General features: G+C 64.2%; 428 protein-coding genes, 5 tRNA genes, 6 rRNA genes, 1 other RNA gene and 1 pseudogene (2 of these 441 cut by a window edge). 192 read left to right on the top strand and 249 right to left on the bottom strand.

What is annotated here, in order from left to right; all coding sequences use genetic code 11:
• Nucleotides 1–801: the 3' portion of a recombinase family protein gene (locus OIT41_RS02495; RefSeq protein ID WP_319801836.1), read on the top strand. It extends 204 nt beyond the left edge of the window; only the last 801 of its 1,005 coding nucleotides appear in the window; the start codon falls outside the window, past its left edge; the stop codon is at nt 799–801.
• Between the two features lie 54 nt (nt 802–855).
• Here the strand turns inward: OIT41_RS02495 and OIT41_RS02490 are convergent, their stop codons facing one another.
• Complete coding sequence (locus OIT41_RS02490; protein WP_264637354.1) at nt 856–1,137, bottom strand: hypothetical protein; 282 nt, start codon at nt 1,135–1,137, stop codon at nt 856–858.
• Nucleotides 1,138–1,722: 585 nt separating this feature from the next.
• Nucleotides 1,723–5,166, bottom strand: a complete 3,444-nt coding sequence (locus OIT41_RS02485; protein WP_264637353.1) for a putative Ig domain-containing protein — start codon at nt 5,164–5,166, stop codon at nt 1,723–1,725.
• A 143-nt stretch (nt 5,167–5,309) separates the two neighbouring features.
• On the opposite strand from OIT41_RS02485, the gene OIT41_RS20910 reads away from it, so the two are divergent.
• The 3 genes from OIT41_RS20910 to OIT41_RS02475 all read left to right on the top strand — a co-directional run bounded on the left by OIT41_RS20910 (nt 5,310) and on the right by OIT41_RS02475 (nt 7,164).
• On the top strand, nt 5,310–5,972 hold the full coding sequence (locus tag OIT41_RS20910; protein ID WP_413542302.1) for a class I SAM-dependent methyltransferase: 663 nt from the start codon (nt 5,310–5,312) through the stop codon (nt 5,970–5,972).
• A gap of 422 nt (nt 5,973–6,394) precedes the next feature.
• Complete coding sequence (locus OIT41_RS02480; RefSeq protein WP_264637352.1) at nt 6,395–6,529, top strand: hypothetical protein; 135 nt, start codon at nt 6,395–6,397, stop codon at nt 6,527–6,529.
• A gap of 254 nt (nt 6,530–6,783) precedes the next feature.
• Nucleotides 6,784–7,164 carry an STAS/SEC14 domain-containing protein gene (locus OIT41_RS02475; RefSeq protein ID WP_413542301.1) on the top strand — a complete coding sequence of 127 codons (381 nt, stop codon included), beginning with the start codon at nt 6,784–6,786 and terminating at the stop codon, nt 7,162–7,164.
• Nucleotides 7,165–7,629: 465 nt separating this feature from the next.
• Here OIT41_RS02475 and OIT41_RS02470 read toward each other — a convergent pair whose 3' ends face one another.
• Together OIT41_RS02470 and OIT41_RS02465 are read right to left on the bottom strand one after the other, a co-directional pair.
• Entirely contained in the window at nt 7,630–7,836 is a 207-nt protein-coding gene (locus tag OIT41_RS02470; RefSeq protein WP_264637350.1) for a hypothetical protein, read from the bottom strand.
• 673 nt (nt 7,837–8,509) lie between these two features.
• On the bottom strand, nt 8,510–8,695 hold the full coding sequence (locus OIT41_RS02465) for a hypothetical protein (protein WP_264637349.1): 186 nt from the start codon (nt 8,693–8,695) through the stop codon (nt 8,510–8,512).
• Between the two features lie 633 nt (nt 8,696–9,328).
• Here OIT41_RS02465 and OIT41_RS02460 point away from each other — a divergent pair.
• Nucleotides 9,329–9,541 carry a hypothetical protein gene (locus tag OIT41_RS02460; RefSeq protein ID WP_264637348.1) on the top strand — a complete coding sequence of 71 codons (213 nt, stop codon included), beginning with the start codon at nt 9,329–9,331 and terminating at the stop codon, nt 9,539–9,541.
• 418 nt (nt 9,542–9,959) lie between these two features.
• Here the strand turns inward: OIT41_RS02460 and OIT41_RS02455 are convergent, their stop codons facing one another.
• From OIT41_RS02455 to OIT41_RS02440, 4 genes are all read right to left on the bottom strand, one after another.
• Nucleotides 9,960–10,427, bottom strand: a complete 468-nt coding sequence (locus OIT41_RS02455) for a MarR family winged helix-turn-helix transcriptional regulator (protein WP_264637347.1) — start codon at nt 10,425–10,427, stop codon at nt 9,960–9,962.
• 181 nt (nt 10,428–10,608) lie between these two features.
• Nucleotides 10,609–10,812 (bottom strand): hypothetical protein, encoded by a 204-nt coding sequence (locus OIT41_RS02450; RefSeq protein ID WP_264637346.1) that lies wholly within the window; start codon nt 10,810–10,812, stop codon nt 10,609–10,611.
• Between the two features lie 205 nt (nt 10,813–11,017).
• Nucleotides 11,018–12,073 carry a zeta toxin family protein gene (locus OIT41_RS02445; RefSeq protein ID WP_264637345.1) on the bottom strand — a complete coding sequence of 352 codons (1,056 nt, stop codon included), beginning with the start codon at nt 12,071–12,073 and terminating at the stop codon, nt 11,018–11,020.
• A 14-nt stretch (nt 12,074–12,087) separates the two neighbouring features.
• Nucleotides 12,088–12,576, bottom strand: a complete 489-nt coding sequence (locus OIT41_RS02440; RefSeq protein WP_264637344.1) for a MarR family transcriptional regulator — start codon at nt 12,574–12,576, stop codon at nt 12,088–12,090.
• Between the two features lie 522 nt (nt 12,577–13,098).
• Between OIT41_RS02440 and mobF the strand changes: the two genes are divergently transcribed.
• Nucleotides 13,099–16,656, top strand: a complete 3,558-nt coding sequence (mobF, locus tag OIT41_RS02435; protein WP_264637918.1) for a MobF family relaxase — start codon at nt 13,099–13,101, stop codon at nt 16,654–16,656.
• A 488-nt stretch (nt 16,657–17,144) separates the two neighbouring features.
• Here mobF and OIT41_RS02430 read toward each other — a convergent pair whose 3' ends face one another.
• On the bottom strand, nt 17,145–18,455 hold the full coding sequence (locus OIT41_RS02430) for an ISL3 family transposase (protein WP_264637343.1): 1,311 nt from the start codon (nt 18,453–18,455) through the stop codon (nt 17,145–17,147).
• Between the two features lie 700 nt (nt 18,456–19,155).
• Nucleotides 19,156–20,229 (bottom strand): hypothetical protein, encoded by a 1,074-nt coding sequence (locus tag OIT41_RS02425; RefSeq protein ID WP_264637342.1) that lies wholly within the window; start codon nt 20,227–20,229, stop codon nt 19,156–19,158.
• Nucleotides 20,230–20,315: 86 nt separating this feature from the next.
• On the opposite strand from OIT41_RS02425, the gene OIT41_RS02420 reads away from it, so the two are divergent.
• Nucleotides 20,316–21,463 (top strand): IS3 family transposase gene (locus tag OIT41_RS02420; protein WP_241711096.1). Its coding sequence is split into 2 segments (ribosomal slippage): nt 20,316–20,589 and nt 20,589–21,463, totalling 1,149 coding nucleotides; the frame shifts between segments, so codons are not numbered across the junction.
• Nucleotides 21,464–22,150: 687 nt separating this feature from the next.
• Here OIT41_RS02420 and OIT41_RS02415 read toward each other — a convergent pair.
• Nucleotides 22,151–22,684 carry an ankyrin repeat domain-containing protein gene (locus tag OIT41_RS02415; protein WP_264637341.1) on the bottom strand — a complete coding sequence of 178 codons (534 nt, stop codon included), beginning with the start codon at nt 22,682–22,684 and terminating at the stop codon, nt 22,151–22,153.
• Between the two features lie 102 nt (nt 22,685–22,786).
• Nucleotides 22,787–23,161, bottom strand: coding sequence for a hypothetical protein (locus OIT41_RS02410; protein WP_264637340.1), 375 nt, complete (start codon nt 23,159–23,161; stop codon nt 22,787–22,789).
• Between the two features lie 839 nt (nt 23,162–24,000).
• Here OIT41_RS02410 and OIT41_RS02405 point away from each other — a divergent pair.
• The 4 genes from OIT41_RS02405 to OIT41_RS02390 all read left to right on the top strand — a co-directional run bounded on the left by OIT41_RS02405 (nt 24,001) and on the right by OIT41_RS02390 (nt 26,665).
• Nucleotides 24,001–24,150 (top strand): hypothetical protein, encoded by a 150-nt coding sequence (locus tag OIT41_RS02405; protein ID WP_264637339.1) that lies wholly within the window; start codon nt 24,001–24,003, stop codon nt 24,148–24,150.
• 167 nt (nt 24,151–24,317) lie between these two features.
• A complete protein-coding gene (locus tag OIT41_RS02400; RefSeq protein WP_264637338.1) occupies nt 24,318–24,752 on the top strand; it encodes a hypothetical protein in 435 nt (144 codons plus the stop codon).
• A gap of 461 nt (nt 24,753–25,213) precedes the next feature.
• A complete protein-coding gene (locus OIT41_RS02395) occupies nt 25,214–25,771 on the top strand; it encodes a dihydrofolate reductase family protein (protein WP_264637337.1) in 558 nt (185 codons plus the stop codon).
• A gap of 351 nt (nt 25,772–26,122) precedes the next feature.
• A complete protein-coding gene (locus tag OIT41_RS02390) occupies nt 26,123–26,665 on the top strand; it encodes a DUF2087 domain-containing protein (RefSeq protein ID WP_264637336.1) in 543 nt (180 codons plus the stop codon).
• On the opposite strand, the gene OIT41_RS02385 is transcribed toward OIT41_RS02390, so the two are convergent.
• Entirely contained in the window at nt 26,662–27,456 is a 795-nt protein-coding gene (locus tag OIT41_RS02385; protein ID WP_264637335.1) for a carbon-nitrogen hydrolase family protein, read from the bottom strand. The genes OIT41_RS02390 and OIT41_RS02385 overlap by 4 nt on opposite strands.
• A 32-nt stretch (nt 27,457–27,488) precedes the next feature.
• Between OIT41_RS02385 and OIT41_RS02380 the strand changes: the two genes are divergently transcribed.
• The gene (locus OIT41_RS02380) at nt 27,489–28,145 is read left to right on the top strand and encodes a GntR family transcriptional regulator (RefSeq protein ID WP_264637334.1); all 657 of its coding nucleotides are present in this window, start codon (nt 27,489–27,491) and stop codon (nt 28,143–28,145) included.
• Between the two features lie 57 nt (nt 28,146–28,202).
• Here the strand turns inward: OIT41_RS02380 and OIT41_RS02375 are convergent, their stop codons facing one another.
• Nucleotides 28,203–29,594, bottom strand: a complete 1,392-nt coding sequence (locus OIT41_RS02375) for an MFS transporter (RefSeq protein ID WP_241709662.1) — start codon at nt 29,592–29,594, stop codon at nt 28,203–28,205.
• 147 nt (nt 29,595–29,741) lie between these two features.
• On the opposite strand from OIT41_RS02375, the gene OIT41_RS02370 reads away from it, so the two are divergent.
• The 10 genes from OIT41_RS02370 (at nt 29,742) to OIT41_RS02325 (ending at nt 39,939) form a co-directional block, all read left to right on the top strand.
• A complete protein-coding gene (locus tag OIT41_RS02370) occupies nt 29,742–30,428 on the top strand; it encodes a DUF2848 domain-containing protein (RefSeq protein ID WP_078106644.1) in 687 nt (228 codons plus the stop codon).
• A gap of 112 nt (nt 30,429–30,540) precedes the next feature.
• On the top strand, nt 30,541–31,581 hold the full coding sequence (moaA, locus tag OIT41_RS02365) for a GTP 3',8-cyclase MoaA (RefSeq protein ID WP_078106645.1): 1,041 nt from the start codon (nt 30,541–30,543) through the stop codon (nt 31,579–31,581).
• A 42-nt stretch (nt 31,582–31,623) separates the two neighbouring features.
• Entirely contained in the window at nt 31,624–32,520 is an 897-nt protein-coding gene (locus OIT41_RS02360) for an AAA family ATPase (RefSeq protein ID WP_078106646.1), read from the top strand.
• Between the two features lie 4 nt (nt 32,521–32,524).
• Nucleotides 32,525–33,682, top strand: a complete 1,158-nt coding sequence (locus tag OIT41_RS02355) for a vWA domain-containing protein (protein WP_264637333.1) — start codon at nt 32,525–32,527, stop codon at nt 33,680–33,682.
• Entirely contained in the window at nt 33,675–34,841 is a 1,167-nt protein-coding gene (locus tag OIT41_RS02350) for an XdhC family protein (protein WP_264637332.1), read from the top strand. Before OIT41_RS02355 ends, OIT41_RS02350 begins: the two co-directional genes overlap by 8 nt.
• Nucleotides 34,842–34,932: 91 nt before the next feature.
• On the top strand, nt 34,933–35,463 hold the full coding sequence (locus OIT41_RS02345) for a (2Fe-2S)-binding protein (RefSeq protein WP_264637331.1): 531 nt from the start codon (nt 34,933–34,935) through the stop codon (nt 35,461–35,463).
• Complete coding sequence (locus OIT41_RS02340; protein WP_264637330.1) at nt 35,460–37,829, top strand: xanthine dehydrogenase family protein molybdopterin-binding subunit; 2,370 nt, start codon at nt 35,460–35,462, stop codon at nt 37,827–37,829. The genes OIT41_RS02345 and OIT41_RS02340 overlap by 4 nt, the downstream gene beginning before the upstream one ends.
• A complete protein-coding gene (locus OIT41_RS02335; RefSeq protein ID WP_241709654.1) occupies nt 37,826–38,680 on the top strand; it encodes an FAD binding domain-containing protein in 855 nt (284 codons plus the stop codon). The genes OIT41_RS02340 and OIT41_RS02335 overlap by 4 nt, the downstream gene beginning before the upstream one ends.
• A gap of 23 nt (nt 38,681–38,703) precedes the next feature.
• Nucleotides 38,704–39,504 (top strand): SRPBCC family protein, encoded by an 801-nt coding sequence (locus OIT41_RS02330; protein WP_264637329.1) that lies wholly within the window; start codon nt 38,704–38,706, stop codon nt 39,502–39,504.
• 198 nt (nt 39,505–39,702) lie between these two features.
• Nucleotides 39,703–39,939, top strand: coding sequence for a hypothetical protein (locus OIT41_RS02325; RefSeq protein ID WP_078106653.1), 237 nt, complete (start codon nt 39,703–39,705; stop codon nt 39,937–39,939).
• On the opposite strand, the gene OIT41_RS02320 is transcribed toward OIT41_RS02325, so the two are convergent.
• Genes OIT41_RS02320 through OIT41_RS02310 form a run of 3 tightly spaced genes read right to left on the bottom strand, consistent with a single transcriptional unit; the run spans nt 39,936 to nt 41,535 of the window.
• On the bottom strand, nt 39,936–40,412 hold the full coding sequence (locus OIT41_RS02320) for a MarR family winged helix-turn-helix transcriptional regulator (protein ID WP_264637328.1): 477 nt from the start codon (nt 40,410–40,412) through the stop codon (nt 39,936–39,938). The two genes, OIT41_RS02325 and OIT41_RS02320, sit on opposite strands and share 4 nt — an antisense overlap.
• Before the next feature lie 59 nt (nt 40,413–40,471).
• Nucleotides 40,472–41,200 carry a hypothetical protein gene (locus tag OIT41_RS02315; RefSeq protein WP_264637327.1) on the bottom strand — a complete coding sequence of 243 codons (729 nt, stop codon included), beginning with the start codon at nt 41,198–41,200 and terminating at the stop codon, nt 40,472–40,474.
• A complete protein-coding gene (locus OIT41_RS02310) occupies nt 41,200–41,535 on the bottom strand; it encodes a metalloregulator ArsR/SmtB family transcription factor (protein ID WP_241709650.1) in 336 nt (111 codons plus the stop codon). The genes OIT41_RS02315 and OIT41_RS02310 overlap by 1 nt, the downstream gene beginning before the upstream one ends.
• A gap of 66 nt (nt 41,536–41,601) precedes the next feature.
• Between OIT41_RS02310 and OIT41_RS02305 the strand changes: the two genes are divergently transcribed.
• Nucleotides 41,602–42,516, top strand: a complete 915-nt coding sequence (locus OIT41_RS02305) for an NAD(P)H-binding protein (protein WP_241709649.1) — start codon at nt 41,602–41,604, stop codon at nt 42,514–42,516.
• A gap of 29 nt (nt 42,517–42,545) precedes the next feature.
• Here OIT41_RS02305 and OIT41_RS02300 read toward each other — a convergent pair whose 3' ends face one another.
• Nucleotides 42,546–42,827: a DM13 domain-containing protein gene (locus OIT41_RS02300; protein ID WP_241709648.1), complete on the bottom strand. Its 282-nt coding sequence runs from the start codon at nt 42,825–42,827 to the stop codon at nt 42,546–42,548.
• A gap of 361 nt (nt 42,828–43,188) precedes the next feature.
• On the opposite strand from OIT41_RS02300, the gene OIT41_RS02295 reads away from it, so the two are divergent.
• On the top strand, nt 43,189–43,830 hold the full coding sequence (locus OIT41_RS02295) for a dihydrofolate reductase family protein (protein WP_241709647.1): 642 nt from the start codon (nt 43,189–43,191) through the stop codon (nt 43,828–43,830).
• A 96-nt stretch (nt 43,831–43,926) separates the two neighbouring features.
• Here OIT41_RS02295 and OIT41_RS02290 read toward each other — a convergent pair whose 3' ends face one another.
• The 4 genes from OIT41_RS02290 to OIT41_RS02275 form a co-directional block, all read right to left on the bottom strand.
• Nucleotides 43,927–44,586: a DUF1254 domain-containing protein gene (locus OIT41_RS02290; RefSeq protein ID WP_241709646.1), complete on the bottom strand. Its 660-nt coding sequence runs from the start codon at nt 44,584–44,586 to the stop codon at nt 43,927–43,929.
• A gap of 1 nt (nt 44,587) precedes the next feature.
• A complete protein-coding gene (locus OIT41_RS02285) occupies nt 44,588–45,190 on the bottom strand; it encodes a DUF1214 domain-containing protein (protein WP_241709645.1) in 603 nt (200 codons plus the stop codon).
• A gap of 1,082 nt (nt 45,191–46,272) precedes the next feature.
• Nucleotides 46,273–46,623, bottom strand: coding sequence for a hypothetical protein (locus OIT41_RS02280; RefSeq protein WP_241709644.1), 351 nt, complete (start codon nt 46,621–46,623; stop codon nt 46,273–46,275).
• Between the two features lie 56 nt (nt 46,624–46,679).
• Nucleotides 46,680–48,254 carry an RHS repeat-associated core domain-containing protein gene (locus tag OIT41_RS02275; RefSeq protein WP_241709643.1) on the bottom strand — a complete coding sequence of 525 codons (1,575 nt, stop codon included), beginning with the start codon at nt 48,252–48,254 and terminating at the stop codon, nt 46,680–46,682.
• A 621-nt stretch (nt 48,255–48,875) separates the two neighbouring features.
• Here OIT41_RS02275 and OIT41_RS02270 point away from each other — a divergent pair.
• The 10 genes from OIT41_RS02270 to OIT41_RS02225 all read left to right on the top strand — a co-directional run bounded on the left by OIT41_RS02270 (nt 48,876) and on the right by OIT41_RS02225 (nt 61,819).
• A complete protein-coding gene (locus tag OIT41_RS02270; protein WP_241709642.1) occupies nt 48,876–50,027 on the top strand; it encodes a sulfite oxidase in 1,152 nt (383 codons plus the stop codon).
• Nucleotides 50,028–50,039: 12 nt separating this feature from the next.
• On the top strand, nt 50,040–50,612 hold the full coding sequence (locus OIT41_RS02265; RefSeq protein ID WP_078106665.1) for an SRPBCC family protein: 573 nt from the start codon (nt 50,040–50,042) through the stop codon (nt 50,610–50,612).
• Complete coding sequence (locus tag OIT41_RS02260) at nt 50,605–51,000, top strand: hypothetical protein (protein ID WP_078106666.1); 396 nt, start codon at nt 50,605–50,607, stop codon at nt 50,998–51,000. Before OIT41_RS02265 ends, OIT41_RS02260 begins: the two co-directional genes overlap by 8 nt.
• Nucleotides 51,001–51,041: 41 nt before the next feature.
• Nucleotides 51,042–52,271, top strand: coding sequence for a cation:proton antiporter (locus tag OIT41_RS02255; protein WP_241709641.1), 1,230 nt, complete (start codon nt 51,042–51,044; stop codon nt 52,269–52,271).
• Between the two features lie 66 nt (nt 52,272–52,337).
• Nucleotides 52,338–53,555 (top strand): hypothetical protein, encoded by a 1,218-nt coding sequence (locus OIT41_RS02250; RefSeq protein ID WP_241709640.1) that lies wholly within the window; start codon nt 52,338–52,340, stop codon nt 53,553–53,555.
• A gap of 122 nt (nt 53,556–53,677) precedes the next feature.
• Nucleotides 53,678–54,301, top strand: a complete 624-nt coding sequence (locus tag OIT41_RS02245; protein ID WP_241709639.1) for a hypothetical protein — start codon at nt 53,678–53,680, stop codon at nt 54,299–54,301.
• Between the two features lie 85 nt (nt 54,302–54,386).
• A complete protein-coding gene (locus OIT41_RS02240) occupies nt 54,387–55,115 on the top strand; it encodes a YcnI family protein (protein ID WP_241709638.1) in 729 nt (242 codons plus the stop codon).
• Nucleotides 55,116–55,220: 105 nt separating this feature from the next.
• Nucleotides 55,221–55,856, top strand: coding sequence for a DUF4232 domain-containing protein (locus OIT41_RS02235; protein ID WP_078106671.1), 636 nt, complete (start codon nt 55,221–55,223; stop codon nt 55,854–55,856).
• 79 nt (nt 55,857–55,935) lie between these two features.
• A complete protein-coding gene (locus OIT41_RS02230; RefSeq protein WP_264637326.1) occupies nt 55,936–60,954 on the top strand; it encodes a DNA glycosylase AlkZ-like family protein in 5,019 nt (1,672 codons plus the stop codon).
• Nucleotides 60,947–61,819, top strand: coding sequence for an Fpg/Nei family DNA glycosylase (locus OIT41_RS02225; protein ID WP_264637325.1), 873 nt, complete (start codon nt 60,947–60,949; stop codon nt 61,817–61,819). The genes OIT41_RS02230 and OIT41_RS02225 overlap by 8 nt, the downstream gene beginning before the upstream one ends.
• Nucleotides 61,820–61,913: 94 nt before the next feature.
• On the opposite strand, the gene OIT41_RS02220 is transcribed toward OIT41_RS02225, so the two are convergent.
• A complete protein-coding gene (locus OIT41_RS02220) occupies nt 61,914–62,534 on the bottom strand; it encodes a YczE/YyaS/YitT family protein (RefSeq protein ID WP_264637324.1) in 621 nt (206 codons plus the stop codon).
• A 59-nt stretch (nt 62,535–62,593) separates the two neighbouring features.
• Between OIT41_RS02220 and OIT41_RS02215 the strand changes: the two genes are divergently transcribed.
• Nucleotides 62,594–64,078 (top strand): PLP-dependent aminotransferase family protein, encoded by a 1,485-nt coding sequence (locus tag OIT41_RS02215; protein ID WP_264637323.1) that lies wholly within the window; start codon nt 62,594–62,596, stop codon nt 64,076–64,078.
• 70 nt (nt 64,079–64,148) lie between these two features.
• Here the strand turns inward: OIT41_RS02215 and OIT41_RS02210 are convergent, their stop codons facing one another.
• Nucleotides 64,149–64,637 carry a DUF4188 domain-containing protein gene (locus tag OIT41_RS02210; protein ID WP_264637322.1) on the bottom strand — a complete coding sequence of 163 codons (489 nt, stop codon included), beginning with the start codon at nt 64,635–64,637 and terminating at the stop codon, nt 64,149–64,151.
• A gap of 92 nt (nt 64,638–64,729) precedes the next feature.
• Here OIT41_RS02210 and OIT41_RS02205 point away from each other — a divergent pair, with 92 nt between their 5' ends.
• Nucleotides 64,730–65,302 (top strand): TetR-like C-terminal domain-containing protein, encoded by a 573-nt coding sequence (locus OIT41_RS02205; protein WP_264637321.1) that lies wholly within the window; start codon nt 64,730–64,732, stop codon nt 65,300–65,302.
• Between the two features lie 99 nt (nt 65,303–65,401).
• Here the strand turns inward: OIT41_RS02205 and OIT41_RS02200 are convergent, their stop codons facing one another.
• Both OIT41_RS02200 and OIT41_RS02195 read right to left on the bottom strand, forming a co-directional pair.
• On the bottom strand, nt 65,402–66,094 hold the full coding sequence (locus tag OIT41_RS02200; protein WP_264637320.1) for an SRPBCC family protein: 693 nt from the start codon (nt 66,092–66,094) through the stop codon (nt 65,402–65,404).
• Nucleotides 66,087–66,719: a winged helix-turn-helix domain-containing protein gene (locus tag OIT41_RS02195; RefSeq protein WP_264637319.1), complete on the bottom strand. Its 633-nt coding sequence runs from the start codon at nt 66,717–66,719 to the stop codon at nt 66,087–66,089. The genes OIT41_RS02200 and OIT41_RS02195 overlap by 8 nt, the downstream gene beginning before the upstream one ends.
• Before the next feature lie 151 nt (nt 66,720–66,870).
• On the opposite strand from OIT41_RS02195, the gene OIT41_RS02190 reads away from it, so the two are divergent.
• The gene (locus tag OIT41_RS02190) at nt 66,871–68,613 is read left to right on the top strand and encodes an alkaline phosphatase family protein (protein WP_264637318.1); all 1,743 of its coding nucleotides are present in this window, start codon (nt 66,871–66,873) and stop codon (nt 68,611–68,613) included.
• A 9-nt stretch (nt 68,614–68,622) separates the two neighbouring features.
• Here the strand turns inward: OIT41_RS02190 and OIT41_RS02185 are convergent, their stop codons facing one another.
• Complete coding sequence (locus OIT41_RS02185; protein ID WP_241711099.1) at nt 68,623–69,711, bottom strand: IS630 family transposase; 1,089 nt, start codon at nt 69,709–69,711, stop codon at nt 68,623–68,625.
• 120 nt (nt 69,712–69,831) lie between these two features.
• On the opposite strand from OIT41_RS02185, the gene OIT41_RS02180 reads away from it, so the two are divergent.
• A complete protein-coding gene (locus OIT41_RS02180; protein ID WP_264637917.1) occupies nt 69,832–70,779 on the top strand; it encodes an RluA family pseudouridine synthase in 948 nt (315 codons plus the stop codon).
• Nucleotides 70,780–71,090: 311 nt separating this feature from the next.
• Nucleotides 71,091–71,531: an SRPBCC family protein gene (locus OIT41_RS02175; RefSeq protein WP_241709628.1), complete on the top strand. Its 441-nt coding sequence runs from the start codon at nt 71,091–71,093 to the stop codon at nt 71,529–71,531.
• Between the two features lie 43 nt (nt 71,532–71,574).
• Here the strand turns inward: OIT41_RS02175 and OIT41_RS02170 are convergent, their stop codons facing one another.
• Nucleotides 71,575–72,084 (bottom strand): O-acetyl-ADP-ribose deacetylase, encoded by a 510-nt coding sequence (locus OIT41_RS02170; RefSeq protein WP_241709627.1) that lies wholly within the window; start codon nt 72,082–72,084, stop codon nt 71,575–71,577.
• A 57-nt stretch (nt 72,085–72,141) separates the two neighbouring features.
• Between OIT41_RS02170 and OIT41_RS02165 the strand changes: the two genes are divergently transcribed.
• Complete coding sequence (locus tag OIT41_RS02165; protein ID WP_241709626.1) at nt 72,142–72,765, top strand: DedA family protein; 624 nt, start codon at nt 72,142–72,144, stop codon at nt 72,763–72,765.
• Nucleotides 72,766–72,784: 19 nt separating this feature from the next.
• Here OIT41_RS02165 and OIT41_RS02160 read toward each other — a convergent pair whose 3' ends face one another.
• The 4 genes from OIT41_RS02160 to ppc form a co-directional block, all read right to left on the bottom strand.
• Nucleotides 72,785–73,090, bottom strand: a complete 306-nt coding sequence (locus tag OIT41_RS02160; RefSeq protein ID WP_241709625.1) for a hypothetical protein — start codon at nt 73,088–73,090, stop codon at nt 72,785–72,787.
• Between the two features lie 140 nt (nt 73,091–73,230).
• On the bottom strand, nt 73,231–74,241 hold the full coding sequence (locus OIT41_RS02155; RefSeq protein WP_241711093.1) for a DDE-type integrase/transposase/recombinase: 1,011 nt from the start codon (nt 74,239–74,241) through the stop codon (nt 73,231–73,233).
• Between the two features lie 20 nt (nt 74,242–74,261).
• Nucleotides 74,262–74,666 (bottom strand): hypothetical protein, encoded by a 405-nt coding sequence (locus OIT41_RS02150; RefSeq protein WP_264637180.1) that lies wholly within the window; start codon nt 74,664–74,666, stop codon nt 74,262–74,264.
• A gap of 68 nt (nt 74,667–74,734) precedes the next feature.
• Nucleotides 74,735–77,533: a phosphoenolpyruvate carboxylase gene (gene ppc, locus OIT41_RS02145; protein WP_241710683.1), complete on the bottom strand. Its 2,799-nt coding sequence runs from the start codon at nt 77,531–77,533 to the stop codon at nt 74,735–74,737.
• A gap of 289 nt (nt 77,534–77,822) precedes the next feature.
• On the opposite strand from ppc, the gene OIT41_RS02140 reads away from it, so the two are divergent.
• Nucleotides 77,823–78,659 (top strand): DUF1684 domain-containing protein, encoded by an 837-nt coding sequence (locus OIT41_RS02140; RefSeq protein ID WP_264637317.1) that lies wholly within the window; start codon nt 77,823–77,825, stop codon nt 78,657–78,659.
• Between the two features lie 122 nt (nt 78,660–78,781).
• A complete protein-coding gene (locus OIT41_RS02135; RefSeq protein WP_264637316.1) occupies nt 78,782–80,893 on the top strand; it encodes a DUF6807 family protein in 2,112 nt (703 codons plus the stop codon).
• 63 nt (nt 80,894–80,956) lie between these two features.
• Here OIT41_RS02135 and OIT41_RS02130 read toward each other — a convergent pair whose 3' ends face one another.
• The 3 genes from OIT41_RS02130 to OIT41_RS02120 are packed head-to-tail and all read right to left on the bottom strand — an operon-like array spanning nt 80,957 to nt 84,194.
• The gene (locus tag OIT41_RS02130; RefSeq protein WP_264637916.1) at nt 80,957–81,796 is read right to left on the bottom strand and encodes a sugar phosphate isomerase/epimerase family protein; all 840 of its coding nucleotides are present in this window, start codon (nt 81,794–81,796) and stop codon (nt 80,957–80,959) included.
• Between the two features lie 14 nt (nt 81,797–81,810).
• Nucleotides 81,811–83,025: a dihydrodipicolinate synthase family protein gene (locus tag OIT41_RS02125; protein ID WP_264637315.1), complete on the bottom strand. Its 1,215-nt coding sequence runs from the start codon at nt 83,023–83,025 to the stop codon at nt 81,811–81,813.
• On the bottom strand, nt 83,025–84,194 hold the full coding sequence (locus OIT41_RS02120) for a Gfo/Idh/MocA family protein (RefSeq protein ID WP_264637314.1): 1,170 nt from the start codon (nt 84,192–84,194) through the stop codon (nt 83,025–83,027). Before OIT41_RS02120 ends, OIT41_RS02125 begins: the two co-directional genes overlap by 1 nt.
• A 168-nt stretch (nt 84,195–84,362) precedes the next feature.
• Between OIT41_RS02120 and OIT41_RS02115 the strand changes: the two genes are divergently transcribed.
• From OIT41_RS02115 to OIT41_RS02105, 3 genes are all read left to right on the top strand, one after another.
• Entirely contained in the window at nt 84,363–85,418 is a 1,056-nt protein-coding gene (locus tag OIT41_RS02115; protein ID WP_264637313.1) for a LacI family DNA-binding transcriptional regulator, read from the top strand.
• Nucleotides 85,419–85,678: 260 nt separating this feature from the next.
• Complete coding sequence (locus OIT41_RS02110; protein ID WP_264637312.1) at nt 85,679–87,073, top strand: MFS transporter; 1,395 nt, start codon at nt 85,679–85,681, stop codon at nt 87,071–87,073.
• 66 nt (nt 87,074–87,139) lie between these two features.
• Entirely contained in the window at nt 87,140–87,526 is a 387-nt protein-coding gene (locus OIT41_RS02105) for an L-rhamnose mutarotase (RefSeq protein WP_241710699.1), read from the top strand.
• On the opposite strand, the gene OIT41_RS02100 is transcribed toward OIT41_RS02105, so the two are convergent.
• Nucleotides 87,483–88,745 carry an acyl-CoA dehydrogenase family protein gene (locus tag OIT41_RS02100; protein WP_264637915.1) on the bottom strand — a complete coding sequence of 421 codons (1,263 nt, stop codon included), beginning with the start codon at nt 88,743–88,745 and terminating at the stop codon, nt 87,483–87,485. The two genes, OIT41_RS02105 and OIT41_RS02100, sit on opposite strands and share 44 nt — an antisense overlap.
• Before the next feature lie 14 nt (nt 88,746–88,759).
• Nucleotides 88,760–89,551, bottom strand: coding sequence for a 3-hydroxyacyl-CoA dehydrogenase (locus tag OIT41_RS02095; protein WP_241710690.1), 792 nt, complete (start codon nt 89,549–89,551; stop codon nt 88,760–88,762).
• 110 nt (nt 89,552–89,661) lie between these two features.
• On the opposite strand from OIT41_RS02095, the gene OIT41_RS02090 reads away from it, so the two are divergent.
• Nucleotides 89,662–90,846 carry a glycoside hydrolase family 76 protein gene (locus tag OIT41_RS02090; RefSeq protein WP_264637311.1) on the top strand — a complete coding sequence of 395 codons (1,185 nt, stop codon included), beginning with the start codon at nt 89,662–89,664 and terminating at the stop codon, nt 90,844–90,846.
• Between the two features lie 29 nt (nt 90,847–90,875).
• Complete coding sequence (locus OIT41_RS02085; protein ID WP_264637310.1) at nt 90,876–91,385, top strand: hypothetical protein; 510 nt, start codon at nt 90,876–90,878, stop codon at nt 91,383–91,385.
• 8 nt (nt 91,386–91,393) lie between these two features.
• On the opposite strand, the gene OIT41_RS02080 is transcribed toward OIT41_RS02085, so the two are convergent.
• Nucleotides 91,394–91,996 carry a YdeI/OmpD-associated family protein gene (locus OIT41_RS02080; RefSeq protein ID WP_241710693.1) on the bottom strand — a complete coding sequence of 201 codons (603 nt, stop codon included), beginning with the start codon at nt 91,994–91,996 and terminating at the stop codon, nt 91,394–91,396.
• A 59-nt stretch (nt 91,997–92,055) separates the two neighbouring features.
• On the opposite strand from OIT41_RS02080, the gene OIT41_RS02075 reads away from it, so the two are divergent.
• The 6 genes from OIT41_RS02075 (at nt 92,056) to tgt (ending at nt 98,337) form a co-directional block, all read left to right on the top strand.
• Nucleotides 92,056–92,724 (top strand): VOC family protein, encoded by a 669-nt coding sequence (locus OIT41_RS02075; RefSeq protein WP_264637309.1) that lies wholly within the window; start codon nt 92,056–92,058, stop codon nt 92,722–92,724.
• 218 nt (nt 92,725–92,942) lie between these two features.
• On the top strand, nt 92,943–94,211 hold the full coding sequence (locus OIT41_RS02070) for an IS110 family transposase (RefSeq protein ID WP_413542300.1): 1,269 nt from the start codon (nt 92,943–92,945) through the stop codon (nt 94,209–94,211).
• A gap of 297 nt (nt 94,212–94,508) precedes the next feature.
• A complete protein-coding gene (locus OIT41_RS02065) occupies nt 94,509–95,048 on the top strand; it encodes an NUDIX hydrolase family protein (RefSeq protein ID WP_059388553.1) in 540 nt (179 codons plus the stop codon).
• Nucleotides 95,049–95,150: 102 nt separating this feature from the next.
• On the top strand, nt 95,151–96,182 hold the full coding sequence (locus tag OIT41_RS02060; protein WP_241710695.1) for a DUF6707 family protein: 1,032 nt from the start codon (nt 95,151–95,153) through the stop codon (nt 96,180–96,182).
• A gap of 61 nt (nt 96,183–96,243) precedes the next feature.
• Complete coding sequence (locus tag OIT41_RS02055; RefSeq protein WP_241710696.1) at nt 96,244–96,969, top strand: SRPBCC family protein; 726 nt, start codon at nt 96,244–96,246, stop codon at nt 96,967–96,969.
• Between the two features lie 51 nt (nt 96,970–97,020).
• Complete coding sequence (tgt, locus tag OIT41_RS02050) at nt 97,021–98,337, top strand: tRNA guanosine(34) transglycosylase Tgt (RefSeq protein ID WP_264637914.1); 1,317 nt, start codon at nt 97,021–97,023, stop codon at nt 98,335–98,337.
• A 32-nt stretch (nt 98,338–98,369) separates the two neighbouring features.
• Here tgt and OIT41_RS02045 read toward each other — a convergent pair whose 3' ends face one another.
• From OIT41_RS02045 to OIT41_RS02035, 3 genes are all read right to left on the bottom strand, one after another.
• Entirely contained in the window at nt 98,370–99,875 is a 1,506-nt protein-coding gene (locus OIT41_RS02045) for a DUF6297 family protein (RefSeq protein ID WP_264637913.1), read from the bottom strand.
• 2 nt (nt 99,876–99,877) lie between these two features.
• Nucleotides 99,878–100,564 carry an ABC transporter ATP-binding protein gene (locus OIT41_RS02040; protein ID WP_264637307.1) on the bottom strand — a complete coding sequence of 229 codons (687 nt, stop codon included), beginning with the start codon at nt 100,562–100,564 and terminating at the stop codon, nt 99,878–99,880.
• Nucleotides 100,565–100,680: 116 nt separating this feature from the next.
• Entirely contained in the window at nt 100,681–101,382 is a 702-nt protein-coding gene (locus OIT41_RS02035; protein WP_078106703.1) for a queuosine precursor transporter, read from the bottom strand.
• A 274-nt stretch (nt 101,383–101,656) separates the two neighbouring features.
• On the opposite strand from OIT41_RS02035, the gene OIT41_RS02030 reads away from it, so the two are divergent.
• The 5 genes from OIT41_RS02030 to OIT41_RS02010 all read left to right on the top strand — a co-directional run bounded on the left by OIT41_RS02030 (nt 101,657) and on the right by OIT41_RS02010 (nt 104,864).
• On the top strand, nt 101,657–102,061 hold the full coding sequence (locus OIT41_RS02030) for a hypothetical protein (protein WP_264637180.1): 405 nt from the start codon (nt 101,657–101,659) through the stop codon (nt 102,059–102,061).
• Nucleotides 102,062–102,081: 20 nt separating this feature from the next.
• The gene (locus tag OIT41_RS02025; RefSeq protein ID WP_241711093.1) at nt 102,082–103,092 is read left to right on the top strand and encodes a DDE-type integrase/transposase/recombinase; all 1,011 of its coding nucleotides are present in this window, start codon (nt 102,082–102,084) and stop codon (nt 103,090–103,092) included.
• Nucleotides 103,093–103,283: 191 nt separating this feature from the next.
• A complete protein-coding gene (locus OIT41_RS02020; protein ID WP_241711077.1) occupies nt 103,284–103,649 on the top strand; it encodes an iron chaperone in 366 nt (121 codons plus the stop codon).
• Nucleotides 103,650–103,680: 31 nt separating this feature from the next.
• Nucleotides 103,681–104,214, top strand: a complete 534-nt coding sequence (locus OIT41_RS02015; RefSeq protein WP_264637306.1) for a DUF6036 family nucleotidyltransferase — start codon at nt 103,681–103,683, stop codon at nt 104,212–104,214.
• 56 nt (nt 104,215–104,270) lie between these two features.
• Complete coding sequence (locus OIT41_RS02010) at nt 104,271–104,864, top strand: dihydrofolate reductase family protein (RefSeq protein WP_264637305.1); 594 nt, start codon at nt 104,271–104,273, stop codon at nt 104,862–104,864.
• Between the two features lie 127 nt (nt 104,865–104,991).
• On the opposite strand, the gene OIT41_RS02005 is transcribed toward OIT41_RS02010, so the two are convergent.
• Nucleotides 104,992–106,503, bottom strand: a complete 1,512-nt coding sequence (locus tag OIT41_RS02005; RefSeq protein ID WP_264637304.1) for a helix-turn-helix transcriptional regulator — start codon at nt 106,501–106,503, stop codon at nt 104,992–104,994.
• 155 nt (nt 106,504–106,658) lie between these two features.
• On the opposite strand from OIT41_RS02005, the gene aceA reads away from it, so the two are divergent.
• Both aceA and aceB read left to right on the top strand, forming a co-directional pair.
• A complete protein-coding gene (gene aceA, locus OIT41_RS02000; protein WP_264637303.1) occupies nt 106,659–107,993 on the top strand; it encodes an isocitrate lyase in 1,335 nt (444 codons plus the stop codon).
• 151 nt (nt 107,994–108,144) lie between these two features.
• Nucleotides 108,145–109,806, top strand: coding sequence for a malate synthase A (gene aceB, locus OIT41_RS01995; RefSeq protein ID WP_264637302.1), 1,662 nt, complete (start codon nt 108,145–108,147; stop codon nt 109,804–109,806).
• 125 nt (nt 109,807–109,931) lie between these two features.
• Here the strand turns inward: aceB and OIT41_RS01990 are convergent, their stop codons facing one another.
• From OIT41_RS01990 to OIT41_RS01980, 3 genes are all read right to left on the bottom strand, one after another.
• Complete coding sequence (locus OIT41_RS01990; RefSeq protein ID WP_241710937.1) at nt 109,932–111,170, bottom strand: IS110 family transposase; 1,239 nt, start codon at nt 111,168–111,170, stop codon at nt 109,932–109,934.
• Between the two features lie 386 nt (nt 111,171–111,556).
• On the bottom strand, nt 111,557–112,753 hold the full coding sequence (locus OIT41_RS01985) for a CynX/NimT family MFS transporter (protein WP_264637301.1): 1,197 nt from the start codon (nt 112,751–112,753) through the stop codon (nt 111,557–111,559).
• An 83-nt stretch (nt 112,754–112,836) separates the two neighbouring features.
• Nucleotides 112,837–114,057 (bottom strand): ROK family transcriptional regulator, encoded by a 1,221-nt coding sequence (locus tag OIT41_RS01980; protein WP_241710084.1) that lies wholly within the window; start codon nt 114,055–114,057, stop codon nt 112,837–112,839.
• A gap of 178 nt (nt 114,058–114,235) precedes the next feature.
• On the opposite strand from OIT41_RS01980, the gene OIT41_RS01975 reads away from it, so the two are divergent.
• From OIT41_RS01975 to OIT41_RS01895, 17 genes are all read left to right on the top strand, one after another.
• Nucleotides 114,236–115,348, top strand: coding sequence for a Gfo/Idh/MocA family protein (locus OIT41_RS01975; RefSeq protein WP_264637300.1), 1,113 nt, complete (start codon nt 114,236–114,238; stop codon nt 115,346–115,348).
• Entirely contained in the window at nt 115,345–116,145 is an 801-nt protein-coding gene (locus OIT41_RS01970) for a hypothetical protein (RefSeq protein WP_264637299.1), read from the top strand. Before OIT41_RS01975 ends, OIT41_RS01970 begins: the two co-directional genes overlap by 4 nt.
• A gap of 132 nt (nt 116,146–116,277) precedes the next feature.
• A complete protein-coding gene (locus OIT41_RS01965; protein ID WP_241710087.1) occupies nt 116,278–117,588 on the top strand; it encodes an ABC transporter substrate-binding protein in 1,311 nt (436 codons plus the stop codon).
• Nucleotides 117,589–117,594: 6 nt separating this feature from the next.
• Nucleotides 117,595–118,575 carry a carbohydrate ABC transporter permease gene (locus tag OIT41_RS01960; RefSeq protein WP_241710088.1) on the top strand — a complete coding sequence of 327 codons (981 nt, stop codon included), beginning with the start codon at nt 117,595–117,597 and terminating at the stop codon, nt 118,573–118,575.
• Nucleotides 118,575–119,468, top strand: a complete 894-nt coding sequence (locus OIT41_RS01955) for a carbohydrate ABC transporter permease (protein ID WP_241710089.1) — start codon at nt 118,575–118,577, stop codon at nt 119,466–119,468. The genes OIT41_RS01960 and OIT41_RS01955 overlap by 1 nt, the downstream gene beginning before the upstream one ends.
• Nucleotides 119,469–119,508: 40 nt before the next feature.
• Nucleotides 119,509–120,252 carry a sugar phosphate isomerase/epimerase family protein gene (locus OIT41_RS01950; RefSeq protein WP_264637298.1) on the top strand — a complete coding sequence of 248 codons (744 nt, stop codon included), beginning with the start codon at nt 119,509–119,511 and terminating at the stop codon, nt 120,250–120,252.
• The gene (locus tag OIT41_RS01945) at nt 120,249–121,385 is read left to right on the top strand and encodes a Gfo/Idh/MocA family protein (RefSeq protein WP_264637297.1); all 1,137 of its coding nucleotides are present in this window, start codon (nt 120,249–120,251) and stop codon (nt 121,383–121,385) included. The genes OIT41_RS01950 and OIT41_RS01945 overlap by 4 nt, the downstream gene beginning before the upstream one ends.
• A 9-nt stretch (nt 121,386–121,394) precedes the next feature.
• Nucleotides 121,395–122,579 carry a Gfo/Idh/MocA family protein gene (locus OIT41_RS01940; protein WP_264637296.1) on the top strand — a complete coding sequence of 395 codons (1,185 nt, stop codon included), beginning with the start codon at nt 121,395–121,397 and terminating at the stop codon, nt 122,577–122,579.
• A 49-nt stretch (nt 122,580–122,628) separates the two neighbouring features.
• The gene (locus OIT41_RS01935) at nt 122,629–123,627 is read left to right on the top strand and encodes a sugar phosphate isomerase/epimerase family protein (protein ID WP_264637295.1); all 999 of its coding nucleotides are present in this window, start codon (nt 122,629–122,631) and stop codon (nt 123,625–123,627) included.
• A 3-nt stretch (nt 123,628–123,630) separates the two neighbouring features.
• Nucleotides 123,631–124,509, top strand: a complete 879-nt coding sequence (locus tag OIT41_RS01930) for a DUF1080 domain-containing protein (protein WP_264637294.1) — start codon at nt 123,631–123,633, stop codon at nt 124,507–124,509.
• Nucleotides 124,506–125,390 carry a TolB family protein gene (locus OIT41_RS01925; protein WP_264637293.1) on the top strand — a complete coding sequence of 295 codons (885 nt, stop codon included), beginning with the start codon at nt 124,506–124,508 and terminating at the stop codon, nt 125,388–125,390. Before OIT41_RS01930 ends, OIT41_RS01925 begins: the two co-directional genes overlap by 4 nt.
• Nucleotides 125,387–125,590, top strand: a complete 204-nt coding sequence (locus OIT41_RS01920) for a hypothetical protein (RefSeq protein ID WP_264637292.1) — start codon at nt 125,387–125,389, stop codon at nt 125,588–125,590. The genes OIT41_RS01925 and OIT41_RS01920 overlap by 4 nt, the downstream gene beginning before the upstream one ends.
• Before the next feature lie 109 nt (nt 125,591–125,699).
• Entirely contained in the window at nt 125,700–126,173 is a 474-nt protein-coding gene (locus tag OIT41_RS01915) for a heme-degrading domain-containing protein (protein ID WP_264637291.1), read from the top strand.
• A gap of 116 nt (nt 126,174–126,289) precedes the next feature.
• Nucleotides 126,290–126,829, top strand: coding sequence for a GNAT family N-acetyltransferase (locus OIT41_RS01910; protein WP_264637290.1), 540 nt, complete (start codon nt 126,290–126,292; stop codon nt 126,827–126,829).
• A gap of 56 nt (nt 126,830–126,885) precedes the next feature.
• A complete protein-coding gene (locus OIT41_RS01905) occupies nt 126,886–127,584 on the top strand; it encodes a DsbA family protein (RefSeq protein ID WP_264637289.1) in 699 nt (232 codons plus the stop codon).
• 164 nt (nt 127,585–127,748) lie between these two features.
• Entirely contained in the window at nt 127,749–128,366 is a 618-nt protein-coding gene (locus OIT41_RS01900; RefSeq protein WP_264637288.1) for a DUF2510 domain-containing protein, read from the top strand.
• Between the two features lie 73 nt (nt 128,367–128,439).
• Entirely contained in the window at nt 128,440–129,081 is a 642-nt protein-coding gene (locus OIT41_RS01895) for a TetR/AcrR family transcriptional regulator (RefSeq protein WP_241710101.1), read from the top strand.
• Nucleotides 129,082–129,112: 31 nt separating this feature from the next.
• Here OIT41_RS01895 and OIT41_RS01890 read toward each other — a convergent pair whose 3' ends face one another.
• Both OIT41_RS01890 and OIT41_RS01885 read right to left on the bottom strand, forming a co-directional pair.
• Nucleotides 129,113–129,847 carry a LytR C-terminal domain-containing protein gene (locus OIT41_RS01890; protein WP_264637287.1) on the bottom strand — a complete coding sequence of 245 codons (735 nt, stop codon included), beginning with the start codon at nt 129,845–129,847 and terminating at the stop codon, nt 129,113–129,115.
• A complete protein-coding gene (locus OIT41_RS01885) occupies nt 129,840–130,139 on the bottom strand; it encodes a type II toxin-antitoxin system VapB family antitoxin (RefSeq protein WP_059388531.1) in 300 nt (99 codons plus the stop codon). Before OIT41_RS01885 ends, OIT41_RS01890 begins: the two co-directional genes overlap by 8 nt.
• A gap of 169 nt (nt 130,140–130,308) precedes the next feature.
• On the opposite strand from OIT41_RS01885, the gene OIT41_RS01880 reads away from it, so the two are divergent.
• Both OIT41_RS01880 and OIT41_RS01875 read left to right on the top strand, forming a co-directional pair.
• Complete coding sequence (locus OIT41_RS01880) at nt 130,309–131,217, top strand: hypothetical protein (protein WP_264637286.1); 909 nt, start codon at nt 130,309–130,311, stop codon at nt 131,215–131,217.
• A gap of 52 nt (nt 131,218–131,269) precedes the next feature.
• On the top strand, nt 131,270–132,853 hold the full coding sequence (locus tag OIT41_RS01875) for a stealth family protein (RefSeq protein ID WP_171983441.1): 1,584 nt from the start codon (nt 131,270–131,272) through the stop codon (nt 132,851–132,853).
• Between the two features lie 4 nt (nt 132,854–132,857).
• On the opposite strand, the gene OIT41_RS01870 is transcribed toward OIT41_RS01875, so the two are convergent.
• On the bottom strand, nt 132,858–133,799 hold the full coding sequence (locus OIT41_RS01870) for a phosphodiesterase (protein ID WP_241710104.1): 942 nt from the start codon (nt 133,797–133,799) through the stop codon (nt 132,858–132,860).
• A 312-nt stretch (nt 133,800–134,111) separates the two neighbouring features.
• Here OIT41_RS01870 and OIT41_RS01865 point away from each other — a divergent pair, with 312 nt between their 5' ends.
• From OIT41_RS01865 to OIT41_RS01855, 3 genes are read left to right on the top strand one after another with little or no spacing between them, the layout of a single operon-like run.
• Nucleotides 134,112–135,584 carry an APC family permease gene (locus tag OIT41_RS01865; RefSeq protein ID WP_264637285.1) on the top strand — a complete coding sequence of 491 codons (1,473 nt, stop codon included), beginning with the start codon at nt 134,112–134,114 and terminating at the stop codon, nt 135,582–135,584.
• Between the two features lie 22 nt (nt 135,585–135,606).
• Entirely contained in the window at nt 135,607–136,245 is a 639-nt protein-coding gene (locus tag OIT41_RS01860; protein ID WP_078106736.1) for a TetR/AcrR family transcriptional regulator, read from the top strand.
• A 49-nt stretch (nt 136,246–136,294) separates the two neighbouring features.
• Nucleotides 136,295–137,962, top strand: coding sequence for an amidohydrolase (locus OIT41_RS01855; RefSeq protein WP_264637284.1), 1,668 nt, complete (start codon nt 136,295–136,297; stop codon nt 137,960–137,962).
• Here OIT41_RS01855 and OIT41_RS01850 read toward each other — a convergent pair.
• From OIT41_RS01850 to OIT41_RS01840, 3 genes are all read right to left on the bottom strand, one after another.
• The gene (locus tag OIT41_RS01850; RefSeq protein ID WP_264637283.1) at nt 137,959–138,444 is read right to left on the bottom strand and encodes a glutathione peroxidase; all 486 of its coding nucleotides are present in this window, start codon (nt 138,442–138,444) and stop codon (nt 137,959–137,961) included. The two genes, OIT41_RS01855 and OIT41_RS01850, sit on opposite strands and share 4 nt — an antisense overlap.
• A 95-nt stretch (nt 138,445–138,539) precedes the next feature.
• Nucleotides 138,540–139,874, bottom strand: coding sequence for a peptidoglycan DD-metalloendopeptidase family protein (locus OIT41_RS01845; protein WP_264637282.1), 1,335 nt, complete (start codon nt 139,872–139,874; stop codon nt 138,540–138,542).
• 132 nt (nt 139,875–140,006) lie between these two features.
• Nucleotides 140,007–140,387 (bottom strand): MarR family winged helix-turn-helix transcriptional regulator, encoded by a 381-nt coding sequence (locus OIT41_RS01840; protein ID WP_078106739.1) that lies wholly within the window; start codon nt 140,385–140,387, stop codon nt 140,007–140,009.
• A gap of 97 nt (nt 140,388–140,484) precedes the next feature.
• On the opposite strand from OIT41_RS01840, the gene OIT41_RS01835 reads away from it, so the two are divergent.
• Both OIT41_RS01835 and OIT41_RS01830 read left to right on the top strand, forming a co-directional pair.
• The gene (locus tag OIT41_RS01835) at nt 140,485–141,945 is read left to right on the top strand and encodes an MFS transporter (protein WP_264637281.1); all 1,461 of its coding nucleotides are present in this window, start codon (nt 140,485–140,487) and stop codon (nt 141,943–141,945) included.
• A gap of 128 nt (nt 141,946–142,073) precedes the next feature.
• A complete protein-coding gene (locus OIT41_RS01830) occupies nt 142,074–142,985 on the top strand; it encodes an oxygenase MpaB family protein (RefSeq protein WP_241710110.1) in 912 nt (303 codons plus the stop codon).
• Nucleotides 142,986–143,045: 60 nt separating this feature from the next.
• On the opposite strand, the gene OIT41_RS01825 is transcribed toward OIT41_RS01830, so the two are convergent.
• Nucleotides 143,046–146,525 (bottom strand): bifunctional proline dehydrogenase/L-glutamate gamma-semialdehyde dehydrogenase, encoded by a 3,480-nt coding sequence (locus OIT41_RS01825; protein WP_264637280.1) that lies wholly within the window; start codon nt 146,523–146,525, stop codon nt 143,046–143,048.
• Nucleotides 146,526–146,650: 125 nt separating this feature from the next.
• Here OIT41_RS01825 and OIT41_RS01820 point away from each other — a divergent pair, with 125 nt between their 5' ends.
• On the top strand, nt 146,651–147,550 hold the full coding sequence (locus OIT41_RS01820) for a LysR substrate-binding domain-containing protein (protein ID WP_241710112.1): 900 nt from the start codon (nt 146,651–146,653) through the stop codon (nt 147,548–147,550).
• A gap of 86 nt (nt 147,551–147,636) precedes the next feature.
• Here OIT41_RS01820 and OIT41_RS01815 read toward each other — a convergent pair.
• Nucleotides 147,637–147,721, bottom strand: a tRNA-Ser gene (locus OIT41_RS01815).
• Between the two features lie 311 nt (nt 147,722–148,032).
• Here OIT41_RS01815 and OIT41_RS01810 point away from each other — a divergent pair.
• From OIT41_RS01810 to recR, 4 genes are all read left to right on the top strand, one after another.
• Nucleotides 148,033–148,356: a hypothetical protein gene (locus OIT41_RS01810; RefSeq protein ID WP_264637279.1), complete on the top strand. Its 324-nt coding sequence runs from the start codon at nt 148,033–148,035 to the stop codon at nt 148,354–148,356.
• 209 nt (nt 148,357–148,565) lie between these two features.
• An RNA gene (ffs, locus tag OIT41_RS01805) (signal recognition particle sRNA small type) lies at nt 148,566–148,662 on the top strand.
• A gap of 33 nt (nt 148,663–148,695) precedes the next feature.
• Nucleotides 148,696–151,812, top strand: a complete 3,117-nt coding sequence (locus OIT41_RS01800; protein WP_264637278.1) for a DNA polymerase III subunit gamma and tau — start codon at nt 148,696–148,698, stop codon at nt 151,810–151,812.
• A 171-nt stretch (nt 151,813–151,983) separates the two neighbouring features.
• Nucleotides 151,984–152,583 carry a recombination mediator RecR gene (gene recR, locus OIT41_RS01795; RefSeq protein WP_028265726.1) on the top strand — a complete coding sequence of 200 codons (600 nt, stop codon included), beginning with the start codon at nt 151,984–151,986 and terminating at the stop codon, nt 152,581–152,583.
• 36 nt (nt 152,584–152,619) lie between these two features.
• Here the strand turns inward: recR and OIT41_RS01790 are convergent, their stop codons facing one another.
• Both OIT41_RS01790 and OIT41_RS01785 read right to left on the bottom strand, forming a co-directional pair.
• Complete coding sequence (locus OIT41_RS01790) at nt 152,620–153,801, bottom strand: ABC transporter permease (protein ID WP_264637277.1); 1,182 nt, start codon at nt 153,799–153,801, stop codon at nt 152,620–152,622.
• On the bottom strand, nt 153,798–154,754 hold the full coding sequence (locus tag OIT41_RS01785; RefSeq protein WP_264637276.1) for an ABC transporter ATP-binding protein: 957 nt from the start codon (nt 154,752–154,754) through the stop codon (nt 153,798–153,800). The genes OIT41_RS01790 and OIT41_RS01785 overlap by 4 nt, the downstream gene beginning before the upstream one ends.
• A gap of 251 nt (nt 154,755–155,005) precedes the next feature.
• Between OIT41_RS01785 and OIT41_RS01780 the strand changes: the two genes are divergently transcribed.
• Entirely contained in the window at nt 155,006–156,352 is a 1,347-nt protein-coding gene (locus tag OIT41_RS01780) for an aspartate kinase (protein WP_078106752.1), read from the top strand.
• Nucleotides 156,353–156,477: 125 nt separating this feature from the next.
• Here OIT41_RS01780 and OIT41_RS01775 read toward each other — a convergent pair whose 3' ends face one another.
• Both OIT41_RS01775 and OIT41_RS01770 read right to left on the bottom strand, forming a co-directional pair.
• On the bottom strand, nt 156,478–156,657 hold the full coding sequence (locus OIT41_RS01775; protein WP_264637275.1) for a hypothetical protein: 180 nt from the start codon (nt 156,655–156,657) through the stop codon (nt 156,478–156,480).
• Between the two features lie 147 nt (nt 156,658–156,804).
• Nucleotides 156,805–157,014: a hypothetical protein gene (locus OIT41_RS01770; protein ID WP_241710118.1), complete on the bottom strand. Its 210-nt coding sequence runs from the start codon at nt 157,012–157,014 to the stop codon at nt 156,805–156,807.
• Nucleotides 157,015–157,138: 124 nt separating this feature from the next.
• Here OIT41_RS01770 and OIT41_RS01765 point away from each other — a divergent pair, with 124 nt between their 5' ends.
• Genes OIT41_RS01765 through OIT41_RS01750 form a run of 4 tightly spaced genes read left to right on the top strand, consistent with a single transcriptional unit; the run spans nt 157,139 to nt 159,536 of the window.
• A complete protein-coding gene (locus OIT41_RS01765; RefSeq protein ID WP_241710119.1) occupies nt 157,139–157,642 on the top strand; it encodes a MarR family winged helix-turn-helix transcriptional regulator in 504 nt (167 codons plus the stop codon).
• Between the two features lie 16 nt (nt 157,643–157,658).
• Entirely contained in the window at nt 157,659–158,228 is a 570-nt protein-coding gene (locus OIT41_RS01760; RefSeq protein WP_264637274.1) for an SSI family serine proteinase inhibitor, read from the top strand.
• Complete coding sequence (locus OIT41_RS01755; protein WP_264637273.1) at nt 158,215–159,168, top strand: 3-methyladenine DNA glycosylase; 954 nt, start codon at nt 158,215–158,217, stop codon at nt 159,166–159,168. The genes OIT41_RS01760 and OIT41_RS01755 overlap by 14 nt, the downstream gene beginning before the upstream one ends.
• Nucleotides 159,165–159,536, top strand: coding sequence for a serine protease inhibitor (locus OIT41_RS01750; protein ID WP_241710122.1), 372 nt, complete (start codon nt 159,165–159,167; stop codon nt 159,534–159,536). Before OIT41_RS01755 ends, OIT41_RS01750 begins: the two co-directional genes overlap by 4 nt.
• Nucleotides 159,537–159,808: 272 nt before the next feature.
• On the opposite strand, the gene OIT41_RS01745 is transcribed toward OIT41_RS01750, so the two are convergent.
• The gene (locus OIT41_RS01745) at nt 159,809–162,982 is read right to left on the bottom strand and encodes a S8 family serine peptidase (protein ID WP_413542299.1); all 3,174 of its coding nucleotides are present in this window, start codon (nt 162,980–162,982) and stop codon (nt 159,809–159,811) included.
• A 455-nt stretch (nt 162,983–163,437) separates the two neighbouring features.
• Nucleotides 163,438–163,623, bottom strand: coding sequence for a hypothetical protein (locus tag OIT41_RS01740; protein ID WP_078106759.1), 186 nt, complete (start codon nt 163,621–163,623; stop codon nt 163,438–163,440).
• A 328-nt stretch (nt 163,624–163,951) separates the two neighbouring features.
• Between OIT41_RS01740 and purS the strand changes: the two genes are divergently transcribed.
• From purS to purL, 3 genes are read left to right on the top strand one after another with little or no spacing between them, the layout of a single operon-like run.
• Nucleotides 163,952–164,203, top strand: a complete 252-nt coding sequence (gene purS / locus OIT41_RS01735) for a phosphoribosylformylglycinamidine synthase subunit PurS (RefSeq protein WP_028265707.1) — start codon at nt 163,952–163,954, stop codon at nt 164,201–164,203.
• Nucleotide 164,204: 1 nt separating this feature from the next.
• Complete coding sequence (purQ, locus tag OIT41_RS01730; RefSeq protein WP_264637271.1) at nt 164,205–164,960, top strand: phosphoribosylformylglycinamidine synthase subunit PurQ; 756 nt, start codon at nt 164,205–164,207, stop codon at nt 164,958–164,960.
• Entirely contained in the window at nt 164,957–167,275 is a 2,319-nt protein-coding gene (gene purL / locus OIT41_RS01725; RefSeq protein WP_078106761.1) for a phosphoribosylformylglycinamidine synthase subunit PurL, read from the top strand. The genes purQ and purL overlap by 4 nt, the downstream gene beginning before the upstream one ends.
• 59 nt (nt 167,276–167,334) lie before the next feature.
• On the opposite strand, the gene OIT41_RS01720 is transcribed toward purL, so the two are convergent.
• A complete protein-coding gene (locus OIT41_RS01720; protein WP_264637270.1) occupies nt 167,335–167,964 on the bottom strand; it encodes a hypothetical protein in 630 nt (209 codons plus the stop codon).
• A 124-nt stretch (nt 167,965–168,088) separates the two neighbouring features.
• The gene (locus OIT41_RS01715; RefSeq protein ID WP_241707357.1) at nt 168,089–168,382 is read right to left on the bottom strand and encodes a DUF503 domain-containing protein; all 294 of its coding nucleotides are present in this window, start codon (nt 168,380–168,382) and stop codon (nt 168,089–168,091) included.
• Nucleotides 168,383–168,463: 81 nt separating this feature from the next.
• Here OIT41_RS01715 and OIT41_RS01710 point away from each other — a divergent pair, with 81 nt between their 5' ends.
• Entirely contained in the window at nt 168,464–169,321 is an 858-nt protein-coding gene (locus OIT41_RS01710) for a DUF1206 domain-containing protein (RefSeq protein ID WP_241707356.1), read from the top strand.
• 96 nt (nt 169,322–169,417) lie between these two features.
• Here the strand turns inward: OIT41_RS01710 and OIT41_RS01705 are convergent, their stop codons facing one another.
• The 10 genes from OIT41_RS01705 to OIT41_RS01660 form a co-directional block, all read right to left on the bottom strand.
• A complete protein-coding gene (locus OIT41_RS01705; protein ID WP_078106765.1) occupies nt 169,418–170,311 on the bottom strand; it encodes a carbohydrate ABC transporter permease in 894 nt (297 codons plus the stop codon).
• Complete coding sequence (locus OIT41_RS01700; RefSeq protein ID WP_241707355.1) at nt 170,311–171,336, bottom strand: carbohydrate ABC transporter permease; 1,026 nt, start codon at nt 171,334–171,336, stop codon at nt 170,311–170,313. The genes OIT41_RS01705 and OIT41_RS01700 overlap by 1 nt, the downstream gene beginning before the upstream one ends.
• Complete coding sequence (gene ngcE, locus OIT41_RS01695) at nt 171,333–172,742, bottom strand: N-acetylglucosamine/diacetylchitobiose ABC transporter substrate-binding protein (protein ID WP_264637269.1); 1,410 nt, start codon at nt 172,740–172,742, stop codon at nt 171,333–171,335. The genes OIT41_RS01700 and ngcE overlap by 4 nt, the downstream gene beginning before the upstream one ends.
• Before the next feature lie 210 nt (nt 172,743–172,952).
• Nucleotides 172,953–173,582, bottom strand: coding sequence for a hypothetical protein (locus OIT41_RS01690; RefSeq protein ID WP_264637268.1), 630 nt, complete (start codon nt 173,580–173,582; stop codon nt 172,953–172,955).
• Nucleotides 173,583–173,664: 82 nt separating this feature from the next.
• Nucleotides 173,665–174,066 carry an MmcQ/YjbR family DNA-binding protein gene (locus OIT41_RS01685; protein ID WP_264637267.1) on the bottom strand — a complete coding sequence of 134 codons (402 nt, stop codon included), beginning with the start codon at nt 174,064–174,066 and terminating at the stop codon, nt 173,665–173,667.
• 43 nt (nt 174,067–174,109) lie between these two features.
• Complete coding sequence (locus OIT41_RS01680; protein ID WP_264637266.1) at nt 174,110–174,952, bottom strand: polysaccharide deacetylase family protein; 843 nt, start codon at nt 174,950–174,952, stop codon at nt 174,110–174,112.
• A gap of 83 nt (nt 174,953–175,035) precedes the next feature.
• Entirely contained in the window at nt 175,036–175,461 is a 426-nt protein-coding gene (locus tag OIT41_RS01675) for a CoA-binding protein (RefSeq protein ID WP_264637265.1), read from the bottom strand.
• A 12-nt stretch (nt 175,462–175,473) separates the two neighbouring features.
• Nucleotides 175,474–176,304: a hypothetical protein gene (locus OIT41_RS01670; protein WP_264637264.1), complete on the bottom strand. Its 831-nt coding sequence runs from the start codon at nt 176,302–176,304 to the stop codon at nt 175,474–175,476.
• Nucleotides 176,301–176,855: an RNA polymerase sigma factor gene (locus OIT41_RS01665; RefSeq protein WP_264637263.1), complete on the bottom strand. Its 555-nt coding sequence runs from the start codon at nt 176,853–176,855 to the stop codon at nt 176,301–176,303. The genes OIT41_RS01670 and OIT41_RS01665 overlap by 4 nt, the downstream gene beginning before the upstream one ends.
• Before the next feature lie 391 nt (nt 176,856–177,246).
• Nucleotides 177,247–178,536 (bottom strand): adenylosuccinate synthase, encoded by a 1,290-nt coding sequence (locus tag OIT41_RS01660; protein WP_264637262.1) that lies wholly within the window; start codon nt 178,534–178,536, stop codon nt 177,247–177,249.
• Between the two features lie 445 nt (nt 178,537–178,981).
• On the opposite strand from OIT41_RS01660, the gene OIT41_RS01655 reads away from it, so the two are divergent.
• On the top strand, nt 178,982–180,673 hold the full coding sequence (locus OIT41_RS01655) for a phospholipase C (RefSeq protein WP_241707348.1): 1,692 nt from the start codon (nt 178,982–178,984) through the stop codon (nt 180,671–180,673).
• Nucleotides 180,674–180,903: 230 nt separating this feature from the next.
• Nucleotides 180,904–181,536 carry a uracil-DNA glycosylase gene (locus OIT41_RS01650; protein ID WP_241707347.1) on the top strand — a complete coding sequence of 211 codons (633 nt, stop codon included), beginning with the start codon at nt 180,904–180,906 and terminating at the stop codon, nt 181,534–181,536.
• 141 nt (nt 181,537–181,677) lie between these two features.
• On the opposite strand, the gene OIT41_RS01645 is transcribed toward OIT41_RS01650, so the two are convergent.
• The 3 genes from OIT41_RS01645 to OIT41_RS01635 form a co-directional block, all read right to left on the bottom strand.
• Nucleotides 181,678–182,097: a DUF3151 domain-containing protein gene (locus OIT41_RS01645; protein ID WP_078106777.1), complete on the bottom strand. Its 420-nt coding sequence runs from the start codon at nt 182,095–182,097 to the stop codon at nt 181,678–181,680.
• Nucleotides 182,097–183,116: a class II fructose-bisphosphate aldolase gene (gene fbaA / locus OIT41_RS01640; protein WP_078106778.1), complete on the bottom strand. Its 1,020-nt coding sequence runs from the start codon at nt 183,114–183,116 to the stop codon at nt 182,097–182,099. The genes OIT41_RS01645 and fbaA overlap by 1 nt, the downstream gene beginning before the upstream one ends.
• A gap of 165 nt (nt 183,117–183,281) precedes the next feature.
• Nucleotides 183,282–183,983, bottom strand: a complete 702-nt coding sequence (locus tag OIT41_RS01635; RefSeq protein WP_413542298.1) for a TrmH family RNA methyltransferase — start codon at nt 183,981–183,983, stop codon at nt 183,282–183,284.
• Nucleotides 183,984–184,116: 133 nt separating this feature from the next.
• On the opposite strand from OIT41_RS01635, the gene OIT41_RS01630 reads away from it, so the two are divergent.
• Both OIT41_RS01630 and OIT41_RS01625 read left to right on the top strand, forming a co-directional pair.
• Nucleotides 184,117–184,947, top strand: coding sequence for an HAD-IIA family hydrolase (locus tag OIT41_RS01630; protein ID WP_139359611.1), 831 nt, complete (start codon nt 184,117–184,119; stop codon nt 184,945–184,947).
• An 18-nt stretch (nt 184,948–184,965) separates the two neighbouring features.
• The gene (locus tag OIT41_RS01625; protein WP_264637261.1) at nt 184,966–185,658 is read left to right on the top strand and encodes a tyrosine-protein phosphatase; all 693 of its coding nucleotides are present in this window, start codon (nt 184,966–184,968) and stop codon (nt 185,656–185,658) included.
• A 22-nt stretch (nt 185,659–185,680) separates the two neighbouring features.
• Here the strand turns inward: OIT41_RS01625 and OIT41_RS01620 are convergent, their stop codons facing one another.
• Entirely contained in the window at nt 185,681–186,733 is a 1,053-nt protein-coding gene (locus OIT41_RS01620) for a thioesterase domain-containing protein (protein WP_241707344.1), read from the bottom strand.
• Between the two features lie 68 nt (nt 186,734–186,801).
• The gene (pyrE, locus tag OIT41_RS01615; RefSeq protein ID WP_078106782.1) at nt 186,802–187,386 is read right to left on the bottom strand and encodes an orotate phosphoribosyltransferase; all 585 of its coding nucleotides are present in this window, start codon (nt 187,384–187,386) and stop codon (nt 186,802–186,804) included.
• Nucleotides 187,387–187,513: 127 nt separating this feature from the next.
• Between pyrE and OIT41_RS01610 the strand changes: the two genes are divergently transcribed.
• Nucleotides 187,514–188,155 carry an NADPH-dependent F420 reductase gene (locus tag OIT41_RS01610; protein ID WP_241707343.1) on the top strand — a complete coding sequence of 214 codons (642 nt, stop codon included), beginning with the start codon at nt 187,514–187,516 and terminating at the stop codon, nt 188,153–188,155.
• A 108-nt stretch (nt 188,156–188,263) separates the two neighbouring features.
• Here the strand turns inward: OIT41_RS01610 and OIT41_RS01605 are convergent, their stop codons facing one another.
• The 6 genes from OIT41_RS01605 to OIT41_RS01580 form a co-directional block, all read right to left on the bottom strand.
• The gene (locus tag OIT41_RS01605; protein WP_264637260.1) at nt 188,264–189,175 is read right to left on the bottom strand and encodes a sugar phosphate isomerase/epimerase family protein; all 912 of its coding nucleotides are present in this window, start codon (nt 189,173–189,175) and stop codon (nt 188,264–188,266) included.
• Nucleotides 189,172–190,395, bottom strand: coding sequence for a Gfo/Idh/MocA family protein (locus OIT41_RS01600; protein ID WP_241707341.1), 1,224 nt, complete (start codon nt 190,393–190,395; stop codon nt 189,172–189,174). Before OIT41_RS01600 ends, OIT41_RS01605 begins: the two co-directional genes overlap by 4 nt.
• Nucleotides 190,392–191,237, bottom strand: coding sequence for a sugar phosphate isomerase/epimerase family protein (locus OIT41_RS01595; RefSeq protein WP_241707340.1), 846 nt, complete (start codon nt 191,235–191,237; stop codon nt 190,392–190,394). The genes OIT41_RS01600 and OIT41_RS01595 overlap by 4 nt, the downstream gene beginning before the upstream one ends.
• A gap of 3 nt (nt 191,238–191,240) precedes the next feature.
• Nucleotides 191,241–192,074 (bottom strand): carbohydrate ABC transporter permease, encoded by an 834-nt coding sequence (locus OIT41_RS01590; RefSeq protein WP_241707369.1) that lies wholly within the window; start codon nt 192,072–192,074, stop codon nt 191,241–191,243.
• 83 nt (nt 192,075–192,157) lie between these two features.
• Nucleotides 192,158–193,153 (bottom strand): carbohydrate ABC transporter permease, encoded by a 996-nt coding sequence (locus tag OIT41_RS01585; protein WP_078106788.1) that lies wholly within the window; start codon nt 193,151–193,153, stop codon nt 192,158–192,160.
• A 12-nt stretch (nt 193,154–193,165) separates the two neighbouring features.
• Entirely contained in the window at nt 193,166–194,521 is a 1,356-nt protein-coding gene (locus OIT41_RS01580; protein ID WP_241707339.1) for an ABC transporter substrate-binding protein, read from the bottom strand.
• A 184-nt stretch (nt 194,522–194,705) separates the two neighbouring features.
• On the opposite strand from OIT41_RS01580, the gene OIT41_RS01575 reads away from it, so the two are divergent.
• The 4 genes from OIT41_RS01575 (at nt 194,706) to OIT41_RS01560 (ending at nt 199,232) form a co-directional block, all read left to right on the top strand.
• On the top strand, nt 194,706–195,728 hold the full coding sequence (locus OIT41_RS01575; protein WP_241707338.1) for a LacI family DNA-binding transcriptional regulator: 1,023 nt from the start codon (nt 194,706–194,708) through the stop codon (nt 195,726–195,728).
• A 182-nt stretch (nt 195,729–195,910) separates the two neighbouring features.
• Nucleotides 195,911–196,732 (top strand): ammonia-dependent NAD(+) synthetase, encoded by an 822-nt coding sequence (gene nadE, locus OIT41_RS01570; protein ID WP_241707337.1) that lies wholly within the window; start codon nt 195,911–195,913, stop codon nt 196,730–196,732.
• A gap of 251 nt (nt 196,733–196,983) precedes the next feature.
• Nucleotides 196,984–198,699 carry an AMP-binding protein gene (locus tag OIT41_RS01565; RefSeq protein WP_241707336.1) on the top strand — a complete coding sequence of 572 codons (1,716 nt, stop codon included), beginning with the start codon at nt 196,984–196,986 and terminating at the stop codon, nt 198,697–198,699.
• A 26-nt stretch (nt 198,700–198,725) separates the two neighbouring features.
• A complete protein-coding gene (locus tag OIT41_RS01560) occupies nt 198,726–199,232 on the top strand; it encodes a MarR family winged helix-turn-helix transcriptional regulator (RefSeq protein WP_078106894.1) in 507 nt (168 codons plus the stop codon).
• A gap of 69 nt (nt 199,233–199,301) precedes the next feature.
• Here the strand turns inward: OIT41_RS01560 and OIT41_RS01555 are convergent, their stop codons facing one another.
• From OIT41_RS01555 to OIT41_RS01525, 7 genes are all read right to left on the bottom strand, one after another.
• A complete protein-coding gene (locus tag OIT41_RS01555) occupies nt 199,302–200,081 on the bottom strand; it encodes an enoyl-CoA hydratase (protein WP_264637259.1) in 780 nt (259 codons plus the stop codon).
• Nucleotides 200,082–200,162: 81 nt separating this feature from the next.
• A complete protein-coding gene (mmsB, locus tag OIT41_RS01550) occupies nt 200,163–201,083 on the bottom strand; it encodes a 3-hydroxyisobutyrate dehydrogenase (protein WP_078106794.1) in 921 nt (306 codons plus the stop codon).
• Nucleotides 201,076–202,122: an enoyl-CoA hydratase/isomerase family protein gene (locus OIT41_RS01545; RefSeq protein WP_264637258.1), complete on the bottom strand. Its 1,047-nt coding sequence runs from the start codon at nt 202,120–202,122 to the stop codon at nt 201,076–201,078. Before OIT41_RS01545 ends, mmsB begins: the two co-directional genes overlap by 8 nt.
• Nucleotides 202,122–203,621, bottom strand: coding sequence for a CoA-acylating methylmalonate-semialdehyde dehydrogenase (locus OIT41_RS01540; protein WP_264637257.1), 1,500 nt, complete (start codon nt 203,619–203,621; stop codon nt 202,122–202,124). The genes OIT41_RS01545 and OIT41_RS01540 overlap by 1 nt, the downstream gene beginning before the upstream one ends.
• Before the next feature lie 146 nt (nt 203,622–203,767).
• Nucleotides 203,768–205,147, bottom strand: coding sequence for a cryptochrome/photolyase family protein (locus tag OIT41_RS01535; protein WP_241707331.1), 1,380 nt, complete (start codon nt 205,145–205,147; stop codon nt 203,768–203,770).
• 83 nt (nt 205,148–205,230) lie between these two features.
• Nucleotides 205,231–205,902, bottom strand: a complete 672-nt coding sequence (locus OIT41_RS01530) for a fasciclin domain-containing protein (protein ID WP_078106798.1) — start codon at nt 205,900–205,902, stop codon at nt 205,231–205,233.
• A 214-nt stretch (nt 205,903–206,116) separates the two neighbouring features.
• Nucleotides 206,117–206,908, bottom strand: a complete 792-nt coding sequence (locus OIT41_RS01525; protein ID WP_264637256.1) for an IclR family transcriptional regulator — start codon at nt 206,906–206,908, stop codon at nt 206,117–206,119.
• A gap of 217 nt (nt 206,909–207,125) precedes the next feature.
• Here OIT41_RS01525 and OIT41_RS01520 point away from each other — a divergent pair, with 217 nt between their 5' ends.
• From OIT41_RS01520 to OIT41_RS01495, 6 genes are all read left to right on the top strand, one after another.
• The gene (locus tag OIT41_RS01520; protein WP_241707368.1) at nt 207,126–207,842 is read left to right on the top strand and encodes a CoA transferase subunit A; all 717 of its coding nucleotides are present in this window, start codon (nt 207,126–207,128) and stop codon (nt 207,840–207,842) included.
• Between the two features lie 26 nt (nt 207,843–207,868).
• The gene (locus OIT41_RS01515) at nt 207,869–208,552 is read left to right on the top strand and encodes a CoA transferase subunit B (RefSeq protein ID WP_241707329.1); all 684 of its coding nucleotides are present in this window, start codon (nt 207,869–207,871) and stop codon (nt 208,550–208,552) included.
• Entirely contained in the window at nt 208,549–209,754 is a 1,206-nt protein-coding gene (locus tag OIT41_RS01510) for an acetyl-CoA acetyltransferase (RefSeq protein ID WP_241707328.1), read from the top strand. The genes OIT41_RS01515 and OIT41_RS01510 overlap by 4 nt, the downstream gene beginning before the upstream one ends.
• A gap of 148 nt (nt 209,755–209,902) precedes the next feature.
• Nucleotides 209,903–210,472, top strand: a complete 570-nt coding sequence (locus OIT41_RS01505; RefSeq protein ID WP_241707327.1) for an HdeD family acid-resistance protein — start codon at nt 209,903–209,905, stop codon at nt 210,470–210,472.
• A 64-nt stretch (nt 210,473–210,536) separates the two neighbouring features.
• Nucleotides 210,537–211,343: an exodeoxyribonuclease III gene (locus OIT41_RS01500; RefSeq protein WP_264637255.1), complete on the top strand. Its 807-nt coding sequence runs from the start codon at nt 210,537–210,539 to the stop codon at nt 211,341–211,343.
• Between the two features lie 33 nt (nt 211,344–211,376).
• Nucleotides 211,377–212,246: a hypothetical protein gene (locus tag OIT41_RS01495; RefSeq protein ID WP_078106804.1), complete on the top strand. Its 870-nt coding sequence runs from the start codon at nt 211,377–211,379 to the stop codon at nt 212,244–212,246.
• Between the two features lie 34 nt (nt 212,247–212,280).
• Here OIT41_RS01495 and OIT41_RS01490 read toward each other — a convergent pair whose 3' ends face one another.
• From OIT41_RS01490 to OIT41_RS01470, 5 genes are all read right to left on the bottom strand, one after another.
• Complete coding sequence (locus tag OIT41_RS01490; protein WP_264637254.1) at nt 212,281–213,339, bottom strand: LacI family DNA-binding transcriptional regulator; 1,059 nt, start codon at nt 213,337–213,339, stop codon at nt 212,281–212,283.
• A gap of 119 nt (nt 213,340–213,458) precedes the next feature.
• A complete protein-coding gene (locus OIT41_RS01485; protein WP_241707324.1) occupies nt 213,459–213,731 on the bottom strand; it encodes a hypothetical protein in 273 nt (90 codons plus the stop codon).
• Complete coding sequence (locus OIT41_RS01480; RefSeq protein WP_078106806.1) at nt 213,728–214,603, bottom strand: carbohydrate ABC transporter permease; 876 nt, start codon at nt 214,601–214,603, stop codon at nt 213,728–213,730. Before OIT41_RS01480 ends, OIT41_RS01485 begins: the two co-directional genes overlap by 4 nt.
• Nucleotides 214,600–215,619 (bottom strand): carbohydrate ABC transporter permease, encoded by a 1,020-nt coding sequence (locus OIT41_RS01475; RefSeq protein ID WP_241707323.1) that lies wholly within the window; start codon nt 215,617–215,619, stop codon nt 214,600–214,602. The genes OIT41_RS01480 and OIT41_RS01475 overlap by 4 nt, the downstream gene beginning before the upstream one ends.
• An 87-nt stretch (nt 215,620–215,706) precedes the next feature.
• Nucleotides 215,707–216,987, bottom strand: coding sequence for an ABC transporter substrate-binding protein (locus OIT41_RS01470; RefSeq protein WP_241707322.1), 1,281 nt, complete (start codon nt 216,985–216,987; stop codon nt 215,707–215,709).
• 239 nt (nt 216,988–217,226) lie between these two features.
• Between OIT41_RS01470 and OIT41_RS01465 the strand changes: the two genes are divergently transcribed.
• Complete coding sequence (locus tag OIT41_RS01465; protein ID WP_241707367.1) at nt 217,227–218,975, top strand: glycoside hydrolase family 13 protein; 1,749 nt, start codon at nt 217,227–217,229, stop codon at nt 218,973–218,975.
• Between the two features lie 115 nt (nt 218,976–219,090).
• Here the strand turns inward: OIT41_RS01465 and OIT41_RS01460 are convergent, their stop codons facing one another.
• From OIT41_RS01460 to OIT41_RS01420, 9 genes are all read right to left on the bottom strand, one after another.
• Nucleotides 219,091–219,396: a hypothetical protein gene (locus tag OIT41_RS01460; protein ID WP_078106810.1), complete on the bottom strand. Its 306-nt coding sequence runs from the start codon at nt 219,394–219,396 to the stop codon at nt 219,091–219,093.
• A gap of 200 nt (nt 219,397–219,596) precedes the next feature.
• A complete protein-coding gene (locus tag OIT41_RS01455) occupies nt 219,597–220,208 on the bottom strand; it encodes a hypothetical protein (RefSeq protein ID WP_241707321.1) in 612 nt (203 codons plus the stop codon).
• Nucleotides 220,205–220,918, bottom strand: coding sequence for a DUF6286 domain-containing protein (locus OIT41_RS01450; protein WP_241707320.1), 714 nt, complete (start codon nt 220,916–220,918; stop codon nt 220,205–220,207). The genes OIT41_RS01455 and OIT41_RS01450 overlap by 4 nt, the downstream gene beginning before the upstream one ends.
• The gene (locus OIT41_RS01445) at nt 220,915–221,298 is read right to left on the bottom strand and encodes a hypothetical protein (protein WP_264637253.1); all 384 of its coding nucleotides are present in this window, start codon (nt 221,296–221,298) and stop codon (nt 220,915–220,917) included. Before OIT41_RS01445 ends, OIT41_RS01450 begins: the two co-directional genes overlap by 4 nt.
• Complete coding sequence (locus OIT41_RS01440; protein WP_078106814.1) at nt 221,295–221,486, bottom strand: DUF2273 domain-containing protein; 192 nt, start codon at nt 221,484–221,486, stop codon at nt 221,295–221,297. The genes OIT41_RS01445 and OIT41_RS01440 overlap by 4 nt, the downstream gene beginning before the upstream one ends.
• On the bottom strand, nt 221,483–221,956 hold the full coding sequence (locus OIT41_RS01435; protein ID WP_241707318.1) for an Asp23/Gls24 family envelope stress response protein: 474 nt from the start codon (nt 221,954–221,956) through the stop codon (nt 221,483–221,485). The genes OIT41_RS01440 and OIT41_RS01435 overlap by 4 nt, the downstream gene beginning before the upstream one ends.
• A 198-nt stretch (nt 221,957–222,154) precedes the next feature.
• Nucleotides 222,155–222,230: transfer RNA gene (locus OIT41_RS01430), tRNA-Phe, on the bottom strand.
• Between the two features lie 50 nt (nt 222,231–222,280).
• Nucleotides 222,281–222,354: transfer RNA gene (locus OIT41_RS01425), tRNA-Asp, on the bottom strand.
• A 99-nt stretch (nt 222,355–222,453) separates the two neighbouring features.
• Nucleotides 222,454–222,526 (bottom strand) — tRNA-Glu (locus OIT41_RS01420).
• 288 nt (nt 222,527–222,814) lie between these two features.
• Here OIT41_RS01420 and OIT41_RS01415 point away from each other — a divergent pair.
• Entirely contained in the window at nt 222,815–223,738 is a 924-nt protein-coding gene (locus OIT41_RS01415; protein WP_264637252.1) for a DMT family transporter, read from the top strand.
• A gap of 72 nt (nt 223,739–223,810) precedes the next feature.
• On the opposite strand, the gene OIT41_RS01410 is transcribed toward OIT41_RS01415, so the two are convergent.
• Together OIT41_RS01410 and OIT41_RS01405 are read right to left on the bottom strand one after the other, a co-directional pair.
• Nucleotides 223,811–224,731 (bottom strand): carbohydrate kinase family protein, encoded by a 921-nt coding sequence (locus tag OIT41_RS01410; protein ID WP_264637251.1) that lies wholly within the window; start codon nt 224,729–224,731, stop codon nt 223,811–223,813.
• A 48-nt stretch (nt 224,732–224,779) separates the two neighbouring features.
• Nucleotides 224,780–225,832 carry a LacI family DNA-binding transcriptional regulator gene (locus OIT41_RS01405; RefSeq protein ID WP_264637250.1) on the bottom strand — a complete coding sequence of 351 codons (1,053 nt, stop codon included), beginning with the start codon at nt 225,830–225,832 and terminating at the stop codon, nt 224,780–224,782.
• Between the two features lie 159 nt (nt 225,833–225,991).
• Here OIT41_RS01405 and OIT41_RS01400 point away from each other — a divergent pair, with 159 nt between their 5' ends.
• Nucleotides 225,992–226,534: a metallopeptidase family protein gene (locus OIT41_RS01400; RefSeq protein ID WP_264637249.1), complete on the top strand. Its 543-nt coding sequence runs from the start codon at nt 225,992–225,994 to the stop codon at nt 226,532–226,534.
• A 1-nt stretch (nt 226,535) separates the two neighbouring features.
• Here OIT41_RS01400 and OIT41_RS01395 read toward each other — a convergent pair whose 3' ends face one another.
• Together OIT41_RS01395 and OIT41_RS01390 are read right to left on the bottom strand one after the other, a co-directional pair.
• Nucleotides 226,536–229,250 (bottom strand): PEP/pyruvate-binding domain-containing protein, encoded by a 2,715-nt coding sequence (locus tag OIT41_RS01395; protein WP_264637911.1) that lies wholly within the window; start codon nt 229,248–229,250, stop codon nt 226,536–226,538.
• A 109-nt stretch (nt 229,251–229,359) separates the two neighbouring features.
• Nucleotides 229,360–230,412, bottom strand: coding sequence for a universal stress protein (locus OIT41_RS01390; protein WP_241707312.1), 1,053 nt, complete (start codon nt 230,410–230,412; stop codon nt 229,360–229,362).
• A 390-nt stretch (nt 230,413–230,802) separates the two neighbouring features.
• Here OIT41_RS01390 and OIT41_RS01385 point away from each other — a divergent pair, with 390 nt between their 5' ends.
• A complete protein-coding gene (locus OIT41_RS01385; protein WP_372489604.1) occupies nt 230,803–231,531 on the top strand; it encodes an FAD-binding protein in 729 nt (242 codons plus the stop codon).
• Here OIT41_RS01385 and OIT41_RS01380 read toward each other — a convergent pair.
• The gene (locus OIT41_RS01380; protein WP_264637248.1) at nt 231,528–232,190 is read right to left on the bottom strand and encodes a copper resistance protein CopC; all 663 of its coding nucleotides are present in this window, start codon (nt 232,188–232,190) and stop codon (nt 231,528–231,530) included. The genes OIT41_RS01385 and OIT41_RS01380 overlap by 4 nt on opposite strands.
• A 115-nt stretch (nt 232,191–232,305) precedes the next feature.
• Here OIT41_RS01380 and OIT41_RS01375 point away from each other — a divergent pair, with 115 nt between their 5' ends.
• The 3 genes from OIT41_RS01375 to OIT41_RS01365 all read left to right on the top strand — a co-directional run bounded on the left by OIT41_RS01375 (nt 232,306) and on the right by OIT41_RS01365 (nt 235,265).
• Nucleotides 232,306–233,748, top strand: a complete 1,443-nt coding sequence (locus tag OIT41_RS01375; protein ID WP_241707310.1) for an NCS2 family permease — start codon at nt 232,306–232,308, stop codon at nt 233,746–233,748.
• Nucleotides 233,749–233,822: 74 nt separating this feature from the next.
• On the top strand, nt 233,823–234,788 hold the full coding sequence (hutG, locus tag OIT41_RS01370; protein WP_264637247.1) for a formimidoylglutamase: 966 nt from the start codon (nt 233,823–233,825) through the stop codon (nt 234,786–234,788).
• 255 nt (nt 234,789–235,043) lie between these two features.
• Complete coding sequence (locus OIT41_RS01365; RefSeq protein ID WP_059388456.1) at nt 235,044–235,265, top strand: hypothetical protein; 222 nt, start codon at nt 235,044–235,046, stop codon at nt 235,263–235,265.
• Between the two features lie 105 nt (nt 235,266–235,370).
• Here the strand turns inward: OIT41_RS01365 and OIT41_RS01360 are convergent, their stop codons facing one another.
• The 4 genes from OIT41_RS01360 to OIT41_RS01345 all read right to left on the bottom strand — a co-directional run bounded on the left by OIT41_RS01360 (nt 235,371) and on the right by OIT41_RS01345 (nt 240,256).
• Nucleotides 235,371–235,619 (bottom strand): hypothetical protein, encoded by a 249-nt coding sequence (locus OIT41_RS01360; RefSeq protein ID WP_078106823.1) that lies wholly within the window; start codon nt 235,617–235,619, stop codon nt 235,371–235,373.
• Nucleotides 235,620–235,813: 194 nt separating this feature from the next.
• A complete protein-coding gene (hutH, locus tag OIT41_RS01355) occupies nt 235,814–237,406 on the bottom strand; it encodes a histidine ammonia-lyase (protein WP_264637246.1) in 1,593 nt (530 codons plus the stop codon).
• A gap of 94 nt (nt 237,407–237,500) precedes the next feature.
• Nucleotides 237,501–239,243 carry a urocanate hydratase gene (locus tag OIT41_RS01350; protein ID WP_241707306.1) on the bottom strand — a complete coding sequence of 581 codons (1,743 nt, stop codon included), beginning with the start codon at nt 239,241–239,243 and terminating at the stop codon, nt 237,501–237,503.
• Between the two features lie 209 nt (nt 239,244–239,452).
• Nucleotides 239,453–240,256 (bottom strand): IclR family transcriptional regulator, encoded by an 804-nt coding sequence (locus OIT41_RS01345; RefSeq protein WP_078106826.1) that lies wholly within the window; start codon nt 240,254–240,256, stop codon nt 239,453–239,455.
• A 287-nt stretch (nt 240,257–240,543) separates the two neighbouring features.
• On the opposite strand from OIT41_RS01345, the gene OIT41_RS01340 reads away from it, so the two are divergent.
• The gene (locus OIT41_RS01340; protein ID WP_264637245.1) at nt 240,544–242,016 is read left to right on the top strand and encodes an amino acid permease; all 1,473 of its coding nucleotides are present in this window, start codon (nt 240,544–240,546) and stop codon (nt 242,014–242,016) included.
• 47 nt (nt 242,017–242,063) lie between these two features.
• Nucleotides 242,064–242,388, top strand: a pseudogene (locus OIT41_RS01335) (LysE family transporter); the annotation flags it as partial.
• A 28-nt stretch (nt 242,389–242,416) separates the two neighbouring features.
• Here the strand turns inward: OIT41_RS01335 and OIT41_RS01330 are convergent.
• The gene (locus OIT41_RS01330) at nt 242,417–243,082 is read right to left on the bottom strand and encodes a hypothetical protein (protein WP_241707304.1); all 666 of its coding nucleotides are present in this window, start codon (nt 243,080–243,082) and stop codon (nt 242,417–242,419) included.
• 252 nt (nt 243,083–243,334) lie between these two features.
• Here OIT41_RS01330 and OIT41_RS01325 point away from each other — a divergent pair, with 252 nt between their 5' ends.
• Together OIT41_RS01325 and OIT41_RS01320 are read left to right on the top strand one after the other, a co-directional pair.
• On the top strand, nt 243,335–243,619 hold the full coding sequence (locus OIT41_RS01325) for a hypothetical protein (RefSeq protein ID WP_241707303.1): 285 nt from the start codon (nt 243,335–243,337) through the stop codon (nt 243,617–243,619).
• A gap of 35 nt (nt 243,620–243,654) precedes the next feature.
• Nucleotides 243,655–243,858, top strand: coding sequence for a helix-turn-helix domain-containing protein (locus tag OIT41_RS01320; protein ID WP_413542297.1), 204 nt, complete (start codon nt 243,655–243,657; stop codon nt 243,856–243,858).
• A 42-nt stretch (nt 243,859–243,900) separates the two neighbouring features.
• On the opposite strand, the gene OIT41_RS01315 is transcribed toward OIT41_RS01320, so the two are convergent.
• From OIT41_RS01315 to OIT41_RS01305, 3 genes are read right to left on the bottom strand one after another with little or no spacing between them, the layout of a single operon-like run.
• Nucleotides 243,901–245,043, bottom strand: a complete 1,143-nt coding sequence (locus tag OIT41_RS01315; RefSeq protein WP_264637244.1) for a sensor domain-containing diguanylate cyclase — start codon at nt 245,041–245,043, stop codon at nt 243,901–243,903.
• A gap of 44 nt (nt 245,044–245,087) precedes the next feature.
• Nucleotides 245,088–245,831: a 3-hydroxybutyrate dehydrogenase gene (locus OIT41_RS01310; protein ID WP_078106836.1), complete on the bottom strand. Its 744-nt coding sequence runs from the start codon at nt 245,829–245,831 to the stop codon at nt 245,088–245,090.
• Complete coding sequence (locus tag OIT41_RS01305; RefSeq protein WP_241707300.1) at nt 245,828–247,204, bottom strand: MFS transporter; 1,377 nt, start codon at nt 247,202–247,204, stop codon at nt 245,828–245,830. Before OIT41_RS01305 ends, OIT41_RS01310 begins: the two co-directional genes overlap by 4 nt.
• 129 nt (nt 247,205–247,333) lie before the next feature.
• Here OIT41_RS01305 and OIT41_RS01300 point away from each other — a divergent pair, with 129 nt between their 5' ends.
• Nucleotides 247,334–248,230, top strand: a complete 897-nt coding sequence (locus OIT41_RS01300; protein WP_078106838.1) for a LysR family transcriptional regulator — start codon at nt 247,334–247,336, stop codon at nt 248,228–248,230.
• A gap of 49 nt (nt 248,231–248,279) precedes the next feature.
• Here the strand turns inward: OIT41_RS01300 and OIT41_RS01295 are convergent, their stop codons facing one another.
• The 4 genes from OIT41_RS01295 to OIT41_RS01280 are packed head-to-tail and all read right to left on the bottom strand — an operon-like array spanning nt 248,280 to nt 250,805.
• The gene (locus OIT41_RS01295) at nt 248,280–249,182 is read right to left on the bottom strand and encodes a spermidine synthase (protein ID WP_264637243.1); all 903 of its coding nucleotides are present in this window, start codon (nt 249,180–249,182) and stop codon (nt 248,280–248,282) included.
• Between the two features lie 56 nt (nt 249,183–249,238).
• Nucleotides 249,239–249,742: a GNAT family N-acetyltransferase gene (locus tag OIT41_RS01290; protein WP_264637242.1), complete on the bottom strand. Its 504-nt coding sequence runs from the start codon at nt 249,740–249,742 to the stop codon at nt 249,239–249,241.
• Nucleotides 249,743–249,757: 15 nt separating this feature from the next.
• A complete protein-coding gene (locus OIT41_RS01285; RefSeq protein WP_264637241.1) occupies nt 249,758–250,441 on the bottom strand; it encodes an O-methyltransferase in 684 nt (227 codons plus the stop codon).
• A gap of 40 nt (nt 250,442–250,481) precedes the next feature.
• The gene (locus OIT41_RS01280) at nt 250,482–250,805 is read right to left on the bottom strand and encodes an MTH1187 family thiamine-binding protein (RefSeq protein ID WP_241707288.1); all 324 of its coding nucleotides are present in this window, start codon (nt 250,803–250,805) and stop codon (nt 250,482–250,484) included.
• Between the two features lie 70 nt (nt 250,806–250,875).
• On the opposite strand from OIT41_RS01280, the gene OIT41_RS01275 reads away from it, so the two are divergent.
• Nucleotides 250,876–251,496 (top strand): TetR/AcrR family transcriptional regulator, encoded by a 621-nt coding sequence (locus tag OIT41_RS01275; RefSeq protein WP_241707286.1) that lies wholly within the window; start codon nt 250,876–250,878, stop codon nt 251,494–251,496.
• Between the two features lie 55 nt (nt 251,497–251,551).
• Here OIT41_RS01275 and OIT41_RS01270 read toward each other — a convergent pair whose 3' ends face one another.
• The 3 genes from OIT41_RS01270 to OIT41_RS01260 are packed head-to-tail and all read right to left on the bottom strand — an operon-like array spanning nt 251,552 to nt 253,103.
• Nucleotides 251,552–251,863: an AzlD domain-containing protein gene (locus OIT41_RS01270; RefSeq protein WP_078106844.1), complete on the bottom strand. Its 312-nt coding sequence runs from the start codon at nt 251,861–251,863 to the stop codon at nt 251,552–251,554.
• Complete coding sequence (locus OIT41_RS01265) at nt 251,860–252,612, bottom strand: AzlC family ABC transporter permease (protein ID WP_264637240.1); 753 nt, start codon at nt 252,610–252,612, stop codon at nt 251,860–251,862. Before OIT41_RS01265 ends, OIT41_RS01270 begins: the two co-directional genes overlap by 4 nt.
• Nucleotides 252,609–253,103 (bottom strand): hypothetical protein, encoded by a 495-nt coding sequence (locus OIT41_RS01260; protein ID WP_241707281.1) that lies wholly within the window; start codon nt 253,101–253,103, stop codon nt 252,609–252,611. Before OIT41_RS01260 ends, OIT41_RS01265 begins: the two co-directional genes overlap by 4 nt.
• A gap of 183 nt (nt 253,104–253,286) precedes the next feature.
• On the opposite strand from OIT41_RS01260, the gene OIT41_RS01255 reads away from it, so the two are divergent.
• Nucleotides 253,287–254,024 (top strand): fumarylacetoacetate hydrolase family protein, encoded by a 738-nt coding sequence (locus OIT41_RS01255; protein ID WP_264637239.1) that lies wholly within the window; start codon nt 253,287–253,289, stop codon nt 254,022–254,024.
• Nucleotides 254,025–254,093: 69 nt separating this feature from the next.
• On the opposite strand, the gene OIT41_RS01250 is transcribed toward OIT41_RS01255, so the two are convergent.
• On the bottom strand, nt 254,094–254,990 hold the full coding sequence (locus OIT41_RS01250; protein ID WP_264637238.1) for a glycerophosphodiester phosphodiesterase family protein: 897 nt from the start codon (nt 254,988–254,990) through the stop codon (nt 254,094–254,096).
• Between the two features lie 206 nt (nt 254,991–255,196).
• On the opposite strand from OIT41_RS01250, the gene OIT41_RS01245 reads away from it, so the two are divergent.
• Nucleotides 255,197–256,402 carry a DUF445 domain-containing protein gene (locus OIT41_RS01245; protein ID WP_372489611.1) on the top strand — a complete coding sequence of 402 codons (1,206 nt, stop codon included), beginning with the start codon at nt 255,197–255,199 and terminating at the stop codon, nt 256,400–256,402.
• 196 nt (nt 256,403–256,598) lie between these two features.
• Here the strand turns inward: OIT41_RS01245 and OIT41_RS01240 are convergent, their stop codons facing one another.
• The 4 genes from OIT41_RS01240 to OIT41_RS01225 are packed head-to-tail and all read right to left on the bottom strand — an operon-like array spanning nt 256,599 to nt 259,732.
• Complete coding sequence (locus OIT41_RS01240; protein WP_264637237.1) at nt 256,599–257,564, bottom strand: biotin-dependent carboxyltransferase family protein; 966 nt, start codon at nt 257,562–257,564, stop codon at nt 256,599–256,601.
• Complete coding sequence (gene pxpB, locus OIT41_RS01235) at nt 257,564–258,157, bottom strand: 5-oxoprolinase subunit PxpB (RefSeq protein ID WP_264637909.1); 594 nt, start codon at nt 258,155–258,157, stop codon at nt 257,564–257,566. The genes OIT41_RS01240 and pxpB overlap by 1 nt, the downstream gene beginning before the upstream one ends.
• Nucleotides 258,158–258,194: 37 nt before the next feature.
• A complete protein-coding gene (locus OIT41_RS01230; protein WP_264637236.1) occupies nt 258,195–258,944 on the bottom strand; it encodes a LamB/YcsF family protein in 750 nt (249 codons plus the stop codon).
• Entirely contained in the window at nt 258,944–259,732 is a 789-nt protein-coding gene (locus OIT41_RS01225) for a hypothetical protein (RefSeq protein WP_241707272.1), read from the bottom strand. Before OIT41_RS01225 ends, OIT41_RS01230 begins: the two co-directional genes overlap by 1 nt.
• A gap of 133 nt (nt 259,733–259,865) precedes the next feature.
• On the opposite strand from OIT41_RS01225, the gene OIT41_RS01220 reads away from it, so the two are divergent.
• Genes OIT41_RS01220 through OIT41_RS01210 form a run of 3 tightly spaced genes read left to right on the top strand, consistent with a single transcriptional unit; the run spans nt 259,866 to nt 262,077 of the window.
• Complete coding sequence (locus OIT41_RS01220; protein ID WP_171983445.1) at nt 259,866–260,015, top strand: hypothetical protein; 150 nt, start codon at nt 259,866–259,868, stop codon at nt 260,013–260,015.
• Nucleotides 260,016–260,045: 30 nt separating this feature from the next.
• Nucleotides 260,046–260,759: a DNA alkylation repair protein gene (locus OIT41_RS01215; protein ID WP_241707270.1), complete on the top strand. Its 714-nt coding sequence runs from the start codon at nt 260,046–260,048 to the stop codon at nt 260,757–260,759.
• A gap of 28 nt (nt 260,760–260,787) precedes the next feature.
• On the top strand, nt 260,788–262,077 hold the full coding sequence (locus tag OIT41_RS01210; protein ID WP_264637235.1) for a macrolide family glycosyltransferase: 1,290 nt from the start codon (nt 260,788–260,790) through the stop codon (nt 262,075–262,077).
• Nucleotides 262,078–262,152: 75 nt separating this feature from the next.
• Here OIT41_RS01210 and OIT41_RS01205 read toward each other — a convergent pair whose 3' ends face one another.
• The 14 genes from OIT41_RS01205 to OIT41_RS01140 form a co-directional block, all read right to left on the bottom strand.
• On the bottom strand, nt 262,153–264,534 hold the full coding sequence (locus OIT41_RS01205) for a glycoside hydrolase family 65 protein (RefSeq protein WP_264637234.1): 2,382 nt from the start codon (nt 264,532–264,534) through the stop codon (nt 262,153–262,155).
• Nucleotides 264,535–264,574: 40 nt separating this feature from the next.
• The gene (locus OIT41_RS01200) at nt 264,575–265,312 is read right to left on the bottom strand and encodes an HAD family hydrolase (RefSeq protein WP_264637233.1); all 738 of its coding nucleotides are present in this window, start codon (nt 265,310–265,312) and stop codon (nt 264,575–264,577) included.
• 17 nt (nt 265,313–265,329) lie between these two features.
• Nucleotides 265,330–266,340, bottom strand: coding sequence for a LacI family DNA-binding transcriptional regulator (locus OIT41_RS01195; protein ID WP_264637232.1), 1,011 nt, complete (start codon nt 266,338–266,340; stop codon nt 265,330–265,332).
• Between the two features lie 154 nt (nt 266,341–266,494).
• Nucleotides 266,495–267,112 (bottom strand): alpha/beta hydrolase, encoded by a 618-nt coding sequence (locus OIT41_RS01190; RefSeq protein ID WP_264637231.1) that lies wholly within the window; start codon nt 267,110–267,112, stop codon nt 266,495–266,497.
• A 91-nt stretch (nt 267,113–267,203) separates the two neighbouring features.
• Nucleotides 267,204–268,418 (bottom strand): metal-dependent hydrolase family protein, encoded by a 1,215-nt coding sequence (locus OIT41_RS01185; protein ID WP_264637230.1) that lies wholly within the window; start codon nt 268,416–268,418, stop codon nt 267,204–267,206.
• Nucleotides 268,419–268,480: 62 nt separating this feature from the next.
• Nucleotides 268,481–268,936 carry a GAF domain-containing protein gene (locus OIT41_RS01180; protein WP_264637229.1) on the bottom strand — a complete coding sequence of 152 codons (456 nt, stop codon included), beginning with the start codon at nt 268,934–268,936 and terminating at the stop codon, nt 268,481–268,483.
• Complete coding sequence (locus OIT41_RS01175) at nt 268,911–270,467, bottom strand: helix-turn-helix domain-containing protein (RefSeq protein ID WP_264637228.1); 1,557 nt, start codon at nt 270,465–270,467, stop codon at nt 268,911–268,913. The genes OIT41_RS01180 and OIT41_RS01175 overlap by 26 nt, the downstream gene beginning before the upstream one ends.
• Entirely contained in the window at nt 270,460–271,542 is a 1,083-nt protein-coding gene (locus OIT41_RS01170) for a DUF917 domain-containing protein (protein WP_241707258.1), read from the bottom strand. The genes OIT41_RS01175 and OIT41_RS01170 overlap by 8 nt, the downstream gene beginning before the upstream one ends.
• Complete coding sequence (locus OIT41_RS01165; RefSeq protein ID WP_264637227.1) at nt 271,527–272,891, bottom strand: methylhydantoinase; 1,365 nt, start codon at nt 272,889–272,891, stop codon at nt 271,527–271,529. The genes OIT41_RS01170 and OIT41_RS01165 overlap by 16 nt, the downstream gene beginning before the upstream one ends.
• A gap of 83 nt (nt 272,892–272,974) precedes the next feature.
• Nucleotides 272,975–273,958: an ABC transporter permease gene (locus OIT41_RS01160; RefSeq protein ID WP_264637226.1), complete on the bottom strand. Its 984-nt coding sequence runs from the start codon at nt 273,956–273,958 to the stop codon at nt 272,975–272,977.
• 9 nt (nt 273,959–273,967) lie between these two features.
• Complete coding sequence (locus OIT41_RS01155; RefSeq protein WP_264637225.1) at nt 273,968–275,494, bottom strand: sugar ABC transporter ATP-binding protein; 1,527 nt, start codon at nt 275,492–275,494, stop codon at nt 273,968–273,970.
• A 119-nt stretch (nt 275,495–275,613) separates the two neighbouring features.
• A complete protein-coding gene (locus tag OIT41_RS01150) occupies nt 275,614–276,636 on the bottom strand; it encodes a sugar ABC transporter substrate-binding protein (protein ID WP_241707254.1) in 1,023 nt (340 codons plus the stop codon).
• A gap of 25 nt (nt 276,637–276,661) precedes the next feature.
• Nucleotides 276,662–278,335, bottom strand: a complete 1,674-nt coding sequence (locus OIT41_RS01145; RefSeq protein WP_241707253.1) for a hydantoinase B/oxoprolinase family protein — start codon at nt 278,333–278,335, stop codon at nt 276,662–276,664.
• Between the two features lie 10 nt (nt 278,336–278,345).
• Nucleotides 278,346–280,397: a hydantoinase/oxoprolinase family protein gene (locus OIT41_RS01140; RefSeq protein WP_264637224.1), complete on the bottom strand. Its 2,052-nt coding sequence runs from the start codon at nt 280,395–280,397 to the stop codon at nt 278,346–278,348.
• A gap of 318 nt (nt 280,398–280,715) precedes the next feature.
• Between OIT41_RS01140 and OIT41_RS01135 the strand changes: the two genes are divergently transcribed.
• Nucleotides 280,716–281,147, top strand: a complete 432-nt coding sequence (locus OIT41_RS01135) for an SRPBCC domain-containing protein (protein ID WP_264637223.1) — start codon at nt 280,716–280,718, stop codon at nt 281,145–281,147.
• 9 nt (nt 281,148–281,156) lie between these two features.
• Here the strand turns inward: OIT41_RS01135 and OIT41_RS01130 are convergent, their stop codons facing one another.
• Nucleotides 281,157–281,894 carry a GAF and ANTAR domain-containing protein gene (locus tag OIT41_RS01130; protein WP_264637222.1) on the bottom strand — a complete coding sequence of 246 codons (738 nt, stop codon included), beginning with the start codon at nt 281,892–281,894 and terminating at the stop codon, nt 281,157–281,159.
• Between the two features lie 720 nt (nt 281,895–282,614).
• Here OIT41_RS01130 and OIT41_RS01125 point away from each other — a divergent pair.
• From OIT41_RS01125 to OIT41_RS01100, 6 genes are all read left to right on the top strand, one after another.
• Nucleotides 282,615–282,806, top strand: coding sequence for a hypothetical protein (locus OIT41_RS01125; protein ID WP_264637221.1), 192 nt, complete (start codon nt 282,615–282,617; stop codon nt 282,804–282,806).
• Nucleotides 282,807–283,102: 296 nt separating this feature from the next.
• Nucleotides 283,103–283,915, top strand: coding sequence for a DeoR/GlpR family DNA-binding transcription regulator (locus tag OIT41_RS01120; RefSeq protein ID WP_264637220.1), 813 nt, complete (start codon nt 283,103–283,105; stop codon nt 283,913–283,915).
• On the top strand, nt 283,912–284,919 hold the full coding sequence (locus tag OIT41_RS01115; RefSeq protein ID WP_264637219.1) for a 1-phosphofructokinase family hexose kinase: 1,008 nt from the start codon (nt 283,912–283,914) through the stop codon (nt 284,917–284,919). The genes OIT41_RS01120 and OIT41_RS01115 overlap by 4 nt, the downstream gene beginning before the upstream one ends.
• A gap of 2 nt (nt 284,920–284,921) precedes the next feature.
• Complete coding sequence (locus OIT41_RS01110) at nt 284,922–286,949, top strand: fructose-specific PTS transporter subunit EIIC (RefSeq protein WP_264637218.1); 2,028 nt, start codon at nt 284,922–284,924, stop codon at nt 286,947–286,949.
• 34 nt (nt 286,950–286,983) lie between these two features.
• Nucleotides 286,984–288,693 carry a phosphoenolpyruvate--protein phosphotransferase gene (ptsP, locus tag OIT41_RS01105; protein ID WP_264637217.1) on the top strand — a complete coding sequence of 570 codons (1,710 nt, stop codon included), beginning with the start codon at nt 286,984–286,986 and terminating at the stop codon, nt 288,691–288,693.
• Between the two features lie 33 nt (nt 288,694–288,726).
• A complete protein-coding gene (locus OIT41_RS01100; protein ID WP_059388405.1) occupies nt 288,727–289,005 on the top strand; it encodes an HPr family phosphocarrier protein in 279 nt (92 codons plus the stop codon).
• 95 nt (nt 289,006–289,100) lie between these two features.
• Here the strand turns inward: OIT41_RS01100 and OIT41_RS01095 are convergent, their stop codons facing one another.
• Nucleotides 289,101–290,054 (bottom strand): DNA topoisomerase IB, encoded by a 954-nt coding sequence (locus OIT41_RS01095; protein ID WP_241707244.1) that lies wholly within the window; start codon nt 290,052–290,054, stop codon nt 289,101–289,103.
• Between the two features lie 30 nt (nt 290,055–290,084).
• Nucleotides 290,085–290,564, bottom strand: coding sequence for a Dps family protein (locus OIT41_RS01090; protein ID WP_078106867.1), 480 nt, complete (start codon nt 290,562–290,564; stop codon nt 290,085–290,087).
• Nucleotides 290,565–290,893: 329 nt separating this feature from the next.
• Between OIT41_RS01090 and OIT41_RS01085 the strand changes: the two genes are divergently transcribed.
• The 4 genes from OIT41_RS01085 to OIT41_RS01070 all read left to right on the top strand — a co-directional run bounded on the left by OIT41_RS01085 (nt 290,894) and on the right by OIT41_RS01070 (nt 292,122).
• Nucleotides 290,894–291,064 carry a DUF2207 domain-containing protein gene (locus tag OIT41_RS01085; RefSeq protein WP_139359614.1) on the top strand — a complete coding sequence of 57 codons (171 nt, stop codon included), beginning with the start codon at nt 290,894–290,896 and terminating at the stop codon, nt 291,062–291,064.
• A gap of 92 nt (nt 291,065–291,156) precedes the next feature.
• Entirely contained in the window at nt 291,157–291,333 is a 177-nt protein-coding gene (locus OIT41_RS01080) for a CsbD family protein (RefSeq protein WP_234754057.1), read from the top strand.
• A gap of 66 nt (nt 291,334–291,399) precedes the next feature.
• Nucleotides 291,400–291,828 (top strand): hypothetical protein, encoded by a 429-nt coding sequence (locus OIT41_RS01075; RefSeq protein ID WP_264637216.1) that lies wholly within the window; start codon nt 291,400–291,402, stop codon nt 291,826–291,828.
• Nucleotides 291,829–291,855: 27 nt separating this feature from the next.
• Entirely contained in the window at nt 291,856–292,122 is a 267-nt protein-coding gene (locus OIT41_RS01070; RefSeq protein WP_241707242.1) for a Rho termination factor N-terminal domain-containing protein, read from the top strand.
• Nucleotides 292,123–292,351: 229 nt separating this feature from the next.
• Here OIT41_RS01070 and OIT41_RS01065 read toward each other — a convergent pair whose 3' ends face one another.
• Nucleotides 292,352–293,242, bottom strand: coding sequence for a Ku protein (locus tag OIT41_RS01065; protein ID WP_078106871.1), 891 nt, complete (start codon nt 293,240–293,242; stop codon nt 292,352–292,354).
• A gap of 38 nt (nt 293,243–293,280) precedes the next feature.
• Here OIT41_RS01065 and OIT41_RS01060 point away from each other — a divergent pair, with 38 nt between their 5' ends.
• On the top strand, nt 293,281–295,755 hold the full coding sequence (locus tag OIT41_RS01060) for an ATP-dependent DNA ligase (RefSeq protein ID WP_264637215.1): 2,475 nt from the start codon (nt 293,281–293,283) through the stop codon (nt 295,753–295,755).
• Nucleotides 295,756–295,837: 82 nt separating this feature from the next.
• On the opposite strand, the gene OIT41_RS01055 is transcribed toward OIT41_RS01060, so the two are convergent.
• Both OIT41_RS01055 and OIT41_RS01050 read right to left on the bottom strand, forming a co-directional pair.
• Nucleotides 295,838–296,098, bottom strand: a complete 261-nt coding sequence (locus tag OIT41_RS01055; protein WP_078106873.1) for a hypothetical protein — start codon at nt 296,096–296,098, stop codon at nt 295,838–295,840.
• Between the two features lie 72 nt (nt 296,099–296,170).
• A complete protein-coding gene (locus OIT41_RS01050) occupies nt 296,171–296,398 on the bottom strand; it encodes a hypothetical protein (RefSeq protein ID WP_078106874.1) in 228 nt (75 codons plus the stop codon).
• Between the two features lie 319 nt (nt 296,399–296,717).
• Between OIT41_RS01050 and OIT41_RS01045 the strand changes: the two genes are divergently transcribed.
• Nucleotides 296,718–297,521 (top strand): putative protein N(5)-glutamine methyltransferase, encoded by an 804-nt coding sequence (locus OIT41_RS01045; RefSeq protein WP_264637214.1) that lies wholly within the window; start codon nt 296,718–296,720, stop codon nt 297,519–297,521.
• Nucleotides 297,522–297,775: 254 nt separating this feature from the next.
• On the top strand, nt 297,776–299,362 hold the full coding sequence (locus OIT41_RS01040; protein WP_264637213.1) for an MFS transporter: 1,587 nt from the start codon (nt 297,776–297,778) through the stop codon (nt 299,360–299,362).
• A gap of 112 nt (nt 299,363–299,474) precedes the next feature.
• On the opposite strand, the gene OIT41_RS01035 is transcribed toward OIT41_RS01040, so the two are convergent.
• Nucleotides 299,475–299,987 carry a hypothetical protein gene (locus tag OIT41_RS01035; protein WP_264637212.1) on the bottom strand — a complete coding sequence of 171 codons (513 nt, stop codon included), beginning with the start codon at nt 299,985–299,987 and terminating at the stop codon, nt 299,475–299,477.
• Nucleotides 299,988–300,155: 168 nt separating this feature from the next.
• Between OIT41_RS01035 and OIT41_RS01030 the strand changes: the two genes are divergently transcribed.
• Genes OIT41_RS01030 through OIT41_RS01020 form a run of 3 tightly spaced genes read left to right on the top strand, consistent with a single transcriptional unit; the run spans nt 300,156 to nt 302,650 of the window.
• Nucleotides 300,156–300,875, top strand: coding sequence for a response regulator transcription factor (locus OIT41_RS01030; RefSeq protein ID WP_264637211.1), 720 nt, complete (start codon nt 300,156–300,158; stop codon nt 300,873–300,875).
• The gene (locus OIT41_RS01025; RefSeq protein ID WP_264637210.1) at nt 300,872–302,239 is read left to right on the top strand and encodes a sensor histidine kinase; all 1,368 of its coding nucleotides are present in this window, start codon (nt 300,872–300,874) and stop codon (nt 302,237–302,239) included. Before OIT41_RS01030 ends, OIT41_RS01025 begins: the two co-directional genes overlap by 4 nt.
• 9 nt (nt 302,240–302,248) lie before the next feature.
• Nucleotides 302,249–302,650 (top strand): VOC family protein, encoded by a 402-nt coding sequence (locus tag OIT41_RS01020; protein ID WP_264637209.1) that lies wholly within the window; start codon nt 302,249–302,251, stop codon nt 302,648–302,650.
• 15 nt (nt 302,651–302,665) lie between these two features.
• On the opposite strand, the gene OIT41_RS01015 is transcribed toward OIT41_RS01020, so the two are convergent.
• The 18 genes from OIT41_RS01015 to OIT41_RS00930 all read right to left on the bottom strand — a co-directional run bounded on the left by OIT41_RS01015 (nt 302,666) and on the right by OIT41_RS00930 (nt 320,351).
• Nucleotides 302,666–303,130 (bottom strand): Clp protease N-terminal domain-containing protein, encoded by a 465-nt coding sequence (locus OIT41_RS01015; protein WP_264637208.1) that lies wholly within the window; start codon nt 303,128–303,130, stop codon nt 302,666–302,668.
• 7 nt (nt 303,131–303,137) lie between these two features.
• The gene (locus tag OIT41_RS01010; protein ID WP_264637207.1) at nt 303,138–303,341 is read right to left on the bottom strand and encodes a helix-turn-helix domain-containing protein; all 204 of its coding nucleotides are present in this window, start codon (nt 303,339–303,341) and stop codon (nt 303,138–303,140) included.
• A gap of 31 nt (nt 303,342–303,372) precedes the next feature.
• Nucleotides 303,373–303,915 (bottom strand): GNAT family N-acetyltransferase, encoded by a 543-nt coding sequence (locus OIT41_RS01005; protein ID WP_264637206.1) that lies wholly within the window; start codon nt 303,913–303,915, stop codon nt 303,373–303,375.
• Nucleotides 303,912–304,367: an SRPBCC family protein gene (locus OIT41_RS01000; RefSeq protein ID WP_264637205.1), complete on the bottom strand. Its 456-nt coding sequence runs from the start codon at nt 304,365–304,367 to the stop codon at nt 303,912–303,914. Before OIT41_RS01000 ends, OIT41_RS01005 begins: the two co-directional genes overlap by 4 nt.
• A gap of 130 nt (nt 304,368–304,497) precedes the next feature.
• Nucleotides 304,498–305,991 carry a CoA-acylating methylmalonate-semialdehyde dehydrogenase gene (locus OIT41_RS00995; protein WP_241707230.1) on the bottom strand — a complete coding sequence of 498 codons (1,494 nt, stop codon included), beginning with the start codon at nt 305,989–305,991 and terminating at the stop codon, nt 304,498–304,500.
• Nucleotides 305,991–307,016: a Gfo/Idh/MocA family protein gene (locus OIT41_RS00990; protein ID WP_264637204.1), complete on the bottom strand. Its 1,026-nt coding sequence runs from the start codon at nt 307,014–307,016 to the stop codon at nt 305,991–305,993. Before OIT41_RS00990 ends, OIT41_RS00995 begins: the two co-directional genes overlap by 1 nt.
• On the bottom strand, nt 307,013–307,900 hold the full coding sequence (locus tag OIT41_RS00985; RefSeq protein ID WP_264637203.1) for a sugar phosphate isomerase/epimerase family protein: 888 nt from the start codon (nt 307,898–307,900) through the stop codon (nt 307,013–307,015). Before OIT41_RS00985 ends, OIT41_RS00990 begins: the two co-directional genes overlap by 4 nt.
• Complete coding sequence (locus tag OIT41_RS00980; RefSeq protein ID WP_264637202.1) at nt 307,897–308,676, bottom strand: SDR family oxidoreductase; 780 nt, start codon at nt 308,674–308,676, stop codon at nt 307,897–307,899. Before OIT41_RS00980 ends, OIT41_RS00985 begins: the two co-directional genes overlap by 4 nt.
• Before the next feature lie 2 nt (nt 308,677–308,678).
• The gene (iolG, locus tag OIT41_RS00975; RefSeq protein WP_264637201.1) at nt 308,679–309,710 is read right to left on the bottom strand and encodes an inositol 2-dehydrogenase; all 1,032 of its coding nucleotides are present in this window, start codon (nt 309,708–309,710) and stop codon (nt 308,679–308,681) included.
• Nucleotides 309,711–309,801: 91 nt separating this feature from the next.
• On the bottom strand, nt 309,802–310,734 hold the full coding sequence (locus OIT41_RS00970) for a hydroxyacid dehydrogenase (protein ID WP_264637200.1): 933 nt from the start codon (nt 310,732–310,734) through the stop codon (nt 309,802–309,804).
• Nucleotides 310,735–310,805: 71 nt separating this feature from the next.
• On the bottom strand, nt 310,806–311,822 hold the full coding sequence (locus tag OIT41_RS00965; protein ID WP_241707224.1) for a LacI family DNA-binding transcriptional regulator: 1,017 nt from the start codon (nt 311,820–311,822) through the stop codon (nt 310,806–310,808).
• A 2-nt stretch (nt 311,823–311,824) separates the two neighbouring features.
• A complete protein-coding gene (locus OIT41_RS00960) occupies nt 311,825–313,036 on the bottom strand; it encodes a Gfo/Idh/MocA family protein (protein ID WP_264637199.1) in 1,212 nt (403 codons plus the stop codon).
• 29 nt (nt 313,037–313,065) lie between these two features.
• Nucleotides 313,066–313,863, bottom strand: coding sequence for an HpcH/HpaI aldolase family protein (locus OIT41_RS00955; protein WP_264637198.1), 798 nt, complete (start codon nt 313,861–313,863; stop codon nt 313,066–313,068).
• Nucleotides 313,860–315,809 (bottom strand): 3D-(3,5/4)-trihydroxycyclohexane-1,2-dione acylhydrolase (decyclizing), encoded by a 1,950-nt coding sequence (gene iolD / locus OIT41_RS00950; RefSeq protein WP_264637197.1) that lies wholly within the window; start codon nt 315,807–315,809, stop codon nt 313,860–313,862. The genes OIT41_RS00955 and iolD overlap by 4 nt, the downstream gene beginning before the upstream one ends.
• 22 nt (nt 315,810–315,831) lie before the next feature.
• The gene (locus OIT41_RS00945; protein ID WP_078106892.1) at nt 315,832–317,262 is read right to left on the bottom strand and encodes an aldehyde dehydrogenase family protein; all 1,431 of its coding nucleotides are present in this window, start codon (nt 317,260–317,262) and stop codon (nt 315,832–315,834) included.
• A 31-nt stretch (nt 317,263–317,293) separates the two neighbouring features.
• Nucleotides 317,294–318,220 carry an ATP-binding cassette domain-containing protein gene (locus tag OIT41_RS00940; RefSeq protein WP_264637196.1) on the bottom strand — a complete coding sequence of 309 codons (927 nt, stop codon included), beginning with the start codon at nt 318,218–318,220 and terminating at the stop codon, nt 317,294–317,296.
• A gap of 14 nt (nt 318,221–318,234) precedes the next feature.
• Nucleotides 318,235–319,284 (bottom strand): ABC transporter permease, encoded by a 1,050-nt coding sequence (locus OIT41_RS00935; protein ID WP_264637195.1) that lies wholly within the window; start codon nt 319,282–319,284, stop codon nt 318,235–318,237.
• 71 nt (nt 319,285–319,355) lie between these two features.
• Nucleotides 319,356–320,351, bottom strand: coding sequence for a substrate-binding domain-containing protein (locus OIT41_RS00930; RefSeq protein WP_078106906.1), 996 nt, complete (start codon nt 320,349–320,351; stop codon nt 319,356–319,358).
• Between the two features lie 240 nt (nt 320,352–320,591).
• Between OIT41_RS00930 and OIT41_RS00925 the strand changes: the two genes are divergently transcribed.
• Nucleotides 320,592–321,452 (top strand): sugar phosphate isomerase/epimerase family protein, encoded by an 861-nt coding sequence (locus OIT41_RS00925; protein WP_264637194.1) that lies wholly within the window; start codon nt 320,592–320,594, stop codon nt 321,450–321,452.
• A 192-nt stretch (nt 321,453–321,644) separates the two neighbouring features.
• The gene (locus OIT41_RS00920) at nt 321,645–322,691 is read left to right on the top strand and encodes an FUSC family protein (RefSeq protein WP_264637193.1); all 1,047 of its coding nucleotides are present in this window, start codon (nt 321,645–321,647) and stop codon (nt 322,689–322,691) included.
• Nucleotide 322,692: 1 nt separating this feature from the next.
• On the opposite strand, the gene OIT41_RS00915 is transcribed toward OIT41_RS00920, so the two are convergent.
• Nucleotides 322,693–323,469: an SDR family NAD(P)-dependent oxidoreductase gene (locus OIT41_RS00915; protein ID WP_241707214.1), complete on the bottom strand. Its 777-nt coding sequence runs from the start codon at nt 323,467–323,469 to the stop codon at nt 322,693–322,695.
• A 30-nt stretch (nt 323,470–323,499) separates the two neighbouring features.
• On the opposite strand from OIT41_RS00915, the gene OIT41_RS00910 reads away from it, so the two are divergent.
• On the top strand, nt 323,500–323,982 hold the full coding sequence (locus OIT41_RS00910) for a hypothetical protein (protein WP_264637192.1): 483 nt from the start codon (nt 323,500–323,502) through the stop codon (nt 323,980–323,982).
• 347 nt (nt 323,983–324,329) lie between these two features.
• Here the strand turns inward: OIT41_RS00910 and OIT41_RS00905 are convergent, their stop codons facing one another.
• From OIT41_RS00905 to OIT41_RS00870, 8 genes are all read right to left on the bottom strand, one after another.
• Nucleotides 324,330–324,539, bottom strand: coding sequence for a YegP family protein (locus OIT41_RS00905; protein WP_241707213.1), 210 nt, complete (start codon nt 324,537–324,539; stop codon nt 324,330–324,332).
• A gap of 62 nt (nt 324,540–324,601) precedes the next feature.
• On the bottom strand, nt 324,602–325,423 hold the full coding sequence (locus tag OIT41_RS00900; protein WP_264637191.1) for a class C sortase: 822 nt from the start codon (nt 325,421–325,423) through the stop codon (nt 324,602–324,604).
• A gap of 234 nt (nt 325,424–325,657) precedes the next feature.
• Nucleotides 325,658–327,127: a SpaH/EbpB family LPXTG-anchored major pilin gene (locus tag OIT41_RS00895; RefSeq protein ID WP_264637190.1), complete on the bottom strand. Its 1,470-nt coding sequence runs from the start codon at nt 327,125–327,127 to the stop codon at nt 325,658–325,660.
• A gap of 43 nt (nt 327,128–327,170) precedes the next feature.
• A complete protein-coding gene (locus tag OIT41_RS00890; protein ID WP_264637189.1) occupies nt 327,171–330,554 on the bottom strand; it encodes a SpaA isopeptide-forming pilin-related protein in 3,384 nt (1,127 codons plus the stop codon).
• 229 nt (nt 330,555–330,783) lie between these two features.
• Nucleotides 330,784–333,387, bottom strand: coding sequence for a SpaH/EbpB family LPXTG-anchored major pilin (locus OIT41_RS00885; protein ID WP_264637188.1), 2,604 nt, complete (start codon nt 333,385–333,387; stop codon nt 330,784–330,786).
• 107 nt (nt 333,388–333,494) lie between these two features.
• Complete coding sequence (locus OIT41_RS00880) at nt 333,495–333,851, bottom strand: GNAT family N-acetyltransferase (protein ID WP_241707208.1); 357 nt, start codon at nt 333,849–333,851, stop codon at nt 333,495–333,497.
• Entirely contained in the window at nt 333,848–335,194 is a 1,347-nt protein-coding gene (locus OIT41_RS00875; protein WP_264637187.1) for an acyltransferase family protein, read from the bottom strand. Before OIT41_RS00875 ends, OIT41_RS00880 begins: the two co-directional genes overlap by 4 nt.
• 144 nt (nt 335,195–335,338) lie before the next feature.
• The gene (locus OIT41_RS00870; protein WP_264637186.1) at nt 335,339–335,743 is read right to left on the bottom strand and encodes a hypothetical protein; all 405 of its coding nucleotides are present in this window, start codon (nt 335,741–335,743) and stop codon (nt 335,339–335,341) included.
• A gap of 386 nt (nt 335,744–336,129) precedes the next feature.
• Between OIT41_RS00870 and OIT41_RS00865 the strand changes: the two genes are divergently transcribed.
• A complete protein-coding gene (locus OIT41_RS00865) occupies nt 336,130–338,883 on the top strand; it encodes an aminotransferase class I/II-fold pyridoxal phosphate-dependent enzyme (RefSeq protein ID WP_264637908.1) in 2,754 nt (917 codons plus the stop codon).
• Nucleotides 338,884–338,933: 50 nt separating this feature from the next.
• Here the strand turns inward: OIT41_RS00865 and OIT41_RS00860 are convergent, their stop codons facing one another.
• Nucleotides 338,934–339,326, bottom strand: coding sequence for a DUF1304 domain-containing protein (locus OIT41_RS00860; RefSeq protein ID WP_264637185.1), 393 nt, complete (start codon nt 339,324–339,326; stop codon nt 338,934–338,936).
• A 62-nt stretch (nt 339,327–339,388) separates the two neighbouring features.
• On the opposite strand from OIT41_RS00860, the gene OIT41_RS00855 reads away from it, so the two are divergent.
• Together OIT41_RS00855 and OIT41_RS00850 are read left to right on the top strand one after the other, a co-directional pair.
• Complete coding sequence (locus tag OIT41_RS00855; RefSeq protein WP_241707202.1) at nt 339,389–340,207, top strand: alpha/beta fold hydrolase; 819 nt, start codon at nt 339,389–339,391, stop codon at nt 340,205–340,207.
• Between the two features lie 28 nt (nt 340,208–340,235).
• Nucleotides 340,236–340,937, top strand: a complete 702-nt coding sequence (locus tag OIT41_RS00850; protein WP_264637184.1) for a FadR/GntR family transcriptional regulator — start codon at nt 340,236–340,238, stop codon at nt 340,935–340,937.
• Between the two features lie 87 nt (nt 340,938–341,024).
• On the opposite strand, the gene mmuM is transcribed toward OIT41_RS00850, so the two are convergent.
• Nucleotides 341,025–342,005: a homocysteine S-methyltransferase gene (mmuM, locus tag OIT41_RS00845; protein WP_264637183.1), complete on the bottom strand. Its 981-nt coding sequence runs from the start codon at nt 342,003–342,005 to the stop codon at nt 341,025–341,027.
• 150 nt (nt 342,006–342,155) lie between these two features.
• On the opposite strand from mmuM, the gene OIT41_RS00840 reads away from it, so the two are divergent.
• Genes OIT41_RS00840 through OIT41_RS00830 form a run of 3 tightly spaced genes read left to right on the top strand, consistent with a single transcriptional unit; the run spans nt 342,156 to nt 344,153 of the window.
• Nucleotides 342,156–342,605, top strand: coding sequence for a hypothetical protein (locus OIT41_RS00840; protein WP_241707199.1), 450 nt, complete (start codon nt 342,156–342,158; stop codon nt 342,603–342,605).
• Nucleotides 342,602–343,354 (top strand): cyclase family protein, encoded by a 753-nt coding sequence (locus OIT41_RS00835; protein ID WP_241707198.1) that lies wholly within the window; start codon nt 342,602–342,604, stop codon nt 343,352–343,354. Before OIT41_RS00840 ends, OIT41_RS00835 begins: the two co-directional genes overlap by 4 nt.
• Before the next feature lie 31 nt (nt 343,355–343,385).
• Complete coding sequence (locus OIT41_RS00830) at nt 343,386–344,153, top strand: IclR family transcriptional regulator (protein WP_241707197.1); 768 nt, start codon at nt 343,386–343,388, stop codon at nt 344,151–344,153.
• A 9-nt stretch (nt 344,154–344,162) separates the two neighbouring features.
• Here OIT41_RS00830 and OIT41_RS00825 read toward each other — a convergent pair whose 3' ends face one another.
• The 3 genes from OIT41_RS00825 to OIT41_RS00815 all read right to left on the bottom strand — a co-directional run bounded on the left by OIT41_RS00825 (nt 344,163) and on the right by OIT41_RS00815 (nt 347,634).
• Complete coding sequence (locus tag OIT41_RS00825; RefSeq protein WP_264637182.1) at nt 344,163–344,942, bottom strand: IclR family transcriptional regulator; 780 nt, start codon at nt 344,940–344,942, stop codon at nt 344,163–344,165.
• A 37-nt stretch (nt 344,943–344,979) separates the two neighbouring features.
• Nucleotides 344,980–346,122 (bottom strand): alanine racemase, encoded by a 1,143-nt coding sequence (gene alr, locus OIT41_RS00820; protein WP_241707195.1) that lies wholly within the window; start codon nt 346,120–346,122, stop codon nt 344,980–344,982.
• A 72-nt stretch (nt 346,123–346,194) separates the two neighbouring features.
• Nucleotides 346,195–347,634: an amino acid permease gene (locus OIT41_RS00815; protein ID WP_241707363.1), complete on the bottom strand. Its 1,440-nt coding sequence runs from the start codon at nt 347,632–347,634 to the stop codon at nt 346,195–346,197.
• A 328-nt stretch (nt 347,635–347,962) separates the two neighbouring features.
• Between OIT41_RS00815 and OIT41_RS00810 the strand changes: the two genes are divergently transcribed.
• From OIT41_RS00810 to OIT41_RS00800, 3 genes are read left to right on the top strand one after another with little or no spacing between them, the layout of a single operon-like run.
• Nucleotides 347,963–349,015: a homoserine dehydrogenase gene (locus OIT41_RS00810; protein WP_264637181.1), complete on the top strand. Its 1,053-nt coding sequence runs from the start codon at nt 347,963–347,965 to the stop codon at nt 349,013–349,015.
• Nucleotides 349,008–350,429 carry an aldehyde dehydrogenase family protein gene (locus OIT41_RS00805; protein ID WP_241707193.1) on the top strand — a complete coding sequence of 474 codons (1,422 nt, stop codon included), beginning with the start codon at nt 349,008–349,010 and terminating at the stop codon, nt 350,427–350,429. Before OIT41_RS00810 ends, OIT41_RS00805 begins: the two co-directional genes overlap by 8 nt.
• On the top strand, nt 350,426–351,835 hold the full coding sequence (locus tag OIT41_RS00800; RefSeq protein WP_241707192.1) for an aspartate ammonia-lyase: 1,410 nt from the start codon (nt 350,426–350,428) through the stop codon (nt 351,833–351,835). Before OIT41_RS00805 ends, OIT41_RS00800 begins: the two co-directional genes overlap by 4 nt.
• Nucleotides 351,836–351,846: 11 nt before the next feature.
• On the opposite strand, the gene OIT41_RS00795 is transcribed toward OIT41_RS00800, so the two are convergent.
• The gene (locus OIT41_RS00795; RefSeq protein ID WP_241707362.1) at nt 351,847–352,305 is read right to left on the bottom strand and encodes an Lrp/AsnC family transcriptional regulator; all 459 of its coding nucleotides are present in this window, start codon (nt 352,303–352,305) and stop codon (nt 351,847–351,849) included.
• A 74-nt stretch (nt 352,306–352,379) separates the two neighbouring features.
• On the opposite strand from OIT41_RS00795, the gene OIT41_RS00790 reads away from it, so the two are divergent.
• Nucleotides 352,380–353,099 carry an HAD hydrolase-like protein gene (locus OIT41_RS00790; RefSeq protein ID WP_241707191.1) on the top strand — a complete coding sequence of 240 codons (720 nt, stop codon included), beginning with the start codon at nt 352,380–352,382 and terminating at the stop codon, nt 353,097–353,099.
• 62 nt (nt 353,100–353,161) lie between these two features.
• Complete coding sequence (locus OIT41_RS00785; protein WP_241707190.1) at nt 353,162–353,371, top strand: dodecin; 210 nt, start codon at nt 353,162–353,164, stop codon at nt 353,369–353,371.
• Nucleotides 353,372–353,463: 92 nt separating this feature from the next.
• Here OIT41_RS00785 and OIT41_RS00780 read toward each other — a convergent pair whose 3' ends face one another.
• The 3 genes from OIT41_RS00780 to OIT41_RS00770 form a co-directional block, all read right to left on the bottom strand.
• A complete protein-coding gene (locus OIT41_RS00780; RefSeq protein WP_078106927.1) occupies nt 353,464–353,736 on the bottom strand; it encodes a hypothetical protein in 273 nt (90 codons plus the stop codon).
• Entirely contained in the window at nt 353,733–353,936 is a 204-nt protein-coding gene (locus OIT41_RS00775) for a hypothetical protein (protein WP_241707188.1), read from the bottom strand. The genes OIT41_RS00780 and OIT41_RS00775 overlap by 4 nt, the downstream gene beginning before the upstream one ends.
• A 145-nt stretch (nt 353,937–354,081) precedes the next feature.
• Complete coding sequence (locus OIT41_RS00770) at nt 354,082–354,984, bottom strand: helix-turn-helix transcriptional regulator (RefSeq protein ID WP_241707187.1); 903 nt, start codon at nt 354,982–354,984, stop codon at nt 354,082–354,084.
• Between the two features lie 164 nt (nt 354,985–355,148).
• Here OIT41_RS00770 and OIT41_RS00765 point away from each other — a divergent pair, with 164 nt between their 5' ends.
• The 5 genes from OIT41_RS00765 to OIT41_RS00745 are packed head-to-tail and all read left to right on the top strand — an operon-like array spanning nt 355,149 to nt 359,924.
• Nucleotides 355,149–355,994, top strand: coding sequence for an aldo/keto reductase (locus OIT41_RS00765; RefSeq protein WP_241707186.1), 846 nt, complete (start codon nt 355,149–355,151; stop codon nt 355,992–355,994).
• Between the two features lie 29 nt (nt 355,995–356,023).
• Nucleotides 356,024–356,995 carry an aldo/keto reductase gene (locus tag OIT41_RS00760; protein WP_241707185.1) on the top strand — a complete coding sequence of 324 codons (972 nt, stop codon included), beginning with the start codon at nt 356,024–356,026 and terminating at the stop codon, nt 356,993–356,995.
• The gene (locus OIT41_RS00755; protein WP_241707184.1) at nt 356,989–357,996 is read left to right on the top strand and encodes an NAD-dependent epimerase/dehydratase family protein; all 1,008 of its coding nucleotides are present in this window, start codon (nt 356,989–356,991) and stop codon (nt 357,994–357,996) included. The genes OIT41_RS00760 and OIT41_RS00755 overlap by 7 nt, the downstream gene beginning before the upstream one ends.
• 19 nt (nt 357,997–358,015) lie before the next feature.
• On the top strand, nt 358,016–358,846 hold the full coding sequence (locus tag OIT41_RS00750; protein WP_241707183.1) for an aldo/keto reductase: 831 nt from the start codon (nt 358,016–358,018) through the stop codon (nt 358,844–358,846).
• 7 nt (nt 358,847–358,853) lie between these two features.
• Entirely contained in the window at nt 358,854–359,924 is a 1,071-nt protein-coding gene (locus OIT41_RS00745; protein ID WP_241707182.1) for a lactonase family protein, read from the top strand.
• Nucleotides 359,925–360,000: 76 nt separating this feature from the next.
• Here OIT41_RS00745 and malQ read toward each other — a convergent pair whose 3' ends face one another.
• A complete protein-coding gene (gene malQ, locus OIT41_RS00740; protein WP_413542296.1) occupies nt 360,001–362,193 on the bottom strand; it encodes a 4-alpha-glucanotransferase in 2,193 nt (730 codons plus the stop codon).
• A gap of 307 nt (nt 362,194–362,500) precedes the next feature.
• Here malQ and OIT41_RS00735 point away from each other — a divergent pair, with 307 nt between their 5' ends.
• The 3 genes from OIT41_RS00735 (at nt 362,501) to OIT41_RS00725 (ending at nt 365,060) form a co-directional block, all read left to right on the top strand.
• Nucleotides 362,501–362,905 carry a hypothetical protein gene (locus OIT41_RS00735; RefSeq protein ID WP_264637180.1) on the top strand — a complete coding sequence of 135 codons (405 nt, stop codon included), beginning with the start codon at nt 362,501–362,503 and terminating at the stop codon, nt 362,903–362,905.
• 20 nt (nt 362,906–362,925) lie between these two features.
• Entirely contained in the window at nt 362,926–363,936 is a 1,011-nt protein-coding gene (locus OIT41_RS00730) for a DDE-type integrase/transposase/recombinase (RefSeq protein ID WP_241711093.1), read from the top strand.
• A gap of 101 nt (nt 363,937–364,037) precedes the next feature.
• Nucleotides 364,038–365,060, top strand: coding sequence for a PHP domain-containing protein (locus OIT41_RS00725; RefSeq protein ID WP_264637179.1), 1,023 nt, complete (start codon nt 364,038–364,040; stop codon nt 365,058–365,060).
• Nucleotides 365,061–365,255: 195 nt separating this feature from the next.
• Here the strand turns inward: OIT41_RS00725 and OIT41_RS00720 are convergent, their stop codons facing one another.
• The 9 genes from OIT41_RS00720 to OIT41_RS00680 form a co-directional block, all read right to left on the bottom strand.
• Nucleotides 365,256–366,311, bottom strand: a complete 1,056-nt coding sequence (locus OIT41_RS00720; protein ID WP_241707180.1) for a HoxN/HupN/NixA family nickel/cobalt transporter — start codon at nt 366,309–366,311, stop codon at nt 365,256–365,258.
• Entirely contained in the window at nt 366,311–367,291 is a 981-nt protein-coding gene (locus OIT41_RS00715) for an urease accessory protein UreD (protein ID WP_372489598.1), read from the bottom strand. The genes OIT41_RS00720 and OIT41_RS00715 overlap by 1 nt, the downstream gene beginning before the upstream one ends.
• Entirely contained in the window at nt 367,288–367,905 is a 618-nt protein-coding gene (gene ureG / locus OIT41_RS00710) for an urease accessory protein UreG (RefSeq protein ID WP_078106937.1), read from the bottom strand. Before ureG ends, OIT41_RS00715 begins: the two co-directional genes overlap by 4 nt.
• Before the next feature lie 16 nt (nt 367,906–367,921).
• A complete protein-coding gene (locus tag OIT41_RS00705; RefSeq protein WP_241707179.1) occupies nt 367,922–368,590 on the bottom strand; it encodes an urease accessory protein UreF in 669 nt (222 codons plus the stop codon).
• A gap of 56 nt (nt 368,591–368,646) precedes the next feature.
• Nucleotides 368,647–369,126 carry an urease accessory protein UreE gene (ureE, locus tag OIT41_RS00700; RefSeq protein WP_241707178.1) on the bottom strand — a complete coding sequence of 160 codons (480 nt, stop codon included), beginning with the start codon at nt 369,124–369,126 and terminating at the stop codon, nt 368,647–368,649.
• A 19-nt stretch (nt 369,127–369,145) separates the two neighbouring features.
• On the bottom strand, nt 369,146–370,891 hold the full coding sequence (gene ureC / locus OIT41_RS00695) for an urease subunit alpha (protein WP_241707177.1): 1,746 nt from the start codon (nt 370,889–370,891) through the stop codon (nt 369,146–369,148).
• Nucleotides 370,888–371,292: an urease subunit beta gene (locus OIT41_RS00690; RefSeq protein WP_241707176.1), complete on the bottom strand. Its 405-nt coding sequence runs from the start codon at nt 371,290–371,292 to the stop codon at nt 370,888–370,890. The genes ureC and OIT41_RS00690 overlap by 4 nt, the downstream gene beginning before the upstream one ends.
• A gap of 9 nt (nt 371,293–371,301) precedes the next feature.
• A complete protein-coding gene (locus OIT41_RS00685; protein WP_078106942.1) occupies nt 371,302–371,604 on the bottom strand; it encodes an urease subunit gamma in 303 nt (100 codons plus the stop codon).
• A gap of 205 nt (nt 371,605–371,809) precedes the next feature.
• Nucleotides 371,810–372,418: a DedA family protein gene (locus OIT41_RS00680; RefSeq protein WP_264637178.1), complete on the bottom strand. Its 609-nt coding sequence runs from the start codon at nt 372,416–372,418 to the stop codon at nt 371,810–371,812.
• 96 nt (nt 372,419–372,514) lie between these two features.
• Between OIT41_RS00680 and OIT41_RS00675 the strand changes: the two genes are divergently transcribed.
• Nucleotides 372,515–373,906 carry a CoA transferase gene (locus OIT41_RS00675; protein ID WP_264637177.1) on the top strand — a complete coding sequence of 464 codons (1,392 nt, stop codon included), beginning with the start codon at nt 372,515–372,517 and terminating at the stop codon, nt 373,904–373,906.
• Nucleotides 373,907–373,960: 54 nt separating this feature from the next.
• Here the strand turns inward: OIT41_RS00675 and OIT41_RS00670 are convergent.
• Nucleotides 373,961–374,033 (bottom strand) — tRNA-Lys (locus OIT41_RS00670).
• A gap of 218 nt (nt 374,034–374,251) precedes the next feature.
• On the opposite strand from OIT41_RS00670, the gene OIT41_RS00665 reads away from it, so the two are divergent.
• The 3 genes from OIT41_RS00665 to OIT41_RS00655 all read left to right on the top strand — a co-directional run bounded on the left by OIT41_RS00665 (nt 374,252) and on the right by OIT41_RS00655 (nt 376,782).
• Complete coding sequence (locus OIT41_RS00665; RefSeq protein WP_078106945.1) at nt 374,252–374,911, top strand: hypothetical protein; 660 nt, start codon at nt 374,252–374,254, stop codon at nt 374,909–374,911.
• 238 nt (nt 374,912–375,149) lie between these two features.
• A complete protein-coding gene (locus OIT41_RS00660; RefSeq protein WP_078106946.1) occupies nt 375,150–375,767 on the top strand; it encodes a DUF47 domain-containing protein in 618 nt (205 codons plus the stop codon).
• Between the two features lies 1 nt (nt 375,768).
• A complete protein-coding gene (locus OIT41_RS00655) occupies nt 375,769–376,782 on the top strand; it encodes an inorganic phosphate transporter (RefSeq protein WP_241707173.1) in 1,014 nt (337 codons plus the stop codon).
• Nucleotides 376,783–376,876: 94 nt separating this feature from the next.
• On the opposite strand, the gene pstB is transcribed toward OIT41_RS00655, so the two are convergent.
• The 4 genes from pstB to pstS all read right to left on the bottom strand — a co-directional run bounded on the left by pstB (nt 376,877) and on the right by pstS (nt 381,004).
• Complete coding sequence (gene pstB / locus OIT41_RS00650) at nt 376,877–377,656, bottom strand: phosphate ABC transporter ATP-binding protein PstB (RefSeq protein WP_078106948.1); 780 nt, start codon at nt 377,654–377,656, stop codon at nt 376,877–376,879.
• Nucleotides 377,657–377,704: 48 nt separating this feature from the next.
• Nucleotides 377,705–378,814 (bottom strand): phosphate ABC transporter permease PstA, encoded by a 1,110-nt coding sequence (pstA, locus tag OIT41_RS00645; RefSeq protein ID WP_241707172.1) that lies wholly within the window; start codon nt 378,812–378,814, stop codon nt 377,705–377,707.
• Nucleotides 378,814–379,746 (bottom strand): phosphate ABC transporter permease subunit PstC, encoded by a 933-nt coding sequence (gene pstC, locus OIT41_RS00640; RefSeq protein WP_241707171.1) that lies wholly within the window; start codon nt 379,744–379,746, stop codon nt 378,814–378,816. Before pstC ends, pstA begins: the two co-directional genes overlap by 1 nt.
• Before the next feature lie 139 nt (nt 379,747–379,885).
• Nucleotides 379,886–381,004: a phosphate ABC transporter substrate-binding protein PstS gene (pstS, locus tag OIT41_RS00635; protein WP_241707170.1), complete on the bottom strand. Its 1,119-nt coding sequence runs from the start codon at nt 381,002–381,004 to the stop codon at nt 379,886–379,888.
• Nucleotides 381,005–381,286: 282 nt separating this feature from the next.
• Here pstS and OIT41_RS00630 point away from each other — a divergent pair, with 282 nt between their 5' ends.
• Together OIT41_RS00630 and radA are read left to right on the top strand one after the other, a co-directional pair.
• Nucleotides 381,287–382,417, top strand: a complete 1,131-nt coding sequence (locus OIT41_RS00630) for an FUSC family protein (protein ID WP_078106952.1) — start codon at nt 381,287–381,289, stop codon at nt 382,415–382,417.
• Between the two features lie 41 nt (nt 382,418–382,458).
• Nucleotides 382,459–383,832, top strand: coding sequence for a DNA repair protein RadA (gene radA / locus OIT41_RS00625; RefSeq protein WP_078106953.1), 1,374 nt, complete (start codon nt 382,459–382,461; stop codon nt 383,830–383,832).
• Between the two features lie 471 nt (nt 383,833–384,303).
• Here radA and OIT41_RS00620 read toward each other — a convergent pair whose 3' ends face one another.
• Complete coding sequence (locus OIT41_RS00620) at nt 384,304–385,398, bottom strand: IS110 family transposase (RefSeq protein WP_241707169.1); 1,095 nt, start codon at nt 385,396–385,398, stop codon at nt 384,304–384,306.
• Between the two features lie 428 nt (nt 385,399–385,826).
• On the bottom strand, nt 385,827–387,440 hold the full coding sequence (locus tag OIT41_RS00615) for a peptide chain release factor 3 (RefSeq protein ID WP_078106955.1): 1,614 nt from the start codon (nt 387,438–387,440) through the stop codon (nt 385,827–385,829).
• A gap of 335 nt (nt 387,441–387,775) precedes the next feature.
• On the opposite strand from OIT41_RS00615, the gene OIT41_RS00610 reads away from it, so the two are divergent.
• Both OIT41_RS00610 and disA read left to right on the top strand, forming a co-directional pair.
• Nucleotides 387,776–388,036 carry a hypothetical protein gene (locus OIT41_RS00610; protein ID WP_078106956.1) on the top strand — a complete coding sequence of 87 codons (261 nt, stop codon included), beginning with the start codon at nt 387,776–387,778 and terminating at the stop codon, nt 388,034–388,036.
• 235 nt (nt 388,037–388,271) lie between these two features.
• Nucleotides 388,272–389,348, top strand: a complete 1,077-nt coding sequence (gene disA / locus OIT41_RS00605) for a DNA integrity scanning diadenylate cyclase DisA (RefSeq protein WP_078106957.1) — start codon at nt 388,272–388,274, stop codon at nt 389,346–389,348.
• Here the strand turns inward: disA and OIT41_RS00600 are convergent.
• Nucleotides 389,345–390,064: a hypothetical protein gene (locus OIT41_RS00600; protein WP_264637176.1), complete on the bottom strand. Its 720-nt coding sequence runs from the start codon at nt 390,062–390,064 to the stop codon at nt 389,345–389,347. The two genes, disA and OIT41_RS00600, sit on opposite strands and share 4 nt — an antisense overlap.
• 160 nt (nt 390,065–390,224) lie before the next feature.
• On the opposite strand from OIT41_RS00600, the gene OIT41_RS00595 reads away from it, so the two are divergent.
• The gene (locus OIT41_RS00595; RefSeq protein WP_264637175.1) at nt 390,225–391,193 is read left to right on the top strand and encodes an A/G-specific adenine glycosylase; all 969 of its coding nucleotides are present in this window, start codon (nt 390,225–390,227) and stop codon (nt 391,191–391,193) included.
• A 22-nt stretch (nt 391,194–391,215) separates the two neighbouring features.
• On the opposite strand, the gene OIT41_RS00590 is transcribed toward OIT41_RS00595, so the two are convergent.
• Nucleotides 391,216–391,884, bottom strand: coding sequence for a class I SAM-dependent DNA methyltransferase (locus OIT41_RS00590; RefSeq protein ID WP_264637174.1), 669 nt, complete (start codon nt 391,882–391,884; stop codon nt 391,216–391,218).
• Between the two features lie 182 nt (nt 391,885–392,066).
• Between OIT41_RS00590 and OIT41_RS00585 the strand changes: the two genes are divergently transcribed.
• On the top strand, nt 392,067–392,555 hold the full coding sequence (locus tag OIT41_RS00585; RefSeq protein ID WP_264637173.1) for a hypothetical protein: 489 nt from the start codon (nt 392,067–392,069) through the stop codon (nt 392,553–392,555).
• Nucleotides 392,556–392,603: 48 nt separating this feature from the next.
• On the opposite strand, the gene dhaM is transcribed toward OIT41_RS00585, so the two are convergent.
• From dhaM to lysS, 10 genes are all read right to left on the bottom strand, one after another.
• Nucleotides 392,604–393,299: a dihydroxyacetone kinase phosphoryl donor subunit DhaM gene (gene dhaM, locus OIT41_RS00580; RefSeq protein ID WP_078106962.1), complete on the bottom strand. Its 696-nt coding sequence runs from the start codon at nt 393,297–393,299 to the stop codon at nt 392,604–392,606.
• Complete coding sequence (gene dhaL / locus OIT41_RS00575) at nt 393,296–393,946, bottom strand: dihydroxyacetone kinase subunit DhaL (RefSeq protein ID WP_241707164.1); 651 nt, start codon at nt 393,944–393,946, stop codon at nt 393,296–393,298. The genes dhaM and dhaL overlap by 4 nt, the downstream gene beginning before the upstream one ends.
• Nucleotides 393,947–393,948: 2 nt before the next feature.
• A complete protein-coding gene (gene dhaK / locus OIT41_RS00570) occupies nt 393,949–394,950 on the bottom strand; it encodes a dihydroxyacetone kinase subunit DhaK (RefSeq protein ID WP_264637172.1) in 1,002 nt (333 codons plus the stop codon).
• A 162-nt stretch (nt 394,951–395,112) separates the two neighbouring features.
• Entirely contained in the window at nt 395,113–395,319 is a 207-nt protein-coding gene (locus OIT41_RS00565; protein WP_264637171.1) for a hypothetical protein, read from the bottom strand.
• 120 nt (nt 395,320–395,439) lie between these two features.
• Entirely contained in the window at nt 395,440–395,949 is a 510-nt protein-coding gene (locus OIT41_RS00560; protein WP_241707162.1) for an amino-acid N-acetyltransferase, read from the bottom strand.
• 28 nt (nt 395,950–395,977) lie between these two features.
• Complete coding sequence (locus OIT41_RS00555; protein WP_264637170.1) at nt 395,978–398,080, bottom strand: prolyl oligopeptidase family serine peptidase; 2,103 nt, start codon at nt 398,078–398,080, stop codon at nt 395,978–395,980.
• Between the two features lie 153 nt (nt 398,081–398,233).
• The gene (locus OIT41_RS00550; protein WP_078106967.1) at nt 398,234–400,726 is read right to left on the bottom strand and encodes an ATP-dependent Clp protease ATP-binding subunit; all 2,493 of its coding nucleotides are present in this window, start codon (nt 400,724–400,726) and stop codon (nt 398,234–398,236) included.
• A 380-nt stretch (nt 400,727–401,106) separates the two neighbouring features.
• Nucleotides 401,107–401,433 carry a histone-like nucleoid-structuring protein Lsr2 gene (locus OIT41_RS00545; RefSeq protein WP_078106968.1) on the bottom strand — a complete coding sequence of 109 codons (327 nt, stop codon included), beginning with the start codon at nt 401,431–401,433 and terminating at the stop codon, nt 401,107–401,109.
• 161 nt (nt 401,434–401,594) lie between these two features.
• A complete protein-coding gene (locus OIT41_RS00540; RefSeq protein WP_241707160.1) occupies nt 401,595–401,771 on the bottom strand; it encodes a hypothetical protein in 177 nt (58 codons plus the stop codon).
• A gap of 2 nt (nt 401,772–401,773) precedes the next feature.
• Nucleotides 401,774–403,303 carry a lysine--tRNA ligase gene (lysS, locus tag OIT41_RS00535; RefSeq protein WP_241707159.1) on the bottom strand — a complete coding sequence of 510 codons (1,530 nt, stop codon included), beginning with the start codon at nt 403,301–403,303 and terminating at the stop codon, nt 401,774–401,776.
• 77 nt (nt 403,304–403,380) lie between these two features.
• Here lysS and OIT41_RS00530 point away from each other — a divergent pair, with 77 nt between their 5' ends.
• The 3 genes from OIT41_RS00530 to OIT41_RS00520 are packed head-to-tail and all read left to right on the top strand — an operon-like array spanning nt 403,381 to nt 405,997.
• Nucleotides 403,381–404,268: an alpha/beta fold hydrolase gene (locus tag OIT41_RS00530; protein WP_264637169.1), complete on the top strand. Its 888-nt coding sequence runs from the start codon at nt 403,381–403,383 to the stop codon at nt 404,266–404,268.
• Nucleotides 404,269–404,277: 9 nt separating this feature from the next.
• Nucleotides 404,278–405,132: an alpha/beta fold hydrolase gene (locus OIT41_RS00525; RefSeq protein ID WP_078106970.1), complete on the top strand. Its 855-nt coding sequence runs from the start codon at nt 404,278–404,280 to the stop codon at nt 405,130–405,132.
• A 31-nt stretch (nt 405,133–405,163) separates the two neighbouring features.
• Nucleotides 405,164–405,997, top strand: coding sequence for an alpha/beta fold hydrolase (locus OIT41_RS00520; RefSeq protein ID WP_241707156.1), 834 nt, complete (start codon nt 405,164–405,166; stop codon nt 405,995–405,997).
• Nucleotides 405,998–406,184: 187 nt separating this feature from the next.
• Here OIT41_RS00520 and rrf (OIT41_RS00515) read toward each other — a convergent pair.
• The 25 genes from rrf (OIT41_RS00515) to dacB form a co-directional block, all read right to left on the bottom strand.
• Nucleotides 406,185–406,301 (bottom strand): 5S ribosomal RNA (gene rrf / locus OIT41_RS00515).
• A gap of 169 nt (nt 406,302–406,470) precedes the next feature.
• Nucleotides 406,471–409,609, bottom strand: a 23S ribosomal RNA gene (locus tag OIT41_RS00510).
• A 583-nt stretch (nt 409,610–410,192) separates the two neighbouring features.
• Nucleotides 410,193–411,714 (bottom strand): 16S ribosomal RNA (locus OIT41_RS00505).
• The 16S, 23S and 5S rRNA genes sit together here, the layout of an rRNA operon.
• A gap of 550 nt (nt 411,715–412,264) precedes the next feature.
• Nucleotides 412,265–413,425, bottom strand: coding sequence for an acyl-CoA dehydrogenase family protein (locus tag OIT41_RS00500; protein WP_264637168.1), 1,161 nt, complete (start codon nt 413,423–413,425; stop codon nt 412,265–412,267).
• Nucleotides 413,426–414,622, bottom strand: a complete 1,197-nt coding sequence (locus OIT41_RS00495; RefSeq protein WP_284764564.1) for a CaiB/BaiF CoA transferase family protein — start codon at nt 414,620–414,622, stop codon at nt 413,426–413,428. It lies immediately after the preceding gene.
• 85 nt (nt 414,623–414,707) lie between these two features.
• Entirely contained in the window at nt 414,708–415,436 is a 729-nt protein-coding gene (locus OIT41_RS00490) for a GntR family transcriptional regulator (RefSeq protein WP_264637167.1), read from the bottom strand.
• A 173-nt stretch (nt 415,437–415,609) separates the two neighbouring features.
• Nucleotides 415,610–416,902 carry an ISL3 family transposase gene (locus tag OIT41_RS00485; RefSeq protein WP_264637166.1) on the bottom strand — a complete coding sequence of 431 codons (1,293 nt, stop codon included), beginning with the start codon at nt 416,900–416,902 and terminating at the stop codon, nt 415,610–415,612.
• A 195-nt stretch (nt 416,903–417,097) separates the two neighbouring features.
• A 5S ribosomal RNA gene (gene rrf, locus OIT41_RS00480) occupies nt 417,098–417,214 on the bottom strand.
• A 169-nt stretch (nt 417,215–417,383) separates the two neighbouring features.
• Nucleotides 417,384–420,522, bottom strand: a 23S ribosomal RNA gene (locus OIT41_RS00475).
• 583 nt (nt 420,523–421,105) lie between these two features.
• A 16S ribosomal RNA gene (locus OIT41_RS00470) occupies nt 421,106–422,627 on the bottom strand.
• A gap of 618 nt (nt 422,628–423,245) precedes the next feature.
• The gene (locus tag OIT41_RS00465) at nt 423,246–424,694 is read right to left on the bottom strand and encodes a DHA2 family efflux MFS transporter permease subunit (protein ID WP_264637165.1); all 1,449 of its coding nucleotides are present in this window, start codon (nt 424,692–424,694) and stop codon (nt 423,246–423,248) included.
• Nucleotides 424,695–424,829: 135 nt separating this feature from the next.
• Nucleotides 424,830–425,732, bottom strand: a complete 903-nt coding sequence (gene panC, locus OIT41_RS00460; protein ID WP_264637164.1) for a pantoate--beta-alanine ligase — start codon at nt 425,730–425,732, stop codon at nt 424,830–424,832.
• Between the two features lie 2 nt (nt 425,733–425,734).
• The gene (locus OIT41_RS00455) at nt 425,735–426,685 is read right to left on the bottom strand and encodes a Rossmann-like and DUF2520 domain-containing protein (RefSeq protein WP_264637163.1); all 951 of its coding nucleotides are present in this window, start codon (nt 426,683–426,685) and stop codon (nt 425,735–425,737) included.
• Entirely contained in the window at nt 426,678–428,171 is a 1,494-nt protein-coding gene (locus OIT41_RS00450) for a PH domain-containing protein (RefSeq protein WP_264637162.1), read from the bottom strand. The genes OIT41_RS00455 and OIT41_RS00450 overlap by 8 nt, the downstream gene beginning before the upstream one ends.
• Nucleotides 428,168–428,680: a PH domain-containing protein gene (locus OIT41_RS00445; protein WP_078106984.1), complete on the bottom strand. Its 513-nt coding sequence runs from the start codon at nt 428,678–428,680 to the stop codon at nt 428,168–428,170. Before OIT41_RS00445 ends, OIT41_RS00450 begins: the two co-directional genes overlap by 4 nt.
• Entirely contained in the window at nt 428,661–429,182 is a 522-nt protein-coding gene (locus OIT41_RS00440) for a DUF3180 domain-containing protein (protein ID WP_078106985.1), read from the bottom strand. The genes OIT41_RS00445 and OIT41_RS00440 overlap by 20 nt, the downstream gene beginning before the upstream one ends.
• Nucleotides 429,183–429,185: 3 nt before the next feature.
• Complete coding sequence (gene folK / locus OIT41_RS00435) at nt 429,186–429,725, bottom strand: 2-amino-4-hydroxy-6-hydroxymethyldihydropteridine diphosphokinase (RefSeq protein WP_241707696.1); 540 nt, start codon at nt 429,723–429,725, stop codon at nt 429,186–429,188.
• Nucleotides 429,722–430,081 carry a dihydroneopterin aldolase gene (gene folB / locus OIT41_RS00430; RefSeq protein WP_264637161.1) on the bottom strand — a complete coding sequence of 120 codons (360 nt, stop codon included), beginning with the start codon at nt 430,079–430,081 and terminating at the stop codon, nt 429,722–429,724. Before folB ends, folK begins: the two co-directional genes overlap by 4 nt.
• Nucleotides 430,082–430,110: 29 nt before the next feature.
• Nucleotides 430,111–431,016: a dihydropteroate synthase gene (gene folP, locus OIT41_RS00425; protein WP_241707694.1), complete on the bottom strand. Its 906-nt coding sequence runs from the start codon at nt 431,014–431,016 to the stop codon at nt 430,111–430,113.
• Nucleotides 431,017–431,024: 8 nt separating this feature from the next.
• Nucleotides 431,025–431,570, bottom strand: a complete 546-nt coding sequence (gene folE / locus OIT41_RS00420) for a GTP cyclohydrolase I FolE (RefSeq protein ID WP_413542339.1) — start codon at nt 431,568–431,570, stop codon at nt 431,025–431,027.
• Between the two features lie 133 nt (nt 431,571–431,703).
• The gene (gene ftsH / locus OIT41_RS00415) at nt 431,704–433,773 is read right to left on the bottom strand and encodes an ATP-dependent zinc metalloprotease FtsH (RefSeq protein WP_241707692.1); all 2,070 of its coding nucleotides are present in this window, start codon (nt 433,771–433,773) and stop codon (nt 431,704–431,706) included.
• A 292-nt stretch (nt 433,774–434,065) separates the two neighbouring features.
• Entirely contained in the window at nt 434,066–434,617 is a 552-nt protein-coding gene (gene hpt, locus OIT41_RS00410; RefSeq protein ID WP_059388924.1) for a hypoxanthine phosphoribosyltransferase, read from the bottom strand.
• A 31-nt stretch (nt 434,618–434,648) separates the two neighbouring features.
• On the bottom strand, nt 434,649–435,686 hold the full coding sequence (gene tilS / locus OIT41_RS00405; RefSeq protein ID WP_241707691.1) for a tRNA lysidine(34) synthetase TilS: 1,038 nt from the start codon (nt 435,684–435,686) through the stop codon (nt 434,649–434,651).
• Between the two features lie 104 nt (nt 435,687–435,790).
• Nucleotides 435,791–436,894, bottom strand: a complete 1,104-nt coding sequence (locus OIT41_RS00400) for a zinc-dependent metalloprotease (RefSeq protein ID WP_241707690.1) — start codon at nt 436,892–436,894, stop codon at nt 435,791–435,793.
• A gap of 78 nt (nt 436,895–436,972) precedes the next feature.
• Nucleotides 436,973–438,520 carry a D-alanyl-D-alanine carboxypeptidase/D-alanyl-D-alanine-endopeptidase gene (gene dacB / locus OIT41_RS00395; RefSeq protein ID WP_264637160.1) on the bottom strand — a complete coding sequence of 516 codons (1,548 nt, stop codon included), beginning with the start codon at nt 438,518–438,520 and terminating at the stop codon, nt 436,973–436,975.
• Nucleotides 438,521–438,656: 136 nt separating this feature from the next.
• Between dacB and OIT41_RS00390 the strand changes: the two genes are divergently transcribed.
• The 3 genes from OIT41_RS00390 to OIT41_RS00380 all read left to right on the top strand — a co-directional run bounded on the left by OIT41_RS00390 (nt 438,657) and on the right by OIT41_RS00380 (nt 441,090).
• A complete protein-coding gene (locus OIT41_RS00390; protein WP_078106994.1) occupies nt 438,657–439,145 on the top strand; it encodes an inorganic diphosphatase in 489 nt (162 codons plus the stop codon).
• 195 nt (nt 439,146–439,340) lie between these two features.
• Nucleotides 439,341–439,940 (top strand): MarR family transcriptional regulator, encoded by a 600-nt coding sequence (locus OIT41_RS00385; RefSeq protein ID WP_078106996.1) that lies wholly within the window; start codon nt 439,341–439,343, stop codon nt 439,938–439,940.
• 67 nt (nt 439,941–440,007) lie between these two features.
• Nucleotides 440,008–441,090, top strand: a complete 1,083-nt coding sequence (locus OIT41_RS00380; RefSeq protein ID WP_264637159.1) for an aromatic acid exporter family protein — start codon at nt 440,008–440,010, stop codon at nt 441,088–441,090.
• Nucleotides 441,091–441,158: 68 nt separating this feature from the next.
• Here the strand turns inward: OIT41_RS00380 and OIT41_RS00375 are convergent, their stop codons facing one another.
• From OIT41_RS00375 to serS, 3 genes are all read right to left on the bottom strand, one after another.
• Nucleotides 441,159–442,004 carry an HAD family hydrolase gene (locus tag OIT41_RS00375; RefSeq protein WP_264637158.1) on the bottom strand — a complete coding sequence of 282 codons (846 nt, stop codon included), beginning with the start codon at nt 442,002–442,004 and terminating at the stop codon, nt 441,159–441,161.
• 100 nt (nt 442,005–442,104) lie between these two features.
• Nucleotides 442,105–443,067 (bottom strand): hypothetical protein, encoded by a 963-nt coding sequence (locus OIT41_RS00370; RefSeq protein ID WP_264637157.1) that lies wholly within the window; start codon nt 443,065–443,067, stop codon nt 442,105–442,107.
• 118 nt (nt 443,068–443,185) lie between these two features.
• Nucleotides 443,186–444,466: a serine--tRNA ligase gene (gene serS, locus OIT41_RS00365; protein WP_241707685.1), complete on the bottom strand. Its 1,281-nt coding sequence runs from the start codon at nt 444,464–444,466 to the stop codon at nt 443,186–443,188.
• A 111-nt stretch (nt 444,467–444,577) separates the two neighbouring features.
• Between serS and OIT41_RS00360 the strand changes: the two genes are divergently transcribed.
• Entirely contained in the window at nt 444,578–445,624 is a 1,047-nt protein-coding gene (locus OIT41_RS00360; protein ID WP_264637156.1) for a diacylglycerol/lipid kinase family protein, read from the top strand.
• A gap of 27 nt (nt 445,625–445,651) precedes the next feature.
• Here OIT41_RS00360 and OIT41_RS00355 read toward each other — a convergent pair whose 3' ends face one another.
• The 3 genes from OIT41_RS00355 to OIT41_RS00345 form a co-directional block, all read right to left on the bottom strand.
• Nucleotides 445,652–445,870 carry a hypothetical protein gene (locus OIT41_RS00355; protein ID WP_078107002.1) on the bottom strand — a complete coding sequence of 73 codons (219 nt, stop codon included), beginning with the start codon at nt 445,868–445,870 and terminating at the stop codon, nt 445,652–445,654.
• Between the two features lie 130 nt (nt 445,871–446,000).
• Complete coding sequence (pheA, locus tag OIT41_RS00350) at nt 446,001–446,948, bottom strand: prephenate dehydratase (protein ID WP_241707682.1); 948 nt, start codon at nt 446,946–446,948, stop codon at nt 446,001–446,003.
• 31 nt (nt 446,949–446,979) lie between these two features.
• Nucleotides 446,980–447,306, bottom strand: a complete 327-nt coding sequence (locus tag OIT41_RS00345) for a rhodanese-like domain-containing protein (RefSeq protein WP_078107004.1) — start codon at nt 447,304–447,306, stop codon at nt 446,980–446,982.
• 190 nt (nt 447,307–447,496) lie between these two features.
• Between OIT41_RS00345 and OIT41_RS00340 the strand changes: the two genes are divergently transcribed.
• Genes OIT41_RS00340 through OIT41_RS00330 form a run of 3 tightly spaced genes read left to right on the top strand, consistent with a single transcriptional unit; the run spans nt 447,497 to nt 451,224 of the window.
• The gene (locus OIT41_RS00340; RefSeq protein ID WP_264637155.1) at nt 447,497–448,246 is read left to right on the top strand and encodes a peptidase E; all 750 of its coding nucleotides are present in this window, start codon (nt 447,497–447,499) and stop codon (nt 448,244–448,246) included.
• Complete coding sequence (locus tag OIT41_RS00335) at nt 448,239–449,696, top strand: amidase (RefSeq protein WP_264637154.1); 1,458 nt, start codon at nt 448,239–448,241, stop codon at nt 449,694–449,696. Before OIT41_RS00340 ends, OIT41_RS00335 begins: the two co-directional genes overlap by 8 nt.
• Before the next feature lie 49 nt (nt 449,697–449,745).
• The gene (locus OIT41_RS00330; RefSeq protein WP_413542338.1) at nt 449,746–451,224 is read left to right on the top strand and encodes a peptide MFS transporter; all 1,479 of its coding nucleotides are present in this window, start codon (nt 449,746–449,748) and stop codon (nt 451,222–451,224) included.
• 93 nt (nt 451,225–451,317) lie between these two features.
• On the opposite strand, the gene OIT41_RS00325 is transcribed toward OIT41_RS00330, so the two are convergent.
• A complete protein-coding gene (locus tag OIT41_RS00325; RefSeq protein ID WP_264637152.1) occupies nt 451,318–451,941 on the bottom strand; it encodes a DUF4190 domain-containing protein in 624 nt (207 codons plus the stop codon).
• Between the two features lie 207 nt (nt 451,942–452,148).
• Between OIT41_RS00325 and pgm the strand changes: the two genes are divergently transcribed.
• Nucleotides 452,149–453,813 carry a phosphoglucomutase (alpha-D-glucose-1,6-bisphosphate-dependent) gene (gene pgm / locus OIT41_RS00320; protein ID WP_078107009.1) on the top strand — a complete coding sequence of 555 codons (1,665 nt, stop codon included), beginning with the start codon at nt 452,149–452,151 and terminating at the stop codon, nt 453,811–453,813.
• 6 nt (nt 453,814–453,819) lie between these two features.
• On the opposite strand, the gene OIT41_RS00315 is transcribed toward pgm, so the two are convergent.
• Nucleotides 453,820–454,320: a 2'-5' RNA ligase family protein gene (locus OIT41_RS00315; protein WP_264637151.1), complete on the bottom strand. Its 501-nt coding sequence runs from the start codon at nt 454,318–454,320 to the stop codon at nt 453,820–453,822.
• 219 nt (nt 454,321–454,539) lie between these two features.
• Entirely contained in the window at nt 454,540–455,145 is a 606-nt protein-coding gene (locus OIT41_RS00310) for a malonic semialdehyde reductase (RefSeq protein WP_078107055.1), read from the bottom strand.
• A gap of 188 nt (nt 455,146–455,333) precedes the next feature.
• Between OIT41_RS00310 and OIT41_RS00305 the strand changes: the two genes are divergently transcribed.
• The gene (locus tag OIT41_RS00305) at nt 455,334–456,620 is read left to right on the top strand and encodes a uracil-xanthine permease family protein (RefSeq protein ID WP_264637149.1); all 1,287 of its coding nucleotides are present in this window, start codon (nt 455,334–455,336) and stop codon (nt 456,618–456,620) included.
• Between the two features lie 75 nt (nt 456,621–456,695).
• Here the strand turns inward: OIT41_RS00305 and OIT41_RS00300 are convergent, their stop codons facing one another.
• Nucleotides 456,696–456,788, bottom strand: partial view of a GatB/YqeY domain-containing protein gene (locus OIT41_RS00300; RefSeq protein ID WP_264637148.1) — the 3' end only. The gene runs 372 nt beyond the window's last position; only the last 93 of its 465 coding nucleotides appear in the window; its start codon lies beyond the right edge, outside the window — the gene reads right to left on this strand; it ends in the stop codon at nt 456,696–456,698.

The raw sequence follows: 456,788 nt of genomic DNA, 5'->3' as shown, positions 1-456,788 counted from the left end.
TCCGGTGCCGTTGCCTCGACCTACCACACCGGCCGGTTCACCAAAGTCCACCGGCTGGCCAAGCAGCTGCGTGTGCCGACACCGGCCAATCGTGGACCGGGCCAGCCCTGGCGACCGGACACCCCGCCGCAAGCACCAATCCCCGCAGACACCCCTGGCCCGGACATCCGCGTCGGTTACGCCCGTTGCTCCCACGCGACCCAGGAACTCCAGTCCCAGCTGGATGCACTGGCCGCGCACGGCATTCCGCGCGAAAAGATCTTCGCCGAGAAGGTCTCCAGCCACCTGCGGGTGCGTCCGAAGTTCGAAGCCGCACTGCAGGCAGCCCGGAAGATCAAGGCCCACGCCCCGCACTGCCGGGTCATCTTCACCGTCTACGAGATGAAACGGCTCGGGCGGGATTCCGCCGAACTGACCGCGCTGGCCGATCACCTCAGCGCACACGGCATCGCCCTGGAGATCCTCGCCGGGCCACTCACCGGGATCTACGACCCGACCGGCACCGGCCGGGTGCTGTTCGCGTTTTTCGCCGCGATGGCCGAAACCGAACGCGAGAACCTCCGCGAAGCCACCCTCGAAGGCCTCAACACGGCCGCCCGCAAGGGAAACCACGGCGGACGGCCCCCGGTCATCACCGACGACATGCTGCACACCCTGCTGCGCCGCCGCGCGAACGGCGACTCCCTCCACGACATGATCATCCCCACCGGCAAACACAAAGGCCGCAACCCCAGCCTGGCCAGCATCTACCGGGCGCTCAGAGCACGAGAAGGGCACCGACCTGTCAAAACACACCCATGAATATGTCAAGAGCGTCTGCAACGAGCTGAACACCAGGCCCCGCAAGACCCTCGGTTACCTCACGCCCAGGCACTGTTCCAGGGCGACGCTTTTTGTATCCACATCCTTCTGAGCGGTATTAATCAGTTTGCGGATTATCCGAGCCGCCACCTCGATTGTCGCGCCGACCAGCATGGCAGTCCCGAGCGCATCGGTAAGCCTTTCCGGGAACCCTTCTGTGTTACCAGCCACCCAGAGCAGCAGCAACCCTATTGCCGCACCGAAGGCTGAGGGCGTAAGACCGACATTTCTGCCGCGTTTATTACGTTTCTCAACCGCCTGTGACCAATTGAGCAATGCTTGGTCAGTTTCCTTACGCTCAGCGTCACGGGCCTCATTGTTCTTCTAAAGCCTCTCTCTTCTTTCCCTGCGTTCCTACTCCCGGGCTTCGCGTTCCTTAGCACGCCAATAGGAAGGATCATCTTTCTCGGGTCCTGCGGTCACAGCACTCCCCTTCCTCCTCGGAAACGCACCCCAGACAAGCAGAAGCGCGCCGTTACTCACCTCAAGGTCTCACGCAGCACCGCGTCAAGGAAGTGATTTTGTCAATGCGATTTGATTCCACTTTGCGGGAAATCGCAGCTTGATCGGGGTCCACCTGAGAGGAGGTTGCGGGGGTCTACGGGGGGGCTTGAGGACCGACGCTCGGAAAAGTCACGCTTAGACCCGGCGTCGGGAAAGGATCCCCATGCGGGCTGCCGGGCCGGGCGACAAATAGCGCTGCGAGTCACAAATACGATCTTCGCGGGTCGTTCAGCTGATGAGACGTCTCGTATCCCAAGGGTTTCGAGACACCTACCGTGACGCAGTGACCTCGCGGGTGGGGTTTACAGGGAGGGTTGTCCGGGCCGAGAAAAAGTTCGTATCGAGATATCTTCCGTGCTAGTTCTGCACTCCCACAGGGACGAGGCTGTGCCTGTCAACCGTGGTCCCGTCACCTAGCTGGCCTCCGTCGTTGTGTCCCCAGGACCAGGCGCTACCGTCTGCTTTGACCCCGTAGCTGCTTCCGTAGCCAGCAGCGTTGATTTGGGCGACTCCAGCAAGGGCGGGAATTGCCGCCGGGGTAAGCCGGTGGCCTCCAATGGAGGAGTCGAGCATCTCACCGAAGGAGTTATCCCCCCAGCCCCAGACGCTTCCGTCAGACCTGATGGCAAATACGTCCCCGTACCCGCCTGCCGTCACGGACACGGCCTGGGTGAGCCCGGCAACCTGGACGGGGAGGGCGCGGTTGGTGGTGGTGCCGTCACCGAGCCGGCCGCCGCTGTTCTCTCCCCATGCCCAGACCGTGCCGTCTTGCTTCACTGCGTAGGCGCCGGCGGCGCCTGCGGCAATGGAAACCACCCCGCCAAGACCTTGCACGGGGGATGGATTCGTGCTGAATGATCCTCCTACCAAGGTGCCGTTTCCGAGCTGCCCCGCCCCGTTGGAACCCCACGCCCATACGGTCCCGTCGGTTTTGAGTGCGTACGCGTCCATGTAAGCGCCCACTGCAACCGTCGTGACGTTGCCGATGGGCACGACTATTGGCTGGGAACGGTTCGTGGTTGTGCCGTCCCCGAGCTCGCCGAAGGTATTGCTTCCCCATGCCCAGAGCTTGCCATCGGTTCCGAGAGCGTAGGCGCTGTTGGAACCGGCGTAGAGCGCTTTCACTGCTGGAAGTCCCGTGACCTTGATGGGGGTGAGTCTCGGTTGGAAGGTGCCGTCGCCGATCTGGCCGTAGTTGTTGTATCCCCAGGCCCAGACTGTTCCGTCTGTTTTCAGGGCGTAGGTGTTCTCTCCCGTAGCGGCTATCTGGATGACATTGGTTAGCCCCGCCACCGTGACGGGGAGGGTGCGGTTGCTTGTGGTCCCGTCGCCTAGCTGTCCGCCACCGTTAGAGCCCCAGGCAGTAACCGTCCCGTCCTGCTTCAGGGCGAATGCGTTCTCATAGCCGCCGACTATCTGCTGCACGTTCACGAGCGCATTTTGACTTGGGGGCGGGGAGATCGCGAGGGTCATCGTGCGACTGACTGAGCCACCGCTGTTGTCGGTGGTGGTGATGGTGAGGTTTGTGGTGCCGGAGGTGTTGGGGGTTCCGGTGATGGCGCCGGTGGTGGGTTCGAGATGGAGCCCGGGCGGGAGGGCACCGGTGGTGTTCCAGGTGTAGGGGCCGGTTCCGCCGGTGGCGGTGAGGTAGGTGCGGTAGGCGTTTCCGACGGTGCCGGCCGGGAGGGTGGTGGTGGTGATGGCGAGGGGCCCGGTGGGTGTGGTGGTAGCCGGGGCGGGTGGGGCGTCGAGTTTGAATAGGCGGTGGTGGTAGAAGGTGCCGGTGGCGATGGTGACTTGGGGGCCTTTGGGCCAGAAGCAGGCCAGGCAGCCGCCGAGCTCGTACCCGACAGTTCCGTCGAGGGTGAGTATTGGGTGGGAGAGAGGGGTGTAGTTCGCATCGAGGGCCCCGGTGAGGGTGCCGGTTACCCCGATCATGTCATCCAGTGCCATGCCGACGTTGATGGTGCCGGTGGCGTTGGCGGTGGCTCCGGTGGCGCTGGTGAAACCGATCGGGGTTACGGTGTCCCCGCAGTGCTGGATGGTGCGGGAGGTCCCGCCCTGCCAGAGGTATTCGCTGCCGCAGGCGAGTTTGACGGAGCCGCTGACGTCGGCCTTGCCGGAGGCGGAGAACTTCAGGACGGGCTGGACGTTGAAAACGATGACGCCGAGTTCACCGGCGGGAACGATCGCGTGGGCTTGGGGGAAGGTCACGGTGCAGGAACCTTGGCCGGAGAGGCTGGCCCCGGTATTGATGGTGATGGCCCCGTCGAGGTCGAACTGGAACCGGTCCAGGCCCAGCAGGCTCCACTTGGCGGCCATTGAAGGGGTCAGCGTGCTGGTGAGAGCGAGCCCGGTGAGGGTGATCTGCGCCGATCCGCTGCAGGTGGCCTTTACTGCGCTGGCCGGGATCTGCACAGGCGAGGTGCCCTTGCGGTAGAGGGCGGTGGAGGCCATCCCGTTCTCTGCCCCGCCGTGGTAGGAGGCGGGAGAGGCGTCGGCACCGGAGGTGGGCATGGTGGGGTCGATGGCGTTGACCGTGCCGTCGGTGTAGGCATCGGCCGGGGTGCGCGGGGACAGGGCGGCGGTGACGGTCCCGTCTGCGTTGGCCGTGACGCTGTTCACGGCGCCGATCGCCCCGGAGTCGATGCCGGGGGCGGGGGCGAGGACGAGGAGCTGCCCGGTCGCGATTGTCACACCGCTGACGCTGGGGCCGCTCAGGGTGACTGTCGCTATTTTCTGGGTGGTCGCGTCCCGGCTCACCCCGTTTATTGCCGTGGCGGGGACGTGGACGGTCGCGGATGCCGGGGTCAGGATTGCGCAGGCCTGTCCGATGCATCCGGCCGGCATGCTGGTGGGGATATTGATGGTGCGGTTGACGGTGGCGGTGGATCCGGCCGCGTCCGTGACCGTGAACGAGGCGGTGGCGGTCCCGGTCGCGGCCGGGATGCCTGAGACAGCCCCGTCCGGGCTCACGGTGAGGCCGATCGGCAGCCCGGCGGCGGTCCATGTCAGCGGCTCGATACCGCCGGCGGCGGTGAGCTGGTCCAGGTATCGCGCTCCTGCGAGGCCGTCGTGGAGCGCCCCGTCGCTGATCGTGAGCGGGTGCGTGACCCGGTAGAACCGGTACATGAAGGCGGCCATGGCGTCCCGGTCGACGGAGTTCAACGGCCGGTAGGTTTTGCTGCCGCCGGGTTCCGTCCAGCCGGTGGAGATGCCCTGGGAGGCGAGCCAGGTGATCTGGCTGTAGAAGTGGTTGTCCGCCCCGACATCGGTAAACGAGATGCCCTGGGGTGTGTAGGCCGGGCTGCCGGCGAAACGGTACATGAAGGCGGCCATGGCGTCTCGGTTGACGGAGTTCAACGGCCTGTAGGTTTTGCTGCCGTCGGGTTCCGTCCAGCCGGTGGAGATGCCCTGGGAGGCGAGCCAGGTGATTTCCTTGTAGAACGAGGTGCCGGGCGGCACGTCCGTGAAAGGCGACGTGGCAGGGGCGGTGTACCCGGGCGAGCCAGCGAGCCGGTACATGAAGGCGGCCATCGCGTCCCGGGCCACCGGCAACACGGGACCGTAGATCCTGGACCCGTCCGGCTGGGCCCAGCCGGTGGAAATGCCTTCTCCGGACAGCCACGAGATTTCAGTGAAGAACGGGGCCCCGTCCGGCACGTCGGAAAAGGCCGCCGACGTGGTGACCGAGGGCTGGACTTCCCGGGCCGTGTTCGTCGCCAGGGCCCTGCCCGGATGGCTGTTCGCCGTAGCGGCAGAGACCGGGATGGCAGCATTTGCCGGAATCGCACCTGCCATCAGGAACAGAACGACGAACGCGCTGATGAGACCGACAGCGGACCGGAAAAAACCAAACCTCAACACAGGCGGTACCCCCACATACACCCGCCCATACAAGCGGTCCCCGGTGTCCCGTGATATTAGGGACGAGCCGATCATAAATGCTGACCAAGCACCCCGACACCAGCAGGAACGAAATCGGCCAGAATATGTCGCTGCCCGTAAATCGCGGAGAGAGCGGATCAGATCGCCATGATGCTTTCCGGCTGGTCCGAAAAGATGCGGGAGACCCTCGTTCTAGACACGCCGAACCCCTCGAGAACGCAAAACCACGCCCACATCGCGTCCCTTGTTTGGGGCGGGCGACGCAGATTTGTGAACGACGGTGTGTTCCGGCGGACTCGTCCGGTCCCTGGATGCCTGCCCTTCTGGAGGCAGGCTTTGATCGCCGTACCCCAACAGTCTGGGTTGCTGAGGGCCTCTTCTTTCACCTGGCGGACTCCGCCGTCGAGTCCCTACTCCGCGATACTGCTTCTTTGTCTGCTGGAGGGTCTATCTTCTTGGCGGATGTCTTTGGAACAGTCCTGTTGGCTTTGGAAAGCATGGCTCCGTTGGTGAAAGCACGCACGGAATCCGGCCGTGCACTGCCGTTTTGCACAGACACTCCCGATGCCTTGTTTCGGGCTGGCCGTTGGACCAACACCAAGCTGGTACAGCCTGGCCATCCCACAGCCAACTTCGGACGTCTAAGCTGGGCCCCCGGAGTAAGCGGCGCGGAAGAACAGACCAATCTGCGCACCTATCTGGTGACAGCCGGCCTTTGACGGTCGTTCGCTGTCCGCTGTCCGCTGTCCGCTAACGATCCTACGCAAAACACTCCCAGGCGTCTTTGCAGAGTGGCGGAATCACGGGGCGGACTTTGTAATGCTTCCCGTGTACGCGGCTGTGTAACGTCCAACCTGGTTGGTGATACGTCCCGGCAAATATAGGCAGCTCGGCCGCTCGGCACGACTACCTTACCGTCGGATATTTCACTTTTTCACAAGCCACCCTTACGTCGCTGACGTCAATGACACCCACAAGCAGAAAAGCACTACCCCGGCAGGATTATCCTCAGATAACGACGGGTGCCTGGGAGTAGCCAAGGTCTCTGATCGGCACCTCCCCGGACGAGGCCGAAGCAGAGATTCGCTCGGCGTTCGGTCGTGATCGTTTCGGCCTCGTGATGATCGGGGGCGGCATCAGGATGATCCCGGAGCACACCGAGCTCTTCGAACGGATCATCAACGTGTGCAATGCGGAATCGCCCGGAATCACCTTCTGCTTCAACACATCGCCCGAGACGACTCTGAACGCGTTGGAGCGTCACGCCCAGCCGTGAACGTCTGCGACGCGATCCGGTGCGTCGACTAGCCTCCGCGTTTCGTGTCGGCGGTGGCATCTACTCGTGCTGTACCGGCGAAAGGCCGGCATTCATCAGGCGCGGATTTCGGCCGGTAGTGCGTGCAACCAAGGATTTCCCCGCGAGTCATATCTTCATCCTTTCCCGTGCGAACCTTGTGTAGGGTAGGAAAATCACGCCAACGGGCCTCGTCCCCGACACGCGCGAAGCGAGGCGTCAATGGGAGGCGGACATTGGAACCCATAGCGGTCGAAGGCGGCAAAGGAACCGTGGAACTTAGGTCCGACGGGATAATCCACCTTGTCTGGAACGACAGAGTCAACATCGAGGCTGTCGACGCCCATGCCGCAATGGCTGCCGTCAATGAAGCCGGCAAGGGCTCGGAATACCCGATGCTGGTCGACATGGCGACCACGGAGTCCGTGCACCGTCAGGCCCGTGCTGTTTTCTCCATCCCTTGTGCGGCCTCCCGGATCGCCTTGCTTGGGACCAGCCCTGTTGACCGGGTTCTGGCAAACTTCTTTCTTGGTGTCCACATCCCGCCATGTCCCACCCGATTCTTCACGTCCAGGGACGATGCACTGGTCTGGCTGATGCAGGACCTGGCCGAATGACCCGGGCCTCAGCATAGGCAAAAGCTGCGCCCGCCCACGCACCCGGGGATCGGGTGCGGGCATGCAGCAGTCCCCGGCGGCGCTTTCAGCACGCGTGGACCTCTCCGGAGCCATCAAAATAGTTCTGCCAGGTCAAGAAGTTATCCCCGCCCTGACCGGCAAAAAGAGTACACGGTACGCGTGCAATAGTGCCGCGCCGGGTGTTGACTTGAATCGGAAACAATGTGGACCGGCCCGCCAACCGTTGGCCGGTTATCGGACGGGCCGGCGACGAAGAGATCGTCCAGTTCCTGGAGCCTGCGCTCTCGACCCCCAGACGTCGCCGGCCCCTATCGTGCCCTGCGAATCGCCGCGCCACAGCTGGAGCGAAGCGCTAAACTCCCGGGCGCATCGCGCCACTGCAGAGAAGTACCCGGCGAGGATCCTCAGTTCTATTCAGTCTTCGGGACGCTCGTCTACGCCTTCTTACGCTCGGACCTCTTCTTCGTAGGCGTATGGCCATTGGCGACGCACCGCGAACTCGTCCCAGCCACCCTGCAGGCGGTTGTGCGCCCGATTTGCGAGGATCTCGAAGCACCGCACAATTTCCCCGGGCGGTAGCTCGGGCCTGCCGGCGAAGTACCCCAGCAATATATTCACGGCCGTCGCTTCCTGCGGTGTCATTCGAGCCATACGGTAACCGTAGAACGCGCGGACCGGCTCAGGAAGCAATCGTGGCCCAGTTCAACCTTTTCTTCGACCGACCGTTAGCCGATCCGTCACCGCACGCTTGTAAGTCGGTCTCTATAGTGGGGCGCGTCGCCTGCCGCTTGGGCGTCCTACAAGGTAGGTCCCGAGCCAACCGCAGCGGCCTAACTCAGAGCACCCAGGGCGACTTGACGAGATTTCAGAGCGTGGCTATATTTTTTCTCGCAAGAAAAGTGAACGGAAGTTCCCCCGTTCAAAGTAGCTGTATTTGCCTGTTTGGGGGGAAGCACCGTTGCAGTAACACCTGGTCGTCGACAGCTTGAGACGGCCAGTGCAGTACCAGCAGTACCGGGCCGTCAAGCAGTAGGAGACGGATACAGCAATACCAGCAGTACCTGGTTGTCGACAGCTTGAGACGGCCAGTGCAACACCCGTAACATGGGGCGGGCAAGTTGAGAGCATCCTTACGCACTCCTTGCCCGCCCCGACCGTCGGGATGCAAAGAAGTTGCATAAGGGCAGAGATGCTGCGCAGATCTTGCTCAATCCCCAGAACACCCGAATGAGCGCTCAAAGCCAACCCACGGTTGTTCACTTATTCGCAAATCACTCTCTTATGTCCTGCGGAGGGATCCTCCACCGGAAACCTATGTCCGGGGCTACGCGACTTTCAGGTCGCTCAGAGCCCAAGCGATGATGGTGTTTTCGAAACGGCCCAATTCGTGAGCGCCGTGGAGGAAGGCCTCCAGCTCAAATGCCCTGGCGTTGCCACCATTGGCCCAGTAACAGATCCATAACTCATCCAAGGTGATGGCCTGTTGCTCAATTAGCTTCAGCGCTGTCACGCACGGGTTGTTCATGGGTTCCCCCAGCCCAGCGGCTCAACACCGCCTGCAGGTCGACTCCGGTCCTTGCTTCTGAAGACCTTTCAATAATCCCAAAACACGCCCCGCCAGGCCAGTTCCAGGTCCCAGGCCCGACAGTGTGCAAGCGGTCCGGGGATGCGGGAACCGTCCGCAAACGCGGCCGCTAAGTTAAGCGAGCCTGTTATAGGGAAAGCCCCTTGGGAGGGGCTTTCAACGGAAACAGATGTATTTGCGTGAATTGGTCAGCGGTGATGCGCTCATCCTCTCCGGGCGAATCCTGCCCACACCGGTTTTAGTAGCAAGAGATTAATACGAGCGCCGGTTCCCATGCAAACCCCTCGTCCATCGTTCAGCCGAGCTCCGTCTACAGATCTCTGTCGCGCCCCGACCTCCTTCCCTGTAGCCGAAGAAGACCCACAGCTGGCCCGGGACACTCGGGCCTCTGCCCGAAGAAGGATCGGCTTACGGGCACCCCCAGGTCCCCTCCCCTGTAGCTGCAGTGGTCCTTGCAAAGATTTGTCCATTCCGCAGGGATGAAAGATTGCGCAGGGTGGTTTGATTGTGGGACGAATAGTGACCCGGAAAGCCCGGCGCTCCCGTGAGAGGACGCAAATGACAGACAAGCTGCACCTGACTCCCGCTGATCCCTTTCCTGAGGAGCTCAGCGGCATACCAAACGAAAAGCTGCAGGTACTCGACAGCCAGATCCAGCGGCAGCTGGACCGCGAAATAGTCGTTGACGGAGAGACGGACCCTGAAACGGAGTTCCGCCATTGTGAACTCGATGACGAGTTCGAAAGCAGAGAGCCAACCAGCGAGGTCTAGTCACGGGACCACTCCTCTCCCTAGAAGGATCAGGGCTCCTTCGCCGACAACAGAGGTCCGTTCCCCAAAAGGAACTGGACCCCTGCCGTATATACGGTCCGGGCAGCTTGGGACCCAGCCGTAAGGTCCGCTTCAAGTTCTACAACCAGGGCGGCCGAGGACGTTGGAAGGGCCTTTGGCGTGCCCGGTAAAGGCCCTTTACCGGGCACAGCGAGAAAGCAGACTGACGACGTTGCTCGACCTTGCGGCCCACCTCCGGCGCCGACGCCTCTCCCGCCTCCTACCAGGGCGGGGCACGGAACTGGAAGGCCTCCACCGCTCCCTACCGAATGGGCACCCCGTCTGTGCCGATCCCGCCCCGGGCACCTCCTGGCCGACCCGTGGGGAGCCTGTGTGGGCGGTTCCGGTTCCCGGGCCCCTAAAGGCCCTCGTCTGCTGCAGCAACGATGGTATTGGCCATGGATGCGTTATCCCTCGCGCCAAGGTCACGGACCAGGGCCAGCAACTCACGGCGCAGTGCGTCCGTGTCGACATCAGCGGTCGAGAGGACCAGACGCTCAAGTTCATGGGCCTTGACCAAGGCCGCGCTGCCGGCCTCCGTGATCGAAACAACCTGGCTGCGCCGGTCCGATCCGCTGCGTGCGCGGCTGATGTGGCCGTTAGACTCCAGGCGGATGAGCGTCTTGCCCATGGTCTGCGCCTGCACCCGTACGATCTGGGCAAGCGTCGCCTGGGTCACCGGCCCCGTGGCCGACAAGACATCAAGGGCGATGACCCCGGCATGGGACAATCCCATCCCCATGAGCTTCTCGTTCCAAGCATGTTCAACGAGCCGCGCAGCCGTGGACAGCAGGCGTCCAGTGGGCCAACGTTCCATGTCTGGCATAACAGCCAGTATACTAAGCATGCTTACAAACAGCCGCTCGCAAACCGTTCATCGCCGGAAATAACCGGCCCTACCCGGGCGATTCAAATCAGTCACAGGTCAATACCGCGGAGGACGTGGTGGGGACCGAAGTACTTATGGAGGCCTTCGATCCGCACCAGCGGTTTCTGGGTGGTGATCGTCATTTTGCCTCATCCTCCGGGAAGTCCATCTTCAAGGACGGCTCTGCTTCGGCACTTGGTGCCACGGCTGCGGCAGCCTTGGCGGCTGCGGGGTTGATGACCGCCGGCGCGAGGTTGGTGTCCACGACGATAATGCGCATTGCCTGGGGCAGGATGATCCGCCACATGATCTTGCCTTTGCCCAGGTTCGGCGGCTTCGTCATACGTAGAAAACCAGCCGCAGGTTGGGGCGCTGCTGACATTTCCAACTTCTGGTCATCACCTCAAACACGTCGGGTCGATGGCCATCCCCTGAGCTGCGCCAAACGTGTGTGGTTGGTAGCTCTCGGGCCCCGAAGTGCTCGGGAAACATCGGGCGGGCAACGGGCACCAAGCTCATTGATCGCTCGCTGCCCGACCATGTTATTTTCAGTGGCGCCCGAAGTCCTTGTGGGCCTGGGGCCGGATTCTGTGCTCCCGAGCGGTCGTTGAAGCTGCGCGCACGGCTGCCAGGGTCTCGCTGTCCACGAGCGGCCCGTCAGGCTTGGCGCGGCCCTTCGCTGTCTGCAGCGTCGGGCCGGCGTCATTGTCGGCCACGCGGTACACGACGTATTCGCTGACGCATCCGTAGTCGGTGGCCACGGCGGCGGCGTTGGCCGCGCAGATGGACTCCTGTGCATCGGCTGTGGTGAAGAGCGAGGCCGGGAAGGACTGTGGCACCCACCGGCCTCCCAGTTCGGCGTCACGGCCGGTGGCGATGCCGTTCTCGGCCTCAAGGTAGCCGCGTTCCCACCGCCCTAGGGTCCGGGCCTCGCTGACTGCCCGGGTGGTCTCGACGTCGGCCACTTTCACGTCGTACCCGGCGGCCTGCAAAGCGTCCAGCTGTGCGCGGGCGTTCTTCTCACCTGACAGCGTGCCATCAATGATGATGTTGTCCCCCCGGTCAAGGGCATCCCTGATCGCTTTCTTGGCCAGGATGGAGGATTCATTGTGGAACAGGGCCGCCAACTCGCGCGGGTAGAACTTCTCCCCCGCGGCTTCCAGCTCGCGCACCTCATCCGGAACCAGGTAGCTGTCATAGCTGCCGTCGGCAAGGGCCTTCACCAGCAGCTCGTCTTTGAAGTCATCGGGGTTGATGGACAACCAGTGCTCCGGGGCCGTCCGAGTCTGCGCGATGAGCGCATCCTGGGCCGTCCGAGTCTGCGCGATGAGCGCATCCTGGGCCGTGGACTTCCCCGCTCCCGGGGGGCCGGCAAGGACGATGGCCTTGCGGTTCCGCAGCACGTCCGGATACGCGGCGACGAAAGCCGCAAGGATCTCGTCGTGCAGGGCCCGTCGCTCCTGGCGCGGCTGCTGCCGCTTGACGTTGAACCATTCCGGATACTGAGTGGTCGCGTGCCGGGAATGGGCCGTCAGCGGTCCGCCATCAGCGCACAGACGTTCAAGATGGACACGGTGCGCGGCAGCCTGATCGTCGGTAGTCACGCTCTACAGAGTAGTCACGGCACGTCCGGAGCGTCCTCCGACGCGTACAGGATGATGTCGTAAGCGTCCCCGTCGATCAGACCCTTGTCGAAAGCCTCCCCCACCTCTTCAAATGTTCCGGGAGGGTCCGGGGGAAGGATCGCCTTCCACTCCATGGCCAGCTGTTCCGTGTTGTCGGGGGCTTTCACATAGGGCCATGCGGACAGCTGGCGGATCATCTCGTTACGGTCGATGTCGCCGGCTGCGTAACGCTCCGCGATTTCATAGGGGCTGGCTCCGCTGAACCCTTCCGGGATCGCCTGCACGCCCCTGGACTCAGCCTTCGTCAGCGCCTGGCTGATGGCGGACTGGGTGATGTGCAGGGCACGGGCTATGTCGCGCTGCGGCAGTCCTTGCTGCACCGCTTCCCGCAAGGCCCTCAAATAGTCCAGACGGCCCAGGTCCTCACGGGCCAACGCCCGGCGAGCCAGAGCAAGTGCGTGGTCGGGGCTGGTAATTGTCATATCCAAACCTCCTATATTAGTAATCTTATCAGGCTGACGTCCGGTCCTTCTGCTTGCGGATCGAATCCCGCAACTCGTCGCGCTCGGCCGGGAGACGGTCAGGCTCCGGTTTGAAAATGGTCACCGCTCTTCTTCGTCAGCCACAGCACGAGCCCCGTTTTGTCGGCGCGGAACGCTGCTCGCCCACGCCTCGGGAACACTAGCGGAAGCGCCACATCGGCGGGTCCTGTATGTATAAATAGCCACGCGGCACGACAATTCTCTGTCCGTGGGCCCTAAAAGGCACGCGTGCATGGCACACATCCGCGTCATGCACGCATCCGCATCATGCACACGTCTGGCATCCATGCGGGGAGCGGGCATTGTCGACGGAAAGGTGACAGGCCACCGGTGGTCATGTGCCCGAACCCGTTGCAGACGATGAAGGGGCGTGAAGCAACGGCGAAACAGCATCACCACCTCATGCCCGGAGTGCGGTGCCTGCCCGTATCCCGCGGGTGTTCCTGGGGCATTGCGGTGACGATGTCCATTGCCCGGCTGTCTGCGGATGCCGGGGTGAAGTACCTGCTGAAGACCACGGCCCATGGTGATGTGACGGTGCGCAATCTGACGGACTACTACACGAAAACTGGTAACCCGCCCGGTACCTGGCTGGGCAGCGGCATCGACGGCATCGGAGTAGTCCCCGGCACCGTCCTGACGGCGGATTCGGCGAAGGCGGTCTTCGAAGGAGCACTGCATCCGGCCACCGGTGAGCCGTTGGGTCACGGATACGGGCGGAGGGCCACCGTCCCTGCGGGGTCGGGTCCGAAAACCGGAACATCAACGCGTTGCCCCGTTGCCGGGTTCGACTTGACGTTCAGCGTTCCGAAGTCGGTCTCGGTCCTGTGGGCGCTCAGCCCGCAAGATGTCCGGGATCAGGTGTTCGCGGCGCACCACCGTGCCGTGGAGGACACCCTGGTCTGGCTCGAGTGCAGGGCCATAGGCACCCGGACGGGCCGCAACGGCGTGGCGCACGTCCCGGTCCGCGGAGCCATCGCCGCCGCGTTTGATCATTGGGAATCCCGGACCGGTGACCCGCAACTGCACACCCACCTGGTCATCGCCAACCGCGTTCAACGGATCAGCGACGGGGCGTGGGCCACCATCGATTCCCGGACCCTGTACAAGGCGGTGGTCGCGGCCAGTGAGCACTACAACGGCCTGCTCTTCGACGAGCTGCGGCGCAGCCTGGGAACCGAGACCGAGCTGCGGGCACCGGCCTCGGTCGCACGGAACCCGAGCCGCGAGCTATCCGGGGTCGATGCCGGGTTGATCACGGAGTTCTCCGCCCGGGCACGGATCATCGAACTCGAGAAGGACCGGCTGGTCCGGCTCTGGAATCTTGAACACGGGACCAATCCCTCCGACGCCACTGTCCTGAAGCTGCGGCAGCAGGCCACCTTGTCCACCCGGACGGCCAAGGACGCCCAACCCGTACCGCTGGCCGAGCGGCTTACTTCCTGGCGTCGCCGGGCCGAAGGCTTTGGCTGCACGCCGGAACGTTTGTTTGCCGCCACCGTCGAGCGGTCCGGCACCCGGCCCCTCACGAGTGCGGACCTGTCCCCGGAATGGCGGCAGGTCACCGGTCAGCTGGTGATGGACCTGGTCGCCCAAAAGCGCGCCACCTGGAACCGGTGGAATCTGCTCGCCGAGGCCGAACGCGTCTGCGCGGGCATCCGGATGGCCAGCCCGGCCGAACGCGCAGCGATGATCGAGGCCCTTGCCGACGCCGCCCAGACGTTCTCTGTCCCTCTCAACGACTACCGGTACGTCGCCCCTGACAACGCCCAGGCTGACGTCGCCGCCGACGGTCATACGGTTTTCGACCCGGTCACCGAGCGGGTCTTCACCAACACCCGTATCCTTGCCGAGGAGGAAGCCATCATGGCTGCCAGCCACGCCACCGACGCGCCGGGCTTGGAGCCCTGGGATGCCGTCGACGCCGTCACCGCCACGCCCGGCAGTGCGGGGCCCGTCCTGTTCGTGGACCAGCAGGACGCCGCCATCCAGATCCTGAGCAGCCGGCGCCGTCTGGACGCGCTCACCGGCCCGGCCGGGGCGGGGAAGACCGCCACCATGAAGGCCGTGAGCGATGGCTGGCAACAGGTCCACGGCCCCGGCAGCGTGGTCGCCGTCGCCCCGGCCGCCGTGTCCGCGGACGTCCTCGGCGACGCGTTGGGACTCGGGGCGGAGAACGTGACGAAATGGCTCTACGAATCCAACGGCCCCGGAGCAGCAGACCGAGCCCGCCGCTACCTCCTCGCCGAACACGCCCTAGAACATCCTCTGGTAGCTGGCCCGACGCAGGGGTGGCGGCGGCAGGCGGCACAGGTCCTTGCCACCGTCACCGCCGAACAGTCCCGCTGGCAGCTCCGCCCGGGCCAGCTCGTCATCATCGACGAGGCGTCCATGGTTTCCACCTACCAGCTCGCCGTCCTCACCGGGATGGCGGTCGCGGCCGGGGCGAAAATGGTGTTGGTCGGTGACCCGGCCCAGCTGGATTCCATCGACGCCGGCGGGATGCTCGGCTGGCTCGACCGCACCGGCCGGGCAGTACGGCTGACCTCACTGCACCGCTTCAGTCATGCTTGGGAAAGCGCCGCCTCGCTCCAGCTGCGGGCCGGGAACTGGGACGGGATCCTGGAGTACCAACGGCACGGCCGGATCCAGGCCGGAAACGACCACCGGATGATCGAGGCCGCCTACGCGGGATGGGCCTCCGACGAGAAAACAGGGATGGCCTCCATCCTCATCGCCCCGGACAATCACACGGTGACCGTCCTCAACCGGCGCGCCCAGGACGACCGGGCCGCCACCGGAGCCGTTGACACCCGGCACACCGTGCCCCTGGCCGACGGCCTCACAGCCGGTTGCGGGGACGTGATCCTGGCCCGGCACAACGACCGAAGGATCAGGGACAGCATGGGCGGGTCCATCCGCAACGGCACCCTCCTGACCATCACCGCACAGCCCAGCAAAGCCGGCACCGTTCCATGCGTCAGAAAAGACACCGGCGCCACCATCAACCTTGACCGGAACTACCTGTCCCAGTTTGCGGAATTGGGGTACGCAACCACAGCGCACCGGTCGCAGGGAATCACCGTCGACACCGGCCACATCGTCGTCACCGAAGGCAGGCTCACTCGCGAACTGTTCTACGTCGGCATGACCCGCGGCCGGACCACCAACACCGCCTACGTCGTCGAACCCGACACCGACGCGGACGAACGAATTGATCCGACAGCTCTGCCTGGCTGGCCGGAGATCCTCGGCCAGGTCCTGGCCGCCGAGGGCGCCGAACACACCGCCCACGAAACCCGGCAGGAACTCCAGGACAGCACCGATACCCTCCACCAGCTCGCCGCCGAGCACGACTACCTCACCCAACTCGCCGCCGACGAGGACCTCATGGATTTCCTCACCAGCAACGTCCCAGGTTCGGCCGGGGATCTGCGGCGCTCCCCGGCATGGGGCCCCGCCGTGGCCGCCTGGAAGCGGCTGGCAGCACATGACCGGAACCTGGCCGAACACGAAGTAATCAACGCAATGACGCCCCGCGGCGAAGTCCGCGACCTGACCGCCATCATCCACAACCGGCTACGCACCGCCGCCAACCGACACGAAGCACCCGAAGGGCTCCTCCGGTGCCCCAGCAACCGACCAGACCTGAGCAACCTTGTTACCCAGGTCGAACAGCGCATCCGCAACCGCGCCAAACACGTGGCCACGCGCACTCCCACCAGCCAGGAACCATGGGTGCAGAATCTTAACTCACAACTCCAGAACATCCCGGACCCCGACCGGCGACGGCGAACGCTCCAGGAAATCCTCATCTACCGGGACCGCTGGGCCATCACCGACAACACCAACCCGCTCGGAACCCCTGCAAGCTGGGAGGAACCGGACAGGCAAAACCAACGCCAACGCGTCGAGACCAAGCTCTCCCCTGCTGCCCAGACCCGCACCAGCCCCGCCACACCAACAGTGCCCCCCTCCCCGCCGTCCCCCTCGACACTGGACATGGGTCTGCGGATCTAGAGTTAGACGTCGCACTTCACATCGCCGGCCGAACATGCCGACCGCTCAGAAAGTTGAATCCTTTCGATAACGAGAAGCTAAAGAATCTCACGTCAGCGGAATGACCGTGCTCAGAGTCGATGCTTTGGAGCCCATCGGTCGCATCCCATTTGATGCCTCTTACAAAAGCCCACGTGGACTGCAGGCACGAGATATCGGGGCGCGCTCCCTGGCAACAGCTGCTACTGGCGAAGACTTTCCCGTTCGAACGTGACCCGTCGGTTTGGAAGAGGGGGCGATTCAGCGCCGCTGGGGGCCTCCATCAAAGTCTTCGGCCGTGGGCACTTTTTGGGCACATTTTGGGCACATCCGATGTAAAAACGGGTGATTTGAGGTAACCAAAATCCTTGAATTCTAGGGCTTTTTCATGCCCTGATTGGGGCTGAAAAGGTTTCAAATCCCACCGTCACCGCCAATGAAAACCCCCGGAATTCCGGGGGTTTTCTGGCTCATCGCATTTGAGGGTGTAGCCGGGGTCTGAATCCGCCGGTCTCGAGCAGTGATCGTGCGACGTAGTTGGCCAGGTTTCGGAAGCCGAGGGCGGAGCCGCGGAGGTGTTCGAGGCGGCCGTTGAGTGCTTCTGTAGGCCCATTGCTGGTGCCGGGCCGGTCGAAGTATGCGAGCACGTCCCCTGCGCGGCGTTTCAGCGTACGGCCCAGCGTAATGACTTCGGTCAGCGCAGCGGGAACACCGGCGCTGATCGCGCCGATCAACGCTTGCATGAGCTGTTTGCCCCGGGTCCCATCGGGTTCGCGGTAGGCGGCGATGACGCGCTGGTAGATCCCCCAGGTCGCTTCGACCTCGGCATGGTTGTCCGCAACGAACAGAGCCTCCAGCCTGCCCTTCTGCTTCTCGGTGAGCAGATCGTGCCCGGTGTGCAGGGTCCGGCGGGCGGTGTAGAGCGGGTCACCGGACCGCCCGCGGTGCCCAATGCTCTGCTGCTGAACGCGCTGACGGCACCTGTCCAGGGCATCGCCGGCAAGCCGGACGACGTGAAACGGATCCATGACCTCGACCGCGTCGGGGAGCTCCTCGGCCGCTGCGGTCTTGAACCCGGTGAACCCGTCCATCGCCACGACCTCGATCCCGTCCCGCCAGGCCTTGGGCCGGCCGGCAAGCCAGGCTTTGAAGACCTGTTTGGAGCGGCCCTCGACCATGTCCAGTAACCGTGCCGGTCCGGTCCTGTCGCGGACCGGGGTGAGGTCAATGATCACGGTGACGTACTTGTCCCCGCGCCGGGTGTGCCGCCAGACATGCTCATCGACGCCTATCACGGCGACCCCGTTGAACCGGGCAGGGTCCTCGATCAACACCCGCTTGCCCTCGGCAAGGATCGCGCTGTTCGCGGTATGCCAGGACACGCCCAGCCCTTCGGCAACGCGGGCGACGGTCAGGTGCTGGCACACAATGCCCTCCAGCGCCCAGCGAAGCCCGCGACGGGAGATCTTCGCCCGCGGCTCGGCCGCTTTGGAGAGGTCCTGCCGCCACACCCGGCCGCAGCCGGTGCACTTGTAGCGCCGGACCCTCACCAGCAGCGTCGTCGGCCGCCAGCCCAATGGTTCGTGCGCGAGGGGCCGGGTGACCGTGCCTCGGGCGATGCCCTGCGCACCACACGAACGGCACCAGTCGTCAGGATCAACGGCACGGCATACCAACACGGCCCGGCCGGGCCCGAGAAGCTGCCCGGAAGCTTCGAGCCCAAGCTCATCAAGCCGGCAAAACGTAGTCAGGTCAGGAGGCAGGAAGGTAGCGTTGGACACGTCGAGGTCTTCCGGATGGGCAGTGTAGGAACTTCCATCATCGGAAGACCTCGACCTCTATCCGGGAACCGACGCGCCCACCCCGGCTACACCCTCAAATGCGATGAGCCGGTTTTCTGCATTCCCAGGAGCTTCGTGGTGCATTTTTGGTGCATTTTTCGCGTACTGCACCCTGAACGGGATGCCTATGCACGCGCGCGAGCCGTGGCGCCTGTCCCCGCGGCGGCGCCAGGATCCTTCACCTTAGAGATGGAAGCTCGATGTGGGCAAGCCTCTTCACGGCTTCGGGAGTCACCCTACCCCGTTCCCTGTCCAAGGCCACCCTCAACTGCGCTGCCAGGATGTTACGGCGCACGTGGAGAGCCATTTCTCTCCGTGACGCCGGATCCGTCCGGAGCTTCCAGTCAGGAGTTCTCAACGTGACGAAGGGTGACGGCAGCTTTGGGGGCGTTAGCTGTGCAAGTCGTACTACCGCCTCCGGCGTCTTACGTCCCTGAACCTCGTCGAGGGTAATCCGAAGTTGGCCCCCCGGATTCCCCTCCGTATACGCAGAATGGTTTGCTTCCTGGACGCGCGGGCCTCGTGATCCACATCAGACATTGCCTCGCCCCTCTCAGCTGCGCGTTCATCATTTCAGAGAGGAATGCGACAGCCAAGGGCACTCTTCAATGCCGACTCTTCCTGTCCCGGCGCGGAGGACTTAACTCGGGCCACCCTTCCGCTCTATAGCTTTCGTCAACCCGCGCAAAACCACCGCCGCGTCCCGCAAGAGTTCTGGCGGGACCTCGCCAACCCCCCTGTGGACTACTCGATTCCGAAGCTCGCGCATCGCCTCCAATTCCGTAAATTGCTTCGGAGAAATCAGTCCTCGATCGCGAAGTTGTCGCAGCAGGGTTGATAACGGTGGCAACCTATCTTCTTCGAAAACAGCAACATCCTTCAGCATATTTTCAAACAAAACCCATGCAGTGACGAACTCCCCGAGGGCCAGCTTTCCTGGTGAGCCGGTTTCTAAACTTGCAATCGTGGTGCGTTTTCGATTTGTCGGATTGCGCGAAGCGGCCATAGCACTGAGGAACGCCTTGTAGCGCGCTTCGTTGCCCGACAGCATGAGATCCGCGAGTTGAGCAGCCACGGGCCGCCGCTCGAAGTCTTGCTCCAGCCGATGAAGATACGGTGTCACTGACGAGGCAGTCGCCGAGCGTTGCTCAGCCAGGTAGTCAAAGAGCACATCTATGCGACCCAAAGTCGCATCAGTAAGGTCGACGCCCAGCGCCGAAAGGCGCGTACGGAGGAACTCAGCTAGTTCGTAGTGGTTTCGAAACGGTGTCTCGGCGGCAGTTAATCTGGCATCGCCGGCTTGCTGAAGCTGCTCGAGGGCGATCTCTCCGGCGAGGACTAGACCATTGAGTTGGTCAAGAAGTGCGTACTCTGAGGCCGAAAGTTCGCCTTCCAGCGGCTTGTACACCAAGTCGTGCTCGACTTCAGACCATGCATGCATGAGAACGGATGCCACCTGGACTTCAATAAGTGCCGAAGCGTAGCGCTCTTGGCCCGCGCTCAAGCGGGACTCCGGAATGTTGACCCGGAAGTGTCGAGCACCATATCCGGAGAATCGCTGCCGATGCGCCGCGGCTCCCGAAGCTGCCTGCGCGCCGTCACCGCTAGGCACATCTGGCTCGGACTCGCCGGTCTTCCTACCATCCGCGTCACTCTTGGAGGGAAAATGCTTATCCTTCTGGACGTCAAGTGTCGTTCGAATTACTTGCTCCACTTCATCTGGTTGGGTCCCCGGGTAGGAGTCCAGTGTTTGTGTGAGTTTCGTGTCCGAGAATGGACGCAGGAGGAATTTCACGAATCATGGCACGCAGACACACCCCCGAGCAGGTCATCGCGAAGGTCCGGCAGGGCCAGAAGATGCTCAATGACGGACGCCCGATGGTCGAGGTCATCAAGGAGCTCCAGGTCACCGAGGCGACCTGGTACCGGTGGCTGAAGGAGTACGGTTCCGAGAAGAACGCCGAGGCCTCCAGGCGGACCAGAGAGCTGGAGAAGGAGAACGCCCGGCTCAAGCGGTTGCTGGCGGAGAAGGAACTGGCCATCGACATTCTCAATGAGGTGGCGAAGGGAAAATTCTGAGCCCCGAACCGCGCCGCCGTGCCGTGCGCATGGCGGTGGAGAAGTTCGGGGCGTCCGAACGCTTCGCCTGCGCGCTTCTGGGCCAGAACCGGTCCGCGTTCCGCAAGAAGAAACCCGACATGGGATTCGAGGAGGCGCAGCTGCGTGCGGACCTGAGGGCCGTGGCCGTGAAGCATCCCGCGTGGGGCTGGCGGAAGGCCCGCTGGCATCTGCTGGCCCAGCCGGCATGGGCTGGTGTGGCACTGAACAAGAAGCGGGTGCGCCGGCTCTGGCGTGACGAAGGGCTCACGTGCAAACCCAGGGCGAGGAAGAAGAGGCGCACCGGCCCCGGCGCCGGGGAACAGAAGCGTCTCACGGCCCAGTACCCGATGCACGTGGTCAGCTTCGATTTCCAGTCCGACGTGACCTCCTGCGGCCGACACATCCGGTTCTTCAATGTCATCGACGAATACACGCGCACGGCGCTGGCAGTCATTCCGCGCCGGTCCTTCAAGGCCGCCGACGTCATCGCGGTGCTGGAGGACATCATCGCCGAAACCGGCACCGCCCCGACGTACGTCCGCTGCGACAACGGGCCGGAATTCACCGCCGCAGCGCTGGTCGGCTGGTGCAACACCGCCGGGGTCGATACCGCGTTCATCGACCCCGGATCACCGTGGCAGAACGGCTTTATCGAGTCGTTCAACGCCCAGTTCAGAAGGGAACAACTCACCGGAGAAATCATGGACACCATGGCCGAGGCAAGGTATTTGGCCGAGGAATGGAAAGCTATCTACAATCATGAACGGCCCCACGGATCCCTGGATGGCATGACGCCGAATCGGTACTGGGAGAACTGGACGCAAGAAAACCAATTAGCTATCGCATAGACGCTGGACTGCTAACGGGGACCCAACCACATCCATCTGTCCGGGGAAGTAGAGTGCTACGCGAACGCCAGCCCGGTCAGCGATGTCGTCGCTGATCTCCGCGACAGACTTGTACGGCGCCTGACGGGCCCGCGCATGCAACTTATCAACAAGTCGATCAACCGATTTAGCCCGACTAGTGACGATTGCGCGCAAGCCGGAGCTGGCAAGTTCGGCCTCCAGTAGGCCACGAGCCGTGCGCGCCGACGCCTCCCAAAAGTCGAACTGCCGCTCGTACTCACTTATGAAGTCATCAATGACTCCCACACTTACCCCCTAGAAACGGTTTTCGCTTTTGGAAGTCTATGGTGCAAAACAGCTGATTCCGCATAACCACAGAGGAACGCTCCCCGACCTCGCCGTGGTGACGCGTAGCGTCTAGTCGCGGGCCCGTTGGGATACTGTTCTCACATGTCCCCAACGTCATCCATTGAGTTGGCACGCGATGCTCGAGTGGGACGGACAAGCCAGTGATGGGCGCATTGTACGCACGCTCCTTGGGGTCACCCTACCGAGCCATTCGCACGCATTGGCACCATCCACTGGGCCGACCAATCGGTCCAAGGACAACGAAGTCGCGTCAGGCTTACGCTGAGTCAGAACCAGTGAATGATGCCACCTACATCCTCACTGGCTTACGGGCACAGACTAGGTGGACTCGAGCAGAAGATTTACGGCAGCGAGTTCCTCAGATGTGAACACATCCTTGTTCTCGGACAGTAAGTCGGCGGGTGTGCGACCTGTGTGGTCTCGAGCGCTGCGATTGGCGCCGCCCTGGCAGAGAGCTTCGATAGCTGAGACATTCCCGCGGACGATCGCTTCGTATAGCGGTGTGGCCCCGCCGTCACCGGCGGCGTTCACATCCGAACCGGCCGCGAGGAGAACCTCGACCGCCATGCCACCAGCCCCAACTGCATAGTGCAATGCAGTGCGTCCGGTGTTGTCGCGCCTCGCCACATCAGCACCGGACGACAGGAGAAGCCGTGTCAGAACAAGCCTGGAAGCGTCATAGAAGGGCTCAGGCTCGTCGACTGACTCCATCAAGGGCGTCATATCGGCAACGGTGTCGGATCCGTAATTGTCAACCGGGGCACCGGCGTCCAGCAGTTCGCGGGCGAGGGCGACGTTGTCGCTCCATACGGCGAACCCCAAGGTGCGTGGGGTGCTCGGCTTCGAGGGCATGTTCTAAGCATCCACCAAGAGTTGCTTCTCGTGCGTAGGTGCGCCCCAATCCCTTCAGGCAGATTTTGTTCAGAGCGTCGAGAGCGTCCGGTAAAGGATCCCTCACCGGAAGGGAGAGGGAGCGCCCTCCTGTGGCGGTTCGGTCCAGTCCATCGTCTCGAGGAAGGGATCGTTTCGGATCCTACTTATTAAGCGCTCGGAGCCGCTTACTTTTGTACCTTGGAGGTCGTAATCAGTTAGGACGAACCAGGTGCGGTCGGCCGACCACCAGTTCGTGGGGGTAAACCGGTAGTCGTAGTCATTCCGTTCCAGGAGCGTCGGAAGTGTGCCCAAGCGGCCGCTCCAGAGGTGATAAAGGTCTTGGGGATCCATTCCCGTCGGCAAGCCAGCCATGAAAGCGAAGCACTCCGTGTCCCTGCCTGTCGCTTCGAAGGAGGCGATCGCGCCTATAAGAGCTGCGAAACTGGCAAGATCCATCGATCCTTCCGGCGGCGGCTGGATGGAGATGCCAAGAGCCGGATGGGAACCAGCGGTATCCCGGGGGTGTCCGGTGGGGGCCATTTAGGCTGTGCCCTTCTCTAGCCAGATAATCCGCCCAGGTTAACCGTGACCAGCCGGGGCCGGGGTCAGAGGCGCACCCGAGGGGGATGCCGGCATCGGTGGTCATTTCGTCCATATTGACGTCGCCGATCATCGCCGGCTCGGCGCCAGCGGTGTGTCGGCGCAGCTTCAGGTCCTCGTAGGTCCCCAAGTCGTGGAGTCGAGGATCTTCGTACATGGCGTGGAGCACCCAAACTGATGCCGGCCAGCCTGCCAGATCCAGGCCCGTGCAGACGTCCAATTCCGGCTGTTCAAGCAGCCACGCGAGTTCCCGCTCCTGATCCGCCACGCGCCCCATCAGTGCACGCGAAGGCTCCGGGCCCGCACTCACCTCCCACATCCCATGCCGAAAGCATAGAGGACCACGATGCACACGGTTCGCCGTGCCGTTAGCCGATCCCTTACCGGGCATCCATTCGGCCTTCCGCTCCATTCGGTTGGATTGTCCCTACGGGTAGCGGGCACTCTAGCTAGGAAGCTAACTGATTGTTTACCGTGGCAATCAGCATTTTCACTGTTACGCGTGATCCGGTGCGCGAGAGGACAAAGCCAGAGTGGTTCGATTATGGCCGCGGTGGTAACCTCCCGATCCGGAAGATGATGGTCCCTGGAGCGAGGCCAACCGTGCGTCCACAGGCCGTAAGGAACCTCGTACTCTCGGAGAGAAACTCGCCATGGAAGATGTACGATCAGATCCATCCAAAGGAAAAGTAATCATGGATAAACTCGGCGATCCACGATACGCCGATGGCGCATGGCAAAAGGTTGAACGAATTTTCAATCTTTACAATGGTGAGAGAATCAACATCCACTTTGTGAGAGATGTTGCCAGGAAGCTTGCCGATGATTTCAAGTTCAAATGGTGAACTCAAACTGCGTAGGAGAAGCATGAAGATCCTGACCAAAACCTTCGAGGGTTGTGTCGCCGCGGGGCTTGAAGACGGTGAGATTCATGGTCTCGCCTTCGAGGCACCTTACAGGCTCTGGGCGGTTGGCGGCCGCGGCCAAGAGGTCTCATATTTAGTCTCGCCTGATGAATTTCCTGCACAGATGCCCCCCTCGCTGGTACCGCTCTGCTGCCTTTGATCCGTGCGAAATAACTGCATCCCCCTACTGGGCCGTTCGAAGTCCCGCAGACTTCGTTTTGGGGTACGACTCGATGTCGTGGGACTGGATGGTAGGAGATGCCTACCTAGTACTTCCACAAGACAGGTTGCTTCGTTTGGTAGACGTTGAGCCCGAAGCCATGCAGGGCTTTATTGAGCATGCTGTCAAGGCTTCGGTTCAAGACGAAAAGTGGACCGCCCGGGCCCGCGTAGATGCAATTGCGGGGGATCTTAAGTCAGATGAGGTCGTAGAGGCTCTGGCTCTAATTGAGGCTAAAGAGTTTGAGCTGTTCGAACAATTCATAGAGGAGCTCGAACTACGAGGCGGCCATGCTGACGGAACAGCGGGGACTTCCGGCTGATCTATTCAATTCATAACCAACGTTGCCTGGACAGCGATCGCCAAGCATTGGGTTTGGCGAGAGAAACGGCGTTGCCTTAACAACTAATGTGCGTCCCTGGGCCACCCAAGGCTTGACCGGACGACACTGCCGGAAGTCCAGCGACAGTACCCCCAGAAGGTCGACAGCATCCTTACGAACCTGCTTGCGTTTACACGCAACAGGCGCTACATCGTGGCATGAAATAGACCGAAGGCCAATGCGCACCCCCTTGATTCCGCAGTTTCTGGGACAGAAGCTTTCGTCGACTGAGCTACTCCCGCCGCTCGTCGAGCGGGGAGCTGATCGCCTGCGCGCATCTCCCGGCATGACGGGAGATGATGACTATTCCCAGCGCACACTGGCGATTCCGACGAACGCAGCCTCCGTGGCAAGGCAGTGATAGTTGAGGCATCGGTAAGTGGGCGGCCTAGAATCGTCGCATGGGTCTCCTAACCTTCAGCATCAACGTCACCCTGGATGGTTGCGTCGACCACCAGGAAGGCATCGCCGACGACGAGACGCACGCCTACTTCACCCGCCTCATGGACGAGGGGGGTGCAATGCTCTGGGGCCGCACCACCTACGAGATGATGGAGAGCTACTGGCCGGCGGTCGCCCGCGGCGACGAGGACGCGCCGCCTGCGATGCGCGAGTGGGCGCTCAAACTGGAGGCCAAGCCGAAGTACGTTGTGTCGTCGACGCGAAGCGACTTCCCGTGGACCAACAGCCACCACGTGGTCGGCGACCTGCGCACGGCGGTGCAGGATCTCAAGGATGCGACTCCCGGCGGGGTGCTCGTCGGCAGCGGCAAACTTGCGACAGAGCTGGACCAGCTGGATCTGATCGACGAGTACAAGTTCCTTGTCCATCCCAGGATTGCCGGCCACGGCCCCACCCTGTACCAGGGCGGACTGCCTAGCACCCGTCGCCTCGATATGATCTCGGCGGAGCCGCTCAGCAACGGCGCGGTCGCCTTGCACTATCGACGGGCTGCTTGAGGGTGGCCGCGTCGTAAGCGCATTCCGGAACGAAGGAGGGTCAGGACGGCACCGCCCTGACCTGAGGCTATGTGTCGCTTCCGCGGGAACCGAGTCCGGAAACAGCTTCATCGTCCCGGTCGCGCCAGGCATCTTTGATGGCATTCTTTACCGCGCGGTAAATAACTCCATATAGGCAATAGAGGAATATTGCCAAAAAGATCACCGGTACAAATAGCGTTAAAGTAAGGTCCACGTTAGGGAGCTCCTTAGATCGGCTGGGAAGACCTCCGCAGGACATCGCCCTGGCAGTTATTCAGCGTAGCCTCCTGCCCCATCCGCCCGGCGTCCATTTGTGCCTATGCTGGGCCAATGGCGAGCGAATCATCGACGACGCCGGATGCGCGGCGCCTCCTCGCGGCGCTGGCAAACACCCAAGCCCGGAGAGTCTTCGCGGAGATCAGCGTCGGCGGAACCCCGGGCAGCTCGCTCTCGCCGGCAAAACTCGAACGGGCGCTCACGCTCCTGAACCAGGCGGGGCTGGTCGAGGCGGTCGAGACCGAAGGCGGTGTCCGCTACCGCATCCGCGAGCACGCCTTCCGGGACGCGCTGGCGGGCCTCTCGTCTGCACCCAGCCCGTCCGGCGTCGAGCGCTTCTTGACTGCGGATGGCCGCATCGACCGCTATCCTGCGCGGGAGGCAGACCGCCTCAGGCTCCTCGCATGGGTAGCGACGCGCATCCTGGACACCGGCGAGCGCATGGCGGAACGGGAGCTCAACGAACGCCTCGCCCGGTTCACTGGAGACGTGCCCATGCTCCGGCGTTACCTCGTGGACGCCGGCATCGTGAGCCGCATGCCCGACGGATCGGCCTACTGGCTGGCCCTCAAAGAAGTCGCCGACGGCGGCCCCTAAAGTTCCCGGGCATTCGCCAGGACCGGAAGCTTGCCCCGGACTCCCTCCACAACAATCGGATCGACGTCGACGACGGCGAGTTCCGGCATTTCGCCGAGGGTCACCATCACGGTACCCAACGGCGAGATCACAGCACTGTGCCCAATGCCTGTGGGCGCCGTGCCGGTGGCAGGCAGGCCGACACTGGCGGGATTGCCTTGGCCGCACGCCACCACGAAGGTGGTGCTGTCCACTGCGCGGGCCCGCACCAGCAGCTCCCACTGCTCGGCCTTGCCCTCGCCGGCGCCCCACGAGGCGCAGACGATGTTGACCTGCGCTCCTGCCCGGGCGTTGGCGGTGAAGAGGGCTGGGAATCGAACGTCGTAACACGTGGCAAGGCCGAACACGGTGCCGTTGAGTTCGAAGGTTACGGGCGACGTCCCGGCGTCGACCGAATCGGACTCCGCGAAGCCGAATGCGTCAAAGAGGTGGATCTTGTCATAGGACGTGTCCACCCCTGGGCCGGTGACCAACAGGGTGTTCCGGACCCGGCCGCCCTCGCCCGGAGTGAACATTCCCACCACGACGGCGATGTCCAGCTCCCGCGCAAGGCCGCGGACCGCTGTGGCCCATGGTCCGTCCAACGGTTCGGCGATGTCCGCCAGGCTGTTGCCGAAGGCGCGCATCGCCGCTTCGGGGAAGACCACGAGTTCGGCTCCGGCGGCTTTGGCGCGGGTGGCGTATTCTCGGATCAGTTCCAGGTTGGCAGCCGGATCGGCTCCCGTGATGATTTGTGCCACGGCTAAACGCATGAATTTACTCCAAATTGTTGTATACATGATGTATGCGAAAAAGTTCGGGGACTGCGGCGTCCGGCCGCGAGAAGGCATACGCGTACCTGCGTGAAAATATCCTGATCGACCCCGAAGTCCAGGGGAAGTTCCTGAACGAGCAGGAACTGGCCGCGGAAATCGGCGTCTCGCGTACGCCGGTGCGTGAGGCGCTCCTGCTGCTCGTCTCGGACGGCTTGGTGGAATTGATTCCCCAGCGCGGGGCCTACGTTCCCCCGGTGACCGGCCGGGAAATGTCCGAATTGATGGAATTGCGCGGGATCCTTGAAAGCCACGCTGCCCGGCTGGTCATCGAGCAAGGCCGGATCCCCGCCGGGACGATGCAGGAAACCCTTGACCAGCAGGCCAAGCTTCCCGAGGAACTGAGCCCGGAAGCGGCCCGCGAGTTTATCCGCCTGGACACGCTGTTCCACCAGCAGCTCATCGACGCGGCGGGCAACGAGCTGATCTCCCGGACGTACAGCAAGCTCCACGTCCGGCAGATCCTGGTAGGCGTCTCCGCGCTGTTCCGTACCGGAGGCCGGCGCGAGCAGGTGTGCGCCGAACACCAGGGCATTCTCGACGCCCTGATGTCCGGCGACGCGGCGAAGGCGCAGAAAGCGATTGACCATCACCTTGCGGTGACCCGGGACATCCTGCTCCGGACTTAAGGCAGTTTCTGGCTGCCCAGCGCAGCTTGCCGAGATGCTCACGACTTCTCCCGAGGGTCAGCGGGTTTCAGCGGCCGCGGACGGCTGGCTTGCCGCCGCAGATCCTTCGAGCAGCAGGCGGTAGTCCTCATCCTCCACAGTGTCGGAGTCCCGGCCGAGCGCCAATCCCACGACGGTGACGACGGCGGCCACGGCCACATAGATGGCAACCGGAATCCAGGTGCCGAACTGGGACAGCAAGAGTGTGAACATCAAGGGTGCGATGGCGCCCCCGATCACGCCGGCGAAGGTATAGGCCAGCGAACTTCCCGTGGACCGAAGCCTCGGGGAGAACTGTTCCACGATGAAGGCGGCCTGCGGTCCGTACATGAAGGAGTGCGCCATGAGGCCCAGGACAATTCCCACGATCAGCAGCGGCTCGCTGTGCCCGCCCAGGATGCCGAAGAAGACGAAAGTCCACACGGCTCCGATCACTGCCGCGATGCCGTAGACGAGGCGCCGGTTGAAGCGGTCGGAGACGGCACCCGCCAGCGGGATCATGAAGAGCTGGAATGCGGAGCCGATCAACACGGCGGTGAGGACCTGGCTGCGGTCATAGCCAAGCGTCTGGATTCCGTAGCTCAGGGTGAAGACTGTGAACAAGGCGTACAGCACGTCCGGGCCCACCCGGCACAGGGTGGCAGCGACGAGCGGCCGGAGTTCCTTGCTGAAGACTTCGCGGACCGGAGCGTTGGACTGCTCACCGTGCGCCTCGATGGCCTTGAAAATCGGGGTGTCTTCAAGCTTGAGCCGAATCCAGAGACCGAAGCCCACCAGCACGGCCGAGACCAGGAAGGCGATGCGCCAGCCGAAGCTGATGAACTGCGCTTCGCTGAGGGTAACGGTCAGGACGGCCAGGATGCCGTTGGCCAGGAGGTTGCCGGCCGGCGGTCCGACCTGGGCCGCCGAAGCCCAGAAGCCGCGCCGCTGGGGATCGCCGTATTCGCTGGAGAGCAGCACTGCGCCGCCCCATTCGCCGCCGACGCCCACGCCCTGGGCGAAGCGCAGCAACACAAGGATGATCGGGGCCGAAATCCCGATGCTTCCATAGCCCGGTAGCGCCCCGATCAGCACCGTGGCAACGCCGATGATCATCAGCGTCGTCACCAGGACTTTCTTACGGCCGATGCGGTCACCAAGCCGGCCGAAAATGATGCCACCCACCGGTCGGGACACGTAGCCCACGGCGTAGGTCGAGAACGCCAGGATGGTCCCGGTCAAGGGGTCCGATGACGGAAAAAAGACAAGGGGGAACACGACGGCGGCCGCGGCGGAGTAGACGGCAAAGTCGTACCACTCGAGCGCGGTGCCGGTGAGACTTGCGGCAAAGGCCTTGTACAGGCCTTTGGGATGCATCGGCTTTCCCGGACGCGGCGCTGCGCCGGAAGCCGGAACTGGAACGTTGGCCATGGGTTTCCTCCACGAGAAGTTTACGGTGACGCCTGCCACACTGGCGTTAAATGTATACATTACGCATACTGGTTGTACATTGGCGACTGTTTCCGGTTTCCGGTTTGAAAAATTTCTCCAGCAGGACACGCAAAGGATGGACAGAAAATGACGACTCTGAGCTTTGAACTTCCCGATGGCACCACACGGAATGTCCAGGTCAAGCACCTCCTGAACGCCGGCTACGCAGGGCGCGAACAGGAAGAAGTGCAAGCCCACATCGCCGAGCTGGCCGAACTCGGCGTTCCCGGTCCCGCAACCACGCCGGCACTGTACCCCGTGTCGCCATACCTGGCGCAGCAGGTTTCCGAAGTCCGCGTGCAGCACGGCAGGACCTCGGGCGAAGCGGAATGGGCGCTCGTGATCACGGAGGAGGACGTGCTCCTGACAGTGGCGTGCGATCATACGGACCGCGAACTCGAAGTCCATGGCGTGGCATGGAGCAAGAACGCCAGCCCGGACGTGTTGGGTCGCAAAGCCTGGCGCCTGGATGACGTCCGCGACCATTTGGACAACATCACGCTCAAGGGCTGGGTAGGCGACGGCGAAACTCCGGACACCCTGATCCAGGACAGTTCGCTCGAGGCGCTCCTCAGCCCCGACTACTGGCTGGGGGTCCTGGCGGAGCGTGGGCTGAACCAGCCGGGCACGGTCCTCATTTCAGGAACGGTTGCGATGAAACAAGGGGTCGACCAGTTTGCCCGCAGCTGGAAGGTGGAAATGACGGACCCGGTGACCGGCACCTCGGTGGACGCCCAGTATGTTGTGGAGAAGATGGCGGAGCCCATCGGCTGAGTCCGGTTCCGCCGTCGTCCTACCCGAATCTCCATTGTGGGCGCCGGGGGCCGGGCTTACGCTGGGAGAGGCACAAGCGGTTGGCACTACTACCGCGTTGAGAGGGCGCTGCATGGACGCCAATTCCATCACCGACACCTTCCACCGGCCCCTGCGGGACCTGCGGATTTCCGTCACGGACCGGTGCAATTTCCGCTGCGTCTACTGCATGCCCAAGGAGATCTTCGGGCGCGACTTCGTTTTCATGCCCCGGGACCAGCTGCTGACGTTTGAGGAAATCACCAGGCTGGCGTCGATCGCGGTAGGGCACGGGGTGCGGAAGATCCGGCTGACCGGCGGGGAACCCCTGCTGCGGAAGGACATCGAGGAACTGGTCCGGATGCTGGCCCGGCTGCGCACTCCCGACGGGCTGGCACCGGACCTGGCCATGACCACGAACGGCTCAGTCCTCGCTCAGAAGGCGCAAGCCCTCAAGGATGCCGGGCTGAACCGGGTGACGGTCTCGCTGGACTCCCTCCGGGAGGAGACCTTCCAGGCCATGAACGACGTCGGCTATCCCGTGGCCAGGGTCCTGCACGCCGCGGAGGTTGCCCAGGCCGCGGGACTCGGGCCGGTGAAGATCAACATGGTGGTCAAGCGCGGGACGAATGACCAGGACATCCTTCCCATGGCTCGCCACTTCAAGGGGTCCGGGTTCATCCTGCGGTTCATCGAGTACATGGACGTGGGTGCGTCCAATGGCTGGAAAATGGATCAAGTGGTCCCCTCCGCCGAGATCCTGGCCCGCATCGGCGCGGAGTTCCCGCTGGAGCCCGTGGCGCCGAACTACCCCGGCGAGACCTCGGATCGCTGGCGCTACGCGGACGGCAGCGGCGAAATCGGTGTCATTTCCAGCGTGACCCAAGCCTTTTGCCGCGGCTGCACCCGGGCCCGGCTCTCGGCCGACGGGAAGCTGTTCACATGCCTCTTCGCCACAGCCGGGACGGACCTGAGGGCACTCCTGAGAGACGGCGCGTCCGACGTCGAGCTTTCGACGGCGTTGTCCGCACTGTGGGGCGGCCGCACTGACCGCTACTCGGAACTGCGCAGTTCGCACACGCCTAAAGACCCCGCAGCGGCACACAAGATCGAGATGTCGTACATCGGCGGGTAGCCGAGCGGGCCGGAGCCCTGCCGGTGACCCTATGCTGGTGCCATGACGCAGACGTCGATCAGCTCCGCGACAGCGCTGGCCGAAATGCTGGCCGCCACCGGCTACCTCGCCGACGACGGCCTGGCCACCATCGGCTACCTCGCCCTGAGCATGGAACGGCCGCTGCTGCTGGAAGGCGAACCGGGCACCGGCAAGACCTCCCTAGCCGAAGCGCTGGCGGAAGGGTTCGGGCTGCCGCTGATCCGTTTGCAGTGCTATGAGGGAATCGACGCGTCGCAAGCGCTGTATGACTGGGACTTCACTGCCCAGATCCTGCATCTGCGCAGCGTGGAGGCCAGCGGCGGCTCGGGAATGGGCACGCGGCTGAGCGTGGCCGAACTGGAAAGTTCGCTGTACGACAAACGGTTCCTGCTGGCCCGCCCCATCCTGAAGGCGCTGCAGCAAAGCCCGGCCGTGCTGCTCATCGATGAAATCGACCGGGCCGACGACGAGTTCGAGGCGTTCCTGCTGGAGGTGCTCTCCACCTACCAGGTCTCCATCCCCGAGTTCGGCACCGTCAAGGCCGACACCCCGCCGATCGTGGTGCTCACCTCCAACCGGACCCGGGACCTGCACGATGCGCTCAAACGCCGCTGCCTGTACCACTGGATCGACCACCCAGGGCTGGCCCGCGAAGTGGAGATTGTGCGGACCCGGCTCCCCCAGGTGCCCGAGCTCCTTGCCGAGCAGGTGGTTCGCGCGGTCCAGCAGATCCGGGTCACCGACGACGTGCTCAAGCCTCCGGGCGTTGCCGAGACCCTGGACTGGGCCCGCGCGCTGCACCAGCTCGGCCGTGCGGAGTTGGACTTGGCCTCGGCGGCGGCCAGCATCGGCGCGCTGTGCAAGTACCGCGAGGACACCGAGCGGGTCTCGGCGGCCTTGGCCCGGATGCTCGGCTGAGCGCATGCCGCCGGCAGGACAGATCACCCCGGGAGGGCACAGCCCAGGCCACAGCCCAGACACGGGCACGGGCCACAGCGCCGAAGAGATCCTGTTGGCCTTTGCTGCCGCCGTGCGTGCGGCCGGCGTGAAAGTGACCGCGGACCGCTCGCTCAGCTTCGTCGACGCCGTCGGCAGGCTCGCCCTGGATCGCCGTTCGGACGTCTTCTGGGCGGGCCGCGCCACCTTGTGCGCCTCGCCGGAGGACCTGCCCGCCTACCAGCGGACGTTTGAGGCCTGGTTCGCCGTGGAACATTCCGCCGCCGAGCGCCGGGAAAACTCCGCGACGGCCGTCAGCGCCGCGTCTTTGGACAACGACGACGGCGGGCCGGAAGGTAGGCGCGAACAGTTGCGGGCGCTCGCCAGCCGCCGTGAGCTGCTGCGGCACCGCGATGTCGCCGTCCTGGACGACGCCGAGCGGGGCCTGCTGCGCCGGATGTTCGAGGAACTACCGGTACGCCTGCCCACCCGCCAGACCAGGCGCAAGCACCTCGACCGGCACGGCGACGTGGACCGCGTGCGGACCCTGCGCGACCAACTGCGCCGCGGCGGGGAACCCGGACCGCTGCGCCGTGCCCGGGCTCCGCGTAAACCCCGCCGGATGGTCTGGTTGATCGACGTCTCGGGATCGATGGCGCCTTACGCGGACAGCCTGTTGCGTTTGGCCCACCGGGTCGTGGAAGCCGCCCCGCGCCAAGTCGAGGTGTTTACGCTCGGTACCCGACTGACCCGCGTGACGGGCGCACTGCGGGTTCCCGACCCGGACAATGCCTTGGCCCTCGCTGGCCGCGCCGTCCCCGATTGGTCCGGGGGGACACGGCTTGGAGAGGTGCTGGGGGCGTTCAACGACCGCTGGGGGCAGCGCGTGATGGTGCGCGGCGCCGTCGTCGTGATTGCCAGCGATGGCTGGGAGCGGGGCGACCCCGCACTGCTGGGACGGCAGGTCGAACGGCTGCACCATCTGGCGCGGCGGATCATTTGGTCCAATCCGCACCGCGGCAAAGCGGGATATCAGCCGCTGCAGCGGGGAATCAGGGCGGTCCTGCCGCACGTTGACTTCTTTATAGGGGGGCACTCAATGCAGAGTTTCGAGGAGTTGTTGGACGTGGTTGCCAATGCGTGAAGTCTTGGACGATCTGGTCGCAGCCATGGCGGCCGGCCACACAGTAGGACTCGGAACGGTGGTGCGCACCTTCCGCTCCGCACCGCGGCCGGCCGGAGCCGCCATGATGGTCGACGCCGACGGCAGTGCGGTGGGCTCGGTGTCCGGTGGGTGCGTCGAAGGAGCGCTCTACGAACTGGCCACCAAGGTGGTCGAGTCCGGCAAGCCGGTGCTGCAGCGCTACGGCATCAGTGACGACGCCGCGTTCGAGGTCGGCCTCACCTGCGGCGGGATCCTGGATATTTTTGTGGAACCGCTTTCCACTGAGCTCTTCCCGGAATTGCCGCAAGTAGCGGACGACGTCGGTGCAGGCCGCCCGGTTGCCATCGTCACCGTGATCGAACACCCCGATCCGGCGTGGCTGGGCCGCCATTTGGTGGTCCGCCCGGAAGGGTTCGTCGGCTCCCTCGGCAGCGAGCGTGCCGACCACGCGGTATCCGACGATGTCCAGGGCCTGCTGGCCGCAGGCCGCAACGCCACCCTCATGTACGGACCGGACGGGCAGCGCCGCGGCGAGGGCATGCGCGTTTTCGCCCTCAGTTTCGCCCCGCAGCCGCGGATGCTGGTGTTCGGTGCGATCGACTTCGCTGCCGCCGTCGCGAAACAAGGCACTTTCCTGGGCTATCGGGTCACGGTCTGCGACGCCCGCGCGGTTTTCGCAACGGCTGCCCGGTTCCCGCAGGCCGACGAAGTAGTGGTGGAATGGCCGCACCGCTACCTGCAGGCGCAGATCGCTGCCGGCCAAATGGATGAACGCACGGTGATCTGCGTGCTGACCCATGATCCAAAATTCGACGTTCCGCTCCTGGAGCTGGCACTGCGCCACAACGTGGCCTACGTGGGCGCGATGGGATCCCGGCGCACGCACCACGACCGGCTGGAACGGCTGCGCGAAGCCGGCTTGAGCGAGGCCGAATTGGCCAGGCTCTCCAGCCCGATCGGCCTGGACTTGGGATCCCGCACCCCCGAAGAAACGGCCGTCTCCATCGCCGCCGAAATCATTGCGTTGCACTGGGGTGGCGGCGGCGGACGATTGAGCACCATGGAGGCCCGGATCCACCACGAACCCACGGTTGAAGCGGACCACGAGGATGCAGGGTACGAACTCAAGCCGGGCTAGGGCATTCGCGTTCTCCGAGGAGTAACCTGTGTCACATCAGGACTGGATGCCGAGCAGTCGTGCCCGTCGTCCAACGCGACAGGAGATCCCCATGGCGAGTTCCAAGACGATCACCGTCGAAGTCGATGATGTGAGCTACATAGACGATGTCGAGCCACGATTGCTGCTGGTCCAGTACCTGCGCGAACGGCTTGGCAAGACCGGCACATTGATCGGCTGCGACACTACCAACTGCGGCGCCTGCACCGTCCATCTGGACGGAGTCAGCGTCAAATCCTGCACCATGTTCGCGGTTCAGGCAGACGGCCACAGCGTCACCACCATCGAAGGCCTGGCCCGGGACGGAAAACTCGCCCCTCTGCAGCAAGCCTTCCACGAATGCCATGCGCTGCAATGCGGCTTCTGCACGCCAGGCATGATCATGCAATCGGCATCCCTCCTCGCCGAAAGCCCGCACCCCACCGAACAGGAAATCCGGGACGGCCTCGAGGGGAACCTCTGCCGGTGCACCGGGTACCAGAACATTGTTGCCGCGGTGCAGGCCGCGGCTGACGGCACGGTTTCGGCAGACGGCACAGTATCCGCTGACAGCGATGAAGCGGAAACGGCAGGTGTGGCATGACCATCACCGAAGTCGGCAGGGCCCGCCTCCGCAAGGAAGATGCCCACCTCATCACCGGACGCTCGAGGTACACCGACAACATGACGCTGCCCGGCATGCTTCATTTGGCCATGGTCCGCAGCCCGTTCGCCCACGCCAAGATCACCTCGATCGACACCTCCGCAGCGAAGTCTTCACCCGGCGTCGTCACCGTGCTTACCGGAGCGGATGTGGCCGCTGAACAGGGCAGCCTGCCCAACGTCTGGCCCGTCACCGCCGAGCAGAAGGCGCCCGCTTTCCCATCGATCGCCGTCGACGAGGTGGCCTTTGCCGGCGAGGTAGTGGCCTGCATCGTTGCCCGCAGCGCCGCCGCGGCGCGCGACGCCGTCGAACTCGTGGACGTCAGCTACGACGAACTGCCGGTGGTCCTGGATCTGGAGGAGGCGTTCACTGACAAGGTGCTGGCCCACTCCAACTTGGACTCCAATCTCTCGGCGACGTGGGTTTTTGACTCGGGCGAAGCCGGCACAGGCAAGCCGATCGCCGAAGCATTGGCGAACGCCGAAGTCCTCATCGAACGCACCTTTTATCAGCAGCGCCTCATCCCGGCCTTCATGGAACCGCGCTCGATCGTGGTTGACCCGACGAGTGAGCAAATCACCATGTGGTCGTCCACGCAGATACCCCACATCCTGCGGCTGATTCTGGCCTTGACTCTGGGCCTCCCGGAAAGCAAGCTCCGTGTGATCGCCCCGGATGTGGGCGGCGGTTTCGGCGGAAAGCTGACAGTGATCCCGGAAGAGTTCATCACGCTCATGGCAGCCCGGCGGGTCGGCAAGCCGTGCAAATACACCGAAACCCGCAGCGAGTCCCTGCAGTCCGGACACCACGGCCGGGCCCAGGTACAGAAGGTTAAGCTCGCGGCCACGAAGGACGGGATGGTCACCGGGCTGGACATCCAGTTGCTGGCGGATATGGGCGCCTACCTGGGCATTATCGGCTCGGGAGTCCCGATCCTGGGCGCGTTCATGTACAACGCCATCTACAAGTTCCCGGCCTACCGTCTGGAATGCAACAACCTCTTCACCAACAAGGCGTGGACGGGCGCCTACCGCGGCGCAGGCCGGCCGGAAGCCACTTTTGCGATCGAGCGCTTGATGGATGAACTCGCCGTCGAACTGGGCATGGATCCCCTGGAAGTGCGGAAGAAGAACTGGATCAACAACGAGGAATTCCCCTTCACCACAGTCACCGGACTCGAATACGACAGCGGCAATTACGAGGCGGCCACCGCGAAGGCCGTGGAGCTCTTTGGCTATGACGAGCTCCGTGCCGAGCAAGTACGGCGCCGCGAGGCCAACGATCCGGTCCAGCTCGGCATCGGCATCTCCACGTTCACCGAAATGTGCGGTCTGGCTCCGTCCCGGGTACTTGGCGCGCTCAGTTACGCCGCCGGCGGCTGGGAGCATGCCCAGGTGCGGGTGCTCCCCACAGGCAACGTCGAGGTGGTTACCGGCACCTCCCCGCACGGCCAGGGCCACGAAACCGCGTGGAGCCAGCTCGTGGCGGACAGGCTCGGCGTGCCGTTCGAAAATATCGAGGTGCTGCATGGCGATACCCAGGTCTCGCAGCGGGGCCTGGACACTTACGGCTCCCGCTCACTGACTGTCGGTGGCATGGCTGTGCTGGCCGCGGCGGACAAGGTGATCGAGAAGGCCAAGGTCCTGGCAGCGCACCTGATGGAGGCCAGCGAAGAGGACATCGAGTTCACAGACGGCAAGTTCAGCGTCAAGGGCACCGACCAGTCCACGGCGTTCGGTGAAGTCGCCTTCGCCGCCTTCTCCGCGCACAACCTGCCAGAAGGGTTTGAGCCCAATCTGGATTCGGATGCCACTTTCGACCCGCAGAGCTTCTCCTTCCCGCACGGCACCCACCTGGCCGCGATGGAGGTGGACACCGAAACCGGGCAGGTCACCATCCGAAAGTACGTCTGCGTGGACGACGTCGGAGTGGTGGTCAACCCGCTGATCGTGGAGGGTCAGGTCCACGGTGGCTTGGCACAGGGAATCGCGCAGGCCCTCTACGAGGAGGCCGTTCATGACGACGCCGGGACCCTCGTCACGGGCTCGTTTGTGGACTACTTGGTGCCTGGTGCCCCGGATCTGCCGCATTTCACGACGGCGCGCACCGAGACGCCGTCCACCACCAACCAGTTGGGGGCCAAGGGAGTCGGCGAAGCGGGAACCATCGCCTCAACGCCCGCCATTGTCAACGGTGTGCTGGACGCGGTGCGGCACCTCGGGGTGAAGGACATCAAGATGCCGTGTACGCCGTCGCGCGTGTGGGCCGCCCTCGAAGAAGCCAAGACCACCGGAGGTGTGCAATGATTCCGAGCGCATTCGATTACGCCGCGCCCACTACGGTAGCGGAGGCGTTGGGCGTGTTGGCCGACGCCGGTGACGACGTGAAGGTGCTGGCCGGTGGCCAAAGCCTGATCCCCGTGATGAAACTGCGCCTTGCCGACCCCGCGATGGTGGTCGACTTGGGCCGGATCGGCGAGTTGTCCGGTGTCCGCGACGACGGCGATGCACTGCTGATCGGAGCCATGACGACGCACCACCAGATCGCCACCGACCCGCTCATAGTCGAGCACGTGCCGTTGCTGGCCCAGGCCGCGGCCACGGTCGCGGATCCCCAGGTCCGCCACCGCGGCACGTTCGGCGGCGCCCTCGTCCATGCCGACCCGGCGGGCGACATGCCCGCGCCGGTGCTGGCCGCGGACGCGACGTTCATCCTGGCAGGCCCCAACGGGGAACGCCGGGTGGCAGCGGCGGACTTCTTCCAGGGATACTTCACCACCGCCGTCGACGACGGCGAGATCCTCACCCATATTCGGGTGCCGAAGTACACCGGTTGGGGTTCGCACTATGAGAAGTTCACCAGGGTGGCCCAGCAATGGTCCATCGTCGCCGTGGCCGCGATGGTCCGGGTGGAAGGCGGCACCATCGCCGAGGCCAGGATCGGCCTGACCAACATGGCCAGCACGCCGTTGCGGGCGACCGCCGTCGAACAGGCCCTCGCGGGCGCCCCGCTGACAGCGGAAGCGATCGCCACCGCGAGCGCGCACGCCGCCGAAGGGAGCGATCCCGCCAGCGACCTCAATGGAGACGCGGCCTACCGCCGCCACCTGGCGGAGGTCCTCACCAAACGGGCCGTCATCGCGGCCGCCGGACTCTAACGGAACACGGGCGGGAGGGAGACATGGAACTCAAACATCACTTCGTGGTTCCCAGTTCGCTGGAGGACACCTGGCATTCCTTCAACCAACTGGAAGACATCGCACCCTGTTTCCCGGGGGCGACCCTCACGTCCGTGAGCGGCGAGCAGTTCACCGGAACGGTCAAGGTCAAGCTCGGCCCGATCGCCATGATCTACACCGGCACCGGTGAATTCCTCGAGCGCAACCAGGAGACGCATACGGTGGTCATTTCGGCCACGGGCAAGGACAAGCGCGGCAACGGCACAGCGGGCGCCACGGTGACGGCAGTGCTGACGCCCGACGGCGACGGCACCGCCGTCGACGTGACTACCGACATGAACGTCACCGGCAAACCGGCCCAATTCGGCCGGGGCGTCATCCAGGACATCTCGGACAAGTTGCTGGAGCAGTTTGTCCAGTGCGTGATCGGGAAGGCGGGCGGCGGGGCTCCTAGCGATACGGGGCCCGACGCCGGAAACGCTGCGGCATCGGCGGAGCCTGGGGCGGCTGGGGACGAGGTCGCGGAGCCCGAAGCCGGGCTGGCTGCGGCCGGGCCTGCTGCACCGGTGGGCGAGCGCGCCGCCGGGGTTCCCGCAACACCGACGGCCGGGCCTCCGGCGGCGCCTGTTTCAGCGGCCGCGGCTGCCCCCGCACCTCCGTCTGCGCCGTTCGCGTCGTCGTCGGAATTGAACCTGGGCTCGGCCGTGTGGCCGGTACTCGTGCGCCGTTTCGGCCCTGTGCTTTGCGCCGCCGCTGTCCTGGCCCTGGTGGTCTGGCTTGTCCGGCGATACGGGATGGATTGAACACGCCATCCAAGCCGTGTGGAGGGTGGTTTACGGGCGGCGCGGCGCTCTTGCCGCGCGCCTCACGGCGTCGATATCATCAAGGTGGGTTATGCAGCTGGCCCTCGGAATTCTTCCCTGGAGTGACCCCATGACCCGCCCGCCTCACCTCTCTGCCAACTCTTTTCGCGTAGCCGCTCCGAAGCTTGGAGCCGAGCTGTGAACGCGCTGCTCAGCTCATGCTTGGAAGGCGAGCTGGACCCAGTCGAGGGGCTTGCGAAGTTGTCCGTCGCGGAGCTCAACTTCTTGGCTGACGCGCTCTTCAGGTTGCTCGACGTCGGGAAGCCTGAGTTCGGGGTCAAGTCATGGTACGACGCGGTCTTGGATGAGCTGGCTGCGCGCGGTCTGGGACCTGGGCGCAGTGAGCGATCCGCCGTCGACGTTTCCTCGGATTAGTCTTCCCGTGCTGCGGCGGCAAGAGGGGCGCTCGCGTTGTCTCCTCCCCCAGGTGCTTGCCGGCCGGCAAGCTCGCGCACGAGTACCTTCAATTCCTGCCTGAACATCGACGTATCGATGGACACTTGGGCGAGGACCTGTTGCTCCGACTCGACCGCCCGCTCGAGCGCTTCCTTGCCGACGTCGGTCAGCGAAACGACGTGCACCCTGCGGTCCTCGGGACTTCGACGCCTGCTGATGTGGCCGTGGGTTTCGAGCCTGCTGAGGGTCTGCCCCATGGTCTGGGCCTGCACCCGGACGATCTGCGCTAGAGCGGTCTGAGTGATGGGGCCCGTGACGGCAAGAACCTCGAGGGCGATGACACCGGCGTGGGTGAGGCCGATCTCCCTGAGATTTTCGTCCCAAGCGTGCTCCACCAGCCGGGCCGCTGTCGAAAGCAACCGTCCGGTGGGCCAACGCTCAATGTCCGGCATATGACTCATTGTAGCCGCAGGGGATGTTGTGGGGGTTGGCAGGGGTACCAGGGCCTAGTTCAGGCGGAGATGCGGCGGAGAATGGGGTCCGCGATTGCGCGAGACGGTGCGCAGAGGGTTTGTCCGAGTTGCCTGAAGGCGTCGTCCCGGTTCGAGAAGTACCCGTAGTCGGCGCGAATGAACCGTGAAAGATCATACGCGTTATCCTCTGCCCGGCCGTCCCAGTCAACAGCACAACGCCCCGCAGCCTCGAACAGCGTTTCCGAACCTCTGTTTGTGAATGATCCACCTCCGCGGCATCCGATCGCACCGAAGAGCTCGGACGCAGGCCTCCACTCTTCAATGTTGAATTCCGGCCATACGAGCAGTACTCGGTCCGGAAGCGCAGCGCCGATGTGTGGGAAACGCGGATACCAGAAGGACCGATCGATGAGAAGGGCTCGCACTCTTGTCGCAACTCCGATGCCTCGCGCGGCGCTTTCGAGAATTGCGAGGCGCTGGCTGCATGAGCCGAAGCCGCGCGCAAGGGTTCGGGAGGCCGGCGTGCCCTCTTCCAGCGCATACACGGCGCGTACTTCATCGAGGATGATCGAGTGGACGGCTTGAAGCACGGCCACTTGTTCAGCTGACTGCGCGAGGTCCTGTGACCGGGAGACGAGCCGTGCGATCCCCGGGGTTTCATGGTCGAGAATGGGCGTTGGGGCCACGGACCCCGGCTGTTCCGGGCCATCTCCGGCACCGGTTCGGGTGCGCCTGTACCACGGAGTGACGAGCGCAGAGAGGGCCATCACCCCTGCTGCGCCTTTGCTGTGCGGCCGGTGCCGCGCTTCCGGACCTCGCGTAGGACGATCTGTTCGGGGCACACGGTCGAGAGAAAGTCGCCGACCGACAGGGCAAGCCGTTCACCCACGAGCGAGTAAAGGATGCGATTGGCATCTCGCCGCTCGGTGACCAAACCCGCTTGGCGCAGCACGCCGAGGTGCCGCGAGATCGTCGGCCCGGTGGCTTGGAACCGCGCGGCGATCTCGCCGGCGGCGAGTTCGCCGTCCTTGAGGTCCTGCAGGATCTGCCGTCTCGTCGGGTGCGCGAGAGCGGCGAAGATGTCTGACGCCGTATCTGTCATGTTTGCAATATAGCACAATAGCTATATACAGTTTAGCTTCATTGCTAATAAGCAAAGGAGAACATAATGCGTGTTGCCATAACTGGCGGTACCGGATTCGTGGGACGTCACCTCGCCAAGCGGCTGGATCCCGCGGATACCGTCATCGTGTCTCGTCGGACGGGCGTGCCGATCGATGACGTGGACGCCTTGACGGCAGCATTCGCGGGTTGCGACGTCGTCGCACATTGCGCAGGGATCAATCGTGAGATCGGAGATCAGACCTTCGCACGTGTGCATGTCGACGGCACTCGCGCCGTCGTCGAGGCTGCCCGCCGAACGGGCGTACGGCGGATCGTCATGCTTAGCTTCCTTCGCGCCCGGCCGGACTGTGGTTCGGCATACCACGAGACGAAGTGGGCCGCCGAGGAACTCGTACGGCGGTCCGGGATCGACCACACGATCCTCAAAGCCGGGATGATTTACGGATCAGGTGATCACATGGTGGACCATGCGACTCGTGCCGTGCGCACGTGGCCGGTTTTCGCGACTGTGGGGTGCCGTGATCGGACGGTCCGGCCCGTGCCCGTCGAGGAAGCCGTCAATGTGTTGCTCGCAGCTCTCGAGGGACGCGTTCCCAACCCGACCGTCGCCGTCGTCGGAGCCGAGGAACTTGAGTTCGCCACAGCTGTTCGCCGGATCGCCCGCGTCGCCGGGCGACGGCCTGTCTACGTACGCGCCCCGGTCTGGGCCATCCGCGTGCTCGCGCAGCTCACGGAGTGGACGATGGTGGTGCCGCTCGTTGCGAAAGCACAAGCGCGGATGCTCGCCGAAGGAGTTAGCGAGCCCGCACCTTTCGCACCCCAACTGCCCAAAGGAATCCGCCCGACTCTCATGTTTGACGACGAGCGCATCCGGGCCGCACTGCCCGACGGGCGGTTTGGCCTCAGGGACCTCCGAATCACGAATTGTTGGGCCGGGCGGCGTCGTGACGGCTTCTAGATTTTCCGAATCTGTTTATCGGACCAACCTCACTTGAGGTTGGCCGCTCCGTAGGCTAATCGGGCCGGGTAGTCGTAGATGACAACGCAGCCGATTGCGGGCAGGTTCGCCCACTGTTGGCTGCCTATTTCATACTGCTGGTCTCCTTGGCTACTTTTTAGCCCACCCAGCTCATACCTAGCGGCCGACGTCAGGCCGAGTTCGCCATTCGCGCCGGGGCTCAGCGTCCCAGGACTGAGAAACACCCGGAGGTCTTTGCTGCTTTCGGTCGCAAAGTCCTTGAGTTCCAGAATTGCTCCGGAATCCGTCACTCGTAGCGTGGCTGTCCCCCTTGTGGTGGCAGCTTGCGACTGAAACTCGCCCTCGGCCGTCCTACGCGCGCTGTTCGGTGAGGCAGAGGGGTGGCAATGGTCGCGGCTGAGCTTGAAGTTCTCAGCCGGGGCGGCTCTCCAGCTGAATCTGTATAGGTACAGGCAGTTAAGCCAATAACGGCGAGGAGAATGAACGCGCCAGATTGCCTTTTCATGGATTCCCCCGTTTTGTTCTCCGCACACTACCGCACGATGTGCGCCCAGAAACGATGAATTCGGCCATGAACTCTTCCGTGACGGTGATCCCAGCACCAGTATGGTGATTGCATAACGCAACCACTGATCTGAGGGGACCTTCACCATGGCTGTTCGAGTTGACCTGAATATCTCGCTGGATGGTTTCGCCACGACGACGGACGCAACTCCAGAGAATCCGTTCGGTTCGGACTGGGGCCGACTCGTTGACGCATATACGTCCACCCGCACGTTCCGTGAGCGGGTCCTACATGACACGAGTGGAGAAGGAACGTCCGGCGTCGACGACAAGTACGCGGCGGCCTACTTCGAGGGAGTCGGAGCTGAAATTATGGGTGCCGGCATGTTCGGGTTCCATAACTTCCCCGATGACCCCGAGTGGAAGGGCTGGTGGGGCGACGAGCCGCCGTTCCGCGTCCCCGTGTTTGTCCTCACTCACACGCCCCGCCCTGACATCACGATGGCCGGCGGTACGACCTTCCACTTCGTAAGCAGCAGCCCCGAAGAGGTGCTTGAACGAGCGCTCAGTGCAGCGGGCGAAAAGGATGTGCGTATCGGAGGGGGTCCTACCGTGGTGCGCGACTACCTGAAGGCCGGACTTGTCGATCGGCTGCACGTCGGGATCACACCGATCCTGCTCGGTAGCGGAATACGGCTCTGGGACGATCTCCGGGGGCTGGAAAGCGACTACACCGTCACGTCAGAGACCGCCGAAAGCGGCATCATCCACGTCACCTTCCGCCGATGATCCACGCACGGAATCGTCTGAGTGCGTCTACTCGCGTTTGAGCGTGAGTAACATCGACGGCGAGACGTCCGCCGTCGTACTTCTGGGCCGGTCAGGCTATTGCTTTAGCGGCGCGAGCCGTATTTGCTTCGCGAGCGCGTAAGCGGTTGGAAGATCGCTGTCGCTTTCGACGAAGACCCGGCCAATGACGAGCGCGGAGTGGGTTGGCGAAGAAATCTGCGTCATGCCGTTCGGTACGGTTCCCTTCCATCCGGGCCCGCTAAGGAAGTAGTCGCCGGCTTCGGTTCCCGTGGTGCGTTTGCCGACGTAGGCAAAATTTGTGCTTTTCGACGGGTCGGTGAATTGCACGCTGAAGTAACGGCCGGACATGTCCGGTACGTGCAGGATTTGCGGCCCTTTGCTCAAGTCGAGCCAGCCGCCGACGTAGAGCAAGTCGTCGGCCCCGGTTGCCATAAGGCTCCCGCGCGACGTCGCCGTCGACGGTGACGAGGTGCCGGGCACGGCGTACAGCGTGTTGACAGGGATCGGGCCCTCCCCGAACCCATGTTTGAGAATCGCCCTCTTGTATCCATTGACCGTGAGCCGCGGCCAGAGGTAGATAAAAGCGGGTGCGCCCAGCGCCCATACAATGACAGCCGCTATGACGAGTGGAATGATCCCGTCCCCGTTGGCGATCCGTCGGTAGATGACCCAGGCGAAGACCGCCAGTATGACGGCGGTAAGGGGACGTCCGTATTTCAAGATGAGGCGGTTCATCTCACTGCGCCCTGTCAATGAGCGGCAATTGGTACGTGCCGTCGAGAATTGCCGCGCCAGGCAGATACACCCGGAACATCAGCTTGAAGTTCCCTGGCGGAATGGGCAGCCAGTTCTGCTCGTGCCCGCTCGGAGCGTGATGCTGGAGATAGAGATCCACTGAACCGTCAGTGTTCTGCGCGAGCGGCGAACGGTTACCAACGCTGTAGCGATTAGTGGGATTGTCCACCATATAGCCGACGGCATCGGTCGGAGTAAGCGACCAGAAGGCATTATGCGGCGGAAGTTTCCCGGCAGGAAAATGCAGGACGTATCCGTGCCTGCCGCTCAGCGCTTGTCCTGAACCATCCACAGTTGCAGTCCAGTACGCGGCCTCTTCGAACACATTGACGACGGGCAACGCTTTTGCACACGCTGCCCGCACGAGGACTCCGTTGCCGGGCTGGCCGCATTTGCGGATTGCGCTCCAACCATTGACGGTTGTTGTGACCGCCCGGCCCACGGCATTCATGATGACGATCGCCGTCAAGAAGGCCAGCACGGCACCGAGAATCAATCCTTGGACCACACCGGACTGCGAGAACCACGCGAGGGCATTTGCCATACCCGCAAACTACCACTGCGCTATGTGGCTGGGTGGTGTTCTGCATTGATCCGGCGAGCGAGGAAGCAGCGAGGCGTCTTCGAACAGGATCAAAAGGAGACCACGGCGACCCGATTCCGGGGCTGTCATCCTGGTGTTCACGCTTTGCGGCCAGTGCTTATGGGCCAAGTGGGTAGACGACACGCAGGGAATCTCCTACGGTGGAGGTCCGTTATCAAATACCGCGAGAGCACCCCATCCCCCATGCTGCCGCTGACAGGGCCAAGACGGTGAACAAGATCGAGACGTCTTCGAAGCAGAAGCCCGAGGCCCAGCAGCGCAGCTGATAACCATGCGCCTACGACCGTGGGGCATCTTCCACCGTGGCCGGACCGAACTTCATCCATCCGCGTTCGTCCGGGCGGCTGAGCCCGTGGCCGAGGAGCCCCCACCCCGGCCAAGTCCCGCGAACACAAGACCGGCGGCATCGTCTTTCGCCGGGGGTGGAACGACAAGCCCATCGCGGCCAACAACCGTTCCCCGGCGAGTGCGGCTTTCGCTTCTCCAGCGGCGGCACGTCGTACCAGGTCGGCCGCCTGCCGGGTATTCAGCGCCTTGCCCCTGCCCTTGTCGACGCCGGCCTTTTTGGCAAGGGCGGTCCCTTGACGCCCCGTCCATGAAAACGCGGTCGAGCTGCTCGACGTCGAGTTGCCGGATCGTGTTCTGGTCGAGAGAGCTGACCCTTAGCTAACCGAAAGTCTGGCCAGTCATTTTTCCGACCCATAGTGTCAGGGCAACTCTAAGAGCCCGTCGCCATGCGTCAAGAAATTTCGATTTCGACCCCAGCCTGACACGTATCCATTGGGATCGTTTCACACGGGGTGTACGTCTGTTTGGGGTGTACCCCAAACAGACAGTCAAGGCTTAGCGCCTGATTTCACGTCCCCTGTGTCAGGAATCCTTGACACGGAGTAGTTCCCGCTCGCGCCGACGGCCTTCTCTGAGCGACTTCGACGCGAGGGGTCGAAACCAGGGCAATGGACCGAAGAAGACGGTGTCAAGGGGACAGGACATCCATCTTATTGTTCCGCCTCGGGAACCGCCTACCTGCGGTGCGGCTTTAATCTCTCGGCCTCGTCCTTGGCAGTTTGGATGATGGTGCGGAACTGCGGTCGTTCGAGATTGTCCTCTCCGGGTGCACGGATGACCCTGCCTAGATATGGGTCGCGCTGCTCAAGTTTCGTATTCCCGTATTGCAGGGTGGTGTAGCCGGCTTCTTCCTCGGCTTTTGTTTTTATCGCTACGTAGATGACCAGGACTGCGACTGAAATGCCGCTCGCGACCATGGCAGCTGCAGCGGTGTACATGGGCCACAACAGAGGGGTGCCCGAAACGTTCAGGACGCCCATGATGGCGAGGAAGGCCAAAGTAATAGTCGTAGTTCTGAGACGCATACGCATCAGGGCGTAGGCTGTGGGCCCTGCAAGTAGCCGACGCTCGAGATCAGGGGTTACCAAGTCAGGGCTCCATATCCGCTCGTAAATAGGTCCGCAGGCAATGTAGCGACACTCAGGCCCAATACCATCTTGGTTGCGTATATTCCGTACCCAAAGGAAACGAAACCGACAGCTGTAGTGACTAGCCCCATGCCGCATTCCTTCGTTATCGGTCCCGATCCGACCGTACAGGCAATACTAGTTGAAGCGGTGCTGGTTATCAGGCTAGATCCGGCTAGCACCGGTGAAACTTCTTCCAGGCCAGGTATGAATGCAGTCACCACCGCTGCACCACCGGTTACTGTCGACCAGTGCCCGAATGTCGTTTCCGCTTTTTTCCACGTTCCCAAGTTGTCACTCAGGCCTTTGTTGTATGCCTCGGCCCTGAGCTTGGCGTAGTTCGGGATGCAGTTGCCGTGGTACTGGCTGCAGGCTGACTGTTGCGGGCTGGGTTGGGGAGTTGGTTGTGGCTTCGGACTGTCCGCTACTTCTTGCAGGAAGCGTTGTCCTGACGGCGAGGTACGTGGCGCTGGGGGCCTGAACCCGTTCACCAGGCGAACAACGTTCAGGTCGGCGCCGGGGGTGGCGTCGGATCCGTGCCAGGAGCCGCCGTTCGGGCCGTCGGTGAGCCTCGGCCCGAGGATCATGAGTCCTGAGGGGTCTGCGTTGTTGATCGCGTCAGCCTCGCCGTAGACGTACGGGGAGAAGTTCTTGGCCACGTCAAGTTTCAGGACCGGGTCAGGGCTCGTGAAGGCTCCGAGCACGGGGTCGAGGTCGCGGGCGCCGAGGTGGGTGATGGTACTGATGGTGTCGGCAAGCCCGCCGATGTACCCGTTGGGGGCGCCGTAGCCGTTGGGGTTGGCGGCGTTGGATCCGACACCGGTGGTGGAACCCGTGGCGGTGGCGTACGCGCCGGTTCCGGGTGCGGCCTGGGTGGGTCCGCGGGCCAGGCCGATCGGGTCGGTGTAGCGGGTTTGGGCGGTGACCGGGGTGGTTCCGCTGCTGGCCTGGACGATGGTCTGGGCGGTGTCGACCCCGTCGCTGATGATGAAGGCGAGCTTGAGCTTCCCGCCGGAGGCGGTGCGCTGGGCGACGGTTTTGCCGGCGAAGGTGTAGCTCTTGGTCGCGGTTTTGACCCCGCCGGGTGTGGAGTGGGCGGTGATGGAGCCCAGGGTGACGGTGGTGCCGGTGCCGTCGGTGATCCCGACAAGGTTCCCTCCGGCGTCGAAAAACCTCGTTCCGGTGCTTCCCGCTGTCCCTGTGACGGGGGCCGGCGGTGTGCCGGCGGTGGCGGAGGGATTCGGGTTCACGGGCAGGGTGGCCGTGCCGGTGGTGGTGGCGAGTTTCCCGTCTGGGGCGTAGGAAAGGGTTTCCCCGGCGCGGCCGGTCATCCGCCCTGCCGCGTCCCAGGTGAAGGTGTTGGTGGTGGGTGTCCCGGTGGCGGGGGTGCTGGTCATGGATTGGAGCCGGTGCGGGCCGGGTTGGCCGGTGGCCGGCGCGAGGTAGTACCCGGAGGTGTCGGCGATGAGCTGGACGGTGCCGGTGGAGTTGTTCGTGAACGAGACCGTTCCGTCCGCCCCGACGGGCACGATCGCGGAGTTTCGGGACCGTCTGGCCTTGCACGTAGTTCACGTTGGAGGTGTCCGGTTCCGGGGTGCCCCCGGCGCAAGCGTCACCGGAATGACATATCAAACCCAGCGGCAAGCCATCGACGCCGCTAAACGGTTGGATCATCGGCCATTCATCGCGCGAGTCCGGAACACGAACAAGGGGAATTCGGTCCGTCCAGTCAGCCGTGATGCGTCACTAACAAATTTCCCCGCGAAATTGGTCACTGATGAGGATGAAAGGAATTCCTAAAACCTTAACGCCCCCGCGCAGGACGACGCCGGTACCAAGCAACAAAGCCCCACAGCGCGACGATCAAACATACGGCAGCGACAATCCCCCGCCACCAAATAATAGGTTGCCAAAGTCCGAATATCAGGGCCCAAACAAGGAGAACACCACTCACGTCGAGTCGTGGGGCTCGGATCTTCACGGAGGCTCTCCTTCTTGTCATCTGTCTTCATCCAGGAGCGCAAGCGCCAAAGACCAAGAATACTTCCCAACAGCCCGACGTCGGACCCGGACCGCCGCGAGACACGTCCGCCCCGTTGCCCAGGTCAAATCCCAGTGACACCACCGCCACGGGCGCCCATACTGGGAGCATGAGCGTCAACACCCGCCGCACAGCGGAAGGCGCCGCTGCTGCCACCCCGGTCCCCACCGCCCCCGCCGCTCCGACAGAACCAACCGCACCGGCCACCCCAACCACCGGTCCCATCACCCGTGAAGAACTGCAACTCGCTTCGCGCAACCATGCCATGCCGTTGGAAATGCTCCGATGGCCCGTCACCCCGCTGGGCATGCACTACCTCCTGGTCCATTTCGACGTCCCCCGGATAGATCCCGTCTCGTGGCGGCTGAATATCGGCGGGCTCGTGGACCATCCGCACGAGTACACCCTGTCCGACCTCCAGCACCGCGAGCGCCGCACCCAAGCCGTCACCATGGAGTGCGCCGGCAACGGCCGCTCGCGGCTGGAACCGCGGCCTGTGAGCCAGCCATGGGACCAAGGTGGGGTGGGGACCGCCGAGTGGACCGGCACCCCGCTCGCTCCGTTGCTGCTCGACGCCGGCGTGTCACCGGACGCCGTCGAGCTCGTCTTTACGGGCGCGGACCGAGGGATCCAGGGCGGTAAGGAGCATCAGTACGCGCGCAGCCTGACCCTCGCGGAAGCGATGTCCGACGACGTCCTGCTCGCCTACGAGGTCAACGGCCAAGCCCTTCCGCCGCAGCACGGCTACCCTGTCCGGTTGCTCGTCCCTGGCTGGTACGGGATGACGAGCGTCAAATGGCTGCAATCCATCGAGGCAATAGACCACAGTTTCGACGGCTACCAACAGCTCGGCTCCTACCGCTACACCCAGGACGCAGACGATCCGGGCGAACCCGTTCAGCGGATCAAAGTCCGCTCCCTCATGGTTCCCCCTGGAATTCCCGACTTCCTCACGAGGCAGCGCACGCTCGACGCAGGACCGGTGCTGCTGACCGGCCGGGCCTGGTCCGGGAAGGGAACCGTGGACAGCGTCGAAATCTGCGTGGACGGGGTCTGGGAGAAAGCCCAACTTCACGCTCCGGCCGGACGTCATGCGTGGCGCGGATGGACGTTCACGTGGATCGCAACGCCCGGTTCCCACGAGTTGGCATGCCGGGCGACGGATTCCACCGGGCAGACCCAGCCCGATACCCCGGAGTGGAACTACCAAGGCATGGGAAACAACGACATCCAACGGCTGACCGTAACGGTCCGGGAGTAAACGGGCCGGGCAATGGGCGCCACGTCCAAGAACACCGCCGACTACGAATTCCTCACCGTCTGGCGGGTCGCGGGCACCCCGCGTGAGGTCATGGACATCTTGGGCGACGCCGGAACACTGCCCCGCTGGTGGCCCTCGGTGTACCTGAGGGTTGTTCCGCTCGATCCGGGAAATGCGGACGGTACAGGAAAGGCCTTCTCCCTGCACTCCAAGGGTTGGCTGCCGTACACGCTGCGCTGGAGGTTCACGGTCACCGAACCCATCACGGAGCGCGGTTTCGCGATCGCGGCGAACGGCGACCTGCATGGTACCGGGCGCTGGACTTTCGAACAGGACGGTCCGGAAACGGTGATCACCTATGACTGGCGGGTCAGCACATCAAAACCGCTGCTCCGGCGGCTAAGATGGCTGCTCAAGCCCGCTTTTGCCGCGAATCACCATTGGGCGATGGCCCGCGGCCAGGAGAGTCTCGCCCTTGAATTACGACGACGACGTCCCGGCACGGACCTCTCCAAGGTCCCCCGCCCCGCGCCGCCTACGTTTGCAAGCCGCTACCGTTGGCCAAGGAGTACAACGCATGCCTGATGACAACAAAGACGAAGTCCGCTGGTTGGCGCAGCCCGAGGACCAGGACTATCCGAGCGCGGCCGACTATTTGTCTCTGTTGGAATCCGACGACGTCGTCGCCTCCGTGATCGCGGCGCTCAAGGACGCGCCCATCCAACACCGCAAGGCCAAGGACATTCTCCGGGCCGCGCGTCTAGCGTTGTTGCCCGAGGACAACGCCCACGTGGCCTCGGACCTGAAGAAGATCAAGGAAGGCAAGAAGCTCTCGCCCATCCTCATCGTCAAAGGCGACCTGGCCCGCGGCATTCCCGCGCAGGTGGCCGATGGCTACCATCGGGTGTGCGCGAGCTACTACACGAACGAAAACACCGACATTCCTCTCAAACTGGCTAATGCGCCCCGGTAACCACCGCTAACCAACCGCAACGCCGGTAGAAGGAGGAACGCGTGTCGTTCTTTCAGCTTTCGCTGATCGCCACGGTCGCGCTCCTCGGACCGTTGCTCGCGCTGCCCCGGAAATGGCACCTTCCCGTTGTCCTGGGACAGTTGCTGGCGGGCATCGTCATCGGACGCACAGGCCTGGGCCTGGTTGATTCCTCGGATCCCACCTTCACTTTCGTGGCCGACGTCGGATTCGCCCTCATCATGTTCGTCGCCGGGACGCACGTCCCCGTGCGGGACAAAGCCATCCGTCCCGCCCTGGGCAGCGGCGCCCTGCGCGCCGGCGTCGCCGCGGCGCTGGCCGCCGTCGTCGGGATCGTCATCGCTTTTGCCTTCGGGACCGGACATGCTCCCCTCTATATCGTGCTGCTCGCTTCCTCCTCGGCCGCACTGGTGTTGCCGATCGTCGACTCCCTTCGGCTGGCAGGACCGAAGGTCCTGACGACGACGGCGCAAGTGGCGATCGCTGACATCGCCTGCATTGTGGCGCTTCCGTTGGCCGTCGACCCGCCTAACGCCGGCCGGGCAGCGGTGGGGGCAGCCGTCGTCGCGGTTTGCGCGCTGGCCTTGTTCTTCGTGCTTCGCTGGCTGGAGAACAGCGGCAACCGCGGACGGTTGCATGAAATGTCCGAAGACCGGAAGTTCGCCCTGGAACTGCGGATCCAGCTGGCCCTGCTCTTCGCGCTTTCCGGGCTCGCGGTCCTCGGCCACGTCTCCATCATGCTGGCCGGGTTCTCCTTCGGCCTGGTGGTCTCAGCGGTGGGCGAACCCCGCCGCCTGGCGCACCAGCTCTTCGCCGTGAGCGACGGTTTCCTGGGGCCGGTCTTCTTCGTCTGGCTGGGTGCGTCGCTGGACTTGCGGACCCTCGCGGGCAGCCCGCGGATGATCCTCCTCGGGATCTGCCTTGGCTTTGGAACACTGCTGGTGCACGGAAGCATCCGGGCCCTCGGCCAGCCACTGCCGCTCGCGGTGCTGGCGGCATCCCAATTGGGAGTGCCGGTTGCCGCCGCCACCATCGGCTCCCAATTGCACTTGCTGGAACCGGGAGAAGCCGCGGCGATGATCCTCGGTGCCCTCATCAGCATCGGGGCATGCACCATCGCGGGCTCGAGGGCGGCACGCAGCTTCTCGCAGGCCGCACCGGGTTCGGCAGGCGAGGGGCCAAAACGCGGTGGCCCGGCAAGCAAAGGCCCGGCAGGCAAGCCGTCGGAAGGTGGTCCGGCGATCACTGCGTGATTCCCGCGTACTGCGTCGGGTAACGTCGATGCAGTAGCTGTGCGCCAGGGAAATGAAGGAGTTGCCATGAGCCGGAAGACGAAAAAGCCAAAGACCCGTGGCGGGCATCTCAAGGCAGTGCCTTCGGCCCCCAGAATGCCCTTGCAGTTGGTCCTCAACCATCGCGTAGTCGACTCCTTCACCCCGGATTTCGTTCGCTGGTACGAAAGATTCAGTGACGCCGAAGACGCCCTGCAGTGCTTGCACATAGTCAAACTCTTCATCTCGGCAAGCCACGCGATCAGCGAAGAAAGCTCCGCAACCTGGTTCGACCCCGACAGCTTGGACGACGCAGCCCTTGCCCTTGCGAGCACGCTTGACGAGGCTGATAGCGATGAGGCGCTCGTAGCGATCTTCGATTACTTGCACCTCTACACTGAATTCCTCTTTGAAACTGGCCGCTGGTCCGGGACCGAGGAGGACTACTTCGTCCTCCACATGCTCCTCACCGAAGAAGCTTCCGGGGAATTGGGCCTTCCTGACGACATTCCGGAACTTTCCGACGAAGAGCAGGACCGGGCGTTCCAGGAACTGCCCGTTCTCCAGTTGACCGGACGTTTGCTGGAGTGGCTCGGAGCCGGAAAGGACGTCACCAGCACTGGCGTGCTCCGGCTGAAAGACATTGAAGGTGCTGCCGGAGCGGTAGGAGTGAAAGCCAGAGGGAAAAAGACCGGGAAAAGGCCTCTCCCGGAGGGCGAAGGCGCGGCCGAAGCCGATCCGGAGTCATTTGAAGTCGGCTCCATGCACGAAGTTCCCGTGCTGCGTGAAATCTGGGCCGCGCTGGTGGACATCGATGGCCTGTCGATCGGGTCAACACGTGCCGCACCCGGAGCGGCCGCCGAATCGTGGGACTCCCCAGACCTCGATTCGAGGCTTCAGATCCGGCGTGAGTTCCTCACGGTATTCCTTGCCAGTGCAGTGATGGATTCCGGCGACATGTGGGAGGAAGGTCCCCGGGATAATGCAACCCTGGCCAGGGTACTCCTGAGAGGAGCCACTGGAGAGCCCGTCAGCGTGGACGAACTCAAGAGTGCGGCAGCGAACGAATCGGTGGGCAGCGCATTGCCCACGTTCGAGGCGATCCGGGCGCTCCGCGAGCTCGCCACCCTCGCCGATCTTGGCCTCGTCGACGTGGACACCCACTACACCGTTCCGCCGCCGGTCATCCAGTGTGTGATCCCGGCGCTCGCCCTGGTTCTTGCCATGGAAGACAATTTCGAACCGGGCCCGGTCCACCCTGGCTAGCAACCCCGTCACACGACCCATCCGACGGCAGTCCAGCCACGAACCACCGATAGAATGTCGGGGTTGACCAGCCGGAACTGGGCGGTCCATCACCTGCTGGAACGCTACCGAGGGAGGAACCCGTGCGCTCATCGCCTGCCCGGACCCCCTTCCATGCGTTGCGTTCGGCCGCTCTGGCGGTGGCCATTGTTGCCCTCGCAGCAGGGGCCCACGTCCTCTCCGGCGGCGCGCTTCCCGTCACACCGGTCCTGCTGGCCGTCCTCGCATTGACCGGGCTCGTCACCACGCTTGCTACCCGGTTCAAGCTCGGCTTCCCGGTTATTGCCTTCCTTCTGGGAGCCGGCCAGCTGGTCCTGCACGAAGCATTTATGGCATTCGGTCCGTTCATGGGCCCGGCTCCGGAATCGCCGGCACATCACCTCGCGGCCGAGCACGTTTCGCCGCCGCTGGGAGCCGAAACTGTACATTTTCACGAGGCCGACACTCCCCTCAGCTGGTTGATGTTGACGGGGCATGCCCTCGCGACAGCCGCTTCGGCCTTGCTGCTGGCCAAGGGCGAGCAGGCGCTGTGGCAGCTCGAGGCTTGGCTCCGTCCCCTCCTCCGGCTCATCCGTCTGGTCTTCAGGCCCGACGCCGGCAGCGCAGCTGTTGCGTTCAGCGCACCTGCCGTATTCATCCCCCGCCCGTGGCGGAACCTCAGGCAAGACAGCAGACGCGGCCCGCCCGCCGTCGTCGTACCCTCCTGACTCCGCCCGGCACCGCCTTTAACTGGTGACGGGCATATCCCCGCACTTTGGCGCGCTTTCGCGCGCCCTTTGAAAGGCAACAACCATGAACAAGTCCCCACTCCGCCGTGCCCTTACTGCCACAGCAACCGCCGGCGGGACCGCCGCGCTGATGATGGCCGGGCTCGCGGGCGCATCTGCCCACGTTTCTGTCACCCCGGACAAGACCACGGCCAACTCGTATGCTCTGTTGACCTTCGGTGTCCCGCATGGCTGCGACACTTCGGGCACCACCAAGCTGACCATCAACCTGCCCGAGGAACTGACGGACGCCACGCCCACGGTGAACCCCAACTGGACGGTCGAGAAAGTGACGCAGACGCTGCCCGCGCCCAAGAAGCTGGCCGACGGCACATCAATCACCAAGCGCACCAGCCAGATTGTCTACACGGCCAAGGCTCCACTGGACCCGCACTTGCGCGACGCGCTGGTCCTGTCCGTGAAGCTGCCCGACGCCGCCGGTAAGACGCTCTACTTCCCCACGCTCCAGAACTGCGAGCAGGGGCAGACAAACTGGGCTGAAATCCCGAAGGACGGCCAGGACCCGCACTCGCTCAAGGCTCCAGCGCCGTCAGTGGCCGTCACAGCCGCGGATGCGGCCGCGGGCGATGGTCACGTGGCTGCGTCGATCTCCACAGAGCAAGCTGCCTCGGTGACCGACGACGGCTCACAGGCGCGCAGCTGGGCCGGGCTGATCGCCGGAGTAGCTGGGCTTGGGCTGGGTGGCGCGGCCTTCTTCCGCAGCCGTTCTGCCAAGGCTTCAGTGCCCAAGTAACGAGTCCGGTGGGTGGGCGTCCGGAACATTACGATCCGGACGCCAATCCGGCGCCGCTGCCGCGCCGCAGTTGACTCCGGCAAATGTCGACGAAATGCTGTGCGCATGACGAATATGCGAGTCAAGAACGGTCTCCTGCTCACGATGGCAGCAGCCTCGGTATTCCTGCTCTCCAGCTGTGCCCAAAGCCAAGCCCAGCCCTCGGGCACAGCCGCGCCAAGCGACACGGCTTCGGCCTCGACGTCAACCTCGGCCTCAAGTACTCCGAGCTCCAGCGTCAGCGCCAGCCCATCGAGCTCCGGGACAACGACGGCATCCGGCGTTGCTCTCTGCAAAGCGGGCTCGCTGACGGCTTCTGTCGACTCCACCGGCGGCGGAGCGGCAGGCAGCGTCTACATGAAACTCATCCTGACCAACACCGGCACGGAACCCTGCGTCCTGAATGGTTTCCCGGGTGTCTCACTCACGTCCGGAGCTACAGGCGATCCGATCGGCGCTGCCGCCGCGCGCGACGACTCCCAGCCTGTGACACAAGTGGTTCTCGCTCCAGGGAAGGCCGGTTTCGCCCAACTCCGCTACACCCAGGCGGGCAACTACCCCGAGTGCACCCAGGCCCAGGCCGCGGGGTTCCGGGTCTACCCGCCCGAGGACACCGCTTCGCTTTTCATCCCGCAGCAGCGTACGGCCTGCAGCAACACCAATATCAACCTTTTGAGCGTCCAGGCGTTCCAGGCGGGGTAGCGCTGCTCCTATTCCTGCGCTGTTCCTTGTTGTGTCAGTGCCGTGAGGTTGTGTCAGTGCCGTGAGGCATGATGGAGGAATGCAGGAGCAGGAGCTACCGGGCGGTTCTGGCGACACGGCCATGGACCGCTTCAGCCGTGCCACGCGCGAGTGGTTCCTCGGAGCTTTCTCCGCGCCCACCCCTGCCCAGGACGGCGCATGGAAGGCCATTTCTTCGGGATCGCACGCCTTGGTGGTCGCACCCACCGGTTCCGGCAAGACGCTCGCGGCCTTCCTGTGGGCGCTGGACCGGCTCCTGTCGGTTTCCCCGGCCGCGTCGGCGGACGCCCTCCCGGGGCTTGAGGAAGCTGGCAGCCGCGCCCGCGCCAAAGCCCCCAAGCGCAAGACCCGCGTCCTGTACATCTCACCGCTGAAGGCACTCGGCGTCGACGTCGAACGGAACCTCCGCTCGCCGCTGATCGGCATCACGCAGACCGCCAAACGGCTCGGACTGCCGGCCCCGCTGGTGAGCGTCGGCGTCCGTTCCGGAGATACGACGACGGCGGACCGCCGCGCGCTGCTCAGCCACCCACCGGACATCCTCATCACCACGCCCGAGTCCTTGTTCCTCATGCTGACGTCCAAGGCCCGGGAGACGCTGAGCGAAGTGGACACTGTGATCGTCGACGAGGTCCACGCAGTTGCGGGTACCAAACGCGGCGCGCACCTCGCGGTGTCCTTGGAACGGCTCGATGCTCTGCTGCCGAAGCCCGCCCAGCGGATCGGCCTCTCGGCCACCGTGGAGCCGCGGGAGCTCGTCGCGCAGTTCCTCGCCGGTTCGGCACCCGTGGAAATCGTCGCACCGCCGTCGCACAAGAACTGGAACCTCAGCGTCAGCGTCCCTGTGGAGGACATGTCCGACCTTGCGGGAGCTGCCGGCGCCTTCGACTCCGGGCCGGCCTCCGGACTGCAACCACAAGCCTCCATTTGGCCGCATGTTGAGGAAAAGATCGTTGACCTTGTGCTGTCGAAGCAGTCCACCATTGTGTTTGCCAACTCCCGGCGCCTCGCGGAGCGGCTCACGGCCCGGCTGAACGAGATCTACGCAGAACGCCAGCTCATGGCGGTGGATGTGTTTGCGGCCCCGGCGGATTCGGTGCTGGACTCGGGGCCGCCGTCCTCGACGGCGACACCCGCCCGCATGATGGCGCAGGCCGGAAGCACCAGCGGCGCCGATCCGGTCCTGGCCCGCGCGCACCACGGCTCCGTGTCCAAGGACCAACGCGCACTCATCGAGGACGACCTCAAGTCCGGCCGTCTGCGATGTGTTGTAGCGACGTCGTCGCTGGAACTCGGCATCGACATGGGCGCCGTGGACCTTGTAGTCCAGGTCGAATCGCCGCCGTCGGTGGCCAGCGGACTGCAACGGGTTGGCCGCGCGGGCCACCAGGTGGGCGAAATTTCCGAAGGGGTGCTCTTCCCCAAACACCGGGCAGACCTCGTCCACACCGCCATCACGGTGGAACGGATGCTGGGCGGGAAGATCGAACGCCTCCATGTTCCGGCCAACCCCTTGGACATCCTGGCCCAACAAACGGTCGCCGCCACCGCGCTGGGAAGCATCGACGTCGAGGAATGGTTCGCCACCGTGCGCCGCTCCGCTCCGTTCGCCACCCTGCCACGCTCCGCTTTCGAAGCCACTTTGGATCTCCTGGCTGGCAGGTATCCCTCGGACGAATTCGCCGAGCTCCGGCCGCGCATCATCTGGGACCGGAACGCCGGCACCATCGAAGGCCGGCCCGGGGCACAGCGCCTTGCCGTGACCTCGGGCGGAACCATCCCGGACCGCGGCCTTTTCGGCGTGTACATCATCGGCACGGAAAGCGAAGGGTCCGGGTCCCGTTCGGCCTCCGAGTCCGGCTCCGGCAGGGACGGTGCGGCGTCCGCGCAGGAGCCGAGTCCGGCGTCGCGCGCTGCCAAAGGCGGCCGACGCGTCGGTGAGCTCGACGAGGAAATGGTCTACGAATCCCGGGTAGGTGACGTCTTCGCCCTCGGTGCCACGAGCTGGAAAATCGAGGACATCACGCACGACCGCGTCCTTGTCTCCCCCGCCTTCGGCCAGCCCGGAAAGCTCCCCTTCTGGAAAGGCGATTCCCTCGGCCGGCCGGTGGATCTCGGCCGGGCGCTCGGAGCATTCGTGCGCGAGCTCTCCGCATCGGATCAAGGTCCCGCGCTGGAACGATGCAAGGCCAGCGGGCTGGACGACTTCGCCGCCGGCAACCTGCTCCAGTATCTGGGCGAACAGAAGCAGGCCACGGAGGTCGTCCCCAATGACCGGACGCTGGTGGTCGAACGGTTCCACGACGAACTCGGCGACTGGCGGGTAGTCCTGCACAGCCCCTTCGGCATGCCGGTCCACGCGCCGTGGGCCCTCGCCGTCGGGCAGCGGCTCCAGCAGCGCTACGGTCTGGACGGTTCCGCCATGGCCGCCGACGACGGCATCGTGCTGCGGGTGCCGATGATGGAAGACGAACCTCCCGGAGCGGAGCTGTTCCTCTTTGACCCCGACGAGCTTGAGCAGATCGTGACGGCGGAGGTTGGCGGCAGCGCCTTGTTCGCCTCCCGCTTCCGCGAGTGCGCCGCGCGTGCGCTGTTGTTGCCGCGGCAAAATCCGGCGAAAAGGCAACCGCTTTGGCAGCAAAGGCAACGCTCGGCGCAATTGCTGGATGTCGCCAAGAAATATCCGTCCTTCCCCATCGTGCTCGAGACAGTGCGCGAATGCTTGCAGGACGTCTACGACCTCCCCGCGTTGAAAGACATTGCCGCTTCGATCGAGCGCCGGGAGCTGCGCTTGGTACAGACCACCACCCAGCAGCCGTCCCCGTTCGCCAAGTCGCTGCTCTTTGGCTACGTTGCCCAGTACTTGTATGAGGGCGATTCCCCGCTCGCCGAACGCAGGGCCGCGGCTTTGGCCCTCGACTCCACACTCCTGAACGAGCTCCTGGGCAGGGTGGAACTGCGCGAGCTCCTGGATGCCAAGGTCATTGAGGCTACCGAGCTCGAACTCCAGCGGCTGGCACCGGACCGGCAAGTCCGAGGCGTGGAAGGCGTGGCGGACTTGCTGCGACTGCTCGGCCCCTTGAGTGTCGAAGAAGTGGCCGCCCGTTTGCAGCCCGAAGGAGTGGAGTCTTCCGCGGAACCGGCTGCGGTGAAATCGGCCGCCGAAACGGAGCTGGCTGCGTTGCATCTGGCGGCGCTACGCAAGGCCAACCGCGCCCTCACGGTGACGCTCGGCGGCGTCGAACGATTCGCCGCCATTGAGGACGCGGCCCGGCTCCGGGACGCCATCGGCGTTCCGCTGCCCATGGGTGTGCCTTTGGCGTTCATTGAACCCGTCCATGATCCACTCGGGGATCTGGTCTCCCGTTATGCACGAACCCACGGACCGTTCACGGCCGAGGAGGCCGCCACGAGGCTGGGACTGGGTGTCGCCGTCGTGGGCACAGCACTGAAACGCTTGGCGGCCGACGGGCGTGTGGTGGAGGGCGAGTTCCGTCCGCACCCGAGTGCGCCGGACACGGTGGCCGATGAGGGACCGGAGCTGTTTGAGGCGCCGGAACTCCCGGCCATTCCGCTCCGCGGGATCCCAATGAGTAGCGAGTGGTGCGATTCCGAGGTCCTGCGCAAGCTCCGGCGTCGTTCGCTGGCGGCGTTGCGGGCCGAAGTGGAGCCGGTGGACGCGGCTGCTTACGGGCGCTTCCTGCCGGCCTGGCAAAACGTGTCCGCGCCCTCTTCCGGGGGCCCTGGTTCTTTTGGAGGCAGGGGCGCCTCGGCACTGCGGGGGCTCGACGGCATCATGACGGCCATCGATCAACTCTCCGGCGTGCCCGTTCCGGCGTCGGCCTGGGAACCGTTGGTGCTGGCCAGCCGGATCTCCGACTATCAGCCGGCCATGTTGGATGAGCTCATGGCCGCAGGCGAAGTCTTGTGGTCCGGAGCCGGCTCGCTCCCCGGGAACGACGGCTGGATCAGCCTCCACGTGGCTGAAGCCGCGGAACTGACGCTCAACCCGGATCCTGATTTCGAGCCAGGCGATGCCCAGCTCCGCCTTCTGGAATATCTGCAAGGCGGTGGCGGCGCCTATTTCTTCCGACAACTCACCGAGGTTGCCGGCGGCATGGATGCGGTCCTCAGCGACGACGCCGTGGTCGCCGCCCTGTGGGATCTCGTCTGGGCCGGCCGCATCACGGGAGACACCTTCGCCCCCGTCCGCGCGATGATTGCGGGCGGCCGCACGGCGCACAAGCAGCCGGCCCGGCCGCCGCGTGCCCGGTCGCTGCGGATGAGCAGGCTCGGCCGTTCGCATGGCACGGGCTTGATGGGGTCGCCCGGGCTCACGGGCGGACGCTACGGCTCGGTCTCCGGTACGGCTCCCACTCCTCCGCTCGCCGTCGGCCGCTGGTCGGCTTTGCCGGCACCTGAGGTCGACCCCACCATCCATGCGCGCGGCACCGCCGAACTCCTCCTCGACAGGTACGGCATCGTGACGCGCGGCTCCGTCATGGTGGAGAACATCGTGGGCGGATTCGGGTTGATGTACAAGGTCCTCTCACGCCTCGAAGAAGCCGGGCGGTGCCGCCGCGGCTACTTCATCGAGCACCTCGGAGCAGCCCAGTTCGCCGTTCCGGCAACGGTGGACCGCTTACGTTCCTTCACGGAGGATGCCCAACTCGCCAAGGCCGCGCCTGTCGCTTTGGCCCTTGCATCCACGGATCCCGCCAACCCCTACGGCGCAGCCCTCCCCTGGCCCGCGTTGGCCGTCGACGCAGGATCGGGTCACCGTCCGGGGCGGAAAGCAGGTGCCCTGGTGGTGATGGTCGACGGCGCCTTGGTTTTGTACGTCGAACGCGGCGGGAAGACCCTGCTCACTTTCAGCCATGACGACGACGTCCTGGCGGCTGCCGCTGCCGCGCTCGTCGGAGTTGTGCGGCGAGGAGCGGTAGACAAACTGATCATGGAAAAGGTCAACGGTCATGACCTCTTGGACACCCCCGTGGCATTAGCGCTTGCGGCTGCCGGGGCGTACTCCACGCCGAAGGGATTGAGGATCCGTGCCTGAAGGCGACTCGGTCTGGCGGGCTGCCGCGGAGCTGCATAAAGCCCTCGCCGGGCAAACACTGGTCTCTTCCGATTTCCGGGTACCCAGGTTTGCCACGCTCAACCTGGCCGGATGGGCCGTGTCCGAGGTGGTGCCGAGGGGAAAGCACCTGCTCATGCGCTTGGTGGAACCGGCGGACGTTGGGCCCGGACCGGTGGAGGCGGGTACGGCGGCGGCCGGACCACCCCGCCGCACCCTGACCATCCATTCGCACTTGAAAATGGAGGGAAGCTGGCAGGTCTATGCCCCCGGCGGCCGTTGGAGGAAACCCGGCCACACGGCCAGGTGCGTCCTCCGCACGGCGACGGCCGACGTCGTCGGCTTCTCCTTGGGAGTCCTGGAAGTGATCCCGACCCCGGACGAGTCCCGCGCGGTGGGGCATCTGGGCCCGGATCTGCTCGGGCCCGACTGGGACGCGGAAGAGGCTGTTCGTCGGCTCCGGGCCGCACCGGACGCACCGATCGGCGTCGCACTGTTGGACCAGCGGAACCTCGCCGGTATCGGCAATATCTACCGTTGCGAAACGTGTTTCCTGGCCGGGGTGCATCCGGCCACGCCGGTATCGGCCGTACCCGACCTCGCAGGGATGCTCGTGGAAGCCAAGGTCCTGCTCGAGGCCAACTTAGGACCGGGGCGAAGGATCACGCGCGGCACTGCGTTCCCCGGAGTCCGAGGGATTCCCCGCTCCGGCTACTGGGTGTACGGCCGCGAGCACCAACCGTGCCTTCGTTGCCGTACGCCGATTCGCCGCGGGATGCTGGGACCGGCGTCGGGGATGGAGGACCGGACCATCTACTTCTGCCCCGAGTGCCAGCCGGCTCTTTAACTCTGCCCAATCCGCCTGGCGACGCGGGAAATCCCCAGCGACACCGGAATTCGGGCGCGTAGGGAAATTCGCGCATCGCCAGGAAGAATCCGTGTCACGGAGCGGCCGGCACCGTCTCGGGAACAGCCAAGGGAGCCTTCACCGGAACTGTGAACAGGGGCAACAACAACTGCACCAGCGGGCCGATGGCCAAGGCGTACACAACGGTTCCGACGCCGACGGAGCCACCCAGCAGCCAACCCACGCCCAGCACAACAACCTCGATCAAGGTCCGGGACAAACGCACCGACCATCCGGTGCGGCGGGCGAGTCCCGTCATGAGTCCGTCGCGGGCGCCCGGGCCAAGGCGTGCGCCGATGTAGCAAGCGGAGGCGATCCCATTGAGGACCACGGCGCCTGCGAGCATGCCGATCTGGCCGCCCAGGTGCGAGAACGCGGGGATCAGGGCCAGTCCGATGTCCGCGAACACGCCCACCAGTACGGCGTTGGCCAGGGTTCCGAAGCCGGGCATCTGCCGCAGCGGTATCCAGAGGAGCAGCACCAGGAAGCTGACAACCACCACGACGGTGCCGATGCTCCACCCGATCTTCCCCGCAACGCCCTGGTGGAACACGTCCCAGGGATCCAGGCCAAGGCCGGCCCGGATGAACATGGCCAGGGAGATCCCGTACATCGCGAGGCCGATCAGGAGCTGGGTGATTCTGCGGGTCATCATGGAACCATGCTCCCGAAAACTGGCCTTGCTTTCCATAGCCAGTTTGCAATACTGGTCTTATGCCCGGATCCCTGAACCCCACAGCCATGCTGCGTCTCCTCGGGGCGTGGAACACCGGCGCCGCTCCCGCCTATCGCGAGCTTGCCGACGTCGTACGCCTTTTGGTGATGGACGGGCGCATCCCGCTCGATGTCGCGCTGCCCAGCGAACGGGCGCTTGCCGTCGCCCTGGGCGTCAGCCGGACCACAGTCACCGCCGCCTACGCCAGCCTGCGCGAGCAAGGATTCCTCCGTGGCGGCCAAGGCAGCCGGGGCCGGACGGGCATTCCGCACCGGACGATTCCGGTCAGTGGACCGGGACTGGCCGCTCCGGAGGGGATCCTTGACCTCGCCTACGCTTCGCTGCCGGCCACGGGCGAGGTGGTGCACCGGGCATTCGCCGACGCGTTGATCGACCTCCCGGCACTGTTGCCCGGTTTTGGCTACGACGCAGTGGGCCTCCCGCCGCTCCGGGAGGCCATCGCGGACCGCTACACGGCAGCCGGCATCCCCACAACGGCCGCACAGATACTGGTGACCTCGGGAGCCCAGCATGCACTGAACATCATCTTGAGGACCCTCGCCGGGCGGCAGCAGAAGGTCCTCGTGGAGCATCCCAGCTACCCCAACGCGCTCGACGCGATCCGCGCTTCGGGCTCCCGCACGGTACCGGTGCCCATGCCGCCTGTCGCGGAGCCGGCGTCGGGCGGTGGCGTCGAGCCGGCGTCGGGCGGCTGGGATATCGACGGGTTGGTGGCGGCAATGCGCCACCAACGCCCGGCCATGGCCTACCTCGTTCCGGACTTCCACAACCCCACCGGGCGGATCATGTCCAATCTTCAGCGGCGCCGCCTGGTGCGTGAGGCGGCGGGGACGGGCACCGTCCTCGTAGTGGACGAGACGCTCCGGGAGCTAAACCTCGACGCCGTCAATACCTCGCCGCTCTCGGCATTCAGTCCCGCCGTGGTGACCATCGGTTCGCTCAGCAAATCACATTGGGCCGGGCTCCGGACGGGGTGGATCCGCGCAGATGAGGACTCGATCAGTCGCTTCGTGCAGACCCGGACCACGATGGATCTTGGTGGGCCCGTCGTCGAGCAGTTGGCTGCGGCCCGGTTGCTCAGGGCCTTCGCCGAACCATTGGACGCCCGGCTAGCGGAGCTGCGGCAGAACCGGGAAGCGCTCCTCGGACTACTGGCCGAGCACCTGCCCGATTGGCACGTGGAACGTCCGCGCGGCGGGCTGACAGCATGGTGCAGGCTGCCCACGCCGTCGAGCACGGCGCTCACCGTCGTCGCCCCGGACTTCGGCGTCCGGCTGGCAGCCGGGCCGCGCTTCGGCGTCGGAGGGGCTTTCGAACATTTCATGCGCGTCCCGTACACGCTGGCCCCGGCACAACTCGAGACGGCGGTGCTGGCACTGCGCGATGCCCAAGCGCGGATCGACGCCTCACCGCAGCTCCGGACCACCCTGAAGGCGCCCAAGGAACCCGCCGCGGTCGCCTAAATCCCGCGCCTCCCCCAACTAGCTCGCATTCGTTGTCGTTTTGAAGGCTCAGAACGACATTTATTGCGAGTCAGTTGGGTCGCCCGGAGCCCATGCGCTGCTTGGCGGTGTTGCTGCCGGGACCGACCGGGAAATGCGAGGTGGCTTTGGCCAGGCCAAACTGCGGCATACCGTTGTAGACCACCTCGATTCCCGACGCCGGCACCTGATAGGTTTCGTGCCACACGCCGATGTCTCCGCTTCCCGAGACTTCCTTCATGAAGCGTCGCCACGGCCCCAAGTGCGGCGCATCCCTGTCCGCGGCGAAGCGCCTGAGATGCTCTGGGCTCTCCCAATAGCTGAGCAACATGGTGGTGCGCCCGAGCCACTGTTCGCAGCCGAGCATCCCGGACTCCGGATGCTCGGCGAGATGGCGGAGCATGGTGGGCATCGCCGAGGCCACGCGCGCCACCTTGCCGATCTTCCACCAACGATTGGCCCGCATTCCGATAAGGAATACGGTCACCGACTCGCGCCCGGTGTCCGCTGTGAAGCGTCCCGGGAAGATTTCCTGTGCCATCTGAATCCTTCGGTCTGGGAACGGTAGCTCAAGTTCCGCTGGTCGAGTTTCATAACGTCGTTACGAAACAATGTTATGAAACACTTGATGGCATGGCAAGACCCATCGTTCATGACCAGCTCGTCCGGCAGCGGCTCCTCCAGGTAACCGCCGAGCTCGTGGACCGGGATGGCCCCGCGCGAGTCACGCTCCGGGACGTTGCCGCGGCAGCCCAGACCTCAACGACGGCGATCTACTCGCTTTTCGGCGGCAAGGCCCAGTTGCTGACGGCCGCCGTCGACGACGGATTCCGCTCGTTCGGCGACTCGCAGAGGGCCGCCGAAAGCGGCGGGCTCCGAGGCCTGGGCCTCGCCTACCGTTCCTGGGCGCTGGAACACCCGGCTTTGTACCGGCTCATGTTTGGCGGCGCGCTTGCCAGCTATGTGGACTGCAGCCCGACGCCGGCAGTCGCCTCGGAAGCCATGCTTCCGCTGGTGGAAGCCGTGAATGCCGCACAGGAAGCGGGGACCGTTCGAGATGCCGAAGCCGCGACGATCGCCATGTCCATCTGGGGACAGGTCCACGGACTCGTGAGCCTGGAACTGGCGAACATGAAGGACTCCGGAACCGACTGGGACGGGATCTACGCCGCATCGTTGGACGCCGTGGCACGCGGCTGGCAATGACGCCCGAATTGCCCTGCGACGCGCAAAAGGCCTGGCGACCACGGAATTCCGGGGTCGCCAGGCCATTTGCGCGTCGGCGCGTTCTACGCGTCGGAGGACTTAGGCGTACACCGTCTCCAGGAACCCGCCCCAGGCCTTGGCGGTCAGTTCGGAATCGCCGCTGCCGCTGAAATCGTGCACCGTCATGCCCACGGGGGCTCCGAAGGAGTTGCGGCCGAAGAAGCGGTACAGCGTGTCGGCGGTCCGCAGGCCCAGGAAGTGCTGGTTGGAGAAGTCGAGCTCTCCGCTCAGCCGCCCCACGCCGTCGACGTCCACCTGAACCGTTGAAGCCTGCGCAATACCGTCCACGCCGAGCGCTTTCTTCAGCTTCACGAAACCGTCGGGCGTCTGCGAGGCCGCCGGACCCTGGATGTCGGTGAAGACCACAGGCTTGCCATCGAAGTACTGAAGGTACTGGCCTAGGGTGTGCAGGTAGAACTCGGTGTGCTTGCTGGCGCCGTCGTACTGCCCCTCCCAGTTGTCCGCGAAGATGCCACTGTGGACATAGTGCAGCTTGGCCCGGCCGCCGTCGAGCGGTTCGAGTACGTGCTCGAGCTGGTTGAACCAGCCGTCCGGCCCCTCCATCCGGGTCACGAGGTGGGTGGGGTATTCGTCGACGGTTTTCACGGCCGGCCACTGATCGGTGGGGAACATCCAGGCCGAGGTGTCCTGGGTGACAGCCTGCCAGACCCGTTCAGGAGTGCCGGGCAGTTCGGTGTCGGCCACGATTTCGAATTCACGGTTGTCAGTCATTGTCCTGTTCCTTTTCTGGAGAGTGCTGCGTATTTGTCTTGAGCGCGGGATGAAGTACGACGACGAGCCGGTGCTTGCGCGCGCCGCTCGCCACCGCGGCAGCTCCGCCGTCGTGGTACTTATCCACGAGCCGGGTCACCGTGACGCCGAGCTCCTCGGCAAAAGCGGCGCGGTCCGACGCCGAGCGGAAGGTGATCTCGCCGTCGATCGCGAAGCTCGCAAGCGTCTTCTTGGCCGCTGCGGCGCCTGCTATCAGCTTGCCCATCTCCTGGACGGTCCGGGCCGCGAGGGCCAGGAGCCAGAAAGCGGAAAAGCGGTCCGAGAAGCGTCGGGGATCCGGCGCCACGGATGCAAGCGCCACCGGCGAGATCAGGTACGACGCCGCCGTCGCGCGCAAAACGCGTTCGGTGACGTTGCCCTTTTTCCGCTCCTCCACAAGCTCGACGAGCCCATGCCGCTCGAGGGCCTTGAGGTGGTAGTTGACCTTCTGCCGGGGGAGGCCCACTTTGACCGCCAGCTGCGTGGCGGAACCGGGCTCGACAAGCTCCTGCAGAATACGGGTGCGGATCGGGTCCAACGACGCTTCCGCCGCGGCGGGATCCTCGATCACTTCGATGTCCAACATGCTTCCATTCTGGCCACCGACAACTTTTATTGTCAAGAACTATTTTATCGTCGGAAGATGGCCCGGCCCGGTCATTGGGCGTCATGCGAGCCTGTACCGCTGCGGTCAGCGAAGGAGTACCCTGCGGGTATCACCGTTCGTGAGGTGCAAGATGAGGTTCAATAGTCCGCCCGCTGAGTCCGGAGCCGACCGGCCAGTCAGGCGTCGCAGGCGGCGGATCCGGGCCTGGGCCTCACGGCGTCCGGGCCTCGCTGCCTTGTCCATCGTCGGGGTCATCGCGATTGTTGGCGCCGCCGTCTTTTTCGGCGCATTCTGGTCCGCGTCATGGGTGGCGGTCAGCACACCCGCTGCAGCCGGAGCCGCGGCGGGCACCTCGGCGGATACCGGCATCTCGAAGATCCAGCATGTCATCGTCATCATGCAGGAGAACCGCTCGTTCGACAGCTACTTCGGCACGTTCCCCGGAGCGGACGGGATTCCGATGCAGAACGGATCCCCGGCGGTGTGCGTCCCGGATCCGGCCCACGGCGCGTGCGTGAAACCTTACTACGATCCCTCTGACCGGAACTCCGGCGGCCCGCACAGCCAGAACAACGCGACGGCGGACGTCGACGGCGGGAAAATGGACGGCTTCATCGCCCAAGCCGAGAAAGCCGCAAGCAATTGCGCACCCAATGCCCCAGGCTGCGCGGGCGGAACGCAAAGCGATGTCATGGGCTACCACGATGCCCGCGACATCCCCAACTACTGGGCGTATGCCAAAGACTTCACGTTGCAGGACCATATGTTCGAACCCAACGCATCCTGGAGCCTGCCCGCGCACCTGTACATGGTCTCGGAATGGTCGGCCAAATGCAGCCGGGCGGGCGATCCGCAATCCTGCGTGAACGCCCTCCAGAATCCGGGCAGCCCGCCGGACTTCACCTCCGCGATCCAGTCCACCATCATCGGCAAATGCCGGGCCGGCCTGCAGAACACGGCCTGCAAGGACGCGCTCGCCGCGGCCGGGATCACCCCGGACATTGCCGCCCAACTGCACACCCTCATCACGAAAAACTGCGCCGGCTCGGACTCCTATACGAGTTGCCAGGCCGCGATCGACAAAGCAACACTCCCCGACGCGCTCAAGCAAAAGCTCCTGGCCGCCGCCAAGCTCCTTGCTCCACCTGACTACGCCTGGACGGACCTGACCTACCTGCTGCACAAACAGAACGTGCCCTGGGCCTACTACGTCTTCAACGGCACCGAGCCGGATTGCCAAGACGACGCAGCCATGACCTGCGCTCCCGTGGCGCAGAACGCGAAGACACCGGGCATCTGGAATCCGCTACCCTACTTCGACACCGTGAAGCAGGACGGCCAGCTCGGCAACATCCAGTCCCTCAGCAACTTCTACACCGCAGCCAAAAAAGGCACCTTGCCCGCTGTGAGCTGGATCGACCCCACCGGAGCCGTCAGCGAACACCCGCCAGCGCTAGTCAGCACCGGTCAGGCCTACGTTACGGGCCTCATCAATGCAGTCATGTCGGGCCCGGATTGGAACAGCACCGCCATTTTCCTCTCGTGGGATGACTGGGGCGGTTTCTACGACCACGTCACCCCGCCCACCGTGGACCAAAACGGCTACGGCCTCCGGGTCCCGGGAATCGTCATCAGCCCCTACGCCAAACAGGGCAACATCGACCACCAAGTCCTCAGCCACGACGCCTACGCCAAGTTCATCGAAGACGATTTCCTCCACGGCCAACGCCTCGACCCGGCCACCGACGGACGCCCCGATCCGCGGCCCGGCGTCCGTGAGGACAACCCCCAGCTCGGCAACTTGGTGAACGACTTCAACTTCAACCAGCAACCCCTCAAACCCGTCATCTTGCCGGGCGGCACAACGTACTAGTGGTCTGTCTCAGTTTTGCTTGATGGTTTCGAGTGCGACGCGGCCACGGGCTACTTTTTTGAGGATTGAGTCTGCGGTCGCGGTCCAAACCAGTGGTTTGGGTTCGGTGTTGTGAGCGGCGAGGTACTCTTCGATCTTGTTGATCAGGTCCGGGACGGAATGGAAGGCTCCGCGGCGCAGGGCCTTGTCCGTCAATTCCCGGAACCATCGCTCGACGAGGTTCAGCCACGAGGACGAGGTCGGAGTGAAATGCAGCTGGAACCGGGGATTTTTCGCCAGCCAGGCTTTCACGTCCGGGTGTTTATGCGTGGCGTAGTTGTCCAGGATCAGATGGACATCCAGGCCCTGCGGGACTTCCTTGTTGATGGTCTTGAGGAACACCAGGAATTCCTCGTGGCGGTGTTTGGGCAGGCAGGACCCGATGACTTTCCCGGTCGCCACGTCCAGGGCCGCGAACAACGTGGTGGTGCCGTGGCGCTTGTAGTCATGGGTCATCGTTTCCGCCCTGCCCTTCGTCATCGGCAGCGACGGCTGGGTACGGTCCAGCGCCTGGATCGAGGACTTTTCATCCATGCACAGCACGATCGCTTTTTCCGGCGGGTTCAAATACAGCCCGACCACGTCGATGAGTTTTTCCTCAAACTTCGGATCGTTTGAGAGCTTGAACGAGTCCACCAGATGCGGCTTCAGGCCACGGGCGGCCCAGATCCGCTGCACTTGCGCCGGGGACACCCCGACCTTCGCGGCCATCGTCCGCACCGACCAATGAGTCTGCCCTTCCGGCTTGGAATTGCGCGTCAGGTCAACGATCTCATCGATCTTTGCCTGCGGAATGACCGGCTTACGGCCCCGCCCCGGACGAACCTCACCCAAATGGGTGAGACCATCTTCGGCGAAGCGGGCACGCCAAGAACGCACCGTCGCCGGGCTCACACCAACAATCCCCGCGATCCACTCACTCGCCAGCCCCTCCGCGGCCATCAACAAAACCTGCGCCCGCTGCACCTCACGGTAGGACGCCGTCTGCGACTTGGAAAGCCTCTCAAGAAGCACACGCTGGGCATCAGAAACCACCAAAGCAGGAGCACGATTCGACATGCACCAATATTAACAGCCCACCTCTAGCTATTTTGGAGACACACCACTAGGTGTTTGGGCCCCGGGGCCGCCGGGGCCCCGGGGCCGCCCTTGTTGCGGCCCCGGTAGAATAGACCGGTGATGCAATCCCCCCTTCCAGTGCGCGACGGCGTCAACGCCACCCGCCTGCGCCTCCCGGACGAGGGACCTTGGGACACCGCGATGGACTACATGATGCACCGCTGGGGACATATCGACCCCCAGGGCATCGAAGACAGGTTCGACGCCGGCGAAATCGTCGGCGAGGGCGGCGCGCCCCTTGACCGCTGCACTCCCCTCGAAGAGCACACCTTCATTTGGTACTACCGCACCCTCCCGCCGGAGACGCGGATGCCAGTGGAGATCAGCATCCTGCACCAAGACGAGCATCTCCTTGTCGTCGACAAGCCGCATTTCCTGCCCACCACCCCGGGCGGCACGTACATCCAGGAGTCCGCGCTCGTCCGGCTCCGGAACCAGCTCGACCTGCCGGACCTCATCCCGATGCACCGGCTCGACCGTATGACCGCGGGAGTGTTGCTGCTTTCCACCAATCCGGAGACCCGCGGCAAGTACCAGGTGCTCTTCGAAAAACGGCAGGTGCAAAAGGAGTACGAGTGCGTCTCCGCCGCGGCACCTGCCGTAGGTTTTCCCGCCGTCGAGCTCCCCGCCGTCGTGCGCAACCGCATGACCAAATCCCGGAGCTACCTCCTCGCCGAAGTGATCGACGGCGAACCCAACGCGGAGACCCGCATTGAGCTGCTGAAAACGTTCGACGGCGGCACTCACGACGGCGGCACCACTCGCCGGGCGCTGTACCGCCTTGAGCCCCACACTGGCAAGACCCACCAGCTTCGCGTGCACATGGGCTCGCTCGGGCTCGGGATCGTGAACGACGCGTTCTACCCCGAACTCCTGGACAAGGCCCCGGACGACTTCTCCAAGCCCTTGCAGTTGTTGGCCCGCGGCATCCGCTTCGTTGATCCCATCAGCAAGCAACCTGTGGAGTACCGCAGCCGCCTTCAGTTGAGCGAAGCCCTCCCCGCCTAACGCCCGCTCACTTATGGCGCCCTTTCCCCAAACCCTCGCTCACATATGGCGCCCTTCCCCCAAACCCTCGCTCACCCAAGCTGGGGAACATGTCCACCTTGTGGTTACGTGAGCGAGGGTGCGGCCAAACAGCCACATAGCTGAGCGGGCGTGCGGCCAAACACCCACATACGTGAGCGGGCGTCGGGCGCCCCGGGCCGCGGCGGCGAAACAATGGCGCGTTCAACAATGCCGACGGGACCGGGCGTATATGCTCGGTTTTGCCGGCCCAAAGACCGCGGGCGGTGTTCGGTCTCGCGAAAAGGAACCACATGGCCCACGCTGAAAACGAAGTCTCGATCAACCGCCCCGCAAACGACGTCTACGCCTTCCTGGCGGACGGGCTGAACAACAAGCTGTGGCGTCCGGGTGTGAAGACTGTCGCCCTCGCAAGCGGAGAAGCAGGCAACAAGGGTGCTGTTTACTCCCAGACGATGGCAGGCCCCGGTGGCCGCACGATCGCCGGCGACTATGAGGTCATCGCGGCCCAGCCGGGCAAGCGACTCGATTTCCAGGTCATTGCCGGCCCGGCCCGCCCAACGGGGTCCTTCACCCTGAACGAGAACGACGGCGGCACGACCGTACGCTTTGCCTTGGACCTCCAGCCCAAGGGCTTCATGAAGCTCATGGGTTCGATGATCACCAAGACCATGGAGTCGGAAGTCGGCCAGCTCGCGCAGCTGAAGTCCGTGCTTGAGGCGCAGTCCGCCTGACGCCACCCGCGAAAGCCCGCCCGCGAAAGTCCGCGCGCTTCCCTTACTCTCCCGAAGCCCCGAACACGCTCCGGAATACCTCCGTCGTCTCTGCGCCGAACAACACAAATTCGACGAGTTCCAGCTCGCTGGAGCTTACGGCGTCGAACGCTACAGTGGCGACTTCGCGCGGGTCCCAGCCGTAGACCCCTGCGCTGATTGCGGGAAACGCGACGGAACCCGCCCCGAGGGAGGCCGCCACTTTCAGGCTTTCGCGGAAACAAGAAGCGAGCAGTTCCGGATCGTTCTGGCCCGCGTGCCGGTTGGGGCCAACGGTGTGGATCACCCACCGTGCAGGCAATTTGAACCCGGGGGTGGCCACAGCCTGGCCCACTGGCAGTCCGTGCGGATACCCCTCCCGCACCTCCATGCACGCTGCCAGGAGCTGTCTGCCAGCCGCGCGATGGATGGCACCGTCCACTCCGCCGCCGCCCATCAACGACGAGTTGGCGGCGTTGACGATCGCGTCGACGTCGCGCGTGGTGATGTCACCTTGCAGGATTTCGAGCCGCATGGCGCTAGTCTTGCACGGCGCTCCGGCGGACGCACCAAAGTGGGGTAATTTGTGGCCATGGACATCACCACCGCTGAAGGCTGGGGGGCAGCGATCTATGTCTGGATCATCCCCATGGTGGTGGGCAACGCGATCTTGCCGCCCATACCGTCCGGGATGCTGGTGATCACCGGTGGGGCTCTGGCCGCGGAGGGCCGCGTCAACCCGTGGCTCTTGGGTTTGTTGGCCGCCGGCGCGTCGTGGCTGGGCGACATCCTCGTTTTCCAGCTCTTCAAGCGCCGTCTGGGACATGTCCTGGACCGCTGGTCTTGGGGCCGCAAAGTCCACCGGGGCATCCATCAGGCCATCGCCAAGGCCGGCCGCTCCTCCACTTATGGCGGGATTATCGGCGGCCGGTTCATTTTGGGAGGCCGGCTTGCGGCATCGGCGGCTGCGGGAATTGCCGACGTTTCCTCGCGCGGGTTCAGTCTCTGCGCTGGCTTGGGCGGGCTGTTGTGGGCCGCGTGGCAGATAGAACTGGGCTATTTGGCCGGTTCGACGACGAAGCTTCCCTTCTGGGCGAGCTCACTGATCGGCGTCGGCGTGGGGCTGCTGATCGGCATCGTGGTTGGCGTGCTCGTCACCCGTCGCCGAGGCGACCGCTCGCCAGTGGACGAGCCGGGCGAGCCGCCGCACCTTTAGGCGCGTCCCGCCGTCGGGCTCAAACCGGCGACCATTTCCCCCGCTGGCGGCGCAGCACGTAAAGGTTCCCTGTGAGTGCTACGCGCTCGACGGCGTCACGCATCATGGCTGCCGACGCGCGGGCCTCGCTGTTCTCACCTAAGTAGTCGCGCGGCTCCACCAGGAAGCGGAGGCTGATCTGGGCGACGCCGCCAACAATGTCCAGATGCTTGGATTCCACGTGGTGCCGGGTTTCCAAGGCCTCGAGCGCAGCGGCCATGACCGATTCCGGCGGATTGCCCGGCTTGAGCCCGGTGATCTTCAACTTGGTCTGGAACGACGGCATCCCTCAACCCTAAACGCTCGCTCACAAACAAGCCCTCCCGGCCCGACGCCCGCTCACATGAGTGAGCGAGGGTTTCCAAAAGCACCCACATAAGTGAGCGAGCGTCGGAAGGGAAGCGAAAGTTGTCAAGCTGTGTGGAGTCACTGGGCTGGTTTTTGGGGTGTTTTGGTCTGGGGGAGGTTGATCCCGGCGTGTGTGGCGGGGGCCGGTGTGCTGGGTCGTTGGCGGAATCTTCCCGGGTGTAGTTCGTAGTAGTCCTGGTGGACTTTGTCTCGCTTGTTCCAGAGTTCTTTCCACGAGCCGTCGTGGACTTGTGATGGTGTGAACAGCGCGATGCCGGAGTGTTTGTGATCGGTGCTGTACCAATGCACGTAGCCGGTGAGGTACTCCCTGGCAGCCTTGAGATCGTCAAAGGTCCGGGGGTAGCCGGGCCGGTATTTCATCGTTCGAAACCCTGACTCCGAGAAGGGATTGTCGTTGGAGACGTACGGGCGGTTATGGCTGAGTTCCACGCCGTGGGCGGTGAGGGTCTCACGGAGCAGGTTTGATCTCATGGCCGGGCCTGAATCGGCATGCACGGTGTCCGGGGCGCCGTGCCGGGCGATGGCCGTCTTGAACATGTCCGCGGCGAGGTGGTCGGACTCGCGTTCCTCCACCCGCCAGCCGACGATCTGCCGGGAGAAGATGTCCATGATGGAGTACACCTTGAAAACCTTCCCCTGCCACTTGGAATAGACGTCGGTGATGTCCCAGGACCAGACCTGGCAGGGTCCGGAGGCCTTGAGCACCGGCTTCTCAAGAGAACCACGCGTGCCCCCACGCTTGCGCGGGATGGTTGGGCGGGCCTGCTGGTCCTCGTACTCTGCCGCGATCCGCCACCAGGTGCGGTTGGAGGCGAGCAGCACGCCGTTGTCCCAGGCCGTGGCGAAGGAATGGTCAACGGAGTTGCCCTTCTCCCAGCCGGCCAGGATGAGCCCCAGGATCCGGTCCTGATGTGCGGTGCTGATCCGGGATTCGTAGGCCCGGTCGCTCTGGTGGATCGGGTCCTGCACCGCAGGACGGGGATTGAACCGGTAATGCCAGGTCCCGCGCGACACGCCCGCAAGCACGAGCGCTGTCCGCTGGGAGCCGGTGATCACATGCAGCGCCAAGACCAGACTGTTCTCGGCCGCTATGAATCCTTCTGAGCGCTCGTCGGGGTTGTATCGGGCTCGGGCACGCTCAACTCGTGCAAGAGCCCGATAGCTTTTCCCAGCGCGGAATTCGTATCCTCCAGCTCCTGCACCCGCTTCTGGAGTTTTTCGACTTCGGCACGGTGGGCAGCCATTTCCTTCGCGCGTGCTTTTTCAAACGCGGAGAGCTCACGATTCGTTGGGACCATGCCTCCATGCTCCCGCGGAATCAGGCCACGGTCGATATCGCCCTGGACCATCATCTTGCGCCACCTGCGGAACGTCCATTCCGAAACCGACGTCGAGGCCAGCCACACCTTCCTCGTCCCGTGCGGCTGCAAATAGTACTCATGCATGAACTCACGGATCTCTTCACGCGTAAAACCCTTGCTATCAACGGCCATCGCCGGCTCCTTCAATCAACAGGTAATGAATGACTCACAACCAGCTTGACGATGAGGGAAGGAACCCGCTATCCCGTGTTGCGGAGGCCTGCGGCCACGCCGTTGACGGTGATCAGCATGGCCCGCTGGAGGCGTTCGTCGATCTCGGCGCCGGAAATGGAGGCTTCGCGGACGCGGCGCAACAACTCCACCTGCAGGTAGCTGATGGGGTCGAGGTATTGGTCGCGGATTTCGAGGGAACGCTTGAGGGTCGGCTGGGCTTCCAGGAGCTCGGTTTCCCCGCTCAGGAGTTCCACTTCGGCAACCGTGAGATCGTACTCAGTGCGGATGGCCTTGAACAGGTGGTGCAGCTCTTCCGGAACCAGCGAAGACACATAGTGCCCGGCGATGTCCATGTCCGTTTTTGCCAAGGTCATCTCGACGTTGGAAATCACGGACTGGAAGAAGTGCCAGCGCTTCATCATCTCGGCCAACTCGGCGGTGTTGCCTGCCTCGCGGGCGGCCTTCAAGCCTGAGCCCACGCCGAACCAACCCGGGACGATCTGCCGCGACTGGGTCCAACCGAAGACCCACGGGATGGCACGCAACCCGCCGAGTCCTGCACCGGAATCGGGCCGCTTGGAGGGACGCGAGCCGATGTTCAGGGATCCGAGCTGCTCCACCGGTGTCGAGGCAAGGAAGTACGCCGGCAGGTCCGGATCGTCGATCAACGAGCGGTATTGGGCAAACGCGGCGTCGGAAATGATCTCCATGACCTGGCCATAGCGTTCGCGCTCGTCGTCGGAGGTACGCGGGTCGCGGTGCAGCGCGGAGCCCTGCATCACGGCGGCCAGGGAGAGCTCCAGATTTTCGCGGGCAAGCTCCGGCAGGGAGTACTTGTCCGAGATGACTTCGCCTTGCTCGGTGAACTTGATGGCGCCTTCGAGCACGCCGTTCGGCTGGGCCATGATGGCGTCGTAGGTTGGCCCGCCGCCACGGCCCACGGAGCCGCCGCGGCCATGGAACAACCTGACGTTAACGCCGTGCTTGGCGGCGACGTCGCGCAGCTTGCGCTGCGTCTTGTGGATCTCCCACTGGCTGGTCATGACGCCGGATTCCTTGTTGGAGTCCGAGTAGCCCAGCATGATCTCCTGGACATCCCCGCGCAGCCTTACCAGGGAACGGTACGACGGGTCGGAGAGCAGCAGGTCCACGATTTCGGCCGAGGCACGCAGTTCCTCGACGGTCTCCAGGAGCGGAGCGAAGCCGATCTTTGCATACGGAGCCGCGCCGAACAGGTCGATCAGTCCGGCTTCCCGGGCCAGCACCGCGGCGGCCAGGACGTCGTCCGCGCCGCGGGTCATGGAGATGATGTAGGTTTCGACGACGTCGGGCCCGTACGTCTGGAGCGCGTGGCGGATGCTGCGGAAGACATCGTAGGTGCGGTCGCCGTCGCCGTCGAGCTTGATGGGGTGGCCGGAGAGCGGGCGGCGCGAAGCCAGCTCCGCGCTCAGCCGCTCGAAGCGTTCGGCGCGGCTCAACTCGCCATAGGGGGTCCCGACGCCGATCCGGTCCATCAACTGCCCGACGGCGTCGTGGTGGTAGTCGGCATGTTCACGGATGTCGAGGGTCGCCAAGTGCAACCCGAAGGAAGCGATCGCGCGGCGGACCCGGGCCAGCGCGCCGTCGGCCACGAGAACGGCCGAGTGCTTGCGCAGCGAGGCTTCCAGCAGTTCCAGCTCGGCGAGAAGTTCCGAGGTGGAGGCGTAGTCACGGCCGGGCTCGTGATGGGTGGATGCGGACACGCGGCGGCCCGTGTTGATGAGCTTGGCCTTGATGCAGGTCAGTTTGAGGCGGTAGGGCTCCTGCGCGTTCAGCTCCAGGATGCGCTTGTCGAGGCCGGGCAGGTTCTTGAGGTCGACGGCGATCGAGACCAGGAGGTCCTCTTCCGCGTCCACCAGGGCTGTGGAGTTGGAGAGGACGGAAATCAGTTCGTCGATCATTGAGATGCTGATCCGCACGGCATGCTGGTTCTGCAGCTGCAGGACCTCCCGTGTGACGGAGGCGGTCACGTTGGGGTTGCCGTCCCGGTCTCCGCCGATCCAGGAACCGAAGCGGATGGGAGCGTTATGCGCGGGCAGCACGACGCCGTGCTCGCCCAGCAGTTCGGAAAGGTCCGTGAGCATCTCCGGCATGGCATCGGTCAGGATGCTGCTCAGGTAATAGATGGCGTTGCGGGCCTCGTCCACGGGAGTGGGGCGGACTTGGCGCAGTTCGTCGGTCTGCCACATCTGGTCGATGATCTCGGCGAGCTGACGGTCCTGTCGACGGCGAGCGGCCGTGCCCTCAAGGGTGGATTCTGCCAGGACGTCGGAGAGCTTGCGGATCTTGTCCAACACCGAACGGCGGGAGGCTTCGGTGGGGTGCGCGGTAAAAATGGGACGAACGTCCAGCTCGTTGACGACATCTTGCAGGGCTTTGGTTCCGGCTTCGTCGGCGATCTCGGCCACGGCTTTGGCCAACCAGCCGTCCTTTTCCTGGCGGGTGCGCAGTCCGCGGACGCGGTGCACTTGCTCGGCGGCGTTGGCGAGGTGGAAATAGAAGGCGAAGGCGCGGACCAGCTCAGTGGCTTCCTCAAGGGGCAACGAGGCGAGCAGCTCCCGGACCTGGGCGACGACGTCGTGCGCGCTCCACGGACCTGTAGCGTCGGCGCCGCCGCGGGCGGCTTCCTTGGATTCCTTGGTGAGCAGGCGCACCTGCTCGACGAGCTGAAGCAACTCGGGCCCGTGCTGGCGGACCAGCGACTCTCCGAGAAGCGTAGAGACGCGGCGGACATCGGCCCGCAATTCCGCGGCAAGGTCGGTGCTGAGATGTGCAGTGTCAACCATGAAAAATACCTTCTGGCGTTGGGTGTGGCCCGTACACTGCGCTGGATACTGTGAGCCGGATTACTGATATTTCCAAAGGAATCCTACCCGCAGCCCATACACGGCCGGCAATCCGTCTCAAATGTTGTCGCGCCGCCTGCTCCGGCTGCCGCGCCGCCCAACTGACTCGCAGTTGTTGTCGTTATCAGCCCTCAGAACGACATCTACTGCGAGTCAGTTGGGTTCCGGGAATGGCGGCGACGGGTGCATGGTTAAGCCAACGAACACCGCCCTAGCCGTCGGAGGAACCATGAGCGCAACAGCCCCCGCAAGCAACGCCCAGCTGGAACGTTGGCAGCGTTTCCGCAACGGCCGCAACGCCGCCCTCGCAGAGGACCACGGCTGGCTCACCCTTACGTCCTTCCAGTGGCTCGAATCGGCACCCGCCGCCGTCGAGCTCGTCCCGGGGCTCTGGTCAACGGACGGCACGACGGCGACACTCACCGCGAGCGCGGCGGACGGACTCACGCTCGTGGAAACGGGAGCTCCCGTGGACGGCACGATTTCGGCTACCCTCCAGGACGAGGAATCGCTCATGTGGGTGCAGTTCGGCGGCGCGGATGGCACAGAGGTGGTGGTCGAGCTGGCCATGCGCGCGGACAAGTACGCCATCCGCACCCGGGACAACTCCTCGCCGGTGTTGACGGAGTTCGACGCCGTTCCGACCTATGAGTACAACCCGGACTGGGTGCTTGAAGGCCGCTTCGACGAATACCCCGAACCGGTGGATGTTCCGATCGGGACAGCCAACCCCTTGGTGGACGGGGTGCACCGATCCGTAGGCGAGGTGGTTTTCCGGGCGCCGGGCCTGCCCCACGAGATCCGCCTGCACGCCGAGGCAGAGAAGCTCGGAGCCCTCACCGTCACTTTCCACGACGAAACGAACGGCAACACCACGGACGAATGGCGCAAGCTGGCCGTTTCACGTCCCCGGCACGATGGCTCAGTGGTGCTGGACTTCAACCGCGCCATCAACTACCCCAGCGCCTTCACCCCGTACGGGACGTGCCCTATGCCCGTGGCGGGAAATTCGATCGACGTGGCGGTCGAGGCCGGGGAAAAGCTGCCGGCAGGCCGGATCGTCTAAAACCAAGGGCGTTACATCTCCCTATACGGCAGGGTACACTCTTCTTGGAAAGCGCTTACCAAGCGCTCCTGGAACGACACCGACGTCAGCAACCCCGCCCCCGGGGATAGATGAGGAGAGCCATGGGCACCCTGTCCACGCCCGCCCCGGCAGAACGCAAACAGCCCGGCCATGAAGCGAGCCGGGTAGCCCTTGTAGGGGTCCACGGCTTCGGCGCGCACCACCTGCAGAACCTCGAAAGGCTCCAGGCCAACGGCGTCGTGCGCCTTGTTGCCGTAGCGGATCCGAATCCGCCCACCCCCGGTGCCCTCCCGCCCGGAACTGCTGTATACAGCAACCTGGACGAACTCCTGGCCGGAACCCCCGCACTGGACCTGGTCATTGTGGCCACACCCATCCAGACGCATGCGCAGCTCGCCCTCACAACGCTCCCCCACGCAGACCTTTACCTCGAGAAGCCTCCAGTCGCTTCCCTCGCCGACTTCAATCGTTTGCAGGAAGCCGCCAGCGCGGCCGGCAGGAGCGTCCAGGTCGGCTTCCAGAGCCTCGGATCCCGGGCCCTGCCAGCCATTGAGGAACTGCTTGCGGCGGGAGAAATCGGCACGCTTCTAGGCATCTCGGCCACCGGGCGTTGGGTGCGCGACCGCGCCTATTACAAACGCTCCCGCTGGGCGGGCAAACGCAGCCTGGACGGCGTCGACGTCGTCGACGGGGTAGCAACCAACCCGCTGGCACACGCGATCGCCACCGCGCTGAGGATCGCGGGGGCGCGGACGGTTGGCGATCTGGCCTCTGTGGAAACAGACCTGTACCGCGCCAATGACATCGAATCCGACGACACCTCCGTGATCCGGATCCGCACCGTCGCGGGCCTCCCCATCACGTGTGCGCTCACCCTATGCGCCGCCGAGTCCGTGGAACCGTACATCACTTTGCAGGGCAGCGAGGGCACGGCGGTGTTCCACTACACCGAAGACCGCCTCACGGTCAGCTCTGCCGCCGGGAAACGCGAAACGGCATACAGCCGGGTGGACCTCACCGAGGACTTGCTGGAGCATCGTCACCGGCTGCGCTCCGTGCAGGGCCCTGCAACCGGCGCGCCGCTGATCAGTCCTCTCGCGGACAGCGGCGCCTTCATGCAGGTCGTGGAGGCCATCCGCACCGCAGAATCTCCTGCACTGATCCCCGGGCACTACGTCACGTGGGAGGGCGAAGGCGACGCCGCCCGTGCCGTGATCAACGGAATCGAAGACGCCCTGGAACGCTCGACGGCGGCGCATGCCACCTTCAGTGAACTCGGCTTGCCGTGGGCGCGGCCAGCCGTCGACGCCGGAAGGCCGGTTTTGAGCCTGCCCGACGGCGGTCTGCCGGGCGACGGCGGCCTGCCGGGCGACGCTGCGATTGAAACCCACCACGCCGGTGTCGTCTTGGCAACCCTGCAGAGCGGCGCAGGCCTTGCCGCTCGGCTCTCCCCGAGGCCCTATCTGCACCCGGTCCGAACCCTCGCCGGAGTCACCATAACCGACCACCTCCCGGCGGACCACCCCTGGCACCTCGGCGCGGGATTCGCGTTGCAGGACGTGAACGGCAGCAATTTCTGGGGCGGCAAGACGTACACGCACGCTGCCGGCCGTTACGAAGAACGGCAAGACCACGGCCGCATCATCGAACGGTCCGCACTGTCCGGGGCAGGCCTGCTGGAGCAGGAACTGAGCTGGCAGGCACCGGACGGTACTGAGCTGCTCCGGGAACGCCGCACCTCACGCTCCCTGCTGGTTGACCGCCGCACGTGGCAACTCGAGCTACGAACGGAACTGACCGCCGTGGTCGACTCCTCGCTGGGCGGTCCCGGCTCCAACGGCGCCCTCGGAAGCGGCTACGGCGGCTTCTTCTGGCGCTTGCCTGCGTGCACCGGGGCAGAGGTCTTCACGCTGGAAGGTCGCGGTGAACCCGCAGTCCACGGCTCGGCGTCGCCGTGGCTGGCCTGGGCCGCGGACTTCCCCGAAGGCACCGCCACTCTGGTGTTCGCCGCCCCGGCTGAGGCGCAGGATCCCTGGTTCGTCCGGCTGGCGGACTACCCCGCAGTGGGTTCGGCCCTCGCCTGGGACCGGCCGGTGGAGCTTGCCGCAGGCGACTCCTTGGTCCGCACCTTCACCGTGTGGATCGTCGACGCCAAGCTGTCTCCGGCCGACGTCGCCGACCTGGCGGCCAGCCGGTCCTCCGCCGCAGGATAGGCACGCAGAAAGGCGGGGCACGGTTCAGTTCAAACGGTGCCCCGCCTTTCTTGTGTTCGGTGCCTAGGCGTAGGGCAGCACGAGTTCCGCGTAGCGCTGCTTCATGGTTTCCAGGACCGAGTCGCCGTCGGCGTCCCAGATGTCCTGGTTGAAGATTTCCACTTCGATGTCGCCTGTGTAGCCGGCGTCGCGCACCCAGGTGCCGATCGTCGCGAAGTCGATCACGCCGTCGCCCATCATGCCGCGGGAGAGCAGGGCGTCAGCGGCGATGGGGAGGTTGAAATCGCACACCTGGTACGAGGCGATCCGGTTTTCCCGGCCAGCCCGCTGGATCTGCTGCTTCAGTTCCGGATCCCACCAAACGTGGAAGGTGTCGACGGCGACGCCGACGGCCCTTGCGTCGTACGGTGCGGCGAGGTCGAGTGCCTGGCCAAGCGTGGAAATGAGCGCCCGGTCTGCCGCGTACATCGGGTGCAAGGGTTCGAGCACCAGGCGGACGCCGTGCTCGACGGCGAAGGGCACCAGGTCCTCGAGGCGGTCGGCCACGCGCTGGCGGGCTGCGACGACGTCCTTCTCCCCGGGCGCGAGGCCCCCGACCACCAGGAAGAGCTCCTGTGTATCCAGCGCCACGGCTTCCAGGATGGCCGCCCGGTTGTCCGCCAGCGCGGCCGCCTGTCCTTCGGCGTCGGCCGCCGTGAGGAACCCGCCCCGGCAGAGGGACGAGACACGAAGTCCGGCGTCCTTGATCAGTTTGGCGGCCTTGTCCAGGCCCGCATCGGCGACGATGTCCCGCCACGGCCCGATCGCCGGAATTCCGGCCCGGACACAACCGTCCACTGCCTGGGCCAGCGTCCATTTCTTGGTGGTGGCAGTGTTCAGTGACAACCGCGAAAAGTCCGACAATCGGGAAAAGTCGCTCATGCGCCCACTCCATTGATCCGAAGGTAATCGGACATCCGAAAGGCGGCCAGCGCGGGATCGCGCAGGAGCCCGGCCTGGTCGGCGAGTTCGAACATGCGTGCCAGGTGGACCACGGAGCGGCCGGAATGCAGTCCGCCGACCATCTGGAATCCGGCCTGCTTTCCGTTGAGCCACGACATGAAGGCAATCCCGGTCTTGTAGTAGAACGTCGGCGCGCTGAAGATGTGCTTGCCAAGTTCGCGGGTGGAGTCCAGGATGGCCCGCGCATCCGCAGCGTCGCCGGCGTCGTACTTCTGCAACGCCACCGAGGCTGCCGGGTAGATCGCGGCGAAGATGCCCAGCAGTGCGTCCGAGTGGCGGGCGCCGTCGCCGTCGATCAGTTCGGGGTAGTTGAAATCGTCTCCGGTGTAGAGGCGGACGCCGTCCGGCAGGGCTGCGCGCAGCGCAACTTCATGCGAAGCGTCGAGCAGCGAGACCTTCACTCCGTCCACTTTGTCCGCGTGGGCGCGGATGAGGCCAAGGAAGGTTTCGGTCGCTTCGGCAACGTCGCCCGAGCCCCAGTAGCCAGCCAATGCGGGGTCGAACATCGTCCCGAGCCAGTGCAAGATGACGGGCTGGTCCACTTCGCTCAGAAGCGTGGAGTAGACGTGCAGGTAGTCCTCCGGGCTGGTTGCCACTTTGGCCAGTGCCCGGGACGCCATGATGATGACCATCGGTCCGGCTTCACTCACGACGGCGATCTGCTCACGGTACGCGTCCAGCACGGCTTTGATGCCGGCGGGACCCTCGGGAACAGAGCCGAGGTCCAGCTGGTCGGTTCCGGCACCGCAGGACACGAGGTCCTGAACGGTCTTGCCGGCGGTGGCGGCGTTGCCGGACGCCACCACCGAGGCCGCTTCGACGCCGGTTCGCTTGATGAGCTGCTGCGTCGCGGCCCAATCCAGGCCCATGCCGCGCTGGGCGGTATCCATGGCATCGGCAACACCCAGGCCGTAGGACCACAGCTCGTGCCGGTACGCCATCGTGGCGTCCCAGTCCAAGTGCGCCGGGGCGCCCGGGGTGTTATCGGCCGTCGCTTCCGGAATCACGTGCGCGGCGGCGTAGGCGCGCCTGGACGTCAGCGCCGCCGTCGGCCTGGCCCACGACGTGGCCGGCTGCAACTTGTAGAGGCGGGTCCCGCCGTCGGGGATTGGGAGGAGAAGGGTAGTCATCAGAGCACAATCTCCGGGATATCGATGGTGCGGCGCTCGTCGTTGGACTGCAGGCCGAGCTCGGCGAGCTGCACGCCGCGGGCTGCGGAAAGGAGGCCGAAGCGGTGCTCGCTGCCGGCCACCACGTCGCGCAGGAATTCTTCCCACTGCAGCTTGAAGCCGTTGTCCAGATCGGCGTTGGCGGGGACTTCCTGCCACTGGCTGCGGAAGGACTCCGTGACGGGCAGGTCCGGGTTCCAGACGGGCTTGGGCGTGTGGGCGCGCTGCTGCGCAACGCACTTGTTCAAGCCCGCGACGGCGGAACCGTGCGTGCCGTCGATCTGGAACTCCACGAGTTCGTCGCGGTAGACGCGGACGGCCCAGGAGGAATTGATCTGGCCGATGACTTCGTCCCCGCGCGGGGTCTCGAGCTCGAAGATGCCGTAGGAAGCGTCGTCGGCCGTGGCCTTGTATTCCTTGCCTTGTTCGTCCCAGCGGGCCGGGATGTGGGTGGCGGTCTTGGCGTTGACGCTCTTGACCTTGCCGATGATGCCTTCCAGGACGTAGTTCCAGTGGCAGAACATGTCCGTTGTCATCCCGCCGCCGTCTTCCTTGCGGTAGTTCCAGGACGGGCGCTGCGCTGCCTGGACGTCGCCTTCGAACACCCAGTAGCCGAACTCGCCGCGGATGGAGAGGATACGGCCGAAGAAGCCTTCGTCCACCAAGCGGCGCAGCTTGACCAGGCCCGGCAGGTAGAGCTTGTCGTGCACAACGCCCGCCGTCACGCCGGCTTCCTTGCCGATCCGGGCCAGTTCGATGGCTTCTTCCAGCGTCTCCGCGGTCGGCTTTTCAGTGAAAATGTGTTTCCCGGCGCGCATTGCCTTCTTCAGCGTCGCCGCGCGGAGGCTGGTCATCGAAGCATCGAAAACGACGTCCACCGTGGGGTCGTTGATGACTGCGTCGAGATCGGTGGACCACTCGGAGACTTTGTGGAGTTCGGCGAGTTCGCGGATTTTCGCTTCGTTGCGGCCCACCAGGATCGGTTCAACCTGGACGCGGGTGCCGTCGGCCAACGTGAAGCCCCCGGCGTCCCGGATGGGGAGGATGGAACGCAGCAGGTGCTGGCGGTAGCCCATCCGGCCGGTGATGCCGTTCATGGCGATGCGGATCGTCTTTGTTTCGTAGCCCATGAGTCCTTCTTCGGGTGGAAAGTTATGAGGTGGGAAAGCGCATTCCCAATGCATTCATGATGACACGCTACTCCGGGTCTGGCAATCGCTTTCCCAAGGCTGGTTCGGACTGTAATAATCGGATGTTGCTGAAGTGCCCGAGACTGAGGCTTTGAAGAGGAGTTGCCCGTGACTGCAAGCACGCTGTCCGAAGTGGCCAAACTGGCCGGCGTCTCCCCCGCCACGGCCTCCCGGGTTCTCAATGGCTCCGCCAGGACGCCCGCACCGGAGATCGCCGAGCGCGTCCGGCAGGCGGCCGACACCCTCGGCTACATCGCGAATGCCCAGGCCCAGGGGCTGGCAAAGGCGCGCTCCGGGTTGATCGGGCTGATTGTGCACGACATCGCCGACCCCTACTTCTCGGCCATAGCGCAAGGCGTCCAAGCCGCGGCGCGGCAAGAGCGCCGGATGGTGCTCCTCGCCACAACCAACGGCACACCCGCCGAGGAGAAGGAAGCTGTCGCCGCCTTCGCTGCACGGCGGGCCGAGTCGATCGTCATCGCAGGATCGCGCTCAACACGTTCCGAGGACGCCCGCGCGAACACCGACCTAGCCGCCGAATTGGACCGCTACTGCCGCAACGGCGGGCGCGTGGGCGTCGTAGGGCAGGCGATTCTGGGCATCGCCGAAACGGACAGCTACCGCACCATCGCTGTCCCTAACGAGCAACTTGCGCGGGATCTGGCGCGGGAATTGGCGCGTACCCACAAAGGGCCGTTCGTCATTGTGGCCGGGCCGGACGGGCTGACCACTTCGGATGAGCGCGTCATGGGATTCCAACGAGGCTTGTCCGACGCCGGCCAGCCCGCCGCGGATATTGTGCACGTCGCGTTCAACCGGAACGGCGGTTTCGACGCCGGCATTGAACTGGCCTGGCGGATCAAGGCGTCCGACCGATCGGCGCCGGATCAACGCTTGTGCATTTTCGGCACGAACGATGTCATGGCTATCGGCGTGGCCGCCGCGTTGAGGGACCAGGGGCTCAGGGTCCCCCACGACGCAAGTCTCGCTGGGTTCGACGACATCGAATGGCTCCGGGACTTCCGGCCAGCGCTCTCCACCGTGAGCCTGCCGCTGGAAGAAATCGGACGGCTTGCAACTATGGCGACCCTTTCCAACGACAACGGCGGCGCGGCCGCCGTCGTCGGGAGCGTCACCCTCCGCAGGAGCACGGGTTCGCCCTAGCTCCCTGGGTTCAGGGCGGCTCCACCGATGACCCGATCACGCCAGGCCGAGAGTCCGCCATTGTGACCGGCGCAACAAATTAGCCTTGACAGCGGGGCCGCGCGGGTGTCTCATGGAAAGCGCTTACCAGTTGGGAAAGCGCATACCAAGCGGAAATTCAGATCGATTCTTGCGATGGCGCCGCCCTCCTGCTGGAAACCAGACCCAAAGACGGGAACGCCCTTCCAGTGCCCAAAACGACTTGTCCAAAGGAGGACAATATGAAGATCGACGCGAGCAGGCAGCGAAGTTCAACCGGACCGCGACCGTCCAGCACTACGAGGAAAGCGGCAGCCAGCGGCTGGATCGGCAGCGCCCTTGAGTACTACGACTGGTTCATCTACGCGCAGGCTGCTGCGCTCGTCTTCCCGGGCGTCTTCTTCCCCGCGGGAAACCCGACCGTCGCACTGATCGCTTCGCTCGGCACATACGCCGTGGGCTATGTGGCTCGCCCGATTGGTGCCTTCGTCCTCGGACAATGGGGCGACAAGCACGGCCGGAAGAACGTCCTGGTCCTCGCTATGTTGATGATGGGCGCGTCGACCTTCGCCGTCGCTTTGTTGCCGACTTATGGCCAGGTCGGGCTTCTGGCACCCGTCCTCCTGGTTGCCGTCCGGCTCATCCAGGGCTTCGCGGTGGCCGGCGAGCTGAGCGGCGCCAGCGCCATGATCGTGGAGCACGCTCCCTTCGGTCGTCGGGGCTTCTACGCAAGCTTCGCGCTCCAAGGCACCCAGGCCGGACAGATCATTGCCGCGGCCGTCTTCCTCCCGCTCTCCGCCGTACTCTCCAATGAAGCGTTCAAATCCTGGGGCTGGCGCATTCCCTTCCTCCTCAGCGCCCTCGTGGTGTTCGCCGGGTACATGATCCGCCGCCGGGTCGAAGAAACACCTATCTTTACTGAGGAAAAGGCGCACCAGGGGATCCCGAAGATGCCGATCGTCCGCGTTCTGCGGGAAAGCGGTCTGGACGTGGTCCGGGCAGTCTGCATGACCTTGGTCAACGTCGTCGGCGTCACCGTCGCAGTCTTCGGTGCGGCGTACGCCACCCAGCCGGGTTATGGCGTCGGGATGAGCACTACTGTCTACCTCTGGATCCCGGTCCTGGCCAACGTCGTCGCACTCGCCCTTATCCCCTTGTTCGGAGATCTGTCGGATCGGTTCGGCCGCCGGCCGTTGATGATCTTCGGCTCGTTGAGCTCGGGCGTGCTGGCCTACGCCTACCTGTACGCGGTGAGCCAGAACAACGTAGTGCTCACGATCGTCCTCTCGATCATCATGTGGGGCACGCTGTACCAAGTCTGGAATGCAACCTTCGCCAGCTTCTTCCAAGAACTCTTCCCTGCCCACACCCGCGTCACGGGATTCGCCATCTCGCAGAACATCGGCCTCGTCATCACAGCGTTCCTGCCGAGCATCTTCGCGGCAATCGCCCCGCCCGGTTCCTCGAATGTTCCCCTCGTTATCGGGTCCATCTGCTTCGGAATCTGTATCATCGGCGCCGTAGCCGCCTGGTCGGCCCGTGAAACCTACCGTATCCCGCTCAATCAGCTGGGCACGGCGAACGCGACGCCGGTTGCCCGCGAGGAGTACCGCCAGCTCCGGAGCAGCGCCCGGTAACCCAAGCGATTTGCGGCGAATCGCCGCCCTTGAATGAAACGATTCACAGAAGAGGAGAGAATCCACATGCGCGCCTGCTTCCGTTCCTCGGTCAAACCCAGCCAGATTCCCGAATATCGACGCCGGCACGCGGCCGTGTGGCCGGAGATGCTCCGTGAACTCAAGGCGGCCGGCTGGAACAATTATTCGTTGTTCCTGGCCGACGACGGGCTGCTGGTGGGATACGTGGAGTGCGACAATTTCGACGCTGCACGTGCCCGAATGGCCTTAACCGAGGTGAATGCCCGTTGGCAGGCGGAAATGGCGCTCCTCTTCGAAGACGACGCACGGTCGCCGGACCAAGGCTTCGTCCAACTCATGGAAATATTCAATCTGGAGGACCAATTGTCCGGGGGTAAGGCGAAAGCCGTCAAACGATCGCGGAAACCCCCGTCACGGCCCGGCCCACGATGAGCGAGTTGATCTCGAACGATCCTTCATAGGTGTAGATCGCCTCGGCATCGGCAAAGATCTTGGCCATCCGGTAATCGGTCACGATGCCGTTCCCGCCCAGGATGGACCGGCCCATCGCCACGGTTTCGCGCATGCGGGCACTGCAGTACGCCTTGGCCAGGGCCACTTGGGCCATTTGGGCTCCGCCGTGCCGCACTCCCTTGCTGTCCGTGTAGATATCCTCCTGCAGCTGGGCGATCCGCACCATCATCCCCATGCTGGCCACGGCATTTCCGAGCATGTCCACCAATTGCTGCTGGATGAGCTGGAACTTCGCCAGCGGGCGGCCGAACTGCTGGCGGTCAAGCGCATACTGGCGGGCGACGTCGAATGCCGCCAACTGCTGTCCCACGGCCTGCCAGGCCACCATGAGCCGTGATCCGCGCAGCAGGTGGTTGATGTCCGTGAAGCTGTTGATTCCGGAAAAACGGTCCGCCTCGGCAACCCGGACGTCTTTGAGGACGATGTCAGCGTTTTGCACCGTGCGCAGGGCGATCTTGTTCTCGATCTTGGTGCGGGTCACGCCGGGGAGCGTGCCGTCCACGATGAAACCGCGAATAGCGCCGTCGGCTTCGTCCCGGGCCCAGACCAGCATGTGGTCGCAGAACGTCCCGTTGCCGATCCATCGTTTGGCGCCGTTCAGCACCCAGTAGTCGCCGTCGTCGTCGGCTCCCCCGGCGACCCGGCGGGCCACTGTCTGCAGGCCGCCGGCCACGTCGGAACCGTGGTCCGGTTCCGTGAGCGCAAACGCTCCGGTGGTCCGCAGATTGGAGGCGTCGTCGAGGTAGCGGTCCTGCTGGTCCTTGGAGCCGAACTCGTACAGCGCCTCGATGAAGAGGTCATGGTGGACCATGAAGAACGTGGCAATGGACGTATCCACGCGGGTCATTTCCGCGATCACGAGACCTGCGAACAGGTTGCTGTAGCCGCGGTGCGTGGGGGTGCTCAGGCGAAGGGCCGCGAGTTTGGGGAGGATGTGGGCCGGGAACTCGGCCTTGTCCCACCAGTCCTTGGCATAGGGCGCGATTTCCGTGGCCAGGAATTCCCGGAGCTCATTGAGCTTGCGCTGTTCCTGCACGCTGAGGAGCGATTCGAAATCGAAAAAATCCGCCCCGGGCAGCTCGGGAGGGGAACCATTGGAACCCTTGGAACCGGCCGCGTGTTCGACGGCCGCCGCCAGCTTGTGCGTCTGGCTCACTTCGGTGCCATCCGGATAGCGCCGTCGAGGCGGATGGTTTCGCCGTTGAGCATGGCGTTTTCCACGATGTGCGCCACGAGGTTGGCGTACTCGGCCGGGCGGCCAAGCCGGGCGGGGTGCGGTACCTGCTGGCCTAGGGAGAGCTGTGCGTCCTGGGGCAGGCCGGCCAGCATGGGTGTTTCGAAGATGCCCGGTGCAATGGCCACGACACGTACAAGCGAGCGCGCAAATTCACGGGCCAACGGCAACGTCATCGCCGCCACGGCTCCCTTGGACGCCGCATACGCAGGCTGCCCGATCTGGCCGTCGAAGGCTGCCACGGAGGCCGTGTTGATGATGACGCCGCGTTCCTCGCCGCCGAGTTCGGTAGACGCGGGCTCGTTCCGGGCCATCGCGGCGGCAGCCAGGCGGATCACGTTGAAGGTGCCCACGAGGTTGATCTGGATGACCCTGTTGAAGTTCTCGAGCGGCAGCACGCCGTCTTTGCCGAGGACTTTGCCCGGGGTTGCGACGCCGGCGCAGTTGACGAGGATCCGGAGCGGGCCCAGCGCGACGGCAGTGTCGACGGCGGCCTGCACTTGTTCTTCATTGGTGACGTCGGCGGGGACGAACACGGCCCTGCCCTCGGCCCCCGAGGCATTGAGTTCGGCAGCGAGGGACTCGCCCGGAGAAGAATGGAGGTCAAGAAGCACCACCGATGCTCCGGCGTCGAGCAATCGCCTTGCGGTTGCGGCCCCCAAACCCGAAGCCCCGCCGGTTATCAACGCAACTGCGCCCTTGATGTCCATTCATCCTCCTCGATGCAGAACCAAAATCCGTTAATGAATGTTAACTGAATCACTTTGATTGTGCACTGGGGAGGGGCTTGCGGCCAAGCACACGGCGTTAGGCTGTCACCATGTCCGCCCCCGACGCGCAGCAGCGCACCCCCGGAACAACGGATTGGGCCGCGCGAGCCGACCACGCCGCACGCTCGGTGACCCGGTATTTCGGGCGGCGCCTCCTCTTCCTTCCCGGAACCCACCTCGCGGCGCCGATCCGGCCCTCCAGCCGGTTTCCGGGTCAACCGTGGAACTACTGGTGGCAGGCGCACTACGTCGATTGCCTCGTGGACACCGGGTTGCGCGAACTGGCCTCGGGAGCAAGGTTCGACGGCGGTGATCGCCCGAGCGCTGGCCGGTTGGCTTCACGCCTGGTCACCACCATCCGCTTGCGCAATTTCCTTCGCTACGTGAACAGCTATTACGACGACATGGCCTGGCTAGCCCTCGCCACGCTGCGTCTGGACGCCTTGGCCGAGCGGGTGCACAAGCGGGGCCGACGACGCAACGCCCGGTTGCAGAAAAGCCTCTCTACGCAGTTCGAGTCGGCCTCCACAGACGACATGGGCGGCGGCACTTTCTGGAGCACCAAACGCGATTTCAAGAACACCCCGGCCACGGCGCCCGTGGCCTTGCACTTCGCCCGGACAGGCAAGCGGAAGCGGGCCCAAGGGCTCCTGGACTGGCTCAACACCACGCTCTTCGAACCCAGCCGAGGCCTGTACCTCGACGGCGCTTGGATCAAGGAGGGCAAGCTCGCCCTCGCGCAGGAGGTCTACACCTATAACCAGGGCCCTGTGCTCGGCGCCTTGTTGGAGTTGGGTGGAGATGCGAACCTGGCCCGCGCAGCCGCATTGGTGGGCTCGGTGGCCGAGCATCTGACCGTCTCCGGACTGGACGGCCCAGGGAAACTGGTTCTTCGCGGCGAAGGCACCGGCGACGGCGGCCTCTTCACCGGAATCCTCGTCCGTTACCTCGCGCTCGCCGCCGCCGACGCGCGGTTGCCCCGCGTTGCACAGGCGACCGCGAGCCAGCTCGTGCTCGATACCGCGGAGGCTCTGTGGGCGGGACGGACGATGCGCACCGACGCTGCCAACCGGATATCCGGAAACGACGACGACGACGACGACGACGGCTGGCTCGTCTTCTCGACGGAACCACAGCGCCCCGCGGCCGAGACCTACGCGCCGGGCACCGCCGTCGAACTTTCCACCCAGCTGCAGGCGTGGATGGTGCTGGAAGCCGCCGCGCGCGTCCAATAATTGTCGGTGCCGGGGCCTAGTCTGGAGCTGTGAACCCGATCCCGAGCCCGATACCTGTCACCGTGGTCGGTGCGCCGCCGGAATGGTGGCAGATCCTTGGCGCGCTCAGCCCGCTCGCCGTCCTCGTCGCGGCAATCGTTGCGGCGATCGTCGGCCTCCTGTCCCTGCGGCAGAAGGCCCGGGCGGACAACCGGTCCGAATGGTGGCGCCGCGCTCAATGGGCCCTCGACGCGTCCCTGTCCCGCAGCCGCTCCGAGGCCGAAATGGGCCAGAAGGCCATCGAGATTCTGGGCCACAGCGAGCTCGCGTCGCGGGAGGAACTCGCGCTCCTCAAAGTCGGCACTGAGGATGCGCTCCTGGCAGCCGCAACGGCATCCGAAACCCGCGCCGTCGTCTCCTCCCAGCGTCCGGCCTCGGTGGGCGCCGAGGATCGCAAGGTGCAGATCGCCGCTGCCAAGGCCAGGGTCACCCTCGACAAGCGGCTCGGGGAAGACACGCCAGGCTGGATCGTTGCGCTGTCGGCCGGGAAGCCCGAGTAAGTCCCCGGCTATTCTGCTACCACGGGCTTTTTCTTCTGCGGATACGGCGTCTCCTGCCGTGCCAACATCTCGACAAAACCGGCGATCTTCCTAGCCCGGGTTTCCGCCCTCTTCACCGAGTTGGTGCGGTAGATCAGGGCAAAGCGGTTGACCGCCGTCAACGCATCGAACATCGCCTGGGCCTCGGGAACGGCGGCGATCGCGGCCGCGAGATCCTCGGGGACTTCCGCGTCCGCCTGGCCAACGTAGGCAGCTTCCCAACGCCCGTCCGCCTTGGCGCCGTCGACGGCGGCCCATCCGGCCGGGGTCATCTTGCCCTCGGCTTCGAGGCGGGCGATGTGGCCCACGTTCCGTTTGGACCAGGGGCTTTTGGGGCCGCGGCGGGTCATGCGTTGGAAGACGCTTTCGTCGTCGCGCCTTCTGCCTTGGCCGTCGATCCAACCGAAACAAAGCGCCTCATCCAAGGCAGCGGCATAATCCAGTTCCGTCACCTTGCCGCCCTTCTTGTGCAGCACGAGCCAGACGCCAGGGCTATCGGCACCGTTCTTTTCGAGCCAGGACCGCCACTCGGCAGCATCTTTGACGATCAGTTCTTCGAGTTCAACAGCCATGGGCCCATTCTGGTGCCAGCTAGGCTGTGGCGAAAGCCCACTCAGCTGCCGGAGGATCCATGCTGCGCGTCCGCCCCATCCAGTTCACGTCCGACGTCGCCGGCTGGAAGCACCTTCTTGGCGCGCTAGGCCTCGTGTGCGTCGGGGACCACGGCGACTGGGTGGAGTTCGACGCCGGCTCGGGCCGCGTGGCCTTGCACAGTACCTCCGCTGACTCGCCCGACGACGGAACTACAGTATTCGGCGTCGAGGTCGGAGACCTGGCGGAGTTCGCCCGACGCACCGTGGCCGACGGAACGCGCGCCGAACTTGTCGACGCCGATCACGGGCAGGCGGTCCGCGTCACCGCCGAGGACGGCTTCACGTTCCTCGCCGACAAGGCGAGCAGCCGAACGACGAGCCCGGACGCGGACCCGGGGCTCGCCGTCGTCGGGACCTGGCTCACGCCTGATGTGCCCGGGGCCGCGCGGGAATTGGGCAACATCGGCGCGCGGCCGCGGCGGGCGTCTCCGGACTTCGCGGATTTCAGTACGAAGAACGGCGGCATCCTGTTGGTCCTTGAGTCTCCGGAGACAGCCGCGGGAGGCCTCGCTTTCGAGTACGACGGCGACCCCGCAGCCCTTGAGGCCCGGCTCGCGGCCGCCGGACTCAAGGCAGCCCGGGCCGGCTCGGTCCTGTCGGTTGCTGGCCCGCGCGGCGGAACCATCAGTGTGACCCAGGGCCGCTAACCCAACGCCCGCTCACCTCTGCGGGCCCTCGTTACCTTTTTAGCAGCCCTTAACGAGTAAGAATTGGGGTTGTTGGCCTGTCGGTCCCGGCATGATTAAGTCCCCCAGTCATCAATGATCCGGGGGGTGTTGTCACCGGGATTCGATAGGCGCCAGGGGATCGCTAATGGGGACCGGACCAGCGCAATGAAACACCGCGTAGGTCAGCCGTAACGTGGATGCCGAGCCTTGCCGCCGCAGGACATGCCAACACAGATTTGACGGACACAAATTCTGGGAGGTTTGCGTTGATCAAAGACCATGAACTCGTCGACATCTTCATCGGTGTTGACGTCGGCAAGAGCCATCACCACGCGGTCGGCATCGACCGCCAGGGCAAGAAGATCCTCGACCGGGCGCTGCCCCAGGACGAGGCAAAACTGCAAGCCATCATCCGCTCCGTCGCCGGCAACGGACGCGTATTGTTGGTCGTTGACCAGCCCTCCACCATCGGCGCCCTGCCCGTCGCTGTGGCTCAGGCGGAAGGCATCATGGTCGGCTACCTGCCCGGTCTGGCCATGCGGCGCATCGCGGACCTACACCCAGGCGAGGCCAAAACGGACGCCCGAGACGCAGCAATAATTGCCGAAGCCGCCCGGTCCCTGCCGCACACCCTACGCTCCATCGTGGTCGCCGACGAGCAGGCCGCGGAGCTGTCGATGCTGTGCGGTTTTGATGACGATCTGGCCAAGCAGGCCACGGCCACCTCCAACCGGATCCGCGGGCTCCTGACCCAGGTCCACCCTGCCCTGGAACGAGTCATCGGCAAGCACCTGGACCACCCTGCCATGGCCGAACTGCTGATCAAATACCCGACGCCGGAGACGCTGCGCAAAGCCGGCCAGAACCGGGTCACCACCCTCCTGTCCCGCCATGCGCCGCGGGCCGGGAAAGGCTGGGCGGCGGACGTCTTCACCGCGTTGGGAGAGCAGACCGTCGTGGTCGCCGGCACCAACGCCGCAGGCATCGTCCTGCCCCAACTGGCGGCCATGCTCAAGCAGCTGCGCACCGCCCGAGACGAGATCCTCACCCAGGTCGAAGCACTTGTGGAGGCCCACCCTCTTCACACCGTCCTGACCTCCATGCCGGCGGTCGGGGTCAGGACGGAAGCGCGCATCCTCACCGAGATTGCGGGCAAGGAATTCAAGTCCGCCGGACACCTCGCCTCCTACGCCGGACTCGCCCCAGTGACCTGGCGGTCGGGAACCTCGATCCGCGGCGACCACCCGTCCAAGAAGGGCAACAAAAGCCTCAAACGGGCCTTCTTCCTCTCCTCATTCGCGGCGTTGAAGGACCCGCTGTCACGGGCGTACTACGACCGGAAGCGCGCCGAGGGCAAACGCCACAACCAGGCGCTAATCGCCCTCGCCCGGCGCCGCTGCGACGTCCTCTTCGCGATGCTCCGGGACGGCACGCTCTACGACGCGCCGAGCCCCGCGACAGCCTAGAGGCCAGAGGCATCAGCCGGCCGGGCAAACCCCCGCCGGCCATTCATCCCTGCCCCAAAAACGATCCGCCACCATCTCGAAGAAAAACCCGTCCCAATGCTTGACAAAAACATAGGGACACCCCCCAACGCCCGCTCACCTCATCTAAGCGCGGGATCCCATGTTGGCCGCATACGTGAGGGAGCGTCGCTCAATTCGACGACATACGTGAGCGAGCGTCCCGGGTTGGGCTCGACGCAATCCTCGCTGTCTGATTCGTACGGCATGGAACGGCATGGGATGGGGTAGAACTTAACCATGAGTGTTCGTACCCCTGACCCGTACTCCGGCTGGCTTTCCGATGAAGACCTCTTCGAAGCCCGCGGCCGCCTCCCCATGGTTTACGTGGAGGCGGTTCCCGTGCGTCTGGATCCGCTCGGATTCGTCAACGAGGTAGGTACCCTGCTCCAGGGCGACGCCGACGGCACCATGGTCCGTTCCTTCGTGTCCGGCCGCGTGCTGTACCGCGAAACAATCCGCGCCGCGCTGCTGCGGCACATGGAAAAGGACCTAGGCCCGCTGGCATTCCCGCAACTGCCCGTCAGTCCGGTGCCGTTCACGGTGGCCGAATACTTCCCGGCGCCGTCGCAGACCGGTTTCACGGACGACCGCCAACACGCCGTGTCGCTCGTCTACGTCATCCCGGTCACGGGCGAGTGCGAACCGCGCCAGGACGCGCTTGAGCTGACCTGGATGACTCCGCAGGAGATCTTGAGCGACGACGTCCAGCAGGAATTCAGTGGCGGCCGTGGCAATCTGGTGCGCCAGGCTCTGGCTTTCGCCGGCGTCGGACAGTAGCAGCGCTGCGGACAGTAGCGGCGGGCAGTAGCCACCTCCCCGATTTGTCGGGCGGGTTTTATAGACTGTTGGGCGGACCCCAAGAGAACCAAAGGACTTCCGATGACTCACAGCCCGGCCGACCAGCAGTATCGTGAAAAGCAAGCTGGGGCCCTGCAAATCGGGGACCACGTGTTCCTCCCTGGGGATGGTCCCGCGGAGCAAATCACGCACATCGAGATCGAACTCGACGATTTTGGCGTGCCTGCGCTCATCCTGGTGACAACAGCCGACGGCGGGAACGTACGGATCGCGATCGGGTCCAGCGTCCCGGTGGGAGAAGCCGCCGTTCCCGACGACGTCGACGCCGTGGCGGAGGAAGATCCAGCCCCGCTGGAGGAACCGGACCCCGGTGACGCGCCCGACGCCGTTACCTCCGACGGCGGTGACTCACCCGATGAGGGGGTTCCCGCCGTCGTCGTGCCTCCTTTGCCCGCGCTGGCACCGACTGTCAGCCGAGCGGCAGGGCCGGATCCTGCGCAGCTCGCGCTGATCCCCGAACCGACAGGCTCGCCCGAGGACGTCGTGGCCGCCGCTGCGGAAGTACACCCTGGCAGGAACGGCGTGGCGGTGTTGAGCGAACGCCTCGTGAAGGGGATCAACACGAAGTCGGGAAGCTGCTTGCGGGATCTGAGCGACCTGGCCCACGATCTCTTCATCGAGCTGCGGGATCCGGACCACGCCCTCGCGGTGGCCGATATCCTCAACGTGCTCCCCTACGACGGAAACCGCGATCGCTGGATGTCCGTTGAACGTTCCCTTGCACTTTCCAGCTTCATATGCCGTGAACTCGGCCAACCGGAACGCGCGGACGTCTACGACCAGCTCCTTCAAGCTCCGGACACGGTGGAAACCGACCCGTTCAAGGCCAGGATCGCCGCCAAAGTGCGCCAGCGCGCGCTCAACGAACCGAACCTGTACGACAAGGAAATCTTCCGCTCCATCGACAACGGGAACCGCGATGCCGAGCGCGAATGGCGGTTGCTCAGGCTCGAAACCCTGCTGTTCCTCCGCTCACACGGTGGTTCGAACACCATCGGCGTGGGCGAACTCGATCACCGGATCGCGAATGAACTCGAGGCGGTCCGGGCTTAGGCGCTATCGGAGGATTCCGCAAGACCTGTCGCGTTCGCTCCAACGGCGGTAGATTCGGGCCATGACGAACAATCTGAGCGTTGTTGTTAATGCCGACGCGCAGCAAGTTTGGACTTCGCTGCGCGAACCGTCGCTCGTAGCTCAGTGGCACGGCTGGGAGGCCGACGAGCTTGGCGACGAAATCAACCAGATCTACTTCACCGCCAACGTGGTCGAGGGTCCCGACCACACAAGCCTCACCGTGAATGGCGGGGACGTCTTCGAACTCACCCCGGTCAGCGGTGGCACCGAGGTCCGTGTGACCCGGGCCGCCCTGGATCACGATTCCGAATGGGCCGCGTGGGACGAGGACATCACCCAAGGTTGGCTGACGTTCCTCCACCAGCTCCGATTCGCCCTGGAACGCCATCCGCATGGGCACCGGCGTACGCATTTTGTTTCCCTGCCCGGCGGTAGCGGCTCCGGCATCCAGAAGCTCGGCCTGGCCGACGTACCGGCACCTGGCGAGGAATACTCGCTCACGCTTCCCACGGGCGAGTCCCTCACCGGCAGGGTCTGGTTCCGGAGCAACCACCAGGTAGGCCTCACCGTGCACAGTTACGCGGACCACGGGGACGGGCTGTTGATTGTGGCTGACCAGCCGGTGATTCCGGAGAAGAGGCCCGACGGCGGCACTATCGTGATCGCTTCGACCTACGACCTCGGCGCGGCCAGCCTGGAGTCGATCCGTTCCCGTTGGGACGGTTGGAAGGCTGAGAACTACCCCTCAGAGGTGCACTCGCACTGACGATTCTCGCTCCAGGGCTGGCAGACTGTAACGGTGCCAGCCCATTCTTCCATGCCTCATTCCGGGTCCAGCTCCGAGTCCAACCCGTCCGTGCTCAGGGCTGCCCAGCAGTCCTCGTTTTCCTTCGAGGTGGGTGCGCGGCTCAGCGAAACGCGCCCGCCGTCGTCGGGCCTTGTGAACGCCGACGGCGGCAAGCGCGGAGAGTTCCTGGGTAGAACCGGCACTATCACCACACCGCACGGCCAGATCCAGACGCCGGCGTTCATCGCCGTCGGGACCAAAGCCACGGTAAAAGCAGTTCTGCCCGAATCCATGAAGGAGCTCGGCGCGCAGGCTTTGCTGGCCAACGCCTACCACCTGTACCTGCAGCCGGGGCCGGAGATCCTGGACGCGGCCGGAGGGCTCGGTGCGTTCATGAACTGGGACGGACCCACGTTCACGGACTCGGGCGGATTCCAGGTGATGAGCCTCGGTTCGGGATTCAAGAAGGTCATCGACATGACCTCCGTTGACGCGTCCGGTCCTGACGACGCCGTGGCCCCGGGCAAGGAGCGGCTGGCGCATGTGGACGAGGACGGCGTCTGGTTCAAGTCGCACTTGAACGGGGACCGGCACCGATTCTCGCCGGAAATCTCCATGCGGGTGCAGCACCAGATCGGCGCCGACATCATGTTCGCCTTCGACGAGCTGACCACACTGCAGAACTCCCGGGGCTACCAGGAGGAATCCCTGGAGCGCACGCGACGCTGGGCCGAGCGCTGCGTGGTGGAGCATGAGCGGCTGACAGCTTCACGGGTGGGCAAGCCGTACCAAGCCCTGTTCGGCGTCATCCAGGGGGCGCAGTACGAGGATCTTCGTCGCAAAGCCTGCCGGGACCTTGGCGGCATGCCGTTTGACGGTTTCGGCATCGGCGGCGCCTTGGAGAAGGAGAACCTCGGCACCATCGTGCGTTGGTGCAACGAAGAACTTCCCGAGAACAAGCCCCGCCACCTCCTGGGGATCTCCGAGCCCGACGACATCTTCACGGCCATCGAAAACGGCGCCGACACCTTTGATTGCGTCTCCCCCACCCGGGTGGCCCGCAACTCGGCCTTTTACACTCCTACCGGCCGGTACAACCTGTCCGGAGCACGCTACAAATCGGATTTCGGCCCCTTGCAGGACGGTTGCGATTGCTACACCTGTGCCAACTATTCGCGCGCATACATCCACCACTTGTACAAGGCCCATGAGATGGTCTCGGCCACGCTCATCTCCATCCACAACGAGCGCTTCGTGGTGAAGATGGTGGACGACGCCCGCCTCGCCATCGAATCCGGGGACTTCTTCGAGTTCAAGGCCGAGACCTTGGGGCGGTACTACTCGTAGCCCTCCCCGTCGCTTCCCGTCGGGGAGCCCCCTCAGGGACGGTCCGCCGTCGTCACGCCGATCACCAGGAGCACCACATTGAGCACGACGGCCGGCGTCACCAGCAGTTCCGGGGCGTTGAAGAGCATGCCCAGGGCCAAAGGTGCCAGGGCGAAGAGGCACAACACGTAGCCTCGGATCCTGGTTCCGAGCATGGCCGGTCCGCTGCGTCCAAGCTGCATCAGGTACACCAGTTTGGTCAGGTCTTCCTGCTGGCGGAAGGCCCGTCGCAGCATCCCCGCTCCCAAACCGCCGCCTGCCGCCGCGCCCAGGACAAGGAGCTCCACCCGGAAGCCGCCGGCCAGCACGAAGAATCCGGCAGCCGCCGTCGTCCACACCCCCATCAGCATGACCGGCAGCGCGACGTGGACCCAGCGCGAGGCTGTCCTGGAAATCGGCAGGAGTGCGTCGAGGCTGGGGGCCATGCGCAACTGCCAAAGGGGCCCGGCCGCCGCTGTGGACGAGAAGATCGCCGCGGCGAGCAGCACGGGAAGCAGGATGATGGGCGAATCGAACGTCCGAACCAGCCCGGTCAGGGGAACGACTGCGAGACCCAGGCCCCAGCGCCACAGCCGGCCGGGCTGACGGGCGAGTACGGTTGCCTCCGCGTGGAAGAGCGCGCCCGCTGCGGTGCGGGGCGTGCCCGGGAGCTTGACCCGGCTTCGCTTGCCGCCGCTGGAAAGAGAGGCACTGAGCTCCCCGGTGTCCATGAGCGTCAGCGCAGCCTGGACATGTCCCCTCGCGGACCCGGCCTTGAGCAGCGAGGTCGTGCGGACGCTGGAGAGCTTGTTCCGCATGCCGAGCGCCGAGGCGACCAAGGCGACAGCAGGGGCGACGGCAAAGATCCAGCTGCCGTGAAGCGTCCCGAACAGCATCGCGCCGAGTGCCGCCGAAGCCGCTCCCAACAGCCAGCTCATCGGTCTACCTTGCCCAGCCACCGCCCGTGTACGTGTCTGGGCGAACGCAGCCAGCGCGAGAATAGCCGCGCCGGTGAGCGCCCCTGCCAGGACGCGCCCGGCAAACACCACTGCATCCGAACCACTGATGACCGCGACAGGAATGGTGGTCAGGGCCCCGACGACGGCGGCAGCCCCGACTGCCCGGCGCAAGGACCGGGCCAGGAGGGGTTCGCGGTTGATGGCCAGCGAGTACCACCAGTGCCGCTGATTCGCCGTGATGGCCAGTGGCCCGAGCCTGCCCGCCACCCAATAGGCGGCGAGGCCCAAGAGCCCAAACCCGGCCACTAGACCGTATTCGACAGGAACCACGCCGTAGCTGGTCGAAATCAGGTGGCCGCCGAACCCATGCTCCGCTGCGGCAGTGAGCCCGTTGAGGAGGCCGATGGCGTAGATCAAGCCGACGCCGAACGTCAGGAATTGGATGTACAGCTCGTTGAGCCTGGAAAGCAACGACTGGCCGCGCGGACGAATGACCTTGCGGGTAGCTCTCTCGGGGTCGAAGGCGACGAACTGCGGCTGCTCTACGGCAGCAGTGGACATGCTCACCGGCGAATCCTCGCCACGGCGTCGTCGGTACTCACCAAGCGCGCACCGCCGTCGTCGACTATTACCGCCCGGGTACACGCCGCTTGGGCGACGTCCGCATCGTGCGTGACCATCACGACGGCGGCACTCTTCTTGGCAGTCTTGGCGATCCGCTGCGCAAGCAGGCCGCGCATGCGGGTATCGAGCCGCTGCTCCGGTTCGTCCAGGACCAGCAGTTCGAAGGGCCGGATGAACGCCGAGGCCAGGAGGAGCTTGCGGCGCTGTCCCGAGGAAAGTTGATCGGGAAAGGCGTCCGCCACGGTTTGAAGCTCGAAGAAGCCGATCTCGTCCTCCACAGCAGCATCCGGGTTGGCGAGTCCATGGCCGCGGGCCACCAAGGAGAGGTGCTCGCGGACCGTGAGCGAATCAAAGTAGGCATCCTCGTCCAGCAGCACCGAAACCTTGCTGCGAAAAAGGGCCGAACGGTCGTCCGGCATCAAGCCAAGCACGTGCGCCTCGCCCTCAATGGCGGCCTGTGCGCCGATCATCGTGCGGAGCAGTGTGGACTTGCCGGCACCGTTTTCGCCCACCATCCCAAGCACCTGCCCGGGGAAAACCTCGACGTCGAGCGGCCCGCACACTGCGTGCTCTCCATAGCCTGCAACAAGATTCTCGGCCGTCAGCACGGCTTTTCCCAGCTTCATCCTCTGAAACTACCGGATTTCCCTGCGGTTCCCCTGAGCCGACAACGCCCGCTCACATATAGCGCGTCCCGGACCAACGCCCGCTCACATATATCGCGTCCCGGACCAACGCCCGCTCAGGCCCAGTAGCTGGGCTCGCGCTTCTTGATCCAGCCAATGACCAAGGACGTCACGGGAACAAGGATGTATTGGACACCGACCTTGTATACAAAGCCCACCAGCACGTAATTGACGAAGCTTCCGAAGTCCGTAATGCCGATGACCGAGGCCGCGATGCTGCAGAAGATGAGCGTGTCCACGAATTCCCCCACCCCGGATGAACCCATGAGCCGAGCCCAGAGAGTTCTCTCACCCGAACGGGCTTTCATCTTGACCAGGATCAGGGAGTTGATGGTCTGGCCGGCCAGGAATGCTAGAAGCGAAGCCAGGACGATCTGAGGAACCGGCCCCAGCGCTCCTTCAATGGCAGCCTGCTTGGCGTTGCCGTAATCGTCGTTGAAGCCAGGCAGCGCGATGATGATCCAGTAGCAGAGCGATGCGAATGCTGACAGTGCAAACGAGGTAATGATTGCTTTGCGGGCAACCTTGAATCCATAGATCTCACTCATCACGTCGCCAAGAATGTAGGCAAGCGGGAAGAGGAAAAATCCGCCATCAGTGATGATCGGGCCGAAGACGACCCCCTTAGCAGCGCCGATGTTGGACAGGATCAGCACGACGGCCATGCATGCCAGCATGATGCCGAAGTATGGGGAGCCTATTGACGCGAAGCGCGGCGCGGGTTTACTCAGGGTCTGGGATTCTGATGCTGACGTCATCGCTTGTCCGTTCGTAGTGGTTCGCGCAGGCGGCCGGAGTTGGCACGGCGCCCCGCTGTATTAGCACTGGTGGTGGACCCGCCAGCAAAACCGCGGAGCCTCCCCTATTCTCGCATCGAGGAATCGAGAATTGTCCGGAAACTCACCACCGCCCACAACCCTCCATCAGATCAAGTGAGCGAGCGTCCCGCCAAAACCCGATGTAAGTGAGCGAGCCCCTCATCGTCAAGCTGGTTGTGAGTCATTCATTACCTGTTGATTGAAGGAGCCGGCGATGGCCGTTGATAGCAAGGGTTTTACGCGTGAAGAGATCCGTGAGTTCATGCATGAGTACTATTTGCAGCCGCACGGGACGAGGAAGGTGTGGCTGGCCTCGACGTCGGTTTCGGAATGGACGTTCCGCAGGTGGCGCAAGATGATGGTCCAGGGCGATATCGACCGTGGCCTGATTCCGCGGGAGCATGGAGGCATGGTCCCAACGAATCGTGAGCTCTCCGCGTTTGAAAAAGCACGCGCGAAGGAAATGGCTGCCCACCGTGCCGAAGTCGAAAAACTCCAGAAGCGGGTGCAGGAGCTGGAGGATACGAATTCCGCGCTGGGAAAAGCTATCGGGCTCTTGCACGAGTTGAGCGTGCCCGAGCCCGATACAACCCCGACGAGCGCTCAGAAGGATTCATAGCGGCCGAGAACAGTCTGGTCTTGGCGCTGCATGTGATCACCGGCTCCCAGCGGACAGCGCTCGTGCTTGCGGGCGTGTCGCGCGGGACCTGGCATTACCGGTTCAATCCCCGTCCTGCGGTGCAGGACCCGATCCACCAGAGCGACCGGGCCTACGAATCCCGGATCAGCACCGCACATCAGGACCGGATCCTGGGGCTCATCCTGGCCGGCTGGGAGAAGGGCAACTCCGTTGACCATTCCTTCGCCACGGCCTGGGACAACGGCGTGCTGCTCGCCTCCAACCGCACCTGGTGGCGGATCGCGGCAGAGTACGAGGACCAGCAGGCCCGCCCAACCATCCCGCGCAAGCGTGGGGGCACGCGTGGTTCTCTTGAGAAGCCGGTGCTCAAGGCCTCCGGACCCTGCCAGGTCTGGTCCTGGGACATCACCGACGTCTATTCCAAGTGGCAGGGGAAGGTTTTCAAGGTGTACTCCATCATGGACATCTTCTCCCGGCAGATCGTCGGCTGGCGGGTGGAGGAACGCGAGTCCGACCACCTCGCCGCGGACATGTTCAAGACGGCCATCGCCCGGCACGGCGCCCCGGACACCGTGCATGCCGATTCAGGCCCGGCCATGAGATCAAACCTGCTCCGTGAGACCCTCACCGCCCACGGCGTGGAACTCAGCCATAACCGCCCGTACGTCTCCAACGACAATCCCTTCTCGGAGTCAGGGTTTCGAACGATGAAATACCGGCCCGGCTACCCCCGGACCTTTGACGATCTCAAGGCTGCCAGGGAGTACCTCACCGGCTACGTGCATTGGTACAGCACCGATCACAAACACTCCGGCATCGCGCTGTTCACACCATCACAAGTCCACGACGGCTCGTGGAAAGAACTCTGGAACAAGCGAGACAAAGTCCACCAGGACTACTACGAACTACACCCGGGAAGATTCCGCCAACGACCCAGCACACCGGCCCCCGCCACACACGCCGGGATCAACCTCCCCCAGACCAAAACACCCCAAAAACCAGCCCAGTGACTCCACACAGCTTGACAACTTTCGAGCGACCCGCCAAAACCCGATGTAAGTGAGCGAGCGACCCGCCAAAACCCGATGTAAGTGAGCGAGCGTCGGAGTGGCGTCGCTTCGATGCCCTCTGGCAGGGCGGCGCGGGGTAGTGCAAGCTTGGTCCAGAACCGGCGGGACACGAAACGGATCAGGGGAAGCACATGGTGGAGCACTTTGACACGGTGGACGAATACATCGCGTCGCGCCCTGACGAGGTGCAAACCATCCTTCAGGAGATCCGGCGACGGGCCTTGGCAGCAGTGCCTGGAGCGGAGGACAGGATCAGTTACGGTATCCCCACCATCACGCTCGACGGCCATTACGTGGTGTACTTCGCGGCGTGGAAGCACCATATTTCCGTCTATCCAGTGCCCGACGGCGGCGAGGACTTCAAGCGCGAAATCGCCCCTTTCCGGGCGGCGAAAGGCACCTTGAAATTCCCCTTGGGCAAGCCGATGCCGTATGAGCTCATCGAAAAAGTGGCGACCCTGCTGGCTGAGCGCGGGCGGCAACGGAACGGCTACTGACAACCAGGCAGCGCGGGGGTACGGTACAGCCATGCGCCGCGATGAGCTTGAGCACGCCATCCGGGCCGCCACGGATATCATCCACGGCGACCGGGTGATCGTGATCGGCAGCCAGTCAATTCTGGGATCGTTCACGGAGGACCAGTTGCCTGCGTCGATCACCATGTCGGATGCCGTCGACATCGCCCCGTTTTCCGACGACGACGCCGGCACGCTTGCGGACAGCACCGACTCCGCCCTTGGTGAGTGGTCACCCTTCCACAAGGAGTTCGGGTTCTACGTCCAGGCTGCCGAAAGGGAGACTGCCGTGCTCCCGGAGGACTGGGAGTACCGCCTTGTTGGTGTGCGCAATGAGCAGACCCGCAACAGCACCGGGCTTTGCCTGGATCCCTACGATCTCTGCGCGGCGAAGCTCATTGCGGCACGCCCCAAAGACCACGCGTTCGTTCTGGCACTTATCGAGTCATCCCTCGTCGACCGCGTCCGGCTCGTGGACAGAATCAGGCTGATCGACCCGTCCGAGCCTCGCCGCGATGCGGCCCTGTCCTGGGCCATGTCCGTCTGACCCTGTCCGGGCCCAGGCCCGTGCCCAAACCCGTCCCAACCCGAAGGAGCAAGCTAATGACCAAGGTAGTGGCATTCATGTCGATGTCCCTCGACGGCTACGTGGCGGACCTTGAGGATGGTGTCGACGAGGTCTTCGACTGGTACTTCGCAGGCGACGTCGACGTCCCTACCTTCAACCCGGGCTTCACATTCCATGTTTCCGAAGCGAGTGCCCAACACCTACGGACCTTGATGGGTGAGGTGGGTGCGATGCTCACCGGGAGACGCACCTCCGACCGGGCCGACGCTTGGGGCGGCCAGCACCCGTTCGGCGTGCCCGCGTACGTCGTGACTCATCAGATGCCCGAGGGGTGGCCCCGTTCCGACTCCGCGGTGCATTTCGTCACCGACGGGCTGGAAAGCGCTGTCGGGCAGGCAAAGGCGGCCGCTGGCGACAAGATCGTCGGCATGCACGGGCCGGACACCATTCGGCAGTGCCTCGATGCCGGTTTGCTCGACGAGATCCGCATCGACCTGGTTCCGCTGCTGCTCGGATCCGGTATCCGGATGTTCGATCGCGTTGAGAACGTGCCGCTCACTTTGGGCAACCCGACCGTCGTCGAGGGCGTTGGCGTCACCCACTTGAGCTATCCGGTCCTCAAGGAGTAGGCGTCACGCAGGGCAGCTTTTTGAGTCCGTGCCACGAGCCAAGCCGCGGAATTCCGCGGTTGTCAAACCCAAAGGAATCCAAAAAGTCGCGCAGCGTGACGCGCCCCCCGTTGCAACAGCCCGGAAACTACCCAGAGTGGGCCTCGAGGAACGCGTACACCTCGGTCTCGTCGACGCCGGGGAACGCACCCGGGGGCATGGCGGCCAACAGGTGCGAATGGGCGCGCGCGGACGGCCAGGCGTTGCCTGCCCAGGAAGAAGCCAACGACGCCGGCGGGCGCTTGCAGCAGTTCGGGTCCGGGCACGTCGAAGTAGCCCGCGCCGTCGTCTCCCTCCCGCGGAACCACTTCACGTGCTGGTACGGCACGCCGATGCTGAGCGAGAACTCGCCCGCCGCCGAGCGCTCGGTCCGCGCCGTGCACCAATAGGTGCCTGAGACGGTGTCCGTGTATTGGCTGTAGGCGCTGAACTTGTCGGGAACGTCGAACACCGCCCGCGAAGTCCATGCTTTGCACGCCGGCTGGCCCTCGATGGCGCCGGTGTGGTCCTGGGGGAACGCCACGCCGTCGTTCTCGTAGGCCTTGTAGATGATGCCGCTCTGGTGGGTTTTCTGGAAATGTGTGGTGATTCCCAAGTGCTTCGTCGCGAGGTTGGTGAACCGGTGGGCCGCAGTTTCATAGGAGACGGCGAAGGCGTCCCGGATGTCCTCGACCGCGATCTCCTTGGCAGCTTTCGCCTTCTGCAGGAACTCGAGGGTGGCGTTCTCGGGCAGGAGGAGCGCCGCGGCAAAATAGTTGGTCGCGACGCGCTGCGCCAGGAAGTCGCCGTAGTTCTTGGGCGTTTCGTGGCCCAGGACGTAGTGCCCCAGGGCCTGCAGGAGGACCGAGCGGGGATCGTGGTCCTGCCGTTGGCTTTGCGTGAGATAAATTCGGTGATTCTTTAGATCAGTCACTGAACGGGTGGAATGGGGCAGGTCGCCCACGTGGTGCAGGGTGAATCCGAGGTGGTCCGCGATGTCCGCAATGACGTGCTGGCTCAAGGGTCCGGTCGTGTAGCCAACGCCTTTGAGGACCTTTTGCGCTTCGGCCTCGTACTCCGGAAAGTAGTTGCCGCGCTCCCGCATCATGGCACGCAGTTCGCCGTTCGCGCGCCGAGCCTCTTCCGGCGTCGCAACCTGCTCGTTGAGCTTGCGTTCAAGCTCCTGCAGGAGGCCCACTTGCGACTCGAGGACATCGAGCGGAAGCCGCGCGCTGACGCGGACTTTGGGCAGGTTCAGCGACTCGTACAGGGGCCCGCGCTGGTACCGTTCCAGCTCGATTTCCAGGGCCGCGCGGCGGCTGGGCGGTTCGGCCCCGAGGAGCTGTTCGATGCCGACATTCAGTGCCGCGGCGAGCTGCGTCAGCAGGCCCAGTTTGGGCTCCCGCTTGCCGTTCTCAATGAGGCTCAGCTGGCTCGGTGCGGTCCCGACGGCGACGCTCACGTCGTCGAGGGTCAGCCCGGCCTGCTTGCGCAGATACCGCACGCGGCGCCCCAGGCTGATCACGTCCAGCTCGGCGGTGGAAGCAGACGACGACGGCGACGGTACTTCGCGGTTCCAGCTCACAGGTGACATTTCTTGAGGATACGCGAAGAAGTGCATTTCTTTCCATGGTTTCCATCTAGAAAGCCTCGTGGAAGTGCTGAAAAGTAATAACCACGAAGTCCCGGTCGGAATGATCTGCAATGGCGCAGCCAAGGCCGGCCGGGGCGGCAAACTCAGCAACACGCCAAAACAGCGTCAAAGGAGACAGAACAATGACCGCAGCATTTGAACCAGGGCAGCCCACCTCCGCAACCGAGCAGGCCGCAGCACTGGAGCTCGAATGGGCTGCCAACCCGCGTTGGGAAGGCGTCACCCGCGACTACTCGGCCACCGACGTCGTCCGCCTCCGCGGCCGTGTCTCCGAGGAACACACCCTGGCCAGGCGCGGCTCCGAGAAGCTGTGGAAGCAACTCACGGAGGAAGCCAAGACCGGCGCTTACACCAATGCCCTCGGCGCGCTGACCGGCAACCAGGCGGTGCAGCAGGTCAAAGCCGGCCTGCGGGCCATCTACCTCTCCGGCTGGCAGGTCGCGGCCGACGCCAACAACTCCGGCCACACCTACCCGGACCAGTCGCTCTACCCGGCCAACTCGGTTCCCACCGTGGTCCGCCGCATCAACAACGCCCTGCTCCGCGCGGACCAGATCGAATTCTCCGAGGGCATCCAGACGGTCGAGGACTGGCTGGTCCCGATCGTCGCCGACGCAGAAGCTGGTTTCGGCGGCCCGTTGAACGCCTACGAGCTGATGAAATCCATGATCCAGGCCGGCGCCGCGGGCGTGCACTGGGAAGACCAGCTCGCCTCCGAGAAGAAGTGCGGCCACCTCGGCGGCAAGGTGCTCATCCCCACCCAGCAGCACGTCCGGACACTGAACGCCGCCCGCCTCGCGGCCGACGTCGCGGGCACCCCTTCGGTGATCATCGCCCGTACCGACGCCGAGGCAGCCACCCTGATCACCTCCGACGTCGACGAGCGCGACCAGGAATTCATCCTCCGCGAAGCGGGACAGCCGGTCCGCACGGCGGAGGGTTTCTACAAGGTCCGCAACGGCATCGAACCCTGCATCGCCCGCGCCAAGGCCTACGCCCCGTACTCGGACCTCATCTGGATGGAAACCGGCACCCCGGACCTGGAACTCGCCCGCAAGTTCGCCGAGTCCGTCAAGGCCGAGTTCCCCGACCAGATGCTCTCGTACAACTGCTCGCCGTCGTTCAACTGGCGCAAGCACTTGGACGACGCCACCATCGCGAAGTTCCAGCGTGAACTCGGCGCCATGGGCTTCACCTTCCAGTTCATCACCCTGGCCGGCTTCCATGCCCTGAACTACTCGATGTTCGACCTCGCCCACGGCTACGCCCGCGAAGGCATGAGCGCCTACGTCGAACTCCAGGAGAAGGAATTCGCCTCCGAGTCCCGCGGCTACACCGCAACCAAGCACCAGCGCGAAGTCGGCACCGGCTACTTCGACGACATCGCAACTGCGCTCAACCCGAACGCATCCACCCTGGCCCTGGTGGGATCCACCGAAGAAGGCCAGTTCCACTAATCCCCAGCCGCCCCCTCCACTCGCAAGCTCGCGAGGGAACCCGGCGGCCGTGGGCCCACTTCCCCCCAACTAGGTAGCACTAGGTGTCGTTTTGAGCCCTCAAAACGACACCTAGTGCGAGTCAGTTGGGACCATTCAAGGAGCCACTCCCATGAACAGCTTCACTGACAATTACACGCTCAACGGCATCACGCTGACCGCCCAGCCAATTCACCGGCAGAACGAGGTACTTACCCCGGATGCCATTGCGTTCGTGGCAGCCCTGCACCGCGCGACGGCGGAGCGCCGCCAGGAGCTGATGCAGGCGCGGCACGCACGCCGTGGCCAGATCGCGAGCGGCCAGGATCCGCGGTTCCTCCCGGAGACGGCGGACATCCGCAACGACCCGAACTGGCGCGTCGCTCCCCCGGCCCCGGGCCTGGAGGACCGCCGGGTGGAGATCACTGGGCCGGTTGACCGGAAGATGACCATCAACGCGCTCAACTCGGGCGCCAAGGTGTGGCTGGCCGACATGGAAGACTCCTCCACCCCCACGTGGCGGAACGTCATCCAGGGCCAGCTGAACCTCACGGACGCCTTGGAACGCCGGATCGACTTCACGTCAACCGACGGCCACAACAGCAAGGAATACAAACTTCGTGCCGCCGATGAGCTGCCGACCATCGTGGTCCGGCCCCGCGGCTGGCACCTCCCGGAGAAGCACATGCTCATCGACGGGAAGCCCGTTGCCGGCGGCGTGGTGGACTTCGGCTTGTTCTTCTTCCACAACGCCCGCCGCCTGCTCGCGCAGGGCAAGGGCCCTTACTTCTACCTGCCCAAGATCGAGAACCACCTCGAAGCCCGCCTCTGGAACGACATCTTCATCCTGGCCCAGGACCTGCTCGGCATCCCGCAGGGCACCATCCGCGCCACGGTGTTGATCGAGACCATCACGGCGGCATTCGAGATGGAGGAGATCCTGTACGAGCTGCGCGATCACGCCTCGGGCCTGAACGCCGGCCGCTGGGACTACATCTTCTCCGTCATCAAGAACTTCCGCACCCGCGGCCCCCGTTTCGTGTTGCCGGACCGCGCCCAGGTCTCCATGACCCAGCCGTTCATGCGCTCCTACACCGAGCAACTGGTCCGGGCGTGCCACCGCCGCGGCGCCATGGCGATCGGCGGCATGGCCGCTGCCGTTCCCAACCGCAAGGACGAGGCCGCCAACACGGCAGCGTTCGAGAAGGTCCGCGCGGACAAGACCCGCGAAGCCGGCGACGGTTTCGACGGTTCCTGGGTCGCGCACCCTGACCTGGTTCCGGTCTGCCGCGAAGTGTTCGACGGCGTACTCGGCGAGCGTCCGAACCAACTGGACCGCTCACGCGAGGATGTCACCCCGGACGACCGGGCCCTGATCGACGTCGCCTCCACCGAGGGAACCATCACCGAAACCGGCATCCGGAACAACATCGAAGTGGGTATCCGCTACATCGAGTCCTGGCTGCGCGGCAACGGCGCCGTGGCCATCCACAACCTCATGGAAGACGCGGCCACCGCTGAGATCTCCCGCTCCCAGCTGTGGCAGTGGATCTACTCCCACGCCATCACCGACACCGGTGAAGTCATCACCCGCGAATGGATCAACGACCTCCTGGACGAGGAGTTCGCCCGCCTGGAACGCTTCGATGACGACCGGTTCAACGATGCCCGCAGTATCTTCGAGGAAGTCACACTGGCTGAGGAGTTCCCGACCTTCCTGACCATCCCGGCCTACGCCCGCTACCTCACGGAGGCCCGCGAAGAAGCCACCAAGGAAGAACTCGTAGCGGCCTGAGCCCAAAGATAGAGCCCCCGTCCGCTGGGCTGCCTGCACTCTTCGCAACAAGTGACCCCGATGGTCGGGGAGGCAGCCCAGCGACGGACCCCTCACCACCCAACTAATACAAAAGTAGGGGTGGATCAGGCTGCGGTGACCGGAGTGATCGTGACGTCGTAGCCGAGGCTGTTGAGCTGCTTGATGGCGTTGTTCTTGGCGCGGGTCGGGTTGATGCGGGTGAAGTGGTCAGCTCCGGGCTCGTTGTAGCACTCGCCGTTGGCGAGCATGTGCCAGGCCGCGGTGAGGATGGAATGCTCGACGGCGACGAGGGCTTTGTTGCGTCCGCTTCGGGCCGTGATGCGGTGGTATCTCGCGGCGAGGTAGGTGTTCTTGGACCGTGCGGCCGCCATAGCCGCGATGCCGAGGGCTCCCTTGAGGTATTTGTTCCCGGGCAGGATGTGCGCGGATTTGATCCGTCCGGCGGATTCGTTCGCGCCGGGACAGACGCCGGCCCAAGACGCGAGCCGGGCGGGGGTTTCGAACACGGCCATGTCCGCTCCGGTTTCGGCGATGATCACCTCGGCGACCCTGCGGGAGACTCCGGGGATGGCGGCCAGGGCTTCCCTGGCGTCGCGAAAGGGTTCCATCGCCTCCTCGATCCGTGCCGTGAGGGCCTCGATGACCCGGGTGTGGGTGTCGATCTGGTCCAGGTGCAGGCGGGCCATGAACGCGTGGTGGGGTTTGAACCGGCCGGTGAGCGCGTCGACGAGGGCCGGGATCTTCGAGCGCAGCATGCCCCGGGCCATCCCGGCCAGCACCTCTGGGTTGCGTTCTCCGTTGATGAGGGCCTCGAGGATGTTCCGGGAGGAGACCCCTGTCAGATCCGAGACCACCGAGGAGAGCTTGATCCCGGAACTCTCCAGGAACTTCTCCAGCCGCTGGATCTCCCGGGCCCGGTCGCGGGTGGCGATCGCACGGGCCCGGGTCAGGTCCCTGAGCTCACGGATCGGTTCCGGCGGCACGAACGAGGCCCGCAACAACCCGAAAGCGGCCAACTGCGCCAGCCAGGCCGCGTCGGAGACGTCCGTCTTGCGGCCGGGGATGTTCCGGGCCGCCTTGGCGTTGACGAGCATCACCGGCAGCGTCTCCTCCATCAGGTAGTAGAAGGGCTTCCAGTAATCACTGGTCGCTTCCATCACCACCGTGCTCACATGTTCGCGTTCCAGGAACTCACGCAGCTCCAGGATCTGATGCGTGTTCGCGGCCCAGGTCGTAACCGTTGATGTGTAGGTCCCGGCCCGCGGGCCCGGGACCCGCACGCAGACTTTCGCGTCGCGTTTGGAGATATCCAACCCCGCGGCCCGCTCGTGAACAATGTCCATAACGACTTCCCTCCAACACCCTCAGACGGCCATCTACTGTGTCCGTCTCGGGGAGGACAGGGAAAATATTCAGGAATCTAATACCCGTGCTTCAAAGCAACAATCCACGGTTCCCGTGGAAGTCCTCCACGCCACGCTAACTCACGGACTCAAGGCACCAAGTTGGGTCGGCGTTCACCGAGACGAACACCTCCATGATCACCGAGCCGCCCGGAGAGAGCCAGAGTCTTGGTGAGCCAGACGCATACTTTCCCGGCCCACGGCGCACCAGCGGCGCTCATCCGCTAACTCGCAGTTGTTGTCGTTTTGGAGCGTCATAACGACAACAACTGCGAGTTAGTTGGGTAGGCGACGACGGCGGGACCCGCCTACCATCGTGAGCGCACCTAACGTTGCCGGGCCACCCAGCGCACCGAGACGGTGGTGCAGACGCAGAACGCGGCCACCGAGCCAAGGATGACGAGGAGCGGCACGGTCCAGCTGCCGGAGATGCCGTGCACGTAGCCGATGATGGTGGGAGCCAGGGCCGCGAAGCAGTAACCGACCCCCTGCACGACGGCGGACATCTTGCCTGCCGAGGCCTGGTCGCGGGCGAACCTGATGATGGCGATGAAGATGACCGTGATGCCGCCACCCTGGGCGACTCCGCCGAGCGAGGACCACAGCCACCACCAGCCCGGGGCCAGCAACAAGCCCAACGGCACCGTGAGCCACAAGGCACCCAAGGTGGCCGCTACCGCCGTCGTACTGGTAAAACGGGCGAGCAGCGGCACGCCGAGGCCACCGACAATCGCGAAAATCTGGAAGAGCGACGATCCCGCACCGGCTTGTGCGGTTCCCATGCCCAGCTCGTCGGCCAGGAAGCTCGGAAGCCACGCGGTCACGCCGTAGTACGAGAATGCCTGGCCTGCGAAGCCGAGCGTCAGGCCAACGGTCAGCCAGCCAACGCCGGAAGCCTTCCCGCCCCGCGATCCCTCGGCGGCCGGCACCGCAGCCGGAACGAACGCGCGGCGGGCACCGACCGTGGGGATCCAGAACAAGATGGCCACCAGCGCCAGGAGGGCACTCGCCGCGAGGGCAAGCCGCCAACCCACAAGTTCCGCGAGCGGTGCGGTGGCCACCGAGGTCAGGAAGGACCCGATGTTCAGGGCCGCCGTGTAGACGCCCATCGCTGTTGCCTGGCGCCGCGGCGCGAAGTCCCGGCGGATGATGAGCGGCACTGCGATGTTCCCGATGGTGATGGCGAGGCCGATGAGGACCGTACCCGCCATGACCGGAACGCCGCCGCCGCTTGAGCGGATCACGACGCCGGCCAGCACGCCCACCAGCGTGAGCATCACTGCGAATTCAGCGCCGAACCTGCGTCCCGCCATCGAGGCCAGCGGCGCGGCGAGCGCGAAGCAGAGCACGGGAATGCCCGTCAGCAGCCCGAGTTCCACGGGTGAGAATCCAAGGTCCCGTTTGAGGGAATCCACCACCGGCGCCACCGCGACGAAGGGTCCTCGCATGTTGAGGGCGATGAGGCCTATGCACGCGAGGATCAGCCAGCCTCGTGGGACCTTGGCGAGGAATTGGCTGGTCATGGGGTGCGCTGGAGGGCGGGGAAAGTAGGCATCACCTTCATTGCTATCACGGCATGCAGCTGCGGAACGCCATAAGTCGCCGCTCAGCCCGTTGCCTGCAGCGTGGCTTCAATCACGGCCGGGGACAAAACGTGCTGGGTGACCATCTGGCTCGCACCCAGGATCGCGGCCTGGTCGCCCGCCATCGAGATGCCGATGCGCAGGTGCGAGGTGGCCAAGGGAAGGGAGCGCCGATAGACGACTTCGCGGATACCGGCCACAAGGTGCTCACCGGCCTCCCCCATGCTGCCGCCAATCACGATCATGGAGGGGTTGAGCAGATTGACCACGGTTGCCAGGACATCGCCGACGTCGCGTCCGGCCTGCCGGAGTGCCTGGATCGCCTGGAGGTTTCCGTCGGCCACGAGATGCAGCACATCGCCGCCGTTGCTGGCAGCGAGTCCTTGGGCGTGGAGCTGGCGGGCGACCGCGGGTCCCGAGGCGAGCGCTTCAAGGCAGCCGTAGTTCCCGCAACGGCAGAGGACGTCGTCGCCGCGGGGAACCCGGACGTGGCCGAGGTCCCCGGCCGTGCCGTTGGCACCGCGCTGCAGCTCGCCGCTGCTGATGATGCCCGCGCCGATGCCCGTGGCGATTTTGATGAAGAGCAAATTGTCGTGGTCCGGCCAGTAGGCCGTGCGTTCGCCGAGGGCCATGATGTTGACGTCGTTGTCCACGAGGACCGGGACCGGCAGCGAGCGTTGCATGTAACGGACCACGTCGAACCCGTCCCAGCCGGGCATGATCGGTGGTTTGATCGGCCTGCCGCTGTCGTGTTCCACCGGTCCGGGCAGCCCGATGCCGATTCCGGCAAGGTCTTCAAGCTTGCGGCCTGCCTCGGTGAGGAGCTCCCGCCCTGCAGCCACCACCCTGCCGAGCACCACCTCGGGACCGTCAGCGACTTCCTGCGCGAGGCGTCGCTCGGCCAAAACAGTTCCACCGAGATCGGTGACGGCGACGATCACGTGCGTAGCTCCGACGTCGACCGCCAGGACAACACGGGCCGCAGGGTTGAAGGCAAAGCGCGACGGCGGCCTGCCGCCGCTGGAACTCGCCTCGCCGGCCGGGCCCACGAGTCCGGAGTTCATCAGGGCGTCGATGCGCGAGGCGACGGTGGAACGGGCGAGCCCGGTAGTGATGGCGAGTTCTGCCCGGGTTCGTGCCTGGCCGTCGCGAAGAAGCTGAAACAGATCTCCTGCACGCGAAAGGCTCCCGGCGTCCTGTACGGGGCCGTCTTTGCCGGGGTCTTTTCCGGGTGCTGAGGTCATGCATCAGTGATAGCACGATTGCTTATGGGTGTCACGCAGTAAAAAGATTGTCGAATGTTTTTCAACTTTTGCTTGCTCATCGACAAAAGTCGTCGTAGGTTGTTTGTGAGAAGGGTCACGTAGCCCACGAAGCCACGCTGAAACTCCAGAGACTCCGTTTACGAAGAGGTAACTGATCTTGTCCAGCCACTCACAGGCAACACCGCTAGGATCACCGAAGCCCCTCGGCGTCGGCATCCTTGGCGCCGGCCCGGTCACCCAAGCAATCCACCTTCCCTCCCTGGCCCGGCTCCGTAACATCCTGGAAGTCCGCCACATCATGGACGTCGACGCCGCGGTCGCCGAATCGGTCGCAGCCCGCGTCGGCGCCAACCACAGCACCAGCATGGACGCGCTCCTGGGCGATCCCGACGTCGACATCGTGGCCATCTGCAGCCCCCACCAATTCCATGCGGACCAAGTCATCGCAGCGTGCCGCGCGGGAAAGAAGGCCGTCCTCTGCGAAAAGCCTTTCGCCATGAGCGGCGAGGAAGCAGCCCGGATTTCGGCGGTCAGCGCGGAAACGGGCGTGCCGATCATCGTGGGCGCCATGCACACCTTCGATCCAGGCTGGCTCGCAGCAGAAGCCAACTGGGGCGATCTGCCCGAGAACGTCCACACCATCCGCTCTTCCATCGTCCTTCCGCCCAATGCCCGCTTCGAAGACTTCGCCACCGAAATCATCACGCGGCCCGCAGGCGGCACCCCCGACTACAGCGACATCGAGGTCATCAAGAGCGCCCTCCGCGGCGGCATCATGGGACTCGCCATCCACGACCTCCCCCTCGTCCGCCGCTTCACCCCGGACTTCGAGGACCTCGAGGTGCTGCAGGCACGCCATGTGCGCCCCTTCGGTTACGTGATCTCGCTGCGTTGCGGAAAACACGGCGCCGGTGACCGGATCATCGAGCTCAGGGCAGCCATGAACTCCACCTGGAAGCCGGAATGGGCGTTCGAAGCGATCTCGGACGACGCAGCCCTTCGCGTGGACTTCACCCCTTCCTACGTGCAGGCGGGTTCCGCCGTCGCAACCATCACCCGCAATGCCACGAGCACCACCTACGGACCCTTCGAGCACAACGGCTACGAGGGCGAATGGCGCGAACTCGCCCAACTGGCACTCGGAACAAAGCAACCGCCGTCCGCTGAGACCCTCATCAATGACCTCACCTTCGCGATAGCCATTGCCGACGCCACAGTGGATGTTGCGGCCGCGGAACACGCGAACAGCCATGCAGGAGCCCGCTCATGAGCACCCAGTACACGGTCGCCGCCACCCCGCGGGCCGAAGAGAGCGGCGCGGTAGGACTCGCGGTCGCGTCGCTTCCTGCGAGCTTCGGCCCCGTGGCCGCCGGGGAGGCCGCACGGATCTCCGCCCTCGACGGCACCCCCGGCTGGACCACGGAGGCCATCAAGGCGATCGACGGCGGAGCATCGGGCATCGTCGTCGTCAACCCGGTCCCGGAAAATACCGCCGCCCTGCTGGACGCCGCTGAAGCCGCCGGCGTGGCGGTTGTCCTGGACCAACGCTGGGCCTCCAACCCCGGCCTCGCAGGAGCCGAAGACGCCGTCCGCACGGTCGCCGGCCGCGCCGCGATGCTGGACACTGTCGCGACGGCCGCGGCAGGCACGGATCCGGAACGGCTGCTCACCGAGCATCTCGCCGCCGTCGTACGCGTCACCGGACAACTGGACGCGCTTCGCGTCCTGCGCCACGGTCCGCACGGCTACACGGTTTCCGGGCGGCTTGCCAATGGTGCCCCGGTTTCGCTCCAGGGCGTGCTGAGCAACTCCCGGCCCGCCGGCGTCGACTTCCGCCTCTACACCGACGACGGCGGTGTCAGCATTGCGGTCCCGGAACCGCTTGCCGCCTGGCCGGCCGAAGTCCGCGCTACCGGGCCCCAAGGAGAAATCCTCCTGCCCACGCTGTACGAATCCGCCCACCGCACCACCTGGCGCCGGCTCAAGGAACACCTCGACGCCGGCACTCTCCCGTCCGATCTGGCCGGCTTTGCCCGGTTGACGGAATCCATCGCGCACCTGACCTGAACCTGCACTTCTCCTCCACGCAACCAGCGCAATCGAGCAAAACAGAGCACCAAAGCAATCATTAGCCTTCTCGACGACGAGCCGGACCGCACCAAACGCGCAGACCACGCAGCGGTCCCGAAAGGAATCATCATGAATGTTCAGTCCGAAGCCAAGCGTAATTTCTCCCGCAGGGGATTCCTCGGCCTCACGGCGGCAGCAGCCGCCGTCCCGCTGCTCGCAGCTTGCGGGGGCGGCTCCAGCTCGAGCTCCGCCGGCGGCGCGATCAAATTCTGGGACATGCCGTGGGCCACAACGGCCTATAACGATGCCGCGAAGAAGATCACCGACGGCTTCTCGGGGGCCAACAGCAAGGCCAGCTACCAGATCATCCAGTGGAACAACTTCTACCAGACGTTCTCCTCGGCCATCGCGTCCAAGACCGGACCCGCAGTGTCCACCGGTGGTGGATTCCAGGCGTTCCAGTTCGAGCAGCAGGGCCAGATCGCGTACGCGGACAAGGTTGTCGACGCACTAAAGAAGAACGGCCAGTTCGATGACTTCCTGCCGGGCGTCCTGGAGCCGTTCAAGTCGGACAAGGGCTACGTCGCTGTTCCGTGGCAGCTGGACATGCGCCCCCTCTGGTACCGCAAGTCCCTCTTCGACCAGGCCGGCGTTGCGGTTCCTACCGACTGGCCCAGCCTGCTTGAAGCCGGCAAGAAGCTCAAGGGCATCGGCGCCGTCGGATTCGCGACAGGCTCCGGAGCCGGCAACAACATCGGCAACCACTTGATGATCATGATGATGATCAACAACGGCGGTGGCGTCTTCACCAAGGACGGCCAGTTGGACGTCATGAACGACCGCAATGTGGAAGCCACCGAATTCCTGCTCGAACTGGTCTCCAACGGCATCATCGATCCGGCGGCCGTCAGCTACACCTCGGACAACCTCGACGCGCAGTGGAAGAACAAGAAGGCCGCTTTCGGCATGTACGTGCTCGGCGTCCCGCAGCGCGTGGGAGATACCTCGGGGGACCTCATGGTGGCAAGCCCGATGGCCGGTCCGCACGGCGACAAAGCCACGCTGGTGTTCCCGAACAACATCATGATGTACAAGAACACTCCTTCCCAGGACGCCTCCGAGGCCTTCCTGACTTACTACATGGGCCAGCTCAAGACCCTCTGGCAGCAGAAGCTCATGAACGCCCTCCCGGTCTTCAAGTCCATCACCGAACTTCCCGAGTTTGCCAGCGATCCCAACAACGTCAAGATCGTCAAGGAATACCAGCCCATCGCGAAGACCTTCGCCGCCCAGGGAACCTCCCTCAACGCCAACCTCGCTGTCCTCGACGGCGGCCAGGCACTCAACCAGTTCACCCAGACCATCCTCACGGGCAAGACCGACGCCAAGTCGGCGCTGACAGCCTTCCAGAGCGGTCTCCAGTCAGTCCTCAAGAAGTAAAACGCCATGTCATCGACCACAGCGCAATCGGGCCTGGCCCGGGCCCGCCGGGGCCTCGCACCCGGCGGGCCCGGGGGCGGGTCCCGTACCCACAACGGCGGCCTGAACCGCAAGAGCAAACTGTCGGGCCAGACCAAACGGACCTTCTTCTGGCTCCTCCTGCCCTCGATCGTCCTGCTCGTCCTGATCAACGGCTACCCGCTGATCTACGCGGGCGTCCAGGCAACCCACGACGGCTCCCTGATCGACACCGGCAACTTCGTCGGCGTCGACAACTTCGCCACCGTCCTGTCCTCGCCCGCCTTCTGGAAGGCCGCGCAGTTCACCCTGTGGTTCACCATCGTCGGCGTCTTCGGCTCCTGGCTGGTGGGCCTGGGCCTGGCCCTGCTCCTACGCACCAAGATCCCGGCGGGCGGCACCTTCAAGGTCCTGCTCCTCCTGCCCTGGGTGGTGCCGATCGTGGTGTCCTCCACGGCCTGGAACTGGCTCGTCGCCACCCCGGACAGCCTCATCCCGTCCATCTTCCGCAACCTTGGACTCGGCACGCCGCTGTTCCTGGCCGACCCGCACCTCGCCGCCGTCATGGTCATGGTCTTCAAGGTCTGGGTCAGCTTCCCCTTCATGATGATGATGATCTCCGCCGCCCTGGCCTCCGTGGACACCACCGTCTACGAAGCCGCAAGCATGGACGGCGCCAGCAAGTGGCAGCAGTTCACCCAGATCACGCTGCCGATGATCGCCCGCTCCACCTATATCAGCTGGATCCTGATGACGATCTTCTGCGTGAACGACTTCCCCACGATCTACCTCCTCACCGGCGGCGGCCCCGTCGACGCCACCACCTCCCTCGTGGTCCTGGCCTACCGCAGCGTCTTCCAGGACTTCCAGACCGGTCCGGGCGTCGCCATCGCCTTCCTCATGACCCTCACCCTCGTCGTCGTGTCGGTCTTCCTGTACCGCCAGATCCGAAAGTCGAGCGTCGAATAATGAGCGCAGTACTGCACGCCCACCCCGAATCCGGACCCGCGCTCGGCGTCGCGGGACCCCAGAAAACCCGCCGCACCCTCTCCGAAGCCGGCTTGCGCGGACGATGGTGGCGGTTTGTCCTGATCCTGGCCATCACCGCGATCGTCCTCGTCCCGATCATGGTCACTGTGATCCTCGCCCTCACGCCGGGCCCGAACAGCACCGCCACCGGCCTGACCCTGGAAAACATCACCGGCGTCTTCTCCAAGACCCTCGCAGGCACCTGGCTGACAAACAGCCTCATCACCACGCTCTCCACGGTGGTCGTCTCCGTCGCCGTCGCGGCGCCCGCCGGCTATGTCCTCTCCCGCGGCCGCTCCAAAGCCGTCTCCGGCTACTCCCTGCTGCTCTTCGTCATGCAGTCCTTGCCGATCATCACCTCCGTGGTGCCGCTGTTCATCCTGTTCGCAGGCATGGGACTCGTGGACAACCTGCTCGGCCTGATCATCATCTACGTCGGTTCCACCATGACGGTGGCCACCTGGATGATGGCCGCCTACTTCGATTCCATCCCGGTCAGCCTTGAGGAAGCCTCCTGGATCGACGGCTGCTCGGTGTTCGGATCGTTCACGAAGGTGGTGCTGCGCAATTCCCTGCCCGGTATCCTGTCCACAGCCATCTTCGCCTTCCTCCTGGCCTGGAACGACTACCTCGTCGCGATCGTGTTCTTGCGCTCCAACGAAATCTTCACCCTCCCGGTCGGCGTGCAGTCCTTCTTCCAGCAAAACCTCACCGACTGGTCCGGCGTCATGGCCCTCGCCGTCGTCATGATGCTCCCGCCCATCATCGTTTTCGCCACCCTGAACAAGTACTTCAGCGTCGGCGGCATCGGCGGATCCCTCGCCGGCCGCTAATTCGAACCTTTTCATGCAACTGACAACGCAAAGGAAAACCATGTCTTACTCCATCCAGCTGTACACCTTGCGCAATGCCATCCAGGAAGACCTGCCGGGCACCATCAGACGCGTTGCCGAGATCGGTTTCACGCAGGTTGAACCCTACAATTTCGTGGCAACGGCAAAGGAGCTGGGCGCTGCCTTGAAGGAGAACGGGCTGAGCGCCCCCTCCGGCCACGCGCCGCTGCTGAGCCAGGACCAGGATGAGATCTTCGCCGCCGCCAAGGAACTGGGCATTGCAACGGTCATCGATCCGTACTTGCCCGCAGAGCACTGGCAGAACGCCGAGGACATCCAGGCCACCGCCGCAAAGCTCAACGCCGCCGCGAAGAAGGGTGCCGAATACGGCATCCGCGTCGGCTATCACAACCACGCCTGGGAACTTGAGTCCACCGTCGAAGGCCAGACGGCCCTGGAGTACTTCGAAGGCCTCCTCGACCCGGAACTCGTCTTGGAAGTGGACACCTACTGGGCTGCGGTCGGTGGCCAGAACCCCGTGGAACTGCTCGCGCGCCTCGGTGACCGCGTGAAGTTCATCCACATCAAGGACGGCCCCGGCACCACGGACACGAAAGCCCAGTTGCCGGCGGGCCAGGGCACCATCCCGGTGCTCGACGTCGTTGCTGCCGCCAAGTCCCTCGAGGTAGGCGTCGTTGAGTTCGACGACTACGCTGGCGACATCTTCGAAGGCATTGCCCAGAGCCTCGCCTTCCTCCACGCAGCACAGGATGTGAACGCATGAGCACCGCAACGCACCAGTCCACCCCGTCGACCCGGCGGGGGCCCGTCGGCGTCGCCGTCATCGGCGCCGGCAACATCAGCAAGGCCTACCTGGACAACCTGACGGTTTTCCCGGACCTGAAGGTTTATGTCATCGCGGACCTGTTCGAGGAAGCCGCCCAGGCACGGGCCAAGGAATACGGCATCCCGGAATGGGGTGGCGTGGACGCGGCCCTGAACCATCCCGACGTCGAGATCATCGTGAACCTGACCATCCCGGCGGCGCACGTCGAGGTGGCCACTGCTGCGGTGAACGCCGGCAAGCATGTCTGGACCGAGAAGCCGTTCTCCCTGGACCGCGAATCCGGTCTGGCCCTGTTGAAGACGGCCGACGCCGCGGGCATCCGCCTCGGCTGCGCACCGGACACCTTCCTGGGCGCAGGACTGCAGACGGCCCGCCGGATCATCGAACGCGGCGACATCGGCACCCCGCTGACTGCCTTGACCATGTTCCAGACCCCTGGCCCGGAGTCCTGGCACCCGAACCCGTCATTCCTCTTCGCCCACGGCGCAGGCCCGCTCTTCGACATGGGCCCGTACTATGTCACCGCGCTGGTCCAGACTTTCGGTTCGGTCCGCAAGGTCGCCGCCGTCGGGTCCAAGGCCAAGGAAGTCCGCGTGGTCGGTTCCGGGCCCAAGGCCGGCGAGGAATTCGCCGTCGAGGTCCCCACCCACGTGTCCGCGATGCTCCAGTTCGAGGGCGGTACTTCCTCGCACAGTGTGTTCAGCTTCGAATCCCCCCGCCTGCGGATGGGCTTCGTGGAGATCACCGGTACCGAGGGCACCCTGGAACTGCCGGACCCCAACAACTTCGACGGCGACCTCAAGCTATGGCGCGCCGGGGCCGACGAAGCTGAAATCATTCCCGCCACGGGACCGGCCCACGGCCGCGGGATGGGCGTGCTGGACATGGCCCGTTCCCTGCGCGCCGGGGTCCCCCACCGCGCCCAGGGAGCCCTCGCCTACCATGTGGTCGATACCCTGGTTTCCATTTCCGAGTCCGCCGAAACCGGCACCTTCGTAGGCGTCGACAGCTCCGCCGTGACCTCCCAGGCCCTCCCCGAGGACTGGGACCCGATGGCCGCCACCCTCTAGGAATCACTCATGACTAGCTCCGCCCCTACCCCCACCACACCTCACAACGGCGAACCGGGCAAGACACCCCTGGGTGTCGCCGCGATCGGCTACGCGTTCATGGGCAAAGCCCATTCCAACGCGTGGCGGAACGTGGCCAGTTTCTTCGACGTTCCGGCCTTCGAGCAGAAAGTGCTCGTTGGCCGGGACGCGGAACAGGTTGCCGAGGCCGCGGCGAAGTACGGGTGGAGCGAGTCCGCCACGGACTGGCGCCAGGTCCTGGAGCGAGATGACATCCACATCGTGGACATCTGCGCTCCGGGCTGGATGCACGCCGAAATCGCCACCGCGGCGCTGGAGGCGGGCAAGCACGTGCTCGTGGAGAAGCCCCTCGCGAACACCCTCGCCGAGGCCGAAGCCATGACGGAAGCCGCGCGTGCCGCCCGGGCGCGCGGTATCCAGTCCATGATCGGCTTCAACTACCGCCGCGTCCCGGCCCTGGCCCTCGCGAAGGAGCTCATTGCCGAAGGCCGGCTGGGCACGGTCCGGCACGTCCGCGCCGCCTACCTGCAGGACTGGCTCGTGGACGCCGACTCCCCCATGACCTGGCGCCTCAACAAGGAAACCGCGGGATCCGGGGCACTCGGCGACATCGCCTCCCACGCGATCGACCAGGTCCTCTTCCTCCTCGGAGACACCGTCACCGAAGTCTCCGGCCGGCTCCACACCTTCGTGGACAACCGCCCCGGGGCGAACGGTCCGGAACAAGTAACGGTCGACGACGCCGCCTGGGCCACGCTGACCCTCGCCTCCGGGGCCATCGCCTCGGTGGAAGTCTCCCGCATGGCCACGGGCAAGAAGAACTCGCTCACGATGGAAATCTACGGCGACAAGGGCTCGCTCCTGTTCGACCTGGAATCCATCAACGAGCTCGGCTTCCTCGACGCCACGGTGCCTGTCCGGGAGCAGGGCTTCCGCCGGATCCTGGTCAACGAGCCTGAACACCCCTACATGGCCGCCTGGTGGCCGCAGGGCCACGTGATCGGCTGGGAGCACACCTTCACCCACGAGATCCGTGACTTCCTCGCGGCCATCGACGCCGGGACCCCGCCCTCGCCCTCGTTCGAAGACGGACTCGCCGTCCAACAGGTCCTGGCCGCCATCGAAGAATCAGCCGACGCCAAGTCCGCCATCATCCAGGTCTCCGGCCACTAGAAACGCCGGCCGTCCAGCTTCCCCCCGTAAATTTTTGCAAGGAGAACCCATGCCCCGCCCGTATACCCTGTTCACCGGCCAGTGGGCCGACCTGCCCTTCGAGGAAGTCGCCAAGCTGGCCTCCGGCTGGGGCTATGACGGCCTGGAAATCGCCGTGTCCGGGGACCACCTGGACGCCTGGCGCTGGGACGAACCCGGCTACGTTGAGTCCAAGCTCGCCGTCCTGGACAAATACAACCTCAAGGTCTGGGCCATCTCCAACCACCTCAAGGGCCAGGCAGTGTGCGATGACCCCATCGACTTCCGCCACCAAGGGATCGTCGGGGCCAAGGTCTGGGGCGACGGGGACCCCGAAGGCGTCCGCCAACGGGCCGCCGAGGAAATGAAACACACCGCCCGCCTCGCCCGCGCCCTCGGCGTGGACACCGTCGTCGGGTTCACGGGCTCCTCGATCTGGCAGTACGTCGCCATGTTCCCGCCCGTCCCCGAGAAGGTCATCGAGGCTGGCTACCAGGACTTCGCGGACCGCTGGAACCCCATCCTGGACGTCTTCGATGAATGCGGTGTCCGCTTCGCCCACGAAGTCCACCCCTCCGAGATCGCCTACGACTACTGGACCACCGTGCGGACCCTGGAAGCGATCGGGCACCGGGAAGCGTTCGGCCTGAACTGGGACCCCTCGCACTTCATGTGGCAAGGCATCGACCCCGTCTCCTTCATCTGGGACTTCAAGGACCGGATCTACCACGTGGACTGCAAGGACACCAAGCTGCGCCCCACCGGCCGCAACACCGTCATGGGCTCCCACCTGCCCTGGGGCGACCCCCGCCGCGGCTGGGACTTCGTCTCCGCCGGACGCGGCGACGTGCCCTGGGAATCCTCCTTCCGGGCCCTCACCGCCATCGGCTACAACGGACCGATCTCCGTCGAATGGGAAGACGCGGGCATGGACCGCCTCCACGGCGCCCCCGAAGCCCTAGCGGCCCTCAAGAAGTTCGACTTCCCGCCCTCCCAAACCAGCTTCGACGCCGCCTTCAGCCAGGACTAGGTGGTGTCCGACGTGGGTAACGACGGGTTCGTCCCGCTGTTCGACGGCGCCAGCCTGGCCGGGTGGCACGCTGCGCCTCGCATTTATGGCTCGGTGTATCCCGGCGGCCCGAGCGTCCTTGAGCACTTCGACAGCCTCGGACTCCAGCGCCCCGTAGAGCCGGAGAAGCATCCTGCCCGCTGGAAGGTTGAAGACGGCGTCTTGATCGGCGAGCAGGACTCACCCGGGAGCGGCTACGGCGGCTACCTTGTCAGCGACCAGGCGTTCGGGGACTTCGAATTGAAGCTTGAGATGCGCCCCGATTGGCCTGCGGACACCGGTGTGATGATCCGGCGTCAACGGGACAGCTGGGAAGGGTTCCAAGTCCTCGTGGACCACCGCCCCTCCGGTGGCATCGGCGGCTTCTTCGGCAACGGACTGGCGAGCTTCTCGGCGGTTCCGTTCGCGATCGACGTCGCCCGGGACGACGCCGGCCGCCCCACCGGCCTTGTCGCAGACAACCCGGCCACCTCTGTGGAACCCGTCACGGAAGTGAAGCGTGCCCGGCTCAGCTACGCAGCCGACGTCGGCGATTTCCTCGACGTGTGGCGCTGGGACGAGTGGAACGAGCTGCGGATCCGCTGCGTCGGCAGCATGCCTGTCATCACCACGTGGATCAACGGCCTCAAGATCGCGGAACTGGATACCGCCACCCTGCAATCCCCCAACTACGACGCCGATGCGGTCTTCGAGGTGCTTGGCGACAGCGGACACATCGCGCTCGAGGTCCACGACAACGACGCCGTGTTCGGCGAAGCCCGCTGGGGTATCGGAGCACAATGCAGGTGGCGGAACATCCGGATCAAGGAACTCCGGGGCGGCTCCGTCGAGGCCCCCAAGTGATACGGACCCTCCAACCTGGCCAGCGCTGCGAAGTATGGATCGCCTCCGCCACAGGTGCTTCCGAACTGGCCTTCGCCACGGACGAGATCCTGCTGGAAGCACCGAACTGGACGCTCGATGGCCAGGCCCTCATCCTCAACGGTCACGGCGCCCTCTGGCGGCTGGATCTTTCGGGAGGGCTCGAAAAGGTAGCCATCACCGGAATCCCGGACCTCAACAACGACCACGTCCTCGCGCCCGATGGCTCCACCATCTACCTCTCGGCGAATGATGGCCACATCTACCGCGCAGACCTCGACGGCGGAGAGGCGGACCGCCTCACGGCCGACGACGGGTGGTTCCATTTCCTCCACGGCGTCAGGCCCGACGGACAGACGCTCGCCTACGTGGGGATAGAAGCCGGGGACTTCACCCAGCCTGGCCGGCTCATCACGATGCCTGCGGCCGGCGGCCCATCCGCGCTCGTGGACACCGGCCCTGGCCACTGCGACGGTCCCGAGTACTCGCCCGACGGCGAATGGCTGTACTTCAATACCGAAGCCTTCACCGACCGGCCGGGCCACGCCCAACTCGCCCGGGTGCGGACGAGCGGCGGCAAGCCTGAGCACCTGCTGGCGAGCGACACCGTCGACTGGTTCCCGCACCTCTCGCCCGACGGGCGGCTGGCCAGCTACATCCGCTTCCCCGGCGGCACGGAAGGCCACCCCGCGGACTTGCCGGTCGACGTCGTCGTTCTTTCCACGAGCGACTGGGCGACGCCGCTCCACACCTGGCCGCTCTTCGGCGGGCAGGGAACCCTCAACGTCAACAGCTGGTCGCCCGACTCGGAGCGGTTCGCTTATGTTGCCTATCCCGTCAGCACTTCGATTGGAACGCCATGATCCGCCACACGGTCGCTTTCTCCCTCATCCACGAGCCCGGTTCCTCCGGGGAACGGGAGTTCCTGGACGCAGCAGTCGCCACACTGACTGCCATACCGGTAGTGCAGGACTTCCGCGTATCCCGCCAGATTTCACAGAAGAGCCCGCTTGGCCTTCAGTTTGAAATGACGTTCGACGGCGCGGAGGCCTTCAGCTCCTAAAATGACCATCCTGCCCACGTCGGATTCGTGGAGTCCCGCTGGGCGAAGGAAGTGTCCGACTTTCAGGAGTTCGATTTCGAACCCTACGGCACGGAAGAACGGTAGCGCCATGGCCGGCATCAGCGCTCTTGAAGCATTGGAAGCTCTCAAACGCCAGGAAGAGGAACTGATTTTCACCTCTTTCGATCACGGTGACGCCTGGAGGCTCGGCTCGCGGCTCACGGGCATGGCCCAGGCGGCAGGCCATGCCATCGGCATCGACATCCGGCGCCCCGGGCTCATCCTTTTCCGCGCGGCGCTACCCGGCATCACACCAGACCAGGAATCGTGGATCGCACGGAAATCCGCACTCGTGTTGCGGATGGAATCCAGCAGCGCACTTGTAGAAGCCCGATTGTCCTCCGCCGGTATCGATCCGGTGGCCAGTGGGTGGCTGGGCGCCGACTACGCCGTGACAGGGGGCTCGTTTCCCGTGCGGGTCCGGGGCGTTGGCGTGGTCGCGGCCGTCACTGCGTCAGGCCTTTCTTCGCAGGAGGATCACGACCTCATTGTCGAAGGGATCCGCCAACACCTCGCAGCCTAGGCGGGAACCCTTCGCCCAACTCTCGGGCGGACCACCGCCGTCGTAATTCTTCCGGAAATGCCCCTTAAGATCAGTCTTGAGGTGCATTTCCGAGCCCGTTTGCCTGAGAGGACCGCATGAGCCAGACAATCCGTGAAGCGACAGCGGACGACGCCGGACCGCTGGCAGAGCTTGCCGCCGTCACCTTTCCGCTCGCCTGCCCGCCGGATTCCTCGCCCGAAGACATCGCGGCGCACCTGAGCAGGACGCTCAGCGCGGAGAAGTTCACTGAATACCTTGCCGATCCGGACATCACCATCCTGGCCATCGACGCCGCCGGTGAACTCCGCGGCTACAGCATGCTCGTGGCCCGACCCACAAGCGATACCGACGTCGCTTCGGCCCTGACGCTCAACCCTTCCACGGAACTGAGCAAGTGCTATGTGCATCCGGAACACCACGGCCTGGGCGCTGCCGCGGAGCTCATGAAAGTCACGTTGGACCGCGCTGCCGGCTCGGGGGCTGCCGGTGTGTGGCTCGGCGTCAACAGCCAGAACGCCAAAGCCATCCGCTTCTATGAGAAGAGCGGATTCAGGAAGGTCGGGACCAAGTCGTTCCGCTTGGGCGATTCCGTGGAGCACGATTTCGTGATGGAGCGGGCCGTCGCCGGGCTGTGACCAGTCCAACAGGCCAGGCCGGGAATGACCGGCGTCCACTTCCGGTTGTCGCCATCATGAAGATTGAGATCTGGTCAGACGTCGCTTGCCCGTGGTGCTACATCGGAAAGCGCCGGTTCGAAGCGGCCTTGGCTGAATTCCCGCACCGCGACTCGGTCGAGATCCAGTGGCGCAGCTACCAGTTGGATCCGAGCATCCCGGAACACTACGACGGCACCGAGCTGGATTACCTGAGCAAGCGCAAGGGCATGGACCCCGCGCAGGTCAGCCAGATGTTCGAGCACGTCGCGTTGCAGGCAAAAGGCGAGGGCCTCAGCTACCGCTTCGACGACGTCGTGGTGGCCAACAGCTTCACGGCACACCGCCTGATCCATCTCGCAGCCGCCCACGGCAAGCAGGACGAAGCCAAGGAACTGCTCTTGAGCGGCCATTTCGAACACGGCAAGGACATCGGCAGCCAGGAATACCTGAGCAGCCTCGGCGACGACCTGGGCCTGCCGGAAGCCGAAATCGCCGAGTTGTTCAGCACCGACAACTACGCGGAGGACGTCCGCGGCGACATCGCCGAAGCACGGATGATCGGCGTCACCGGCGTGCCGTTCTTCGTCATCGACCGCAAGTACGGACTCTCCGGCGCCCAGCCCTCGGAGGTCTTCACCCAGGCCCTCACACAGGCGTGGCAGGAAGCGAATCCGCTGGTCGCCGTCGGCAGCCCCGATGCCGAGGCCTGCGGCCCGGACGGCTGCGCGATCTAGGATCCCGGCCCGGGCCGGCGAACTTTCCAGCTTCGACGGCGACTTTCCCGTAAATTTCGTGGCGTGCGTCACGAACAGGGCACGGGTGGCGTATATAGAAGGGGCCCCGACGGGGCTCGATCTTCAAATTGCCAGGAATCACTTCCACCCACATGAGGAGCCCCATGACAGAACGTCCTGCTGCAGGCCAAGTACCGCCCGGACCGGGCTGGTATCCGGACCCTGCCGGATCGGGCAGGTCACTCTGGTGGAACGGCACGAACTGGTCCGGTTACCTCGCGCCGTCGCAGCCCGCGGTTGCTTCCGGTAGGTGGCGTCCCTTGATCAGCCCGCAGGCTCCCGTCTACAACGCCCTCGTCTGGCCGATTGTCGCCGCCCCTTTAGCCGCTGTCCTGCTGCAGGCCGCTGTGTGGAATCCGGTTCCGCGCTTTGTCTACATCCAGGGCGTCCGGACCCTTGACCCGTTCTCCATTTACACGCCCGGGTACTTCATCTCTGCCGGGGTGGGCCTCCTCGTGTACGCGGGTACTGTCGTCGCGGCCTATTTCGATTGGAAGAAGCTTCAGCAGGCAGGTGTCGTGCTCCCGTTTCATTGGGCATGGGCGTTCCTCAACCTCATTGTCTACGTGATCGGCCGGTCCGTGATCGTGCGGAAAGTCGCGCCCGGCAGGGGCCTGGACCCGGTGTGGACCTTGATCGGCGTGGTGATCGTGACTTCGGTGATCAGCATCGCCCATGCCTCGTCCATATTTCAGTCCATCTCCGGCATCTACGGGTACTAGCTTCGGGCCAGCCCCGGGAAACCACGGTCTCCGCCGGCCCAACTTTACTGACAGATCCCTGTAAAGTGTCTGTATGCCTAGGATTACGGCCGCCACCAATGCCGCGCAACGCGCTGAAACCCGACGCCGGGTCCTGACGGCTTTCGGAGAACTGCTCTTCACCCACGGACTGCCCGGATTGACCATGACCGACGTCGCGCGGCACGCCGGCGTCGGCCGGACCGCGGTGTACAACTACTACGCCGACATGGAACAGCTCCTCATCGCGTACGCCCTGGACGAGACAGAGCGGTTCCTGGGCGACCTGCGCGAATCCCTCGCGGCACTTCAGAACCCGGTGGACCGCCTTGCCCTTTACGTGCGCGCCCAGGTGGAAGACCTCAGCCGACGGCACCTCCCGCCGGGTCCTGCGATGGCGGCAGTCCTCTCCCCCGCTTCCTTCGCGAAACTGGCAGACCACGTGGGCGAACTCAACCTGCTGCTCCAGGACATCCTGCGCGACGGTATCGCCGCCGGCTACCTCCCGCCCGCCGACGTCGGCCAGCTCGCCCGGCTCATCCACGGAACCCTGTCCTCCAGCGCAGCACGCGGCAATGCGGCGAACGGGGCGGAGCTGGACGAGCTTGAGGAGCGGCTGGTCCAGACGGTGCGGTTCATCCAGTTGGGCGCAGGAGCAAGGTTCGACGACGACGGCCGGCCCGCGCGACTGGCGTGACTCGCCCGCGGGGCTGGCTGCGTCCGCCGGGCTAAGGCGTCGGAATCACCGGCAGCTTCGCGTTGTCCGCGATCCGCTGCTCGAGGCGGGGACAACTGAGCTTCCCCGGAGTGTTGTCCACGAGCTCCGGTGGGACGAGTGCCGAGAATCCCGGGGCGAGGATGAGGTCCACGGAACCATCCGTGCGTTGGTCCTGGACGTAATCGGTGCCGGCGATATTCTTCTGGATGTTGAACGCTGCCGCTTGGCCGCTGGATCCCGAAACCACCACTGCGGGGCCGGTGTAGCTCGTAGTGGAGTTGTCGACCGTGCCGACGTTGTATCCCCGGGCCTTCAACTGGTCCGCCACGTTCTTGGCCAGGCCGGGCCTGCCGGCAGCGTTATAGACATTGATGCTGATCTTGTTGTTGGGCGTGTAGTCGAAAACCGTGGCGGGACACACGGCGGACGGCGCCTGGCTTGCAACGGCGGAGGGGAAACGGATCACGCCGTTCATGACTGCCCATGCCCCCACGAGTCCGGCAACAACCACTCCGACAAGCAGCGCGAGAACGATCCCGTGCAGGAGGCGGCGGCTGAACCACCCCGGATGGCTCTCAGGCCCGGGAGCCTCAGCAAAAGTTGCCCGGAGATCCGGGCCGGTGACCACGCGATGCCCGTGCAGGGTCGTCGGATCTTTCTGCCTACCGGGACGTTTCGGGCGCTTCCCCGGATCCGCGTTCTCGGGCACGGCCACCTGCTCTTCCGGGATTGTTTCGTTAACCATCTATCACGAGCACCCGGGCGTGGATGGCAGTGCGCTGGTGGAGCGCGGTCCGTACTGCGCGGTGGAGCCCGTCTTCGAGATACAGCAGGCCTTGGTACTGCACCACGTGGGGGAAGAGGTCGCCGAAGAACGTCGAATCCTCGGCCAACAGGGCTTCAAGGTCAAGGGTGCGCTTGGTGGTGACAAGTTCATCGAGCCGGACCGGACGCGGGGGCAGCGAGGCCCAGTCCTTTGGCGTGGAAAAACCATGGTCGGGGTACGGGCGTCCCTCGCCCACAGCTTTGAATATCACTGTGCAAGCCTAAAGAAGTAAGGCGCCCAAGGGAACTTGTGAGAAGTCGGCCACGAAGGTTGTGGCCAAAAGGTAACCGTTGGCGGACCGCGTACGCCGAACGGTGGCGCCTACCGCCGTCGGCCGTCACACCACTGCCGCCGTCCCGCCGGACTGACAGAATGGGATCATGACTGCTTCAATGCCAGGCACGCACCCGGCCGCTCCCGCCCTCGCACTGCTCCTCGACGTCGACGGTCCCGTCGCAAGCCCCGTGACGCGCGATGTGAAGCCGGCGATCATCGCGGACCTTGTGGGCTTGGCATCCGCAGGCATCCCCGTCATTTTCAACACCGGCCGCTCGGACGCTTTCATCCGCGAGCAGGTCATGGCGCCCATGATCGCCGCCGGAATGCCCGCCGGAACCGTGGTCCACGCGATCTGCGAGAAGGGCGCCGTGTGGTTCAGCTACACCTCGGGAGGTCCCGGGCCCATCCATGTGGACCATGAGCTTGCCGTTCCGAAGGCCTACGGCGACGACGTCCGCCGCATGGTGGCAGAGGACTATGCGACGCACATGTTCTTCGATGAGACAAAGCGCGCCATGGTGTCGGTGGAGCAGCATCTGGACGTCTCAAGTGACGACTACCTTGCCGAGCAGAAGCTCTTCGACGCCGACGCCCTGGAACTCATGGGCAAGCACGGGCTCTCTGCCGCGATCCTGGATCACCACGCACCAGAGTCCGACGACGCCGCGGACTACCGCCTGGACCCCACCATCATTTCTACGGACATCGAGTCCGTCCGGCTCGGCAAGGATCTCGGCGCCAGCCGCGCGGTGGAGCTCCTCGCCGCCCAAGGGATCACCCCGCAGGCTTGGCGGACAGTGGGCGATTCGCGCACTGACTACGCCATGGCGGATTGGCTCCACCACAATGACCACAGCGTGAAGCACGTCGACGTCCGGCCCGCGGACGGCGTGCCCAACAAGCCCTACGATGTTCTTACAGCCACAAACCTCGGCCTGGGCGACGACGTCATTCACGACGACGCCGGAGGCGCGTTCCTGCACAGTTGGCGTGAAGCCTTGGTGGGCTAGGTTCACCAAGCCCGCGCCAACCACAATCTTTCGGAGAAAAGCCATCACAGACATGGACCAGCAAGCAATCTACTTTGGTAGCCCCGCCTCCGACGACGATGCGGTCGTTCCCGAACCGACGTCGCCCGCCGTCGAGGCGCGCCTCAAGCACCGCGCCGACGTCGTCCGCCATCGCGGCCGATACAGCTTGCTGAACCAGAACCGCACCCCGCAGGAGGTGATGGTCGAAGATCTACTCGTGATCCGTGCCGCACTCGACGCGGCCGGCCTGGACTTCATCCTGGTCCGCGGCAACGACCACCGGCCCGTGATCGCCGTCGACTGGAAGCTCCGGAAGAAACTGCGCCAGGCTCTGGTCTCGGCTTTCCGGAACGAGCCGTTCTACTCCATGACCGTCGATGCGCGGAAGAAATCCACGCTGCTGGTGGCCGACGGCGAGTTGTCCAGCAACCGGAAGGCCCGGATTTTCCGGCTCTTCCGTCCACGCGTGGAACCCGGGGGCGGGCTGACGTACGGTCCCTCGTTGGGCGTGCAGCTTGAATTGTGGGAGTTCGACGGCGAACAACTTGTGTTGCCGGTGGAGAACTCCCTGACCCGGCGAACCATGCTGCGCCAGGACGCTGTCCGGGGCACGGTGGAACGCCACGGGCTGAGCTGGCCGACCATCGAGAACATGTTCGCGGACCACGCGAGCGACATCGACTTCGACGTCGACATCGTCTTTTCATGGGTGGACGGAAACGACCCCGCGTATATTGCGGCACGCCGCGAGCAGATGAAAGACGCAGTTGTGGGCGAGGGAGACGCTCACGAAGCCCGTTTCCGGCAGATCAACGAGCTCAAATATGCCTTGCGCTCGGTGTACATGTATGCGCCCTGGATTCGCCGGATCTATATCGCGACGGACTCCCCCGCGCCGGAGTGGCTGGCCGAGCACCCGAGCGTCAGGATCATGCGCAGCGAGGAGTTCTTCAAGGACCCCACCGTGCTGCCCACCCACAATTCCCAGGCCGTGGAATCCCAGCTGCACCACATTGAGGGCCTCTCCGAGCACTTCCTGTACTCCAATGACGACATGTTCTTCGGCCGGCCTGTTGCACCGGACATGTTCTTCACTCCCGGCGGAATCACCAAGTTCATCGAAGCTTCCACCCGGATCGGGCTGGGAGAGAACGACGCCGAACGCAGCGGCTTCGAGAACGCTGCCCGCGTCAACAGGAAGCTCCTCTGGGAGCGGTTCGGGCGCATCACCACGCGCCATCTGGAGCACACCGCCGCGCCCCTTCGGCGTAGCGTCATCGCAGAGATGGAGCGCGAGTTTCCGGCCGAGTTCGCCAAGACGGCGGCCAGCAGGTTCCGTGCGGCGGACAACATTTCCGTGACCAACTCGTTCTACCACTACTATTCGCTGCTCACGGGCCGGGCGGTGACGCAGACGGCCGCCAAGGTCAGGTACGTGGATACCACCCTGTGGTCCGGGCTGCACTACCTGCCCACGTTGCTCGCCAAACGCAACGTGGACTTCTTCTGCCTCAACGATGGCAGCTTCCCCGAAGTGGCTGCCGACGAAAGGGCCGGACTCGTCACGGACTTCATGGAGAAGTACTTCCCGGTCAAAGCCCCATGGGAGAAGTAGTCCGCTAGCGGCGGGTCATCTCCGGACGCTTCGCGTCGGCCATGGAACCGCGTTCATGCGTGGCTCGCTGGGGAATCCGGATGCCTGCTTGGGCGAGCCGCCGCCGCGTAGCTTCCGGGCTGACGTACTCACCAACGGTCGGCGATTTGCCCAATGGCACCACCGAATGCACGATCGTCTGCTCGTAAACGTGGACCAGGTTGAATGCCTGGGCACCGTCGCGGCCGCGGGTGCCGCCCTGCGGAACGTTGAGGTCCTGCGTGTAGCAGCTCGCGGAAGCCACCGACACCGGGACGCCTGCGAACATCGCGGTGGTGGAGTAGTGCAGGTGGCCGCCCAGGATGGAGCGGATATCCGAATTGCGTACGACGTCGGCCAGCGCCGCTTGGCCGCGCAGCTCCACCAGGATGGATAGGTCGAGGACGCTGGGGACCGGAGGGTGGTGGAGGGCAAGGATCGTGCCGTCCGGAGCCGGCGTCGCGAGCTCCGATTCCAACCAGTCGAGCTGGCTCTGGCTTAGCTCACCGTGATGGAAGCCGGGCACGGAGGTATCCAGCGTGATGATCCGCAGCCCGTTGACGAAGTAGCTGTGATCCACCGGGGCGTCATTGTCGCTCTGATCGAAGAGGCCGGCACGGAAATTCGCCCGGTCGTCGTGGTTTCCCATCGCCCAGATCACCCGCGCGCCCATCTCTCGACAGGCCGGCTCGACGATCGACCGGAGTTTGGCGTAGGCACCCGGTTCACCCTGATCGGCGAGGTCACCGGTGAAGATCACGGCGTCGGGGCGGACCTTTGACGCGTGCACTTCCGAGAAGAGCTGCCTCAGATGGGCTTCACTGTCGACCGCGCCGTAAAGGGGTTCCGACCCTCCCAACAGATGGGAGTCGCTAAGGTGCAGAAGTACGTGTCCTGGCCGCGGGTGCTCGGCCTCGATGAGCTCCATTACTACCTTCGGGTCGGTAGGAGGCGGCGCCTCCAGTTTCAGTCCCAATAGACACAATCCAACCAGACAAAAGGCTAACGCAGGGTAACTTACCGCCGGAATGTTGGAAAATTACTCGCGTTCCCCCGCGATCCCCGCTCACCTATAAGCCCACTTTCCCCAACGCCCGCTCACTTATAAGCCCATCTCGCCCGACGCTCGCTCACCAGGGTGAGCGAGCGTCGACCGAAAAGGCGACATACGTGAGCGGGCGTCGGGGCTGCAGAACAGACCCTCTTGACGCAAACCTATGCCGCACCTCACAATAAGTGAATGGCTTTCACTAAAGAATCGGCGGCAATGGCGCCGCCCGCGACCGTCAGCGTTGACGGCGGATTGAAGAAGAACGCAATAGGCACTCGCGACATTGTGTTCATGTTGGTGTCGGCGGCCGCTCCACTGACCATCGTCGTCGGGATCGCCCCGCTTGCCCTCGCCGTGGGCGGCGTCGGGGCTCCCTCCATTTACCTCGCTGCGGCCATCGGCCTGGGCCTGTTCGCCATAGGTTTCATGGCGCTTACCCGCCACGTCCGGTCCTACAGCGGCTTCTACGGCTACATCTCGAAAACGCTCGGCCGCGTGGTCGGCCTCGGCTCCGGCCTCACTGCCTGGATGAGCTACAACGGCCTGCAAATCGGCCTCTATGGACTGCTGGGCATCCAAGCCAATCTCGCCGTGAAGTCCTTCACCGGTGTGGAACTTCCCTGGTGGCTCTACGCGATCGTGTCGATCGGGGCCGTCTGGTACCTGGGCTGGCGCGGAATCGACGTCGGCGCCAAGGTCCTCGCCGTCCTGCTCACCCTCGAAACCCTGATCGTCGCCATCGTCGCCGCGTTCGTCCTGGCTCAGGGCGGCGCACACGGCATCAGCTTCGAATCATTCAGCCCGCAGGCCGTCTTCTCCCCGCAGTTCGCCGCCGTCCTCGGGCTTGGTTTCTCCGCCTTCATGGGATTTGAATCCGGAGCCCTGTACCGGGAAGAGGCCCGGGACCCCGATCGCAGCGTCCCGCGTGCCACCTACATCTCCATCGCCTTCATCGGCGCGTTCTACGCCTTCGCCGTCTGGATCATCGTCCAGGCCTTCGGAGCGGACGCCGTCCAAGCCTTCGCCGCAGGCCACCTCGACGCCGGGGACACCGCCTACATCGCGGCAGGCAACTTCGCGGGCGGCTGGTGCGTGAACCTTATGAGCGTCCTGATCGTCACCAGCATCTTCGCCGCCCAACTCTCCTTCCACAACACCATCAACCGCTACACCCTGTCGCTCAGCCGCGAGGGCATCTTCCCGAAACGCTCCGGCCGCATCAGCCCGCGATACCGCACCCCTTCCGTGGCCGGGTTCGACCAGACCCTGCTCGCCCTCGCCCTCGTGATCGGCGCGGCACTGTTCCATCTGGACCCGTTCACCCAGTTCCTGATCTGGACGAACACCCCGGGCGTGATCGGCATCCTCGTCCTGCAGGCACTCACGGGTGTCGGCGTCGTGGTCTTTTTCACCCGGCTCAAGGACCATGGCCTTCGCTGGTATGTCGTCCCTTCGGCCGTGGCCGCGACCGTCATCATGTGCGCCGTGACCTGCCTGATGGCCAACAACACCCAACTTCTCACCGGCCTCCCGGCCGGTGACCCCGTCAACACCACGCTCCTCGTCGTCGCGCCGCTCGTGTTTGCAGCCGGAACCGTGCTGGCCCTCGTGCTGCGCAAGGCCAACCCGGCCGCCTACCAGCGGATCGGCCACTCCGAGTGATCACGGAGCCTAGTCTTGAGGGATGCAGACTCCCAGCAAAACCAGCCAGCTAGGACGCCCGCGGACACCGAGGCTCTCGCGGAAGGCGATCGGCCGCGCGGCGCTCGAGATGTTCGAGGAGGAGGAGAGCCTCTCCATCCCGCGGCTCGCGGAGCGCCTGGGCGTCAGGCAGTCATCCTTCTACAAGCACGTCACCGGCCGGCAGGAGATCATCGAACTGGCCCGTGGCGCGCTCGTGGAGAGAGCTCCGATGCCCGAGTTGCCGTCCGGCAGCCTGGACGATGTCATCCGCGAGATCTTCGACTCCCTTCGCAAGGCATACGGCCTGGTGCCGGCGCTCCTTCCCCTGCTTCTCACGCAGCCGGTGTCACACCCGGCAGCCTTGGAGCGCTACGACCGGTTTGTCGAGGCATTTGAGATCGCGGGGGCGCCGCGGCACCTCATCATTCCCGCCCTGGAAGCCCTCGACAGCGCAGCGATCGGCGCGAGCCTCGATGCGATGACGATGGAATCCGCGTGGAGCATCAACGAAGAGGAAGAAGGAACATATCCACATCTGTTCGCGGCAAAGAAAGCCGTGGCAGAGCACCCTGTAGACCGCTTCGCTTTCCTGGCCGATGTCCTCTCGGCAGGATTGAGGGCGGCCATCGACGACGACTGATCCTCACCAGGCCGGCGTCGGAAACCCGAACACCACAAGGAGTTACATCTTGACCACGCCCGAGCCCATCGATCTCGTCATCCTCTCGTCCAGCATCCTCCACGGTGAGGCGCTCACAGAGACCGCCGGTTTCGTCGCCATCTCAAATGGCCGCATCGCGCACGTCGGCCGCGCCGAGGCTGCCGCCGCATGGACCCCAAGAGCCAAACAAGTGATCGACGTCGGCGGCGCAACAGTCTGCCCCGGTCTCATTGACGCCCACATCCACCCCATCCACGGGGCGGAAATCGCCCGTGGCCTTGACCTGGCCGGAATCACCGGGCTCGACGATGTCCGCGCGACGCTTGCGCACTACGCCGCTTCCACGCCACACGCCGTCGGCTCCGATTGGTTGTTCGCCTGGGGCCTGGACCCTGCCATCGTCGGGGACGCGGTCTTCGACAACTCCCTCTTCGACGGCATCCTCGATGACGAACTCGTCTTCATCACCCTGTTCGACGGCCACGCCTCACTCGCCTCCGACGCCGCCCTCAAGCTCGCCGGGGTCACCGGAACGGAAGAGCTTCCCAGCACCGGCTATGTCGGCGTCGACCAGCACGGCAAGCCCAACGGCATGCTCTACGAAATGACCGCCCAGGACCTCGTGCGCGGAATCCTCCCCCAGCCCTCCTTCGATCAGCGGGTCGACGAACTCGGGGAACTCCTGCGGTCCATGGCCGAAGCCGGGCTGGTAGCCGGCCAGATGCTGGACTTCGGGGCCCCGGACACCCTGGAAGTGCTGGAAGCCCTCGAACGCAGAGGCGAGCTCGCCATCCGGCTGCGCATCTCCCCGTGGGTCATGCCCGGCGCCACCGAGGAGGACTTGAAGGCCATGCTCGCGATGCAGGGCAGGCACGGAAGACGCTGGCATGTTCACGGCATCAAGCTCATGATGGACGGAACCATCGACAACGGCACGGCCTGGCTCTTTGAACCGGATACCCACGGAGAATCACTCCATCCGCTCTGGCACGATCCTGAAGCCCTCGCCGCAGCCATGAAGTTCTTCCACGAACACCGGATCCCCACCACCACGCACGCCATCGGCGACCAGGCCGTTTCCTTCGTCGCGCGGACCATCGGAGCCCTCCCCAAGAACGGCACCGTCCACCGGATCGAGCACATCGAATCCATCCCGGATTCGGTCCTGGCGGAAATCATCAGCGCGGGTGCCGCAACGAGCCTGCAGCCGACGCATTGCGCCCTCTACAGCCGCGCCGACCACACCGACAACTGGTCCCGCAGGCTTGGCAGCGAACGGGCCAATCACGCCTGGCGGACCCGCGATCTCCGCGACGCCGGAGCCATCGTAGCGCTCGGTTCGGACTGGCCCATCGCCCCTTTCGACCCGCGGGCGATCATCGCCTCAGCCCAGACGCGCCGCCCGGCCGGCCGGCCCGACGTCGAACCCGTCCAACCCCGGCAGGCGCTGTCCGCGCGGGCCGCGCTCGAAGGTTACACGAGCCAATACTGGAAGTCCGTCGGCGAGGAAGGCGGCATTGTGGAAACGGGGGCCCGCGCAGATCTGACGGTGGTCCGGCACAATCCCCTGACCACGGCACCGGACGAATTTGCGCAGACGCCGGTGATCCTGACGGTCGTCGACGGTGAAATCGTTGTTGATAACCGCGAGGCGCTCAACGCGGGAGCCAGCCTGGGCTCCCTCCGGAGAGCTTAGGCCAAGGCATCTTCGAGCGCGTCGATGAGCTCCCAGGAATCGGGCTCGACGGCGGACGGGAAGCGTGCGAGCACCTCGCCTTCGCGGCTCACGAGGAACTTTTCGAAGTTCCACTTCACCTTCTGCGGTTTGGAGCCGTCAGCAGTCCGGGTCAGCTCGGCATACAGGGGGTGCTGGTGCTTGCCGCGGACCTTGGACTTGCTCGCGAGCGGGAACGAGACTCCGAAATTGCGCTGGCAGAAGTCCGCGATCTCTGCGTCGGAACCCCGCTCCTGTGCCCCGAACTGGTTACACGGCACGCCCAGGATCTCGAATCCGCGGTCGCGGTATTTTTCGTAGAGCACCTCAAGTCCCGAGTACTGGTGCGTGAAACCGCACTTCGAAGCCACATTGACTACCAGTACGGCTTTGCCCTCGAAACGCCCAAAATCGCCCTCGGAGCCGTCGTTGAACGTCAGGGGAATGCTGTAGAGCAGGGACATTGAATCGCTTCCTTACGACGTGGAACCTCGGCAACTGCCGCATTCGAGTCTACGCGCGGCAGTGGTGTGGGGCGGGACCAAAGGAATGGGACGACTCAGGGCTTGGGAACCGCCGTTTTGGTTGTTGGCGTGGCCGACGGCGCGGGTGAGGTGGGTGCCGACGGCGCGGGTGAGGTGGGCGCCGACGGCGCGGGTGAGGTGGGTGCCGACGGCGCGGGAACGGTTGGCACCGAAGCAGGGAGGCTCGACGTCGGCGCCGCAGTGGGCGGTGCGGTCACCGTGGGCGGAACTGTCGCCGTCGGCGGCGGCGTCCCGGTAGGAGTCTGCGTCCTGATAGGGGCCGGCGACGGGCTCGGCGTCCCGGAGGGGCTCGGTGTCGGCGTCGGCGACTTAGTCGGCGTCCCGGTGGGAGTCGGCGTCGGCGACTTAGTCGGCGTCCCGGTGGGTGACGCCGTCGACGTCGGGCTTTGCGTGGCCGTGGCAGCAGGGCTCGGCGCAACCTTCGCCTCCTGCACCCCGCCCGTCACCGCCGGTCCGGCGGCCACGGCCCCCGGGTCGGTCGGCACGGCACCGGGAATGGACCAGACGGAGCCCGCCGAAGTCGCGGTGGCGGAACCTGGCTGATAGCTGACCATCGCGATATCGCCGAGGGGATCCACCTGCTTGGTGGGCAGGAACGTCCAGTTCATCGGGTTGGTGTAGACGCCGTTGAGAATGGTCTCGAAATGCAGGTGGCAACCAGTCGAGGAACCCGTGGTTCCCACCCTGGCGATGACCTCGCCTACCCGGACCGATTGCCCCTTGGTCACTGCGATTCCCTGCAGGTGGTTGTACGTGGTGACCAAGCCGTTGCCGTGGTCAATTTCCACGCGATTGCCGCCGCCCCACGGATGCCATCCCACGGCCCGGACCACGCCGGAGTCGGCCGCGTAGACGAGCGTGCCGCAAGCCGCGGCAAAATCCTGGCCCCAGTGGAACTCTCCCGGCAATCCGGTAATGGGATCGATCCGCAATCCGAAGGGAGAACTCGGAACCAGCACCTCGAGCGGCGCATAGAGTTTCCCGGCAGGGGGCCGGTCGAGGGAGCTCGACGCGACATTGAGGGTGCCTATGCCGTTCTTGTCGAGGGTTTGGACCGGGGAACGTTCAAAGGACACCGTGGCTTTGTCGGCCGCGACGACCGGGGCCGATGCCGGGCTTTGAGGCGCGGTCTCCTGCGCGCTGGCAGTGGCGCCATCCGTGGGTAGCATGCCGGGTTCCACCTGGCCCATGGCCAACGATGCATTGCTTCCAGGTCCGCCCAAACCGGGCCCTTGGAAGCCGAAAGCGAGGACCACCAGGACAGCGAGGAGGCAAGCCGAAAGGACCCGGCCAAATTTTCTTGTGAGCACCAGGTCGATGACCTGGCCAGACTCATGATGCTTTCCCACAGCGGCTCCTGAGACAGGCGCTCATCCCCAAGTACGGGCGCGCTTGTCCCATTGTGGCCGCTATGAAATCGAATGGGAACACTCGACTTCATACTCGGCCGGTCCGCGGAACACTCGCCGGGCCGTAGCGGGCTACTCGCCGAGGTTCTCTTTCAGCAACGCGCGGTGCTCGACGGCGGCATCCGAATGGAGCGCGCGGCCGGCCTCGGTCAGCTCGAGGTACAGCGAGCGGCGGTCATCCGCGCAGGTTACGCGGGAGACGAGTCCGGCTTTCTCCAGGCGGTCGACAACCTTGGAAACGGCGCTCTGGGTCATGGGGGTCCGCTCCCCGAGCGCCTTCATGCGGCAGGCAGAGTCAACGCTTTCGGCAACGAGATCGAGGATTTCGAATTCGTTCAGGCCGATGTCGAACTTGGCTTCGAGGGCACGGTCGATGGCGGCCGCGGTGCGGAAGTACGAGTTCTGGATGCTGCGCCATTGCTCAACCAGCTGGCGATCCTGCGTTGTTGCCATGGCCCGATTCTAGTCGCAACCCTAGATAAAGTCCATGTCATAAGATTCCAAGTCATATTCCTTGTCATTGAATGACGTGTCATATAGATTGATTTTCATGACTTCACCAAGCACCCTCACGAGATCTGCCGAGCAGCTCCATACAGCCGTCCGCTGGACCCGGGCCCAGTGGCTGCTGCTTATGGTGGTGTGCACAGTTCTGGCGCTCGACGGCCTGGACGTTTCCATGGTGGGCGTGGCCCTTCCCTCCATCGGGCATGAACTCCACCTCGGAACCGATTCCCTCCAGTGGATCGTTTCCGCCTACGTCCTGGGCTACGGGAGCCTCTTGCTCCTCGGCGGGCGGCTCGCCGACCTGCTGGGCCGGCGTCGGATCTTCCTGATCGCCTTGACCGTGTTCGCCGCAGCATCGCTCCTCGGCGGCCTCGTGAACGATCCCACCCTGTTGATCGCCACACGCTTCATCAAGGGCCTGGCCGCGGCATTCACTGCCCCTACCGGGTTCTCCATCATCACCACCAATTTCGCTGAAGGCCGCGAGCGCAACAAGGCACTGTCCATCTTCACCACTTTCGGCGCGAGCGGCTTTTCACTCGGGTTGGTGGTGGGCGGGCTCATGACCAGCCTGAGCTGGCGCTGGACCTTCCTGGTCTCGGTGCCGATCGCCGTGGCCGTCGTGCTTCTCGGCATGCTGTTCATCCCCCGGGACAAGCCGTCCACGGAGGAGAGCGGCCACGACGTCTGGGGCGCAGTCACCCTCGCGCTCGGCATGCTTGGCCTGGTGTACACCTTGGTTTCAGCTCCGCAGAAGGGGTGGGGATCTGTGGCAACAATCGCCGGATTCGCCATCTCTGCTGCTGTGCTGGCAACTTTCGCCGTTATCGAAAACCGCGTCAAGCACCCGCTCATCCGCTTCGGCATCCTTCGTGAAGGCTGGGTGGCCCGCGCCAACCTGAGCGCCATTGGATTGTTCGGCTCATACCTGAGCTTCCAGTTCATCCTCACGATGTACTTGCAGTCCGTGCTCGGCTGGTCTCCCCTGGGCATGGCGCTTGCCTTGCTTCCCACGGGGCTCCTGGTGGCAACGAGCGCCCCCTTCGCGGACAGGTTCATCGAGAAGTTCGGAGCTCCGAAGCTCATCCTCACCGGCCTGACCTCGCTGGGACTGGGCTATGTCCTGTTCCTCCGCGTCGGAACCTCACCGAACTACGTCCTGGATATCCTTCCCTCGGTCATCCTCCTGGGCATCGGTTTCGCCTTGGCCTTCCCCTCCATCAATGTCCAAGCCACCGCCGGTATCCGAGATTCAGAGCAGGGGCTGGCTGCCGGACTCATCCAGACCAGCACGCAGGTTGGTGCGGCCTTGGTCCTTGCCGTGACCACTGCGATCGTGAGCGGGCACGACGCAGGCACCAGCAGCACGCTCAGCGCCGCGGCCATGCTCGATCAGTACCGGCCCGGCCTGGTCCTGAGCGCTGCCGTGGCAATCGCGGCACTGCTGGTGGCAGCGTCCCCGGCGCGCCGCCGTCGGGCACTTGCCGAACAGCCCGCAGCCTAAGCGGATCCGCGTTAGGGGTGCCGGCCCGCTGGTTCCACAGCGGGCCGGCACCTCTGCATTAACCGGTTACCGCTGGTTTCACAGCCGCCCGGCGCTTGCGCCAACGGAATGCTGCGCGACAATGGACCATGGTCACCTTCCTGAAGAAGTGGCAAGCGGAACTGAGGATGACTTTTACGGGTCACCCGCAGTCCACTCCCGACTGGGTGCTGCGGCTTGCGGAAGGAAACGACCCCGGTTACCACCTTCCCGGCTCGGCCGTCTGGGCTGTCCACGGCTCCATGTCCACCATCGTCGCCGGAATCCGGGTACTGCTCATGCAGGCACTGCACCCCGGCGCCTTGGCGGGGGTCTATGACCATTCAAGCTTCAAAAGGGATCCCCTCGGACGGCTGGCAAACACGATCCGTTGGATCTTTACCGTGAGCTACGGCTCCATGGACGCGGCCCACACGGCGACCCAATTCGTGCGGCGGGTCCATGACTCCGTCAAAGGCAGTTACATCGACGCGCACGGACAGACCCGCGAGTATTCGGCCAATGATCCCGAGCTTCTCCGCTGGGTCCACGTTGCGTATGCGGATTCCTTCGTGGCGGCGCACCGGATCTGGGGCGGGGCGGTCCCCGGCGGCGCCGACGCCTACATCCGCGAGTGGGCCCAGGCAGGCCGCCTCATGGGAGTCGAGGATCCTCCCCTGAACCTCGCCGAGGTGGCCTCGGAAATGGACCAGTGGTACGCCTCCGGCCATCTCCGCGCAGACGAGCGGCTCAGGGAAACCATCGACTTCATCAGGTACCCCCCGTTGAAAGCGTCGTTGCAACCCGGTTACCGGATTTTGTTCGCCGCGGCCGTGGCCAGCCTGGAGCCCCGGTACCGCGAACTTCTGGGACTGGAAAAAGCCCGGTTTGGCCCCATCCCCTTCCCGTCGATTCTCGCGGCCCGGGTGGTTCTCGCCGTCGTGCGCCTGACGTTGGGCCGCAGCGGTCCCAGCGAACAGGCCGCCCGGAAACGGCTGCGGCGCCTGGGGTACGAAGCATAAGCGCAAGGAAGCCCGGCGGAACGGCTTGTGGCCGTCCCGCCGGGCTTCCCTGGTGAGTCGCTAGATCAGCGCGTCCGACAGGTGGTTCGGAGTGCCGAAGCGATGCGCCGTGATGCTGATGGCCTGCTCGTGCAGGAAAGGCAACATCTCGATGCGTCCGGCCGGGGTCACCGCGCCGTGGTAGATCGCGACGTCGGGACGACCGCCCGTCGCGGCGCTCAGGGCGCTGCTGTCCCCGCCGATCAGGCGGATGCGGCCACCGTTGATGGCAGCCGCCGAAGCCAGCCATTCGGCATCGTTCTGGATGCGGGTGCTCACGTTGAGTCCCGCGAACGCTGCGACCACGGCTTCGGGAAGCTCGACGGCGGAGGACACCGTGAGTGCCGAACCCGCCACTGCCCCGGCTGCTACGACGCGAAGCAAGTCGACGAGCTTCCCGCCCTCCGACAGGCGGATGGTCACGGGGATGGCCCGGTAGCGGAAGACGTTGCGTTCGGCGCTCAGGCCGGAGACGTCCTTGCGGGTGCCGAATTCCGTGGCCCATGCCTCGGCGTCGCTGAAGAGCGCCTTTTGCAGGGTTTCTGCTTCGCCGGCCTTAACAAGCGGTCCTGCCGCCTTGGCAGCGGCAAGGATCGAAGCTGCCGCACCCTTGAGCGTGGCACCGCGCTTGGCGCCGGGCTCTGCGGGAACCCAGCTGCCCAGTCCGACCAGGTAGTTGGGTCCGCCGGCCTTGGTGCCAGCGCCCACGGCGGACTTCTTCCAGCCGCCGAACGGCTGACGCTGGACGATGGCGCCCGTGATGCCGCGGTTCACGTAGAGGTTGCCGGCCTGGATGGTGTCCAGCCAGACGCCCATTTCATCGGAATCGAGCGAGTGCAGCCCTGCGGTGAGTCCGTATTCAATCTCGTTCTGGATGGCGATGGCTTCTTCCAAGGTGGACGCCGTCATGACGCCGAGGACCGGGCCGAAGAACTCGGTCAGGTGGAAGTAGGAGCCGCGCTTCACGCCGAAGCGGATCCCCGGCGACCACAAACGTCCGGTCTCGTCCAGCTTCTCGGGCTTCACGGCCCAAGTCTCGCCTTCACCGAGGGTGGTCAGCGCGTTGAGGAGCTTGCCGTTGGCCGCCTCGATGATCGGGCCCATCTGGGTGGTGGCCTCTTCCGGGTAGCCCACCTTGAGCGAGCGGGCAGCATCCACGAGTTGGTTGTGGAAGCGCTCGGACGTGGCAACGGAACCCACCAGGATCACGAGCGAAGCGGCGGAGCACTTCTGTCCGGCGTGCCCGAAAGCGGAGTACACGACGTCCTTGGCGGCAAGATCGAGGTCCGCGTGGGGCGTGACGATGATGGCGTTCTTGCCCGAGGTCTCCGCGAGCAGCGGGAGGTCCTGCCGGAAGGAGCGGAAGAGCTCGGCGGTCTCGTAGCCACCGGTGAGGATCACGCGGTCAACGCTCGGGTGGGAGACCAGCCGGGTGCCGAGCTCGCGTTCTTCGAGCTGCACGAGCGCCAGCACTTCGCGCGGCACGCCGGCTTCCCACAGCGCGTCCACCATGACGGAACCGGAGCGTCGGGCCTGCTTTGCGGGTTTGATCACGACGGCGGATCCCGACGCGAGTGCCGCCAGCGTGGAGCCCGCGGGTATCGCCACGGGGAAGTTCCACGGCGGGGTCACGACGGTGAGGTTCGCCGGGACGAACGTGGCGCCGTCGACCGCTTCCAGGTCCTTGGCCCGCTCCGCGTAGTAGTGCGCGAAGTCGATTGCTTCGCTGACTTCGGGGTCGCCTTGCTCGATCGTTTTGCCGGTCTCGGAGGCCATGACCTCGAGGAGTTCGGCGCGGCGGGACTCCAGGATGTCGCCTGCTCGGTGCAGGATGGCTGCGCGCTCTGCGGCCGGCATGGCACCCCACGCTTTGCCGTGTTCCACCGCGGTGGCGATGATGCGGTCCAGTTCCTGGGAGTCGCTGACCTTGCTGGCGTCAACAATCGCGTTGCCGGCGGTGGAGCCAGGAATGCGGTCCAGGATGGCGCGGCCCCAGGCCCGGTTGGCGGGCAGGGCAGGATCGGTGTCCGGGGTGTTGGCGAAACCATGGTTTGGCGTGGAGGCCGCGGGCTGGTTGCGGTCCTGGGTCCGGTTGGGCGCCGGAACGGCGTCGTCCAGCTCCGCGAGGGAGGCGAGGAAGCGCTGCTTCTCGCGTTCGAACAGCGATTCGTTTTCGCTGAGCTCGAACACGGCGGACATGAAGTTGTCCTGGCTGGCGCCTTCTTCGAGGCGGCGGATCAGGTAGGCGATGGCGACGTCGAACTCGCCCGGGTGCACCACCGGAGTGTAGAGCAGGAGGCTGCCGACGTCCTTGCGGACGGCCGTGGCCTGGCCCGTGGCCATGCCGAGCAGCATCTCGAACTCGATGCCCTTCGTGACGCCGCGTTCCTTGGCGAGCAGCCACGCGAAGGCAACGTCGAAGAGGTTGTGGCCCGCGACGCCGATGCGCACCGCGTCGATGTGTTCCGGGGTGAGGGCGTAGTTGAGGACGCGCTTGTAGTTGGTGTCCGAATCCTGCTTGGTGCCCCAGGTGGCGAGCGGCCAGCCCTGGATGGATGCCTGGACCTGCTCCATGGGCAGGTTGGCGCCCTTGACGACGCGCACCTTGATGGGAGCGCCGCCGTTTGCGCGGCGGGCCGACGCCCATTCCTGCAGTTCCTGCATGGCGGAAAGCGCGTCCGGGAGGTAGGCCTGAAGCACGATGCCGGCCTCGAGGTTCTTGAATTCGGGCTTGTCCAAGATCCGGGTGAACACGGCCATGGTCAGGCTGAGGTCCTTGTATTCCTCCATGTCCAGGTTGATGAACTTGGGCTTGGGGAACGATGCGGCCAGCTCGTAGAGCGGCGTGAGCTTCTCCACCACGTGGTCCACCGCTTCGTCGAAGGCCCACAGCGAGTGCGGGGCCACCGTGGAGGACTCCTTGATGGAGACGTAGTCGACGTCGTCGCGGGCCAGGAGCTTGAGGGTTCCCTCGAGCCTCCGGCTGGCTTCGCGTTCGCCCAGGACGGCCTCGCCCAGCAGGTTCACGTTCAGGTGGACGCCGTTCTGCTTGATCTTGGCGATGGCGGGCCCGAGCTTGGCGTCCGTGGCGTCCACGATCAAGTGGCCCACCATGTCACGGAGGACTTTGCGGGCGATCGGGATGACCACTTGCGGCAGCACCGGGGCCATCACGCCACCGGTGCGCACAGCGGCACGCATGTACCAAGGCAGGAAGGCCGGGACCTTCGGGGCAAGCTTGGCCAGGTTGCGGCCGGCGACGGTCAGATCCTCGGGGCGGATGACGCCGTCGACGAATCCCACGGTGAAGTCCAGGCCGTTCGGGTCCTTGAGGACGCCGGCGAGGCGCTGTGCGGAAACGTCAACGGGCACCTTCGAGGCTTCGGTGAGCCAGTGTCGAACCAGTTGGATGGCTTCGTGGGCCAGCTCCTGGAGGTGTCCGCTTTCCGGGGTGGATTGTGTCCTGGCGTCGATGCTCGAATCCCGGGTTGGTGTGCTCATGCGCTTCGTTCCTTTTGGTGCGTAGAGTGCTTTGTTTCCATCAGTATGGATCTACAATCAGATTAGGAAAAGCGATCTTTTCTGAAGAATATTCATTAGATTTCTCGAACCTTCTGGAGAGCCGAATGCTGGACGTCCGCAGGCTGCGCTTGCTGCACGAACTGAAGATCCGCGGAACGCTCGCAGAAGTGGCGGACGCGATGAAATACAGCCCATCCTCCGTGTCCCAGCAGCTGACCTTGTTGGAGAAGGAAGCCGGCGTGAAACTGCTGAGAAAATCCGGCCGCCGGGTCCAGCTGACGCCGCAGGCCGAGATCCTTGTAGAGCATGCCGCGTCCTTGCTGGCCACCCTCGAGCGGGCAGAGACGGACCTCGCCGCGTCCCTCTCGACGGTGACGGGCACGGTGCGGCTGGCCGTATTCCAAACCGCCGCCCTCGCACTCATGCCGGACTTCCTCACCATCATGAAGGGCGAGTATCCCGAAGTGCGAGTGGAGATGATCCAGCGCGAACCCGAGACCGCGCTCTACGAAACGTGGGCGCGGGACTTCGACATCGTGGTGGCCGAGCAATATCCCGGGCACGCCGCACCGCACCACCCCGGCCTGGACCGGGCCACCCTGACCAGCGACGCCATCAGGCTGGCCACTCCCCCGCTTGGCCTCGGCGGGGAATCGATCTCCTCGCTCGCTGACACGGCTTCGCTGCCATGGGTCATGGAACCGCACGGTGCGGCATCGCGACACTGGGCGGAGCAAGCATGCCGCACCGCCGGTTTCGAGCCCGATGTCCGCTACGAAACCGCCGACCTTCAAGCGCAAATCCGGCTTATCGAGTCCGGCAATGCCGTGGCGCTCATGCCGGACCTCGTGTGGACAGGCCGGACGACGCCGGTCCAACTGCTCGATCTCCCCGGGCTCCCCACGCGGACAGTCTTCACGTCGACGCGCACGGCAGGCCGGATCCACCCGGCGATCCTCGCCTGCCGGGAAGTGTTGGAGCGGGTTGCTGCCGAGCGGGTTTAGGGTTGGGGTTGATTGGCGGAATCCGACCCCGGTTCGAATAGGGCCGGAACGCAAAAAGGCCCCGGTCCAAAGACCGGGGCCAAACGCGGAGAATGGGGGATTTGAACCCCCGAGGGCGTTAACCCAACACGCGTTCCAGGCGTGCGCCATAGGCCGCTAGGCGAATTCTCCATTGCTTCTGAATCAAAAGCAGACTCCACTGTACCCGAGAATTTCGGCATCGCCCAATCGGGACTTTCATGGTGTCGTGCAGGACCTGCGTGCGCTTAAACGTAAAAATGGACGCCCCCAATGCGTCCATTCCTCCGGCACTCCGTTGAGCTGCTGGGTCCAGCCCCTGAAACCAGGCCCTGCACCTCACAATCTTGAGATTGCCCCAATCGGTGTACATACCTATAGTCCGCTGGGCTCAGCGGTTTGGCAATGGAGATTGGAAACCATCCTTTGACCTGTTTTTGAGCGGACACTGGAAGGATGGTGGAATGAGCCAACTGCACGCCCTCGTTGTCTACGTCCCGGCATCCCATAGCGAGGGCTTGCTGGCCGCGATCGGCGATGCCGGGGCCGGAAGAATCGGCGACTATTCGCATTGCTCCTTCACCACTCCGGGCACGGGACGTTTCACTCCCTTACGGGGAGCGCAACCGTTCATCGGAATGGTCGGGCAAGGCGAAACCGTGCCCGAAATCCGGGTCGAGTGCGTCGTTGAGGCGGACATGCTCGACGCCGTAGTCCAGGCCCTGCGCGCAGCCCACCCTTATGAGGAGCCCGCCTTCATGACGTGGCCCGTGAACGGCTGGCGCTAGCCCCCCGGACCTGCCCTCCCCTAACAACTGGACATGCCCTCCCCTGCTCACGAGGACCGGACATAGTCCCAATATGTCCACTCCTTGGCTCTCAAAGGGGACATGTCCATTGGAACCTCCGAGCGCCGAAGGGACATGTCCATTTCCCGGCTCCCGCAAGGCACATGTCCGCAGATTCGGAGGGCTCGATAACTTCGGGTAAGCTTGTCGTCGGCCCCTCATGTGGCGTCATCCTGTTGAACTCCCCCAGGACCGGAAGGTAGCAAGGGTAGATGGGCTCTGGCGGGTGCATGAGGGGTCTCTTATTTAAATGTCAGTCCCTATAGGTAGGTTTCCCCTGTGACTGTTACCACTGCTCTTTACCGCAGATATCGCCCCGATTCTTTCGCGGACGTTATCGGGCAGGAACACGTCACCGAGCCGCTCATGACGGCCCTGCGCAAGAACCGGGTCAACCACGCCTACCTCTTCTCCGGCCCCCGCGGTTGCGGAAAAACCACGTCCGCCCGCATCCTCGCCCGCTGCCTCAATTGCGCCGAAGGCCCTACGGACACTCCTTGCGGCAAATGCAACAGCTGCGTCGAGCTGGCCCGCGGTGGCTCCGGCTCGCTCGACGTCATCGAGATCGACGCCGCCAGCCACGGCGGCGTGGACGACGCCCGCGATCTCCGCGAACGCGCCACTTTCGCCCCGGTCCGGGACCGCTACAAGATCTTCATCATTGACGAAGCCCACATGGTCACCTCCGCCGGCTTCAACGCGCTGCTGAAAATCGTCGAAGAGCCGCCGGAGCACATCAAATTCATCTTCGCCACCACTGAGCCGGACAAGGTCATCGGGACCATCCGCTCCCGCACACACCACTATCCCTTCCGGCTGGTACCGCCCGAGCCCCTGATGCAGTACCTCGAGCTTCTCTGCCAACAGGAAAACGTGCCCGTGGCTCCCGGCGTGCTCTCGCTCGTCATCCGGGCCGGCGGCGGTTCCGTGCGCGATTCGCTTTCCGTATTGGACCAGTTGATGGCCGGCGCCGGTCCCAACGGCCTGGACTACGAGCTCGCCGTCGCACTACTCGGTTATACGCACGCTTCTCTGCTCGACGACGTGGTGGAAGCAATCGCCGCATCCGATTCCGCCACTGTCTTCCGGGCCGTGGACCGTGTCATCCAAACCGGACACGATCCCCGACGCTTCGTCGAGGACCTGCTGGAGCGGTTCCGCGACCTCATCATTGTCCAAGCCATGCCGGAAAGCGCCCAAGCCATCCTCCGCGGCATGCCGGCGGACCAGATCGCCCGCATGCGGAGCCAGGCCAACAACCTCGGTGCCGCTGAGCTTTCCCGTGCCGCCGATGTCACTAACACCGCACTCACTGAGATGACCGGCGCCACCTCGCCACGGCTGCATCTCGAACTGCTCTGCGCCCGGATCCTGCTGCCCAGTTCCGAGCAGACCGAACGTGGCATCGCCGCCCGGATCGACCGCGTCGAACGCCGCCTCAACTACGGCGAGTCGTTTCCTCCCGCGGCAGCCCAGACTCCGCCTGAAGCTGCTGCAGCGCCTTCCACTTCCGCCGCGCCAACTGCCCGCCCGGCTGATCACCCGATGGAACGCCCGACGGCGGACGCCAGTCCCGCTCCCGCCTCGCCGGCGCTCCACTCACCAATGCCTCGGGCAGCCTCGACCAGGCCCGCCGACGTCGCTGAGGCACCGGTTCCCGGCCATGAACCTGCACCTGCAACCGGGGAACCGTCCCGGGAACAACTGACACCGCCGAGAGTGTCCACTACCGACTGGCCCGTGGATGAAACGCGGCAGCAGTCCAGCCGCCCTGCACCCGAACAAACGGCGCAAGCTTCTGCGGCACTGCCCGTTGCCCCTGCGCCATCGGCTCAACCAGTGGCAAATCAGGACCAGCCCCGACCCGTGGCGGCAGCAGCTCCAACCCCGGCACCCCAACAAACGCCCGCACCTGCCCAGGCTTCGGCGCCTGCGCCCGCGGAACAGTCAGTACCCGGGGCGCCGTCGCCGACCGCACAACAGCCAGCATCCGCACCGGCCGCGCGGCCCGCTACGGGTGGCGCCGATGTAGAAGTCATCCGGCGGGCTTGGCCCGAAATCCTCCAAACGCTCACCAAGATCAAGCGCAGCAGCTGGGCCTTGGTCGGAGCGAACGCGCAGGTGGCACAATTCGACGGCCATCTTCTGACCTTGGCATTCGGCACGGACGGACTTGCGAGCGCCTTCAGCCGCGCAGACCATGCCGAGAACCTTCGCCAAGCCATCCACAAGACGATCGGCATCGACTGCCAGATCACGTCAATCGTCGGCGGCAACAGCTCAGGTAGCTCTGAACCAAACCCAAAAGCACCGGCTGACCCGGCGCCCCCTGCCGGGGGTGGCGCCTCTCCCACGGCGTCCTCCGCTGTGGATACCGCATGGGGACTTGCCCCTGCGGCGCAAAGCCATGCCGCCCTGGAAGCAGACCAGCCCGATGCCGCCACCGTACCGCCGGCACTAGCCCGCACGGCACCAACCCCAACGCCTCCAACCCACACGGCCCCGGCACCGGCGGAGCACGTTCAGCCCGCCTCGGAAGTTGCGGAGGCTCCGGCCCCGGCGAATGCCATGGCATCGCCGGCCGCAGCAGCTGCGTCGTCCGCGGCAGCACCGGCAGAACCGGTTGCTGACTTTTCCTATTCGGACGATGACTGGGGTCCCCCTCGGGACGAGGACGCTCCGCCGCTGGACGAAGAACCGCCCATGGATTGGGAACCGTCGGCTCCTTCGGGCTTCACTTCCACGGCTGGCGCCGCCGCCCTGGCCCCGACCGCATCGCCACTGGGCGACGCCTCGGCGTCGAACGCCCCAGCCTCCGCCGGTTCTGCCCCCGCGAACGAGCGCTCCACCAAAGCATCTCCGGAGCCGAAGTCCAATGCCTCGGAAGATCCGTGGTCCAGGGCCGTCGAGCACGCGCCCGGCTCGTGGGTGGTCGGCGCCGAATCCAACGTTGGTTCCGCGGCTTCGGGCACCTCTGCCGACTCCGACCGTCCGAGCACGTCCTCCGCGCCGGCTACGTCCAGTCCCGTCTATGAACCTGCCGCCGCGCAGATTCCACACCAGCCACAAGCCTCGGCGCCCGCACTAACCCCGGCGCCTGCCGCTGCACCTGCCCCCGCGACTACGCCTGCCCCAGCGCCAGCAACAGTTTCGGCGCCTTCGGGGACCGGGAAGCAGAGCCTGTACCAACGGCTTTCCAACAGCCCGGAAGCCATGGCTGGACGCGAGAAAGCACCGGCGCGGGCTGCCGTCGCTCCCGGCAGCGTGGTGGAAGACATCCCGAGTGCGGACGACGAAACGATCGAGGAGTCGGGAGTCTTTGGACGGGCCGCCGTCGAGCGTATTCTGGGCGGGAAGCTACTGGAAGAACGGTCGCTGGATAGCATGCGCCGCTAACAAGCCGCTGGAAACCGGACGCCGTAACCACACCCTGCGCGGGGCCGCACGGACTTCGGCGGGAAACCTCCTGGAACCCCGCGAGGGCCCACAGGCGCCGCAAAATGGTGCCACCAAACCGAGACGCCAGCCGAACAGGAACGGCGTCCACACCGAATGAACGAGGACATTGTGTACGAAGGCGCAGTACAAGAGCTGATCGACGAGCTCGGCCGGCTCCCTGGCGTCGGGCCGAAATCGGCGCAGCGTCTGGCCTTCCACATCCTTGAGGCCGATCCCGAGGACATGAAGCGGCTGGTCGCGGCCATCACCACAGTCAAGGAACGGGTGAAGTTCTGTACTGTCTGCGGCAACGTCACCGAGCAGGAGCTGTGCAACATCTGCCGCGATCCGCGCCGCGACCCCTCGGTGATCTGCGTGGTGGAAGAATCCAAGGACGTCCTGGCGGTGGAACGGACGCGGTCCTTCCGCGGCCGGTACCATGTCCTCGGCGGCGCCATCAATCCCATTGCCGGCATCGGGCCCGAGCAACTCCGCATCCGCGAGCTTCTGACCCGGCTCAACGACGGCGCCATCCAGGAAATCATCATCGCGACAGACCCCAACCTCGAAGGCGAAGCGACGGCGACCTATTTGGCCCGCATGCTGAAGTCGATCGGCATCACCGTCACCAGGCTTGCTTCCGGCCTCCCTGTGGGCGGAGACCTGGAGTACGCGGACGAAGTTACCCTCGGAAGGGCCTTCGAGGGTCGCCGCAACGCCCTCATGTAGGCAGCACGCCGATCGCGAACCGGCGACCCGCCCGGTTTAAGCGATCCGCGTCCCGTTGGCCAAGCGGCTGGCGGGCGTCCGCAGCGAACGCCAGCCGAGCCACATGAGCAGACCTGTCAGGAGCACTTGCAGGCCGAGTCCCAGGGGCCACAAGGGCGTCGACTGCTTGAGGTACTGCGGCTGCTGCACGCCGTTGGCACAGGTGAAGGTGTGGTCCGGGCCGGCGAGCGCGGACCTGGCACCCTGGCTGATGCCCTCGATCATGCCGACCGAGTAGAACGCCGATCCGCTCCGGTCCGGATACGGAATGGCGTCGGCCACCACCACATAGGGATTCAACGCGAGCATCCATGCCACGCGATCGGTCCGGACGGCCGAATGCTCCACCAGGGGACCCTCGCAAGTGTAGCCCGGCTGCACCGCTTCAGTCGGCTGCCCTTGTTGATCCGGCTGCACTGGAACATATGACAACGGACGGCCAACGGGAGTATTGGCCAACACCGTACCCTGCGCCAATTGAGCCCCCAGCGCGAACGAAATCAACGATCCGACCACCAGCGCGGCAACCACCAAGTAGGTCACCACGATCGAGAACAAGGGGCGCCCCGCGAGCGCAGAAATCCCCACTCCGATCCCGCAGACAACGGCAAGTTCCACCGCGAGCATCAGCAAGGAAACCACCACGTGCCCCGGAGTCAGCCCGCCTTGGAACATGCCGAAGACAAGGAACGGGGCGCTTGTCGCCAGGAAGGCGAGCGCCGCGAGCCATCCCGCACAGAACTTGCCCCACAGAATCTGGCCCGGGGTCAGCAAGGTGATCTGCAGGATGGCGAGCGTGCCCCCGGCCCGGTCTCCGTTGATGGCATTGGCGGACAGCGCCGGTGCCACGAGCAGGGCAAACAGGAGCACAAAAGCCAGCACGACCTCGAAGATCATGGACCCCGCCCCGTCCTGCGGGGCCAGCGCCGATGGCGGGATCGTGGAGCGACGCGCTTCCATGCTGGCGTTCCAAGCGAGCCAGGTCAGCCACGTGACCATCGCGACGACAAAGAACCAGATGCCCACCATGATGTACCAGCCGCGGGAGCGCAAGCGTTGTTTCATCTCCAGGACCACCACGTCGCGTATCCCGCCAAGATAGCCGACGACGGCGTTCCAGCCTCCCGTAGCTCCCTGCGGTCCCGCCGGGCCCGGCATGGTTTCAGTCACGTCGCTCATGGCCTCTCCGTATCCAGGTTCATGTACGTCTCTTCCAAGGCACCGGCTGCGGGGGCGAAGGAAACCACGCCGACGCCGGACCGGACGAGTTCGCCCAAGAGGGCGGCAGCGCCGTCGTCGTGCGTCAACAGCAAAGTGACCGAGGGGCGGCGGCCCGCTTCCACCCGGTATTCCAGCCCGAGTTCGCTGAGCTTTGCGGTAAGGGCCGCGTTGTCGAGGGCTGTGATCGCGTAGCGCCGGCCTTGCAGGGCAGCCTCCTCGAGGGTCTGCTGTTTCACGGTGCGGCCTTGGCTGACGAACACCGCTCCGTCCGCGATTTCATCGAGCTCACTGAGCACGTGGGAGGAAACCACCACGGCCTTCCCTTCCCCGGCCAGGCGGCGCAGCAGGGTTCGGAGCTCCACCCGGGATCCCGGATCGAGGCCGGACGCAGGCTCGTCGAGCAGAAGCACAGAGGGGTCGTGGATGAGGGCCCTGGCCAGGCTGAGCCTTTGTTGCTGGCCCCTGGAGAGGACGCGGGCGGGCTGGTCGGCTAGCCCATCCAGCCGGACAAGTTCGAGCAAGCCGGAAACGCGGTGCACGATGCCGGCCTTGGGCAGGCGGTAGAACCGCGCCATCTGGACCAGGATTTCGCGCGCGGTCAAGGACTCCCACACCCCCAGGGTGTCCGGCATCCAACCGATCTGAAGCCGAGCGGCGGCGCTGTCCAGGAGAGGGTCAAGGCCGTTGATCCTGATGGTTCCGGAGTCCGGCCGCAGGAGCGATGCAAGCATGAGAAGGAGCGTCGTTTTGCCTGCCCCGTTGGGTCCGATGAGCGCCGTGACCTTCCCGGCCGGCGCGTGGAAATCGATGTGCTCTACTGCGTGGACCGTGCCGAAGCGGCGTGCGACGCCTTCCGCGGATACGCCGAGGGCGCCGCTGCCCGGGACGATTGAACTTTCAGCTATGGACATGCCCTACTCACCTGTTTCCCCCAAACAGAACAAGTACGCTTCAATTCCCGTGAGCCCACATGCCCCCAGGCTGCGTATTTCTTGATCGTACGCCACGCCGAAACCGCCCCGCATGCGCCCGAGGGCCGAGATTTGGTCACAATTCCCCCGCCCGCCGCGGCCGGCGATAAACTGGCCACATAAGCCACGTAGCCGTGCCGCTACCTGGCCACGCAACGTACGATCCCCAATTGAGCAGTGAGGGTGCGCGCATGAGTTTGCCCACGACCGAAGTGAAAACCGAAGACTTGACCGCGCAGACTGCCAAGACCAAGCAGCTGATCGTGCAGAAGTTCGGTGGCTCCTCGGTGTCCGATGCAGAAGGCATCAAGCGTGTTGCCCGTCGTGTGGTTGACGCCCAAAAGGCCGGCAATGAAGTTGTTGTGGTGGTTTCCGCCATGGGAGACACCACGGACGAACTCCTGGATCTCGCCGCCCAAGTCACCGATTCCGCACCCGCGCGCGAGATGGACATGCTCCTCTCCGCGGGCGAGCGCATCTCCATGGCCCTGCTCGCCATGGCCATCAACAAGTTCGGCGCGTCCGCCCAGTCGTTCACCGGATCGCAGGCCGGCATGATCACGGACGGCATCCACGGCAAGGCCCGCATTATCGACGTCGACCCCCATCGCATCCGAACTGCATTGGACAAGGGTCACGTGGCAATCGTGGCCGGCTTCCAGGGCATGACCCGGAGCACCAGGGAGATCACCACGCTTGGCCGAGGCGGATCGGATACCACTGCCGTGGCGCTTGCCGCCGCCCTCGAAGCGGATGTCTGCGAAATCTACACGGACGTCGACGGCATCTACACGGCGGACCCGCGCGTGGTCTCCACGGCCACGAAGATCGACCGTATCTCCAGCGAGGAAATGCTGGAATTGGCAGCTTCCGGCGCCAAGATCCTGCACTTGCGCTGCGTGGAATACGCCCGCCGATTTGGCGTGCCCCTGCACGTCCGGTCCTCATTCAGCCAGAACGAAGGCACCTGGGTCCTTCCCAGCGCCGACGACAAGATCACGATTCAAGAGGGAGTTGCCTTGGAGCAGCCAATCATCTCCGGCGTTGCACACGATCGTTCAGAAGCCAAGGTCACCGTGGTCGGCGTCCCGGACATCCCCGGCAAGGCGGCCGCAATTTTCCAGGTCATCGCCAAGGCACACTCGAACATCGACATGATCGTCCAGAACGTGTCCACGCACGGTACCGGCCGCACGGACATTTCCTTCACCCTGCCGATCGTGGAAGGCGCCGACGCGCTGACGGCCCTCCGTGCCGCGCAGCCTGAAATCGGCTTCGAAAGCATCGAATACAACGAGAACGTCGGCAAGCTTTCGCTGATCGGCGCCGGCATGCGTTCGCACCCCGGCGTCTCCGCCACCTTTTTCAAGGCGCTCTCCGACGCGGGCATCAACATCAACATGATTTCCACCTCGGAGATCCGCATCTCCGTGGTCACGCACGCCGATCTGCTGGATGACGCCGTGCGCGCCATCCACAAGGCGTTCGATCTCGACGGCGACGCCGAGGCAACCGTCTACGGCGGCACCGGCCGCTAGCCGGCCCCGGACGGGAACGCACCGCCGGGCGCCCGCCGTCGGGAATTGAAGTACTTAACGTGAAAGAACCGGAGCCTACGCTCCGGTTCTTTTGCTTCCCCGCGGCGTGGAGCCGCAAAAGGGCTTCAGGCGGTTTCCTTGCGGATTCCGTAGTGGCGGCCTTGGTCGTCTGTTTCGACGACGAAATGCCCCAGGTCTTCTTCCGACGCCGTCTCGAAGTCGTCATGCTTGTGGACTACGGGCGCATCAATGTCGCCCCGGGCTGCCGGGCCGAACCAGAAGCGCAGTCGATCTGTGACCTTCATAAAGCTATCGAGTGCATGTCCCACAATTCCCACCTCCTTCCCCGCTGCGAGGTCCAGCCGTGCGGTTGGAGCTGAGTGGTTCCAGTGAGGCCAATTTTACGCCCGCAAGCCATAAAAGGCCCGGGCGGTCGTCCATCGAGGTGGGGGCTAGCGAAGGGACTTGTCGTCCGGGTTCTTGGGGACCACATAGGTGCTGCCGTCCGGCCTGCGGATGGTCTCCCATTGCTGCGCTTCGGCCTGGCGCCGCACGAGGAGGCGCTTGTTCTCCTCGGTCATTTCATGATCCAGGGAACTGCTGTGCGCCGGCCCGAAAATGACCCGCAGCTTGCCGGTTGCGCGCATGAATCTCTGGGTCATGGTCTCTTTGGCCACGTGGTCTACCCTCTCTCAAAAGGATGCTGTCGTTTAAGAGTACACTAACAATTAGTGCACTAACTATCGACCGGAACAGCCCGGTCGCCCACACGGAACGGAGTCCGCCATGGCTGCCGCAGGCACACCCCTTGCCCCCGAAACCACTGCCCCGCCTGAAGATGACCTCTTGCTTGAGCGTCAGTTGTGCTTCGCCCTGACGGTGGCGTCGCGGAGCGTGGTGGGCGTCTACAAGCCGGTGCTTGAAAAAATGGGGCTGACTCATCCGCAGTACCTTGTGATGCTGGCCCTCTGGGAACGCAGCCCGCGCACGCTCAAGGACATCAGCGAAGCTCTCCTGCACGAGCCAGCCACCCTTTCGCCCATCCTGCGGCGACTCGAGGAAGCAGGATTCGTGACCCGCAACCGCATCCACGGAAACGAAAGGGCCCTCGCCATTGCCTTGACCGACGCCGGCGCCGCCCTCAGGCAACAGGCGACGGCCGTGCCTGGAACCATCATGGAGCGGCTTCAACTCACGCGGGCCGAAGTAGCCGAACTGCACCGGGCAATGACCGGGCTCATCGCAGCCACGCAACACCATGCGGCCGGCACGGGCGATAAACTGGCATAAATCAAGGAGATCCCCCATGCGCCTGCGAATAGCCCGGTCCGTGTTGGCCGTCCTCGCCGCCGCTGGCCTTGCCGCCTGCACGCCGAGTCCCGGAGGCAACCCGCCCAGCACCTCGGCGCCCGGCAGCAGCACATCGTCCCCGCCGTCGAGCAGCCCCACAGGACTTTTACCTGACGAAACGGCGTCTCCCAGCGGCAAACCGACCCCTTCGTTCTCCCCCACCGCGCCCAGCTCATCCGGCCGCGGGGAAGCCGAACTTTCCATCATCGTCAGGCTCTCCCCCACGGCAGCCCCTGAAAGCTACACACTCGTCTGCACCGGCGGCGTCCCCGCCGCTGAAAGCCACCACCCCACCGCAGCCGCAGCGTGCGCTGCGCTGAAGAAAAACCCCGCCCTCCTCGCGCGCACGCCGCGCCCCAGCGACCAAGTCTGCGACCAGCGCTACGGCGGACCCCAGACGGCAATAGTCACCGGCGCCGTTGACGGAGTGGGCGTCGAGTCCGCCTACAAACTGACGGACGGCTGCGAAATCTCCGCCTGGGCCGCTGTCGCCGACATTCTGGGTTCAAGCGGTGCCGGAGCTTAAATGCCAGCACCTCGCGCAAGAGAAATGGCTCGCGCTGCAGGCTGCCCACCACGAACGCGTTGACCGCTACGCCAAGCCATACTTGGCCCGTCGCTCCGCCGGCCAGAAGCATCCGGTCGAAGACTTCCTCTTCACCTACTACACCCAGAAGCCCGGCCAGCTGCTGCGCTGGCACCCGGGTGACGGCGTCGTCCTCTCCGGCCCCAAGGCGGCCGAGCGGGCCGGGTGGAAGTATTACCAAGTGCTCGACGACGGCGCGTTGGCGTCCGCGGGACTGCCCGCCGGTACCGTGGCGGTCACCTTCGACCGCAGCCGGTTCGTGGCCGACCGCACCGAGGCCCTTCGCTTCGCCGGCATCATCCTCGCCGGAACCGTTGCGCGGCCCGCCCAGTTTGGTTGCTTCGGGCTGCACGAGTGGGCCATGGTCTACCGCCAGGACAAGTTCGACCTCCGTCACGAATACCTCAAGCTGCGGCTCGGCTCCGAGGGCACGGACACCGTAGTCGAGGACAACCGGATCCGGTGCTCCCACTTCGACGCCTTCCGTTTCTACACTCCTGACGCCACCCCGCTCAACGAACTCACCCCGACGCGGGACAACCAGCGCACCATGGAGCAACCCGGCTGCCTGCACGCCAATATGGACCTCTACAAATGGGCGTACAAACTGACGCCGGCACTGCCGAGCGAACTGGTGATGGACTGTTTCGAGCTGTCCTGGCGGATCCGGGCCATGGACATGCAGGCGTCCCCCTACGACCTTGAAGAGTGGGGGTATCCGGCCATCAGGATCGAGACACCGCAGGGCAAGGCCGAGTACGTTGAGTATCAGAGGGCATTCGCCGCCGAGGCCCAGGCGCTCCGGGCCCGGGTCCTCGACGAAGTGCAGCCGCTCTTGGAACTCCTCGTACCACCACCGTCTCACGAAGGACAGCAATGACTTCAAGCACTGGAAAGTACGACGTCGAACTCACCGTCACGCTGACAGAGGCACCAGGCGCCGTTGACTACGAGTTCGTCCTGCTCGGCTCGGGCGGCGAAGTTTCCGAAGGCTCGACCCTTCCGGACTCCCGTGCGGCGCTTGCCGCCGTCGAGCAATTCGGTGAAGAGATCTTCTTTCCGGTTCCCCGCCCGGACCGGATTTGCACCCAACAATACGGCGGCCCGCAGGTGGCGACGGTCACGGGCCGGTTCCATGGGCGCGAGGTCAGCAGCCGCTTCAGCCGGACGGACGGCTGCGAGATCGCCCGCTGGCGAACCATGGCCGCACTCCTCGGCGGCGTGGCGGGCTCTACGGGAAACATCTAACCCAACGCCCGCTCACATATAACCCCTCCCCAGCCAACGCCCGCTCACATATAACCCCTCCCCAGCCAACGCCCGCTCACATGATCTGCAAGAGGTTCCACCCTTTAGCGACATACGTGAGCGGGCGTCGGCCACAAGGGCCATAAAGGTGAGCGAGCGTCCACGAATTTTGCCCTATACGTGAGCGGGCGTCCGCGGGAAGACAAGAAAGCGGCCGGCGGGATATCCCGCCGGCCGCTGCCTTGTTTATCTGCCAGACCGTCAATGCCGCACTACAGCGCGTTGTTTGACTGGTCGTCCCCTTCGTTCTGGAGTTTGCCCTTGCCGTGCTGGCCTTCTTTGTCATCATTCGGCACCACGGACACGCTGCCGTTTGCCGAGACGAGGACCGACACAAAGGTCGGCGAGCTGGTGCCGGCAAATGTGAGTCGACCGATGTAGGAGCCCGGTGTGAGCTTGCTCCACGCGAAGGTGAGCTTCCCGGATTTGCCGTTCTTCATCTTGATCGGGTTGGGCGTGACCGTGGCGTTGCCTTGGTTTGCGCCCAGGATCGCGGCATCAACACTGGCCTTGGTGGGCCGGTTGTTGGGGCTGGCATACAAGTTCGCGATGATCGTGTATGTCCCGGGCTCCGGGTTGTCGAGCGAGAGGGACTCACTGGCACTCGGTGTCGCTGCCGTGAACAACTGACCCGAGGGCGACAGAACATACAGATCGAAATCCGCCGTGGGATCCGAGGAGATCACCGAGAACTTCGCGAACGCCGTTCCGGCGGGAACCGTGGCGGACTTGACGAAGTTCGAGGCATCGTTCGCCACATTCACTGGACCGGGAACCAATTCCGCCGGCGAGGAGTCGGCCTTGGAGAGGCCGTCAACGGTCACGGCCGTCGGAGAGTCGGAACCGGAGACGATGTTGATGTCCGCGGATCCGCTCGCCTGCTGGGACGTGAAGGCGACGCTCTTGGAAGCCAGCACCGACTGCGGACGAACCGCGATCGGCGAGACCACCGACTTGTTGGCGCCTTCCCATTTCAACGATCCCATCGCGAAGGTACCCAGCGCCGCGCTCTTGTTCTCGAACGTCACCTTGAAGGTCTTCTTCTGGCCGACCTCATTGAAGTTCAGCACGGACGGAGTGACCTTGACGTCAACACCGGGCACATTGACCGTGGCCCGGTACAGTCCCGGAGTCAGGGCCGTGACGGTGCGGGTGACCTCGATCTTGCCCGCGAGGTTGCCCAGGGCGAACGATGGAAGGTTCATGTCGCGCGGCAAGGTAGAGCCGAGTCCCGGCATGCCGAGATCCACGCCGGTACCCTGGATGAACTTCAGGTAGTCCTCGGTTCCGGCATCGTAGACCAGCCCCGGTTCCAGCACGCTGGCAGGGTTCATCTCTCCGGCGCCGGTGGCGAAGACGTCCGTGTTCTTGGTTCCGTCGGCCAGCTTGACGTCACTCGCCGTGGTCATCATGGCCGACTTGACCGTCGCCGGTGACCAATCGGGGTTCTTCGCCATGATCAAGGCTCCGAAACCTGCGATGTGCGGGGAGGCCATGGACGTCCCGGACATGAATCCGTACTCATCGCCGTTGCTGCCGATGGGCGAAACTCCGGCCAGCACGGCAACGCCGGGAGCCGAAACGTCCGGCTTGAGCAAATCCGAATCGGTGGCGAGGAGCGGGCCGCGGGAGGAGAAGCCGGCGATCTGCGGCTGAGCCTCGAGCGGAAGCCCGGTGGTGTCGTGGTCAACCAGGGAAACAGTAATCGCGGGGTTGGCGGCGACCTTGTCCTTGATGGCCTGCGAGTCCGGCGGGTTCACGTGGACTGTGGGCACTGCGTGCTTGTCCGTGTCCAGCGACGAGGTGGTGAGGTTGACGAGGATCATGCCCACACCCCCACCGCGGAGGACCTCGGCGCTCTTGGCGACGCGGTCAACCACCCCGCGGTCACACACCACTACCTTGCCGACGATTTTCGCAGGGTCCAGGGACCCGGGCGCACAGAGCGCCGCGTTGCCGGTACCTGAGGCGGCGTTTGCGGCGAGCACGACGCCGGCCCCGTTCACCTGGTGATTCATGATGCTGGCTCCGCGGTACTTGCTGCCGTCGGAGAATTCGACGGTTCCCTGGAGCGCCTGGGAGAACGAAGTAGCCGCAACGGTGGTCATCCAGGGTGCGCCGTGGTTGACGGTGCTGGCCTGGGGTCCCGAGTTTCCGGCGGACGCGGCCACAAAAATGCCGGCGGACGCAGCCGAGAGGAACGCCAGCGAGACCGGGTCGGTGGTGGTGTCAGTGGCACCGGAAATGGAGTAATTCAGGACGTCCACGCCGTCGGCAATAGCCTGGTCAATGGCCGCGATGGCCGCGGAACTGTAGCAGCCACCCGAATTGGGGTCGGTGTCTTCCCAGCAGACCTTGTAGATCGAGAGCTTGGCAGCTGGTGCCACGCCGCTCGTCTTGCCGAAGCTGCGGCCATCCACGAACGTTTCCACCCCGGAGTTTCCTGCCGCGGTGCTGGCCGTGTGCGTACCGTGGCTCGCGACGTCGATGGGTGAGATCTGTTCCTGGGGTGCCCGTTGGGCCGGCGGAACGGACTGCAGGAAGGCATCTGCGAAGTAGTGGGCGCTGAGGACCTTGGAATTGCACGCGGTGCCGTCGAAGGCCGCTCCAGTGTCGGTGCCTTTCTGGCACTCGCCCACAAACGTGTCTCCGTTGGCCTTCAGCATGGCGATCTTGCCGTCACTGGTGCGGTACGGGACGCCTACCTGGGGGTTTCCGACCAACGGCTGGACGGGATCGCCGGCGAAGAACTTGCTTGTGGGCGTGTAGCCGGTGTCGATGACGCCCACCACAGTGCCCTTTCCGGCCTGGTCCTGGCCGCCGAACTGGGTGTTCCAGAGCCCGTTCGGTCCGCTGAGGTTGAGGAAATCGGTGGTGGAGTAGTCAGGAGCTGACTGGGTGTCCGGGGCCACGAGGAGAACTTCGGGGTTCTTCGCGAGATTGACGGCCTGGTTCGCGGTCAGGGTGGCGCTGAAGCCGTTGATGGCTGTGGTGTAGTCGCGGTTGATGCTCACGCTCTGCTGCTTGGCCACGTCCTGCTGCTTCTGCTGCAAGTGGGCCTGGTACTGCTTCACTTCGGCCTTGCTTACATCCAGTTTCTTTCCCGCTTGCGGCTTGGTGGGCACATAGCCGGGCGTTCCGCCGTCGTACGTGGCCGCTGGCTTCTCTGCCAGCACCACTACGTAGCGTCCATCATGATAAGACTTGGGGTCGACATTCCGGGCAACCCCCGCACCCGTTGATCCGAAGACCGTTGAACCGGAAGCGGGCGCAGCTTGAGCGGGTGTCAAAGCCACCGAGGAGAGCAGAACCGGTAATCCGACGGCTAGTGCCGCAGCTTTTCGAAGCCCCCCGCTTCCAATGAAGCTCTTTCCTTGTGAATTCACGAGTGATTGCACCTTTCCGGGCGATCGTGGCGGTCATGTCAAGATCAATCAACTACGGACGGACACTGATTGACAGTTCTTGTAATCAGGTAAAGCCCAGCCGATTCATAGAGTACAGAGCGATAGCTGAATATTACATAGGACACATTTCACGTTTTTTATCATGTCATTCGGCATCAGAATACATCCGCACGCAGGAGCGGGCACGCCCCCTTCGGGAGGGACGTGCCCGCTGTGCGGATATTCAGATATTAAGACGAAGGCGGACTGAAAAGAGCCTTAAGCGTGTTGGTACGTCAAGCAATCAGCCGCTTCGGCGCCGGGGCCGGTCCGGGCATTGCGGGCTTCGCACATGCAATTCCAAGCTCCTCCCGAATACGCGCCTTCAACCCGGCTGATTAGCGCATTTGCGCGTGCCCTATTGCGCTCCACCGGGCCTCAGCGCGCAAGCCGCCCTAAGAATGGGTCCCCCTCAACGCATCGCTGATTTTGGCCCTTGCCGAGGCATCCGGCGGGACGGAAATGCGGTTTTCCCGGGCAGCCCGGTCTGCCATGATCCTTTGGAAAACCATCCTCCCCAGGCCGGCAAAAACAGCGGCAAGGACCACGGGCAAAACCATCGACTTAGCGTTCTCGGCCATGCCGCAATCCTAGTGACGCAAACCACCCCCGGCCAGAGCCGCCGCCGGGCAGTGAAAACGCCCGACTACGGCGGGCTGCCGCCGCGGATTGGCGCGTACCTTTTGCCTGGTTGCCACCTCTTCACCGATCTCCCGCAAATAGGGTATGTAGCGATGTGGCCGGTAGAATGGGCATGCAAGCTCGCGGAGCGCCCCCCTTATTCCGTAAGACACTGCCCCGGACATTGTTGCTGAACACTGTTTGGGCGCAGTCCCGGCGTGAGACGGCACCACTCCGCGGCAGCCTTTAACCAAGGTTTAACCAACGCTCACGCACAGGAGTTACCGGATGCCCCGGATCGTCGTCGACGTCATGCCCAAGCCCGAGATTCTGGACCCTCAGGGGAAGGCCATCGTGGGCGCACTGCCCCGCCTCGGCTTCACCAGCTTTAGCGCAGTCCGCCAGGGCAAGCGCTTCGAACTGACCGTCGATGGCGAGGTGACCGATGCCATCCTCGCCCAGGCCCGCGAGGCAGCCGAGACCCTGCTGTCCAACCCGGTGATCGAAGACGTCGTCAACGTCGAGGTCGTCGAGGCCTGACATGACTGAACTTCCTTTGATCGGCGGAGCCCCTGTGGCCGTCGAACCCCATTTGGTCGGGGCCAAGATCGGCGTCGTCACCTTCCCCGGCACCCTTGACGACCGCGACGCCGCCCGTGCGGTCCGTCTCGCAGGCGGCACCGCCGTCGCGCTCTGGCATGCCGACACGCACCTGGCCGACGTGGACGCCGTCGTCATCCCGGGCGGTTTCTCCTACGGCGACTACCTGCGCGCCGGCGCGATTTCGCGCTTCGCTCCGCTGATGTCCCGCATCATCGATGCTGCCAACAGCGACGCCAAGCTGCCTGTCCTGGGTATTTGCAACGGTTTCCAGATCCTGACCGAGTCGCACCTGCTCCCGGGTTCCATGATCAAGAACGACCACTTGAAGTTCTTGTGCCGCGACCAGGTGCTGCGCGTGGAGAACAACAACACCCTGTGGACCTCGGACTATGAGGCCGGCGAGGAAATCACGGTTCCGCTGAAGAACCAGGATGGCCAGTACATCGCTGACGACAAGACCCTGGACGCCCTCGAGGCCGAAGGCCGCGTCGTGTTCCGCTATGTCGGCTGGAACCCGAACGGTTCACGCCGCGACATCGCCGGCATCAGCAACGCCGCCGGCAACGTGGTGGGCCTCATGCCGCACCCGGAGCACGCGGTGGAACCCGGATTCGGTCCGGAATCCAATGCCGGCACGGATGGCTTGGGCTTCTTCACGTCCGTCCTGAACAAGATCGTGGGAGGCGCACAGTGACTACCTCAGCTGAAACCGTCGGCAAGAAGTTCAACATCGACACAGTCGAGAACGCGGCCAAGACGCCGGACACCGAGCTTCCCTGGGCCGAGCTCGGCCTGAAGCAAAACGAGTTCGACGAGGTCGTCAAGGTCCTGGGCCGTCGCCCCACCGGCGCCGAACTCGCCATGTACTCCGTCATGTGGAGCGAGCACTGCTCGTACAAATCCTCGAAGAACCACCTGCGCCAGTTCGGCGAAAAGGTGACCGAGGAGATGAAGAAGGACATGCTCGTGGGCATCGGCGAAAACGCCGGCGTCACCAATCTGGGCGACGGCTGGGCCGTGACGTTCAAGATCGAGTCCCACAACTCGCCGTCGTTCGTGGAGCCCTACCAGGGCGCCGCAACCGGCATCGGCGGCATTGTCCGCGACATCATCTCCATGGGCGCCCGCCCGGTTGCCGTGATGGATCCGCTGCGTTTCGGCGCCATCGACCACCCGGACACCGCCCGCGTCATGCATGGTGCCGTTGCCGGCATCGGCGGCTACGGCAACTCGCTTGGCCTGCCGAACATCGGCGGCGAAATGGTGTTCGACTCCGTGTACCAGGGCAACCCGCTGGTCAATGCGCTGGCAGTCGGCGTGATGCGTCACGAAGACATCCGCCTTGCCAACGCCTCCGGCAAGGGCAACAAGGTGGTCCTGTTCGGTGCGCGCACCGGCGGCGACGGCATTGGCGGCGCCTCGGTGCTGGCCTCGGAGTCCTTCGACGACACCAAGCCTTCCAAGCGCCCCGCCGTCCAGGTAGGCGACCCCTTCGCTGAAAAGGTGCTCATCGAGTGCTGCCTGGAGCTCTTCAAGGGCTCGCTGGTTGAGGGTATCCAGGACCTCGGCGCGGCCGGTATCTCCTGCGCCACGTCCGAGCTCGCTTCCAACGGCGACGGCGGCATGCAGGTTGAGCTGACCTCGGTGCTGCTCCGCGACCCCACCCTGACCCCGGGCGAAATCCTGATGTCCGAGTCGCAGGAACGCATGATGGCCGTTGTCACGCCCGAGAACATCGCCGCGTTCGAAGCGGTCATGGACAAGTGGGCTGTGGAGTACTCCTGGTTGGGCGAGGTGACCGACACCGGACGCCTCATCATTACGTGGGAAGGCGAAGTCATTGTCGACGTCGACCCGCGCACCGTTGCCCACGACGGTCCGGTCTACGACCGCCCGTTTGCCCGCCCTTCATGGCAGGATTCCGTGCAGGCCGATACCTTCACGGGCTCCGTGCAGGACGCCGGCCGCCCCTCCACCTCCGGGGAACTGGCTGCGGCCGTCACCGAGCTCATTGCTTCGCCGAACATGTGCAGCAAGGCCTGGATCACCAAGCAGTACGACCGCTACGTCGGCGGCAACACCGCCATGGCGTTCCCGGACGACGCCGGAGTGGTCCGCGTGGACGAGGAAACCGGCCTTGGCGTGGCCCTGGCCACCGACGCCAACGGCCGCTACACCTACCTCGACCCGTACCACGGTGCACAGCTGGCACTGGCCGAGGCGTACCGCAACGTCGCCACCTCCGGCGCCGTACCGATGGCCGTCAGCGACTGCCTGAACTTCGGTTCCCCCGAGGATCCGGACGTCATGTGGCAGCTGGCCGAGTCCATCCGTGGCCTGTCCGACGCGTGCATGGAGCTGGGCGTCCCGGTCACCGGCGGCAACGTCTCGCTCTACAACCAGACCGGTACCGTGCCCATCCACCCCTCCCCCGTAGTTGCAGTGCTGGGCAAGCTCGACGACGTCGCCCGCCGCACGCCGTCGGGTTGGAAGGAAGACGGCCAGGCCATCTACCTGCTGGGCACCACGGCCGCGGAACTGGACGGTTCGGAATGGTCCAACCTGCGCGGACACCTCGGCGGTTTGCCGCCTAAGGTTGACCTTTCCATCGAGCGCCAGCTCGGCGAGATCCTCATCAACGCTTCGCGCGACGGCATGATCGACGCCGCGCACGACCTCTCCGAGGGTGGCCTTGCCGCGGCGCTGGTGGAGTCCGCGTTGCGCTACGGCGTCGGCGCCCGGATTGCGCTGGACGAACTCATGGAGCGCGACGGCGTGGACCTGTTCACCGCGTTGTTCTCCGAGTCCCAAGGCCGGGCCATCGTGTCCGTTCCCCGCTCCGAGGAAATCCGTTTCAAGGACATGTGCACCGCCCGCGGCTTCGCCCACCTCCGGATCGGCGTCGTCGACGCTGCCGGCGGCAAGCTGGAGATCAACGGCGTGGACGAGCTCTCCTTGGACGCTCTCAACGAAGCCCACGAGGCCACGCTGCCGAAGTACTTCGGCTAACGCCCCGGCCTCACCTTCGATTGCTCCGTAACTGCCGTTTTGACCATTCAGAACGGCAGTTACGTGGGGCCACGCCGGCGAGGGCCCCGGCCTGAGCTTGCGAAGGCTGGGAGCCGGTGGGGAGCAATCGTTTTTAAGAACGGGTTGACAATCATCCGCTGAAGATCCGCGAGGGTGGACAACGGCGTGTCTCTTCCTTCGAATTCAACCCGCGGCCTCCGCACACAGCTGTCCCCCATGACCACCAATTCGTCCACGGTCAGCATCTCGGCCATGTCCAGCCAAGTGCGCTCCAAGGTGGTGACAGCGACGCCGTCAACCATAGTGACCTCGTCCTCATGGAGCTTCATGCGGTGGACGACGATGTGTGGACGGTTGAGGTGTGCTGCACCCTCCGGTCTAATCACGTGGAACATCTGTGTTGGCTCCTTCTGGCGACGCCGCGGCAGATCAAGAAGCTCTGCCGCCGTGAGGTGGGATGCGGCGCATCGCTCATTGACCTCGACGAAAGGGCGTACGCGGACGCACAAGGGGAGTTCCGCCGTCGGGCGCTCCGAACGGATCCCCTTGCCGAGCCTGTTCAGGGACCCGTGCCGCAGACGCCTGGTACTGACACCCTCCCGGGCCGCCTCGGCGATAGTGAACGGCCGTGTCTCAAGGCTCACGGGGAGGCGACGCGGGGTTTTCATGGCCCCATCAGAACAGAAAAGAGTCCAGCCCCGCAGAAGTTATCCACAGCCTCCATCGATTGCTCCAGAACGGTCGTTTTGGGCCTTCAAAACGACCGTTGCTCAGCAATCGATGCAAAAGGAGTCAGTCTTCGCTGTGGAGGTCCCGGCGTCGGGCGCTGAGGAGTTCCAGTTCGGGGCGCGCGGCGACGAAGCGCTCGACGGCGTCGAGCACCTCCACGAGATGAGCCCGGTCTGCTGCCACGGCGCCTGCGCCGATGAGGGCACGGCGATGCTGGTCCAAGTGTCCGGTCTCCGCGGCGGAGACTTCGAATCTCCTTTTCAGCTCGGCGATCACCGGGCGCACGAGGGAACGTTTCTCCTTCAGGCTGTGTACCTCGCCGAGGAGGATGTCGAACTCGATCCACGCGATCCACATGCGCCCATCGTATCCAGTAGTCGCGCTCCCTCCCGCTTCGGAGCCCACGGTGGCAAGATAAGGGCAGACCAAAGGAGCTCCATGGGCACGGACGATCACACGAACAAAGCCGGCAACGCAGTATCCCGGGGCGCAGATTCGGTGGGCGACGCGGTAGACGACGCCAAGGATTCACGGACGGTCCGGGTAGTGGCGCGGGCCGGATTCGTGGCCCTAGGGCTGATACACCTCCTGATCGGAATCATCGCGTTGGGTATCGCGCTCGGCTCATCCGGCCAAGCCGACCAAAGCGGAGCTGTCGGCCAGATGGCCGGAACGCCCGGTGGCATCGTCCTTTTGTGGGCGGGACTAGTGGCCTGCGGTGTCCTCGCGCTCTATATGGCGAGCGACGCCGTGATGGGGTGGAGCGGGGGTGGCAGTTCGAAGCCGTGGATGAATCGGCTCAAGGCAGCCGGGCAGGCCATCGTCTTCGCTGTGGCCGCGGTGACCTTCGGCAGTTTTGCGCTCAGCCATCCAAGCAGCAGCAGCGAGAAATCCCGCTCGACCAGTGCGGACCTCATGTCCAGCACTCCCGGTACTGTCCTCCTGGTGATCATCGGGGTGGCATTGCTGGCAGCCGCGGGCACCTACGTCTTCCTGGGGATCACCCGCAAGTACGAAAAGAACCTGAGGGGGAAACCGTCGGGACTTCTGGGAGACGCGTTCACGGTGCTGGGCGTGGTGGGCTATTGCGCGAAAGGGGTGGCGCTCGGCGCCGTCGGATTGCTCATCCTGATCGCCACGGCCGCGCACGACCCCTCTCAACAGGGCGGCCTCGATTCGGCCCTCAAGGCCTTCCTGAAGCAACCCTTCGGCGCATGGGTGCTGGTGTTCGTGAGCCTCGGACTCATGGCTTACGGGATCTTCTCTTTGTTCCGCTCCCGTTACCAGCGGATCTGACGGCGGCCTCACCTTCGAGTGATGGACAGAAGCGCCCGACGGCGGCCCTCACCTATGGTGGGAACCGCCGTCGGGCGCTTATTTAGCCGGGTTGTGCTACTTGGAGGTGCCTTGAGAGACCGAACCCTGCAGCTGGCGCTGGAAGATGATGTAGACGATCAGCACCGGAACCACCGTGACCGTGACAGCCGCGAACAAGGCGCCGAAGTCCACGGCATAACCCATCTGGCCGGCGAAGGCAGCCAGTCCCTGGGACAGCACGCGCGGCCCGGCAGCGTTGATCGCCACCGGAATCAGGAACTGGTTCCACAGGCCCAGGAAGTTGAAGATGGCCACGGAAGCGAGTCCTGGCTTGGCCATCGGCAGCATGACCTGGAAGAACGTCCGCCACTCGCCTGCTCCGTCCAAGGCGGCCGCCTCCGTGATTTCGTGGGGAAGCGACTTGAAGAAGGAGAAAAGGAAGAACACCGTGAACGGCAGCGCGAAGCCGACATACACCAGGATGAGGCCCGGCAAAGTGTTCAACAAACCGATGTTCCGCATGACGAAGAACAACGGCACCATGGCGAGGAAGATCGGGAAGGTGAGCCCTGCCAGCATGAGGTAGTAGATCGCCTTGCTACCGAAAAAGACATAGCGTCCCAGGACATAGGCGCACATGGCGCCGAGCACCATGACGATCACCAAAGCGGACCCTACGACAATGACGGAGTTGAGGAAATAGCTCCCGATGCCGGCCTCGGTCCAAGCACGGACGTAGTTGTCGAAACGCCACTGCGAGGGCAGGGCAAACGGCGAGGCGAAGATCTCGCTCGATGTCTTGAAGGAAGACATGAAAGTCCACAGCAGTGGCAGGATCACAATGAGGGACCAGATGCTGAGGGCGGTGTGCGAAACGGCGCCCACCACCCTGTCTCCGGTGGTCAGGGCCGGCTTGCGGGGGTTGAAGTGCAAGGACTTCATGTCCTGGCTGGCAATTTTTGTCGTCATCAGAGGGACACATCCTTGTCGCCACCAGTGAGCCTGTTAACCAGGAACACGAGGCCGGAGAAGATCAGGGTGGCTACGGCGAGCACGACGCCCATGGCGCTGGCCAGGCCGAACTGGCCCTTGGTGAATGCGGTGAAGAAAAGCTGCTGGGACATCACCAAGGTGGAGTTGTCCGGTCCGCCGCCGGAGTTCAGGGCCGCCATGTAGACGAAGGCGTCCAGCGCCAGGATTCCCATATAGATGTAGGCGGTCTGGATGTTGTCCCGGATCAGCGGGATGGTGATGGACACGGCAGTGCGGAAACGCCCGGCCCCGTCAATCCTGGCCGCTTCAAACAGCTCGGCAGGTATGCCCTTGATGCCCGCGACGAACAGGACCATGTAGAAGCCGATGAAGCCCCATACGATCACGAACATCGTGGCGATCATGGCGGTGCTCTTGTCGCCGAGCCAGGCGTAGGACTTGAACTGGTCCATGCCCAGGGATGTGAGGATGCCGTTCAGGAGGCCTCCCGAAGGATCATAGATTTGACCCCACATGATGCCGATGGCGATGGCCGGGATCGTGTAGGGGAAGAAGGACACCACGCGGTAGAAGCTGGAGTTGCGCAAGCCTTTGATCTGGCCCTTGCTGCTGCCCCCCACGGTCACCAAGGTTGCCAGCACAAGGCTGAGGATGATGGTGATGATGGGCAGGAAGATGACCAACAGGATGTTGTTCCCCATGGCCTTCATGAAGACGTCATCCGCAAAGAGCTTTTGGTAGTTCTGAAGGCCGATGAAGTTTTGCTTGGGTGAGAACCCCGACCAGTCGGTCAGCGAGTAGCCGAAGGCCTGGATGAATGGCCAGATCACAAAGATGATGTAGATGGCCAGTGGTACTCCGAGGAAGACCACAAAGAAGCTGATCTTGTCGAACGTCAAGGGCTTGCGCCGCCTCTTGTTGGCGGGTGGTGCGGTTTCCGGAACGACGACGGCGGACGCGCCGTCGCCGACCCGGAGTGTTTTAGCTTTCACTGAAGTCACTTCACTTCAATCTTCGTGACCGAGCTGTCGTTGCGGACCTTGTCGGTAATTTTCTGCAGGTCCGACGTCAGGGTGGCGACGTCGGACTTTCCATCGAGGAACGTGTTCCACACAACCAGTTGGTCTTTGTTCATCCCGTAGAGGTCAACGAAGTTCCACGTGAAGATGCTCGATCCCGCATCGCTGAGCAGCTTGGTCTGGGAAACCAGGGCGGTGGAACCGAAGCCATCGGCGGGAACGGTGTCCTTGACGATGGTGGGGGCCAGCTTTGTCTTGGCAAAGTTGGTGGCAGCATCCTTGGACAGCATGACACGCAGCAGTTCCTTGCCGCCGGCCACATTTTTACCTTGGGACGGAACCACGAACGGCTCGCCGGAAGCGCTGTGCATTGCCGCATAAGGAAGCTTGGATCCCGAAGTCACGGTGGGAACAGGAACGCCAGTCATCTTGAAGCCGGACTTCGTTTGGTCCTTCATCTCGTTTTCTATCCACGAGCCGGACGGGTAGAACACGGCTTCCTGGGCGTTGCTCCACTGCGCCTGCGCCGCGGTGAACTGCGTACCCGAGCCACCCGGTTTGAAGTGGCCGGCCTTGACGATCTTGCCCAAGGCCGTGAAGACGCTTTGGATGGCCGGGTGGGACCACGCGTCCGCTTTCAGGTTTTCAAGGCCAAGGCGAACGTCATCGCCGCCTTCCTTGATGGCGGAAGCGATCGCCATTTCCTGGTAATAGGTGGCCGCTTCCTTGCCCCAGACGAACAGGTACTTGCCTTTGGCCTTGGCCTGCTCGCCGAGCGCGTACATCTCATCCCACGTCTTCGGCACGGTCCAGCCGTTGTCCTTGAGGAATGAATCCGAGTACCACATGGCGTATACCGTCAGCACGTAGTTCAGGGCCGCCAGCTTGCCATTGAAAGTGCCCGGGGCGAGTACTCCGGCGTACAGGGTGTCCTTGATGACCTTGCCTTCGAGGTTCTTGGACTCGACCACGCTCGTGAGATCTTCGAGCTGGGCGAGGATGGTGCTGAAGCCGATCGCCTTGGCGCCGGAGTTGTCGATCAGGTCCGGAGGGTTGCCGCCAACGAATCGCGGCTGCAGTTCCTGCGCGATGTCGGTGGACGGGGAAATCTTGGCGGTGGAACCCGAATGTGCGTTCTCGAAGCTCTTGCCAGCGAATTCGACGTAGTCGATTCCATAGCCGCCCTTGAAGATCACGGCGTCAACGGTGGACTTGTCTGCCATCCCGAACGGATTGGTATCTGACACGGTCCCCGTGGGACCGGTGGTTCCTCCTCCGCCACCGGCTGCGCAGGAGGCCATCGAGCCGGCCAACGGCACAAGCACGGCCGCGGCAAGCGCGCCGCGGAGGAAACCGCGGCGTGCAAAGGACTGCTGCTGAACGTTCATCCTAAAACCCTCCAGAGACTCGTAGTACCGAAACCTGACGGCGCCTCGGCCGGCAGTCGATCGGTCCGGGCACCGCCGCTGCGACGCGCCCTTCGTGTGACATACTTCACCACGAGTGATTGAAAAGCAATATTTGAGGGCAGTTTCAATCAACTTTTGTCAAAATGTGATCTGACAATCGTGCCGCCCAAGAGGGGTCATTTGGGTGTTCTAGCCCCGCAAATTCAAGGATTTTGCGCATTGGGCGACGGCCTCGCGCGCCCATTGCCGCTGTTGCTCTGTTCCTACCCGCTCAGCCCACTGTTCGGCCAGCTGGAACTCGACCATCGCCTCGGTGCGCCGCCCGTCGTCGTACATCGCCCAACCGAGGTTGTTGTGCAAAGAAACCATCCATCGTTTGGTGCGGGAATCCTCGACGGCGGAGGCGTACTCAAGCGCGCTGCGCGTCCATGATTCCTGGTGGCCGGAGTCCGCAATGGCCAGCATGTGAAGCGCGTCCACGGCGAGGAAATCTTCGCCCAGGAGGTCTCCCATCTCGGCGGCTTGCTCAAATAGCGGAACGGCCATGGCAGGGTGGCCCGCCGAGTTGAGCAGGCGGCCGCGCTCAAGGAGAATCCGCACCGCGACGGTCGGTTCCTCTTCGGCGTCGATCCCGTCCAGGAGCGCATCCGCCTCCTCGAAGCGGCCCTGCAGTCCGATGGCCCGGCCCAATTGGGTGGCGAGCTCGGCCTGTTCAAAGGCATCGTAGGCGGGATCGGTCATGGCTTCGCGGAAGCGGGCTTCCGACAGCGCAGGGTCCTCAAAATTCCACAGTTCATCGATGGTCTTTTGATCCAGCATCTGGCTCCTCCTGATTGCTTCGCGGCGATGGAAGGTGCGGTCCACTGACAATCTAGCCGAAGCGGCAGACGGGGTCCGCGTGTCAGTCCCTGGCGAGCCGGGCCCAGCCCAATTGCGCCTGCTGCTTCCGGCTCAGTGAGGAAACCACCAGGTCATAGGAGTCCTCCACCATGTCCCGCACCATCGAGTCGGGCAGGGCGCCGTCCAGTCGCACACCATTCCAGTGCGTCTTGTTCATGTGCCAGGCGCCGGTGATTTCCGGATGGGCGGAGCGAAGTTGAGCGGCCAAGGCGGGATCGCATTTGAGGCTCACTGCCAAGTTCTGCTCGTCCAACGCAGAGGCGGCGAACATCTTGCCTTCCTGCTTGGAACCGCCGGACACGGCTGACCTGACCTTGAAGACCGACGTTTCAGGGCCGAACGGGAAGTCTTCGTAGGTCCCGGGGAAGCTCAGGCAGACTTGGCGAAGTGTGGCACCATCCATGTAGCGAGACTAGCGGAATGCGACGACGAGCGGACCGGCCGCCTCACGCAACGCCCAGGAAGTCCTCGAGGAGCACCACTTCCAGGCCAGCAGCCACTTGCGCGGAGCGGAAAGCCTCGAAGTCCGCCGCGAATTCGGGACGGAACTGCATCAGGACGATATCCCCGGGCCGGAGGGAATTGCCGTACTGGTAGTCCATACGGCCGGCATTGGCCTTGGCTTCCCACGTAACGATCGCCTTCAACCCGGCTGCGGCCACGGCCTGCCGCATGAGCGTCGAATAGGCGCCTCCGGGAGGCCTGAACAGGGTGGGCTTGCGGCCGTACTGCTGGATCGCAAAATCCTGCATTCCTGCAATGTCCTCAAGCTGCCGCTGGTAGCCCCATTGCGTCGTCATATTGACGTTGTGGCTGACCGTGTGGTTTTCAACCAGGCTCCCCTGGTCCATGAAGGCCTTGAAGAATGCGGGGTTGTCCCGGACGGTGTTGCTCGTCAGGAACAGTGTGGCCGGGTAGCCGCTCTCCTTGAGGAGCCGGACGCTTTCCGGCGATTTGACCACCCCGTCGTCGATCGTGAGGAACACCACGGGATGTTTGGTGGGGATCTTGGTGATCACCGGAGCCAGTCCGCCTTGGATGGGCGGCAACGTGAAGTCAGGGACGAAAGGGTTCCGGAGCCGACCCGGACCGGCAGGACTTGGCGTGGGACTCATCGCCGGGCTTGAGGACAACGACGGCGGGGGGACCGCCTTGCCAGGGGCCGCCGTCGGGCCTTCTGCGGACGGACTTCCGGGGGCAGCGCATGCCCCGAGACCGGCCACGAGGGAAGCCCCGAGGAAACCGAGCGCAGTGCGTCGGCTCGCGGTGGAGGGGTAGTCGTCACACATGGGGATTTCCTGGTCTCGAAAGGGGGATGGCCCCCGAAACATACCAGCGGACGGTTAACGGAAAGTGACGCCGTTGGCTGAGGCTAGATGCCGCTCCGCCAGCCCACCTGCGCCGGGCAGGCGTTCATGACGACGTCCAGGCCGGCAGCTTTGGCCCGCTCCGCCGCTGCTTCGTCAATTACTCCGAGCTGGAGCCACACGGCTTTCGCCCCCACGGCAATCGCTTCGTCCACTACCGCGCCAACGCGCGAGGAGTTCACAAAGCAGTCGACGACGTCGATGGGCTGCTTCTCGAGGGGCACGTCGGCGAGGAACTTGTAGCCGGTCTCGCCGTGGACGTCTTCGCCCTTCTGGTTGATCGGGATGATCTCCATGCCCATGGTGTCGCGAACGTAGAGAGCCACTTCGAAGGCCGAGCGCCACTCATTCGTGCTGAGTCCCACGATGGCCCAGCGGCCCTTTGTTCGCATCAGCCGGTCAATGACTGCCGGATCGTTGACGTGTGTCATAGCTCCAGCCTACTAGCGGGACAGGAGTCCGAGCAGCCAGCGCAACGAAGTCCCGGCGGGCTTCAGGGACGCGTCATCCTGGGCATTCTCAACTGCTTGCTGCACCCCGTTTTGGAGGTCCTTCGCTGTGGGAGCGGAGGGGATGGCGGTTTTGGGTTGCGGAAGGGTTCCCTGCGGGTCGTTCTTGGACCCGCCGTGCTTCGGCGCCTCGGACTGCTCCTGGCTTGGTTGGCTTGCCGGCGCCGGAACGGCCACCGGCGCTACTGGCTGATGCGCCGCTTCCTCGGTGCTGGCCGGGGCGGGCGCCACGGGATCAGCCGATGGGCCTGCCACAGGGGGCGCTGACGGCGGCAGGTCAACGGGAGCCGGGTTCGTCATGACCTTCGGGGAATCCTGGGCGGGGGCTGGAGGTACAAGCGACGGCGGTGCAGTGGTCCAAGCGGGTGCCCAGCCGGAGATCAGATTCTGCATGAATTCGGGGGTCCCCTTGCTGAATCCGCCGCTCGCGGCCGCAACGCCACCAACACCCAGTCCCATGGCGGTCAGGACGGCGGCACCAATGACGGCGGGGCGATGCTTGCGTAGCTGACGACGCTTGGCGAGCTCGTCGAGGGGAAGGGCGTTTGCCGTCCCACGGGCGGTAGTCGCGGAGCCGTCACCCGTCGTCGAGCCAGCCAACATCGCCGCGAGTGCGGGACCGGGAGCCGGTGCGGTCATTGACGCAAACGATTCCAGCGCCTTCAAGGAATCCGTGAGTTCCGGGGCGTCCGCGAGGTCGGCCTCAAGCATGAGCTCGAGGATGACCTCGTCGCGGTCAATGTCCTTGCAATCCCAACGCGTCATGGTGCCACGTATTCCTTTACTACCGAGTGCTCGCGGAGTGCATTCAATGCCCGGCGCTGCAGCTGCTTGACTGCGCCTTGGCTTTTCCCCATGATTTCGGCTGCTTGGTCCACGGTCAGACCGGCAACGATACGGAGGGCCAGGACTTCCCGCTGCTCTTCCCGAAGAAGGTCCAGCAGCGCCATGACTTCCCCGGGCGCCACGCGGTTCATCGCTTCGGCTTCCGCCGAACTCGACTGGCGCGTGTCACGTTCAGGTTCGAACTCGTGATGTTCCGGCGCCCTGCTTTGCCGGCGATGGTCGTCCACCATGCGGGCATGGGCCACCGAGAACACGAACGTTCGCAGACCGCCGACGCCGCCCGTGATCGTCTCGACGCGCGGCAGGACGGCAAGAAAAACATCCTGTGTGACAGCTTCGGGATCCGAGACGCCTTTTGCCGTCAGGTAGCCGAGCACCTGGCCGGCAAAGGCCTGGTAGACGGCGCTGAACAGTTCAGCTTCCTGGCCGCGAAGGGCCAGCAATGCTGCATCGGTCAAGGCGTCGGTCACTGAAGCGTGGCTTTCGTTGGGGAGCGAATGTCCGGATCCACGAGAGATCCTCGGTGCCGCCCATGCGCGGCAGGGCCGGGCAACCTCACCTAGCTTAACCGTTGCTCCCGCTACGCCCAAGGACCAACTTTCGGTTCCGGGGGCGTGCCTCTCCCGGACTTTCTGCACATCCACGAAACCCCTTCAGACATGAAAAGGGCCGAGCTGAAACATGATGGGGGACAAATTTCAGCTCGGCCTTTCAAAGAGGTAATCGTCGGGGCACCTCAAAGGGTTACGCGGATTCCAAAAGTTTTTTCGCACCTGTTTTCGGGGCGTCCGGCCCCTGACGCACGACGGCGGGCCGCCCCCGAAAGGGCCGCCCGCCGTCGTCGTAATTCGGCTTTGGTGACTAGTCCTCGATGAGGTCGTGCACCACGATCGTCTGGTCCCGGTCCGGGCCGACGCCGATCGCGGAGAAACGCGTGCCGGAGAGCTTCTCGAGGGCCAGCACGTAGCGGCGGGCGTTCTCGGGGAGGTCTTCGAGCGTCTTGGCGCCGGTGATGTCCTCGGTCCAGCCGTCGAAGTACTCGAAGATCGGCACTGCGTGGTGGAACTCGGTCTGGGTCATGGGCATTTCGTCGTGGCGGACGCCGTCGACGTCGTAGGCCACGCAGACCGGGATCAGTTCGATGCCGGTGAGGACGTCCAGCTTGGTGACGAAGTAGTCCGTGAAGCCATTGACGCGGGACGCGTGGCGGGCCAGGACGGCGTCGTACCAACCGCAGCGACGCGGGCGGCCGGTGTTGACACCGAACTCGCCGCCTGTTTTCTGCAGGTACATGCCCATCTCGTCGAAGAGTTCCGTGGGGAACGGGCCGGCGCCGACGCGGGTGGTGTAGGCCTTGATGATGCCGATGGAACGCGAGATGCGGGTGGGTCCGATGCCCGAGCCAACGGACGCGCCGCCGGCGGTCGGGTTGGACGACGTCACGAACGGGTAGGTGCCATGGTCGACGTCGAGGAACGTGGCCTGGCCGCCTTCCATGAGGACCACCTTGCCTTCGTCCAGTGCGTTGTTGAGGACAAGTGTGCTGTCAATGACCAGCGGCCGCAGGCGTTCGGCGTAGGACAGGAAATACTCCACGATCTCGTCCACCACCACGTTGCGGCGATTGTAGACCTTGACCAGGAGCTCGTTCTTTTGGCGCAGCGAGCCTTCCACCTTCTGGCGGAGGATCGATTCGTCGAAGACATCCTGGACGCGGATACCCAGGCGGGCCACCTTGTCCATGTAGGCCGGGCCAATGCCCCGGCCGGTGGTGCCGATGGCGCGGCTGCCGAGGAAGCGCTCCGTGACCTTGTCCAACACCTGGTGGTACGGCGCAACGAGGTGGGCATTGGCTGAGACGCGCAAACGGGACGTGTCGGCGCCGCGGGCTTCCAGGCCGTCGATCTCCTGGAACAGCGCCTCAAGGTTCACCACGCAGCCGTTGCCGATGATCGGAATCGCGTTGGGGCTCAGAATGCCGGCAGGAAGGAGCTTGAGCTCATACTTCTCACCGCCCACCACAACGGTGTGCCCGGCGTTGTTGCCGCCGTTGGGCTTGACCACGTAGTCAACGCGGCCACCGAGCAGGTCGGTTGCTTTGCCTTTGCCTTCGTCGCCCCACTGGGCTCCGACGATCACGATAGCTGGCATGGGATCCTCCCCCATTCTTTCGGGCCGGTCCTGGCGGGATCACCAAGGCTCAGCGCCGTACATGAGAACGCCCCGAATCTTTCGGCCCTGCCCGAGGACTTCCGCAAAAGTTCACCGGCGAGATCAGCAAGAGTTCCGGGGCTCTTACCAGCCAAGTTTAGCCGATGCCGCTCTTGGACCTCTTGTCACATGGCCGAACGGCGACATGAAAGGAGGGAGGGCACCCTTGAAGTTCCCCGTGAGCAGAATGTGAACTCTTCCCAAACAGTCGGTATTGAGCTCCCAAATCGACCTCCGGGTCCCGAGCAACCGGCTACATTCTTTGTGAATCCTCACCCCCAGCACACCCCAACTGACTCGCATTTGTTGTCGTTATGAGCCTTCTAAACGACAACAAATGCGAGTCAGTTGGGCGGGCACTGCCCGTGACTCTGAAGGGAAGTCCATGAACTTTCGCAACAGGCGCCTCCTCTCAACAGCAGGAGTGAGCGCACTCGCCGCGTCCACGATCGCCGCCGGCCTGATCGGGTTCGGCATGGCGCCGGCTTCGGCCAACAACGACCAAAAGGGAACGGCGACACCCATCAAGCACGTCGTTGTAATTTTCGGCGAGAATGTTTCCTTCGACCACTACTTCGCGACGTATCCGCAAGCGGCCAACATCCCCGGCGAAACCCAGCAGGGTACCGGCGCAGCGGCCCCCGCGTTCACGGCGGCCAAGAACACGCCGAAGAACATCGCCACCCTCGCCCACGACAATCTGTTGGCACCCAACAATCCCAACGCGGTCCAGCCACAACGCCTGACGCCGAGCCAGGCCATCACCTGCGACCAGGACCACGAATACACCGCGGAACAGAAGGCCTACAACGGCGGCCTGATGAACAAGTTCGTCGAGAACACCAGCATGGATACCTGTTCGGGTGGCCAGTTCGGCCGTCCCGGGCTCACCACTGACTACTACGACGGCAACACCGTGACCGGAATCTGGAACTACGCCCAGAACTTCGCCATGAGCGACTCGCACTTCAGCACCGGCTTCGGACCGTCCAGCCCCGGCGCGCTCAACCTGGTGTCCGGCCAGACCCACGGCGTCACGGAATTCACCGCCGCCGGTCAGCCGGTCAAGCCCGCTAGCAGCGATTACACCGTCAAATTCCCCGACGCCAACGGCGTCGGCACCATGACGGAAGACCCGGATCCGGTGTACGACGACTGCTCCAACAAGAGCCACGCGAGCAAGAACAACCTTGCGGGCATGCAGGGCAAGAACATCGGCGATCTCCTCAACGACAAGGGAGTCAGCTGGGGCTGGTTCCAGGGCGGCTTTGCCCCGACGACGGCGGCAACGGACACCACGCCGGCAGCCTGCATGAGCACCCACACCAACGTTTCAGGCGCGACGGTCACGGACTACAGCCCGCACCACCAGCCGTTCCAGTACTACAAGTCAACGTCCAACCCGCACCACCTTGCCCCGGCGAGCGTGGACGAGATCGGGCACAACGGCCAGGCCAACCACCAGTACGACACCTCGGACTTCGCCAAGGTGGTCAACTCGGACAACATGCCTGCCGTCTCGTTCCTGAAGGCGGGAAGCTTCCAGGACGGCCACGCCGGCTACTCCGATCCACTCGACGAGCAGAAGTTCATCACGCAGCAGGTGAACGCCATCCAGAACTCGAAGAACTGGGAAAGCACCGCAGTCGTCCTCGCCTACGATGACTCGGATGGCTGGTACGACCACGTCGCGGCCGGCGTGAAGAACTCCTCCAACACCACTGACGACGCCGCATGGTGCCTCAACGCCTACAACAAGGGTGTCCCGATGGCCGGAGGCTATGCCGACCGTTGCGGCCCCGGCCCCCGCCAGCCGCTCGTGGTGATCTCGCCCTTCGCGAAGAAGAACTTCGTGGACCACACCCAGACGGACCAGTCATCCATCCTTCGCTTCATCGAGGACAACTGGCACACCGGCCAGATCGGCGATTCCTCGGCGGACGCCAAGGCCGGTTCCATCAACGCGATGTTCAACTTCGACAACGGCCGGGACGTGAAGCTCATCCTCAACGAATCGAACGGCACCGTGGTTTCCCGGACCAAGGAAAGCGACGACCAGAACGAGAACAAGCAGTAACAGGCGCTTCCCAAACGGCACCGTTCCGCATCCATCGGGACGGTGCCGTTGCCGTTAACGCACTTGCGCCGTCGAGAGTCCCACCACAGAAGTCCCGATTCACCCCACAGCCCACCGCGGTTCCGGTAGAGTTAACCAGCCCCCAACACTGCACCCAATCCGACCGGTCGCGGCAAACCGCTCCCGGCCGGACAAGTGCGCCTCGCTACACGTAGGAGACCCAAGCCCATATGCAAGACCTGGCGACTGAAACACGCGAAGAGCAGCTCTGGAACCGACGTTTCGAACCCCACATCGCCGAGGTCACGGGGCTTTGCGATTCCCTCAAAGAACAGAAGCCGGGCAGCGAAGTCCTCTACGTAGACCCCGCCCACAGTGTTGACGAGTGCCGTATCATCAGCCTTTTCTCCAACACCCGCAGCACCGAGGGTTCAGGCTTCATCGCCCCGGGTGACGCAGATGCCACCACCCGCATGGTGGGTATGCAGTGGCAATTGGGGCTGCGCCCGGAACTCATGATGCCGTGGAACGTCTACCCGTGGATCGAGCCCGACGGCGAACCGGGCAAGCTGACTCCCGCCAACATCACCGAAGGCCTCAAGCCGCTCCTGCGTCTCCTGGCGATCGTGCCGCGCACCTCAGTGCTGGTAGCCCATGGCAATGAAGCCCATCGTTTGGCAGACCAGCTCATGAAGGCCGCACCGCAGAGCATCCACCGCCGCGGCTTCAAGACGTTCAAGGTCCGCTCGCTGGGTGGACGCTCCTTCGCTGGCTCCCCCACGCGCCAACAGGAGTACCTGGACCTCATCCACGGCGCCTACGCCGAGGCCATGGCCCGGACCGGCCTCACCCCCGTCTCCTAGCCCTCGCCCAACTAACTAGCATTTGTTGTCGTTTTGACGGCTCATAACGGCATTAATTGCGAGTCAGTTGGGCGGGGAAGCGCGACGGCGGCCGCCCACCTCAAAGGTGAGCGGCCGCCGTCGGCGTTTAAGACAGTTGTCCTAGCCTTCGATCGCTGCCTTCGCGGCGGGATCGGAGTCGTTCAGGAATTTCTCGATCCGCTCCGGCTCCTCAGCTTCGCCGATGGCGGCGGATGCCCGGCCGAGCGAGTACAGAGCGCGCAGGAATCCCCTGTTGGGCTCATGCTCCCACGGGATGGGTCCGACGCCGCGCCAACCGTTACGGCGCAGCGAATCCAGTCCACGATGGTAACCCACGCGGGAATACGCATAGGAATCGATGGTCCGGCCCTCAGCCCAGGCTTCCTCGGCCAGGATCGCCCACAGCAATGAAGACGTGGGGTACTTGGCCACGAGGTCCAGTGCTTCCTGCCCCAAGGCAAGGTGCTGGTAGATCTCGGTCTCTGCAGGCAGGAGCGTAGGCTCCGGGCCCATCAGGTTCTTGCGGAATTCGTCGGACATTAGAAGGTCTTGCCTACCGAACCGAGCTGCTTTGCGGCTTCCACGATGCGGGCGGCCATGCCGGCTTCGGCGGAGGCGCCCCAGACGCGGGGGTCATAGGTCTTCTTGTTGCCCATTTCGCCGTCGACCTTCAGGACGCCGTCGTAGTTCTTGAACATGTGTCCGGCCACCGGGCGGGTGAACGCGTACTGGGTGTCCGTGTCGATGTTCATCTTGATGACACCGTAGGAGACAGCATCCGCGATTTCCTGCTCGGTGGAACCGGAACCGCCGTGGAAGACGAGGTCGAACGGGTTGGTCTTGCCGATCTTCGCACCGACCTCGGCCTGGATCTGCTTGAGCAGTTCGGGGCGGAGCTTGACGTTGCCCGGCTTGTACACGCCGTGGACGTTGCCGAAGGTCAGCGCGGTCAGGTAGCGGCCGTTCTCGCCGGCGCCGAGTGCCTCGATGGTGGCCAGCGCGTCTTCGGTGGTGGTGTAGAGCTTCTCGTTGATCTCGTTCTCGACGCCGTCTTCCTCGCCGCCGACCGTGCCGATCTCCACCTCGAGGATGATCTTGGCCGCAGCCGCGCGTTCCAGGAGCTCGCGTCCGATCCGGAGGTTATCGGACAGGGTCTCGTGCGAGCCGTCCCACATGTGCGAGTTGAAGATCGGGTCCTTGCCGGCCTTGACTGCTTCCTCGGAAGCAGAAAGCAGCGGAAGGACGAAATCAGCCAGCTTGTCCTGCGGGCAGTGGTCCGTGTGCAGGGCGATGTTCACGTTGTAGTTCTTGGCGACCTCGCGGGCGAAAGCCGCGAAGCCCAGGGAGCCGGCAACCATGTCCTTGACGGAAGCGCCGGACCAGTAAGCCGCACCACCCGTGGAGACCTGGATGATGCCGTCCGATTCAGCCTCGGCAAAGCCGCGGATGGCGGCGTTCAGGGTCTGCGACGAGGTGACGTTCACTGCCGGAAACGCGTATCCACCGGCCTTCGCGCGGTCGATCATCTCGGAGTAAATCTCTGGGGTTGCGATGGGCATGCTGACTCCTATGCTGATTTTCGTCTGTGGGTTTTGTTGACCCTGGAGTAGACCTATACGGCTAGGCACCATCCTAGCGACTTCGAATCCGGCACCGTGTTTCCGGTCACGGAGACGGGTAACACTTGCGGACGTTTTGCCGGAGGGTCCTCCCGGCCGGATCCCCTAGGAAACCCGCTGGCCGAAGTTGTGGCGGCGGATCCAGGCGTGCATAGCGATGGCCGCCGCCGACGCCGCGTTCATGGAGCGCGTGGAACCGTATTGCTCGATCGACAGAGTGGCCACGGCGGCGTCGTGCACCTCGGGAGTCAGGCCAGGGCCTTCCTGCCCGAACACGAGCACGCAGTTGCGCGGAAGTTCATAGGTTTCCAGCGGCACGGAATCGGGGAAGATGTCGATGCCGATGATGGCCAGCCCCTCCCCCTGCGCCCACTCCACGAAATCCTCCACGGTGGGATGGTGGCGGACGTGCTGGTAACGGTCGGTGACCATGGCCCCGCGACGGTTCCACCGGCGTCGTCCGATGATGTGGACCTCCTTGGCGAGGAACGCATTGGCAGTGCGCACTACGGTGCCGATGTTCAGGTCGTGCTGCCAGTTCTCAATGGCAATGTGGAAATCGTGCCGGTGTGCGTCCAGGTCCGCGACGATCGCTTCGTGCTTCCAGTACCGGTACTTGTCCACGACGTTGCGGCGGTCGCCGTCCGCCAGGAGGTCCGGGTCCCACTGATCGCCGTCCGGCCAGTCGCCTTCCCAGGGCCCGACGCCGACCTCCGGTTTCGCTTCGGACTCCCCCTCGGTAGACGGGACGATGGTCGGAACATCAGTTGAGTCGGTCGGGGCGGGGGTCTGGGGCCGGTCAGTCACTCCTCAACCCTAGCTCGCGCAATACCGCCTGCGGCGCCGAAACCCGGTGCCGCAACGCAGGACACCCGGGTGTCTCGGAGGCCGAAAGATGAAAGACTTGGGACGAGAACCAGCCACTACGCGGAGGAAAAGCATGGAGAACGCAAGCGAGGCCCCGAAGAGCTCGGCCCTTTACCGCAACGGACACGAAATCGAATGCTGGCTCACGGATATGGACGGTGTCCTCGTCCACGAAAACCAGGCGGTTCCCGGAGCGGCTGAACTGATCCAGCGCTGGGTGGACACCTCCAAGCGATTCCTTGTCCTCACGAACAACTCCATCTTCACGCCGCGGGACCTGGCGGCCCGGCTGAGTTCCTCAGGCTTGGAAATCCCGGAGGAGAACATCTGGACCTCGGCCCTGGCCACGGCACAGTTCCTCAAGGACCAGGTGCAGGGCTCGGAGTCAGGAAACCGCGCCTACACGATCGGCGAGGCAGGGCTCACGACGGCGCTGCACGAGGCCGGCTTCATCCTCACCGACCAGAACCCGGACTTCGTGGTGCTCGGCGAAACGCGCACCTACTCTTTCGAGGCGATCACCATGGCCATCCGGCTGATCCTCGCCGGGGCGCGTTTCATCGCCACCAACCCGGATGCCACCGGCCCGTCGAAGGACGGCCCGATGCCCGCCACGGGCGCCATCGCTGCGCTCATCTCCAAGGCGACCGGCCGCGAGCCCTACATTGTGGGCAAGCCGAATCCCATGATGTTCCGTTCCGCGATGAACCAGATCGACGCGCACTCGGAGACCACGGCAATGATCGGAGACCGCATGGATACGGACATCATCGCGGGCATGGAAGCCGGGCTCCACACCGTCCTGGTGCTCAGCGGCATCACCCAGCGCGAGGACATCGCGGCCTTCCCGTTCCGGCCGAACCAGGTCCTGAACTCGGTAGCGGATCTCAAGAACCAGATCTAAGAAGAAGGGGCTCGTGCCATGGCTGTGCTGAACCTCCGTTCCCTGGCGGGGGGCCGCATTCTGAGGGGCAGCCAGCCGTTTGGCATGGACACCGCGGCGACGGCTGACTTCCTGGAACGTCACGGCATTAAGACGGTGGTGGATCTGCGGAGCGAGTACGAGCGCGCCATCGTGCCATGGCAACTGGCCAACGGCTCGATGTCCAAGGCTCCAGTGGAGCTCGTGGAGAATCCCCTCGATCCGCGTACGGCTTCCGACGGGCTCCAATCAATCCGCACGGCCGAAGACCTCGGCGAGCTCTACCTTGGCTGGGTGCGCACCCGCCTCGATTGGGTGGCCGAATCGTTGCGCCCTGCGGCCCATGGCAAGCGCACGCTCATCCACTGCTCGCTCGGCAAGGACCGCACCGGCGTCGTATCCGCTTTGGCGCTCCTCGCGAGCGGCGCTGGCCACGCGGCTGTTATCGCTGACTACGCCGCAAGCACCGCTGCCCTCCCCACGATGCTCAAAACGATGGCAGCAGCGTGGCGGTTGGCCGTCCCCGAGGTTCCCGAGGAAGCATTCAGTCCCTCGCTCATGCTGCTGCAATCCCCCGAAGCCGCGATGGAATACTTCCTGGACCGTTTCGGGCTCGAGTTCGGCAGCGCGGCGGATTACTTGCGCGACGCCGGCCTCAGCGGTTCCGAGCTGGATGGACTGCGGCGCCGGTAGCGGCGTTCGTGGCGGGCACCGCTCAGTAGAAAACCACCCGCGAGCCGGCCCTGGGCAGCGGAAAGAGTTCGTTCTCCAGGTCCTCGATGATCGGATTGTAGATAAAGGGATTCCACTGTGGACTCGCATGGGCGGGCCGGGCGCCGTCGGTCCTGCGGCCCGTGGACGCGATGTTGAGGGGGAAAGTCTTGGCCCACGCAGCCCGGGCTGTCGCGTAGTTCACCGTGTCATCGTTCGGGTTCCCGATGAAGGCCATGCGGGTATCCCCCAGCCGGTCGACAAACCGCGTGCCGTCGAAGTGGTAGATATAGTCCGATTCGCTCTGGATCAGGACGCTCGACGGCGCGATCGGCGAAAGCTGTTCCAAGGTCTGGTCCCAGATCTGCCCCCAGGTGCGTTCGTGCTTGTTGACCACGCGCTCGCCCAGCTCGTAACCGCCGCGGAGCACCGACGGAACCTGGAAGCCGCTCTCATACAGGAACACGACGCCGTCGAACCAGCTTTGGTCGAGGATGTCGTACTTGCTGAACGGCGATGAATCCAACAGGATCAGCTTGACGCTGACGCCGTTCCGCTCACGCAGGAGCGCGGCCACTTCGGTGGCCAGCATTCCACCGAAACTGTGGCCGTAGAAATACAGGGTGTTCAGCTTGCGCTCGTTGATGTAAGCGAGCACCGCGTCCACCACGTCGGCGACTTCCAACCCCAGGTTGGAGTATCCGACGGCGGCCATCTGGCCCCGCTGCCGGAGCGACCCCCGGAGCGAGTTGAGGATCCATTGGGCCTCTTCCCAGCTGGTCTTGTAACCGGGAAAGAGAATCCAACTCGAGTTGGGGTAGTAGGACTCCGCGACATCGTCTCCCACCGGCAGGATCTTGGTGACGCGACGTTCTGCCTGGACCTGGCGGGTGAACAGCATGTCCGCTGCGAGCGCCGTGGAAGCGCCCGCTCCGATGAGGAAGCTGCGGCGGGAAAAACTCTTCAGCTCGGCAGCTTGCCGGAGAACCCGGGCGAGGGAGCCCGGGTCCTGCCAGCGTTGCTGGTTCCGGGGAAATTTTCCCGCCCGATAGTTCACGCAGCCAGCTTAGGCGCTTCAGCCGACGGGCACACGGTCCCCCAAAACCCGCCCAGGCTTGTAAGAAATCAGTCGAGTCCCAGCTCGTCCTTGCCGAAGGCGAAGAGGTACGGCACACCGGTTTCGGCCTCGATCTTTTCCTTGGCGCCCGTGTTGCGGTCCACAATGACGGCCACGGCCACCACGTTGCCACCGGCCTTGCGGACACCCTCGACGGCGGTCAGCGCCGAGCCACCGGTGGTTGAGGTGTCTTCGAGAACCACGACGTTGCGGCCCTCCACCGAGGGACCTTCCACTTGGCGGCCCATGCCGTAGGACTTCTGCGCCTTGCGCACCACGAAGGCGTCAACGGCGCGCCCGGCGTCGGCGGCGGCGTGCATCACGGCGGTTCCGACCGGGTCCGCACCCATGGTCAGGCCACCGGCGCACTCAACGGCGATTCCGGCGTCGTCGATCATGGCAAGCATGACCTGGCCAACCAGCTTCGAAGCCTCGTGGTGGAGGGTGATGCGCCGCAGGTCGATGTAGTAGTCCGCCTCGGCACCGCTGGAAAGGATCACCTTGCCGCGGACGACCGCCAGTTCCTTGATCAATTCAAGAAGGCGGGCACGGGCAGCGGCAGTGGCGGTGGCAGCATCAGAGGCGACAGTCATGGTGCCTATTCTACGTAAAGCCGTTGGACCCAAGGGAATGGACACCGTCACGGAAACCCCACGTCGCCTGCACGTCACTCGCCGTAACCTATGAAATATCTGCGCCGAAGACGGTGTTGCCGCACGTATGACAACAATCGGAATCATCGGTGCAGGACACATTGGCAGCCAAGTCGCCCGCAAGGCGGTCGAACTCGGCTATGACGTAGTGATCAGCAACTCCCGGGGACCGGAAACCCTTGCGGAACTGGTGGCGGAGCTTGGCGCACATGCCCGTGCCGCCACACCGGCCGAGGCGGCAGCGGCGGGCGATTTCGCCGTCGTGACCGTGCCCCTCAGGAGCTACCAGGACATTCCCGTGGAGCCGCTCGCGGGCAAGATTGTGATCGACACGAACAACTACTACTGGGAGCGCGACGGCCGCATCCCTGAGCTGGACAAGGGCGAAGCCACCACGTCCGGTCTGCTGCAGAAGCACTTGCCCACGTCCAAGGTGGCCAAGGGCTTCAACCACATCATGGCGAAGCAGATCGGCACCGACGGCACCCCGGCGGGCACCGAAAACCGCCGCGCGCTGGCCACCGCAAGCGACTACCCCGAGGCCGCCGAACTCGTGGAGAAGCTCTACGACGAGTTCGGCTTCGACACCGTCAACATCGGACCGCTCGACGAGAGCTGGCGCGTGGAGCGCGACCGCCCGGCCTACGTGGTCCGGCAGAACGCCGCCGAGCTCAAGGACAACCTGGCGAAGGCACCACGCACCATCTAGACACCACAACACAGCAGCCGCTTGCCTCCGACAGGCAAGCGGCTGCTGTGTTTGAGCGGCTGCTGGTTTTGAGCGGCTGCTGTGTTTAGGCGCTGACGGCCCGGGCCGTCAGGGTGCCGATGCGGGATCGACGACGGCGAACCCCGCCAAGGCGGCTGCCTTGCGGACGTACGCCAGGTTCGACGCAGTCCGTTCCTCCAAGGGAAGCTCGGTGGAAAAGTCCTCCAGCGTGACCCAGGAGTCGTAGCCGACGTCTGCGAGCGCACGGAAGTAGGCGAGGACACTTGCCTGGCCTTCGGCAAGAGGGGCCCATTCGTTGACCCACACGGCCGCTCCCGATTCGTCCTTCGAGTCGGTGCGGACCCAGCGGGCGTTCTTCACGTGGACATGTGCCAAATAGGGGCCAAGGAGCTGGAGTGCGGGCAACGGTGATTCCCAGCCCTCGATCAGCAAGTTGCCAAGGTCGTGGATGACCCCGACATGCTGCGGGTCCAGGCCTTCCAGCAATCGCCGTGCCGAGGAGGCCGATGCCGTCACGGTTCCATGGTGCAGTTCCACGAGGGCTTTGACACCGTGATGTGCAGCGCGGGAAGCAACCCACTCGTAGTGCTCCCGGGTGGCGGCAAAGAGTTCCGGGTAGGACAGGCCCGTGGGTTCCGGCCCGCCCATGTTCGAGTTGCCCAGCGGCAGCACGTTGACCCGGACCTGCCTGGCACCCAAGGCCGCGGTCGCCGCGAGGACGCGATCGACGTCGTCGTGGTTGTCGCAGCGGGCGTAGCCGCCGAGGCCGGAGAATTCCAACCCTGCGTCAGCGGTGAGCCGGGCAATCTCCGGGATCGAGTCTTCCAATCCCGTCATGGGCCAGGTGGCACGGTTCCCTGCCCAGAAGCCTGGTTCCGCTGCGTCCGCCTGGTCCGTGACGCGCCATTCGATGCCGTCCCACCCCTGGGCTGCAAGCTTCGTGGCGGCTTCCTGCGGCGACCACTCGGGAGTGGAAGCGGTGAACACGGAGAACTTCATGCCGATACCTCTTCGCGATTGGCTCCCTGCTGGCCGGCGGCCCCGCCTGTGCGGACCTCCACATCGTTGTACTTGCCGGCAATGACATCGTCGACCAGCACGGGCTGGCCCAAGGTTGCCGAGACATACAGGGCACGCACGGTAGCCAGGGCGGTCACGGCGTCCCGGACGGTAACGCCCGCGGGGCGCCCTTCCCGGATCGCGGCGATGATGTCGCGGTACTGCCGGACATGTCCAGCCGGATAGACCGTGGGATCCAGCGCTTCGACGGTGTCGTCCGGGTATTTGGCGAGTTCGACGGCGGCCTGGTTCCCGCCGCCGAGGATGCCCATGGCGCTGCTTTCCGAAGGATCAGCGGCGTCGGACGCGTGGAAGTATGCGAGGTCGTCGTTGTCGATCACGGCGGAACCCTTGCTGCCCATGACCTGGAGGCGGACCGTCAAGCCCGGGTACGCCGCCGTCGTCGCGTGCAACACGGCAAGGGCGCCGGATTCGAAGGTCACGGTGGCCACGGCGGTGTCCTCCACCTCCACACCCTCGTGGGCGAGGAGCGCGGTTTTGGCGCTGATCTCAAGGGGCCGCCCGAGGAACCACAAAAGCAGGTCCACGGTGTGGACGCCCTGGTTCATGATGGCGCCTCCGCCGTCCATGGCCCAGGTTCCGCGCCATGCGCCCGAATCGTAGTAGCCCTGGCTCCGCCACCAGCTGACCGAGGCGACAGCCGAGGTCAGTGTGCCGAAGCGTCCGTCCCGACGGGCCTCGTCCACCACCCGGCTGGCCGGATCGAAGCGGTGCTGGCTGATCACGCTTGCCACCAAGCCCTTGGCCTCGGCAGCCTTGGCAGCAGCCAGGATCTCGTCTGCCTTGCCCAAGTCAACGTCAAGGGGCTTTTCGATCACCACGTGCTTGCCGGCGTCGAGCGCTTCCAGCGCCAGCTGGATGTGCAGGCCGCTGGGCGTCGCGATGATGACCAGGTCCACTGGTGCGGCGGCGAGCGCCTCGGCCAGCGTCAGGAAGACTGCCGGCTTCGGGTCGCCCTGGGCTTCGATCTTGGCGGCCAGCGCCTCGGAGGCTTCGGGGATCACATCCACCAACGCGGTGACCACCACCTCCGGGAATTCGCGGACCGCGGCCGAGTGGGTGCGGCCGATGACGCCGCACCCTACGATCGCGGCCCGGATCTCCGCGGGAGCGCCCGGAGCATTTGAGGTTTCGCTCACTTCGTCTCCACTCCTGCTTCATTGAGGACTTTCGCGAACGCCCTCGCCGCGATGCCGAACGCCGTCGGGCCGGAGAAACCGCCCAGCCCGTGGGCACCGGCCAAGTGTGGCTCGAGGCTCGCGAATCCGGTGTACCCGTCCGCCTTCAAGGCCTCAACCGTGCGGAGGACATCGCCGTCGCCCTCGCCCGCCGGAACCACGGTGGCGTTCGAGAACAGGGCATCCTTGACCTGCAGGTATTCAAGGTGTGGCCTTAGCTTTGCGTAGCCGTCCTCGAAAGGCTTGACGCCTACCTGGACGAAGTTGGCCGCGTCCCAAGCCACTTTGAGCGCGGGAGACGCCACGGTTTCGATGATGTCCAGGACCCGTTCGGGGATGTCCCCGTAGATGTCCTTCTCGTTTTCGTGCAGCAGTACGACGCCGGACTCCTCCGCCACGTCCGCGAGGGCCCGCATGCGTTCGATGACAGCATCCCGGATGCTCTCCACCGCCACGTCCTCGCCGTAGTAGAAGGAGAAGATCCGGATGTAACGCGATTCCAGGACCTGGGCGGCGTTGACTGCACGGCGAAGGCGTTCCACCTCGTGCTCCACGGGAAGGGAAACGTCCACCTTCCCGATCGGCGACGCGATCGCGGAAACCTTCATTTCCGCCGCATCCAGCAAGGACTTCAGTTCGCGAAGCTGCGCCTCATCCAAATCCACGATGTTGGTGCCCCAGGCGCTGCGGACTTCAATGTGGCTCGCTCCCAGTGCCTGCATCACGGCAATCTGGATCTTGGGGTCGTCGTCGATCTCGTCGCCGAAGCCCGAGAGCTCCCATTCAACAGCTGGCGTGCTCATAACTTACTTGACTCCTCCGGCGGTCAGGCCGCCCACTAGGTAACGCTGGAAAATCAGGTACAGGATGACCACCGGGGCAGCACACACAAGGGAAGCTGCCATCATCTGGCCGTAGAAGGGAATCGCGCCGCCCTCTTGCGAGGCACCGAAGATCTGGAGCGCGACGGCGGCAGTCTGGCTTTCGGGCCGCGTCATGACAGAGGCGAACAGGACGTCGTTCCAACCGAGCAGGAAGGCGAAAATACCGGAAACGACCACGCCGGGCCAGCTCAGCGGGAGGATGATCCGCACCAGCACGCCCAGGTTGCTGGCGCCGTCGATCCTTGCCGCCTCTTCGAGTTCACGCGGCAGGCCGCGCAGGTAGGTGACCATCACCCAGGTGGAGAACGGCATCGCGAACGTCAGGTAGGTGATGAACAAACCCCATTGGGTGCCGATGATCTGGATGCCCAGGTAGCTCGCGGAAGACGAGAACAGCACGAAGACCGGAAGGACCATGAGGGTGCCGGGAACCGACTGGAGTCCCAGGAGCCCGCGAAGGATCGTCAACCGGCCACGGAACTGGTAGCGGACCAGCACGTAGGCGGTGGCGATCGACATGAGGGCGGAGACGACGGCGGTGGACCCGGCCACGAGCACGCTGTTGGCCAGGCCCGTGGCCAGTCCAACACTCGACCAGATCGTGGAGTAGTTCTCAAAGGAGAAACTGGACGGGAAGAACTCGCCACGGGCCACGCCGATGTCCGAGTTCACGGACGCCAGGAAGATGTACGCCACGGGAATGAGCACCAAGGCGCACAACACCGTGAGGATGATGGCGAGCATGGGCCCAGGCATGAGCCGGGTTACTTCGTGCTGGCGTTTGGAGCCCGGGCGGAAGTCTTCGCTCGATGTGCGTCCGACGGCGGTAGTTGCGGTGCTCACTTTTTGCCTCCGGGAGTCTCGGCGTCGTCGAGTTTGACGGCCCGCAGATAGACGAACAAGGGGATCGCGATCAGGATCAGCGAGATGAACGCCATGGCCGCGCTGAGCCCGAACCGGAAGCTCTGGAAGCTGGTGACGTAGGTGAGGATCGGGAGCAGCTCCACATCGGACGGAGCAGGAACCCCGAACAGGACGAACGGCAAGGTGAAGTTGTTGATGTGGTGCAGCATGCCGATCAGGAACGCCAAGGAGAGCGGACCCTTGAGATAAGGGAAGACCACATAGCGGAGCTTGTTCCACCACAGCGCACCGTCAAGGGCCGAGGCCTCGTGGACCTCATGGTCCACGGACTGGAGCCCGGACAATGCCAGCAGGTAGACAAACGGCCACGATGCCCAGATCTGGACCAGGATCAGCGTCCAATATGACTGCGGACCATTGAGCCACAGGCCGGGGTCTATGCCCACAGAATGCAGCATCGAGTCGATGACGCTGCCCGGCTGGAACATGGTCCGCCACACCGTCGCCACCACGAAGGAGGGAAGGACGTAGGGGATCAGGAAGATGGAACGGATCACCGCCCGGCCCTTGAACGCGTTCTGGGTGGCGACGGCGCCGGCGATGCCGAGCGGGATCGTGACCACCATGGCGATCAAGGAGTAGCTGACGCTGAGCCAGATGGCGTGCAGCAAAGGCGATGCGGTCAGCGCTTCGACGAAATTCTGGACTCCGATGAACGGAGCGCTGACCCACTGGCGCAGCGAATACTGGTCCAGATCCAGGCCCGACATGAAGATCCCGAGCAGGAGCGGCACCACGATGATGATCACCATCAGCAGGCCGCCTGGAATCAGCATCCACAAGGGGCGGTTGCGTTCGCTCAGCCCCTTGCGGCGCCGGGAGGTGTCGTCCGGTGACTGCGGGTCCGGCTTTGAGGCGCGGGACGACTTGCGGCGCGTGGACTTGCCCGCAGTCAATGAATCGGTGGACATGTCACTTCCTACTTACTTCGATGCCCGGTCAAGCGAGGCCTGGCCCTTGGATTGGGCGTCCTTGAGACGGGCCTCGAGGCTCGAGTCGTCGACGGATCCCTTGGAGAGATCGGGGATCGACTGGACCACGACGTTGAGGAGAGCCAGCTGGATGTCGCCCCACGCTCCGGTGAACGGCGTGGCCTTGGACTTTGCAGCGGTGTCGGCAACCGGTTGGAGAGCGGGGTTGTTCAGCGCCTTCAGGGCTTCGGCGTTGGCAGGCAGGTCGCCGAAGATCTTCTGGAAGTTCAACTGCTCGTCCTTGGACGTGATCAGGTTGATGTAAGCGAAGGCAAGGTCCTTCTGCTTCGAGTAGTCGGCAACAACCACGTTGTCACCTGACAGGATGCTGGCTGCATTCGCGGCGTCGCCCTGCGGAGAGGTCTGGCCGGGGGCCGTGGTCGGCATGGCTGTGTAGGCGTACTTGCCCGCGACCGCCGACTTGTCGAGCGTCGGGAGGGAACTCGACGTCGTCATCATGAGGTATCCCGCCTTGCCCGAGGCGAAGGCTGCGACGGCGTTGCTGTTGCTCCACCCGATGGAAGCCGGATCGACGATCTTGTCCGTGGTCAGCCATCCGAAGTAGGTCTGGTAGGCCTTCTTGACGGCCGGGTCGTCAAGCTTGAGCGTCTTGCCGTCCACGAGCGGGTTTCCTGCCTGGACGGACATGGCCCAGATGAACTTCCAGGGGTCAAAGTTGTCCTTGTAGCCGGTGGCGAGTCCGAAGGTGCCAGTGGCCGGGTTGGTCATTTTCTTGGCCTGTGCGGCGAGCTCGTCCCAGCTGGTGGCGGGCTTGTCGATCCCGGCGGCTTTCAGGATGTCCTTGTTGTAAGCCATCACGAACGGCCGGCTGACGAAGGGAATGCCGGCTTGGTGCTGGGCATCGGGGCCGGAAATTCCGAGGGCGGCGGGGTTGAACTTGTCCTTCCCGCCAATCTTCTTCCAGTCGTCGTCGGTCAGCGTCACGAAAGCCTTGGTTGCATACGCCGTGGGCGTGAACGTGGTGCCGAGGCTGTAAACGTCAGGTCCCTGTCCGGAGACGACGGACGTCTGGATGCGGGTCAGTTCATCGTTGGCCGACGCGAAGGTTTCGAATTCGATATCGGCACCGGTCTGCGCCTTGAACTTGGCCGCAATGTCGGTGAACCACTGCTTTTGCTGGGCAGAGTACTGGTTGTTGACGCCGGTCAGGACGCTCAACTTCTTGCCCTTTCCGTCAACGGGTCCTGCGCTCCCCCCGGAGCTGCTGTTGCCGCCTCCGCAGGCGGTCAAAGCTAGGGCGGCTGTTACGACAACAGCGGCAAATTTGGCGGACGATGCAAACTTCATTGTTTTCCTCCCTGGAGCCCGATGGCCTCATTGGCGTGGTGCGCGTCACATCGGGTGATTTCTCCGAGTCTAGGCACGCCAAACAGCGATGACAAGCGATTGCCAAAAATTGTCATCAGTGCTGCAATTGTGGGACAAGTCACTCGTTGTTGAGCGGCTGCGGCAGATGAGGAACACCTAGACCATGGCAGAACTCCAGCTCCAGTCACCGGGCAGGCAGCCCACGATCCGCGACGTCGCGGAACTTGCGGGAGTGGCGACGTCTACAGTTTCAAGGGCCCTGAGCAATCCCGGGCGCGTGAACCACGTGACCCGCGAGCGCATCGAAGAAGCCGCCGCGCAATTGAATTACATTCCGAGCTCGCAGGCGCGCGGGCTCAGCTCCGGACGCACCCAGACCGTTGCCGTCCTGGTTCCGGACATCACCAATCCGTTCTATTTCGACATCATCCGCGGGGCGCAACACCAGTTGAAGGCCGCCGGCTACACGCAACTGCTCGTTGACACCGAGGAATCGGCGGAGATGGAGGCAGATGCGCTGCAGAAGATGCGCCGCTCGGCAGACGGATTCATCCTTGCGGCGTCCCGCCTGACGGACGCACAGCTCGCCGAAGCGGCGGCACAACAGCCCCTGGTCACCATCAACCGGGCTCCGGCAATCGCACCCACCGTGGTGATCGATACGCCGTCGGCCATCATCCAGGCACTGGAACACCTGGTCTCCCTGGGGCACACGAGGATCTGCTTCGTCGGAGGCCCGGCCACCTCCTGGTCCAATGCCAAGCGGTGGCAAGCGTTCCAGGAAGAAACCACGGAACGGGGGCTGACCACCTTCAGCGTGGGGCCGTTCGCACCCAAGACCACCTCGGGAGCGGCCGCAGCGGACGCCGCGGTGCACACGGGAGCCTCGGCGTGCATCGTCTTCAACGACCTGCTGGCCATCGGAATGCTGCAGCGCCTGCGTGAACGGGGCATCCGCGTGCCCGACGACATGAGCATCGTGGGCTGTGACGACATCTTCGGAGCCGATTTCTGCAACCCGCCGCTCACCACCATGGCGTCCCCCATCGAACAAGCCGGGCGCGTGGCAGTCTCCATGCTCCTGTCCCGGTTGAATCCCCAGTACGGCGGGACCAGCCGGCGCCTGGCAGTCATGCCAACGCATCTCACGGTGCGGGCATCGACGGGCGCCGCGCCGGTGCGGTGAGTGCCCCCTGCGCGCCCGACTGAACCAGCCCGGGCCGCCCAACTAGCTCGCATTTGTTGTCGTTTTCGGCGCTCAGAACGACAACAACTGCGAGTCAGTTGGGTGGGGACAGTCGTTCCGGGGTGCAACACATGGGGTGACACAGTTGAGTGTTTCAAGTGCTGGTTACTAGTGTTGGGGACATGCGCACACTCCAGGCCACGATCATTGCGGAAATGGGCGTCCAGCCCCGGATCGACCCAGCCGGGGAGGTCCGCAAACGCGTCACGTTCCTGAAGGAATATCTCAAGGCCACGCACACCAAGGGCTTTGTCCTGGGCATTTCCGGCGGACTGGATTCCTCGCTCGCCGGGCGCCTTGCCCAGCTGGCGGTCGAGGAGCTTGAGGCCGAGGGCGTGGAGGCCAATTTCGTGGCCGTCCGGCTCCCCTATGGCGCCCAGCATGATGAGGAAGACGCCCAGGCCGCGCTGGATTTCATCCAGGCCAAGACGGAATGGACGTTCAATATCTCACGCGCCGTGGACGGTTTCGAAGATGAGTTCGAGAAGACCACGGGCGCGCGCATCTCGGATTTCCACAAGGGCAACACGAAGGCCCGGGCCCGTATGACCGCCCAGTACGCCCTCGCCGGCGAGCACAACTACCTCGTCATCGGCACGGACCACGGAGCCGAATCCGTCACCGGATTCTTCACCAAGTACGGCGACGGCGGTGCGGACATCCTGCCGCTCTTCGGCCTCAACAAGCGGCAGAACCGCGCACTCCTCGCCGAGCTGGGCGCCCCATCCCGCATTTGGGACAAGGTCCCCACGGCCGACCTCCTGGACGGCAAGCCCGGCCGCACCGACGAGGACGAGCTTGGCATCAAGTACGACCAGATCGATGACTACCTCGAAGGCCGGCAAGTCTCGGACGAGGTGGCAGAGACCATCGAGCAGAAGTACCTGCGCACCCGACACAAGCGCACTGTTCCGGTCACGATTTTCGACACATGGTGGAAGTAGCAGTCGCCTGAACCCGGGGCCTCCGTCACGCTGAGCGCCTTTTGGCAGCGCACGACGGCGGTCTCCCGCGCCGTGGCGGGGGCGCCGCCGTCGTCATCCCGCAAAAGTGTGCCCTGCGTGAGAGTGGGCAGCCCCGCAACACTGCCTCTTCCAAACCCTTGGATGTCCTAGTATATTGCAGGTGAGGCGGATCACACGGCGAGTTCGTCCCCGGTTCGCACTCCCCATACACGCAGGGCGAAAGGCAGACAATGACAGTCACCGACGACTTCCGTGCAGCCCGCGATCGGCTCCTTGCGCTGCGCACCGATTATTCAGGGGCGCGCAGCGACTTCCAGTGGCCCCGTTTCAGCGAGTTCAACTTCGCACTCGACTGGTTCGACCAGATCGCTGATAACCCCGGCACGGCCAACGACCCTGCGCTGGTGATCGTCGAGCAGGACGGCAGTTCCGCCCGCCGCAGCTTCGCCGAGCTCTCCGCGCGCTCCTCGCAGCTTGCCAACTGGCTCCGATCCAAGGGCGTCCAGCGGGGCGACCGCATGATCATCATGCTCGGCAACCAAGTGGAACTGTGGGAACTCATGCTCGCCGGGATCAAACTCGGCGTGGTCCTGATCCCCACCACCACGCTCATGGGCCCGCGCGACATCACGGATCGCGTGGAGCGCGGCGGCGCCCGCTGGGCCGCCGTCGGGAGCGCCAACATCGCCAAGTTCGCCGAAGTGCCGGGCGATTACACGCTCATTGAAGTGGGTGACGGCCAGACCCCTGGCGCCCTCCAGTACGCCGAAGCGGATTCCGCCGAGTCGACGTTCGTCCCGGACGCCCCCACCGCCGCTGACGAAACCATGCTCCTCTACTTCACCTCGGGCACTACGTCGCGGGCGAAACTGGTGGAGCACACCCACACCTCGTACCCGGTGGGACACCTCTCCACGATGTATTGGATCGGCCTGGAGCCCGGGGATGTCCACCTCAACGTGGCGTCCCCCGGCTGGGCAAAGCACGCGTGGTCCAACGTTTTCACGCCGTGGATCGCCGAGGCCTGCGTCTTCGTCTATAACTACGATCGCTTCGACGCCAAGGCCCTCATGGAGCAGATGGGCCGCGAAGGCGTCACGAGTTTCTGCGCCCCGCCCACCGTGTGGCGCATGCTCATCCAGGCGGACCTGACCCTGCTCAAAACCCCGCCAACCAAGGTGGTTTCGGCGGGCGAACCCCTCAACGCCGAGGTGATCGGGCAAGTCGAGCGGGCCTGGGGGCAGACCATCCGCGACGGTTTCGGCCAGACGGAGTCGACAGTCCAGGTCGCCAACACCCCCGGCCAACCGGTCAAGACCGGTTCGATGGGGCGGCCGCTGCCGGGCTACGACGTCGTCCTTGTCGACCCGGCCACTGGCGAAGAGGCTGACGACGGCGAGCTGTGCTTGCGCTTGGACCCCCGCCCCGTAGGGCTCATGAAGTCCTACTTCGGCGACCCGGAAAAGACGGCCGAGGCGTTCCGCGACGGTTACTACCACACGGGTGACATGGCCAGCCGGGACGGGAACGGAGTCATCACCTACGTGGGCCGCGGAGACGATGTGTTCAAATCCTCCGACTACCGCTTGTCCCCTTTCGAACTCGAAAGCGTCCTGATCGAGCATCCCGCAGTGGCGGAGGCCGCCGTCGTACCCTCTCCGGATCCGGTCAAGCTTTCGGTGCCCAAGGCCTTCGTGGTGCTCGCCGCCGGGTACGAGCCCGGACCCGCTGTTGCCGAGGACATCCTCAGATACTGCCGGCAGCACCTGGCGCCGTTCAAGCGCGTCCGCCGGCTCGAATTCGGTGAGTTGCCCAAGACCATTTCGGGCAAGATCCGGCGCGTCGAGCTTCGAGGCACGGAGGTGGCCCGCCACAGCGATGGTCCGCTGCCTGCCGGCCTGGGTGTCGAGTACACCGAGGATGAGTTCCCGAGTCTGAAAGAATAGGCAGCCAAGCAATGTCAGGAGGCACCGTGGGCAGCCCACTCCCCCGCGATCCCATCGCCGACGCCCAGCGAAACTGGGAGCGCCACGGCTGGGGCGAAGTCGCCGCGCCCATGGCGGCCATTACCGCGATCATGCGCACGCAGCAGATCCTGCTCGCGCGGATCGAAGGCGTTTTGAAGCCCTACGGCCTGACCTTCGCGCGCTACGAACTCCTCGCGCTGCTGAGTTTCGCCCGCAGCGGCGCGTTGCCCATGAACAAAGCCAGCGCGCTGCTCCAGGTGCATCCGACGTCGGTAACCAACGCCGTCGACCGCCTCGAGAAGGCCGCCCTCGTGGTCCGCTCCCCGCATCCCACTGACGGGCGCACCACGCTGATCGAGCTCACCGCGGAGGGCCGCACCCTCGCAAAGCGCGCGACGACGGCACTCAACAACGAGGTGTTCGGCCAGTCCGGCTTCGGGGACGACGACGTCGAGCACCTGATCCGCGTGCTGGGAGACTTCCGCAAGGCCGCGGGCGACTTCACGGACTAACGAATTTTCCATCCATTGCTGAGTAACTGCCGTTTTGAGCCTTCAGAACGACAGTTACTCAGCAGTGGATCAGCGGTGCTTGAACTCCGGCTGGCGCTTCTCGGTGAACGCCGCCATGCCTTCCTTCTGATCCTCCGTGGCGAACAATGAGTGGAAGACCCGGCGCTCGAACAAAACACCTTGGGAGAGGCCGGTTTCGAAGGCTGCGTTGACGGCTTCCTTGGCCACCATGGCAACCGGCTTGGACTTGGACGCGATCACCTCGGCGGCCTTCATCGCCTCCTCCACCACGGAATCGGCTGGCACGACGCGGGAAACAAGTCCTGCACGCTCGGCTTCCTCGGCGTCCATGAACCGCCCAGTGAGGATCATGTCCATTGCTTTGGCCTTGCCCACGGCCCGGGTCAGCCGTTGCGAGCCGCCCATGCCGGGAATGACGCCGAGATTGATTTCCGGTTGACCGAACTTGGCGTTGTCCCCGGCAATGATGAAATCGCACATCATGGCAAGTTCGCAGCCACCGCCCAAGGCAAACCCGGACACTGCCGCAATCACGGGAATGCGCAGGCGAGTGAGGCTTTCCCAGGCGCGGAACCAGTCGGCGGCATACATGTCCATGTACCCCTTGGAGGCCATCTCCTTGATGTCGGCACCGGCCGCGAAGGCCTTCTCCGATCCGGCGATCACCACGGCACCCACCCCGGGATCCGCATCCATGTCCGACACTGCGGCCACGATCTCATTCATGGTGGCCTGGTTCAACGCATTGAGCGCCTTGGGCCGGTTCAGGGTCACCAAGCCCACCCGTCCACGGAATTCCACCAGGATGTTTTCGTACTGCTGCGCCAAGCCGTGCCCCTTTTGTCGGTTGCTCAGTTGTGTCGGTTGCTCAGTTGTGTCGGTTGCCCCGAAATGATCTTCCCGCCAAGGCTACTTGGCGGACTTGTCCCGGATGTCTGTGATGATGCCGGAGAAGTCACGCCCGGCTCCGCCTTCGGCCGCGAAAGCATCGTAAATCCGCGATGCCAGGTGTCCCATTTGCCCGTCCACTCCGGTGCTTTCGAGCGCGTTGACCGCGAGCCGGAGGTCCTTTGCCATGAGCGCTCCGGCGAATCCGGGCTGGTAGTCGCGGTTGGCCGGGCTCGTGGGGACCGGTCCGGGAACCGGGCAGTTGGTGGTGAGCGCCCAGCATTGCCCCGAGGCGTTGGATGCGACGTCGAACAACGCTTGGTGCGTGAGGCCCAGCTTCTCGCCCAGGACGAACGCCTCGCTGACGGCAATCATGGAAACGCCCAGGATCATGTTGTTGCAGACCTTGGCCGCCTGCCCGGCTCCGTGGTCGCCGCAGTGGACGATCCTCCGGCCCATGAGTTCCAGGATCGGCTTCACTGTTTCGAAGTCCGCTGGGAGCGCCCCCACCATGAAGGTCAGGGTTCCGGCTTCGGCGCCAACCACGCCTCCGGAAACGGGCGCGTCGACCGAGCGGTGGCCGGCCTCCAAAGCAATGGCAGCGGCCTCGCGGGCCTCGTCGACGTTGATGGTGGAGCAGTCCAGGAACAGCGTGTCCGGCGCAGCCACCGAGAGCAGGCCCGGTGCACCGTCGACTCCCCGGTAGGCGTCCAGGACGTGCTTGCCGCTGGGCAGCATGGTCAGGACAACGGAAGCACCGGCGACGGCCTCCGGAGCGGAATCCACCGTGGCTATGCCGTGTTCACGGGCTGCCTCAAGTGCCGCCGGCACGGGATCGTACGCGACCACGTGGTGCCCCGCTTTGACAAGGTTCACGGCCATGGGACCGCCCATGTGGCCAAGGCCGAGAAAAGCGATGGTGCCGGAAACTGCGTCAGACATGGTCGGACTCCTTTGAATGAAGTTTGAGTTCACGGTCGCCGAGCGAGGCGAAGAAGCCTTCGACGGCGGCCGGCGACACCTCCGCGAGGGAAGCCGGCTTCCATTGTGGGTTGCGGTCCTTGTCCACCACTTGGGCGCGGATCCCCTCGCGGAAATCCGGCCCGGCCAGACAGCGCACGCCAACCCGGTATTCCTGTTCCAGCGCCTCTTCGAGCGAGAGCCCCCGGACGCGCCGCAACGATTCCAGGGCCACTTTCACTGCTGTTGGCGACTTCGCCTCGAGCGTGTCCGCGGCCGCGGCGGCGTCACCACCGGCCGCGCGCAGCCTCGCGACGATTTCCTCGGCGTCATCCGAAGCAAAGGCGGCATCGATCCACTCGCTCTGGCCGGACAGCGCCGAGGCCGGCGGTTCCTGCACAAAGCGCTCGACGGCGGCCTCCGCAGTCGAGCTTTCCAGCGCTTCCGCGAGGGCGGGGAGGCGTTCGGACGGGACGAAGTGGTCCGCGAGCCCCAGGAACAGGGCATCGGCCCCGCTCAAGTGGGCACCCGTAAGCGCGGCGTAGGTGCCGGACTCCCCCGGCGAGCGGGACAGCAGCAGGGTCCCGCCGACGTCGGGCACAAACCCAATGGTGGTTTCCGGCATGCCGGTGCGGGTCCGCTCGGTGACCACGCGGACGGAGCCGTGGGCCGAGATACCGACCCCGCCGCCGAGGACCAGTCCGTCCATGAAGGCCACGTAAGGCTTCGGATACCGGGCAATGAGCGAGTTCAAGCGGTACTCCGCAGCCCAGAAGTCAGCTGTCTGGCCGCCGTGGCGCAGCATGTCATCGTAGATCGCCACGATGTCTCCACCCGCGCACAGTCCACGCTCCCCGGCGCCGTGCACCAAAACCGTCTCGACGCCGTCGTCGTCCGCCCACTCGGTGAGTTGCTCCAGCATGGCCTGCACCATGCCGCTGGTGAGGGCGTTGACGGCCTGGGTCCGGTTCAGGGTGATGACGCCGAGGTGGCCGCGCTTCTCGAAGAGGACCTCGGCCATTAGCTGCCGGCCGGCATCACGAAGCTGGCGCCCTGGCGGATGCCCGAGGGCCAACGGGTGGTGACCGTCTTGGTCTTGGTGTAGAAGCGGAAGGCGTCCGCGCCGTGCTGGTTGAGGTCGCCGAAGCCGGAGGCCTTCCAGCCGCCGAAGGTGTAGTAGGCAATCGGGACGGGAATGGGAACGTTGATGCCAACCATGCCCACTTCGACGCGGCTCGCGAAGTCGCGGGCAGCGCCGCCGTCGCGGGTGAAGATCGCGACGCCGTTGCCGAACTCGTGCTCGGAGCAGAGCCGCAGCGCTTCTTCGTAGTCAGCCGCGCGGAGGACGCTCAGGACCGGGCCGAAGATCTCCTCTTTGTAGATGGACATGTCCTTCGTCACGTTGTCGAAGAGGGTCGGGCCAACCCAGAAACCGCCGTCGTAGCCGTCCACCGTGAGGCCGCGTCCGTCGGTGACGAGCGTGGCGCCCTGGTCGACGCCGGCTTGGATGTAGCCCTCGATCCGTTCCTTCGCCGAGGCTGCCACCACCGGGCCGAAGTCCGAATCCTTGGCCAGGCTGGGGCCGACCTTCAGTCCCTTGATCCGGTCCTGCAGCTTGGAAACCAGCTCATCGGCCGTCTCCTGGCCAACCGGCACCGCAACGGAAATCGCCATGCAACGCTCTCCGGCGGAGCCGAAGCCAGCGCCGATGAGCGCATCCGCGGCCATGTCGAGATCGGCGTCGGGCATGATCACCATGTGGTTCTTGGCACCGCCGAAGCACTGGGCGCGCTTCCCGTGGGCGGCCGCGGTCGCGTAAATGTACTGGGCAATCGGCGTGGAACCGACAAAGCCGATGGCCTTCACGCGCGGATCCTCAAGGAGGGCATCCACCGCTTCCTTGTCGCCATTGATGACGTTGAAGACGCCGTTCGGCAATCCGGCCTCGGTGAAGAGCTCGGCCAGGCGAAGGGGCACGGAGGGGTCGCGCTCCGACGGTTTGAGGATGAAGGCATTGCCCGCAGCCAGCGCGGGGCCGGACTTCCAGAGCGGGATCATGGCGGGGAAGTTGAAGGGCGTGATGCCGGCGACAACGCCGAGCGGCTGGCGCAATGAGTGGACGTCGATGCCGGTGCCGGCGTTGTCCGAGAACTCGCCCTTGAGCAGGTGTGGCGCGCCGGCGGCGAACTCCACCACCTCGATGCCGCGCTGGATGTCGCCCTTGGCATCGGGGAAGGTCTTGCCGTGCTCGGAGGAGAGCAGCGTGGCGAGTTCGTCCATGTGTTCGTTGACCAGGTCCACGAACTTGAGCAGGATCCGGCCACGGCGCTGCGGGTTCATCGCAGCCCATTCGAGCTGGCCCTTTTCCGCGTTCGCGATGGCGTTCCTGACCTCATCAGCGCTGGCCAAGGGAAGTTTGGCCTGAATCTCGCCGGTGCAGGGATCGTAGACATCGCTGAAGCGCCCGGAGGTCCCGTCGATCCTCTGGCCGTCAATGTAGTGGGAAAGTTCGCGCACCATGGAATGCTCCTTTGCATAGGGGAAATGCCCGCCATCGGCCTCGAAAGCACATGTCCAACTGCGCTCCGGGACGTCTTTGATCCCGAATATACTCGGACTTCCTACTAATTTCTAGAGGACCTCAGCTGGTGCCCAGGTGGCCCGGTTCAACGGGGCAGGTTGCCGTAGGCATCCAGAGCCTCCCGGCGCGAGGCCTTGAGATCCACCACCGGCTCCGGATAGTCCGCCGTGGCCAGCTCCGGTATCCACTGGCCAACGTAGCCTCCGCGGGGGTCGAATTTCGCTGCCTGGGTCTCCGGATTGAAGATCCTGAAGAACGGCGACGCGTCCGCGCCGGAACCGGCTACCCACTGCCAGTTCGCGGGATTGGACGCAGGATCGGCATCCACCAGGGTGTCCCAGAACCATTGCTCGCCCACTTGCCAGTGAATGCCGAGATTCTTCACCAAGAGGCTGGCGGAAACCATGCGGACCCGGTTGTGCATCCATCCGGTGTGCCACAATTGCCGCTGCCCGGCATCCACCATGGGGAAGCCGGTGCGGCCTTCCTGCCATGCTCGAAGGAGATCGTCAGGCTCCTCGGACTGATCGCCCTTGCCACCGGGCCAGGCCCACGGATAGTGGTCGAATCCGGGCCGCAAATTGGCCGTCGCCAGATCCGGGTGATGGAAGTATTGGTGCCAGCAGAATTCCCGCCACCCGAGTTCCGCGGCGAAAACGGCCACTCCGTCGCCCAGTTCCCGACGCCGGCGCTGCTGGGCATGCCATACCTCGAACGGGCTGAGTTGCCCCCAGCGCAGGAACGGCGACAACCGGCTACTGCCCGGCAAGTCCGGACGGTCCCGGTTCACCGAATAGTCCGCCAGCCCGCGCTCCACGAAGTCATCGAGAAGTTCGTGCGCCTGCGCCGAACCCGGCTGCCAGCTTTCCGACAATCCGGCAGACCAATCGGGGCTCCGCGGCAACAATCCCCAAGAGTCCAATTCCTCGGACCCGGGAAGCCGGCCGGAGAATCCGCGGCCCGGTTCCGGAGCTTCCAGCGGTTCGCGGAAATCCAAGCCGGACACAGTCCGCCAAAAGGGCGTGAAGACCTTGAAGGGTCCGCCCTGCTTCGTGGTCACGGCCCAGGGTTCATGGAGCAAGGATGCCTGGAAGCTCTCGGCATGCATCCCGGACTCGCGCGCCCAGGTCTTGATACCGGCGTCGAGCATTCGCTCCGGTTCGCCATAACGGCGGTTCCAGTACAGCGACCCTGCACTCATCGCCGTCGCGGTTTCCCCGACCATCTCCGCCGCCGGTCCGCGGCGCAGTACGAGAGGCACGCACAAGGTTGCGAGCTCTTCGCGAAGGGTGAGCAGGGAATGATGCAGCCACCAGCGGGAGGCACCGCCGAGCGGCCTGATGCCCGGCGATTCCTCGTCCAGGACATACAGCGCGACGGCGGCTCCATCGTCCACTGCTGCCCGCAGCGCCGGGTTGTCCGTGGTCCGGAGATCGTCCCGGAGCCACACGATTGACGGCTTCACTCATCCCCCTCGGATTTGTGGCAAAGGCCATGCCCCCTAAGACGAATCTTAAGGGGCATGATCTGTACTGAAGTTATTGAGATTTATTTCGGCATCAGGACGGTGTCAACCAGGTACACCGTGGCGTTGGCGGTGTGGACGCCACCGCAGATCACGGCAGAACCTCCGTCAACCTTGAGTGCATCCTTGCTTCCGGTGACGGTCACCGAGTCGCCCTCAACGGTCTTGTGGGTGCCCACGATCTGGTCCGGGGTCAGCTGGCCGGGGATGACGTGGTAGGTGAGGATCTTGCTCAGGGTGGCGTCGTCGGTCTTGAGGCTGTCGATGGTGGCGGCCGGGATCTTGGCGAATGCGCTGTCCACAGGAGCGAACACGGTGAACTGGCTGCCGTTAAGCGTGTCCACCAGGTTGACCTTCGGGTTCAGCTTGCCGGACACGGCGGCCGTGAGGGTCTTGAGCAACGGGTTGTTGGAAGCGGCAACGGCTACGGGGTCGAGAGCCATGCCGGCGACGGAACCTGCACCGCTGGGAACCTGGGAGGCGTAGCCTGCACAGCCCGGGCCGACCAGGTCTTTGGTCGGGTCCATCGCGGCGCTTGCCGAAGCGGAGGGGGTCGCCGCCATGGTGGACGACGAGCTCGGAGCCGCCGATGACGGCGAAGCCGTGGAAGCGGAGCCGCCACAAGCGGTGAGGCCCAACAGGGCGGAAGCGGCGAGGCCGGCAATCGCAAAAGACGTGCGCTTTGTAGCAAGCATGACATTTCTCCTTCAAACGGACTGACATTCGGTGCCGGTTGATTCCGGCGTGAAAGCACTTCACCTTTGCGGGGCTAAGTCCTTATGCCAGCTATTCGGAGGTGTGGGCTGCAGGGATGGGTGAGTTTCAAAAATTAATTTGGAAGCGCCTCAACACCCGACCACTTTGGAAGCACCCGACGCCGGATGGCGGCGTGGGTGCCGACATTGCCGCTCAAAGGTGGTCGGTTCTTGCGGAGCTCATGCGGTGGGCTTCCTCCATCAACAACTTGCCGAGGAATTCCTGGCGTTCAGGACGGAACCGCGGCTCGATGCCGGTAAGGGACAAGGCGCCGACCGGCCTGCCCTGTTGGTCGAAAACGGCAGCCGCCATCCCCCAACTGCCCTCCAGGACCAACCCGGGATTCACCGAGTACCCGGCAAATCGGGTTTGCTCAAGGTTCCGGCGCACCACGCCCTCGCTGTGGCCGGCAGCGAACTCCCCCGCGTACTGTTCCCACCCGGAGAGGATCACTTGCTGTTCCTCGTCCGTCAGGAAGGCCATGATCGCCGTGCCGGCCGACGCCACGCCAAGCGGGAACCGGACGCCCTCGTGCAACACGAAGGAGCGCACAGGGAAGCTACCTTCCTCTCGGAGCACGCACACGGTTTCGTGGCCACGACGGATGGAATAGAAGGCGCTTTCGCCGCTCTCCTCGGCCAGGCGTCGCAGGCTGGGCCGGGCCAGGTCCTCAAACGGGAACCGCGCCGCCGCAACGGACCCCAGCAGGAAGATCTCAGGCCCCAGGATCCAGTTGCCGGTCCGCTGGTCATGATCCAGCAGGCCTTCAGCCGCGAGCGATGCGAGCAAGCGATGCACCGTCGGGCGCGTCAGTCCGGACTCGCGGACCAGGCCAGCAATGGACATGCCCTCCGGCTTGCGTCCCACGAGCCGGAGGAGCGCGGCTACCCTGCCCACCACCTGGGCGCCCTGCACGGGCTTTGCGTGCGGCTGTTGGGTCGGCACCTCTCCCCTTCCAAAGATTTCCTCCACAATGTGGACACCTCCAAGAGTACCGTCCACACTGTGCGAGGTCAGCGTGGCGGGCCACACGACGCCATTGACCCTTCGCTCAGGGCCACCATATGCTCCTAAGCCAGACGACTAGTTCAGACGTGCCCGGCGTAGTGTCCACAAAGTGGATATGTGCTGGGTGACCTTACTCAAAGACGAGGACAAAGCCATGGCCAAAATCCATCCCAGCTCAGCCGTTGCACTGCAGGACGTCCTGCGCGACGGCCAGACGATCGCCGTCGGAGGTTTCGGGCTCAGCGGCATCCCCGCGGACCTGATCGACGCTGTCCGCGATTCGGGGGTCAAGGACCTGACAGTGGTCTCCAACAACATGGGCATTGACGGCAAGGGGCTCGGTGTCCTCATCGAAGCGGGCCAGGTCCGCAAGGTCATCGCCTCCTACGTGGGCGAGAACAAGCTCTTCGCCGAGCAGTACCTCTCGGGCCAGCTTGAGGTCGAGTTCGCCCCGCAGGGCACCCTCGCCGAGCGCCTCCGCGCCGGCGGCGCCGGGATTCCGGCCTTCTACACGCGGACCGGCGTCGGAACCCTGGTTGCCGAGGGCAAGCCGCTCGAGGAGTTCGACGGCGTGACCTACGTCCGCGAGCGCGGGATCGTCGCCGACGTCGCACTGGTCCACGCGCACACCGCGGACACGGACGGCAACCTGATCTACCGGTACACGGCCCGGAACTTCAACCCTGTCGTGGCGACGGCGGGCATTGTGACCATTGCCGAGGCCGAAGTGATCGTGCAGCCCGGCGAATTGGATCCCAACCACATCGTGACACCCGGCGTCTACGTCCAGCGGCTGGTCCAGGCGAGCGGCCGGCCCAAGGACATCGAGCAGCGCACCGTGCGGACCCGCACTGAAGCCCTGGCCGTTTAAGCACCCACCAGCGAAGGAGCACCACCATGGCATGGACCCGAGACGAAATGGCCGCCATTGCGGCCGAGGAACTCCACGACGGCGACTACGTCAACCTCGGCATCGGCATTCCCACCCTCGTCGCCAACAACCTGCCCGACGGCGTGCGGGTTGTCCTGCAAAGCGAGAACGGCCTACTCGGCATGGGGCCTTTCCCGTATGAAGGCGAGGAAGACGCCGACCTCATCAACGCCGGCAAGCAGACCGTCACGGTCCTGCCCGGCGGCAGCATCTTCGACTCCGCGACGTCCTTCGGGATGATCCGCGGCGGACATGTCAAGGTTGCCATCCTCGGCGCCATGCAGGTTTCCGGCAACGGCGACCTCGCCAATTGGACCATTCCGGGAAAGATGGTCAAGGGCATGGGCGGTGCCATGGACCTGGTGGCCGGCACTCCGCGCGTCGTGGTCCTCACCGAACACAACGCCAAGGACGGGAGCGCGAAGATCGTCCGCGAATGCACCCTGCCGTTGACCGGCCTGGGGGTGGTGGACCGGATCGTCAGTGACCTCGCGGTGTTTGACCTTGTGCGGAACGACGACGGCGGGCGGCAGCTCACCCTTACCCGCCTCGCCCCGGGGGTCACCGTGGAGGAACTCCGCGCTAAAACGGAGGCCGCGTTCGCCGTCGCATTGGAAACCACCTCCGCTCTCGAAGGAGCAACAGCATGAGCCTGAAAGACCAGTTCGGCAAAGATGTCCTCCTCACCGGCTGGGGACACAGCAAGTTCGGCAAACTCACGGACGAGACGCTGGAGTCCTTGATCGTCCAGGTGTCAGCGGAGGCCATCCGGAACTCCGGACTCGAGCCACGGGACATCGACGAGATCTACCTCGGCCAGTTCAACTCAGGCATGCAGCCCCTGGGCTTCACGTCCTCCCTGGCCCTGCAACTGTCCGAGGATCTGGCGAACGTGCCCGCAACCAGGACCGAGAACGCCTGCGCTTCTGGATCCGCGGCATTCCAGCAGGGCGTGAAATCCGTGCTTGCCGGGACGGCCCGCAACGTCCTGGTGATCGGCGCCGAAAAGATGACCGACGCCGGAGCCGACGTTGTCGGAGCAGCCCTTCTGGGCGCGTCCTACGAAATGGCGGGCAAGGCCTCTACCACCGGTTTCACGGGGTTGTTCGCCGAGGTGGCCAAGCACTACGAGAAGCGCTACGGAGCGGGTTTCGCTGGTGCAGGTCTGAGCGACATCCTCGGATCCATCGCCGCCAAGAACCACCACAACGGCATGGACAACCCCTACGCGCAGATGCACCGCGATTTCGGCGAGGAGTTCTGTCGGACGGTTTCCGAGAAGAACCCCATGGTTGCCGAACCGCTGCGCCGCACCGACTGCTCCCCCGTGTCCGACGGCGCCGCCGCCGTCGTGCTCTCCCTGGGCCCGGCGTCGGGCGCTGCTACCCAACCCGTACGGCTGGCGGGCTTCGGGCAAGCGAACGACTTCTTCCCGGCAGAGCGCCGCGACCCCACCGAATTCGCCGCCACGCGGGTGTCCTGGGAACGCGCGCTGGGGATGGCCGGCCTCGGTATCGACGGACTGGACTTCGCCGAAGTGCACGATTGCTTCACGATCGCCGAACTGATCATGTACGAGGCCATGGGACTGACCCCGCGCGGCGAAGGCTCCCGGGCCGTGCAGGAAGGCTGGGTCTACAAGGACGGAAAGCTGCCCATCAACGTGTCCGGCGGCCTCAAGGCGAAGGGCCACCCTGTGGGCGCGACAGGCGTGTCCCAGCACGTCATCGCAGCCATGCAGCTCACGGGCACCGCCGGCGCCATGCAACTGCCCAACGCCCGCCGCGGAGCCGTGCAGAACATGGGCGGCGTGGGCATCGCGAACTACGTTTCGATTTTGGAGGCAGTCTGAGGAACACCGCTGAAACTCCCCGCTCCTGATGCCCGACGTCGACTGCGGCCTGCGTAGTGGCGCGGGCCGCCGTCGGGGTCCAAGCCCAAAGGTGGGGAGTTCCGGCCGGCCCATTCCCCAGCTACCTCGCCGGGTCTAGACTGACCCTATGTCCGACACCGCAGGACGCAAGTTGTTTCAGCATTCAGGAACGGCGCTCATCTTCCGGGGAGCTTTGGCCCTTCTCTTTGCCTTCCTGGTCGCTTCCCTGCCGGTAGCCACGGTATTTGCCCTTGTCTACGTGTTCGGCGTGTTTGCCATTACCGACGGGCTCGCCAACATGGCCCACTATTTCTACGACCCTGCGCGCCACTCCCGCTGGAGCCTGATCGGTGGCTTCATCTCGGTCGCAACGGGCCTCGTGGCCGTTTCCTGGCCGGGCATCACCACCGCGGCGCTGGGCGTCCTGATCGGAGCCTGGGCACTCATCCTGGGGATCTCGCAAATCATCCTTGCCAGGGACATCAGGACAACGGTCAGGGGTTGGTGGATCTGGATGTTGACGGCAGTGGTCACCACCTTGTTCGGACTTTTTGTGCTCGTCAATCCGGCAGCCGGATTCCTGGGCGTGGTGGCGCTCCTCGCGAGCTACGCCGCGGTCAGTGGCGTTCTGTTGATCGCCTCCGGCATCAGGCTCCGCAGGCGCGCGTCCTCTTCTTCGGTGATGCTCGCCCATTAGCACCAGCGGTAGCAATCCGCCCCGGGGGGATGCGCCAAGGCCCAAGTTCGGTAAGTTAGTGGCTGTGAAGATAGCTACCTGGAATGTGAATTCGCTCCGCGCACGTGCCGACCGCGTCGAGGCCTGGCTGCAGCGCAGTGACTGCGACGTCCTCGCGATACAGGAAACCAAGTGCAAGGACGACAACTTCCCGTGGGAGCTCTTCGAGCGCATGGGCTACGAGGTTGCCCATTTCGGCCTGAGCCAATGGAACGGCGTGGCGATCGCCTCGCGTGTAGGGCTCGACGACGTCGAACGCACCTTTGTTGACCAGCCCGCCTTCGGAAAGGCGGGCAAGGATCCTGTTCAGGAAGCCCGCGCCATTGCCGCAACGTGTGGAGGGGTACGGGTGTGGAGCCTTTACGTTCCCAACGGTCGTTCGCTCGACGACGAGCACATGCCCTACAAGCTCAAGTGGCTGGACACCCTGAAGGCACACGCCGCCGCTTGGATCACAGAGAACCCCGAAACCCAGGTGGCGCTCATGGGCGACTGGAACATCGCGCCGCTCGACGAGGATGTCTGGGACATCGATTACTTCCGGGCGAACGCGCTCACCCACGTGAGCGAACCCGAGCGTGAGGCCTTCCGGGCGTTCGAAGGGGCCGGTTTCACCGACGTCGCGCGCGCCTACACGCCGGGTCCCGGCGTCTACACCTACTGGGACTACACGCAGCTGCGGTTCCCCAAGAAGGAGGGCATGCGTATCGACTTCGTCCTGGCCTCTCCCGCGCTGGCCGCCCGCGTCACCGGGGCGTCGATCGACCGCGAAGAGCGCAAGGGCAAGGGCGCCTCGGACCACGCTCCCGTGATCGTGGAGCTTACGGACTGAGCAGCAACAATTGACGGAGGAGGCGGGCCCGCGATGAGCGGAAAGCTATACGGGAGTCAGGCTGGGCTGCCTTTCTCTTCAGCGTTGCGCGTCTATGAACCACTCGAGGCATTCCCGGAAGACCAGCGGCAACAGCTCGTGGCGAGCGGGACCCGCAGCGGTTCGCGGGCCGCCGTCGAAAATGCCGAGCTGCTCGCTTCCCTCGGTCGGGTCACGCGCAAGGGCGGGGATCCGTTCCCCACCGGCAGCACCGATCTTGTCCGCATCACGCGGATTCCCACCGGTGATCCGAACGACCCCGACGGCGGCCGGCTGCTTTACTGCCCCAGCCAGCTGGTCATCCGGGCAGGATTGGCTGCCAATGCCCTCATGGAAGGTATCCACGGGCCGCTCGCGGACCTGCTCATCCCCGTGGACCAGCGCGACCGGCACCAGGCACGCATAGACCGCATCAACGCCAGTCACGACGCGAAGCGCGTGCACACCCGGGCCTCCACGTGGGGCATCCCCTTCAGCTGGTTCTCGCTCTTCCAGGAATCGGACCGCAAGGATGTGGTGGAATCCGGTGGACGCATCCTGACGGTGAGGGTCTGGGCCTCGCTGACCGATGCCTTGGACCGGGCGCGCTTTGCCGTAGCCAACCTCGCCCTCGCCGCCCCGGACCTGGACATGCTGGACGACCTCACACAGCTCACCGAATGGCTCGAATTGTTCCATGTGCAGTCGATGGTCGAGCTGGATTATGGCGCCGTGGCGGACAAGGTATACCCGGACGAGTCACCCATGGACGTCAGGCTCGGCATCGAATGCCTGGCCGAGGGCGACATGACGGGAGCGGCCGCGGCTTACCGCAGGCTGGCTTCCCGCTGGATCCCCATCAGGCAGTTGGCCCGGGCTTCGTAGCTCCTCAGCTTCGTGTCCGGAGCTCTTGGCCTCGTCAGTCCTTGGGACGGGGCGGACCCGTGGTCTCACGGACAATCAGCCGGTGGGGCGCTTTCATGGACCTCACGGACCCTGCGGCCCCTGCCAATTCGTCCAACAGCATGCGGGTGCCCAATTGGCCCTGTTCCACGGGGTCCTGGGCCACGGTTGTCAGGCCCATGGCCTCGGCGAATTCATGGTTGTCAATGCCGATGATGGACAATTCTTCCGGTACGCGGACGCCGCGGCGCCGCGCCTGCAACATGGCTCCCATGGCCATTTCATCGGAGGCGCAGAAGATCGCCGTCGGTTTTGGCCCCGGTTTGCTCCAGAGCTCGTCGAAGGCTTCCTGGCCACTGCCCACGGTGAAGTTTCCGAAAATGTCCCATTCCGGCGGCATGGAAAAGCCAGCGCTTGTCATGGCATCTGTGAAGCCGTCAACGCGCAGTCGTGGGACGGTGAAGTTCAGGTCGGAATCGTCCTGGCCGTGGAGCAGCGCGATCTCGCGGTGGCCGAGATTCAACAGGTGCATGGTGGCTTCCACCGAGGCTGCGTAATCGTCGATCCCGATGCTGGGGCAATCCTCCACCGGACCGCCGACAATGACCAAGGGGATTTCGATCCTCTGGAGATCGGCGATTTCCTCGGGGGTCAGGGACATACAGAGGACCAGGAGTGCATCAATCTGCTTGTAGACCATCGTCTTGCTGAAGAGCCGTTCCCGCGCTCCGCGCTGCCCGCCCAGGTTGAACAGGGAGAGGTTGTAGCCGCGGGCGTGGAGCTCACGGTCTACGCCCTCGATCGCCTTGAAGAAGAACCAACGGTCCACGTAGGGGGCCAGGACACCGATTGTCCTGGTGCGGCCCGTAGCCAGCCCGGAAGCGGACGACGACGCCACGTACCCGAGTTCTCCTGCGACCCGCAGGATCTTTTCCCTGGTCGCAGGAGACACCCTCGGAAGGCCGCGCACCGCGCGGGAAACGGTGGCGGTGGAAACGCCTGCGGCGTGTGCGACGTCCTCAATGCTGGCTCCTGCGTGGCCGCCACGCTGGGAACGTTCACTCGTCTTTGCCACTCAAGCCCCCTCAAAGATTCCGTGCGGAAGCCGGGGGTTCCTTCCCAGACGGCAGATAACCAGCGTATTCCGCCTGGTTTCCCTCCGCCGATTCCGCTCTATTTATTTCGGCTCGCTTCTCAACCGATGCGCCTTGACGTCCGCGCGGGGAGCCGCCGCCGAAGCCGAAGCATTCCCCACAGGGCCAGCAACACTGCCAACAGGCCCAGGGCCCAGCCCAGTGCGGGCTGGGCCGTGAGTTCGGCGGCCACCGTGATGACCAGCAGGACCAAGGCCCAAAAACCGAGAAAACCAATCACGAGGTCGAAATCTTCAGCCGATTTCACCCGCGTGTTCTGCTCCTTGGCCGGGCCGCCGAGGGACGGCCCGGCCGAATCAGGAGTTTGCGTCATTTGACCGCGCCCGCTGTCAGCCCCGCCACAATCTTGCGCTGGAAGACCAGTACGAGGATCACCAGCGGAATCGTGACAACCGTTCCGGCTGCCATGACGGCGGTGTACGGCTCCTGGTGGGCTTGTGCACCGGCGAAGTAGGCGATAGCCACCGTGACCGTCTTGGTCTGGTCATTCGACAGCTGGCTCGCGATGAGGAACTCGTTCCACGAAGCGATGAACGCCAGGATGGCGGTGGTGAACACGGCGGGCGCAGCAAGCGGCATGATCACCTTGCGGAATGCCTGGCCCTGTGTACAGCCATCAATTCGAGCTGATTCTTCCAGCTCCCACGGCATTTCCCGGAAGAAGGAGGTCAAGGTGTACACCGTCAACGGAAGCACGAACGAGATGTTCGGGATGATCAGCGCCTGATATGTGCCGTACCAGCCGATGTTGGTGAACAACTGGAACAGCGGCGTCACCAAGGCCACGCCCGGGAACATCGATGCACCGAGGACGAAGCCGAGGACCAGGAATTTGAAGCGGAATTCGAGCCTGGACAAGGCGTAGGCCGCAAACACGCCGAACAGCAGGGCAACCACGGTGGTTACGCCCGCCACGAAGAGCGAGTTCAAGAGGTTCCGGCCGAAGTGGTTGCCCAGGTTCTCCGAAAAGACCGTGGTGAAGTTGTCCCAGGTGACGTGGGTGAAGAATGGCGTCGAGTCGAAGGTATATCCAACGTCGCGGAACGCGGTCACGATCATCCAGTAGAACGGAATCAAGCACCAGATGAAGATGAGCGCAGCGCTGAGGTACGTTCGTCCGCTCGCCCAGCGTTCCCGCCGTCGGGCAGCTGTCTTGGGCGCGGTGTCAAAGCTCACGGCGGTCATTTTTCCTGTCCCTTGGTCTTAGGCGTGGCTGAGGCGACAGCGTTCGCTCCCAGGAAACGAACGAAGATGAACGCCACGAGGAAGATGATGAGGAAGGTGATGGTGGACAACGCCGCTGCTGAGTTGAATCCCTGACGGATTTGGTCAACCACCAGGATGGACAACGTCGTCGTGCCATTCGAGCCTTGGGTCATGATGGCCGGCAGGTCATACATGCGCAGTGCGTCAAGGACACGAAACAGGACAGCCACCATGAGCGCCGGCTTCACGAGCGGCAGGGTGATCTGCGTGAAACGCTGCCATGCCGAGGCACCGTCGACCTTGGCCGCCTCGTATACTTCCGCCGGGATGATCTGCAGGCCAGCCAAAATCAGCAGGGCCATGAACGGCGTGGTCTTCCAGACGTCCGAAATGATGATCGCCCAGCGGGCCGGCCACTCGCTGCCTGTCCACAGGATTGCCGTGCCGAAAAGCTTGTTGGCGATTCCGTCGAAAGCGAAGATGAAGAACCACAGCTTGGCGGTGACGGCTGTCGGGATGGCCCACGGAACCAGGACAGCAGCGCGAAGGGCACTGCGACCGCGGAAAGTCCGGGCCATGATGACGGCCATCCAGAATCCGAGGACAGTCTCCAAGACGACGGTGACGACGGTGAAGAAGAACGTCGTTCCAACGGCGCTCCAGAACTGGGAGCCAAGGGTGCCGGGCGCACAGGCTGCGGAGCCACATTGCTGGGCCAACCAGTGGACAAAGTTGTCGAAGCCGGCGGGTCCACCCGAGACGAAGACCTTGGTGACCGGGTCAAGGCCCTGGTCCTTCTGGAAGGCCATGATAATCGCGTTGACCACCGGGTACACGATGACCACGGCAAGCAGTACCAAGGCGGGGGAAATCAACCAGAACGCCCACCGGCCTTGCGATGTGGCCGCCCGGTCCTGTCCTACTTCTTTTTGACCTTTTTTGGGTTTGGGGCTTGGTGTCTCTGGCGCCCGTTTAGGCTGCGCTAGGGTGGACATTTCCCCTCCTTCCGGAAATTGATAGCGTGCCCCTCGGGCGGCCGTTCGCTTGAAGCGCCAGCCGCCCGAGGTTCACTGGAGGTGTTGCTATTGGCTGGCCGAGTTGATGGCCGTGTCCATATCGGTCATCGCCTGATCGACGGACTTGTCACCCTTGATCGCAGCGTAGGCATTGTCCTGGATGGCCTTGGTGACTGCAGGGTAGAACGGCGAGACCGGGCGCGGCACGGCATTCGAAATCGAGGTCTTCAGCACCGGAAGGTACGGCAGCTGCTGGACCAGGGTCGGATCGTCGTACAAGGAACCGATGACCGGCGCCAGGGAACCCTGCGTGGCGTAGAACTTCTCGGTCTCTTCACTGGTCATGAAGGCCAGGAAGTCCTTGGCCGTCGCCTTGTGCTGCGAGTACACGCTGACGGCGAGGTTGTGGCCACCGAGGGATGAGGCGCCGGGGCCGCTCTTACCCGGAAGCGGAGCCATCCCGAAGGTGTCCTTCACCTTGGAGGAGCCGTCCGTCTTGGCGAGGTTGTAGACGTAAGGCCAGTTGCGCAGGAAGAGGAGCTTGCCGTCTTCGAAGGACTGCCTGCCCTGTTCTTCCTGGTACGTCACGGCCTGGGTGGGGATGTTTCCGTTCTTGTAGGCCGTGACCAGGTTGTTAAGGCCGGCCTTGGCCGCCGCGGAAGTCACGGTGGACTTGCCGTCGTCGCCAACGATCGTGCCGCCGGCCGAGTTGATGGCTTCAGCCGCGTTCACGGTGAGGCCTTCATACTTGGCGAACTGCCCCGCGTAGCAGTCGATTCCATGCGACTTCGCGATGGAGCACATGCTCATCATCTCGTCCCAGGTCTTGGGCGGGGTGGGCACCAAGTCCTTGCGGTAGAAGAGGATGCCGCCGTCCGAAGTCTGCGGTGCCGCGAAGAGCGTGTTGTTGTACGTGGCCGTCTTGACGGTAGCCGGCAGCATCTTGGAGGTATCGATGCTCATCTTGTCCGAGAGCGGCTGCAACCAACCCTTCGCGGCAAATTCGGCGGTCCAGATGACGTCCACGTCAACGACGTCATAGTTGGCGTTCTTGGCCTGGAAGTTCTGGACCAAATCGTCGTGCTGCTGGTCCGCCTGGTCGGACTGCTCCTTGAAGGTGACCTTCTGGTCCGGGTGCGCCGCATTCCACTTATCGACGAGCGGGCGGACAACGTTGCTGTTGTCCTTGCCCTGGACGTAGGTGATGGGACCGCGTCCGTCGAGGTTTGCTGCGGCATCTCCGCCGCTTGAGGCTGTGCTGCCGCCACCGCCGCCACCACAGGCGGACAGGGACATGGCTAGCACGCCGGCAACAGCAGCCGGCAAAAGGTACTTGCGTGTGTTCATGCTGGGAACTCCTCAGTGAGTGGACCAGGTATTTCCGCTGCGCGGTTGATGTGGTGAGCCTCACATTAGTAAGCTTCCGGGTAGTAATGCAAGCGTTTACACAAAAATATGTCGTCGAGAGGAATCCAGTGCCGCACTCCCCGATCCCAACCCCCGGTTCCAGCAATTCCGCGTGGTGGGCAAGCGCCGTGGTGTACCAGATCTATCCTCGCTCTTTCGCCGACGGCAACGGCGACGGGATGGGCGACCTTGCCGGGGTCACCGCAAAACTGCCGTACCTGCAGGAGCTCGGCGTGGATGCCGTATGGCTCTCCCCGTTCTATAAGTCGCCGCAGGCAGATGCCGGATACGACGTAGCGGACTACCGGGCCGTGGATCCGCTCTTCGGCACCTTGGAGGACTTCGACGCCATGCTGGAGAAGGCACACAGCCTCGGCATCAAGGTGATCGTCGACCTCGTCCCCAACCACACTTCGGACGAGCACGCCTGGTTCCGCGAAGCCCTTGCTGCCGCCCCCGGCTCCCCCGAACGCGGGCGTTACATGTTCCACCCGGGCAAAGATTCCAAGCCGGGCTCCGGGGACGGGGCCTTGGCCCCGAACAATTGGAAATCCATCTTCGGCGGCCCCGCGTGGACGCGCCTGACGAACGACGACGGCACTCCGGGCGAGTGGTACCTGCACCTTTTCGACACGAAGCAGCCCGATCTCAACTGGGAGAATCCCGAGGTCCATGAGGAGATGCGTTCGGTGCTGCGCTTCTGGCTGGACCGCGGAGTTGACGGCTTCCGGGTGGATGTTGCCCACGGCCTGGTCAAGGAAGCCGGCTTGCCGGACTGGGAAGGCGCCGCCGCCATGGTCGAAGGTGGCTTGTCCGCACCAGGAGCCCACAGCGAAGCCGTCGAACCGCATACCGCCAAGCTGCACATCGTCCCCGCTGCCGACAGCCCCGCCGGGGCCGTCGCGACGGCCGTCGAGCACAAGGTCAAGCCACCGCTGGACCCGCCGTCGCCCTTCTTCGACCAGGACGGCGTTCACGAGATCTACCGCGAATGGAACAGAGTCCTCGCCGAATATGACGGCGACCGCATGCTGGTTGCCGAGGCGTGGGTGGAGCCTGCGGAGCGATTGGCACGGTACGTGCGCAAGGACGAAATGCAGCAGGCATTCAACTTCGATTTCCTCCTGGCAGGCTGGGATGCGGAGCGCATGGCAGTGGCCATCGAAACTTCGTTGGACGCGGCCGGATCCGTCGAGGCTCCCTCCACCTGGGTCCTGAGCAATCACGACACCGTCCGGCACCCCAGCCGTTTCGGGCTGGCAGATCCCACCACGTTCCCCAAGGGAATCGCGGCGGAGGACGAACAGCCCGACGCCGATCTGGGCCTCGCGCGGGCACGCGCAGCCTCCATGGTGTCCTTCGCCCTGCCGGGCTCGGCCTACTTGTACCAAGGTGAAGAACTCGGCCTTCCGGAGCACACGTCCCTGCCGGCCGAAGCGCGCCAAGACCCATCATTCTTCCGGACGAAGGGCGTGGAACGCGGCCGCGATGGGTGCCGGGTGCCGCTGCCCTGGAAATCCGCTGAAGCCGGCTTCGGGTTCTCGGACGCGGCGTCGGCGGGTACGGCCGACGCCGCTACTGCCGGCACGGCACCCGCGGCGCCCTGGCTCCCCCAGCCCGAAGAGTTCGGGGAGCTGGCGGCGGACCTGCAGGCCGGCGTCGGCGGCTCCACCTTGGAGCTGTACCGCGCAGTCCTGGCATTCCGCCGCTCTCACCGCCTCGGCTCGGGGACGTTCCAGTGGGCTGAAGCGCACGATCCCGCCAACGGAGTCCTGGCCTTCCACAACCGGGACGTCCTGGTAGTGGTCAATATGGGCACTGTGGCTCTCCCTGTCCCGGCCGGGCTGCGAGTGGAACTGTCCAGCGATGGCGCCTCAGGCGGGACGTCGATTCTCCCGGACAGCGGGGCGTATCTCGTGACGCGGTAGGATCCCTTCCTGACCTTCTTTCACACGGAAAAGGGGCCGACACGCAGCAAGTTGTGCGTGTCGGCCCCGTTCTGTATCCAAAGAGGGTCAGGAACGCGCCGTCATGGCGTGGAGCCTACTTGCCACCCTTGAAGAATCCGGCGATCTTGGAGCCGAGGCCCTTGGCGTTCCCGGCCACGTCCCCGGCGATTTCCTTGGCGTTTCCTGCAACATCCCCTGCGAGGTCCTTGGCTTTCTCGGCCACGTCGCCCGAGAGGAATTCCTTGACGTGCTCGGCGGCGTCGCCGGCGAATTCCTTTGCGTTCCCGACCGCCTCACCGGCAAAAACCTTGACGTGCTCCGCGGCATCTCCCGCGACGTGCTTGGCCTGCTCAGCTGCAGCTTCGGCGCTCTGCTTGATGTTGTTGACTTCTTCGCTCATGGTTTTCTCCTTGTTCCTGGTCCAAAGTGCTTTTGGTCCATCGGCTTGACTCGGACCCAAGGTCCGGTGCCGGCCGGGCAAGCCCAACCAAAGGGAAGAGTTCCCCCTACCCTTCAAACTATGGCCCAATGCGCACCCCTGCAACGCAAAACGCCTGGGAAAGCACATAGCCATCCGATTAACAACGGCTGCGGGTCGGCTCAGCGAACGCGCTCGGCCTTGCTGAATCTGGTGCGCGCTCCGGCCCCGATATGAATCAATACGGGTGTCTTCCGCCCGACTACCAGGTCCAGTGCCTCCACGAGGCGGGAGATGTCTGCGGCCAGCAGGTGCGGGGAAACGCCTTGACGGGGCTGGACCCGGACACGGAGCCCGGGGCGACCGTTGACCTCGTAAGTTGCCACCGTTACGCCGGCGAGGTCCGCGCGTTCCGCGAGGGCCGCCTTGAGCGCCTGCTCGGCAAGGTTGCCTCCGATATTGACGTCGCCAGGGGTCCGGGCGTCGTCGTATTCCGACACGATGAGGTTGGCGCGGCCTTTGCCCTGCTGCGATACCCAGGCCACCATGAGCACGATCAGCACAACAAGCACCGCAGCTGCCGCAATCCAGAGCCAGCTTTCCTCCCGTCCCGGAATACGGGTCTGCTCGGAGAGGTACTTGGCGTGTTCCCAGAGCCCGGTGGACCAGCCCTGCCACCACCTCCCGACGGCGGGAACCGTGGCGAGCAGCATCAGGAGAATGCCAATGGCCAGCAGCTTCAGGCCAAGGATGCCGATCAGGATGCGGTTGAGGACGTGCGGAGTGCCGTTCATGCCCCGATCACCCCGGACGTCGCGACATTGACACGGACTGAAGGCATAGGCGAAGGCGCCATCCTTTGAAGTTCATCCTCCACGGCCGCAAGTATCCGTTCCTCGCGCAAGGGCACCCCCGAGGTGGGCCTGACGTTGACCACAACCAACCGCTGCGAAACCACCACCATGACTTGCTCCTGGGTGACGTTCGCTGCGGTCCGGGCGGCCCGGGCCAGCGCCGAAGCGATGACCTCGTCGTCCACCACTACTCCGGCCCGGGGATCCTGAAGCAAGTGACGGGACTTCCGGCCGGGAAGGACCGCGTTCAAGAAGAAGATCAACCCAACCATGGCGACGACCCCGCCCAGCGCACCGAGCAGCAAGGGCGAAGTACCTCCGGGCAGGGCAGTGAGCCGCTCAGCGGCCGTTTGCGGATCGATGAGCCACGGCGGCTGGCCGATGGCGCGCAAGGCGGATTCGAGGAGGGCATAGACACAGGCCGCAATCACAAGGGCCGCCGCCAGTCCCGCCATTCCGGCGCGGGAGGAGCGGGTCTCGCGCTTGAGGATGCGCTGGAGTCCGACGTCGATCCGGTCGCCGACGTCGGAGGTCCCTGGTGCCGGGGCGCCGGGGGTATCGCCGTCGGCCGTATCCGCTGCGTGCAAAGTGTCCGGGTGGCCGCGGTCGGGGTGGCTGCGCCGGGCGTGCGGGGTCTGGGCGTGGCTCATTGGACGCGGGCTCCTTCGCTGACGCGTGCGCCGCTGATCCGGATGTCCACGCGGCTCAGGGTGGAACCGCTCAGCTGGGTGACACGCTCAAGGATGGCGGTCTTGGCAGCGACGGCCCGGTCCCAAACCGTGCCGCCGTATCCTTCGACACGCAGCGGGTCCCTGAGGACTTCGGTCAGCGAGGGCACACGGATCGGGGCGGCTATCGAGAGTGCCAGGAGGCCGTCGTCGTCCGACCACTCGGCGCGCACATCCTGCGCCGAGACGCCGAGCGCCTCGGCAGCGGCCGCCTGGGCCAAAGTGGTGAGGGCCTGGGTGCTGATTCGGTTGTGTCCGGCCAGGGAGACGGCAGGCTGCACAGCCTCAGCCGTGGAAGTCATGACGACGAGCGGCGGCCGGTGAGGGCATCCAGCACGCTGCGCAGGTCAAGCTTTCCGTCCGCGGCGCGGCCCAGGAGTGCGCCGATGCCCATGAAGAGAAGGGCAATGATGAAACCCCACAGCCCGAATTGGAAGGCCATGAACGCCACGAAGGCGCCGATCCCGATCCCGACAACAGTCATGCTCACTGGAGTGGCTCCCTTTCCGATAATGCGCCTTTTGTTCCGGCTTTGACGGGCGGGGCAACGTAGACGTCGTTGATCTCAACGTTGACCTCAATGACTTCCAGCCCGACCAGCGATTCGACCGCACGGTAGACGGCCGCGCGGACCTGGTTGGCGACATCATGCAAAGGGTATCCATAGACGGCCACAAGATTGAGGTCCACGGCCACTTGGGTCTCTCCGACCTCGGCGCGGACACCTGCGGCATGGTCCTGGCTGCCGACGGCATCGCGGATGGCTCCGAGGGCGCGCGATGGAGCCGATCCGAGGGAATAGACGCCCGGAACGGCCCTGGCGGCAATGCCGGCAACCTTGGCGACGGCGGAATCCGAGATCACTGTGCGGCCACTTCCTGCCACCGTTTGCCGGTCCTCGGATACCGGAGCCCCAACGGCTTCCGGTTCAGGCACGGTGTAGCTTTCCTGCTGGTCCATGTAGCCCTCCCCTTCTCTTGAGTACCACACTAGCGCGTGGCTAAGAGAAGGCGGAGACAAGCGGCCCTTGCCGTGAAATTCTGCTGGATCACCCCGGGAAATGTTCGGCTTTTGCGCACAAAGTTAATAGCCAGGGCTTTTCCGCTGCAGGCTTTAAAAGAAGAAAAGCGCCAGTTCCGAAGAACTGACGCTTCCCAGTGGTGGCTCCGACCGGCGTCGATCCGGTGACCTTTCGATTTTCAGTCGAACGCTCTACCAACTGAGCTACAGAGCCTTAGGTGACAATGTCACCATGACTGCCGGAACTTCTTCCGGCAATCAGAGCGACCCTGACGGGACTTGAACCCGCGACCTCCGCCGTGACAGGGCGGCGCGCTAACCAACTGCGCTACAGGGCCTTGCTGCAGTATCTCTACTGCGATTGCGGCATCTCCACCGCCTTTTTCAAGGCTTCCAGCCTACCAGACTTTTCAGCCCGACTTGACCAGTTCCTTGCGTACCCCCAACGGGATTCGAACCCGTGCCGCCGCCGTGAAAGGGCGGTGTCCTAGGCCGCTAGACGATGGGGGCCTGGAACAATCCGAATTCGCGACGGCCGACAACGCAATGCGATTTCCCGCCTGCATACCGCTTCTCGCTCGTCCGAACTGGACTCTAAAACTTTAGAGCATAGTCGGGGATATTCCCAAATCGCCTCCCGCGAAGCGAAAACCGGAGCGAAAACCGGAGCGAAAACCGGAACGCAAACGGGGACGCAGCGTCCCGTTCAAAACCGCTACGACAGAGTTGGCGGTTTCTTGTTGAAAGACGTCCGAATTCCGCCAGTCCGTCCAGCCCTTCCCGGGCTAGATTGGCATCATGGCCACAAGCACCCCCCTCTCTCCGGCGACCACTCCCTCCCGGACCATCAGTAAGCTCGGCATCGCCGCCGTCATCGTCACCGTTGTCCTTTGGGCGTCCGCCTTCGTAGGCATCCGCGCCGTGGGACCCAGTTTCTCCCCCGGCTCGCTGACGCTCGGACGGCTGGTTGTTGCCGCCGTCGCGCTCGGAATTGTCGCCCTGCCCAGGCTCAAGCGCTGGCCCAAAGGCCGCGAATGGCTGCCCATCCTCGCCTACGGCGTCATGTGGTTCGCAGGTTACAACCTCGCCCTGAACGCCGCCGAGCACATGCTCGATGCCGGAACCAGCGCCATGCTCATCAACGTATCGCCCATCCTGATCGCCGTCCTCGCCGGCGTCATCCTGAAAGAAGGATTTCCGCGTTGGCTGATCATCGGCAGCCTCGTGGCATTCAGCGGCGTTGCCCTGATCGCTCTCGGTTCGGGACAGCGCTCGACGGCGGATGTGGCCGGAGTGCTGTTGTGCCTTCTTGCCGCCGTGCTCGCCGCGGTAAGCGTCATCGTCCAGAAGCCCGTGCTGCGCACGTTCTCCGCGGCGCAGGCCACCTGGTTTGGCATTATGGTGGGCGCAGTGTGCTGCTTGCCGTGGGCCGGCCAGCTGGTGACCGAAGTGCAGGCAGCGCCCCTTCCGGCCACGCTTGGCTTGGTGTACCTCGGAATCTTCCCGACGGCCATCGCTTTCACCACGTGGGCTTATGCACTGTCCCTCATCGAGGCCGGCAAACTCGCCGCCACGACCTACTTGGTTCCGGGCACCACGATCCTGATCTCCTGGGCGGTGCTCAAGGAGATCCCCACCATTTGGGGACTCGTGGGCGGTGTCATCTGCCTCGTAGGCGTCGGGCTGACGCGGCGCCGCTCGCGGAGGATCACCTCGCGCTAGAAGCCGGACGGTCCGACCTCGCTCCCGGAAGCAAGCCGGGCCGGGCCCGGCCGCCGTCGCGTCCCAGCCGTCCTACCTCGCCATCCCGGCAAGGAGCTCCCGGTGCGTGGGCGGATTGGCTCCGGGCCGCCCCACCGTGATGGACGCGGCCATGGAAGCGGTCTGTCCGATGCGTTCGAGGACCGTGGGCGCAAGCCCTTGGCTGCCGCGCAGCAGCAGCCCGAGGATCAGAGCCGACATGTAGGAATCGCCGGCCCCGATGGTGTCCGCGACCACTGAGGTCACCGCGGGAACCGTCAGCTGGGTGTGCGGCGTCGCCATGAGGGAGCCCTGCGCGCCCCTAGTCACCACGGCCAGGCCTGCTCCGAGGCCCAGGATGTGCTTGGCAGTCTCTTCCAAGGACTTGCCCGGATAGAGCCAGAACGCGTCGTCGTCGCTGAGCTTCACCACGCTGGTCAGCGGCACGAGCTCCTCGAAAATGCGCCGTGCCTCGCCGTGGCTGCCCAGGAGGTCGGTGCGGATGTTGGGGTCGTACGTGACGATGCACCCGCCTTGGGCCTGCTCCAGGAGGGTCCTGACGACGGCGGCGCCGGGCTCGAGGAACGTGGCGATCGAACCTGTGTGGAGGATCTTCGGGGCGTAAGGGAGCGCGGCAGGAGCCAGCTTCCACTCGATGTCGAAGGTGTACTCCGCCGAACCGTCCGCGGCGATCTCCGCCGTCGCCGTCGCGGTCTTCGCGAGCGATTGTGAGCCCGGCAGGACAACCACTCCTGCGCTTGCCAGGTGCGCCGCGATGGACTCGCCCCGGGAATCGCGCCCGACGGCGGTCAGCAGTCCGGCTTTCACGTCGAGCCGTCCAAGGCCGTAGGCGACGTTCGCCGGCGAGCCGCCGGGATATTCGGTCTGCCCTTCGGGCGAGTTGACGATGTCGATGAGCGCTTCGCCGACCACGACGACGTCGAGCGGCTCGGACGCGAGGTGCGAGTGGTTCATGCGTTTCCTGTTCCTTGCTTGGGGAGATTCAGTGACTGGTGGTGGATTTCAGAAGCTAGTAGCCGTTTTCAGTGGCGCCGCCACGGAATGGCGTTCGACAAGGGGACATTCAAAGTATTCGGTACTGCCATCACGTTCCGCGCCGGCCAGGAGCACTTCAATGGCACGCCTGCCCATCTCGAGGAAGGGCAGTTCGAGCGTGGTCAGACCGGGCCGCAAATGCGGGGCGAGCGTTTCCTGGTTGTCGAAACCCACCAGCGACACATCGTGCGGGATGGACAGTCCAAGCTGGGCCAGCGCCTGGTAGCTGCCCCAGGCGGTGCGGTCGTTGGCGCAGAAGATGGCGGTGGGTGGCTGCGGACCGGTCATGAGCGCCAGGGCATTGTCGAAACCGCCCGATTCATGCCCGTCGCCGATCCGGTGGAGCCCGGGATCGGTGTCGAGGCCAGCCTCCCTGAGTGCCCTGAGATAGCCCGCATGGCGTCCGGCGGCGGCAGGAAGCTCGCCGTCCACCGCGCCGATGTTGACCATCGCAATACGCCGGTGGCCCGCGTCCACCAGGCGTTTGGTGGCCATGTAGCCGCCGAGCTCCTCTTGCGGAGCGATGCTTGGAAAGCGTCCGGATCGGTCGCGGGAATTGAGCACGACGGCGGGCACCTCAGCCAGGACGTCCGGCACGTCGAGAACGCGGTGGTACATGGCGGCGTAAACCACTCCGGCGACCTTATAGGACAGCATGGTTTCCAGCGACGCAGCCTCGAGGGCTTTGTCGCCGCCGGTGTTGACGGCCAGGAGGAGCAGTCCGGCCTCCCAAGCCCTTGCCTGGGCGCCTTCGATGATCTTGCCGGCGAATGGCGCAGTGGCCACGAAATCGCCGACGAAGCCGATCATTCCGGCGACGCCGTCCCGGAGCACTTTGGCGTGGGCGTTGGTCCGGTACCCCAGTTCATGGGCGGCAGCATGGACCTTGCGCCGGGTTTCTTCCGAGAACCTGGTTCCCGCGGCATCGTTGAGCACCAGCGAGACTGTGGCCTGGGAAACGCCGGCAGCCGCAGCGACGTCGTTCATCGTCGTGCCGGAACGACTGCCGGGGCGGGTCATGGGCTGGCCTGTCTGCTCGAAACTTCGGGGGCTTGTCACAGGATCCGCACGCTTGGCCGGGCTTAACCTGGGGCTTGGTTATACGAATTACCAGCCCGGAAAACTGTAGCTGCCAGCACATCGTGCGTCAATGACCGGGCCGCGGACTAGAGTCAGAACATGCCCGTGAATTTTCCTCCCGGCCTGCCGATCGTTCCCGACGGCGATGCCCCCGGCGGCCCGCGCATTTCCTCCCCTCTCCCTGGTTCCGGGGTGGGTACTGGCGCTGGTTCCGGGGTGGGTACTGGCGCTGGTTCCGGGGCGGGTTCCGGGGCGGCGCAGTTCGCCACTGTTCCTTTCGAGATGTCGCCGGAAGACTTCGAGGCGGCAGTCAGTGATGCCTTGCTCCTCATTCCGGACAAAGCGGCGCGGGCCATGGACAACGTGGCCATCTTCATCGAGGACGACTACATCCCGCAGCCCGGAGAGGACCCGGACACCGTGCTCCTTGGCCTGTACGAGGGGGTGCCTTTGACGGAACGGGACTCTTGGTGGGATGCCGGTTCCCTCCCGGACCGGATCACCATTTTCAGGCAGCCGATCCTGGATATCTGCGAGTCCCGCCAGGAAGTGATCGACGAGGTTGCCATCACCGTGATCCATGAGATCGCCCACCACTTCGGCATCGGCGAGGACCGCCTGCACGAGCTCGGCTGGGGATAGGCTAGATAGCCACCGTCCCCGTGGCCCCGTCCACCGTGATCGTTTGTCCCGTACTGACCCGGGAGGTCGCATCCGGGACGCCGACGACGGCGGGAATCCCGTACTCACGGGCGACAACAGCTCCGTGGGAGTTGGGGCCGCCCATCTCCATCACAAGTCCCCCGGCGGTCAGGAAGAGGGGCGTCCAGCCGGGATCCGTGGAGGGTGCCACCAGGATTTCGCCGGGTTCGAGGTGCGCGCCCACCGGATCCATGATCACCCTGGCCACTGCCGTCACCGTTCCCGCCGAAGCAGGGGTTCCGTGCAGCAGGCCGTCCGGCAGTGCGCTCCCCTTCTCTGTGCTGCCCGAAGCTGCAGCCACCGTCTCGTGGCGAAGGAAACCGGCGGGCAGCGCTTCCGGTTCGGTGCCGTCGGAGAGCAGGACGCGAGGCACGTGGCGGCGCTTGAGTTCAAGCTCGTACGCCTCGCGCCGCTGGGCCACTACTTCGTGGAGATCCTTGCCGTCCAAGCCATTGCGGGCATCGTTGAAATCCAGGAAAAAGACGTCACCGGCGTCATCGATGATTCCCGCGTCCGCCAAGGCCTCCCCTACCTCCGAAACCTGGGCACGCACTGCGGCGAAGCCACGTACGAGGTGATACTTGGGCATCTCGCGGAGTCCCGCAAACATGCGTGTCCGTTCAAGTGCCATTTTCACGATCCTGGCGTGAAGCGGACTCTTGGACCGCGCACGTGCCACCAGCACCGCGACTTGCTCCACGGCGTCGCGCGCTGCTTTTTCGAACTGTTTGTCCGGCGCCAGGCGGGGATCGTCGAGGCGAAGGTAATTGACCAGGACTCCGATGATGTGGGTCGGGTCGTCGGACCAACGGGGCATGCCCAGGTCGATTTCGGCGACGGCCCGGTGCCCGTAGTCACGCAGGAAGGAGGCCAGCCCCGATTGCGCGACGATCGGCAGCCCGCCGTTCCGATACCCCTCCGCGAGCGCAGCTGGATCCCCGCCGGTGAATGCCTCCGAGGAAGCGGGATCGTCACGAATGCTGGCCGCAAGCCGCCATAGCGCAAGGTCCATTTCCGTGGTGACGTTGTTGGGCAGGCCGCGGATGATGGTTTGGAGCTCACCCCAGGAGGCTTGTTCGCCAAGTAGCTTCCGGACCAGCCCGATCATCGCGAAGCCGAGCGCCACCGGGGGCAGAATATTGGGCAGTATCGGGAACAATTCTTCGCGCAGTATCCGCTCGGCGCGGTCCAGCTTTTCACGGGGGGTGGCATCGGCGGGGACTTCATGCGTTGCATACAGGTCCTCCCCCAGCCGTTCCGCCTTGTCGAGGGCAGCGTCCGGCCGAAAGAGCGCGCGCAGCAGTGTCTCCGGAAGGTGGAAGCGGAGCACGATCGGGCCAATGTGCCTGAGCAATTTGAAAGGCGTCTTGCTGGTGAGCGCGAATCGCGGGTCATCGAACAGCTCGCGCATGATTGCGGCCGACCGTGATTCCATGACGTCGAAAATCCTGGGCACGACGGCCCGCCCGGCCTTGCTCCGGAGCACCGAAGTGAAGTCGAAATAGATCCGCTGCCCCGCCTCGTAATAAGGCGAAGGGCCATCCCGTGGTTCGGGAACGCGGAATCCCGCGGCGACGGCTGCCGATGATCCCATGAGCCTGATGCTGGCAAGCCCCATGGGAGTCAAGGGACGGGTAAGGCCTTGGGCGAGGCTGAAGCAAAGGTACGCGTGGGGACCGGGGATTGCGGGTTGCCGGGTCATGTGCGGGTAGAGCGTGGTGATAGGCCGGGCTTGGGTGAGCCACAGTTTGCCCTCGCCATCGATGGCCCATTCAGTGTCCTGCGGTGCTCCGTAATGCTCCTCGACGCGCTGGCCAAGGACAGCGAGCGCCCTGATCTGGGAGTCGGCAAGGCAGGCATCCCCGGCGGTTTGATCCTGCGCGGCCGCGTCGGATGTTCCGGACAAATTGAGCCTTTCGGTTCCGCCGCCGGAAACGGCGCGAATCACCAGCCTCCGGTCACCGATCATTCGTTCCGTGATCCTGCCGGTGAGCGAATCCACCACAAAGTGGTCCGGATTCACGGAACCCGAGACAACAGCCTCGCCGAGGCCGGGGTTGGCGTCGATCACCGCCTCGCGGCGCCGCCCGGTCACCGGATTGGCGGTGAACAACACTCCGGCAGACTCAGCGTCCACCATCCGTTGGACGACGACGGCGAGCGCCACCGTCGCGTGGTCGATCGCGTTGCCTGCACGGTAGCTGACCGCCCGGTCAGTCCATAGGGAAGCCCAACACTTCACGACGGCCTGCAGCACGGCGTCGATCCCCACGACGTTCAAGTAGGTGTCCTGCTGTCCGGCGAAACTCGCAAAGGGCAGGTCCTCGGCGGTGGCAGAGGACCTGACTGCGACGGGGACTTCATGGCCCAGCGCGGAGTAGGCCGAGCGGACGGCTCCTTCGACCTCTGCCGGGATGCCGGCGTCGAGCACTGCTTCCCTGGCGCGGGCCGCGAGGGAAGCGAGCCCCTCAAGGTCGCCGGGGTCCACGGCCTCAAGGCCACTAAAAACGTCCTTGAGGGCTGCCTCGGGACTTCCATCAGGCTGAAGCGCGCGCCGATAAGCCTCGGTGGTCAGGCAAAAACCGGGCGGGACCGGAAGTCCCGCCCAGATCATTTCGCCCAGATTGGCCGCCTTGCCCCCGACTTCCGGAAGCATGGTTGCCCGGATCCGGCGCAACTCGACGATCAGGCGCGGGCCTTCCCCGGGGCTGTGCGTACTCCGCCATTGCCGTTCGCCTGCGTTCACCGGTCCTTGGCCGTGCCGCTTATGCGGCGCCGAGCATGGGACCGAAGTTGACTCGGTCGGCCAGCCTGGGATCCTCGCGGTCGGGAACAACCAGCACGGGCCCTTTGGCATGGTGGAGCACTCCATCCGACGTCGATCCGAGGAGCATCCCTGCGAAGCCTCCCCGCCCGCGCGTCCCCAGCACCACGAGTTCGACGCCGCGGCTCACCTCCACGAGGACTTCCACGGGTGCACCGTCCAGCAGTTGTGTTTCCGCCGGAAGCTTGGGGAAGTGGCTCTTGAGCCACGCCAAGCCCGCGTCCAGCTGAACCCTGATGTCCTTGAAGAGCGCTTCCCTGTCCAGGGGTGCCGGAACCCACGCCAACGAGCCGCTGTACTCGGGAACGGCGCAGATGACGCGCAGCTTCGCTCCCATGCGTTGGGCCTGCTCCGCAGCTTCCAAGACGGCAACGCGGGCCTGTTCCGAGCCGTCCACGCCGACGGCCACCACATTCTCAATGACGTGGGGGCCGGCCTTCGCGCGCTCGGCCTTGATGTGCTTGTCCTCTGTGGTTTCACCGAACCGGTCTGCGCAGAAGAGCGGGACGGTCACGGTGGGGCACTTGGAGTGCGCCGGCAGGGCACTGCTCACGGAGCCCAGGAGCCTGCCCACGAACCCGCCCCGTCCCCGGGTGCCGAAGACCAGGAGCTCGGCCGTTTCGGACAGATCGAGCAGCACGCCGGAGGCATCTCCGTTCTCCACCGAGCCATCGACGTCGATGGCGTAGCCCGAGACCTTCTCAAGGGCCTGTTTGACGATGGCCTCGGCGCCTTCCCGGATAACGGAGTCATCCACTGTCGCATAGCCGCCGTCCAGGCCGGAAGCCGCAAAGATGGGCACAGAGTAAGCCGTGACTACATGCAGGGGAAGCTGCCTGCGTTCGGCCTCGCGCGCTGCCCAAAGGAGGGCGCACTGGCCGTGTTCACTGCCGTCAACGCCCACCACAATTCCACCCGGGGCAATGGACGGTTCCTCTCCGTTGCCTTCGGTCTCTGCTCGATGGCTCTCAGAGTGTTTGCCGTGCTGGTCCATGGGGCCTGCCTCCTCGCACTGCTGGCTGATGTTGCGGCTATTCTGCCAGAGCCCGCGCCCACAACGTGTTTCTCGCGCGCCTGCCGTGAGTTGCGGTCTCCAATGCTCACTATTCTCGTTTGCAAGGGCCGAATCAAGCCGGAAGAAGCGTATGTGGAAACCCGCCCGGGGCGTGGAAATCCACCGAATCGTGGCGGGAAAAACGCAGCGGCAGACATGCCGATGCCGGGGCTATCCACCACGCGATTTCTTCTGTAATGTTCGAGGCACTGGTGACCGGGGATAGTGTTTTTCAACACATCAACGGCCATCATTCGCGACCGCTTGGGGACCCGGACGCCGACCCCCGGTGTTGCCTTCGGCAACGCACCTTCAAAGAGGAGCCAAGCTGTGTCAACCATGCCTGCTGCGAGTACGGAACGCACCACCGCCGTGGTCATCGGTGCCGGCATGCCCGGACTGGCCGTGGCCAGCGAACTCAGCCGCTACGGAGTAGATGCCATCGTGGTGGACGGAATGTATGTCCCCGGCCCCCTGCAGTCCCTCAACACCGGTATCCTGCAGCGCTGCGACGCCGCCGACGCCGCGTGCCTCCAAGAGCGCAGCGAAATCCTGAGGCACCTGCGCAACTACGCAGCCAGCCACGGCCTCGACGTCCGGAGCAGCACGCGGGCTGTCCGCCTCGATCGCCTGGACGAGGCCGCCGCGGGGACCGTGATTTCCGGAGCTGTGGTTTCCGACTCCGGGCTTTCCAACCCGACCGGACAGGATCCTGCAACGGAGGCCTTGGCAGCCCCGGGCGTTGTCTCCTACCAATGGGCCGTGCACACCGCCAACGGAGTGCTTTTGGCTGACCACGTCGTTGTCACCCGCTGTGGACAGAGCCAGTTGCGGCGAATGCTCGCCGAGCTTGGCATCGCGATCGGCCAGAACCTCGTCGCGGCCATGCGCGCAATGGGAATGTACCTGGTTGGAGTCGGCGAACTTGCCACACCCACGCCAAAGGAAGTCCTGCGCCAAGCCAAAGTGGTGGGACAGGCAATTTCCGCCAAGGTCCACCCGGACAGCGTCCACGGGGCCCTCACCGGCACCTTTGCAGCAATTCCTGCGCTGGCCTAGGGCTTCTTCTCCAGGCTGCCGGGCTCGTCCTCAGAGTCCTCTTCATCATCGGATTCACCGGAATCTCCACCTGCCAGCCTGCGCCGTGCGGTAACGCCCAGGAACACCAGCAGGCCGGCGGCCACCACCGCGAAGACCACGATGCTCCACGGGAACGGCTGGGAGGCATCGGGCACCTTCTCCGGCGTCGTCGTGGAACCCGGCGCGGCAGTGCCGGCGGTGGGCACCTCCACCGAAGGTGCCGTGCTCGCAGAACCTCCGCCCGCCGTCGTGCTTCCTGCCTTGGCAGTGAAGGTGAAGGTGCCTTCGATGGGGTGCGAATCCGAGCTGACAACCCGCCAGACGACGGTGAAGGCTCCGGCGGGCGCGCCCGCCCGCAGCTTCTGCGACACCACGGTGTCCACAATCTCGACGGACCCATCTGCCCAGTTCCGGCCTGAGGAGTCGTTCACCTGGATTTGTGAGCCGAGCAGGAGCGGCCGGTTGTTGAACGTGACGGACACGGAGTCCGGAACGTTGGCGACCGTTGAGCCGTTGGCCGGTGACGTTGACTCGGCCGTGTCGTGCGCGAAGGCGGGTGCTGCCGAGAACAGGGCGGCAGAGAAAAGGACCGCTGTGAAAGCGACGACGACGGCCAGGAGCTGGCGGATAGGGCGCATGAGCGAATGACTCCCTTTGATGTTGGATTCCTTACAGACTAGGCGAATTCACGGGAGGACCTAAGCCGCGGGCATAGGATTTGAGAGCACACTTCCCCGATCCCCGGAGACCCCCATGCTCAAACAGGGCTCAGCCATCGACCGCTACTTCAAGATTTCGGAACGCGGATCCAACTATTCGCGAGAAATCCGAGGCGGCTTCGCGACCTTCTTTGCCATGAGCTACATCGTGGTGCTCAATCCTTTGATCCTCTCCGGGACGGACTCGAGCGGCAATTCCCTTGGCTTCGCCGCCGTCGCCGCCACCACGGCGTTCGTCGCCGGCATCCTGACGATCCTCATGGGAGCCTGGGCCAAGCATCCCTTCGCCATTGCCACCGGGCTGGGCGTCAACGCCTTCGTGGCAGTCACGATTGCCTCACACCCGGGCCTGACATGGCCCGACATGATGGGCCTCGTGATGCTTTCGGGCCTCACCATGCTGATCCTGGTGCTCACCGGATTCCGGACCGCGGTCTTCAAAGCGGTACCTGAGGCCCTGAAGACCGCGATCGTGGTGGGCATCGGCCTCTTCATCGCCTTGATCGGCCTGGTCAATGCCGGCTTTGTACGCCGTATCCCGGACGCCGCGGGCACCACTGTCCCACTGGGCCTGGGCGTCGACGGGAAGCTGCTTGGCTGGCCCACCCTGGTGTTCGTCGTCGGCCTCGTCCTGACCATCGCCTTGGTGGTCCGCAAAGTGCGTGGCGCCATCCTGATCGGCATCATCGTCTCCACGGCCCTCGCGGCCATCCTGGAGTTCACGCTGCACATCGGACCGAGCTTCGACGGCAAGACCTACAATCCCCGCGGCTGGTCCCTGGTGGCGCCCAAGTTCACCCAGTGGGCCGCTCCGGACCTGTCCCTCATTGGCAAGGCGAACCCCTTCGGCGCGTTCCAGCACCTTGGCATCATTGCCGCCACGCTCCTGGCCTTCGTGATCCTGCTCAGCATCTTCTTCGACGCCATGGGCACCATGGTGGGCCTCGCCAGGGAAGCAGGCAACATCGACAAACACGGAAACATCCCCAACGTGGACCGGGTCCTGCAGGTGGACGCCCTCGGCGCGATCATCGGCGGCGGCTCCTCCGTGTCCTCCAACCAGATCTTCGTGGAATCCGGCGCCGGCATCGGCGAAGGTGCCCGAACCGGCCTGGCCTCGATCGTGACCGGCCTGCTGTTCCTCGTGGCCATGTTCTTCACCCCGCTCATCAACCTGGTCCCGTTCGAGGCCGTCGCCCCCGCCCTGGTGGTGGTGGGCTTCATGATGGTGTCCCAGGTGGGCAAGATCCATTGGCAGGACTGGGGCGTCGGCATTCCCGCGTTCCTGACCATGGCCCTCATGCCGTTCACCTACTCGATCGCCAACGGCCTTGGCGCCGGGTTCATCTCCTTCGCCCTGATCCGCACGTTCCAGGGCCGCGCCCGCGAAGTCCATCCGCTCATGTGGGCCGTGGCCGCGGCGTTCCTGCTGTTCTTCGGGATCGGTCCCGTCGAGGAACTCCTGGGAGTCAAATAAGCCTTTCCGGAATACCGGACACCCTCCGCCTGGAAGCGGTACTTCTCGGCTCCGTCATGCGCTGAGCTTTAACCATGGAGATTTCCCGCGCAGTTGCCGATGTCCGCCCGACGCCGTGGACCGGCCGTTTCGACGGCGACGGCGAGGGGCACCGCCGCTGGTGGCAGGCCGTGGCGCCCCACACTCCCGATGCGGCCGCCCCCGGCGCGACGGAAGCAGGCGCCCGGCCCGCCGTCGTCGTGGGCTTCCGCAGTGACGAAGGCGTGCGACGCAACAAGGGCCGTATCGGCGCGGCGGCCGCCCCGGAGGCGATCCGCCAAGCCTTGGGTCCGCTGGCTTTCCACCTCGAGCGGGACGTGTTCGACGCCGGCGACGTCGTCGTGGAGGACGGCTCGCTGGAGGCCGGCCAGGAGCGCGCGGGCCGCGTGATTTCGGAACTGCTCGACGGCGGCAAGCTCACGGTGCTGCTCGGCGGCGGGCACGAAACTGCTTTCGCCAGCTATTTGGGCGTGGCAGGCTCGGAGGCTGTGCGGGGCGGCAAGCGCCTCGGAGTCCTGAACCTGGACGCGCACTTCGACCTGCGGGACGAGCCGGTGCCGAGCTCGGGAACGCCGTTCCTGCAGATGGCCCGGGCGGAAGCCGCCGAGGGCCGCGAACTGAATTACGCCGTCGTCGGAATCTCCGAGCCAAACAACACGCGCACCCTCTTCGACACGGCGGACCGCCTAGGCGTGAAGTACCTGCTGGACGAGGACTGCTCCGCGGAGGCCGTTCGGGATTTTGTGGCGCGGTTCCTGGACACCGTGAACGTGCTGTACCTGACGATCGACCTGGACGTGCTTCCGGCGTCGGTGGCTCCCGGGGTGAGCGCACCCGCGGCGTATGGGGTGCCGCTGCCAGTCATCAGCGCTGTGTGCAAACAGCTTGCCGCGAGTGGGAAACTCCTGCACCTGGACGTTGCCGAGCTCAACCCCGAGTTCGACATCGACTCGCGGACCGCCAAGGTGGCCGCGCGCTTGGTGAACACGCTGCTGGCGTAGGGCCTCCTGAGGTGCCGTGCCCACCCGTGCCTTCCGCGCCTGCCCAACTAGCTCGCATTAGATGTCGTTCTGAGGGCTGAAAACGACATTAAGTGCGAGTTAGTTGGGTGAGGCTCGGCCTCCCCACCCTGGCGCCCGGGCCTTGGCCCGCCGGTGATCCAGCTCGCAGAATGACAGACATCCCATGACTCTTTGCTATCTTTTATGCAGGAATCGCCGCTCCCCAACGCGGCATCCTGCAGAAGGAGGCCCCCAATGAGCACTGCCACGATTGAAAACAACGAGATCCATTTGTCCTTTGCGTCCGTCGACGAGGTCCATGCCGGACTTGACGAAGCCGTCAGCACGCTCATCGAAGCCGCTGCCGAAGACGGCCGCTGCGGGATCCTGGTGACCCGCCGGGAGCCCGGAAGCTACACGGTTGCCTTGGACGAGTCGGTCCCGTTCGGCCAGACCCGCGAGGTCCTCGCCGCCTAGGATCGATCCTAGAAATAGGTACAGCAAAACCGGGGCTTGTTTCCCAGACCACGCCAAGAAGGCGCGGAATGGGAAACAAGCCCCGGTTTTTGAGCTATAGAGTCACTACGCCCGGCGCAACTCCACGCCGTCGGACTTCATGAAAAGCTGCTTGGCGGCTTCGTCGGCGCCAGGTCCTGCGGGTTCAAGCCACACAACGTTGCCGCTGTCCGAGACTTCCTGCACCTCCCCCGCCGCGACCACATGTGCGTGCCTTACGACTTCGATCCGCTCCCCCACCTTCAACGTTCCCCAGTTGGAAACGACGGCGGACTGTGCGATTCGCCTGGACAGGACTGTCCCGCGTGCCTTCATTGAACTTCTACCCCTTTGTGGATGTTCGCTACTTCAGTTGTGAACGGATATTCCCCGGCAAGCCCACGACATCGTCGGCGTGGACAATGCCGTACCCCATAAGTTCTACTACACAGAAAGCGCCCCGGTGGACGTATTGCCGAACATTTCCGGGGCGCTTCCTATTGTTCACGCGAACAGTATTTTGTTCGGCGTCAGGCGAGAATTCCGACGGCGGATTCGGCGGCCGTCCGCACCTCGCCGGCGCCTACAAGACGGTCCGCGGCTTCCAGCTCAGGTGAGAGGAACCGGTCGGTACCAGGACCGTCGACGACGCCGCGCAGCACCTCGATCACGGCGGTGCCGGCCGGGCCCGGGGTGAGTTCGCCACCGGACAGTTGGGTGCGGATGTCGAGGGCACGGGTGCTCGTCACGAGTTCCACAGCCAGGACGCGGCGCAGGTTCTCAATCGCCTTGCGGAGCTTGCGGGCAGCATGCCAGCCCATGGAGACGTGGTCTTCCTGCATGGCGGAGCTCGGGATGGAGTCCACCGACGCCGGGACGGCCAGTCGCTTGTTGTCCGAGACAAGTCCTGCCTGCGTGTACTGGGCGATCATGAGGCCCGAGTCCACTCCGGGGTCGTCGGCAAGGAAGGCCGGGAGACCGTGCGAGCGGGCCGGGTCCAGCATGCGGTCCGTGCGGCGCTCGGCGATGGAGGACAGGTCCGCCACGGCGATCGCCAGGAAGTCCAGGACGTACGCCACCGGGGCGCCGTGGAAGTTTCCGTTGGAGGACACGCGGCCGTCCGGGAGCACCACGGGATTGTCGATGGCCGCAGCCAACTCGCGGGAAGCCACGAGTTCGGCGTGCGTCACCGTGTCGCGGACCGCGCCGGCAACCTGGGGTGCGCAGCGGAGCGAGTATGCGTCCTGGACCTTGGTGTCATTGACACGGTGCGAAGCGACGATCGGCGAGTTGGACAGCACGCGCAGCATGTTGTCCGCGCTTGCAGCCTGGCCCGGGTGGGGCCGTAGGGCCGCGTGCAGCTCCGGCAGGAACACCTGGTCCGTGCCGAGCAGCGCCTCGACGCTGAGAGCGGCGGTGATGTCCGCCGTCGTAATCAGCAGGTGCAGGTCGGCGATCGCCATGAGCAGCATGCCGAGCATGCCCTCGGTGCCGTTGACGAGCGCAAGGCCTTCCTTTTCCGCGAGGACCACCGGCTCGATGCCGTGTGCGGCAAGAAGCTCGGCAACCGGCTTCTTGTCGGCGGCGCCGTAGAGCTCGCCGTCGGGCCCGGTGGCTTCGCCTTCGCCCATCAGGACGAGGGCGCAGTGGGACAGCGGCGCGAGGTCGCCGGAGCAACCCAGGGAGCCGAATTCACGCACCACGGGGGTGATGCCGGCGTTGAGGACGTCCACCATGGTCTGCAGGACCACGGGGCGAACGCCCGTGCGGCCCGAGGCCAGGGTCTTGGCGCGCAGGAACATGATGCCGCGGACCACTTCGCGCTCGACTGCCGGGCCCATGCCGGCCGCGTGGCTGCGGATGAGCGACTTCTGCAACTGGGTGCGGAGTTCGTTGGGGATGTGGCGGTTGGCCAGGGCGCCAAAGCCCGTGGAGACGCCGTACGCCGGGACTTCGCTGTGCGCGAGGCCGTCGATGTGGGCGCGGACCTTGGCAACCGTGTCCAGGGCTTCCTGGGAGATGGTCACCTTGGCGTCGTGGCGTGCGACGGCGACGACGTCCTCCGGCGTGACTCCGCTGGAACCGAGTGTGACGGTCAGCGGCTGGTGTGTTGTAACTGTCATTTTTCCTCGTTCTTCCCAACTAGCTCGCAGTTGTTGTCGTTTTGGGGCGCCATAACGACATCTAATGCGAGCTGGTTGGGGTTGTGGGGTCTGGTTAGTTGGTTTCCTGCATGGGGATGCGGACGCCGCGTTCGTGGGCGACCTCGACGGCGCGGGCGTAGCCGGCGTCGGCGTGGCGGATGACGCCCATGCCGGGGTCGTTGGTGAGGAGGCGTTCGAGTTTCTCGGCGGCGAGGTCGGTGCCGTCAGCGACGGAGACCTGGCCTGCGTGCAGGGACCGGCCGATGCCCACGCCGCCGCCGTGGTGGATGGAGACCCAGGTGGCGCCGGAGGAGGTGTTGATCAGGGCGTTCAGCAGCGGCCAGTCGGCGATCGCGTCGGAGCCGTCGGCCATGGACTCGGTTTCCCGATAGGGGGAGGCCACGGAGCCGGAGTCCAGGTGGTCGCGGCCGATCACGATGGGGGCCTTGACTTTGCCTTCCTTGACGAGCTGGTTGAACAGCAGCCCGGCTTTGGCGCGTTCGCCGTAGCCGAGCCAGCAGATGCGGGCGGGCAGACCTTCGAATTCGACGCGCTCGGCGGCGGCGTCGAGCCACTTGTGCAGGTGGGTGTTTTCCGGGAAGAGTTCCTTGATCGCGGCGTCGGTCACGGCGATGTCTTCGGGGTCACCGGAGAGCGCGACCCAGCGGAACGGGCCCAGGCCCTCGCAGAACAGCGGACGGATGTAGGCCGGGACGAAGCCGGGGAACTCGAACGCCCGGTCGTAGCCGCCCTTGCGGGCCTCGTCGCGGATCGAGTTGCCGTAGTCGAAGACCTCGGCGCCGGCGTCCTGGAATTCCACCATGGCCTGGACATGGCGGGCCATGGAGGCCTGGGCCTTCTTGGTGAATCCTTCGGGGTCGGCTTCGGCCTCGGTGTGCCATTGGGCCACGGTGATGCCTTCGGGCAGGTAGGAGAGCGGGTCGTGGGCGCTGGTCTGGTCGGTCACGACGTCGATGGTCAGCTCCCCGGCCTTGTGCCGGGCGAGGAGTTCGGGGAAGACTTCGGCGGCGTTGCCGACGTACCCGACGGACCAGCCGCGGCGCTCTTCCTTGGCCTTGAGGACCTTGGCGATCGCGGCGTCGAGGTCGGTTTCGACCTCGTCCAGGTAGCGTTTGCCGGCGCGGCGGCGCAGCCGGGTCTCGTCGACGTCCACGATCAGGCAGGCCCCGTCGTTCAGGGTCACGGCCAACGGCTGGGCCCCGCCCATGCCACCGCACCCGCCGGTCAGGGTCAGGGTCCCGGCGAGCGGCCCCTCGGTGGAGCCTTCCGCGGCGGGGGCCGGGTGGCGGCCGGTGTCATGCCTGGCGGCCGCGAGTTTGTTCCCGACGGCGGCGAAGGTTTCGTAGGTGCCCTGCAGGATGCCCTGGGTGCCGATGTAGATCCAGGACCCCGCGGTCATCTGCCCGTACATCATCAGGCCCTCGGCCTCGAGGCGGCGGAACTCGGGCCACGTTGCCCAGTCGCCCACGAGGTTGGAGTTGGCCAGCAACACCCTCGGCGCCCATTCGTGGGTGCGGAACACGCCGACGGGCTTGCCGGACTGGACGAGCAGGGTCTCGTCCTTCTCCATGGTCTCCAGGGTCCGGGTGATCGCGTCGAACGCGGCCCAGGAACGCACTGCCCGGCCCGTGCCGCCATACACCACCAGGTCATCGGGACGTTCGGCGACCTCCGGGTCCAGGTTGTTCATCAACATGCGCAACGGCGCTTCTGTCTGCCAGCTCTTCGCGGTGAGCTCGGTGCCGCGGGCGGCCCGGACAGGGCGGGCTCCGGTAGTGAAATCGGCGGGTGCCATGATGACTCCTTCGTCTCTGGAGGTTGCTAGGTGGAAGTCCTTCTGTATCCAGTAGAGCCCCTCCGCAAGGGTCTTGGAATGGCTTTAGGGAGGGTGCTGTCCGGAATACCAGACTCAACTGACTCGCAGTTGTTGTCGTTATGAGCGCCTATAACGACAACAACTGCGAGTCAGTTGGGCGGGGGCGGGCTAGGAAGGGTGGGGGCCGGCTAGGACGGGCGGCCGTGGATGCGGATCGAGAGTTCGTCCGCCGTTTTCTGGATCCGGGCCGCCAACGCGGGCCATTCCTCAGGCGGCACCCGGTCCTCGAGGAATGTCACCGCGACTGCCGCCGTCGGCCAGCCCAAATGATCGGTGACGGCGGCGGCCACGGAACCGAAGCCGGGCGTGACTTCGCCGTGTTCCGTGGCGTAGCCGCGCTGCCGGACCTGGTCCAAATGCGATGACAAGGCCGAGTACTTCATGATGGGCGATTCCATCTCGTGCCGGGCGGTAAAGGCGGCGGCGTTCGGATAAAGGGCCCTGACCTGCGATTTCGGCAGTGCAGCCAGGATCGCGCGCCCGCTGGCCGTGAGGTGGCTGGGAAGCCGGACCCCGACGTCGGTCACGAGGGACGGGCGGTTCTTAGCCCGCTCCTCCACGATGTAGAGCACATCACGGCCGTGCAGGACGGCCAAGTGCGCGCTCTCGCCGATCGCATCCACGAGGGCGGCGAGCATGGGGCGGCCGAGCCGCGACAATGGCTCTTGCCGCGAGTACGCCGAACTGAGTTCAAAGGCACTGATGCCGAGCCCGTAACGCTGCTCCTCATGAAGGTGCAGGACGAATCCGTTGGCCTCCATGACGCCAAGCAGGTGGTAGACGCTGGACCGGGGCAGGCCCAGCGCGGTGGCGATGTTGGACGCTGCCATCGGGCCACGCCGGGACGCAAGCAACTTCAGGATGCGCAGGGTGTTCTCGGCAGCCGGGACCTTGGAAGCGGCCCGGCCTTGAGTGGATGGCTGTATGGTCATGGCTCCTCTTCGAGTGCACGGTAATGCCCGGCCCACCCCTTCTGCCCCCAAGGCGGCCAGGCAGGTGTCCGGGATCCCGTACTTAAGCGTGCGCCAAGCGGAGCGGATCGGAAAGCCAATCAGAACATTAAGGTGTCTGGAATACCAGACATTCGCACCCGAAACAACGAATCGGCGGCGCAGCGTCTGAGGACCGAGACAACGATGTCCCGTGAGTCCCATCACAGCACGCTCCGGAATGGTCTGCTGGTTAACAGTCCCCCTCCCAATGACGAGAAGGTATTCGCATGCAGCAAGCCCCAACAGCCGTCAGGACGCCGGCCGCCAAAGTCGTCGAAGGCGCGGTCACCACCGTTCTCAGCCGCGGCCTCAACGTCCGCCACATCCGCTTCATGGCGCTCGGTTCGGCCATCGGAACAGGCCTCTTCTACGGTTCCGCGTCTGCGATCCAAAAGGCCGGCCCGTCGGTTCTCTTCGCATACATGATCGGTGGGGCCGCCGTCTTCATGGTGATGCGGGCCCTCGGCGAAATGGCCGTCCGCCACCCCGTCTCCGGCTCGTTCGGCCAGTACGCCAGCCGCTACCTCGGACCGCTGGCAGGGTTCATCACAGGGTGGACCTACGTCTTCGAGATGGCCATCGTGGCAATCGCGGACGTGACGGCCTTCAGCATCTACATGGGCTTTTGGTTCCCGCAGGTGGACCGGTGGATCTGGGTCCTGGCGATTATCTTCCTCCTCGGCGCCATGAACCTCCTAAGCGTCAAGGTCTTCGGCGAGCTCGAGTTCTGGTTCTCGCTCATCAAGGTGGTGGCGATCATCGCCATGATTGCCGGCGGCGCTGGGATCATCGTGTTCGGCTTCCACTCCGGCAACGGCGGTGTGGCGCCGGGGCTGGGTAACCTCGTTGACCACGGAGGCCTGTTCCCCAACGGTTTCGGCGGTCTCCTGGCCTCGTTCGCCGTCGTCATGTTCGCCTTCGGCGGGATCGAAACGATCGGCATTACTGCAGGTGAAGCCGCCGACCCCAAGAAGGTCATTCCGCAGGCCGTCAACACCGTCCCGGTGCGCGTACTGCTGTTCTACGTCCTGACGCTCGGTGTGCTCATGAGCCTGTTCCCGTGGAACGAAATCGGGAACAACGGCAGCCCGTTCGTGCAGATCTTCAGCGGCCTCGGCATCCCCGCAGCGCCCCACATCCTCAATGCCGTAGTCATCACCTCGGCACTGTCGGCCATCAATAGCGACATCTTCGGCGCCGGACGCATCCTCTTCGGGCTTTCCCAGCAAGGGCATGCCCCGAAGAGCTTCGGCAAGATCTCAAGGCACGGTGTTCCGTGGATGACCGTGGTCCTCATGGGCGGCATCCTACTGGTGGGCGTGGTGCTCAACGCGGTCATCCCCGAGGACGTCTTCCTCGTGATCGCATCCATCGCCACGTTCGCGACAGTCTGGGTGTGGGTCATGATCCTCGCCTCGCACGTTGCCATGAAGCGCGAAATCAAGCGCAAGCGACTTCCGGCGTCGGAATTCGCCTCGCCGTGGTGGCCTGCGGCGTCGGTGGCAACCATCGCCTTCATGGCCCTCGTGATCGTGATCCTTGGCGTCTTCGAGGACACCCGCGTGGCCCTGTACGTCGGCGCCGTGTGGCTCGGGCTGCTGGTGCTGGCCTACAAGCTCTGGGTCCGCGGCGGCGGACGGTTGCGCGCCGAGCTGGTCGACGAAACAGCCTCGATGCCGGTGGTCGCCCGGCGCTCCTAGCGTCCCTGACGAGGACGACGACGGCGGCTCCCGCCCAGCCGTCGACCGTCACCGTCCTTGGAAATGCCCTTGGCATGGTTCCGCACATCCTCGGCGTGCAGGCGATCCATCACCGCGGCGGGCGTCCGACGGCGGCCGGTGCGCCGCCGTCGCGGTCTTTGTGGCGGCTGATCCGCGTGGGCTTCATCGTGGGTGCGAGCAACCCGAAGTCAATCGTGTTCTTCGTGGCCGTGCTGCCCCAATTCGTGGCATATTCGGGCGGCAGCATTCCGCTCCAGCTCACCACGGCGGATCTCCACCTTGGGTGCCACGGGCGGGGTCATGATGATCGGGCTCGGCGGAACCCTGGCGCTCACCGGCACCAAGACTTAGGGCAGCGGGACCAGGAGCGGCCACGGCGTCAGCCGGCCGGAAGCCAATCCACGTGCGAATCCGAGTCGTAGACCCGGCAAACCCGAACGCTGTCCTGGGCAGGACCATCGACAAGCTTGGTGGTGATCTTCATGAGGATGTCGTACGACGCGAGGCCCGAGGCCGCCGTTGACTGGACAGGGTTCCCGGAGAAGGCGATCGAGACAACGGTGAATGGCCGGGGCACCACGGTTCCGGTCACGATGGCGGAGTGGGCGGCATCGCTTTGCAGCCTCGCAGTGCAGCTGTCCTTTATACGTTGGACCCCGGCCGCGTCGAGCCCCTGCGCCACAGGAGCAGGAACAGCGGGAGCCGGAGCGGGCACGGCGGGCGCCGGGACAGGGGCATCGGGCTTGGCGCTGCCCGCCGGGGCAGGGACCGGGGCGGGTGCCGGGGCCTGACTTGAAGGTGCGGCGCCGGCCGGAGTGTTGGCGGCTGCACTGTTGGCGGCTGGCGCTGACGCGGAGGCACTCGGCGTCGCGGCCGGCGTCGCGCTTGCACCAGCCGCAGAAGCCGACGCACTGACGGTGACCGACGGCGCCGCGCCGGCAATCGAGGTTGATGAGCTCTGTGTGGCGTTGAGGGTGATTGCCCCCGCCAGCCCGACCGCCACCACGCCCGCAACGACGATTCCTGTCTTTGCAGCTCGCCTCATTGTTCCCCCTCCCAGACCTGACGGAACATTTGCCTTGAGCGTAGGGACTGTTCGCCCAGCCCGGCATGCGTAGCTCCTACCCGTCTTTTGCCCGGACTACTCGGGTGACCACTTGCTTGCCTTGGGACCTGCCCGAGTAGTGGTCCAAGTGACGTGAGTGGCCCATGTTCCATAACGGGTGAAAGTCACTCATGTGTCACGTGTGGGCGGCGCCTACCTTTGGTAGATCGCGACTGCAAAGGAGTGATTCCGATGTTCGATCCGTATTCAAGGCACGCCGCGCGGATGCGCAAGCAGCGCCGCCGCGAGCTGGCTTCGCGACTGTGCCAGCTATATTCCAGGGCAGCCAAACACGCCAAAACGACGGCATCCCCTTTCAAGGTGGGCGACTATGTGGCCGGTGACGATCCCTTCAACGGATGCCAAGAGGGAGTCGTGGCTGTTATCAAAGGCTCGTCGGTTGGCTTGCATACCGTCGTACCGAGACGCGGCGCCGTGGTCTACTACGACTACCGCCAGCTGAGAAAGCCGTGGTGAACATGTCCGCCGCCGGCATTCCAGCCAACCGATTCATGACAATTGCAGAGGTCGCCGAAGCGCTGCGGGTTTCCAGGATGACCGTCTACCGCCTCGTGAACTCCCATGCCATTCATGCTGTGCGGTTCGGGCGGTCCTACCGCGTTCCGGAGTCGGCGGTCGAGTCCTACATCGAGCATTCCGCCGTTGACGAGGCCAGGCCTAATCCGGACGACGACGGCGGCTCGGCAGACGACTGAACCCTGCGCGAACCAGCGCACGACGGCGGCGCGGTGCCGCAGTTAGGAGGTTGCGCAGACCGCGCGGTTCCGGCCGAGGGACTTGGCCTGGTAGAGGGCTTTGTCGGCGGCCACGACCATGTGGGCAACCTCGGCATTGTCGAGCGTGCTGGGGGCGATGCCATAGCTCACCGTGGGGAAAGTGATGCCGTCCGGAGCTTCTGCCGAGGCCAAACGGCGGCTGATTTCGCCGGCGATGATCTCGGCGCTCTCCACATCGGCCCCTGGAAGGAGGATGGTGAATTCCTCCCCGCCATACCTCCCTACGAGGTCTGTGTGGCGGACCGAGGCCCGGCACGCTGCAGCGAAGGCTTGGATGGCGGTATCGCCGGCAGCGTGGCCATGGCTGTCATTGAGGGACTTGAAGTGGTCGAGGTCGGCGAGGATCAGCGTGCAAACCGATCCCGCGGAGTGCAGCCTGTTGATTTCCTGGGTGGCCAACTCCATGAAAGCCGTGCGGTTCAGGAGCCCCGTCAGGCCGTCCCGGGTGGCGCGCTCGTTGAGGCCGTTGATGAGCTGCTCGTTGCTCAGTGCCGTCATGCTGAAGGACACGGTGACCAGGAGCACGATAGTGACCACGCTGGTGGTTGCCGAGCTGAGGTAGGTACCGAAGTCCGGGCCGTCAGGCCCTTCCACGAGGTAGGCGATCCCCCGGCAAAAGAAGAAGGACGCCAGCACTCCCGCGGCGAGCGCCAAGGAGCGGTGGGCCTGTGAAACGCTGGGCTTCAACCGCCAGAGTTCAACGGTTGCCAAACCCATGCCCAAGGACATCATGGCCAGATACACCAGGCCGCCGGACCACACGTTGGTGGCGGGGTTCTCCAGCGCGGCGGCCACGGCGGTGGCGGCGGGTCCCGCGAGGAGCTGCCATCGCGGCGTCCGGAGCAACCTCAACGAACGCGAGCCCGCCCACACACTGAACGCACCCGCCACCAGCAAAGCATTGCCGAGGGGACCCGCCCAGACTTGCTGGGAAGTGCCGCTGAGCAGGTACGCCATGTTCCCCGAGAGCAAGAAAACGAGGGCGAGGCACCACCAGCCGCTGTACGCGGAGCGGGTCCGGCGGAACGATCCGAAGAACAGCAGGCAGAGCGTAAACGCGACAATGCCCAGAGCTATCTTCAAGCTGGCCGGATCGAGACCCATATGTGCTCCCCTCGTGCGCACCAGCCTACGACATTGAGGGGCAGTTAACGGGCGGACCAGCCCCCGTCCATCGTGTAGCTGGCCCCGGTGACCATGCCGGCGTCGTCGGACGCTATCCACGCGGCCAGCGACGCTACTTCCGCGGGCTCCACGAGGCGCTTCACCGCGGACTCCGTCAGCATGACCTTCGCCAGGACTTCCGATTCGGGGATGCCGTGCAGCAGGGCCTGGTCTGCGATCTGCTTCTCGACGAGCGGCGTACGCACGTACCCCGGATTGATGCAGTTGGAGGTGACTCCGTGCTGGCCGCCCTCAAGGGCAGTCACTTTGCTGAGCCCCTCAAGCCCGTGCTTGGCCGAGACATATGCGCTCTTGAACGCCGATGCCCGCAGCCCGTGGACCGAGGAGATGTTGATGATCCGGCCGAATCCGTTGGCGTACATATGCGGGAGTGCGGCCCGGATGAGCAGGAACGGGGCCTCGAGCATGAGGGTCAGGATGCGGTGGAAATCCGCCGGTTCGAACTCCTCGATCGGAGCAACCTTCTGGATGCCGGCGTTGTTGACGAGGATGTCGCAATCCAGGCTGAGGCCGGCGAGCGCTTCGGTGTCGAGCAGATCGACGGCCCAGGCGGTGCCGCCCAGCGTGTCGGCGAGCGCCGCGGCTCCGTCGGCATCGACGTCGGCCACCACAACCTTCGCGCCCCGCGCGGCGAGGGCCGTGGCACATGCCGCCCCGATGCCGCTTGCCCCGCCGGTGACCAGGGCCTTGCGGCCCTCCAGGGTCATGCCCGGGCTCCCACGGGGAGTCCGTGGCGAACGGCGTCAGCGTTGTCGACGTCTTCCAGCGCCACGCCGCGGGTCTCCTTGAGCGTCAGGACCACGACGGCGGTGATCGCGCAGGAGATCACCAGGTAGATGGCGGTGGGCATCCAGGATCCGGTGTCCTTGAGCCACTCGGTCGCCAGCAGCGGGGCGAGCGAACCGGCGAAGATCGAGGTGACCTGCGAGCCAAGGGAGACGCCAGAGTAGCGCATGCGGGTGGGGAAGAGCTCGGTCATGATGGCCGGCTGCCCCGCGTACATGAAGGCGTGCAGGCACAGGCCGATGGTCACGGCGAGGACGATCACCACGGGGTTCTTGGTGTCGAACATGGGGAAGGCGAAGAACGGCCAGGTGGCACCGCTGATGGCGCCGATCAGGTAAACCGGCTTGCGTCCCCAAGTGTCTGCCAGCCGGCCCAGTTGCGGGATGACGACGAAGTGGACAACGTGCGCGATCAGCAGGGCGAGCAGCAGAGAGGAGGTGTCGTACTTGTCCACGCTCTTGAGGTACACGATGGAGAAGCTCACCACGAGGTAATACATGATGTTCTCGGCCAGCCGCAGTCCCATGGCCTGGAGGATGCCCTTGGGGTACTTGCGGATGACTTCGCCGACGCCGTAGCTGACGGCTTCTTCCTTCTCCACCTGGGCTTTTGCCTCAAGGAAGATGGGAGCCTCGGTCACGTGGGTGCGGATGTAGTAGCCCACGAAGACAATCACTGCGGAGAGCCAGAAGGCCACGCGCCATCCCCAGCTCAGGAAGGCAGCGCTGCTGAGGGTGGTGGACATGACGAACAGGACCAGCGTGGCAAGGAGGTTGCCGACGGGAACGGCGGCCTGCGGCCAGCTTGACCAGAATCCGCGGGACTCCTTGGGGCTGTGTTCTGCCACCAGCAGCACTGCGCCGCCCCATTCGCCACCCAGCGCGAAGCCCTGGATGAAGCGGAGCGCCACGAGCATGGCCGGCGCCCAGTAGCCGAGGTCGGCGAAGCCCGGGAGGCAGCCCATGAGGAAAGTGGAGACCCCGACAATCACGATCGTGAGCTGCAGGGTGGGTTTGCGGCCGAGCTTGTCGCCGATCTGGCCGAAGACGATGCCACCGAGTGGGCGGGCCACGAAGCCCACCGCGTACGTCAGGAACGCCTGGATGATGCCGTCAAGGTCGTTGCCGGTGGGCGGGAAGAAGTACTTGCCGAAAACCAGCGTTGCGGCGGTGGCATAGAGGAAGAATTCGTACCATTCAACTACCGTGCCCACCATCGAGGCGGCAACGATCTTCTTGAGGCCTGCGGCCTTGCCGGGGGCAGCGCTTGCTGCGGAGCGTTGTCCTACGCTCATGTCCATCTCCTTAGTGTCCACACTGACACGTGCTGTGATCCACAACACGAAATGCTCCAATGAGTATTGCCGCACAATTCCGGGGCTTCAATACCCAAAATGGCACCCTATATGTGCAGAATTGCAGATATGAATCCGAATCCCGACGACCTCCTTGTCCTGCTCGCGGTATCGCGCTCAGGAAAGTTCACGACGGCGGCCCAGGCCTTGGGCCTGAACCACACCACCGTTTCCCGCAGGATCGCCGCGCTCGAGAAGGCGCTCGGCGGCCGTGTGCTCGCGAGGGCTGCGGGTGGCTGGGAAGTCACGGAGCTCGGTGCCGAGGCAGTGGGCGTGGCAGAGCGGATCGAAGCGGCAGTGGGCACGCTGGGACCGGAAGACCGCGCGCCGGACCCGATTGCCGGCGTCGTACGCATGACCGCAACCGACGGTTTCAGCGCATATATCGCGGCACCCGCCGTGGCGCGATTGCGGCGATCGCATCCTGGCCTCACGGTCGAGATCATCACCGTGACGCGTCGGGCGCTCCAGCAACGTTCCGGACTGGACCTCGAGGTGGTGGTGGGCGAACCCCAGGTGCACCGGGCCGAGGCTGTGCTTTTGGGCGAGTACATGCTGGGAATGTACGCCTCGCGCGAGTACTTGGCTTTTCACGGCCTGCCCGGCACGGTGGAGGAGCTGACGCAGCATCAGCTGGTCTATTTCGTGGATTCCATGCTGCAGGTGGACGATCTCGATGCCCCGCGCCGGCTGGTCCCCTCCATGCGCGACGGCCTGAGCTCCACCAACGTCTTCGTCCACGTGGAAGCGACGCGCGCCGGAGCCGGCGTCGGTTTCCTCCCGTGCTTCATGGCGGACCGGCACCCGGACCTGGTGCGGCTGCTGCCCTCGGATTTCGCGGAGCTGCTGCCCTATTGGATGGTCCTGCGGCCCGACTCGATGCGCCGCCCGGCCGTTGCCGCCGTCGTGCACGCCCTGCAAGAGGAGACGGCCGCCCACCGCGAGCTGCTGCTGGCGCGCCGCTGAGCAACATCGATTGCTGAGTAACTGTCGTTTTGGGCGCCCAAAACGGCCGTTACTCAGCAGTCGATGCGGCTGGCCGGGGGTCGTGCCGGATCTGGGCGCCGACGGCGAATGCCCGGACCTTGGCATCGTTCCAGATATGCGCCGGAACGGCCCCGCCGAGCAGCTTCCGGGCCAGTTGCGGATCGTCGCCGAACGGCTCGTGGCTGCCGGCCATGATCATGTTCCCGTACCGCCGGCCCTTGAGCATCGCGGGGTCGGCAATGATCATGGTGTGCGCGAAGGTGTCTGCAATGGTGGCGGCGTCCTCGCGGGCGTTCTTGAGGTCCGGAGCGTCTCCGGAATTCACCACATAAAGGCCGCCCGGAGCCAGCACCGTCGATGCGTGATCGTTGAATTCGCGGGTTGTGAGCGCCCGCGGTGTGAGGGCGCCGGCAAAGACGTCCCGGATGATGAGGTCGCGGGTGCCCGGAGTGAGGCCTTCCGTGACTTCCCGGGCTTCGCCCACGCGGATTCGCAGCAGCGGGGCCTTGGGGAGGTCGAACCAGCCGCGGACGTAGTCGGCCAGCTTGCCGTCGAGCTCCACCACCACTTGGCGCGCGTCGGGGTAGGCGGCGTGGAAGTACCGGGCAAGGGAACATGCGCCGCCGCCAAGATGCAAGGCCCGCAACTTCGGCTTGGACTCGGGCGGCCATTTGGATTCCACCAGGGCCGCTATCCAGCGCATGTACTCGAAGTCCAGGAACAACGGCTCTGCCACATCGATGTGCGAGCTCATGACGCCGTTGATCTTCAGGAGCCAGCCGTTGGAGTTGTCCGGGTCGGCAACGAGTTCGCAGTCGCCGGTGTCGATGTAGTAGACGCCTTCCACGGGTCCGTTCGGCTTCGTGCCCGCGGGCACCTCGATGACTCCGGCAGCTTGCCCGGCGCCCCTGCCCTTGCCACGCTTCGCCACTACAGCCGCCTTCTTCCGGTCATGCTTCAACCCTAGTTGACGCCCCAGCCTTGCGGTCAGCCCCCGACGGCGGCACGCACCATCCGGATCTCAGGCAGTTCGTGCCAATCCGGCGGCAGGAGCTGACGCGTACCGTCGGGCTGGAAACCATTCTTGCGGTAGAACGCCTGGGCACGTGGATTGTCTTCAAGCACCCATAGAAAGGCGGCAGAGTTGCCGATCACGGCGTCGAGCAATGCTTGCCCCACTCCCAAACCGTGCACGCGACGCAAGGTGTAGATCATCTGGAGTTCCACGTCGCATGGCCCGTCCTCATCGCGGGACGGACCGGAAGAAGCGATTCCCACGAGTGCTCCGTCGGCGTCATGGGCGAGCATCGGGCTGTACGAGCCCGCCAATGCTTCGCGCTGCCTCTCGATCCGCGTGTTGATGGTGGCTTCACGGAAGGCGAAGAACTCCTCGGGCAAGAGGTGCCCGTAGCTTTCCCGCCAGGCAGCCAAATGCATGCGTGTCAGGGGCTCGACGTCGTCAACCGTTGCGGCGCGAAGGGTAAATTCCATGCGCACAGCCTAGCGTCACACCACGCGGGCTATCGCGAAGCCGTCCCAGCCCTTGGATCCGACGGTTTGGATGGCCGTTGCGTCGAGTCGAGGATCCCTGCCCATCATCTCGAGTGCCCCTACGATGCCCGGAGCGTTCACCTCATCCATCGAAGGATCCAGGATGGCCCCCTCCCAGATGACGTTGTCCATCACGATCACGGTGCCCGGCCTCCCGAGCCGAATGGCCCAGTCGAGGTAGTTGGAATCGTTCTCCTTGTCGGCATCGATGAAGACGAAGTCGAACGGGCCGTCCCGCGTGGGATCTTCGGCCAGCGCCGCGAGGGTCTCCAGCGCCGGGCCGATCCGGATGTCCACTTTGTGGCCGATCCCGGCCATGTCCAGGTTCGCCCTGGCGACTTCAGCGTGTTTCCGGACGTATTCGCACGTGACCAGGCGGCCGTCGTCGGGCAGTCCCTGGGCCATCCAGATCGCGCTGAAGCCGGCCAAGGTACCGATCTCCAGCACGCGCCGCGCACCGGAAAGCTGCACCAGCATCCTGAGCAGCTTGCCGGCGTTGGGCGCAACCTCGATGGGCGGCATCCCGGCGTCGAGGGCGGACTGCACCGCGTGCTTGAGCGCGGCGTTCGGGCGGACGACGGCGCTGGACAAGTATTCCTCGACGGCCACCCAGCCGGGCTGGGCCTTGTGTTCAAACATGGCCCCAGTCTGGCACCGGGCACGGGACACTGGGAAGGACCTACTCCCCTTGGGCGATCGCCTTTTCCAGCCGCTCGACCTTGCCGGTGAGTTCTCCCGCGTATCCGGGCCGGATATCCGCCTTGATCACCAAGGACACCCGGTTTCCATACTTGCCCACGGCCTCGGTGGCGCGCTTGACGACGTCGAACACCTCATCCCACTCCCCCTCGATGGTGGTGAACATCGAGTCCGTCTGGTTGGGGAGCCCGGATTCGCGGACGATCTTCACGGCCTCGGCAACGGCGTCGTGCACCGAGCCATCAACGGATGCGGCGCCAGCAGTGGGCTGGCCGGACGGGGCGACTGAAAAGGCAAGCAACATGAATCCAGTCTTTCATGGGCAAGAATGTCACAAAAGTGATTGGAGGCCCTCCGTTGCTACTGTGAGCAGCATGGACCGGCCCTTGGAACGCAAGCCACTTAGAGCTGACGCTGCGCGCAATGTCGACAAGATCATCACGGCGGCGCGCCAGTGCTTCCGCGAGCTGGGGCCGGAGGTTCCCCTCCAGACGATCGCAGCCACCGCAGGTGTCGGCCCGGCTACCTTGTTCCGCAACTTCGCCGACAAGGAACAACTCGTCTTGGCCGCCCTGTCGCGGCAACTCAGGCTTCACGTGGACCCGGTCGTGGCGGAGTCCCTCGCGGGCATGGATGCCGCCGTCGGGCTCATCAACGTGATCGACGCCGTAGTCCAGGTTGCCAGCGAAGACGCCAACCTGCTGGGCGCTGTCGCCGGCCGCCGCGGACTCCTTGTGGGTATCACGGGCGGCTTGATCGATTCCATGGCCGAACTCCTCAGCCGCGGCCAGGGCCAGGGTTCGTTGCGCCGGGACATTTCCATTGAGGACATGGTGCGCCTTGTTGCGATGCTGATCGGCGCCGTCGACACCATGGAGCCGGGGTCGCGCGCCTGGGAACGGCCGGTCGCCCTGCTTGAGGACGCCATCCGCACCGAACGCCCGTCGCGCCCGCTGCCGCAGCAGACACCCATCCCCGGGATGACCTTCCAGTAACCAGCGCACGACGGCGTTGCCCACCGCGGCGACGATCGGAACCACCCGCGGCGGTTCAGTGCCAGCCGAGCAGCCGGAGCCCAGCGGCCGCTGCCGATCCGACGATGACCACTACCAGGAACGGGGCCCGGAGCCACAGCGCGACGGCCCCCGCTGCGAGCGCACCGAGCCGGGCGTCGAAGGCGAGGGACTGCCCCGATGCCACCGCATTGACGACCGTCAGGGACGTCAGGAGGCCGATGGTCATGGTGCCGGCCACACGCATCATCCGCGGACTCCGCAGCAGCTTCGCCGGCACGAAATAGCCCGAAAGCTTCGTCAGGTACGCCAGTCCGCAGGCGATGAGGATCCAGAGCCAGAGGTTCATTCGGCGTTCCTTTCGCGGCTGGAAGCGTCAGTGCTTGGATGACCGTGCGGGTAGGGATCGACGTCGGGCTCCATCCCTTCGTCGCTGCGACCGTGACTGAACCAGCCGATGGCCCCGGCCACCACGGCAGCCACGAGAATGGGCACGCCTGCTGGAACGAACGGGACCGCAACGATGGTTGCCAGCGCAGCGGCTGCGGCAATCGCCCACGGCTCACGGCCCTTGAGCCGTGGCCAGAGCAAGCCGAGGAACGCGGCAACGGCGGCGCCGTCGAGCCCCCATTGCTTGGGATCGCCCAAGGCGTCGCCGGCCAGGGCGCCGACGGCCGTGAAGATGTTCCACAGCACGAAGATGCCCAGTCCGGCGGTCCAGAACCCGCGGCGCTGTTCGTCCGGATTCCGTTGGCCCGAGGCAGTGGCCGTGGATTCGTCGATGGTGATATGGGCTTGCGGGTACCTGAGCCAACCGCGGGGGCGCAGCAGCGCGTTCATCTGCATCCCGTAGATGCCGTTCCGCAAGCCCAGCAGCGCGGCCGCGGTCATGGCTGCAATGCCGGACCCGCCCCCGGCCACGACGCCGATGAAGGCGAACTGCGAGCCTCCGCTGAACATGAGCAGGCTGAACGCCATGGTCTGCCAGAAACTGAACCCGGAGGCCGAGGCCAACGCCCCGAACGAGATGCCGTAGAGGCCCGTTGCGATGCTGATGGAGAGGCCCACCTTCACCGCCGGGGATTCGAGGAGTTTCATGCTCCCCGTTTCGCTCCGGCCAAACTCCATGCCCACAGGATCAAGGGGACCTGCAAGGGCAGCCGCAGCGTGTGAATCCGCCGCGCGGATGCGGTTCCGCCAGGAGAGTACGCACGGCGGAGCGCGTCTACGTGCCCGGCCAGGAATGCCGTGAACATCAGCGTGGTGCCGCGGGCCGCGGCCTTGCGGGTGACAGGAATGATAAGCCCGACGGCGGCAGCCGCCTCAAGCAGTCCGCTCACCGCGATCCATTCCTCCCGGGACATGACCGCCAATGCGCCGTTACGCGGCGCGATTGCGCCGCCCCTGTCGTGGCCGTCCTTGAGCTTGGCGCTTCCGACCGCATGGTCCTTGCGGCAGAGATAGTCCGGGACAACCGGAGCGTAGAACTTCGGCTCCTGGAAGTGCTTCCTGGCGCTCACGAGTAACAGTGCACTCATGGCCGCCGCGGAGATTGTCTGGGTTGTCCGGGCGGACCACGAAAAAGGCATGTATTCATGCAACCACAGCCCCGCCCGGCGCGGTAACCGGAAAGGTGAAGAGCCGAGCACACACCGTTCACAATTGTTCAGAATGCTGTACCAGGTTCAACATAATGTATGTTCTTCCTTGGTCGGGCTTGGCTCCGACCACCGCCCGCGTTCACTGCCCCACGAAATTCAACGAGGAGTTCCATGCGCATCGCCCGACTACAGACACCCTCCGGCCCTCAGCATGCTGTCCTGCGCAACGGAAGCTGGGACCATATCGAGGATCCCTTTGCCGAGGTCCTTTCCTTCACGGGAGAAACCAGCTCCGCGGACGACGCCGAGTTCCTCGCCCCTGTCCGGCCTTCCGTGGTGCTGGGAATCGGGCACAACCTGGGCAACAACAACCACGTGCTGCCCATCCAGGCCTGGCACAAGTCGGTCCACAGCATCGCCGGTCCCGGTGACGACATCGTGGCCGTGCGCAACGCGGGCACGGTGAACGTTGAAGGCGAGCTTGCCGCCGTCATCGGAAAGCGTGCGGACAAGCTCACGGCCGAGAATGCCCTGGACCACGTCCTGGGCTACACAGTGGTCAACGACGTCACGAATGTCGACCAGAACCAGGTCGACGAGAAGCTCTTCCAGGGCAAGTCCGGCACCAACTACACCCCGCTAGGGCCGTGGATCGAAACCGGGATCGAGGATCCGGACAACGTGAGCACCGAGGTTATAGTCAACGGCGAGGTCAAGGCACGGTCCGGTTCCTTCAACCTGCCGTCCTCCATCACGGAGTGCCTCGTGTACGTCACCGAATGGCTCACCCTGGAACCGGGAGACATCATCATGACGGGAGCTCCGAACACCTTCGTTGCTGTCCAGCCTGGCGACCGGGTGGACATCACGCTGGGCGGCATCGGCACCCTTAGCAACACGATCATCTGACTCGCAGTTGTTGTCGTTTTGGAGCCCCAGAACGACAACAACTGCGAGTTAGTTGGGTGCCAGGGGTGCCTAAAGCTGGGCGAGGACCTGCGCCGGCTTGTTCGTGGTGATCTCGTGGATGCCGAGGCCTTGGCACAGGGCGACATCGTTCTCCGAATCGACGGTCCACACCCGGAAGCGGCGGCCTGATTCCAGCCAGCGCTGGACGGTGCGGGCGTGCTTCCGGACGTAATCGATGCCCGGGCCGGCCAGTCCGACCTCACAGTCGTCGAGGATCCGCTCGCCCTCCTGCTGGGCGGCCTTCATCACGTTGGCCACGGCTCCCCCGGTGAAAGCTCCCAGTCCAAGTTCATCGCGCACATCCTCCACTGTGACGTCGTCCACGAGCTGGCAAAGGTGCTCCGCAGGAACGAACTGGAGCAGGTGCTTGACTGAATCCGGGCTGAAGCTCATGAAGGAAACCTGGATGTTGTCCAGCATTGAGGTCTCCGCGTCCCACCCTTCGCTGGCCAGAAGCTCCAGCACGCGGTCTTCGAGCTTCAGTTGGTACGGGCTCGGGTGCTTGAGCTCGATGGCCAAGCCGATGGCCCTGCCGGCATCGCGCAGGATGTCCAGCAACTCCGGGAGCGTCAGGAGCTGGTCCGACTTTGCGCCGTACTGGTCCGGAATCCTGGCGCCCTTCCAGGAGGAGAAGTCCAGCTGCCGCAGCTCTTCGAGCGTCTTTTCGGCCACCGGACCGGTGCCGTCAGAGGTGCGGTCCAAGTTCGCGTCGTGAAGCAGGACTACGTGCTGGTCGCGGGTCAGGTGGACGTCGCACTCGACGCCATCGGCGCCGTCGGCGATTGCCTTCAGGTAGGCGGCACGCGTGTGCTCCGCAAATGCGGCACTGGCTCCGCGGTGGGCGTAGACCTTGGGCCGCGTGCTTTGTTCCGTTTGCTCCGGGCGACCGGGGTTGTCAATCGTCATGGGGACACGGTAGCCCACTCCCACGACGGCGACGGGGCTACGCTGGGCACATGCAGGTGAACTCTGAACAAATCCCGGTGACGGACAGCGATAGCGACCCGACGGCGGAGGCTGCCCGGCACGCAAGTGCCACGAACGCCTCCACGGTTGCCGCCGGCGTCGGGCAACGGAACGGCGACGCCGAAAAGGCTGCTGCCCTCCGTCGGATGAAATCCGTGGCGCTGGCGCTCCTGATTGTCATGGCGGTGGTTTTCACGGCCGCTTTCGCCCTGCAGAAGCAGTATCCGTGGCTGGAATATGTGCGGGCAGCTGCCGAGGGCGGCATGGTGGGAGCGCTGGCCGACTGGTTCGCCGTCACCGCCCTGTTCAAGTACCCCATGGGCTTGAAAATCCCGCACACGGCCATCATCCCGCGGCGGAAGGACCAGATCGGCGCTTCGCTTGGCGAATTCGTCGAGACCAACTTCCTGTCCGAGCAGGTGGTCCAGGAGAAGCTCGCGAGCGTGGACATCGCCCGGAAAGCCGGCACGTGGCTCGCATCCCCCGGCGGTCCGGAGCGGATTGCCAAGGAAGGTTCAGCACTGATCCGCGGCGCGTTCACCGTCTTGAACGACGACGACGTGCAGGCAGTGATCGAGGGCATGGTCCGCAAGCACTTGCTCACTCCGCCCTGGGGACCGCCCGTGGGCCGGATGGCCGAACGGATCTTTGCCGACGGCCACCACCACAAGCTCGTGGATCTTCTGGTTGACCGGGCGGCGGATTGGGTGGAAGCGAACCACTCCACGGTGAACCGGCTCGTGTCCGACCGTTCGCCCCTCTGGGTTCCGTCCTTCGTGGACGACATCGTGGGCGACAGGGTCTACAACGAAATCGCCAAGTTCATCCGGGCTGTGCAGCAGGATCCCGATCACCAAGTGCGCCAATCGATCGATACTTACCTCGGGGATCTGGCCCAGGATCTCCAACACGATCCTGCAATGATTGCCCGTGCCGAGACAATCAAGACCCAGGTTCTCGGTGATCCCGAGGTCCGCGAGCTCGCCTCCCGCACGTGGGGAACCATTAAGGACGCGCTGCTCACCGCCGTCGACGATCCCGACAGCGAACTGACACAGCGTTTCAAGGGCGCCGTCCGGGACTTCGGTTTGCGGCTTGTCCACGATGACGAACTGGCGGGCAAGGTCAATGCCTGGATAGGTGATGCTGCGGGGTACCTCGTCAAAACGTACCGATCCGACATCGCGGGGGTCATTACGGACACCGTCGCGCGCTGGGATGCCGAGGAAACCTCACAAAAGATCGAACTCCAGGTCGGCAAGGACCTGCAGTACATCCGGATCAACGGCACGGTGGTGGGGTCGCTGGCCGGTCTCGCGATCTTCGCAGTGGCGCACTTGGTGTTCGGCTGACGCGGGTACGCGTGCGGGCATCGGTACCGGCGGGCTGGAAGGGACATGCCCGTCCCTGCCCCTGAGCAACGGACATGATGCCAATATGTCCACTCCACCTATCCAGGAACGCGCATGTCCAACGCGGCGTGGGCACGAACAAGGGACATGTCCACTCCTCGCAGCCCAGAAGGGGCATGTCCAGTGATGGGGATCCTCAGCCCAGGAAACGGATCCGCTGGCCGGAGCGGGCTTGGCCTAACAAGTCCAGGTCCGTGCGACGCACCACCGCAATCACCGGGTAGCCACCCGTCACGGGATGGTCTGCCAGGAATACCGTGGGAAGGCCCGACGGCGGCACTTGCAGAGCGCCGAGCACCATGCCTTCGCTGGGCAGTTCTTCGAGCCGGGTCTGGGTGAGCGGACGGCCCACCAGCCGGGCACCGATCCTGTTCGAATCAGGCGACAGGGTCCATTCCTGGCTGACCAGGCGGCGCCAGGAGTCGAGGTCGAACCAGTCAGCACGGGGGCCGCGATCCACGCGGGCCGTGATGGCGCGCCCCGGATCAGGAGCGCGGCGGATAGCAGGGAGGACATGTGCCTTGCCGCGGGTTCCAGCCCCGGCTCCAGCCCCAGCCCCCGCTCCAGCCCCAGCCCCCGCTCCAGCCCCAGCCCCCGCTCCAGCCCCCGCCCCGGCTCCGGAGCTCGGGCCGTTGCCAGCGGAAGCCCGCCCGATTCCCAACTGCCCACCCGAGGTCAACGGTGCGGGGCCTTCACCGGAGAGCATGTCCGTGCTGCTTGAACCGAGGAGCGTGGGCACGTCGATGCCGCCCTGTACTGCCAGGTAATACCGCAGTCCGAACAGCGGCGAACCGAAATCAAGCACGGCGCCCGGAGCCACCCGGACGGCTTGGTTCAGCGGAATCTCGGCACCGTCCAGGGTCACGATCCCCTCGGCGCCCGCCACCGCAATGGTCGACGCCGTGACGAACCGCAGGCGAAGCCCGCCCAGCAATGTTTCCAGCCCGGCCGCTTCCGCCGGGTTCCCCACGAGCAGATTGGCAAGGCGAAGGGATTGCCGATCCAGGGCGCCGGAGGGGCTCAGCCCCAGCGAGGCCCAGCCCTGCCTGCCAAGGTCTTCCACCAAGGTGAGCGGTCCGGGGTTCACCACCACGATCCCCATCAGGCCTCCACGAACCGGACCAGGTCGCCCGGCCGGATCAGCGCGGGCTCGGCTTTGGACGCATCCCATAGTGCCGCCGTCGTGGTTCCAATCAGCTGCCAACCGCCCGGGGAGGATCGCGGGTAGACCCCGCTGAATTCGCCGGCGAGGCCAACAGAGCCAGCCGGCACGGCGGTGCGTGGAGTGTTCCGACGCGGGACGCGGAGCCGCTCATGGGACGTGACCAGATACACGAAGCCGGGCGCAAAGCCGGAAAACGCGGCCGTCCACTCCGAGTTCGAGTGGAGCTTGACCACGTCGGCCTCGCCCATGCCCAGGAACTGCGCCGTTTCGGCGAGGTCCGGGCCACCGTAAGAGACCTCGATGGTCACTTCGCGGCCCGAAGCTGCAACGTCGTATGCCGGTTCTGCGGATTGCAGCCAGTCGCGGACTTCGGAAGGACGGATCTTTTCGGAATCGAAGGTGACCAGGACAGTGCGGGCGGCGGGCACGACGTCGATGATCCCCTCCGGCGCTGAAACGCCGGCCGATGTACCGGCCCCGGTCAGCCCGCGGTAGTACGCGACGACGGCCGTCAGTTCCGGCAATTCCACCAAGAAGGCGCTGTCGCCGCAGGGCAAAAGCTCCCGGTCAGGCGAAGGATTCAATCTCCACACCAGCTTCCTCGAGGCCGGCGCGCACCGCCGCAGCCAGCTCGACAGCGCCCGGGGTGTCACCGTGGATGCACAACGAATCGGGCTTCACGCGCACCACTGTGCCATCCACCGCCAGCACCTCGCCCCGCAGGGCAAAGCGCACGGCCCGCTCGACGACTGCGGCGGCGTCGTGCACCACCGCGCCGTCCTGCGAGCGCGGCACCAGCGTTCCGTCCGGCATGTAGCCGCGGTCCACGAAAGCCTCCCGGAACACCGGGTGCCCGGATTCTTCGGCGAGCCGCAATAATGCCGAACCCGGTAGGCCAAGGACGGGAAGCCCGGGATCGTAGGCGTGAATTGCGGCCACCACGGCTTCGGCCTGCTCGACGTCGTTGACGATCCGGTTGTACAGGGCACCGTGCGGTTTGACGTAGTCCACGGAGGCTCCGACAGCGTGGGCCATGCCGTCCAGTGCACCTAGCTGGTAGAGGACGTCACCGAAGAGCTCATCGAAGGACATGTCCATCGATCGGCGCCCGAAGCCGTGCAGGTCCCGGTAGCCCACGTGGGCGCCCACCCGGACATCGAGTTCGAAGGCGGCCCGGCAACTGTCCAGCATGGTCACCGGATCTCCGGCGTGGAAGCCGCAGGCAACGTTGGCGCTGCTGACAATCCGGAACATTGACGCGTCGTTCCCCATGGTCCAGGAGCCGAACGACTCCCCCGAATCAGCGTTGAGATCCACTATTTTCCGCCTTCCAGCGCGTTCTGGCGGGCGGCTGGGAGCAACTCGCCCGGGATGATGTCCGGCATGGGACCGAATGCTTCCCTCGCCGAGGCCGCTACGGCACGCCCCATGACGCGGTTTCCGACGCCGCCCACCACGGCCCCGACGCCGAAAGGGAGGGCCCGGCCGAGGAAAGCGGCACCTTGGCGCCGGACGAGCCGCTTGAGGAAAGCGCGCTGGATGGCGTCGCGAATGACGCCGAATCCTCCGCCAGGCAGCTTCTTGGTGAGGGTCTTGCCCCAGGCCTGCGTGACGCCTCTGCCCTTGCCGAGCGATTGTCCGCTCAGGGCGCCCAGCAGGGCGGTGCCTTCCTCGCCGAGCATGATGGCCATGACCATGGTTCGTGCACGGTCCGGATCGGTCAGGCGGATGCCGTGGAGTTCGGCCAGGGAAGCGGCGTACAGCGCGGTTCCTTCCAGGAAGCCGACCGTGGCCACCGCGGACAGTCCCAGCGAGGCTGCGGTGCCGATCCCGGGCACGACGGCGGTTGCCCCGACCGCGGCACCCCCACCGGTGACTGCGCGGAGGTAGTCGCGCTCCAGTTTCGCGGCCAACTGGGCCGCCGTGGCCTGCGGGTGTTTGCGCTGCAGGCGTCGCAGGTTGGCCAGGACAAGGGGACGCTGGACTTCGACGGCGCGAAGCAGCACGTTATGGACACCGGGCTTGGCTTTGCCGCTGGCGTCGAACATGGCGTTGTGCGCGGTTTCCTGCGCAATCTTTACTGCCGGGTTGGGTCGTTTTGCCATTCTTCACCTCTGCATTCAGCCGTTGGATTCGTTCGGTAGTTCCTTGGCCTAGCCTAGGCCACGCGCCGCGTCCCCGGCGTAGACTTTAAGGCGTTCGCGGGAACAGTCCAACGAAGGACAGGAAGTATCCGGAATGAACAAGGCAGCAGAGACCAACGACGTCCGCCACCACAGTGACGCCCCTGCCGAAGGGGAAACCGAGGGCTGGGTGCCCCACGATACGGGCCTTCACAGCCAGGAACCCGCCGAAGGGCCGGATACCGACGACGCCCCCGCAAAATAGCGTTCAGCCGGCGAAATCGGGGGGCCGAAAGTGGCTTCGCACGGAGTACTCGTCTCTCCGGGGGATACCCAACCGGGGCAATTATTGGCGCGCGTCCTCGGGGAACTGCGCGCTTTGGAGAAGCACGACGCCGCGAGCTTCCGCACCGTCCGCCGCCGGGTTTCGGCGGAAATCGCCACGATGGACGCCGCCGTCGTCTTCAATCTCGCCGAAGGGCTTGTGCGAGCCGGCTTTGCCTGGGAGGGATGGGAATTCATCAATGCCCACCAAGCGGCTTTCGCCGAGCTGACGCCAGCCCGGCTTGAACACTTGGGAGAAGGCATCACTACTTGGGGGCAGGCCGATGCTTTTGCGACCGTCTTGGTGGGACCCGCGTGGCGGGAAGGGCTCATCCCGGACACCGTCGTCGACCGCTGGGCACGGAGCCCGGACCATTGGTGGCGGCGCATTGCGCTTGTCTCCACGACAGTCCTGAACACGAGGTCCCGGTGGGGAACGGGCGACACACAGCGGACGCTCGGCGTCGTCGGGATCTTGATCAATGATCGCGACGACACCGTGGTAAAGGCAGTCAGTTGGGCGCTGCGGTCCTTGGTGCCGTGGGATCCGCGCGCCGTCCGGACCTTCCTGGAAATGCATGAGACCGAGCTTGCCGCGCGGGTGAAGCGCGAGGTGCGGACCAAGTTGGAGACTGGGCTGAAATCACGCCGGCGCAGCGTTCATGGCACCGATCTCTCCAAGTGAAGCATCCGACACCCGAGGAAGTGGCGCCATGCACATAGCCTTCATTTGTTTGCCTGCCGCGGGACATGTGAACCCGACCTTGCCAGTGGTCGCAGAGCTGGTCCGCAGAGGCCACCGGGTCACGTACGCAACGTCGGCGAAGTACGCGAAGGCCGTTGAATCCGCCGGCGCCGCGTTCTTTCCGAGTGGAGAGGACCTGGCGGCCTTCCTCCCGCCGCGCGAGCGTTCCGCAGAGGGTGGCCCGGCGCCGGCCGAGGGGGCTCCGGCACCTTCGCCGATGACGGGGATGTTCGCGGGAATGCCGTCCGGAATGATGTCGGGACTGCTCGAGCGGATCCTCAAGGGCGCGAGGGAGGAGTTCCCGGCGCTGCTGGCCCGACTGGCCGAGGACCCTCCGGACGGGTTGGCCTACGATGCCATGACGCTCTCCGGGAAGATGGCTGCCGCGAAGTTGGCCTTGCCCGATATTGCGTTGCTTCCGAGCTACGCCACCAATGAACATTTCTCGATGCGGGACCTCATGCCGGGCCCGCCGCCGCCAGGCATGGTGGAGGCCTGGAAACAGGTCGGCCAGCGGATCCATGATTTCGCCGCGGAGCATGGCGTGGGCCATCTGCAATTCATGGGAGGCCCGCCTGCGTCGTTGAACATCTCCTTCATCCCAAGGGAATTCCAGCCCTCGGGAGAGACTTTCGATGCCAGGTTCCACTTCGTGGGCCCTTGTCTTGGCTTGCGAGGCAACGAGGAGGCCTGGCAACCCCGGGTAAAGGACAGTCCACTGTTGTTTGTCTCTCTGGGCACAACCCCGTTGAATGACCGCCCGGATTTCTTCAGGATGTGCCTGGAAGGATTCGCGGGCACCGAGTGGCAAGTTGCCATGGCAATCGGAGAGCGCGTCGAGGAGTCGGAGCTGGGAGACATCCCGGAGAACTTTGAGGTACGGCCCTTCTTTCCGCAGCTGGAAGTCCTGCCGCACGCTTCCGCCTTCCTTTCCCACACCGGGATGAACTCGACCATGGAGGCCCTCTATTTCGGGGTGCCGTTGGTGGCCTTCCCTCTGCAGCCTGAGCAAGGAGCCAATGCGCGCCGCGTGGAGGATCTTGGACTCGGGCGGCGGCTCCGGCTGGAGGGGCTCTCCCCGCAGCTGATCCGCGACACGGTCCTTGACGTCAGCGGCGACCAGGCGATCAGGGGCAACCTTGAGGCGATGAGCGCACGCGTCCGCGGCTCCGGGGGAGCTTCCGCAGCCGCCGACGCGATTGAGGACTTCCTGCGCGGCCCCGCCATCGGCCTTCCGGTGCCGCCACATGCTGGGTAGCCTGCGGCCTGCATCCGCTGCCGAGTAACTGTCGTTCTGAGCGCCCAGAACGACAGTTACTCAGCAGTCGATGGCTTAGGCCCGCGCGCTTCCGATCACGGGAAGTCCCGCCGTCGGGAAGAGGCTCGGGAAGACGGACGGCGCGGGGTGCGGCACGTCGTCGAGGGGCACAGTGACCGTCTCGACGCCGACGACGAGCCGCTCGCCGCGCACGCTGACCTCCAACGGTTCCCTACCGGCGTCGGGCGCTGAACCTGCGTCCGCAACGAGCGAAAGGCTGATGGACCCTGGCCGCAGCTCGACGGACAAGAGCCGCCCGCGGATTTTGAGCCGGAAGGACAGGCTGTCCCACTCGGCCGGCAGCCGCGGATCGAAGTGCAGGACGTGGCCTTGGTCCCGCATGCCCGCGAACCCGCACACCAATGAACTCCAGATGCCACCGGTGGACGCGATGTGCACGCCGTCAACGGTGTTGCTGTGGGTGTTGTCCAGGTCGATGAACAAGGCCTCGGTGAAGTGCTTGAGCGCGATGTCGGAGTAGCCCACCTCGGCCGCCATGATGCCTTGGACACAAGCGGACAAGGTGGAGTCGCCGGTGGTGATGGGATCGTAGAAGTCGAACGCGCGCTGCTTTTCCTCGGCCGTGAAGTCCTGCCACTGCAGGAACATCGCCAACACCGTGTCCGCCTGCTTGAGGACTTGGTGCCGGTAGATCACCAGCGGGTGGAAGTTAAGCAGGAGCGGGTACTTGGAGCGCGGCGTGGACCAATCCCACGGCTCCAGGGTCATGAAGTCGTTGTCCTGGCTGTAGATCTCCATGTCCGGATCGTAGGGAAGGGACATGCGCGCGGCGGCTTGTTGCCACACCATCCGCTCGGTATCCGGGACGTCCGGGTGTTCCAGTGCCGCGGCGGCCCGCAGGTTAAAGCGGGCCATGACGTTGGTGTAAAGGTTGTCGTTGACCACGGCCGTGTATTCATCCGGGCCGGTGACGCCGTGAATGTGGAACAGGCCGTCCTTGCCGAAGAAGCCCAGCGACGCCCACATCCGCGCTGTTTCGATCAACAGGTCGGCGCCCACTTCGGCGCGGAAGCTCGCGTCGCCGCTGGCCCACTGGTAGCGGTTGGCGGCGAAGGAGATGGCGGCGGCGATGTGGAACTGCGCCGTGCCGGCGGCGTAGTAGGCGCTGGCCTCGAGGCCGTTGATGGTGCGCCACGGGAACAGCGCACCGTCCACGCTGAGTTCCTTGGCCCGGATCCGGGCGTCCGGAAGCATCGCATGGCGGGATTCCAGCACCTGGCGGGCCGCGGCCGGGTTGGTGTACGTCAGGTACGGCAGCAGGTACACCTCCTGGTCCCAGAAGTAGTGGCCCTCATAGCCTGAGCCGCTGACACCCTTCGCCGGGATGCCGGCGACGCCGGCGCGCGCGGTGGCCTGGGCGAGCTGGAACAGGCTCCAGCGAACGGCCTGCTGCTGTTCGGGCTGGCCGCCAATGGTGATGTCCGCGGTGGACCAGTAATCGCGATAGTGCGCCGCACCTTCGGCCAGGAGCGCGTCGAACGGCACCAGTCCCAACTCGGCGTCCGAAGCCAGGATCTCGCCAGGGTCCGCTGCGCCTGCATCGGCGCTGTTCACGACGTAGCTCACGGCCTTCTCCAAGCGGAACGTCTCGCCCTCATTCACAGCCATGACGTAGCGGACAGTGGACTCGTCCTCCCCCACTACGGTCTCGAAAGGCTGGCCTTCGGCGGAAATCCAGTGATCCACGGCCATGCCGATGCGCTGCCTGGATTCAGCGGTCTCCCAAGCCATGCGCAGGGATCCGTCGGAGCCCTGGAGGTGAAGCGGGAGCAACACCCTGCCGGCGTGGCGGCCGGAACGCCGCGGATCGTGGGCCGAGTGGTCCTCCACAGGCTGGTCCTGCCGATTGATCACCAAGGAGGTGACGTCGGCGGAAACCAGGCGGTCTGCGATGAGGCTCAGCTCGATGCCCAGGGAACCCCTGGAATCGATCCCGACGGCGCGGCGCTCCACCGTGGTGACAATGGCGCCTGAACGGCACTCCCACGTCACGGCGCATTCGTACACGCCCGTGGCGAAGTCGATGCTGCGGCGGTAATTCTGCACTGCGGACTCGGTGAGGCTCAGCTGCTCGCCGTCGATGACGATGTTGAAGTTGTTGGCATCCGGAACATAGACGATCCGTTGTCCCGTGCGGGCGAAGCCATAAGCGTTCTCGGCGTGCTTGATGTCCCACGTTTCGTGGAAACCGTTGATGAACGTGCCGGGGAGTTCAGCGTCCGCTCCCGTCCAATGGGCGCCACGGATGCCCAGGTGGCCGTTGCCGAGGCTGAAAAGGGTTTCAAGCGTGCCGGCATCGCCGGGAACGTGGATGCTCTCCACGAGCTTCCACGGTTCGCAGGGGAAGCGCAGCCGGTCGGAGCTGATGAGTGCCATGGACTGTTGGGTTCCTTCTGTTTCTGGTGAAACGGCTTGGTTAGAGAAGATCGTCGAGGTCGTCGACCACGAATGTCGCTCCGGCGTCGAGCAGGGTCTGGTGACCCGCCCCCCGGTCCACCCCGATCACTGCGCGGAACTTCCCGGCGCTGCCGGCCTGCACTCCGGACACTGCGTCCTCGACGACGACGCAGCCCTCGGCGGGCACGTCCAGCAACTCGGCCGCGTAACGGAACGTGGCCGGATCCGGCTTGCCGGGGAGCCCGACGGCGGCAGCGACCTGGCCGTCGACCACCACCGGGAAGTAGCCATCCAGTCCCGCCGCCTTCAGGACAGCGGGCGCGTTGCGGGAAGAGGATACGACGGCGAGCTTGAGTCCCAGCTCCAGTGCGGCGTGGATGAAACGGACAGAGCCCGCGTAGGGCTCCACCCCGCGCGAATCCACGATCTCGTTGAAGATCCGGTTCTTGCGGTTGCCCAGGCCCTGCACGCTGGTGTTGGCGGGATCGTCGTCGGTGGGTCCTTCCGGCAACGTGATGCCACGGGACGTGAGGAAATCCCGGACACCATCGAAGCGCGGCTTGCCGTCGATGTGGTCGAAGTAGTCGCTCTCCTGGTAACCGTCCGGATGGCCGGTTTCGGCCAGGTATCCGTCGAAGAGTTCCTGCCAAGCCTGCTCATGGACGACGGCGGTTGGCGTCAGCACGCCGTCGAGGTCGAAGAGGAGCGCGGTAGCGCCCGTCCAGGCGGTCTTCTGGGTGGCTCGGGTATCAGTCATGGTGGGGAGTGGTCCGTTCAGCGCTGGCGGCGCGTGGTTTTGCGTTCAATGAGTTTCGTGTCAAGGAAATGGTTGGAAGGTTCGTTGGGGGCGTCGGCGTTTTGGAGCCGCTCCACCAGGAGGTTGGCGGCGAAGGCACCTTGGTCCGCTACTGGCTGCGCCACCGTGCTCAGGCCGAGGAACCAGCTCATGGGGTGGTCATCGATTCCGATCACGGAGACATTCTTCGGTGCGGACAATCCATGCTCGCGCATGGCCATGAGGGCCCCGAAAGCCGCCTCGTCGCAGTCCGCGAACACAGCCGTCGGAAGGCTTCGGTGGGCAATCAGTTCATTCATGGCTTTGCGTCCGCCGTCGATCGTGGAGTCCGAGTTGATGACCAAGTCCGGATGAACGGTCAGGTGATGGTCTTTCAATGCGCGGCCGAATCCCTTGAGCCTGTCGCTGGCCGTCAATACCGAGTTCTCTCGCGTTTCGCGGCCGGACAGCACCGCCAGATCCCAATGGCCCAGCCCCAGCAGGTGTGACGTGGCCTGCCAAGCCGCGAGTTCGTCGTCGATCCCTACGTTGTCCCACGGTACGGAAGTCATCCCCACGCTCGCAACTGCAAGGCCCGACGCGGCCAGGAGGGCAACCTCCGATTCGCTCAAATCGACGTTGAGGAGCAGCACTCCGTCCACGCGCTGGGACAGCCCAAGGAGATCGCCGAAGATCTTCAGCTTGACGCTCGACTTGCCCCGCAGGCTGATCAGGACGGTGTCGAAACCGCTGTCACCGAAGACTTCCTCGGCCGCTTCGACGGCCTGGGCGAAGAACCAGGCCGTGGCTGTGGGGGCGATGATGGCGATGGAGCCGGTGCTTCCGCCGGCCAACCGGGCGGCCGCGGAGGATGCCTTGTAGCCGAGCTTGGCGGCGGCGTCGGCCACTTTCGCTTGGGCTTTTTCGGACACGTTCGGCAGGTTCCGCAGAGCGCGTGAAACGGTGCATATTGACAGGCCCGAGAGGACGGCAACGTCCTGGATTGTCACGCGGTGAGCCTTAACCATTCAACACGGCCTCAACCCTTTCATCTTCTGTCTTCGGCGGCACATCCTTGCACCGCCGAAGAAGAGTGTAAGCGCTTACAATTTTGGCAATCAAGAGTTGTTTTCCAGCACTCCCGAATGTGACGCAGGCCTCACTTCAGCGAAGGACGTAGAACCGCAGAAAAGCGCTGACATCCGCCATTTCCCGGGCCTCGATCCGGTGGCCCATGCCGGGGTAGGTTCTCGCGGTGAGAGCCATGTTCTTGTTGAGCCATTCCTCGGTGTGCTCGATGGCGTCCCTGAAGACCACCGGATCCGCTTTGTCCCTCCCCCAAAAGAACGGAGGCGGGGAATCGAAGGACTCGCTGAGCGCCAGAAGGTCGTTTTCCAACACGAATCCGGAGAGGCCCACGGTCGCCTTGAAGCCATCCGGACGCAGCCGCAGGAGCGTGCTGGCCATGGCCATGCCTTGGGAATAGCCCAGGAGGCTGACGCTGCTGTGGTTGCGCTTGACCGACTCAATCCAGGCGAACACCTTGTTGGTGGCGGTGATGACGTCCGCAAAGTCGTTGGCCAGGAAGTAGTCCAGCAGGAACCAGCCGTACTGGTCGCCGATCGGCATCGGCCCACGAAGCGCGGCGCAGGTGAATTCTTCCGGGATCCGCGGAAAGAGATTCACCATTCGCTGCTCGTCCGTGCCGTATCCGTGCATCATCACGAGGAGCGGCGTCCCGGCACGTTCGTTTTCCGGCTTGGACCAGACGACTGTTTCCATGGGCCACAGCTTAGTGGGGCCGGGACCGCGGCATGTTGGACCACACAGGCTTCGGAGCCCGGCGTGAAGCCCCGGCCGCCTGCGCGGCGGGCTACTGCCCAGTGATGACCTGTCCGGCCTTGATGACCATACGTGTGCGACTTTCGTCCCAGAGCACCGGCGGTTCATCGACAGGGTTTCCGTCCAGGATGACCAGGTCTCCCAAGGCTCCTTCGGCTATACGGCCCAGGTCATCGCGACGCAACAAGGCTGCGTTGGTCGATGTTGCCGAGCGGAGCGCATCGTAGACACCCAGTGCTTCGCATTGCAGGCGGAGCCCGGCCAGTTGCTCATCCTCCAGTTCCCCCATGAGGTCCGTACCAAATCCAATCCGGACCCCCGCGTCGCGTGCCAACACGACGGCGTTCCGGCCGGCATCCAGCACTTCCCGGTTCTTGGCCGCCCCTATCTCCGTGAGACCGATTTCTTCGCCGCGTCGTGCCATCGCGTCGTAGGTCGCCAAAGTCGGTACCAGGTAGACCTCATTGTCGGCCATCAAGCGGGCAGTTTCGGCATCCAGCAGATTGCCGTGCTCAATACAGCGCACCCCGTTGAGTACCGAATGACGGATGGCCTCGGGCGAGTATGCGTGGGCCGTCGCATAACTGCCCCGGCGGGACGCCTCCTCGGTTACAGTGCGGATTTCGGCCGAGCTGTACTGCGGAACCCTGATGGGGTCGACGGGCGAAATGACTCCGCCGGACGTCATGAGCTTGATGGCCGTGGCTCCGGTGCGGAAGCGGTTCCGCACGGCCCGCAGCAGCTCATCCGCGCCGTCCACCACTTCGCACATGTGGCCGCCATGGAAGCAACCGCCGTCGTCCGCGGCCCGGATGTCACCGTGGCCGCCTGTCTGGCTCAGGGCTGGTCCGGTAAAGAAGTACCTCGGACCTGCGTACAAGCCTTCGTCGATGGCATTGGCAAGCCCTATGTCTCCTCCCGCTACGTCACGGACGCTCGTGAAGCCCCGGTTCAAGGCCGCCTCAAGTCGCCGGGCCCCTGCGAGCGCAGAGTAGCTCAATGGCCCCGTTTCGTTCTTGGCGGCGGTCAGGCTGAGCGCGTAGGCATGGAAATGCGCATCGATGAGCCCGGGAATCACGGTACGGCCGTCGGCGTCAACGATTTTCCCGGCCTCTTCCACGTCTCGCCCCACTTCCGTGATCCGGCCTTCGCGGACCGTGATGGAACCTTCGATCAGGTTCCGGGCCTCGCCATCGAAGATGAGGGCGTTCCGGATGGTCAGTGTTCCCGGCGGCGTAGTGGTCACGTGTGGAGATTCCTTTCTGCTGTTTTCGCGGGCGCCGCTCCGTGGCGGCCGCCCGCGAAGGATTAGTTGGTGGTGGCGAGCGCTTGTTCGAACAGCGGCACGGAGCGCTGGGCGATCTCCACGGCCGCATCCACCGATGACTGCCCGTAGCTACCCTCAGGGGCAAGGAAGTTCATGGATCCGATGGTCTCACCGTTGCTTACCACTGGAACGTTGACGATGGCACCACAACCCAGCGACTCAATGGTTGCCGAGTCGAAGAAGAATGCCCGGACTGCTTCCTTGTCCACCCCAAGGAACGGCTGCTGGCCCTTGAGGACCTGCTCGAGCCACACCGGGTTGGTGTCCCCGTCCAGGGTCTTCCTTCCGCCGACGGGGTAGACCCCTGGGTGGCTCGTATAGATGCGCGCCATGCTGGTGCCTGCGTCGGCGACGACGGAAGCGGTAAACAGGATGACGCCGGGGGTTTCCTGTGCGGCGGCATGGACATCGTCAAAGTCTTCGAACTGGGAACTCATGGGAGTCCTTTCTGGTTTGGCCGGGATTGGCGGTACTCGTCTTGTTATGGATTGAGCGGCGAAGCGTGCTGAGGATGAGATGGACGGACAAAAGCTTGGCTGGGATGTCGAGGGGGACGCCCAGTTCGCGGGCACGGTTGAGCCGGGTCTGCAGGGTGTTCCGGTGCAGGTCAAGGGAGCTTGCTGCGAGGCTGACGGAGCCGTGGTGGTCGAGGAAGGCCCCTGCAGCCGCAATGACGAGGTCTCTGTCCGGGCTGGCCATGAGCAGCGGCAGCGTCAGTTCAGCCACGAGCAGGACCGAGTCCTCATCGACGAACGTCGCGGCCGCCGCAACGTCGAGATTGGCGAAGCCTGCCACGGTGCCGGGCCCCGTCGAGAGAGCGGATTCAGCGGCCAAACGGGATTCACGGACGATATTCGGCAGCGCGGCGGGTTCCTCGCGCCACCGAGAGAGTCCTGCCCCCAGACCCAGTTCCTCCAATGACTTCCCGAGACGGACCCGGATCCGCGCTTCGAGCTGGTCCGCCGCCTCTTGGTATCCGACGGGAACAAGAGCGAGCCAGCCACCGTGGACTTCGGCCAGGGGGCTGCGGACTGTGACTTTCCGCCAGAGCAGCCGCAGCACCGCTGTGAGCTCCGGACGATGAGCTTCCAACGACGCCCTGCGGATCCACACGGCCACATATTGTTCCTCCCCACGCCAGCCCAGCTGAAAGAGCAAGTGCCGGTGACGTTCCACGAACGTGGTCCAGGAGGAGCCGGGGTCGTGGTTCAAGCCGACCAGGGCCGCCGTGGGTACTGCACGCGCCGTGTCGAGGACATCTCCCAACAGCCACGCAGCGTTTACCGACGGCGTGGCCACCTCGAGGATCGACCGGACGAGCTGCAGGTTGTGGACTCCGGACCTTGGCACCCTTGCGGTGAGCCTGGACGGGACGGAGCTATTCGAACCGCGAACATCCACAGTGATGATTTCGGCTGCCTCCCGGGTGGGCGTTCCCGCGGACGCCAGGCTCACGCCGTCGTACTCCAGCAGGATTTCAACACCGTCCAGCTCCCTGGAGATGGTCTTCAGGACGGCTCCCAAGGTCGTGTCCTTCGCGACCGCCCGGGCAAACCGCGCCAGCTCGGCGTCCACCACGGAAAGGGCAGCGCCGATTTCAGCGGCCAGTGCGAGGGCTATGCCGGATGTGTCGCCCTCGGCAGCCAGCAAGGTGATACCCAGCCGCTCGGCGAGGCCGATCACAGCGTTGGAGTAGGTACTTCCAGCGACGACGACGGCGCTGGCCTTCCGCTCCCAGGCGTGCCGCAGGGCTGCGGACACCAGCCAACCGCCGGAGCCCATCTCCGCGGAAAGGACGATGACGGTGTTGGGCCGCACCCGCTGGATGGCATCGAGCTGGGAGACAAGAACGACGCCGTCGATTGCCGCACTGGACGGAGTGAGATACAGAGGGGTGGTGCCGCGGAGGGAGCCGTGCGCCAGGAGCCCTGCGACATCCAGATGGTTCTCGCTTTTCGATCTACGCATGGTGCCGCCTTGGGTGTTCGATCGGAATACCAAAGGCCTTCGGTTCAGCAAGATCGAGGCCTGCCTTCGAGTACCACTGCGCCGCAGCCGTGATCTTCAGGACGTCAATGACATCGCCCACTCGCACATCGTCGATGTTGACGACCGTGCCGTGCTCGGAGTTGAGCAGCGAGACGATGTCCGGGACGGCCGCTGCGATGGCGCCGTCAACCAGGACCAGCAAGATTTCGTTCTGGATCTCCAAGCGGATGATCTGCCCGGATCGTTCGTCCACGAGCGTCACGCTGGACGGCAGCGCCGGAAGGCCCAGGTCCGAAGGGCGCGACAGTCCTTCGACGTGACTCACCCGGGCCCGGGCAATGCGGGTAGCACCAAGAAATTCAGCGAGCTGCTGGAACTTGCGGTCAACCGAGGTTTCGGCGTCGAGGATCTCCCCGATTCGGATCATCCGGCTGATGGAGCCGTGGACTCCGTGCTCGCGCATTTGGCCCGCTGAGCACGGATACATGGCTGTAGCGGCCCACCCACCCATCTCCGTGACGAGGGCCCGCACCAGGGTTTCGGCCCGCTGAGGGTTGTGAGCCTCCACCACTGCCCGTTCGCCGGTCACTCCCATGAGGGCGATCGGACTGATGGGGACGTGGCCGATGTTCAGGGTGGTTTGGCTGATCAATGGAAAAACGCGGCCCATGGGGTCGGAATCAATCACCGGCAGCGAGGACTGCAGCCCGACCATGAGGGGAACAATTCCGTTGATGTTGGCGGCGGCGAGCGAGTAGATCGCCCGCACCTGTCGGCCGAGGTTGGCCTCGATGGCACGGATGCACCCGATGAACTCATCGCCTACCGGAGGCATATCCGCGATGAAGAGGCCCTGGGTGACCATTCCGATCGCAACCACGAGGTCATCGGGGGCCAGCTCGTCAATCGAGATGAGCTCCAAAGCGCGGTTTTCCATGGCCTTTTCGATCATTTCCGCGTAAACGTAGATGGCTGTCGGGTCGATGGTGCAGGCCAGGAAGTGTGCGCCGGTTCGTAGATGCCGGACATCCTCCGCCGTCAGCAGGGCGCCCATCGGCTGGCACCCTCTCCCGCCCCGAAGGGTGTCCGTACGTGAATTTCGGCGGCATCTTCAATCGTGTCCCCGGAGACTTCACCGGCGGCTTGGACCCTGATCCGCACGATGCCGGGGTTGCCATAGGGCATCGCATAGACGTTCGATTCAATGATCCTCGTGAGCCCGGGGCTCGCCCCCAACTGAACGGCTGCCGACTCGGCATCTTCTTCCGCGCGACGCTGCACCAACTGGAGGTCCGCCCGCCCGCTCACCGTCTCCAACCTGTCGATCCAGGCGGTCAGGGGCGCGACGGCGGACCCCACCTGTCCGGCGTCGTGCGCAGCTGCCAGCGTGGGAACCAGCCCGAACGGGAGCGGGGTGTCCTGTCCGCTTCGGAGGTCGGCAATCACCGAGGGGACCGCAGGGCGGACGGGGTGGTCGGCCGTGTACGGTTCGACGACGGCGGCGTTGCTGGCGAGGCTCGCCTCATACCCTTGGCGGATGACGCTTCGCGTCGCAGGGAGGCCCCCGCGGATTTGGCCCACGGTGACCCCGGAGTCCGCACAGATGACCACCTCCCCGTCCGGGGCGCCGGCCAAGGTAGCCGCGCCGAGGATCTGCATAGCGGGTTCGGGTCGCAACCCGTGAATCGGAATCACCGCCAGCCGCGCAAGCGGCGCGCGGCCGCCGTCGTTCTTGGCGAACCACATCGTGGCGGAGGGAAAATGCCGCCGTCCCGATGCATCCAGCATCGCGGCCAGGTCCTCCCCTGTTTCCATGAGGGCGCTGTTCAGGATGGCTGTGTAGTCACGATCGCGGAAAACACTGGAATAGAAGTCGCTGGAGATGCTGATGCGCATTTCGCTGTCACTGGACAGGATGGCATCGGCAATGCGCGTTTCGTGATCCTTCGACGCCGTCGACCCCACGGAGGTGATCGCAATGTTCCTTACCTCTCCGGACAGGATGCCCGGAAGTTCGGCAAGGAAAGCCTCCAAACCTAGCGGAGCGAGGGGGCGTCCCCGCAGGTCGTGGCCTCCGCCGACGTGGACGGTCCTGGCCACCACTGGTTCGACGAGTGCAGGCAGCCCAGTCACGTGGAACGCGTCGGCAGGCGGGCGGGGCGAAATCCGGATCGCGATGACCGAGGCTGGTTTCCGTGCAGCGAGGACTCGTCCGGCGTCGGAAGTAATGTCCGTTACTTTCGTAATTTCCGTACCAAGCTCGTGGCGAAGCTCTTCGAAGGTGGTGTCGACTGCCTCCGCAAGCGTGGTGCATCGCACCGCAGCCGCAGCGGCCACCACGCTGTGCCCGTCCAGCACCAACGCCCGGCAGCTTGTTCCCTGCAACCGCAGTCCTATGCGCATTGTTCGGCCTCCTGTTCAGCCTGCTGCAGTTCCCTCACCAAATCATGACCATGTTCCATGTATATAGCGTCCTCCGATAGGGCCTAGCCGGCGCGCTTGCGGAAGAACAATCCGTCCGCGGCGACTGCCAGCAGAATGAGGACGCCGGTGACAACCTGCTGGTAGGTGGTGTCCCAGTGGAGCAGGTTGAAGCCGTTGCCGATGACGGTCAGGATCATGACTCCGACGAAGGCCCGCCACATAGCGCCGTGTCCGCCGAGAATGCTGGTGCCTCCGATGACCACGGCTGCAATGGCCGTGAGTTCGACGCCGAGGGCCATGGCTGGCTGGGCTGAGCCTGCGCGCGAAGCAAGAATCATGCCGGCCATCGCGGAGCACAGGCCGCTGATGGCAAAGACGGCGACGTGGATGGAACCGGTGCGGATACCGCTAAGGCGTGCCGCTTCCTTGTTGCCGCCCACGGCGTAAATCCTGCGCCCAAACGTCGTGCGCCAGAGGACGATGCCTAGGACGATCGTCATGGCGACCATGAGCACGGAGCCCGCAGTGAGGCCAAAGAGGCTGGGCCAGGTCCACGTCTGGAAGGAGGCAAGTTGCTCGGGCAGCGGCGCGACGATGGCTCCACCCGTGATCACGATGGCAAGGCCGCGATAGATGATGCTCACCGCCAGCGTGCCTATGAAGGAATTCACCTTCGTACTGACCACGATCAGGCCGGTGACGGTTCCCAGGACGCCCCCCACCACCAAGGCGCCGACGAATCCCGCGATCACCCCTAAGTGCTGGGTGATCATCACTCCGGCGATGGCGGAAACAGCCAAGTTTGCGGTGGAGGAAAGATCGAAGACACCGCTGACGATGCACAGTGTGGCGGCAGCGGCCAACAGTCCCACGATGGCAGCTTGGTCGAACAGGTTGATGAAATTCCGGCCGGTCAGGAACGTTCCGGTATTGAGGGTCAGTAACAGCATGATCGCGATCAGTCCGAAGACGATCCCGAAATCCCTGACATTGAGCTTGAATTTCTTCTGGGCCGGCTTGGACACGGCAACGGTAACTGTGGTCATTTGATTCACCTATTTCAGAAATGCGGAAGCCATGACTTCATCGCGGGAGGCGTTCCGGTCGAATTCAGCAACGATGCGGCCTTGCCTCATGACATGGATACGGTGGGATAGACCGATAACTTCCTCGAGTTCGGAGCTGACGACGACGACAGCCGTGCCCTTTGCTGCGAGGTCGGCGATCATGCCGTGGATGCGCGCCTTGGCCGCGATGTCGACACCACGCGTGGGTTCGTCCACTAGCAGCACCGCCGGAGGATTGAGCAGCCACTTGGCGAAGAGCGCCTTCTGCTGGTTTCCCCCGGACAAATCGGCAATCAGCGAGCCGCGGCGGGCGCCGCGCAGGTCGACGGAATGGCTGATCTCGGACACGGCTGCCTTTTCCCGGGCTACCCTGACGAAACCGCCCAGTGATCGGCCCGACAAGGTGGAAAGGGCGATGTTTTCGTCCACAGGCCGGGACATGACCAGGCCCTGTTCTTTCCGCGACTCGGGGACGAGGGCCATTCCGGCTTTAATGGCTTCCCGGATGGAGTTGGCACGGAGGCGCCGGCCGTTGATCCGGACATATCCACTGGTGGTTCGATCAGCACCGAACATGGCCAGCAGGGTCTCGCTGCGGCCACTGCCCACCAGGCCGGCGATACCCAGGATTTCGCCTTGGCGGACCGTGAAGGAGACGTCTTTCACTCTTGAGCTGCTCAGTCCCGCCACCTGGACCACCGTTTTTGCTTCCGAAGGTACCGGCGGAACCTCCGGAATGAGGAAATCGACCTCCCTGCCGACCATCAGGCCGACGAGCGACTCCGGCGTGTGCCTCGAGGCGGCCTCCGTGGTGATGTGCTGTCCGTCACGGAGGATGGTCACTCGGTCCACTAAACCGAGGACTTCCTCCAGATAGTGCGATACGAGGATCACGGTGGTGCCTAAACGCGCGAGGCTCCTGACCACCTTCAACAGCTTTGCTTTCTCGGCCTCGTTCAAGACCGCCGTCGGCTCGTCCATGCACAGCACCTTTGCGCCACGGGCGAGGGCTTTCAGGATTTCGACCTGCTGCTGCTGACCGATGGGCAGATCCCCTGTCATCGCCCGGGGGTCAAGCTCAAAGCCGGTCTGGGCCAGGAGGCGCTCCAAGTGATCGGCGTCCCGCCCCGAACGGAGCAGGCTTCCCGTGTTGGCCCAGCGGCCCAGGAAGACGTTCTCCAGCACTGAAAGGCCAGGAATGAGTGCCAGCTCCTGGGATATAAGGGATATTCCTTGTGCGATGGCGTCCCGGGGCTCGGTGATCTTCACCTCCCGGTCGTCAAGCTTGACGACGCCGAAATCTGCGCCGATTGCGCCGCCAAGGATCTTCAGCAGCGTGCTCTTGCCGGCACCGTTTTCCCCCATGATGCCGTGGATTTCCCCCGGAGCCACCGACAACGTGATATCGCGGAGCACAGTGCTGGCACCGTACCGCTTTCCGATTCCGGAGAGGGTGATTTCCGGAGCGGAACTCCGATTGACTCGCTCGGGTGTATCCAACTGTTGTATAGCCATTTTGACCTCGGGAGATGGAATCGACGTTTTGGCCGGTCCTGCCGGGACCGGGACGGGGGCTCCTGTCCTGCCGGGTTTTCAGCCCCGGCAGGACAGGACCACGAGGGGGGGTAAGCCGGCTAGTCCGAGTACTTCGAGACGTAGTTCACGGCGTCGAGGGCTTCCTTCGTACCGTTGCCCTTGTTGGGAGCCAGGCTCGCCTCGTCCACTGCCGTTTCCACCTGCTGTCCCCGGGCCTTGGCAAGGCCGAGTTCCGTGGCCTTGGCGCCGTTCGCCACCACGTCACTGACGTAGATGGAGAACCATTTACCGGATCGGACGGCCTCGACATTCGAAGTGGATGCGCCGTTGCCAATGAACTTGATGTTGCTATTGCCAGCGGCAGCGGCCGCACCCGTGATCGCCTGGGATGCGCCGATGACGACATCGACGTCCGGGTTGGCCTGGGAAACGTTCTGGAACGCCTGCCGGCCGCTGTCCTGGGTGTACCCGCCTTCGACACTGGCCACCAGCTTGATCTTCGGATCAGTGGCCAGCTCAGCTTTTACCGCTTCGGTCCTGGCGTTATCCAGCGGCAGGGACTTGAATCCCTCGAGGTAGGCCACCTTGCACGTGTCTTTGGAGACTTTGGCGCAGGCATCCTTGCCCATTTGGCCGAGCATCTTGCCGTTGCTCGTGGGAAGGTCAACGATGCTGATTGCACCCGGGACCTGGGGCTGGATAGTGTCGAACTTCGGACCGATAACGGAGAACTCGACCACCACCGTTATGCCAGCCTGGACGGCCTGCTGCAGTGGTGCGATGAGGGCCTGGTTGTCGTTCGCCTGGACAACGATCACCTCGAACTGTTTTGAGGTGACTGCGTCCTGGATCTGCTGGACCTGGGTCTGGGCGTTGAAGTTGGGGTCCACGAACGTGGCGGTGGCGTTGTTGGCCTTGGCCGCCTGCTGGACCCCGAGGAAGGTTCCCTGGGCGAAGCCGTTGGACTTGGCGAAGCCGAAGAATCCGACGTTGAGGGTTTTGCCGGCGTCGGCCGTCGAAGCTGGTCCTGCGGCCGCTTGGGTGGGTGGGGAGCAGGCTGACGTCAGGAGCGCTAGCCCGATGAGCGCCGCGGCTGCGGCTGATTTCTTGATGTTCTTCATTGGGGTGTCTTTCTGTGGGCGGGGCTTAGTATCCGTAGTGGGTCTTGGCGAAGTCCTCGGTGATGAAGCCGTTGACGATGTCGTAGGTGATCTCGTCCCGGGAGCGTTGGGAGACGTCCCCGAAGCCGCCGCCGCCGCCGACTGCGAGCCGGACGATGTCGCCGGCCTTGACCTTGCGGGCGTTGGCTTTCAGGGTGCGGACCTCATCGCTGCGGCCTGGGTTGAACACAACCTCGGGCCCTTGGGCGTCTGAGCCGCCGAAGAGTCCCCAGGCCGGGGTCTTGGACCTTTCGAACCAGAGCCCCACGACGCAGTCGGCCAGGAACTCGTATTCACGAATGACTCCGTTGCCGCCGCGCCACTGGCCGGGGCCGCCTGAGTTGGGGCGGATGGAGTACTCGTTGATGCGGAATGGGTAGCGGGTCTCCATCATTTCGATGGGCAGGTCCTTGAGGGAGCCGTTGACGTTGTTGATCATGGCGGACTCGCCGTCGGTGCCTTGCCAGGCTCCCCAACCGCCAAGTGTGGCCTCCATCGTCACGAAGTTGCGGCCGAAGCGCGGATCGAAACCGGCTGCAGTGATGATCATCGAGTCGCCGTGGCTGGCGCTGGCAACCCGCTCGGGCATGGCCGGCGCCATGGCCTTGGAAACCAGGTCGATCAGTAGTCCGAGGTGGGAGAAGTACCACTGGCACGGGGCTGGCGCCACCGCGCCGAGAACTGAACCTGAACGCACCTGGGTGGTCAACGGCCGGAAGGACCCGCCGTTCGAGTTGGAATCCGGGCTGACAAGGAGCTTGTAGCCGACCCGTAGTGCGGAGACGGCCTGGGCGGCGCCACAGTTGACCGGCCCCATGGTCTGGTCAGCCGATCCGGTGACGTCGAAATCAACGGTGTCGCCAGAGACAGTGATCTTTAGCCTGATCGGAATCGGAGTGTCCAGGTTGATGCCGTCGTTGTCCAACATGCCTTCGGCTTCGTAGACGCCGTCGGGAATGTTGCGGACGGTTTCACGCTCGATTTCCTCCGTCTGACGGAAGATCTCATCACGGGCAGCATCCAGTTGGTCCATCCCGTAACGGCCCACGAGTTCCTTCATCCGGGTGGTGCCCATCCGAAGGGCCGCGATCATCGCGTGCATGTCACCGATGGTCTGGTAGGGGAAGCGGACATTGGTTCGGATCAGATCCACGACGGAGGTTTCAATGCCTGCCTCGATCAGTTTGACCGGGCCCATCCGGAAGCCCTCCTGGAAGATGTCTGTCGCATCCATGGAACCGCCGACGTCCTTGGAGCCCATGTCCATCCAGTGCGCACGGGTGGCTGCGAAGCCGACCACAGCGCCATCGTCAAAGATCGGGGCAAAAATGGTGACGTCGTTCAGGTGGGTTCCGCCAAGATAGGAATCGTTGAGGATCCAGACGTCCCCTTCCTTCCAGACGTCGCGGCCGTACAGTTCTTCGACCGCGATGGAACAGGTTTCCAGGTTGCCCAAGAACAGTGGCAGCCCGGCGGACTGTCCGAGCACGCGGTGCTCGGTGTCCAGGAGGGCCACGACGCAGTCCCCTCCTTCGTAAAGGATGGGTGAGTAGGCGGAGCGGATGAGGGTGGCGTTCATGTCGTCCGCCGCGCTGGTAAGCGCATTGCGGATGATCTCCACGGTGACTGGATCCAGGGTCTTGACTGCTGTGATTGTCATTGGTGGTACCTCAGTTTCCTTCGACGTCTTGAGTGCGGATGATCAGTGAGCCGAATTCGTCGACGATGACGTCGAAGCCGGGGGGCACCACCGTTGTGGCCGTCTGTTCCACGATGATGGCGGGGCCTTCGAAGGCATGGCCGGCGGCCAAGTCGTCACGGCGGACCACGGTGGTCTGGTGTTCGACGTGCTCAAACACCACCGGACGGATTTCATGCTTGAACTCAGCGCTCTGTGCGGTGGCGAAACGTGGCGCATCAAGACGGCCCAGGTCGCCGACGGCCTGTGTCCGTAGCGCCACGATTTCGATGGGCGCCCCGAGGTTGGAATGCCCATAGCGCTCGTGGTACATCGCTGAGAAACGCGTGGCCAACGCGGCAACGAAGTCGGTGGATTCCGGCTCGTCAGCGGAGGTTAGCGGAACGTTCAGGGCAAATTCCTGCGACTGGTAGCGGACATCCACTGATGCATTGGTGAGGCGGCTGCGCTCCGGCACCCCCTCGGAGGCCAGGGAGCTCAGGCCCTCAGTCTCCATCGACCGCAGCACGCCGGCCATGTGGGCCACGTCGATATCCTCGTCGAGGTAGAAATACGGCTCCGAGAAGTCCTTGCGGATGTTGGTCTGCAGCATGCCCCAGGCCGAGAACGCTCCGGGGAACCGGGGGACGACTGTTTCCGGGATGCCCAGTTCCTTGGCGAGGAAGACTGCGTGCATGGGACCAGCGCCCCCGAATGCCACGAGGGCGAAGTCCCGGGGTTCGATCCCGCGGGAGATCGTGATGGTCCGGATCGCCTGGGCCATCTGGGAGTTGGCGACGTCGCAGATCCCCTCGGCCATGGCAATGGGGTCCAGGCCGAGCTGGTCGCCAACCGTTTTCAGGGCGGCGATCGCCGCTTCGCGGTCCAAGGAGACCTGTCCGCCTGCGAACCAGTCCGGGTCCACGCGCCCCAGCACCAGGTTGGCATCGGTGACGGTGGGTTCCGTGCCTCCACGTCCGTAGCAGGCAGGTCCGGGAGTGGCTCCCGCGGAACGCGGGCCGACCCTGAGGCCACCGGCTTCGAGCCAGGCGACCGAGCCCCCGCCGGCGCCCACGGTGTGAATGTTGACCACGCTCATGAGCATTGGAAGGCCTTCCAGATGTGCCTCCGTGGAGACATCGGGCTTGCCGTCGACTACCAGGGAGACATCGAAGGACGTTCCGCCCATGTCGACGCCGATCAGGTTGCGGTTTCCCGAAACGCCGGCCAGTTCGACGTCTCCCATGGCGCCCCCGACCGGGCCCGAGAGGAGCGTCTGGAGCGGGCGCTTCCGTGCGGACTCGGCGGTGAGCACCCCGCCGGAGGACTGCATGATGTGCAGCGGGGCTTCCACCCCGCGGTCCCCGAGCTTCTTTTCGAGGTCCAGGAGGTAGTTGCGGACCACTGGTCCGGTATAGGCCTCGACGACGGCGGATGAAGTGCGTTCGTATTCGCGCCATTCCTTCGCGGCCTCGTGGGAAAGTGAAACGGTGAAATCTTCGCCTAGTTCTTCGAGCAGGATTTCCCGGGCCCGAAGCTCGTGAGCGGGGTTCTTGTAGCTGAACAGGAATGCGACGGCGACTGCGCCGTAACCTTCGGCAACCGCCCGACGGCCTGCCTGACGGACGGCAACTTCGTCCAAAGGCCTGATCTCAAGGCCCTGCCCATCCAGGCGTCCTCCAACACCGATGACGTCCTTGCGCTCGAGCAGCGGGGAAGGCTTGCGGTACTGGGCGTTGTAGAGCTCAAGGCGTGGGCCGCGGGCAATGTGATAGGTGTCTTCGACGCCGGCGGTGGCCAGCAGCAGCACCGGTACGCCGCGGCGCTCAAGGAAGGCGTTCAATCCCTGGGTGGTGCCGTGGACCAGGAACTCGATGTCGGACAGGTCGTCGACAATGGACTCAAGGCCGGCGATGACGCCCGCGCTCAGGTTCCCCGGTGTCGTGGATGATTTGGTGGCCGTATAGGTTCCGGCGTGCTGATCGTAAGCGACAATGTCGGTAAACGTTCCGCCGATGTCCATGGACACCCTGTAGTTCGGCATGTATGTCTCCTCATGGTTCTGTATGGGAACTCGATGTGTGAGACATCACGCTACGGACCCGGCTTTTCCGGACGTGGGCAAACTGCACGATGGTCCATGCACCCCGAGGGCGAACTGCCTAACGACCATCGAACTCCGACTATCGCCGCAGTTCAGAGCCACAATTCCGAGACGTGCTGCGAGCCTAAGAGAAAACGCCATGAGTATCTTGACGGGACCGAGAGCGCAACTCCGAACGGCTTCGCCGGCCGTCACTCCCGGGCGTAGACTCTGTTGCGCTGGCGCCCGGATGCCGACCACGTGGCAAAGGAGACTGACATGACAGGAAATTTCATCGCGAGTTCAACCATCACGATCCAGGCAAGCGCCAATCGGGTGTGGTCAGTGCTCACCGACCCCCGGGCCGTCAAGGAGTTCATGTTCGGAGCCGAGGTTGCCACCGACTGGACGGTTGGCGGACCTATTGTTTGGCGTGGCACGTGGCAAGGCAAGGAGTACGAGGACAAGGGAGTCATCCTCGAATTCGAGCCCGGCAAGCGGCTGGTGAACACCCATTTCAGCCCGCTGTCGGGCCACGTCGACGCCCCGGAGAACTACCACACGCTGACGTGGACCTTGGAGCCTGAAGACGGGATGACCAGGCTGACTTTGGCCCAGGACAACAACGCGAGCCCGGAGGGAGCCGCGCATTCGAAGGGCATGTGGGACAGCCTCGTGGCAAGCGTCAAGGAAATATCCGAGCGCAGCTAGCCGAGTCGCTTAAGGCTCGAAGTGCAAGACGGGCGTTTCGTTCGTCAAGGACTGGAGAAGGGATTCCGCAACATCCCTCAGCTTCTGGTTCCTGCCGTTTGAGGCCTTGGTCAGAATCCTGAAGGCCTCCTCCTGGCTGCACTTGTTCTGGCCCATGATGACGCCGGTTGCCAGATCGATGGCGGTCCGTGAACGCATGGCCTGCTCGAGGTCCTCGGCACGCTGCTGCCTGGCGCCGATCCGAACCGCGAGCCGCAGGGCCTTCTCTGCCTGGCTTGCGAATTGTTCGCAGCTGCGGATGGAGGCCTCATCGAAGGCATCGCCCTGGGGGGCGAAAAGGTTGATCGCCGCCGTCGCGCCTTCTTCCAGGCCCAAAGGCACGCAAAGCACGGCCAAGTGCCCGCGCTCCGCAATGGTGCCGCAGTATTCAGGCCACCGCGAGTCGGTGGAGGTGTCGGAAACGAGTACCGGCTTCCGGGTTCTCATCGCTTCCAGGCACGGCCCGTCTCCGTAGGCTTGCTGCACTTCGTCAATGAGGCGGGCTTCGTGGCTGCTTCCTGCAACCGTCATGGACCGCCGACGCCGGCTCAACGTGATCCCGCACAGGACATCCTGGCCGCGCGCAGCGGACACCGACGAGGCCGTGAATACCGCAAGGTCTTCGAGGAAGCCGCCGACGTCTTCACTGTCGATGACCAAATCCTGGAGTTGTCCGACTACGGAGGCATTCAGGCCCATTTCGTCCATGGCTCAGTCTACGAGCAGCGGGCCGGAAATGGAGGAAAAAGAGCGCCCCAAAACAACGTCCACCACTTGGACAAAATCCCCGACGGTCTTGCGCACCGGAGATGCGCAGTGCAGAATTCTTCTACAGTCCGTGCAGAATTCCGGACAGGGCCGAACTCTTCGGCCTGTTTTCGCTCAAGCAGCCGGGCGCCATGTCACTCAACGTGAAGGTGCTGCCTGATGAGCAAATGCCTGTTACCGGTACGGGACTAGTCGGTGTCGACCGTCTCCGAATCCGCGATTCCTCATGAACCGCATCATCCAGGGGCCTCTCCCCTTTGGTGTGGCGGTTGTGGAACAGACAAGCACCTGATCATCGAATCAATCCAGGCCCAGGCTCCAAGGTTTTCCCAACAGATTGCCGTGTTCTACACGTGCACTTCTTGCGGGTCTTCCTACAGCCACGCGGCCACCGTCCAGCAGGCGGGGGCCATCCTGAATCGTCGGGGGATTCAGGATGGCCTCCTGGAGTTTGGAAGCCACTATTTCCACTGCAGCGGACCCCTCCGTGAAGTGAAAACCGCACAGCGGCGCTTCGGAGTACCGCAGACGGGCAGGCCCCGATCGCGCAGCTCGCCCTCCGAAGCCCTTCTCCCCACCAAGGTCTTGAGATGCAGTTGCGGATTCGAGTTGGAAATACCTGCTTAGCCACGACTTGCAGCATTACCCGAAGGAAGCACCATGAAGCTAGAAAGCGCACAACAGCGACGACCCGAAGACGACTCCCGGCAAGATTCGGGTGAGCTCGACCGGAAGCGAAACCAGAACCGATACGAAGCGGATTCCTCCACCCAGTCCCGCTTGCCCGACCCTCCCGACCCGGACAACCTCCCTATCGACTACCCCGCCCTTCGGGAGATCGAGTGGCCGTAGGGAACCCTCCGGTCCGGCGCTAGGGCGGTCAGCCCCAATTCCGACTACCCCCTTCCGGGACTAGCCACCCTGCGTCGGACCGGTTAGACGTTGGCGCCGTCGCGCCCTCCGCCGCGCCCGCTCGACGCCGGATCCGTCGCCTCATCCAAGCAAAATCAGCCCCAACCCAAGCCAAAATCTTTGTTTATGTTGTTTTCTGTTGACAGACCAACATGAACAAAGATAGAGTCAAGCAATTCCACATCATGTGATCGCAGTCACTGATGTACCTGGAGCTTGTACGCAATGGAGGGTATGTGTTTGCCGAGGAGCGCCAACAGCTGATCTCCGAGCTCGTCGCCGAGCGTGGACGGGTCAGCGTCACTGACCTTGCGGATCGGTTCAGCATCACCACGGAGACTATCCGCCGTGACCTTGCTGTCCTCGAATCCGCCGGCAACCTTCGCCGCGTGCACGGCGGGGCAGTCCCGTCGGACCGCCTCAGCACCCGCGAGGAGAGCGTGGTTGAGCGTGCCATCCAGCGCCAACCGGAAAAGGTCCGGATCGCCGAGGCGGCCCTTGCGCTCATCCCCGAGAACGCAGCCGGCAGCATCCTGATCGATGCCGGCTCCACCACGGAAGCCCTCGCCCGCTTGCTGGACCAGCGCACCGCGCTGCGCGCCGCCTCTTCCAACGGGAACGGCCCGCGGGAAGAACTGGTGGTTATCACCCACGCCATTCCCATCGCCGGACAGCTCTCCGGAAACCCGCACATCGCGCTCCAGATCCTGGGTGGCCGCGTCCGCGGGCTCACCCAGGCCGCCGTCGGGCAGTCCACGGTCGAGGCCGCTTCCCGGCTCCGCCCGGACATCGCCTTCGTCGGCGCCAACGGTATCCACGCCACGTTCGGGCTCAGCACCCCTGACCCCGAAGAAGCCGCCGTCAAGGCCGCCTTCGTCACGTCCGCACGGCGCGTCGTCGTCCTCGCGGATTCCTCCAAGCTGGACGCAGAAACCCTGATCCAGTTCGCTGCCCTTAAAGATGTGGACACCGTGATTACTGACCACGAACCCTCAGAAGAGCTCTCCGCCGCATTGGCGGAGGCCGGCGTCGACGTGGTGATCGCATGATCGTCACCCTGACCGCCAACCCGAGCCTTGACCGCACCGTCGAACTCCCTGCGCCTTTGGCCCGGGGCGAGGTGCAGCGCGCCGTCGCTGTCCACCAACACTCGGGCGGCAAGGGCGTCAACGTCTCCCGGGCACTGGTCGCCTCGGGCCTGGACACCGTTGCTGTCCTTCCGGGCGGAGATTCCGATCCCGTCCTCGCCGGGCTGCTCGACGACGGCGTCCCCTACGCAGCGCTTCCCATCAGCGAGCCGCTGCGCAGCAACGTGACGCTCACGGAACCGGACGGCGTCACCACCAAGATCAACGAACCCGGCCCGGAGTTGAGCCTGGACGAGCAGGAAGCCCTGATCGGGCTGCTGCTGGACAGCTCCCGTGGCGCGAGCTGGGTGGTACTGGCCGGATCGCTCCCACCAGGAGTTCCGGCGGATTTCTACGCCACGGTCGCCCGCCGGCTCCGCTCCACGCACCACGATCCTGCAAACGGCGGACCGCCGCTTATAGCAATTGACTCCTCCGGGGCTCCGCTGATTGCCGCCATCACCGGCGATTCACTCGGCAACATCAACGGCAAGCCCGATCTCTTGAAGCCCAATGCGGAAGAACTGGCCGAACTGGCCGCCGCAGCCGGCCTCACAGACGTCCACACGGCTGACGAACTGGAAGCGGACCCCGGCCTTGCCGCCAGGGCCGCCGCCGCCGTCGTCGGAAGCGGTGTGGGTGCAGTACTCGCAACACTCGGTTCGAAGGGCGCCGTCCTGGTAACCGCCGACGGCGCGTGGCTCGCCACGCATCCGCCGATCCAAGCCGTCAGCACAGTTGGTGCCGGCGATTCATCCCTTGCTGGCTATCTGCTGGCCGCCACCAAAGGCGGAACCTCGCAGGACTGCCTCCGTCAGGCTGTGGCACATGGTGCCGCCGCTGCTTCGCTGCCGGGCTCCACTGTCCCGGCGGTCCACCAAACAACTCCCGACGCCGTAACCATCACGGCCCTTCAGAAGGACTAACAGTGACCCAGCTCATCACCCCCCAACTGGTCTCCCTTGACCAGAACCTCGGCGATTCCCCCGCCGATGTCATCCGCTTCCTGGCGGGCAAAGTTGCCGCAGCAGGGCGCGCCTCCGAGGTTGAAGGGCTCTTCGCGGACGCCTTCGCCCGCGAGCAGAAGACGGCCACGGGCGTACCCGGCGGCATCGCCATCCCGCACTGCCGCTCAGTCGCGGTCACCGAACCCGCCCTGGCGATGGCACGGCTCTCGCACAAGGTGGACTTCGGTGCCAAGGACGGCCCCGCGGACATCATCTTCTTCATCGCCGCCCCGGAAGGAGCGGACCAGGAGCACCTGAAGTTGCTCTCCAAGCTGGCCCGTTCCCTCATCAAGAAGGACTTCACAGCGGCGCTGCGCGCGGCTGCCACCGGACAGGACATCGTCGACCTGGTTGAAGGCGCCCTGGCCGACAAGCCGGCTGCGCATGCTGCAGGCTCGGCTGCAGAGGCTGCCCCGGCGTCGGCCGGCGCCGCTTCGCCGACTGGACCGAAGCGCATCGTCGCCGTCACGGCCTGCCCCACCGGCATCGCCCACACCTACATGGCTGCCGACTCCCTCGTGGCCGCGGCCAAGGAAATGGGCGTCGACCTTCAGGTGGAAACCCAGGGCTCGGGCGGATTCACCGCGCTGGACCCGTCGGTCATCGCTGCCGCAGACGCCGTGATCTTCGCGGTTGACGTCGATGTCCGCGGCAAGGAGCGCTTCGCCGGCAAGCCCGTCATCAACGCGCCCGTGAAGCGCGGCATTGACGAGCCGGCCAAGATGGTCCAGGAAGCCCTCGCCGCCGCGACCGACCCGCACGCCCACCGTGTCCCGCATTTCGGCGCCGAAGAGAGCGCCGAGCAGGCGTCGGAGGCTGCGAGCGAGCACCTCGGCACCAAGGTCAAGAAGGTCCTTCTGACCGGCGTCAGCTACATGATCCCGTTCGTCGCCGGTGGCGGCCTGCTCATTGCCTTGGGCTTCCTCCTGGCGGGTTACGACATTGCCTTGGGAACGAAGGCCAATGACATTCTGGCCCACAACACGCTGCTCAATCTTCCCAACGGCAACCTTGCGCTTTACTTGGGAACGGTGGCCTTCAAGATCGGTGGGCTGTCCCTCGGCTTCCTGGTCCCTGCCCTGGCAGGTTACATTGCCTTCGGCATCGCCGACCGGCCCGGCATTGCGCCTGGTTTTGTGGCCGGCGCTGTTGCCGGCTTCATGGGCGCAGGCTTCCTGGGCGGCTTGGTGGGCGGTTTGCTTGCCGGCCTGACCGCGCACTGGATCGGCACGTTCAGGGTTCCGCGCTGGTTGCGTGGCCTCATGCCTGTAGTGATCATCCCGCTGCTGGCATCGATCGTTGCTTCCGGCTTGATGTTCCTGGTTCTCGGCGGTCCCATCGCGTGGGTCACCTTGCAGCTCAACACGTGGCTGACCGGGATGACCGGCGCGTCCGCCGTCGTTCTCGGTATCATCCTCGGCCTCATGATGTGCTTCGACCTCGGTGGCCCCGTCAACAAGGTTGCCTACTCCTTCGCCGTCGCCGGACTGGGTGCCGGTAGCCTGGCCAACCCTGCACCGCTCCAGATCATGGCTGCGGTCATGGCCGCCGGCATGGTTCCCCCGCTTGCCATGGCACTGGCCACGACGCTTAACAAGAAGGGCTTCAGCCTGGCCGAGCGCGAGAACGGCAAGGCCGCGTGGCTGCTGGGCGCGTCCTTCATCTCCGAAGGCGCCATCCCGTTCGCTGCTGCCGACCCGTTCCGCGTCATCCCCGCCAGCATGGTGGGCGGCGCCGTAACCGGTGCGCTGTGCATGGCGACGGGCGTGACTTCGCAAGCCCCTCACGGTGGCATCTTCGTCTTCTTCGCGATCGGAAACCTGGCCATGTTCGTCATCTCGATCATCGTCGGCATGGTTATCACCGCCTTGGTCCTCCTCGCGCTCAAGCGTTGGGCAGTCCGGAAGCCGGTTGAGGCAGAGCAGGTTCCTGTTCCGGTCGCAGCCTGAACAACCCGCCAATCAGCAAGTAGAGGACAAATCCATGCAGACCTTTTCAGGAGTAGGCGTTGCCCCCGGGCGTGTTCTGGGGCCGGTGCGGCAGATGCCGAAGCCGGTTCAAGAGCCCCACGAGAACGTCAATATTCCTGCGGACGTTACCGTCGAATCGCAGGGCCAGCGCATCAAGGATGCCGCCAAGGCCGTGCAGGCGGAACTCCGTGCCCGGGCCGCGACGGCGTCCGGCGAAGGCAAAGAGGTCCTGGAAGCAACAGCCCTGATGGCCGCCGATCCCATGCTGGTGAAATCGGCCATCAGGCTCCTCTCCCCCGAGGCCCCGGGCGGCGCACGCACCGCCGAACGGGCCATCTGGGAGGCAGCTGCCACGGTTGCCGATTCGTTGAAGGCCCTCGGCGGTTACATGGCGGAGCGCGTCGCGGACGTCCTTGACGTCCGCGCCCGCATCGTCTCTGAACTGCGCGGACTGCCCGCGCCGGGCATCCCGGCGTCGGACGTTCCGTTCATTCTTGCGGCCGAGGATCTCGCCCCGGCAGACACCGCTACCCTGGACCCCGCCAAGGTGATCGCGCTGATCACCTCAAGCGGCGGCCCGCAGTCCCACACCGCCATCCTGGCCCGCGCCCTCGGCCTGCCCGCGATCGTCGCCGCCCCGGGTGTCGACGAGATCGGGGACGGCACCGAGGTCTACCTCGACGGTGCTGCCGGCACCATCACGGTTGACCCAGGCGAGGAACTCCGCCTGGCGGCCAAGGTTTGGGCCACCCAAGCGTCCACCGTCGCAGCCTTCAGCGGGAGCAACGCCATGGCCGACGGGTTCCGGGTTCCGCTGCTCGCCAACGTCGGCACGGGTGCCGACGCGGTCAAGGCCGCCGACGCCGGTGCCGAGGGCGTCGGTCTCTTGCGCACCGAATTCTGTTTCCTGGATCGCGACGACGAACCCGCCGTCGCGGAGCAGATCGCAGCCTACGGCGCCGTCTTCGCCGCGTTCCCCGGCAAGAAGGTGGTGGTCCGGACCCTCGACGCCGGAGCGGACAAGCCGCTGCCGTTCCTCACCAACGCGGACGAGCCCAACCCTGCGCTGGGTGTCCGCGGGTACCGTACCGACCTGACCTCCCCCGGCGTCCTCGAACGCCAGCTCAGGGCGATCGCCGCGGCAGAGGCGGCCAACCAGGCGGAAGTGTGGGTCATGGCCCCGATGATCTCCACCGCCGAGGAAGCCGCGCATTTCGCAGCCCTCTGCTCCACCGCCGGACTGAAGACTCCCGGCGTCATGGTGGAGGTCCCCTCGGCTGCCCTGACTGCCGCTTCCGTGCTGCGCGAAGTCAGCTTCGCCTCGCTCGGAACGAACGACCTCACCCAATACGCAATGGCCGCCGACCGCCAACTCGGCCCGCTAGCCACACTCAACGACCCCTGGCAGCCGGCCGTGCTTCAGCTCGTGAAGTTGACCGCCGACGGCGCCGCTGCCGCTGGCGCGGGTGGCGCTGCCCGGCCGGTGGGAGTGTGCGGCGAGGCAGCCGCGGACCCGGCCCTCGCCGTCGTACTCGTTGGACTGGGCGTCGCTACGCTCTCGATGAGTGCACGCGCTCTTGCCGCCGTTTCCGCCGTCCTGGCAACCGTCACTGTGTCGCAGGCCCAAAAGCTCGCGACGGCGGCGCTGGCCGCACCGAGTGCATCCGCCGCGCGGCAAGCCGTTCGCGCCCAGCTGCCTATCCTGGACGAGCTGGGTCTCTAGACTTTTCCCAAGCCCACAATCGAAGGAGCAACAATGTCCGAACGTACCGCCACCATCGCCAGCCGCGTCGGCCTGCACGCCCGCCCGGCAGCCATCTTCGCCGAAGCCGCCGGCGAACTAGACATCGAGGTCACGATCGCCCGCGAAGGCGAGCCCGCCGACGATGCCATGGACGCCGCCAGCATCCTCTCCCTCATGAGCCTCGGAGCGTCATTCGGGGACGTCGTCGTCCTGCGCGCCGAAGGTGCCGGGGCCGACGAAGCCCTGGACCGCCTCGTGAAGATCCTCGAAACGGACCACGACGCCGAATAACCCACTGAGCATGCTCTCCGTTGGCACTCGGGGACGGACATATTCCTACTATGTCCATCCCTCGTAGCCAACGGAGAGCACGCTCCTTTGTTTAATCAGGGCAATGACCCAAGGTAGGCCGCGATATCCGACTCGCGGGCCTTGAGTTGTTCGAGGTCACCCGCCAGGAATCCCTCCACGATGCGCGGATCGACGTAGGCCGCGCGGGCCACCGTTGGAGTGTTGCCGAGAATTTCAGCGGTCTGCTTGATGGCCTCGAGGACCCGCTGGCGGGGCGGCATTTTTGAAGCAGGGCCTGCGAGCGCCATGCCGGCCGCTGCTGTGCCTTTCCAGGTGCGGAAGTCCTTGGCCGTGTAGTCGCCGCCGGTGATTTTGCGAAGGTACTCGTTGACCATCGAGGCATTAAGGGAGACCGGTCCCTCACCCTCATCGAAGACCAGCAGGGATTCCTTGCCGGGTCTGCCTGCCAAAGGCCCCAGGAATCGGGCCAGGACAGGGTCCTCGATGGTCGAATCCCAGGTTTGACCGCTTTTCCCGGGGAAATTCAGGGAAACCGTATCCTCGTTGACCTGCACGTGCTTGCACCTGAGCGTGGTGAGCCCGTATGAGCCGTTGCGGCGCGTGTAGCCATCGGAACCAACGCGCAACGCGCCGAGATCCATGAGCCGCACGGCCGCGGCCAAGGTTTTGGTCTTCTCCGAAGGAGACTCCCGCAGGTGCCGGGAGACCAGGCGGCGTGCCTGCGGCAGGAGGGCTCCGAGCCGCGCAGCCCGGGCAAACTTCTCAGAGTCCTGACGAGCGCGCCATTCCGGGTGGTAGATGTATTGACTCCGGCCGGCGTCGTCCACTCCCATTGCCTGGATATGTCCGTTCTCGAACGGACATATCCAGACGTCGGCCCATGCGGGAGGAATCGCCAGCGCGTCAAGGCGCTGGCGATCCCCACCAGCGATAAGCGATCCGTCCGTATGGTAATAGCTGAATCCGCGGCCGGACCTTCGCCGGGAAATCCCTGGAGTGCCGGGTTTGCTGCGGCGGAGCCGTGGCATGCCTGGCGCCGTACTTCGCTATCCGGTTTCCTAAGCTTCCTGTGGGTCTGCCACGGACGCGCTCGCTGACATGATCTCGGCACTGATCATCCAGGCGAGCTGCTCCAAACGGGCGATGAAGGCGTGGAGAAGGTCAGCCGTCGTGGGGTCTTCTTCGTCTACTTCGTCGTGGACATCGCGCATCGTCTGGACGGTCCGCTCAAGGCGGTCGGTGATAAGCTGCACGGCATCCTTGGTCTTCGTCAATCCCGCCGGGAATTGCTCCAGCCGGGTTGAGGCAGCGACGGTACTGCTCCGGCCGTCCGGAAGGGCATGGAGCGCACGCATCCTTTCGGCGGTTTCGTCGGCGAACTCCCGGGCGGCTGCGACGAGTTCGTCAAGTTGCAGATGCAGGTCCCGGAAATTGGCCCCGACGATGTTCCAATGGGCCTGTTTTCCTTGGAGCTGGAGTTCAATCAGATCCGTCAGGACCAGCTGGAGATTATCTGCCAGGGTTTGCGATGCTTTCACGTTTTCTCCTCCTAGACGACCGTCCGATGCGAGCGCCGGGAACCGACGCACGACCTTGGGTTTAGCCTACGACTAAACCCAAAAATCTTTGTAAGTGTACTTAGTACTTGATTTGATAAGCGTGCTTAGTAGTACGATGGATGCAGTCGATGTCGGTTCGTACCGGACGAATATTCCGGGAAACGGGTGGCATCCGCTGTAACAAGACCCCGCATGGGGTCTGGGGGCCTGGTGGGGAACAACAGTTCGCAAGCGAACTGACAACCGAATACATCGCAAGGGGCCCGGGCGCTTGCCAGCGGTCCCGCTGAAGTAAGGAATGTGTCACTGTGAACACTCTTCTGATCATTGCAGGCGTTGTGGCAATCGTTCTTCTGCTCGTCGGAGGTTTCTCGCAGGCCGTGAGCTGGCTCCTCTGGGTCGGCGTGGTCCTGCTGATCGTCGCGGCTATCGGCTGGCTTCTCAGCTTCATGTCCGGCCGAAGGTCGCACGGCGTCTGACCGACCACGACATTCCGAGGCCTGCCCAGCGGCCAGGCCCCACACGTTTGGCGGAACGAAGTAAATCCATTACCAGCAAAAGGAGTACGTCCATGGGCGCAGATGACAAGATCCAAAATGCCGGAGAAAAGCTTGCAGGCAAATCCAAGGAAGCGGCTGGAAAGCTGACGGGAAACGAGAAGCTCGAAGCCGAAGGCAAGATGGATCAGAGCAAGAGCGACCTGAAGTCGGCCGGCGAAAAGGTCAAGGACGCTTTCAAGAAGGATTAAATCCGCTCGAAGTGCGGCTTCCGCCTCGCGCGGGAGCCGCACTTCCCGCTTCAAGGAGTTAAGTCGATGCCGACTATCTCTGACCCGATCGTTCCCGACGGCGCGTCTCACCCCCGGGCGGAACGAATCTGGTGCGGCAATTGCCGCACTGCCGGGCACGTGATCATGGATTCCATCGAGCCTCTCAAACCACCAGTGACAGGGCTCGTGGATGTCGCCTACACGTGCGTTGAATGCGATACGTTCTATGCCCATCCTGCGACGTTCCAGGATGTCGCGGCCATCCTGAACCAACGGGGCACGGTGTCAGGCGTGCTGCAGTTCGGCGGTGAGTACATCCACTGCGGCGAACCCATGAAAATTTCAGGAACCGGATTCCACAGCGTGTATGCGCCGATGTCCACTGAGGATCCCGCCGTCGACCTTCTCGACGTGTATCTCGCGACAAAGGTGTTGCAGTGCCGCTGCGGGTTCCGGATGGAGCTTCCGTCCTAACCAGGGGCTCGACCGGAGGAGGAACCCATGCCGAGCAAGAAAAATCCCAGCCTCAAGGATCCCGAACTCTACGAAACCCTCAGGGAAGATGGCGCCTCGAAGGAAAAGGCCGCGAGGATCTCGAATGCCGCTGCCAAGGAAGGCCGCAAGGAAATCGGCCATCGTGGCGGCACTTCGGGCGACTATGAGGACTGGACCGTGCCCCAACTAAGGTCGCGCGCCAAGGAACTGGGGCTCACCGGGTACTCAGGCAAGAAAAAAGCCGAGCTGATCTCGGCGCTGCGAAACCACTAGGCCCTCCGAGGGACATGTCCAGTTTTCGTGGGAAGAACCACCCACGCCCACAAGGGACATGCCCTCCGCCCAGAGCCACGAATGGACATAATCGCAACATGTCCATTCCCCGCTTCGCAGAAGGGACATGTGCATAGCTCCCGCGCACGCACGGAGGGACATGTGCATAGCTCCCGCGCACGCACGGAGGGACATGTCCGGTCTTCGTGGAGCGTACGACGGCGGCGCGTCAGGCTTTCTTGACCCTCGCCCTGGGCTTGCTGGCCACTTTGGCGGTGGCACCGTCGTCGGACTCTTCGGTGGACGACGCAGCGGCCGATCCAGCGGATGCCTTGCCCCGCTTCTTGTCGAGGCTCCGTTTGAGGGCTTCCATAAGGTCGATGACCTCGCCGCCTTCTCCTTCGCTGGCTGCCACGCCGAACGTCTCCTCGGTGTCGATGGAATCGCCCTTTTCGAGCTTGGCTGCGATGAGTTGGCGCAATTGAACCTGATAGTTGTCCGTGTATTGCTCTGGTTCGAAGTCGCGGGCCATGGAGTCCACCAGTGCCGAGGACATCTCCAGTTCCTTGTCCGAGATCTTGACGTCGGTTTCCAGCGACGGGAAGTTGGCTTCACGGACCTCGTCGTCCCAGAGCAGCGATTGCAGCATCAGAACGTCACCCCGTACCCGCAGCGCACCCAGCCTGGTCTTCTGCCGCAGCGCGTACTGCACGATGGCGACGCGCTCGGTGTCTTGCAAAGTGCGCAGAAGCAGCATGTACGCCTTGGGAGACTTGGAATCCGGCTCGAGATAGTAGGGCCGCTCGTACATGATGGGGTCCAACTGCTCGGCCGGAACGAACTCCACCACCTCGATTTCGCGGCTGTTCTCCGCGGGCAGCGATTTCAAATCGGCCGCGGACAGCACAACTGTGCGGCCTTCCTCTTCGTAGGCCTTGTCGATATCCTCGTAATCCACAACAGAGGCGCAGATTTCGCACTTCCGCTGGTAACGGATGCGGCCTCCGTCCTTGTTGTGGACCTGGTGGAGACTGACATCGTGGTCCTCGGTGGCACTGTAGAGCTTGACGGGTACGTTGACCAGCCCGAACGCGATAGAACCCTTCCATATGGCCCTCATGCACTAAGTGAACATCACAACAAGGCGGAGGTGAAGAGGTGGCAACCAGCCAAAGGGAGCGCGTCAACGTTGAAGGCCATGAACTGACCCTCACCAACCTGGGCAAAATCATCTACCCGGAGACTGGCACCACCAAGGCCGAAGTGCTCGAATACTATGCCGCCGTGGCCCCGTTCCTGATCCCGGCCGCCGCCAACCGGCCCGCCACCCGGAAGCGCTGGGTGCACGGAGTAGGGACCACGGCCGATCCCGGGCCGATGTTCTTCCAGAAGAACCTGGACGACTCCACACCGTCATGGGTTCCCAGGGTCACCATCCAGCACAGGGAACACAGCAACGTTTACCCGCTCGTCAACAACCTCGCCACGCTCACTTGGCTGGCCCAAATTGCCGCCTTGGAAATCCACGTGCCGCAATGGAAAGTGGACGCCGACGGAACCATGTTGCCACCGGACCGCCTTGTCCTGGACCTCGATCCGGGTCCGGGGACCGGCCTTTCCCAATGCGTCGAAGTCGCCAAGTTGGCGCGCAGCATCCTGCAGGACGTCGGACTTGATCCGGTTCCGGTGACGAGCGGCAGCAAGGGCATCCATCTTTACGCCGGCCTCGATGGGACCCGCAAATGGGAGGAGGTCTCCGCGTTCGCGCACGAGCTGGCACGCTCGCTCGAGGCCGACCATCCGGATCTCGTGGTCAGTGATATGAAAAAGACCCTGCGCAACGGCAAGGTGCTGGTGGACTGGAGCCAGAACAGCGGGAACAAGACCACCATTGTCCCGTACTCCCTCCGCGGCCGGGCCCACCCGATGGTGGCCGCACCGAGGACGTGGCGGGAACTCGCCTCCCCCAACCTCGAGCATCTGGACTTCACAGCCGTCATGAGGCGCGTCAAAGAGGGAAACGACCCCTTCGCCGCGGTGGCGGCCGGCACCAGCGCCGCGGGCACCCCCACCAGCACGGCCGCGGCCACCGCCGTGAATCCGCGGCTGGCCACCTACGTGGACAAGCGCGACCCGCAGCGGACCCCGGAACCGTTTCCCGCCGTCGGACACCAACCAGGTTCGCGCCCGCTCCAGGACGACGCGGAACCGAATCCTCCCGGCGGAATCTTCGTCATCCAGGAGCACCACGCCCGCAGTTTCCACCTCGATTTCCGGCTGGAACACGACGGCGTCCTGGCGTCCTGGGCCTTGCCGCGGGGCGTGCCGGACACTCCGGACAAGAACCGCCTCGCGGTGCGCACGGAGGACCACCCGATGGAATATGCGCAATTCGCGGGAATCATTCCTCAGGGCGAATACGGCGCGGGGACGGTCAGCATCTGGGACAGCGGCGAGTTCCAATGCGAAAAATGGCGCGACGGCAAGGAAGTCATCGCCACCCTCACCGGCAAGCCCGGCGGCGGTCTGCACGGCACCCGGCGTTTCGCGCTCATCCACACCGGAGAGTCGCCGTCGCAATGGCTGATCCACTTGATGAAGGACAAACCGGGCCACCGGGCGGTGCTGTTGCCCAACGCCGCTCCGCAGTCGAACGGAACCCCCAGCTACGCACCTATGCTCGCGACCTCCGGAACAACCGCAGATGTCTCCGCCGGCGACTGGTTGTTTGAACTCAAGTGGGACGGGTTCCGGGCCATCGTATCGGGGTCGGGCGGCAAGATCAGGTTGACCAGCCGCTCCGGAATCGACATGACGCCCACCTATCCGGAGCTGGCGGACCCGCGCTACTGGCCGGACCACGACTTCGTGGCCGACGGCGAAATAGTCGCACTCAGCAAGAACGGCCACCCCAGCTTCGAGCTGCTCCAGAAGCGGATGAACCTCTTCAAACCCGGCGACGTCGAACGCGCCCGGGCGTCCGTCCCCGTACAGCTCATGGTTTTCGACCTCCTGTACGACGAAGGATCCCAGGGAAGCGCCGACCTCACCTCCCTGCCGCTCAGCGAGCGCCGCGAAAGGCTGGCGACGTTCCACGCGAAACTGCCGGCGAGGGGCTCCCCTATCCATGTGTCCGAGGTCCTGGAGCATGACCTCGACGACATCCTGGCGAGCGCCGCCGAGCTTGGCTTGGAGGGAGTGATGGCCAAGCGCGCCGACAGCCGTTACCAGCCCGGCCGACGCAGCAGATCCTGGATCAAGCTCAAGTTGGAACGCACGCAGGAAGTGGTGGTGGGTGGCTGGCGGCCCGGCGCCGGGGCGAGACTCGGGACCATCGGTGCGTTGCTGGTGGGGATTCCGGACGGCGACAAGCTGCGCTACGCCGGCCGGGTGGGCACGGGGTTCAAAGACTGGCAACTGCGCGACATCCTCAAGCGCTTGCAGGGGCTCGATCGCCCGGACTCACCCTTCCACGACATCCCGGCCGAGGACGCCGCCACTGCGCACTGGGTTTCCCCCGAGCTCGTGGGCGAGGTGACGTTCGGCGACTGGACCGCCACCGAGAGGATGCGGCACCCCGTCTGGCGCGGCTGGCGCCCCGACAAGTCCCCCGCCGACGTCGAGCGCGCGTAGCCCGAACAGTTCAGCGACACGGAAAATGCCCTACGCCGCCAGAATTCCGGTGTCGCAGGGCATTTTCCGTGTCGAAATCTTATTAAGAGGAGTGCGGCAGTTGGGGACGGCTGGTGCGGTGGACGGCTGTGACCGCAGCCTGCTGGCCCGCGCGGCCGTGGTTGGCGCCGCGATCCTTGGGGTGCTTGGACTTGCCACTGCCGTCTGGCCAGGCAGGTGCTTGAGTCGAGCCCAGCGTCATGGCCACAGTTTCAGGGGCCGGCATGGGCGCCTTGTCCATGGACTCGACCAGATGGCTGGCTACCTCGGAGTTGATTTGTTGCTCAACGCGCTTCGCAACCATTGTTCTTCCTTTCTGCATTGAAACGAAGGGATTTTCCATACTAGGTGGGAGCGGTCCGCTTGTCTGCAGGTTCTACCAGCGGACCTTCTTCTCGGACTTGGCCAGCTTGCCGCTCGCTTGGGTGGGCTTGTGCCCTTTTCCGGTGCTTTGCCAGCTGTTCGCTGCCCCGCCGCGGGATTTGCTGGCCAGCATCTCCTTCTGGGCGTCAGTCAGTTTCGATTTGACCCCAGCTTCCGGGGCGTCGGTTTCCTGCGCCTCCGGCTCGTGCCCGGCGTCGGTTTCGGGTGTGTTCGGTGTCATGCAGTGGACTCCTTAAAGCTCTTGATGTGCCGGAGGAGGTATCGGGACGTGACGTCCGCTGCGAGACCCTGGTTCTGGTGGGAGCAACAGGAACGGCGCGGAGGCGAAGCCTCAACAGGCGTGGATTTTTGTCGGTTCAAACTCAGCGATGATCCGCTGGTCTATTCAAAAATCAGTGTTCCCATGCACCCACCCTAGACAATCCGGGCCGTGTTTGTGAACCCCGGTTTTGGCGGAGCCGTTTCACTCGTGGCCTCCAGGTCCCCTCTCGGCTAGCATGACCCGCAGAGCACCCCTCGGTGTCCCGAAAGGCTCTCCCATGTCAGCACCCACCTTCCGGCCTTCCCATTCCGCCGTCGCAGCACGGCTCCGTGCTGCCGGTTGCGTCTTCGCCGAGGACGAGGCCCGGCTCTTGATCGCGGCGGCGCACGCCCCCGGAGACCTCGACCGCTTGGTCGATCAGCGCGTCTCAGGTTTGCCCCTTGAATACCTCCTGGGCTGGGCTGAGTTCTGCGGCCAGCAGATCGCCGTGGACCCGGGCGTGTTCGTCCCCCGCCGCCGCACGGAGTACCTCGTCCAGGAGGCGTCCCGCCTCGCCCGGCCGGGCGCCGTCGTCGTCGATCTCTGCTGTGGTTCGGGTGCCGTGGGAGCTGCTTTGGCCGCCGCGGTGGGCGGCATCGAGCTTCACGCGGCCGACGTCGAGCCCGCCGCGGTCCGTTGCGCCCGCCGCAACATCGGGCCGGCGGGCGGACATGTCCATGAAGGCGATCTCTATTCGGCGCTGCCGGACGCCCTTCGCGCCCGGATTGATGTCCTTGTGGCCAACGCCCCCTACGTCCCCACGGGGGCGATCGGGATGATGCCGCCGGAGGCCCGCGTGCATGAACCGCGGGTGGCGCTCGACGGCGGCGCGGACGGTTTGGACGTGCAGCGCAGGATCGCCGAGGAGGCTCCGTTGTGGCTGGCTCCCGGAGGTCAGCTGCTCATTGAAACGAGCGTCCGGCAAGCCCCGACGACGGCGGCCCTTTTCCGGGGCGCCGGGCTGTCCGCGAGGGTGGTCCATTCCGAAGAATTCGACGCCACGGTGGTACTCGGAAAACGACAGGAAATCCACCGGGGTTGATCAGCAAACTGTGCATTTGGCGGTCCTGAACCAAACAATTTGGTAACGAAGGCCTTGAACACGGAAAATCCGCGTGATTCCGGGGCTGCAGGCGGCACATGGATGTCAGACATTTGCGTCCGAAAGGGCCCGGAACGGCCCCGAAATTCGGAGCCCGACTCTAAGATCCGGCGAATCTCGCGTAAAATTGAAACCCTGCCCAGAGCGGAGCAGCTGTATGTCGCAAGCAAATGATCTCCCTAGGAGAAACACAAATGCCCACAGACCGAAGCATTACCGACTCTTCAGCAGGCGCTAGGAACGCTGCTGCAACGAGCAAGACCGCCCCACGCGGTGCCTCAAAATTGAAACTTCCCACACGCCGTCGACTCAAGGTATCCGACGTCAACGTCGTTGACCAGCCCATGCTGAAAAAGGCACTCGGCGGCACGATCGTCGGCAACACCATGGAATGGTACGACGTCGGCGTGTTCGGCTACCTCATCACCACGATGGGGCCAGTCTTCCTGCCCGAGGCCGACAAGTCCGTGCAGACCTTGTTCCTGCTGGGAACCTTCGCCGCAACCTTCGTGGCGCGGCCGCTCGGCGGCGTCGTCTTCGGCTGGTTAGGTGACAAGGTGGGCCGCCAAAAGGTGCTCGCCACAACACTCCTGCTGATGGCTGCGAGCACCTTCGCCGTCGGACTCTTGCCTGGATACGCACAAATCGGTATCTGGGCGGCGGCACTCCTCGTCATCCTGAAACTCGTCCAGGGTTTCTCGACGGGCGGCGAATACGCCGGCGCCACCACGTTCGTGAGCGAATACGCTCCGGACAAGCGCCGCGGCTTCTTTGCGAGCTTCCTCGATATGGGCTCGTACATCGGCTTCGCCCTTGGTGCGGCCCTGGTGTCCATCCTGCAGCTCACCATCGGCCAGTCGGCCATGGAGGACTGGGGCTGGCGGCTGCCGTTCCTCATCGCGGGTCCGCTCGGCGTCATCGCCGTGTACTTCCGTAGCAAGATCGAGGAATCACCCCAGTTCCAAGCCACGTTGGACGCACAGGAAGCCCTCGCCGCGGATGCCGCAGCCAGCGACGCCGCAGTAGCCAAGGGCCCCATCGGCATCGTCAAGGCTTACTGGCGCCAGATTATCCTCGCCATGATCCTTGCGGCGGCCGCCAACACCGTGGGCTACATGCTGACTTCGTACATGCCCACGTACTTGACCGAGTCCAAGGGTTACGACCCCATTCACGGCACGCTGCTGACCATCCCCGTGTTGGTCATCATGGCAGTCTGCATCCCGCTGACGGGCAAGCTCTCCGACCGGATCGGCCGCCGGCCCGTCCTGTGGATCGGTGCCATCAGCACGGTCGTGTTCGCTGTTCCGGCCTTCCTGCTGATCGGCATCGGCGATATTTGGTCCACGCTTGCCGGTCTGGCCCTGATCGCCTTCCCGGTGACGTTCTACGTGGCAAACCTCGCCTCTGCACTGCCGGCACTGTTCCCGACCTCGAGCCGCTACGGGGGAATGGGCATCGCCTACAACTTCTCCGTAGCGATCTTCGGCGGCACCACGCCGTTCATTGTGGCCGCTTTGATCCAGGGCACCGGCAACGACATGATGCCCGCGTATTACCTCATGGGCACGTCGGTGGTCGGCGCAATCGCCATCTACTTCCTGCGTGAATCCGCGCAGCGCCCGCTCCCGGGCTCCATGCCGAGCGTGGACACCCCGGCCGAGGCCCGCGAACTAGTGGCCACCCAGGACACCAACCCGTTGATCGACCTGGACGAAATGCCGTTCGACGATGGCAACCTCGTGGCGGCGGGTTCGGGCAGGGACCCCGTCCCGGCCTAGGCAGACTGCGGGCGCGGGCTGCGGGCGGCCCGCGCCGGCGGGGCAAGGCTGGTTGTTTGGTAGCGGTATCGCTGCAAACAACCAGCCTTGCCGTCGTTCAAGGCCCTGTCCTTCAGGCCTTGCGGTCGGCCTTCTCCTCCTGCATCCGTTTTGCCTGCGCCTGGATCTTCGGGCCGTAACCGCCGTTCAATGCGGTGTCCCTGATGTGGGTGGCTTTCGCGACCCGGTCGCCCGCCGCCGCATCCTTCAGCGCCTTCAGGTCCGCCTGCAGCGCGGCTGGAAGCTTTGCGGCCAGCTTCGGGCGCTTGTCGAGGATGAAGGTGGCGATTTTCGCGGCGCGCTGGCCGTAGGTCGGCTTGCTGCTGTCCCCATTGACGAAGAACCGCAGGCCAACCGCCAGCGGGTGGCGCGCCAGTGCCGTTTTGGCCGCGACGGCAGCCGCCGCTGTCGGCTGGGAGGTAGCTGCCGCCGTCGTGCTTGTGCCGCTTGAGGTAGCCGCGTTGGCAGCGATCACGCCGCCGCCCAGCAGGAGGCCTGCCGCAAGGACGCCGACGACGACGGTTCGGGCCTTGGTGCGCTTGCGGCCCTCAACGGGGGTACCGGGGCTCGGGATGGTGTTGTTCATGGTTCGTGTCCTTTGTTCCGGCCGGTGGTCGATCCGCCGGCGCTCTTCACAACACTCTGGTCCGGCCGCATGAACTGACTGTTCGGCCAATGTTCGAGGAATGTAAAACCGTCCCCGCCGGCTGACGATGACACTCCAGGCACCCCGTCCTTGCTGTTGAATGGACGCATGGAAGAGAGCCGCGGATTGGTGCTGATTGCGGAGGATGAACAGGCAATTGCCGATATCCAGCGCCTCTATCTGGGACGCGCAGGTTTCGGCGTCCACGTGGAGCGGGACGGTATTTCCGCGCTGGCACAGATCAAGCGGCTCAAACCGGTCGCGGTGATTCTCGACGTCGGGCTACCCGGCTTGGACGGGATCGAGCTCTGCAGGCAATTGAGGCAGGCCGAGGATTGGACGCCCGTGCTGTTCGTCACGGCCCGCGATGAGGAGGTGGACCGCGTCCTTGGCTTGGAACTCGGCGCTGACGACTATCTCACCAAGCCGTTTTCGCCCTCCGAACTGGTTGCCCGGGTCAAGGCGGTCCTGCGCCGGACCGAAGGCACCCCACGGCCCAAGCCGCTGGTGCTGGGCAGTGTCGAACTGGATCCGCTGAACCGGACCGCACGCGCGGGAACCGAGGAACTCACGCTGACCGCCACCGAATTCGACCTCCTCGCCTATCTCATGGCCCAGCCCGGCCGGGTCTTTTCCCGTGAGCAGCTCCTGTCCGCCGTGTGGGGGCAGGCCAGCTACGCCGCCGGACGGACAGTGGATGTGCACATCGCGCAGCTCCGCGCCAAGCTCGGCGGGCACTCCCCCATCGCGACGAGCCGCGGTGTCGGCTATTCGGCAGGGGCTTCCCCATCGTCCGGCCCCCGTCCCTCGGCCGGGGAACCGACGTGAGGCGCTGGTTTGGCACGCTGGCGGGGCGCACGACGGCGGTGATCGCCGCCGTCGCGACCGTCGCCGTCCTGCTTGCCGGCCTTCTGGCGGCGCAACTGGTCAACGCCACGGCCGTGGACGAAGCCAAGAAGTACCTCGCGGTCGAGGCCGATTCCCTGAGCAAGCAATCAAGCCTTGGCAGCCTGCAGGACCTTCGCGCAGACCTGCTCACGCACGGCGCGAGGTTAGCGCAAATCAGTACCGACGGCCGAGTGAGTGGCGGCGGGGCGAGGCTGGTGGATGCGAAGACTGTAGCGGATGTCTTGGCCGGAAAATCGGTCTCGACATCGGTGAACGGTCCGCAGAACACCGTGGTCCTTGAGGCCCGGCCGTTGGCGGCCGGCGGTGGCGTGGTACTGGCGCAGCCGGTGTCCGAAATCCGCGCGGCCGCCGCTCCCCTGCTGAGCCGTATGCTGGTTGCCCTCGCGGTTTGCCTTGTGTTCGCCATCGTGGCCGGTGGCCTTCTGGCGCAATGGTTGAGCCGGCCCTTGGTACGCACGGCACATTCGGCCCATCGGCTTGCCGCCGGAGAACGATCCGTGGCGGTGGCGCCCGGCGGCCCGGCCGAAGTGGTGGAGGTTTCGCAGGCACTGGCTGCCCTCGACGCCGCACTCCGGACCAGCGAGGGGCGCCAACGCGAGTTCCTGCTCTCCATTTCCCATGAAATCCGGACACCCCTCACCGCGCTACGGGGCTACGCCGAGGCGCTTGCCGACGGTGTGGTCAGCGGCGACGACGTGAGCGGGGTCGGGCAGACCCTCGTGGCCGAAACGAACCGCCTGGACCGTTTTGTCCGCGACCTCCTGGAATTGGCACGGCTTGAGTCAGATGATTTCCGCGTGGAACTGCAGCCTGTGGACGCGTCCTTGATCCTGCGCGAGAGCTGGCAAGCCTGGCAGGCGGTGTGCATCCAGAACGGGATCGCGGGGCGGCTCGAACTGCCTCTTGGGCCATTGCCGATACGCAGCGACGGCCAGCGGCTGCGCCAAGTGGTGGACGGCCTGCTGGAAAACGCACTGCGCGTGACACCCGAAAGCGCTCCGGTTGTGCTCGCCGCTTACGCGACCGGGAGCGGGCTCACCGTTGAAGTGCGCGACGGCGGCCCTGGCCTCACGGAGGCGGATGCCGCCGTCGCGTTCGAACGCGGTGCGCTCTTTGCAAGGTACAGCGGAGAACGGCCGGTTGGAAGCGGACTGGGCTTGTCCATCGCGGCAAGGATCGTGCAGCGGGTGGGCGGCCGCATCAGTGTGCGGGTAGCGCCTGAGGGCGGTGCGGCGTTCGTGGTGGAGTTGCCCGGCATTCCCGCGGGCGCCCCGCAAACGTAGACTCTGCGCATGGCCGATATTCCAGTGGGTGCGCTGCACCACGTAGAGATTTGGGTACCCCACATCGACCGTGCGCAGGAAGAGTGGGGCTGGCTGTTGGCCGAACTGGGCTACGAACAATTCCAGGAGTGGCCCGAGGGGTGTAGCTGGAAACTCGGAGGCACGTACATCGTGATCGAACAGTCCACGGCGCTCACGGGAAGCACCCACCGAAGAACAGAACCTGGCCTCAACCACCTCGCCTTCCATGCCGGCACCAGAGAGAGCGTTGACCGGCTCCGGGAGCTCGGCGCCGACTCGGGCTGGTATGAGATGTTCGAAAGCAAGTATCCCCACGCAGGCGGGCCCGACCACTACGCCGCCTATCTGGTGAATACAGACGGCTACGAGGTTGAGCTGGTTGCGGGGTAGGGGCGGGGCATTCGCCTAAGAACCCGGATTCCGGAGCCGGGCCTTGAGGGCCGCCGTATCAACGCCCAGGTTATGGAGCAGGACGGCAGCCGGATCCGGTACCTGCCGTTCCAGCAGGCCAAGCATGAGGTGCCGCGTGGTGATCCTGCGGGCCCTCTCCCGGGTGGTCAGTATTAGTGACTCCTGAATGACTGAGCGGGCTGCCGAGGTGAAGGTAGTCCGGCTGCTTCCCTTCGGCGTATTCAGGGCACCAAAGTCGCCCAGCGTGATGCCAACGGATTCCAGCGCCTGCTGGTCGAGGGTGTCGAGCTGGGCGCGGGCGGATTCGAGGTCCGTCTCCAAAGTCCGGCAGCTCTCGGGGTCGTGGAGCAGCCCCAGCAGCAGATGGTCCGTTCCGATTCTCCGGTCTCCACGGCGTTTGGCTTCCTCGGCGCCGGCATGGACAGCAGTTCTTGCTTCGCCGGCAAATCGTTCAAACATGGCAGGCTCACTTTCCGTATTTGGCGTGGACCGACTGCTTGGAGACGCCCAAGGCGTCACCGATTTGTTCCCAGGACCAGCCCTGCTGCCGCGCGAGGGCCACATTGGTGGCCTCTACCTTTTCAGCCAGGCGATGCAGGGCGCCAACGGCGCGGAGGCCAATTGCCGGGTCCGCCGCCGCGATATGGGAAGTCAGCTCATCACCATCCATGCTGTCAGTTTGAACTGACAGCATGGATCTGTCAATCCAAACTGACGAAATCGGCTTGGGCAAGGATTGACTTGACGCGCCGCCGCATGGCGATCCTCGGCCAACGACTCAGGCCCACCAAACCCTCGCACTCGAGAATGCCCCGGAGTCCGTCGTCCAACAGCTCCGGTTCCAAGTCCTCAAAACCCAGTCGGCGATAGTAGGGCGCATTCCACGGAACATCGCGGAAAGTGGTCAAGGTGAGCCACTCCAGGCCCTCGGCCTGCGCCCACTTTTCGGCACCGTCGAGCAGTTCGCTCCCCAGACCCCTCCGCGCATGCGACGGGTGGACACTCAACTGCTCCACGTGCGCATTTCCGTCGAGGTGTTCAACCAGGAGATAGCCCACCGGAACGTCTGATGCGTCGGCGAAGACCAAAGCACCGCCCCGTGACTGGAAGATCGCCAGCTCCGTGACGGTCAGGGGCTCGTCGTCGGCGATGGCGTCCATGCCGCAAGAGCGGAAGATCTCCCCCGCGGCGAATTCGATCCCGCGGAGTCGTTCAAGTTCGTCCGGCCGTGCCGCCCTGATCATGCGGCGGCACTGTTGCGGGCAAGATATTCGTTGCGCTGCCCAATGAGATTCTGCAGGTATCGCCCCAGGAACGCTTTCTCCACCAGCCGGCCCACGACGCCGAAGGGCGCCGCGAACTCGACGCGATCGATCATGAGCGTGCCGCCGTCGTCGGGAAGGAACTCGTGCACGTGCCGGAAGAAACGGAAGGGTCCCCGCACTTGCTCGTCCGTAAACGACTCCGGAAAGCGGTACCGGGTGATCCGGCTGCTCATCCGCAGGGGTACCGCGAAATGCCAGGCCTGCCAGGTGACCTCGTCGCCTTCCGAGAGCAGTCCGGACACGACGCCGGCAACCGCACGTTCCCGGGACTTGGCCATGGAGCCAACGTGGGCGTCGACGTTGCGGGCGAGATCGAAGAGTTCCCCGGGCTCCATTCCAATATGCGTACGGCACGTGAACGACACAGTCATGCTTCGATCCTGCCACCGTTTCGAAACCCCCGTCGACCCAACTAGCTGGCAGTTGTTGTCGTTATGAGGCTCCAAAACGACATTAACTGCGAGCCAGTTGGGTGGGAGGCCGGGCCCACGCCGGTGGGGACTAGTTGGACGGGAAGTTGTACGAAGCTCCCGAAGCGTGGGCGGACTCGGGCCAACGGGACGTGATGACCTTGCCTCGGGTGTAGAAGGAGACGCCCTCGGGGCCGTAGATGTGCTTGTCGCCGAAGAGCGAGGCCTTCCAGCCGCCGAAGGAGTAGTAAGCCACGGGAACCGGCAACGGCACATTGATGCCGATCATGCCAACGTCAACTGAACGTTGGAATTTCCTGGCGGATGCCCCCGAGGAGGTAAAGATCGCGGTCCCGTTGCCGTACGGATTGGAGTTGATCAGCCTGATGCCTTCATCGAGGTCCTCCACCCGCACCACCACCAGGACCGGGCCGAAAATCTCCTCCTGATAAGCGCTCATTTCGGTCTTGACGTGGTCGATCACGGTGGGGCCGACCCAGAAACCGTCCTCATGCCCAGGAACCACGAGGTCCCTGCCGTCCACGACCATCGCGGCACCGGCCTGCTCCGCCTCGGTCACCGTCTTGACGATGAACTCCCGGGACTCGGGGCTGATCACGGGGCCCATGTCGGCGTCGGCGTCGGTACCGTTCTTGACCTTGACGTCGAGGGCACGCTCTTCGACCTTCTTGACCAGCAGATCCGCGGCATTGCCGACGGCGACGGCCACGGAGATTGCCATGCACCGTTGCCCGGCGGAACCGAACGCTGCGGCGGCCAGGTGGTCGGCGGCGTTGTCCAGGTCGGCGTCGGGCAGCACGATCGCGTGGTTCTTTGCCCCGCCCAGCGCCTGGACCCGCTTGCCATGCGCCGTCGCCACTTCCAGGATGTGCTTCGCGACAGGGGTGGACCCCACGAAGGAGATGGCGTCCACGTCCGGGTGCGTGAGGAGCCCGGAGATGACATCACGGTCACCGTGCAGGACCTGGAACACGCCGTCGGGCAAGCCGGCGTCTCGGAACAGTTTCGCAAGCAACATCGCGGCCGAAGGGACGCGGTGCGAAGGCTTCAGGATGAAGGCGTTGCCCGTCGCGATCGCCATCGGAGCCATCCACAGCGGCACCATCACCGGGAAGTTGAATGGAGTAATGCCGGCCACGACGCCCACGGGCTCCCGGAACGAGAAGACATCGATGCCCGTGGAGACCTGGTCCGAATACTCCCCCTTGAGCAACTGCGGAATGCCGCAAGCGAACTCGATGACCTCCAGGCCCCGGCCGATCTCGCCCTTCGCATCGGAAATGACCTTGCCATGTTCGGCGGTGATCAGGGCCGCGAGTTCGTCCACATGGGCAGCGACGAGCTCACGGAACTTGAACAACACGGCAGTGCGCTTGGCCAGCGAAATATCGCCCCAGGACGCTGCGGCCTTCTTGGCGATGGCAACCGTCGCGTCCAAATCGGCGCGGTTGGCCAACCGCAACTCGGCAGTCACGGCACCCGTGGCCGGGTTGTAGACAGGCTTGGTGCCCGTGCCGCTGCCGGCGGCCTCGGTTCCGCTGATGAAGTGGTTGATGATGGTCATTACTGCTCCTGTAGTAGGTGGTGCTCCACGGCATGAACGTCGTTGACATCCCGCGGCAAGCCGGTGGCGAGTGATTCCTGGAGCGCCAGGCGGACGGCCAGGTTCTGTTCGGTCAATTCCCTCTGGACGAGCTCGGGTCCGGAGTTGCGCACCCACGCGCTGAACCGTTCGATTTCGGTCTTGAACGGGTCTTCCCCGATGTCGACGGACTCAGTCCGACCGTCGCGGAAGGACACCGTAACGCGGGCAATTTCGCCCGGGTCCGGGTCGAAGGCCTTGTCCAGGGTGATCTGGCCTTTCGTGCCGATGATCTGGAACGTGTTGGTGCGCGGGCCCTCGAAACCGCAGTCCAGCGTTCCCAGGACGTCCCCATAGTCCAGGATCGCGGCCATAGTGGTTTCCACCGCGTCCGTGCGGCTTGTGCCTTTGCCGAAGACGGTTTCCGGCGCGCGGCCCATGACCATGTTCATGATGTCGACGGCGTAGCAACCGACGTCGTTGAGCGCACCTCCGTCCATTCCCGGCTGGAGGCGGACCTCGCCTTCGCTTCGGTCCATGACGAAATGGAAGCGGGCGTGCATGGACACCAGCTCGCCGATCTTGCCCGAGTCGATGAACTCACGGACTTTCTGGTGCTGGGGGTGGAAGCGGTACATGAACGCTTCCATGAGGTTAACCCCGTTGCGTTCGCAGGCTTCCAGAACCCGGTGGTAGTCGTGGGTGTTGGCGACGAGCGGCTTCTCGCAGAGGATGTCCTTGCCAGCTTCGGCAGCCGCAACAATCCAGTCGGCGTGCAACGAGTTGGGGAAAGGCAGGTAGACGGCTTCGATGCTTGGATCGGCCAGCAATTCCTCGTGGGAAGAATAGGCGGACGGGATGCCGAAGCGCGCTGCGACGTCGGCCGCCTTTCCGTTCGGGCTGCTGATCGCCGAGGCAACGGCATTCCGGGCCCGGCTCATGGCCGGCAGGAACCGCCCTTGGGCGATCCGTGCCGTGGTCAGCACTCCCCAGCGGACGGCGCTCATCGGTCGATTTCCGCTTCGAGCTGGCGCAGGAACGAGACCGACTGGCGGACGTCCCCGACCGGACCGTCGTCGGTGGGTTCGGAATCCAGGATGGTGTCCTGCTCCATGGTGAACCAGCCCTCGTAACCGGCGTCCAGCAGGTTCCGGACGATTCCGGCGATGCCGACGTCGCCTTGTCCCAGGGGCACGTACATGCCTGCCTTGACGCCGTCAGTGTAGGAGATCTCGCCGGCCTGGACCCGCTGCGCGAGGGCCTTGCGCACGTCCTTCAGGTGGGTGTGGCCGATCCGCGAGGCGTAGTCGCGAACCAGAAGGGCAGGGTCGGTGCCGCCGATGAGCAGGTGGCCGGTGTCCAGGCACAGGTTCGCCGCGGTGTCGTTGAGGACCCGGTCAACATCCGAGGTGCTTTCGATCATGGTTCCCACGTGCGGGTGGACCACCGCCTGGATACCTTTGTCCGCGGCGGCCTTTACCACTGCGTCAAGGTTCCTGCCGAACAGCTCCCAGCCTTCGGCGTCGAGCTCGTGGCGCTGATCGTAACCTGCGACGCCGGTCTCCGCGGCGAGGACCATGACGCTGGCCCCGGCAGCTTCGTACGCGTCCAGCTCAGCGGACACAACATCCAAAGGGTTCCTGGACGGATCGTGCAGGATGACCGGGAAGAAGCCGCCGATCGCCTGGAGGTTGTGCCGCTTCAGCACTTCCGCACGTTGGGCGGCCTGTTCGGGCAGGAATCCGGCCGGGCCGAACTCGGTGGCGCTGATCCCCAAGGCGGTCATTTCGGACAAGACCCTGTCGGCCTCAAGCTGGTAGCCCCAACCGGGGACTTCGCAAACGCCCCAGGAAATGGGTGCTGCGGCAAGACGCTGGGTGATGGTGCTCAATCTGATCCTCCGTATACGTTTTGGTCCCAGTCGATGACCGAGCCTGTGACAACACCGCTCCGGTCGGAGAGGAGAAAGACAATGAATTCGGCGATCTCGTCCACTTGTCCGAGCTTTCCCATGGGGACGGATGCGTTGGCTTTCTCCAGCCAGTCCGCCCCCGCGCCGTGGAATTTCTTCTGGGTTTCGGCTTCGCCGTCCGTGGCGGTCCAGCCGATGTCCACCCCGTTGATGCGAATTTTGTCCCAACGGTGGGCATGCGCCGCGTTGCGGGTTGCTCCGGCCAGGCCAGCCTTGGCCGCCACATACGGCGCCAAGTACGGCTGCCCGCCGAGTTCGGCGATCGAGATGACGTTCACGATGCTTCCTGGCACACCCCTGCTACAAAGATGCTTGATGGTTTCGGCCATGATGAAGAACGGCGACTTCAGGTTCACTGCGATGTGCGCGTCGAAGAGCTCGGGCGTCGTGTCCAGCATGGTGCCGCGGGTGGTCAGGCCGGCCGCATTGACCGCGCAGTCGAGTTGCCCGAAGACGCTGATGGTCTCAAGCACTGAGTTCCGGGCCTGTTCGACGTCGGCAAGATCGGTCTTGATGAACCGGGTTTCGACGCCGGATGCCGTGATTTCCGCGGCGAGCCGTTCACCCGATTCCGCGTTCCGGCCCGTGACGGCGATCCCGGCTGCACCCTCGGCCGCCGCGCGTCTCGCGACTCCGGCGCCCAAGCCCTGCGTGCCCCCGCTGATCAGGATGACTTTGTCCTGGAGAAGTGGCATGGCTAGAGCTGCCCGATCTTGACCGAATTTTCGATCCTGACAGCGCGGCCGGAACGGGCGGACTCTTCAGCCGCGTTGGCCAAGGCGAGTGCCTGCAGGCCGTCGTCGAACCCCGGGCTGCAGGGGATGCCTGCGCGGATGGCCTTGGCGAAGCTGTCCAATTCGTTCCGGTAAGCCGCGGCGTAACGCTCCAGGAAGAACGGCAGGTAGGCGTCAGACTCTTCGGTGCCCGCGGCGCCATACTTGCGCACCGTCGTCGGGGTGACGTTGCCTGCGCTGAGCATCCCCTCGCTGCCGAACGCCTCCAGTCGCTGGTCGTGGCCGAAGGCGCTGTGGCGGGAGTTGGTAATGGTGACCAGCTCGCCGCCGCGGCCCTTGAGGGTGATGACAACCGAGTCGAAGTCCCCGGCTTCCTCGATGTAGTCGCAGAACATGTTGGCGCCAGTGGCTGAAACTTCGATGATGTCAGGGACGAAAAACCTGGCCATGTCGAGGTCGTGGATGCTCTGGTCCCGGAAGATCCCGCCGGAGGTGGCGATGTAGGCAGCGGGCGCAGGTGCGGGATCGCGGCTGATAATCGTCAGCTGTTCGAGGCGGCCGATTTCCCCCGCCGCGACGCGCGATTGGATGGCCGCGAAGTGGGGATCGAAGCGGCGGTTGAACCCAAGCATGAGGGGCGTGTTGTTGCCCTTGATCGCGTCGCGGCAAGCGAGCGCACGCTCGATGTCGAGGTCGATCGGCTTCTCGCAAAGAGCTGCCACGCCTTGCGCCATGGCGCGCGAGATCAGGTCCACGTGCGTGCTGGTGGGCGATCCGATCACGACGGCGTCAAGGTCACCGTTCGCGAAAACCTCGTCGGCTGACTCGACGGCGACAGCGCCGGTCCCGGCCGCCAACGTGCGGGCTCCTTCAATGAAAGGGTCGGCGATCCATGCCAGTTCCAGGTCCGGGTGCTCGGCGATGTTCCGGGCGTGGACCTGCCCGATGCGGCCGGAACCGAACAACGCGACCTTGAGGGGGCGTTCAGTGGACATGTGTGGGGTCCTTTCTAGCGGTTTGCCCGGGAAAATCCGGACGTGGGTTGGTTCTGGATGGCGGACGGGGACGTGCCCAGCTTCAGAGCGGTCACGGGGTTGCCACCGCGGCGGGTGCGCGGCCCGCGAGGACGTCAACCGCGCCTTGGGCGGCATCCCTGACCGTGTGGGCCATGCCTTGACGGGTGAATCCCATCAGGTGCGGAGTCAGGACGACGTTTTCGTGGTCGAACAAGGCGTGGTGGGCGGGCGGCTCGGGATCGTACACATCCAGTCCGAGCCCCGAGAGCTGCCCGGACTGTAGTGCCTCGTGGACGGCGTCGAGCTCCACGAGGCCTCCGCGGCTGCAGTTGATGAGGATCGCTCCGGGCTTCACGGCCGTGAGCCGGTCCGCGTTGATGAGGTTGTGGTTTTCCGGTGTCAGGGGCGCGTGGAGGGTGATGAAGTCGCTGCCTGCAAGGAGCTCCTCCACGGTGCCACAGCGGATCTCGGCGGGGATTTCGGCGAAAGGATCGTAGGCCAGGACTTTCAGCTCGAAGGCCTCGGCGATACGCGCCACCCGGCGGCCTATGCGGCCGTAGCCGATGATGCCGAGCGTGAATCCCTCGAGGTCTCCGACGCCGACGGCGGCACGGTGCTCCCAGCGTCCCTCGCGGACCAGCGAGGTCAGCGGAGAGAGCTTCTTGACGAGCGCCAGCAGGTGGGCGAACACGCCTTCGGCCACCGAGGCGGTGTTGCTTCCGGGCGTGATGACCACCGGGATTCCGCGTCGGCTGGCTTCGGCGACGTCCACGAGGTCCGTTCCGACGCCGGTCCTGGCGATGACTTTGAGGGCGGGCATGCGGTCCAACAGTTCCCGGTCCACGCGGTAGGCAGCCCTGACGATCGCGGCATCGGCGTTGGCCAGGTCCTCGTCGGTGGGGTCCTGGATGAGCCGCTGGTGTTCGGAGAGCAGCGGTTCCACGAGGTCTGGCTCGACGCTGCCGAGAGCAACAAAGATTTGGGGTGTGGTTATGGAAGCCATCGTCATCCTTGAAGATGTGGAGGGGTATGTGGGCGGCGCCGGGAATGGCGACCGCTGATAGGTCTAGAAAGTTAGAGGCCCAGGAGGCTGGATTTCCGCACGACCAAGTGGGGCGTGACGGAATGGTGGACGAACCCGCTGCCTTCACCATGGATGCGTTCCAGGAGGGTCTTGGCCCCCGTGACGCCGATGGTGGCGCTGTCCGGGTCGACGGTGGTCAGTCCCAGGCGCGGCATGGCACCGAGCGCGATGTTGTCATAACCGGTGACGGCTATTTCGACGCCGCGTTCATCGGCAGCTGTCATGGCTCCAAATGCGGCGAGGTCGTTGATGCAGGCCAGCGCTGTGGGGCGCTGGTGCTCGGAGCGGGAGGCCAGGGCCCGTTGCGCGGCAACATAGCCGGACTCCTGGAAGAAGTCGGCGTCGACCACGCGGATATAGCGGGCCAACCCGTGCTCTTCCATTGCCGCCGAATACCCGTCCACGCGTTCCCTGCCAACCGAGCCACCAAGACCGCCAAGGTGCACGATGTTCTCGTGTCCCTGGGCGATCAAGTGCTCAACAACCATGGACATGCCGAGGGCGTCGTCGCTTCGCACGATATCGGCGGTGTCGATGTAGTCGGGTCCGCCACCGGCAAAGACCACAGCCCCGCCTGAAACGGCGCGGCTGAACGGTGCTTTGTCAGGCACGGTTCCTACGACGAGCAGGCCCGCGACCCGCAAGTCCCGGAAGGCCTGCAGGATGGACTGGTCCACTCCCCTGCCCGCCGCCGTGACCGCACTGAAGAGGACGGTGTGCCCGGCCTCTTCGAGTACGGTCCGTGCGGCGTCGGCGACGTCGAAGGCCCACGGGTTGTGCATGTCGCTGACCAGCACACCGATGGTTCCGCTGTCCCGTGTTGCCAGTGACCGGGCCGCGAGGTTCAACTCGAAGCCCATCTCCTCAACAGCCTTGAGCACCCGCTGGCGGCGTTCGTCGCTGACGCGCGGTGAGTCGCGCAGCACGAGCGAGACCAAGGACTTGGAAACGCCGGCGCGTTCTGCCACGTCCATGATCGTCGGCCGCCGGGCGGATGGAGGTGCCATGGTTATGCCCGCGCTGCCGTGGTGCCGTGGATTTCCTCGATCTTCTGCCATTGACCGGACAGCGAGGACGCTTCCGCGGCGCTGACAATGGCAGCGGCTGAAGCGGCATCGTGGATGTTGGAGTTTTCCTGCGCTCCTCCGGTGACGGCAACGAGGAACTTCTTGGCCTCGATGACCTTGAGGTCGTCAAATCCCATGCTGTTGCCGGGCCCAGGTTGGAAGTGGGAGTAATCCCCATGGCGCGGGCTGGCGTTGACGGTGGTGTAGCCCTGCTCGTCGTTGTTGCGGCCCAGGCAGACCTTGAGTTCGTTCATGCGCTCGAAGTCCCATTTGAGCGAGCCTTCGGTCCCGTAGACCTCGATCTGGTAACCGCATTCGGGTCCAACGGCAACGCGGGAGGATTCGATGGTGCCGACGGCGCCAGCCCCGCGGGCGAACGGGCCGAATCGGACCAGCGCTGCAGCGTAGTCCTCATTCTCGACCTCTCCCATTTCACCGTTTTCGATCACCGCGAAGTGCGTCCCTGACCCCATCGCCAGTTTGGGGCGCTGCGTGTAGACCGTGCTTGTGAGCGCGGTTACCTCGGCGATCGGCCCAACTACATATTGGCACAGGTCCGTTGCGTGGCTGAACAGGTCCGCCAGCACGCCGGTACCGGCAAGTTTCCGGTCAAAGCGCCAGGACAGCGCACCGTTGGGTTCGGACGCGTACCCGGAGAAGAACACGGCGCGGACGTTCGTGATGCGGCCGAGCCGCCCGTCCGCGATGAGCTTCCTGGCGTGCTCTACTGCCGGGGCGTGGCGGTAGTTGTAGCCGATGGAAGTCACGACGCCGGCCTCCACGGCGGCTTCCTGCACGGCTGCGGTTTCCTCATAGCCGCGTCCGACGGGCTTTTCGATCCAGAAGTGCTTGCCGGCTTTGGCCGCCGCGATGCCGATTTCGGCGTGCAGGAAGTTGGGGGCGCAGATGGAAACGACGTCGACGTCCGGGTGGTTCAGGACATCGTGGTAGTCGGTGGTGCCCTCCGCGAAGCCAAGGACATCGCGGGCGTAGTCCACCCGGTCCGGTGCCGTGTCCGCCGCGATGACGAGCTTGGTGGTCAGGCCGAGCTCCGGGTAGGCGTAGGGGACCGTCTGGTAGGCGCGCGAGTGGAGCTTTCCCATCCATCCGACGCTGATGAGGCCTACACCGACTGTGCGGGATTCTTGGCTCACGTTATTGCCTTTCTCATTGAAAATTCTTGTCAGTTGCGGGCGGTGTCAAAAGCGTCGCGGAACGCCGCCGCCATAATGGTGGAGTCCGAGCCGATGGCCACGAACCGGAAGCCCTGGCGGACATACTTGGCTGCCGCCACGCCGTCCACAGCGAGGATGCCGGCCGCTTTGTTGTGCAGCTGCGCGGCGGCGACCACCCGTTGCAGTGCTTCTTGGAAGGCGCTACTATCCAGTTGCATCGGCACACCCAGGGCGAAGGACATGTCCATCGGTCCGACGAAGAGGACATCCACGCCGTCCTGCGCCGCGATCTCCTCGACGTGCTCGAGTGCGTCGACGGTTTCGATCTGGACGATTCCGACGGTTGACTGCCGGTCCGCGCTCAGCGGAGCCCTGTCCATGCCCCAGCGGCAGGAGCGGTTGTAGGTTGCCACGCCACGGTCGCCGTAGGGCGGATAGAGCAGGTGCTTCACGGTTTGTTTGGCTTCTTCAACGGTGTTCAGTCGGGGCACCATGATGCCTGCCGCGCCTTGATCGAGCACGCGACCGATGCGGATCCGTTCCCCGCTTTCCACGCGGACAAGAGTGGGGACGCCGTAGCTTCCGGCCGCAAGGACACCGTCGCGCACGGCATCTTCACCGCCGGAACCATGCTCAAGATCGATGAGGACCCAGTCCGCGCCGGCAGCGGCGCACACTTCCACCGCGGTGGCCGAAGCCATGCCAACGAAGGTCCCCACTGTGACTTCCCCGGCCGCCAAGCGGCGCCGCAGCCGGCCGCCGTCGAGCGGTCCGCCGTCGTAATTGCTGCCGCCCGAGGCGTTCATCCGAACCACCGCTGGCGGCTCTTTGCCCGCTCGTAGTCGGCGCGGAGGGTGCGGACCCATTCCTGACCGGACACTTCTGCGGGAGCTACGTCCCACCAGACATCGCCGCCGGGCAGGTCGACGTGGGGAACGGTTGGCACCACGATCACGACTGGTCCTTGGGTGTCGCGGGTGGAGGCCAGCGCTTCCCGGACCTCTGCCGCAGTGCTTGCCCGGATAGCGAGGGCGCCCAGGCCTTCGGCGATCTGCCGCAGGTCCACCTTGAGGTAATCGCCGTCCAGCCGCGCCTTGGGGGCGTCGTCGACGGCGACGCTTCCACCGGTGGTGCGGTAGCGGAACTCGTTGCCGAACTCGCGTCCCATGCGGTTCATCTGGAGGCGGTGGATGACCTGGTAACCGTGGTTTTCGGAGACGACCACCGTGACGTTGAGTCCTTCCTGGGCCGCCGTGAGGATTTCGGTGGGTGCCATGAGGAACGTGCCGTCGCCGATGAAGGTGACCACGCGGTTGTCGTTGTTGCCCTCTGCTAAGCGGACGCCCATGCCTGCCGCGATTTCGTAGCCCATGCAGGAGAAGCCGAATTCCAGGTGGCAATTGCGATTGCCCGTGGCGTCCCAGACTTTTTGCAGGTCGCCGGGGGGTCCTCCGGCCGCGGCGATGATGGTGTCGCCGGAGCGGGCGTGCTCCTGCATCAGTCCGATCAGTTGCGGCTGGGTCAGGACGGCTCCGGTGACCGGCGCGTCCGGGTGGTCTTCGGGGCGGTAGGCAGTGTCGGCGTCGAGCCATTGGGATCGGATCGGGGCCCACTTCGCCTTCTCGGAATGGACAGTTTCCTGCCAGTTTTCGGCGGTGCTGTGCCCTTCCAAGGCCCGGGCAAGTGCTTCCAGGCCGAGGCGTGCGTCCGCGAGGATGCCGGTGGCGCCTTGCTTGCGGGTATCGGCGTCCACGATGTTCAAGGATGCGAACCGCACGTCCGGGTTTTCGAAGATCGACTGGGAGCCGGTGGCGAAGTCGGTGAGGCGCGTGCCGACGCTCAGGACCAGGTCGGCTTGCTTGACCAGGGTGTTGGACGCGAAGTTGCCCTCCAGTCCGACGCCGCCCACTTGCCACCATTCGTCCTTGGTCACGGCGCCCTTGCCGCCGAAGGTCTCGACGACGGGAATTCCCGTCTGTCCCGCCAGCGCCTCGAGTGCGGCGTGGGCGTCGGAGTAGTGGATGCCACCGCCGGCGATGATCACCGGACGCTCGGCAGAGCGGATGAGCCGGGCGACGTCGTCGACCTCTTCCAGGTCCGGCAGCGGCCGCCGGATCTTCCAATCGCGCGGCTCGAAGAATTCGGCCGGGAAGTCGTAGGCATGGGACTGCACGTCCTGGGGCAGCGAAATGACCACAGCGCCGGTGTCAGTGGGGCTCGTGAGCACGCGCATTGCCTGCGGAAGGGCGGTCAGGAGCTGCTCCGGGCGGTTGATCCGGTCGAAGAACCGCGATACGGGCCGGAACGCGTCGTTGACCGTGGCATCGGCCTCGGTGGGGTGTTCGAGTTGCTGCAGCACCGGGCCCTGGTGCCGGGTGGCATAGGTGTCGCCCGGCAAGAGCAGCAGCGGGATCCGGTTGACGGTTGCCAGGCCCGCGGCGGTGACAAGGTTGAGCGCGCCCGGGCCGATGGAGGCGGTGACGGCGAGGACTGCCTGGCGACGGCTCGCCTTGGCATACGCGGTGGAGATGTGGGCCAGGTACTGCTCATGCCGGCCTTGGATGAACGGCATGTCGTCGGCCAGTTCGTCCAAGGCCTGTCCCAGGCCGGCCACGTTGCCGTGGCCGAAGATGCCGAGGGCTGCGGGGACCAGGCGGCGGCGGACGCCGTCGGCCAGCGAATACTGTGCGGACAGGTACTTGATGACCGCTTGGGCCGTGGTGAGCCTGATGGTCTGCGATGGTGTGGTCATTGCCTTATTCCCGTTGTCGTGGTTACCAGGGGCGCCCGTGCAGGACGACCGTCTTCTCTTCGGTCATTTCCTGGACAGCGGAACGGACGCCTTCCTTGCCGATCCCGCTGCCTTTCAAGCCGCCGTAGGGCATGAGGTCGGCCCGCCACAGCGGCGACCAGTTGATGTGGATGTTGCCGGCATCGATCTGCCGCATGGCCTGGACCGCTCCGGCGACGTCGTTCGTGAAGATGCCGGCGCCCAGGCCGTACTCGTTGTCGTTCGCCATCGCGATGGCGCTCTCCATGTCCTGCGCGGACGAGACTGCGACGGCGGGTCCGAACAATTCGTTCCGGCTCAGCGGCGACCGGGGGTCGACCCCGGCGACGACGGCGGGAGTCACCACGGCGCCGTCACGGTCACCGCCGGTGAGGACCCGGGCGCCCGAATGGCGGGCTTCAAGGATGGACGTGTGGACGCGTGCTGCTTCCTCTTCGGAGATCAGCGAGCCGAGCCGGGTGTCCTCTTCCTTGGGGTTGCCCACGGCAATCGCTTCGACCTTCGGGACCAACGCATCCAGGAAGTCTTTCTCGACGCGACGGTCAACGATGACCCGCTGCACCGAGATGCACACCTGGCCCGCGTTGACATAGCCGCCGGCAGCCACTGCGGTGGCGGCGAGTTCGAGATCGGCGTCCGGCAGGATGATCACCGGGCATGAAGCGCCCAGCTCCAGGGACAGCTTCTTCACGCCCGCGATCGAGCTGATGTGCGTCCCGGTGCTCGTGGAGCCTGTGAAGGACACCTTGCGGACCCGCGGGTCCGTCACCAGCACGTCGCCCAGGGAGCTGCCGGGTCCGGTGATCACGGACAGGGCTTCAGGCGGCAGGCCGGCGTCGACGAAGCACTGTGCCAGCTTCAGCGCCGTCAGCGGCGTTGCGCGGGCCGGTTTAAGTACGACGGCGTTACCGGCTGCCAGCGCGGGTGCGATTTTGTGCAACACCAGCAGGGCCGGGTAGTTGAACGGCGTGATGGCGACGACGATGCCCACAGGCTGCCGCAACGTGAAGCCGATCTTGTCCAAACCTGTCCCGGCGTTTGCGTCCAAGGGAAGCGTGGAACCATACAGCTGGCTTCCCTCATAGGCAGCAAGGCGGATGATGTTGCCGGAGCGGCTGGCCTCGCCCCGCGCCTCCGTGATGGGCTTCCCGGTTTCGGCGCTAATGGTCTGGGCGATGTCCTCGGCGCGTTCATCCGCGAGTGCGGCTGCCCGCAGGAGGATGTCGACGCGGACATGGGCCGGCGTGGTCCTTTGCAGGTGGGCGCCGATCTCGGCCCGGTCAAGGGCGGCCTGGGCGTCCTGGACCGTCGCTACGGGGACAGTGTCGATCGTCCGGCCGTCGAAGGGTGAGCGGACTTCCTCGGTCCGTCCGTCGGCGGCGCCGCGCCAGTTTCCGGCTATGAGCATTTCCATGGTGGCTCCATCAGGTTGTAGACGTTCGCGCTTAGTGGCGCTTGGCGTTGCTTTCGTATGCCGCGTCGGTGACTTCGGCGACTTCGGCTTGGACTTCCTTGAGGGCTTGGGTGTGTCCGCCGAGTTGTTCGAGTTCGTGGGCGAGTTCTGCCAGTTCCGCGCCGCCGGCCATCTGGGCGGTGAGTTCGTCCAGGGTGATGTCTTTCTTGTCGTAGTAGCCGATGGACTTGCCGCGTTTGAGCAGCAGGAACCGGTCCCCGACGGGGAAGGCGTGGTGCGGGTTGTGCGTGATGAAAATGACGCCCAGGCCCCGGTCGCGGGCCTGCAGGATGTAGCGGAGCACGACGCCGGACTGCTTCACGCCCAGCGCCGCGGTGGGTTCGTCCAGGATCAGCACTTTCGCCCCGAAATACACGGCGCGGGCGATCGCGACGCATTGGCGTTCACCGCCGGAGAGCTGGCCGATGGGTTGTTCGACATCGCGCAGGTCGATGCCCATCTCGGCCAGTTCCTTCAGGGTGATGTCCTTCATTTTCTGGACGTCCATGGACTTGAACGGCCCGAACCCGGTGGTCAGTTCCGAGCCGAGGAAGAAGTTCCGCCAGATCGGCATCAACGGCACCACGGCCAGGTCCTGGTACACGGTCGCGATCCCGGCGTCCAGGGCGTCCCGGGGCGAGTTGAACTTCCGCTCTTCCCCCATGATCTTCAACACCCCGGCGTCGTGCTGGTGCAGGCCGGCGATGATCTTGATCAGCGTGGACTTGCCGGCACCGTTGTCCCCCAGCACGCAGGTGACGCGGCCGTTGTCCACGGCCATGGTCACGTCGCGCAGGGCGATGATGTTCCCGTAGTGCTTGCCCACCGCGTCCAGGGAGAGCAGGTGCACGGGGGTGTGGGTCAGCGGGTCCTTCTCCTCGCGCAGCAGGGTCTGCTGGTCGATCTGTTTGGCATTCATGTTCTTGCGCCCTTCTACTTCAGCTCTGCGCGGCGTTTGACGATGAGGTTCACGATGGTGGCCAGCAGCAGCATCAGGCCCAGGAAGAACTTGAACCAGTCCGGGTTCCACTGCGCGTACACGATGCCCTTGTTCGCCATCCCGAAGATGAACGCACCGATCGCACCGCCCACCGCGGACCCGTACCCGCCGGTGAGCAGGCAGCCGCCGATGACCGCGGCGATGATGTACAGGAACTCGTTGCCCACACCCTCCCCGGACTGCACCGCGTCGAACGCGAAGAGGTTGTGCATGCCCAGGATCCAGCCGCAGAACCCGACCGCCATGAACAACCCGATCTTCGTCTTCGTCACCGGCACACCCACGGCGCGGGCCGCGTTCGCGTCCCCGCCCACAGCGAAGATCCAGTTGCCCACCTTCGTGCGCAGCAGCACCCAGGACGCGACCGCGACCAGGAAGATCCAGAAGAACACCGTGATCTTCACCTCGACCCCGCCGATGCTGATCGAGGACGCGAACACCGCATGGGCCGAATCGAAACCATCCAGCTTCGAAATCGACGGGGACGACACCGACCCCCCGATCAGGCGCGTCAACGCCAGGTTCAGGCCCGTAAGCATCAAGAACGTCGCCAGCGTCACAATGAACGACGGCAGCTTCGTCTTGACCAGGATCCACCCATTGATGAAACCGATCGTCAGGGAAACCAGCAGGGCGATGATCACCCCCACCCACGCATTCATTGAGAAATTCCAGCTGAAAAGCGACGCGGTCAGGGCCGAGGAAATCACGGCCACACCGGTGGAAAGGTCGAACTCGCCGCCGATCATCAACAACGACACCCCCACCGCCATGATCCCGATCGTCGAGGAACCATAAAGGATCGTCGCCAAAGCATTCGGCTGGGTAAACGTCCCGGACACCGAAGCAAAGAAAATGAAGAGGACAACCGCCCCCACCAGGGCACCGACCTCAGGACGGGCCATCAACTTGCTCAACGGGCTCCGCTTCGCGACCCGCTCATCCGCGGCAGTTTTGGGTGCCGGGGCAGTAACTAAAGCCATGGAACACACTTCCTTCTCTGTCAGCTCGCGCGGCAAGGGAGTCATGCCGCGCGAGCTGAACCATCATCGGATTAGCGGATGCCCTGCTGAACGAACTTCAGCACATCGGAAATGTTGGACTTGTCAACGATCGTCGGACCCGTGAGGACGGGCTGGCCGCCACCGATCTTGAAACCACCAAGCTTGTTCTGCCAGATTGCGTCAATGGACATGTAGCCCTGGAGCCACGGCTGCTGGTCCACAGTGAACAGGACCTTGCCATCGTTGATCGCCTGCGCGAGCGCGGGGTTCAGGTCGAAGCTGGCCACCTTGATCGGGCTGTTGGCATCTGCCACGGCTTTGATGACGGTCAAGGTGATCGGTGCGCCGAGCCCGATGATCACGTCGGCATCCTTGCTGGCCTGGAGCTTCGCCGTCGCGGTGGACTGTACGGCCGTCATATCGGCCCCGTTGACATAAAGGATCTCAGTGCCCGGAACCTTCGTCTTCACACCCGCGCACCGCTGTTCGAGTTGCACCTGTCCCTGTGACTGGATCACGCAGATGGGGTGCTTGTAGCCCTGCGACGCGAGCTTGGCGCCGACCGCTTCGCCAGCCAGGGTCTCGTTCGATCCGAAGTGGGTGAACGCCCCCATCTGCGCGGAGACGTCCCCACCAGCGTTGAAGCTCACCACCGGGATGCCCGCGTCGGTAGCCTTTTTCAGCACATCCTTCATGGCGCCCGGGTTGGCGATCGTGACCGCGATGCCATCGACCTTCTGGTCAATGGCCTGCTGCACGAGCTGGGACTGGCGCCCCGCGTCGGCATCACTCGTGTAAAGAACCTCGACATTGTCCTTCGCTGCCGCGGCCTCCGCACCCTTGCGCACGATATCCCAGAAGGTATCGCCAGCCTCGGCGTGGGTGATGAGCGCAACCTTGATCCGCGGAGTGCTTGCCGCTTGGCCGCCACCCGCGGCGTTGGCGGTGTCGGCCGGCTTTCCGCCCCCGCTTGAGCATGCTGCCAGGGCCAGAAGCGGTACTACGGCCAGCGCCACTGCGCCTCGCCGCCAATTGAACTTTGCCACGTGAGATCTCCTTTGATGTCGCGTACTTCGACCGTCGACCCCGTTGCTGTGCCTTCAAAGACATGGTGGGAGGACGGAACCATCTAGCTGTGAACGGATGTGATCCACATCGCTTTGTGGAACGCTCCAACGCTAAATCAAGGCTTGACCAATTGTCAATGGAGCGTTCCAATTAGATTGTGACTGGGTATCCACGCCCTCACCTGCCGCAACTAGCCGCGCACCGGCGCGAGGAGAACGATGACGTACTCAAGCACACCCGAACTGATTGCGACTTGCTGGACCAGCGCAGGGAATATCGCGCCGTTGACTAGCCCGGAGATCAGTCCCGTCCCCATCGTCGAGCGTTTGGAAGCAATCGCCTCAACCGGATGGGCAGGCTTTGGATTGGCGTACGACGATCTCGTCGTTGCAAGGGACACCATCGGTTTCTCCGGGCTTAAGAATCTCATTGACCAAGCAGGCTTCCGCCACGTCGAAGTCGAGTTGCTCACGAACTGGTGGGATGATTCCCTGTCCCATGAATGGAGGCCGCAGTTCGAGCTGCTCCTCGATGCCGCGGAAACGCTGGGGGCGCGCTTCATCAAGATTGGAACGGCGTTCGGCGAGCCATTGGAAGATCTTGATTTCCTGGTGGAGCCGCTGCGACGGCTGACAACCGAGGCCTCGGAAAGAGGAACCCGGATTGCCCTTGAGCCCATGCCGTTCTCGATGGTCGGATCGATTCCCGCGGCCGCCGAACTCATGAGGTCGGTCGATATGCCCGAATGTGGCCTGGTGGTTGACTACTGGCATGTCTTCCGTGCTGGAACGAGCTTGGAGGAACTGTCCCGCAGCGTGACCGCCGAGCAGATTTTAGGGGTGGAACTCAATGACGCTGACGCGGAAATCAAGGGCACGCTCTTCGAGGACACTCGCGACAATCGCCGCCTTTGCGGAGAGGGCGACCAAGACGTCGCAGGGTTCATCACAACGCTCCAGGCCATCGGTTTTAAAGGGCCGTGGGGTGTGGAAATACTCTCCGAACAACACCGCACACGTCCGGTTCGCGAAGCGCTGGAATCCGCCCGCTCGACGGCGCTTGCCTGCTTCCCCGCCTGACGCGCCTCCCGCCAACCCAACTGACTCGCATTTGTTGTCGTTATGGGGCCTCATAACGACAACAAATGCGAGCTAGTTGGGTGGGGACGCACAGAGAAACGTTGTGACCCAGCTAATGGCGCGGATCTCGGGGTGCTGATAACTTCCCAATGATCGGCTGAATTGATTGGTGGTGTCCCGTTGCGATCAATCATGGCCCATTTCCGTGCGCTCAATACCGTTCCACCGGCAAGCAACGATCACCTGGCTGCCGTCCGCGTCGCACTGAGCGTCGCCGTGCCGGCGCTGGTGCTTCTTGCGGTTGGCCGCGCGGACCTCATCATCTACGCCGTGTTCGGCGCCCTGACCGGCATGTACGGCCGTGCCGAGTCGCACCAATTGCGGCTCAAGCACCAGGCCCAGGCTGCAGCGGTGCTCCTGGCCGGTGTCTCGGTGGGCACGTTTTTGTCCGTCTCCCATATCCACTCGTGGGGATTGGTAGTGGTCGAGACGCTCTTGGCAGGCGTGGGCTCGCTGTTCTCGGACAAGGTGCGGCTCAAGCCCAACGGGCCCTTCTTCGGAATTCTGGCATTGGGGGCATGCGCTTCCGTCCCCGCGCACATTCCATTTTTCGCTGCAGTCCTGATCTGCGCGGCATCGGCTGCGTTCTCGATGGTGGTTGGCTTCGCCGGATGGCTTCGGTACCGGGGGTGGGAACGCGGTGCCATCCGGGACATTCCGGCATTCAACACTCAGCTGCGGCAGGCAGCCGGGCTTCACGCGGCAAGGTATGTGCTCGCCGTCGGCGCGGCAGGTGCTTGCGGAGTGCTCACGGGCAGCGGGCACCCGCACTGGGCCATGTTCGCGGCAGCTGCCCCGCTGGCCGGTGCCGACACCCCGGGGCGGCTGCACCGCGGCATCCACCGCATCGTGGGGACGTTCCTCGGATTGGCGATTGTCGCCGTCGTACTCTTTCCGGGACCGCTCTCTCCGCTGCACTATTTCCCCGGGCAAACCACCATCATCCTGGCCCTGCTGGTGATCGGTTTCCAGTTCCCCACCGAGTTGTTCATGGCTCGGCACTACGGCTGGGCCATGGTGTTCTTCACTCCGTTCATCTTGCTCATGACTCAGTTGGCGGCGCCCGCGGATCCTGGAGTGCTCGTCCTGGAACGCGGAGTAGAGACGCTCGTGGGAGCCGTGATCGGGATCGCCGTGGCCGTGCTGGTCCAAGCGCCCCGGCTTACTTCGCGGGGCTGATCTATTTCAGGGGCCTCCGGGGCGGACCCGACGTAAGCTTCGCCGGCAGGAAACGCATGACGGCGGTGATCGCTTTGTACCGCTTCGTCGGGATGGATACCCCTTTGCCCTTGGCGTTGTCTTCCAGTCCTTCCCGGACAACGCGCTCGGCCTTGAGCCACAGGAAACGCGGAGCCACCGATTTGTCCATGCCCATGCGATCGTGGAATTCGGTGTGGGTGAACCCCGGGCACACCGCGGTGACCTTCACACCGCTGCGGGCATAAGCAGTGTTCGCCCAACGGCTGAAGCTGACTTGCCAAGCCTTGGCTGCCGAATAGCTTCCCCGGTTCGCGAACGCCGCAACGCTCGCGACGTTGATGATCCTCCCGGACTTGCGTGCCAGCATCACTTCCAAGGCCGCGTGGCACAGCTCTAGGGGTGTCTGGACATGCAGTCGCAAATGCCGCTTTTCGTCTTCCACATCGTTCTTCTCGAAAGAATTCAGCAATCCGATTCCAGCATTGTTGACCAGCACGTCCACCGGCCGCGAAGCGTCACGCAGCCTGGCTGCAACAGCCGCAACCCCGACGTCGGAGGTCAAGTCCGCGGGCAGGACCTCCACCGAGATACTGAAGTCCCGCTCAAGCACCTCAGCGCTTGCCCGCAGCCGCCCCTCGTCGCGCGCCACGAGGACGAGGTGATGGCCGGATTCGGCCAGTTGGCGCGCGAATTGGGCGCCGAGTCCGGCAGTAGCCCCGGTGACCAAGGCGGTGAGTTCGTTGGCACGAGTTGTCATGCGCCCAGACTAGCCCCGTTAACCCTCCGTGTGGTGATGTCCGTCCCGGCCGTCAAGCGGCATCTTGACGGCGGTACTCGTTCGATTCCTGTGCTCGCGGTAGAGTGCCTCAAAATGCGCCCGTATAAACCGCCGAAGGGCGGGGCAGCGGCTGCCAAAAAAAGGGGGGAACAGACAGTGGACGAAGCTCATGCCCGGATTGAATTCCGCGAAATCGACGAGCACGGTAATTCGCTGGAGCATCACCTAGAGACACCTGAGGCCGTCCGAGGGGGCTCGGTGAATCCGTTCATCATCGGGCTGTGGGCACTGGAGGTGGCGCTCGTCATAGGCATCATGGTGATCATCAACGAGGCTATGACCCCGTTCACCCCCAGTCCGGGAAATACGATGCCCCCCGCGTACTTCTTGACAATCATGATCCCGCAGCTTCTCCTGGCCGGGGCCCTGATCTTGGCGACGCTGCTGTTCTGGCACGCTTGGCAATGGCAGAAACGGAAGGCACAAAAGTAGGCACCTTCCCGGGATGGCAGGAAAGACGCCGCGCATTCGTCTCGCTTACAGCTAGGACGGAGGTGGCGTGCGGCTGGGGTCTCAGATCCAGCCGCACGCCGTGCAAGGATCCATTGATCCCCGCACGCGCCCCGGGCCGTGAGTCGCATGGGGGCGCACGGCCCCATGGGCACGGCCTGGCATGCGGTCCATCGGGAACGAGCTCCTTCGTTGCGGCCCCCAACAGGTCCGCCAGGAGTCTCATTCCACCCATGCCAGGCACTAACTATGTGTCGCGGGGACATGAATCGTGTCGCGAACGTCGCAAGTTCTTTCCGAAAGAACCGTCGAAATGCCGGGTTCATGATTTATTCGGCGGGCCGGTCTTCCGGCATCGAAACGGTGAGATCAACGATGCGTCCCTTGGCCGCGGCTTCGCGCACTGACCAGATTGCTGCGATGGCCGCATCCTCGTCCTCAAAAGCCTTGGAAGTGAGCAGGACGTCTCCATTTTCAGTGACGAGTTGGAACCGGAGGTGGGCGTCCGCGTCAACGTAGAGTTTGAATTGTGAGGCCATTGCAGTGCTTTCTTGTCGGGGGGTAGGTGCGCTTCAGGCCTTGCGTTCCTCAAGCGTTTGAATCATCGGCTTCGCCGGCGGTTCCAAGCCCGGGAAGCCAGGTAGAAGGCGAGCAAGCCGCCGATGAAATAGACCACCCAGAACGGGAATCCGATGTTGGATTGGCGTCCCGCGAGGGTTTTCTGTTCCGGCGCGTCTTTGGGGATGTCCGCGATCCGGGAGGCGTGAACAAGGAGCCGGTGCGAGTTGACTCCAATGGGTGTGCACGTGACCAAGGTGACGGAGTCCTGGCCAGGGATGATTTTCAGTGAGGAGATGTCATCCGGCTTGACCACTTCGATCCTGTCCACTTTGTAGAGGAACGTGTGGTCCATGACTTCGGTGGAAAAGATGTCACCCGTTTTCGCGCTGTGGAGGGGATTGAGGAGTTCCGCGTTCGGGATTCCCGAGTGCGACGTGAGCACGCTGTGAGTGCCGGGGCCGCCGACGGGAAGGGAAGAACCATAGAGATGGCCGACTCCTTTGGCAAGGACGTCGTCGCTGGTTCCGTGGAAGATCGGCAGATCGATGTTCAGGGACGGGTAGCGGAATCTTCCGATCACCTCGTCGTTGGCGACGTTGAGCTGGCTCTGATAATCCCGCAGCTGCCCTTCCAAAGCCGGGGCCGGGGCGTGGGCGGAGTACGGGTCCCGCAGCTGTCCGGCAGGGATCCGGGAGTTGTATTCGCGTGCCCGGTCCAACACTTTCGTCCGGGCAGAGGGTTCAAGCTGTTCGACTTCCTGCGCGTAGCCGGAAAGTTGGTTGTTGTGGGATATCGAGCTGAACCAGTCGGCTGCCTGGGGGTAGAGGACCAGGCCCAGACCGATGGCGGCAACGACCATCATGGTCACAAATCTCCGGTCGGCATGGCCACGCCTGATGTTTGTGCGTCCACGCGTCCCTTTTCGGGGGCGCCGACGGCCGCCGTCCGGACCGGTTTCGGAACCCTCCATGAATTCTTTGAGGGTTTGGGGCATTGGGGCCTCTTGCTGTGATGGACGGGAGAGGTATGGGGCATCCACCATACTGGCGGATGCCCCATACCCTGCATCAAGGGGATGCGGGTCACCGAGGGGTGTTTACTTTGCCTCGTTGCGCTTCCGTCGGCCGGTGACCATGAAGAGACCGGTGCCTGCCAGCACGAGGATCCCTCCGGCGGTCAGGGCCCAGGTTCCCACACCACCGGTGAGGGGCAGCTGGAACCCGGCGTTGTGCGGGACGTTGTTGATCGTCACTGTGACCACTGACGGGTCGTTGCTGGTGACCGTGGTCTCGACGGGCTGGGCGAGCAGCTCGTAGCCGGACGGGGCCTTGGTCTCCACAAGCCAGTAGCTCTGGTAGCCGGGCTGGCCCGGGGTCACTGTTGCCCCGTTGGCCCAGTTGGAGTAACGCAGTCCGGAGATCACCAGGTTGCCGCTGGCATCGGTGGTCCAGGAACTGGCACCTCCGACGCTGATCGCGTTCGTGCCGGCCAGGGCATCGGCCTGGGTCGGGTAGACCGCGAACACGGCACCGGCCAGGGCCGCGGAGCTCTGGGAATCCTTCTTGTGCAGCACGATGTCGCCCCACTTGGTAATAACTGGAGGAGTGACGACCGGACCGTTGGGCTGGCCCGGGGTGATGGTGAAGCTGGCCGCGTTCGGGTAGACAAGAGCCGTGTTCGCGATCTCACCGACCGTACTGACGGTGGAGTTCACCGTCACCAGGACCTTGGCCGTGGGGTTGGCCGCGAGCACGGCCCGGCCGGTGGCGGTGAAGTCGACCGTGAGGGTATTCGTGGCCGTGTCGAACACGACCGTGTAATCGGTGTTCAACACCAGTGCCGGGTTGTTCGAAAGCGCCACTGTCGAGCTGGTGTAGCTCAGCTTCGAATCGAGCTGGTCGACAATCCGGTATCCATCGATCGGGTTCACGTTGGGAATGTCGGACGTGATGGTCCACGTCACCGCGTCACCAAGCTTGATCGCGGAGGCGTCGTTCACGGTCTTCGTCGCTGTAGTCACGGCGTTCTTGGGATAGACGTTCACGTCATACAGCCAGCTGTTCCCGCCCGCGGGGTCCGTCATCGGAAGGGTCACCAGGAACGGGGCCGAGGGAGTGACACCGGCAGGATAGCCGGTCTCCGTCACCAGATACAGGCCCAGGGGAAGGTTCCCCAGGCTCGCCGTTCCGTTCGCGTCCGTCGTGGTCGTGGAGCCCGGGGTGGCCGCCTGCGCCGCGGCCTGGGCCGGCGTCAAGGCTGACGCGGCAGTCCAGCCCGCGTTGGTCGTCAGGTCAATGTTGTTGACCTTCTGCACTGTGAACGTCACCCCGGCCATCGGGGTCAGTGCCGCGGTCTGGGCCGGGGTCAGTGCCGTTCCATCGTTAGGCAGGTTCGTCGGCGTCGCCGGCTTCTCGTACTTATGGATGGTCAACGAACCCGTCTTGGACGGATCGATGTTCGCGGTGTTCGCCGCGTGTGCACCTCCGGCTCCGAGGGCGAGCATCCCAGCTGAGGCTATTGCGGCGAAAGAGGCTATTATGCCGCGCCTCACCTTCGATGATTTCATCGTGTTCCTTTCTTGTTCCCCCATTGATTTGCGCGGAGCTGCGCTAAGGAGTTTGGGTTTGTGGGGTCTTGTTCGCTCGCCTGAAGACGATGAGGGCGAGGGAAGTCATAAGGGCGAGGATCCCGAGAACCGTTCCGCCGAAGATGTCGGCAGTGCCTGGCCCACCGGCGAATGGAAGCTTGACGGACGCCATATCCAGAACGGTGATGGTCTGGTTGTTTGCTGTTACTGACGTTCCTGCGGTGGCCGGGTCCAAGGCGATGCTGCCGTTCGGCGCAATGGTGAACTTCACGGGGGTGGCCAGAAGCGAGTAGCCGTCCGGGGCTTTGGTTTCGAGCAGCCAGTAGGTCCCAGGAAGCAAATTTTTGACCTCGACCAGTCCGGGTGACCCGGATACTGGGCTGTTCACTCCGACGACGGTGGGGCCCATTTGCCCGGCGGCATCGTTGTGGATTTCAAAGGTCGAGCCGGTCAGCGGGACGGTGGAACCCTGGGTTGCCCCGGGTCCTGCCTTTTGCAGGAACAGGTGGCCAGTAGTGGGATTCGTGGTGAAACATGCAGGGTCAAGTGGCGCCGAGCCTCCGGTGACGCATCGTGCCGGAGGGACGATCCCGTTGCCGGTTGCCCCGTTCTTCACGATGACGAGCCATGCATTCGTGTTGACCGTCACCGAGTAGGTCAACACTGCCGTGCCGTTGCCGGGCAGAGTAAATGAAGGAGTCGCCAACGTGCTGCCGGTACCCGGATCCGGGACTGCGAGGGGTGTACTGCCATTGACGGTCAGGTTCGCGGACCCCGCGGTGAACGTGGCGTTGTTCAGTACCTGGCTCAGGTCATCGGTGAGGATGACACCTGTGATGGGGTTGGCGGTGGAGTTGGTGGCCGTCACCGCATACGTGATCACCCTGTTTGCGCTTGGATCGCCCGGGTTGATGGAGGTTCCGGAAGCAGGGGATGCTGTCTTGCCCAGGGTCCACACGCCCACGGGATTGACCGTGCAGGTGGCACTTCCAGCCGGGCAGCTCGTTGGCGGAGTGATGGTGGTTGATGGTGTCAGGTAGTTCTCGAGCGAAGCATCACCCAGATTGCCGGCGCTATTGACCTTCACCTGATACGTGACGACGCTCTTCGCGCCGGCAGCCACGGTGCCCGTGACGGCCAAGGTTTTCGGCGTTGCGCCCGAGTTGTTCGTGACAAGCAAGGGGGTCCCGCTCGTGGAGGTTGCGGCGATGGAGGTGGCCACGAAGCTCGAGGCGTCCAGAACGTCTCCGAGCCAGTCGGTGAAACTGACAGCGGCCGGGGCAGTACCGGTCGTGTTGTCGAAGGTCAGCGAGTAGCTCAGAACCTGCCCGGGCTGGACCATGGTGCCGGCCACGGGGTCCACGCTCTTGGAGGCCACTAGATTGGGGGTGAGGGCGTCGCAGGCGGAGTTGTCCGTCGTCGGACCTTGCTCCTGGCCAGGCGGCAAGGCAACGGAGTTGAACAGACCCGTCCCCGGGCCGGCGCACGCCGGCACTGGTGTGGTGTTCGTGTAGTGGAACGTCACCGCGAGGTTGAAGGTCTGCGTGACCCCTGGACCGATGGCAGAACCCGCCGGAGCCAGGGTGTAAGGGCCGGCGGTCGACGACGATCCACCAGCAGGAGCGCCGGTCCCGGTAGTCGTCCAAGCAGCACTCGTTGCAGCCAGGTTCGGGGCGAACGCCGGAGTGTCGGCCAGGGTGCCGTAGGTCCCGGCCACCGAGCCGGTGTTGGCCACGGTGACGGTGTAGTTGGCGACCAAGTCGCCGTTCGCATCCGGACCGGTGACCGTGCCGGGCTGCTTGGCTACGTTGATGATCGGCTGGGCGGTGTTTGACAAGGTGCAGGTAATGTTCGCCCCGGCCACCGGGGTGATGGCCAGCGAACCGCTGAACGCGGCACCGACGGGCAAACCAGGCTGAAGGCCGAACGAGTCCGTACAGGTAATGGAGCCGGCATAGTTTGCAAGGTTGGCCGTACCGGCGGCCGCTTCGGTCAGGGTATACACAGTTCCAGCCGTGGCCACGTAGGCGCCGGTGGTGCCGGTTCCCGCAGTTACTGACGATCCCGTACCTGTCGTGGTCGAGTTGGTGGGGTTGTTGACTACCGCGCCCGCCGCCCCGCCGGTGCGGATCTGCACGGTGAACTGGTCCGTTGCCGCCTGACGCGGCGCTCCGAGAGCCTTGGTGAGGGTGATCCGCGGAGCTCGGACGGTCAGCGTGGCGTTCGCGGGCGGGTTGAGGTTGGTCACGATGTTCGCGGGACCGTTGACATACGTCCCCTCGCCAGCTGCCGTCACATTGAACGTGATGGTGCAGGATGCCTGCCCTACGGCAAGATCACCGCCCGTGGCCGTGAAGGTGTTCGATCCGGCGACTCCCGTTTTGACGAATGCGGCACCGGCCACCTGGGCACACGTTCCGCCGATCGCGGGGTTAGGGGCGATCACGACGCCGGCGGGCAGCGTATCGGTGATGCTCCAGTCGTTCTTCGCCTTCAGGTCGCTGGTATTGGTCACCGTGAGCGTCACGGTGGAGGCCTGGCCGGGGGCAATGAGCGACGGACTGAACGACTTGTCCAACTGCGGGGTCACGTCGACGATCTGGGGCAGGTCGAACGCCACGTCGTTACCCGAGCCACTGGTCTGGGCGTTGTACAGAGACAGCCCGAGGTTCGCGGTCGTTCCGTTCGGAACCATGTACGCCGCTGACTGCAATTTGGTCACCTGGGTCGACCAGTCAGTGGAACTGGTGCATGGGTTCAGTCCGGAGCTCAGCACGATCGGAGTGCCGTTCACGAGAAGACTGAATGTCTCCTGCGGTTGACTGGCGCCGCCCTGGGCAGGACAGTTCACAGCCGCGAAATAGGCCGACACTGCGTAGTAGTGCCCGGCGATCGCGGGAATGGTCTTCACTGTGCGGAATTCCGTGCCGGCTGTGATGGAACCGCTCAAGGCATTCGTGTACTCCGTCAGAGCCTGATTCGTTTGTGCTTGCGCCGGGCTCTGCCCCTGCGCCACGCCGAGTGCTTGGGCCATGCTCCGTAGCGAGGGCCACGTGGTGCCGAGGTTGCGCTGGCAACCAGCGTCTGAGGCCGGAGGGTTGGGCGTGGTCCAACTCATGATCCAGCCGTTGCACTGGTTTCCAGCCGGCGTCCATTGCGGGTCCGCCGTGTACGTCGAGAACGCGGCTGCCGCACCGCCGGTGTAGTTCAGGATGTTGATGGCAGCCGCCGAAGCATCCTGATTGCTGAAGTCCTCGGTGTAGACCGGCGTACCAGCCTGTGGCACTCCCGGGGTTCCGGGCGTCGTCGCATATGCGGGTGAAGGCACGGTGCCGCCTAAGCCAAGGCCGACAATCGTTGCGGTGAGGACAATTGCCAGTAGCTTGGCTGGAAGGGACTGCTTCATAGGCTTTTCTTGCATCACTTTCGGGAGCGGGCACACAGGTGGTCTCTAGCCATCAAGTACGCGCTTCCCGCGATTCGTGTCGCAGAAAACAGATTCAAATTTTTGAATGAAGGAGGGAGAAACGGCCACCCACTGAAACAGTGGGAGCAATTTTCAGATCGTGACGCGGAAACGGGAACAAATTTTCGGAACGTGTCATCGGCGGGTCACGTTCCGGGCGGACCGTCGCCTATTTCGCTTCGGTTGGCCTCCGGCGCCCGGTGGCCATGAACAGGGCTGCGCCAGCCAGCACAAGGATCCCGCCCGCGGTCAGTCCCCAGGTTCCCGTGCCCGTGAGCGGCAGCTGGAATCCGGCATTCTGCTTGACATTGCCGATCGTCACCGTGACAGCGGAGGGGTCGTCGCTGATCACAGCGGTCTCGACCGGCTCGGTGAGCAGCGCGTACCCGGACGGGGCCTTGGTCTCGACCAGCCAGTACGACTGGTAGCCCGGCTGACCTGGGCTGACGGCCTTTCCGTTCGCCCTGTTGGAGTAGCGCAGGCCGGAGATCACCAGGTTCCCGCTGGCATCGGTGGTCCAGGAACTGGCACCTCCGACGCTGATCGCGTTCGTACCCGCCAGGGCGTCGGCCCGGCTCGGGTACACCGAGAACACCGCACCGGACAGGGCAGCCGAACTCTGGGAATCCTTCTTGTGCAGGACGATGTCGCCCCACTTCGTCACCGCGACCGGAGGCGTGACCACCGGACCTCCGGGCTGGCCCGGAGTGATGGTGAAGCTGGCCGCATTGGGATACAGGAGGGCGGTGTTCGTGATCTCACCGACCGTGTTCACGGCGGTGTTCACCGTGACCAGGACCTTCGCCGCCGGATTCTCAGCCAGGACCGCCCGGCCACGGGCGGTGAAATCGACCGTGAGGGTGTTCGAGGCCGCATCGAACACGATCCTGTAGTCCGTGTTCAACACCAACGCCGCGCTGTTCGAAAGCGCCACCGTCGAGTTCGTGTAGCTCAACTTCGGATCCAGCTTGTCCACGACCCGGTACCCATCAATCGGGCTGACATTGGGAATATCGGAGGTGATGGTCCACTGCACGTTGTCACCGAGCTTGACCACGGACGCATCGCTCACGGTCTTCGTGGCTGTCGTCACCGCGTTCTTCGGATAGACGTTAACGTCATACAACCAGCCCGTCCCGCCCGCCGGATCCGTCATGGGAAGGGTCACCAGGAACGGGGCCGAAGGAGTGACACCGGCAGGATAGCCGGTCTCCGTCACCAGATACAAGCCCAAAGGAAGATTCCCCAGAGTCGCGGTTCCCGCGGCGCCGGTCGTGACCGACGAACCCGGCCCAGCCTGCGCCGCGGCCTGGGCCGGCGTCAAGGCAGCCGCGGCAGTCCAGCCCGCGTTGGTCGTCAGGTCAATGTTGTTCACCTTCTGCACTGTGAACGTCACCCCCGCCATCGGGGTCAGTCCCTCCAGCTGGGCGGCGGTCAGTGCCGTTCCGTCATTCGGCAGCTTGCTCGGAGTCGCCGGCTTCTCAAACTTATGGATCGTCAACGAGCCCATCCGCGAAACGGGGTTCGTGATGCCGGTCCCGGAATCAACCACCCTGGCCGTCTCGTGCGGCACGGGAACTGCTTCGGGAGCCATTGGCGCGGGCGCTGCGGGTTGCAGTTCGGCAACGGCCGGCGGGTCCGACGTCGGCACCGGGCTTGGCGGGGGTGCCGTCGGGGCGCGTTCCGGCGCGGACTGCTGGGCTGACGGCGGCGCGATGCTCGGGACTTCGGCTTCAGCGATGGGCGCCGGGCCGGTTTGTCCAAGCCACATGAGGATGCCTGCAATCGCGAGGCCCCCGAGGACCAGCGCGGCGACCGCAATCTTCCAGAATCCCCCCACCGAGCGCAGTCCGGCTGCGGCCGGTTCCGACTGTCCCGGAAGGAACGGCTCCGAAAGAAAAGGCTCCGGAAGAACCCCGCCGGGAAAAAGCGACTCCAGCAGCGCGGTTCCGGGGAGGAATCCGGCGGTCACCGCCGGCGTGAAGACCACTCCGACCACCAAGGGGAAGACAAGAGCCCTCATGCCCGCCTGGACATCGTTGAGTTCGACGAGCACAGCCGTGCACTTCGAACACTCATCCAAATGCGCCTTGACTTTTTCGTACGACGCACGTTTCAGGCCACCGCGTGCGTACTTTCCAAGCTGGCTCGAAAATTCAACGCATGAGTCGTCGCTGACCACCGTGATGTGGTTTTGCAAGTAGGCCTGCCGGAGCCCTTCACGCGCCCGGATCACGAGCGAGGAGACGCCGTTGGGGCTCAACCCGATGAATGGTGCGGCTGCCGCAGGTTTCAGGCCCTCGATGTCCACATGCCAGAGGACGGCCTGCCAGCGTTCCGGAAGCGATTTGAACGCCTTCGCCATGGTGCTGGACTCGAAGGCGTCCAATACGGTGTCCGCATCGACGGAAACCGTATCCAAGACGTCGACGTCGCCCACGATCTGGGTACGCCTGGCCTTCCGGTTCCGGTCGTAGGCAATTCGCCGGACGGCGGTCAGAAGATAGGAACGGAAGAACTGGTCAGGTCCTTTGCCCTCGATGAGGGCTTGGAAAATCGAAGCGAACGCCTCGGCCACTACGTCGTCGGCGTCACTGACATTGTCCGTCTGGGCGCGGGCAACAAACTGGGCCGCTGCCACATGTCGCCGGAACAGTACATCGAATGCGGAAGCGTCGCCTTCACGCACCATGGCCATGATTTGAGGGTCGCTGTGCCCGACAGCCAACGACGCGTCCCCGCCATTCGAACCGTCTTCTGAAACTTGCCCCATAGCAATCCAGTGTGACAGCCGAAATTGCATGTGACTTGAATCTTACGAAGGCCCGCCACAAGCAGCGATAGTTCCAGCACTCCGCCCTAGGTCGCTAGGCGGGCCCGCTACTCGTTGTCCGCTTCCCCTACGGGCGGTTCCGGCGGCCAATCGACGTCGAGCTCGTAACCCTCGTGCTTGCGCAGATAGGCGGCAATGAACGGGCAATGCGGGATGATCCGCTTGCCGGAGGCGACGACGTCGTCCAAGGCAAAGTGCGCGAGGACCTTGGCCAACCCGCGGCCTTTGAACTGCGGGCGCGTTTCGGTGTGGAGGAAATCAATGTGGCCGGGTTTGTCCATGAACTGTGAGATCACGGCTACTTCACCGTCAACCAGAAGCTCGTAACGGTGGAATTTGTCATTCCTGACCGTTGTCACGCCCGGGCTGAACGACTCTTCGGTTGAATCCGTGAACTCAGTCATGAGTCGAGATTCGCACGTAAACCGGGCTCTGGCAATGGCACCGCAGGCCCGTCGGGAACCGCCGCAGCAAGGACGCCGGCCGGCACCCGTCCCAGCAACAACACTCCCAGCGCGAAGCACGCGGCTCCCCCGCCGAGGAGGGTCAGCGTGAGTCCGTTGAAGGCGGCGTCCACCACCGGGATGAAGACCACGACGGCGGCAGTCACCACCGCGACGTGCGTCCTGCCGCGCGCGTGGATGGCCGCCGTCGGGCGCTCTTCGAGCCTGCCGCACAGGAGCAGGACCGGAAGCAAAAGCAGGAGGACGCCGAGCAGGACCAGCGGGCGGGCCCACCACCATTCGGCGGTACCGGCCGCCGGCTTGGGGAAGTCCGTGAGGAGAAGCAGCCCGGACATGGCCGCGAGTAGCGGCAAATGCCACAGATAGACCGTCATGGACCGCCGGCCCGCCACCGCCACTACCCATCGGATCCAGCGCACGCCGGCCGCCCAGTCAAGTCCGGGGCGCAGCAATTGCAGGGTTGCTGCCTGGGACAGGCCGAGTAGAAGCATGCAGAAGTTCGGCGGGTTGAGGTCGACGATCATGTTTCCGGAGTAGACCCCGATTCCGGTCACGAGCCCCAGCAGCAGGTTGCTGCCGACGATCAACCCGACGAACCAGCCCCGGCTGCGTCCGGCGAAGATGCCGTCGGCAATGAAGAAACCGAATTGCTGGACCGCGCACCACACAAAGAGCATGTTGACGAAGGCGAGCATCGGAAACGCCCCGCGCAGCGAGTCCAGGGTGATCACGGCCGCCACGAGCCCGCCGAGGGTCAACCACGGGGAATGTCCATGCAGCCGGGCCAGGACCGGAACGCTCAATTGCGTAGCGAGGTACGCGGCCAGGAACCACAAGGGCATGCCCGCGCCGGTCGCGATGAGCTGGACTACCTCCGGGTCGACGCCGAGGAGCCTCGCGGCCCACAGCCCGACGAACATTGAGGCCAGCAGCGCGGTTGCCGGACGGATGAGGCGCAAGAGCCGCAATTGCGCGTATTCGATGCCGGAGCCGCCGCGCGAGCGTAACCGCCGCCAAGACTCCAGTCCCGTGATGCCGCCGAGGACGAAGAACAGCGGCATCACTTGGAACACCCACAGGACGGGTTCGAACCAGTGCTGTTCCATGAGCGTGTTTTCGGTGGTGACGGTGCCGTCGGGGTGCAGGACCGGGCTGACCATCATGCAGTGCGAGAGCACCACCAGGATGAGGCAGAAGAACCGGGCGAGATCGATCACGGGATCACGTGGGCGGCCAAATGCGGCCATGCCCGCCGACGTCTTTTGTTGCCCCGAGAATCCCATCGCGCTCCCTCGTGAACTGCTGAGATCATTGTCCGCCCGCTCGACGGCGGGAACCAGAGCGTGCGAGGGTGTGAATTCGTGGGTGCGGCCCGGGGGGCTGCGTGCCGGTACGCAGCTGTGGAGCCGCACCCACGATCACGGCGTTTAGCGAAGCAGCCGTCCCCGCTGCCGCGGATCGGTCGCCGCGGCGCAGGCCGCCAGTGCCAGGCCGAAAGCGCCGTCCAGAACCGCACGATCCGCGGAGGCCGATGAGCCGTGGGCAGCAAACTCGGCGGTGTGGTGGGCGGCCCCGTGGACGTCGTAGCCGAGCAGCGGATGGATGCTTGGGACCAGTTGCGAGACGTTGCCCATGTCTGTTGAAGCCACTGGTTCTTCGTTGAACGCAACAGCCCTCCCCCGGGAGGACATCGCTTCCCGGTAGGCCGCGGAAAGGTACCGGTCCTGCCTGAGCTCAGCGTAGGCATTGCCCGTGGGCGTGACCTTGAGTGTGCTCCCGCTGGCAAGGGCGCCCGGCAAGCCGTTGTCCGCAACTACAAACGCCTCGGGCACGTGTTGGACGAGTCCGGACGCAGCCGCAGTGTGGTCCCGTTGCCGCTGTGGCGTGAAGGATAGCTGCCCGCCCCGTTCCCAAACCCTCGCTCACGTATAGCGGGCATTTCCCAAACCCTCGCTCACCAGTGATGGGAAGTGCCGCTCCCATCTGGACACCCAGACGGCAACCCGGACAATTGCCGTGCGCCGGGACGGCTCGCGGCGTTTAGTAGAGAGTGCTATCAATCCATGACAAAGGAGTCATCGTGGCACGCGCCGATTTCGCGACAGTGCAGTCAGCCCCAATTCCGCCCGCTCCAGCCGCACTCCCCGGCGGCGCCTCGCTTGGCATCGCCTTGGCGGCAAGGCCAAACGCCGACGTCGATTCAGGGTCCGGCGGCGAAGTGCCCAGCAGCGCGTGGCGGGTGCGCGCCGACGCCTGGGAATTCCTTGGGTATGCCGTCAAACAGCTGGCCGCCGCCACGTCGCGTTCCGGGGGCGCGGGCCGGACGCGCGAACTGCCGCGGGACGTCCGAAGGTTGTTGCCGCTGCTTGAATCCCTCGAAATGTATTGGGCATCTCCGGGGCAGCAATATGTCATGGAATTGCGGCGAATCCTGGAGGCTGGAGAATACCTCGAGGCGCTGAACCTCATCGAACCGGTCGCGCGACGCGTCGCCGGCCACAACCACCACGCCCAGGAACCCGCACAGGACCCCGAACGCGAAACGGAACGGGTGGAAGAACCCTCCGAATCGCGCAAGCGGTTCGAGGTCCTCGTAATCGACGACGTCTCAAACGCCGATCGTGAAGCCCTTCAAACGGAACTGCATAGCCAGCGCCGCCCCGCAGACGCCTTCAATTACGAGCTCGTGTTCGTGCCGAGCTTCGAGGACGCCATCGTGGCTATCCTGCTCAACCCCGACATCCAGGCGTGCGTGCTGCGTCCGGGATTCGTCCCCAACAGCAGGCAGCGCTTCAGCCGGGACGTGCGCAGCTTCCTGGACCGGCTCATGGGGAAGTCGCTCCCCCAGCGTCCCTTGGACCGCATCTTGAGCTTGGCGGACAAGCTGGGCCAACTCCGCCCCGAACTTGATCTCTACCTCGTGGCGGGAGTCGGAATCGAAGAACTCGCCGGTTCCTTGACCCGCCAATTCCGTCGGATCTTCCGCCGCCAGGATGGGCTGGAGCTCCACTTGTCCTTGCTCGCCGGCATCGCTGAGCGATATGAGGCGCCGTTCTTCCACGCGGTCCAGCAGTACAGCCGTAAACCCGCGGGCGTTTTCCATGCCCTGCCGGTGTCCAGGGGCGGATCGGTCATCCATTCCAAGTGGATCAACGATCTTGGCGAGTTCTATGGCCTGAACCTGCTCCTCGCCGAAACCTCGACCACGTCCGGCGGGCTCGATTCGTTGTTGGATCCGCATGGTTCCCTCAAGCAGGCCCAGAAGCTGGCGGCCCGGGCATTCGGTGCCCAGAAGTCGCTCTTTGTCACCAACGGAACATCCACTGCCAACAAGATCGTGCACCAATCGATCCTGGCACCCGGCGATGTTGTGCTGGTGGACCGGAACTGCCACAAATCGCACCACTACGCCCTCATGCTGGCCGGCGCGCAGGTCTCCTATTTGGACGCCTACCCCTTGAATGATTTCTCCTTCTATGGCGCGGTTCCCTTGGAAAGCATCAAGCGGATGCTCCTGGATTACCGCCGGGCAGGGCGGCTCCACGAGGTCAAGATGATTGCCCTCACCAACTGCACGTTCGACGGCATTGTGTACGACGTCGAACGGGTGATGGAAGAGTGCCTCGCCATCAAGCCGGACCTGGTGTTCCTGTGGGACGAGGCCTGGTTCGCGTTCGCGGGCTTCCACCACATCTACCGCCGCCGTACGGCCATGGCTTCGGCCCGGGCGCTCGAGGCGAAGTTCGCGGATCCGGCCTACGCCCGGCGCCGCGCCGAGCAGTTGCGCGCGCTTGCGGCGGCGGGCGGGGCGGCCAACTCCGGTTACGACGGCGGCGGCGAGCCCGACGACGGCGGGCCGCGTTCCGGCGTCGGGCCCGTCAACGATGAGCTGCTCCTGGAGACGAGGCTGCTGGCCGATCCGGCAAGGGCCCGTGTGAGGGTCTACTCAACGCAGTCCACCCACAAGACCCTGACCTCGCTCCGGCAGGGATCCATGATCCACATCCATGACCAGGACTTCGGCCAGTTGAACGAGGAGAGCTTCCGGGAGGCGTACATGACGCACACCTCCACTTCGCCCAACTACCAGATCCTGGCTTCCTTGGACATGGGACGGAGGCAGGTCGAGTTCGAAGGCTACGAGCTCGTGCAGCGGCAGGCGGATCTCGCCGTTAGCATCGCCCAGGCCGTAGCGAGGCATCCCTTGCTGAAGAAGTACTTCCGCGTCCTCGGCACCAAGGACCTCATACCGGCGCAGTACCGCGAAACCAACCGGCAAATGCCGCTCCGCGACGGGCTGGCGGCCATGTCCGAAGCTTGGGATCGCGACGAATTCGTTGTTGATCCGAGCCGTTTGACCCTGCACATCGGCCTCACCGGCGTGGACGGCGATACCTTCAAGCATGACTACCTGATGGACAAATATGGGATCCAGGTCAACAAAACCTCAAGGAACAGCGTGCTTTTCATGACCAACATCGGCACCTCGCGGAGTGCCGTTGCTTACCTCGTCGAGGTCCTGGTCAAGCTGGCCGAAACCTTCGAAGACGAGCAATCCGGCCTGAGCGGCTTGGGGCAGCGGGCCCGCCGTGCGCGTGTCGCGGCTCTGACCAGCACGCCGCCGCCATTGCCGGACTTCAGCCGCTTCGCGGAACGGTTCCGGGTAGATGCGCAGACGCCGGACGGCAACATGCGTGCGGCCTACTTCGAGAGCTACAAGGCCGGATCCTGCGAATACTTCAGCGCGGCCGAACTTGCGCGGAGGGTCGCCGCGGGAGAGGAAATGGTCTCAGCGTCCTTCGTCACTCCCTACCCGCCAGGCTTCCCTGTCTTGGTTCCCGGGCAGGTGATCACGGAGGAGATCCTGGCCTTCATGTCGGCGTTGGACACCCGGGAGATCCATGGATTCAATCCGGAACTTGGCTTCAGGGTGTTGACGGGTGAGCTAGCGTCACGCCAAAAGCCTGCATAAGTGAGCGAGCGACGGGATTGGAAGGCGCATACGTGAGCGAGCGTCCGGGTTCAGCCGAGCGCCACGGCCAGGATGCCGAGCACGACGGCGAGTAGCGGCGTCGTGCCCTGAAGAACCGCGGGGCGGAGGTACTTTTTGCCGCTCAAGGCGAGCACGATTGCCGCCAGCAGCATGGAGCCGCATGACGAGAAGACGAGGGTCCAGCCCACTTGCGGATGACCTAGTGCCACAAAGGCGATCCCGGCGAGCGCCCCGATGGCGAGGAAGAGGTTGTAGAAACCCTGGTTGTACGCGAGGGGCTTGGTGGTTTCGGCGTCCGACTGGGAAGCGACGCTGAAGCGCTTCCACGTGGCCGGACGGGTCCACGTGATGGACTCCATGCTGAAGATGTAGACGTGCAACAAGCCGGCAATGAGGGCGAAAATCAGGGAGGCCACGATCATGTGCTGATCGTAGCCTCCCTGCATCGCTTCGAGCTGCCAGCGGGCCTCACTATGCTTGGCGCATGCTTCAAGAGCCTCCCGCCGTCGCGGCATTAAATGTGGACATGCGCCTTCCAGCGGCCGTCGCCAGCATGGATTTTCGGCCCGAGCCTCCCATTCTCTTGCTGCACGGTTGGGCCTCGACATCCGCCTATTGGGAGCCACTCGCCACCGAATTGCTCGACGCCGGGCGGACCGTATGGACCGTCGATTTGCCCGGGTATCACTGCGGGGATGTATTGCCTCAGGGGTTCAAGTGGACCTTGGAATCGGCAGCCGATGCCGTGGCTGCAGTTGCCGCCCGGAACTCATCGCCGGTGCACATTGTTGGCCACTCAATGGGCGGAAGCGTGGCGCTGACACTGGCCGCGCGGCACCCGGGGCTTGTGGCCAGCGTGGCCTTGATCGGCATGGTTCCGGCCCCGCCGAACGAAGGCTTCAAATCGATGCTCGAATCCCAGCTACGGCAAGGTTTCATCGACGACGCGACGCGCATCAAGTGCATGAAGGCCTGGTTTGGCGCGTTGCCCCCGGAGGAGCATCGCTTGCTGAGTCAAGGATTTGAACTGCCTTTCGAAGTCCTTGGCCCGAGCGGCCTAGCGGCGATGGCCGGCGTGGCCGCAGATGTCCCCGCAAAGGTGACTGCGCCGACGCTGGTGATTGCCGGCGTCGGGGACCGCTTGCGTTCGCTGGACCAAGCGGAAGCTTTCGTGGCGGCCAGTCCGCTACGGAGGCTCGTGGCAATCCCCGAGGCCGGACATAGCGTGCATTGGGAGCAACCGCGCGCTTGCGCCCTGGCGCTCCGCGCGTTTTGGAACGAAAGCCGGCAACCGCCAGCGTAAGATGTCGGACATCTAAGAACGGAGCACCATGGCACGCAAGTCGCTGGTCGGCATCGTCGCCGACGAGCTGCTGGACCGCATCGTCGCGGGCGAATTTCCGCCGGGCACGGTGGTTCCCGGCGAACTCGAGCTGAGCGCCAAGCACGAAGTCAGCCGGATGACCGTCCGCGAGGCCATGAAGACCCTCGAGGCCCAGCGAATCCTGAGCGTGGAGCGCGGCCGGGGAACGTTCGTCAACCCGCTCAACCGCTGGGCGTCCCTTGAAGCCGTGCTGCGTGCGGCTTCGGAAGGAAAGAACGACGCCGCAGCGGCCGTCCAGCTGATCGAGCTGCGCCGCATGCTTGAGACCGGCGCCTGCGAACTCGCAGCGTCACGGGTCTCCCCCGAAGAAATCGAGCAGCTGCAGGTTCTCGTGTCCGCGATGCAGGAGGCCCACGATTCCAACGACCTGAGCGCGTTCGTCGAGGCGGATCTCGGGTTCCACGATGTCATCCTTCACGCCTCGGGCAACGTCTTCGTGGCCGTACTCTTCGAACCCCTGCACCGCGTCCTGGAAACCCGGCGCACCCAGACCGCGCAAATCCCCGATATCCAAGGGCGCGCGATCGGACATCACCGGGCCATCCTGAAAGCCCTCGAAGCCGGAGACGCACCCCGAGCCCGCGAGGCCATGGACGCACACATGCAGCAGACCCTCGACGACCTCAAGACCTACGTCCTGGAGGCTTAGGCCGGCGCTCCCTTCAGACGCCCGCTTACATATACGGGCCATCTCCCGAACGCCCGCTCACATATACGGGCCAACTGCGAGCGGGCATCACTGCAGAGTTCCTCGGTCCCGGTTTTGCGCGGACAGCTCGGCGACGGCGGCAATATCGCGCGGCGTCGTCCTGCAGCACCCGCCAATGAGCCGAGCACCGAGCGCTTGCCAGGCGGCGACATTTTCCGCAAGGCTCGAATGCCGCTTGCCGTCCGCGCCGTTCTCAGCCGCACCAGGCGCCCAAGTCTTGGTAACTGCGTCGTAGCTTTCTCCCGAATTCGGATACGCGATCAGCGGGATTGGGGTGACTTTGCTCAAGGCCTCGAGTGATGGGGAGACCAATTCCAACGGCACGCAATTCACCCCGATGGCAACTACGCGCGGCTGCGAGGAACAAAGCGTGGCCACCTCGGACAGTGGCGTGCCGTCGCTTATGTGCTCCCCGTCCCGGAGCGTGAACGAAAACCAGGACTCGACGTCGAATTCTTCCACGAGTGCCAACAGTGCCTCTGCCTCCGCGAAGGAAGGCAACGTCTCAATTGCGAGCAAGGCCGCTCCGGCCTCCACCAGCGCAGCGATCCGAGGCCTGTGAAACTCCATGAACTCGCCCCGGCCGAGGATGTAGTCACCGCGGTATTCCGATCCGTCGGCGAGGTAGGCGCCATAAGGGCCCACGGAGCCGGCAATCAGCAGGGGAACCGCATCCGAGTTTTCGTCCAGGTGCTCACGCCGCGCTTCGTCGGCCAACCGCACGCTCAAGGCCACCAAACCCAAGGCTTCTGCCTCACCAATCCCCCGCTGGACAAATCCTTGGGGCGTGGCCTGATAGCTCGCAGTGATGGCGATCGTGGCCCCCGCGTCGAAGTAGTCGCGGTGAATCTGTTTGATCAAGTGCGGCTCTTCCAGAAGGACTCTTGCCGACCACAGAGGGTCTTGCAAATCGCAGCCGCGCGCCTCAAGTTCAGTGGCGAGTGCACCATCCAGCGTCAGGTGTGAACCGGCGTCGAGCATGCGAGACAGCGTAGTACTAGCGGACATGTTTCAGGTCTCCAAAGCAGTTCGGTCTCACTCTTGCTTGTGAAGAGTGTGTGTTCGTAATACGCATTTACTAATGCTTGTAATGATCATCACTCTATGTCACCATGGCAGTCAAGCAATCTGCGAGATCCGCAAGGAAGAGGCATTCCCGTGAACATTGAGATGAAATCAGTACGTAAGTTGCGCGTACATTGGCCCGTTACGTCCGAGACCTTCTCGCGGCTCGCTGCGGGCGAAGCCGAGGCGTTTAGGGATGACCAGGGCATCGCGGCGCTGCTCCGGGCTTTGACCGAATCCGGGGACCTGGGGGACTTCGGGAAGTACCGGCACGTCTTTGAGTCCGGCTTGGGTTTCGAAGGGTTTACCGTGACCGAGCACGCCAATCCCACGCTGGGCAAGGTGGGCCAGCAGACAATTTCGCCGACCTTCGTTTTCACGACGTATTTCGACGCAGCGCTGGACGACGCCGCGGTGGACCGGTTCACCCGTCGCATTATGGAAATCCACCCTTGGGAAGTTCCGGTCATCGAATTGTCCGGGCCCATCAGTGTCTCCAGCACCGCGCTTGCGGCAGCCTTCGGGACCGCGGCCGCGTCATGATCGAATCCACCTCCGCTGGTCTTTGGGACGGCCTGGGGCCCTTGCTTGCCGGACGATCATTTACCGACCTGACGCACGCGTTCCATCCAGGCCAACCGCACTTTCCTGCCTTCCCCGACGAGACACGGGAAGCCTTGTTCGACCTGGAAAAAGGCGACGGTTTCACAGCCCACCGCTACTCGATCGTCGGGCAATGGGGGACGCACGTTGATCCGCCCTCGCACTTCATCCGCGGCGGTCGGACCTTGGACCAAGTTCCCGTAGAGGACATGCTCCTTCCACTGGTCATCCTGGACATCGCCGAACGGGTCAAGGTCAACGCCGATGCCACCCCCACGCTGGAGGACATCCAAGCGTGGGAAAACCGAAACGGCGACATCCCCAAGGGCTGCTTTGTAGCATTGCGGACAGGTTGGAGCCAGCACTGGCCCGACGTGGCGGCCATGACGAACAAAGACAGCGACGGCGTCAGCCACACCCCGGGTTGGTCGCAGGAGGTGCTCACTTTTCTGATTGAACGGCGATCGGTTGCTGCCGTTGGTCACGAACAGACGGATACGGATCCGGGACTAGCTACCTCCCGCCACGATTTCAGCTTGGAGACCTACGTTCTCGCGCAGGACCGGTGGCAGATCGAGCTCCTGGCGAACTTGGACGGACTTCCCGAAAAGGGCGCCGCCCTCATTGCCACCTGGCCGAAACCTCTGGGGGGTAGCGGTTTTCCTGCAAGGGTCTTTGCCATCCATTAAGACGGACGCGCCCGCCGCTAGAATCGGATCCATGTCCAAGACATCCAGCATGGGCCGGGGAATCATGGCCCTCCTTGCAGTCGGCTCCCGCACCAAAGAAGGCCTTCCGGGCGGAACAGTCGCCGACGTGGCAGCCGATCTAGGCAAAGACCGCAGCCAGGTTTCGCGTAGCCTTCGGGGTGCGCAGCAAGAAGGCTTTCTGGAACGCACGGAACAGCGGTCGTACACCCTGGACTGGTCGCTCTTTACCGACGCCCAGCTATTGACCGAACGGCGGCTGCAGACCGACGGCGCCACGGCGCTAGAAGGCCTGGCGGCCGAGACGGATGAAGGCTGCTTCCTTGGAGTGCTCAACGGGGACAGTACGGTCACCGTCGGCGAGCGGGTCCCGGACGGTAGCGATCTGGTGGGTTCGTGGCTGGGCCGGCCGTACCCCGCTTACTGCAGTGATGCTGGCCAGGCACTGCTATGGCAGGCGTCAGATTCCGAGGTTCGGACCATCTTGGCGGATGTGGCATTCGTTGGCCATGGACCCAACACGCCTGTTGACATCGAGGACTTCCTGACCCGCCTGCATGCGGCTAGGCGGCGCGGGTATTCCATCGTTGATGAGGAGGCCGAGCCGGGCTTGTATTCCTTGGCCGTTCCGGTCCGGGACTTCAAAGGCGAAGTGGTTGCTGCGCTGCAGGTCGTGGGTCCCAAGGCACGCTTGGAGCCAAGAAGGGAGGCCAGCGCAGCAGCCCTGGTGTCCTGGGGAAGGTGGCTTGAGTCAGCCCTGGGTCACTCCTCGTCGCAGTAGCAAGGCCGGCTAGGACCGGTCCGCTGAACTGAGGTGACTGGTCCCGAGCCGATTTGCGGCCTCCATCAGAACGTTGGCGATTTTCCCTGCCCTGGGCTCGATCTCTGGCCGGCCGCCCAGGACACTAAGCGACGCGAGTATAGTTCCCTCGGGGTTGCGGACGGGAACGGCCAACTCGTAGACGCCGTGCTCGAACTCTTCCGCCGCCAGAATGCAGCCGCGGGCTCTGTCTCGGTCCATCAATTCGCAAACTTCCCCAGGCGAGTGGGCCGCGCCGGGGCCGCCGACTCCGATGAAGTTCACGTCCTTGAGCAGTTCTTGGAGGGCGGCCTGGTTGTGGTCCCACAAGAGTGCTCGGCCGGATCCGGTGCACCACGTAGGCGTCACCATCCCAGGTTTCACAAAGCTTCCGGGGAGAGCGTCATTGCTGGACGCGCGCAGGAGGGTTACCCGGAAGCCGCTCCGGACAGAAACCCTTGATCGGAGGCCGAACGAGGCGACCAAAGCCTCCAACTCGGTTCTTGATTCGCGAATCCACCCAGTATTGAGCGAAGCCGCGAGGGAGAAGAACCGTTGGCCCGTCCTGAACGGACCCCGTTCGACCCGTTCCAGAAGTCCCAGATCACATAATTCCTGAGTCAGGCGCGATACGCGACTTTGTTCCATGTCCAGCTCGGATGCGAGCTGGGAAACGCCGAGAAGCCGCCTGCCCCACTTCTCCCGATCCGCGACCAGCCGCACAATCCGGAGTCCTTGTGCCATGGACGACGCTTCCGAAGAAGTATCCATTCTCAATTCTCCTTCCGCCCGACAACCACGCCTATTCTCACACGCCCTTGTGGTTGGCCAAGATCCGGTTCCCACGGGCCCACACCGTGTAAAGGTCCGCGAGGATCGCCGAGTTCGCCGTTTCCATCTCCGTAATGGTGATTTCTTCGCTCCCCTGCTTTCCAAACAGCACCACTTCGTCTCCGGGAGAGACGTCCGCAATGTCGGTCACGTCCACAACCATGGAGTTCATTGAGACAAGGTCGACGACGGCGGCCCTGCGGCCCCGGACGAGGACGCCGCCTTCGCGGGCCAGGACGCGCCGGTAACCGTCGCCATAGCCTGCGGTCACCGATGCCAGCCTGGAATACCGTTGCAGGGTGTGAGTGAGCCCGTAGCCCACTTTGCTGCCGGCGGCATAGCTGTTGACGGAGGCCACCCTGGCCTTGAAGGCAAGGCACCGTTGAAACTGGCCTGCTGCCGGATCGGAATCACCGTAGAGCACAGCCCCCGCCCGGACCATGTCCAGCCAGGAGCCGGGTACGTGCAGCACCGCATAGGAGTTGGCGCAGTGAATCAGGACATCTTCCCGGGGCGTACCGGTGATCCGGAGCAGTGTCATCGCTTGGCTTTGAAAGCGACGGAGGGCTTGCTCGATATGCCGGTTGTCATCTTTGGGGAAGTGGGTCATGATTCCGGCCAGCCGGAGCCTCGGGTGGCTGAGGATTCCGGCCGCGCACGCCCGGCCGGAATCGGAAGAGACATCGAGGCTGTGCCTGCTGATTCCCGAAGAATTGATGTCGAGGTGGATCTTTATCGTTTTCCCCGCCTCGGCGGCGATATTCTGCATCTCCCAGGCGCTCTGCGGGTCGCAGACAAGTTCTTCGATGTCATGGTCCAAGCCGGCGGCAACCTCTTGGGGTGCGGCCGCACGGACGCGAAGGATCCTGCCGTCGAAACCGCAGCGACGCGCGACTGTCGCCTCCTCGTTGCTTCCGATTCCGAGGAACGGAACGCCAAGGCGAACAAGGGAGGGAACTAGGAGATCAGCGCCGTGGCCATAGGCATCAGACTTCACCACGGCGCAGAGAAGCGCCCGCTGGTCAATCATCCCCAGGACATTGCGGACATTCGACTCGAAGGCGTGGGCATCAATCTCCAACCAGTTGCCCACTTGTTGAATCAGGTGTTGTGAATTCATGAATTTTCCGTTGGACGGCTTCGCGGCCGGGATACGAAGGTCCCCGGCCGCGAAGCTGAATGGAAGATGCTGCTATGCCAACCCGGCTGCGCGTGCCTTGCGTCCGTACTTGAAATGGAAGAAGGCGTAACAGGCTCCCACAAAGGGGACTCCAAAGTAGAGCGCAGCGATCTGGTTAGGGTCGAACGCAATGCCGATCAACGAAATGAAGCAGAGCGAAAACGCCAAAATCGGAATCAGGGGGAACAGCGGGGCTTTGTAGGGCAGGCTGGCGACGTTGCCGCCGTTCTTGACGAAAGCCCTTCGGTGGAAGAAATGTGATGCGGCGATGGACATCCACACGCCGACGACGGCGAACCCTGCTACCGACACGAGGGCCAAGTACACCGTCTCGGGCGCGGCCACGCTGCTGATGAGTGAGGCTAGTCCACCCACCATGCTCACGGAGAGCGCAACCATGGGGATCCCCCGCCGGGTCAGCTTTCGCAAAGCCTTGGGCGCATGTCCCTCGTCGGCGAGCGAGTACAACATGCGCGCACAGGAGAAGAGCCCGCTGTTGCCGGCGGAAAGAAGGGCGGTGATGATGACAAAGTTCATCGCGTCGGCGGCAAAGGGGATACCGATTGAGGAAAAGACCGTCACGAACGGGCTCTGGTCCAGGCCGACTTGGTCGAACGGGATGGTGGCGGCGATGACCGCGATGGCTCCGACGAAGAAGATCAGCAGGCGGACAACAGTGCTGCGCATGGCTTTGGGAATGGTCTTGGCTGGGTCCGCCGTTTCGCCTGCGGCAACGCCGATGAGTTCTGAACCGGAGAAGGCGTAGAACACTGCAAGCGCCGTGACAAGAACACCGGTAAATCCGTTGGGGAAGAGGCCGCCTGTGGTGTTGAAGTTCTCAAGGAGGAAGGGATGATTGCCGGTCTCGCTCAGCGGGTGGAAACCAAACAGCGCAGCGCCGCCGAGCACGATGAGGACGATGATGGCGCCGACTTTGATGATGGCGAACCAGAACTCCGATTCTCCGAAGAATCGCGAAGAGACGGCGTTGAGACCGAAAAGCACGGCCGCAAAGATCACGCACCAAACCCACACGTCGATGCTTGGAAACCAACGCTGCATGAGGAGGCCTGCCGCCGTAAATTCAGACCCGATGGCCACTGCCCAGCAAAGCCAATAGAGCCAGGCCGTGGTGAAGCCCGTGGCTGGCCCGATCGAGCGCGATGCGTAGATGTGGAAAGCTCCCGAGACGGGGTATGCAATGGCAAGTTCGCCAAGGCACGCCATCACCAAATAGACCACGAAGGAGCCAATCAAGTAGGCGATGACCGCGCCGAGCGGCCCGGCTTGGGAGATCGTGTAACCGGAACTCAAGAAGAGCCCTGAGCCGATCACGCCACCCATGGCGATCATCACCAGATGCCGGGGTCCCATGGACCGGCGAAGCCCGGATTCGGACGACGGCGGGGCTGGGCGCTGCTGTTCTAGCGTGACGGGTGATGAGGATTCCATGGTGTCTCCCGGGTCAGTGGTCATTGGTCATTGGTCATTGGTCAGATCAAAATGCGAAGGTGCGCGTGACCTCAAGGGGGGATCGAAAGGTCATCCGGATGGCCGGAGCCGCGCAAGGCGATGGTGATGAAGATAACACAGCTGGGCGCATTTGGTCATTAAAAACATTTGACCATGCATATATTGCACGCATGTTACTGCATGTGTGCATGTCGAAACGGCATGTGGATGGTCACTTCGCCCTATTCTTCGGCCGGAATCACATGCCCCGACTGACATGGAAAGCAGTGAACATTGGAACACCGATGTAACTGACTGAAGGAGCACCATGACCAGCTATGACATTGCCCTGATCGGCTTTGGCGGCGTCAACAGGACCCTGGCCGAACTGATAGCAACACGCGGCGAGGCACTTCGATCCGAACTGGGCTTCGGCCTTCGGGTCGTTGCCATCACCGACCTCCGGCTCGGATCCCTGGTCCGGCCCGAAGGCATTGACCTCTCCATGGCCCTGGCCCTCGGCGGCGGGAGCGAGACCTTCGCCGAACACGGAGGATCTGCGGACACCAACAATGAGTCGGTCATCCGCACCTGCACCGCCGACATCATCTGCGAAGCCACCTTCACGAACCCCGACGACGGCGAGCCGGCAGTCTCGCACGTGCGCTGGGCACTCGAATCCGGTAAGAGCGTCTGCACCACGAACAAGGGCCCCGTTGCCCTTCGCGGTGCCGAGCTCACTTCCTTGGCCGAACAGAACGGCGCTCACTTCGAGTTCGAAGGAGCCGTCATGAGCGGCACACCCGTCATCCGCTTGGCCAAGAAGATGTTCGCGGGCCTCAAGCTAAACGGTTTCGAAGGCATCCTCAACGGCACGAGCAACTATGTCCTCGGGCGGATGGAAGCCGGCCTTGATTTCGAAACGGCCGTCAGCGAGGCGCAGGAACTTGGCTACGCGGAGGCAAACCCTGCCGCGGACATCGAGGGCTACGATGTCCAGCTCAAGGTCCTCATCCTCGCTAACGAATTGCTCGACGCGGGCATCGAACTCAAGGACGTCCAGCGGCAAGGGATCTCGACCGTCACGGCCGAAGATGTCCGGAAGGCGTCCCAGGACGGACGCCGCTGGAAGCTCGTCGGTTCGGCCCGGCGGAATCCTGACGGGACCATCACCGCAGGCGTAGCCCCCATCGCACTCCCCCTCGACCATGGACTCGCCGGGGTTTCAGGCGCGACGAACGCGGTGTCTTTCGACACTGACCTCCTCGGTCCGGTCACCGTCTCCGGACCCGGAGCCGGTCGCGTCGAGACCGCCTATGCCTTGCTATCGGACATCATCGCGATGCACGCAGCCAAGGCAGGGGCACCCGCACATGTCTAGCACCACGCTTTGCGCCCAGGAAACCAAAATGCCGCAGTTCCGTGAAGTAACGAGTCCCTACGACGGCAAGGTGGTCGGTGCAGTTCCGCTGAGCGATGCCACCGCCGGCGAAGCAGTGCTCAACGTGGCCCGGACCGGCGCACGGAAGGCACAAGCCCTCTCCCGCAACGCACGCGGAAAAATCCTCGATGCCGCGGCTACGGACATCGAGCACAGAAACGATGAGTTCGCACAGACCATAGTTGCCGAGTCCGGAAAAACCATTCGCCAGGCACGAAAGGAAGTGCTGCGAGCTGTCAACACACTAAGGCTTTCCGCCGTCGAAGCACGCAGGAACGCCGGCGAAGTCATCCCCTTTGACTCCTATGAGGGTTCGGAGGACCGGACGGGGTGGTACTCGCGGGAACCGCTTGGCATCATCGCAGCGATCACGCCCTTCAATGACCCCCTCAACCTGGTGGCGCACAAGATCGGTCCGGCCATCGCTGGGGGAAACGCCGTCGTCCTCAAGCCCTCGGCCCTGACTCCCCTGTCGGCGCAGCTGCTCGCGGACGCCCTGGTGGACGCCGGGCTCCCCCAAGAGGTCCTGACCGTGATTCACGGTGACCGGGAGGTGGCCGAAACCATCATCCGGTCCAGGGATGTGAGAATGGTGTCCTTCACTGGCGGGTTCTCCACTGGAGAAAGCATTGCCCGCGCCGCCGGCCTGAAGAAGCTATCCATGGACCTCGGCGGAAACGCGCCAGTCATCATCCTGAGCGACGCCGACATCGACGACGCCGTGGAATCCTGTGTCTCCGGAGCGTTCTGGGCCGCTGGCCAGAACTGCGTAGGGGTACAGCGGATCCTCATAGCCACATCGTTGTATGCTGACTTCCGCCAGCGCTTCCTGGACGCGACGGCCCGCCTGGTTGCCGGAGATCCGTCGGATGAGCGGACGGACGTCGGCCCGATGATCAGTCGGGCCGCGCTGGACCAACTCCAAGCCAAGCTGGATGAGGCGATCCAGGAGGGCGCAACTCTTCTCGCTGGCAACGTGGCGGAGGGCAATGTGCTTCGGCCGACTGTCCTGGAGGCCGTCCCGGCGGACAGCAGGCTCTGGAAAGAAGAAGTGTTCGGGCCTGTAGTCATGCTGCACGCCTTCAACACCTTCGAAGACGCCATCGACGTCGCAAACGCCATCGACTTCAGCCTGCATGCCGGCATTTTCACGGATTCCCTGGGCAACGCGATGGAAGCGGCCAGGCGGCTCGATGCAGGCGGGGTGATGATCAATGATTCTTCGGACTACCGCTTTGACGGCATGCCGTTTGGAGGGTCCAAGTACGGAAGCATGGGCAGGGAAGGGGTCCATTTCGCCTATGAAGAGATGACCCAGCCGAAAGTTGTCTGCATCAGAAACGCGAAGCCATGAAAACCCGCAACGAAGCTGATTCGCTGGGAAAAATTCTTGTACCAGAGAGCGCATACTGGGGGGCGCATACCGCCCGCGCGCTGGGAAACTTCACCATTAGCGGCATCCCCATCTCCTCCCACCCTCACTTGGTTCGCGCTCTGGCAATGATCAAGAACGCCGCAGCGCAGGCCAACTGCGAACTCGGCGTGCTCTCGCCCCGGCAAGCAGCAGCAATCCGTGAATCCTGCCAGGAAATCCAGGACGGGCTGCACCACGAACAGTTCTGCGTCGACGTCATTCAAGGCGGCGCGGGAACGAGCACCAACATGAACGCCAACGAAGTGATCGCGAACCTTGCCCTGGAAAGACTGGGCCACCGCCGCGGCGAATACCAGCACTTGCACCCCATTGACCATGTCAATCGATGCCAATCGACCAATGACACCTATCCAACAGCAATTAAACTGGCCCTCATTTTCGCGGCTGCGGAGCTCAATCAGGAACTCGGCCACCTCGCTGAAACCGCCAGAAGCAAGGGTGCCGAGTTCGGCGCGGTCGTGAAGATGGGCAGGACCCAGCTTCAGGACGCTGTCCCGATGACCCTTGGCCAGGAGTTCAACGCCTTCGCCGCCACCTTGGAGGAAGATCGCTCAAGGCTCCTTGAGTCCACCGAGCTGATGCGTGAGTGCAGTCTGGGCGCCACCGCCATCGGCACCGGCATCACGGCCGAACCCGGCTATCAGCGATTGGCGCTGCGGGCACTCTCTGAGATCTCCGGCGTCGCACTCGTTCCTGCCGCCGATCTGGTCGAGGCGACGTCCGACGTCGGGGTTTTCATGCACATGTCGGGCATGCTGAAAAGGACGGCAATCAAATTGTCCAAAATCAGCAGCGACCTTCGCTTGCTGTCCAGCGGCCCGCAAAACGGCTTTGGTGAAATCACTTTGCCTCCCCGCCAAGCCGGGTCGTCCATCATGCCGGGGAAGGTCAATCCTGTTATTCCGGAGACGGTGAATCAGATCGCGTTCGCCGTTGCGGGAGCCGACACAACGGTCACCATGGCGGCAGACAACGGCCAGCTCCAGCTCAATGCCTTCGAGCCGGTTATCGCGCATGTCCTCCTTCAAGGCGTTTCGTGGCTCAAACAAGGAGCACACATTCTCCGGACGCACTGCCTGGACGGCATCGAAGCGAACGTGGAGCGTATCGCGGGCCAGACAGCAGCGTCCGCCGGCCTTGCAACAGCACTGGTACCGGCCATCGGCTACGTAGCGGCAGCTGAAGTAGCCAAGGAAGCCCTCCGGGACCGATCAACCATTCTCGACGTGGTCACGGAAAGAAAACTCCTGGACCGGGCCGTTGCTCGATCGATCCTTGAATCCGCTGCGTTTCCAGCCAAGGGCACCCACATGAAAGCGGTTTGACCACTAAGTGGTCACGCGGTCGGATCCACATCACGTCGGATGAGACTGGAAAGCGTCATGGCCGTCACCGTATCCGTGACACCTGGAAGGGCGGCAATTTGCTCCCAAATCTCCTGGACTCTCTCCAAGGACCGGGCTTCAAGCCTTACCAGAAGATCAAAGTCACCACTGACGACGTCGCACAAGACCACTTCCGGAATCGAGCGCAAAACGGTGACGACGTCTGAACCACGCACTCGGTCTTTCCTGTAAACCATGAGGAAAGCCGAGACAGGACTTTGCCCCGATGTGCCCGCAACCACGGTATATCCCTGGATATATCCTTGCCGTTCCATCCGGTCGACCCGCTGCCGCACGGCATTCCTTGAAAGCAGGACTTTGGTCGCCAGTTCGGCATGACTAATGCGTGCATTCTTGGTGAGCTCCGCGAGGATCCTCTGGTCTATCTGATCAAGACTCACTCGGCCGATGTCCACCCTTCAAAAAGTAAATTCTCGTGCACAACCCAAGCAGAACCAGATCCACGACCGAAAGCTCCAAAAAGATGATACTTCCGCATCACACACGCCCGCCGTTCGGCGGCATCACCTGCGTCCTGTTCGACATGGACGGAACGCTCATCGACTCAGCCTTAGGTGTTACTTCGAGTGCCGCCCAGGCCTTGGAATCCGTAGGAGCGACTCTCCCGTCACCGGATGAACTGCTCAGGTTCGTCGGCCCACCGATGGTGGACTCATTCAGAACAGTCTCCGGGCTGGATGAAGCGACTGCCCAGAGAGCCCTCCAACATTACCGCAAGGCATACGCGGATCACGGCGCGGAGCAATCCAGTCTGTACGAAGGGGTCATCGAGTTGCTGGAGCAACTGCAGTTGGCCGGAATCCCCATGGCTGTTGCTACCTCCAAAGTGGAAGATCAAGCACTGCGACTCGCGCGACGCTTTGGAATCGAGAGCAACTTCATCAACATTTGCGGGGCATCGGACGTCGAAAGAAGATCGACCAAGCCAGAAGTCATCGGTGAAGCGCTGCTCCGCCTCGCCTCCGAGGGCGTTGACATCTCCACTCCGGTAATGGTCGGCGATAGAAGCTACGATGTCGCGGGCGCAGCCGAACACGGAATTTCCACGTTATTCGCGCTCTGGGGATACGGGGGAAAAGAGGAAGCGTTGCACGCTGCCGCCGTTGTCACCTCACCCGCAGCCTTGCTACCGATGATCCTGGCAGCAGCGCCACCCCTAGTCCCCCGGCCCCGCGTCCGCTAGTCTGCTTTCACGGCCTGCCAGGCCCGCAGTTCAGGCATCAAGGACGATCATGAGGAGCAAGAATGGCTGACCACACATATAGCGTTTCCGAAATTGTCGGAACTTCGTCCGAGGGCGTCGACGCCGCCATCAGGAACGGAATCGCGGCTGCGAGCCAGACCCTCCGGAACCTCGACTGGTTCGAGGTCAAGGAAATCCGGGGCCACCTCAACGAGGGCGCCGTCGCCGACTGGCAGGTAACCATCAAGCTCGGCTTCCGCCTCGAACGCTAGAAACCTCGAGCGTTAGCCCGCTAACCCCAAAACGACAATGGCCGTCAGCCTTTCTGTGGAAAGGCTGACGGCCATCGGTTGCGAGGCTGGACTCACCCGCGGGTCCAGACTTGGACGGGGTCACCGCCACAGAGGAGTCGCCGGCCACGGCCGGCAAAATCGATCCATAGGAATTCGTGGTCGGAAGAAACTTCGTCCACAAGGCCGGCGTCGAAACCCCATTTGTCCTCGTGGATCCAGACGGTTTCGCCGCGGCTGAGCTCCGACCATTTCGACGGCGGCAGGCGCAGTGCCGCTCCAACGGGCCGTTGCGCCGACGTCGTGAAGTGGCTTGGGCCCCAAGCGCCCAAGGTTTCGGGGCTCATCGGGACTCGACGACCAGGTACTGGCGGTGCCACACCGTTGCCGCACCGTTGTGGGCCGGGAAGACGTGGCCTTCGAAGAACGTGTGCACCACGTGGGGTTCACCTTCGGGGCTCCACTGGCCGGATGCCGGGCAATGCGAGCCCGTGGATCCCGCGGACCCGGTGGTTGCCCGCTCCCTCAGCAGCGCGATGCGTTTCATCCTTGAATTCCATCCTTGGTATGCGAAAAGGTCTGGATTCAGCGTAAACGCGATTCAAAAGCCGACCAATGGGCACATAGACAAAATCACACCGATTCACTATGCAGCAGCACAGTGACGTGGAGCACTTTTGGCTGAAATCCGTTCAGCTCTCGTCCATAGCGTGGCGTTCGGACAGCTCCGCGCTCGTCGTCGTTCCCGCACCAAACGCCGTTCCAGCACCGTAACTGCCCAGCAACTTCAGGGCATCGTCCGACGGCGAACCCGCCTTCGCGGAGTAGACCCGCAGGACCTGGTCCGGGTCCTCCGGCAGGGCCAGGTTCTCGAAATTCAGTTCCAGGTCCCCCACCGTGGGGTGGTGCAGGCGGACCGTGCCGGCCGAGCGTGCCGCGACTCGATGCCCTGCCCACCATTGACGGAAATGTTCGCTGTTCACTGCCAGTTCGCCTACGAGCTGGTTGGCTTGGGGGTCGTCGGGGTGCCGCCCGGTATCCGCCCGCAGGGAACCGGCGGCTTCTGCGGCGACCGTCTTCCAGTCCCGGAACAGTTCGCGTGCGTGGGGGTCCAGGATCAACCAACGCGTGAGGTTCCGCTCAGCCGGCGGCATGGACGGAAAGTCGGCAAACAACAGGACTGCCATGCGATTGGCTCCGAGCACGTCGCTGCGCCGACCAAGCAAAAGCGCCGGAACGTCGCCCACGGCGTCCAGAAGTTGACGCAAGGCCGGCCGCACCCGTGGTGCGGGAGTCGGCGTCTTGACAGTCGACGCACAGTGCTCCAGCAGGTCCATCATGTGGGTGTGCTCGCTTGAATCCAGGCGAAGTGCCCTCGACACCGATTCAAGGACTGCCCGGGACGGATGGATGTGGCGTCCCTGTTCGAGCCGCGTGTAGTAGTCCGTGCTGACGTCGGCCAAGCGCGCAATCTCTTCCCTGCGCAGCCCGGGAACGCGGCGCGCGCCGGAAGCTTCCGGCAACCCTGCATCCTCCGGCGACATCCGGGCACGCATGGCTTTGAGGAACTTTCCAAACTCGGCGCTTTGACCCATGTCCCTATTCTTCCTTCCGGAGGGCCCTGTTTCTACGGCCAAGGTAGGACTGCGAGTCCTAGGAAAAACAGGGGGCGTCAAAACTACTGCTTGTTGTGCCGAAACTGCATAGGCTCGAAAAAGCCAGCCAGGCAATCCACCCACCAGCGACGAAAGGGCCGGACATGTCCAAAGCTCAGAATTCCACCGTTCCCGGGCTCGTCCTGAATAACTCGGTCACCATCCCCCAGCTCGGCTTCGGCGTCTTCCAGGTCCCGCCTGCCGAGACCCAGAAGGCCGTCGAGGACGCCCTTGAAGCCGGGTACCGGCACATCGACACCGCCGCGGCGTACCGGAACGAAGCCGGCGTCGGTGCGGCAATCAAGGCTTCCGGCATTGCCAGGGAGGAACTCTTCATCACCACCAAACTCCGCAATGGCGAACAAGGCCGTGCCGCGGCGGCATTCAACCACAGCCGCCGCGAACTCGGCCTCGACGTCATCGACCTCTACCTGATCCACTGGCCCGTGCCGTCCCAGGGCCTGTTCGTGGACGCGTGGAAGGCCCTGGAAAAGATCCATGCCGACGGCGGCGCCCGGGCCATCGGGGTGTCCAACTTCCTGCCCGAACACCTCGATACTCTCCTGGCATCGGCCGACGTCGTTCCCGCCGTCAACCAGATCGAACTGCACCCGACCTTCCAACAGCGGGAACTGGCCGCGAAGAGCCGCTCCTACGGAATCGCCGTCGAGGCCTACAGCCCGCTGGGGCAGGGAGCAGACCTTGGGTCGGCAACAGTCACCGAGCTTGCCGAAGCGCACGATGCCACCCCGGCCCAGATCGTGCTGGCCTGGCACCTCGGAACTGGCAACATCGTCATTCCCAAGTCCGTCCACCCGGAACGGATCCGCCAGAACCTCGCAGCGGCGGCGCTGCAGCTTTCCCCCGAGGAATTGGCGGCCATCAGCACGCTCGACGACGGTACCCGCCTCGGCGCCGACCCCGCCGTCGCGTCCTTCAGCCAGATGTAAACCCACCACAGCGTAAGGAAACCTAAACCATGCAGTACACCCACTTGGGCCGCTCAGGCCTCAGCGTCTCCCGCCTGTGCCTCGGAACCATGAACTTCGGCCCTCAGACCGAGGAATCGGCAGCGCACTCCATCATGGATTCCGCGCTGGACTCCGGCATCAACTTTTTCGACACCGCCAACGTCTACGGCGGCACGCAGCACCGGGGATGGACCGAGGAAATCCTGGGCCGCTGGTTCGCCAAGGGCGGCGAGCGCCGCGAGCGCGTCGTCCTGGCCACCAAGCTCTACGGAACCATGACGGACCGCCCCAATGAGTCCAAGCTCTCCGCCCTCAACATCCGGCGCGCCTTGGACGCAAGCCTCAAGCGTCTTCAGACGGACTACATCGACGTCTACCAGTTCCATCACGTGGACCGGAACACGCCGTGGGACGAGATCTGGCAGGCCATCGAGGTTGCTGTGCAGCAGGGCAAGATCCTGTACTCCGGAAGCAGCAACTTCGCTGGCTGGCATATCGCCCAGGCCCAGGAGGCTGCCGCACGGCGCAGCTACAACGGACTCGTGAGCGAGCAGTCGATCTACAACCTGCTCACGCGGAACGTCGAACTGGAAGTCATCCCGGCCGCCCAGCAGTACGGCCTCGGGTTGATCCCGTGGTCGCCTCTACACGGCGGCCTTCTGGGCGGCGTGCTGAAGAAGGACCGCGACGGCGTCCGTCGCCTTGAGGGCCGCGCGGCCGAAACGCTGAAGAAGCACGAAGACCAGATCCGCCAGTACGAGGACTTCGCCGACGATCTCGGCCAGCAACCCGGCGACGTCGGCTTGGCCTGGTTGCTGCACCAACCGGCCGTGACCGCACCGATCGTGGGTCCACGCACGCAAGAGCAACTGGATGCCGCCATCAGGGCTTTGGATGTCACCCTCGACGCCGATGCCCTCAAGCGGCTCGACGACATCTTCCCGGGCCACCGGACGGCGCCCGAGGACTACGCGTGGTGACGTCGGCACCGTTGCGCCTGCTGTTCATCGGCGGGACGGGGACCATCAGCGCGGCGGCGGCGGAGCGCGCCGTCGCGCTGGGCCACCGGCTCACCATTCTCAATCGCGGACTGAGCTCGGAACGGCCGGCTCCCGCGGGCACGGAACTGCTCCAGGCAGACATCCGCAACCCCGCCGAGGTGGCGGAGGTGCTGAGCGGCCGCGAGTTCGACGCCGTCGCGGACTTCATCTCCTTCACGCCGGAGCATGTGGCCACCGCCGTGGAGTTGTTCCGCGGCCGGACCGGCCAGTACGTGTTCATCAGTTCAGCGTCGGCCTACCAGAAGCCGCCCGCGCACTTGCCGATCCTCGAGTCGACCCCGCTCAGGAACCCGTTCTGGAAGTACTCGCAGGACAAGATCGCGTGCGAAGACCTGCTAGTCCGGGCCTACCGCGACGAGGGATTCCCCGTCACCATCGTTCGGCCCTCGCACACTTATGACCGCACGCGGATCGCCCTCCTGGGCGGCTGGACGGACATCCATCGGATGCGGGAAGGCCTGCCTGTGGTAGTCCACGGCGACGGTACCTCGCTGTGGACCCTCACCCATGCAGATGACTTTGCTGTCGCTTTCGTTGGTCTCCTTGGCCGGCCGCAGGCTGTGGGTGAAAGCTATACCATTACCTCGGACGAGGCACTCCCGTGGGACCAGGTCTACCGGCTCTTCGCCACCGCGGCAGCGGCGCCGGAACCCGAACTGGTGCACATCGCCTCGGACACCATTGCCGCGCACTCCCCGGAGCTAGGCCCCGGGCTTCTCGGGGACAGGTCGCATTCCGTGGTCTTCGACAACACCAAGATCAAGACCCTGGTGCCCTGGTATCGGGCAGAAATTCCCTTCGCCGCGGGCGCACGGGAGATCGTCCGGTGGCATGATGAACATCCAGGCATCAAGCACGTGGACCAGGACTTCATGAAACTCAGCGATCAACTGGTCCAATGGGCGCGGAGGCCGATCTAGCAACCGAAAGGACAGGACCATGGCACTTGCTCCGACCGTCAGGCTCAATGACGGTAATGCCATTCCGCAGATCGGCCTCGGAACCTGGCCGCTCGACGACGCCCAGGTCGCCGCGGCGGTGGTGTCCGCCGTCGGGCTTGGCTACCGGCACGTCGACACGGCGTACCGCTACGGTAACGAGGCCGGCGTCGGGCAGGGCGTGCGGGATTGCGGCCTCCCGCGCGAGGAACTGTTCATCACCACCAAACTGGACGGCACGCATCAAGGCCGCGATCGTGCCGTCGAGGGGCTCGAGGGATCCCTCAAGCGGCTCGGACTGGACTACGTGGACCTCTTGTTGATCCATTGGCCGCTCCCCCAACGGAATGAATTCGTGTCCACTTGGGAGACTTTCGAGCGGCTCCAGGCTGAGGGGAAGGTGCGATCGATCGGCGTGTCCAACTTCAAGCCCTCGCATCTCGAGCGGCTCCTCGAGGAAACATCGGTGGTGCCGGCCGTCAACCAGATCCAGATCTCGCCGTCCATTACCCGGATCAACGAGCGGGCATTCAATGGCAGCCATGGCATCGCCACGGAATCGTATAGTCCGTTGGGGGCCGGCCGCGATCTCCTGAACGCGCCGGTGTTGGCCGCGATCGGGAAGAAACACGGAAAGACTCCGGGTCAGGTGGTGCTGCGCTGGCACGTCCAGGAAGGGCTCGTTGCCATCCCGAAGTCCGCCAATCCGCTGCGCATGAAGGAAAACCTGGACGTTTTCGACTTCACTTTGGATCACGACGATCTGTCCGCGATCGCTACTTTGGACGCGGGTGCCGATGCCGGAGTCGACTCGGACGTACAGGGACACTGAGGACGGCATGGCAGAGGACATCGAGGGAACGCTCATCTGGACAGGTGCGTACACCGTGGACAGCGACGGGATCGGAACGGGCATTGGGGCGGTTTCGGCCCGGGGAGGTGGCCACCTGAGTTGGCTCGGCACTGCCGTCGAAGCACCGTCGCCGTCGTTCCTTGCCGTTCACCCCGCGCTGCCCGTGGTCTATGCGGTAGCCGAGGCCGCCCAGACGGTCCGGGCATACCGGCAGGCGGGGCCCTTCGTCCTTGAACCCTTGGGCGAGGCCTGGCCGGCTGGGTCTGCGGCCTGCCACGTCGCCGTCGACCCTTCCGCCCGTTTCATCGTGGTCAACTGTTGGGGCGACGGCAACGTGCTGCTGTACGGGCTCGACGACGACGGCGGCATCACCTCGCGCTTTGCCGCGCCGCCGGCGAAGGACCCGTACGCCGGCGTCGACGGAGGCATCGACATCGCCACAGGCGGCCCCAGGGTGAGCCGCGCCCACGCAAGCCTCATGCTCGAGGACGGCCGGATCATGACCACCGACCTCGGGTTCGACCTTGTGCGGGTGTGGAACTACTTCCCGGACAGCGGCCTGCTCCCGGACCACCAGGTGGCCCTCCCCATGGGCAGCGGTCCGCGGCACTTGGTCCAGCACCCCTCTGCCGACGCCGTGTTCGTCCTGACCGAATATTCCATCGAGGTCGCAGTGCTCTTGCCCGGCGGGGACGGCCGCTTTGCGCTCCACCATCGCGGTCCTGCGACGGCGGGTGGATCCGCGGACGGCGACGCAGCAGCGGAAATCGCGCTGTCCCCGGACAATCGCTTCGTCTACGCGGGCATCCGCGGCTCGAACCGGATCTCGGTACTCGCCGTCGAAGGCAGCGGAACCCGGCTCCGGCCCGTGGCGGACGTGCCCAGTGGTGGTGACTGGCCCCGACACCACCTGGTCCGCGACGGCTGGCTCCACGTGGCACACGAGCGATCCAACCAAGTCACAACCTTGGCCTTGGACCGTGCCACGGGCATCCCGGGCGAAGTCCTCGAGCAGCTGAGCGTAGGTTCACCCACCGCTTTGGTCATCGCGACCTGAGTTCACCCATCCATGCGTGAGATCTCGGCGTTTTCGCGACCCGAAAGAGGCGAGATCTCACGCCTCGATGCGGTGCCTAACCCCGCACAGCCTCGTCCACGGCAGCCAGCAGGGAGTTGAACCGCGGGTTGGCATCAAGGTCATCAATCAGTACCGCGCGGCCGTGGTCGTCGGCCAGCGGCACTTGCCAGTTGGGGTAGACCTCCGACGTCGTTCCCGGCTGGTTCTGCACGCGCCTTTCGCCCACGGCATCCACCAACGCAACGCCCAACAGGACTGAGGGCGCGAGGGCCAGCAAGCGGTGGAGCGCCTCAATGACTTGCTCTTCGCCCAGCGCTTTTCCGTCGGCCGGCAAGAGGCCCTTTTCCTGCAGCAACCCCATCATCTTGTCCAGGCCGGCCTCGTGCTCGGCCCGTTCCTCGGCCACGCTTCGTTCGAGCAAACCCAGTTTGCTCCGGAGTTCCACGTGATCGCCGGCGAGGTACCCGGCAGTCGGCGGGAGGTCGTGGGTGTTGACGCTTGCGAGGGCCCTCGTTCGGTACCGTTCGGGCGGGAGAGGCGAGTCGCCGTCGTACTCGAACCAGAGGATCGACGTGCCCAGGATGCCGCGGGCCGCAAGGTAGTCCCTCACCCACGGCTCGAAAACGCCCAAGTCTTCGCCGATGACCACCGCGCCCGCGCGGTGCGCTTCCAGAGCGAGGATGCCGATGAGGGCCTCGTGGTCATAGCGGACGTAGGCGCCGTCGCGGGCGGAGTTGCCAGCGGGCACCCACCACAAACGGAACAGCCCCAGGATGTGGTCCACACGGATTCCGCCGGCATGGCGGAGGACGGTGGAGAGCATCGCGCGCAGCGGCGCGTAGCCCGCCTCGGCCAAGCGGACCGGGTGCCATGGCGGCTGGTTCCAGTTCTGGCCCAACTGGTTGTACATGTCCGGCGGTGCGCCCACACTGACGCCCGGCGCGAAGCTGCTGCGCAGGGTCCAGGCGTCGGCGCTGCTCAGGTCCGCCCCGACAGCGAGATCGTGCACGACTCCCAGCCTCATGCCGGATCGCTTCGCCGCGGCCTGGGCCGACTCGAGCTGCTCATCGCAGATCCACTGCAGCCAGCGGTGGAAACCAATCCGATCGGCCAAGGCCTGCCGCATCGCCTCAACCTCGGGCGAGCCAAGGGTGGCCTCGGGTTCCTGCCAGAAGGGGTCGTCCGGCGAGCGGTCCTCGCGGATGGCGCACCAAAGGGCGAAATCGTCCAGGCCCGCACCGGACTCCCGGCAGAACTCCTCGAAGGCGCGCTGCCGGGCAGGAGAAAGCTTGACGGTGTGAAGGAGTTCCAGTGCAGCGAGCTTCGCGGCGAAGATCTGGTCCCGGTCCAGCCGTTCCGCGTCCTTGTTGAGCGCGTGGACGTCATCCAACAACCGGTCCACCGTGGCGCGCTTGCGGGGCTTTACATATGCCAATTCGGGAATTGCTTCAATGCGAATATAAATGGGGTTGAAGAACCGCCTGGTGGACGGAGAATACGGCGACGCTTGAACCGGAGGCACAGGGTCCGCGGCGTGCAGCGGATTCACCAGGATGTAGTCGGCCCCGCGCGCCCCGGCCAAGGACGCCAGATCAGCCAAGTCCGCGAAGTCCCCGATACCCCATGAGCGCTTCGAGCGCACCGAGTACAGCTGCGTGGCGAGTCCCCAGCCCCGCCGCTCTTCCAGCTGTGCTGCCGTCTGCAACGTGGCCGGAACCACGGCCAGCGCCGCGGTGGCCGTCACGCCGTCGGACTCGGCCGTGAGCGAGTGCCAGCCGAGCGGCAACCCGGCGGGCACCTCAAACGTGGCACGGCCTGTGGGCACTCCATCCACGTCGCGCGAGGGCGCCCAATCCTCCTGCTGGGTGGCTTCGCGTTCCGTTCCGTCCTCGAGCGAGATCGACAGCCGGGCCGGCGAACCGTCGCGGACGTGGACGTGCACAGCCGCGGTCGTTCCCTCTTGGACGACGACGGCGGGCGGCAGCATCCGCCGCCACGGCGCCACTTCTGCGTCCACGAGGGCCGCCTCGATCTGCTCGTTGGAATGGGCCGTAACCCCGAGGGCGCCCAGCACTTGAATCAACGTGGTGGGCGAAACGTCGTGTTGCAGCCCATCCCAGCCATGGAACGACGTCCCGACGCCGTGAGCATCCGCGAGCCGGTGAAGCAGGTCCTCGTCAGTGGCGGGGTTCATAGCGATGGGCTTCGCCGTGGTGTCGGTGTCCTGCTGGATGGGGGTGTTGGTCATGTCCGCCTCGTCTGCGATGTGATTCGTCCGAACGTTCATACCGCCCCGCGTGCAACTCGAGCGAGGCAACTGGTTCCGATTATTGCAGGGCAGTGCGGGCCGTCCCAGTAATTCCGGCAGCATGACGCCCCACCCCGGGACGCCCGCTCACATATACGCCCCCAAACCCAGACCCCCGCTCACCTCATGTGAGCGAGCGTCGGTCGTGGAACCGACATAGGTGAGCGAGCGTCTGAAATCTCAAACGCTCCCTCATCGTCAAGCTGGTTGTGAGTCATTCATTACCTGTTGATTGAAGGAGCCGGCGATGGCCGTTGATAGCAAGGGTTTTACGCGTGAAGAGATCCGTGAGTTCATGCATGAGTACTATTTGCAGCCGCACGGGACGAGGAAGGTGTGGCTGGCCTCGACGTCGGTTTCGGAATGGACGTTCCGCAGGTGGCGCAAGATGATGGTCCAGGGCGATATCGACCGTGGCCTGATTCCGCGGGAGCATGGAGGCATGGTCCCAACGAATCGTGAGCTCTCCGCGTTTGAAAAAGCACGCGCGAAGGAAATGGCTGCCCACCGTGCCGAAGTCGAAAAACTCCAGAAGCGGGTGCAGGAGCTGGAGGATACGAATTCCGCGCTGGGAAAAGCTATCGGGCTCTTGCACGAGTTGAGCGTGCCCGAGCCCGATACAACCCCGACGAGCGCTCAGAAGGATTCATAGCGGCCGAGAACAGTCTGGTCTTGGCGCTGCATGTGATCACCGGCTCCCAGCGGACAGCGCTCGTGCTTGCGGGCGTGTCGCGCGGGACCTGGCATTACCGGTTCAATCCCCGTCCTGCGGTGCAGGACCCGATCCACCAGAGCGACCGGGCCTACGAATCCCGGATCAGCACCGCACATCAGGACCGGATCCTGGGGCTCATCCTGGCCGGCTGGGAGAAGGGCAACTCCGTTGACCATTCCTTCGCCACGGCCTGGGACAACGGCGTGCTGCTCGCCTCCAACCGCACCTGGTGGCGGATCGCGGCAGAGTACGAGGACCAGCAGGCCCGCCCAACCATCCCGCGCAAGCGTGGGGGCACGCGTGGTTCTCTTGAGAAGCCGGTGCTCAAGGCCTCCGGACCCTGCCAGGTCTGGTCCTGGGACATCACCGACGTCTATTCCAAGTGGCAGGGGAAGGTTTTCAAGGTGTACTCCATCATGGACATCTTCTCCCGGCAGATCGTCGGCTGGCGGGTGGAGGAACGCGAGTCCGACCACCTCGCCGCGGACATGTTCAAGACGGCCATCGCCCGGCACGGCGCCCCGGACACCGTGCATGCCGATTCAGGCCCGGCCATGAGATCAAACCTGCTCCGTGAGACCCTCACCGCCCACGGCGTGGAACTCAGCCATAACCGCCCGTACGTCTCCAACGACAATCCCTTCTCGGAGTCAGGGTTTCGAACGATGAAATACCGGCCCGGCTACCCCCGGACCTTTGACGATCTCAAGGCTGCCAGGGAGTACCTCACCGGCTACGTGCATTGGTACAGCACCGATCACAAACACTCCGGCATCGCGCTGTTCACACCATCACAAGTCCACGACGGCTCGTGGAAAGAACTCTGGAACAAGCGAGACAAAGTCCACCAGGACTACTACGAACTACACCCGGGAAGATTCCGCCAACGACCCAGCACACCGGCCCCCGCCACACACGCCGGGATCAACCTCCCCCAGACCAAAACACCCCAAAAACCAGCCCAGTGACTCCACACAGCTTGACAACTTTCGGCTCGCTCACCTATCGGCACCCGAATCCAAACCCTCGCTCACCTACGTCTGGGCGCGGTGTGGTACATGATTGAGCCATGGACGCCATCGACGCGCTCAACGAAACCGCCTTCTGGCTGGAACGGGAACTGGCGGACAGCTTCAAGGTCCAGGCCTTCCGCCGGGCCGCGGGCGTCATCGCCGGCCTGAGCCAAGAGGAACTGGCTGCCCGGGTCAAAGATGGCCGCCTCAAGCGGACCAAGGGAATCGGCAGCCGGACCTTCGAGGTGATCAGCCAAGCCCTGAGCGGCGCTGTTCCTGACTACCTCGAGAATCTCCGCCGTCGTGGCGCCGAGCCCTTGGTCAACGGTGGGCACGAGCTAAACGCCGAGCTCCGGGGTGATCTGCACAGCCATAGCAACTGGTCCGACGGCGGCTCGCCGATAGAGGTCATGGTGACCGCTGCGAATATTCTCGGACGGGAATATCTCGCTTTGACCGATCATTCCCCCAATCTCACCATCGCCAACGGACTCAGCCCCGAGCGTTTGATGGAGCAGCTCACGGTCGTGGATGGGATCAACAACGGGCAATCGTCCAGCTTTCGGCTATTAACCGGAATCGAAGTGGACATTCTTGAAGACGGCGAGTTGGATCAGTCCGCGGAACTGCTGAGCCAACTCGACGTTGTGGTGGCCAGTGTCCACTCGAAGCTCCGATCAGACAAACGGTCGATGACTCGACGCATGCTCGCCGCTATCGAAAGCCCCCATACGAACGTCCTTGGTCACTGCACCGGCCGCTTGGTCAAAGGATCACGAGGAACACGGCCCCCATCGGAGTTCGACGCAGAAGAAATATTCGCGTCGTGCGCGGAACACTCAGTCGCGGTCGAGATCAACTCGCGGCCTGAACGCCAGGACCCGCCGGACGAATTGATTCGTATTGCCCTCGATGCCGGCTGCCTTTTCAGCATTGACAGTGACGCGCATGCCCCGGGCCAGCTCGATTTCCTGCAATATGGTGCCGAGCGCGCGGGAGCCAACGGCGTACCCGCCGATCGGATCATCACAACATGGCCGGTCGATCGGCTTCTCGAGTGGCTCCAGCCCAAGCCGTAGCCCGCCGTCGCCGCCAACTATTTAATGCCCGACGGCGACTTCCGCACCCAGTGCCGACCCCCGCCGTCGACCCCCGGCGATACAACTGCAGGAGGGTTGACAAAAATTGCCCCAAAAGAGAGCGAGCGTCGTCGATTTTCCCGGCATAAGTGAGCGGGCGTCGTCAGAATTCGGGTTATAAGTGAGCGGGCGTCGTCAGGGCTTCCCACGGAGCGCTGCGCGGACCCGGAACCGCACGGCTGCGACCACCCAAACGACGACGAACAGCCCAATCAGCACCAGCCCGGCGTCGCCGAGGTCTATTTCGCCCAACCACGTGGTGACCGGATCGCGCAGCCCGAAGGCCGCGTTGAGGAAACCACCCAGCGTGATGACCGAGATGAAGAGCGCCGAGAAGGCCGAGATGCCAGTGATGATCGCATTGAATCCAAGCTTGCGCCGGGGATCGTTGATAGCCGACTTGTACATACGCATCATGGCCACCCCGTTGACGGAATCGCAGAGGGTCATTGCCGCGGTGAAAGCCAGCGGTAGTGCCAGGAGGGCGAGCACGGACACTCCCGCAAGCGAGGCCGCCGTCGTAAGCACCAGCAGCCCGATGGTGGTGGCGGTGTCGAATCCGAGGCCGAACAAGAACCCGATCACGTAGATGCTCCGCGGACGCTGGACCTTGGACAGCGGCTTGGCCAGGAGGCGCGCGATGAACCCTTTGGTTTCGAGGTCGTCGACGGCGATCGCGCCACCGGCCTGGGCGGCGCGGTACAACTGCATCGTACGAAGGAACGCAGACCCGTTGAAGATACCCATGGCCAGGAGGAAGATCCCGGAGACGCCGCTGCCGATCAGCCCCAGCACGAGGTGTCCGGTGGTGCCGTCCTCCATGAGCTGGCCCACGAGGCTGGCGCCGCCGACCACCATTACACCGGCCAGGATCACCACGGAGCTGTGGCCTAGGCTGAAGGCAAAGCCGACGCTTACTGGGTCCTTGCGTTGCGCCACGAATTTTCGCGTGGAATTGTCGATCGCGGCGATGTGGTCCCAGTCGTAGCTGTGCTTTATGCCGGCCACATAGGCCGTCAGCACGAGCCCCAACGCCAGCGGCTGCCCGCCACCGGCGCCACCCACCAACAGGAGCACGACGGCGCCAAGGTGCAGGAGGACGACGGAGCCGAACATGAACGCGAGGCGCGATTTCATCGGGAGATGCTCACGCCGGCGGTACATCGAGGCAAGTTCCGCGAGTGACGTCATCAGTACTTCCTGAGGTTCAGCGGGGCCCTGCCGTACCAGCTTTCGCGCAAGAGGCCGGTACAGGCGCCCAGCAATCGATTCAGTTCCTCGGTGCTGTTCGAAAGGGACCGCAGGACCAGGCCCGTTGTGCCCGCGATGCTCCGACTCAGGGACAAGCCGGAGTACGCGTCATACCCTGCCGTCAGCCGGTGCAGTTGATCGGCGAGCGCCTGATCAACCCGCGGATCCACCACAACGAGCGAACCCAGGTGGCTGTACCCCTCCATGAAGCCCAACCCGGTCACATCGCCCAGGGGCGGCCGGATCAGGAGGTTGTCGAGCGCGAGCAGCGCCGCGCCGTCGTCGCCCTCCACCTGGATCTCGTTCCGGAGGCGCAGTTCCCGGTACTTGAAAGAAGCACCGTCCGGCGACCAGCCCGGAGTGATGACTTCCGCCATGACCAGGCTCGACGTCGGGCGCACAGTGATGCGCGTATTCTGCCGATAACTGGCCTCCCGGTAGGCGATGAGCTGGTCCGGAGCCAACTCCAGCTCCGCCCCCTCCCCCAGCCGGATTGTCATCCGCTGCTCGGCAAACGATTCCGGCGTCCGATAGATCTTCGTGGCCGACTGCGTCGTCAAGAGCAGAGAGGCCCCATCCTCGACCTCGACATCCACAACATAGAGATCCGCCCCCAAATACGCCCCGCCCGGATTGACCATGACATAACAAACCTGTCCCGACCCATCCAAGTAATGCGGCCTCAACACCCGCAAGGCACCCTGATGAAACTGCTGCACGGCCACGGATCGACCAGCACGCAAGGCGACCCGCAGGCTGAGCTCGCCCCGCGGCGAGTTGCTCGAAGAGGCGGCGAAGCCGGATTTGGGGGCCGCGGCGTGGCGGGCACCGCGAAGCGGGCACGGCCCCAAATCCGGCGGAGCCGCCGGAGGTGACCCATCCGCCGGTGAGAGCTCAGCCGCCGTAGCCGTCGTGCTCATTGGGCCAGATCGAGCATCAGGACATCGTGCCGCATCCATGCGATGACCTTGTCGAGCCCTTCGTCGGTCTTCAGGTTGGTGAAGCAGAACGGCTTGTCGCCGCGGAATTCCTTGGAGTCCCGCTCCATCACTGACAGGTCTGCGCCGACGAACGGGGCGAGGTCGGTCTTGTTGATGATGAAGAGGTCCGACTTGATCATGCCTTGGCCGGCTTTGCGGGGGATTTTTTCGCCCTGTGCGACGTCGATGATGTAGATCGAGAAGTCCACGAGTTCGGGGCTGAACGTTGCGGAGAGGTTGTCGCCGCCGGATTCGACGAAGATGACCTGCAGGTCCGGGTGGCGTTTCTTGAGTTCCTCGATGGCGGCCGTGTTCATGGAGGTGTCTTCGCGGATGGCGGTGTGCGGGCAGCCGCCGGTTTCGACGCCAATGATGCGGTCCTCGGGCAGGATGCCGTTGGCCGCGAGGATTTTGGCGTCTTCGATCGTGTAGATGTCGTTGGTGATGGCGGCCATGGAGATTTCCCGGCTCATGTGGCGGGTCAGGCGCTCCACGAGCTGCGTTTTGCCGGCACCTACCGGGCCGCCGATGCCGATCTTGATGGGTTCAGACATGTGTCCTCCTTTGGTTCTAGCTCATGAACATGCGTGCACGTTGCCATTCGTGCCGCATCTGCGAAATTTCCAGGCCGGGGCTGACGGCTCCGAAGTCGTCCCAGCCGAGGTGCCGGACATGTTCGACGGCGGCAGCGACGTCGTCGTGCGCTTCGCGCAGCAGCCGCTGCCCGGAGTTCTGGCCGAGCGGGATGGCGCGCACGGCGTTCTGGGTCAGGGAGGTGACCGCCGCGAAAAGGTACCCGGCCAGCGCTTCTTCGAAGGGCACGCCCAGCGAGCGCGCGACGACGGCGAACGCCAGCGGCTGATGGCCGGCGGCCCGGCCCGTGGTCACCAGAGTCCGGTACGCCTCCAGCTCGGCCGACCGAAAGACTTCGGTTCCGATCTCGATCAGCCGCCCGCCCATTTTGGTACTGGCCTCCCGCAACTGCCGAGGCAAGAGCTGGGCGCTCAAATGAGCATCCAACTCCCCCACACTCACCCCTTCATAAAGGAACCGAAAGCCCAAACCATCGGAATAAGTCAACTGCTGCCCCACAAACGCAGCCAGCCAGGTGCCGAACGAGGCTTCATCGTGAACCAACCCGCGGTCAATGTACGTCTCGAATCCAAGAGAATGCGCAAACGCCCCAGTAGGCAACGCGGAGTCAGTGAGCTGCTGCAACGCAAGCTGATAAGAAGCCATGCCACCCCCTCAAGGCGAGACGACAAAGCAGCCAACCCGACCATCGGCCCAGGAGACTAGTGCGTGTGTTCAGCATGGCGGAAAGGCACCGGCATGACGCGTTCCTGGCGGTCGTAAGGCACACCGACGTGCTTGAGGTAGTCCTCGACCGTGTGGTCGTACTGGCACACCATGACTTCGGCCCCGTACTCGGAAGACCCGTCGAAGAACTGGGCCTGGAGGTGCCGGTTGCCGAGGGAGTGCGCCACTACGCCCATTTCGTAGATGCTGCGGGCGGCGATGACCAGGACGTCGCTCGGCAGCACGGACACCACGATCAGGTTCGCGTCCTCGACGACGAGGATGTCGCCGTCGCGCAGGTCGCCGGATCCGGCCGGGAGGCGGATGCCGAGCTCTTTCCCGTGGTCCGTGGTGACGCGCTGGATGCGTTTGACCAGTTGGGCGCTGGGTAGGACGACCTTCTCCTTGTGGTGGCCGGCGTACTGTTCGGGGTCGGGCAGTTCGTGCAGGTTGCCGAGGATCTTTTCGATGATCATGTGTTTCTCCTCGGGCGATCTAGAAAAGGAAGTAGCGCTGGGCCATGGGCAGCACGTCGGAAGGCTCACAGGTGACGTCTTCGCCGTCGACCGTCACTTTGTAGGTTTCGGGGTCGACGGCGATATCGGGCGTCTCGCCGTTGAACTTCAGGTCCGCTTTGCGCAAGTTCCGGATGCCGGACACCGGGCGGATGACGCGTTCAAGGCCAAGCTCTTCCGGTACACCGGCATCGATGGCGGCCTTCGACAGGAAAGTGATGGAGGACTGCTGCAAGGCCTTGCCGTGAGTGGCGAACATCGGGCGCATGGTGCGCGGCTGCGGGGTGGGGATGGAGCCGTTGGAATCGCCCATGAGGGCGTAGGCAATCTGGCCGCCCTTGAGGACCAGTTCCGGCTTCACTCCGAAGAAGGCTGGATTCCAGAGGACGAGGTCGGCGAACTTGCCCACTTCCACGGAGCCGATGGAGTCCGCCATGCCCTGCGCGATGGCGGGGTTGATGGTGTATTTGGAGATGTAGCGCTTGATCCTGAAGTTGTCGCTTTCCCCGCCAAGGCCGTTTGCAGCGCCGTGGCTTGCACCTGACGGATCCTTGAGCACACCCCGCTGCCGCTTCATGGCGTCGGCCACTTGCCACGTGCGGATGACGACTTCGCCCACGCGGCCCATGGCCTGGGAATCCGAGGACGTCATGGAGAAGATGCCCAAGTCTTGGAGCACGTCTTCGGCGGCGATGGTTTCGGCCCGGATGCGGGAATCGGCGAACGCCACGTCTTCCGGGATGTCCGGGTTGAGGTGGTGGCACACCATGAGCATGTCCAAGTGCTCTTCGATGGTGTTGCGCGTGTACGGGAGCGTGGGGTTGGTGGACGCCGGGAGCACGTTGGTCAGTCCGGCGATCTTGATGATGTCCGGGGCGTGCCCGCCGCCCGCGCCTTCCGTGTGGAAAGTGTGGATTACGCGGCCGTCGATGGCCTTGATGGTGTCCTCCACGAATCCGCACTCGTTAAGGGTGTCGGTGTGGATGGCTACCTGGACGTCGTATTCGTCGGCTACGCGCAGGGACATGTCGATCGACGACGTCGTGGCGCCCCAGTCCTCATGGACTTTGAGGCCCACTGCTCCTGCGCGGATCTGTTCGGCGAGCGGCTCGATGGCGGACGCGTGGCCCTTGCCGAACAGGCCGATATTGATCGGCAGCCCTTCCGCGGCTTGCAGCATCCGTGAAATGTGCCATTTGCCAGGCGTGATGGTGGTCGCCTTGGTGCCTTCTGCGGGCCCCGTGCCACCGCCCACCATGGTGGTGATGCCGCTGCACAGGGCCGTGGGGACCTGGTCCGGGGAAATGTAGTGGATGTGGGTGTCGACGCCGCCTGCGGTGAGGATCTTGCCCTCTCCGGCGATCATTTCGGTGCTGGCCCCGATCACGATGTCCACGCCGTCGGCGATTTGGGGGTTGCCTGCCTTGCCGATCTTGAAGATGTGGCCGTCTTTGAGCGCCACGTCGGCCTTGTAGATTCCCGTGTAGTCGAGGACCATCACGTTCGAAATGACGGTGTCCGGGACGTCCTCATCCCGGGTCACTTGGCCGTTCTGCCCCATGCCGTCGCGGACCACCTTGCCTCCGCCGAACATGACCTCTTCGCCGTAGACCGTGTAGTCCTTCTCGATCTCAAGGAAAAGCTCGGTGTCCGCCAAGCGGATGGAATCGCCCGTCGTCGGGCCGTAGAGGTCTGCGTACTGCTTGCGCGAAATTTCGAAGCTCATTGGGCTGTCCCTTCCTTGCTGGCCCCGGGCCCTTCGGTGGCGGCAGACCCCCCGGTGGAAGCGGCAGCGCCGCCGTCGTTCTTTCCGGCGTCCGCGTCAAGGGGACCATTGACGGCGTTCCGCAGTCCGTAGACTTCGCGGCTGCCCGCAAGGGCCACGAGCCTGACGGTCTTGGAATCGCCTGGTTCGAAGCGCGCGGCCGTTCCCGCGGGGATGTCCAGCCGGCGGCCATAGGCGGCTTCGCGGTCGAAATCGAGCGCGGGGTTCGATTCGGCAAAGTGGTAATGCGAACCCACCTGGACGGGGCGGTCGCCACGGTTGACTACTTCGACGGCGATTGCCTCGCGTCCGCTGTTGCAAGCGATGGGCTCCGATTGGAGACGGTATTCACCGGGAATCATGTTGGCCTCCTAGCGGATCGGATCGTGGACGGTGACGAGCTTGGTGCCATCAGGGAAAGTCGCCTCGATCTGGACATCATGGATCATCTCGGGCACTCCCTCCATGACATCCTCACGGCGAAGCAGGGTGGTTCCGTAACTCATCAGTTCGGCAACGGTCTTGCCGTCCCGGGCGCCCTCGATCAGTTCGTAGCTGATGATCGCCACGGCTTCGGGGAAGTTGAGCTTTAGGCCGCGGGATTGCCGACGGCGGGCGAGGTCTGCCGCGACCACGATCATGAGCTTTTCCTGCTCACGGGGCAAAAGATGCATCGGTTCTCCTTAAAAGTTCTGTGCTGCGGAAGCGGACATCAGATCACTCGAGGCTCAGATAAAGCCGAGGACGTCGGGGCAGCTACTACGGTTATAACGCCAAACGTCAGACATATCCAGTTCGACCTTTCACTACCCCTCCCGAACGAATTGTGACCAGCCTAAAGCCCTGAGGTTTCGGCGGGATTTCCACGCTCCTGCGGCATCACGCCTTCTTGGCGCGGTGCCTCCTGAGCTGCCACACAAGCAGGATCGCCACTACGATTACTGCCACCACAGCCGCGGCGCCCCGGCCCACCACGCGCGCCACTTCTTCGTACGAATTTCCGGCCACATAGCCGAGCGTCACGAACAAGGACCCCCAGATAATGCCGCCGCTGAAGTTCCAGAACGCGAAGCGCCGGTAGGGCATGCGGCTGAGTCCTGCGAGCGCGGGCATGACGGCACGAAAGAAGGCGGTAAACCTGCCCAGGAGCACCGCTACGCCGCCTTTGTCTTTGAGGAAGTCTTCGGCCCTCTGCAATTGGGCGCGCCTCTTGTCCAGAATTTTCAGCGCCATCACCCGCGGGCCGAGGTGCTTGCCAATCTCGTAGCCCACGGTGTCTCCCGTGATCGCGGCAGTCACCACAATGAGGATCATGGCCCACAATTCGAAGAGCCCCCGGCTTGCAATCACGCCGCCGACCACCGCTGCCGTTTCACCGGGGATCACAAAGCCCACAAAGATTGCATCCTCAGCGAACACGAGGGCAAAAACGATGCAGGCGATCACGAGCGGGCTGGTATTCAGGAGTCCGTCCAAAAGCGCTTGCATGAAGAACAGTCTGGCAGTTGAAGGCCCACTTGGGCAGGAAGCGTTGGATCCGGCTGCCATTGCTCGTTTCGTGTTGGCCCGTCAAGAATGGTGAGTGTGAACGACAGTTTCGCTGATGTGGCCTCCCGGATGTGGCACGCAATCGGTGCCGATGATGCTGATTGGCCGGCCACTCAGCTAACGACTACCGGACCGAGGTCGGTTCTCCCGGCGGCGTTCGACGTGACAGGACTCGCGACGGGAGCGGTCGCCGTCGCGACAGTGGCCGCTGATCAGTTCCTCGCAGCCCGCCGCCAGTCAGGGTCGCGAGCGGTGACGATAGACAGTCGGGATTCGTGCGCGGCGTTCGCCTCCGAGAGGCTGTTCGCCCCGATCGGCTGGACCCGCCCACCTTTGTGGGACCCCATCGCCGGCAACTACCGCGCGGCCGACGCCTGGATCCGGCTGCACACCAACTACGCGAGCCACCGTGCCGCCGTCGAGCGCGTTCTGGGCGCCCATGACCGCGACACGGTTCAGGCCGCGGTGGCAGGGTTGCGCGCCGAAGAGTTGGAGACGGCGATCGTCGACGCGGGCGGATGTGCCGCCGTCATGCACCACCGCGGGCAATGGCTTGCTTCCGCTCCAGGGATGGCGACGGCGGACGCGCCGCCCATGTCCGTCGTCGAGCGCCCCTCGCCGGGCACCGGGATGCCGAACGCCGTCGGGCGTCTGCCCTTCGACGGGGTGCGCGTGCTGGACCTGACGCGGGTGATCGCTGGACCGGTGTGCACCAAGTTCCTCGCTGGTTACGGTGCCGACGTGCTGCGGATCGACCCGCCAGGCTTTGACGAGGTGCCCTCGTTGCTGCCTGAGACGACGCTCGGCAAACGTACGGCCGCTTTGGATCTCACTGCCCCAAGCGACCGCTCGACGTTTGAGAAACTGCTCGCGGGTGCCGATGTGCTCGTATCGGGGCTGCGGGCCGACGCCCTGAAACGCTTGGGTTACGACGACGAGGCGCTGGCCGCCGTGAACCCCGGCCTGATCATCGCCAGCCTGGACGCGTACGGCTGGGAGGGACCTTGGCGCAACCGCCGCGGCTTCGACAGCCTGGTCCAGATGAGCTGCGGGATCGCTAACGACGGAGCGACGGCCACGGGCGAAGCGGAGCCGACGCCGCTTCCCGTTCAAGCGCTCGACCATGCGACCGGCTGGCTATTGGGTGCGGCCGTTGCCCGTGCCCTGACCCGGCGGCTCACCCACTCGATGACCGCCCGCATGCAGGGCTCACTCATTGGCACGGCAAACCTGCTGTACTCGCTGACCCCGCCGGACGACCACCTGGCCGTAGCTACACCGACAGACTTCACCCTGACCGCAACCACCACTCACTGGGGGCCGGCGCAACACGTGCCTCTCCCCGGTCGCATCGACGGCATCCCCGCGCGGTGGTCGCAGCAAGCCGGACCGCTCGGCCGCCACCCGGCCACGTGGGCCACGCCGTAGTTTCGCCTGGCACAAGTAAACCCCCGGAACCGAGCGGTTCCGGGGGTTTAAGGGTGGGCCCTGTGGGGATCGAACCCACGACCCACGGATTAAAAGTCCGATGCTCTACCAACTGAGCTAAAGGCCCCTGCCGACTGTAGAAACAGCCATAAATACTGTACCTCAAGCTCAAGGCCGTTTTGACACGGGCAGCACCCGCGCCGTCCTGACCTCTTTTGATCCAAACCCCGCCGACGACACACGCCCACAACGGCGAGTCGCGGTGCCCACGGATTCAAAGAAGGTCAGGAAGGAACGCCCCCAGTCAAGAGTGCACGAGCGAAAACACAGGAGTAGCGTTGGGGCATGAGCGAACAATCGGGACCTCCTGTGTACGGCGGAGCAAATAGGCACCACAAGCCGAAACCCTTCGCGCCGGTTGACTTCGAGCCTTTTGCCGGTGGAGCGGACCCCGCGCGCGTGTCCGAAGCAGCGCACCTTGCCGCCCAGGCCCTCGTGCGCCGAGGCAGGGACAGTGACGATCCCAAGATCACCAGGCGCCTCGTGAAGCTCGCCGACGAGCAAGGCCTTGAAGCCATCGCCGAAATGTGGGCCGAGAGTCCCGCGCGGTCCTTGCCGGGCGCCTTGTGGCGGCTCTATGCGTTGCGCGCGGCCACCATGCAGAACTCCGAGCGCATTTCCGTGTACTTCAAAGCAGGCCGGGACACCGCCCAGGTGTCGCACGTTGTGGCGGGGGCCGCCGAGCCGCCGGGAGCCGACGAGATGAAGCAGATGGCGGATGCCATCCTTTCGGGAGCGTTCGACGGCGATTTCGACGTCGCGCTGGAACGCTCAGCCGCGTTTTGCCGCGTCGTCGCGCTCGGCCAAGCCACCTTGGCGGACAGCGCCGAGCATTCGAACGAAGGCCACGCAAGCAAGCTGACCCGGAACTCCCACCAGCTCGTGAAGACCGCCGAAGATCTGGAGCACGCGGCCAATGCATGGCGCCTCGGAGAGCTGGACTGACGTGAAATATAAGGGCGACGGGCCGTCACAACCACCCCGACCGCCAGCTGTCAATGTTGACTTAGCTCGGACGACGTAGAAAACTGAAACTGGTGTCGAACCGCGAAACCCCCGGGCTTCAACTTATAGCCGCTTCGAGCGGCCTACCGCCGAGAGGCGTATCCGGTTCGGCACCATTTTTATGCCCTTCGGCGAAGACGCCGCCCCATCCCGATCCCTCCCGCCTACCGGAAGCCAAATGAAGCTGCGTCTCTTCCCTCAAGAACCCGCCGGGTTGCAATTGTTGTCGCAAATGGCCCGCCAGATTCTTGAGGCAACAGGGACGCTTTCTGAGATCTTCGGAGCTCCTGTCGCGGAGCACGAACGGCTTGTGGAGGAGATGCACGAGCACGAGGCGAAATCCACGGATCTGCATTTCGCCCTCCTGACCCATATGCGCACGAGTTTCGTGAACCCGCTCCCCCGCGAAGACATGTATGCCCTTTCCCGTTTCCTCAACGAGGCCATGGAAAAGCTGGATGCCGCGGGTGAGCTCGTGGCCCTCTACAAACTGGACCGGGTGCCCAAGCGTGCGGCGGACCAGTTGGAGATCATCAGCCGCCAGGCGGAACTCACGGTCGATGCCATGCGCCAGCTGGACGATCTTGACGAACTCGAGGACTACTGGATCGAGGTCCTGCGGCTGGCGAAGCGTGCGGAACGCAGCCACCGGACCTGGGTGGCCGAGATGCTCCGTGACATGAAGTCCACCCAGTTTTCCAGGAATCGCGACGTAGCCAACCAACTGGTCGACGTCACCAAGGACATGCGCCGGGTCGCTACCCAGGTAGGCAGCATCATCGTCAAGGAAGCATGAGGTGGCGGTCGCGTTCTACGCCCTTGTGGTGGTACTGGCGGCTGGCTTCGCATTCCTGAACGGCTTCCGCGACGTCTCCACCGCCGTCGCACTCTCTGTGCGGACGCGTGCCCTCACTCCGTCTGTAGCCGTCGTGTTGGCGGCTGTCTTCAACTTTGCCGGTGTACTGCTCAGCGGCGGATTCGCACTGATTTTCAGCCAGTCGTGGGTGGTCCTGCCCCCGGGAATGACCGGCCTGACTGTGCTCACCGCAGGGCTGTGCAGCGCCATCCTTTGGGGAATCTACGCTTGGTGGCGCGGTGTGCCGCTCTCGTCAACCCACGCTTTAGTGGGAGGCCTGGTGGGCGCCGGAGCCGCCAGCGCCGTGATGGGTGGCAGCTCCGTCAACGGGGTAGACGATATCCTGCTGGCACAAGTGGTCTTGCCGCTGCTGCTGTCCCCCGTGATTGCCTTCCTCGGCGCCTACCTGCTCGTGTGGCCTGTCACGTGGGCCGCGCGCTACACCCAGCCCGACGTCGTGCATAGCCGCTTCCGTCATGCACAATCCGTCTCGGCCGCTGCCGTCGCGTTCGGCCACGGACTGCAGGACGGGCAGCGATCCGTAGCGGTGATCCTGTTGGGCGCCGTTGCGGCCGGGGTGTCCGGCCCCAACGACCTCCCGGTCTGGGTCATCCTGCTGACGGCTGTCATGCTCACGGCGGGAACGCTTTGCGGCGGCTGGCGCATCTCGTACACCCTCGGCTACAAGCTCACGAGGGTCGACCCAATGCGGGGATTCATAGCCCAGAGCCTGACCTCGCTGATGCTGTTCGTCGGCGCCATCGGATTCCACTTGCCGCTTTCCACCACGCACACGGTCACGTCGGCAGTGCTTGGCGCAGGAACCAACCAGAACTTTTCGGTCACCAACCGCCGGATGGTGCTGCGCATACTGGGATTCTGGGTCGCGACGCCGATCGTCACCGCCGTGGTGGCGTTCGTCGTCGGGCTGGCGCTCTCGCCGCTGTCGCACTGACTTGAGGAGTCGTCCAGGCACGCGAAAGCCCGACGCCGGCAGTCACCTCGGAAGGTGACGGTCGCCGTCGGGCTTTTAGGGAGCCGCTGGGGCCTTATCCGAACCGGCCGGAGACGTAGTCCTCGGTGGCCTTCTGGGACGGGTTGTTGAAGATGGTGGTGGTGTCAGCGAACTCGATGAGCTTGCCCGGCTTGCCGGTGCCGGCGATGTTGAAGAACGCCGTCTTGTCGGAAACACGTGCAGCCTGCTGCATGTTGTGCGTCACGATCACCACGGTGTATTCGTCCTTGAGCTCGTTGATGAGGTCTTCGACGGCCAAAGTGGAGATCGGGTCCAGCGCGGAACAGGGTTCGTCCATGAGGATGACCTGCGGTTCCACTGCGATCGCACGGGCGATGCAGAGCCGCTGCTGCTGGCCGCCTGAGAGGCCGGAGCCCGGTTTCTCGAGGCGGTCCTTGACCTCGTTCCACAGGTTGGCGCCGCGCAGGGACTTCTCCACGAGCGCGTCGGCCGCGCCCTTGCTGATCTTCCTGTTGTTCAGCTTCACGCCGGCCAGCACGTTGTCGCGGATGGACATGGTGGGGAACGGGTTGGGCCGCTGGAAGACCATGCCAACCTGGGTGCGGACCGTCACGGGGTCCACGCCGGGGCCGTAGAGGTTGTCGCCGTCGAGCAGGACTTCACCCTCGACGCGCGCCCCGGGCAGTACTTCGTGCATGCGGTTGAGGGTGCGCAGGAAGGTGGACTTTCCACAGCCGGACGGGCCGATGAACGCCGTCACCGATTTGGCTTCAATGTTGATGTTGACGCCTTCAACAGCCAGGAAGCTGCCGTAGTAGACGTTCAGATCCTTGACGTCGATCCGCTTAGACATGGTGTTCCTTCGGTGCTGTGGTTGGAAGTGTGCGGGTGGCCTGGCGGGTCAACGGCCGGCCTTGGGGGCGAAGATCCGGGCGATCAGCCTGGCGCCGAGGTTCAGGAGCATCACCAGGATGATCAGGACCAGTGCGGCACCCCATGCCCGCTGGCTCGACGGGTCCGGGTTGGACGGCGAGGTCGGGTTCAGGATCTGCGTGTAGATGAACGTAGGCAGCGAGGCCATCCAGCCGCCGAACACGTTGTTGTTGATGGTGGTGGCGAAACCGGCGGTGACGAGGATCGGGGCAGTCTCGCCAATCACGCGGGCGATCGCCAAGGTGACGCCGGACGCGATGCCGGAGATCGCCGTCGGGATGACCACCTTGAGGATGGTGCGCCACTTGCGGACGCCCAGCGCGTAGGCAGCCTCGCGGAGCTCGTTCGGGACGATCTTGAGCATTTCCTCGCTGGAGCGGACCACCACCGGGATCATCAGTACTGAAAGCGCGACGGCGGCGACCGCACCGGTCTTGGTGCCGGGGCCGACCACGGCGAAGAAGAACGCTGCAGAGAAGAGGCCTGCCACGATGGAGGGGATTCCGGTCATGACGTCGACGAAGAACGTGATGGCGCGGGCGAGGGCCCGGTCATTGCCGTATTCCACCAAGTAGATCGCGGTCAGCAAGCCCACCGGAACCGAGATGACCGTGGCGAGCAGCGTGATCTGCACCGTGCCCAGGACAGCGTGGTAGATGCCACCGAGGACCTTCGTGCCGTCGTCCACGCTCTTGTTGTCGAGGGAACCTGTGACGCCGTTCATGGATGTGGTCAGGAAGCCGGGGGTGATGATGCCCGGGATGCCGTTCACAAGGACGGTCCAGATCACCGAAATCAGGGGCAGCAGGGCCACCAGGAACGAACCGACGATGAGGCACGTGGCGAGCTTGTCGCGCGCCTTGCGGCCGCCTTCGACCACTGCGCTCCAGCCGACCAGGCCGATCGCGAAGAGGATGGCGGACACGAGGCCCCAGCCGAAGGCGTTGAAGCCGATCAATGCAAGGATCGCTGCGCCGAGAACCAGGGCGACGGCCAGGACGACGTACGGTGCGAACGCGGGCAACTGGCCCTTGGTAAGTGCGGAGCGTTTGCGCGCTACGGGGGCTGTGACAGTCATTAGTTGGCTCCCGAAAATTCTTTGTGCCTGGAGATGATCCAGCGTGCAATCATGTTGACACCGAGCGTGATGACGAACAATACCAAACCGGCTGCGATCAACGTGCTGACCTTGAGTCCGCTGGCTTCAGGGAAGTTCAAGGCGATTTCCGCGGCAATGGTCTGGTTGCCGGTCTGGATCAGGCTTGCGGTCAGGGCACCGGAGGACAGGACCAGCGCGACGGCCATGGTCTCGCCAAGTGCACGGCCGAGGCCCAGCATGATCGCGCTTACGATACCCGGGCGGCCGAACGGCAAAACGGCCATCTTGATCATTTCCCAGCGGGTCGCGCCGAGGGCCAGGGCGGCTTCCTCGTGGAGCTTCGGGGTCTGCAGGAAGATCTCACGCGACAGGGAAGTGATGATCGGCAGGACCATGACGGAGAGGACGATGCTCGCGGTCAGGATGGTCTTGCCGGTAGCCGAGGCGGGGCCTTGGAAAATCGGCAGCCAGCCCATGTAGGTGGCCAGCCAGCCGTAAGCCGGCGAAATTTGGGGGGCAAGGAATGCCGCACCCCAGGCGCCGTAGACCACGGAAGGAATGGCCGCGAGAAGGTCCACGACGTAGCCAAGACCCGAAGCAAGCCTGCGGGGCGCGTAGTGCGAGATGAACAGGGCAACGCCGATGGCGACGGGGGTTGCAATCACAAGAGCGATGACGGCGGCAATCAGGGTGCCAACCACGATCGGCCCGATGTAGGCGAAGAAGCCCTGGCCGCCTTGGATGTCTGAGGGCGGAGCCACGAGCGCCGGAATGGCCTGGATGACGAGGAAAAGTGCGACGCCGAAGAGAACCACGAGGATCAGGCATCCCGCAGCCAGGGTGGCTCCGGAGAAGACCTTGTCCCCGGCGCGTCCGGCACCTTGGGAAGTGGTCAAGGAGTTGGTGGTCACTTCACGATCCTTCAGATTCACTCAAAAATGGCCAAGTTCCCCGCCCCGCCCGGTGATGTTTCACCAGCGCGGGACAGGGAACCTCGATATTCAGGGTAGTGGTGCTGCGGTCCGCAGCACCACTACTCCATTGTGGTCCTTAGGCCTTGGCCTTGATGGAGTCAACAGCAGCCTTTGCCTTGTCCTGCAGCGCCTTGGAGAGCGGAGCGGACTTGGCGGAGCCGGCGGCGGCCTGCTGGCCGGCGTCGGAGACTACGTAGCTCTCGAATGCCTTGACCAGGTCAGCGGTTGCCTGCTTGTCGTAGGTGGTGCAGACGACGTGGTACGAAACCAGGACGACCGGGTAGGCCGAGGAATCCGTGGTGGTGCGGTCGAGCTTGATGGAAAGGTCGCCGGCCGGGCGGCCTGCAACGGGCTTGCCCAGTTCAACGGCCTTGGCGGCAGCGTCGGCGGAGATCTTGACGAAGTCCGAGCCAACCTTGATCTGCGCGGTGCCGAGCTTGCCGGAAACTGCGGAATCGTCAGCGTAGGTCACGGCACCAGGGGTGTCGGTGACCGTCTTGACGACGCCGGAGGTGCCCTTGGCGTTCTCGCCCTTCAAGGATGCAGGCCACAGGCCGGCAGCCTTGTCGGTCCAGACGGAGGGAGCGGCGGATGCCAGGTAGTCCGTGAAGTTCTGGGTGGTTCCGGAGTCGTCAGAGCGGTTGACCGGGGTGACCTTGAGGTCCGGAAGCGTGACGCCGGCGTTCAGGGCGGCGATTGCCGGGTCGTTCCAGTTGGTGATCTGGCCACGGAAGATCTTGGCAACCGTGGTGGCGTCGAGCTTCAAGTCCTTGACGTTCGGGATGTTGAAGGCTACGGCGATCGGCGAGATGTAGACCGGGATGTTGATGGCGCCGTCGGTGCCGCACTTGGTCTTGGAGCTGGCCAGCTCAGCGTCGGTCAGGTAGGCGTCAGAGCCTGCGAACTGCGCGGAGCCGTCGAGGATGGCCTTGCGGCCTGCGCCCGAGCCGTCCGGGGAATACTGGACCGTGGCACCCGGGTTCGCCGAAGCGAAGTTGGTCTTCCAGGCGTCCATTGCGGCGCCCTGCGCCGAGGAGCCGATGCCGGTCAGGGTGCCGGTGACCTTGACGCCTGCGGCGCTCTGGGTAGCTGCCGGGGCGCCGGTTGCGTTGTCTGAACCGCAAGCGGTCAGCGCAAGGGCGCCGACTGCGAGGACCGCGATTGCCGCGTTGCGGCCGAAGCGAGTTGCCTTCACTGGGATGTACCCCTTCCAGGGATTCTCTGATGCGTACCGAGGGAGAAAGTCGGCATACGAAAGATTTGCGTACGAGTTTGTACCTTTATTGACGGTATGAGCCGCAGGTAACGGGATCGGCGGTCCAAAGTGAACGGCAGATGAACGGCTGTGGACCATTGGCTTACAAGTGCAGCGTCGCCCTTGCGCTTGGCACGCCGTGAGGGATTAAGTGACGCCCCTCACTTTCCGGCTCCCACGGCGTGCCGCACCCCGCACGCCGCTCCTGAATAGACTTGAGCCATGACCGCCCCACAAGGACTTTCAACAAGCAAGAAATTCCTGCGGGCGCGGCTGCGCACCGGCTTCGTCCGCAGCAGGAACTCCCTGGTTCCGGCCGTCCAGATGACCGTCTGCGCGGTGGGCGCCTACGCGTTCGCCGAATACATCCTGGGGCATACAGGACCCCTTTTCGCCGCAACTTCGTCGCTGATCGCGCTCGGCTTCTCGCGGGATCCGCGGCTTCGCCGGGTCGTGGAGGTCGGGCTTGGCTGCACCCTCGGGATCGTCATCGGCGATCTGCTGCTCCACTGGCTGGGTTCGGGGATCTGGCAAGCCGCCGTCGTGCTCCTCTTCTCCATCCTGCTGGCCCGGTTCCTGGACAGCGGCACCATCTTCACCACCCAACTTGGCCTGCAATCGCTCCTCGTGGTCTTGCTGCCCGCGCCGGCCGGGGGGCCTTTCACCCGCAGCATCGACGCCGTGGTGGGCGGGGTTTTCGCGCTGCTCGTCACCATGCTGGTACCGAAGGACCCGCGACGGGAGCCGCGCCAGGACGTCCGCAAACTCCTCCACGAACTCTCGGAGGTCCTCCGTGAGTGTGCCGACGCATTGATCAACAGCGATTCGACCCAGGCCTGGCATGCGCTCATCCGTGGCCGGAATTGCCAGCCCCTCGTGGACCGGATGCGCCAATCCCTCAAAGCCTCGGGTGAGGTGGCGACGCTCGCCCCGGCGTACCGGCGGCACCGCGACGAATTGACCATGCTGGAGGAATCGCTGGATTCCATCGACCTCGCCCTCCGCAACGGCCGGGTGTTCGCACGGAGACTCACGAGCGCCATCAACCATGCAGCATTGACGGACGAGGCGACGGACAGCATTTCCGAGGTCCTGCAGGACACTTCTGCCGCCGTCGAGGAATTGTCGCTCGGCCTCGCGGAAGTGCACGACGGCGCCCGCCGCGCCCACCTACGCGGCGCGCGGCAGGACTTGGCCGACATTGCCACCCGGCTGCACCCCAAGATCCTGCATGTGCAGAAGCTCGAGGGCGAAACAGTGGTGATGCTCTTCCGCCCGCTGATGGTGGACCTGCTCGAAGCCGCGGGCATGGATCCCCGGGAAGCAAGGGACGTGCTTCCTCCCTTGCAGTGAGGCGTGCCTGACTGTCCTACCCCTCCACTAGCCTTGTACGCATGGCTTCCAAGACCTCACGCACCTCAAAGACACCCGCGTACAAATGTGCCGAATGCGGGTGGACCACGGTCAAGTGGGTGGGCCGCTGCGGTGAATGCCAGGCGTGGGGCACCGTGGAAGAATCCGGCGCCACAGTTGCGCGTACGACGGCGGCAACAACAGTTTTGGAGCCGGCCCGCCGGATTGCCGAGGTAGACGGGACCACGGCCGCGTTCCTGCCCACCGGCGTCGACGAACTGGACCGCGTCCTGGGTGGAGGGCTGGTTCCGGGCGCGGTGATCCTGCTTGCGGGGGAACCCGGCGTCGGGAAATCCACCCTCCTGCTGGACGTCGCGGCGAAGTTCGCCCGCACGGGCCAGGACGTCCTGTACGTCACGGGCGAGGAATCGGCGGCCCAGGTCAAGCTCCGTGCGGAACGGATCGACGCGGTGGCGCATACCCTCTATCTCTCCGCGGAAACGGACCTCGGACAGGCGCTGGGGCAAGTGGAGAAGCTTGAGCCGAAGCTGCTGATCGTGGACTCGGTGCAGACACTCAGCAGCGCCGACGTTGAAGGCAGCGCTGGCGGCGTTTCACAGGTCCGGGAGGTCGCGGCGTCCATCATCGCAGCCGCAAAGCGACGCAACATGACTACCCTGCTGGTTGGCCACGTGACCAAGGACGGCTCCATTGCCGGTCCTCGCCTCCTGGAGCACTTGGTGGACGTCGTGTGCCAGTTCGAAGGCGAGCGCCATTCCCGCTTGCGTTTGTTGCGCGCGGTCAAGAACCGCTACGGCGCCACGGACGACGTCGGCTGTTTTGACCTTAACGAAACCGGCATTGAAGGCCTAGCCGATCCGAGCGGCCTTTTTGTGTCCCGGACGCGCGAGCCGGTGTCCGGCACCTGCATCACCGTGACCATGGAAGGGCGGCGCCCGCTGCTGGCCGAGGTGCAGTCGCTCTTGGCCGAAAGTGCCAGCTCGCAGCCGCGCAGGGCGACGAGCGGCTTGGACAGCTCGCGTGTCGCCATGCTCCTGGCAGTGCTCCAACAGCGGGGTGGCTGCATCCTGCACAAGGACGACTCCTACGTGGCCACTGTCGGAGGGGTGAAACTGAGCGAGCCGGCAACCGACCTGGCGGTGGCGCTTGCCGTGGCCTCGGCAAAGGCGCGCAAAGCTCTGCCGCAGCGGCTGATTGCCTTCGGCGAGGTTGGCCTGGCCGGCGAGGTCCGGCCGGTTCCGGGGATCAACCAGCGCATCCACGAGGCGCAGCGGCTTGGTTTCACCCACGCGGTGGTGCCCGCCAGCCCCAACGGACCGGGGCCCGTCCCCGAGGGTTTCTCGGTCCGGGAGGTGGCACACCTGGCGGAGGCCTTGGAGCTCCTGATCACCTGATATGTAGTTCTCATTTGTCAAGAGCGTGAGGAAGCGGTCCGCGGGCTGGGTTGCCTGGGACCGCTTCCTTTTTTGTTCCTCCGGGAGGAGCCGTTGGGTGTGGTCAGCGTGTCGTTGGCGACTGATATGTAGTTCTCATTTGTCAAGAGCGTGAGGAAGCGGTCCGCGGGCTGGGTTGCCTGGGACCGCTTCCTTTTTTGTTCCTCCGGGAGGAGCCGTTGGGTGTGGTCAGCGTGTCGTTGGCGACTGCGCGGTCAGACTGATATGCGCGGGTTGGGTACCGCAGGACGATGTGTTCGGCTGGAGGTTACCGCTGGTCTAGCAATGACGGGCGTGGCCTCGTTTCGGGTTGCCCATAGGTGTATCGCGGGTTTACTCCACGCGCTGCAAGGAACCACTGTCCAACTGGTCGTTCCCGGGGGGTATTTGGTGTTTGCTGCCTTGGATGAGGCTGGCAAGTGCTTGTCGAAATCAGGGGCTGGCCGGATGTGTGCCGGTGGCCAGGGACCAGCACCAGCCGGAGAGTTCGCGGGCGATGGCGACGTTGGCGATGACCGGGCGTTTGCGGCGTTCGAGGTAGCTGAGCCAGCGTTCGTGCAAGCGCCGGTTCCCGGCATGTCCCCGGGTTCGTGCTTCGGAGGTGGCTTCTTCCCAGCGTGAACGCATGAGCCGGGAGGGGTTGTTATATGGCCTGCGGTGGTGCCAGGCCGCTTCAACGAGCAGCCGGCGGGCGTGGCTGTTGCCTGTTTTCGTGATGGAACCCTGCGATCGGGATTGTCCGGAAGAATGCTCCGTCGGGACCAGGCCAAGGTAAGCGCCGATTGTGGAGCCGGTGAACCGGTCCCAGTCGCCGATCTCCACGGCCAGTCCAAATGCGGTCAGCGTGGAGATGCCGCGCAGGCATTGGAGGGCGCGGACAACCGGAGTGTATTCGCTTCCATATGCCATCGCTGTGATCGCTTGGTCGAGGCGGTCACGGCGGTCTGAGATCTCATGCATCGCCTCAAGGGAGGACTCGTAGGTCAGCTGCCGGGCCGGTGCGTCGAAGCGCTGGCGGGCCAGCCAGAGTTCATGGGTGCCAGTCCAGGCTTGCCCGCCGGAATAGACGATGCCTTGGCGCAACAGCAGTTTGGAAATCCGGTGCCGGGAACGCATCAGATCGCCGCGAACGTCTTCGCGGGAGCGGACCAGATCCCGTGCTGCTTCTTGGTCCGCTGATGGAATTCTTACCCCGGTGACCTCGCCCAGCTTCAGCAGCCGGGCCAGATGCAGTGCATCCTTCGCGTCGGTTTTTACCCGGTCCCCGGACGGGCGCTGGAGCTTCGATGGTGCCGCGACCACTGTCTCGATTCCGGAGGCCAGCAGGAACCGGGCCAGGCCGAAGCCGGTCGGTCCTGCCTCGTAAACGACTCTGACCGGTGATGGCAGGGAGAGAATCCAGGCGAGAATTTCACCATGATCCGGAGTCATCCGGTGCAGAAGGACTTCGCCGGTCTGCGCGTCTAACGCGCATGAGACAACGGTGCGGGCATGGACATCCAAGCCGACGCTTGTACGCTCGAACATAGCTGGAACCTCCAAATTTCAAATGTGGCTCTACCTGTTCGCCAAGTGTGGCAGGCAACCCACGTCTTGCTTTGAAAAGGAGGTTCCAGCCCCCGGACCACATTTCCCGGACCCTTCTAATAGAGGGCCATCAGCGCCGGAACAAGATCCGGAGCGTCCAACAACCCGTCATCGGGGACGGGGGACCAAAAAGCTGGACGCTCCGGAAACGGTCCGGCGACAATGGGCCTTCAGAAGGGTCCAGAGGCTCCACGGGGGTTTCGCCTAAGCCGGCCACCTCCTGCTACATATCGTCTAGCGGGTGGCTTGGCTTCGGAGTGTCAGGCTTCGACGTCCCACGGGACATGCCCCCTGCTCGAACCAAGCACTGGACATAACGGCATTATGTCCAGTCCTCGACCGATTCGAGGGGCATGTCCGGTGGATTACTATTTCGCGGGGTTGTGCGTGCCGATCGGGACCAGTGTGAGCTTCGGGTGGTTCTTCTCGATGCGGCGGAGAGCCCAGACATCGTTGAACAACGCGAGGTATTCCCCGTCGGACCTCAACAGCACCTCAGCGCCCGGGACGTTGGCGAGCGTCGGCATGGCGTCCGCCGTCGAGATCCTCGCCATCGAGTACGGGAGCCGCTCCAAGCGCATAGGTGCGTTGAAGTCGTGTGCCATGCGGTCTTCCACCACCTCGAACTGCATCGGACCGACTGCGGCGAGCACGGGTGCCTGATCGCCCCGGACGTCGGAACGGAGCACCTGGATGACGCCTTCGTGCTCAAGCTGTTCGATGCCGCGGCGGAACTGCTTGAAACGGCTGGGGTCCTTGGACCGGGCCACTTGGAAATGCTCGGGCGCAAAGAGCGGAATGGCGGGGAATTCCACGGGTTCGTCCAGGAACAGGCTGTCTCCCACACGGAGCGAGGACGCGTTCACCAAACCCACGACGTCCCCGGGGTAGGCCTCGTCGATGACTTCCCGTTCACGCCCGAAAACCTGCTGGGCGTACTTGGTGGCGAACGACTTGCCGGTGCGTGTCTGCGTGACCACCATGCCGCGCTCGAAAACGCCGGAGCACACACGGATGAATGCGACGTGGTCGCGGTGGGCCTTGTTCATGCCGGCCTGGACCTTGAAGACGAACCCGGCGAAAGGAGCATCAACGGAACGGGGTTCGCCGTCGACATCCGGACGGGGTGCGGCCGGAGGCGCGAAATCCACCAAGGCATCCAAGATCTCCTTGACCCCGAAGTTCAGGGCCGCCGAGCTAAAGAGGATGGGGGTTGCCGTCCCGGCGTGGAAGCTCTCCACGTTGAATTCGAGGTTGGATTCGATCACCAATCCGGCTTCGTCGACGGCGTCGCTCCAGTTGTTGCCCTGGGTTTCGGCCGCTTCTTCCGGGGTGAAGTACTCGGTGATGGCGATGTTGGCGCCGGCGTTGTTGCGTGCGAACCGCGCGAAGCGGTCGTTCCGCAGGTCCCAGACTCCGCGGAAGTCGCCCGAAATGCCCACGGCCCACGTCAAGGGCATGGGCTGGAGGCCGGTGCGCTCGGTGATCTCGTCCATCAGGGCGAGGGCATCCAGGCCCGGACGGTCCCATTTGTTGATCACCGTAATGATCGGCAGGTTCCGCTGCTTGCAGACCTCGAACAGCTTCATGGTCTGTGTTTCCAGGCCCTTGGCGGCGTCCACCAGCATCACTGCGCAATCGACGGCCGCCAGGACGCGGTAGGTGTCCTCTGAGAAGTCGGCGTGGCCCGGGGTGTCCAGCAGGTTGATGACAGTGTCCCGGTAGGAGAACTGCAATGCCGCTGAGCTGATGGAAATGCCGCGGTCCTTTTCCATCTGCATCCAGTCGGAAACGGTTTCCTTGCGGTTAGCCTTGCCGCTCGACGCACCCGCGGTGCCGATGACTTTGGCGTGCAGCGCGAGGGCTTCCGTGAGCGTGGACTTGCCGGCGTCAGGGTGCGAAATGACCGCGAAAGTCCGACGCCGGGAGGCCTCATGGTGAATTTCCTGGACTCGGGCGGGGCTCAGGACTTCTTGGGACACGGTGCTACTTTCGCTGCGATCGGGGCGTAGCCCGCACTGGAATGACGGGCCGAACGTGGATTGGAGGCTGGATACGGGCCCCGTGCCGACCGGGAGCCAGCTCAGGAAGCGGCACGATTTGTGCGCAGCCAAGACACCAAGTTTATCGCAGGCCGGGCCCACGCCGGCGGCAGGGTCCAAGGCCGGCGCTTAACAGGATCGAAACGAGGTGCACAAACCATCGAAACGACCCGCCGATAGTTTGAGTCAATGGTGGACATGTCCGGCCCGCGTTGGAGCCGATCGCCAGGAAGACACCCGAGCTGCCGGCTTGGCATGAAAGGAACAGGGCATCAATGAAACCAGGGAATGACTTGTTCTACGATCCCCTCGGACCCTCCCCCGCGGCGGACTCCACCGGGTTCGCCGAAGCGAACTCCACGGCCGCCAGGAGACGGCCCCGGCAGGCACACCACCCGGACGCCGGCACAGGCGGAACCCACGCTCCCGCGAGGCAGTCGCATCCGGACGCGGGAAGGGCTGCGGCCCGGGAAGCCGCGCTGCAAAGCGTACGACGCGACCTTGAGCGGCTCGCACGCCTCCGGACGGCTCCGTGAGGGCCCCGGGAGGCGAGCCCAAAGTGGCCGTGCGCCGTCCGCCGTCGAACGCGTTTCGAAGCACTCGCCACATAACCCTCTTTGGGGCACTTTAAGGCTTGCCCGTGCGGTTGTTGCCGGTCTATACCTCTATCATTGAGCTTGCGGGAAACCTGGCATTTTGATCCCGTCGACTGATTGCTGAAAACCGGCACACTTGCGGACGCGCCTGCGTGCACCTTTGAAGGGAACACCTATGGCTCGGAGCCCCGAAGATTCGCTCAAGGCGACTCTGGGCAGGGTGGCCCCCGGAACACCGTTGCGCGACGGCCTGGAACGCATCCTCCGTGGGCGCACCGGCGCATTGATTGTGCTGGGAACGGACCGGACCATCGAGTCCATCTGCTCCGGCGGTTTCGAAATCGGCATCGATTTCTCCCCGACGCGGCTGCGTGAGCTCGCGAAGATGGACGGTGCCATCATCTGCGACAAGGACGCCGGAAACATCCTTCGTGCCGCAGTCCAGCTTGTGCCGGACTCCAGCATCGAGACGCAGGAATCCGGAACCCGTCACCGGACCGCCGAGCGTGTGGCCATCCAGACCGGAGTACCGGTGATTTCGGTCAGCCAGTCCATGCAGATCATCGCCCTCTACGTCAACGGCCTCCGGCACGTCCTCGAGGGTTCCGAGAAGGTGCTCGCCCGCGCCAACCAGGCTCTCGCGACCCTTGAACGTTACAGCGCCCGCTTGGACCAGGTCACCAGTGCCCTGTCGGCCCTCGAAATCGAGGCCATGGTCACCGTCCGCGACGTTGCTGTAACCCTCCAGCGCCAGGAAATGGTCCGGCGCATCGCCGAGGAAATCGCACAGTATGTCCTGGAGCTCGGTGAGGACGGCAGATTGCTCTCACTGCAGTTGGAAGAGCTCACAACGGGCCGCGGCCCGGGCAGCGACGTGATCATCCGCGATTACGCCGGCACCAATGCCTCGCCGGAAGACATCGACGGCGCCGTGCAGGCTCTCTTGGATCTTGGCCCCACGGAGCTGATTGACCTCAGCAAGATTGCCGGGATCATCGGTTTCGCCGGGGGCATGGACGTGCTCGACGCCGGTGTGCAGCCGCGCGGCTACCGCCTCTTGTCCGGGTTGAAGTCGGTTCCGAAAGCCGTGGCCGACCGCTTGGTGGAGCATTTCGGCGGACTCCAGTACCTCATGGCCGCCACTATCGACGACCTCATGACGGTGGATGGCATCGGCGACCAGCGCGCCCGGACAGTCCGCGAAGGGCTCAGCCGCATGGCCGAAGCCAGCCTGCTGGACAGGTTCCTCTAGCCGAGCTGGAAGACGGTTTTCGTGCTCGCCTTGTTTCCCAGGATGGCCTTGAACGTGTAGGTTCCGGTGGCCGGTTTGGCCGAGATGACGCCACAGCCCTCGGTCGTCCGGTTGCGTTGCCACGGGAAGTTGGCGGTCTCGCTCTTGCCCGGATCGATCTGCTTCACGAGGTCATCGCCCTTCGCCTGGCAGTCCTTCGAGGAGAAGATCCGGTCCTCGCCGCTCATCACCAGAAACTCCATCTGGGAGGTGCCGACGTTGACCTGGCACGGTGCTGCTCCGCCGTTGGTGATCTTCATGCTCAGTACAGGGTTCTGCCCGGCCGCATAGGCAGGCTGGTCCGTGGACGCCGTCACTGTCACAAGGTTGAGATCGCACACCGGGGTGGGCGTTGGCGTTGTAGTGGCCGCAATCGGATCCGCCGAGGGCGTCTGGCTCGCAGGGGTGGCTCCGACCGCCTGGGGGTTGGATGCGCCGGAGTCGGCCTTGCTTGCAAGGGTTGAGCTCATGGCCGCGACCCCCGCCACGAGCATCGCCAGGACCGTCAGGAGGGCACCGAAAACAACCAGCCTTCGACGCCGGTAAACGGCAGGGCTCGTCCGTCGCCTTTGGGGCCGGCCCCCATTTGCAGAACCGCTGTCGCTTGCCGTCCGGGCAGCGCTTTTCGCCGGAGGCGACGTGCGCGCCCTCGGCGGTTGCTTGCCCTTGTTGACCATGCTTCTAGGCTAGGCAACGCACTGCCCGGATGGCGCCGCACCACGCCGCCGGGGCCCGATCGGAGCCAGTGTGACCTACATCATCCCCGCGACTCCACTACAGTGGATGGCAGGAATCGGCCGCCATCAGGGCACGCCACGAACCGCAGCGAGGATCTCCATGTCACTGCCAGGCGCCTCTGAACTTGCCGGCATCCACCACCTCACGGACCTGCACCAGTCCATGGACCGCTGGTTCTCCGAGGTGGCCCGGGTGTTGCCGTGGAGATCGGCGGACTGCAGCCCGTGGGGGATCCTGGTCAGCGAAGTGATGCTGCAGCAGACTCCGGTGGTTCGCGTCCTGCCGGTGTGGGAAGACTGGATGGCACGCTGGCCGGAACCTGCGGATCTCGCCAAGCAGCCCTCGGGTGAGGCCGTGCGGCATTGGGGCAGGCTCGGTTATCCCCGCCGCGCGCTGAGGCTGCACGCGGCCGCCGTCGCAATCGTCGAGCAGCACGGCGGCAGGGTGCCGGACACGCACACGTCGTTGTTGAGCCTCCCCGGCGTCGGCGACTATACGGCCGCAGCCGTGGCCGCTTTTGCCTTCGGGCGCCGCGAAACCGTAGTGGACACGAATATCCGGCGCGTGCATGCCCGGCTCGTTTCGGGACTTGCGTTGCCGGCTCCATCGCTGACCGCCTCGGAGATGCGTCTCGCCGAATCGCTCATGCCCGACGACGTCGGGCTCTCCGTCCGCTGGAACGCCTCCGTCATGGAGCTCGGAGCGCTCGTGTGCACCGCCCGCTCCCCCAAGTGCATGGATTGCCCCGTCCGCGACTCCTGCGCGTGGCTCGCGGCCGGTGAACCGCCCCCGGCGTACACGCCCAAGGGGCAGGCGTGGCACGGCACCGACCGGCAGCTGCGGGGTGCCGTCATGGCCGTATTGCGCGTGGCCGATTCGCCGGTAGCCCCGGAGCTGTTCGAACGCCCCGCGGCCGACCTCGGTTTCGACGGCGAAGGCGCGGCCGTGCCGCTGGCTGCCCTGCACCGCCTGAACTCGGCCCCGGAACAGCTGGAACGCGCCCTCGAGGGGCTCCTGCGCGACGGTCTGGCCGAGATGCACGACGGCGGGCTGCGGCTTCCGGCCTAGGCTTCCGTCTGCGCTGGTTCCGCTACGATCTGGCCGGGTTGCGGGCTGGCTTGCGGGCTAAGAGATACGCCTGCCGGGTTTTCTCGTATCTGTCGTCCGGTTCGCGGAGCAGCTGCGCTTCCACAGCAAAGCCCGCCTGAAGGAGCAGTTCCGTGATGCGCTCAGGCGGCAAGCGGTAGGCCTCAAGGTCGATTTCGTGGCCATAGGCGAAGCCCAGGTGCCTCGGCTCGTCACCGGCCTGGAACGCGAGCAGCAGCAAGCCGCCATCCCGCAGGCTCCGGTGGAATTCCGCGAACACCCCCGGCAAACGAGCCGGCGGCGTGTGGATGATCGAGTACCAGGCGACGATCCCACCCAAGGCGCCGTCCGCGAGCTCCAGCGATTCGATCGACCCTTCATCGAACCGCAGGCCGGGGTGGTCCCGGCGAGCGACCGCCACCATCTCGGGCGACAGGTCGATGCCGAAAGGCGCCAGGCCAAGTGAATGCAGGTGGGCCGTAATCCGTCCAGGTCCGCAACCGAGGTCGGCAACCGGCCCGTCTCCCGCGGACTCCACGAGCTCGGCAAAGGTACCCAGCATGGCCCGGTCAAAGGGTTTGCCGTCGAGCTCGTTGCGCAGGAGTTCTGCGTAATCGGCAGCTACCGTGTTGTAGGCGGCACGGGTGGCCTTCACGTCCGAGTGTTCAGTCATGCAAAGAACCCTAATGTTTGCGGTCGGCCTCGTCCTTGCGCCGGGCCGAAACCGGCGGAAAGCCGGCCGTGACCTTCGCGTGAGGTCGCGGAGCAGCAACGATCCGTGGGTGTCGGTAACGATGTGCCTGCCAGTTGCAAGCGTGCCGTTCCGGGCCTTGGCTGCGGGATTATCCTCAAAATATGCGCAGGTTGTGGGCCGCCATCGCTTTGACTACGACGGCGGCGCTCTGCTCGGGATGCGAACCTCAAGTCACCGTTTGCCCGGCAATTGCGATGGCACCCGTGGTGTCCCTGACAATCACGGCTGAATACGCGCCAACGGTGAGGACTGTCCATTTGAAGGCATGCCAGGACGGGAAATGCCGCGAAGGCGATGTGGACCTGCGCCCGGGAAGCGTGTCGGTACCGCAATCCTGCAGTCCTGAACCCGAAGGCTCATGCTCTGCCGTCACGTCACCGGATGGCACCCGCTACGGCTTCCTGAACATGGGAACACTGACGTCCTCGCCCATCGATGCCGAAGTGACTGGCACGGACACAACCGGCGGGACCTTGCCGGTCAGGACAATCAACTTCACGCCAAGAACCGCCAAACCCTGGGGCGAGCAGTGCCAGACCACCATCACGGCAAGCCTCCTGCTCGATGCCCACGGCCTGCGGCAGTCCTGAACCCCCATGCGGCGTCAAACCGGTGCGGCGTCAGACCCCGGAGCAGCGTTAGATCTCGCCGAACCCCTGTTCCACCAGCCGCCTGACGTAATCTACGGCTTTCGATGAATCCTTGCCCCAAGCCTCGATCCTGAGCTTGCCGCCCTTGCCCACGGCAAGGCTCATGAGTTCCATGATGGATGTTCCGTCGGCTCCATTGACCGTTGCCTCGACATCCATGCCGGCCAGTCCGCCCGCAATCTTCGCTGCGGGCCTGGCGTGCATTCCCATCGGGTTGATGAGTTCGAACTCGCCGCTCTCCTCCGGTTCGCCCCGTCCTTGCGGTTCAGCGGATCCCCCCATATCAATAGCGGGCTCAGGACCGAATCGAACCGCCTCCGCGGCGGCCTTCACCGCGGCCGCCGACGCGCCACCTTGGGTGGCCACCGCCGCGGCAACCAAGCCTTCCACCAGCGGAGCATCGGCAAGAAGGACTTTGTCCGCCTCGCTGCAGAAATCGGCCGCTGATTCCGCCGTCATGACCGCGGAACCGAGGTCCGTCAGAACCACCACGCCATCCCCGGCAGCCTCCGCAAGTCCTGCCTCGAATGCGGCGATGGCTTTCTCCAGGTCCGTTCCAATCCGGCCGTCGTCCGTGCCGCCAACGGCGTAGAACTTCACGTCGGGGGCCATCTGCGCGGCCAATTCCACCGCACCTTCCGCGATCTTCCGGCTGTGCGAGACCACCACCAAGCCCACCGTCATTCAGCGGGCCCCTCGGGGAATCCTGCGGCGGTAGCGGCGGCGCGCAACAACAGCGCAGAAGACGCTGCCCCGGGATCGCGGTGCCCGGCACTGCGTTCACCGAGGTAGCTTGCGCGCCCCTTGCGCGCTACCAACGGATCAGTCGTGACGGCCCCGACCTCGGCAGCCTCGGCCGCTGCGGCCAGAACGGCCACAGCATCTCCACCGGCCACCAGGACCTCGTCCGCCGCTTCCACAGCCGGAGACCAGGCATCCACCATGGTTTTGTCACCCAGCTCGGCCTTGCCGCGGGCAACAATTCCGTCCCGGGCCGCAGTGAGTGCTCCGGCGAGCGCCGCCGCGTCAAGATCCGCGTTCTCTCCCAGCGCCGTGCCTGCCCGAAGATACGCGGTCCCATACAGCGGTCCCGCGGCCCCGCCCACTTTGGACATCAGGGCCATCGCAGCCAGCTTCAGGGCCGCGCCGGGGGTTTCGGGTGGAGTCTGGGCGAGTTTCTCCATGACGGCCTGGAATCCCCGGTCCATGTTCTCGCCGTGGTCCGAGTCGCCTATCGCGCGGTCCAAGGCAATCAGTTCTTCCCGATGCTCGGCCATGAGCCGTGCAGAGAGCGTCAACCATTGGACCGCCCACTCGACCCCCAAGCCCACCGTCACATCCCCCAACGCAGTGCCGGAGTGTGGACGGGTGCGTCCCACAGGGCAGTGAGCTCGTCATCGAGCCGCAACACCGAGATGGAGCATCCCTGCATCTCCAGCGATGTGACATAGTTGCCCACCAATGAGCGTTCCACCTTGGCTCCTCTTTCGGCGAGGATCTGGGCCGCCCGGCGGTAGACAATATAGAGCTCACTGAGCGGCGTACCACCCATGCCGTTGACGAAGAGCAGCACTTCCTCGCCGGACTTGATCCCGAGGTCCTCCAGGACAGGGTCCAAGAGGCGGCTGGTGATGGCGTCGGCGCCTTCCATGGCGATCCGGTGCCTGCCCGGTTCACCGTGGATGCCAATGCCGATTTCGATTTCGTCCTCAGCGAGCTCGAAGCTGGGTACCCCGGCATGCGGCACGGTGCAGCCCGACAATGCGACGCCCATAGTGCGCACGTTGCGGACCACGCCCTCCGCTACACCCGCGACAGCTTCCAGGGAATCCCCGCGCTCCGCGGCGGCGCCGGCAATCTTTTCGACCAGCACGGTGCCACCCACGCCGCGCCGACCTGCCGTGTACAGGGAGTCCTCGACAGCAACGTCGTCGTTGACGAGCACCGAACGGACGCTGATTCCTTCCGCTTGGGCCATCTCTGCCGCGGTCTCGAAATTCAGCACGTCACCGGTGTAGTTCTTCACGATGTGTATGACGCCGGCGCCGGAATCGACGGCCGCAGTGGCCGGAATAATCTGGTCCGGGGTGGGCGAGGTGAAGACGGCGCCCGGCACGGCGGCGTCGAGCATTCCGTGCCCCACAAAGCCGGCATGGAGCGGCTCATGGCCGCTCCCTCCTCCCGATACAAGCGCCACCTTGCCGGCCACGGGCGCTCCTTTTCGGACGACGAAGACGGGGTCCATATGGACGTCCACGAGGTCGGCATGGGCCATGCCGAATCCCTCGACAGACTCGTCCACCACCGAGCGGGGATCGTTGATGAGCTTTTTCATGGCGCGCTCCTGGGGCGTTGCTGGTAGGTGATTTGACCCTACTACCAGCGCCCCGGGCACGGTAGGGGAATGGGCCTCACGTGGAAAGTCCGGAACGCGGAAACACAAAAGGGACAGCCCCCAATGGCTGTCCCTTCAGAAAAACGTTCCGTATGCGCCTGTTCAGTGCGGCGGGCCGCCCGCCGTCAAACGGCCGACGCTGAAGTCTTGGACTGTTGCGCCCTTGGCCATCGAATCCGGCCACAGATCCGTGCACGCGGACCGCATGCACCCTCCGGTTCCCTGCTTGCGCGACTCCGGCGCAGAGCCGGGACGCGGCATGTCGATCTGGAAACCTGAAAAGTCCGGAAACATAACGTGGTACTTCATTTCTCGCCTCCACAGTATGGTTGGCTCGCCGCAACCGAGCCTCGATTAGTTTATCCATCAAGTTGATATACGTAAAGACCGAGGCTTGGAATATTCAGCAACAGGGAGAAGAAACCCGGGCTAAAGGACCTTGATCATGCGGGTATTGCCCAGCGTATTGGGCTTCACCCGGGCCAGGTCGAGGAACTCCGCCACGCCTTCGTCATGTGATCGCAGCAATTCCGAGTAGACCTGGGGATCGACGGCGGTTTGGTCCGCCATGACTTCGAATCCGTGGCGCTTGAAGAAGTCCACTTCGAACGTCAGGCAGAAGACCCTGGCGACGCCCAACGCGCGGGCGTCCTCCAGGAGCTGCTGGACAAGGACGTGGCCCACGCCCTTGCCCCGCCAATTGTCATCCGCCGCCAGCGTGCGCACCTCGGCCAGGTCCTCCCACATGACGTGCAAGGCACCGCAGCCGATCACCTCGCCGTCGGACGATTCGGCAATCCGGAACTCCTGAAGGCTCTCGTAGTAGGCCACGGTCTCCTTGGCCATCAGGATTCGCTGCTCTGCCAACGGGGCTACAAGCCTCTTGATCGCGGCAACATCGCCGGTGCGGGCAGGGCGGATACTGAAGGCGGAAGTCACAGCCCCAATCTTACGAGGCGAAGCGCGCCTAAATACCCAGGTCCTCCGGAACCGGAACCTCCTGTCCCATGACCTGCCTGGCCAGGAAGTGCTCCACGACGCCGTACCAGACCTTGGCGTGCTGCGGCTGCAGGATCCAATGGTTCTCGTCGGGGAAGTACAGGAAGCGGTGCTGGGTCTCGCCGTTCTCGTCGGCGGGCAGCCCGGAACTGGAAAGAAGTTCGTACCAAAGCCTCAGGCCCTCGCCGATCGGCACCCGGTAGTCCTTGTCACCGTGGATAACCAGCATGGGTGTGGTGATTTTTGCGACGTGGAGATGGGGCGAATTGTCCATTGCCATCTCGGGGGTCATTTCCTTGAGCCAATACTGCGAGGCGTCCGTGGTGGGCCCGAACTGGTCCATGGCCCACAAACTGGCGTGCGTCACGATCGCCTTGAAACGGTCCGTGTGCCCGGCCACCCAGTTGGCCATGTAGCCACCGAATGACCCGCCCATAGCTGCTGTCCGGGACGCGTCAATGTCCGGCCGCTGGACCACTGCGTCGGTGATGGACATGAGGTCCGTGAACGGCGCCTTGCCCCATTGGCCCCAACCGCGCTGGATGAATTGCTGGCCGTAGCCGGTGGATAGTGCAGGGTCCGGCAGCAGCACGGCATACCCCTTCGACACGAGCAGCCACGGATTCCATCGCCAGGTCCAGGCATTCCACGAGCCCAACGGCCCGCCGTGGATCCACAACAACAAGGGCGCCGGATTTGCCTCCGACGCGCCTTCCGGGAGCGCAAGGTACGCCGGCACCCTCGAACCATCGGCCGCACTCGCCTCCACCCGCTCGAGCGAGCCTTTGATCCTGGGGCGCTCAGCCGGGGCGGGGAGCCGCTCCACGTCGCCCGAGGCGAGGTGGATCCGGACGGCTTCAGCCGGGAATTCATACGAGCTGCGCAGTGCATATGCGCTCAGTCCATCCGGGGAAACCACGACGTCGGTGTACGCCGCCGCGTCTTGTGTCACCCGGGTGACCGTACCGTCGGCGACGGCGATCCGGAAGACCGGCGTGGCGCCGTCGTCGTCGGCTGTGACGAGGAGCGAACTCCCGTCCGGAAGCCAGGCCCCCGGGTTGCCCCAGCGGTCCCAAGTGGGCGCGAGGGGCTCGAAGTCAAAGGTCTCGCCGGACCCGACGTTCAAGAGGTGGAGTTTGACCTGGGGTGCCCGCTCCGGGGTGCTGTCGCTTTCGCTGACTACGGAGAGCAATTTGTTGTCGGGGCTGACCGGGCCGGGGAAGTAGCTCATTCCCTCGTGGTCGAGGAGTACCTTGAGCGAGCCGGAAGCGACGTCGACGGCGGCGAGCACAAAGCGCGTGTCGGCCTTGGCGAGCGGCTTGGCCATGCTCGTATAGATCGTCTTGCCGTCCGGACTGACCACCGCGTGGGTGTTGCGGAGACTGGCGCCGACGTCGGGGGTGAGGTTGCGCAGCTTCAGGGGATCGGTCGCGTCCACGGTGGCGGGCTTGCCGGATTCAGCCGCCTCTCCGTTTTCCACGGCAAACAGCCGGGGCTGCGCCGGGCCCAGATCTGCGTCCCAGTAGCGGACCGGGTAGCCCGTGTGCAGGATGGCCGCTACTTTGTTGTCCTTGCGGCTCTTGCGCCGCTCCTCGTCATTTTCCTCGTCCGTGGAACCGGCGAGGACCGAGGCCGTCACGAAGGTGGCATCCGCGGCCGACGCGGTCATGACACCTCCGACCCCTCCGGCGCGGGAGTGCACCACGCGGGCCTCGCCGCCGTCGGCAGGAAGGAGCCACAATGCGCTCACGGGATCTGCTTCGGGGCTGTCGGGATCGGGCCGCGCCGAGGTGAAGTAGAGGTCCCCGTTGGAGGCAAACACCGCGCCGGTCTCTCCCTTGGCGCTGCGTGTGATGCGACGGGCGCGCTTCTTTCCGGAAGGATCAAGCTCCCAGAGGGCAGTGACGTATTCAGTGCCCTTGGCGTTGAGGGTGGAAACCGTAGTGACCAGGCGGCTTCCGTCGGCGCTGAGAGCCAGGCCACCGACCCGGGGGATGGCCAGGTAGTGGTCGAGATCGTGGAAAGGAGTTTCGGGTTGCGTGCTCGGGGTCTCTGAGGCATTCGAATCCATGCTCTGATTCAACACGAGATGTGCCGCAGATCACAGAAGGTTCACTGAGAGTGAAACACTTATTTCAGATATTGCGCACCCGGAACGCAAAACCCCGCCCACTCCTTGTGGGAGCTGGCGGGGCCTTTAGCGGGGACTCGGCCGAACCGGAGCCTAGGCGCTCGGAGCGATTTCCGGAATGCGAGGCTTGGCGTTGCCGGCAAAGGTGAACTTGGCTTCGTCGCCTTCGCCGTCCACGTCGACCACCACGATGTCACCCGGGTGCAGTTCGCCGAAGAGGATCTTCTCGGAGAGCTGGTCCTCGATCTCGCGCTGGATGGTCCGGCGCAGCGGCCGCGCACCCATGGCGGGATCGTAACCCCGGGTCGCAAGGAGAACCTTGGCGGCCGTGGTGAGCTCGATGCCCATGTCCTTGTCCTTGAGGCGGCCCTCGAGACGCGTGACGAACAGGTCCACGATCTCGATGATCTCGTCCTGCGTGAGCTGCGGGAACACTACGACGTCGTCAACGCGGTTGAGGAACTCGGGACGGAAGTGCTGCTTGAGCTCCTCCGTGACCCGTGCCCGCATCCGGTTGTAACCGGTGGTGGTGTCCGTGCCGGACTGGAAGCCCGTCGCCACGCTCTTGGAGATGTCGCGGGTGCCCAGGTTGGTGGTCATGATGATCACCGTGTTCTTGAAGTCCACCACGCGGCCCTGGGAGTCGGTCAGGCGCCCGTCTTCCAGAATCTGCAGCAGCGAGTTGAAGAGATCGGCGTGGGCCTTCTCCACCTCGTCGAACAGGACCACGGAGAACGGACGACGGCGGACCTTCTCGGTCAGCTGCCCGCCCTCTTCGTAGCCGACATAGCCCGGAGGGGCACCGAAGAGACGCGAAACCGTGTGCTTCTCGGAGTACTCGGACATGTCCAGCGTGATGAGGGCATCCTCTTCACCGAACAAAAATTCCGCCAGCGCCTTGGCGAGCTCGGTCTTGCCGACGCCGGTGGGTCCGGCGAAGATGAACGAGCCACCCGGACGCTTGGGGTCCTTGAGGCCTGCACGCGTGCGGCGGATGGCCTGGGAGAGGGCACGGATGGCCTCGTCCTGGCCGACGACGCGCTTGTGCAGCTCGTCTTCCATTTTGAGGAGGCGGCTGGATTCTTCCTCGGTGAGCTTGAAGACCGGGATGCCGGTGGAGTTCGCGAGAACTTCGGCGATCAGCTCCTCGTCTACCTCGGAGATGTCGTCCATGCCGCCGGACTTCCAGTTGCGTTCCTTCTCGGCCCGCTCGGCAATGAGCTTCTGCTCCTTGTCGCGCAGCGACGCGGCGCCTTCGAAGTCCTGGGCGTCGATGGCCGACTCCTTCTCCATCTTCACCTCGGCGATGCGCTCATCCATGGCCTTGAGCTCCGGCGGAGCGGTCATCCGGCGGATGCGCAACCGGGCACCGGCTTCGTCGATCAGGTCGATCGCCTTGTCCGGCAGGAAGCGGTCCGAGATGTAGCGTTCAGCCAATGTTGCGGCAGAGGCAAGGGCGCCGTCGGTGATGGTCACCCGGTGGTGCGCCTCGTAACGGTCGCGCAGGCCCTTGAGGATCTCGATCGCATGCGCGACGGAAGGCTCCTTGACCTGGATCGGCTGGAAGCGGCGCTCCAACGCGGCGTCCTTCTCGATGTGCTTGCGGTACTCGTCCAAAGTGGTGGCACCAATGGTCTGGAGTTCACCACGGGCCAGCATCGGCTTGAGGATGGACGCGGCATCGATCGCACCCTCGGCAGCGCCGGCACCCACGAGCGTGTGGATTTCGTCGATGAAGAGGATGATGTCGCCACGGGTGCGGATTTCCTTGAGGACCTTCTTCAGGCGCTCTTCGAAATCACCACGGTAGCGGGAACCGGCCACCAGGGAACCGAGGTCAAGCGTGTAAAGCTGCTTGTCCTTGATGGTCTCCGGGACGTCCCCGCGGACGATCGCCTGGGCGAGGCCCTCGACGACGGCGGTCTTGCCGACGCCGGGCTCACCGATCAGCACCGGGTTGTTCTTGGTCCGGCGGGAGAGGACCTGCATGACGCGTTCCATCTCCAGCTCGCGGCCGATCACGGGATCGAGCTTGTTCTCCCGCGCGGCCTGGGTCAGGTTGCGGCCGAACTGGTCCAGCACCACCGAACCGGCCGGGGTGCCTTCCTGCTGGCCCGGGCCTGAGCCGGGACCGGCAGTTTCCTTGCCCTGGTAGCCGGAGAGCAGCTGGATGACCTGCTGGCGGACGCGGTTGAGGTCGGCGCCAAGCTTGACGAGGACCTGCGCGGCAACGCCTTCACCCTCACGGATGAGGCCAAGCAGGATGTGCTCGGTACCGATGTAGTTGTGGCCGAGCTGCAGGGCTTCCCGGAGCGAGAGCTCAAGCACCTTCTTGGCGCGCGGGGTGAAGGGGATGTGGCCGGACGGGGCTTGCTGGCCCTGGCCGATGATCTCCTGTACCTGCTCGCGGACGCCATCGAGCGAAATGCTCAGGGACTCAAGCGCCTTGGCGGCAACGCCTTCACCCTCGTGGATCAGACCCAAGAGGATGTGCTCGGTACCGATGTAGTTGTGGTTGAGCATGCGTGCCTCTTCTTGGGCAAGCACAACAACGCGACGGGCACGGTCCGTAAATCTCTCAAACATTTCGCCACACTCCTAGCTACGACGTACTTTGATGCTACGTGCCAATGCTGGAATTTTGGGGCGTGTTCGCCACAGGGGAAACATGGCCACACCGGGAATAAGTTCACCCGACTCGCCCGTGGACCCCAGGGTCACGGCGGAGACCAGATCCGGGGCTTCCACCATGGGGCGGACCTTCTGCCGCCACCCGCGTCTGCTGCACCCGCGCGGGCCGGCCGGCCGCCGTCGTTCTTCTCAGCAAACGTCGCGATTGCCCACCGGGCATTCCCAGTCTGCTCCAAGTCTTTCAGGGAATAGTGGCGCACCACACCGTTAACCGCCTAAACAGGGGGTTAAATGACAATACCCCGGCCCTGGGGCCGGGGTATTGATACTTGGTGTCAGGAATTGGCCTTCTGGTACGCTTCCTGAATTTCGGCCTGAATACGGCCACGGCTGTTTACGGTATAACCGTTCTCGCGCGCCCATTGACGGATCTGTGCGGAGTCCTGGTTTCTCCCAGAGGCAACGCGGCTACGCGTTGCACGGCCGGTCGATGTCTTGCGCGCCTTCGCTACAAATGGCGCAAGAGCGTCGCGGAGCTTCCCAGCGTTGGCACTGGACAGGTCCATTTCGTAACTGACGCCATCAAGGCCAAAGCGGACAGTTTCATCCGCGGAGCCCTCATCCAGGTCGTCAACGAGGATAATTTTGACTTTCTGTGCCATGAAAAGACTCTCTTTTGGAGGGGCCGGATATGCAGAATAGCTAGACTACTAATTAACGATTATCGTCCAGCGGATGGCACCCCGTCAAAGGGACAGTCAAAGACATAGTCAAAGACGCCGGCAAGGAACTATTAAATCCCAGGGGGCGGCCTGAGAAAGAGCTATTTGGCAGGCGTCGGGCCGTCGTCCGCCGGCTTGGCAATTCCGAATCCAGCTTCTTCCTGGGCGCGGGCTTCTGCTTGGCGCTCTGATTTGTCCGCGTTGAAGATAGCCTTCATGGCAAACCAAAAGAGAAGTCCGACGACGACGGACGGTGCAAGAACGGCAATGTATTCCATGGTCAGTGCCCTTCGGGCTTGAGGAGTGGGAACAAGATGGTTTCCCGGATGCCTGCTCCGGTGAACAGCATGACCAAACGGTCGATGCCCAAGCCGATGCCGCCCATGGGCGGAGCACCGTACTCAAGGGCGCGCAGGAAGTCTTCATCCAACTGCATGGCTTCGACATCGCCGGCGGCCGAACGACGCGACTGCTCCGTAAGGCGTTCGCGCTGGATGACCGGGTCGATCAGTTCGGAGAAGGCCGTGCCGCGTTCCATGCCCCCGATGATGAGGTCCCAGGCCTCGATCAGGCGGCCGTCCTCCCGATGCGGGCGGGCAAGCGGCTGCGCGGAGGGCGGGTAGTTATAGACAAAGGTCGGGTTGAGCAGCGTGGGCTCGACGATCTCGCCGAACAATTCGACCACAAGCTTTTCGGCGTCCCACTTGGGATCCACCTTGACCCCGTGCTTCGCGGCAATCGCCTGCAGTTCCGCCACCGTGGTGTCCGGAGTGATCTTCTCGCCGATCGCCTCGGAGAGTCCCGGGTAGACAGCGACCCAAGCCCATTCGCCGTCGAGGTCGATCTCTCCGGCGTCAGTCTGGATGGTGCGCGTGCCCACGACGTCTGCGACGTTCAGGATGATTTCCTTCATGCGCTCGGCCATGACGAACTGGTCCGCCCACGCCTCGTAGCATTCCAAGGTGGTGAATTCGGGGCTGTGCGTGGAGTCGACGCCTTCGTTGCGGAAGACGCGGCCCATGTCGTACACGCGGTCGATTCCGCCCACCACGGCGCGCTTGAGGAAGAGCTCGGTGGCGATACGCAGCGTCATCTTCTGGTCGAAGGCATTCATATGCGTCTCGAACGGGCGGGCCGTGGCACCACCGTGGACGAGCTGCAGGATGGGGGTCTCCACCTCAACATAGCCGCGGCGGTCCAGGGTGTCGCGAACCGAGCGGGTGATCGCGGCGCGGGTGTAGACCATTTCGCGGGCCTCGTCGCGGACCATCAGGTCCACGTAGCGTTGCCTGACGCGGGTTTCCTCGTTCAGTTCGGCGTGCAAGACCGGCAGCGGGCGCAGGGCCTTGGAGGCCATGGACCAGGAATCGGCCATGACGGAGAGCTCGCCACGCCTGGAGGAAATGACTTCGCCCTTGATGAAGACGTGGTCTCCGAGGTCTACCAGCGCCTTCCAGTCCGCGAGGGTTTCCTCGCCGACGTTCGCCAGGCTGAGCATCGCCTGCAGGCGCACGCCCTTTCCGTCCACACCGCCCTCCTGGAGGGTGGCGAAGCAGAGCTTGCCGGTGTTGCGCACGAACACCACGCGGCCGGTGATGCCCACGATGTCGCCGGTGGTCTCGTCAGCCTGCAGATGGGCGTACTTCTCGCGGATCTCGGCGAGGGAATGCGTCCGCTCAACACCCACCGGATAGGCCTCGGTGCCGCGCTCGATCAGCTTGCTGCGCTTTTCCATGCGGATGCGCATCTGTTCGCTGGCGTCTGCGGGCTCGGCGGCGTTGTGCGGGGATGGGGTGTTTGCGGAAGTCACAATCCACAAGTTTACCGGGGATTCCTTAGAGTTCCCTATCTTCCCCTCCCGCCCCCGCGGCAACATAGACTCGGGCTGTGGAGACATGGACAGTTGAAACCGACGACGACGGCGGCCACCTTGAGGTGCACTCCTTCCGGCCGGCGGCCGAGGGGTCGATTCCCGGCGCCTCGAGCGATACGGAGGCGCCCGGCGTCGTGCTTGTTCACGGCACCTTGGTGACCGATTCCCTCTACTGGCCATTCGCCCGGAACCTGAGCGTCCTGCTTGGCCGGCCGGTGCATTCCTACAACCGGCGCGGCCGTGGCCGTTCGGCACCGCAGCCCCCTGACTACTCCGCTGCGACGGAGACCAGCGACCTGATTTCCGTGATGGAAGCCAGCGGATCCACGGATGTTGTCGGGCATAGCTATGGAGGATTCGTCGCGCTCCAGGCAGCCCTGCGGGCGCCCATTTCCCGTCTCGTCACTTACGACGCCGCGGTTTCCCTCTCCGGGAACTTGAACGAGCGCTGGCGGCCGCAACTGGAAGCAGCCGTCACTGCCGGCCAACTCGACCATGGGTGGGCGCATTTGGTCCAGGGGCTGGGTACGGCCGGCCCGATTTCGTATTTGCCGCTCGGGGCGCTGCGGATGATCAGCATCCTCTCCGCCAAGACGAGGCTGGGATCCGAGATGAGGGACCTGCTGCCGACGGCGGTGCTGGAGATGCGGGCGATCATCGACACCGACTCCCATATCCAAGATTATGCGGAGCTGAAAACGCCAACCCTGATGCTCAGTGGTGGGTGGAGCCCGGCATACTTTGCCGAAATCGCCCGGCAGCTCGCAGCTGCCGTTCCGCTAGTGGACTTCGCGGTGGTCCCCTTGCAGTTCCACGAGGGGCCCCTCCGGCCGGGGAAGCAGCTCGCGGTGAGAACTGCCCGCTACCTGGCACAAGGAACGGCGAAGGCTCCTTCACCCTAGGATGAAGCGGTGAGAGAACGTGAGGTCCCTACGCCCGACGGCGGCAAGCTCGCCTTGTACAGCTACGGCGCGGTGGATGCGCCCGGGGAGCGGCGCGTGGTGCTCGTTGGCGGCGCTTTCCTGACCGCGCTCATCTACCGGCCCTTTTCCATGGCGCTGGCCAAGGGACTCGGCGAAGGCTGGGCAGTCGACGTCTACGATCGCAGGGGTCGCGGCAGTTCGACAGAGCTACCGGCGAATTACTCCATGGCCACGGAGATTGCCGACGTCCGCAGCATCATGGACGCCACGGGCGCCAGGAACCTCCTTGGCCACAGCCTCGGCGGCTCGGTGGCACTGAACGCTGTCCAGGAGTTTGCTGGAACAAGCTACGAGCCGGACAAGCTGGCCGTGTACGACGCCGCCGTGAACATCGACGGAAGCATGGACACAGGCTGGCTGGATGGTTTTGCCCGATCCGTCGATAGCGGGAAGGTGGGCCATGCCCTGGCCCGGATGAAGCGGGGCATGCAGCCAGGCACCGCCATGGCGCGGATCCCCGAGCCCATTCTGGCGGGACTCATGGCGCTCGTTTCCCACACGAAGGTCAACAAGGTCCTCAAGGAACTCATGCCAACCGGCGTCGCCGAACTCAAAGCGGCCTACGACGAAGCCGCGCTCCCCCGGGATTTCTCGGTGCTCCCTCGAAACACCCGGTTCATGGTGGGCAGCAAAAGCCCCGAATATTACAAGGTCACCGCCGAACGGCTGTACGCCGCCGTCGCCGGAAGCACGCTGGTGGTGTCGCCAAAAGGCTTCCACGGGTCCATCCCCGCCGCGGTCAAGGAACTCGTGACGGATATTTCCAGCTACTTCAAGGACTGACGGAATCCTGCGGCTCCGTTAGGCTCGAAGCATGACGCGCGAGAACATCACAACGGCCGACGGCGGAACCCTCGAGCTCTTCACGACGGGCGGTGAGCTTGCCGCTGCCGGCTCAGGCGTCGTCGTCGTGCCCGCCTCCATGGTGACCGCCGCAGACTACTCCAAGTTTGCCCAGAAACTCAGTGCAGCCCTTGGCCGCCCGGTCCACACCTTCAACCGCCGCGGACGCGGTGAGTCATCGCCGCAGCCCGAGGACTACACCCTCGACGTCGACATCCGTGATCTGTCCGAGGTCATGAAGCACACGGCCAGCACCGACGTCTTCGGGCACAGCTTCGGAGGCGCAGTGGCCCTGCACGCGGCACGCACGCTTCCGGTGGAACGCCTGGCGGTCTACGACCCCGCCGTGTCCGTCAACCACAGCGTGAAGGCCGAGTGGACGGGCGAATACGAACGCGCGACGGCGGCCGGAGACTTCGACCGCGGGCTCGCCGTGCTCGTGAAGGGGGTCGAGACGGAGGGCGCCTTCGCGCGGATGCCGCTGTCCATGCTGACCCTCGTCACCAAGCTGGCCTCGGGCACTCCCATGGGCAAGCAGATGCGCGAGCTCATGCAGGCCGGCGTGCGCGAGATCAAGGCAGTCATCGCCGCGGACATGCCCGCTGAGCCGTTCCTCGAGCTACCGCTTGAGACGCTCATTGTGGTCGGTGAAAAGAGTCCTGCCTACTTCGGGGTTGCGTGTGGCCAAATCCACGACGTCCTCTCCGGATCGAGCTACACCATCCTGCCCGGCCACGGCCACGACGGAGTGATCCGCGCGCCCGACAAGCTCATCTCCGAGCTCTCCGAATTCTTCGCCGGCTAAGACCCCCGCTCACCTATGGCGCGTTCTGACGGGACGCCGGCTCACATATGGCGGGTCCGGGCCGGACGCGCGCTCACGTCAGGTGGGGTGGGGTGGGGGTCCGGGGCCGGGGGGTGTTGGTGGTGTTTGTTTTTTTAAGTGGGTCAGGCCCCGACAGTGTGTGTCGGGGCCTGGCCTGTGAATGGTTGTCCGGCGGTGTCCTACTCTCCCACACCCTCCCGGGTGCAGTACCATCGGCGCTGTGGGTCTTAGCTTCCGGGTTCGGAATGGGACCGGGCGTTTCCCCCACGCTATGACCGCCGTAACCCTGTTACCCGGTCCCCGCACGGGGTGCGGGGCGGGAAGATTGTGGTTACAACAGGTGTTCCCTTTTTTTCGGGGGAACGGTGGTGTTGTTATTCAGTTGTGGTTTGTTCCTGAACGGGTTGTTGTTCGGGAACCACATAGTGGACGCAAGCAGTGATCGTGTTTGTGTGGTGTAAGTTGTCGGCCTATTAGTACCGGTCAGCTTCAACAGTCTTTAGTCCTGTCTTCCACATCCGGCCTATCAACCCAGTGGTCTGGCTGGGGGCCTCTCACACACGAGGTGTATGGAAATCTCATCTTGAAGCGAGCTTCCCGCTTAGATGCTTTCAGCGGTTATCCCATCCGAACGTAGCTAATCAGCGGTGCACTTGGCAGTACAACTGACACACCAGAGGTTCGTCCGTCCCGGTCCTCTCGTACTAAGGACAGCCCTTCTCAAATTTCCTGCGCGCGCAGCGGATAGGGACCGAACTGTCTCACGACGTTCTAAACCCAGCTCGCGTACCGCTTTAATGGGCGAACAGCCCAACCCTTGGGACCTACTCCAGCCCCAGGATGCGACGAGCCGACATCGAGGTGCCAAACCATGCCGTCGATATGGACTCTTGGGCAAGATCAGCCTGTTATCCCCGAGGTACCTTTTATCCGTTGAGCGACGGCCATTCCACAATGTACCGCCGGATCACTAGTCCCGACTTTCGTCCCTGCTTGAGATGTCTCTCTCACAGTCAAGCTCCCTTGTGCACTTACACTCGACACCTGATTGCCAACCAGGCTGAGGGAACCTTTGGGCGCCTCCGTTACTTTTTAGGAGGCAACCGCCCCAGTTAAACTACCCATCAGGCACTGTCCCTGACCCGGATCACGGGCCGAAGTTAGATGTCCAAAGTGACCAGAGTGGTATTTCAACGATGACTCCACCCGAACTGGCGTCCGGGCTTCAACGTCTCCCACCTATCCTACACAAGCCACTCCGAACACCAATACCAAACTATAGTAAAGGTCTCGGGGTCTTTCCGTCCTGCTGCGCGTAACGAGCATCTTTACTCGTACTGCAATTTCGCCGAGTTTATGGTTGAGACAGCGGGGAAGTCGTTACTCCATTCGTGCAGGTCGGAACTTACCCGACAAGGAATTTCGCTACCTTAGGATGGTTATAGTTACCACCGCCGTTTACTGGGGCTTAAATTCTCAGCTTCGCCTTGCGGCTAACCGGTCCTCTTAACCTTCCAGCACCGGGCAGGAGTCAGTCCGTATACATCGTCTTGCGACTTCGCACGGACCTGTGTTTTTAGTAAACAGTCGCTTCCCCCTGGTCTCTGCGGCCCCGATCCCCTCCCACCAGCAAGTGGTGTTCAAGGTTGGGGCCCCCCTTCTCCCGAAGTTACGGGGGCATTTTGCCGAGTTCCTTAACCATAATTCTCTCGATCGCCTTGGTATTCTCTACCTGATCACCTGTGTCGGTTTGGGGTACGGGCGGCTAAGACCTCGCGCCGATGCTTTTCTAGGCAGCATAGGATCACCGGATCCCCCCATGACGGGGGTCCCATCAGATCTCAGGAACGTCATCAAAGACACAGCGACGGATTTGCCTATCGCTGACCCTACATCCTTAGACCGGGGCAACCATCGCCCGGCCCGGCTACCTTCCTGCGTCACACCTGTTAATACGCTTACCTCCCGGGATCAGGTCCCGCGCTCGGCCAAAACCCGCACACCACAAGGGTGATTGGGCAGGCTCCGGGCGGTTAGTATCCCCCGCTTGGCATGGGCGGTCCTTCGCCGGTACGGGAATATCAACCCGTTGTCCATCGACTACGCCTGTCGGCCTCGCCTTAGGTCCCGACTTACCCAGGGCAGATTAGCTTGACCCTGGAACCCTTGATCATTCGGCGGACGGGTTTCTCACCCGTCTTTCGCTACTCATGCCTGCATTCTCACTCGTGTAGGCTCCACCGCTGGTTTACACCGCGACTTCACCGCCCACACGACGCTCCCCTACCACTCCAGACGACTGAACCACGAAGGCTTGTCTACTATCTGAAATCCACAACTTCGGCGGTGTACTTGAGCCCCGCTACATTGTCGGCGCGGAATCACTTGACCAGTGAGCTATTACGCACTCTTTCAAGGATGGCTGCTTCTAAGCCAACCTCCTGGTTGTCTTCGCAACTCCACATCCTTTCCCACTTAGCACACGCTTAGGGGCCTTAGTTGGTGGTCTGGGCTGTTTCCCTCTCGACTATGAAGCTTATCCCCCACAGTCTCACTGCTGCGCTCTCACTTACCGGCATTCGGAGTTTGGCTGACGTCAGTAACCTTGTAGGGCCCATCGGCCATCCAGTAGCTCTACCTCCGGCAAGAAACACGCAACGCTGCACCTAAATGCATTTCGGGGAGAACCAGCTATCACGGAGTTTGATTGGCCTTTCACCCCTACCCACAGCTCATCCCCTCCATTTTCAACTGAAGTGGGTTCGGTCCTCCACGACGTCTTACCGTCGCTTCAACCTGGCCATGGGTAGATCACTCCGCTTCGGGTCTAGATCACGCCACTACACTCGCCCTGTTCAGACTCGCTTTCGCTACGGCTACCCCACACGGGTTAACCTCGCGACGTAACACTAACTCGCAGGCTCATTCTTCAAAAGGCACGCCGTCACCAGAATCAGACTGGCTCCGACGGATTGTAAGCACACGGTTTCAGGTACTGTTTCACTCCCCTCCCGGGGTACTTTTCACCTTTCCCTCACGGTACTGGTCCGCTATCGGTCATTAGGAAGTATTTAGGCTTATCAGGTGGTCCTGACAGATTCACACGGGATTTCTCGGGCCCCGTGCTACTTGGGATCCTCTCCAGGCGGCACACAACATTACGGTTACGGGGCTAACACCCTCTCCGGCCGGCCTTTCAAGACCGTTCACCTATGTCCATGCTCTCACCCCACCGGTCCGGCAGAACCAGTACGGAAAGTCCCACAACCCCGCCCATGCAACGCCCGCCGGCTATCACACATGGAACGGTTTAGCCTCATCCGCGTTCGCTCGCCACTACTAACGGAATCACTCTTGTTTTCTCTTCCTGCGGGTACTGAGATGTTTCACTTCCCCGCGTTCCCCCCACGCACCCTATGTGTTCAGATGCGGGTCACCAGATAACCTCACAGCCTCTGGCGGGGTTTCCCCATTCGGACATCCTGGGATCACCGTTCGGTTATCAACTCCCCCAGGCTTATCGCAGATTCCTACGTCCTTCTTCGGCTCCTAATGCCAAGGCATCCACCGTGTGCCCTTAAAAACTTGACCACACAAGATCAAAAAACTTCTCGAGAGAACCACGGAAACCGCCACATGCAAAAGCACGAACGGATCCAGGTTCAAAAAAAGAAATTGCTGTAAGACACACACACACCACCACCCCCCAAAAGAAGCAATGACCATGCGCGTGCCTAGATGCTCGCGTCCACTATGTAGTTCTCAAACAACAACCCCGTACCACACCCCCGCACACCAACCACCCCCCGCCACAAAAGACGAAGAACAACCGGACACGCACAGGACATGCAACCAGGAAACCAGAAACACACAAACCCGGCACAAGGAAACCACGCAACCCGAACAGGCCACGCACCCCCCACAACCGGCCCTGTTGCCTCAGGACCCAACAGTGTGCCAAACACGAAAACCAGCCCATCCCCGCCCGCACCGTTCCAGAACACCCAAAGAGCATCCGTACTAAACACAGGAAAAAACAAACCGGCCGCTATCTGCTGATATTCCACCCATGAGCACCCACCGCAGAACAGACGCCTGCGCAATGGGCTTTGCTTCCACACACCCCCGGACCATCCATGCAGACAGACCCAGAGGCGAAAATGGTGCTCCTTAGAAAGGAGGTGATCCAGCCGCACCTTCCGGTACGGCTACCTTGTTACGACTTAGTCCCAATCGCCGGTCCCACCTTCGACGGCTCCCCCCACAAGGGTTAGGCCACCGGCTTCGGGTGTTACCAACTTTCGTGACTTGACGGGCGGTGTGTACAAGGCCCGGGAACGTATTCACCGCAGCGTTGCTGATCTGCGATTACTAGCGACTCCGACTTCATGGGGTCGAGTTGCAGACCCCAATCCGAACTGAGACCGGCTTTTTGGGATTAGCTCCACCTCACAGTATCGCAACCCTTTGTACCGGCCATTGTAGCATGCGTGAAGCCCAAGACATAAGGGGCATGATGATTTGACGTCGTCCCCACCTTCCTCCGAGTTGACCCCGGCAGTCTCCTATGAGTCCCCGGCCGAACCGCTGGCAACATAGAACGAGGGTTGCGCTCGTTGCGGGACTTAACCCAACATCTCACGACACGAGCTGACGACAACCATGCACCACCTGTAAACCGACCGCAAGCGGGGCACCTGTTTCCAGGCGTTACCGGTTCATGTCAAGCCTTGGTAAGGTTCTTCGCGTTGCATCGAATTAATCCGCATGCTCCGCCGCTTGTGCGGGCCCCCGTCAATTCCTTTGAGTTTTAGCCTTGCGGCCGTACTCCCCAGGCGGGGCACTTAATGCGTTAGCTACGGCGCGGAAAACGTGGAATGTCCCCCACACCTAGTGCCCAACGTTTACGGCATGGACTACCAGGGTATCTAATCCTGTTCGCTCCCCATGCTTTCGCTCCTCAGCGTCAGTTAATGCCCAGAGACCTGCCTTCGCCATCGGTGTTCCTCCTGATATCTGCGCATTTCACCGCTACACCAGGAATTCCAGTCTCCCCTACATCACTCTAGTCTGCCCGTACCCACTGCAGAACCGGAGTTGAGCCCCGGTCTTTCACAGCAGACGCGACAAACCGCCTACGAGCTCTTTACGCCCAATAATTCCGGATAACGCTTGCGCCCTACGTATTACCGCGGCTGCTGGCACGTAGTTAGCCGGCGCTTCTTCTGCAGGTACCGTCACTTTCGCTTCTTCCCTACTGAAAGAGGTTTACAACCCGAAGGCCGTCATCCCTCACGCGGCGTCGCTGCATCAGGCTTGCGCCCATTGTGCAATATTCCCCACTGCTGCCTCCCGTAGGAGTCTGGGCCGTGTCTCAGTCCCAGTGTGGCCGGTCACCCTCTCAGGCCGGCTACCCGTCGTCGCCTTGGTAGGCCATTACCCCACCAACAAGCTGATAGGCCGCGAGTCCATCCAAAACCGCAAAAGCTTTCCACCACCACCGCATGCGCGGAATGGTCATATCCGGTATTAGACCCAGTTTCCCAGGCTTATCCCAGAGTCAAGGGCAGGTTACTCACGTGTTACTCACCCGTTCGCCACTAATCCCCCCAGCAAGCTGGAGATCATCGTTCGACTTGCATGTGTTAAGCACGCCGCCAGCGTTCATCCTGAGCCAGGATCAAACTCTCCGTTGAAGTAAAACAAAAACAGACACAACCACAACCACCGGAAATAACGGCAGAACGGCTGCACAAAATTTGAAACCAGCTGAAAACCAGACCCCACCCACAGGGGCGGACAAGGCCCGGCAAAATCAACCAATCCATAAAAACAAATCGGTATCAACAAACTTGGCACACTATTGAGTTCTCAAACAACAGACACACCCGGCACCACCCACACCCACAAGGGTCCAAGATCGCTCCGGAGCAACTTCCCAAACTTACCCGAACTGCCACTACTTATCAAATCGGTATTTCAACCAGATTCAAGGTGATAATTCGAATTTCCCTCGAATTGCGGCACGCAAAGCACCAGCCGTTTTAGACTCAATTCGAAGGGTTTGGCCACCCGTGGTTCCCAGCTCTAGGCTGTCTCCCTCGCGGCGACTTAGAAGACATTACACGGCTTCCGCACCCCGCGCAAATCCAGCGTTGAGGCGGCCAACTCAAGTTGGCCGCCAGGACCTGATGGGGTCGCCCGGCGGCGTCGACGACGGAACGCGGGCTCCGCCGTCGGGCCCGCCTAACGGAAGGCTGCGATACCAGTCAGCCTGCTACCCAAGATCAGGGTATGGACTTCGTCGGTGCCCTCATAGGTGCGGACGGATTCCAAGTTGTTGGCATGCCGCAAGGGTGAGTGATCCAGAGTGATTCCGTTACCGCCAAGGATGGTCCTCGCTTCCCGCGCAATTTTGATGGCCTCGCGGCAACTGTTCAGTTTGCCCACCGAAATTTGGTCCGGTTGCAAGGTGCCGGCGTCCTTCATGCGCCCGAGGTGCAAAGCCAGGAGGAATCCCTTGTTGATCTCCAGAGCCATATCAACCAACTTCTGCTGGGTCAGCTGGTAACCAGCCAGTGGTTTCCCGAACTGCAGACGTTCCTTGGAGTACTCGAGGGCGGCTTGGAACGCGTCGCGCGCAGCGCCCATGGCGCCCCAGATGATTCCGTAGCGGGCCTCGTTCAGGCAAGAGAACGGGCCCTTGAGTCCGACGACATTCGGCAGGACCGCACTCCCGGGTAGGCGCACATGGGACAATTCAATGTCGCACTGGATTGAGGCTCGCATGGAGAGCTTCGGCTCGATCGGTGTCGCCGTGAACCCAGCGGTATTGGTTGGGACAACAAAGCCGCGGATACCGCCGTCGGTCCGGGCCCAGATGATGGCCACTTTGGCCACCGACGCAAGGCCGATCCAGCGTTTTGATCCGTTGAGGATCCAGTCGCCGCCGTCACGGTGCGCAAAAGTAGTCATGCCGCCCGGATCCGACCCCGCCGTGGGTTCCGTCAGCCCGAAACAGCCGATCGCTTCCCCCGCGGCCATCGCCGGCAGCCATTCGGCTTTCTGCTCATCCGAGCCATGCTTATGGATGGCGCTCATCGCCAACGAGCCTTGCACCGAGACGAAAGTGCGCAACCCGGAATCGCCGGCCTCGAGTTCCGCTCCGGCCAGGCCGTACTCGACGGCGGATCGTCCGGCGCAGCCGAAGCCTTTCAGGTGCATGCCGAGCAGGCCCATTTTGCCCAGTTCGGGAACAAGTTCCAGCGGGAAAACGGCCTTTTCGAACCAACCTGCGATGTGTGGCTTGATTTCGGTATCCACAAACGCGCGCACCGAATCGCGCAGTGCACGTTCATCCGTGCTGAGGAGGGAATCGAAGTCAATCAGATCGCTGATATCGGACATTTATGCGCCTTTCTCGGCGGTGTCCGGGGATCGGACAGCGAAGGTGAACCCCTGGTGCTCTCCAAGGGCCGGGGGAACTTGCCGATAGCTTGGTGCCGCCGCGGACAACCGGATCGGGTTGGTCAACTGCCGGGACTTCCGGCCAGTAGCGGGATCGGTGACAACGACTGACGGCTCCAGCCCGAGGCTCTCAGCGAGTTTGAAAGCCTCGCCGACGCTGTTGACCGTGCCCGCAGGAACACCTGCGGCGAGCAGTTTCCGTTGCCAACTCGCTGCGGTGTCAGCGCCGAGCACAGCCTCAATCGCAATCCGAAGCTCCTCGCGCGATGCTACTCGGCGTTCATTAGTGAGGAACCTCGCTTGCTGGTGCAGAGCCCCAAGTCCCAGAACCGATGCAAGCGCCGCAAATTGCCGATCGTTTCCGACCGCGACGGCGAGCGTGCCGCCTCCGGTGCGGAACGTCTCATATGGGGCGATGCTCGGGTGCGCATTACCACGCCTGGTAGGCGAATCACCCGTCGCCAAACTGGCCGTGCCTTGGTTCGTCAAGGCTGCCAGGAGCGATGAGAGGAGGCTGACCTGCACCTCCTGACCAACCCCCGTAGCATCGCGCACCCGCAGGGCCATCAGGATTCCTGCTACGGCATTCTGTCCCGCGAGGACGTCAACCAGGGCAACCCCGACCTTGCTGGGTTCCCCTTCCGGGTGGCCGGTGATACTCATCAGACCGCCAAGCGCCTGCACGAGCAGGTCATAGCCGGGCAGATCCGCGCCTGCGCCAGCCCCGAAGCCCGAGATTGAACAATAGACGATATCCGGCCGGCCCTCGGAGACCGTCCGATAATCCAGCCCGAATTTCGCCATGACGCCAGGCCGGAAATTTTCGATCACGACGTCGCAGCCGGCCACGAGCGCACGGGCATAGTCCAACCCATCATCGGACTTGAGGTCGGCGACCACCGATTTCTTGTTCCGGTTGACGCTGGAAAAATATGTACCAATCCCGTCGGCGTCAACTGGCGGGGTCCACGCTCGGGTATCGTCGCCACCAGGACCCTCGATCTTGATGACTTCGGCACCGTAGTCGGCCAACATCATGGAGCAAAGCGGGCCGGCTAGAACCCGTGAGAAGTCTGCGATCCGTATACCAGCCAAGGGCTGCGGCAAGCCGTTCGGACTACCCTGTGTGGATGCCACGACGCATCTCCCTCGATAGTTGTATGTTGCATGCAACTGTAGGAGATCGCACGCAGCGTGTAAACAATTCTTGGGAGTATTGGAGTCAAGTGCGGAGTTTAGTCAGCTGATCCAGCTTCGCCAGATACGCATCGGAGGACAGTCCAGGCTTCTTCGCGCAGACGCCTGAAATGAGAAGCCTCGCAGTGCGGGTGACATGCTCGCGAACGGCAGCGGACGCAGCCAGGGGATCCTGTCGTTCCAATGCGTCGAGAATGCCTCGACGGTCATCCGCCAAGTCCTGGCTGCTTCGGATTGAAGGGATGGTCACCAACCCTTGTGCGAGAACCAGATTGCGGAGCTCGCCATCCAGTGCCGTTAGCCGCGGATTCCCCGCCAAGCCCATGAGAAACAAGTGGAATTCCTTGTCCGCCTGCAGGGTGCCGGGACCATCATCGGCGGCTGCTGCATCCAGGATGCGTCCGTGCAGCTCACGGAAATGCGCGAGATCATGCTTGGTGGCCATCTCGGCTGCCCTGGCCGCTGCCGGAGGCTCAAGAAGAATTCGGATCTGGAAGATCTGAACAATTTCATCAAGTGAAATCTGCAATACCCGGACACCGCGGTTCTTCTCGATCCGGACAATGCCCTCCTTCTCAAGCAACTGCAACGCCTCTCGAACCGGCGTCCTGGAGACTCCGAGTCTCTCGGCTAGTCCAATCGCCGAATAGTGCTCCCCTGGCGTCATCTCGCCGGACGTGATCGCCGCCCGGAGCATATCCGTGACCTGCGCTGTGAGCGACACCCCGGGAGTAACCTGTTGCATGCTACTCATCCTGACATTGTACGGCTCAGTATGAACCTGAATCCCGGAGGTTCATTAGTGAGCGTGCGTTTGGGAATTCCGGCGCATGGGTGAGCGGGGGTTGGTGGAAAACGGGCGTATATGTGAGCCCGCGTTTGGGGGCTCTTCACGGTTCGTGGGGAAATAGATCCCTGGGATGAGCGTCATGCCGCCGTCCGGGCGGCACTTCTCAAGAGAATAACTGATTTGTAGTTGGCGGGGTTGCGATAGCCACGGGCGGTGCGCTTGATATTTTTTATGGCGGTGTTGTTGGCCTCTACCTTGCCTGTGGTGGCGCCGGTAATGATCAAGACCTCGATCTCTTTCCACCACCTGCAGACGGTGCGGTAGAGCCTGTTCGTCTCCGGCCGTGCCGCCTTCTTCACCAGTTCCTCAAGGTCGTTCTTCGCCGCCGTGGCGTCCTCCAGGGAGCCGGTGCGCAGCAAGACCCGCAGCTGTTCCTTGACCTTCCAGACCGCCTGCAGGGTGCCGGTCGGATCGTCGGCGGCGAACACTTCCTCCAGCCGGTGGGCTGCCTTCTGGGTGAGGGTGTCGCCGGCGCGCAGGAGAAGCATCCGGTGCGCCCAGGCCTTGTCCACGGCCCTTCCCCGGCGGCCCTTGACCTGTTGGGAGAGGTTCTGCCGTGTCTCGGTGACGGCCTGGTTGGCCAGGGAGACCAGGTGGAAGTGATCCACGGCGACCGCGGTCCGGGGAAGCCACATCCGCAGCGCCTTGCGGAAGGCCGCGGAAGGGTCGATCGCGACGACCTGCACGGCCAGACGCCATGCCAGGGGCCGGGCGAAGAGCCATTCCCCGACGCCCTTGTGGTCCCGGCCGTCCACGACGCCCAGGACCTGGCCGGTGTCCAGGTCCACGATGGTTGTCATCCACGGCTCGAACCGCGTCCAGGCCTTGGATTCGGGGTCCTGGAAATAGCGCACGGACCGGAAACGGTGCTCATCGATGCCCAGCATTCTCGGGCTCAGCCGGTCCACATCAGGAAGGGTCAGGAAGCAGGCTTCGTTGAGCGCGACACGGACCATCCACCAGGACACCGCGAACGCGGCGGCAGTCTCCGAAACGGCCCGACCCGAACGGATGACCGCCTCCACGAGCTGGTCCCGGAGCCGGCCGGTGGAGCGGGCACGCCGCGGCACCTGGGGCGTGGATTCAAAGAACGAGAGCCGCTCGCACGCGGGTTCCTCGCAGTACCAGCGGTACTTGGACCAGAGGACCTCCACGGGTCCGGCGACGGGAATGTCCCGGATCCGCTGGAAGCGGCGTTCCTTCCGCCGTGACGCAACCACCCCGCACGTGGGGCAGCCCGGTGGCTGGTCGGTTTCGACAATGACTCTGCGGCCGCCATCGGGGCTCAGGCTGGTGGAGATGACGCGGTAGCCGGGCAGGTTGAAGATGCTGGTGGCAGCGTCAGCTGCGACCCCGGTAGGCTCGTTCAAGGCTCGTGGTCCTGTTCCAGGTTGAATGCTTAGACACACTCATCCCAGCAGGGCCACGGGCCCCCTTGTCTTCAACGACACGAACTCATTTCCCCACCAACCACGAAGAGCCCGTTTGGGGGTGTTGGTGGTGTTTGTTTTTTTAAGTGGGTCAGGCCCCGACAGTGTGTGTCGGGGCCTGGCCTGTGAATGGTTGTCCGGCGGTGTCCTACTCTCCCACACCCTCCCGGGTGCAGTACCATCGGCGCTGTGGGTCTTAGCTTCCGGGTTCGGAATGGGACCGGGCGTTTCCCCCACGCTATGACCGCCGTAACCCTGTTACCCGGTCCCCGCACGGGGTGCGGGGCGGGAAGATTGTGGTTACAACAGGTGTTCCCTTTTTTTCGGGGGAACGGTGGTGTTGTTATTCAGTTGTGGTTTGTTCCTGAACGGGTTGTTGTTCGGGAACCACATAGTGGACGCAAGCAGTGATCGTGTTTGTGTGGTGTAAGTTGTCGGCCTATTAGTACCGGTCAGCTTCAACAGTCTTTAGTCCTGTCTTCCACATCCGGCCTATCAACCCAGTGGTCTGGCTGGGGGCCTCTCACACACGAGGTGTATGGAAATCTCATCTTGAAGCGAGCTTCCCGCTTAGATGCTTTCAGCGGTTATCCCATCCGAACGTAGCTAATCAGCGGTGCACTTGGCAGTACAACTGACACACCAGAGGTTCGTCCGTCCCGGTCCTCTCGTACTAAGGACAGCCCTTCTCAAATTTCCTGCGCGCGCAGCGGATAGGGACCGAACTGTCTCACGACGTTCTAAACCCAGCTCGCGTACCGCTTTAATGGGCGAACAGCCCAACCCTTGGGACCTACTCCAGCCCCAGGATGCGACGAGCCGACATCGAGGTGCCAAACCATGCCGTCGATATGGACTCTTGGGCAAGATCAGCCTGTTATCCCCGAGGTACCTTTTATCCGTTGAGCGACGGCCATTCCACAATGTACCGCCGGATCACTAGTCCCGACTTTCGTCCCTGCTTGAGATGTCTCTCTCACAGTCAAGCTCCCTTGTGCACTTACACTCGACACCTGATTGCCAACCAGGCTGAGGGAACCTTTGGGCGCCTCCGTTACTTTTTAGGAGGCAACCGCCCCAGTTAAACTACCCATCAGGCACTGTCCCTGACCCGGATCACGGGCCGAAGTTAGATGTCCAAAGTGACCAGAGTGGTATTTCAACGATGACTCCACCCGAACTGGCGTCCGGGCTTCAACGTCTCCCACCTATCCTACACAAGCCACTCCGAACACCAATACCAAACTATAGTAAAGGTCTCGGGGTCTTTCCGTCCTGCTGCGCGTAACGAGCATCTTTACTCGTACTGCAATTTCGCCGAGTTTATGGTTGAGACAGCGGGGAAGTCGTTACTCCATTCGTGCAGGTCGGAACTTACCCGACAAGGAATTTCGCTACCTTAGGATGGTTATAGTTACCACCGCCGTTTACTGGGGCTTAAATTCTCAGCTTCGCCTTGCGGCTAACCGGTCCTCTTAACCTTCCAGCACCGGGCAGGAGTCAGTCCGTATACATCGTCTTGCGACTTCGCACGGACCTGTGTTTTTAGTAAACAGTCGCTTCCCCCTGGTCTCTGCGGCCCCGATCCCCTCCCACCAGCAAGTGGTGTTCAAGGTTGGGGCCCCCCTTCTCCCGAAGTTACGGGGGCATTTTGCCGAGTTCCTTAACCATAATTCTCTCGATCGCCTTGGTATTCTCTACCTGATCACCTGTGTCGGTTTGGGGTACGGGCGGCTAAGACCTCGCGCCGATGCTTTTCTAGGCAGCATAGGATCACCGGATCCCCCCATGACGGGGGTCCCATCAGATCTCAGGAACGTCATCAAAGACACAGCGACGGATTTGCCTATCGCTGACCCTACATCCTTAGACCGGGGCAACCATCGCCCGGCCCGGCTACCTTCCTGCGTCACACCTGTTAATACGCTTACCTCCCGGGATCAGGTCCCGCGCTCGGCCAAAACCCGCACACCACAAGGGTGATTGGGCAGGCTCCGGGCGGTTAGTATCCCCCGCTTGGCATGGGCGGTCCTTCGCCGGTACGGGAATATCAACCCGTTGTCCATCGACTACGCCTGTCGGCCTCGCCTTAGGTCCCGACTTACCCAGGGCAGATTAGCTTGACCCTGGAACCCTTGATCATTCGGCGGACGGGTTTCTCACCCGTCTTTCGCTACTCATGCCTGCATTCTCACTCGTGTAGGCTCCACCGCTGGTTTACACCGCGACTTCACCGCCCACACGACGCTCCCCTACCACTCCAGACGACTGAACCACGAAGGCTTGTCTACTATCTGAAATCCACAACTTCGGCGGTGTACTTGAGCCCCGCTACATTGTCGGCGCGGAATCACTTGACCAGTGAGCTATTACGCACTCTTTCAAGGATGGCTGCTTCTAAGCCAACCTCCTGGTTGTCTTCGCAACTCCACATCCTTTCCCACTTAGCACACGCTTAGGGGCCTTAGTTGGTGGTCTGGGCTGTTTCCCTCTCGACTATGAAGCTTATCCCCCACAGTCTCACTGCTGCGCTCTCACTTACCGGCATTCGGAGTTTGGCTGACGTCAGTAACCTTGTAGGGCCCATCGGCCATCCAGTAGCTCTACCTCCGGCAAGAAACACGCAACGCTGCACCTAAATGCATTTCGGGGAGAACCAGCTATCACGGAGTTTGATTGGCCTTTCACCCCTACCCACAGCTCATCCCCTCCATTTTCAACTGAAGTGGGTTCGGTCCTCCACGACGTCTTACCGTCGCTTCAACCTGGCCATGGGTAGATCACTCCGCTTCGGGTCTAGATCACGCCACTACACTCGCCCTGTTCAGACTCGCTTTCGCTACGGCTACCCCACACGGGTTAACCTCGCGACGTAACACTAACTCGCAGGCTCATTCTTCAAAAGGCACGCCGTCACCAGAATCAGACTGGCTCCGACGGATTGTAAGCACACGGTTTCAGGTACTGTTTCACTCCCCTCCCGGGGTACTTTTCACCTTTCCCTCACGGTACTGGTCCGCTATCGGTCATTAGGAAGTATTTAGGCTTATCAGGTGGTCCTGACAGATTCACACGGGATTTCTCGGGCCCCGTGCTACTTGGGATCCTCTCCAGGCGGCACACAACATTACGGTTACGGGGCTAACACCCTCTCCGGCCGGCCTTTCAAGACCGTTCACCTATGTCCATGCTCTCACCCCACCGGTCCGGCAGAACCAGTACGGAAAGTCCCACAACCCCGCCCATGCAACGCCCGCCGGCTATCACACATGGAACGGTTTAGCCTCATCCGCGTTCGCTCGCCACTACTAACGGAATCACTCTTGTTTTCTCTTCCTGCGGGTACTGAGATGTTTCACTTCCCCGCGTTCCCCCCACGCACCCTATGTGTTCAGATGCGGGTCACCAGATAACCTCACAGCCTCTGGCGGGGTTTCCCCATTCGGACATCCTGGGATCACCGTTCGGTTATCAACTCCCCCAGGCTTATCGCAGATTCCTACGTCCTTCTTCGGCTCCTAATGCCAAGGCATCCACCGTGTGCCCTTAAAAACTTGACCACACAAGATCAAAAAACTTCTCGAGAGAACCACGGAAACCGCCACATGCAAAAGCACGAACGGATCCAGGTTCAAAAAAAGAAATTGCTGTAAGACACACACACACCACCACCCCCCAAAAGAAGCAATGACCATGCGCGTGCCTAGATGCTCGCGTCCACTATGTAGTTCTCAAACAACAACCCCGTACCACACCCCCGCACACCAACCACCCCCCGCCACAAAAGACGAAGAACAACCGGACACGCACAGGACATGCAACCAGGAAACCAGAAACACACAAACCCGGCACAAGGAAACCACGCAACCCGAACAGGCCACGCACCCCCCACAACCGGCCCTGTTGCCTCAGGACCCAACAGTGTGCCAAACACGAAAACCAGCCCATCCCCGCCCGCACCGTTCCAGAACACCCAAAGAGCATCCGTACTAAACACAGGAAAAAACAAACCGGCCGCTATCTGCTGATATTCCACCCATGAGCACCCACCGCAGAACAGACGCCTGCGCAATGGGCTTTGCTTCCACACACCCCCGGACCATCCATGCAGACAGACCCAGAGGCGAAAATGGTGCTCCTTAGAAAGGAGGTGATCCAGCCGCACCTTCCGGTACGGCTACCTTGTTACGACTTAGTCCCAATCGCCGGTCCCACCTTCGACGGCTCCCCCCACAAGGGTTAGGCCACCGGCTTCGGGTGTTACCAACTTTCGTGACTTGACGGGCGGTGTGTACAAGGCCCGGGAACGTATTCACCGCAGCGTTGCTGATCTGCGATTACTAGCGACTCCGACTTCATGGGGTCGAGTTGCAGACCCCAATCCGAACTGAGACCGGCTTTTTGGGATTAGCTCCACCTCACAGTATCGCAACCCTTTGTACCGGCCATTGTAGCATGCGTGAAGCCCAAGACATAAGGGGCATGATGATTTGACGTCGTCCCCACCTTCCTCCGAGTTGACCCCGGCAGTCTCCTATGAGTCCCCGGCCGAACCGCTGGCAACATAGAACGAGGGTTGCGCTCGTTGCGGGACTTAACCCAACATCTCACGACACGAGCTGACGACAACCATGCACCACCTGTAAACCGACCGCAAGCGGGGCACCTGTTTCCAGGCGTTACCGGTTCATGTCAAGCCTTGGTAAGGTTCTTCGCGTTGCATCGAATTAATCCGCATGCTCCGCCGCTTGTGCGGGCCCCCGTCAATTCCTTTGAGTTTTAGCCTTGCGGCCGTACTCCCCAGGCGGGGCACTTAATGCGTTAGCTACGGCGCGGAAAACGTGGAATGTCCCCCACACCTAGTGCCCAACGTTTACGGCATGGACTACCAGGGTATCTAATCCTGTTCGCTCCCCATGCTTTCGCTCCTCAGCGTCAGTTAATGCCCAGAGACCTGCCTTCGCCATCGGTGTTCCTCCTGATATCTGCGCATTTCACCGCTACACCAGGAATTCCAGTCTCCCCTACATCACTCTAGTCTGCCCGTACCCACTGCAGAACCGGAGTTGAGCCCCGGTCTTTCACAGCAGACGCGACAAACCGCCTACGAGCTCTTTACGCCCAATAATTCCGGATAACGCTTGCGCCCTACGTATTACCGCGGCTGCTGGCACGTAGTTAGCCGGCGCTTCTTCTGCAGGTACCGTCACTTTCGCTTCTTCCCTACTGAAAGAGGTTTACAACCCGAAGGCCGTCATCCCTCACGCGGCGTCGCTGCATCAGGCTTGCGCCCATTGTGCAATATTCCCCACTGCTGCCTCCCGTAGGAGTCTGGGCCGTGTCTCAGTCCCAGTGTGGCCGGTCACCCTCTCAGGCCGGCTACCCGTCGTCGCCTTGGTAGGCCATTACCCCACCAACAAGCTGATAGGCCGCGAGTCCATCCAAAACCGCAAAAGCTTTCCACCACCACCGCATGCGCGGAATGGTCATATCCGGTATTAGACCCAGTTTCCCAGGCTTATCCCAGAGTCAAGGGCAGGTTACTCACGTGTTACTCACCCGTTCGCCACTAATCCCCCCAGCAAGCTGGAGATCATCGTTCGACTTGCATGTGTTAAGCACGCCGCCAGCGTTCATCCTGAGCCAGGATCAAACTCTCCGTTGAAGTAAAACAAAAACAGACACAACCACAACCACCGGAAATAACGGCAGAACGGCTGCACAAAATTTGAAACCAGCTGAAAACCAGACCCCACCCACAGGGGCGGACAAGGCCCGGCAAAATCAACCAATCCATAAAAACAAATCGGTATCAACAAACTTGGCACACTATTGAGTTCTCAAACAACAGACACACCCGGCACCACCCACACCCACAAGGGTCCAAGATCGCTCCGGAGCAACTTCCCAAACTTACCAGACACGCTCCCCCGGCACAACTCCCGAAACCAGGAACCACACCGGACAAAACACCATCCGCGACCCCCGGAAACCACACCCGAACGCAACAAAGCGAACCAGTAAAATGGTTTCCAATTGGAAGGGGGTCCGTCGCAATTTTTCCGCATCAGCGGCGGCGACTCGATCTACTCTACACACCCCCAAGACCCGAGGCAAATCACCCCTGCATCGTCATCCCACATTTCAAAACCCGCTACAACACGCGGAATTCGGCCCCAAACACCACCCGAAGGAACGCCGTCCCGGGCGTAATCCGCAAACATGCCGTGCATCACAATCAACCCGCCGCACAAGCAGGCAAGCAGGCAAGCGAGCAAGCGGCCTAGTGCCCGGCGGCTCCCTCGGTCTTGCGCATCATGGTGGACAGCACGACGGCAACCACCGCAATCAAGGTGGCGGTCAGGAACGCTGCCTGCATCCCGGCAACAAAGCCGGACGCAGCCGAGACCACGGCGAAGATCGAAACCAGGAGTGCGGTCCCTGCGGCTCCCGCCACCTGCTGCAGGGTGCTCATGATTGCCGAGCCGTGCGAATAGAGGTGGGGCGGGAGCGGGTTGAGGCCAGTAGTGAACGCCGGGGTGAACAGCAAAGCCAAGGCCAGGCTAAGTACTGCGTAAAGGACCACGACCCACCACAGGGGGCTGCTCGCGGTGAGCATCGAGAACTGCCACAGCGTGAGTACCAACAGGATGGATCCTGTCACAGTCAGTGGGAGCGGTCCGATCTTGTCGAACAACCTACCGACCACCGGACCGAGCAGGCCCATCGCCAAGCCGCCCGGAAGAAGCGCCAGGCCGGTCTCCATCGGCTGCAGGTGGAGGACGTTCTGCAGGTAGAGCGGCAGCAGGATCACTCCGCCGAACAGGGCCATCATGGCAACCACCATGAGCAGCACCGAGACCGTGAACATGCGGAAGTTGAATGCCCTGAGGTCCAGGAGGGGCGCGTCGGACTTCTGCAACTTGAGCTGGCGGAAGACGAACGCCACCATGCACAGCACTCCGGTCACGAGCGCAGCGATCGGCAAGGCAGTCGCCCCGGCGTGGCCGCCGATCTGGCTCAGTCCATAGACCAATCCGCCGAAAGCAGGAACGGTCAGGACCACCGAGACGAAGTCAAGCCTCACACTGCCACGCTCGCCCACGTTCGTCAGGAACTTGGCACCGATGCCCATGGCCAACAGGGCCACCGGCAGTACGAAGACGAACATGAACCGCCAGGAGAAATGGTCAAGGATGATCCCGGAAACCGTGGGGCCCAAGGCGGGCGCAACCGAAATCGCAATGGTCACGTTGCCCATCACCGCGCCGCGGCGGGACAAGGGCACCAAGGTCAAGATGGTTGTCATGAGGAGCGGGAGCATGATTGCCGTGCCGCCGGCTTGGACGATGCGTGCCAACAAGAGCACCCCAAACCCAGGGGCTAGAGCCGCGAGCAGGGTGCCGCTGCTGAACAGTCCGATGGCCAAGAGGAACGCAGCCCGAGTGGTGAGCCTCTGGAGGATGAAGCCGGTGGTGGGTATGACCACGGCCATGGTCAGCATGAATCCGGTGGAGAGCCACTGGACCGTGGGCGCGTCGACGTTGAGGTCCGTCATGAGCCGCTGCAGGGCGACGTTCATGATGGTCTCGTTGAGGATCACCACGAAGGTAGCCACAAGGAGCGTGACAATGACGGTGACAGACTCGCGCGACATCCTGTCCCTGGCGTGCTGTGTCCCCGTTTCCGGTGCGGGGCTGCCGGACCCGTCTGATGTGACGTCGGTAGACATGAGGATTCCTCAGCTGTGGGTGCGGTGGTGTCCGGCGCTCGGCACCGGTGAAGATTGCAACAGTCTAAGCCTCAACCGCACTCCCGTCAGCAGCTTAATCCAAACGTTTGCGCAGAGTCATCCGGATGTTAAGTGTCAGGAACTCAGCGGCACGTTGTCGATCAACCGTACGGGCCCGACCTGCGCCGCAATGATCGCAAGCCCTTCACCCCGGAACGGAGTTTCCTTGCAGTTTTCCGCGAGCGGTTCCAGCGTGCGGGGATCGACGACGTCGAAATAGTCCAGCTTCACGAGGGGCTGCGATTCGACGAGCGCGACGGCGGTGTCCAGCTCGAGCGGCTCGTTCGCCAGGGCGTGGGACTCGAGAAGGCGGAGGGCACGGGACAGCGCCAAGGCCGCTTCCCGCTCTTCTTCGGAAAGGAAGCGGTTCCGGCTGGAAAGCGCCAGCCCTTCCGCATTGCGCACGGTAGGCACGGCCACGATGTCCACCGGGAAGCTGAGATCTGCCACCATCCGCTTCACCAGGGCCAACTGCTGGGCATCCTTCTGGCCGAAGTACGCGCGGTACGCGGCAGCACCGCCGTCGGCGGCTGGACCGCCAGGCAGACCGTAGTGGAGCAGTTTGGCGACCACTGTGAGGGCGCCGTCGAAGTGGCCGGGGCGCGAGGCTCCCTCCCATTTCTCGCCCAGGGGTCCCGAGGTCACCCGGACCAGCGGCTCCCCGCCGGGGTAGACCTCATCCACGGAAGGGGCGAAGACGAGGTCCACGCCCTCGGCGTCAAGGAGCGCCATATCGGCATCAAGCGTGCGCGGGTAGCGTTCAAGGTCCGCGGCCTCGCCGAACTGCAGGGGGTTGACGAAGATGGAGGCCACCACCACGTCGTTCTGCTCGACGGCGGTGCGGGCCAGTGCTGCGTGACCTGTGTGCAGCGCACCCATCGTGGGGACGAGGCCTTGCGAGCTGCCGCGCTTTTCAGCGAGCAACCGCGCACTTTCGGCCCGCAGTTCCGCTGCGGTGGTGACGAGTTTGATGGCCATGGTCAGTTTCCTTCCTGCGTCCCGGCAGCGTCGTTGCCTGGACGGTCTTCACCGTTGTCCGGCGCACCTGGGCCGTCCAAGGCGTTGTTGATGTCGCCAAGCTGACCCTCTTTGAGCAGTCCGCGATTGGCAGCCCGGCGGGCAGTGGCCCGCGCCATGGCCCGGTAAGCAGCGAGCACGTCGCCGCCCGCACCGCCGTCGTACTCCTTGAGGGCCTCCGCATGGGCGGCGACAGTCCCCACATCCCCGCGGGCCACGGGCCCGGTCAACGCGGATTCGCCTGAGGCCAGCGCGTTCTCCAAGGTGGCGCGGAGCAGCGGGCCGAGCATGCGTTCCGGCGCGTCGACGCCGATGTCCCGAAGCAGCTGGGATGACTGGGCCACGAGGGTGACCAGGTGGTTCGAGCTGTGCGCGAGGGCTGCGTGGTAGAGCGTGCGGTCAGCCTCGGCGATGGCCACTGGTTCGGCGCCCATCTCCACCACGAGGGCTTGGGCGATGGGCAACATCGCGGCGTCGGCGGTGACCCCGAAGGTGCAGTCCATGAGCCGGGTGAGGTCCAGGCTCATGCCCGTGAACGTCATGGCCGGGTGGAGGGCGAGCGGAATGGCACCTGCAGCGCGGACCGGCTTCAGTATTCCGACGCCGAAGCGGCCGGAAGTGTGCGCCACGAGTTGTCCGGGCTGCCATGCTCCAAGCTTGGCCAGTCCGGCCACGAGTTCACCGAGGGCGTCGTCCGGGACGGCCAGGAGCACCAACTCGGACCGCTCCACGATTTCCTGGATTTCAAGGATCGGGACCCCCGGCAGCAGGGTCTCCGCCCGCTCCCGGCTCGCCTCTGACACGGCGGAAACCCCGACGACGGCGTGCTCGGCCCCGCGCAGGGCCGCACCCAAGACGGCACCCACCTTGCCGGCGCCGATGATTCCTACGCCGAGTCGTCCTGGCCTAGCCATGGTCTGGTTCCTCCTGGGTCGATGCGTGCTGGATGGCATGCGTGCTTGGCGGGGCCGGCAGCGCCGTGGGCGGCAGTTGCGCCAGCCATTGTTCGCTGCTCTGCAGTCTGCGGGCTTTCCGGGCCCGGGCGGCCTGCTCGTCGAATACGCCGACCGCCTCCTCTGTGGCTGCCTGGACGAGCCGGGGCGCCACAGGCCCTGGAGTCGTATGCAGCACAAGGTCGGCCACGCCGAAGAGCCGGGCCAGGGGACCTTGGTGGAGGGCGATGGACTGGGTTCGTTGATGCGGGACCACCACCAGCCTCCGCCACAAACGGCCGGAGCGCAGCAACAGGGCGGTCTCCGTTGACAGGAAGCCGTTGCGTCGCCAGCCCAACGGGGAAAGAATCCAGGCACGCCTGGGTGTGGTGACAAATCCTGCCTCGGAGTCCAGGCCGGTCAGCCCGGCCGTGAAGACGCGCTCAGGGTCTGCGGTACCGGGATCGGGCAGGACGAGCGAGAGCATCATCATCACCTCGGACTTCCGCCCGACTGGAAGCAACATGGTGCGGTGCTCCCCTTCGCTACGGCGATGTTCGCCGTAGCCGGCAACGTTCACGTGGATCCGGTACCAGCCGAGAATGCGCCACAACGGCGGCTGCGTGACCTTGAGGGCCTGGATGCGGCCGGGAGGCACGGTCTGGGCCCGGGTGTCCAGGAGTCCGTAGCGCAGGCGGATGCCGTCCGGGGATATTGCCGCGGTGAAGTTGTAGCCCGTGTTGAACGAACGCCAGTAGGCGGTACCCAAGCCGAGGATTGCTGGAATCAAGTAGAGGATGAAGGCCCGGGACTCGGTCAATACTGACAGCAGCACCGACGCGATGGCGCTGAGCACAATGAAGAAGCTCTGCTCGCTCAGGATCAGCGAGCCGACAAGCCTTCCAGGCGGAAGGTAGAGCACCACCTGTTCGGGTGCCTCGGGCACCTCGACTGTTTCGCTCCCGTCAGCAATGCCGGCAGCCCGGCCCAGGATAGTGGCGCGGAGCTGTTTGGCCTGCGCGAGCCTGAGGTAGGAAAGCCGCACGGCCGAATGGCCCGCGTCGGCCACCTCGAACTTCAGCTCCGCGAGCCCGAAAATGCGGGCGAGCAGCGGCTGCACGATGTCGATGGCCTGAACGCGGTCAAGCCGTGCCTGGCGCTGCTGCTTGAAAAGGAAACCGGTATTGACCCGGACGTAACCCCCGGCGAGCTGATAACGGGTGAAATACCAGCTGAGAAGGAACGAGCCCAAAGCCAGCAACAGCACGACGCCGCCCCCGGCCAGGAGCCAGAGCGTGCGTTCATTGAAGTTGTCCCCAATGGTCCCGCGGCCTTGGAGGGCTCGCTCGAAGGTATCGCGGCCGAAAAAATAGACGATCGCCGCCAGCGCCACCCATCCGCGCACGAAAGGCGACGCCGGGTGCACGCGGTGCCAATCGCCGTCGACGACGGTCTGTTCCTGGGTCACAGCCCGGCCAGCCTCGCTTCGCCTCGGGCCGAGAGCTGCTCGCGCAGCCGTGCGCCTTCAGCAGCGGGAAGTCCGGGCAAGTGGGCGTTGGTTCCAGTGGAAGCGGTGTGGAGTTTGAGGGTGCACAGTCCCAAGAGCCGCTCGACTGGCCCAACCGCGACATCGACGTACTGCATCCGGCCGTAGGGAACCACCATGGTCCGCTGGAAGAAGATACCGCGGCGGATCAGGAGGTCGTCGTCGCGTTCCGCATAGCCGATGGCCTTCACTTGCCGCGGGATCAACACGAGCCGCCACAGGGCGAGCAACAAAAGGGCCGCTGGAACGGCGACGGCGAGCCACAGCGGCGGCCACCTCCACCACCCCAGTTCCACGAAAAGCAAGGGCAGGCTGAACAGGCCGACCATGACCAGGTTGCCGATGGCCCACTCGACGAGCCGCACCGTCACGTATTTCGGCGAAACGCGCAACCACTGGATCCCGGGAGGATCAATCGCCACGGTACGCATATTCGCCTTCGCCCTTGGCCTCGCGATGTCGTGAATCCCTGATGCCGGGCCCGCCTTCCAGGTCCTCGGGCGGGATCCGGCAGAACCGCTCCACGACGAGCCCCACTATGGTCATGATGAGCCCTCCGCCGCCCATGATGAGCGCGAGCCAGAAGATTCCCTGGTCGCTGCGGAGGCTCCAGAGCCGGAGCTGCTCAATCACAATTCCCACGTGCCAGCCGAGCAGCACGGTGCCCGCATAGGCGCAGGCCTGGGCCAGGATCAGGGTTCGCGCGGCCAGGATGGGGTTGAGCATGGTCTTCTTCTTGCCGTTGCGCCAGCGCAGGACACGGATGCCCATGATCAACGTCAGCACGGCAATGACACCCATGGTCACCAACGCGGAAGGAGGAAGCACCGGCGTCGCCATGCTGTAGCGCGTGGTGAGCACGGTAGCCAGCCAGCCAATTGCGGCGAGAACGACGGCGATGATCGCCAACAAGAGCGGACGCATGGCCTTCATGGACTATTCCACCGCTCCTGCGGCAGCGACGCTGCCGGATCCGTCGAAACCGTCGAACGGCCGGAGGCCTGGAAAGTCCTCGGCTTTGGCGGCCAGATCGGCGACGCTCTCACCGTTGAGCCGCGCTGCAGGGTCCAGGAGCGCCCACGGATAGAGCACGAAGGCGCGCACGGCGGCCCGAGGATGCGGCAGGGTCAAGGTTTCGTCGTCGCTGGTGAGTTCGCCGTAGACGATGATGTCCACATCCAAAGTGCGGGGGCCCCAGCGGACCTCGCGGACCCGATGGTGGATTTGCTCGACGTCGTGGCAGTGCTGGAGGAGGTCCAGCGGCGCAAGGGTCGTCTCAATGGCAATCACCATGTTGAGGAAATCCGGTTGCCCCACCGGTCCGCCCACGGCTTTGGTCTGCACCACGGGAGAGACCCCGAGCAGGCGGATTTCCGGGCGGTCAACGAGGTCGGCAACGGCGGTGGACAGGGTGTCGTTCCGCTCGCCCAGGTTGCTGCCGAGGGCCAGGATGGCTTTGGTGAATCGGGAGGTCATGCACGCTCCCTGTGGACACTGACCGTGACGTCACCGAAGGGAACTTCGATGGGTGCCTTGGGTTTGTGGACTGTGACATCGATGGCGGCGACGTTGAAGCCCGCCAGGATCCCCTCGGCGATCCGCACCGCGAGGGCCTCGATCAGGTTGAGTGGCTCGCCCGAAATGACGGACGTTATGTACTCGGCGACTTCGCCGTAGTGCGCCGTGAACTGCAGGTCATCTGTTTCCGCGGCCTTGCCGAAATCGGTGTACAGCACCACGTCGACGACGAACGGCTGGCCATCACGGCGCTCGAAGTCGAAGACGCCGTGATGCCCGACGGCGGTCACGCCGGTCAGTGTGATCTTGTCCAAACCGGTCCCTCCCCCTCTGTTCACCAAGTTTAGTGTCTGATGCGCGCGGCGACCTTGACGGCGTCAAGGCTGGGGCCGACGTCGTGGACGCGCACGGCCCAAGCACCGTTCGCGGCACTGATTGCGGTGATGGCAGCGGTGGCATGGTCCCGTTCCTCCGGCGCCGCCGCCTTGCCGGCCACGGTCAGGAGCGTCCCGAGGAAGCGTTTGCGTGAAGCTCCGATCAGGACCTTGTGCCCCAGTTCGTCCAGCTTGCCGATGTACTTGAGGAGTTGCCAGTTCTGGTCCTCGTCCTTGGAGAAGCCCAGGCCGGGATCCACAATGATTTGTTCCGCCGTGACGCCTGCCGCGTAGAGCTTGTCGCGGACGCCCTTGAGCTCCTCGATGACTTCCTCCACGACATTTCCGTAGTCGGCAAGGCTGTTCATGGTTTCGGCGTCGCCTCGGCGATGCGTCAAGACATAGGGCACCTTGGTACGTGCGACGAGTTCGGCCATCTCAGGTTCGAGGCTCAACCCGGAGACGTCGTTGATGATCGCGGCGCCGGCCTCCACCGCCGCGGCGGCCGTCGACGCGTGCGTCGTGTCGATGCTGACGAGCGCCCCGGCCTTCACGAGTGCCTGGATCACCGGCAAGACCCGCCGTTGTTCTTCTTCCGGGGAGACGGGCTCTGCGCCCGGGCGGGTCGATTCCCCGCCGACGTCGATGATGTCCGCTCCGGAGTACAACATGCGCAATGCGTGGGCGATGGCGGTGTCCGCCGTGGGGTGCTTGCCGCCGTCGCTGAATGAATCCGGCGTGACGTTCAGAATTCCCATGACAAGCGTGCGGTCGGCCGGCAGGTCCGCGAAGCGGGCCGCTGGACGGGGTTTGCGGAGAATGGGCAGGGGGCTGGTAGCCGGGCCCGTTCCTGGTGCTGCTGCGAGGGAATCCATGGTCTTTGTTACCTTCCGAGTATGAGGCTCATGGCTTCGGCACGGGTGGCCGGGTCATGAAGTTGCCCGCGCACTGCGCTGGTGACGGTCTTGGCGCCGGGCTTGCGAATGCCACGCATGGACATGCACATGTGTTCGCATTCGACGACGACGATCGCGCCCCGGGGCTTGAGGTGGGTCACGAGCGCTTCGACGATCTGGGTGGTCAGGCGTTCCTGCACCTGCGGACGGCGGGCGTAAATGTCGACGAGACGGGCCAGCTTGCTCAGCCCCGTCACTTTGCCGTCGTGGGAAGGGATGTATCCAACGTGCGCGACGCCGTGGAACGGCACCAAATGGTGCTCGCACGTGGAATAGAACGGGATGTCCTTGACCAGCACGAGTTCCTCATGGTCGAGGTCGAACGTGGTGGACAGGACGTCCTCGGGATCCTGGTGCAGGCCAGCGAAGACCTCGGCGTAAGCCTTGGCAACGCGCTTCGGCGTATCCACCAGTCCGCCACGGTCCGGGTCCTCGCCCACGGCGATGAGGATCTCGCGTACGGCCGCCTCTATGCGGGGGCGGTCGACCTTATATGAGTGATGGCCGTGGCCGTGGCCACCTGATTTCCCCCCGGAGGTGCCGCCAAGGTCATCACTGGCGGCACCGCTGAAGTCGTCGTCGTCGATGTGAGTCACAGCAGAAAGCTTAGCCTTGATGCGAAACGTCGGTGCCCGCGTCCGGTCCCTGCCCCGTAAATGACTCCTGGCTGCCGACTCCCTGCGGATGCGGGGACTGAGCGTCCAAAGGCTCTTCGAGACGAGCGGCCTTGGCCTCTTCCTGGGCCTCACGTTCAGCCTTCTCTGCGCGGGATTCCACCGGCGGGATGGTCTGGACCGGGCGGGATTCCTTGGAGAGCCACACCTCGCGGAAGTCGCGCTTGCGGATGTCGCGGAAGATGTAGGCGATCTCCGCCTGGTTCAGCGTTTCGCGCTCAAGCAGTTCGAGGGCCAACTGGTCCAGGACGTCGCGGTTCTCGGTGAGGATGGCGTAGGCCTCATCGTGGGCCTGGTCGATCAGGCGGCGCACTTCCTCGTCGACGATGTACGCGACCGAGTCGGAGTAGTTGCGTTCCTGCGCCATGTCCCGGCCCAGGAAAGGCTCCCCGCCACCTGCGCCAAGCTTCACGGCGCCGATGCGCTCGCTCATGCCGAACTGGGTGACCATCTTGCGGGCCGTTCCGGTGGCCTTCTCGATGTCGTTCGAAGCGCCCGTCGAGGGGTCGTGGAAGACGATTTCCTCTGCAACGCGCCCACCCATGGCATAGGCCATCTGGTCCAGGAGTTCATTGCGCGTGATCGAGTACTTGTCGTCCTCCGGGACAACCATCGTGTAGCCGAGGGCGCGGCCTCGGGGCAGGATGGTGATCTTCGTGACAGGGGCGGAATTGCGGAGGGCTGCCGCCACCAGGGCGTGGCCGCCTTCGTGGTAGGCGGTGATCTTCCGTTCCATTTCCTTCATGACGCGGCTACGCTTCTGCGGGCCCGCCATGACACGGTCGATTGCCTCGTCCAGGGCGCGGTCGTCAATCAGGTTGGCATTGGACCTGGCGGTCAGGAGGGCGGCCTCGTTCAGCACGTTGGCAAGGTCCGCACCCGTGTAGCCCGGGGTCTTCTTCGCGACGCCCTTGAGGTCGACGCCGTGGGCCATCGGCTTGCCCTTGGCATGGACGTTCAGGATCTGCTCGCGACCAATCAAGTCCGGTGCTTCGACGGTGATCTGGCGGTCGAAACGGCCTGGGCGCAGCAGGGCAGGGTCCAGGACGTCCGGACGGTTGGTTGCCGCGATCAGGATGACGTTGGTCTTGACGTCGAAGCCGTCCATTTCGACCAGAAGCTGGTTAAGGGTCTGTTCGCGCTCGTCGTTGCCGCCGCCGATGCCAGCGCCGCGGTGACGTCCAACGGCGTCGATCTCGTCAACGAAAATGATGGCGGGCGCATTGGCTTTGGCTTGCTCGAAGAGGTCGCGGACACGGGAAGCACCAACGCCGACGAACATTTCAACGAAGTCCGAGCCCGAGATGGAGAAGAACGGGACGCCGGCCTCGCCTGCGACGGCGCGGGCCAGGAGGGTCTTGCCGGTGCCCGGAGGGCCGTAGAGCAGCACGCCCTTCGGGATCTTGGCGCCAACGGCCTGGAACTTTGCCGGTTCTGCGAGGAATTCCTTGATCTCCTGAAGTTCCTCGACGGCTTCGTCCGCACCGGCCACATCCGCGAAGGTGACTTGCGGCATGTCCTTGTTGACCAGCTTGGCCTTCGACTTGCCGAACTGCATCACCTTGGAGCCGCCGCCTTGCATGCGCGAGAGCAGGAACCAGAAAAGCACACCCAGCAGGAGCACGGGGACGAGGAGCGAGAACAGTCCGGAGAACCAGTTGTTTTCGACGGGCTGGTCCGTGAAGCCGCCGGATGGCTGGGCATTGGTGACTGCCTTGACGACGTCCCCGGCCCGCGCCGTGACATAGAAGAACTGGACGTTCTTGCCCTTGTCCTGGCCGTCGATGACGAGGTTGTCTTTCAGCGTCAGGTCAACGCGGTTCTCGGCATCGTAGATCTTGGCCTGGTCCACCTTGCCGCTCTGGGCGAGGATCGCGAGGCCCTTATCGGTGTCGATTCGGGTGGATCCGCCGGGGGCAAGGGTTGCAAATGCCACCAGGAGCAAGCCGACTACGACAACAATCCAGATGCCCGGGCCCTTGAAGAAACTCTTAGCTTTCATCTGTTCGGGGGCTCCGCCCCGTCCCTCCTGGTAGTGCTGCACGGCGCAGCTTCTGCGCGCGTGTGGTGCTGCGTCAGTTTCTAGCTTTACACCGTTCGGAGTGATTCACGCACAGTAAGAGGCAAAAGTTCCCTCTAGGCGTACATCAACGAGGAATTCCGGAAGCTCGCGGGAGAAATCCATGGTTCTTTCAGGATCCCCCGGCGCCACTGCACACATAGCGAAGCGGCCTCCCGAACAGGAGGCCGCTTTCGTTCCGCGAACAATACGCGGTGGTTCGCTGCGGGAAGAGTTACTCGTATACGTGCGGTGCGAGGGTTCCCACGAAGTCCAGATTGCGGTACTTCTCGGCGTAATCCAGTCCATAGCCGACGACGAATTCGTTGGGGATGTCATAGCCGACGTACTTGACATCGATCTCCACCTTGGCGGCCGTGGGCTTGCGGAACGCGGTGCAGATTTCCACGGAAGCGGTGCCCCGCGACTCGAGGTTGGTCTTGAGCCAGGAGAGAGTCAGGCCGGAATCGATGATGTCTTCGACAATCAGGACATCCTTGCCCATGAGGTCGGTATCAAGGTCCTTGAGGATGCGCACGACGCCGGAGGACTGGGTCCCGGAGCCGTAGGAGGACACCGCCATCCAATCCATGCTGACGTGGCTGTGCAGCGCACGCGCAAGGTCTGCCATGACCATGACGGCACCCTTGAGCACGCCGACGATCAGCAGCTCACGGCCCTCGTAGTCCTTGTCAATCTGTGCAGCAAGTTCGGCGATCCGTTGCTGGATCTGCTCCTTGGTGTAGAGAACGTGTTTGAGGTCTGCCTGGACGTCGTTTGAATCCACCAATGGCTCCTGTGTTGATGCGTGGGTGCGGCTACTGTTGGGGCGATCTTTGATGCCGGAATACTAGCTTCCCACAGCCGCCGCCTTCGCGGGGAACGGCAGTTCCCCGCGCTGGGGCCTCCCGCCCCAATTCGCTGAGGGATACACGATAGACGCTGACGCTTCCGGGAAGCTGCACGGGTCCCGCCGATCCCTGCCGGCGCAGCAACCCTTCGGCTGCCTGGAGCCGCCCATAGCCGGGCTGTTGGCCCCCGACGTCGGCCGCAGCCTTGGCGATCACCCGGAACCTCAGGGCCGGGGACAACTCCCTCAAGGCGACTTCGGGGAGCCACACGCCGTCGTCGCTCCGGTTAACGAGTCCCGCATAACTCTCTGCGGCAAGCTGCTCCAGGAAGTCAGCGTCCTGCTGGAGGATCGCGGCTGTACGGGCGAGCGACTCGGCAACGCCGGGCCCCAGCTTGTCCTCAAGCAAGGGCATCACCTCCACCCGGGTCCGCGAGCGGGCGAAGGCGGGGTCCGCGTTGCTGGGATCGTGCCAGGCTTCGAGTTCCTCGACCTCGCAGATTTCGAGCGTTTCTGATCGGCGCAGGCCAAGGAAAGGACGAAGGAGCTTGCCGCGCGCCGGACGCATCCCGGCGAGGGAGCGGGTTCCCGAGCCTCGTGCCAGGCCCAGCAGGACCTGTTCGGCTTGGTCGTCCAGAGTGTGCCCGAGCAGGATCGCTCCACAATCGAGTTCGGCGGCCGCCGCTTCAAGGGCCGCGTGCCGGGCATCGCGTGCCGCCGCCTCGGGCCCGAACCCGGCAGCGGCCACCTCCACGGTCCGTAGCTGGACGGGCGAGAGGCCCAGGTCCTCCAGGATCGCCACGGTTCGCGCCGCGACCTCGCCCGAGCCTGCTTGCAGCTGATGGTCGACCACGACGGCGGCAACATGCACGGGGTGGCCCTGCACGCGGCCCCGACGGGCAAAGTAGGCCGCCACCGAAGCAAGTGCCAAGGAGTCCGGGCCGCCGCTGCAAGCGACGAGGATCCGCTCGGGATAGCCTGCGGAGGCCAGCGCGTCCTGCACCATGTTCCGCGCCTTGCCGACCACCGGCGCCAAACGCCCGGGACGTCGTCGTCCGCTGCTCGGACCGCTTCTACCGCTTGCGCCGGAACCCGATGTGGTGCCTGCGGTCACAGCCCCATCCGCTCAAGCCACAGCTTGGAGTCGTGGATTTCGGCTTCGGTAGGCAGTTTTTCGGCCGATTCCCAGACCCGGTTCAGGCCCTCCATGCCGGCCACCGCAACCACTTCACGGACGAACTTGGCGCCGTCGCTGTACTGGCGCATCTTGGCATCCAGGCCGAGGATGTTACGGATGAATTTCTCGATCATTCCGCGGTCCTTGCCCCGCGAGCTGAAGCGCTGCCTAATGGTCTTCACCGAGGGGACAAGGGTGGAATCGACGGCGTCCATCACAACATTCGCGTGGCCTTCCAGGAGGCTCATGACTGCCGTGAGATGCGAGAGCGATGCCTTTTCCTCGGGGTTTTGGAGCAGGTCCAGAATGGCCCCGCGGCCAGGAGTGGCGCCGGTGGAGCGGTCGCGCAAGGACCGCGCCGCCGCAGTGGCACGGTCCATGATGGAATCCACATTGCCGATCAGGTTGGCACTGAGGCGCTCGATTTCCTCGAGCATGTGGGTCCGGAGCCAAGGCGCGGCAGCGAACTGCACCCGGTGGGTCTGTTCGTGAAGGCAAACCCAGAGCCGGAAATCGTCCGGATCAACGTTGAGCTCGCGCTCCACAGAGATGATGTTCGGAGCCACGAGCAAAAGCCGGCCGGCAGGCGGCGCTTTCGAGTCCGGGGCGAGGGCCGCGAAGGGATCGTATTGGCCCAAGACCTTGCTCGACAAGAAGGCGAGCACGGCCCCGAGCTGCGCGCCGGTAATGGCGCCGCTCGCGGCCGCCGCAGCCGGTGTCATCGCCGGGCCGCGCCGGGAGTCCAGCATTTGCTGAAGGGCCGGCTGGAGCATCACTGCGAAACTCTGGGTATTGGCCTTCGCCCAGGACGCCCGGTCAACTACCAGGACATGGGAATCGCGGAGGTCGCGCGCGGCTTCCAAACCAGTGATGTCATGCACATGCGGTACAGAGATGTCCGCGCTGAAACGCAAGCTATCCACGGCTTTGCCGATTTGGGCCGGACTCAGCGGTGGACCGGGGGGAGCGAGCCGGGCAGCCGTGGAGGCGGCCAGCTCCCAGTTGATGAGGGACTGGGCTTGCTGCTGAGACTCCATATGAACCATAAGACCACAACAGGCTGAATCTGCGCCCTTAAGTTCGCTCAACGGCGAACCTCAGGGAGCGGGGGAATGTCAGCCAGCCCGGCAACCGCATGACGCGAGTGCCGTGGCGGACCTGTCCAGCGCGACCTTGTTCCCTTCTGCGCCCGGCATCAGCCCGTTGCCGATAAAGGAGAAGACCAGGAGACGGCCGTTCGCGTCCACAACGTAGCCGCTCAAAGCGATCACCGAATTCAAGGTGCCGGTCTTGGCCCGCACCAGGCCCGCCCCCTGGGAGGTGGTCGCATCGGTGTAGCGGTCGCCGAGCGTCCCGGTCAGTCCGGCTACCGGGAACCCCGCGAGGGCGGCACGGAGACGGGTGTCGGGTCCCGAGGTAATGGCCCGGACCACGTCCGCGAACTGCCGCGCCGACACCTGGTTGCCGAGGGCAAGGCCCGACACGTCTGCCAAGTGCATGGAGTCCGAGGCGACGCCGAGTTCCGCGAGCTGGGCGCCCACGGCCGCCGTCGCGCCGTCGTTGGATCCCGGCTTTCCCTCGGACAGCGCGGCCATCCGACCGAAAACCTCAGCGAGGTAGTTGTCCGACGTTTCCAGCATCAAGTCGACTTGCTCGCGGACGGTGGCAGACACCGCGCTGGCGAGGACGCCCTGCTTTCCGGTTGGAGCCGCGGCGCGTTCCACACCGGGGACCACCGTGAAGCCAGCAGCGGCACCCGCGGCTTGCAGCTTCCCCGCGAAAGCCTGGGCTGCGGTGAGCGCGGCGTCTTGCGGACGCGGGCCGTTGGTTGCCCCCGGGCTTGTCCGGGCCGAGTTCAGGGCGAGCGGAAAGACCGGCGCCGTTTCCCCGGCGGCGACATCGTCGAGGCTCCATGCCGGGTTCAAGGCAGGCCCGGTGAACAGTCCATCGTCCAACTGCACCGTGACCGGGCCCTTCACGCCGCGGTCCTGCAAAGCTTTTGCCGTGTCCGCCGCGAGGGTCTCCAAACCGGCATGGCCGAGCACCTCATTGGCTTGGGACGGGCCGTCACCGAGCAGGACATCGCCTCCAGCGCTCAGGATGATGGTCGACGGCGAAGGTCCCGCCAGGACCCGAGTGCTGAAGCGGGTCTCCGGGCCGATCGCCCGCAGCGCCGCGACTGCGGTGAGCAACTTCATGTTGGACGCCGGCACCCGGTTCTTGGCGCCGTCGCGATCGTAAAGCGGAAGCCCGGTCAACGCATCCTCGACGACTCCGGTGAAGTCTCCCCCGCCGTCGGGGGTCAAGAGGGCATTGAGCTGGTTCGTGACATCGGCCGGCAACGGGACCGGAGCGGAAGCGTCCAAGGGGGCAACGATCTGGGTGCGGCTCAGCTGCTTGGGGACCTGTTGCCAGTCCGGCACCTTGGGGCCGGGCGCACCGGCTGCCCCCGGAAAGCCGGGACCAATGAATCCAGCTGCGATCCCGAGTCCCATCGGCACGGCCAGGACCGCGATGACCAAGGTCAACAAGGCCAGTGGCAGAAAGCGGACGATGCCCTTCGACGCGGACTTCCTGGCCCTTGGCCCCCTTGGCCTGAGAATCGGAGTGTCCTGCTGTTCCGGAGCCTGCTTTTCAGTCCCCGCCTCGTCAACGCCCGTCATGCAGCCTTAGTCCTCAAAGTCTTGAATGTCCCCACCGTTTCAAGAAACTTGGGCCTCTCGCTATATCCTCAATAGTAGTCGGCGGCGTCGGCTGCTCTGTTGCCGCGCCCATGCCAATACCGCCAAGGAGCATTCCATGAAGCACGACGTCACGATCGAGATCCCCAAGGGGTCGCGCGTCAAGTACGAAGTTGACCACGAGACCGGTCGCGTCCGCCTGGACCGCGTCCTGTTCACCTCCATGCAGTACCCCACCCACTACGGGTTCTTCGAGAACACCCTGGGTGAGGACGGCGACCCGCTGGACGCACTGGTGCTCCTGCAGGACTTCGACCTATACCCCGGTGTCATCGTCGAGTCCCGCCCCATCGGCGTGTTCAACATGACCGACGACGGCGGCGGAGACGCCAAGGTCCTGTGTGTTCCTGCCGATCCGCGCTTCGACCACATCCAGGAGATCACGGATGTCAGCGAATTCCTGATCAAGGAAATCGAGCACTTCTTCACCCGTTACAAGGACCTTGAGCCGGGCAAATGGGTCAAGGCTGAAGGCTGGGCCGACCGCGCAGCCGCCGAAGCCGAGCTGGAAGCTTCCATCAAGCGTTTCGTTCCGAGCGCGCACTAAAGCAATTCGACCTGCACGACGGCGGCGGGTGCGGTTCCCTGGGAACCGCACCCGCCGCCGTCGTACTTTAATCGGTGGGTCACCGACGCGGAACGAATCGGCCCGCAATCGCCGGGCACCCGCGGCCGTAACGAGCAGTTGGCTCCGAATTAACCGCTTGAAAGTCAGCTACCTGCCGGTAGTGTTTGATCCACCATGTTCACGCTGACCATCAACCAACGCGACAGCCGCGGCAACGGAGACCTCGTACCGCAGCTGCTCAAAGACCTGCGCCACATCCCCGCGTGCTTGGACTTTGACCGTTCGGTGGAGGACGAAGTCCAAGGCATCGTGGAATTTCCGCACCAGGCCGTGGATTCGGCGCTCATCGCCTTGCGGAGCGGACAGTGGTACGTGGGAATCGGCGTCGGACCGGTCAACGAACCCCTGCCCAACCAAATCAAAGACGCCTCCGGGCACGGACTGGTCTACGCACGCCGCGCCGTGGACCGCTTGCGGAATGGCAAGGAACGTGTCCCCGTGGCCGTCGAGGGGCCCATCGCCGCACTTGCTGCCGAATCGGAGGCTGTGCTGCGGCTCCTGGGGCACATCGTGCAGCATCGAAGCGTTGCTGAGTGGCGCGTCCTGGACCTGCTGACGCCCGGCGTGCGTGGACAACAGAAGGCCGTGGCCCAGGAATTGGGCATCAGCACCCAAGCCGTGAGCAAGGCACTTGCCCGGGCCCAATGGGTGGAAGAGCACGCCGCCAGGCCGGCCGCAGCCCGCTTGCTGCAAATGATCCTCGAGGTTTACTGATTGCGTCGTCACGCCTTCAGCCATCTTGTACTCGACACACCCATTCCTCCCGGCCTACCTTGAGTCCATGATCTCCAGGGAAAAGCTTGGGCGGCTTCTTCCCGCTCTCAGGCAAGCTGTCACAGGCCACCGCCTCCTGTTTGCCGCCAAAACGGCCGTCGCCGCCGGACTGGCTTGGTACCTCGCGCCGCTGATGCCCGGGCCTGCCGCTGCGTATCCGTACTACGCGCCCCTGGGTGTCCTGGTCAGCATGCACCCCACCGTTGCGGCGTCCGCCAAGCATGGGCTGCAAAGCCTGCTTGGACTCGGGCTGGGCATAGCGATGGCCTTCGCCGTGACCACCTTCACCACCCCGAACGCACTGGCGGTTGCCGTCGTCGTCGGCCTGGGCGTGGTCATCGGCGGACTACCAAGGCTCGGCAGCGCCTCCGAATGGGTCCCCATGGCGGCGTTGTTCGTGCTGGTGCTGGGATATTCGAATACGCAGGGCTTTTCATTCGCGTACGTCCTGCAAATGGGCATGGGAGTGGCAGTCGGATTCGCGGTGAACTGGCTGGTCTTGCCTCCCCTGCATCTTGAAGGCATTGATCCGGCCATCGACGGACACCAACGGGCGCTGTCCAAGCAACTCAGGGACATGGCCAGCGCCATGACGGAATCCTGGCCACCGGACCATGAAGAATGGGCGAGCCGCAGCGGCGAGCTCGCACGTACGGCGACCGACGTGCGGACTGCCGTCCAGGCGGCGAAGTTGAGCGCCAAGGCGAACCCACGGTCCCGCCGTCGGGCCAGGCGCCTGCCCGGCGACCTGGCCGGTTTGCGCGCGATGGAACGGCTGACTTTCCACGTCCAGGACATCACGGATATCCTGGCAAGCGTCATCTGGGAAGAGGACGCGGGGACGGTCATTCCGGAGGGTGTCCCGCCGCATTTGGCGGAGGCCCTGGTGGACGTTGCGGTGGCGATTCGGCAATGGAGGCATGGAGACGCCGAAGACTTCAAGAGCTCCCTCGAAGCCGCCCGGGACAGTGTGGCCGCACTGAGTGGCACCCTCACGGAGGCCGCGGCCGACCAAGCGTCCGTGAACGCCACCGCTTCGGTCGCGATGAGCCTGCGGCGAATCATCACCGTGGTCTCCGACGCCGTGTGAGCTGCGGCGGGCATCCGCCGGCCAGCCCCGCTGCGCTTCGGCCTGTTACCGCTGCGCCGGGACCCCGGCTACAACAGGCGACGCAGGATGAGGGCCGCGCCGTCGTCGTAGACCGACGCGGTGACCTCATCCGCGACGGCGATGACTTCCTCGGGTGCCTGGCCCATGGCGACACCGCGCCCGGCCCAGCTGAGCATCTCGATGTCATTGCGGCCGTCCCCCACTGCCACCGTGTGGCGGGGGTGAGTGCCGAGCCGCTGGCGCAGATGCTCCAAAGCACTGGCCTTGGTGACCCCGGCGGCCGCGATATCCAACCAAGCCGTCCAACCTACTGAGTAGGTGACCCCGGAGAGCCCGATCTTGCGAATGGCCGTGGAAAATTCTTCGGCCGTGTTCTCGCTGCTGAAGACCACTACACGCACCGCGGTGGCGTCCAGCATCGTCTGGAAATCCACGCCGATTGCCTCAACGCCGAAGCTGGCGTCCTGGAATCGCTCGGTGGAGAGGAAGTTTCCGTCCTCATCCTCGAGCGCGTACTTTGCGGACGGAAGCTGCTCGCGAAGTGCCATCAACGCCGGAGCGGGATCGAAGGTTGCCTTGTGAATGACCTCGTAACCTGCGTCCAGCTGGGGATCGAGGCGCAACGTGACGCCGCCGTTGCAGCACACGGCATAGCCGCGTTCCAGTCCGATCTGCTCAATGATGGGCAGGGTGGCATTCAACGAGCGTCCAGTGGCGATCAGGACATCGTGTCCGTGGGCGACCACAGCCCTTGCGGCCTCGCGGACACCCGGTGTCATGTGGCCATCGTGGTCGACGAGGGTTCCGTCGACGTCCAACGCGACCATGAGTTTGTGATTCGAATTCCGCTGGTCATCGATGCCAGCGACTGAGGTATCAGTCAAAATAGTCATGCCTCCAGTGAAGCAGACCCCACCGACACCAGCTAGGACGAAGGCCACAGCAGGGGATTAACACGCGGTGAATACTCCCAGGTAGTCCACAGTGTGAATGTTAACTTGAGGCCCTGGCGCGCGGCCGCAGTCCGGCACGCAGGAGCTTCTGCCGAAGAAGGCCCGGCTCCTCCAAATCGGCCCAATTCCACCTAACTACGGTGATCCCCGATGCACGGATGCTCTCCTCACCCGGCTTCTCCTGTTGCCCGCCCTCGAATTCGCCCGCGATCAAGTGCTCCGGCCACCAGAACGCGGCCCGTGCAACGAACTGATCGGAATCGTCGGTGTGATGCTGGAGCGGCTGCTCAAAGCCAAGCAGCTCGATGACGACCCTGCTGTACGACTCCCCCACTGAATCGGCGTTCGCGTTTGCCAAGCTCGCGATGCGGACTGCCCGGTGCTTGGTGGCATCAGCTACGATCCCGTCCAGTGCCAAGGCGATCTCAGGGTGCTCGATCAAGCAGGCATCCTGCCCGAGCGAACCCTGCTCCGCCAGCATGCGTGCGATTCCGTCAGCTACAACCAGCGCCCTGCTGAAGGACGAGGTACACATGACGTCCACGGCCGTCTGCACCGGACTGGTGCAGGAAAACCGGCCGGAAACCACTGCCTCAGCGTCGCGTCGAAGGACGTAACGCATGGGATGGTTGCCTGTGTTCCGCGCCTTTTCGGCGAGCACGCTCTTTCCGTGGACCACAAACGTTGCCGGCCGCCGTCCGGTGGTCCGCTCCGAGGAAGTGGCCAGATCGACGAACTCCGGGGGGCGCAGCGTCGGGACGCCTAGCACGACAGCTGCGGACTCACCGCAAAACACGGACTGCTCGAATGCCAGGCCCACCGCCGCCGCGGACCACTCGAACCTCTGGGCAGGCGTCGCTTCCACCCAGGTGGAGGTTTTCACGTAATACCCGCGCCTCAGCCGGACGAGGCGGCCTGCCCTGAATGGACGGTGAATCACGGCCGTGGAGCCTGTGAGAGCAAGCCGCTCGGCCGAGACAATGATCTGCGGAGGGATGTCCATGGAATTACTCTCCATGGATCGTCGCGCGGCGTCAGCCGTCCTTTATCCCTATGTGGACAAACCAGGCTGTGGAGGACCGGTCCGAGCCGGCATTCCGGGGGCCACGGAATGCAGGAGGCTACAGGACGGGGAGCACCTCGAGCCCTCCGATGTACTTCTGGAGTGCCTTGGGGACGTTCACGGAGCCATCCGGGTTCTGGTGGTGCTCCAGGATGGCCACGATCCAGCGGGTGGTGGCCAGGGTACCGTTCAGCGTGGCGACGGCGCGGGTGCCCTTCGCAACGCCGTCCTCATTGACCGCACGCTCACGGATGTTGAGGCGACGGGCCTGGAAGGTGGTGCAGTTGGACGTCGAGGTGAGCTCGCGGTACGCGTTCTGGGTGGGGACCCAGGCTTCGCAGTCGAACTTCCGGGCCGCGGACATGCCGAGATCGCCCGCGGCGGTGTCGATCACACGGTACGGGAGTTCCACCTTCGCAAGCATTTCCTCTTCCCAGGCCAGGAGGCGCTCATGCTCGGCAGCGGCTTCTTCAACCGTGGTGTAGATGAACATCTCCACTTTGTTGAACTGGTGGACGCGGATGATGCCGCGGGTGTCCTTGCCATGCGAACCGGCTTCGCGGCGGTAGCAGGAACTCTGCCCGGCGTAGCGGATGGGGCCTGCCGAAAGGTCCAGGATTTCGTCCGAGTGGTAGCCGGCGAGGGCCACCTCCGAGGTTCCCACAAGGTAAAGGTCGTCTTCGGCGAGACGGTAGATCTCGGCGTCGTGCTTTACATCGAAACCGGTGCCCTGCATGATCTCCGGACGCACCAACGTGGGGGTGATCATCGGTACGAAGCCGGCCTCGATGGCCTGGTCCATGGCCATCTGCAACAGTGCCATCTCCAGCCGGGCGCCGACGCCGCGGAGGAAGTAGAAGCGCGAACCGGAGACCTTGGCGCCGCGTTCCATGTCAATCGCGCCGATGAGTTCGCCGATCTCAAGGTGGTCCTTGGGTTCGAAGTCCGTAAATTCGCGCGGGGTGCCGACCGTCTTGACCACCACGAAGTCGTCCTCGCCACCCTCGGGCACGCCGTCCTCAATCAGGTTGGGGATGACGCGGAGCAGCTCTTCCTGCTTGGCCTGGGCGGCGTCGGCTTCGGCAGAGGCAGCCTTGACCGAGTTGGCCAGTTCCTTGACCTCGGCGAGCAGCGCTTGCTTTTCCTCGCCCTTGGCCTGTGCCACCTTCTTGCCGAAGACGTTCTGCTCCGCACGGAGGTTTTCGTAGCGGATCAGTGCCGCGCGGCGGTCTGCATCGGCGGAAATGATCGCGTCCACCACGGACTCGTCGGCGCCGCGGGCGCGCTGGCTGGCACGGAACTTGTCCGGGTTTTCGCTGAGGTCTTTTACGTCGATCACCAGACTAGAGTATCGAATCAGCGCGCAGCTCCGCCGCCAGCGTCCGACGGCGGCAGGCACCCCCTGCCGCCGCGCGCCGCCGCACCTTCCGCGGGATAGGGTTGAAGCACCATGAGCAACTGGATCCTGTACGTGATTCTGGCTGGGGGCGTGGTCTTTGCCGTCTCCAGTTGGTGGGGCGTGCGCCGGCTCAAGGCCAGGCATGCGCGCAGCGCCGTGCACGAAGCCGTGCACAAGCCCGAAGCCGGTTTGCAAAGGGTTGCCGTGATCCTCAACCCGGTGAAGACGAAAGCCGAGGATGCGCGGAGGATCATCCGGGACGCCTGCCATCTTGCGGGCTGGGACGAACCCCGCTTCTTCGACACCACCGCGGACGACCCCGGCCATTCGCAAGCCAAGGCGGCTCTGGCGTACAGGCCCGACGTCGTACTTGTCGGCGGCGGCGACGGTACCGTGCGCGTGGTGGCTGAGGCCCTCGCGCACACCAACGTGGCGATGGGCTTGATCCCCCTGGGCACCGGAAACCTGCTGGCACGCAACGTGAATCTGGATGTCAACGATCTGCGCGGCAACGTCCACACCGCGCTCTTCGGCCACCAGCGCTACATCGACACCGCCCGGATGGCGATCCACAACGAGCGGACAGGCGCCTCTTCCGAGCATGCGTTCCTGGTGATCGCCGGCATGGGGCTGGATGCCGAGGTTGTGGGCGACACCAACGACGGCCTCAAAAAAGCAGTCGGTTGGCTGGCCTACACCGAGGCGGGCGTCCGCCACCTGCCCGGACAGCGCAAAAGGGTCACCATTGCCATGGACGACGAGCCCGAGCAGTCACGGAAAATCCGAAGCGTCTTGTTCGCCAACTGCGGCCTGATCCCGGGGGGCATCGACTTCATCCCCGGTGCCATGATCGACGACGGGGTCCTGGACGTTGTGGTCATGAGCCCCCGCAGCGCCATCGGCTGGATCGCGGTGTATGCCAAGATCTTGTTCAAGCACAACCGGAACCTGCCGGTCATGAATTACTACCGTTCCGGCAAAGTGGTCATCAGCAGCAACGAACCGATGGCCACACAACTTGACGGCGATCCCTCGGGCGAGGCCACGCAAGTCACCGTCAAGGTGGAGCCGCGTTCCCTCCTCGTGCGCGTGCAATAACCGATGCCCGCGCAATAGGGCGACACGCTACTTGGCGTTCTTCGCCGCTTCCGTTGCTTTGTGTTCTGCCAAGGCTTTGGCAGCCGCGCGCGCTTCCGATTGCTCGCGAATCATGGCCTGTTCTTCTTCAAAGCGCAGCCGATCGGCCCGGTCGGCGTCGTCGCCGTCCCAGTCCTGGTTGTCCGCCTTGGGCTTGGGGTTGACGATCATTCCCTGGCCGCTGGTGTCATTGCTATTTCCCGACATGGCCCGCTCCCTCCGTTAGGGGCATGCGTCCATCAATTGTGGATCAAGCAAGCATACGCACAGTTTTATCCACGCGATAGGGGTTGAAGAGTCAATTATCCAACGCTTTGCGGGGGCGGATTCAGGCCGCTCAGGCGCCCGGTTCGCCACTCAGAATGCGACGAACCCAGGCATGTGCGGAGGCGAACGCGGCGTCGGAGGTATGCGGAGCCACCAAGGCTTTCTGTTCGTCCGCCCGCGCATAGGACCCCAGGAAGCGCGTGGCCGGGCTGATCCGGTGCAGACCTGCCAGGGCGTCGGCCACCCGGGCATCCGAGGCGTGGCCGTCGGCGTCGATGCTGAAGAAGTAATGGCCCAGGTACTGGCCGGTGGGCCGGGACTCGATGCGGCTGAGGTTGACCCCGCGGGTGGCAAACTGGTCAAGGATTTCCATCAGGGCGCCGGGGCGGTCTTCGGGCAAGGGCACGACGACGGTGGTCTTGTCCGCGCCCGTGCGTTCAGTCAATGCACCAGGACGGCTGACCAGGACGAAACGGGTCACCGCGCCAGGGTTGTCACCGATGTTCTCCGCAAGGATGTTCAGGCCCGGGCGTTCGGCCGCAACGAGGGGGGCGCAGATGGCGGCGTCATAGTGCGCATCGCCTTCGAGGAGCCCGACGGCGGCTGCCGCGGTGGAGGATCCCGGCACGTATTCCGCATTCGGGATATTTTCGTCGACCCACAGCCGGCACTGGGCCCAGGCATGGCCGTGCGTGGAGATCCGGCGGATATCGGAGATCTTCACTCCGGGGCGGGCAACCAGCACGAACGTGATGGGAACGAGGGCTTCACGGATGATCCTCAGCTCGGTCCCGGTGGCAATGGCATCCAGGGTGGCGGTCACGCCACCTTCCACCGAGTTCTCGATCGGCACCATGGCTGCGTCCGCTGCACCCTGGCGAACCCTCTCCAATGCCGTGTTCACATTGGTGCAAGGCACCCTGTTGGCGTCAGCCGCGCCGGGGACTTGCAGGAGCGCAGCCTCGGTGAAGGTACCTTCCGGACCGAGGAAGGTGTAGGTGAGCGCGGATGCCGACATGTATATATTCCTTAAGTGTTATGCGTTGTGGCTACAGGACGACAGGCTTGAGGCCGTTTTCCGAAACCATCGGGCGGCCGGTCTCAAACCACATGTCCATGCCTCCCGCGATGTTGGTGGCGGTGTAGCCCTGCCCCACCAGCCACTGAACCGCCCGGAAGGACCGTCCGCCCGTCCGGCAGATGACATAGAGGTCATCGTCCGGATCAAGTTCGTCAAGGCGCCCCGGGATCTGGTCAAGCGGGATGTGAAGCGCGCCCTCGGCGTGGCCCGCCACCCATTCGTAATCCTCCCGGACATCCAGGATTTTCGCGCCAGCCGGAACATCGCCGACGGGCACGGTCTCGAAATCGCTCACGTGAGTTCCTTCCAGTTGATTCAGATCTCCAAATCAACACTAATACCGGAGCCCGTCGCCATCATCGCCGAGACTCGTGGGGCGCGGCAGGTTACGGTACTTCCTCACTGCGTCATCACGGCACTAGTGTTGTCGCTAAATGTTCGCCGTTGCGGCGACCCGGGAACGCTCGAATCAAGGAGACGGCACCATGGCTGCTGGCGAGCCCACCATCCTGGCAACCTCCGGCGGCTATAAGTCCGGTCATCGCACCAGGATGGAGTTCGACCTCCTGGTTCACCACGCCGTCGAACTTTCCGGGGTGAGCGGACGCGCGCCGCGGGTGGCGCATCTTGGCACGGCGTCCGGAGACCAGCGCTGGTTCGCCGCGGAACTGGACCAGGCCGCCCGGGTTTCGGGCTTCGATATCACCCACCTGAACCTCTTCACCATGCCCAATTACGGCGATCCCGAGTCGTACCTCCTGGAGCAGGACGTCGTGTGGGTCAATGGTGGTTCCGTGGTCAATCTTCTGGCCGTGTGGCGTGCCCACGGGCTGGACGGAATTCTGAGGCGCGTCTGGGAACAGGGCGTGGTGCTAGCCGGAGTGTCAGCGGGCTCGATTTGTTGGTTCCAGGGCGGCACAACCGACTCCTACGGCCCTGAATTGCGCGCCGTGACCAACGGACTTGGCTTCCTCCCCTACGCCAACGGTGTCCACTATGACTCCGAACCGGGCCGCCGCCCGCTGGTCCACCAGCTGGTGGCGGACGGCGTGCTGGGGGAAACACACTGCACCGACGACGGCGTCGGGCTCGTTTACAGGGGCACGGAACTCGTGGACGTGGTTGCCGAAGTCAGGGGCAAGGCCGCCTATCGCGTCACCGCGGCACCCGGCGAAGCGTCCGACGGCGAGGCCGTTGCCGTTGAGGAGCGACTGGAGTCCCGCTTCCTTGGCTGACATCCACGAACTCGGCGCGGTCCAGCTGCGCCAGGCGCTGGCCACCGGTCAGCTCTCGGCCACTGAGGTTGCGGAACACTTCCTTGCGAGGATCGAACAGCAGAACCATACGCTGGGCGCGTTCGTCACGGTGACCGCGGACCAGGCCATGCTCGACGCCCGGGCCGCCGACGAAGCGTATGTTCACCAGCGCCGCGGGGGCCCCGGGCTCCCCCTTCTTCACGGTGTGCCGCTGGCCTTCAAAGACCTTGCCGATGTTGCGGGAGTCGTCACCACCCACGGCAGTGGAGCCCTGGACCGCAAGCCTGCCCCCGAAGACGGCGCCCTTGCCGCGGCACTCAAAGGCGCCGGCGCCATCTCACTGGGCAAGACCCAGGTTCCGGAATTCGGACTCACGGCCTACAGCGAGAACCGCATCGCACCGCCGTCGCGCAACCCGCACGCATTGAGCCGCAGCTCAGGGGGCTCGTCGGGGGGCAGCGCCGCCGCGGTTGCGGCGGGCTTGGTTCCCTTTGCGCCCGGGAGCGACGGGGGCGGGTCCATACGTATTCCCGCTGCGGCATGCGGACTGGTGGGGTTGAAGCCGGGCCGGGGCCTGGTGCCGGCCGGCGAAAGCGTGGGTGACGCGGCGCGCTTGGTGGTGGCCGGACCGCTGGCTCGTTCAGCCCCCGATGCCGCGCTGATGATGGATGCCCTGGTGCCAGACGGAATCCGGCCGGAAGGGGGCTACCTTGCTGGGCTCGAGGAGGCTCCGGCCCCCTTGCGCATCGGCACGAGCCTGGACAGCCCGTGGTCCACCGCATTTCCCTTTGCCCCGGAGCAGGAGGCCCTGGAGGCCCTCGCCAAGGGCGTCGATCTACTGACCGGAGCGGGCCACTCAGTGCTCGACGCCGGGATCCGCTACGACAACCGTTACCCGGAAGCATTCACTACCGCCTGGACTGCCGGCGTCGGGAGCGCCCGTATCCTGCCGCATCGCGAAGCCCTGCTGACCCCGCTGACCCGGACCTTCCGGCGTCGGGCACAGCAACGTAGCGCTGCCAAGGTCAACGAAGCCCTCGGTTTCCTCCGGCAGTTCACCCACGACACGGTGGTCCAGTATGCACAATGGGACATCGTTCTGACACCGTCACTGGCACAGACTCCACGGCCCGTCGGCTGGTTCACCGGCTCCACACCCGGAGGCGAGCAATGGCCGGCTCCCGACTGGCCGGGCGACGCAGACGACGACTACCGCAAGCAATGCGAGTTTGCGCCGTGGTCCTCCATGGTGAACGTGTGCGGTCTGCCGGCGGTCACGGTGCCCGTTCATTGGACCGGTCCACCCCCTGGAACGGGACTTCCGATGGGGATCCAGCTCATCGGGAAACCGGGCTCCGAGCTATTGCTCCTGCGGCTCGCAAGGCAGCTTGAACTGCAGCAAAAACCGGCACCTATCGCCGGCGGATAGTTGCCTGAGGCATCTAAAAAATGTGACAATGCGCTCAGTCAATGTCACCATGGATCAGATGAGCACAACTCTTGACACGCGGACGCCCGCCAAAAACGCGGGCGATACGTCATTTTTCGGCCACCCAAAGATGCTGGCCAGCCTCTTCTCCGTAGAAATGTGGGAGCGTTTCTCTTTCTACGGCATGCAGGGCATCCTGCTTTACTACATGTACTTCACCGCGGACCATGGCGGACTCTCGATCGACAAATCGCTCGCCGCCGGACTGGTTGGCGCGTACGGCGGAGGCGTATACCTCTCCACGATCCTGGGCGCCTGGTTGGCGGACCGGCTTTTCGGCTCCGAACGGGTACTTTTCGGTTCCGCCATCATGATCATGTCCGGCCACATCGCGCTTGCCCTCCTCCCCGGCATCCCGGGCCTGGTGGCAGGCTTGGTGCTGGTCGGCATCGGATCCGGTGGCCTCAAAGCCAACGCAACAGCGCTGGTGGGCACCCTTTACGGCGAGAAGGACGAACGCCGTGACGCCGGCTTCTCCATCTTCTACATGGGTATCAACGCCGGCGCCCTCATTGGACCGCTCGTTACCGGCTGGCTGCAGGAAAGCAGCGGCTTCCACTGGGGCTTCGGCGCAGCCGCAGTCGGCATGGCGATCGGCCTGGTCATCTACGCGCTCGGCCGAAACAAGCTCCCGGAAGAAGCCCACCGCGTCCCGAACCCCCTCCCCTCCGCACAGCGGAGCCGTTACGGGCTCATCTTCTTCGGCATCGCCATCGTGATCGCCGTGCTGTTGATGACCGGCGTGGTGAACCCCGGCAACCTGGCCAAGAGCATGGCCTACGCCGCCATCATCGCCTCGGTGATCTATTTCACGCTGATCTTCCGAAGCAAGAAGGTCGCGTCGTTCGAGCGCAAGCGTGTTGTCGCGTTCATCCCGCTCTACATCGCATCGGCAGCCTTCTGGGCCCTCTTCCAGCAGCAGTTCACATTCATTGCTGTCTACTCGGAAGAGAAACTGGACCGCAACCTCTTCGGCTGGGAAATGCCGGCAGCCTGGGTACAGTCCATCAACCCTGTATTCATCATCGTCTTTGCGGGCGTCATGGCTGCCCTCTGGACAAAACTCGGTCCGAAGCAGCCGGGATCCCCCATCAAGTTTGCTGCCGGACTCTTCGTCATGGGCCTGGCATTCCTGGCCTTCATCCCGTTGTCCGGCGCCGGGAAGACCCCGCTGCTTGCGCTCGTGGGAATCCTGTTCCTTTTCACTTTGGCGGAACTGTTCCTGTCCCCCATCGGCCTGTCCGTGAGCACCAAGCTGGCTCCCAAGGCCTTCCACACCCAGATGGTGGCCTTGTTCTTCCTCTCGGTGTCTCTCGGCACCGCGCTGGCCGGCATCCTCGCCGGGCTGTACAACCCTGACAACGAACTGCCGTACTTCCTGGGCGTCGGCGGCACAGCCGTGGTCATCGCGGTGGCCTTGGCTGCCGGCGCGCCTGCCATCAAGAAATTGATGGGCGGCGTCCGCTAGTCACTTAACAGTCATGTAATCGAACTAGACCGCGACGACGGCCGGTGCGTTCGGTGGGTTTCCCGCCAAGCGCACCGGCCGCCGTCGTCGTTGCTAGTAGTTGTAGTTGTAGCGAGAGGCCGTGGCGGCAAAAATCGCGATAAAGACCCAGAAAATGATCGCGCCGACAATTCCCAGATACCCCATCACAAGGCCCGCGATAGCCATGCCTTTGCCGGCTGGTTCCTTCTTGAGGGCCATGTGGCCAAGAATCACGGCGGCAATCTGCGGCAGGACAAAGAAGCCAAAGCCCACGAAGACAGCGATCCCGCAGCACATGCTCGCTATACTCAGGCCCTTGGGCTCGGCGGCCATGCCATAGTAAGCGGGCTGGCCGTAGGGGCTGGCCGGCTGCCCATACGGTGACTGGCCCTGCGGTGCCTGTGCATAGGGCGAGGCAGGCTGTCCGTAAGGGCTGGAGGGCTGGTGTCCGTAGGCGGGCTGGCCGTATTGGGCCGGGCCGCCCTGCGCCTGGCCGTACGGTTCCTGGGACTGGTGCGGCCGCGGTTGCTGCGGCTGGCCGTAGGGGCCGGAAGCCGCCGGCGAGGCAAACGGCTGCTCGGCGTACGGGTTTTCGCCGGGTTGGGATGCGGGTGGAATGTAGGACGGCGGTTCGTAGCCCTTGGGCGGTTCGTCGCCCTCGGGAGCGTTCTCGGGTTTGGCTGGCTGGTCAGTCATGGAATATCCCCCTTGCGAGTCTTTGTGCCCAGCCTACCGCCGAGCGCAGGCGCACATAAGCTCCCGAGCCCCGGCTTCCCAACCCCATGCCGCACTCCGGTAAACGGGCAGTGAATCTTCGCCGGTCTGGCGGAAATACGAAGTCACAGGCACCGCAATAGCGGGTTTTCTCTTCAAGCACACCGGATGGTCTGGCATGCTGGGTCAATGGCTAGCCGTGCGGGCACTGTTGCCCTTCCCCAGGACCTTGTAGACATCACCGCTCTTCTCGACGCGTACTACGACGTGACGCCGGATCTGAGTGATCCCGCCCAGCGCGTTGCCTTCGGCACCTCGGGGCACCGGGGGTCGAGCCTGAAGGCCTCCTTTAATGAAGGCCATATCCTCGCCATCACCCAGGCGATTGTGGAATACCGCGCCGGGCAGGGCATCACCGGCCCTCTCTTCCTGGCCAAGGACACCCACGGGCTCAGTGAACCAGCGCAGAATTCCGCCCTCGAAGTGCTCGCCGCCAACGGCGTCAACGTACTGATCGACGCCCGCCACGGCTACACGCCCACGCCGGCCTTGAGCCATGCGATCCTGAAGTACAACAACGAAGCAGGGCCCGGGCAACCCCAGGCCGACGGCATCGTCGTCACTCCGAGCCACAACCCTCCAGCCGACGGCGGATTCAAGTACAACCCCCCGCACGGCGGCCCCGCCGACACGGACGCCACAGGCTGGATCGCCAACCGCGCCAACGAGCTCCTGGAAAACGGGTTGCGCGGCGTCAAGCGGATTCCGTTGAACGACGCGCTCAAGGCCGACGGCACGGGCAAGTTCGATTTCCTGAGCAGCTACGTGGACGACCTCCCGTCCGTCCTGGACCTCGATGCGATCCGCACGGCGGGCGTCCGCATCGGCGCGGATCCCATGGGCGGCGCCTCCGTGGACTACTGGGGTGAAATCGGGGAGCGTCACCAGCTTGACCTGACCGTGGTCAACCCCACCGTGGACCCGCAGTGGGCATTCATGACCCTCGACTGGGACGAGAAGATCCGCATGGACTGCTCCTCCCCGTCGGCCATGGCCTCGCTCATCAAGCGCATGTCGGACAGTGCTTCGGCCGGTACGGGCACCTTCGACGTCGCGACCGGGAACGACGCCGACGCCGACCGCCACGGCATTGTGACGCCGGACGGCGGCTTGATGAACCCGAACCACTATCTCGCCGTCGCGATCGACTACCTGTACCGCAACCGCACAGGCTGGAACCCGGAGTCAGTGGTCGGCAAGACCCTGGTTTCCTCCTCCATCATTGACCGCGTGGCTGCTGGACTGGGCCGCAAGCTCGTGGAAGTTCCCGTGGGCTTCAAGTGGTTCGTTCCCGGCCTGCTTTCCGGCGAGGGTGCCTTCGGTGGCGAAGAATCCGCGGGCGCCTCCTTCAACAAGCGTGACGGAAGCGTCTGGACCACCGACAAGGACGGCATCCTGTTGGCGCTCCTGGCATCGGAGATCACGGCAGTCACCGGCAAGTCGCCGTCGCAGCTGTACAAAGGCCTCACGGACAAGTTCGGCGCACCCGTCTATGCCCGGATCGACGCCGCCGCCACGCGTGAGCAGAAGGCCAAGCTCGGCAAGCTCTCCGCCGCGGATGTCACAGCCACCACGCTGGCGGGCGAGGACATCACCGCCAAGCTGACCGAGGCTCCCGGCAACGGCGCCTCGATCGGCGGCCTCAAGGTTGTCACGGAGAACGCCTGGTTCGCGGCGCGGCCGTCGGGCACCGAGGACGTCTACAAGATCTACGCCGAGTCCTTCAAGGGTGCCGACCACCTCAAGCAGGTCCAGGAAGAAGCCAAGGCCCTTGTGGACGGCGTGATTTCCTAGCCCTCGCTAGTTTGGCTCCGCCGGGAGGCGCCACAGCTTGAGGATTCGGCGAATGGTGTGGTTGCCTTCCGGCGCCATGTCCACCAGCGCGATCTGGTCGAACACGACGGCGTCACCCGGCTGGGGACGTTTTCCGTCGTGATGCGAAATATGCGGGCGGTAGTTCTCCATGACGTAGCGCGGGGTGGCTGCGCGCCCCCCGACGCTTGCCACGGCGTCGAACAACTCCTCGTGGAGGCCCTGCAAAAGGGGATGGTGCTCCACGAGGCTGACCGGAATGGAGCCTTGGTGACCGAATCGGGCGTCGGGTCCCACGGTGAGTTCCGCCCCTAGGGCGCCCATCGCGGGAGCGGTGACAAGCTCGCTGAGGCGGGCAGCGACGTCGTTATCCTCGGAAGGCTCGACGTCGAACCTCAAGAGGGTGATGTGCAGCGGCCAGTCACTGCGCGGGAAGACCATGCCGTCAGCCACGGCTTCGACGAACGCCACCAGAATCAGGTTCCGCATAGGGAAATTTTGCCACCGCACCGCCCTCCCAATCACAGACGTGAGCGGGCGTCGGTGGAAAAGGCGCCAAAGGTGAACGAGCGTTAACCAAGGAAAACGCCCGCTCAGATATACCGCCTTAAACACCGACGCCCGCTCACATATACCGCCTTAAGCGCGAACGCTCGCTCACCAGAGTGAGCGAGCGTCGGCGAAAAGGACGTCAAAAGTGAGCGGGGGTTAGACGGTGCGGACGACGTCCTCGTAGGCGAACTTCGGCTTGGCTTCGCCGAAGGCGTCGGGACCCGGCTGGCCGATGTTGACCACGAGGAAGCTCTTCTGGTCACCGGCAGGGAAGAACTCGGCGTCGATCGCAGCGAAATCGGCACCGGTCATGGGGCCGGCGGCGAAACCGAGGGAGCGGACAGCGAGGATGAAGTAGCCCGCCTGCAGGTGGGCGTTGTTGTTACCCGTGGTGGCGGTGAACTCGGGGTTGGCGTCGTACATGGCCTTTGGGGCGGAGTAGACCGGGAGGAACTTGTCCCACTGTTCGTGCCAAGCAGTGTCGTAGGAGAGCACGGCGACCAGCGGAGCAGAGGCGGTCTTGGCCTTGTTGCCCGGAGAGAGGGTCTCGACGAGCTTGGCACGGGCCTCGTCCGAACGGACGTAGGTGACGCGCAACGGCTGGGAGTTGAACGCCGTCGGGCCGAACTTGGTCAGTTCGTAGATGGCCTGTGCTTGCTCCTCGGAAACCTCGCCTGCAAAGGAGTTGGCAGTGCGGGCTTCGGCAAAGATGGCGTCGACTGCTGCGGCGTCAATCACTGCTTCTTCGTGGGCGATCGTCATGCGCGTACCTTTCGCTGTGCCCGCAGCCATCGACGGCCGGGCGCTTATGCTTTCCATCGTTGCAACTTCAACTTCCCCCCGCCTCTTCCCCAGAAGCCACGTGACGTTCCACACAGCGGAATCGGCAGGCCGTCCGGGCGGTAAGGTTGCACCCGGACAATCACAACTTTCAGGGAAGGCTCCCGTAGATGAGCATGCTCGGAACCAAATGGAAGCTGCACGGCAACGGCAAATCGATCCGGCCGGGCCACGTGGTGGCACCCGAGGAACGGCTTGCGTGGCCGCTGACCATCGGCGTCGGCATGCAGCACGTCGTCGCGATGTTCGGGGCCACCTTCCTGGTGCCCATCATCACGGGCATGCCGCCGGCCACCACGCTACTGTTTTCCGGCATCGGCACACTGTTGTTCCTGGTCATCACCAAGGGCCGCGTACCGAGCTACCTTGGTTCGAGCTTCGCTTTCATCGCCCCCATCCTGGCGTCGCAGCAGCAGTTCGGCGTTCCCGGCGCGCTCGGCGGAGTGGTGCTCGCCGGCGTCGTACTGGCTCTTGTCGGCGCGGTGGTCCAGAAGTTCGGCGCTGAGTGGATCAACCGGACCATGCCGCCTATCGTTACTGGCGCAATCGTCGCCCTGATCGGCCTGAACTTGGCGCCCGCCGCGAAGGCGAACTTCGACAAGGCCCCCGTCACTGCCCTCGTGACACTGGTGACAATCATCTTGGTGAGCGTCCTGTTCCGCGGCATTCTGGGCCGCCTGAGCATCCTGGTGGGCGTGGTGGTGGGCTACCTCACCGCCATGACGCGCGGCGAAGTGGACTACTCCAAGATGGACGCGGCGTCGTGGATCGGGCTGCCGCACTTCCAGACTCCGGAGTTCCACCTCGGCGTCGTGGGCTTGTTCGTGCCGGTTGTCCTGGTGCTGGTGGCCGAAAACGTGGGGCACGTGAAGTCCGTGGCCGCGATGACCGGACGGAACCTCGACGACGTCTCAGGCCGCGCGTTGATGGCCGACGGCGTCGCGACGGTCCTCGCCGGATTCGGCGGCGGCTCCGGCACCACCACCTACGCCGAAAACATCGGCGTCATGGCGGCCACGAAGGTCTACTCGACGGCGGCCTACTGGGTTGCCGGCGCCTTCGCCATCCTCCTGAGTTTCTCGCCCAAGTTCGGCGAACTCATTGCCACCGTTCCTGCCGGCGTGCTGGGCGGAGCGGCGACCATGCTCTACGGGATGATCGGCGTCCTCGGCGTGAAAATCTGGGTGCAGAACAAGGTCAACTTCTCCAACCCCATCAACCTGACCACGGCCGCCGTCGCACTGATTATCGGGATCGCGGACTACACGTGGACCATCGGCGAACTGAAGTTCACGGGCATCGCCCTGGGCTCGGCCGCTGCCTTGGCGGTCTACCACGGCATGAAGGGCCTGGCCCGTTGGCGCGGAACGGTTGCCGAGCCAGAGATGGAGCACTAACCTCTCGGGTTGTGCACAGGTCGCGTCCCCCAAGCGCGCTTTAGGGGACACGATCTGTACAGATTGCGTTGCCGGCTATGAGAGGCGCGTGCGAACAATCTCGCTGACCGCCTTGCCGTCGAAGCGGCCGGCGACCTTTTCGGTGACCGGCCTCATGACATAGCCCAT

The organism is Arthrobacter sp. YA7-1, from assembly GCF_025960325.1.
GTDB lineage: Bacteria > Actinomycetota > Actinomycetes > Actinomycetales > Micrococcaceae > Arthrobacter > Arthrobacter bambusae_A.
This window is presented reverse-complemented; position numbering and strand designations above follow the sequence as displayed.

Coding starts and splice junctions, on each gene's coding strand:
- OIT41_RS02485 (WP_264637353.1), bottom strand. CDS start 5,166: ATGGCAGGTGCGATTCCGGCAAATGCTGCCATCCCGGTCTCTGCCGCT.
- OIT41_RS20910 (WP_413542302.1), top strand. CDS start 5,310: ATGCTGACCAAGCACCCCGACACCAGCAGGAACGAAATCGGCCAGAAT.
- OIT41_RS02480 (WP_264637352.1), top strand. CDS start 6,395: ATGATCCCGGAGCACACCGAGCTCTTCGAACGGATCATCAACGTGTGC.
- OIT41_RS02470 (WP_264637350.1), bottom strand. CDS start 7,836: ATGGCTCGAATGACACCGCAGGAAGCGACGGCCGTGAATATATTGCTG.
- OIT41_RS02460 (WP_264637348.1), top strand. CDS start 9,329: ATGACAGACAAGCTGCACCTGACTCCCGCTGATCCCTTTCCTGAGGAG.
- OIT41_RS02455 (WP_264637347.1), bottom strand. CDS start 10,427: ATGCCAGACATGGAACGTTGGCCCACTGGACGCCTGCTGTCCACGGCT.
- OIT41_RS02450 (WP_264637346.1), bottom strand. CDS start 10,812: ATGACGAAGCCGCCGAACCTGGGCAAAGGCAAGATCATGTGGCGGATC.
- OIT41_RS02440 (WP_264637344.1), bottom strand. CDS start 12,576: ATGACAATTACCAGCCCCGACCACGCACTTGCTCTGGCTCGCCGGGCG.
- mobF (WP_264637918.1), top strand. CDS start 13,099: ATGTCCATTGCCCGGCTGTCTGCGGATGCCGGGGTGAAGTACCTGCTG.
- OIT41_RS02415 (WP_264637341.1), bottom strand. CDS start 22,684: ATGCCCTCGAAGCCGAGCACCCCACGCACCTTGGGGTTCGCCGTATGG.
- OIT41_RS02410 (WP_264637340.1), bottom strand. CDS start 23,161: ATGGATCTTGCCAGTTTCGCAGCTCTTATAGGCGCGATCGCCTCCTTC.
- OIT41_RS02405 (WP_264637339.1), top strand. CDS start 24,001: ATGGATAAACTCGGCGATCCACGATACGCCGATGGCGCATGGCAAAAG.
- OIT41_RS02400 (WP_264637338.1), top strand. CDS start 24,318: ATGAATTTCCTGCACAGATGCCCCCCTCGCTGGTACCGCTCTGCTGCC.
- OIT41_RS02395 (WP_264637337.1), top strand. CDS start 25,214: ATGGGTCTCCTAACCTTCAGCATCAACGTCACCCTGGATGGTTGCGTC.
- OIT41_RS02390 (WP_264637336.1), top strand. CDS start 26,123: ATGGCGAGCGAATCATCGACGACGCCGGATGCGCGGCGCCTCCTCGCG.
- OIT41_RS02385 (WP_264637335.1), bottom strand. CDS start 27,456: ATGCGTTTAGCCGTGGCACAAATCATCACGGGAGCCGATCCGGCTGCC.
- OIT41_RS02380 (WP_264637334.1), top strand. CDS start 27,489: ATGCGAAAAAGTTCGGGGACTGCGGCGTCCGGCCGCGAGAAGGCATAC.
- OIT41_RS02375 (WP_241709662.1), bottom strand. CDS start 29,594: ATGGCCAACGTTCCAGTTCCGGCTTCCGGCGCAGCGCCGCGTCCGGGA.
- OIT41_RS02370 (WP_078106644.1), top strand. CDS start 29,742: ATGACGACTCTGAGCTTTGAACTTCCCGATGGCACCACACGGAATGTC.
- moaA (WP_078106645.1), top strand. CDS start 30,541: ATGGACGCCAATTCCATCACCGACACCTTCCACCGGCCCCTGCGGGAC.
- OIT41_RS02360 (WP_078106646.1), top strand. CDS start 31,624: ATGACGCAGACGTCGATCAGCTCCGCGACAGCGCTGGCCGAAATGCTG.
- OIT41_RS02355 (WP_264637333.1), top strand. CDS start 32,525: ATGCCGCCGGCAGGACAGATCACCCCGGGAGGGCACAGCCCAGGCCAC.
- OIT41_RS02350 (WP_264637332.1), top strand. CDS start 33,675: ATGCGTGAAGTCTTGGACGATCTGGTCGCAGCCATGGCGGCCGGCCAC.
- OIT41_RS02345 (WP_264637331.1), top strand. CDS start 34,933: ATGGCGAGTTCCAAGACGATCACCGTCGAAGTCGATGATGTGAGCTAC.
- OIT41_RS02340 (WP_264637330.1), top strand. CDS start 35,460: ATGACCATCACCGAAGTCGGCAGGGCCCGCCTCCGCAAGGAAGATGCC.
- OIT41_RS02335 (WP_241709654.1), top strand. CDS start 37,826: ATGATTCCGAGCGCATTCGATTACGCCGCGCCCACTACGGTAGCGGAG.
- OIT41_RS02330 (WP_264637329.1), top strand. CDS start 38,704: ATGGAACTCAAACATCACTTCGTGGTTCCCAGTTCGCTGGAGGACACC.
- OIT41_RS02320 (WP_264637328.1), bottom strand. CDS start 40,412: ATGCCGGACATTGAGCGTTGGCCCACCGGACGGTTGCTTTCGACAGCG.
- OIT41_RS02315 (WP_264637327.1), bottom strand. CDS start 41,200: ATGGCCCTCTCTGCGCTCGTCACTCCGTGGTACAGGCGCACCCGAACC.
- OIT41_RS02310 (WP_241709650.1), bottom strand. CDS start 41,535: ATGACAGATACGGCGTCAGACATCTTCGCCGCTCTCGCGCACCCGACG.
- OIT41_RS02305 (WP_241709649.1), top strand. CDS start 41,602: ATGCGTGTTGCCATAACTGGCGGTACCGGATTCGTGGGACGTCACCTC.
- OIT41_RS02295 (WP_241709647.1), top strand. CDS start 43,189: ATGGCTGTTCGAGTTGACCTGAATATCTCGCTGGATGGTTTCGCCACG.
- OIT41_RS02290 (WP_241709646.1), bottom strand. CDS start 44,586: ATGAACCGCCTCATCTTGAAATACGGACGTCCCCTTACCGCCGTCATA.
- OIT41_RS02285 (WP_241709645.1), bottom strand. CDS start 45,190: ATGGCAAATGCCCTCGCGTGGTTCTCGCAGTCCGGTGTGGTCCAAGGA.
- OIT41_RS02280 (WP_241709644.1), bottom strand. CDS start 46,623: ATGCGTCTCAGAACTACGACTATTACTTTGGCCTTCCTCGCCATCATG.
- OIT41_RS02270 (WP_241709642.1), top strand. CDS start 48,876: ATGAGCGTCAACACCCGCCGCACAGCGGAAGGCGCCGCTGCTGCCACC.
- OIT41_RS02265 (WP_078106665.1), top strand. CDS start 50,040: ATGGGCGCCACGTCCAAGAACACCGCCGACTACGAATTCCTCACCGTC.
- OIT41_RS02260 (WP_078106666.1), top strand. CDS start 50,605: ATGCCTGATGACAACAAAGACGAAGTCCGCTGGTTGGCGCAGCCCGAG.
- OIT41_RS02250 (WP_241709640.1), top strand. CDS start 52,338: ATGAGCCGGAAGACGAAAAAGCCAAAGACCCGTGGCGGGCATCTCAAG.
- OIT41_RS02240 (WP_241709638.1), top strand. CDS start 54,387: ATGAACAAGTCCCCACTCCGCCGTGCCCTTACTGCCACAGCAACCGCC.
- OIT41_RS02235 (WP_078106671.1), top strand. CDS start 55,221: ATGACGAATATGCGAGTCAAGAACGGTCTCCTGCTCACGATGGCAGCA.
- OIT41_RS02230 (WP_264637326.1), top strand. CDS start 55,936: ATGCAGGAGCAGGAGCTACCGGGCGGTTCTGGCGACACGGCCATGGAC.
- OIT41_RS02220 (WP_264637324.1), bottom strand. CDS start 62,534: ATGATGACCCGCAGAATCACCCAGCTCCTGATCGGCCTCGCGATGTAC.
- OIT41_RS02215 (WP_264637323.1), top strand. CDS start 62,594: ATGCCCGGATCCCTGAACCCCACAGCCATGCTGCGTCTCCTCGGGGCG.
- OIT41_RS02210 (WP_264637322.1), bottom strand. CDS start 64,637: ATGGCACAGGAAATCTTCCCGGGACGCTTCACAGCGGACACCGGGCGC.
- OIT41_RS02205 (WP_264637321.1), top strand. CDS start 64,730: ATGGCAAGACCCATCGTTCATGACCAGCTCGTCCGGCAGCGGCTCCTC.
- OIT41_RS02200 (WP_264637320.1), bottom strand. CDS start 66,094: ATGACTGACAACCGTGAATTCGAAATCGTGGCCGACACCGAACTGCCC.
- OIT41_RS02195 (WP_264637319.1), bottom strand. CDS start 66,719: ATGTTGGACATCGAAGTGATCGAGGATCCCGCCGCGGCGGAAGCGTCG.
- OIT41_RS02190 (WP_264637318.1), top strand. CDS start 66,871: ATGAGGTTCAATAGTCCGCCCGCTGAGTCCGGAGCCGACCGGCCAGTC.
- OIT41_RS02185 (WP_241711099.1), bottom strand. CDS start 69,711: ATGTCGAATCGTGCTCCTGCTTTGGTGGTTTCTGATGCCCAGCGTGTG.
- OIT41_RS02180 (WP_264637917.1), top strand. CDS start 69,832: ATGCAATCCCCCCTTCCAGTGCGCGACGGCGTCAACGCCACCCGCCTG.
- OIT41_RS02175 (WP_241709628.1), top strand. CDS start 71,091: ATGGCCCACGCTGAAAACGAAGTCTCGATCAACCGCCCCGCAAACGAC.
- OIT41_RS02170 (WP_241709627.1), bottom strand. CDS start 72,084: ATGCGGCTCGAAATCCTGCAAGGTGACATCACCACGCGCGACGTCGAC.
- OIT41_RS02165 (WP_241709626.1), top strand. CDS start 72,142: ATGGACATCACCACCGCTGAAGGCTGGGGGGCAGCGATCTATGTCTGG.
- OIT41_RS02160 (WP_241709625.1), bottom strand. CDS start 73,090: ATGCCGTCGTTCCAGACCAAGTTGAAGATCACCGGGCTCAAGCCGGGC.
- OIT41_RS02150 (WP_264637180.1), bottom strand. CDS start 74,666: ATGGCCGTTGATAGCAAGGGTTTTACGCGTGAAGAGATCCGTGAGTTC.
- ppc (WP_241710683.1), bottom strand. CDS start 77,533: ATGGTTGACACTGCACATCTCAGCACCGACCTTGCCGCGGAATTGCGG.
- OIT41_RS02140 (WP_264637317.1), top strand. CDS start 77,823: ATGAGCGCAACAGCCCCCGCAAGCAACGCCCAGCTGGAACGTTGGCAG.
- OIT41_RS02135 (WP_264637316.1), top strand. CDS start 78,782: ATGGGCACCCTGTCCACGCCCGCCCCGGCAGAACGCAAACAGCCCGGC.
- OIT41_RS02125 (WP_264637315.1), bottom strand. CDS start 83,025: ATGACTACCCTTCTCCTCCCAATCCCCGACGGCGGGACCCGCCTCTAC.
- OIT41_RS02120 (WP_264637314.1), bottom strand. CDS start 84,194: ATGGGCTACGAAACAAAGACGATCCGCATCGCCATGAACGGCATCACC.
- OIT41_RS02110 (WP_264637312.1), top strand. CDS start 85,679: ATGAAGATCGACGCGAGCAGGCAGCGAAGTTCAACCGGACCGCGACCG.
- OIT41_RS02105 (WP_241710699.1), top strand. CDS start 87,140: ATGCGCGCCTGCTTCCGTTCCTCGGTCAAACCCAGCCAGATTCCCGAA.
- OIT41_RS02095 (WP_241710690.1), bottom strand. CDS start 89,551: ATGGACATCAAGGGCGCAGTTGCGTTGATAACCGGCGGGGCTTCGGGT.
- OIT41_RS02090 (WP_264637311.1), top strand. CDS start 89,662: ATGTCCGCCCCCGACGCGCAGCAGCGCACCCCCGGAACAACGGATTGG.
- OIT41_RS02080 (WP_241710693.1), bottom strand. CDS start 91,996: ATGGCTGTTGAACTCGAAGAACTGATCGTCAAAGATGCTGCCGAGTGG.
- OIT41_RS02075 (WP_264637309.1), top strand. CDS start 92,056: ATGCTGCGCGTCCGCCCCATCCAGTTCACGTCCGACGTCGCCGGCTGG.
- OIT41_RS02070 (WP_413542300.1), top strand. CDS start 92,943: ATGCCGAGCCTTGCCGCCGCAGGACATGCCAACACAGATTTGACGGAC.
- OIT41_RS02065 (WP_059388553.1), top strand. CDS start 94,509: ATGAGTGTTCGTACCCCTGACCCGTACTCCGGCTGGCTTTCCGATGAA.
- OIT41_RS02060 (WP_241710695.1), top strand. CDS start 95,151: ATGACTCACAGCCCGGCCGACCAGCAGTATCGTGAAAAGCAAGCTGGG.
- OIT41_RS02055 (WP_241710696.1), top strand. CDS start 96,244: ATGACGAACAATCTGAGCGTTGTTGTTAATGCCGACGCGCAGCAAGTT.
- tgt (WP_264637914.1), top strand. CDS start 97,021: ATGCCTCATTCCGGGTCCAGCTCCGAGTCCAACCCGTCCGTGCTCAGG.
- OIT41_RS02045 (WP_264637913.1), bottom strand. CDS start 99,875: ATGTCCACTGCTGCCGTAGAGCAGCCGCAGTTCGTCGCCTTCGACCCC.
- OIT41_RS02040 (WP_264637307.1), bottom strand. CDS start 100,564: ATGAAGCTGGGAAAAGCCGTGCTGACGGCCGAGAATCTTGTTGCAGGC.
- OIT41_RS02035 (WP_078106703.1), bottom strand. CDS start 101,382: ATGACGTCAGCATCAGAATCCCAGACCCTGAGTAAACCCGCGCCGCGC.
- OIT41_RS02030 (WP_264637180.1), top strand. CDS start 101,657: ATGGCCGTTGATAGCAAGGGTTTTACGCGTGAAGAGATCCGTGAGTTC.
- OIT41_RS02020 (WP_241711077.1), top strand. CDS start 103,284: ATGGTGGAGCACTTTGACACGGTGGACGAATACATCGCGTCGCGCCCT.
- OIT41_RS02015 (WP_264637306.1), top strand. CDS start 103,681: ATGCGCCGCGATGAGCTTGAGCACGCCATCCGGGCCGCCACGGATATC.
- OIT41_RS02010 (WP_264637305.1), top strand. CDS start 104,271: ATGACCAAGGTAGTGGCATTCATGTCGATGTCCCTCGACGGCTACGTG.
- OIT41_RS02005 (WP_264637304.1), bottom strand. CDS start 106,503: ATGCACTTCTTCGCGTATCCTCAAGAAATGTCACCTGTGAGCTGGAAC.
- aceA (WP_264637303.1), top strand. CDS start 106,659: ATGACCGCAGCATTTGAACCAGGGCAGCCCACCTCCGCAACCGAGCAG.
- aceB (WP_264637302.1), top strand. CDS start 108,145: ATGAACAGCTTCACTGACAATTACACGCTCAACGGCATCACGCTGACC.
- OIT41_RS01990 (WP_241710937.1), bottom strand. CDS start 111,170: ATGGACATTGTTCACGAGCGGGCCGCGGGGTTGGATATCTCCAAACGC.
- OIT41_RS01985 (WP_264637301.1), bottom strand. CDS start 112,753: ATGACCAGCCAATTCCTCGCCAAGGTCCCACGAGGCTGGCTGATCCTC.
- OIT41_RS01980 (WP_241710084.1), bottom strand. CDS start 114,057: ATGACCTCAGCACCCGGAAAAGACCCCGGCAAAGACGGCCCCGTACAG.
- OIT41_RS01970 (WP_264637299.1), top strand. CDS start 115,345: ATGAGCACCCAGTACACGGTCGCCGCCACCCCGCGGGCCGAAGAGAGC.
- OIT41_RS01965 (WP_241710087.1), top strand. CDS start 116,278: ATGAATGTTCAGTCCGAAGCCAAGCGTAATTTCTCCCGCAGGGGATTC.
- OIT41_RS01960 (WP_241710088.1), top strand. CDS start 117,595: ATGTCATCGACCACAGCGCAATCGGGCCTGGCCCGGGCCCGCCGGGGC.
- OIT41_RS01955 (WP_241710089.1), top strand. CDS start 118,575: ATGAGCGCAGTACTGCACGCCCACCCCGAATCCGGACCCGCGCTCGGC.
- OIT41_RS01950 (WP_264637298.1), top strand. CDS start 119,509: ATGTCTTACTCCATCCAGCTGTACACCTTGCGCAATGCCATCCAGGAA.
- OIT41_RS01945 (WP_264637297.1), top strand. CDS start 120,249: ATGAGCACCGCAACGCACCAGTCCACCCCGTCGACCCGGCGGGGGCCC.
- OIT41_RS01940 (WP_264637296.1), top strand. CDS start 121,395: ATGACTAGCTCCGCCCCTACCCCCACCACACCTCACAACGGCGAACCG.
- OIT41_RS01935 (WP_264637295.1), top strand. CDS start 122,629: ATGCCCCGCCCGTATACCCTGTTCACCGGCCAGTGGGCCGACCTGCCC.
- OIT41_RS01920 (WP_264637292.1), top strand. CDS start 125,387: ATGATCCGCCACACGGTCGCTTTCTCCCTCATCCACGAGCCCGGTTCC.
- OIT41_RS01915 (WP_264637291.1), top strand. CDS start 125,700: ATGGCCGGCATCAGCGCTCTTGAAGCATTGGAAGCTCTCAAACGCCAG.
- OIT41_RS01910 (WP_264637290.1), top strand. CDS start 126,290: ATGAGCCAGACAATCCGTGAAGCGACAGCGGACGACGCCGGACCGCTG.
- OIT41_RS01905 (WP_264637289.1), top strand. CDS start 126,886: ATGAAGATTGAGATCTGGTCAGACGTCGCTTGCCCGTGGTGCTACATC.
- OIT41_RS01900 (WP_264637288.1), top strand. CDS start 127,749: ATGACAGAACGTCCTGCTGCAGGCCAAGTACCGCCCGGACCGGGCTGG.
- OIT41_RS01895 (WP_241710101.1), top strand. CDS start 128,440: ATGCCTAGGATTACGGCCGCCACCAATGCCGCGCAACGCGCTGAAACC.
- OIT41_RS01890 (WP_264637287.1), bottom strand. CDS start 129,847: ATGGTTAACGAAACAATCCCGGAAGAGCAGGTGGCCGTGCCCGAGAAC.
- OIT41_RS01880 (WP_264637286.1), top strand. CDS start 130,309: ATGACTGCTTCAATGCCAGGCACGCACCCGGCCGCTCCCGCCCTCGCA.
- OIT41_RS01875 (WP_171983441.1), top strand. CDS start 131,270: ATGGACCAGCAAGCAATCTACTTTGGTAGCCCCGCCTCCGACGACGAT.
- OIT41_RS01870 (WP_241710104.1), bottom strand. CDS start 133,799: ATGGAGCTCATCGAGGCCGAGCACCCGCGGCCAGGACACGTACTTCTG.
- OIT41_RS01865 (WP_264637285.1), top strand. CDS start 134,112: ATGGCTTTCACTAAAGAATCGGCGGCAATGGCGCCGCCCGCGACCGTC.
- OIT41_RS01860 (WP_078106736.1), top strand. CDS start 135,607: ATGCAGACTCCCAGCAAAACCAGCCAGCTAGGACGCCCGCGGACACCG.
- OIT41_RS01850 (WP_264637283.1), bottom strand. CDS start 138,444: ATGTCCCTGCTCTACAGCATTCCCCTGACGTTCAACGACGGCTCCGAG.
- OIT41_RS01840 (WP_078106739.1), bottom strand. CDS start 140,387: ATGGCAACAACGCAGGATCGCCAGCTGGTTGAGCAATGGCGCAGCATC.
- OIT41_RS01835 (WP_264637281.1), top strand. CDS start 140,485: ATGACTTCACCAAGCACCCTCACGAGATCTGCCGAGCAGCTCCATACA.
- OIT41_RS01830 (WP_241710110.1), top strand. CDS start 142,074: ATGGTCACCTTCCTGAAGAAGTGGCAAGCGGAACTGAGGATGACTTTT.
- OIT41_RS01825 (WP_264637280.1), bottom strand. CDS start 146,525: ATGAGCACACCAACCCGGGATTCGAGCATCGACGCCAGGACACAATCC.
- OIT41_RS01820 (WP_241710112.1), top strand. CDS start 146,651: ATGCTGGACGTCCGCAGGCTGCGCTTGCTGCACGAACTGAAGATCCGC.
- OIT41_RS01810 (WP_264637279.1), top strand. CDS start 148,033: ATGAGCCAACTGCACGCCCTCGTTGTCTACGTCCCGGCATCCCATAGC.
- OIT41_RS01790 (WP_264637277.1), bottom strand. CDS start 153,801: ATGAGCGACGTGACTGAAACCATGCCGGGCCCGGCGGGACCGCAGGGA.
- OIT41_RS01785 (WP_264637276.1), bottom strand. CDS start 154,754: ATGTCCATAGCTGAAAGTTCAATCGTCCCGGGCAGCGGCGCCCTCGGC.
- OIT41_RS01780 (WP_078106752.1), top strand. CDS start 155,006: ATGAGTTTGCCCACGACCGAAGTGAAAACCGAAGACTTGACCGCGCAG.
- OIT41_RS01775 (WP_264637275.1), bottom strand. CDS start 156,657: ATGAAGGTCACAGATCGACTGCGCTTCTGGTTCGGCCCGGCAGCCCGG.
- OIT41_RS01770 (WP_241710118.1), bottom strand. CDS start 157,014: ATGACCCAGAGATTCATGCGCGCAACCGGCAAGCTGCGGGTCATTTTC.
- OIT41_RS01765 (WP_241710119.1), top strand. CDS start 157,139: ATGGCTGCCGCAGGCACACCCCTTGCCCCCGAAACCACTGCCCCGCCT.
- OIT41_RS01760 (WP_264637274.1), top strand. CDS start 157,659: ATGCGCCTGCGAATAGCCCGGTCCGTGTTGGCCGTCCTCGCCGCCGCT.
- OIT41_RS01750 (WP_241710122.1), top strand. CDS start 159,165: ATGACTTCAAGCACTGGAAAGTACGACGTCGAACTCACCGTCACGCTG.
- OIT41_RS01740 (WP_078106759.1), bottom strand. CDS start 163,623: ATGGCCGAGAACGCTAAGTCGATGGTTTTGCCCGTGGTCCTTGCCGCT.
- purS (WP_028265707.1), top strand. CDS start 163,952: ATGCCCCGGATCGTCGTCGACGTCATGCCCAAGCCCGAGATTCTGGAC.
- purQ (WP_264637271.1), top strand. CDS start 164,205: ATGACTGAACTTCCTTTGATCGGCGGAGCCCCTGTGGCCGTCGAACCC.
- OIT41_RS01720 (WP_264637270.1), bottom strand. CDS start 167,964: ATGAAAACCCCGCGTCGCCTCCCCGTGAGCCTTGAGACACGGCCGTTC.
- OIT41_RS01715 (WP_241707357.1), bottom strand. CDS start 168,382: ATGTGGATCGCGTGGATCGAGTTCGACATCCTCCTCGGCGAGGTACAC.
- OIT41_RS01710 (WP_241707356.1), top strand. CDS start 168,464: ATGGGCACGGACGATCACACGAACAAAGCCGGCAACGCAGTATCCCGG.
- OIT41_RS01705 (WP_078106765.1), bottom strand. CDS start 170,311: ATGACGACAAAAATTGCCAGCCAGGACATGAAGTCCTTGCACTTCAAC.
- ngcE (WP_264637269.1), bottom strand. CDS start 172,742: ATGAACGTTCAGCAGCAGTCCTTTGCACGCCGCGGTTTCCTCCGCGGC.
- OIT41_RS01690 (WP_264637268.1), bottom strand. CDS start 173,582: ATGCTGGATCAAAAGACCATCGATGAACTGTGGAATTTTGAGGACCCT.
- OIT41_RS01685 (WP_264637267.1), bottom strand. CDS start 174,066: ATGGATGGTGCCACACTTCGCCAAGTCTGCCTGAGCTTCCCCGGGACC.
- OIT41_RS01680 (WP_264637266.1), bottom strand. CDS start 174,952: ATGTGTGACGACTACCCCTCCACCGCGAGCCGACGCACTGCGCTCGGT.
- OIT41_RS01675 (WP_264637265.1), bottom strand. CDS start 175,461: ATGACACACGTCAACGATCCGGCAGTCATTGACCGGCTGATGCGAACA.
- OIT41_RS01670 (WP_264637264.1), bottom strand. CDS start 176,304: ATGACGCGTTGGGATTGCAAGGACATTGACCGCGACGAGGTCATCCTC.
- OIT41_RS01660 (WP_264637262.1), bottom strand. CDS start 178,536: ATGCCAGCTATCGTGATCGTCGGAGCCCAGTGGGGCGACGAAGGCAAA.
- OIT41_RS01655 (WP_241707348.1), top strand. CDS start 178,982: ATGAACTTTCGCAACAGGCGCCTCCTCTCAACAGCAGGAGTGAGCGCA.
- OIT41_RS01650 (WP_241707347.1), top strand. CDS start 180,904: ATGCAAGACCTGGCGACTGAAACACGCGAAGAGCAGCTCTGGAACCGA.
- OIT41_RS01645 (WP_078106777.1), bottom strand. CDS start 182,097: ATGTCCGACGAATTCCGCAAGAACCTGATGGGCCCGGAGCCTACGCTC.
- fbaA (WP_078106778.1), bottom strand. CDS start 183,116: ATGCCCATCGCAACCCCAGAGATTTACTCCGAGATGATCGACCGCGCG.
- OIT41_RS01630 (WP_139359611.1), top strand. CDS start 184,117: ATGGAGAACGCAAGCGAGGCCCCGAAGAGCTCGGCCCTTTACCGCAAC.
- OIT41_RS01625 (WP_264637261.1), top strand. CDS start 184,966: ATGGCTGTGCTGAACCTCCGTTCCCTGGCGGGGGGCCGCATTCTGAGG.
- pyrE (WP_078106782.1), bottom strand. CDS start 187,386: ATGACTGTCGCCTCTGATGCTGCCACCGCCACTGCCGCTGCCCGTGCC.
- OIT41_RS01610 (WP_241707343.1), top strand. CDS start 187,514: ATGACAACAATCGGAATCATCGGTGCAGGACACATTGGCAGCCAAGTC.
- OIT41_RS01605 (WP_264637260.1), bottom strand. CDS start 189,175: ATGAAGTTCTCCGTGTTCACCGCTTCCACTCCCGAGTGGTCGCCGCAG.
- OIT41_RS01595 (WP_241707340.1), bottom strand. CDS start 191,237: ATGAGCACGCCAGCTGTTGAATGGGAGCTCTCGGGCTTCGGCGACGAG.
- OIT41_RS01590 (WP_241707369.1), bottom strand. CDS start 192,074: ATGCCTGGGCCCATGCTCGCCATCATCCTCACGGTGTTGTGCGCCTTG.
- OIT41_RS01585 (WP_078106788.1), bottom strand. CDS start 193,153: ATGTCCACCGATTCATTGACTGCGGGCAAGTCCACGCGCCGCAAGTCG.
- OIT41_RS01580 (WP_241707339.1), bottom strand. CDS start 194,521: ATGAAGTTTGCATCGTCCGCCAAATTTGCCGCTGTTGTCGTAACAGCC.
- OIT41_RS01575 (WP_241707338.1), top strand. CDS start 194,706: ATGGCAGAACTCCAGCTCCAGTCACCGGGCAGGCAGCCCACGATCCGC.
- nadE (WP_241707337.1), top strand. CDS start 195,911: ATGCGCACACTCCAGGCCACGATCATTGCGGAAATGGGCGTCCAGCCC.
- OIT41_RS01565 (WP_241707336.1), top strand. CDS start 196,984: ATGACAGTCACCGACGACTTCCGTGCAGCCCGCGATCGGCTCCTTGCG.
- mmsB (WP_078106794.1), bottom strand. CDS start 201,083: ATGTCTGACGCAGTTTCCGGCACCATCGCTTTTCTCGGCCTTGGCCAC.
- OIT41_RS01545 (WP_264637258.1), bottom strand. CDS start 202,122: ATGGCCGAGGTCCTCTTCGAGAAGCGCGGCCACCTCGGCGTCATCACC.
- OIT41_RS01540 (WP_264637257.1), bottom strand. CDS start 203,621: ATGGTGCGCGAACTTTCCCACTACATTGACGGCCAGAGGATCGACGGG.
- OIT41_RS01530 (WP_078106798.1), bottom strand. CDS start 205,902: ATGCTTGCTACAAAGCGCACGTCTTTTGCGATTGCCGGCCTCGCCGCT.
- OIT41_RS01520 (WP_241707368.1), top strand. CDS start 207,126: ATGGCCAAAATCCATCCCAGCTCAGCCGTTGCACTGCAGGACGTCCTG.
- OIT41_RS01515 (WP_241707329.1), top strand. CDS start 207,869: ATGGCATGGACCCGAGACGAAATGGCCGCCATTGCGGCCGAGGAACTC.
- OIT41_RS01510 (WP_241707328.1), top strand. CDS start 208,549: ATGAGCCTGAAAGACCAGTTCGGCAAAGATGTCCTCCTCACCGGCTGG.
- OIT41_RS01505 (WP_241707327.1), top strand. CDS start 209,903: ATGTCCGACACCGCAGGACGCAAGTTGTTTCAGCATTCAGGAACGGCG.
- OIT41_RS01495 (WP_078106804.1), top strand. CDS start 211,377: ATGAGCGGAAAGCTATACGGGAGTCAGGCTGGGCTGCCTTTCTCTTCA.
- OIT41_RS01485 (WP_241707324.1), bottom strand. CDS start 213,731: ATGACGCAAACTCCTGATTCGGCCGGGCCGTCCCTCGGCGGCCCGGCC.
- OIT41_RS01480 (WP_078106806.1), bottom strand. CDS start 214,603: ATGACCGCCGTGAGCTTTGACACCGCGCCCAAGACAGCTGCCCGACGG.
- OIT41_RS01475 (WP_241707323.1), bottom strand. CDS start 215,619: ATGTCCACCCTAGCGCAGCCTAAACGGGCGCCAGAGACACCAAGCCCC.
- OIT41_RS01470 (WP_241707322.1), bottom strand. CDS start 216,987: ATGAACACACGCAAGTACCTTTTGCCGGCTGCTGTTGCCGGCGTGCTA.
- OIT41_RS01465 (WP_241707367.1), top strand. CDS start 217,227: ATGGGCGACCTTGCCGGGGTCACCGCAAAACTGCCGTACCTGCAGGAG.
- OIT41_RS01460 (WP_078106810.1), bottom strand. CDS start 219,396: ATGAGCGAAGAAGTCAACAACATCAAGCAGAGCGCCGAAGCTGCAGCT.
- OIT41_RS01455 (WP_241707321.1), bottom strand. CDS start 220,208: ATGAACGGCACTCCGCACGTCCTCAACCGCATCCTGATCGGCATCCTT.
- OIT41_RS01450 (WP_241707320.1), bottom strand. CDS start 220,918: ATGAGCCACGCCCAGACCCCGCACGCCCGGCGCAGCCACCCCGACCGC.
- OIT41_RS01445 (WP_264637253.1), bottom strand. CDS start 221,298: ATGACTTCCACGGCTGAGGCTGTGCAGCCTGCCGTCTCCCTGGCCGGA.
- OIT41_RS01435 (WP_241707318.1), bottom strand. CDS start 221,956: ATGGACCAGCAGGAAAGCTACACCGTGCCTGAACCGGAAGCCGTTGGG.
- OIT41_RS01415 (WP_264637252.1), top strand. CDS start 222,815: ATGGCCACAAGCACCCCCCTCTCTCCGGCGACCACTCCCTCCCGGACC.
- OIT41_RS01410 (WP_264637251.1), bottom strand. CDS start 224,731: ATGAACCACTCGCACCTCGCGTCCGAGCCGCTCGACGTCGTCGTGGTC.
- OIT41_RS01405 (WP_264637250.1), bottom strand. CDS start 225,832: ATGACCCGCCCCGGCAGTCGTTCCGGCACGACGATGAACGACGTCGCT.
- OIT41_RS01400 (WP_264637249.1), top strand. CDS start 225,992: ATGCCCGTGAATTTTCCTCCCGGCCTGCCGATCGTTCCCGACGGCGAT.
- OIT41_RS01395 (WP_264637911.1), bottom strand. CDS start 229,250: ATGCTTCCGGAAGTCGGGGGCAAGGCGGCCAATCTGGGCGAAATGATC.
- OIT41_RS01390 (WP_241707312.1), bottom strand. CDS start 230,412: ATGGACCAGCACGGCAAACACTCTGAGAGCCATCGAGCAGAGACCGAA.
- OIT41_RS01380 (WP_264637248.1), bottom strand. CDS start 232,190: ATGCGCCCTATCCGCCAGCTCCTGGCCGTCGTCGTCGCTTTCACAGCG.
- OIT41_RS01375 (WP_241707310.1), top strand. CDS start 232,306: ATGCTCAAACAGGGCTCAGCCATCGACCGCTACTTCAAGATTTCGGAA.
- hutG (WP_264637247.1), top strand. CDS start 233,823: ATGGAGATTTCCCGCGCAGTTGCCGATGTCCGCCCGACGCCGTGGACC.
- OIT41_RS01365 (WP_059388456.1), top strand. CDS start 235,044: ATGAGCACTGCCACGATTGAAAACAACGAGATCCATTTGTCCTTTGCG.
- OIT41_RS01360 (WP_078106823.1), bottom strand. CDS start 235,619: ATGAAGGCACGCGGGACAGTCCTGTCCAGGCGAATCGCACAGTCCGCC.
- hutH (WP_264637246.1), bottom strand. CDS start 237,406: ATGACAGTTACAACACACCAGCCGCTGACCGTCACACTCGGTTCCAGC.
- OIT41_RS01350 (WP_241707306.1), bottom strand. CDS start 239,243: ATGGCACCCGCCGATTTCACTACCGGAGCCCGCCCTGTCCGGGCCGCC.
- OIT41_RS01345 (WP_078106826.1), bottom strand. CDS start 240,256: ATGACCATACAGCCATCCACTCAAGGCCGGGCCGCTTCCAAGGTCCCG.
- OIT41_RS01340 (WP_264637245.1), top strand. CDS start 240,544: ATGCAGCAAGCCCCAACAGCCGTCAGGACGCCGGCCGCCAAAGTCGTC.
- OIT41_RS01330 (WP_241707304.1), bottom strand. CDS start 243,082: ATGAGGCGAGCTGCAAAGACAGGAATCGTCGTTGCGGGCGTGGTGGCG.
- OIT41_RS01325 (WP_241707303.1), top strand. CDS start 243,335: ATGTTCGATCCGTATTCAAGGCACGCCGCGCGGATGCGCAAGCAGCGC.
- OIT41_RS01320 (WP_413542297.1), top strand. CDS start 243,655: ATGACAATTGCAGAGGTCGCCGAAGCGCTGCGGGTTTCCAGGATGACC.
- OIT41_RS01315 (WP_264637244.1), bottom strand. CDS start 245,043: ATGGGTCTCGATCCGGCCAGCTTGAAGATAGCTCTGGGCATTGTCGCG.
- OIT41_RS01310 (WP_078106836.1), bottom strand. CDS start 245,831: ATGACCCTGGAGGGCCGCAAGGCCCTGGTCACCGGCGGGGCAAGCGGC.
- OIT41_RS01305 (WP_241707300.1), bottom strand. CDS start 247,204: ATGAGCGTAGGACAACGCTCCGCAGCAAGCGCTGCCCCCGGCAAGGCC.
- OIT41_RS01300 (WP_078106838.1), top strand. CDS start 247,334: ATGAATCCGAATCCCGACGACCTCCTTGTCCTGCTCGCGGTATCGCGC.
- OIT41_RS01290 (WP_264637242.1), bottom strand. CDS start 249,742: ATGGAATTTACCCTTCGCGCCGCAACGGTTGACGACGTCGAGCCCCTG.
- OIT41_RS01285 (WP_264637241.1), bottom strand. CDS start 250,441: ATGTTTGAACACAAGGCCCAGCCCGGCTGGGTGGCCGTCGAGGAATAC.
- OIT41_RS01280 (WP_241707288.1), bottom strand. CDS start 250,805: ATGTTGCTTGCCTTTTCAGTCGCCCCGTCCGGCCAGCCCACTGCTGGC.
- OIT41_RS01275 (WP_241707286.1), top strand. CDS start 250,876: ATGGACCGGCCCTTGGAACGCAAGCCACTTAGAGCTGACGCTGCGCGC.
- OIT41_RS01270 (WP_078106844.1), bottom strand. CDS start 251,863: ATGAACCTCTGGCTCTGGATCCTCATCGCCTGCGGACTGGCGTACCTG.
- OIT41_RS01265 (WP_264637240.1), bottom strand. CDS start 252,612: ATGAAACTCCTCGAATCCCCGGCGGTGAAGGTGGGCCTCTCCATCAGC.
- OIT41_RS01260 (WP_241707281.1), bottom strand. CDS start 253,103: ATGCCTTTTTCGTGGTCCGCCCGGACAACCCAGACAATCTCCGCGGCG.
- OIT41_RS01255 (WP_264637239.1), top strand. CDS start 253,287: ATGCGCATCGCCCGACTACAGACACCCTCCGGCCCTCAGCATGCTGTC.
- OIT41_RS01250 (WP_264637238.1), bottom strand. CDS start 254,990: ATGACGATTGACAACCCCGGTCGCCCGGAGCAAACGGAACAAAGCACG.
- OIT41_RS01245 (WP_372489611.1), top strand. CDS start 255,197: ATGAAATCCGTGGCGCTGGCGCTCCTGATTGTCATGGCGGTGGTTTTC.
- OIT41_RS01240 (WP_264637237.1), bottom strand. CDS start 257,564: ATGGGGATCGTGGTGGTGAACCCCGGACCGCTCACCTTGGTGGAAGAC.
- OIT41_RS01225 (WP_241707272.1), bottom strand. CDS start 259,732: ATGGCAAAACGACCCAACCCGGCAGTAAAGATTGCGCAGGAAACCGCG.
- OIT41_RS01220 (WP_171983445.1), top strand. CDS start 259,866: ATGAACAAGGCAGCAGAGACCAACGACGTCCGCCACCACAGTGACGCC.
- OIT41_RS01210 (WP_264637235.1), top strand. CDS start 260,788: ATGCACATAGCCTTCATTTGTTTGCCTGCCGCGGGACATGTGAACCCG.
- OIT41_RS01205 (WP_264637234.1), bottom strand. CDS start 264,534: ATGGCACTCATCAGCTCCGACCGGCTGCGCTTCCCCTGCGAACCGTGG.
- OIT41_RS01200 (WP_264637233.1), bottom strand. CDS start 265,312: ATGACTGATACCCGAGCCACCCAGAAGACCGCCTGGACGGGCGCTACC.
- OIT41_RS01190 (WP_264637231.1), bottom strand. CDS start 267,112: ATGGAAACAGTCGTCTGGTCCAAGCCGGAAAACGAACGTGCCGGGACG.
- OIT41_RS01180 (WP_264637229.1), bottom strand. CDS start 268,936: ATGAGTTCCCAGTTCGAAGACTTTGACGATGTCCATGCCGCCGCACAG.
- OIT41_RS01175 (WP_264637228.1), bottom strand. CDS start 270,467: ATGCGTAGATCGAAAAGCGAGAACCATCTGGATGTCGCAGGGCTCCTG.
- OIT41_RS01170 (WP_241707258.1), bottom strand. CDS start 271,542: ATGGGCGCCCTGCTGACGGCGGAGGATGTCCGGCATCTACGAACCGGC.
- OIT41_RS01165 (WP_264637227.1), bottom strand. CDS start 272,891: ATGCGCATAGGACTGCGGTTGCAGGGAACAAGCTGCCGGGCGTTGGTG.
- OIT41_RS01160 (WP_264637226.1), bottom strand. CDS start 273,958: ATGACCACAGTTACCGTTGCCGTGTCCAAGCCGGCCCAGAAGAAATTC.
- OIT41_RS01155 (WP_264637225.1), bottom strand. CDS start 275,494: ATGGCTATACAACAGTTGGATACACCCGAGCGAGTCAATCGGAGTTCC.
- OIT41_RS01150 (WP_241707254.1), bottom strand. CDS start 276,636: ATGAAGAACATCAAGAAATCAGCCGCAGCCGCGGCGCTCATCGGGCTA.
- OIT41_RS01145 (WP_241707253.1), bottom strand. CDS start 278,335: ATGACAATCACAGCAGTCAAGACCCTGGATCCAGTCACCGTGGAGATC.
- OIT41_RS01140 (WP_264637224.1), bottom strand. CDS start 280,397: ATGCCGAACTACAGGGTGTCCATGGACATCGGCGGAACGTTTACCGAC.
- OIT41_RS01135 (WP_264637223.1), top strand. CDS start 280,716: ATGACAGGAAATTTCATCGCGAGTTCAACCATCACGATCCAGGCAAGC.
- OIT41_RS01130 (WP_264637222.1), bottom strand. CDS start 281,894: ATGGACGAAATGGGCCTGAATGCCTCCGTAGTCGGACAACTCCAGGAT.
- OIT41_RS01125 (WP_264637221.1), top strand. CDS start 282,615: ATGAAGCTAGAAAGCGCACAACAGCGACGACCCGAAGACGACTCCCGG.
- OIT41_RS01115 (WP_264637219.1), top strand. CDS start 283,912: ATGATCGTCACCCTGACCGCCAACCCGAGCCTTGACCGCACCGTCGAA.
- ptsP (WP_264637217.1), top strand. CDS start 286,984: ATGCAGACCTTTTCAGGAGTAGGCGTTGCCCCCGGGCGTGTTCTGGGG.
- OIT41_RS01100 (WP_059388405.1), top strand. CDS start 288,727: ATGTCCGAACGTACCGCCACCATCGCCAGCCGCGTCGGCCTGCACGCC.
- OIT41_RS01095 (WP_241707244.1), bottom strand. CDS start 290,054: ATGCCACGGCTCCGCCGCAGCAAACCCGGCACTCCAGGGATTTCCCGG.
- OIT41_RS01080 (WP_234754057.1), top strand. CDS start 291,157: ATGGGCGCAGATGACAAGATCCAAAATGCCGGAGAAAAGCTTGCAGGC.
- OIT41_RS01075 (WP_264637216.1), top strand. CDS start 291,400: ATGCCGACTATCTCTGACCCGATCGTTCCCGACGGCGCGTCTCACCCC.
- OIT41_RS01070 (WP_241707242.1), top strand. CDS start 291,856: ATGCCGAGCAAGAAAAATCCCAGCCTCAAGGATCCCGAACTCTACGAA.
- OIT41_RS01065 (WP_078106871.1), bottom strand. CDS start 293,242: ATGAGGGCCATATGGAAGGGTTCTATCGCGTTCGGGCTGGTCAACGTA.
- OIT41_RS01055 (WP_078106873.1), bottom strand. CDS start 296,098: ATGGTTGCGAAGCGCGTTGAGCAACAAATCAACTCCGAGGTAGCCAGC.
- OIT41_RS01050 (WP_078106874.1), bottom strand. CDS start 296,398: ATGACACCGAACACACCCGAAACCGACGCCGGGCACGAGCCGGAGGCG.
- OIT41_RS01045 (WP_264637214.1), top strand. CDS start 296,718: ATGTCAGCACCCACCTTCCGGCCTTCCCATTCCGCCGTCGCAGCACGG.
- OIT41_RS01040 (WP_264637213.1), top strand. CDS start 297,776: ATGCCCACAGACCGAAGCATTACCGACTCTTCAGCAGGCGCTAGGAAC.
- OIT41_RS01035 (WP_264637212.1), bottom strand. CDS start 299,987: ATGAACAACACCATCCCGAGCCCCGGTACCCCCGTTGAGGGCCGCAAG.
- OIT41_RS01030 (WP_264637211.1), top strand. CDS start 300,156: ATGGAAGAGAGCCGCGGATTGGTGCTGATTGCGGAGGATGAACAGGCA.
- OIT41_RS01020 (WP_264637209.1), top strand. CDS start 302,249: ATGGCCGATATTCCAGTGGGTGCGCTGCACCACGTAGAGATTTGGGTA.
- OIT41_RS01015 (WP_264637208.1), bottom strand. CDS start 303,130: ATGTTTGAACGATTTGCCGGCGAAGCAAGAACTGCTGTCCATGCCGGC.
- OIT41_RS01010 (WP_264637207.1), bottom strand. CDS start 303,341: ATGGATGGTGATGAGCTGACTTCCCATATCGCGGCGGCGGACCCGGCA.
- OIT41_RS01005 (WP_264637206.1), bottom strand. CDS start 303,915: ATGATCAGGGCGGCACGGCCGGACGAACTTGAACGACTCCGCGGGATC.
- OIT41_RS01000 (WP_264637205.1), bottom strand. CDS start 304,367: ATGACTGTGTCGTTCACGTGCCGTACGCATATTGGAATGGAGCCCGGG.
- OIT41_RS00995 (WP_241707230.1), bottom strand. CDS start 305,991: ATGACCATCATCAACCACTTCATCAGCGGAACCGAGGCCGCCGGCAGC.
- OIT41_RS00990 (WP_264637204.1), bottom strand. CDS start 307,016: ATGAGCGCCGTCCGCTGGGGAGTGCTGACCACGGCACGGATCGCCCAA.
- OIT41_RS00980 (WP_264637202.1), bottom strand. CDS start 308,676: ATGCCACTTCTCCAGGACAAAGTCATCCTGATCAGCGGGGGCACGCAG.
- iolG (WP_264637201.1), bottom strand. CDS start 309,710: ATGTCCACTGAACGCCCCCTCAAGGTCGCGTTGTTCGGTTCCGGCCGC.
- OIT41_RS00970 (WP_264637200.1), bottom strand. CDS start 310,734: ATGGCTTCCATAACCACACCCCAAATCTTTGTTGCTCTCGGCAGCGTC.
- OIT41_RS00965 (WP_241707224.1), bottom strand. CDS start 311,822: ATGGCACCTCCATCCGCCCGGCGGCCGACGATCATGGACGTGGCAGAA.
- OIT41_RS00955 (WP_264637198.1), bottom strand. CDS start 313,863: ATGAACGCCTCGGGCGGCAGCAATTACGACGGCGGACCGCTCGACGGC.
- iolD (WP_264637197.1), bottom strand. CDS start 315,809: ATGACCACACCATCGCAGACCATCAGGCTCACCACGGCCCAAGCGGTC.
- OIT41_RS00945 (WP_078106892.1), bottom strand. CDS start 317,262: ATGGAAATGCTCATAGCCGGAAACTGGCGCGGCGCCGCCGACGGACGG.
- OIT41_RS00940 (WP_264637196.1), bottom strand. CDS start 318,220: ATGAATGCCAAACAGATCGACCAGCAGACCCTGCTGCGCGAGGAGAAG.
- OIT41_RS00935 (WP_264637195.1), bottom strand. CDS start 319,284: ATGGCTTTAGTTACTGCCCCGGCACCCAAAACTGCCGCGGATGAGCGG.
- OIT41_RS00925 (WP_264637194.1), top strand. CDS start 320,592: ATGACGTACTCAAGCACACCCGAACTGATTGCGACTTGCTGGACCAGC.
- OIT41_RS00920 (WP_264637193.1), top strand. CDS start 321,645: ATGGCCCATTTCCGTGCGCTCAATACCGTTCCACCGGCAAGCAACGAT.
- OIT41_RS00915 (WP_241707214.1), bottom strand. CDS start 323,469: ATGACAACTCGTGCCAACGAACTCACCGCCTTGGTCACCGGGGCTACT.
- OIT41_RS00905 (WP_241707213.1), bottom strand. CDS start 324,539: ATGGCCTCACAATTCAAACTCTACGTTGACGCGGACGCCCACCTCCGG.
- OIT41_RS00900 (WP_264637191.1), bottom strand. CDS start 325,423: ATGATGGTCGTTGCCGCCATCGGTCTGGGCCTGGTCCTCTACCCCCAG.
- OIT41_RS00895 (WP_264637190.1), bottom strand. CDS start 327,127: ATGAAATCATCGAAGGTGAGGCGCGGCATAATAGCCTCTTTCGCCGCA.
- OIT41_RS00890 (WP_264637189.1), bottom strand. CDS start 330,554: ATGAAGCAGTCCCTTCCAGCCAAGCTACTGGCAATTGTCCTCACCGCA.
- OIT41_RS00885 (WP_264637188.1), bottom strand. CDS start 333,387: ATGGGGCAAGTTTCAGAAGACGGTTCGAATGGCGGGGACGCGTCGTTG.
- OIT41_RS00880 (WP_241707208.1), bottom strand. CDS start 333,851: ATGACTGAGTTCACGGATTCAACCGAAGAGTCGTTCAGCCCGGGCGTG.
- OIT41_RS00875 (WP_264637187.1), bottom strand. CDS start 335,194: ATGGGATTCTCGGGGCAACAAAAGACGTCGGCGGGCATGGCCGCATTT.
- OIT41_RS00860 (WP_264637185.1), bottom strand. CDS start 339,326: ATGATCGTGGCCTCCCTGATTTTCGCCCTCATTGCCGGCTTGTTGCAC.
- OIT41_RS00855 (WP_241707202.1), top strand. CDS start 339,389: ATGCTTCAAGAGCCTCCCGCCGTCGCGGCATTAAATGTGGACATGCGC.
- OIT41_RS00850 (WP_264637184.1), top strand. CDS start 340,236: ATGGCACGCAAGTCGCTGGTCGGCATCGTCGCCGACGAGCTGCTGGAC.
- mmuM (WP_264637183.1), bottom strand. CDS start 342,005: ATGTCCGCTAGTACTACGCTGTCTCGCATGCTCGACGCCGGTTCACAC.
- OIT41_RS00835 (WP_241707198.1), top strand. CDS start 342,602: ATGATCGAATCCACCTCCGCTGGTCTTTGGGACGGCCTGGGGCCCTTG.
- OIT41_RS00830 (WP_241707197.1), top strand. CDS start 343,386: ATGTCCAAGACATCCAGCATGGGCCGGGGAATCATGGCCCTCCTTGCA.
- OIT41_RS00825 (WP_264637182.1), bottom strand. CDS start 344,942: ATGGATACTTCTTCGGAAGCGTCGTCCATGGCACAAGGACTCCGGATT.
- alr (WP_241707195.1), bottom strand. CDS start 346,122: ATGAATTCACAACACCTGATTCAACAAGTGGGCAACTGGTTGGAGATT.
- OIT41_RS00815 (WP_241707363.1), bottom strand. CDS start 347,634: ATGGAATCCTCATCACCCGTCACGCTAGAACAGCAGCGCCCAGCCCCG.
- OIT41_RS00810 (WP_264637181.1), top strand. CDS start 347,963: ATGACCAGCTATGACATTGCCCTGATCGGCTTTGGCGGCGTCAACAGG.
- OIT41_RS00805 (WP_241707193.1), top strand. CDS start 349,008: ATGTCTAGCACCACGCTTTGCGCCCAGGAAACCAAAATGCCGCAGTTC.
- OIT41_RS00800 (WP_241707192.1), top strand. CDS start 350,426: ATGAAAACCCGCAACGAAGCTGATTCGCTGGGAAAAATTCTTGTACCA.
- OIT41_RS00790 (WP_241707191.1), top strand. CDS start 352,380: ATGATACTTCCGCATCACACACGCCCGCCGTTCGGCGGCATCACCTGC.
- OIT41_RS00785 (WP_241707190.1), top strand. CDS start 353,162: ATGGCTGACCACACATATAGCGTTTCCGAAATTGTCGGAACTTCGTCC.
- OIT41_RS00780 (WP_078106927.1), bottom strand. CDS start 353,736: ATGAGCCCCGAAACCTTGGGCGCTTGGGGCCCAAGCCACTTCACGACG.
- OIT41_RS00775 (WP_241707188.1), bottom strand. CDS start 353,936: ATGAAACGCATCGCGCTGCTGAGGGAGCGGGCAACCACCGGGTCCGCG.
- OIT41_RS00770 (WP_241707187.1), bottom strand. CDS start 354,984: ATGGGTCAAAGCGCCGAGTTTGGAAAGTTCCTCAAAGCCATGCGTGCC.
- OIT41_RS00765 (WP_241707186.1), top strand. CDS start 355,149: ATGTCCAAAGCTCAGAATTCCACCGTTCCCGGGCTCGTCCTGAATAAC.
- OIT41_RS00760 (WP_241707185.1), top strand. CDS start 356,024: ATGCAGTACACCCACTTGGGCCGCTCAGGCCTCAGCGTCTCCCGCCTG.
- OIT41_RS00750 (WP_241707183.1), top strand. CDS start 358,016: ATGGCACTTGCTCCGACCGTCAGGCTCAATGACGGTAATGCCATTCCG.
- OIT41_RS00745 (WP_241707182.1), top strand. CDS start 358,854: ATGGCAGAGGACATCGAGGGAACGCTCATCTGGACAGGTGCGTACACC.
- malQ (WP_413542296.1), bottom strand. CDS start 362,193: ATGACCAACACCCCCATCCAGCAGGACACCGACACCACGGCGAAGCCC.
- OIT41_RS00735 (WP_264637180.1), top strand. CDS start 362,501: ATGGCCGTTGATAGCAAGGGTTTTACGCGTGAAGAGATCCGTGAGTTC.
- OIT41_RS00725 (WP_264637179.1), top strand. CDS start 364,038: ATGGACGCCATCGACGCGCTCAACGAAACCGCCTTCTGGCTGGAACGG.
- OIT41_RS00720 (WP_241707180.1), bottom strand. CDS start 366,311: ATGACGTCACTCGCGGAACTTGCCTCGATGTACCGCCGGCGTGAGCAT.
- OIT41_RS00715 (WP_372489598.1), bottom strand. CDS start 367,291: ATGAGCACGACGGCTACGGCGGCTGAGCTCTCACCGGCGGATGGGTCA.
- ureG (WP_078106937.1), bottom strand. CDS start 367,905: ATGTCTGAACCCATCAAGATCGGCATCGGCGGCCCGGTAGGTGCCGGC.
- OIT41_RS00705 (WP_241707179.1), bottom strand. CDS start 368,590: ATGGCTTCTTATCAGCTTGCGTTGCAGCAGCTCACTGACTCCGCGTTG.
- ureE (WP_241707178.1), bottom strand. CDS start 369,126: ATGATCATCGAAAAGATCCTCGGCAACCTGCACGAACTGCCCGACCCC.
- ureC (WP_241707177.1), bottom strand. CDS start 370,891: ATGAGCTTCGAAATTTCGCGCAAGCAGTACGCAGACCTCTACGGCCCG.
- OIT41_RS00690 (WP_241707176.1), bottom strand. CDS start 371,292: ATGATTCCCGGTGAATACCGTCTCCAATCGGAGCCCATCGCTTGCAAC.
- OIT41_RS00685 (WP_078106942.1), bottom strand. CDS start 371,604: ATGCATCTTTTGCCCCGTGAGCAGGAAAAGCTCATGATCGTGGTCGCG.
- OIT41_RS00680 (WP_264637178.1), bottom strand. CDS start 372,418: ATGCAAGCGCTTTTGGACGGACTCCTGAATACCAGCCCGCTCGTGATC.
- OIT41_RS00665 (WP_078106945.1), top strand. CDS start 374,252: ATGAGCGAACAATCGGGACCTCCTGTGTACGGCGGAGCAAATAGGCAC.
- OIT41_RS00660 (WP_078106946.1), top strand. CDS start 375,150: ATGAAGCTGCGTCTCTTCCCTCAAGAACCCGCCGGGTTGCAATTGTTG.
- pstB (WP_078106948.1), bottom strand. CDS start 377,656: ATGTCTAAGCGGATCGACGTCAAGGATCTGAACGTCTACTACGGCAGC.
- pstA (WP_241707172.1), bottom strand. CDS start 378,814: ATGACTGTCACAGCCCCCGTAGCGCGCAAACGCTCCGCACTTACCAAG.
- OIT41_RS00630 (WP_078106952.1), top strand. CDS start 381,287: ATGACCGCCCCACAAGGACTTTCAACAAGCAAGAAATTCCTGCGGGCG.
- radA (WP_078106953.1), top strand. CDS start 382,459: ATGGCTTCCAAGACCTCACGCACCTCAAAGACACCCGCGTACAAATGT.
- OIT41_RS00620 (WP_241707169.1), bottom strand. CDS start 385,398: ATGTTCGAGCGTACAAGCGTCGGCTTGGATGTCCATGCCCGCACCGTT.
- OIT41_RS00610 (WP_078106956.1), top strand. CDS start 387,776: ATGAAACCAGGGAATGACTTGTTCTACGATCCCCTCGGACCCTCCCCC.
- disA (WP_078106957.1), top strand. CDS start 388,272: ATGGCTCGGAGCCCCGAAGATTCGCTCAAGGCGACTCTGGGCAGGGTG.
- OIT41_RS00600 (WP_264637176.1), bottom strand. CDS start 390,064: ATGGTCAACAAGGGCAAGCAACCGCCGAGGGCGCGCACGTCGCCTCCG.
- OIT41_RS00595 (WP_264637175.1), top strand. CDS start 390,225: ATGTCACTGCCAGGCGCCTCTGAACTTGCCGGCATCCACCACCTCACG.
- OIT41_RS00590 (WP_264637174.1), bottom strand. CDS start 391,884: ATGACTGAACACTCGGACGTGAAGGCCACCCGTGCCGCCTACAACACG.
- OIT41_RS00585 (WP_264637173.1), top strand. CDS start 392,067: ATGCGCAGGTTGTGGGCCGCCATCGCTTTGACTACGACGGCGGCGCTC.
- dhaM (WP_078106962.1), bottom strand. CDS start 393,299: ATGACGGTGGGCTTGGTGGTGGTCTCGCACAGCCGGAAGATCGCGGAA.
- dhaK (WP_264637172.1), bottom strand. CDS start 394,950: ATGAAAAAGCTCATCAACGATCCCCGCTCGGTGGTGGACGAGTCTGTC.
- OIT41_RS00565 (WP_264637171.1), bottom strand. CDS start 395,319: ATGAAGTACCACGTTATGTTTCCGGACTTTTCAGGTTTCCAGATCGAC.
- OIT41_RS00555 (WP_264637170.1), bottom strand. CDS start 398,080: ATGGATTCGAATGCCTCAGAGACCCCGAGCACGCAACCCGAAACTCCT.
- OIT41_RS00550 (WP_078106967.1), bottom strand. CDS start 400,726: ATGTTTGAGAGATTTACGGACCGTGCCCGTCGCGTTGTTGTGCTTGCC.
- OIT41_RS00545 (WP_078106968.1), bottom strand. CDS start 401,433: ATGGCACAGAAAGTCAAAATTATCCTCGTTGACGACCTGGATGAGGGC.
- OIT41_RS00540 (WP_241707160.1), bottom strand. CDS start 401,771: ATGGAATACATTGCCGTTCTTGCACCGTCCGTCGTCGTCGGACTTCTC.
- OIT41_RS00520 (WP_241707156.1), top strand. CDS start 405,164: ATGACGCGCGAGAACATCACAACGGCCGACGGCGGAACCCTCGAGCTC.
- OIT41_RS00500 (WP_264637168.1), bottom strand. CDS start 413,425: ATGTCCGATATCAGCGATCTGATTGACTTCGATTCCCTCCTCAGCACG.
- OIT41_RS00490 (WP_264637167.1), bottom strand. CDS start 415,436: ATGAGTAGCATGCAACAGGTTACTCCCGGGGTGTCGCTCACAGCGCAG.
- OIT41_RS00465 (WP_264637165.1), bottom strand. CDS start 424,694: ATGTCTACCGACGTCACATCAGACGGGTCCGGCAGCCCCGCACCGGAA.
- panC (WP_264637164.1), bottom strand. CDS start 425,732: ATGGCCATCAAACTCGTCACCACCGCAGCGGAACTGCGGGCCGAAAGT.
- OIT41_RS00455 (WP_264637163.1), bottom strand. CDS start 426,685: ATGGCTAGGCCAGGACGACTCGGCGTAGGAATCATCGGCGCCGGCAAG.
- OIT41_RS00445 (WP_078106984.1), bottom strand. CDS start 428,680: ATGCGTACCGTGGCGATTGATCCTCCCGGGATCCAGTGGTTGCGCGTT.
- OIT41_RS00440 (WP_078106985.1), bottom strand. CDS start 429,182: ATGAAGGCCATGCGTCCGCTCTTGTTGGCGATCATCGCCGTCGTTCTC.
- folK (WP_241707696.1), bottom strand. CDS start 429,725: ATGACCTCCCGATTCACCAAAGCCATCCTGGCCCTCGGCAGCAACCTG.
- folP (WP_241707694.1), bottom strand. CDS start 431,016: ATGGATTCCCTCGCAGCAGCACCAGGAACGGGCCCGGCTACCAGCCCC.
- ftsH (WP_241707692.1), bottom strand. CDS start 433,773: ATGAAAGCTAAGAGTTTCTTCAAGGGCCCGGGCATCTGGATTGTTGTC.
- tilS (WP_241707691.1), bottom strand. CDS start 435,686: ATGGTGCAGGACGCGCTGGCCTCCGCAGGCTATCCCGAGCGGATCCTC.
- OIT41_RS00400 (WP_241707690.1), bottom strand. CDS start 436,894: ATGGAGTCTCAGCAGCAAGCCCAGTCCCTCATCAACTGGGAGCTGGCC.
- dacB (WP_264637160.1), bottom strand. CDS start 438,520: ATGACGGGCGTTGACGAGGCGGGGACTGAAAAGCAGGCTCCGGAACAG.
- OIT41_RS00390 (WP_078106994.1), top strand. CDS start 438,657: ATGAAGCACGACGTCACGATCGAGATCCCCAAGGGGTCGCGCGTCAAG.
- OIT41_RS00385 (WP_078106996.1), top strand. CDS start 439,341: ATGTTCACGCTGACCATCAACCAACGCGACAGCCGCGGCAACGGAGAC.
- OIT41_RS00380 (WP_264637159.1), top strand. CDS start 440,008: ATGATCTCCAGGGAAAAGCTTGGGCGGCTTCTTCCCGCTCTCAGGCAA.
- OIT41_RS00375 (WP_264637158.1), bottom strand. CDS start 442,004: ATGACTATTTTGACTGATACCTCAGTCGCTGGCATCGATGACCAGCGG.
- OIT41_RS00370 (WP_264637157.1), bottom strand. CDS start 443,067: ATGGACATCCCTCCGCAGATCATTGTCTCGGCCGAGCGGCTTGCTCTC.
- OIT41_RS00360 (WP_264637156.1), top strand. CDS start 444,578: ATGAGCAACTGGATCCTGTACGTGATTCTGGCTGGGGGCGTGGTCTTT.
- OIT41_RS00355 (WP_078107002.1), bottom strand. CDS start 445,870: ATGTCGGGAAATAGCAATGACACCAGCGGCCAGGGAATGATCGTCAAC.
- pheA (WP_241707682.1), bottom strand. CDS start 446,948: ATGTCGGCATCCGCGCTCACCTACACCTTCCTCGGTCCGGAAGGTACC.
- OIT41_RS00340 (WP_264637155.1), top strand. CDS start 447,497: ATGGCTGCTGGCGAGCCCACCATCCTGGCAACCTCCGGCGGCTATAAG.
- OIT41_RS00330 (WP_413542338.1), top strand. CDS start 449,746: ATGGATCAGATGAGCACAACTCTTGACACGCGGACGCCCGCCAAAAAC.
- OIT41_RS00325 (WP_264637152.1), bottom strand. CDS start 451,941: ATGACTGACCAGCCAGCCAAACCCGAGAACGCTCCCGAGGGCGACGAA.
- pgm (WP_078107009.1), top strand. CDS start 452,149: ATGGCTAGCCGTGCGGGCACTGTTGCCCTTCCCCAGGACCTTGTAGAC.
- OIT41_RS00315 (WP_264637151.1), bottom strand. CDS start 454,320: ATGCGGAACCTGATTCTGGTGGCGTTCGTCGAAGCCGTGGCTGACGGC.
- OIT41_RS00310 (WP_078107055.1), bottom strand. CDS start 455,145: ATGACGATCGCCCACGAAGAAGCAGTGATTGACGCCGCAGCAGTCGAC.
- OIT41_RS00305 (WP_264637149.1), top strand. CDS start 455,334: ATGAGCATGCTCGGAACCAAATGGAAGCTGCACGGCAACGGCAAATCG.